The organism is Geobacter sp. AOG2, assembly GCF_019972295.1.
GTDB lineage: Bacteria > Desulfobacterota > Desulfuromonadia > Geobacterales > Pseudopelobacteraceae > Oryzomonas.
In genome coordinates this window covers 2,219,437-2,673,715 of sequence record NZ_BLJA01000001.1, presented here as the reverse complement: position 1 = coordinate 2,673,715, position 454,279 = coordinate 2,219,437, and the positions used below count along the sequence as shown (strand labels likewise).

Annotated in this window: 443 protein-coding genes, 14 tRNA genes and 2 riboswitches (1 of these 459 cut by a window edge); of the genes, 260 read left to right on the top strand and 197 right to left on the bottom strand. The window is 56.9% G+C overall.

All coding sequences use genetic code 11. The annotated features are described in order from the left end of the window. The 6 genes from LDN12_RS12285 to LDN12_RS12260 form a co-directional block, all read right to left on the bottom strand. Positions 1 to 721, bottom strand: the 5' portion of a protein-coding gene (locus LDN12_RS12285; protein WP_223922951.1) for a UDP-glucose/GDP-mannose dehydrogenase family protein. 641 nt of this gene lie to the left of the window's left edge; 721 of the gene's 1,362 nt are visible here — the first part of the coding sequence; the start codon lies at positions 719 to 721; the stop codon falls past the left edge of the window. Between the two features lie 74 nt (positions 722 to 795). After that, positions 796 to 1,632 carry a 16S rRNA (cytidine(1402)-2'-O)-methyltransferase gene (gene rsmI, locus LDN12_RS12280; RefSeq protein WP_223922950.1) on the bottom strand — a complete coding sequence of 279 codons (837 nt, stop codon included), beginning with the start codon at positions 1,630 to 1,632 and terminating at the stop codon, positions 796 to 798. 1 nt (position 1,633) lies between these two features. Then, positions 1,634 to 2,884: an N-acetylmuramoyl-L-alanine amidase gene (locus LDN12_RS12275; protein WP_223922949.1), complete on the bottom strand. Its 1,251-nt coding sequence runs from the start codon at positions 2,882 to 2,884 to the stop codon at positions 1,634 to 1,636. A 129-nt stretch (positions 2,885 to 3,013) separates the two neighbouring features. Continuing rightward, positions 3,014 to 3,595 carry a TIGR00730 family Rossman fold protein gene (locus LDN12_RS12270; RefSeq protein WP_223922948.1) on the bottom strand — a complete coding sequence of 194 codons (582 nt, stop codon included), beginning with the start codon at positions 3,593 to 3,595 and terminating at the stop codon, positions 3,014 to 3,016. A 1-nt stretch (position 3,596) separates the two neighbouring features. Further along, on the bottom strand, positions 3,597 to 6,209 hold the full coding sequence (gene mutS / locus LDN12_RS12265) for a DNA mismatch repair protein MutS (protein WP_223922947.1): 2,613 nt from the start codon (positions 6,207 to 6,209) through the stop codon (positions 3,597 to 3,599). Between the two features lie 351 nt (positions 6,210 to 6,560). Beyond that, entirely contained in the window at positions 6,561 to 7,547 is a 987-nt protein-coding gene (locus tag LDN12_RS12260) for a 2-dehydropantoate 2-reductase (protein WP_223922946.1), read from the bottom strand. A gap of 366 nt (positions 7,548 to 7,913) precedes the next feature. On the opposite strand from LDN12_RS12260, the gene LDN12_RS12255 reads away from it, so the two are divergent. From LDN12_RS12255 to LDN12_RS12240, 4 genes are read left to right on the top strand one after another with little or no spacing between them, the layout of a single operon-like run. Further along, on the top strand, positions 7,914 to 8,456 hold the full coding sequence (locus tag LDN12_RS12255; RefSeq protein WP_223924063.1) for an RNA polymerase sigma factor: 543 nt from the start codon (positions 7,914 to 7,916) through the stop codon (positions 8,454 to 8,456). A gap of 42 nt (positions 8,457 to 8,498) precedes the next feature. Next, positions 8,499 to 8,858, top strand: coding sequence for a DUF3619 family protein (locus tag LDN12_RS12250; RefSeq protein WP_223922945.1), 360 nt, complete (start codon positions 8,499 to 8,501; stop codon positions 8,856 to 8,858). Continuing rightward, positions 8,848 to 9,120, top strand: a complete 273-nt coding sequence (locus LDN12_RS12245) for a hypothetical protein (protein ID WP_223922944.1) — start codon at positions 8,848 to 8,850, stop codon at positions 9,118 to 9,120. Before LDN12_RS12250 ends, LDN12_RS12245 begins: the two co-directional genes overlap by 11 nt. Further along, complete coding sequence (locus LDN12_RS12240) at positions 9,113 to 9,634, top strand: DUF3106 domain-containing protein (protein WP_223922943.1); 522 nt, start codon at positions 9,113 to 9,115, stop codon at positions 9,632 to 9,634. Before LDN12_RS12245 ends, LDN12_RS12240 begins: the two co-directional genes overlap by 8 nt. An 80-nt stretch (positions 9,635 to 9,714) precedes the next feature. On the opposite strand, the gene LDN12_RS12235 is transcribed toward LDN12_RS12240, so the two are convergent. Next, entirely contained in the window at positions 9,715 to 10,134 is a 420-nt protein-coding gene (locus tag LDN12_RS12235; protein ID WP_223922942.1) for a nuclear transport factor 2 family protein, read from the bottom strand. A 280-nt stretch (positions 10,135 to 10,414) separates the two neighbouring features. Here LDN12_RS12235 and LDN12_RS12230 point away from each other — a divergent pair, with 280 nt between their 5' ends. Beyond that, positions 10,415 to 10,750, top strand: a complete 336-nt coding sequence (locus tag LDN12_RS12230) for a hypothetical protein (RefSeq protein WP_223922941.1) — start codon at positions 10,415 to 10,417, stop codon at positions 10,748 to 10,750. 177 nt (positions 10,751 to 10,927) lie between these two features. Further along, positions 10,928 to 12,652 carry a DUF4382 domain-containing protein gene (locus LDN12_RS12225; protein WP_223922940.1) on the top strand — a complete coding sequence of 575 codons (1,725 nt, stop codon included), beginning with the start codon at positions 10,928 to 10,930 and terminating at the stop codon, positions 12,650 to 12,652. A gap of 93 nt (positions 12,653 to 12,745) precedes the next feature. Here LDN12_RS12225 and LDN12_RS12220 read toward each other — a convergent pair whose 3' ends face one another. From LDN12_RS12220 to LDN12_RS12210, 3 genes are all read right to left on the bottom strand, one after another. Continuing rightward, complete coding sequence (locus LDN12_RS12220; RefSeq protein WP_223922939.1) at positions 12,746 to 13,420, bottom strand: outer membrane protein; 675 nt, start codon at positions 13,418 to 13,420, stop codon at positions 12,746 to 12,748. Positions 13,421 to 13,626: 206 nt separating this feature from the next. Next, entirely contained in the window at positions 13,627 to 13,851 is a 225-nt protein-coding gene (locus LDN12_RS12215; RefSeq protein ID WP_223922938.1) for a hypothetical protein, read from the bottom strand. 90 nt (positions 13,852 to 13,941) lie between these two features. Beyond that, the gene (locus tag LDN12_RS12210) at positions 13,942 to 14,214 is read right to left on the bottom strand and encodes a cytochrome c3 family protein (RefSeq protein WP_223922937.1); all 273 of its coding nucleotides are present in this window, start codon (positions 14,212 to 14,214) and stop codon (positions 13,942 to 13,944) included. A 187-nt stretch (positions 14,215 to 14,401) separates the two neighbouring features. Here LDN12_RS12210 and LDN12_RS12205 point away from each other — a divergent pair, with 187 nt between their 5' ends. The 5 genes from LDN12_RS12205 to LDN12_RS12190 all read left to right on the top strand — a co-directional run bounded on the left by LDN12_RS12205 (position 14,402) and on the right by LDN12_RS12190 (position 18,997). Further along, on the top strand, positions 14,402 to 14,866 hold the full coding sequence (locus LDN12_RS12205; RefSeq protein WP_223922936.1) for a MarR family winged helix-turn-helix transcriptional regulator: 465 nt from the start codon (positions 14,402 to 14,404) through the stop codon (positions 14,864 to 14,866). Further along, positions 14,863 to 16,845, top strand: a complete 1,983-nt coding sequence (locus tag LDN12_RS12200) for an FUSC family protein (protein WP_223922935.1) — start codon at positions 14,863 to 14,865, stop codon at positions 16,843 to 16,845. Before LDN12_RS12205 ends, LDN12_RS12200 begins: the two co-directional genes overlap by 4 nt. 67 nt (positions 16,846 to 16,912) lie before the next feature. Continuing rightward, positions 16,913 to 17,761 (top strand): mechanosensitive ion channel family protein, encoded by an 849-nt coding sequence (locus tag LDN12_RS12195; protein ID WP_223922934.1) that lies wholly within the window; start codon positions 16,913 to 16,915, stop codon positions 17,759 to 17,761. Between the two features lie 237 nt (positions 17,762 to 17,998). Next, the gene (locus LDN12_RS17890; RefSeq protein ID WP_274382214.1) at positions 17,999 to 18,127 is read left to right on the top strand and encodes a hypothetical protein; all 129 of its coding nucleotides are present in this window, start codon (positions 17,999 to 18,001) and stop codon (positions 18,125 to 18,127) included. Positions 18,128 to 18,280: 153 nt separating this feature from the next. Beyond that, entirely contained in the window at positions 18,281 to 18,997 is a 717-nt protein-coding gene (locus LDN12_RS12190; protein ID WP_223922933.1) for an SDR family oxidoreductase, read from the top strand. 277 nt (positions 18,998 to 19,274) lie between these two features. Here the strand turns inward: LDN12_RS12190 and LDN12_RS12185 are convergent, their stop codons facing one another. The 4 genes from LDN12_RS12185 to LDN12_RS12165 form a co-directional block, all read right to left on the bottom strand. Then, positions 19,275 to 19,520: a hypothetical protein gene (locus LDN12_RS12185; protein WP_223922932.1), complete on the bottom strand. Its 246-nt coding sequence runs from the start codon at positions 19,518 to 19,520 to the stop codon at positions 19,275 to 19,277. A gap of 95 nt (positions 19,521 to 19,615) precedes the next feature. Next, on the bottom strand, positions 19,616 to 20,032 hold the full coding sequence (locus LDN12_RS12180; protein WP_223922931.1) for a hypothetical protein: 417 nt from the start codon (positions 20,030 to 20,032) through the stop codon (positions 19,616 to 19,618). Between the two features lie 506 nt (positions 20,033 to 20,538). Then, positions 20,539 to 21,054 (bottom strand): M48 family metallopeptidase, encoded by a 516-nt coding sequence (locus tag LDN12_RS12175; protein WP_223922930.1) that lies wholly within the window; start codon positions 21,052 to 21,054, stop codon positions 20,539 to 20,541. A 261-nt stretch (positions 21,055 to 21,315) separates the two neighbouring features. Then, positions 21,316 to 22,560, bottom strand: coding sequence for a replication initiation factor domain-containing protein (locus tag LDN12_RS12165; RefSeq protein WP_223922928.1), 1,245 nt, complete (start codon positions 22,558 to 22,560; stop codon positions 21,316 to 21,318). A gap of 358 nt (positions 22,561 to 22,918) precedes the next feature. Between LDN12_RS12165 and LDN12_RS12160 the strand changes: the two genes are divergently transcribed. Next, positions 22,919 to 24,066, top strand: a protein-coding gene (locus LDN12_RS12160; protein WP_223922927.1) for an IS3 family transposase whose coding sequence is annotated in 2 segments (ribosomal slippage) — positions 22,919 to 23,153 and positions 23,153 to 24,066 — 1,149 coding nt in all. Because the reading frame shifts where the segments join, the coding sequence is not laid out codon by codon here. An 87-nt stretch (positions 24,067 to 24,153) separates the two neighbouring features. Here the strand turns inward: LDN12_RS12160 and LDN12_RS12155 are convergent. Beyond that, positions 24,154 to 24,251 (bottom strand) — tRNA-Sec (locus tag LDN12_RS12155). 245 nt (positions 24,252 to 24,496) lie between these two features. On the opposite strand from LDN12_RS12155, the gene LDN12_RS12150 reads away from it, so the two are divergent. Both LDN12_RS12150 and LDN12_RS12145 read left to right on the top strand, forming a co-directional pair. Next, positions 24,497 to 25,879, top strand: coding sequence for a sigma-54 dependent transcriptional regulator (locus LDN12_RS12150; protein ID WP_223924062.1), 1,383 nt, complete (start codon positions 24,497 to 24,499; stop codon positions 25,877 to 25,879). Beyond that, positions 25,879 to 27,852, top strand: a complete 1,974-nt coding sequence (locus LDN12_RS12145) for a cache domain-containing protein (protein ID WP_223922926.1) — start codon at positions 25,879 to 25,881, stop codon at positions 27,850 to 27,852. The genes LDN12_RS12150 and LDN12_RS12145 overlap by 1 nt, the downstream gene beginning before the upstream one ends. Before the next feature lie 198 nt (positions 27,853 to 28,050). Here LDN12_RS12145 and LDN12_RS12140 read toward each other — a convergent pair whose 3' ends face one another. From LDN12_RS12140 to LDN12_RS12090, 11 genes are all read right to left on the bottom strand, one after another. Beyond that, positions 28,051 to 28,500 carry an MOSC domain-containing protein gene (locus tag LDN12_RS12140; RefSeq protein ID WP_223922925.1) on the bottom strand — a complete coding sequence of 150 codons (450 nt, stop codon included), beginning with the start codon at positions 28,498 to 28,500 and terminating at the stop codon, positions 28,051 to 28,053. Positions 28,501 to 28,662: 162 nt separating this feature from the next. Further along, entirely contained in the window at positions 28,663 to 29,643 is a 981-nt protein-coding gene (gene moaA / locus LDN12_RS12135; RefSeq protein WP_223922924.1) for a GTP 3',8-cyclase MoaA, read from the bottom strand. Further along, on the bottom strand, positions 29,630 to 30,142 hold the full coding sequence (mobB, locus tag LDN12_RS12130; RefSeq protein ID WP_223920803.1) for a molybdopterin-guanine dinucleotide biosynthesis protein B: 513 nt from the start codon (positions 30,140 to 30,142) through the stop codon (positions 29,630 to 29,632). Before mobB ends, moaA begins: the two co-directional genes overlap by 14 nt. Before the next feature lie 29 nt (positions 30,143 to 30,171). After that, entirely contained in the window at positions 30,172 to 30,906 is a 735-nt protein-coding gene (locus LDN12_RS12125) for an energy-coupling factor ABC transporter ATP-binding protein (protein ID WP_223922923.1), read from the bottom strand. Between the two features lie 3 nt (positions 30,907 to 30,909). Further along, positions 30,910 to 31,596 carry an ABC transporter permease gene (locus tag LDN12_RS12120; protein WP_223922922.1) on the bottom strand — a complete coding sequence of 229 codons (687 nt, stop codon included), beginning with the start codon at positions 31,594 to 31,596 and terminating at the stop codon, positions 30,910 to 30,912. Next, complete coding sequence (locus LDN12_RS12115) at positions 31,597 to 32,415, bottom strand: substrate-binding domain-containing protein (protein WP_223922921.1); 819 nt, start codon at positions 32,413 to 32,415, stop codon at positions 31,597 to 31,599. Between the two features lie 246 nt (positions 32,416 to 32,661). Next, positions 32,662 to 32,779, bottom strand: a riboswitch (molybdenum cofactor riboswitch). 215 nt (positions 32,780 to 32,994) lie between these two features. Then, the gene (gene fdhD, locus LDN12_RS12110; protein WP_223922920.1) at positions 32,995 to 34,410 is read right to left on the bottom strand and encodes a formate dehydrogenase accessory sulfurtransferase FdhD; all 1,416 of its coding nucleotides are present in this window, start codon (positions 34,408 to 34,410) and stop codon (positions 32,995 to 32,997) included. 233 nt (positions 34,411 to 34,643) lie between these two features. Next, positions 34,644 to 35,855 carry an NrfD/PsrC family molybdoenzyme membrane anchor subunit gene (gene nrfD / locus LDN12_RS12105; protein ID WP_223922919.1) on the bottom strand — a complete coding sequence of 404 codons (1,212 nt, stop codon included), beginning with the start codon at positions 35,853 to 35,855 and terminating at the stop codon, positions 34,644 to 34,646. Beyond that, positions 35,852 to 36,700 (bottom strand): 4Fe-4S dicluster domain-containing protein, encoded by an 849-nt coding sequence (locus LDN12_RS12100; RefSeq protein ID WP_223922918.1) that lies wholly within the window; start codon positions 36,698 to 36,700, stop codon positions 35,852 to 35,854. The genes nrfD and LDN12_RS12100 overlap by 4 nt, the downstream gene beginning before the upstream one ends. Next, positions 36,697 to 39,729: a formate dehydrogenase-N subunit alpha gene (gene fdnG / locus LDN12_RS12095; RefSeq protein ID WP_223922917.1), complete on the bottom strand. Its 3,033-nt coding sequence runs from the start codon at positions 39,727 to 39,729 to the stop codon at positions 36,697 to 36,699. The genes LDN12_RS12100 and fdnG overlap by 4 nt, the downstream gene beginning before the upstream one ends. Positions 39,730 to 40,024: 295 nt before the next feature. After that, a complete protein-coding gene (locus LDN12_RS12090) occupies positions 40,025 to 40,897 on the bottom strand; it encodes a DUF6544 family protein (protein ID WP_223922916.1) in 873 nt (290 codons plus the stop codon). 270 nt (positions 40,898 to 41,167) lie between these two features. On the opposite strand from LDN12_RS12090, the gene LDN12_RS12085 reads away from it, so the two are divergent. After that, entirely contained in the window at positions 41,168 to 42,517 is a 1,350-nt protein-coding gene (locus tag LDN12_RS12085) for a serine hydrolase (protein ID WP_223922915.1), read from the top strand. A 226-nt stretch (positions 42,518 to 42,743) separates the two neighbouring features. Then, entirely contained in the window at positions 42,744 to 43,772 is a 1,029-nt protein-coding gene (locus LDN12_RS12080) for a transglutaminase-like domain-containing protein (RefSeq protein WP_223922914.1), read from the top strand. Between the two features lie 68 nt (positions 43,773 to 43,840). Here the strand turns inward: LDN12_RS12080 and LDN12_RS12075 are convergent, their stop codons facing one another. Then, positions 43,841 to 44,266, bottom strand: coding sequence for a hotdog fold thioesterase (locus tag LDN12_RS12075; RefSeq protein ID WP_223922913.1), 426 nt, complete (start codon positions 44,264 to 44,266; stop codon positions 43,841 to 43,843). Positions 44,267 to 44,487: 221 nt separating this feature from the next. Between LDN12_RS12075 and LDN12_RS12070 the strand changes: the two genes are divergently transcribed. The 5 genes from LDN12_RS12070 to LDN12_RS12050 all read left to right on the top strand — a co-directional run bounded on the left by LDN12_RS12070 (position 44,488) and on the right by LDN12_RS12050 (position 51,090). After that, positions 44,488 to 44,937, top strand: coding sequence for a FecR domain-containing protein (locus LDN12_RS12070; protein WP_223922912.1), 450 nt, complete (start codon positions 44,488 to 44,490; stop codon positions 44,935 to 44,937). A 45-nt stretch (positions 44,938 to 44,982) separates the two neighbouring features. After that, positions 44,983 to 45,588, top strand: coding sequence for an OmpA family protein (locus tag LDN12_RS12065; RefSeq protein ID WP_223922911.1), 606 nt, complete (start codon positions 44,983 to 44,985; stop codon positions 45,586 to 45,588). A gap of 79 nt (positions 45,589 to 45,667) precedes the next feature. Beyond that, complete coding sequence (locus tag LDN12_RS12060) at positions 45,668 to 48,529, top strand: CHASE2 domain-containing protein (RefSeq protein WP_223922910.1); 2,862 nt, start codon at positions 45,668 to 45,670, stop codon at positions 48,527 to 48,529. A 235-nt stretch (positions 48,530 to 48,764) separates the two neighbouring features. After that, positions 48,765 to 50,096, top strand: coding sequence for a cytochrome ubiquinol oxidase subunit I (locus LDN12_RS12055; RefSeq protein WP_223922909.1), 1,332 nt, complete (start codon positions 48,765 to 48,767; stop codon positions 50,094 to 50,096). After that, positions 50,083 to 51,090 carry a cytochrome d ubiquinol oxidase subunit II gene (locus LDN12_RS12050; RefSeq protein WP_223922908.1) on the top strand — a complete coding sequence of 336 codons (1,008 nt, stop codon included), beginning with the start codon at positions 50,083 to 50,085 and terminating at the stop codon, positions 51,088 to 51,090. Before LDN12_RS12055 ends, LDN12_RS12050 begins: the two co-directional genes overlap by 14 nt. Before the next feature lie 67 nt (positions 51,091 to 51,157). Here the strand turns inward: LDN12_RS12050 and msrB are convergent, their stop codons facing one another. The 5 genes from msrB to LDN12_RS12025 form a co-directional block, all read right to left on the bottom strand. Continuing rightward, the gene (gene msrB, locus LDN12_RS12045; protein ID WP_223922907.1) at positions 51,158 to 51,715 is read right to left on the bottom strand and encodes a peptide-methionine (R)-S-oxide reductase MsrB; all 558 of its coding nucleotides are present in this window, start codon (positions 51,713 to 51,715) and stop codon (positions 51,158 to 51,160) included. 21 nt (positions 51,716 to 51,736) lie between these two features. Continuing rightward, positions 51,737 to 52,384: a peptide-methionine (S)-S-oxide reductase MsrA gene (gene msrA / locus LDN12_RS12040; RefSeq protein WP_223922906.1), complete on the bottom strand. Its 648-nt coding sequence runs from the start codon at positions 52,382 to 52,384 to the stop codon at positions 51,737 to 51,739. Continuing rightward, complete coding sequence (locus tag LDN12_RS12035) at positions 52,381 to 52,668, bottom strand: hypothetical protein (protein WP_223922905.1); 288 nt, start codon at positions 52,666 to 52,668, stop codon at positions 52,381 to 52,383. The genes msrA (LDN12_RS12040) and LDN12_RS12035 overlap by 4 nt, the downstream gene beginning before the upstream one ends. A gap of 110 nt (positions 52,669 to 52,778) precedes the next feature. Continuing rightward, the gene (locus tag LDN12_RS12030) at positions 52,779 to 53,864 is read right to left on the bottom strand and encodes a cell wall metabolism sensor histidine kinase WalK (RefSeq protein WP_223922904.1); all 1,086 of its coding nucleotides are present in this window, start codon (positions 53,862 to 53,864) and stop codon (positions 52,779 to 52,781) included. Next, on the bottom strand, positions 53,861 to 54,583 hold the full coding sequence (locus LDN12_RS12025) for a response regulator transcription factor (RefSeq protein WP_223922903.1): 723 nt from the start codon (positions 54,581 to 54,583) through the stop codon (positions 53,861 to 53,863). Before LDN12_RS12025 ends, LDN12_RS12030 begins: the two co-directional genes overlap by 4 nt. 537 nt (positions 54,584 to 55,120) lie before the next feature. Here LDN12_RS12025 and LDN12_RS12020 point away from each other — a divergent pair. From LDN12_RS12020 to actP, 3 genes are all read left to right on the top strand, one after another. After that, on the top strand, positions 55,121 to 55,912 hold the full coding sequence (locus LDN12_RS12020; protein WP_223922902.1) for an IclR family transcriptional regulator: 792 nt from the start codon (positions 55,121 to 55,123) through the stop codon (positions 55,910 to 55,912). 143 nt (positions 55,913 to 56,055) lie between these two features. Further along, the gene (locus tag LDN12_RS12015) at positions 56,056 to 56,367 is read left to right on the top strand and encodes a DUF485 domain-containing protein (protein WP_223922901.1); all 312 of its coding nucleotides are present in this window, start codon (positions 56,056 to 56,058) and stop codon (positions 56,365 to 56,367) included. Continuing rightward, positions 56,364 to 58,076, top strand: a complete 1,713-nt coding sequence (actP, locus tag LDN12_RS12010) for a cation/acetate symporter ActP (RefSeq protein WP_223922900.1) — start codon at positions 56,364 to 56,366, stop codon at positions 58,074 to 58,076. Before LDN12_RS12015 ends, actP begins: the two co-directional genes overlap by 4 nt. A gap of 141 nt (positions 58,077 to 58,217) precedes the next feature. Here actP and LDN12_RS12005 read toward each other — a convergent pair whose 3' ends face one another. Then, positions 58,218 to 59,135 (bottom strand): lysophospholipid acyltransferase family protein, encoded by a 918-nt coding sequence (locus LDN12_RS12005; protein WP_275951778.1) that lies wholly within the window; start codon positions 59,133 to 59,135, stop codon positions 58,218 to 58,220. Positions 59,136 to 59,461: 326 nt separating this feature from the next. Continuing rightward, complete coding sequence (locus tag LDN12_RS12000; protein ID WP_223922899.1) at positions 59,462 to 59,818, bottom strand: hypothetical protein; 357 nt, start codon at positions 59,816 to 59,818, stop codon at positions 59,462 to 59,464. Between the two features lie 69 nt (positions 59,819 to 59,887). Then, positions 59,888 to 59,963: riboswitch (cyclic di-GMP riboswitch) on the bottom strand. A gap of 306 nt (positions 59,964 to 60,269) precedes the next feature. On the opposite strand from LDN12_RS12000, the gene LDN12_RS17885 reads away from it, so the two are divergent. From LDN12_RS17885 to LDN12_RS11985, 4 genes are all read left to right on the top strand, one after another. Further along, on the top strand, positions 60,270 to 60,398 hold the full coding sequence (locus LDN12_RS17885) for a hypothetical protein (RefSeq protein WP_274382213.1): 129 nt from the start codon (positions 60,270 to 60,272) through the stop codon (positions 60,396 to 60,398). A 171-nt stretch (positions 60,399 to 60,569) separates the two neighbouring features. After that, the gene (locus LDN12_RS11995) at positions 60,570 to 61,421 is read left to right on the top strand and encodes a ChaN family lipoprotein (RefSeq protein ID WP_223922898.1); all 852 of its coding nucleotides are present in this window, start codon (positions 60,570 to 60,572) and stop codon (positions 61,419 to 61,421) included. Between the two features lie 106 nt (positions 61,422 to 61,527). Then, the gene (locus LDN12_RS11990) at positions 61,528 to 62,022 is read left to right on the top strand and encodes a lipocalin family protein (protein WP_223922897.1); all 495 of its coding nucleotides are present in this window, start codon (positions 61,528 to 61,530) and stop codon (positions 62,020 to 62,022) included. A 446-nt stretch (positions 62,023 to 62,468) separates the two neighbouring features. Next, positions 62,469 to 63,101: an acetate uptake transporter gene (locus tag LDN12_RS11985; RefSeq protein ID WP_223922896.1), complete on the top strand. Its 633-nt coding sequence runs from the start codon at positions 62,469 to 62,471 to the stop codon at positions 63,099 to 63,101. Positions 63,102 to 63,370: 269 nt separating this feature from the next. On the opposite strand, the gene LDN12_RS11980 is transcribed toward LDN12_RS11985, so the two are convergent. After that, positions 63,371 to 63,832 carry a hypothetical protein gene (locus LDN12_RS11980; protein WP_223922895.1) on the bottom strand — a complete coding sequence of 154 codons (462 nt, stop codon included), beginning with the start codon at positions 63,830 to 63,832 and terminating at the stop codon, positions 63,371 to 63,373. A 215-nt stretch (positions 63,833 to 64,047) separates the two neighbouring features. Next, positions 64,048 to 65,235: an acetylornithine transaminase gene (locus LDN12_RS11975; protein ID WP_223922894.1), complete on the bottom strand. Its 1,188-nt coding sequence runs from the start codon at positions 65,233 to 65,235 to the stop codon at positions 64,048 to 64,050. Between the two features lie 586 nt (positions 65,236 to 65,821). Between LDN12_RS11975 and LDN12_RS11970 the strand changes: the two genes are divergently transcribed. The 5 genes from LDN12_RS11970 to LDN12_RS11950 all read left to right on the top strand — a co-directional run bounded on the left by LDN12_RS11970 (position 65,822) and on the right by LDN12_RS11950 (position 70,904). Next, positions 65,822 to 66,013 carry a hypothetical protein gene (locus LDN12_RS11970; protein WP_223922893.1) on the top strand — a complete coding sequence of 64 codons (192 nt, stop codon included), beginning with the start codon at positions 65,822 to 65,824 and terminating at the stop codon, positions 66,011 to 66,013. Continuing rightward, on the top strand, positions 66,003 to 66,791 hold the full coding sequence (locus LDN12_RS11965; RefSeq protein ID WP_223922892.1) for an MIP/aquaporin family protein: 789 nt from the start codon (positions 66,003 to 66,005) through the stop codon (positions 66,789 to 66,791). Before LDN12_RS11970 ends, LDN12_RS11965 begins: the two co-directional genes overlap by 11 nt. 29 nt (positions 66,792 to 66,820) lie before the next feature. Continuing rightward, entirely contained in the window at positions 66,821 to 67,603 is a 783-nt protein-coding gene (locus LDN12_RS11960) for an SDR family oxidoreductase (RefSeq protein ID WP_223922891.1), read from the top strand. A gap of 62 nt (positions 67,604 to 67,665) precedes the next feature. Continuing rightward, entirely contained in the window at positions 67,666 to 70,077 is a 2,412-nt protein-coding gene (locus LDN12_RS11955; protein WP_223922890.1) for a glucan 1,4-alpha-glucosidase, read from the top strand. A 233-nt stretch (positions 70,078 to 70,310) separates the two neighbouring features. Further along, positions 70,311 to 70,904 carry a transposase gene (locus tag LDN12_RS11950; RefSeq protein WP_238482104.1) on the top strand — a complete coding sequence of 198 codons (594 nt, stop codon included), beginning with the start codon at positions 70,311 to 70,313 and terminating at the stop codon, positions 70,902 to 70,904. Positions 70,905 to 70,939: 35 nt separating this feature from the next. On the opposite strand, the gene LDN12_RS11945 is transcribed toward LDN12_RS11950, so the two are convergent. Then, entirely contained in the window at positions 70,940 to 71,713 is a 774-nt protein-coding gene (locus tag LDN12_RS11945; protein ID WP_223922888.1) for a helix-turn-helix domain-containing protein, read from the bottom strand. A gap of 95 nt (positions 71,714 to 71,808) precedes the next feature. Between LDN12_RS11945 and LDN12_RS11940 the strand changes: the two genes are divergently transcribed. Continuing rightward, entirely contained in the window at positions 71,809 to 73,053 is a 1,245-nt protein-coding gene (locus tag LDN12_RS11940) for an MFS transporter (RefSeq protein WP_223922887.1), read from the top strand. Beyond that, positions 73,050 to 73,223, top strand: coding sequence for an antibiotic biosynthesis monooxygenase (locus LDN12_RS18000; protein ID WP_374045054.1), 174 nt, complete (start codon positions 73,050 to 73,052; stop codon positions 73,221 to 73,223). The genes LDN12_RS11940 and LDN12_RS18000 overlap by 4 nt, the downstream gene beginning before the upstream one ends. A gap of 376 nt (positions 73,224 to 73,599) precedes the next feature. Here LDN12_RS18000 and LDN12_RS11935 read toward each other — a convergent pair. The 5 genes from LDN12_RS11935 to surE all read right to left on the bottom strand — a co-directional run bounded on the left by LDN12_RS11935 (position 73,600) and on the right by surE (position 76,772). Further along, a tRNA-Arg gene (locus LDN12_RS11935) sits at positions 73,600 to 73,676 on the bottom strand. Positions 73,677 to 73,737: 61 nt separating this feature from the next. Continuing rightward, entirely contained in the window at positions 73,738 to 74,253 is a 516-nt protein-coding gene (locus tag LDN12_RS11930) for an adenine phosphoribosyltransferase (RefSeq protein WP_223922886.1), read from the bottom strand. Positions 74,254 to 74,280: 27 nt separating this feature from the next. Then, the gene (locus tag LDN12_RS11925) at positions 74,281 to 75,282 is read right to left on the bottom strand and encodes an RNA polymerase sigma factor RpoD/SigA (protein ID WP_223922885.1); all 1,002 of its coding nucleotides are present in this window, start codon (positions 75,280 to 75,282) and stop codon (positions 74,281 to 74,283) included. A 22-nt stretch (positions 75,283 to 75,304) separates the two neighbouring features. Next, positions 75,305 to 75,967: a protein-L-isoaspartate(D-aspartate) O-methyltransferase gene (locus LDN12_RS11920; protein ID WP_223922884.1), complete on the bottom strand. Its 663-nt coding sequence runs from the start codon at positions 75,965 to 75,967 to the stop codon at positions 75,305 to 75,307. Positions 75,968 to 76,028: 61 nt separating this feature from the next. Next, complete coding sequence (gene surE, locus LDN12_RS11915) at positions 76,029 to 76,772, bottom strand: 5'/3'-nucleotidase SurE (RefSeq protein ID WP_223922883.1); 744 nt, start codon at positions 76,770 to 76,772, stop codon at positions 76,029 to 76,031. Between the two features lie 468 nt (positions 76,773 to 77,240). Between surE and LDN12_RS11910 the strand changes: the two genes are divergently transcribed. Both LDN12_RS11910 and LDN12_RS11905 read left to right on the top strand, forming a co-directional pair. Then, complete coding sequence (locus LDN12_RS11910) at positions 77,241 to 78,227, top strand: NAD(P)H-quinone oxidoreductase (RefSeq protein WP_223922882.1); 987 nt, start codon at positions 77,241 to 77,243, stop codon at positions 78,225 to 78,227. A gap of 150 nt (positions 78,228 to 78,377) precedes the next feature. After that, positions 78,378 to 78,911 carry a YkgJ family cysteine cluster protein gene (locus tag LDN12_RS11905; RefSeq protein ID WP_223922881.1) on the top strand — a complete coding sequence of 178 codons (534 nt, stop codon included), beginning with the start codon at positions 78,378 to 78,380 and terminating at the stop codon, positions 78,909 to 78,911. Positions 78,912 to 78,917: 6 nt separating this feature from the next. Here LDN12_RS11905 and LDN12_RS11900 read toward each other — a convergent pair whose 3' ends face one another. Further along, positions 78,918 to 79,550 carry a hypothetical protein gene (locus tag LDN12_RS11900; RefSeq protein ID WP_223922880.1) on the bottom strand — a complete coding sequence of 211 codons (633 nt, stop codon included), beginning with the start codon at positions 79,548 to 79,550 and terminating at the stop codon, positions 78,918 to 78,920. Positions 79,551 to 79,685: 135 nt separating this feature from the next. On the opposite strand from LDN12_RS11900, the gene LDN12_RS11895 reads away from it, so the two are divergent. From LDN12_RS11895 to LDN12_RS11865, 7 genes are all read left to right on the top strand, one after another. After that, on the top strand, positions 79,686 to 80,867 hold the full coding sequence (locus LDN12_RS11895; protein ID WP_223922879.1) for a class I SAM-dependent rRNA methyltransferase: 1,182 nt from the start codon (positions 79,686 to 79,688) through the stop codon (positions 80,865 to 80,867). A 158-nt stretch (positions 80,868 to 81,025) separates the two neighbouring features. After that, positions 81,026 to 82,045 (top strand): low-specificity L-threonine aldolase, encoded by a 1,020-nt coding sequence (gene ltaE, locus LDN12_RS11890; protein ID WP_374045088.1) that lies wholly within the window; start codon positions 81,026 to 81,028, stop codon positions 82,043 to 82,045. A 246-nt stretch (positions 82,046 to 82,291) separates the two neighbouring features. Beyond that, entirely contained in the window at positions 82,292 to 82,879 is a 588-nt protein-coding gene (locus tag LDN12_RS11885; RefSeq protein ID WP_223922877.1) for a nitroreductase family protein, read from the top strand. After that, entirely contained in the window at positions 82,855 to 84,195 is a 1,341-nt protein-coding gene (locus tag LDN12_RS11880) for a glycerate kinase (protein ID WP_223922876.1), read from the top strand. Before LDN12_RS11885 ends, LDN12_RS11880 begins: the two co-directional genes overlap by 25 nt. Positions 84,196 to 84,356: 161 nt before the next feature. Next, on the top strand, positions 84,357 to 85,037 hold the full coding sequence (locus tag LDN12_RS11875) for a metallophosphoesterase family protein (protein WP_223922875.1): 681 nt from the start codon (positions 84,357 to 84,359) through the stop codon (positions 85,035 to 85,037). 223 nt (positions 85,038 to 85,260) lie between these two features. Then, the gene (locus LDN12_RS11870; protein WP_223922874.1) at positions 85,261 to 86,547 is read left to right on the top strand and encodes a putative DNA modification/repair radical SAM protein; all 1,287 of its coding nucleotides are present in this window, start codon (positions 85,261 to 85,263) and stop codon (positions 86,545 to 86,547) included. Further along, positions 86,544 to 87,353 carry a TIGR03915 family putative DNA repair protein gene (locus tag LDN12_RS11865; protein WP_223922873.1) on the top strand — a complete coding sequence of 270 codons (810 nt, stop codon included), beginning with the start codon at positions 86,544 to 86,546 and terminating at the stop codon, positions 87,351 to 87,353. The genes LDN12_RS11870 and LDN12_RS11865 overlap by 4 nt, the downstream gene beginning before the upstream one ends. Here LDN12_RS11865 and LDN12_RS11860 read toward each other — a convergent pair whose 3' ends face one another. The 3 genes from LDN12_RS11860 to LDN12_RS11850 form a co-directional block, all read right to left on the bottom strand. Beyond that, positions 87,354 to 88,439 carry a bifunctional 2-polyprenyl-6-hydroxyphenol methylase/3-demethylubiquinol 3-O-methyltransferase UbiG gene (locus LDN12_RS11860; RefSeq protein WP_223922872.1) on the bottom strand — a complete coding sequence of 362 codons (1,086 nt, stop codon included), beginning with the start codon at positions 88,437 to 88,439 and terminating at the stop codon, positions 87,354 to 87,356. It abuts the gene before it with no gap. A 96-nt stretch (positions 88,440 to 88,535) separates the two neighbouring features. Beyond that, entirely contained in the window at positions 88,536 to 88,979 is a 444-nt protein-coding gene (locus tag LDN12_RS11855; protein ID WP_223922871.1) for a GSU0071 family protein, read from the bottom strand. 496 nt (positions 88,980 to 89,475) lie between these two features. After that, positions 89,476 to 90,279, bottom strand: a complete 804-nt coding sequence (locus tag LDN12_RS11850) for a DNA-binding protein (protein WP_223922870.1) — start codon at positions 90,277 to 90,279, stop codon at positions 89,476 to 89,478. A 95-nt stretch (positions 90,280 to 90,374) separates the two neighbouring features. On the opposite strand from LDN12_RS11850, the gene queC reads away from it, so the two are divergent. Then, positions 90,375 to 91,055, top strand: coding sequence for a 7-cyano-7-deazaguanine synthase QueC (gene queC, locus LDN12_RS11845; RefSeq protein WP_223922869.1), 681 nt, complete (start codon positions 90,375 to 90,377; stop codon positions 91,053 to 91,055). Positions 91,056 to 91,136: 81 nt separating this feature from the next. Here queC and LDN12_RS11840 read toward each other — a convergent pair whose 3' ends face one another. The 14 genes from LDN12_RS11840 to nuoF form a co-directional block, all read right to left on the bottom strand. Further along, positions 91,137 to 91,469, bottom strand: a complete 333-nt coding sequence (locus LDN12_RS11840; RefSeq protein WP_223922868.1) for a hypothetical protein — start codon at positions 91,467 to 91,469, stop codon at positions 91,137 to 91,139. 137 nt (positions 91,470 to 91,606) lie between these two features. Continuing rightward, on the bottom strand, positions 91,607 to 92,485 hold the full coding sequence (locus LDN12_RS11835) for a GGDEF domain-containing protein (RefSeq protein ID WP_223922867.1): 879 nt from the start codon (positions 92,483 to 92,485) through the stop codon (positions 91,607 to 91,609). A 436-nt stretch (positions 92,486 to 92,921) separates the two neighbouring features. Then, on the bottom strand, positions 92,922 to 93,926 hold the full coding sequence (gene pta, locus LDN12_RS11830; protein ID WP_223922866.1) for a phosphate acetyltransferase: 1,005 nt from the start codon (positions 93,924 to 93,926) through the stop codon (positions 92,922 to 92,924). A gap of 265 nt (positions 93,927 to 94,191) precedes the next feature. Beyond that, positions 94,192 to 95,382: a tryptophan synthase subunit beta gene (gene trpB, locus LDN12_RS11825; RefSeq protein ID WP_223922865.1), complete on the bottom strand. Its 1,191-nt coding sequence runs from the start codon at positions 95,380 to 95,382 to the stop codon at positions 94,192 to 94,194. Beyond that, complete coding sequence (locus tag LDN12_RS11820; protein WP_223922864.1) at positions 95,379 to 95,996, bottom strand: phosphoribosylanthranilate isomerase; 618 nt, start codon at positions 95,994 to 95,996, stop codon at positions 95,379 to 95,381. Before LDN12_RS11820 ends, trpB begins: the two co-directional genes overlap by 4 nt. A gap of 110 nt (positions 95,997 to 96,106) precedes the next feature. After that, positions 96,107 to 97,462, bottom strand: coding sequence for a TrpB-like pyridoxal phosphate-dependent enzyme (locus tag LDN12_RS11815; protein ID WP_223922863.1), 1,356 nt, complete (start codon positions 97,460 to 97,462; stop codon positions 96,107 to 96,109). A 114-nt stretch (positions 97,463 to 97,576) separates the two neighbouring features. After that, entirely contained in the window at positions 97,577 to 98,893 is a 1,317-nt protein-coding gene (locus LDN12_RS11810) for a homoserine dehydrogenase (RefSeq protein WP_223922862.1), read from the bottom strand. Between the two features lie 213 nt (positions 98,894 to 99,106). Next, the gene (gene nusB, locus LDN12_RS11805; protein ID WP_223922861.1) at positions 99,107 to 99,544 is read right to left on the bottom strand and encodes a transcription antitermination factor NusB; all 438 of its coding nucleotides are present in this window, start codon (positions 99,542 to 99,544) and stop codon (positions 99,107 to 99,109) included. Next, on the bottom strand, positions 99,544 to 100,011 hold the full coding sequence (gene ribE / locus LDN12_RS11800; RefSeq protein WP_223922860.1) for a 6,7-dimethyl-8-ribityllumazine synthase: 468 nt from the start codon (positions 100,009 to 100,011) through the stop codon (positions 99,544 to 99,546). Before ribE ends, nusB begins: the two co-directional genes overlap by 1 nt. Before the next feature lie 270 nt (positions 100,012 to 100,281). Beyond that, the gene (gene cbiD / locus LDN12_RS11795; protein WP_223922859.1) at positions 100,282 to 101,427 is read right to left on the bottom strand and encodes a cobalt-precorrin-5B (C(1))-methyltransferase CbiD; all 1,146 of its coding nucleotides are present in this window, start codon (positions 101,425 to 101,427) and stop codon (positions 100,282 to 100,284) included. 248 nt (positions 101,428 to 101,675) lie between these two features. Then, the gene (locus LDN12_RS11790; protein ID WP_223922858.1) at positions 101,676 to 102,308 is read right to left on the bottom strand and encodes a precorrin-8X methylmutase; all 633 of its coding nucleotides are present in this window, start codon (positions 102,306 to 102,308) and stop codon (positions 101,676 to 101,678) included. Continuing rightward, positions 102,308 to 102,709: a sirohydrochlorin chelatase gene (locus LDN12_RS11785; protein ID WP_223924060.1), complete on the bottom strand. Its 402-nt coding sequence runs from the start codon at positions 102,707 to 102,709 to the stop codon at positions 102,308 to 102,310. The genes LDN12_RS11790 and LDN12_RS11785 overlap by 1 nt, the downstream gene beginning before the upstream one ends. 37 nt (positions 102,710 to 102,746) lie before the next feature. Further along, positions 102,747 to 104,726 (bottom strand): NADH-quinone oxidoreductase subunit NuoG, encoded by a 1,980-nt coding sequence (gene nuoG / locus LDN12_RS11780; RefSeq protein WP_223922857.1) that lies wholly within the window; start codon positions 104,724 to 104,726, stop codon positions 102,747 to 102,749. 153 nt (positions 104,727 to 104,879) lie between these two features. Next, positions 104,880 to 106,145: an NADH-quinone oxidoreductase subunit NuoF gene (gene nuoF / locus LDN12_RS11775; protein ID WP_223922856.1), complete on the bottom strand. Its 1,266-nt coding sequence runs from the start codon at positions 106,143 to 106,145 to the stop codon at positions 104,880 to 104,882. Positions 106,146 to 106,421: 276 nt separating this feature from the next. Here nuoF and LDN12_RS11770 point away from each other — a divergent pair, with 276 nt between their 5' ends. Then, positions 106,422 to 108,053 carry a methyl-accepting chemotaxis protein gene (locus LDN12_RS11770; RefSeq protein ID WP_223922855.1) on the top strand — a complete coding sequence of 544 codons (1,632 nt, stop codon included), beginning with the start codon at positions 106,422 to 106,424 and terminating at the stop codon, positions 108,051 to 108,053. 38 nt (positions 108,054 to 108,091) lie between these two features. Here LDN12_RS11770 and nuoE read toward each other — a convergent pair whose 3' ends face one another. Both nuoE and hemW read right to left on the bottom strand, forming a co-directional pair. After that, entirely contained in the window at positions 108,092 to 108,577 is a 486-nt protein-coding gene (gene nuoE, locus LDN12_RS11765; RefSeq protein ID WP_223922854.1) for an NADH-quinone oxidoreductase subunit NuoE, read from the bottom strand. Between the two features lie 206 nt (positions 108,578 to 108,783). Beyond that, positions 108,784 to 109,929, bottom strand: coding sequence for a radical SAM family heme chaperone HemW (gene hemW / locus LDN12_RS11760; protein ID WP_223922853.1), 1,146 nt, complete (start codon positions 109,927 to 109,929; stop codon positions 108,784 to 108,786). A gap of 429 nt (positions 109,930 to 110,358) precedes the next feature. On the opposite strand from hemW, the gene LDN12_RS11755 reads away from it, so the two are divergent. From LDN12_RS11755 to LDN12_RS11740, 5 genes are all read left to right on the top strand, one after another. Next, positions 110,359 to 110,670, top strand: a complete 312-nt coding sequence (locus LDN12_RS11755; protein ID WP_223922852.1) for a cytochrome c family protein — start codon at positions 110,359 to 110,361, stop codon at positions 110,668 to 110,670. A gap of 55 nt (positions 110,671 to 110,725) precedes the next feature. Beyond that, positions 110,726 to 111,013, top strand: coding sequence for a DUF507 family protein (locus tag LDN12_RS17820; RefSeq protein ID WP_238482102.1), 288 nt, complete (start codon positions 110,726 to 110,728; stop codon positions 111,011 to 111,013). Next, a complete protein-coding gene (locus LDN12_RS17815; protein ID WP_238482101.1) occupies positions 111,010 to 111,270 on the top strand; it encodes a DUF507 family protein in 261 nt (86 codons plus the stop codon). The genes LDN12_RS17820 and LDN12_RS17815 overlap by 4 nt, the downstream gene beginning before the upstream one ends. Before the next feature lie 254 nt (positions 111,271 to 111,524). Then, positions 111,525 to 112,406, top strand: a complete 882-nt coding sequence (locus LDN12_RS11745) for an ATP-binding protein (RefSeq protein ID WP_223922851.1) — start codon at positions 111,525 to 111,527, stop codon at positions 112,404 to 112,406. 201 nt (positions 112,407 to 112,607) lie between these two features. Beyond that, the gene (locus LDN12_RS11740) at positions 112,608 to 114,698 is read left to right on the top strand and encodes a transglycosylase SLT domain-containing protein (protein ID WP_223922850.1); all 2,091 of its coding nucleotides are present in this window, start codon (positions 112,608 to 112,610) and stop codon (positions 114,696 to 114,698) included. A gap of 182 nt (positions 114,699 to 114,880) precedes the next feature. Here the strand turns inward: LDN12_RS11740 and LDN12_RS11735 are convergent, their stop codons facing one another. Next, the gene (locus LDN12_RS11735; protein ID WP_223922849.1) at positions 114,881 to 115,867 is read right to left on the bottom strand and encodes an HD domain-containing phosphohydrolase; all 987 of its coding nucleotides are present in this window, start codon (positions 115,865 to 115,867) and stop codon (positions 114,881 to 114,883) included. Between the two features lie 162 nt (positions 115,868 to 116,029). Here LDN12_RS11735 and hisI point away from each other — a divergent pair, with 162 nt between their 5' ends. The 5 genes from hisI (at position 116,030) to LDN12_RS11710 (ending at position 119,192) form a co-directional block, all read left to right on the top strand. Next, entirely contained in the window at positions 116,030 to 116,410 is a 381-nt protein-coding gene (gene hisI, locus LDN12_RS11730) for a phosphoribosyl-AMP cyclohydrolase (protein ID WP_223922848.1), read from the top strand. A gap of 152 nt (positions 116,411 to 116,562) precedes the next feature. After that, positions 116,563 to 117,438 carry an ATP phosphoribosyltransferase gene (gene hisG, locus LDN12_RS11725; RefSeq protein WP_223922847.1) on the top strand — a complete coding sequence of 292 codons (876 nt, stop codon included), beginning with the start codon at positions 116,563 to 116,565 and terminating at the stop codon, positions 117,436 to 117,438. A gap of 135 nt (positions 117,439 to 117,573) precedes the next feature. Next, positions 117,574 to 117,771 carry a hypothetical protein gene (locus LDN12_RS11720; RefSeq protein WP_223922846.1) on the top strand — a complete coding sequence of 66 codons (198 nt, stop codon included), beginning with the start codon at positions 117,574 to 117,576 and terminating at the stop codon, positions 117,769 to 117,771. Between the two features lie 65 nt (positions 117,772 to 117,836). Beyond that, on the top strand, positions 117,837 to 118,739 hold the full coding sequence (locus LDN12_RS11715; RefSeq protein WP_223922845.1) for a pseudouridine synthase: 903 nt from the start codon (positions 117,837 to 117,839) through the stop codon (positions 118,737 to 118,739). A 159-nt stretch (positions 118,740 to 118,898) separates the two neighbouring features. Continuing rightward, positions 118,899 to 119,192: a hypothetical protein gene (locus LDN12_RS11710; protein WP_223922844.1), complete on the top strand. Its 294-nt coding sequence runs from the start codon at positions 118,899 to 118,901 to the stop codon at positions 119,190 to 119,192. A gap of 210 nt (positions 119,193 to 119,402) precedes the next feature. Here LDN12_RS11710 and LDN12_RS11705 read toward each other — a convergent pair whose 3' ends face one another. Next, entirely contained in the window at positions 119,403 to 119,741 is a 339-nt protein-coding gene (locus LDN12_RS11705; RefSeq protein ID WP_223922843.1) for a type II toxin-antitoxin system HicB family antitoxin, read from the bottom strand. After that, positions 119,738 to 119,992, bottom strand: a complete 255-nt coding sequence (locus LDN12_RS11700) for a type II toxin-antitoxin system HicA family toxin (RefSeq protein ID WP_223922842.1) — start codon at positions 119,990 to 119,992, stop codon at positions 119,738 to 119,740. Before LDN12_RS11700 ends, LDN12_RS11705 begins: the two co-directional genes overlap by 4 nt. 246 nt (positions 119,993 to 120,238) lie before the next feature. Here LDN12_RS11700 and LDN12_RS11695 point away from each other — a divergent pair, with 246 nt between their 5' ends. From LDN12_RS11695 to LDN12_RS11675, 5 genes are all read left to right on the top strand, one after another. Beyond that, the gene (locus tag LDN12_RS11695; RefSeq protein WP_223922841.1) at positions 120,239 to 120,565 is read left to right on the top strand and encodes a zinc ribbon domain-containing protein; all 327 of its coding nucleotides are present in this window, start codon (positions 120,239 to 120,241) and stop codon (positions 120,563 to 120,565) included. A 234-nt stretch (positions 120,566 to 120,799) separates the two neighbouring features. After that, the gene (locus LDN12_RS11690; protein WP_223922840.1) at positions 120,800 to 121,183 is read left to right on the top strand and encodes a hypothetical protein; all 384 of its coding nucleotides are present in this window, start codon (positions 120,800 to 120,802) and stop codon (positions 121,181 to 121,183) included. Positions 121,184 to 121,577: 394 nt separating this feature from the next. Next, the gene (locus LDN12_RS11685; RefSeq protein ID WP_223922839.1) at positions 121,578 to 122,870 is read left to right on the top strand and encodes a double-cubane-cluster-containing anaerobic reductase; all 1,293 of its coding nucleotides are present in this window, start codon (positions 121,578 to 121,580) and stop codon (positions 122,868 to 122,870) included. Between the two features lie 3 nt (positions 122,871 to 122,873). Beyond that, positions 122,874 to 123,617, top strand: coding sequence for an acyl-CoA dehydratase activase (locus LDN12_RS11680; protein ID WP_223922838.1), 744 nt, complete (start codon positions 122,874 to 122,876; stop codon positions 123,615 to 123,617). Positions 123,618 to 123,650: 33 nt separating this feature from the next. Next, positions 123,651 to 124,076 carry a rhodanese-like domain-containing protein gene (locus LDN12_RS11675; protein WP_223922837.1) on the top strand — a complete coding sequence of 142 codons (426 nt, stop codon included), beginning with the start codon at positions 123,651 to 123,653 and terminating at the stop codon, positions 124,074 to 124,076. Between the two features lie 364 nt (positions 124,077 to 124,440). On the opposite strand, the gene LDN12_RS11670 is transcribed toward LDN12_RS11675, so the two are convergent. Next, complete coding sequence (locus LDN12_RS11670) at positions 124,441 to 125,229, bottom strand: FRG domain-containing protein (protein ID WP_223922836.1); 789 nt, start codon at positions 125,227 to 125,229, stop codon at positions 124,441 to 124,443. Positions 125,230 to 125,299: 70 nt separating this feature from the next. Next, positions 125,300 to 126,463: a hypothetical protein gene (locus LDN12_RS11665; RefSeq protein ID WP_223922835.1), complete on the bottom strand. Its 1,164-nt coding sequence runs from the start codon at positions 126,461 to 126,463 to the stop codon at positions 125,300 to 125,302. A 734-nt stretch (positions 126,464 to 127,197) separates the two neighbouring features. On the opposite strand from LDN12_RS11665, the gene LDN12_RS11660 reads away from it, so the two are divergent. Next, on the top strand, positions 127,198 to 127,962 hold the full coding sequence (locus LDN12_RS11660) for an SDR family oxidoreductase (RefSeq protein ID WP_223922834.1): 765 nt from the start codon (positions 127,198 to 127,200) through the stop codon (positions 127,960 to 127,962). Positions 127,963 to 128,102: 140 nt separating this feature from the next. After that, complete coding sequence (locus LDN12_RS11655; RefSeq protein ID WP_223922833.1) at positions 128,103 to 128,837, top strand: RNA-binding protein; 735 nt, start codon at positions 128,103 to 128,105, stop codon at positions 128,835 to 128,837. A gap of 205 nt (positions 128,838 to 129,042) precedes the next feature. Here LDN12_RS11655 and LDN12_RS11650 read toward each other — a convergent pair whose 3' ends face one another. Together LDN12_RS11650 and LDN12_RS11645 are read right to left on the bottom strand one after the other, a co-directional pair. Continuing rightward, complete coding sequence (locus LDN12_RS11650) at positions 129,043 to 130,026, bottom strand: zinc-dependent alcohol dehydrogenase family protein (RefSeq protein WP_223922832.1); 984 nt, start codon at positions 130,024 to 130,026, stop codon at positions 129,043 to 129,045. A 4-nt stretch (positions 130,027 to 130,030) separates the two neighbouring features. Then, a complete protein-coding gene (locus LDN12_RS11645; protein WP_223922831.1) occupies positions 130,031 to 131,482 on the bottom strand; it encodes a PLP-dependent aminotransferase family protein in 1,452 nt (483 codons plus the stop codon). 172 nt (positions 131,483 to 131,654) lie between these two features. Between LDN12_RS11645 and LDN12_RS11640 the strand changes: the two genes are divergently transcribed. Then, positions 131,655 to 131,918, top strand: a complete 264-nt coding sequence (locus LDN12_RS11640; RefSeq protein WP_223922830.1) for a DUF2917 domain-containing protein — start codon at positions 131,655 to 131,657, stop codon at positions 131,916 to 131,918. Between the two features lie 381 nt (positions 131,919 to 132,299). Further along, positions 132,300 to 133,904 (top strand): methyl-accepting chemotaxis protein, encoded by a 1,605-nt coding sequence (locus LDN12_RS11635; RefSeq protein WP_223922829.1) that lies wholly within the window; start codon positions 132,300 to 132,302, stop codon positions 133,902 to 133,904. A gap of 102 nt (positions 133,905 to 134,006) precedes the next feature. Here the strand turns inward: LDN12_RS11635 and LDN12_RS11630 are convergent, their stop codons facing one another. Then, entirely contained in the window at positions 134,007 to 134,324 is a 318-nt protein-coding gene (locus LDN12_RS11630) for a hypothetical protein (RefSeq protein ID WP_223922828.1), read from the bottom strand. Between the two features lie 587 nt (positions 134,325 to 134,911). On the opposite strand from LDN12_RS11630, the gene LDN12_RS11625 reads away from it, so the two are divergent. The 6 genes from LDN12_RS11625 to LDN12_RS11600 all read left to right on the top strand — a co-directional run bounded on the left by LDN12_RS11625 (position 134,912) and on the right by LDN12_RS11600 (position 138,678). Then, entirely contained in the window at positions 134,912 to 135,505 is a 594-nt protein-coding gene (locus tag LDN12_RS11625; RefSeq protein WP_223922827.1) for a DUF4410 domain-containing protein, read from the top strand. Next, entirely contained in the window at positions 135,489 to 135,866 is a 378-nt protein-coding gene (locus LDN12_RS11620; RefSeq protein ID WP_223922826.1) for a nitroreductase, read from the top strand. Before LDN12_RS11625 ends, LDN12_RS11620 begins: the two co-directional genes overlap by 17 nt. Positions 135,867 to 136,014: 148 nt before the next feature. After that, positions 136,015 to 136,386 (top strand): HsmA family protein, encoded by a 372-nt coding sequence (locus LDN12_RS11615; protein ID WP_223922825.1) that lies wholly within the window; start codon positions 136,015 to 136,017, stop codon positions 136,384 to 136,386. 145 nt (positions 136,387 to 136,531) lie between these two features. Beyond that, a complete protein-coding gene (locus LDN12_RS11610) occupies positions 136,532 to 137,227 on the top strand; it encodes a hypothetical protein (RefSeq protein ID WP_223922824.1) in 696 nt (231 codons plus the stop codon). Between the two features lie 221 nt (positions 137,228 to 137,448). Then, positions 137,449 to 137,946 carry a chemotaxis protein CheW gene (locus tag LDN12_RS11605; RefSeq protein WP_223922823.1) on the top strand — a complete coding sequence of 166 codons (498 nt, stop codon included), beginning with the start codon at positions 137,449 to 137,451 and terminating at the stop codon, positions 137,944 to 137,946. Positions 137,947 to 138,300: 354 nt separating this feature from the next. After that, a complete protein-coding gene (locus LDN12_RS11600) occupies positions 138,301 to 138,678 on the top strand; it encodes a hypothetical protein (RefSeq protein WP_223922822.1) in 378 nt (125 codons plus the stop codon). A gap of 428 nt (positions 138,679 to 139,106) precedes the next feature. On the opposite strand, the gene LDN12_RS11595 is transcribed toward LDN12_RS11600, so the two are convergent. From LDN12_RS11595 to rnr, 13 genes are all read right to left on the bottom strand, one after another. Next, positions 139,107 to 139,183: transfer RNA gene (locus LDN12_RS11595), tRNA-Met, on the bottom strand. 92 nt (positions 139,184 to 139,275) lie between these two features. Next, complete coding sequence (locus LDN12_RS11590; RefSeq protein WP_223922821.1) at positions 139,276 to 141,321, bottom strand: LPS-assembly protein LptD; 2,046 nt, start codon at positions 141,319 to 141,321, stop codon at positions 139,276 to 139,278. Between the two features lie 11 nt (positions 141,322 to 141,332). Then, positions 141,333 to 142,610, bottom strand: coding sequence for a folylpolyglutamate synthase/dihydrofolate synthase family protein (locus LDN12_RS11585; protein WP_223922820.1), 1,278 nt, complete (start codon positions 142,608 to 142,610; stop codon positions 141,333 to 141,335). Between the two features lies 1 nt (position 142,611). Further along, positions 142,612 to 143,466 (bottom strand): acetyl-CoA carboxylase, carboxyltransferase subunit beta, encoded by an 855-nt coding sequence (accD, locus tag LDN12_RS11580; RefSeq protein ID WP_223922819.1) that lies wholly within the window; start codon positions 143,464 to 143,466, stop codon positions 142,612 to 142,614. Positions 143,467 to 143,580: 114 nt separating this feature from the next. Continuing rightward, the gene (trpA, locus tag LDN12_RS11575; RefSeq protein WP_223922818.1) at positions 143,581 to 144,384 is read right to left on the bottom strand and encodes a tryptophan synthase subunit alpha; all 804 of its coding nucleotides are present in this window, start codon (positions 144,382 to 144,384) and stop codon (positions 143,581 to 143,583) included. Between the two features lie 169 nt (positions 144,385 to 144,553). Continuing rightward, positions 144,554 to 146,713 carry a methyl-accepting chemotaxis protein gene (locus tag LDN12_RS11570; protein WP_223922817.1) on the bottom strand — a complete coding sequence of 720 codons (2,160 nt, stop codon included), beginning with the start codon at positions 146,711 to 146,713 and terminating at the stop codon, positions 144,554 to 144,556. 236 nt (positions 146,714 to 146,949) lie between these two features. Continuing rightward, entirely contained in the window at positions 146,950 to 147,558 is a 609-nt protein-coding gene (locus LDN12_RS11565) for a transglycosylase SLT domain-containing protein (RefSeq protein ID WP_275951777.1), read from the bottom strand. 277 nt (positions 147,559 to 147,835) lie between these two features. Further along, positions 147,836 to 148,891, bottom strand: coding sequence for a cytochrome d ubiquinol oxidase subunit II (cydB, locus tag LDN12_RS11560; protein ID WP_223922815.1), 1,056 nt, complete (start codon positions 148,889 to 148,891; stop codon positions 147,836 to 147,838). Between the two features lie 3 nt (positions 148,892 to 148,894). Further along, positions 148,895 to 150,241 carry a cytochrome ubiquinol oxidase subunit I gene (locus LDN12_RS11555; protein WP_223922814.1) on the bottom strand — a complete coding sequence of 449 codons (1,347 nt, stop codon included), beginning with the start codon at positions 150,239 to 150,241 and terminating at the stop codon, positions 148,895 to 148,897. Between the two features lie 187 nt (positions 150,242 to 150,428). Next, complete coding sequence (locus LDN12_RS11550; protein ID WP_223922813.1) at positions 150,429 to 150,833, bottom strand: Rrf2 family transcriptional regulator; 405 nt, start codon at positions 150,831 to 150,833, stop codon at positions 150,429 to 150,431. A gap of 100 nt (positions 150,834 to 150,933) precedes the next feature. Beyond that, positions 150,934 to 152,022 (bottom strand): 6-phosphofructokinase, encoded by a 1,089-nt coding sequence (locus tag LDN12_RS11545; protein WP_223922812.1) that lies wholly within the window; start codon positions 152,020 to 152,022, stop codon positions 150,934 to 150,936. Positions 152,023 to 152,258: 236 nt separating this feature from the next. Continuing rightward, the gene (gene tatC / locus LDN12_RS11540; protein ID WP_223922811.1) at positions 152,259 to 153,110 is read right to left on the bottom strand and encodes a twin-arginine translocase subunit TatC; all 852 of its coding nucleotides are present in this window, start codon (positions 153,108 to 153,110) and stop codon (positions 152,259 to 152,261) included. Between the two features lie 104 nt (positions 153,111 to 153,214). Beyond that, positions 153,215 to 155,530, bottom strand: a complete 2,316-nt coding sequence (gene rnr, locus LDN12_RS11535; RefSeq protein WP_223922810.1) for a ribonuclease R — start codon at positions 155,528 to 155,530, stop codon at positions 153,215 to 153,217. 218 nt (positions 155,531 to 155,748) lie between these two features. On the opposite strand from rnr, the gene LDN12_RS11530 reads away from it, so the two are divergent. Then, positions 155,749 to 156,711, top strand: coding sequence for an NADPH:quinone reductase (locus tag LDN12_RS11530; protein WP_223922809.1), 963 nt, complete (start codon positions 155,749 to 155,751; stop codon positions 156,709 to 156,711). A gap of 125 nt (positions 156,712 to 156,836) precedes the next feature. Here LDN12_RS11530 and msrA (LDN12_RS11525) read toward each other — a convergent pair whose 3' ends face one another. After that, a complete protein-coding gene (msrA, locus tag LDN12_RS11525) occupies positions 156,837 to 157,301 on the bottom strand; it encodes a peptide-methionine (S)-S-oxide reductase MsrA (protein WP_223922808.1) in 465 nt (154 codons plus the stop codon). A gap of 41 nt (positions 157,302 to 157,342) precedes the next feature. Next, the gene (locus LDN12_RS11520) at positions 157,343 to 158,086 is read right to left on the bottom strand and encodes a YebC/PmpR family DNA-binding transcriptional regulator (RefSeq protein ID WP_223922807.1); all 744 of its coding nucleotides are present in this window, start codon (positions 158,084 to 158,086) and stop codon (positions 157,343 to 157,345) included. Positions 158,087 to 158,220: 134 nt separating this feature from the next. On the opposite strand from LDN12_RS11520, the gene LDN12_RS11515 reads away from it, so the two are divergent. The 3 genes from LDN12_RS11515 (at position 158,221) to LDN12_RS11505 (ending at position 159,349) form a co-directional block, all read left to right on the top strand. Then, on the top strand, positions 158,221 to 158,586 hold the full coding sequence (locus LDN12_RS11515; RefSeq protein WP_223922806.1) for a hypothetical protein: 366 nt from the start codon (positions 158,221 to 158,223) through the stop codon (positions 158,584 to 158,586). A gap of 53 nt (positions 158,587 to 158,639) precedes the next feature. Continuing rightward, positions 158,640 to 158,714: transfer RNA gene (locus LDN12_RS11510), tRNA-Cys, on the top strand. A gap of 167 nt (positions 158,715 to 158,881) precedes the next feature. After that, a complete protein-coding gene (locus LDN12_RS11505; RefSeq protein WP_223922805.1) occupies positions 158,882 to 159,349 on the top strand; it encodes a peptidylprolyl isomerase in 468 nt (155 codons plus the stop codon). Between the two features lie 115 nt (positions 159,350 to 159,464). Here the strand turns inward: LDN12_RS11505 and LDN12_RS11500 are convergent, their stop codons facing one another. Further along, positions 159,465 to 160,142: a spermidine synthase gene (locus LDN12_RS11500; RefSeq protein ID WP_223922804.1), complete on the bottom strand. Its 678-nt coding sequence runs from the start codon at positions 160,140 to 160,142 to the stop codon at positions 159,465 to 159,467. A gap of 406 nt (positions 160,143 to 160,548) precedes the next feature. Here LDN12_RS11500 and LDN12_RS11495 point away from each other — a divergent pair, with 406 nt between their 5' ends. The 10 genes from LDN12_RS11495 to nifH all read left to right on the top strand — a co-directional run bounded on the left by LDN12_RS11495 (position 160,549) and on the right by nifH (position 171,578). Then, positions 160,549 to 161,079, top strand: coding sequence for a type II secretion system protein (locus tag LDN12_RS11495; protein ID WP_223922803.1), 531 nt, complete (start codon positions 160,549 to 160,551; stop codon positions 161,077 to 161,079). Then, positions 161,076 to 162,269, top strand: a complete 1,194-nt coding sequence (locus LDN12_RS11490; RefSeq protein ID WP_223922802.1) for a hypothetical protein — start codon at positions 161,076 to 161,078, stop codon at positions 162,267 to 162,269. The genes LDN12_RS11495 and LDN12_RS11490 overlap by 4 nt, the downstream gene beginning before the upstream one ends. Positions 162,270 to 162,514: 245 nt before the next feature. Beyond that, positions 162,515 to 163,096, top strand: coding sequence for a hypothetical protein (locus LDN12_RS11485; RefSeq protein ID WP_223922801.1), 582 nt, complete (start codon positions 162,515 to 162,517; stop codon positions 163,094 to 163,096). A 12-nt stretch (positions 163,097 to 163,108) separates the two neighbouring features. Continuing rightward, entirely contained in the window at positions 163,109 to 163,519 is a 411-nt protein-coding gene (locus LDN12_RS11480; protein ID WP_223922800.1) for a DUF2787 family protein, read from the top strand. Positions 163,520 to 163,742: 223 nt separating this feature from the next. Continuing rightward, a complete protein-coding gene (locus LDN12_RS11475; RefSeq protein WP_223922799.1) occupies positions 163,743 to 164,624 on the top strand; it encodes a glycyl-radical enzyme activating protein in 882 nt (293 codons plus the stop codon). Positions 164,625 to 164,627: 3 nt separating this feature from the next. Then, positions 164,628 to 166,988, top strand: a complete 2,361-nt coding sequence (gene hypD, locus LDN12_RS11470) for a trans-4-hydroxy-L-proline dehydratase (protein WP_223922798.1) — start codon at positions 164,628 to 164,630, stop codon at positions 166,986 to 166,988. A 347-nt stretch (positions 166,989 to 167,335) separates the two neighbouring features. Continuing rightward, positions 167,336 to 168,577, top strand: coding sequence for an ABC transporter substrate-binding protein (locus tag LDN12_RS11465; protein WP_223922797.1), 1,242 nt, complete (start codon positions 167,336 to 167,338; stop codon positions 168,575 to 168,577). Beyond that, complete coding sequence (locus tag LDN12_RS11460; protein ID WP_223922796.1) at positions 168,574 to 169,260, top strand: GTP-binding protein; 687 nt, start codon at positions 168,574 to 168,576, stop codon at positions 169,258 to 169,260. The genes LDN12_RS11465 and LDN12_RS11460 overlap by 4 nt, the downstream gene beginning before the upstream one ends. Next, the gene (locus LDN12_RS11455; RefSeq protein ID WP_223922795.1) at positions 169,257 to 170,273 is read left to right on the top strand and encodes an ATP-binding cassette domain-containing protein; all 1,017 of its coding nucleotides are present in this window, start codon (positions 169,257 to 169,259) and stop codon (positions 170,271 to 170,273) included. The genes LDN12_RS11460 and LDN12_RS11455 overlap by 4 nt, the downstream gene beginning before the upstream one ends. 441 nt (positions 170,274 to 170,714) lie before the next feature. Next, complete coding sequence (gene nifH, locus LDN12_RS11450; RefSeq protein WP_223922794.1) at positions 170,715 to 171,578, top strand: nitrogenase iron protein; 864 nt, start codon at positions 170,715 to 170,717, stop codon at positions 171,576 to 171,578. A 66-nt stretch (positions 171,579 to 171,644) separates the two neighbouring features. Here nifH and cowN read toward each other — a convergent pair whose 3' ends face one another. Both cowN and LDN12_RS11440 read right to left on the bottom strand, forming a co-directional pair. Continuing rightward, a complete protein-coding gene (gene cowN / locus LDN12_RS11445) occupies positions 171,645 to 171,953 on the bottom strand; it encodes a N(2)-fixation sustaining protein CowN (RefSeq protein WP_223922793.1) in 309 nt (102 codons plus the stop codon). A gap of 47 nt (positions 171,954 to 172,000) precedes the next feature. Further along, positions 172,001 to 172,429, bottom strand: a complete 429-nt coding sequence (locus LDN12_RS11440) for a peptidylprolyl isomerase (RefSeq protein ID WP_223922792.1) — start codon at positions 172,427 to 172,429, stop codon at positions 172,001 to 172,003. Positions 172,430 to 173,034: 605 nt separating this feature from the next. Here LDN12_RS11440 and LDN12_RS11435 point away from each other — a divergent pair. The 17 genes from LDN12_RS11435 (at position 173,035) to pnp (ending at position 190,779) form a co-directional block, all read left to right on the top strand. Beyond that, positions 173,035 to 173,433, top strand: a complete 399-nt coding sequence (locus LDN12_RS11435) for a NifB/NifX family molybdenum-iron cluster-binding protein (RefSeq protein ID WP_223922791.1) — start codon at positions 173,035 to 173,037, stop codon at positions 173,431 to 173,433. Between the two features lie 621 nt (positions 173,434 to 174,054). Then, complete coding sequence (locus LDN12_RS11430; RefSeq protein ID WP_223922790.1) at positions 174,055 to 175,359, top strand: porin; 1,305 nt, start codon at positions 174,055 to 174,057, stop codon at positions 175,357 to 175,359. 180 nt (positions 175,360 to 175,539) lie between these two features. Next, the gene (locus LDN12_RS11425; RefSeq protein WP_223922789.1) at positions 175,540 to 176,355 is read left to right on the top strand and encodes a TOBE domain-containing protein; all 816 of its coding nucleotides are present in this window, start codon (positions 175,540 to 175,542) and stop codon (positions 176,353 to 176,355) included. A 109-nt stretch (positions 176,356 to 176,464) separates the two neighbouring features. Beyond that, positions 176,465 to 177,319: a ModD protein gene (gene modD / locus LDN12_RS11420; RefSeq protein ID WP_223922788.1), complete on the top strand. Its 855-nt coding sequence runs from the start codon at positions 176,465 to 176,467 to the stop codon at positions 177,317 to 177,319. A 69-nt stretch (positions 177,320 to 177,388) separates the two neighbouring features. After that, positions 177,389 to 178,135, top strand: a complete 747-nt coding sequence (modA, locus tag LDN12_RS11415; RefSeq protein ID WP_223922787.1) for a molybdate ABC transporter substrate-binding protein — start codon at positions 177,389 to 177,391, stop codon at positions 178,133 to 178,135. Positions 178,136 to 178,144: 9 nt separating this feature from the next. After that, complete coding sequence (gene modB / locus LDN12_RS11410; RefSeq protein WP_223922786.1) at positions 178,145 to 178,831, top strand: molybdate ABC transporter permease subunit; 687 nt, start codon at positions 178,145 to 178,147, stop codon at positions 178,829 to 178,831. 1 nt (position 178,832) lies between these two features. Next, on the top strand, positions 178,833 to 179,888 hold the full coding sequence (modC, locus tag LDN12_RS11405; RefSeq protein WP_223922785.1) for a molybdenum ABC transporter ATP-binding protein: 1,056 nt from the start codon (positions 178,833 to 178,835) through the stop codon (positions 179,886 to 179,888). 157 nt (positions 179,889 to 180,045) lie between these two features. Continuing rightward, positions 180,046 to 180,121, top strand: a tRNA-Thr gene (locus LDN12_RS11400). Positions 180,122 to 180,442: 321 nt separating this feature from the next. Then, the gene (gene rimP, locus LDN12_RS11395) at positions 180,443 to 180,922 is read left to right on the top strand and encodes a ribosome maturation factor RimP (RefSeq protein WP_223924059.1); all 480 of its coding nucleotides are present in this window, start codon (positions 180,443 to 180,445) and stop codon (positions 180,920 to 180,922) included. 37 nt (positions 180,923 to 180,959) lie between these two features. Next, on the top strand, positions 180,960 to 182,168 hold the full coding sequence (gene nusA, locus LDN12_RS11390; RefSeq protein ID WP_223922784.1) for a transcription termination factor NusA: 1,209 nt from the start codon (positions 180,960 to 180,962) through the stop codon (positions 182,166 to 182,168). A 9-nt stretch (positions 182,169 to 182,177) separates the two neighbouring features. Further along, entirely contained in the window at positions 182,178 to 182,783 is a 606-nt protein-coding gene (locus LDN12_RS11385; protein WP_223922783.1) for a DUF448 domain-containing protein, read from the top strand. A 2-nt stretch (positions 182,784 to 182,785) separates the two neighbouring features. Beyond that, positions 182,786 to 185,446 (top strand): translation initiation factor IF-2, encoded by a 2,661-nt coding sequence (infB, locus tag LDN12_RS11380; protein WP_223922782.1) that lies wholly within the window; start codon positions 182,786 to 182,788, stop codon positions 185,444 to 185,446. 160 nt (positions 185,447 to 185,606) lie between these two features. Beyond that, positions 185,607 to 185,957, top strand: a complete 351-nt coding sequence (locus tag LDN12_RS11375; RefSeq protein ID WP_223922781.1) for a ribosome-binding factor A — start codon at positions 185,607 to 185,609, stop codon at positions 185,955 to 185,957. Further along, positions 185,950 to 186,912 (top strand): bifunctional oligoribonuclease/PAP phosphatase NrnA, encoded by a 963-nt coding sequence (locus LDN12_RS11370; protein ID WP_223922780.1) that lies wholly within the window; start codon positions 185,950 to 185,952, stop codon positions 186,910 to 186,912. The genes LDN12_RS11375 and LDN12_RS11370 overlap by 8 nt, the downstream gene beginning before the upstream one ends. Positions 186,913 to 187,048: 136 nt before the next feature. Next, the gene (gene truB, locus LDN12_RS11365) at positions 187,049 to 187,957 is read left to right on the top strand and encodes a tRNA pseudouridine(55) synthase TruB (RefSeq protein ID WP_223922779.1); all 909 of its coding nucleotides are present in this window, start codon (positions 187,049 to 187,051) and stop codon (positions 187,955 to 187,957) included. 108 nt (positions 187,958 to 188,065) lie between these two features. Further along, positions 188,066 to 188,332, top strand: a complete 267-nt coding sequence (gene rpsO, locus LDN12_RS11360) for a 30S ribosomal protein S15 (RefSeq protein ID WP_149209826.1) — start codon at positions 188,066 to 188,068, stop codon at positions 188,330 to 188,332. Positions 188,333 to 188,643: 311 nt separating this feature from the next. Next, entirely contained in the window at positions 188,644 to 190,779 is a 2,136-nt protein-coding gene (gene pnp / locus LDN12_RS11355) for a polyribonucleotide nucleotidyltransferase (protein ID WP_223922778.1), read from the top strand. Positions 190,780 to 190,866: 87 nt separating this feature from the next. Here pnp and LDN12_RS11350 read toward each other — a convergent pair whose 3' ends face one another. After that, positions 190,867 to 191,439, bottom strand: a complete 573-nt coding sequence (locus LDN12_RS11350) for a bifunctional 2-polyprenyl-6-hydroxyphenol methylase/3-demethylubiquinol 3-O-methyltransferase UbiG (protein ID WP_223922777.1) — start codon at positions 191,437 to 191,439, stop codon at positions 190,867 to 190,869. A gap of 345 nt (positions 191,440 to 191,784) precedes the next feature. Between LDN12_RS11350 and LDN12_RS11345 the strand changes: the two genes are divergently transcribed. The 3 genes from LDN12_RS11345 (at position 191,785) to LDN12_RS11335 (ending at position 193,441) form a co-directional block, all read left to right on the top strand. Beyond that, a complete protein-coding gene (locus LDN12_RS11345) occupies positions 191,785 to 191,976 on the top strand; it encodes a hypothetical protein (protein ID WP_223922776.1) in 192 nt (63 codons plus the stop codon). Positions 191,977 to 192,118: 142 nt separating this feature from the next. Then, a complete protein-coding gene (locus tag LDN12_RS11340) occupies positions 192,119 to 192,370 on the top strand; it encodes a hypothetical protein (RefSeq protein ID WP_149209830.1) in 252 nt (83 codons plus the stop codon). Between the two features lie 21 nt (positions 192,371 to 192,391). Further along, on the top strand, positions 192,392 to 193,441 hold the full coding sequence (locus LDN12_RS11335; protein WP_223922775.1) for a hypothetical protein: 1,050 nt from the start codon (positions 192,392 to 192,394) through the stop codon (positions 193,439 to 193,441). 370 nt (positions 193,442 to 193,811) lie between these two features. On the opposite strand, the gene LDN12_RS11330 is transcribed toward LDN12_RS11335, so the two are convergent. The 3 genes from LDN12_RS11330 to nth all read right to left on the bottom strand — a co-directional run bounded on the left by LDN12_RS11330 (position 193,812) and on the right by nth (position 197,170). Beyond that, entirely contained in the window at positions 193,812 to 195,416 is a 1,605-nt protein-coding gene (locus tag LDN12_RS11330) for a thiolase family protein (RefSeq protein WP_223922774.1), read from the bottom strand. A gap of 99 nt (positions 195,417 to 195,515) precedes the next feature. After that, on the bottom strand, positions 195,516 to 196,379 hold the full coding sequence (locus LDN12_RS11325) for an NAD(P)-dependent oxidoreductase (RefSeq protein ID WP_223922773.1): 864 nt from the start codon (positions 196,377 to 196,379) through the stop codon (positions 195,516 to 195,518). Between the two features lie 134 nt (positions 196,380 to 196,513). After that, positions 196,514 to 197,170 (bottom strand): endonuclease III, encoded by a 657-nt coding sequence (nth, locus tag LDN12_RS11320; RefSeq protein WP_223922772.1) that lies wholly within the window; start codon positions 197,168 to 197,170, stop codon positions 196,514 to 196,516. Positions 197,171 to 197,239: 69 nt separating this feature from the next. Between nth and LDN12_RS11315 the strand changes: the two genes are divergently transcribed. Continuing rightward, positions 197,240 to 198,130, top strand: a complete 891-nt coding sequence (locus LDN12_RS11315; protein WP_223922771.1) for a PHP domain-containing protein — start codon at positions 197,240 to 197,242, stop codon at positions 198,128 to 198,130. On the opposite strand, the gene LDN12_RS11310 is transcribed toward LDN12_RS11315, so the two are convergent. Next, the gene (locus tag LDN12_RS11310; RefSeq protein WP_223922770.1) at positions 198,131 to 198,958 is read right to left on the bottom strand and encodes a cytidylate kinase family protein; all 828 of its coding nucleotides are present in this window, start codon (positions 198,956 to 198,958) and stop codon (positions 198,131 to 198,133) included. Positions 198,959 to 199,056: 98 nt separating this feature from the next. Here LDN12_RS11310 and LDN12_RS11305 point away from each other — a divergent pair, with 98 nt between their 5' ends. Further along, on the top strand, positions 199,057 to 199,683 hold the full coding sequence (locus tag LDN12_RS11305) for an NnrU family protein (RefSeq protein WP_223922769.1): 627 nt from the start codon (positions 199,057 to 199,059) through the stop codon (positions 199,681 to 199,683). A gap of 102 nt (positions 199,684 to 199,785) precedes the next feature. Here LDN12_RS11305 and LDN12_RS11300 read toward each other — a convergent pair whose 3' ends face one another. The 7 genes from LDN12_RS11300 to nadC all read right to left on the bottom strand — a co-directional run bounded on the left by LDN12_RS11300 (position 199,786) and on the right by nadC (position 207,690). Continuing rightward, entirely contained in the window at positions 199,786 to 200,688 is a 903-nt protein-coding gene (locus LDN12_RS11300; RefSeq protein ID WP_223922768.1) for an ATP/GTP-binding protein, read from the bottom strand. 78 nt (positions 200,689 to 200,766) lie between these two features. After that, positions 200,767 to 201,663 (bottom strand): hypothetical protein, encoded by an 897-nt coding sequence (locus LDN12_RS11295; RefSeq protein ID WP_223922767.1) that lies wholly within the window; start codon positions 201,661 to 201,663, stop codon positions 200,767 to 200,769. 11 nt (positions 201,664 to 201,674) lie between these two features. Then, the gene (locus tag LDN12_RS11290) at positions 201,675 to 202,814 is read right to left on the bottom strand and encodes an SPOR domain-containing protein (protein WP_223922766.1); all 1,140 of its coding nucleotides are present in this window, start codon (positions 202,812 to 202,814) and stop codon (positions 201,675 to 201,677) included. Positions 202,815 to 202,850: 36 nt separating this feature from the next. Further along, on the bottom strand, positions 202,851 to 204,935 hold the full coding sequence (fusA, locus tag LDN12_RS11285; RefSeq protein ID WP_223922765.1) for an elongation factor G: 2,085 nt from the start codon (positions 204,933 to 204,935) through the stop codon (positions 202,851 to 202,853). A gap of 157 nt (positions 204,936 to 205,092) precedes the next feature. Beyond that, positions 205,093 to 205,857 (bottom strand): type III pantothenate kinase, encoded by a 765-nt coding sequence (locus LDN12_RS11280; RefSeq protein WP_223922764.1) that lies wholly within the window; start codon positions 205,855 to 205,857, stop codon positions 205,093 to 205,095. Position 205,858: 1 nt separating this feature from the next. After that, entirely contained in the window at positions 205,859 to 206,836 is a 978-nt protein-coding gene (locus tag LDN12_RS11275; protein WP_223922763.1) for a biotin--[acetyl-CoA-carboxylase] ligase, read from the bottom strand. Between the two features lie 29 nt (positions 206,837 to 206,865). Next, positions 206,866 to 207,690 (bottom strand): carboxylating nicotinate-nucleotide diphosphorylase, encoded by an 825-nt coding sequence (gene nadC, locus LDN12_RS11270; protein ID WP_223924058.1) that lies wholly within the window; start codon positions 207,688 to 207,690, stop codon positions 206,866 to 206,868. Between the two features lie 193 nt (positions 207,691 to 207,883). Between nadC and LDN12_RS11265 the strand changes: the two genes are divergently transcribed. Then, a complete protein-coding gene (locus tag LDN12_RS11265; RefSeq protein WP_308464317.1) occupies positions 207,884 to 209,149 on the top strand; it encodes a cytochrome c3 family protein in 1,266 nt (421 codons plus the stop codon). Between the two features lie 97 nt (positions 209,150 to 209,246). On the opposite strand, the gene LDN12_RS11255 is transcribed toward LDN12_RS11265, so the two are convergent. The 9 genes from LDN12_RS11255 to LDN12_RS11215 form a co-directional block, all read right to left on the bottom strand. Beyond that, positions 209,247 to 210,167, bottom strand: a complete 921-nt coding sequence (locus tag LDN12_RS11255; protein WP_223922762.1) for a diguanylate cyclase domain-containing protein — start codon at positions 210,165 to 210,167, stop codon at positions 209,247 to 209,249. Beyond that, positions 210,151 to 211,014 carry an HDOD domain-containing protein gene (locus LDN12_RS11250; RefSeq protein ID WP_223922761.1) on the bottom strand — a complete coding sequence of 288 codons (864 nt, stop codon included), beginning with the start codon at positions 211,012 to 211,014 and terminating at the stop codon, positions 210,151 to 210,153. Before LDN12_RS11250 ends, LDN12_RS11255 begins: the two co-directional genes overlap by 17 nt. After that, a complete protein-coding gene (locus LDN12_RS11245) occupies positions 210,995 to 211,333 on the bottom strand; it encodes a hypothetical protein (protein ID WP_223922760.1) in 339 nt (112 codons plus the stop codon). The genes LDN12_RS11250 and LDN12_RS11245 overlap by 20 nt, the downstream gene beginning before the upstream one ends. 208 nt (positions 211,334 to 211,541) lie before the next feature. Continuing rightward, positions 211,542 to 212,024 (bottom strand): chemotaxis protein CheD, encoded by a 483-nt coding sequence (locus LDN12_RS11240; RefSeq protein ID WP_223922759.1) that lies wholly within the window; start codon positions 212,022 to 212,024, stop codon positions 211,542 to 211,544. Positions 212,025 to 212,029: 5 nt separating this feature from the next. After that, the gene (locus LDN12_RS11235) at positions 212,030 to 212,917 is read right to left on the bottom strand and encodes a sensor histidine kinase KdpD (RefSeq protein WP_223922758.1); all 888 of its coding nucleotides are present in this window, start codon (positions 212,915 to 212,917) and stop codon (positions 212,030 to 212,032) included. Positions 212,918 to 213,037: 120 nt separating this feature from the next. Continuing rightward, the gene (locus LDN12_RS11230; RefSeq protein WP_223922757.1) at positions 213,038 to 214,591 is read right to left on the bottom strand and encodes a 4Fe-4S binding protein; all 1,554 of its coding nucleotides are present in this window, start codon (positions 214,589 to 214,591) and stop codon (positions 213,038 to 213,040) included. Positions 214,592 to 214,643: 52 nt separating this feature from the next. Further along, positions 214,644 to 215,528, bottom strand: a complete 885-nt coding sequence (locus LDN12_RS11225; RefSeq protein WP_223922756.1) for a DUF362 domain-containing protein — start codon at positions 215,526 to 215,528, stop codon at positions 214,644 to 214,646. A 68-nt stretch (positions 215,529 to 215,596) separates the two neighbouring features. After that, positions 215,597 to 216,598, bottom strand: a complete 1,002-nt coding sequence (locus tag LDN12_RS11220; protein ID WP_223922755.1) for an ROK family protein — start codon at positions 216,596 to 216,598, stop codon at positions 215,597 to 215,599. Continuing rightward, positions 216,599 to 217,096: an HIT domain-containing protein gene (locus tag LDN12_RS11215; protein ID WP_223922754.1), complete on the bottom strand. Its 498-nt coding sequence runs from the start codon at positions 217,094 to 217,096 to the stop codon at positions 216,599 to 216,601. 220 nt (positions 217,097 to 217,316) lie between these two features. On the opposite strand from LDN12_RS11215, the gene LDN12_RS11210 reads away from it, so the two are divergent. The 15 genes from LDN12_RS11210 to LDN12_RS11140 all read left to right on the top strand — a co-directional run bounded on the left by LDN12_RS11210 (position 217,317) and on the right by LDN12_RS11140 (position 234,273). Continuing rightward, entirely contained in the window at positions 217,317 to 219,575 is a 2,259-nt protein-coding gene (locus LDN12_RS11210) for an NADP-dependent malic enzyme (protein ID WP_223922753.1), read from the top strand. A 231-nt stretch (positions 219,576 to 219,806) separates the two neighbouring features. After that, positions 219,807 to 221,015 (top strand): type II secretion system F family protein, encoded by a 1,209-nt coding sequence (locus LDN12_RS11205; RefSeq protein WP_223922752.1) that lies wholly within the window; start codon positions 219,807 to 219,809, stop codon positions 221,013 to 221,015. A gap of 8 nt (positions 221,016 to 221,023) precedes the next feature. Further along, entirely contained in the window at positions 221,024 to 222,742 is a 1,719-nt protein-coding gene (locus tag LDN12_RS11200) for a GspE/PulE family protein (RefSeq protein WP_223922751.1), read from the top strand. Between the two features lie 18 nt (positions 222,743 to 222,760). After that, positions 222,761 to 223,687, top strand: a complete 927-nt coding sequence (gene pilM / locus LDN12_RS11195) for a type IV pilus biogenesis protein PilM (protein WP_223922750.1) — start codon at positions 222,761 to 222,763, stop codon at positions 223,685 to 223,687. Further along, positions 223,687 to 224,226: a PilN domain-containing protein gene (locus tag LDN12_RS11190; protein ID WP_223922749.1), complete on the top strand. Its 540-nt coding sequence runs from the start codon at positions 223,687 to 223,689 to the stop codon at positions 224,224 to 224,226. Before pilM (LDN12_RS11195) ends, LDN12_RS11190 begins: the two co-directional genes overlap by 1 nt. After that, complete coding sequence (gene pilO / locus LDN12_RS11185) at positions 224,223 to 224,771, top strand: type 4a pilus biogenesis protein PilO (protein WP_223922748.1); 549 nt, start codon at positions 224,223 to 224,225, stop codon at positions 224,769 to 224,771. Before LDN12_RS11190 ends, pilO begins: the two co-directional genes overlap by 4 nt. Continuing rightward, positions 224,768 to 225,400, top strand: a complete 633-nt coding sequence (locus LDN12_RS11180) for a hypothetical protein (RefSeq protein ID WP_223922747.1) — start codon at positions 224,768 to 224,770, stop codon at positions 225,398 to 225,400. Before pilO ends, LDN12_RS11180 begins: the two co-directional genes overlap by 4 nt. A gap of 33 nt (positions 225,401 to 225,433) precedes the next feature. Continuing rightward, on the top strand, positions 225,434 to 227,989 hold the full coding sequence (locus LDN12_RS11175; RefSeq protein WP_223922746.1) for a cohesin domain-containing protein: 2,556 nt from the start codon (positions 225,434 to 225,436) through the stop codon (positions 227,987 to 227,989). 13 nt (positions 227,990 to 228,002) lie between these two features. Further along, on the top strand, positions 228,003 to 228,497 hold the full coding sequence (locus LDN12_RS11170) for a type II secretion system protein (RefSeq protein WP_223922745.1): 495 nt from the start codon (positions 228,003 to 228,005) through the stop codon (positions 228,495 to 228,497). A gap of 67 nt (positions 228,498 to 228,564) precedes the next feature. Then, a complete protein-coding gene (locus tag LDN12_RS11165; protein ID WP_238482127.1) occupies positions 228,565 to 228,945 on the top strand; it encodes a prepilin-type N-terminal cleavage/methylation domain-containing protein in 381 nt (126 codons plus the stop codon). Positions 228,946 to 229,025: 80 nt separating this feature from the next. Further along, positions 229,026 to 229,715 carry a cell division ATP-binding protein FtsE gene (ftsE, locus tag LDN12_RS11160; protein ID WP_223924056.1) on the top strand — a complete coding sequence of 230 codons (690 nt, stop codon included), beginning with the start codon at positions 229,026 to 229,028 and terminating at the stop codon, positions 229,713 to 229,715. After that, the gene (gene ftsX, locus LDN12_RS11155) at positions 229,672 to 230,640 is read left to right on the top strand and encodes a permease-like cell division protein FtsX (RefSeq protein ID WP_223922743.1); all 969 of its coding nucleotides are present in this window, start codon (positions 229,672 to 229,674) and stop codon (positions 230,638 to 230,640) included. The genes ftsE and ftsX overlap by 44 nt, the downstream gene beginning before the upstream one ends. Positions 230,641 to 230,652: 12 nt before the next feature. Further along, positions 230,653 to 231,825 (top strand): murein hydrolase activator EnvC, encoded by a 1,173-nt coding sequence (locus tag LDN12_RS11150; RefSeq protein WP_223922742.1) that lies wholly within the window; start codon positions 230,653 to 230,655, stop codon positions 231,823 to 231,825. A gap of 42 nt (positions 231,826 to 231,867) precedes the next feature. Then, positions 231,868 to 233,226 carry a S41 family peptidase gene (locus tag LDN12_RS11145; RefSeq protein ID WP_223922741.1) on the top strand — a complete coding sequence of 453 codons (1,359 nt, stop codon included), beginning with the start codon at positions 231,868 to 231,870 and terminating at the stop codon, positions 233,224 to 233,226. A gap of 66 nt (positions 233,227 to 233,292) precedes the next feature. Continuing rightward, positions 233,293 to 234,273: a divergent polysaccharide deacetylase family protein gene (locus LDN12_RS11140; protein WP_223922740.1), complete on the top strand. Its 981-nt coding sequence runs from the start codon at positions 233,293 to 233,295 to the stop codon at positions 234,271 to 234,273. Between the two features lie 24 nt (positions 234,274 to 234,297). Here the strand turns inward: LDN12_RS11140 and LDN12_RS11135 are convergent, their stop codons facing one another. From LDN12_RS11135 to LDN12_RS11115, 5 genes are read right to left on the bottom strand one after another with little or no spacing between them, the layout of a single operon-like run. Further along, positions 234,298 to 235,503: a bifunctional 3,4-dihydroxy-2-butanone-4-phosphate synthase/GTP cyclohydrolase II gene (locus LDN12_RS11135; protein ID WP_223922739.1), complete on the bottom strand. Its 1,206-nt coding sequence runs from the start codon at positions 235,501 to 235,503 to the stop codon at positions 234,298 to 234,300. A gap of 21 nt (positions 235,504 to 235,524) precedes the next feature. After that, the gene (locus tag LDN12_RS11130; protein WP_223922738.1) at positions 235,525 to 236,166 is read right to left on the bottom strand and encodes a riboflavin synthase; all 642 of its coding nucleotides are present in this window, start codon (positions 236,164 to 236,166) and stop codon (positions 235,525 to 235,527) included. After that, positions 236,151 to 237,260 (bottom strand): bifunctional diaminohydroxyphosphoribosylaminopyrimidine deaminase/5-amino-6-(5-phosphoribosylamino)uracil reductase RibD, encoded by a 1,110-nt coding sequence (ribD, locus tag LDN12_RS11125; protein WP_223922737.1) that lies wholly within the window; start codon positions 237,258 to 237,260, stop codon positions 236,151 to 236,153. The genes LDN12_RS11130 and ribD overlap by 16 nt, the downstream gene beginning before the upstream one ends. Beyond that, positions 237,257 to 237,709 carry a transcriptional regulator NrdR gene (nrdR, locus tag LDN12_RS11120; RefSeq protein ID WP_223922736.1) on the bottom strand — a complete coding sequence of 151 codons (453 nt, stop codon included), beginning with the start codon at positions 237,707 to 237,709 and terminating at the stop codon, positions 237,257 to 237,259. The genes ribD and nrdR overlap by 4 nt, the downstream gene beginning before the upstream one ends. Continuing rightward, complete coding sequence (locus tag LDN12_RS11115) at positions 237,706 to 238,176, bottom strand: cytidine/deoxycytidylate deaminase family protein (protein ID WP_223922735.1); 471 nt, start codon at positions 238,174 to 238,176, stop codon at positions 237,706 to 237,708. Before LDN12_RS11115 ends, nrdR begins: the two co-directional genes overlap by 4 nt. Before the next feature lie 277 nt (positions 238,177 to 238,453). Between LDN12_RS11115 and rpoH the strand changes: the two genes are divergently transcribed. The 50 genes from rpoH (at position 238,454) to rplQ (ending at position 273,237) form a co-directional block, all read left to right on the top strand. After that, on the top strand, positions 238,454 to 239,302 hold the full coding sequence (gene rpoH / locus LDN12_RS11110; protein ID WP_223922734.1) for an RNA polymerase sigma factor RpoH: 849 nt from the start codon (positions 238,454 to 238,456) through the stop codon (positions 239,300 to 239,302). A gap of 141 nt (positions 239,303 to 239,443) precedes the next feature. Then, positions 239,444 to 239,519 (top strand) — tRNA-Thr (locus LDN12_RS11105). Positions 239,520 to 239,558: 39 nt separating this feature from the next. Then, a tRNA-Tyr gene (locus LDN12_RS11100) sits at positions 239,559 to 239,644 on the top strand. Between the two features lie 105 nt (positions 239,645 to 239,749). Next, a tRNA-Gly gene (locus tag LDN12_RS11095) sits at positions 239,750 to 239,826 on the top strand. A 6-nt stretch (positions 239,827 to 239,832) separates the two neighbouring features. Continuing rightward, positions 239,833 to 239,908: transfer RNA gene (locus tag LDN12_RS11090), tRNA-Thr, on the top strand. Between the two features lie 76 nt (positions 239,909 to 239,984). Then, entirely contained in the window at positions 239,985 to 241,175 is a 1,191-nt protein-coding gene (gene tuf / locus LDN12_RS11085) for an elongation factor Tu (RefSeq protein ID WP_223922723.1), read from the top strand. Positions 241,176 to 241,238: 63 nt separating this feature from the next. Beyond that, complete coding sequence (rpmG, locus tag LDN12_RS11080; RefSeq protein WP_223922733.1) at positions 241,239 to 241,388, top strand: 50S ribosomal protein L33; 150 nt, start codon at positions 241,239 to 241,241, stop codon at positions 241,386 to 241,388. A gap of 20 nt (positions 241,389 to 241,408) precedes the next feature. Continuing rightward, positions 241,409 to 241,485 (top strand) — tRNA-Trp (locus LDN12_RS11075). An 86-nt stretch (positions 241,486 to 241,571) separates the two neighbouring features. Beyond that, complete coding sequence (gene secE / locus LDN12_RS11070; protein WP_223922732.1) at positions 241,572 to 241,754, top strand: preprotein translocase subunit SecE; 183 nt, start codon at positions 241,572 to 241,574, stop codon at positions 241,752 to 241,754. Between the two features lie 11 nt (positions 241,755 to 241,765). Beyond that, positions 241,766 to 242,293 carry a transcription termination/antitermination protein NusG gene (gene nusG / locus LDN12_RS11065; protein ID WP_223922731.1) on the top strand — a complete coding sequence of 176 codons (528 nt, stop codon included), beginning with the start codon at positions 241,766 to 241,768 and terminating at the stop codon, positions 242,291 to 242,293. A gap of 64 nt (positions 242,294 to 242,357) precedes the next feature. Continuing rightward, entirely contained in the window at positions 242,358 to 242,780 is a 423-nt protein-coding gene (gene rplK / locus LDN12_RS11060) for a 50S ribosomal protein L11 (RefSeq protein WP_149209882.1), read from the top strand. Between the two features lie 42 nt (positions 242,781 to 242,822). After that, complete coding sequence (rplA, locus tag LDN12_RS11055) at positions 242,823 to 243,524, top strand: 50S ribosomal protein L1 (RefSeq protein WP_223922730.1); 702 nt, start codon at positions 242,823 to 242,825, stop codon at positions 243,522 to 243,524. 174 nt (positions 243,525 to 243,698) lie between these two features. Beyond that, a complete protein-coding gene (rplJ, locus tag LDN12_RS11050) occupies positions 243,699 to 244,223 on the top strand; it encodes a 50S ribosomal protein L10 (RefSeq protein WP_223922729.1) in 525 nt (174 codons plus the stop codon). A gap of 50 nt (positions 244,224 to 244,273) precedes the next feature. Then, positions 244,274 to 244,654, top strand: coding sequence for a 50S ribosomal protein L7/L12 (rplL, locus tag LDN12_RS11045; RefSeq protein WP_223922728.1), 381 nt, complete (start codon positions 244,274 to 244,276; stop codon positions 244,652 to 244,654). A gap of 155 nt (positions 244,655 to 244,809) precedes the next feature. Continuing rightward, positions 244,810 to 249,309: a DNA-directed RNA polymerase subunit beta gene (rpoB, locus tag LDN12_RS11040; RefSeq protein WP_223922727.1), complete on the top strand. Its 4,500-nt coding sequence runs from the start codon at positions 244,810 to 244,812 to the stop codon at positions 249,307 to 249,309. A 70-nt stretch (positions 249,310 to 249,379) separates the two neighbouring features. After that, positions 249,380 to 253,597, top strand: a complete 4,218-nt coding sequence (gene rpoC, locus LDN12_RS11035; RefSeq protein WP_223922726.1) for a DNA-directed RNA polymerase subunit beta' — start codon at positions 249,380 to 249,382, stop codon at positions 253,595 to 253,597. 451 nt (positions 253,598 to 254,048) lie between these two features. After that, positions 254,049 to 254,420, top strand: a complete 372-nt coding sequence (rpsL, locus tag LDN12_RS11030; protein ID WP_149209888.1) for a 30S ribosomal protein S12 — start codon at positions 254,049 to 254,051, stop codon at positions 254,418 to 254,420. Between the two features lie 31 nt (positions 254,421 to 254,451). Then, positions 254,452 to 254,922 (top strand): 30S ribosomal protein S7, encoded by a 471-nt coding sequence (gene rpsG / locus LDN12_RS11025; protein ID WP_223922725.1) that lies wholly within the window; start codon positions 254,452 to 254,454, stop codon positions 254,920 to 254,922. 33 nt (positions 254,923 to 254,955) lie between these two features. Then, entirely contained in the window at positions 254,956 to 257,034 is a 2,079-nt protein-coding gene (fusA, locus tag LDN12_RS11020) for an elongation factor G (protein WP_223922724.1), read from the top strand. A gap of 36 nt (positions 257,035 to 257,070) precedes the next feature. Continuing rightward, positions 257,071 to 258,261, top strand: coding sequence for an elongation factor Tu (gene tuf, locus LDN12_RS11015; RefSeq protein ID WP_223922723.1), 1,191 nt, complete (start codon positions 257,071 to 257,073; stop codon positions 258,259 to 258,261). A 19-nt stretch (positions 258,262 to 258,280) separates the two neighbouring features. Continuing rightward, positions 258,281 to 258,589: a 30S ribosomal protein S10 gene (rpsJ, locus tag LDN12_RS11010; RefSeq protein ID WP_012469411.1), complete on the top strand. Its 309-nt coding sequence runs from the start codon at positions 258,281 to 258,283 to the stop codon at positions 258,587 to 258,589. Between the two features lie 28 nt (positions 258,590 to 258,617). Further along, entirely contained in the window at positions 258,618 to 259,247 is a 630-nt protein-coding gene (gene rplC, locus LDN12_RS11005; RefSeq protein WP_223922722.1) for a 50S ribosomal protein L3, read from the top strand. Positions 259,248 to 259,269: 22 nt separating this feature from the next. Further along, on the top strand, positions 259,270 to 259,893 hold the full coding sequence (gene rplD, locus LDN12_RS11000; protein WP_223922721.1) for a 50S ribosomal protein L4: 624 nt from the start codon (positions 259,270 to 259,272) through the stop codon (positions 259,891 to 259,893). Beyond that, complete coding sequence (locus LDN12_RS10995) at positions 259,890 to 260,174, top strand: 50S ribosomal protein L23 (RefSeq protein ID WP_223922720.1); 285 nt, start codon at positions 259,890 to 259,892, stop codon at positions 260,172 to 260,174. Before rplD ends, LDN12_RS10995 begins: the two co-directional genes overlap by 4 nt. 22 nt (positions 260,175 to 260,196) lie before the next feature. Continuing rightward, positions 260,197 to 261,021 carry a 50S ribosomal protein L2 gene (gene rplB / locus LDN12_RS10990; protein WP_223922719.1) on the top strand — a complete coding sequence of 275 codons (825 nt, stop codon included), beginning with the start codon at positions 260,197 to 260,199 and terminating at the stop codon, positions 261,019 to 261,021. Between the two features lie 22 nt (positions 261,022 to 261,043). Continuing rightward, positions 261,044 to 261,322, top strand: a complete 279-nt coding sequence (rpsS, locus tag LDN12_RS10985) for a 30S ribosomal protein S19 (RefSeq protein WP_149209896.1) — start codon at positions 261,044 to 261,046, stop codon at positions 261,320 to 261,322. A 15-nt stretch (positions 261,323 to 261,337) separates the two neighbouring features. After that, complete coding sequence (gene rplV / locus LDN12_RS10980) at positions 261,338 to 261,673, top strand: 50S ribosomal protein L22 (protein ID WP_223922718.1); 336 nt, start codon at positions 261,338 to 261,340, stop codon at positions 261,671 to 261,673. Positions 261,674 to 261,693: 20 nt separating this feature from the next. Next, positions 261,694 to 262,326, top strand: a complete 633-nt coding sequence (gene rpsC / locus LDN12_RS10975) for a 30S ribosomal protein S3 (RefSeq protein WP_223922717.1) — start codon at positions 261,694 to 261,696, stop codon at positions 262,324 to 262,326. 33 nt (positions 262,327 to 262,359) lie between these two features. Further along, positions 262,360 to 262,782 carry a 50S ribosomal protein L16 gene (gene rplP / locus LDN12_RS10970; protein WP_223922716.1) on the top strand — a complete coding sequence of 141 codons (423 nt, stop codon included), beginning with the start codon at positions 262,360 to 262,362 and terminating at the stop codon, positions 262,780 to 262,782. Continuing rightward, a complete protein-coding gene (gene rpmC, locus LDN12_RS10965; protein WP_223922715.1) occupies positions 262,772 to 262,960 on the top strand; it encodes a 50S ribosomal protein L29 in 189 nt (62 codons plus the stop codon). Before rplP ends, rpmC begins: the two co-directional genes overlap by 11 nt. A 10-nt stretch (positions 262,961 to 262,970) precedes the next feature. After that, positions 262,971 to 263,228, top strand: coding sequence for a 30S ribosomal protein S17 (gene rpsQ, locus LDN12_RS10960; protein ID WP_223922714.1), 258 nt, complete (start codon positions 262,971 to 262,973; stop codon positions 263,226 to 263,228). Positions 263,229 to 263,245: 17 nt separating this feature from the next. Continuing rightward, on the top strand, positions 263,246 to 263,614 hold the full coding sequence (rplN, locus tag LDN12_RS10955) for a 50S ribosomal protein L14 (RefSeq protein ID WP_223922713.1): 369 nt from the start codon (positions 263,246 to 263,248) through the stop codon (positions 263,612 to 263,614). A gap of 19 nt (positions 263,615 to 263,633) precedes the next feature. Further along, positions 263,634 to 263,960 carry a 50S ribosomal protein L24 gene (gene rplX / locus LDN12_RS10950; protein ID WP_223922712.1) on the top strand — a complete coding sequence of 109 codons (327 nt, stop codon included), beginning with the start codon at positions 263,634 to 263,636 and terminating at the stop codon, positions 263,958 to 263,960. A gap of 21 nt (positions 263,961 to 263,981) precedes the next feature. Continuing rightward, positions 263,982 to 264,521: a 50S ribosomal protein L5 gene (gene rplE, locus LDN12_RS10945; RefSeq protein WP_223922711.1), complete on the top strand. Its 540-nt coding sequence runs from the start codon at positions 263,982 to 263,984 to the stop codon at positions 264,519 to 264,521. Between the two features lie 18 nt (positions 264,522 to 264,539). Beyond that, complete coding sequence (locus tag LDN12_RS10940; protein ID WP_223922710.1) at positions 264,540 to 264,725, top strand: type Z 30S ribosomal protein S14; 186 nt, start codon at positions 264,540 to 264,542, stop codon at positions 264,723 to 264,725. A 39-nt stretch (positions 264,726 to 264,764) separates the two neighbouring features. Further along, positions 264,765 to 265,163 (top strand): 30S ribosomal protein S8, encoded by a 399-nt coding sequence (rpsH, locus tag LDN12_RS10935; RefSeq protein WP_223922709.1) that lies wholly within the window; start codon positions 264,765 to 264,767, stop codon positions 265,161 to 265,163. 26 nt (positions 265,164 to 265,189) lie between these two features. After that, complete coding sequence (gene rplF, locus LDN12_RS10930) at positions 265,190 to 265,729, top strand: 50S ribosomal protein L6 (RefSeq protein WP_223922708.1); 540 nt, start codon at positions 265,190 to 265,192, stop codon at positions 265,727 to 265,729. 19 nt (positions 265,730 to 265,748) lie between these two features. After that, positions 265,749 to 266,114, top strand: a complete 366-nt coding sequence (rplR, locus tag LDN12_RS10925) for a 50S ribosomal protein L18 (protein WP_223922707.1) — start codon at positions 265,749 to 265,751, stop codon at positions 266,112 to 266,114. A 20-nt stretch (positions 266,115 to 266,134) separates the two neighbouring features. Further along, positions 266,135 to 266,623 (top strand): 30S ribosomal protein S5, encoded by a 489-nt coding sequence (gene rpsE, locus LDN12_RS10920; protein WP_223922706.1) that lies wholly within the window; start codon positions 266,135 to 266,137, stop codon positions 266,621 to 266,623. A 20-nt stretch (positions 266,624 to 266,643) separates the two neighbouring features. Next, a complete protein-coding gene (rpmD, locus tag LDN12_RS10915) occupies positions 266,644 to 266,823 on the top strand; it encodes a 50S ribosomal protein L30 (protein ID WP_223922705.1) in 180 nt (59 codons plus the stop codon). Positions 266,824 to 266,837: 14 nt separating this feature from the next. Next, on the top strand, positions 266,838 to 267,281 hold the full coding sequence (rplO, locus tag LDN12_RS10910) for a 50S ribosomal protein L15 (protein WP_223922704.1): 444 nt from the start codon (positions 266,838 to 266,840) through the stop codon (positions 267,279 to 267,281). Next, positions 267,281 to 268,588 (top strand): preprotein translocase subunit SecY, encoded by a 1,308-nt coding sequence (secY, locus tag LDN12_RS10905; protein WP_223922703.1) that lies wholly within the window; start codon positions 267,281 to 267,283, stop codon positions 268,586 to 268,588. Before rplO ends, secY begins: the two co-directional genes overlap by 1 nt. Before the next feature lies 1 nt (position 268,589). Beyond that, a complete protein-coding gene (locus LDN12_RS10900; protein WP_223922702.1) occupies positions 268,590 to 269,252 on the top strand; it encodes an adenylate kinase in 663 nt (220 codons plus the stop codon). Positions 269,253 to 269,274: 22 nt separating this feature from the next. Then, on the top strand, positions 269,275 to 269,985 hold the full coding sequence (map, locus tag LDN12_RS10895) for a type I methionyl aminopeptidase (RefSeq protein WP_238482100.1): 711 nt from the start codon (positions 269,275 to 269,277) through the stop codon (positions 269,983 to 269,985). 22 nt (positions 269,986 to 270,007) lie between these two features. Next, a complete protein-coding gene (rpmJ, locus tag LDN12_RS10890; protein WP_173197078.1) occupies positions 270,008 to 270,121 on the top strand; it encodes a 50S ribosomal protein L36 in 114 nt (37 codons plus the stop codon). A 22-nt stretch (positions 270,122 to 270,143) separates the two neighbouring features. Next, a complete protein-coding gene (rpsM, locus tag LDN12_RS10885) occupies positions 270,144 to 270,512 on the top strand; it encodes a 30S ribosomal protein S13 (protein WP_223922700.1) in 369 nt (122 codons plus the stop codon). Positions 270,513 to 270,537: 25 nt separating this feature from the next. Beyond that, positions 270,538 to 270,933, top strand: a complete 396-nt coding sequence (gene rpsK / locus LDN12_RS10880; RefSeq protein ID WP_223922699.1) for a 30S ribosomal protein S11 — start codon at positions 270,538 to 270,540, stop codon at positions 270,931 to 270,933. A 30-nt stretch (positions 270,934 to 270,963) separates the two neighbouring features. Continuing rightward, the gene (rpsD, locus tag LDN12_RS10875; RefSeq protein WP_223922698.1) at positions 270,964 to 271,590 is read left to right on the top strand and encodes a 30S ribosomal protein S4; all 627 of its coding nucleotides are present in this window, start codon (positions 270,964 to 270,966) and stop codon (positions 271,588 to 271,590) included. A 72-nt stretch (positions 271,591 to 271,662) separates the two neighbouring features. Then, a complete protein-coding gene (locus LDN12_RS10870) occupies positions 271,663 to 272,685 on the top strand; it encodes a DNA-directed RNA polymerase subunit alpha (protein ID WP_223922697.1) in 1,023 nt (340 codons plus the stop codon). A gap of 39 nt (positions 272,686 to 272,724) precedes the next feature. Further along, the gene (rplQ, locus tag LDN12_RS10865) at positions 272,725 to 273,237 is read left to right on the top strand and encodes a 50S ribosomal protein L17 (protein ID WP_223922696.1); all 513 of its coding nucleotides are present in this window, start codon (positions 272,725 to 272,727) and stop codon (positions 273,235 to 273,237) included. 95 nt (positions 273,238 to 273,332) lie between these two features. Here the strand turns inward: rplQ and LDN12_RS10860 are convergent, their stop codons facing one another. Next, on the bottom strand, positions 273,333 to 273,779 hold the full coding sequence (locus LDN12_RS10860; RefSeq protein WP_223924055.1) for a YaaR family protein: 447 nt from the start codon (positions 273,777 to 273,779) through the stop codon (positions 273,333 to 273,335). A 157-nt stretch (positions 273,780 to 273,936) separates the two neighbouring features. Between LDN12_RS10860 and LDN12_RS10855 the strand changes: the two genes are divergently transcribed. From LDN12_RS10855 to LDN12_RS10840, 4 genes are all read left to right on the top strand, one after another. Beyond that, the gene (locus LDN12_RS10855; RefSeq protein WP_223922695.1) at positions 273,937 to 274,233 is read left to right on the top strand and encodes a phasin family protein; all 297 of its coding nucleotides are present in this window, start codon (positions 273,937 to 273,939) and stop codon (positions 274,231 to 274,233) included. Between the two features lie 113 nt (positions 274,234 to 274,346). After that, complete coding sequence (ubiB, locus tag LDN12_RS10850; protein WP_223922694.1) at positions 274,347 to 276,032, top strand: 2-polyprenylphenol 6-hydroxylase; 1,686 nt, start codon at positions 274,347 to 274,349, stop codon at positions 276,030 to 276,032. Positions 276,033 to 276,067: 35 nt separating this feature from the next. Further along, complete coding sequence (locus LDN12_RS10845) at positions 276,068 to 278,284, top strand: PAS domain-containing sensor histidine kinase (protein ID WP_223922693.1); 2,217 nt, start codon at positions 276,068 to 276,070, stop codon at positions 278,282 to 278,284. A 78-nt stretch (positions 278,285 to 278,362) separates the two neighbouring features. Beyond that, a complete protein-coding gene (locus tag LDN12_RS10840) occupies positions 278,363 to 279,745 on the top strand; it encodes a sigma-54 dependent transcriptional regulator (protein ID WP_223922692.1) in 1,383 nt (460 codons plus the stop codon). Positions 279,746 to 279,784: 39 nt separating this feature from the next. On the opposite strand, the gene LDN12_RS10835 is transcribed toward LDN12_RS10840, so the two are convergent. Beyond that, positions 279,785 to 280,972 (bottom strand): MFS transporter, encoded by a 1,188-nt coding sequence (locus LDN12_RS10835; RefSeq protein ID WP_223922691.1) that lies wholly within the window; start codon positions 280,970 to 280,972, stop codon positions 279,785 to 279,787. Positions 280,973 to 281,263: 291 nt separating this feature from the next. Between LDN12_RS10835 and LDN12_RS10830 the strand changes: the two genes are divergently transcribed. Beyond that, positions 281,264 to 281,512 carry a hypothetical protein gene (locus LDN12_RS10830; RefSeq protein WP_223922690.1) on the top strand — a complete coding sequence of 83 codons (249 nt, stop codon included), beginning with the start codon at positions 281,264 to 281,266 and terminating at the stop codon, positions 281,510 to 281,512. A gap of 20 nt (positions 281,513 to 281,532) precedes the next feature. Here LDN12_RS10830 and LDN12_RS10825 read toward each other — a convergent pair whose 3' ends face one another. Further along, entirely contained in the window at positions 281,533 to 281,820 is a 288-nt protein-coding gene (locus tag LDN12_RS10825) for a hypothetical protein (protein WP_223922689.1), read from the bottom strand. Between the two features lie 44 nt (positions 281,821 to 281,864). After that, positions 281,865 to 282,302, bottom strand: coding sequence for a DUF4149 domain-containing protein (locus LDN12_RS10820; RefSeq protein WP_223922688.1), 438 nt, complete (start codon positions 282,300 to 282,302; stop codon positions 281,865 to 281,867). Positions 282,303 to 282,499: 197 nt separating this feature from the next. Here LDN12_RS10820 and LDN12_RS10815 point away from each other — a divergent pair, with 197 nt between their 5' ends. Beyond that, positions 282,500 to 283,840: a S41 family peptidase gene (locus LDN12_RS10815; protein ID WP_223922687.1), complete on the top strand. Its 1,341-nt coding sequence runs from the start codon at positions 282,500 to 282,502 to the stop codon at positions 283,838 to 283,840. Positions 283,841 to 283,858: 18 nt separating this feature from the next. Here LDN12_RS10815 and LDN12_RS10810 read toward each other — a convergent pair whose 3' ends face one another. Then, positions 283,859 to 284,089, bottom strand: coding sequence for a hypothetical protein (locus LDN12_RS10810; protein ID WP_223922686.1), 231 nt, complete (start codon positions 284,087 to 284,089; stop codon positions 283,859 to 283,861). Positions 284,090 to 284,230: 141 nt separating this feature from the next. Between LDN12_RS10810 and LDN12_RS10805 the strand changes: the two genes are divergently transcribed. Next, positions 284,231 to 284,803: a flavodoxin family protein gene (locus LDN12_RS10805; RefSeq protein ID WP_223922685.1), complete on the top strand. Its 573-nt coding sequence runs from the start codon at positions 284,231 to 284,233 to the stop codon at positions 284,801 to 284,803. A gap of 6 nt (positions 284,804 to 284,809) precedes the next feature. Here LDN12_RS10805 and trpC read toward each other — a convergent pair whose 3' ends face one another. The 5 genes from trpC to secA form a co-directional block, all read right to left on the bottom strand. Beyond that, positions 284,810 to 285,616, bottom strand: coding sequence for an indole-3-glycerol phosphate synthase TrpC (gene trpC, locus LDN12_RS10800; protein ID WP_223922684.1), 807 nt, complete (start codon positions 285,614 to 285,616; stop codon positions 284,810 to 284,812). Between the two features lie 44 nt (positions 285,617 to 285,660). Next, positions 285,661 to 286,719: an anthranilate phosphoribosyltransferase gene (trpD, locus tag LDN12_RS10795; protein ID WP_223922683.1), complete on the bottom strand. Its 1,059-nt coding sequence runs from the start codon at positions 286,717 to 286,719 to the stop codon at positions 285,661 to 285,663. 105 nt (positions 286,720 to 286,824) lie between these two features. Next, on the bottom strand, positions 286,825 to 287,877 hold the full coding sequence (locus LDN12_RS10790) for a response regulator (protein WP_223922682.1): 1,053 nt from the start codon (positions 287,875 to 287,877) through the stop codon (positions 286,825 to 286,827). A 309-nt stretch (positions 287,878 to 288,186) separates the two neighbouring features. Further along, a complete protein-coding gene (gene argJ, locus LDN12_RS10785; protein ID WP_223922681.1) occupies positions 288,187 to 289,368 on the bottom strand; it encodes a bifunctional glutamate N-acetyltransferase/amino-acid acetyltransferase ArgJ in 1,182 nt (393 codons plus the stop codon). A 152-nt stretch (positions 289,369 to 289,520) separates the two neighbouring features. Continuing rightward, positions 289,521 to 292,211 (bottom strand): preprotein translocase subunit SecA, encoded by a 2,691-nt coding sequence (gene secA, locus LDN12_RS10780; RefSeq protein WP_223922680.1) that lies wholly within the window; start codon positions 292,209 to 292,211, stop codon positions 289,521 to 289,523. A 416-nt stretch (positions 292,212 to 292,627) separates the two neighbouring features. Between secA and LDN12_RS10775 the strand changes: the two genes are divergently transcribed. The 4 genes from LDN12_RS10775 (at position 292,628) to LDN12_RS10760 (ending at position 297,188) form a co-directional block, all read left to right on the top strand. Then, positions 292,628 to 293,440, top strand: a complete 813-nt coding sequence (locus LDN12_RS10775; RefSeq protein ID WP_308464316.1) for an IclR family transcriptional regulator — start codon at positions 292,628 to 292,630, stop codon at positions 293,438 to 293,440. A gap of 95 nt (positions 293,441 to 293,535) precedes the next feature. After that, positions 293,536 to 293,844, top strand: a complete 309-nt coding sequence (locus LDN12_RS10770) for a DUF485 domain-containing protein (protein WP_223922678.1) — start codon at positions 293,536 to 293,538, stop codon at positions 293,842 to 293,844. A 13-nt stretch (positions 293,845 to 293,857) separates the two neighbouring features. Further along, positions 293,858 to 295,840 carry a cation acetate symporter gene (locus LDN12_RS10765; RefSeq protein WP_223922677.1) on the top strand — a complete coding sequence of 661 codons (1,983 nt, stop codon included), beginning with the start codon at positions 293,858 to 293,860 and terminating at the stop codon, positions 295,838 to 295,840. A 79-nt stretch (positions 295,841 to 295,919) separates the two neighbouring features. Continuing rightward, positions 295,920 to 297,188 (top strand): putative nucleotidyltransferase substrate binding domain-containing protein, encoded by a 1,269-nt coding sequence (locus LDN12_RS10760; RefSeq protein WP_223922676.1) that lies wholly within the window; start codon positions 295,920 to 295,922, stop codon positions 297,186 to 297,188. A 121-nt stretch (positions 297,189 to 297,309) separates the two neighbouring features. Here the strand turns inward: LDN12_RS10760 and LDN12_RS10755 are convergent, their stop codons facing one another. Beyond that, positions 297,310 to 298,146: a cytochrome C gene (locus LDN12_RS10755; RefSeq protein ID WP_223922675.1), complete on the bottom strand. Its 837-nt coding sequence runs from the start codon at positions 298,144 to 298,146 to the stop codon at positions 297,310 to 297,312. 252 nt (positions 298,147 to 298,398) lie between these two features. On the opposite strand from LDN12_RS10755, the gene LDN12_RS10750 reads away from it, so the two are divergent. The 10 genes from LDN12_RS10750 (at position 298,399) to recN (ending at position 310,358) form a co-directional block, all read left to right on the top strand. After that, positions 298,399 to 298,599 (top strand): helix-turn-helix transcriptional regulator, encoded by a 201-nt coding sequence (locus tag LDN12_RS10750; RefSeq protein WP_223922674.1) that lies wholly within the window; start codon positions 298,399 to 298,401, stop codon positions 298,597 to 298,599. Between the two features lie 18 nt (positions 298,600 to 298,617). Beyond that, entirely contained in the window at positions 298,618 to 299,673 is a 1,056-nt protein-coding gene (pilM, locus tag LDN12_RS10745; RefSeq protein ID WP_223922673.1) for a type IV pilus biogenesis protein PilM, read from the top strand. After that, complete coding sequence (locus tag LDN12_RS10740; protein ID WP_223922672.1) at positions 299,670 to 300,245, top strand: PilN domain-containing protein; 576 nt, start codon at positions 299,670 to 299,672, stop codon at positions 300,243 to 300,245. Before pilM (LDN12_RS10745) ends, LDN12_RS10740 begins: the two co-directional genes overlap by 4 nt. A gap of 29 nt (positions 300,246 to 300,274) precedes the next feature. Further along, positions 300,275 to 300,883: a type 4a pilus biogenesis protein PilO gene (locus LDN12_RS10735; RefSeq protein ID WP_223922671.1), complete on the top strand. Its 609-nt coding sequence runs from the start codon at positions 300,275 to 300,277 to the stop codon at positions 300,881 to 300,883. Then, positions 300,855 to 301,409 carry a pilus assembly protein PilP gene (locus LDN12_RS10730; protein WP_223922670.1) on the top strand — a complete coding sequence of 185 codons (555 nt, stop codon included), beginning with the start codon at positions 300,855 to 300,857 and terminating at the stop codon, positions 301,407 to 301,409. The genes LDN12_RS10735 and LDN12_RS10730 overlap by 29 nt, the downstream gene beginning before the upstream one ends. A gap of 10 nt (positions 301,410 to 301,419) precedes the next feature. Beyond that, a complete protein-coding gene (gene pilQ, locus LDN12_RS10725) occupies positions 301,420 to 304,230 on the top strand; it encodes a type IV pilus secretin family protein (protein WP_223922669.1) in 2,811 nt (936 codons plus the stop codon). Positions 304,231 to 304,269: 39 nt separating this feature from the next. Further along, complete coding sequence (locus LDN12_RS10720) at positions 304,270 to 304,836, top strand: hypothetical protein (protein WP_223922668.1); 567 nt, start codon at positions 304,270 to 304,272, stop codon at positions 304,834 to 304,836. A 288-nt stretch (positions 304,837 to 305,124) separates the two neighbouring features. Further along, positions 305,125 to 307,788 carry a valine--tRNA ligase gene (locus tag LDN12_RS10715; protein WP_223922667.1) on the top strand — a complete coding sequence of 888 codons (2,664 nt, stop codon included), beginning with the start codon at positions 305,125 to 305,127 and terminating at the stop codon, positions 307,786 to 307,788. A 4-nt stretch (positions 307,789 to 307,792) separates the two neighbouring features. Then, the gene (locus tag LDN12_RS10710) at positions 307,793 to 308,656 is read left to right on the top strand and encodes an NAD(+)/NADH kinase (protein ID WP_223922666.1); all 864 of its coding nucleotides are present in this window, start codon (positions 307,793 to 307,795) and stop codon (positions 308,654 to 308,656) included. Positions 308,657 to 308,690: 34 nt separating this feature from the next. Further along, positions 308,691 to 310,358, top strand: a complete 1,668-nt coding sequence (recN, locus tag LDN12_RS10705; RefSeq protein ID WP_223922665.1) for a DNA repair protein RecN — start codon at positions 308,691 to 308,693, stop codon at positions 310,356 to 310,358. A gap of 264 nt (positions 310,359 to 310,622) precedes the next feature. On the opposite strand, the gene LDN12_RS10700 is transcribed toward recN, so the two are convergent. From LDN12_RS10700 to LDN12_RS10600, 21 genes are all read right to left on the bottom strand, one after another. Beyond that, the gene (locus tag LDN12_RS10700; protein ID WP_223922664.1) at positions 310,623 to 312,023 is read right to left on the bottom strand and encodes a ParA family protein; all 1,401 of its coding nucleotides are present in this window, start codon (positions 312,021 to 312,023) and stop codon (positions 310,623 to 310,625) included. 38 nt (positions 312,024 to 312,061) lie between these two features. Further along, positions 312,062 to 312,880, bottom strand: a complete 819-nt coding sequence (gene kdsA / locus LDN12_RS10695) for a 3-deoxy-8-phosphooctulonate synthase (protein ID WP_223922663.1) — start codon at positions 312,878 to 312,880, stop codon at positions 312,062 to 312,064. A gap of 3 nt (positions 312,881 to 312,883) precedes the next feature. After that, entirely contained in the window at positions 312,884 to 314,488 is a 1,605-nt protein-coding gene (locus tag LDN12_RS10690) for a CTP synthase (protein WP_223922662.1), read from the bottom strand. Positions 314,489 to 314,519: 31 nt separating this feature from the next. Then, positions 314,520 to 315,284: a 3-deoxy-manno-octulosonate cytidylyltransferase gene (gene kdsB, locus LDN12_RS10685; protein ID WP_223922661.1), complete on the bottom strand. Its 765-nt coding sequence runs from the start codon at positions 315,282 to 315,284 to the stop codon at positions 314,520 to 314,522. A 227-nt stretch (positions 315,285 to 315,511) separates the two neighbouring features. Further along, positions 315,512 to 316,750 carry an EAL and HDOD domain-containing protein gene (locus LDN12_RS10680; RefSeq protein WP_223922660.1) on the bottom strand — a complete coding sequence of 413 codons (1,239 nt, stop codon included), beginning with the start codon at positions 316,748 to 316,750 and terminating at the stop codon, positions 315,512 to 315,514. 11 nt (positions 316,751 to 316,761) lie between these two features. Further along, on the bottom strand, positions 316,762 to 317,829 hold the full coding sequence (locus LDN12_RS10675; protein WP_223922659.1) for a chemotaxis response regulator protein-glutamate methylesterase: 1,068 nt from the start codon (positions 317,827 to 317,829) through the stop codon (positions 316,762 to 316,764). A 36-nt stretch (positions 317,830 to 317,865) separates the two neighbouring features. After that, positions 317,866 to 318,351 (bottom strand): chemotaxis protein CheD, encoded by a 486-nt coding sequence (locus tag LDN12_RS10670; RefSeq protein ID WP_223922658.1) that lies wholly within the window; start codon positions 318,349 to 318,351, stop codon positions 317,866 to 317,868. After that, positions 318,348 to 319,217, bottom strand: a complete 870-nt coding sequence (locus tag LDN12_RS10665) for a protein-glutamate O-methyltransferase CheR (RefSeq protein ID WP_223922657.1) — start codon at positions 319,215 to 319,217, stop codon at positions 318,348 to 318,350. Before LDN12_RS10665 ends, LDN12_RS10670 begins: the two co-directional genes overlap by 4 nt. A gap of 49 nt (positions 319,218 to 319,266) precedes the next feature. Beyond that, entirely contained in the window at positions 319,267 to 320,019 is a 753-nt protein-coding gene (locus LDN12_RS10660) for a response regulator (RefSeq protein WP_223922656.1), read from the bottom strand. Between the two features lie 124 nt (positions 320,020 to 320,143). After that, entirely contained in the window at positions 320,144 to 320,626 is a 483-nt protein-coding gene (locus LDN12_RS10655) for a chemotaxis protein CheW (RefSeq protein WP_223922655.1), read from the bottom strand. 10 nt (positions 320,627 to 320,636) lie between these two features. Further along, the gene (locus tag LDN12_RS10650; protein WP_223922654.1) at positions 320,637 to 322,304 is read right to left on the bottom strand and encodes a methyl-accepting chemotaxis protein; all 1,668 of its coding nucleotides are present in this window, start codon (positions 322,302 to 322,304) and stop codon (positions 320,637 to 320,639) included. A 121-nt stretch (positions 322,305 to 322,425) separates the two neighbouring features. Then, on the bottom strand, positions 322,426 to 324,534 hold the full coding sequence (locus tag LDN12_RS10645) for a chemotaxis protein CheA (protein WP_223922653.1): 2,109 nt from the start codon (positions 324,532 to 324,534) through the stop codon (positions 322,426 to 322,428). Positions 324,535 to 324,579: 45 nt separating this feature from the next. Further along, on the bottom strand, positions 324,580 to 324,945 hold the full coding sequence (locus LDN12_RS10640; protein WP_223922652.1) for a response regulator: 366 nt from the start codon (positions 324,943 to 324,945) through the stop codon (positions 324,580 to 324,582). Then, positions 324,933 to 325,307, bottom strand: a complete 375-nt coding sequence (locus LDN12_RS10635; protein ID WP_223922651.1) for an STAS domain-containing protein — start codon at positions 325,305 to 325,307, stop codon at positions 324,933 to 324,935. The genes LDN12_RS10640 and LDN12_RS10635 overlap by 13 nt, the downstream gene beginning before the upstream one ends. Before the next feature lie 61 nt (positions 325,308 to 325,368). Then, a complete protein-coding gene (locus LDN12_RS10630) occupies positions 325,369 to 327,225 on the bottom strand; it encodes a methyl-accepting chemotaxis protein (RefSeq protein ID WP_223922650.1) in 1,857 nt (618 codons plus the stop codon). A 35-nt stretch (positions 327,226 to 327,260) separates the two neighbouring features. Beyond that, entirely contained in the window at positions 327,261 to 327,656 is a 396-nt protein-coding gene (locus tag LDN12_RS10625) for a response regulator (protein ID WP_223922649.1), read from the bottom strand. Positions 327,657 to 327,671: 15 nt separating this feature from the next. Beyond that, positions 327,672 to 328,883 carry a hybrid sensor histidine kinase/response regulator gene (locus LDN12_RS10620; RefSeq protein ID WP_223922648.1) on the bottom strand — a complete coding sequence of 404 codons (1,212 nt, stop codon included), beginning with the start codon at positions 328,881 to 328,883 and terminating at the stop codon, positions 327,672 to 327,674. Between the two features lie 42 nt (positions 328,884 to 328,925). Further along, positions 328,926 to 329,399, bottom strand: coding sequence for a cytochrome P460 family protein (locus LDN12_RS10615; protein WP_223922647.1), 474 nt, complete (start codon positions 329,397 to 329,399; stop codon positions 328,926 to 328,928). 480 nt (positions 329,400 to 329,879) lie between these two features. Beyond that, a complete protein-coding gene (locus LDN12_RS10610; RefSeq protein ID WP_223922646.1) occupies positions 329,880 to 331,019 on the bottom strand; it encodes a hypothetical protein in 1,140 nt (379 codons plus the stop codon). Positions 331,020 to 331,068: 49 nt separating this feature from the next. Then, positions 331,069 to 333,762 (bottom strand): 2-oxoglutarate dehydrogenase E1 component, encoded by a 2,694-nt coding sequence (locus LDN12_RS10605; protein ID WP_223922645.1) that lies wholly within the window; start codon positions 333,760 to 333,762, stop codon positions 331,069 to 331,071. A gap of 130 nt (positions 333,763 to 333,892) precedes the next feature. Further along, entirely contained in the window at positions 333,893 to 334,612 is a 720-nt protein-coding gene (locus tag LDN12_RS10600) for a cytochrome c biogenesis protein ResB (protein WP_223922644.1), read from the bottom strand. 73 nt (positions 334,613 to 334,685) lie between these two features. Between LDN12_RS10600 and LDN12_RS10595 the strand changes: the two genes are divergently transcribed. Then, positions 334,686 to 334,761: transfer RNA gene (locus LDN12_RS10595), tRNA-His, on the top strand. A gap of 478 nt (positions 334,762 to 335,239) precedes the next feature. Continuing rightward, entirely contained in the window at positions 335,240 to 335,482 is a 243-nt protein-coding gene (locus LDN12_RS10590; RefSeq protein WP_223922643.1) for a hypothetical protein, read from the top strand. A 51-nt stretch (positions 335,483 to 335,533) separates the two neighbouring features. On the opposite strand, the gene LDN12_RS10585 is transcribed toward LDN12_RS10590, so the two are convergent. Beyond that, positions 335,534 to 335,890: a hypothetical protein gene (locus LDN12_RS10585; protein WP_223922642.1), complete on the bottom strand. Its 357-nt coding sequence runs from the start codon at positions 335,888 to 335,890 to the stop codon at positions 335,534 to 335,536. A 460-nt stretch (positions 335,891 to 336,350) separates the two neighbouring features. Between LDN12_RS10585 and LDN12_RS10580 the strand changes: the two genes are divergently transcribed. Then, complete coding sequence (locus tag LDN12_RS10580; RefSeq protein ID WP_223922641.1) at positions 336,351 to 337,460, top strand: 6-phosphofructokinase; 1,110 nt, start codon at positions 336,351 to 336,353, stop codon at positions 337,458 to 337,460. Between the two features lie 163 nt (positions 337,461 to 337,623). On the opposite strand, the gene LDN12_RS10575 is transcribed toward LDN12_RS10580, so the two are convergent. Continuing rightward, a tRNA-Leu gene (locus LDN12_RS10575) sits at positions 337,624 to 337,710 on the bottom strand. 169 nt (positions 337,711 to 337,879) lie between these two features. Between LDN12_RS10575 and LDN12_RS10570 the strand changes: the two genes are divergently transcribed. The 3 genes from LDN12_RS10570 to yfbR all read left to right on the top strand — a co-directional run bounded on the left by LDN12_RS10570 (position 337,880) and on the right by yfbR (position 339,814). Next, positions 337,880 to 337,955 (top strand) — tRNA-Ala (locus tag LDN12_RS10570). Between the two features lie 97 nt (positions 337,956 to 338,052). After that, entirely contained in the window at positions 338,053 to 339,198 is a 1,146-nt protein-coding gene (locus tag LDN12_RS10565) for a deoxyguanosinetriphosphate triphosphohydrolase (RefSeq protein ID WP_223922640.1), read from the top strand. A gap of 4 nt (positions 339,199 to 339,202) precedes the next feature. After that, positions 339,203 to 339,814, top strand: coding sequence for a 5'-deoxynucleotidase (gene yfbR, locus LDN12_RS10560; RefSeq protein ID WP_223922639.1), 612 nt, complete (start codon positions 339,203 to 339,205; stop codon positions 339,812 to 339,814). Between the two features lie 87 nt (positions 339,815 to 339,901). On the opposite strand, the gene LDN12_RS10555 is transcribed toward yfbR, so the two are convergent. From LDN12_RS10555 to LDN12_RS10520, 8 genes are all read right to left on the bottom strand, one after another. Continuing rightward, complete coding sequence (locus tag LDN12_RS10555) at positions 339,902 to 340,348, bottom strand: heme-binding domain-containing protein (RefSeq protein ID WP_223922638.1); 447 nt, start codon at positions 340,346 to 340,348, stop codon at positions 339,902 to 339,904. A 51-nt stretch (positions 340,349 to 340,399) separates the two neighbouring features. After that, positions 340,400 to 341,407, bottom strand: a complete 1,008-nt coding sequence (locus tag LDN12_RS10550; protein ID WP_223922637.1) for a hypothetical protein — start codon at positions 341,405 to 341,407, stop codon at positions 340,400 to 340,402. A 98-nt stretch (positions 341,408 to 341,505) separates the two neighbouring features. Next, positions 341,506 to 342,879, bottom strand: coding sequence for a sigma-54 dependent transcriptional regulator (locus LDN12_RS10545; protein ID WP_223922636.1), 1,374 nt, complete (start codon positions 342,877 to 342,879; stop codon positions 341,506 to 341,508). Positions 342,880 to 342,945: 66 nt separating this feature from the next. Further along, complete coding sequence (gene ychF / locus LDN12_RS10540; RefSeq protein WP_223922635.1) at positions 342,946 to 344,040, bottom strand: redox-regulated ATPase YchF; 1,095 nt, start codon at positions 344,038 to 344,040, stop codon at positions 342,946 to 342,948. Positions 344,041 to 344,213: 173 nt separating this feature from the next. Beyond that, positions 344,214 to 344,795, bottom strand: a complete 582-nt coding sequence (gene pth / locus LDN12_RS10535; protein ID WP_223922634.1) for an aminoacyl-tRNA hydrolase — start codon at positions 344,793 to 344,795, stop codon at positions 344,214 to 344,216. Positions 344,796 to 344,813: 18 nt separating this feature from the next. Continuing rightward, entirely contained in the window at positions 344,814 to 345,413 is a 600-nt protein-coding gene (locus tag LDN12_RS10530; protein ID WP_223922633.1) for a 50S ribosomal protein L25, read from the bottom strand. A gap of 63 nt (positions 345,414 to 345,476) precedes the next feature. Next, a complete protein-coding gene (locus tag LDN12_RS10525; protein WP_223922632.1) occupies positions 345,477 to 346,421 on the bottom strand; it encodes a ribose-phosphate pyrophosphokinase in 945 nt (314 codons plus the stop codon). A gap of 209 nt (positions 346,422 to 346,630) precedes the next feature. Then, a complete protein-coding gene (locus LDN12_RS10520; protein WP_223922631.1) occupies positions 346,631 to 348,478 on the bottom strand; it encodes a B12-binding domain-containing radical SAM protein in 1,848 nt (615 codons plus the stop codon). A 428-nt stretch (positions 348,479 to 348,906) separates the two neighbouring features. Here LDN12_RS10520 and LDN12_RS10515 point away from each other — a divergent pair, with 428 nt between their 5' ends. From LDN12_RS10515 to flgL, 5 genes are all read left to right on the top strand, one after another. Further along, on the top strand, positions 348,907 to 349,281 hold the full coding sequence (locus LDN12_RS10515; protein WP_374045087.1) for an HU family DNA-binding protein: 375 nt from the start codon (positions 348,907 to 348,909) through the stop codon (positions 349,279 to 349,281). A 126-nt stretch (positions 349,282 to 349,407) separates the two neighbouring features. Beyond that, positions 349,408 to 349,728 carry a hypothetical protein gene (locus LDN12_RS10510; protein WP_223922630.1) on the top strand — a complete coding sequence of 107 codons (321 nt, stop codon included), beginning with the start codon at positions 349,408 to 349,410 and terminating at the stop codon, positions 349,726 to 349,728. Positions 349,729 to 349,903: 175 nt separating this feature from the next. Beyond that, a complete protein-coding gene (locus LDN12_RS10505; protein ID WP_223922629.1) occupies positions 349,904 to 350,392 on the top strand; it encodes a flagellar protein FlgN in 489 nt (162 codons plus the stop codon). A gap of 1 nt (position 350,393) precedes the next feature. Further along, entirely contained in the window at positions 350,394 to 351,782 is a 1,389-nt protein-coding gene (flgK, locus tag LDN12_RS10500; RefSeq protein ID WP_223922628.1) for a flagellar hook-associated protein FlgK, read from the top strand. A gap of 19 nt (positions 351,783 to 351,801) precedes the next feature. Beyond that, entirely contained in the window at positions 351,802 to 352,713 is a 912-nt protein-coding gene (flgL, locus tag LDN12_RS10495) for a flagellar hook-associated protein FlgL (RefSeq protein ID WP_223922627.1), read from the top strand. 58 nt (positions 352,714 to 352,771) lie between these two features. On the opposite strand, the gene LDN12_RS10490 is transcribed toward flgL, so the two are convergent. The 8 genes from LDN12_RS10490 to LDN12_RS10455 form a co-directional block, all read right to left on the bottom strand. After that, entirely contained in the window at positions 352,772 to 353,224 is a 453-nt protein-coding gene (locus tag LDN12_RS10490) for a flagellar biosynthesis repressor FlbT (RefSeq protein ID WP_223922626.1), read from the bottom strand. Positions 353,225 to 353,311: 87 nt separating this feature from the next. Continuing rightward, positions 353,312 to 354,157, bottom strand: coding sequence for a flagellin (locus tag LDN12_RS10485; RefSeq protein ID WP_223922625.1), 846 nt, complete (start codon positions 354,155 to 354,157; stop codon positions 353,312 to 353,314). Between the two features lie 460 nt (positions 354,158 to 354,617). Beyond that, the gene (locus LDN12_RS10480) at positions 354,618 to 355,829 is read right to left on the bottom strand and encodes a tetratricopeptide repeat protein (protein ID WP_223922624.1); all 1,212 of its coding nucleotides are present in this window, start codon (positions 355,827 to 355,829) and stop codon (positions 354,618 to 354,620) included. 564 nt (positions 355,830 to 356,393) lie between these two features. Continuing rightward, positions 356,394 to 356,468: transfer RNA gene (locus tag LDN12_RS10475), tRNA-Gln, on the bottom strand. Positions 356,469 to 356,491: 23 nt separating this feature from the next. Beyond that, positions 356,492 to 357,334, bottom strand: a complete 843-nt coding sequence (gene ispE / locus LDN12_RS10470; protein WP_223922623.1) for a 4-(cytidine 5'-diphospho)-2-C-methyl-D-erythritol kinase — start codon at positions 357,332 to 357,334, stop codon at positions 356,492 to 356,494. A gap of 123 nt (positions 357,335 to 357,457) precedes the next feature. Further along, a complete protein-coding gene (locus LDN12_RS10465) occupies positions 357,458 to 359,395 on the bottom strand; it encodes a GspE/PulE family protein (RefSeq protein WP_223922622.1) in 1,938 nt (645 codons plus the stop codon). Positions 359,396 to 359,409: 14 nt separating this feature from the next. Then, positions 359,410 to 360,945 (bottom strand): LysM domain-containing protein, encoded by a 1,536-nt coding sequence (locus tag LDN12_RS10460; protein WP_223922621.1) that lies wholly within the window; start codon positions 360,943 to 360,945, stop codon positions 359,410 to 359,412. A 101-nt stretch (positions 360,946 to 361,046) separates the two neighbouring features. Continuing rightward, positions 361,047 to 362,531 (bottom strand): hypothetical protein, encoded by a 1,485-nt coding sequence (locus LDN12_RS10455; protein ID WP_223922620.1) that lies wholly within the window; start codon positions 362,529 to 362,531, stop codon positions 361,047 to 361,049. 270 nt (positions 362,532 to 362,801) lie between these two features. Here LDN12_RS10455 and LDN12_RS10450 point away from each other — a divergent pair, with 270 nt between their 5' ends. Further along, the gene (locus tag LDN12_RS10450) at positions 362,802 to 363,827 is read left to right on the top strand and encodes an agmatine/peptidylarginine deiminase (protein ID WP_223922619.1); all 1,026 of its coding nucleotides are present in this window, start codon (positions 362,802 to 362,804) and stop codon (positions 363,825 to 363,827) included. Next, the gene (locus LDN12_RS10445) at positions 363,824 to 364,708 is read left to right on the top strand and encodes a carbon-nitrogen hydrolase (RefSeq protein ID WP_223922618.1); all 885 of its coding nucleotides are present in this window, start codon (positions 363,824 to 363,826) and stop codon (positions 364,706 to 364,708) included. Before LDN12_RS10450 ends, LDN12_RS10445 begins: the two co-directional genes overlap by 4 nt. A 163-nt stretch (positions 364,709 to 364,871) precedes the next feature. Here LDN12_RS10445 and LDN12_RS10440 read toward each other — a convergent pair whose 3' ends face one another. Then, positions 364,872 to 366,065, bottom strand: a complete 1,194-nt coding sequence (locus LDN12_RS10440) for a pyridoxal phosphate-dependent aminotransferase (protein WP_223922617.1) — start codon at positions 366,063 to 366,065, stop codon at positions 364,872 to 364,874. Positions 366,066 to 366,139: 74 nt separating this feature from the next. On the opposite strand from LDN12_RS10440, the gene LDN12_RS10435 reads away from it, so the two are divergent. From LDN12_RS10435 to rplI, 5 genes are all read left to right on the top strand, one after another. Then, on the top strand, positions 366,140 to 367,021 hold the full coding sequence (locus LDN12_RS10435; protein WP_223922616.1) for a DUF2156 domain-containing protein: 882 nt from the start codon (positions 366,140 to 366,142) through the stop codon (positions 367,019 to 367,021). Positions 367,022 to 367,209: 188 nt separating this feature from the next. Then, the gene (gene rpsF, locus LDN12_RS10430; RefSeq protein ID WP_223922615.1) at positions 367,210 to 367,596 is read left to right on the top strand and encodes a 30S ribosomal protein S6; all 387 of its coding nucleotides are present in this window, start codon (positions 367,210 to 367,212) and stop codon (positions 367,594 to 367,596) included. A 21-nt stretch (positions 367,597 to 367,617) separates the two neighbouring features. Further along, positions 367,618 to 367,941, top strand: coding sequence for a 30S ribosomal protein S18 (rpsR, locus tag LDN12_RS10425; protein ID WP_223922614.1), 324 nt, complete (start codon positions 367,618 to 367,620; stop codon positions 367,939 to 367,941). Positions 367,942 to 367,978: 37 nt separating this feature from the next. Further along, positions 367,979 to 368,908: a YybS family protein gene (locus LDN12_RS10420; protein ID WP_223922613.1), complete on the top strand. Its 930-nt coding sequence runs from the start codon at positions 367,979 to 367,981 to the stop codon at positions 368,906 to 368,908. Between the two features lie 25 nt (positions 368,909 to 368,933). Further along, positions 368,934 to 369,377 (top strand): 50S ribosomal protein L9, encoded by a 444-nt coding sequence (gene rplI / locus LDN12_RS10415; RefSeq protein WP_223922612.1) that lies wholly within the window; start codon positions 368,934 to 368,936, stop codon positions 369,375 to 369,377. 231 nt (positions 369,378 to 369,608) lie between these two features. Here rplI and LDN12_RS10410 read toward each other — a convergent pair whose 3' ends face one another. Both LDN12_RS10410 and trpE read right to left on the bottom strand, forming a co-directional pair. Then, entirely contained in the window at positions 369,609 to 370,181 is a 573-nt protein-coding gene (locus LDN12_RS10410; protein ID WP_223924054.1) for an aminodeoxychorismate/anthranilate synthase component II, read from the bottom strand. A gap of 1 nt (position 370,182) precedes the next feature. Then, complete coding sequence (gene trpE / locus LDN12_RS10405; protein ID WP_223922611.1) at positions 370,183 to 371,658, bottom strand: anthranilate synthase component I; 1,476 nt, start codon at positions 371,656 to 371,658, stop codon at positions 370,183 to 370,185. Positions 371,659 to 371,835: 177 nt separating this feature from the next. Between trpE and LDN12_RS10400 the strand changes: the two genes are divergently transcribed. Further along, positions 371,836 to 372,774 (top strand): chemotaxis protein, encoded by a 939-nt coding sequence (locus LDN12_RS10400; RefSeq protein ID WP_223922610.1) that lies wholly within the window; start codon positions 371,836 to 371,838, stop codon positions 372,772 to 372,774. Between the two features lie 246 nt (positions 372,775 to 373,020). Then, positions 373,021 to 374,451, top strand: coding sequence for a sigma-54 dependent transcriptional regulator (locus LDN12_RS10395; protein WP_223922609.1), 1,431 nt, complete (start codon positions 373,021 to 373,023; stop codon positions 374,449 to 374,451). Positions 374,452 to 374,470: 19 nt separating this feature from the next. Here the strand turns inward: LDN12_RS10395 and LDN12_RS10390 are convergent, their stop codons facing one another. Genes LDN12_RS10390 through LDN12_RS10380 form a run of 3 tightly spaced genes read right to left on the bottom strand, consistent with a single transcriptional unit; the run spans position 374,471 to position 378,884 of the window. Continuing rightward, the gene (locus tag LDN12_RS10390) at positions 374,471 to 376,081 is read right to left on the bottom strand and encodes a sensor histidine kinase (RefSeq protein ID WP_223922608.1); all 1,611 of its coding nucleotides are present in this window, start codon (positions 376,079 to 376,081) and stop codon (positions 374,471 to 374,473) included. After that, positions 376,078 to 376,956: an ABC transporter substrate-binding protein gene (locus LDN12_RS10385; protein WP_223922607.1), complete on the bottom strand. Its 879-nt coding sequence runs from the start codon at positions 376,954 to 376,956 to the stop codon at positions 376,078 to 376,080. Before LDN12_RS10385 ends, LDN12_RS10390 begins: the two co-directional genes overlap by 4 nt. Next, positions 376,953 to 378,884 (bottom strand): TonB-dependent siderophore receptor, encoded by a 1,932-nt coding sequence (locus LDN12_RS10380; RefSeq protein WP_223922606.1) that lies wholly within the window; start codon positions 378,882 to 378,884, stop codon positions 376,953 to 376,955. The genes LDN12_RS10385 and LDN12_RS10380 overlap by 4 nt, the downstream gene beginning before the upstream one ends. A gap of 309 nt (positions 378,885 to 379,193) precedes the next feature. Here LDN12_RS10380 and gptM point away from each other — a divergent pair, with 309 nt between their 5' ends. Next, complete coding sequence (gene gptM / locus LDN12_RS10375; RefSeq protein ID WP_223922605.1) at positions 379,194 to 380,489, top strand: geopeptide radical SAM maturase; 1,296 nt, start codon at positions 379,194 to 379,196, stop codon at positions 380,487 to 380,489. A gap of 206 nt (positions 380,490 to 380,695) precedes the next feature. Here the strand turns inward: gptM and LDN12_RS10370 are convergent, their stop codons facing one another. Then, on the bottom strand, positions 380,696 to 380,884 hold the full coding sequence (locus LDN12_RS10370) for a hypothetical protein (protein ID WP_223922604.1): 189 nt from the start codon (positions 380,882 to 380,884) through the stop codon (positions 380,696 to 380,698). 913 nt (positions 380,885 to 381,797) lie between these two features. On the opposite strand from LDN12_RS10370, the gene aroF reads away from it, so the two are divergent. Continuing rightward, positions 381,798 to 382,817, top strand: a complete 1,020-nt coding sequence (gene aroF, locus LDN12_RS10365) for a 3-deoxy-7-phosphoheptulonate synthase (protein WP_223922603.1) — start codon at positions 381,798 to 381,800, stop codon at positions 382,815 to 382,817. An 87-nt stretch (positions 382,818 to 382,904) separates the two neighbouring features. Here the strand turns inward: aroF and LDN12_RS10360 are convergent, their stop codons facing one another. Then, positions 382,905 to 384,614 carry a bifunctional diguanylate cyclase/phosphodiesterase gene (locus tag LDN12_RS10360; RefSeq protein ID WP_223922602.1) on the bottom strand — a complete coding sequence of 570 codons (1,710 nt, stop codon included), beginning with the start codon at positions 384,612 to 384,614 and terminating at the stop codon, positions 382,905 to 382,907. A gap of 10 nt (positions 384,615 to 384,624) precedes the next feature. Further along, positions 384,625 to 384,825, bottom strand: coding sequence for a hypothetical protein (locus tag LDN12_RS10355; protein ID WP_223922601.1), 201 nt, complete (start codon positions 384,823 to 384,825; stop codon positions 384,625 to 384,627). 480 nt (positions 384,826 to 385,305) lie between these two features. Between LDN12_RS10355 and gcvT the strand changes: the two genes are divergently transcribed. The 17 genes from gcvT (at position 385,306) to LDN12_RS10270 (ending at position 400,779) form a co-directional block, all read left to right on the top strand. After that, on the top strand, positions 385,306 to 386,397 hold the full coding sequence (gene gcvT, locus LDN12_RS10350; RefSeq protein WP_223922600.1) for a glycine cleavage system aminomethyltransferase GcvT: 1,092 nt from the start codon (positions 385,306 to 385,308) through the stop codon (positions 386,395 to 386,397). A 185-nt stretch (positions 386,398 to 386,582) separates the two neighbouring features. Continuing rightward, positions 386,583 to 386,954, top strand: a complete 372-nt coding sequence (gene gcvH / locus LDN12_RS10345) for a glycine cleavage system protein GcvH (RefSeq protein WP_223922599.1) — start codon at positions 386,583 to 386,585, stop codon at positions 386,952 to 386,954. 23 nt (positions 386,955 to 386,977) lie between these two features. Beyond that, the gene (gene gcvPA, locus LDN12_RS10340) at positions 386,978 to 388,318 is read left to right on the top strand and encodes an aminomethyl-transferring glycine dehydrogenase subunit GcvPA (RefSeq protein ID WP_223922598.1); all 1,341 of its coding nucleotides are present in this window, start codon (positions 386,978 to 386,980) and stop codon (positions 388,316 to 388,318) included. 32 nt (positions 388,319 to 388,350) lie between these two features. Next, complete coding sequence (gcvPB, locus tag LDN12_RS10335; protein WP_223922597.1) at positions 388,351 to 389,793, top strand: aminomethyl-transferring glycine dehydrogenase subunit GcvPB; 1,443 nt, start codon at positions 388,351 to 388,353, stop codon at positions 389,791 to 389,793. Between the two features lie 21 nt (positions 389,794 to 389,814). Continuing rightward, a complete protein-coding gene (locus tag LDN12_RS10330; RefSeq protein ID WP_223922596.1) occupies positions 389,815 to 390,633 on the top strand; it encodes a lipoate--protein ligase family protein in 819 nt (272 codons plus the stop codon). After that, positions 390,630 to 391,490 (top strand): lipoyl synthase, encoded by an 861-nt coding sequence (gene lipA, locus LDN12_RS10325; protein ID WP_223922595.1) that lies wholly within the window; start codon positions 390,630 to 390,632, stop codon positions 391,488 to 391,490. The genes LDN12_RS10330 and lipA overlap by 4 nt, the downstream gene beginning before the upstream one ends. 17 nt (positions 391,491 to 391,507) lie before the next feature. After that, positions 391,508 to 392,191, top strand: a complete 684-nt coding sequence (locus LDN12_RS10320) for a PilZ domain-containing protein (protein WP_223922594.1) — start codon at positions 391,508 to 391,510, stop codon at positions 392,189 to 392,191. 102 nt (positions 392,192 to 392,293) lie between these two features. Then, complete coding sequence (locus LDN12_RS10315; protein WP_223922593.1) at positions 392,294 to 392,644, top strand: hypothetical protein; 351 nt, start codon at positions 392,294 to 392,296, stop codon at positions 392,642 to 392,644. A 186-nt stretch (positions 392,645 to 392,830) separates the two neighbouring features. Then, on the top strand, positions 392,831 to 393,763 hold the full coding sequence (gene secF / locus LDN12_RS10310) for a protein translocase subunit SecF (RefSeq protein ID WP_223922592.1): 933 nt from the start codon (positions 392,831 to 392,833) through the stop codon (positions 393,761 to 393,763). 24 nt (positions 393,764 to 393,787) lie between these two features. After that, positions 393,788 to 394,714, top strand: coding sequence for a rod shape-determining protein (locus LDN12_RS10305; protein ID WP_223922591.1), 927 nt, complete (start codon positions 393,788 to 393,790; stop codon positions 394,712 to 394,714). A gap of 119 nt (positions 394,715 to 394,833) precedes the next feature. After that, on the top strand, positions 394,834 to 396,069 hold the full coding sequence (locus LDN12_RS10300) for a nitrogen regulation protein NR(II) (protein ID WP_223922590.1): 1,236 nt from the start codon (positions 394,834 to 394,836) through the stop codon (positions 396,067 to 396,069). Continuing rightward, a complete protein-coding gene (locus LDN12_RS10295; RefSeq protein WP_223922589.1) occupies positions 396,066 to 397,406 on the top strand; it encodes a sigma-54 dependent transcriptional regulator in 1,341 nt (446 codons plus the stop codon). Before LDN12_RS10300 ends, LDN12_RS10295 begins: the two co-directional genes overlap by 4 nt. A 192-nt stretch (positions 397,407 to 397,598) precedes the next feature. Further along, positions 397,599 to 397,943: a hypothetical protein gene (locus LDN12_RS10290; RefSeq protein WP_223922588.1), complete on the top strand. Its 345-nt coding sequence runs from the start codon at positions 397,599 to 397,601 to the stop codon at positions 397,941 to 397,943. Between the two features lie 22 nt (positions 397,944 to 397,965). Further along, a complete protein-coding gene (locus LDN12_RS10285) occupies positions 397,966 to 398,475 on the top strand; it encodes a DNA-binding protein (RefSeq protein WP_223922587.1) in 510 nt (169 codons plus the stop codon). Between the two features lie 221 nt (positions 398,476 to 398,696). Then, on the top strand, positions 398,697 to 399,392 hold the full coding sequence (locus tag LDN12_RS10280) for a transporter (RefSeq protein WP_223922586.1): 696 nt from the start codon (positions 398,697 to 398,699) through the stop codon (positions 399,390 to 399,392). A gap of 34 nt (positions 399,393 to 399,426) precedes the next feature. Beyond that, the gene (locus LDN12_RS10275) at positions 399,427 to 400,272 is read left to right on the top strand and encodes a hypothetical protein (protein WP_223922585.1); all 846 of its coding nucleotides are present in this window, start codon (positions 399,427 to 399,429) and stop codon (positions 400,270 to 400,272) included. Between the two features lie 105 nt (positions 400,273 to 400,377). Then, the gene (locus LDN12_RS10270) at positions 400,378 to 400,779 is read left to right on the top strand and encodes a DUF309 domain-containing protein (RefSeq protein WP_223922584.1); all 402 of its coding nucleotides are present in this window, start codon (positions 400,378 to 400,380) and stop codon (positions 400,777 to 400,779) included. Between the two features lie 75 nt (positions 400,780 to 400,854). Here the strand turns inward: LDN12_RS10270 and LDN12_RS10265 are convergent, their stop codons facing one another. Further along, positions 400,855 to 401,040 carry a hypothetical protein gene (locus tag LDN12_RS10265; RefSeq protein ID WP_223922583.1) on the bottom strand — a complete coding sequence of 62 codons (186 nt, stop codon included), beginning with the start codon at positions 401,038 to 401,040 and terminating at the stop codon, positions 400,855 to 400,857. A 146-nt stretch (positions 401,041 to 401,186) separates the two neighbouring features. Between LDN12_RS10265 and LDN12_RS10260 the strand changes: the two genes are divergently transcribed. The 5 genes from LDN12_RS10260 (at position 401,187) to LDN12_RS10240 (ending at position 404,602) form a co-directional block, all read left to right on the top strand. Further along, positions 401,187 to 401,636, top strand: a complete 450-nt coding sequence (locus tag LDN12_RS10260; RefSeq protein ID WP_308464315.1) for an NfeD family protein — start codon at positions 401,187 to 401,189, stop codon at positions 401,634 to 401,636. Between the two features lie 11 nt (positions 401,637 to 401,647). After that, positions 401,648 to 402,496, top strand: a complete 849-nt coding sequence (locus LDN12_RS10255) for an SPFH domain-containing protein (protein ID WP_223922582.1) — start codon at positions 401,648 to 401,650, stop codon at positions 402,494 to 402,496. A gap of 657 nt (positions 402,497 to 403,153) precedes the next feature. Next, complete coding sequence (gene tadA / locus LDN12_RS10250; RefSeq protein ID WP_223922581.1) at positions 403,154 to 403,633, top strand: tRNA adenosine(34) deaminase TadA; 480 nt, start codon at positions 403,154 to 403,156, stop codon at positions 403,631 to 403,633. Positions 403,634 to 403,724: 91 nt separating this feature from the next. Beyond that, positions 403,725 to 404,249 carry a peroxiredoxin gene (locus LDN12_RS10245; protein ID WP_223922580.1) on the top strand — a complete coding sequence of 175 codons (525 nt, stop codon included), beginning with the start codon at positions 403,725 to 403,727 and terminating at the stop codon, positions 404,247 to 404,249. Positions 404,250 to 404,251: 2 nt separating this feature from the next. Next, positions 404,252 to 404,602: a hypothetical protein gene (locus LDN12_RS10240; RefSeq protein ID WP_223922579.1), complete on the top strand. Its 351-nt coding sequence runs from the start codon at positions 404,252 to 404,254 to the stop codon at positions 404,600 to 404,602. Positions 404,603 to 404,650: 48 nt separating this feature from the next. Here the strand turns inward: LDN12_RS10240 and LDN12_RS10235 are convergent, their stop codons facing one another. From LDN12_RS10235 to LDN12_RS10145, 19 genes are all read right to left on the bottom strand, one after another. Further along, positions 404,651 to 405,280, bottom strand: a complete 630-nt coding sequence (locus tag LDN12_RS10235) for a molybdenum cofactor guanylyltransferase (RefSeq protein ID WP_223922578.1) — start codon at positions 405,278 to 405,280, stop codon at positions 404,651 to 404,653. A gap of 138 nt (positions 405,281 to 405,418) precedes the next feature. Further along, positions 405,419 to 406,633 carry an aspartate kinase gene (locus tag LDN12_RS10230; protein ID WP_223922577.1) on the bottom strand — a complete coding sequence of 405 codons (1,215 nt, stop codon included), beginning with the start codon at positions 406,631 to 406,633 and terminating at the stop codon, positions 405,419 to 405,421. A gap of 71 nt (positions 406,634 to 406,704) precedes the next feature. Then, positions 406,705 to 407,202 (bottom strand): tRNA (adenosine(37)-N6)-threonylcarbamoyltransferase complex ATPase subunit type 1 TsaE, encoded by a 498-nt coding sequence (gene tsaE / locus LDN12_RS10225; RefSeq protein WP_223922576.1) that lies wholly within the window; start codon positions 407,200 to 407,202, stop codon positions 406,705 to 406,707. Then, the gene (locus LDN12_RS10220; RefSeq protein WP_223922575.1) at positions 407,199 to 407,651 is read right to left on the bottom strand and encodes a CBS domain-containing protein; all 453 of its coding nucleotides are present in this window, start codon (positions 407,649 to 407,651) and stop codon (positions 407,199 to 407,201) included. The genes tsaE and LDN12_RS10220 overlap by 4 nt, the downstream gene beginning before the upstream one ends. Positions 407,652 to 407,669: 18 nt before the next feature. Then, positions 407,670 to 409,217, bottom strand: coding sequence for an NAD(P)H-hydrate dehydratase (locus LDN12_RS10215; RefSeq protein WP_223922574.1), 1,548 nt, complete (start codon positions 409,215 to 409,217; stop codon positions 407,670 to 407,672). Beyond that, positions 409,214 to 409,594, bottom strand: coding sequence for a holo-[acyl-carrier-protein] synthase (locus LDN12_RS10210; RefSeq protein ID WP_223922573.1), 381 nt, complete (start codon positions 409,592 to 409,594; stop codon positions 409,214 to 409,216). Before LDN12_RS10210 ends, LDN12_RS10215 begins: the two co-directional genes overlap by 4 nt. Further along, entirely contained in the window at positions 409,591 to 410,310 is a 720-nt protein-coding gene (locus tag LDN12_RS10205; protein WP_223922572.1) for a pyridoxine 5'-phosphate synthase, read from the bottom strand. The genes LDN12_RS10210 and LDN12_RS10205 overlap by 4 nt, the downstream gene beginning before the upstream one ends. A 154-nt stretch (positions 410,311 to 410,464) precedes the next feature. Continuing rightward, the gene (glmM, locus tag LDN12_RS10200) at positions 410,465 to 411,823 is read right to left on the bottom strand and encodes a phosphoglucosamine mutase (protein ID WP_223922571.1); all 1,359 of its coding nucleotides are present in this window, start codon (positions 411,821 to 411,823) and stop codon (positions 410,465 to 410,467) included. A gap of 14 nt (positions 411,824 to 411,837) precedes the next feature. After that, the gene (locus LDN12_RS10195) at positions 411,838 to 412,248 is read right to left on the bottom strand and encodes a YbbR-like domain-containing protein (RefSeq protein ID WP_223922570.1); all 411 of its coding nucleotides are present in this window, start codon (positions 412,246 to 412,248) and stop codon (positions 411,838 to 411,840) included. Then, the gene (gene cdaA / locus LDN12_RS10190; RefSeq protein WP_223922569.1) at positions 412,245 to 413,036 is read right to left on the bottom strand and encodes a diadenylate cyclase CdaA; all 792 of its coding nucleotides are present in this window, start codon (positions 413,034 to 413,036) and stop codon (positions 412,245 to 412,247) included. Before cdaA ends, LDN12_RS10195 begins: the two co-directional genes overlap by 4 nt. A 46-nt stretch (positions 413,037 to 413,082) precedes the next feature. Continuing rightward, positions 413,083 to 414,285: a dihydropteroate synthase gene (gene folP, locus LDN12_RS10185; protein WP_308464314.1), complete on the bottom strand. Its 1,203-nt coding sequence runs from the start codon at positions 414,283 to 414,285 to the stop codon at positions 413,083 to 413,085. Between the two features lies 1 nt (position 414,286). Next, positions 414,287 to 416,167: an ATP-dependent zinc metalloprotease FtsH gene (ftsH, locus tag LDN12_RS10180; RefSeq protein ID WP_223922568.1), complete on the bottom strand. Its 1,881-nt coding sequence runs from the start codon at positions 416,165 to 416,167 to the stop codon at positions 414,287 to 414,289. Positions 416,168 to 416,276: 109 nt separating this feature from the next. Then, positions 416,277 to 417,674, bottom strand: coding sequence for a tRNA lysidine(34) synthetase TilS (gene tilS, locus LDN12_RS10175; RefSeq protein WP_223922567.1), 1,398 nt, complete (start codon positions 417,672 to 417,674; stop codon positions 416,277 to 416,279). Beyond that, positions 417,674 to 418,222, bottom strand: coding sequence for a hypothetical protein (locus LDN12_RS10170; RefSeq protein ID WP_223922566.1), 549 nt, complete (start codon positions 418,220 to 418,222; stop codon positions 417,674 to 417,676). The genes tilS and LDN12_RS10170 overlap by 1 nt, the downstream gene beginning before the upstream one ends. 513 nt (positions 418,223 to 418,735) lie before the next feature. Next, the gene (locus tag LDN12_RS10165) at positions 418,736 to 419,083 is read right to left on the bottom strand and encodes a phage holin family protein (protein WP_223922565.1); all 348 of its coding nucleotides are present in this window, start codon (positions 419,081 to 419,083) and stop codon (positions 418,736 to 418,738) included. Between the two features lie 31 nt (positions 419,084 to 419,114). Continuing rightward, positions 419,115 to 420,188, bottom strand: coding sequence for a magnesium/cobalt transporter CorA (gene corA / locus LDN12_RS10160; protein ID WP_223922564.1), 1,074 nt, complete (start codon positions 420,186 to 420,188; stop codon positions 419,115 to 419,117). Between the two features lies 1 nt (position 420,189). Then, on the bottom strand, positions 420,190 to 421,152 hold the full coding sequence (pfkA, locus tag LDN12_RS10155; protein ID WP_223922563.1) for a 6-phosphofructokinase: 963 nt from the start codon (positions 421,150 to 421,152) through the stop codon (positions 420,190 to 420,192). Between the two features lie 54 nt (positions 421,153 to 421,206). Continuing rightward, a complete protein-coding gene (locus LDN12_RS10150; protein WP_223924051.1) occupies positions 421,207 to 422,457 on the bottom strand; it encodes a replication-associated recombination protein A in 1,251 nt (416 codons plus the stop codon). A gap of 80 nt (positions 422,458 to 422,537) precedes the next feature. Beyond that, complete coding sequence (locus LDN12_RS10145; protein WP_223922562.1) at positions 422,538 to 422,693, bottom strand: hypothetical protein; 156 nt, start codon at positions 422,691 to 422,693, stop codon at positions 422,538 to 422,540. Positions 422,694 to 422,918: 225 nt separating this feature from the next. Here LDN12_RS10145 and ilvD point away from each other — a divergent pair, with 225 nt between their 5' ends. The 13 genes from ilvD (at position 422,919) to pssA (ending at position 440,157) form a co-directional block, all read left to right on the top strand. Further along, the gene (gene ilvD, locus LDN12_RS10140; RefSeq protein ID WP_223922561.1) at positions 422,919 to 424,580 is read left to right on the top strand and encodes a dihydroxy-acid dehydratase; all 1,662 of its coding nucleotides are present in this window, start codon (positions 422,919 to 422,921) and stop codon (positions 424,578 to 424,580) included. Positions 424,581 to 424,901: 321 nt separating this feature from the next. Then, positions 424,902 to 426,602, top strand: a complete 1,701-nt coding sequence (gene ilvB, locus LDN12_RS10135) for a biosynthetic-type acetolactate synthase large subunit (protein WP_223922560.1) — start codon at positions 424,902 to 424,904, stop codon at positions 426,600 to 426,602. A 214-nt stretch (positions 426,603 to 426,816) separates the two neighbouring features. Continuing rightward, positions 426,817 to 427,308, top strand: coding sequence for an acetolactate synthase small subunit (ilvN, locus tag LDN12_RS10130; protein WP_223922559.1), 492 nt, complete (start codon positions 426,817 to 426,819; stop codon positions 427,306 to 427,308). A gap of 342 nt (positions 427,309 to 427,650) precedes the next feature. Then, positions 427,651 to 431,265 carry a DUF748 domain-containing protein gene (locus tag LDN12_RS10125; protein WP_223922558.1) on the top strand — a complete coding sequence of 1,205 codons (3,615 nt, stop codon included), beginning with the start codon at positions 427,651 to 427,653 and terminating at the stop codon, positions 431,263 to 431,265. Positions 431,266 to 431,268: 3 nt separating this feature from the next. After that, positions 431,269 to 432,624, top strand: coding sequence for an MATE family efflux transporter (locus tag LDN12_RS10120; RefSeq protein ID WP_223922557.1), 1,356 nt, complete (start codon positions 431,269 to 431,271; stop codon positions 432,622 to 432,624). Continuing rightward, positions 432,621 to 433,946: a tRNA (N(6)-L-threonylcarbamoyladenosine(37)-C(2))-methylthiotransferase MtaB gene (gene mtaB / locus LDN12_RS10115; RefSeq protein ID WP_223922556.1), complete on the top strand. Its 1,326-nt coding sequence runs from the start codon at positions 432,621 to 432,623 to the stop codon at positions 433,944 to 433,946. Before LDN12_RS10120 ends, mtaB begins: the two co-directional genes overlap by 4 nt. A 65-nt stretch (positions 433,947 to 434,011) precedes the next feature. Beyond that, entirely contained in the window at positions 434,012 to 434,803 is a 792-nt protein-coding gene (locus tag LDN12_RS10110) for an amino acid ABC transporter substrate-binding protein (RefSeq protein ID WP_223922555.1), read from the top strand. Between the two features lie 5 nt (positions 434,804 to 434,808). Continuing rightward, positions 434,809 to 435,825: an ABC transporter permease subunit gene (locus LDN12_RS10105; protein WP_223922554.1), complete on the top strand. Its 1,017-nt coding sequence runs from the start codon at positions 434,809 to 434,811 to the stop codon at positions 435,823 to 435,825. Continuing rightward, a complete protein-coding gene (locus LDN12_RS10100; protein WP_274382208.1) occupies positions 435,812 to 436,588 on the top strand; it encodes an amino acid ABC transporter ATP-binding protein in 777 nt (258 codons plus the stop codon). The genes LDN12_RS10105 and LDN12_RS10100 overlap by 14 nt, the downstream gene beginning before the upstream one ends. Positions 436,589 to 436,974: 386 nt before the next feature. Further along, on the top strand, positions 436,975 to 437,394 hold the full coding sequence (locus LDN12_RS10095; protein WP_223922553.1) for a response regulator: 420 nt from the start codon (positions 436,975 to 436,977) through the stop codon (positions 437,392 to 437,394). A 207-nt stretch (positions 437,395 to 437,601) separates the two neighbouring features. Then, positions 437,602 to 438,618, top strand: coding sequence for a ketol-acid reductoisomerase (gene ilvC / locus LDN12_RS10090; RefSeq protein ID WP_223922552.1), 1,017 nt, complete (start codon positions 437,602 to 437,604; stop codon positions 438,616 to 438,618). Between the two features lie 68 nt (positions 438,619 to 438,686). Next, positions 438,687 to 439,346 (top strand): phosphatidylserine decarboxylase family protein, encoded by a 660-nt coding sequence (locus tag LDN12_RS10085; protein WP_223922551.1) that lies wholly within the window; start codon positions 438,687 to 438,689, stop codon positions 439,344 to 439,346. Between the two features lie 16 nt (positions 439,347 to 439,362). Next, positions 439,363 to 440,157 carry a CDP-diacylglycerol--serine O-phosphatidyltransferase gene (gene pssA / locus LDN12_RS10080; RefSeq protein WP_223922550.1) on the top strand — a complete coding sequence of 265 codons (795 nt, stop codon included), beginning with the start codon at positions 439,363 to 439,365 and terminating at the stop codon, positions 440,155 to 440,157. A 56-nt stretch (positions 440,158 to 440,213) separates the two neighbouring features. On the opposite strand, the gene LDN12_RS10075 is transcribed toward pssA, so the two are convergent. Further along, on the bottom strand, positions 440,214 to 440,684 hold the full coding sequence (locus LDN12_RS10075; RefSeq protein ID WP_223922549.1) for a metallophosphoesterase: 471 nt from the start codon (positions 440,682 to 440,684) through the stop codon (positions 440,214 to 440,216). Positions 440,685 to 440,749: 65 nt separating this feature from the next. Between LDN12_RS10075 and sppA the strand changes: the two genes are divergently transcribed. Continuing rightward, a complete protein-coding gene (gene sppA / locus LDN12_RS10070; RefSeq protein ID WP_223922548.1) occupies positions 440,750 to 441,637 on the top strand; it encodes a signal peptide peptidase SppA in 888 nt (295 codons plus the stop codon). Between the two features lie 77 nt (positions 441,638 to 441,714). Here sppA and LDN12_RS10065 read toward each other — a convergent pair whose 3' ends face one another. After that, positions 441,715 to 442,770, bottom strand: coding sequence for a 3-deoxy-7-phosphoheptulonate synthase (locus LDN12_RS10065; RefSeq protein WP_223922547.1), 1,056 nt, complete (start codon positions 442,768 to 442,770; stop codon positions 441,715 to 441,717). Positions 442,771 to 442,907: 137 nt separating this feature from the next. On the opposite strand from LDN12_RS10065, the gene LDN12_RS10060 reads away from it, so the two are divergent. The 7 genes from LDN12_RS10060 to rodA all read left to right on the top strand — a co-directional run bounded on the left by LDN12_RS10060 (position 442,908) and on the right by rodA (position 449,459). Further along, positions 442,908 to 443,537, top strand: coding sequence for a hypothetical protein (locus tag LDN12_RS10060; protein WP_223922546.1), 630 nt, complete (start codon positions 442,908 to 442,910; stop codon positions 443,535 to 443,537). Continuing rightward, the gene (gmhB, locus tag LDN12_RS10055) at positions 443,528 to 444,109 is read left to right on the top strand and encodes a D-glycero-beta-D-manno-heptose 1,7-bisphosphate 7-phosphatase (protein WP_223922545.1); all 582 of its coding nucleotides are present in this window, start codon (positions 443,528 to 443,530) and stop codon (positions 444,107 to 444,109) included. The genes LDN12_RS10060 and gmhB overlap by 10 nt, the downstream gene beginning before the upstream one ends. Before the next feature lie 66 nt (positions 444,110 to 444,175). Continuing rightward, positions 444,176 to 445,072: a glucose-1-phosphate thymidylyltransferase RfbA gene (gene rfbA / locus LDN12_RS10050; RefSeq protein WP_223922544.1), complete on the top strand. Its 897-nt coding sequence runs from the start codon at positions 444,176 to 444,178 to the stop codon at positions 445,070 to 445,072. Between the two features lie 72 nt (positions 445,073 to 445,144). Continuing rightward, positions 445,145 to 445,966 (top strand): rod shape-determining protein MreC, encoded by an 822-nt coding sequence (gene mreC, locus LDN12_RS10045; protein WP_223922543.1) that lies wholly within the window; start codon positions 445,145 to 445,147, stop codon positions 445,964 to 445,966. After that, on the top strand, positions 445,959 to 446,447 hold the full coding sequence (gene mreD, locus LDN12_RS10040; protein WP_223922542.1) for a rod shape-determining protein MreD: 489 nt from the start codon (positions 445,959 to 445,961) through the stop codon (positions 446,445 to 446,447). Before mreC ends, mreD begins: the two co-directional genes overlap by 8 nt. Beyond that, positions 446,444 to 448,366, top strand: a complete 1,923-nt coding sequence (gene mrdA, locus LDN12_RS10035; protein WP_223922541.1) for a penicillin-binding protein 2 — start codon at positions 446,444 to 446,446, stop codon at positions 448,364 to 448,366. The genes mreD and mrdA overlap by 4 nt, the downstream gene beginning before the upstream one ends. Then, positions 448,359 to 449,459: a rod shape-determining protein RodA gene (rodA, locus tag LDN12_RS10030; RefSeq protein WP_223922540.1), complete on the top strand. Its 1,101-nt coding sequence runs from the start codon at positions 448,359 to 448,361 to the stop codon at positions 449,457 to 449,459. The genes mrdA and rodA overlap by 8 nt, the downstream gene beginning before the upstream one ends. Before the next feature lie 19 nt (positions 449,460 to 449,478). Here rodA and ptsP read toward each other — a convergent pair whose 3' ends face one another. Continuing rightward, positions 449,479 to 451,827 (bottom strand): phosphoenolpyruvate--protein phosphotransferase, encoded by a 2,349-nt coding sequence (gene ptsP, locus LDN12_RS10025; protein WP_223922539.1) that lies wholly within the window; start codon positions 451,825 to 451,827, stop codon positions 449,479 to 449,481. A gap of 212 nt (positions 451,828 to 452,039) precedes the next feature. On the opposite strand from ptsP, the gene LDN12_RS10020 reads away from it, so the two are divergent. Continuing rightward, entirely contained in the window at positions 452,040 to 452,837 is a 798-nt protein-coding gene (locus tag LDN12_RS10020; protein ID WP_223922538.1) for a lipopolysaccharide assembly protein LapB, read from the top strand. Positions 452,838 to 452,918: 81 nt separating this feature from the next. Here the strand turns inward: LDN12_RS10020 and LDN12_RS10015 are convergent, their stop codons facing one another. Further along, the gene (locus tag LDN12_RS10015; RefSeq protein ID WP_223922537.1) at positions 452,919 to 454,184 is read right to left on the bottom strand and encodes an acetate kinase; all 1,266 of its coding nucleotides are present in this window, start codon (positions 454,182 to 454,184) and stop codon (positions 452,919 to 452,921) included. Positions 454,185 to 454,279 lie beyond the last annotated feature (95 nt).

The window sequence follows — 454,279 nt, the reverse complement described above, 5'->3', positions numbered from 1 at the left end:
CGGCGGCCACGTCGGCCCCCATGCAGTCGCACAGGTTGGCGATCTGGTTCATGAAGGAGATGCGGGTAGCCAGCATGGCGTTGGCCGCGTACTTGGTCATCTCGGCGCTGCGGATGTCCATGACGATCAGGCGGTTCTGCTTGCGCATGAAGGGGTCGTACAGCTCCTTCATGATCTCGGCGGTGCGCACGTTGTCCGTGCCGATCACCACCCGGTCGGGTTTCATGAAGTCGTCGATGGCCGCCCCCTCCTTGAGGAATTCGGGGTTGGAGACCACGTCGAACTCGAAGGCCGCGCCGCGGGAGGCGAGTTCGTCCCGGACCGCCTCACGTACCTTGTCGGCCGTGCCGACCGGCACGGTGGACTTGTCCACGATGATCTTGAAGCCGTTCATGGCGCGGCCGATATCCCGGGCCACCCCCAGGACGTATTTCAGGTCGGCCGAACCGTCCTCGCCCGGCGGGGTACCCACGGCGATGAAGCAGACCAGAGACGCCTGCACAGCTTCGGCCATCTCGGTGGTAAAGGAAAGCCGTCCCTCGGCCTGGTTGCGCAGCACCATCTCCTTCAGGCCCGGCTCGTAGATCGGTATGATGCCTTCTCTAAGGCCATCTATCTTTGATTTGTCTACATCAACGGCGATGACGCTGTTGCCGCTCTCGGCGAAACAGGCCGCCGCCACAAGACCGACATAGCCGGCACCAAAGATACAGATCTTCATTTAGTAGCTCCGTAAGGTAAGTATAATTTGATTTCTATAACACATATCCACGCGTCATTCCAGAGTAATTAACGCTAATTCAGGCTGTTTTGTACCCGCAGGGCTTCGGTATAGGCCGTGTTTTTGGAAACACCGGTTATTTCAGCGGCCTTCCGGGCGGCGTCCTTGACTGTCAACCCCTCGTCGTGCATCAAGCGGTGGAGCAGTTCCGGCAGGGGTTCGCTCTCCTCCTGCACCGCTTCGCCCGGTGCCACCAGTATGACCACCTCGCCCCGCACCTTGCCCCCGGCAACTGCCGCCAGCACCTCGCCCACCGTCCCGCGGATGAACTCTTCATAGACCTTGGTCAACTCGCGTGCCACTACGACCTGCCGCTCGCCCAGCACCTCGAGCATATCCCGCAGGGTATCCTCCAACCGGTGGGGGGCCTCGTAGAACACCAGGGTTCCGGGCAGGGCGGCCATGGCGCCCAGGAAGGTGCGGCGCTTGCCCTGGCGGGCGGGCGGGAAACCGGCAAAGGTGAAGGCGTCGCTGGGCAGGCCCGAGGCGGAGAGGGCGGCGATGGCGGCGCAAGAGCCGGGGATGGGGACAACTGCGATCCCCTCGGCCACGGCGGCGCGCACCAGGTTGAAACCGGGATCGGAGATGCAGGGTGTGCCGGCGTCCGAGATCAGGGCCACCGACTTATCCTGGCGTAACGCCTGGAGGATCCGTTCGCCTTTGAATTGCTGGTTGTGGTCGAAATAGGAGGTGAGCGGTTTGGAGATGCCGAAATGGTTGAGCAGCTTGAGGGAGTGGCGGGTGTCCTCGGCCGCGATCAGGTCCACCTCCCCCAAGATGCGGACCGCCCGGTAGGTCATGTCCTCAAGATTGCCGATGGGGGTGGCCAGGATGTAGAGGGTGCCGGGCATCTTATTTCAGGCTGGTGATGTAGCCGCGGATGCCTTCCATGATGCCTTCCGCGGTCTGTTCCTGATAGGCGGGGTCCGAGAGGCGGGCCTCTTCCTGGGGGTTGCTGACAAAGGCGGTCTCCACCAGGATGCTGGGCATGGTGGCGCCCACCAGGACATAGAAAGGACCCTGCTTGACCCCCAGGTTCCTGACGTCGGGATGGATGCCTTTGATCCTGCCGTGCAGCGACCTTTGAACCTCGTCGGCCAAGTGGGCGGAGTCGTTCAGCTTGTAGTTGGCCATGAGGTCGAAGAGGATCGCCTGCAGGACGCTGACCTTCTCCAGGGTGGTGCCGTTCTCCTTGGCGGCCAGTTGAGCGGCCTTTTCGGTTTTGGCCAGGTTGAGGTAGTAGGTTTCGATGCCGGAGGCCACATGGTTGAGGGCGGCATTGGCGTGCACCGAGACGAACAGGTCGGCGTTCACCTTGTTGGCGATGGCGGTGCGTTCCTCAAGGGGGATGAAGACATCGGTGGAGCGGGTCATGACCACGTCCAGTCCCAGTTCGTCCCTCAGCAGGTCCCGCAGTTTCAGGCCGATGGCCAGGACCACGTCCTTCTCTTTGACGCCGTCGGGGCCCAGTGCCCCGGAATCATGTCCGCCGTGGCCCGGATCGACGACGATCCGGCGGATCTTGGAGATGAACGGCTTTTTCTGGGGCCTTGCCTTCTTTTCCGCGGCGACCGGTGCCTCGGGTTTCGGCTTCGGCTCCGCCGCCTGTTCCTGTCTGGCGGAGATGGTTTCCTCAAGGCGGGAGATCTCGGCGCGGCGCTCTCCGCGCACGTCGATGACCACCCGTGCAGGCTCCGAGAGGGGGAAGACCTTGTAGTCCTTGATGTTCTCCGTATCCAGCACCACCCGTACCACGTCATGTTTGTACTGGCCGAGCCGGACCCCTTTCAGGAGGCCGTCGCCGATGGTGATGTCCTTCACCCCCGGCCCCAGTTTGGCATGGTTGATGTCGATATAGACCCGGCCCGGCTTGCCGGGGCTCCCCTTGCCCAATTCATGGGCCTCCCAGGTGACGTCCCGGTCAAACTCCAGTGAGATGCGGGTGTAGTCCGGGTTCGACCAGTGTTTCACCTCTCCCAGAACGGACAAGGGGCGGGGGTCGGCGGTCTGGCCGACAGCTTTTTTCCTGGCCGCCAGGGCGGGGTAGGGGAGGAGGAAGGAGAGGAGGAGAAGGCTTGCAACTATGTGCAGGAATCGGGTCATGGGGTCACTTTGTGTCTCAACTGAATCGGATTGAAAAAGTAACATGCTCTTTTAACAGAAATACTTGAATGTATCAACCTATTGGGGCCGGTCTGCTCCGGTGGCATGAATCGATGAGGCGCCTCCTTCTTATGTTTCGGTTTTCCCCACCCACTTTTGAACCGTTGGCGGTTCATAATCGGCAAACCGGTCCAGCAGCGCCCCGGGGCTCCGCTCCACGAGCAGCATGGAGCGGTGCGGCTCTCTGACGAACTGTTCCGCCACGGTGTGATCCAGAAACGTTATCAGCGCGTCGTAGTAGCCCGCGATGTTGAGCAGACCGCACGGTTTGCCGTGAAAGCCAAGCTGGGCCCAGGTCCAGATCTCGAAGATCTCCTCCAGGGTGCCGATCCCTCCCGGCAGGGCGATGAACCCGTCGGAAAGCTCGGCCATCAGGGTCTTGCGTTCGTGCATGGAGCGGGTCACGTGCAGTTCGGTCAGGTTCGGGTGGGCGATCTCCTTGCGCATGAGCGCGTCGGGGATGACCCCCACCGCCTCCCCGCCCAGATGCAGCACCGTATCCGCCACCTGCCCCATGATACCGACGCTGGCCCCGCCGTAGACGAGCCGCAGGTTTCGATCCACCAGCACTTTGGCCAGGTCGCGGGCGGCGTCGGTGTAGGCCTCCTGGCGACCGGGGCTGGAACCGCAATAGACGCAGATGCTTTTCATATCACACCATCCGCTTCAACTCATCCAACAAATTGAGCGCCTCCAGGGGGGTGAGGGTGGCGATGTTGAGCTTCTTCAGGCGCAGGCGCAACTGGTCTTCCGTGCTCTCGAACAGGGAAAACTGGGGGGAGGGGGCTTGGGGCTGGCTCTTCTTGCTCTTGGCCAGGCGCGGGGCGCCCTCCTCGAACTCGCCGTGCTCAAGGTTGCGCAGGATCTCCTTGGCCCGCTCGATCACGTCCGCCGGCATGCCGGCCAGTCGGGCCACCTGGATGCCGTAGGAGTGGGACGCGCCGCCGGGGATGATGGTGCGCAGGAAGATGACCTGGTCGTTCCACTCCCGCACCGCCACGGTGAAGTTCTTGATCCGCTCCCTGGTGGTGGCCAGTTCGGTCAGCTCGTGGTAATGGGTGGCGAACAGGGTGCGGGCCCGGCAGCCGGGGGTGTCGTGGATATACTCGGCCACGGCCCAGGCGATGGAGACCCCGTCGAAGGTGGAGGTGCCCCGGCCGATCTCGTCCATGACGATCAGGCTCTTGGGACCGGCGTTGCGCAGAATGTTGGCCGCCTCCATCATCTCCAGCATGAAGGTGGACTGGCCGCGGGCCAGGTTGTCCCCCGCGCCGACGCGGGTAAAGATCCGGTCGGCGATGCCGATGCGGGCCTCGGTGGCCGGGACGAAGCTGCCGGCCTGGGCCATGAGGCAGATCAGGGCCACCTGGCGCATGTAGGTGGATTTACCGGCCATGTTGGGGCCGGTGATCATGAGGATCTGGTTCTCGTCGGCGTCCAGGCGGGTATCGTTGGGGACGAAGCGCTCGCCCAGCTTCATGGCCTCGATGACCGGATGGCGGCCGTCCTTGATGTCGATGACGTCCGTATCGTCCATCCGGGGCTTGCAGTAGTTCCGTTCCCCCGCCACGGTGGCCAGGGAGATGAGTACGTCCAGCACCGCCAGGCCGTCGGCGGTGCGACAGATGCGTTCGGCCTGGGCCGCCACCTGTTCGCGGATCTCTTGGAACAGGGAGTATTCCAGGTCGCAGATGCGCTCCTCGGCCCCCAGCACCTTTTCCTCGTAGTTCTTCAACTCAGAGGTCACGAAGCGCTCGGCGTTGGCCAGGGTCTGGCGGCGGATGTAGTCGGCCGGCACCGAGCCCAGGTTGCTCTTGGTCACTTCGATGGAATAGCCGAAGACCCGGTTGTAGCGGATCTTGAGGGTGGAAATGCCGGTGCGCGCCTTCTCCTGGGCCTCCAGGCGGGCGATGAACCCCTTCCCCTCGCTGCTGATAACCCGCAATTCGTCCAGCTCGGCGTTGTGGCCGTGCGCGATGATGCCGCCCTCCCGGAGGGAGAAGGGGGGCGTCTCCACGATGCCCCGTTCCACCAGGGCGCGGATGTCGTCCAGCGGGTCGATGGCGGTTGCCAGCGATTGCAGGAGCCCGGCCTGCAGTGGGGCCAGACGTTCCAGGAGCGGTGGGAGGCGGCGCAGGGAGTCGTGCAGGGCCCGCAGGTCGCGCCCCGAGGCCGAGGCCATGCCGATGCGGCCGTTCAACCGCTCCAGGTCGGCGATCTCACGCAACTGGGCCGTCAACTCTTCCCGCAAGTCGGCGGCCTCCAGAAGTTCCTCCACCGCGGCCAGGCGCTGGCGGATCGGCTCCAACCCCACCAGGGGGTAGCTGAGCCACTGCTTGAGCCGCCGTGCCCCCATGGCGGTGGCGGTCCGGTCCAGGCAACCCAACAGCGATCCGGCCTTCTTCCCTTCGGCCATGGTGGCGGTGATCTCCAGGTTGCGGCGGGTGGCCGGGTCCAGGGCCAGGTGCTCGGTCCGCTCGTAGACCTTGATGTCCCGGATGTGGGGGATGGCCGATTTGCGGTTCTCCCGCAGGTAGTACAGGGCGGCCCCGGCCGCCATGAGGCCCGCCGGCATGGCGGCCAGGCCCAGGGCCTCGGCCGATGCGGCGCCGAACTGGTTGCATAAGAGTGAGGTTGCATAGTCCCGCTCGAAGACCCAGCCGGGCGCGCGGGAGACGATCCGCTCTCCCAGAAAGGCCCGCAGGTCGGCGGGCAGGTCGTCCGGTTCCAGGTTGTCGGCCAGCAGCACCTCGCGGGGGCTGATGCAGGCCGCCTCGCCGGCTGCGGCCGTTGCCCCCGCCAGCTCCGTCACCCGGAATTCCCCCGTGGACAGGTCCAGCCAGGCGCAGCCCCAGGCGCCGCCCGCACCGGCGGACAGGGCGAGCAGATAGTTGTTCTCGTCCGGCGACAGGCTCTCGGTCTCTATGAGAAGTCCCGGCGTGACCACCTTGACCACCTCGCGCCGCACGATCCCCTTGGCCTGCTTCGGGTCTTCCACCTGCTCGCAGATGGCCACCTTGCGGCCCGATTCGATCAACTTGGCGATGTAGGGCGAGGCGGAGTGGAAGGGGACGCCGCAAAAGGGAATCTCGTCGCCGCTCCCCTTGTTGCGGGAGGTGAGCGCGATGTCCAGGACGCGGGAGGCGATCAGGGCGTCGTCCAGGAACATCTCGTAAAAGTCCCCCATGCGGAAGAAGAGGATCGCGTCGGGGTATCCCGATTTGATCTCCAGGTATTGCCGCATCATGGGGGTCTGCTCTGCCATGCGTTGTGAACCTTCCGTTTTATAAAATAGGTGTTGGTGGTTGTAGCATACGGCCTGCGGCTTTTCAAGGCCGAGGGGGGAGGGGGGAAGAGATCGCTGCCACGGAGCCACAGCGGCACGGAGAAAAATCAAGGCAACTAAACGAAGCAAAAAAACACATCTGCCACGGAGACACGGAGACGCAGAGAAAGCCCTTAACGAGAAAACCGCTGACGGCGGTTTGCTACGCGGCGTCGCGTGAGGCCGCTTTTGTTGGTAACCGGATTTCTCGTTTTATTCCCTTAATCCTGTTCGTCCCTGTAAAAGCGATTTTGGGTTCACCGGCGTCTCCGTGGCGGATTGCATCCTCTGTTACCCGGCCTCCGGGTAAAGGCCGCGGACCTGGGCATGCAACCGGGCCATACCCAGCAGCGCATCGATGTTGGGGGTCGCCTCGCCGACCTTGCGGCCGATTTCCTGGACGGCGCCCACCAGCGCATCAAGCTCGACCGCCCGCCCCGCCTCGACATCCTGAAGCATGGAGGTCTTGAAAGCCCCCAATTTGCGGGTCAGCGCCATGCGCTCTTCACCGCTCTGGGTGATGGGGCACCCTATGCGGTTGCCGATGCGGGCGGCTTCCGCCATGGCATCCAGGCAGAACCTCTTGACCAGCGGATCATCGAGGATCTTGTCGCAGGTCGCCCCGGTAATGGCCGAAATCGGGTTCATGGTCATGTTCCCCCACAGTTTGAACCAGATGTCCGCCTGGATATTCCGGGAGACCTCAATGTCCATTGCCGCTTGTGAAAGCAGGCTTTGCAGGCCCGCGACACGTTCCGACAGGGTTCCGTCAGGCTCGCCTATGATCAGCCTGTTGCCGAAAACGTGCCTGACATAACCGGGTTCGTTGAGGCAAAAGCTGCCGTGGACGACGCACCCGATAACGTTTCGTGCCGGTATGGCGGCGGCGATCTCCCCAACAGGGTCGACCGATTCGAGCCGCATCCCGGAATAGTCGCCGCCGAAGCCGTCGAAGAACCACCACGGAACCCCGTTCATGGCGATCATCACCAGGGTGTCCGGCCCGATCAACGGGGATATTTTACGGGCAATGTCGACCAGGGCCGTGGCCTTGACCGCGATGATCACCAGGTCCTGCACCCCCAGCGTTGCCGGATTATCGGTGGCGTTCACCTTTTCCGCAATCTCTTGATCCCCGGTTTGCAGGCGCAGGCCGTGCCGCTGCAAAGCCCGGAGGGTGGCTCCCTGGGCCACGGCATTGATGTCGCACCCCGCATGAGCAAGTTGCGCTCCGATAAAACCGCCTACAGCGCCGACTCCATAAATACAGATCTTCACGGTAACTCCCCCCTGTTTCTTTCTGATGTGCAATAACAAAGACGCGGAAAATATGTCTTCAGCATTGGTCGACACCGGTTGCCGCTTCACGTTCTGGGGATTATGAGCGTATTCGACAGTTAATTCAATAGTGTATGCATTATCGGCCCCAGGGTTCCCCCTGCCGTGCCTGCGGTAAAATCCGTTTCGGGTATCGTTTAATCGCCTCTGAAATGGGGAAAAGAGACAGTCTCTATTGTTTTGGTTGCAGTTCGGAAGGATAATGAGGAAAAATATGGCACCGTGTCAACCGGCTGCGGGTCGGATCGTTATCTTGCATAAAGGCCGCTTGTTGCCGTGAACGGCAGATAACCACGGGAGAACCTTCTGGACAGTTCCGAGATCTTACATCAGTTCCTGGCAGGGGTGGAGCGGAAGGCCTTCCGCATGGCCCACTTCGCCCTGGGCAACAGCGACGACGCGCTCGACGTGGTGCAGGACGCCATGATGGGGTTTAGCCGCAGCTATGCCAAAAAACCGCCGGAGGATTGGGCGCCGCTCTTTTACCAGGTCCTGCGCAGCAGGATCAGCGATTGCCGGCGCCGCCTGGCGGTACGCAACCGTTTCCGGGCCTGGTTCGGCGGCAACGGCGATGACCGGGACCATGACGATCTGTTGCTGGAGGTCCCGGACCCGGCCAACAACAGCCCCCATGACCAGATGGAACGGGACGACCTGGGCCGGGCGCTGGACCGGGCGATCCGCTCCCTTCCCACCCGCCAGCAGGAGGCTTTTCTGCTCCGCTCCTGGGAGGGGTTGGATGTGAGCCAGACCGCCCGCGCCATGCAGTGCTCCGAGGGGAGCGTCAAAACCCATTATTTCCGCGCGGTCCATGCGTTGCGTGAATTGCTGGAGGAATACCGGCAGTAGTGTCCCGGATGTGATGCTATGCCGGAGGAAGGTGGAGCAGGTATGCGCAAAGAGGATGATGATCAATTCGGTTCCCGGCTTGTCCGTGAACTGGACCGGGCAAACCGGAACCTGCCGGGCCCGGTGTTGGACCGGCTCAAGGAGGCTCGTCGCCAAGCCGTCGCCGGGGCGGGGCATGCCCCCGGCCGCCGTGCGCTCCTTCCCCGCTGGTTGACCGCCGGCGGGCTGGCCTCGGCGGCGGTCATCATGGTGGCCGTGTCGTTCTGGCATACGGCCCCCCGTCCCGCCCCTCCCGGCGTGCCCCTTGAATACCTGGACCAGATGGCCGCCAGGGAACGGGTCGAAATGATAGATGATCTCGATTTCTATCGCTGGCTGGCGGAGACCCATGATGAAAAATAGCCTGCCCGCCCTGGTCGTTGCCCTGGCGCTGATCCCTTCGGCCGCATTCGCCCGTGATGCGGCCCGGCCCGACCCGGAGATGCTGGAGTACCTGGGCAGTTTCGAGACAGCCAAAGGGAAGCCGGTGGACCCGCTCCTGTTTGCAGAGGAAGGGCTCGTCCCGCCCCGCGGCGAAAAGCGGAAGCCCGCTGTGAAGAAGACCCGGCAGCCCAGGCCGGAGAACAAAGAACGCACCGAGCAAAAGGACGGAAACGATGAATAGATATCTGCGGAGCATGCTGCTGACGGGGGTCTGGTTTCTCATGCTGGCCATGAATGCGGGTGCGCAGGGGCCATCCTGGAACACGCTCACGCCGCGCGAGCAGGAACTGTTGAAGCCCTTTGCCGACCGGTGGGAAAATCTGCCGCCCGAACGCCAGGAACGGCTCCGCAGGGGGGCCGATCGGTGGGACCGCATGAATTCCGGCGAACGCAACGAGGCGGCGGAACGCTTCCAGCGCTGGAAAAATCTGCCGCCCGAGCAAAAGAACCTGCTCCGGCAGCGTTTCGAGGAGTTTCGCCGTCTTTCTCCCGAGGAACAGGAGCGGGTCAGGGAGCGTTTCAGGTGGTTTCAGGCCCTGCCGCCGGAGCGCCGCAACGCCCTGCGCCAGGAGTGGCAGCGCATCCCGCCGGAGGAACGGCGCGTAATCCGGGAGCGATGGCGCAATATGACCCCCGAGGAGCGCAGGGCGTTGCGGGAACGTTTTCGCGGAACGCTTAAGGACGGTAAGCCGTAATTGTTAGACCGTTTCAGTGTCGTAGGTGATATGAGGATGCGTTGCCGGGCAGCCGCCTCCCCGGCAGCGCCGCGGCCCGGTCAATCCAGTTGACGCTTGAGGCCGTCGAAATCGAACCACACGTTTTCCTTGGTGATGAGCCCGTCCCGTAGGGTGAACACGTGCAGAAGCCGGAGGCGCACCTTGCCGCTCCTGCCGTCGAGCTTGAAGGCCCGTCCGTCGACCATGTGCCCGATCCAGATCGCCTCGTCGATGATGCAGTCGTCGCCGTACAGGCGCATCACCGGCTCAACGCCCTCACCCTTTATATCCGGGAACAAACGTTCGTAGAAACGACGGATCGCGGGTTTCCCCCGTAGCGGCCCGTCCGGCCCGCCGATCACCTCATGCTCCGCATCGTCCGCCAATGTCCGCATCACTCCCTCGATATCGTCAGTCGCCTCGGACATGAAATGATCGTTCACGATCTTGTCCATGCTCTCCCGATTCATGGCCTTCATGGTTCATTACCTCCCGCAAGTTGTGTTTTGATTTGTTAATTGTACCGCAGCCGCACAATTCCGCGAGTTCTTCCGCCCGATCCGTCCGGTTCGATGGTGGATCGGGAAACGTGCCGGAGAAGCGCCTGCCCTGCCGCAGCGGCAGTCCCTTCGGGGGCCGGCAGCTTGTGAAGGGCCTCGCTCGAAAATAAAAACGATCAACCGGTCAACCGGGGGGAATGTGGCGCGTTGTACCACTCATAGGATTCATAAAATCAATGATGCTTCAGGAGGCATGACCATGAACCGGAACCGCACGCTATCACTCTTTGTCGCACTCGCACTAACCCTGTTGTCGGGCGCAGCCCTCGCGGATACCAACGATCCCGGCATCCGGCAGCGGGAGCTGAATCAGCAACAACGGATCGACCAGGGGGTCGCCAGCGGTCAGTTGACCCCGCGGGAGGCGTGCAGGCTCAATGCCCAGCAGGCCAGGATCCAGCAGCGCGAAGCGCGGATGAAGGCCAACGGCAACCTGACCGCCTGCGAGCGCCGCAGGCTGACCCGCGAACAGAACCGGGCCAGCAGGAACATCTATCGGAAAAAACACAATTGTCGCATGGCTGCGGCCTATTAATTGATAAACGGCTGCTTTGCCACGGAGCCGTTGAGACACGGAGAAAATCGCTACCATAGGGGGCGGGGCGCCCCTGCACGACGCAATCTTTTGCTTTAGTTCTCTCCGCGCTTATGTGGCTCTGTGGCAAACGCATTTTCCGGGTCATCCCGGCATTACCCTGTGAGGAGTTCAGGCATGAAAAGCATATTCAGGACACTGGCCCAAGCGGCCTTGGCATTTTCCCTGGCGCTGCTGGTTTCCGCATGCGGAGGTTCCGGAGGCAGCGCCGCGCCCAGCGGCACGGTGAGCCTCGACGTGACCGACGCGCCTTCCCTCGACTATACCCATGTGTATATCACCGTCACCAGGGTCGGTTTCCACACCGACGCCAACGCGGACGGCACCAGTACGGGCTGGCAGACCATTACCCTCGCGGCGCCGGTCACGGTGGACCTGGCCCAGCTCGCCAACGGCGCCATGTACGCCGATACCAACGGCGGTGCCGCCCTGTTCAGCAATTTCACCCTGCCGGTGGGTACGTACCGCCAGATCCGAATCTACCTGGCCTCCACCGAGGATGCCCTGACGACTTCGGCCGGTGCCCTGGGACTCACCTACAATAACGAGGTGCAACTTACCGGCGACACCGCCCATTACGCCTTGCGCATCCCGACCCCCGACGGCGGCATCCGGCTGATCCCCGAGTCGCCCGTGGTGGTAACCGACGGCGGCAACGTCAAGCTGGCCCTGGATTTCAACCTGAACAACGACGTGGTGGAGGTGGCCCCCAATGGCGCCACGGAGTTCATCCTCAAACCGCGGCTCGGCTATTTCGACATGAACGCCGTGGGCGCTATCACTGGCTCGGTCTCCTTCGGCAATCTCTCCACCTCGCGTATCGTGGTCAAGGCCGAGCAGGTCAAGGACCCGAGCGACCCCGCCAACGCCTCGGGGACAAACTACCGCATCGTCCGGCGCTGGACCGGCGTGGATAAGACCACCGGCGCCTTCACCCTTTATCCCCTGCCGGTGTTCGGCAATGCCACCACGGCCACCTACGACATCCTGGTGCGCGGCCGGGGCGTGCAGACCGCCATCGTCAAAGGAATCACGGTGCACAAGGGGGCGACCCCCGCTACGGGTGTGAACCTGGGCACGATCACCCTGAACGCCGGGAACGAATATACGGCCCAGCTCACCACCGCCATGCATCCCTCGGGAGCATGGATGAGCTTCTACCAGACAGTAACCGGAGATGCGGTCCCCTTCGAGGTCCGCTACCGCCACCTCAATCCTTACACCGGACTCCTGTGGCGGAGCATCGAGCTGTCCAGCGACCCGATCCAGGTGTACACCTATGATGCCGCTTCCGGCAGCATCGGCGCAGCCACGGCGTCACCCGCCAACGGCGCTTTCACGGCCGTTGCCGATGCGGCAGACTTCTACGGCCGGGGCACGGCCATGGCGCTCGCCGGTACGGCCGGACAGGCCGTGGGCATGGTCAACGCTGCCGCCAACGCCCCGGCGGTTGCCGCGCCGGCCACGGCCAACTCCATCACCACCATTTTTGACATGACCCGCATGGGGCAGGGGATGGGCTTCGGCATGGGCAGGGGGATGGCCGGCATCCTGAAACCGACCAAGGGCCAGTTGTTCGTGACCCACGGCGGCATGATCATCGACAGCCTCGGCACCCTGACCGGCGACACCACGGTGGGCGCGGCCATGAACGCCGGAGGCGGAGCCGGGCATCCGGTGGTCATGGCGAACCTTCCCGGCGGCTCCGCGGGGCAGTCGCTTCCCGGTGCATTCTACGGGGTGTACGGGCTCGGCTGGGGGAGCGGGGTGATTGCCGCCGGTTCGACCCACGGCATCGACCTGCGTAACGGCAGTGCTACGGCAACCGTCGTGATGAGATAGGCCGCTGGGTGCGATGACAAAAGAAAAGCCCCGGACCAAAGGTCCGGGGCTTTTTGCGTCTTGTTGCCGTTGTTGCGGAGGGAATGCCGGAGATCAGAACTTGACCTTGAACCCGACCGCCACGTTGTGGCTCTCGAATTTTATGCCGTGTGCCGTAACCCAATCGCCATTGAAATTGGCTTTGTCGGTGTTGAAGTAGCGGTATCCCAAATCCAGAGAGTACCTGCGGTTAATGGCAAAGTCCATCCCGGCGCCAACCTGATAGGCAAAGACGGTGTCGTCAGCGGCGGAATATAGAAGCCCATGTTGAGCTCCGCCATAGGTGTCGCTCAGGTGCAACGTGGCAAATCCTATGCCGCCCCCCAGGTAGGGGGTGACAGGGCTGTCGTTGTGCAGGTCCACAAAGGCGTTGCCCATGAAGGCAAGGGCGCCGAGAGAGCCGTCGGGATTCGTGAGCTGACTACCGTTTGACCCGGTGATCGTACTGATTTCCGCGTGTTTGTAGGAAAGCTCGCCTTCCAGGCGCAGGAAGCCAAAGTCGAATCCGCCGGTGCCCCCGATATAAACGCCGGGGTCGAACTCAATACGTTCCTGGAAATCTGTCGCTGGAGTGGAGGTATAGTCAACCCCCGACGCGTTGGCCGCCTTGGGCACGGTTATGCCGAGGAAACCGGTGACATAGGGGCCTGGTCGCATGGGAGTCGCCTGGCTTACGGCGGGGATGGCGACGGCTATGAGGAGTGCAAGTGTGGTCAAGGTTCGTCTCATGGCTGGTTTCTCCTTTGTGCGTTCTGGGTTCGGCGGCCGTCTGTCGAACAGTCGGTCCGGCGATGAATGGTTACAACAACAGGTATGAGTATACTACCGATTTACGGTTTTGTCATTGGATAGGGTTTGCCGCGGGGAGAAAATAATTAAGGCGGTGTATGGGGGAAAGGGCCGTCCGGGCCGTGGTGCGCTAATGACGTGTCGTATCAAAGACCCGCAAAATCGAAGATATTATTTTCGGGGGTCACGCCCTGCTGGCGTTTGAACATGCACTCGGGAGAGCAGTAATGAAGCGCGCCGGGGATCAACTCCCCATCCATGACCTCCAGCAGAAAACCCCTGCTGTCGACGCGGATGGAATAAATGCCGTCTCTGCCGTCGGCCTCGAAGGCTGTTCCGCAATGGCTGCAATGGGTCGTGGATACAAGCATGACCAAAATTTTGCCATTAATTAAATTGTAACGTCAAGGAGTTATAAATTATAAAAAAAATATTAAAATATATTAATTTGATTGTCTCCGTTATTCGCTCCATTTATGGCAACCGGAGCATTTGACCGGGCCTTTTTGCATCTTTATATGACATCCCTTGCAATGCTCATGCGCCCAATCCTTGCCGAACCCCTTGATCTTGCCGACGCCGTCCACATGGCATGCGCTGCAGGTGCCGGTGATGGCCATGTGGTCTTTATGGGGGAAGGTCACCTTGTTCCTCAGTTTGATCACCTCGGGAGCGGCAAAGGCCGTTCCAGCGAATGCAAGCAGACAAAACATGGCGGCAGCGGTGTGTTTCATGGCATGGTCTCCTTCAGGGCTGTTGTATCTATCTCCAAATATACTATTTTCCGTCCGTCTGCAAGGGTATATCTTTCCGGGACCTCCGGGATTCATGTTGCCTCTCCGTCCCATGGAACCAGCCGGTCCCGGATGATTGGAAAAAAACAGGTGACATGATATTAGATAGTATGCTAATTATACTTATATGTATAATTCATCTTCGACTATTGACCGCAGCAATCTCTTTTTCCATCTTGGCCTTCTGACCCGCCACTGGCGCCAGGTCCTGGACGCCACCTTCCATTCCGCCGGACTGACGGATGCCACGTGGCGTCCGCTCCTGCATCTTTACCTGCTGGGGGAGGGGGTCCGCCAAAAGGACCTGGCCGCCTCCGTCGGCATCGAAGGCCCCTCCCTGGTCCGCCTCCTCGATGCCCTCGTGGCAAAAGGGCTGGTCCGGCGGTCGGAGGACGCCACCGACCGTCGCGCAAAACTGCTCCTCCTGACGCCCGAGGGACAGGCGGCCGTCGCCCGGGTACGGAAAACCCTGACCATTCTGGACAATGAGATTCTCGCCCCGTACAGCGATGAGGAGATCGCCGCTTTCGGTACGTTCATCGCCTCCCTGGAGTCGGCCGTGAATACCGTGCGGAAGCGGGTGAAACGATGAGGCGCCATTATCTGCGGCGTCTGGCGCGCCGCCAGAGGCCAAACTTCCTCCTGGCGGCCCGGGGGACCATTGCCGCCCTGGCCAGCCTGGCGGTAGCCGTTCACCTGCACCTGGAATGCCCCTATTGGGCGGCCATGACCGCGCTCATAGTTATCCAGCCGACCCGCGGGCTGTTGTTGGAAAAGAGTTTTTTCCGCCTCGTCGGCACGGCCATGGGGTCGATTGCGGGTATGATGATGCTCCACGCCGCGTCGTCGCCGGCCATGCTCACCATCCTGCTCGCCCTCTGGCTGGCGGGGTGCGTCGGCGCCGGCAACCTGTTGTACGGTCTCCGTTCCTACGGAGCCCTCATCGCCGGCTGCACCGGCGCGGTCATTGCCATGGCCGGGCACAACAGCCCGCCGCACCTGCACGACCTGGTCTTCGGACGGATCGCCTGCATCGTCATCGGGATCGTCGTCTCCACCACGGTGACCCTGTTTTTCACCCATCGCCGCGGCAAGCGCGAATTGCTGGACCGGCTGACCAAGGTCGCCGGGGCGGATCTGGAATGGGTGGCGCTGGTCCTGCGCGGGGACAGGAAGGAAGATCTCGTCTCGCTGCGGCAGGATATCTTCGTGGAGATCGCCGCCATCGAGGGGGATATGGATGCCGCGTGGGCCGGTTCCCTCGATCTCAGGAAACGGAAACGCCGCATCAGGAATCTGATCGTCTCGCTTCTCTCCTTGCTGGAAGCCGGCAAACTGGCCGGTGATTACCTGCACCTGCAGGGGGTGGGCCGGGCCCCGTGGCGGGAAACCCTCGCCCGGCTCCTGGATGATGCGGCGCGGCAGCTGGAACAGCGCGAATCGGCCAGACAGGCCACCGCCGGGCTGGAGGCGTTTACGGCCGGGGCTGCTGCCCATCTGCCGCTTCTGGCCGAGGCCATGGGGGAACTCGCCGATGCGCTGCACCTCGTCATCGACGAGTGGGATACCACAGCCCATGGCCCGGAGCGGCCGGCGACAAACCAGTACATCCGTAACCGGGATTGGCAGGAAGCCGGCAGGTCGGCGCTGCGCGCCGCATGCGCCATAGGCGCCGTGGGGCTGCTCTGGCTGACGGCCGGGTGGGAGGAAGGCCCGCTGATGCTCATGGCCGCCTCGATCATGGTCAGTATCTTTTCCACTCACGAGCACCCGGTCGCCAAACTTACCCACGTCTTCGCCGGGGCCTCGGTCGGCGTCGCGGCGGCGCTTCTTTGCCGTCTGGTCATCCTGCCGGGGGCGAGCGACCCGCTCCTGCAAGGGGTCGTCACCATCCCGGTCATGATGGCCGGCATCATGGCCCTGTCTCACCGGCGCACGGCCCAGGGAGCCATGGACGCCATGCTCTTCTTCCTGTTCATCATGCAGCCCGGCCTGCCGGAGGTGCCGCCCCCCGGCGCCTTTGCGGCGGGCGCGTTCGCCGCCCTCGGCGGGATCGGCGTCGCCATCCTGTCGTTTCGTTTCCTGTTCCCCATCGACCCGTCCCGGCGTCTGCGCTCCCTGTTGCTCGCCATCGTCAGCGACCTGATCGTCATGGCCGCCACGGATTCGCTGCGGACGGTGGAGAATCGCCGCGCCCGGACTCACCATCGGGTGCTGGGCATGCTCGTCACCGCCGGGAAGTTGAACCGGGGGCTCGGCGCCATCGTGGAGGGGGGGCTCGCGACCCTGGCCATCGGCAGGTGTCTGCATCGGCTGCGGGAACGGGAGATGGAAGAGGGAATTCCTCTTGCAGCTTCCGGCGCCATCCGGGAAAGCATGATCCGACTCTCCGCGGCCATCCGGCGGCCGGAAGAGATCCTGGGGGTGCTGGAGGCGGCGTCCATCACGCTCTGCTCGGTCATGGAACCGCACCTTGAAACCTCGGCTGCGCCGGTTCAGCCGGAGTTATCTCCGCGGCGCGATGTTCCGGATGTTCCGCCGCTGGTATCGGGGCGTCGCCAGGTTGCCTGAGGCGGGCAATCTGAGCCCCGGTTACCGCAGTATTGTCAACGTCACCATCCCGTGATACTCTTTTCCCATGACAGACACCACACTGGCAAAAAAAGCGGCCGCGGCAACCTCACCGGAACTGACCGAGAAGGTGATCTTTTATTTCGTCGATCACGGCATGCAGATCCTCACCGCCATCATCCTCATGGGCATTGGCGTATTCATCGCCCGCTGGGCCGGCAATCTCATCCACCGCTGGCTGAAGTCGCGGGCGTACGACGAGCCGGTCACCAACCTGATCGTCAAGGTCGTCAAGCTCCTGATCATAGCGCTCATAGGGGTCATGGCGCTCGGCCAGATGGGGGTGCAGGTTACGCCGCTCATCGCCGGGATCGGCGTGGCCGGTGTGGGCGTCAGCCTTGCCATGCAAGGGATTCTGGGCAATCTGGTTGCCGGGTTGACGATCATCTTCGCCAAACCGTTTGCCATCGGCGAGTATATCGAACTGCTCGGAATCTACGGCCAGGTAACGGATATCGCGCTGTTCTCCACCACCCTGCTGCATGCGGACAATTCCAGGGTCATCGTTCCCAACCGGAAGATCGTCGGCGAGATCCTCCACAACTACGGCACCATCCGCCAGCTCGACCTGAAGGCCACCGTCGGGTACGGCGTGGACCTCGACCTGGCGCTCTCGACAGTGCATGACATCCTGCGAAACAGCCCCTATGTCCTGCCCGAACCGGCCCCGGTGGTCGGCATAGCCGCCCTGAACGACTCTTCCATCGGCCTGGCGATCAAGCCGTGGGTGAAGGTGGAGGACTTCATTCCTGCCCAGGCCGCCATCTACCAGGCTGTCATAGAGCGTTTCCGGGACCGGCAGATCGAGATCCCGTTCCCCCGCCGCGATGTCCACATTCTGAACCCGGCGCCCTGATCCCATAGGTGGGTATGGGCAAGGCCGTCGGCGGGAAGAAGGGGGGCGATGGGACAGCGCCTTCCCCTCATTCCCCTGTCTCTCATACCCCCCGCCTCTTCAATCCCGTCTCTGCGAGACGGCTGCCGATCCCCGCTTTCTTCTCCAAAGATAATCCCGACAATGCTGCGGCACTTGCCGTTTTCTGTGGTATGCTCTTGTTACGAATAAGGTATCTTTGGTGGCAAGGGAGAAAGTATGAGCATAATCGGGATCATCGTGATGTGGGTATTTCTGGTCATAGCCTTTATAATCGTAACCAGTTGGCCCATGGGTAAGGAGAGCAATAAGCGCACAGCGTATTGGGCACGGTTCGAAGGCAAATAATGGGTGCCGGACACCCCACGCAAATGTATTGAGATCGTTTACCAACGAAGAGTATCATCAAAGTGTGTTGTAAATAGGCAGAGAACCCAACACGACAACCTTTCCGACCAAGGGAACGAGCCGAACCAAGGCTTACAACAAGGGAGAACCGGTATGAAACTCGAAAACAAAACAATCTTTGTCAGCGGCGCCAATCGCGGTATCGGCAAAGCTCTCGTCGAAGCGTTGCTCAAACAGCCCACCGGTAAAATCTATGCCGCGGCGCGTACGATTGCCGATCTGCCCGATTTCGGAGATGCGCGGGTCGTCAAGGTGCACCTGGACATCACCGACCAGGATCTTATCAACAAGGCCGCCGCTTTGGCGCAGGATGTGGACCTGCTCATCAACAATGCCGGTGTTGCGGCCTTTGCGTCGGTCGTCTCCGGCGATCCCGATGCCTTGAAGCGCGACATGAACGTGAATTATTTCGGCACCATCGGTATGGTCCGGGCGTTCGTTCCCGTGTTTGAGAAGCGGGGCGGCGGGGCGATTGCCAATGTCATCTCCGTTATCGGCCTTGCCAGCATGGCCGCAGTCGGAGGCTACTGCGCATCGAAAGCGGCGCTTTTTTCCGCAACCCAGGCGATTCGTGCGGAATTGAAAGCCAAAAACATTTCCGTACACGGAATCTTTCCCGGCCCGATCGATACCGACATGGCTCGTGACTTTGACATGCCGAAGACGGATGTCCATGTTACCGCGGAAAACATTGTCAAAGGGATCATGGCCGGCCAGGAAGACATTTTCCCCGACCCCATGTCGCTCCAGGTGAACGAGTTGTGGTCAAAGGACCCGAAGGGGTTGGAACGGCAGTTCGCGGCGATGTGATCGCGCAGGCCGGGATGGTGCGGTTCGGGGGATATTAGTGTCCCGTGCGGTTAGTTCGTACTCGCAATTCCGGCTCTTTTGACTGCTGCCGTCGTTGCGGCTCCTTGATGTAGACCCTGCTACACCTGCGTCGCCGCGTCTTGGCACCAGCCAAAATAGCCGGGAATTACTTCCCACGACTAACCGCACGGGACACTAGGATGACAGGCAATTATGCGTTGCCGAGGCGACGGTAGGCGCTTGTCCCTTGTTGTCCCCCGGGCGGTGAATCACAAAACTATCGCACGGTTTCCTTTGGTTTGGAGCGCTCTTCTTCCGGTCCTTCCGGCCAGCCTCTGACCACAACGGCAAGATAGCGCAGGGCGTCCGTCAGGAACCTGGCGCCGACGGTGATGATGTGCTTGGCAAACTCGCAGATAATCCAGAACAAAGCCACCAGAAAGAGCATGAAGCAGATTTTTAATACCATCGCCTGAGGGCCGACGCCGCCGAGGCCGTTCCATATCATTTCAATCAGGTGCATACCCGTCTCCTTACCTCAGAAAAGCCAGGGAACCCCGCAGGGGCAACGTGCCCCGGTCTGCCCGCCATCGAGAGCCGGTATGGCCCCGACGCCCGTCAAACGCTATAGATGATTTCGTTGAGGAATTTTATCAGTTCATGTGTGCGGTCAGTTATGAGCTTTTTCGAATCGCCGGGCGCAAGGGTTGTATATTCGCCCGGCGGTCTGTTCGTTTTTGAAAACTTGTCGAAGCGATAGGTAACCCACAGGTCGTTGAAGGGTTTTCTTAATCCGACCGGTAAGTAGGGGATGAGAGCGAAAACGGCATTGTCCACATCGGTGTTCCCGATCAGTTTGTCCGGTTGATAATCATTCCCGTCCAGGTGCTTCAGGTTGTTTTTCAACAGCTTCAGGAGGATCAAGGCCCTTTTGTACATATCTATTTTTCGATGGGAAATAACCGAAAAGCAATACGCCGAGATTGCCCCGCCGATCAGGCAACCTGCCAATCCCGCAATCAGTATTGGATTCATGCAGTATGTCATAAAAACCCTCGCGACCTTATCCCGTCGGTTTCGCAAGCACAGCCAGCGTGGAAAACAGCCCAACTGGCAATCTGGGCTCTGATAATGGTATGCGGGTCATGTATCGACATGGCGGCAAGAAGCGCGAGAACGATGTCGTTCACCGGGGAAAGGCCGGCTTTCGGTCTTTCCAGCAAGCATAAAGAGTCCCAAGGGCACATGTCGTAGTGGTGGGCGGCCTCGGAGACAGTTCTTTTCGGTGCCGGAAAACGCCGCGCCATGGACGGATCTTACGCAGCAACGGGCGTCACGGTTTCCCGGCGCTTGAAGAAATTGGCGGAGCACATGGGAATACAAAAATCAAAGTAACGCTTCGTAATTTAAAATAAAAACTAAATAAGATTTTTGTACTTACCCGGAAAGTTACCCAAACAATTCCGCCCTTTCAACGTCGTGGGGGCGTAACGACAAAGCGAAGCGGAGACCGCTTGCCGCTGCCCTGTTATACGTTGATTTTAGTTGTCACGAAACTCGTCCTTCATTTTCATGAAATTGCCGAGCAGTTTTTCAAATGGTTTGTTCTCTTCGTCTTGAGCGAAGAAGTCGGCCAGAGCCTGCTGAGTAAGCTCTTTTAGCTTCTCCTTGCTTTCCGAATTGCAGCAAAGCAGGTAACTATCCATGCCATTTTTCAACTCCACAGCATATGCTTTAACTGCCTCTACATAGACTTTGACTGATTCCTCGTGCTTTTTTTTATCTAAGTAAATCTCAGCTTCATCAAAACGGCCAATTAAACGCCATCTATCGGCACGTTTTGCCATTTTTAGACACTTCAGAGCTTCGTTGTTTCGGCCTATCGCCATCAATGATCTAGCCTTGAGAACTAATGCCTCGACGTAATTCGGGTATTTCTGGAGAAAAGCATCAATTTCAGGGAGCAACTTTCTAAAGTCTCCAGATTCGTCCCAGAATTTGTCGTATAATTTCTGCATCTCTTTTGAGGTGTTTGGGACATCAGTTATTCGTTTCATTTTCATCGCCTTTAACTCGTATGATAAATGATTATGTTTCTGACTGGTTAATAAGCTGACGAATATCAAGGACATTCCAGCAGGTCGTCCGCTCTCCCAGCTTTATTGGCTTTGGGTAGCGACCCGACTTCACGCCAGCCCACCACGTCGATTTGCTCACGGGTATGATAGGCGGTATCCCTTTTTTCTTGTTCCCAAGAATTTGCGACAGCCTCACAAGGCCTGTTTCAGGGAGCGGGTTGCAGTTATTTTTTGTTTGCATTATAGACCGCCCCCTTCCTGATCGCAACTGATTCGGCCCAAACGAATTGAACGTTTTTGCACTTCGCTCTTAAAGTCCTTATGTCGCCAGTGTCCTTCCAGATTGTCGCCAAGCACCTTGACCGCCTCAGTACAGTCGTCAATATTGAGCCGGGCCGCAACGGACGCGAGGCACCCGGCAACGTGGGAAACATACCATTCCACCGGGGCGAGCATGTCACTTTGACCAGAACGCCGCACACCACCTGCCGAATCGTAGGCATTACCGGCTTTCTGGACATGTTCCCACCAGGGAAGGACAGACCTTCTTGCCGTCCTGTCGTTGTCCGGGAGGCGTAAGGAAATCCATTCCTCTGTCAGATATGCCCACACCCCGCCGATTTTCTGCCAGAGGTCTTCCAGGCTGTTGATACCGAATTGCCGGAGGAATGGCCGCCGCATCTGGAATTCTACCCGCCAGACTTTGGCTATGTCGTCAGTGTTCCAAATTTCCGCGAACCAGAATTTTGTGCCCTTGGCGTGAATCTCCTTGTCCTTGTCATAGATACGCAGACGGACAGGAGCGGAGGGGGAACCGACATAATAGGTTTCAAGAACATCATGGCGAAGGTGGAAGGTTGTTTCTTTGGCCCTCGATACCCGGTGAGCTTCAAGAAAGGGCAGAGTAAGCCCGTCGGGTATGCGGTAATCGGCGCACATATCAACACGGCTTGGCTGTATGCGTTCTATCGTGCCGCCGAAATGATACAGGTCGATTTCCAGGGTTTCCAGGACATAGGGGAGACCGTACTTCCATAATGCTTCCGAATTGACGGAGAGATACCCATTCGGGGAACCTTCGGCCTTTTCGGTGATGGATAGATAAAGATGATATTCGGGGAATTGAAGATGATAACGGTAATTTGGCGGCTTACCGGCGGCAAGATGGATGAACTGCCGTTCATGGGGATTGTGATCCAAGACGCCGTTTGCCCTCATGGCATCCTGTTTCTTTTCATCCAGCTTTGAAATGAAGTCACTGAATTTGTAGTTCCACAGGATATAAAGACCCAGATCAAGGGAGTCAATCCCGCAGACAAGAAACTCGAAACTGTCTGATAGTGGATTTTGCGCATGGCGTGTTACAGATAACGCCATGCTTGAGGAAGGTTCCGCCGTCCCGCCAGGGATGCCGGCCGAGCCGGCAAACCCTGGCGAGCCGGCGGGTTGAATGGGCGCGTGATCTCCAGATACAAAAATAGCCATGAACAATCCTTTCTGCGCGTGTGCGCATTTGAGTGATTGCCCCTGGCTGTGCTGTTCCGTTTGGTATGCTTGCTACAGGGCGAGGTTATATAATATGTGTTTTTTAAATACTATTTCTTGCCGAAAAGCATTTTTTGCAACGGCTCGGCGATCTTATTGAGATATGCGCCAAAACGCTTTGTCGCAGGTTGTAAGAGATAGAATTCCTGCTCTCCATTAGGGCCTACCACTTCCAGAGGTATGGGGAGATCGGCGGACTTAATTACAAGATGTTTCGGTTCTGGCATCGTTAATACCTGAATCGCCCCTAGAATCGTAGACACTCCTGAGTTATAAAAGATGGCTTCAGGAGGTCACCATGAGCGACAAGCGTTACACCGACGAATTCAAGCAAGAAGCAATCAAACAAATCACCGAGCGCGGCCATTCAGTAGCTGATGTTGCCAGTCGACTTGGTGTAACCGCATTCAGCCTTTATGCCTGGCTCAAGAAGTATGGCCACGGCCCCCAGCAAGCCGCCTACGTTGAAGATCAGCAGACCGAGATCAGACGCCTCAAAGCTGAGCTTAAACGCGTCACGGAAGAGCGAGATATCTTAAAAAAGGCAACGGCATACTTCGCAAGAGAGTCCAAGTGAAGTATGCCTTTATCCGGGCGCACCAGGATGAGTTTGCCATCCGTAACCTTTGCCACATGCTGAGGATTCATCGCAGTGGCTACTACGCTTGGCTCAACCAGCCCAAGTCAGCACGGCAGAAGGATGACGAGCGTTTGTTGGGACTCATCAAGCAGTTCTGGTTGGAAAGCGGCTGCGTCTATGGCTACCGCAAGATCCACAAGGACCTGCGCGAAATTGGCGAGACCTGTGGCAGGAACCGTGTTGCCCGCCTGATGAAGCAGGAAGGGCTCAAGGCCCAGATCGGCTACCGGAAACCGCGCTACAAAGGCGGCAGCGTCGCCATCCTGGCCGAGAATCACCTTCAGCAGGATTTTGATGTTCAGCAGCCCAACCAAGCCTGGGTCACGGACATTACCTACATTCGCACCTATGAGGGGTGGTTGTTCCTGGCTATTGTGATCGACCTGTTCTCACGACAGGTTGTCGGATGGTCGATGCAGCCGAAGATGCACGTCGATCTTGTTCTCAATGCCTTGTTGATGGCTGTCTGGCGGCGCAAGCCCAAGAACCAGGTAATAATCCATTCAGATCAAGGTAGCCAGTACACCAGCAGTGACTGGCAGCATTTCTTGAAGTCACACAACATGGTATGCAGCATGAGCCGGAGGGGTAACTGCTACGACAACGCAGTTGCAGAAAGCTTTTTCCAGCTATTGAAAAGGGAACGAATCAAGCGGAAGACATACAAAGATCGGGAAGAAGCACGGCAGGATATATTCAACTGCATCGAAATGTTCTACAATCCAATCCGGCGTCATGGCTACAATGACGACCTGTCACCGGTTGAGTTTGAAAGACAGCATTTATTGAAAGCAGGAAGTGTCTAGATTACTGGTGGCGATTCAAACAGACAATAAAAAACCCACTATTTCCAGTGGGTTTAAATACTGCATCGGACTGTGCCGGATAGTCTGTGGCGGAAGCACATGGGAATCGAACCCACCGGGGAGATTTCTCATCCCCCCCACCGGTTTTGAAGACCGGGCGGCCCACCAGCGACCGACGTGCTTCCGAAAAGGCCAAGATGAGCTGTCTGCATACTGCCCACAGGATTGAGGAAGGGCTCATTTATACACTCAGCCGGGGCCACTTTGCAAGCGCTTCAACGACGCCGTCCGGGCGGTGAAATAATTTCAGCCACCCCCGATTCTAGTGGTTGTCCATTTTCTTCATCCAGTGTACTATAAGCCCATGATATTAAAAATAGATAATGATGTTGCCGAGGCGGGAGGCGGTGGGATGGAGCGGGGGCCGGGAATGTACCAGGCGCGGGTCATCATCTGCGACGACGAAGTCGAAATATTGCGCTATCTGAACAAGATCCTGACCGCTCAGGGGCTTGAGGTGGAGATTTTCACCTCGGGCGAGGCCCTCATGCGTGTCCTGGAACACCGGGCGCTGGAGGAAAGCGACCTGCTGCTCCTGGATGTGAAGATGCCCGACGTGGGCGGCCTGGAAATCCTCCAGCGGGTGAAGGAACTCAAGCTTGATATCCCGGTGGTCATGATGACCGCTTTTGCCTCCATCAATTCGGCCATCGAGGCCATGAAACTGGGGGCCTACGACTATGTCACCAAGCCGTTTCCCAAGGAGAAGATCCTCGGGATACTGGACAAGGTGCTGGAACGCAAGGAGTTGCTCAAGGAAAACTCGGCCCTGAAGGACGAGTTGGGCAAGTCCCCGCAGTCGGGCCATCTGGTCTATAACAGCGACGCGTTCCGCCAGGTCTACGAGATGGCCGTGCAGGTGGCCCAGAGCGACGCCAACGTGGTGATCCTGGGGGAGTCGGGGACCGGCAAGGAGTTGATCGCCGGCCTGATCCACAGCATGAGCCCCCGCCGGGAGCAGCGTTTCCTCTCCATCAACTGCGCGACCCTGTCCGATACGCTGCTTGAGAGCCAGCTCTTCGGCCATGTGCGAGGCGCCTTCACCGGCGCGGTGGCGCACCAGAAGGGACTTCTGGAGGAAGCCAACAACGGGACCCTGTTCCTGGACGAGGTGGGAGACATGAGTCCGGCCATTCAGGCCAAGCTGCTGCGGGTTTTGCAGGAGGGGGATTACATCCCCGTGGGGGAGACCAAGGCCAGGTCGGTGGACATCCGGTTCCTGGCGGCCACCAACAAGGATCTGGAGGAGGAGGTGCGCCAGAAGCGTTTCCGGGAGGACCTGTTTTTCCGCCTGAACGTCATCGCCATCAATCTTCCGCCCCTGCGTGAGCGGGTCGAGGATATCGAACCGTTGGCCCGGTACTTCCTGGGCCGGATCTCCCAGCGCATGAAGAAGGAATTTGTCAACTTCACCCCCGAGGCCCTGCATATCATGCGCTCCTACGCCTGGCCGGGCAACATCAGGGAGTTGGAGAACGCCGTGGAGCGGGCCGCCATCCTGGCGCGCGGCACGGTGATCACCGCCGAGAACCTGCCGGTCTGGAAGAGCGCCCCGCCCGACGGATCGAGGGCCGTGGAGCGGCTATGCCCCCTGGAGGTCGTGGAGCGCGAGCATATCCTCCAGGTTTTTCACAAGACCGGCAACAACAAGAGCAGGACCGCCAAGATTCTCGACATCGCCCGCCGGACCCTGGACCGGAAACTGGAGGAGTACGGCGTGCAGACCGCTCCGACGGATACGGTCGATCCCTGATGCCGCGGCGTTTTCCCATCCGGGCCAAACTGACGGTGGGGGCACTGGCTCCGTTGTTCGTCGCCTTCTTCATCTGCTCCCTCACCGGACTCTACATCATCGACGCCAAGATCACCAGCCAGGCTCAGGAAAAGGTCAGGACCGACCTGAACTCGGCCCGTGAAGCGTACCACGGCGAACTGCGCCGCATCGGCGAACTGCTGGAATTGACCGCCGACAATCCCTTTGCCGCCATGTCCATCCGTTCCGGCGACCGCCGGGCCATCTCCTCCCTGCTCACCCCCCTGCTGCGCAAGAAGCATCTGGATATCCTGACCGCCGTGGACAAGGACGGCAGGGTCCTGTTCCGGGCCCATGATCCGGCCCGGTTCGGCGACGTGCCGACCGGGGTCTACTTTATCGACCAGGCCCTGAAGGGGAATACCATTACCGGTACCACGATTCTTTCCCCCGAACAACTGGCCGCCGAAAGCGAGGGACTGACGGACCGGGCGCGTATCGACGTGGTGACCACGCCCCACTCCCGGCCGCCCCGGAGTCTCGTGGAGCGGTCGGGCATGATCATGGTCTCTGCGGCGCCGGTGCTGGACGGCGCGGGCCGGGTCATCGGCGCGTTGTACGGCGCGGAGTTGCTCAACAACAATAACGACCTTGTGGACAAGATCAAGCAGACCGTCTACGAGGGGGTGAAGTTCAGGGGGCAGGACGTGGGCACCGCCACCCTGTTCCTGGGCGATACCCGCATCGCCACCAACGTGTTGGCGTCGAACGGCAGAAGGGCCATCGGTACGCAGCTCTCCGAGGAGGTCTACAACAGGGTCATCCTGGAGAACCGGAAGTGGGTCGGGCGGGCGTTTGTGGTGAACGACTGGTACCTGACCGCCTACGAGCCGATCGTGGGGCTGCGCGGCGAGGTGGTCGGTTCCCTGTACGTGGGAATGTTGGAAAAGCAGTACAGTGCCTTGAAGAACAACGTCAATTCCATCCTGGTCGCGGTCCTGTTCGTCAGTTCCCTGGTCGGGCTGGCCGTTTCCGGCATTATCGGCACCCATCTGGCCAATCCCATCAAGGAATTGGAACAGCTTACCCGCCGGGTGACCCTGGGCGAGCGAGACCTGCGCATAGAACTCCGCTCGGCCGACGAACTGGGGGATCTGGCCGGTGAGTTCAACCAGATGACCCGCGCCCTGGCCCAGCGCGAATCCGAGATCACCATATTGAACCGGAGCCTGGAGCAGAAGGTGCAGAAGCGGACGGCGGAGCTGGAAGAAAAGAACGCGCTCCTCCTGGATGCCCAGGCGGATCTGGCCAAGGCGGAGAAACTGGCCGACCTGGGCATCATCGCCGCCGGCGTGGCCCACGAGATCAACAACCCCCTGGCCGTTATCCGCGGCAACATCGAGGTCATGGAGATGTGCCTGCCTCCCGAGCACGCCAACCGGGAGGAGGTGGGGATCATCAGCCAGCAGGTGGACAGGATTGCCAAGATCGTGGGCAATCTGCTGGCATTCGCCCGGCAGAAGGCACACCACCGGGGCGAGGTGCCCATCCACGGCCTTCTGGACGGCATCATCGGCCAGATCGGCCACCAGATCCCCATGGACGCCGTCACCGTGGTCAGGAAGTATGACCCCAACCTGACCGTGATTCGCGGAGACGGGGACCAGCTCCGGCAGGTCTTCACCAACCTCATCCTCAACGCCGTGCAGGCCATGGACAACCATGGCACCCTGACCCTGACCACCAGGGGGTTGGCCCCTCTGGAAGGCTGCGAGATCAGCATCTCCGACACCGGCAGGGGGATCAAACCTGAAAATCTCAAAAAGATCTTCACCCCGTTCTTTACCACCAGGGCAGCGGGCAGCGGCCTGGGGCTCTCCATCTCCTACGGCATCATCAAGGATCACGGCGGGGATATCAAGGTATCAAGCGTGGAGGGTGAGGGGACGACTTTCAGGGTGACGATTCCCTAGGGTGGGGGAAGGTGAGATTGGTTTATGGGGTTTATAGGATTTATGGGACTAATAGGACTTATAGGACATATGGGACATATGGGACATATAGGACTTCATAGGGTTATGACTCTCATAAGTCCTATTTGTCCCATGAGTCCCATGACCTATAAGTCCCATGACCTATAAGTCCCATTTGTCCCATTTGTCCCATAAGTCCTATAAAGTGATATCAGCCACCCCGACCACCTCCACCCCATCCCCCGGTCGAATGACCCCGCCGGTAATGACCCTGGCGAAGATGCCTTCCTTGGGCATGACGCAGTCGCCGGCCTGGTAGTAGATGGCGCAGCGCGTGTGGCATTCCTTGCCGATCTGGGTTACCTCCAGCAGGGTCTCCCCCACCTGAAGGCGGCTCCCCACGGGCAGCGATACCAGTTCGATACCGCTGGTGGTGATGTTCTCGGCAAAATCCCCCGCATGCACGTCCAGCCCCAGGGCCTGCATCTTGGCGATGCTCTCCTGGGCCAGCAGGCTCACCTGGCGATGCCAGTCGCCGGCATGGGCGTCCCCCACGATACCGTGGTTTTCCCGCAATTCCACCCGGCTGACCGGCGTCTTGCGCTCTCCTTTTTTCTCGCTGATGCAGACGGCGTCCACCTGTGCCATCTTAGCCTCCCGTGCGGTTAGTTCGTACTCGTCATTCCGGCTCTTTTGACCGCTGCCGTCGTTGCGGCTCCTAAATGTAGGTCCTGCTACACCTGCGTCGCCGCGCCTGGGCACCGGCCAAAATAGCTCGGAATTACTTCCCGCGACTAACCGCACGGGAGGCTATCCCCCGATCTGTGCCATCGTAAAGTTCTTGTGCCCGTACCCGTCGCAAGTGATGTGGTGCCCCTCCGGTTTCGCCGTGACGATCGCCTTCAGGACCTGGGCCAGTTGTACGGGGTCCGGCGGCCGGAGATAGGGCTTCAGGTCGGCCGTGTCGTCGGAGAACAGGCATCCCTTGGCCTGGCCGGTGGAAGTTACCCGGATGCGGTTGCATTCCTCGCAGAAGTGGCCCGACACGGCGGTAATGATGCCGAGGGTCCCCTGAGCCCCCTGAATGCGGAAGTCCCGCGAGGGGCCGGCATAGGCGCCCTTGCATACGTGCTCCAGCGGGTAGCGCGCCGCGATGCGCCGGAGGATTTCCTCGCCGGGAATGGAGTAGCGTTGCCACCCCTCATCTTTGATCACCGGCATGTATTCGATGAAACGCACCGAATTGCCGCGGTTCCGGGTCAGTTCGGCAAAGTCGAGGATCTCTCCGTCGTTGACCCCGGCCATGACGACCATGTTGATCTTGGGGGGCGGGAAACCGGCCCGCTCGGCCGCATCCAGTCCCCGCAGCACCGCATCCAGATCGCCGCCCCGGGTGATGGCGCCGAAGGTCTCCCGATTGAGGGAGTCGAGGCTGACGTTCAGGCGTTGCACCCCCGCCGCGTGCAGGTCGGCGGCCATTCGCTCCAGCAGGAGGCCGTTGGTGGTGAGGGCCAGGTGGCGGAGGCCGTCGATCCTGGAGAGGCGGAAGAGGAAGTCCACGATGCCGGCCCGAACCAGCGGCTCGCCGCCGGTGATGCGGATCTTCTCGATCCCCAGGCCCACGGCGGCCTCGGCGATCAACAGCAACTCCTCGTAGCGCAGGACCGCGTCGTGCCCCTGGTCGGCAACACCCTCTGCGGGCATGCAGTAGGAACAGCGCATGTTGCAGCGGTCGGTCACCGACAGGCGCAGGTAGTTTATGGTTCTCCCCAGGGAGTCAGTCAGTTGCACGGATGATCCGCTCCTCCACGAAATCCGCCACCTGTGCAGGGTTGTTCAGGTCCAGCACCGGCACGTCCAGGTTCAAAGGTTCATCGCTGGCCACCGCCAAAAGGCTCGGGTCGTGTTCCTCGCCCCGGCAGAGCAGGGTATCGCTTCGCTCCCGGCGATGGACCTCGATCTTGGGGAGGCCGCTTTTCTTGAACCCCTCGGTCAGGACCAGGTCCACGTCGCCGAAATAGGTGGCGATCAACTCCTCGATGGGTGGGGAGGCGTCGTGTTTCTTGATGACGGCCAGTTTTTCCGGCGAGGAGATCAGCATGGTGTCGGCGCCGGCCTGGGTCAGGCGGTGGCTGTCCTTGCCCGGATGATCGATATCGAAGCGGTGGGCGTCGTGTTTGATGACCCCCAGCCGGTAGCCCCGGCCCTTGAGTTCGGTAATAACCTTCTCCAGCAGGGTCGTCTTGCCGGTGCCCGATTTTGCGACGAATGAAACGGAACGGGTGGTCATGGATTCCTCCGGGATGATGGTGGGTGTGGTCACAAGGTGACTGCAGACGCGGCGATCCGGCGTGCCGGGGCACAGTCGGCTTCGGGTACGGGCCCTTCGGCAGCCCCGTCCGCCTGCACGACACGGCCGGAGACCAGATGGATGGTCGTGCCGCCGAGCCGCGCCGCGTGATTCGGTTCGTGTGTAGTCATGATAACGCATATCCCCTGTTGCGGCAAGGAGGTGATCAACTCTTCCAGCAGCCGGGCGGTTTCATGGTCCACGTTGGCCAGGGGTTCGTCCAGGAGCAGCACCCGTGGCCTGAGGGCCAGGGCCCGCGCCATGGCCACCCGGCGGATCTCCCCCCCGGAAAGTTTGAGGGCGTTGCGCCGGTCGAAGCCGGTCAGGCCCGTCTGGGCCAGCGCCTCGGCGATCCGCTGCCGCTGCTCCGTGGCGCCCATGCCGCGTACTCCCAGGCCGTAGGCCACATTCTCCTGAACGCTGCCGGCGAAGAGGTAGGGGAGTTGGTGCATCAAGGTGGCCTGGCGGCGCAATCTGAACAGGGCCGGACTGCCCCAGGGGACCGGGACGTTGTCGAACACGACCTCTCCCGCGGTGGGAGGGGTCAAAAACGCCAGGAGGCCCAGGAGGGTGCTCTTGCCCGCTCCGTTGGCCCCGGTCAGGATATGGAGGCGGCTGTCGTCGATGGTCAGGCGGTGCACGTCGAGGACGGTCCGGTCCCCGAAGGCCATCTTGAGTTCATTGATATGGTAAATGCTGTTCACGGACTACCTTTGCTGGAGCGTGTTGAGAAACAGGTTGATCGCCAGGGCCACGGTCATGAGGATCATGCCCAGGGCCAGGCCGAAGGCGAACTCGCCCTTGCTGGTCTCCAGGGCGATGGCCGTGGTCATGGTGCGGGTATAGCCGCGGATGTTGCCGCCGAGCATCATGGCCACCCCTACTTCGGCGATGATCCGCCCGAATCCGGCGATCAGGGCGGCGATGATGCCGAAGCGGACCTGGCGCATGAGTTGCAGCACTCCCTGGAGCGGACTGGCGCCCAGGGTCAGGGCGGTGGGCAGAATACGCGGATCGGCCCCCTGGACGACGCCGACGGTATAGTTGGCCACGATGGGTACCGCCAAAAGCGTCTGGCCGATGACCATGGCCGTGGGCGTGAACAGAAGACCCATGCCGCCCAAGGGGCCTTGGCGGCTCAGGATGCCGTAGAGCAGCAGGCCCACCACGACGGTCGGCATGGCCATCAGCGTGTTCAGCAGGGTGACGACCGCCCGTTTCAGGGGGAAATCATGCAATCCCACCGCGACCCCTGCCGGAACCCCGATCATGGCGGCCAGTATGATGGCGCAGCAGGAGACCGCCAGCGAGGTCGTCACCGTGGCGAAGACCTCCGGGTCGAGGGTGGCGATCAGCGCCGCCGAGGTGCGCAGGGATTCGGCGATAAAGCCCACTTAGCGCCCCTTGTGGCCGTACAGGAAGAACACCGGTTCCCCGTGGGCCCTGAAGGAGGCGATGATCCCCTGTCCCTCGGGGCCGGTGATGTACTCGATGAACTTCATGGCCAGGTCGAACTTGACATGGGGGAAACGCTTGGGATTGACGGCGATGACGCCGTAGGGGTTGAACAGTCCCTTCTCCCCTTCAAAGACGACCTTGAGGTCGGTCTTGCCGGAGCGGTAGGCGTTGTAGGTGGCGCGGTCGGCCAGGGTGTAGGCCTGCCGCTCGGTAGCCATGGTGATGACCTCGCCCATGCCCTGCCCCGATTCCACATACCACGAGCCGGCCGGTTTCATGGCGGCCGCCTTCCACAGCGCCTTCTCCTTCTGGTGGGTGCCGGATTCGTCGCCGCGGGAGATGAAGGGGGCGCGGGCGGCGGCGATGAGTTTGAATGCCGCGGTCGCGGTCTTGGCGCTTTTGACCTTGGCCGGGTCGTTGGCCGGACCGATGATGATGAAGTCGTTGTACATCACATCGCGGCGGTTGACCCCGAAACCGGCGGCCACGAACGCATCCTCAAGGGCGCGGGCATGCACCAGGACCACGTCCACATCGCCGGTTTCCCCCAGTTTCAGGGCTTTGCCGGTGCCGACGGAGATGACATCCACGGTGCAGTTGTATTTTTTCTCGAACGGCGGGAGCAGGACCTTGAGCAGCCCGGAGTTCTCCGTGGAGGTGGTGGTGGACATGCGCAGGCGTTCGCCGGCCACGGCGGCGGTGCACAGGCCCGCGATCAGGGCCAGAGTCAGGGTGAGCTTCACAAACAGCTTCATGGTATTCCTCCTGGAATAGTAATTCTAAATAACGGTTTGCCACAGAGCCACAGAGGCGCGGAGAAAACCTTTTTTACAGGATGTGGGGGCAAACGAAATAAATTTTATCCGTCGCGGTTTTTCCCATTCATCCCGGCCATCCATGTAAAGATCGATTCTGTTGTTGCCGTTCTCCGGGTCTCTATGGCTCCGTGGCAAATTAAAAGGCCCTTTCCGGTTGGAAAGGGCCCCTGGAACATGCACGTGGGCATGGTGCGCGGGTCTCCTTTCCAAAAGGGAGGTAGTGCCGTTTCCCGCACTGCCCATAGACCGTGCCGCCATGGAAAAAACCGGCAGGCGGAACGGTTCGGAGATGTGAATATTTTAAGTATACTACCCGTTGAGAATATTCAAGTCAATGTACCGAATTCGTGGCGCCTCCACGTCTTGCTCACCATGCCCCGGTCCGGGGGCGGCGGTGTTTCCGCCGGGGCGGAGGACAAACGGCACAGCCGGTACGGCTGCTCGCGGGCGGCGATAGGCTCCGGCATGTCGCTCGATCCGCCGTGAAGGCGCCGCGGATTCGGATGTCTTGCGGTGCTACCCCGCCTGGGCGGCCAGCGGCGCTCCCTGGTTGCCCGCTTCCCGTTCCCCGTCCCGCAGCTCGAAGTAGTCGGCCGGGGTGTTGATGTTTCTGAATGAGTCCAGGGAAGGATCGAAGGCCATGACCTCGTCACGGGAAAAGACGCTGACCCTGGCATGGGGAAAGAAGGAGACGATCCTCCGGCTGCCCCCCTTCAGCGACCTCTCCATCTCATCCTGGCAGCCCTTGCCATACAGGGCGTGCAGCGGTTCCAGCCCGCCTTCCCCCTCGGGAATGATCACGTCGGCCCGGTCTCTCAGGGCGGCCAGCCGCCTGATCAGGGCGCTGTTCAGATAGGGCATGTCGCAGGCCACGGCGAAGATGTGCGGCGTGGCGCTGTGGTGCAGGCCGGCATGGAGCCCGGCCAGCGCCCCCATGCCGGGATATAGGTCGGGTACCTTGCGGCAGGGGAGGAAGGCGTATTCGTCCGGGGTGTTGGTAACCAGGATCACCTCGTCGAACAGCTCCGTCAACTGTCGGTAGATGGCCTCGATGAAACGCCCCCCCTTGTAGGGGAGGAGCGCCTTGTTGCTCCGCATGCGGCTGGACTGCCCGCCGGCCAGGATGACGCCCGTGACGCCGGGGATCGTCCGCCCCTGATGGGGGACGGGTCGGCACGCTCCGGCGGAGAGCGCCTCCGGGTGGCTGTACACGGTGAATTTTCCGCCGCGCACGTAGCCGATGAGGGTGATGCCCGCCTGCTCGCATATGGTGATGGCCATGTCGGTGGGGGAGGTGCGGGACGCCATGAGGGTGATGCCCAGCAGCGCGGCCTTGGCCGCCATCTCGGTGGAGATCCGGCCGGACGTGACCAGCAGTTTGCCGGTCAGGTCGATGTTCTTTATGAGCGCTTCGCCGGCGATCCGGTCCAGGGTGTTGTGGCGGCCTATGTCCTCGGCGGCGAGGATGATGCCCCGATCGTCGCCCACCGCCGCCGAATGGATGCCGCCGTGGCTTTTGTACTGGTCGGAGCGGTGGTTCAGTTCGTCCATCAGGCGAAAGATCGTGTCCGCCGTTACCGGTGCGGGAGCGCGCGGGACGGTACGCAGTCCGGCGTTGGGGAGGTTGAAGGTGATGCCGGTGCCGCAGCCCGAGGTGAGCACCGGCTTGAGCCGTTCCGGCAACTCCCCCTTGATGCGCACGCTGGCGGTGCCGAAATCCTCGCACACCGACAGCATGTGGAAGTCGTCGAGAGAGGTCACAAACCCCTGGAGGCGGAGAAAACCGGCCACCAGAAAACGGAGATCGTGGGGCGAAGAGATCAGGGTGGCTATCTCCCGGCCATTGACATGAAGGACGACCGGAAACTCGCGGACGGTTTCACCCTGTTGTTCTTCGAGCCGTCCCTGGTTAAAGACATGGATTGTTTTCATACGTTAACCTAGTACCCTAAGATCGTAATTTTGCCACGGAGCCACAGATGAAAGCACAGCTTTTATCAAATAGTATCACAATCGGAATGGCGAAGAGAATGTGACCAAAATGTCGTATTACTTTTAAAAATGTTTATCTCCGTGTCTCTGTGGCAGATTCGTATTTAGGGATTACAGTTTGAGATTTGCGGGGGGCCGCACCGCGAACGATGCGGCCCTCCTGGACAAATGAACTATGCCTCGTGTGCCGCTCCGAGCGCCTCGTGCCCCTTGTCGATCTTGCGGAAGTGGTCGGGGATGGTGTAGTCCGTCGCTTCGGGATGGTGTTCGAAGATCGGGAAGTACTTGGCGATCAGTACGAAGAAGAGGATATGGGCCGAGATGATGCCCATGGTCACCAGGGATTCGATAACGGACGGCACGTAGATCTTTTGTCCCGCCTGCTCCATGCCGAACATGGAGACGTTGAAGCGGTTCAGGATCAGCCCGAACATCACCAGGCTCGCGGCCCGCAACTGCATTTTTTTGTCGGTGCGGATCCGCCTGGTCAGGAACATGCAGAAAGGGACAAGGACCCCGAGGATTACCTCCGCCAAAAACAGCGCCAGCAGCACCGGCCGGTCGAAGAGCGGCCCGTGGGAGAGGAAGGCCAGGGCATAGACCTTGACCGCGATGTAGACCCCCATGACCCAGGGGATGATCTTGGTCAGGGTGGCCAGCAGGTCCGACTCGTCCGGCTGCCCCATGAACTTGTGCACCAGGCTGGCCTCGAAGATGACGATGGAGAGGCCGGTGAAGATGGCCGAAAGCCAGAACTGGAGCGGCAGGAGCGGATTGTACCAGAGGTTGTGCAGCTTGTCCACGGCGATGAGGAAGAAGGTCCCCAGGGTGGACTGGTGCAGGGTCGAGATCATGGCCGCCAGGATGGCGAACGGCAACTCCAGGGTGCGCAGCAGGCGCAGCGGCAGATGCCAGCCGAAGCGCTCGGCCACCGGGTGGAGGAATTCCAGCGTCAGGACCGTGGTATAGGCCATGACGCACATGGAAACCTCGAACATGGGGGAGTGGACGTTCCAGTACAAAAGGACGTTGATGCCGCGCTGGGGTTGCCCCAGGTCGAGCAAGAGGCCGATGCAGACCAGGGAGTAGCCCAGGAAGCCGGTGACGATGGCCGGCCTGACCAGGGGCTCCAGTTTCCTGATGTGGAAGACGTGGGCCACGACGCCGATGGTGAACGCCCCGGCCGCCAGGGGCACCGAGGTGACGACGTCGAAGGAGATCCACAGGCCCCAGGGGTACATGTCGTTCAGGTTGGTGGTGGCTCCCAGGCCGAAGACGAAGCGGGCCATGGCGGCCACGGCGCCAATGCCGGTCAGGACGATCATCAGCTTGATGAAGCGGTGATAGCCCTTGATCTCATTCATAACTAGCTGGGCGGCGGTCATTCGTTATCCTCCTTCTGCTCCGGGGTCACGCGGGAATTCTTGAATTCTTCCTCGCGGCGTATGCGGTCCTTGCGGTGCTGGAACCAGGTGATGGCCGACAGGGTGCCGCCGACCCCCAGGAAGATGCCCGGCACCAGGCGCAGGGCCTGCCAGGTGTAGGAGGGGAGGGGACGCTTGGTGACCTGCTTGAAGCCCAACTCGTCCAGGGGCTGATGGGTAAGGTAAAAGACGCTGGTGCCGCCGGCCTCTTCCTTGCCGTAGATAGCCGGGAAATAGCGTTCCGGCTTGTTTTTGAGGCGACGTTCCGCCTCTTTCAGCATGTCGTCCCGGTTGCCGTAGGTGATGGCCGTGGGGCAGGCCGTGGCGCAGGCCGGTTGCAGCCCTTCCTTGATCCGGCTGTAGCAGCCGGTGCACTTGCGCACCAGCGGGAAGGCCTTGCTCCACTCGTACTTGGGGATGCCGAAGGGGCAGGCCACCATGCAGAAACGGCAGCCGATGCAGCGCTTGTCGTCGTACACCACCGGACCTTCGGCGGTCTTGTGGAAAGCCCCTACCGGGCAGACCGAGGCGCAGGCCGGCTCGTTGCAGTGCATGCACATCTCTTTGTAAAAGGCGAACTCGTTCTGTCCGTGTTTCTGGTAGTCCCTGAACTTGATCCGGGTGAAGGTGAACTCGGACATGGCGGGCGGGTTCTGATATCCCTCGCCGCTGAAGAAGACGGTCTTCTCCGCCTTGAGCTGGTTCCACTGTTTGCAGGCAACCTGGCAGCCGCGGCAGCCGGTGCATTTGGTCGTATCGATCAGAAACGACTTGGTTTTATTGAAATCGATGGGTCCGCCGCTCATGCCTTGTTACCCCCTTTCTCGATATTGCAGAGAAACGCCTTGAACTCGGGGATATTGGTGTTGGCGCAGCCTACGGTGGGGGTCAGCAGATTGGCGCTGTCCCCCGTGGCCAGGCCGGAATAACCGAAGTGCCACGGCATGCCGACCTGCTCCACCGGCGTGCCGTTCACGTTGAAAGGCTTCAGGCGGGCAGTGACCAGGGCCACCGCCTCGATGGAACCGCGTTCGGTCGTCACCTTGACTTTGTCTCCTTTTTTGATCCCCTTCTGCTTTGCCAGGGACTCGCTGATCTCCACGAACATGTTCGGCACCAGTTCCACCAGCCAGGGAAGGCTGCGGGTCATGCCGCCGGTCTGCCAGTGTTCGGTCATGCGGTAGGTGGTGCCGATGAACGGGAACTTGGTCGTGTTGGTGCTGATGTTGCTCTGGGTCTTTACCACCGGGCTGTTCTGCACCTTGGAGAGCAGGTTGCGGGTCGGGCTCTCCATGGGTTCGTAATGCTCGGGGAATGGGCCGTCCTTCATATCCAGGGCATACAGCCGGCCATGCCCTTCAGCCAGCATGATGAAGGGGTATTTGCCCTCTTTGTCGTCCTTCATGGGGGGCCAGGGGCCGTCCGGCACGTCGCCCTTCCATTTCTTCTCCAGGGCGTCCCAGGCGATGACCGTCCGCTTCGGGTCGAACGGCGCGCCGTCCGGCGTGACCGAGGCGCGGTTGTAGAGGATGCGGCGGTTGACCGGCCAGCACCAGGACCATTTGGGGAACAGCCCCAGACCCGTGGGATCGGACGCGTCGCGCCGGGCCATCTGGTTGCCGTCCTTGGTGTAGGAACCGCTGTAGATCCAGCAGCCGCCGGTGGTGGAGCCGTCGGCCTGCAGGTATTTGAACATGGGGACCTGGTCGCCCTTCTTGAACTCCAGGGTCTTGTCCTTGTCCACGATGGTCATGTCCTTGGTGAAGTAGCCGTTGATCTCCTTGGCCACCTGGTGGACGTCCGGCTCGTGCCCTTCGCCGTAATTCCAGGCCAGCTTGGTGAGCGGCTCGGGGAAGGTCCCCTTGTCCCTGGTGTAGAGTGCCTGTATGCGTTTGAAGAACTGGGTGATGATCCACAGGTCGCTCTTGGACTCGCCCACCGGTTCCACGGCCTTGTAGCGCCACTGGGTCCAGCGGCCCGAGTTGGAGATGGAGCCTTCCTTTTCCACCGATGAGGCGGCCGGCAGCATGAAGACCTCGGTCTGGATGTCCTTGGGGTCAACGCCGGGACGCTTCCAGAAGATGGAGGTCTCGGTCTGCCACAGGTCCACCGTAACGAGCCACTTCAGCTTGCCCAGGGCCGACCGGGCGCTGTTGGAATCGGGGCCGCCCATGGCCGGGTTCATGCCCATGCAGACCAGTCCTTCCAGGTCCCCCTTGGTCATCCGCTCGATGATCTTGGAGTAGGAATAGTTGCCGCTGCGCTTGGGCAGGTAGTCGTAACAGAAGTCGTTCTCCGCCGTGGCGTTGTCCCCGTACCAGGCTTTGAGCAGGCTGACGATATATTTCGGCGTGTTGCTCCACCAGTTGGGGCTCTTGGCGTCCTTGGTCTTGGGGGTCCACTTCTCGTTGTAGGCCTTCAGGTCCACGTTGTCGTACTCGGGCGATTTGAGGTAGCCGGGCAGACTGTTGAACAGCAGGCCGTAGTCGGTGGAACCCTGGACGTTGGACTCGCCGCGCAGGGCGTTGACCCCGCCGCCGGCGATGCCGATATTGCCCAGAAGCAACTGGAGCATGGCCACGGCGCGCACGTTCTGGGTGCCGTGGGTCGACTGGGTGATGCCCATGGCGTAGAGGAGCGTACCGGCCTTGTCGGAGCGGCCCGTGGCGCAGAAGGTCTCGGCCACCTTGAGGAAATCCTCCTTCTTGGTGCCGGTGATGGAGCAGACCTTGTCCGGGGTATAGCGGCTGTAATGCTTCTTGAGCAGTTGGAAGACGCTGCGCGGGTGCTGTAGCGTCATGTCCCGCTTGGGATTGCCGGCCGCATCGTTCTCGTAGGCCCAGGATTTCGGGTCATAGCTCTTCTCCTGGTCGTCGAAGGAGCAGAACAGGCCGTCCTGGAAATCGAATTTTTCGTTGATGATGAAGGCGGCGTTGGTATACTCCCGCACATACTCATGGTGGACCATGTCGTGCTGGAGCGCGTAATTGATCATGCCGCCCAGAAAGGCGATGTCGGTCCCCGGACGGATCTGGGCGTACACATCCGACTTGGAGGCGCTTCTGGTGTAGCGGGGGTCGACGACGATCAGCTTGGCCCCGTTGTCCATGGCCTTTTCGATCCATTTGAAGGAGATCGGGTGATTCTCGGCCGGGTTGCAGCCGATGATAAAGATGGCGTCACTGTTCTTCAGGTCAATCCAATGGTTGGTCATGGCACCACGACCGAATGAAGCCGCCAGACCGGCGACTGTAGCGGAGTGTCAAAGTCGGGCCTGGTGTTCCAGCATCCCGACGCCCATGGCGCGGGCGAACTTGGCCCAGAGGTAGCACTCCTCGTTGTCCAGTCCGGCCCCGCCGAAGAACGCCATGCCTTCGGTGCGGTTCACCACGTATTCCTTGTTGTCCTTCTTGTTGATCTCTTTTTGCTTGAAGGTCTTGTCGCGGGTCTCCTTCATGCGCAGGGCGATGCGGTCCAGCGCCCAATCCCATGATTTCTCCACGAACTGGTCCGAACCGGGAGCCCGGTACATGACCTTTTGCAGACGCCGGTCATTGACCGCCACCTGGAAGAGGGAACTGCCCTTGGAGCAGAGCGAACCCTGGTTGATGGGGTGCTGGGGGTCCCCCTCGATGTTGACCACCTTGCCGTCCTTGGTGTGGACGATCAGGCCGCAGCCGACCGCACAGTAGGGGCAGATGGTGGTGGAGCTTTTCAGCCCCTTGGTCCTCATCTGCGGGGCATCGGCGTTCGCCTCGCCCTGCCTGCCGGTAAGGGCCACGCCGGCAGCCGCCAGCGCTCCTCCCCGCAGGAAGTCTCTTCGTGACATTCCCATACAGCTTACTCCCTTCCCTATGAATAATTGTCCGGACAGCAGGGTGTTGTCCTGCCCGGCGCCTTTGAGGTCACGCGTATACAGCAATTGGTATGCCTATCGGCTGAAATCGACCGCAAATCTGATAACATGTTGAAGTTGTGATATTATTTTTTGTGCCGGCTCGGCGGAGGTGGTTTGAAAGCAAGAGGGGGGTGATCCCTTTTGACCAGGGGGTGCTCCCTTTCGTTACAGGTGCGCGACGGTTTGTGGGGTGGGGGGAGGGTGCCTGCGGGGGGGTGAATGAAATGCCGCTTTAGTCCGGCGATGTCGTTATGGGACACGAGCCGGCAAACTCATAATCGAGCTTTGTGATCCGGCCGCGCCAGTAGGCCTTCGCTCCTTCGGGAAGAATCCATGCCACCTCGCCTTCCATCGGGATACGCATGCCGTTGCACGACGTATAGTTGTCGAACCGGCCCTCCCAGGGCGTGGGAATCACCGCGCCTGCGACGGTGCGTCCGCGTGCTTCGGCGCGGGCTGATTCGATCAGGCCGTTTTCATGGAAACGAAACAGCATCGTCAGTGAGATTCCGCCGTCCTGCAGCGTTGCCTTGGCCGAGAGGTCATCCACCGCCTCCCACCGCACACCCTGGCTCGGCAGCAATGCCGTCGGGTACCATGCCGCTTCGGCAAAGAAGCGCATCAGTTCGCCCTGCGCCATCTCCGGCGTGCCCCGCAGATTCACCAGCGACTGTAGTCCAAACAGCGATGCGTGCAGTATGCCCTCGCCGGCAATATAGGCATCATGCACCCGCACCGTCAGGCCGGGTATCATCCTGATACGGGCGTCCCAATCGAAGCCCGGCCGCTGGGTTATTATCCGCTGGGTCGAGGTGAACGGTTTCCATTGCTCGCCGGTTTCACTCATGTTGAAAGTGCCCGTGTGCTCAACGGTGACAGCGGAGATTATGGGTTGCCCTTCCGTGAGCACTGCACGAAAGTAACGCTGAACCGGCGCGGGCAAGCCGTCCAGTTCATCCGGGCCATATGCCGTGGGCCCGATGGGGAGGCGTGATGCCTGCAACGTGTCATGCATCTCTTTCGTGGCGGATTGCCAGCGGCGAGAGCCGTATATGGGTGCAACGGCAATGATTGCCACCAGCATGAAAATTACTACCAGGATCATTTTTCATCACCTCTCTGTGCCGCTCCGACACCAAGCCTGCATGCATGTTTGCGATTGTGACAACAGAGCCGTGGTGTTGTCAAGTTGAACAGCCGTATGGGGCATTTATCCGCCGGAGGGATGCCAACGCTTTACCGAACCCTGATTATGTGATAAGAATCACAATGTTCCCATCGACTTCCGTGAGATAGTATATAACAAAGTACCGAACGCAGTCAGGGTAATCGCGGATATCTGCAATCACCGCCCTGCGCGCGGCAAAGGCATATCGTGCGTCTTATCTATAGCCTCATCTCCATCTGTCTGTTTTTTCCCGCTTCGATCCTCTTTGCGTCGGACGATGTGGTGAGTTTCGACCATATCGCCACCATCAATCATCTCATGGAGCGCGCCATTGCCGGCAATCTTATCGCGGGCGGCGTGGTAGTGGTCGGCGACCACACCGGTATCCTTGCCAGTACGGCCCGCGGGCGGCTCACCGCCGCCCCGGATGCGCCGCCGCTCGATGAGCGGACCATCTTCGATCTCGCCTCCCTGACCAAGGTAATCGCGACGACCCCCGCAGTGATGAAGCTGGTGGATGAGGGCAAAATCTCCCTGACGGACCCTCTTTCCCTTTGGTTTCCCGAATTCAAGGGGTCTCCGAGCGAGAACACCACCATCCTCAATCTGCTGACCCACACCTCGGGACTTGCCGACTTCGGCATGAGCACGGACCAGGCCATGGAAAACGCCGTCCTGAAGGCGGCCGGGGAGACGGGGCGGCCACGGCCGGGCAGCAGCTTCAAGTATGCCGATATCAATTTCATCCTGCTGGGAGAGCTCGTCCATCGGGTCTCGGGCAAGACCCTGGACGTCTTTTGCCATGATGAACTCTATGCACCGCTTGACGTTCCCGAGACCATGTTCCTGCCGGCGCCGGATCTTGCGGGCCGGATCGCCCCGACGGTGGGAAGTACCTGCGGGATCGTCCAGGACCGGAACGCGCGCCGCCTCGGCTGTGTGGCGGGCCATGCCGGCCTCTTCAGCTCCGCGCGGGATTTGGCCCGGTTTTCCCGCCTGATGCTGGATGGAGGCGCCATCGACGGCAAACGCATCCTGTCCGAACAGGCGGTGAAACAGATGACCTCCCCGTTGTTGTGCGGCAACGGCACCGTGGTGCGGGGATTGGGGTGGGATATGCATTCCCCCTTTTCGTCGCCCAGGGGGAGATTGTTCTCCGACACCTCCTTCGGCCACACCGGGTACAGCGGTTCTTCCATCTGGATAGATCCGAAGCAGGACCTGTTCGTGATCCTGCTGACAACCCGCCTTAACTACCAGGACATCAGGGCCTTCAATCAACTGCGCAGCGACATTTCCACCATCGCCGTTGCGGAGTTCCGCCAGCCCGGCGACCTTCAACAGGTTACGGCGCTGCTCACGGCGCCTCCCAAGGTCGCACGGGTATCCCCGAGGCTGCACCGCCCCGCACACCGAAGCATCCGGACCGCCTCACACCGCCGCATCAGAATGGTGGCGGCTCTATCCGAAACGCATGCCAAGGGCCACCATCAGCACGGCAAAAAAAGCGGCAAACACCATCGTCGCAAATCACGCGGTCCGTCCAGCCGGGCGTAAAATATCCTTCCTTTGGCCTGGGTTTTTATGGGACTTATGAGACCTATAAAAGATCATAAGTCCCATAGGTCCCATAAGTCCCATAAGTCCTATAAGCCCAATAAGTCCCATGATCGGTTTTGCAGCTTTCACCTTCTCTTTTGATCGAAACTACCAATTTGACCTAACCGGGGCGCCACGCTATAACGTGGGGCCTCATTTCGATCGAACCACAAAGGAGAAGAACATGAAGACCAAGAGAATCATGGCCGCGGTTTCCGTCCTCACCGCCGCCCTTGCCCTTGCCCCGGCCTCGTGGGCGGCCCCCGCAAAACACTCGGGGACCATCACCACCACCGTGGACCTGTCCGCCTACGCTCCGGCGGGAGAAGCGGAATTGTGGCTTCCCTATCCGATCTCGGACCAGGACCAGAAGATCACCGATATCAAGGTCAGCGGCGACTTCGCCGCCTCTGCCGTGTATGCGGATTCCGCCACCAGCACCCCCATGCTGTACGCCCGCTGGGACAAAGGGGCAAAGAGCCGCAAGCTGACCTTCTCGTTCAAGGCCGAACGCAGCGAGGTCATCCGCCGCGACTTCCCCGCCGTGGAAGGGGCCTGGAACAAAGCCGACTTTGCCCCGTATCTGGCAGCCACGAGCCTGGGACCGGTGGACGGAGAGGTGGGCAAGCTGGCCAGAACCATCACCGCCGGCAAGACAACGGTGCTGGAAAAGGCCAAGGCGATCTACGACTGGACCTGTGAGAACACCTACCGCGATCCCAAGACCCGCGGTTGCGGGGCCGGCGACGTGTGCGCCCTGCTCAAACAGCCGGGAGGCAAGTGCGCCGACATCCATTCTGTGTTCGTCGCCCTGGCCAGGGCCGCCGGCGTCCCGGCGCGGGAGGCGTTCGGCATCCGCATGGGGAAGAAGGATATGGTGGATGTGTCCACCTGGCAGCATTGCTGGGCCGAGTTCTACCTTCCCGGCTACGGTTGGGTGCCGGTTGACGCGGCCGACGTGCGCAAGGCCATGCTGGTGGAGAACCTCAAGCTTGACGACGCCAAGACCAAGGAATACCGCGCCTACTTCTGGGGCGGTATCGACCCCTACCGGGTCAAGCTGTCCGCCGGCCGGGACCTGACCCTCAACCCGCCCCAGCCGGGCGGACCGGTTAACTACCTGATGTATCCCTTTGCCAGGGTGGGGGACAAGATCATCGACTCCCTCGATCCGGCCACCTTCAAGTATTCGATCATCTACACGGCGCGATAGCAGCGTGGGTGATACATAAGGAAAGGGCGTGCGAAGGTTGCACGCCCTTTTTTTGTGGGCAGTTCCTGTTACGGTTTCGCGATGTTCGCCACGGTCAGGCGGGAGATGCAGACCAGTTTGTCCCGCTCGTCATGAATCCTGACCTCCCAGATCTGTGTTGTCTTCCCCACATGGATCGGCCTCGTGATGCCGGTCACCCACCCCTCCGTCACCCGGCGGATATGGTTGGCGTTTATCTCCAGCCCCACGATCCTCTGCCGTTCCCGGTCCACGCACAGTCCGGCCGCGATACTTCCCAGGGTCTCGGCCAGGGCGGCCGACGCTCCGCCGTGGAGGATGCCGGCCGTCTGCCGGGTCCTGTCGTCCACCGGCATCCGGGCCTTCAGGTAATCGTCGCCGATCTCCAGATACTCTATCCCCAGGTGTTCTATCAGGGTGTTTCGGGAACGCTCCCTGATCTCTTCCAATGTGGCCGGAGATTTCCAGATAGGCATGGCGGCCTCCTTTCCCCGATGTCGCGGACCTGTTTCGCGTCCCGAGCGGAGAGTCGTGGGAATTGCGGGTACGAACCGACCGCACGGGACATCCGGTCCAATGTTACACGAGAGGTTTTGTTTGTCAAAAGACGGCCCTCCGGCCAAATTGACATTGAGCAATCCCAAGGTATTATTTAACCAGCATTTTGCTGCGTATGCCGAGCGGGGGGACCCTGATCATGAGATATTTTCTGGTGGTGTTTTTTGCCGTGTCCCTCGTTCCGGTCTTTAACCTCCCCTGCATGGCGGCCGGCCCCGATCACGCGGGGGTCGTAAAGTCCGTGGTCGGCGACGTCGCGATCCTGAGAAACGGAACCCCCATAAAGGCGGCGGCACACATGAAGCTCCTGAAGGGGGATCAGATAAGGACAGGAAGCAATGGCAAGGTCGGAATGATCTTCGAGGACGACACCGTGATCTCCGTCGGTCCGGACAGCAGGGTCGTGATAGAGGATTTTTTGTTCCAGCCGAGCGAAAAACGCTTATCCTTCATCACCAGGATCATCCAGGGAACGGTATCCTATCTGTCCGGGCAAATAGCCAAACTGGCACCCAACCTTGTGCGGATCGAAACACCGCAGGCGACGGTCGGCTTGAGAGGGACCCACGTTCTGATAAAGGTCGATTGAACAGGGCAGGGGCATGACGGCCCGATAATTGCGCAGGTGGAGGATATGACAATGGCCCACAGGTTGCGAATGGCTCTGCTTTCCGTTCTGATTGTGGTTGTCGGCGGCTGTGCCGCCGGAACGGTGGTCGTCCTGACGCCGGATCCGGGCGGGAAGACCGGCGCCATCACGGTTTCCAACCAGGCCGGCAGCGTGGATGTCGCATCCCCCAACCAGGCGACCGCGGTCACAAGCAATACCCAGGCGCCCCCCCCTCCGGCCGCCATGAGCCAGGATGCCATCAATGCCCTCTTTTCGGACGCACTCTCGGTACAGCCCAAACCTCCGGTCCACTACCTGCTCTATTTTGAAAAAGACCTTGTGCTTACCCCGGATTCCGCCGGGCTTCTGCCCGGAATCCTGGCAGCCATCAAGGAGCGGGATTCAACCGACATCTCGGTTGTCGGCCATACGGACACGGTCGGGAGCAGGGAGTACAACCTGGCCCTGTCAAAAAACAGGGCGGACTCCGTCAGGGATCTGCTGGTCCGAAAGGGGGTCGATCCCCGGTACATCAAGGTTTCTTCCCACGGAAAGGAAAACCCGTTGATAAAGACGGCGGATAATGTGAGCGAACCGAGGAACCGAAGAGTGGAAGTCGTGGTAAGGTAACGGTCGCGCCGTGAACGATAAAACTCCCGATAATCACTCGAAAAGACTGACAAGGACATTGCAACTCTCCGGACTTTTGTTGAGTCTTGCTGTCGTTGCGGTCTACCTCGTCAATCCCCGCTTTGTCGAATCGATAAACAATAAGGCCACCGACGCCATTCTCTCTTTTCCCGGTAGAACAGCCGTATCCGGCGCCGTGGTGATGGTTGACATCGACGATGCGAGCCTGGCGAAATATGGCCAATGGCCGTGGCCCAGGTACCGCCTGGCGAAGCTGCTGCAAAAAATCGAGGCGCTGGGAGCGGGAAGCGTCGGCCTCGACCTGATCCTGGCGGAAGCGGACCGCACGTCGCCCGGCATTTGGCAATCCGTCATCGGGCGGGAACTCGGTTACAAGATCGACATGTCGGCGGTTACCCCGGGGTTGATCGATCATGACCGGTACCTGGCGGAAACTCTGGCAAAGGGGCCGTTCGTCCTCGGTTACGAATTTCTCTTCACCAAGAGCACGTGGTGGAAATCCTGCCGCCTGCATCCGCTCAATACCCTCTGGGTCAACAGCAAGGATTCGGAACTGGTCAAGTCGGGGTTTTTTTCTGCCCAAAGCGTCGTCTGCAACCGCACGCTGTTTTCCGACGCCGTATCCTACTCGGGGTTTCTCAATGCGACCCCGGATTCGGACGGGATTCTCAGGCATGTCCCGGTCCTGATCGGGTTTGAGGGTAAGCTGTACCCATCCTTCGCTCTCGCGACGTTGATGCAGTCGGGAAAGATTACCCAGATACGGATAGAGCAAAGAGCGAACGGCCTTCTGGACCTTGCCGCCGGCGGGGCGGTCATCCCGATCGACCGGCAGGGAAACGTGACCATCAATTTCGGCGGCAGCCCCGGAGACGTTCAACGGGTCTCCGCCGCCGACCTTCTGGACGCGGACAGCCGGGTTGCGGCGGCCCGTTTCAAAAACAAGATTGTGCTGGTCGGCTCATCGGCCTCGGGGGTGGGTAAAATTTACCAGACCCCCGCACGGAAGGTCGCTTCGGATGTGGAACTCCAAGCGCGTCTGCTGGAGAACCTGCTGACCGGCCGGGTCGCCGTCCGTTCCGCCGACTTCATCATGTGGGAAGCCCTGGCCGGTCTTCTCGCCGCGGTTTTGGTCTGTTTTCTGATCGCCAACATGGAAATTCTCGCGAGCGGGTTGACCGCCGCGACGGCCCTTATTGTCTTCTGGGCCGGGGCCGGCGCGCTGTTTCAGAGAACAGGGGTGTTACTCTCCCCCGTACTGCCGACCTCCCTGGTCGTGCTCAACTATACGGTCCTGACCATTCTGAAGAGTTGGAAAAAACAACAGTATTCGAGACATCGGGCCGATGATGCCCTGCTTCTGCTCAAAAGCAGTGAAGACGACCTCAATTCCATCATAAAATCAGTTCCCGATATCATCTTCCGGCTGGATTCCCATGGCCGGATCACCTTCATAAGTCCCGCCATCTCCAAGTACACGGACGCACCGGACAAACTCATCGGTCAACCGATTTTCGATCTGGTCGCACCGGATGATCTTGATAAGGCCAAGTACCGGCTCAACGAGAAACGCACCGGCGAGAGGGCCACCTATGACTTGGAAATCCGGCTGCTGCTGCCGCATCATCATGACGGAGACGGCGAAGAGATGGGCCATTTCAGCGTATCGGCCGAAGGCCTCTACCGTGGAGACACCCCCGCCGCTTCGAATTTTGTGGGGACCCAGGGGATAATACGGGACATCACGGAACAGAAAAAACTTGAAGAGCGGTTACTGCGCGCCCAAAAAATGGAGGCCGTGGGAAACCTTGCCGCAGGGGTCGCCCATGATCTGAACAATATCCTGTGCGGATTGGTCGCGTATCCCGAGCTGCTGCTGCTCGAATTGCCCCAGGACAGCCCTTTGCGGGATAAGATAGCAGCCATCCAGAAGACCGGCCAAAAAGCCGCCGAGATCGTGGAAGACCTTCTGTCGCTGGCCCGCCGCGGGGTCAAGGTCTCCGAAATCATCAACCTCAACACGGTCGTATCCGACTATCTTGCCTCCCCGGAATTTGCCAAAACAAGGCAAGACCATCCGAATGTCACGATTGAAAGCGATCTTGCCCCGGACCTCATGAACGCCACAGGCTCCCGCGCCCAATTCTCAAAGGCAATCATGAACCTTCTGAACAATTCGGCAGAGGCCATGCCCGCGGGAGGCGCGATCCGTGTCTCGACATACAACAGGTACCTCGATATGCCGCTGGAGCTTTACGAGATGATCCCGGCGGGCGAATATGTCTGCGTAAGCGTCGCCGACGAAGGCGTCGGGATTGCCAAAGAGGATTCGAAAAGGATCTTTGAACCGTTTTACAGTAAAAAAACGATGAAACGGAGCGGCTCCGGGTTGGGAATGACCGTTGTCTGGGCGACCGTGAAAGACTACAACGGCTACATCGATCTGCAAAGCAGAGAGGGAGAGGGTACGCAGATCGTTTTGTACGTGCCGGCCACACGGGAAAATGAGGATGCGAATCCGCGCAGGATGGGCCTGGAGGAATACCTGGGCACGGAACGGGTCCTCGTTGTCGACGACATGCCGGAACAGGCCGAAATTGCAACCAGGATGCTGGCAAAACTCGGATACGACGTCGCCTCCGTGGCCAGCGGCGAAGCGGCCCTTGAAAGTATTCGCCGCAACAAGCCCGACCTGGTCGTCCTGGATATGATAATGCCGGGCGGGATGGACGGATTGGACACCTACAAGCGGATCATCGAAATCCACCCCGGCCAGCGAGTCGTCATCACGAGCGGATTCTCCGAGTCCGAACGGGTCAAGGCGGCGCAGCAATTGGGCGCGGGGAGCTATGTCCGGAAGCCTTACACCATGGAGAAATTCGGGGTTGCGGTAAGGAAGGAGTTGGATAGGGGGACGTAACGGCCCGCCTGACGGCAGCCACGCGGACGGCTGCCGGTTATGTCTTTTCCTGAAACGGGCCCGGGACTCCCGGCTGTTCCCGGACAACAGGAGCCGTGTCCGGGGTATACCCCTTTGACAATCCTCCGTTACGGCGGTAGAGTTTCAAACAGCGCGGCGGCCTTATCGATTCAGGCCAACATGCACAGAAAAGCGCCGCAAGCACCCAGCTCTTATGTGCGGCAAAGGAGGCGCGATGGGCGAAATAGTCTCGGCCCGCGCCCTGATGGGCATCTCTCTTGGCTTTCACATCATCTACTCGACCATCGGGGTCGGGCTGCCGCTCTTGCTGATGCTCGCCGAATGGCGGTCGCTCAGAACCGGGGACGAGACCTACCACCAGCTTGCCCGGCGCTGGATACGTCCCGCGGGGGTCCTGTTCGCCATCGGCGCGGTCTCCGGCACCATTCTTTCCTTCGAGTTGGGCTTTCTGTGGCCCCGGTTCATGGCGTTCAGCGGCCCCCTCATCGGTCTCGCCTTTTCCATGGAGGGTTTTGCCTTCTTTACCGAGGCCATCTTCCTCGCCCTCTACATCTACGGCGCCCGAAGGCTCTCCCGCGGCATGCTCTTCTTCTGCACCATCCCCCTCACGCTTGCCTCTGCCGTCTCGGCGGCATTCGTCATCAGCGCCAATGCCTGGATGAATACCCCTGCCGGTTTCAGTATTGTGAACGGGGCCCTTGCCGATATCCACCCCCTCCGGGCCTTTGCCAACCCGGCATGGGCCCACGAGGCGGTGCACGGGACCCTGGCGGCATACGTGGCAACCGGTTTCGCCGTGGCCGGCGTGTCCGCGGCGGCTCTGTTGCGCGGCCGCGACCGCGCTGTCAATACATGCGCCCTGAACCTGTCCCTGGCCGTTGCCACCGTATGCCTCCCGCTCATGCTGATCTCCGGGGATTGGGCCGCCACGACCCTGGCCGTGCAGCAGAAGCCCAAGCTGGCGGCCATGGAGGCCCTGTTCGTCACCACCAGGGGCGCGCCGCTCGTCGTCGCCGGCTGGCCGGACCCCGCTTCGGGGAAGGTGCTGTACGGGATCGAGATCCCCAAACTTTTAAGCTTCCTGGCCCACCGCGATCTCGATTCCGTCGTGGAGGGGCTCGACGCCTTCCCCCCGGGCACCACCCCCGACCCGCGGCTTGTCCACCCCTTCTTCGACCTGATGGTGGGCTCCGCCTTCATCATGATCGGGGCCGCCGCCTGGTTCTGGTGGCTGCGCTGGCGGCGCAGGGATATAGCGCAGGACACCTGGCTGCTGCGGACGCTCCTGTTCGCCTCCCCGTTCGGCATGATCGCCCTGGAAAGCGGCTGGCTCGTCACCGAATTCGGCCGCCAGCCGTGGATTGCCCAGGGGCACATGCGCGTGGCCGAAGGCGTGACGACCCAGACCGGCATCGGACTCGTACTGTTCACCTTCCTCATGGTCTACCTGGCGCTTACCGCCGGACTCCTGTGGCTTCTGTTCAGGCCGGCCGCGGCGGGAAAAGGGCTGGAAACGGCAGCGGAGGGGCGGCATGGGAACTCTTGAGAACCTGGCGGGCGGGGCCGTTTTCCTCGGGCTGGTCATGTACGCGGTTTTCGGCGGCGCCGACTTCGGCGGCGGCATCTGGACCGCCCTTGCCTCCGGTCCCCGCGCCCGGCAGCAGCGGGACAGCCTCTTTCACGCCATCGGACCGGTGTGGGAGACCAATCACGTCTGGCTCATCTTCGTGGTGGTGACGCTGTTCACCTGCTTTCCCACGGGATTCAGCGCCCTCTTTACCGTACTTTTGGTCCCCATCGTGGTCGCCCTGATCGGTATCAACTTCCGGGGAGCGGCCTTTGCCTTCCGCCACTTCGGCAGCCAGAGGGGGGAACACATCCCCTTCGTGGCCGGCATCTTCGCCATTTCGAGCATCCTGACCCCCTTCGCCCTGGGCATGGCGGTGACCGCATCGGTCACCGGGAAGATCATACTCGTCGGCGGGCAGGCGCATGCGGCGCCGTGGTTCTGGCTCAGCCCGTTCACCCTGGTGGGAGGGCTGGTGGGGATGGCCGTCTGCGCCTACCTGGCGCCGATCTACATGACGGTGCGCACTACGGGGGAATTGCAGGGGGATTTCAGGCTGCGGGGGATGATCGCCGCCTGGACGCTCGGCATCCTGACCACCGCGGAGGTCCCCGTCGCCATGATGGAGGCCCCCGTCTTCGCCGGGCGCCTCATGGGCTCGGAGGCGGCCTTGTGCGTCTCATTGGCCGTGATCTTCGGCATCACGACCCAAATACTTCTCTGGCGGCGTCGGTTCCTGTGGGCTCAGGTCTGTGCCGCGGGGACCGTCGCCATGACGCTCGCCGGCTTCGCGGCGGCCGTGTTCCCGGACTTCCTCGTGGGGCAGCTTGCCCTGGCGGCAGCGGCGGCGCCCCACGCCACGCTCGTCGCCTATTTCATCATCCTCGTGGTCGGCACCGTCATCCTGGTGCCGTCCCTGCTGTTCCTCTACCTGACGTTCCGCGGGGAGCCGGATACGGAACTGCCCCGATGAGAAGGTGACGGGGCGCGGGCCGGACAGGAGCATCAACCCTTTCCCTGACGGCTCCTGTGCAGGTGGATCAGGACTTCACGAACTTCATTGCCGCCGAATTCATGCAATAGCGCAACCCCGTGGGTTTGGGGCCGTCATCGAACACGTGGCCCAGATGGGCATCGCACCGGGCGCACCTGACTTCCGTCCGTTTCATGAAAAGGCTGTCGTCTTCGCGGGTCGCTATGTTTTCCGGGGCGATGGGCTGCCAGAAGCTCGGCCAGCCGGTGCCGGATTCGAACTTGGTCTCCGAGCTGAACAGGTCGTTGCCACAGCAGATGCACTGGTAGATGCCGTGGTCATGGTTGTTCCAGGTCGCGCCGCTGAAGGCCCGTTCCGTTCCCTCTTCACGGGTGACATGATACTGCTCCGGCGTCAACAGCCTGCGCCATTCGGCATCGGTCCTGATAACCCTGTCGCTCATGATATATCCCTTCCCGGCTGCGGAATATAACCGGATTCGTGCAGGCGCGGCTTCTCCGGAAGCCATGGAAGCGGCGTCAGCTTCCGGAAGGTGCGCCTTTCTGTTGCAGGCGGTAATGATGGTGCATAACCCGCCGACGAGAAACAATCTGCGTGACAGCATGATATCCTCCCCAGGACACGGTCAGTGTCCTGCCTGGTTGCCCCACAGCTCTTTCAGCCTGTTGTCCCGGCCGCAGCTTGAGCGATAGAATCTGTACCTGATGGGGTTCTTTTTGTAGTAGTGCTGGTGATATTCCTCTGCCGGGTAGAATTCGGTGGCCGGGGTTATCTCGGTGACGATCTGTCCCGGAAACGGCTTGTTCATTTGAAGGGCCTCCCTGGACTTCAAGGCCGCTTTTCGCTGTTCCTCCGTGTGGTAAAAGATCGCGCTGCGGTATTGGTGTCCCGAGTCGCAGAACTGGCGGTCTTTCACGGTCGGATCGATATTGTGCCAATAGACGGCCAGCAACTTCTCATAGCCGATTTTCGACGGGTCGTAGATGATCTGCACCGATTCGGCATGGCCGGTCCCGCCGGCCGAGACCTCCTCGTAGGTGGGATTTTTCTTGTGGCCGCCGGTATACCCGGACGTCACCGAAACAACACCGGGCAACTCGTCGAACGGGTGTTCCATGCACCAGAAACAACCCCCGGCAAACGTGGCCGTTTCCAGTTTGCCCTGAACCGGTTGACCGGTCTTTGCCGTATCCGCCGTTGAATTCGAACGGACCGCGAAAACTGCCGCCGATAAGGCTATGAGTACCCCGGTTATAAGGATCGCGTTTCTCATTTTTTGTTCTCCATTCCCCGTTCCCGGCCCGCGCTTTGTTCGGTACCGATCATTATTCGCCGCGGCAGGAGTATGACCTCTTCGCGCGGCCGCTGACGGCTTTTGCGGTCTCTCCAGCTGCCGCTCCCGTAACCGCGGGCGCTTCTTGTTTCATCCCTGCCGACAATCGCCAAGCCGGAGGAACGCTGGAACGCAACTATGAGCTTCTTGTCCAACATCTCGTCCAGATCCTCGCCGCATATCACGCCCAACGAACCGTTGACAAAAACGACTGGAATTTTCATGGCCATTCACCACCTTGCTCTCGTGATCGGGAGACTACCCTTACGGGTAACCTTCTCTCTGAATCAACGGTAGCAAGAAAAGGTAAAGCAATAATATCGAGTGTGTAAAGCTATGGTAAAGGATGCACCGGGGAGGGGAGGGTGAACCAGACGCGGGTCCAGGCGGTATCGCTCTCAGCGCCGACGTGCCCGCCGTGGGCTTCTATCAATTCCTTTACGATCGCCAGGCCGATGCCCGCGCCGCCGTCATTGCGCGACCGGGAACGCTCCGCCCGGAAAAACCGCTCGAAGATGAACGGGAGGCTTTTTTCGTCAATGCCTCCGCAACGGTTGGCAACTACGGTCTTGATGCCGTCGGCGGTCCGGGAGGTCGAAATGGTAACGGTTCCATGGGCGGGGGTATACTTCCAGGCATTGTCCACCAGGTTGCGGATGGCCTGGAGCAGTTTGTCCCTGTCGGCAGTCACCATCTCGCTGCCGGGTTCCAGGCGCCATTCCACCGCTATCTCCTTTTCCCGGAAATTCGGCTGGTACAGATCGACGATCTGATGAAGCTGCAGGTGCAGGGATATTTCCTGCCGGTCCAGATAGGCCCTTGCCGCATCGGCCCTGGCCAGTTGCTGCAGGTCTTCCACCAGGCGGACCAGGCGCATGGATTCGTTTTCCAGGATCGTGAAGGTTTCCCGCGAAGCGGGTATGACGCCGTCGCTCATCGCTTCCATGCAGCCGCGAAGGTTGGTCAGGGGGGTGCGCAATTCATGGGCGATATCGGCCACCATGTTCTTGCGCAGCCGTTCGATCTTTTCAAGGCTGTCGGCCATCTGATTGAAGGACCGGGCAAGTTGCCCCACTTCGTCCGAGGAGACCACGTCCACACGCTCGGTGTAATTGCCCTTGGCCACTTGCCTGGTAATGGCGCTCATCTGGAAAAGCGGCCGCAATAACTTGCGGGTCAGGAGGAAATTCAGGATCAGGGCGAGAGCCAGCGCGGCGAGTGAGGCCCAGATCAGATACCGGTGAATGGCCGTGAGGAACATGCGGTGGGAATCGACCGGGTCGATGTGGTACTGCTTCATGAGGACGGTGAAATAGTCGGCCGCCAACTGGTCGACGGCAAACCAGACCAACAGGATTATGACCGCGATGACCGGCACGGTGTTGCCGATCAGCAATTTCCAGAGCAGGCGCCGCCTCACGTGTCCCCCTGCGCTGCGATGTCATTGTTGAAGCGGTAGCCGTAGCCCCTGACCGTAAGAATATACTGGGGCATGGACGGGTCTTGCTCGATCTTCTGACGGAGTTTGCCGATGTGGACGTCGATGACCCTGTCGATAACCGCAATGCCGTCCTGATAGCAGTAATCCAGAAGCTCTTCGCGGGAAAACGCCTTCCCCGGCGAACTCATCAGCGCCTGCAGGAGCTTGTATTCGAATGACGTCAAGGTAAGCGGCCGACCGTCGAGCATGACGCTATGTTTGACGGAATCCAGCTCCAGGCCGCCGAAGGACAGGGTATCGCCGGGGGTTTGGGCCGGGACCGCCCCCGTCCTCCGCAGGATCGCTTTCACCCGTTCCACCAGTTCCCTGAGGCTGAACGGCTTGACGACGTAATCATCCGCCCCCATTGCCAGGCCCGTTACCCGGTCGATTTCTTCCTCGCGAGCGGTGAGCATGAGAATGGGGACATTGGATACCTTCCGCAACGCCCGGCAAATCTCCCATCCATCCAGCCCCGGCAACATGATGTCGAGGATCACGAAAACCGGCTTGTTCTCCTCGAACAGGGAAAGACATTTCCTGCCGTCATGGGCGAGGACGGTCGAAAACCCTTCGCGTTCCAGGTATGCCGCAACCAGTGAAGCGGTGGTGTGATCGTCCTCGGCGACAAGTATCGTCCCGCGGTCGTTGCCTGGCATGTTCGGGGACTCCTTTTCCGGTATCAACATCTTGTATCAAGTGTAACGCAAAACCGTTCGGTTCGCCCGGTTAATTTCACCAGCGTTCCGTGCGGTCAGTCGCGGGAAGTCGTTCCCTTGCTGTTTTGGCCGATGCCAAGGCGCGGCGACGCAGGTGCAGCACGGCCTGCATCAAGGAGTGCAGCGGTCGAAAGAGCCGCAATGACGAGTGCGAGCCAACCGCACGGGAGACGAGGTGAAGGGTGGTGTCGGACCGGCGCATCCCGGCAGATTCGGCCTTACACGCTTTTTTTACGCAATTACTTGCCTGTTTTGCAAAATGCGGTACCATTTTAAGTAATTGTTTATAAAGAATAATTTATTAATAAAAACGAGCAGAAAGAATATTTTTCCCGCATAAAATAATTATATTGCACAAAAAATAAAAAGCTGTTATTAAATAGTGTAATTGGTATGCAAACAATATTTTACGCAAAAAATGGTATACAAAATAGGTCCCGGCTGGCAGTCTTATAACATATTGAAAAAAGGAGAGTTATGTTTGAAACAAACTCAAGCTATACTGTCCAGTCAGTCAAAAAAGCGTTTGAATTGCTTGATTTTCTCTCTGAGCAAGCGACCCCTGCCGATCTGCCGCATCTGGCGGCCAAGGTGGGTATAACCCGCAATAAGACATACCGGATTCTGATGACGCTGGCAGAGGATGGCTTTGTTGACCGCGACCCGGTTAGCGGCTGTTATCATTTCGGTGTCGGTTTGAACTCGGTGCTGCTTGCCCAGAAAATTCTGAGCCATTCCAGTGTGATCAACCTGGCGCATCCTGTCATGGAAAGCCTCGCCAGGCAGCTTGACGAGGCGGTTTATATGACGGTCATCAGGGGGGATGAGGTGCTGTTCCTCGACATGGTCGATTGCGATCAGCAAATCAAGGCCAAGCCGATGATCGGGGAAAAGTTCCCGTTTTTTACCAATGCGGCCGGCAAGGTTATCAAGGCCCTCGAATCGAGGGAACTGCCGGAATGGTTGCCCACCACGAGGCGCGGGAAATCGAAGAATATGCCCGACCCCCAGAAACTCGCCTCGGAGTTGTCTGAAATACGTTCGAATGGCGGCGTTGCGATTGATCGCGACGGCCTTGGCGAAGGGATAAGCAGCGTCGCCGTAGCGGTAAAGGACTACGCCGGCAAGGTCATCGGGGCGGTAACCCTGCTCGCACCTTCGTTCAGGATGGTCCAGGAGCGTATTGAAAAGGAAATCGTTCCTTCGCTTTTAGTGAGTGCTGCGCTGATTTCCGCCAAATTTGGGTATATGCCGGCGACGCTCGGTTAAGCAACGTTGCGTGCCTGATGATTGCGGTCAAATTACAAGAAAGGAGATACATGCCGAAAACATGGAATCTGAAACGTATCACACCATCAGTGATAGCACCGGTACGCCAACAAAAGTAAGAATCATCCCAAAAGGAGGAAGCTATGTCGGAATCAATCGCAATCAAGATTCATAACGATCCCAGGTTTGCAAAACTGGTCAAAGAGCGTGACAGGCTCGGCTGGATACTCTCGGCAATTGTCTGCGTGATGTACTTCGGCTTTACCCTGATGATCGCCTATACCCCCGGCATTCTCACGGCGCCGATTGCCGCCGACAGTGTTATCCCGATGGGTATGCCGATAGGCATCGGCATCATTGTGATGTCGTGCATACTGACGGGCATCTATGTGTACAAGGCGAACAATACGTATGACCCGATCATGCGTGAAATCATGGAGGAGGCAACCAAATGAAAACAGCGAAAACCATCCTCACCTCCCTGATGTCCTCTGCCGCGTTGTTTGTCGCCAATATTGCCCAGGCAATGACCGTCGATTCCGGTCCCGCCCCCGCCGCACCGGCGGCGCCGCCCCCGGTTAACTGGCATGCGATCAGCATGTTCGTCGTCTTCGTTGCCATTACCCTGGTGATCACGTACTGGGCTGCGAAACGGACCAAGACCGCCGCCGACTTCTATGCCGCCGGCCGCGGCGTCACCGCCTTCCAGAACGGCTTGGCCATGGCCGGCGACTATATGTCCGCCGCCTCGTTCCTGGGTATCGCCGCCCTGGTTTACTTCAACGGCTTCTACGGCCTGATCTTCTCCGTCGGCTGGCTCGTCGGGTGGCCGATCATCCTGTTCCTGGTCGCCGAAAGGCTCCGCAACCTGGGCAAGTACACCTATGCCGACGTCGTCACGTTCCGGCTCCAGCAGGGTCCGGTGCGTACCATGGCGGCCATCGGCGCACTGATCGTCGTCGTCTGGTATCTGATCGGCCAGCTGGTGGGCGCCGGGCAGTTGCTGCACACCTTGGTCCCGCAGATTTCCTATACGGTCTCCATCGTCATCGTCGGCATACTGATCACCCTCTACGTAACGTTCGGGGGCATGAAGGCCACCACCTGGGTGCAGATCATCAAGGCCGGCCTGCTGCTGGGCGGTGCGACCCTGATGGCGTTAGGCGTCATGGTCCACGAGGGCTTCAGCTTCGCGAAACTGTTCTCCGACGCCGTCGCCCTGCATCCCAAACATATGGCGATCATGCAGTCAGTGGTAAAAATCGGAGCCAAGGCCAACCCGATCGAGTCGATCTCGTTGGGTCTCACGCTGATTTTCGGTACCGCCGGTCTGCCCCACATCCTGATGCGCTTCTTCACCGTTACCGACTCCAAGGCGGCGCGTAAATCCGTTCTGTACTCGACCTGCTTCATCGGCTACTTCTACATACTCACGTTCATCATCGGTTTCGGCGCCATCGTGATGGTTGCCAACAACCCGCAGTACGTAGTCGACATCACCAAGAACATCCTCAACCTCAAGGGCGGCGGCAACATGCCGGCCGTGTACCTGTCCCACGCCATCGGCGGTGACTTCTTCCTCGGCTTCATCGCGGCGGTTGCCTTCGCAACCATCCTCGCCGTCGTTTCCGGTTTGACCATGGCCGGTGTTTCGGCCTTGTCCCACGACATCTATGCAAACGTGATCAAGAAGGGGAAAGGGGACGAGAAAACGGAAGTCTTCGTCTCCAAGATTTGCGTTATCGGCTTCGGTGTCCTCTCCATCCTCCTTGGCATACTCTTCGAGAAGCAGAACGTTGCCTACATCGTGGCGCTGACCTTCTCCATCGCCGCGTGCACCAACTTCCCCATTCTGGTGCTTTCCGTCTTCTGGAAGGGGTTGACCACCCGCGGCGCCGTGATGGGTGGCTATACCGGCATCTTCGGTTCCATCGGCCTGCTGATCGTCGGCCCGACCGTATGGACCAAGATACTCGGCATGGGGCCGGCAATCTTCCCCTATGACTTCCCGACCTTCGTCGTCCTGCCGCTGGTGCTCATCGTTGCGTATTTTGTGTCGGTAACCGACAGCAGCGCGAGCGCACAGAAAGAGCGTGAGGCGTTCAAAGCCCAAATGCTTCGTGCCGAAACCGGCCTGGGTGCCGAGAAGGCTGCTTCTCACTGAGTTTAGGCGGTATTCTTCATGCAAAAGGCTGCCGGAAATTTTCCGGCAGCCTTTTTTTTTCAGGGTGGGGCGTCGAGCCTGCGGTGAAGGGAGGGAAGCCGCCGGTTGATTGATCGTTTCCCCTCCGGGGCGATCTTGTCGTTACGCGGCGGCCCCGGCCCGCTTCCAGCGCCGATGCACCCAGTACCACTGGGTCGGGTGCGACACCACGAAATCCTCCACATAGCGCGACAGGGCCTGGGTATCCTCCTGGATGCCCTCATCGCTCATGTCGCCGCTGAAGAGGTGTTCCGGGTAAAAGGAGAGCACATGCCGTTCGCCCTCGCGATAGAGGAATACCGGGACGAGCGGTACGCCGCTCTTTTTGGCGATGATTACCGGGGCCTTGGAGCCCCAGGCCTTGCGGCCCAGGACATCGATCAGGTACCCCTCCTCGGGGAAGACCGCCTGGTCGGCCAGGATGCCGACCATCTCCCGGTTGCGCAACGCCGCGAGAATGCCCTTCAATGCACCTTGCTTGTAGATCAGCCTGCTGTTGAAGCGTGAGCGCATCCGCTCGACCATGCTGTTGAGATAGGGGTTGTTCTGGCGGCGGGCGACCCCGGAAACCTCTTTGCCGAAGAGGCTGCTGAGCGTCAGGGACATGAGTTCCCAGTTGCCGCAATGGCCGCTCAGAAAGATCAGGCCCTTCCCCTTTGCCCTGGCCGCCTCGTAGTTTGCCCAACCGCGTATCTCGATATTATCGATGACCTCCACCCCCCGGCCGTGGTACAGCCGGCAGATTTCCATCAGGGATCTGCCCAGGTTCTTGAATGTTTCCCGTGCGAGCCCCGGTGCGTCGTCGCAGGGCGAATTCCAAAGCCGGTGGGCCTTCATGAACGGGAGGGAATGGTTGATGTTGTCGATGATGACGGCGCGGCGTTTGGGGACGATATAGGGGATGAGAAGTCCCGCCAGCGCCCCCAGGCGGCAGGTCAGAGAGGCGGGCAGGAGAGCGGCTGCCAGGGTGAGGCAATATATGACGGCCGTTTGAATGGCCCAGAAGATATGTTTCAGCACGCATCGGCGCTTTTCGGCGCCCCCCGGTCCCCAATGTGCGCACCGGTGGAACAGGCGGCAAAAACGCCGCGCACTCTGTATTTTAGTATCATCATCATATGGTTAGCATACACTACCCGGCGAAAAGGTTCTAGGCAATTACGACAAAAGACCCGAAACCAAAGCACAATTGCACATTATGTTCACAAATGTTTCACATCCGTCACAATGTTCCGCCCACATTACCCCAATGAGCTCCCCCAAGGCGTTATGCAACAGCCTGTCAACGAGGTGCGCTTTTTCGTCGTCGTACCCGATTTGATCTTGCAGGGGAGGATGGTGAACGGCTAAAAGGAAACACCGAGTTTGACGCTGAGGCCCCCAAGGCAGGCGACCTCCTGGTGGGGAGCATTCGGTCGCATCCGGTTGTCCTGGGGGCTGCCGCCCGCGTCGTAGATGAAGGTGACCGACATCCTGTTGAAGCGGACCATGACGTTACCGTCATCGTCCAGGGCCAGACGGGTCTGTTTGGTGGAACGGGCCTGCGGGTGAGATTGGTTGAGTTGTTGCGGATCGGCCAACCTTAAATGGACCAGGTTTTCGGCTCGGGCGGGCAAGGCGGAGGCAAACAGGCACAGTGCGGTACCCAGTGCGGCGGCCATGAACAGGCAGGGTGTTGGGCGACGGTGCTGCTTTGCTCGCATACGTTCTACCTTCCCTTCTTCCCTGCTGTGGGCACAAAAAAAGCCGGGTCGCCAATATCATCTCGATATTTCGGCGACCCGGCTGTCTCGGTGAGACCCTTGGGCTTTCCGTCCCATCCTCGCGGATGGTTTAGTATTGTCGATATCCTTCTGTTTTATGATCTCACCTTACCTTTTCCTGCGCAGATAATATGTGACGGCCGTCACATCCGGACGGGTTTGCCTGTTTTTAGTTCCCTGCGGCCCGAGGCTGTAGGCTTGATCAGACCCCTGGCGATGAGGCGTGTGAGGCGCTCCGGGAATCGTCCTTCTTCTCCTCGGCATCGTTTTTCCAAACGCCTCATGTCTGCTTTCAAGGGGCGTCAGCACATTTTATTTGCGTTCACCCCCTTCAGACGGATTATAATGTAAAAAAAGGGGGAAAGCTTATACCGGGAAAGGGGGAAGAACCATGGTGATCTTCATGTTACTCTTTATCGGCGGAACGGTTTTGCTTCTCGAATCGGTATGGGGAAGGCACCTCAAACATGTCGATTCGCATCATTTCGATTTAATGGCTGGAGACGAAGGCGACGATTAGTCCTGTCCGGCCAGGTGCACCGGCAGTTCAAAGTACGTGGCGCAGAGGCCGCTCCGGATGGGGGCGGCCTCTGTTTGACCCGGAGCGGAAAATAGCTGTTTCCGCAATCGGGTTTCCAACCCGGACCATGCCTGCTATAGTCGCGGTTATCTTATCCACGAAGGAGATTCAGTGAAAACATTCCTCGCCTTTATCTTGGTGGCAGGTATGCTGCTTTCCACGGGCGCCGGTGCGCATGCCGCCATGGAAATTATCGGTATGAGCGGCAAAGCCCCGGTGGCTTTCGGTACCTTCGTGGAAGACATCGGGCGATCCCAGGTGGTCTTTATCGGCGATACCCACGACGACAGCCGTGTCCACGCCAAACAGCTGGAAATCATACGGGCGCTTTATGCCAAAAACCCCCGATTGGCCCTGGGGCTCGAGATGTTCACCACGGATAACCAAAGGTATCTCGACGACTGGACCAGGGGGAAATTGGACGAGAAAGAGTTTGCCGCCATCTACGCCAGGAATTGGTCCTACGGCTGGAACCTGTACCGGGACCTGTTTCTCTTTTGCCGCGACAATCAGATCCCCCTGATTGCCCTTAACGTACCGAAAAGGATCATAGCCAACGTGGTAAGGCGGGGCGCCGCGTCGCTCAGCGAGAGCGACAGGAGCGAATTGCCGCCGGGGCTCCGCTGGACTTTGCCCCCCCGCCAGGCCGAATACCTGAGGCGCATCAGGCAACAGGCGTTCGGCAACGCCCCACCGCCGGTTCCCGCCGTCAATTTCGAAGAGGCGCAGGCGCTTCGCAACAGCACCATGGCCTACACCATCGTCAAGTACCGGCGCGAATTCCCCGAGCGCAAGGTCGTGGTGATCGCGGGAACGTGGCATGCCATCAAGAACGGGGCGCCGGAATGTCTCAAGGACTTCGGAGGCGCCACGTATAAGGTGGTGCTGCCGGACCTGGTCGAATTCGACTGGCTGAAGCCAACCGCCGATGACGTGGACTACCTCATGCCCAGAGGCAATTAGTGTTTGTGCGGCAACTGCCGACACCTGGTGAAAACCGACCGAAATCGACTGCGAAAGCCGGAAAATGAATTCATCGTTACGAACTGAAATCACCACGATTTTGATTATGGCCGCGGTCCTGTTTGCCGGGGCCGGCAACGCGGCAACCGCCCCCCTTCCGGTTTCGCCGGTCCAGAGCGTCGATCTGGCGCGCTATATGGGGGTCTGGTATGAAATTGCGCGGTTCGATCACTTCTTCCAGGAAGGATGCCGGGGAAGTACCGCCACATATACCTTGTTACCCAGCGGTGAGGTCGAAGTGATCAACCGTTGCGTCGATGAAAAGGATAACAGCCGGCGTGAAGCGAAGGGGCGGGCCTGGTCGGTCGATCCCCAGGGCAACGCCCGCTTGAAGGTAAGTTTTTTCTGGCCGTTCAGGACAGACTACTGGATCATCGATCTGGGGCCGTCATACGAGTACGCCGTGGTCGGTTCGCCCAATCGGAAGTACCTCTGGGTGCTGGCCCGCAAACCGGTGATGGAGAAGGATGTTTACCAGCATATCCTTGACCTGGTAGCCAAACAGGGGTTTCCCCTGGAGAAGTTGGTTCGCAAACCCTGAAGCCAGGCGGGCGGCCCCGCCGGGTCGCCCCTTGACAGGGGGCGATGTCCCGCGTCAAAGGCCCCCGCGCATGCCTTTTTCTTCCCGTTTCCGCACCATTCCTACAAATCCGCACTTCACGCGTTTCCCCGCGGCCATGCCCCCCTCTGTGCTTTTGCACTTTTGCAAAACCCGATTTGCAGTTATGCAAATGCCCGCCATAGCCGCACTAACAGTTTGAACTGGCAGGATTATAGTTTTTTCCGTCTTCCTGTTGCGTAAATCGTCAAAGCCGGTTTTTGCAATGCTGCAAAACGGGCGGGAGGGGGCGGTTTTGTGCCTTAGAACGTAACTTGCCGTAATGTAACGATATTTGTGTGAATACAAAAATATATAACGTTGGTATGCTACTTGCTGAATGATCAGAGAGCGAAATAACATATCGCAAAACGAAATAGGAGGATGAAATGAGTGACATGAAACTGGGAAATCCTGCGGTAGTCGGCCTCGCTGGTTTTGGAATGACAACAATGGTGCTGCAATGCCATAACCTGGGCTGGTGCGGTATCGCTCCCGTCCTCTGGCTCGGGCTCTGCTTCGGCGGTTCCGCCCAACTCATCGCAGGACTGATGGAATTCAAAACCGGCAACAACTTCGGTTTTTGCGCCTTTACCGGTTATGGAGCTTTCTGGATTTCCCTTTGCCTCATGGTGATCTTCGGGAAGAACCCGGAACTGGTCAAAGCCTACCCGACGCTGGCATTTTCCGCCAACGATCTCGGATTCTTCCTGGTAGCATGGACCATCTTCACCTTCATCCTCTTCGTCGCCTCGATGAAACATCATGCGACCCTGGCCTTTATCTTCCTTACCCTGCTCCTCGGCTTTATCGGTCTTGACCTGAAAGAGCTCGCCGGCAGCGCCCTCGCCGGGACCTTTGCCGCCTATGACCTGCTGATCTGCGCCTTCTCCGCCCTGTACCTGATGGCCGTTGCCGTGTATGCCGAATCCGGCATCAAGCTTCCTGTGGGCGAGGCCTGGATCAAGGACAAAGCTCCCCAGGTCAAGGAAAGCCTCGCTACGAGCAAGGTTACCGCGTAAGCACCCCCTCCGGCCGCATCCCGCGAAGCGGCGCTGGAGAACCGGGGACCATTCCGGTGTGAAAAGTTTGAAGGGCCATGCCGACCGGCATGGCCCTTCTTCTTTGTGCGCTTTCGAAACGGCGGGCATGCCCGGTTCCGACCCTCCATGGCCGGCTTCCGAGAGGCGGCATAATGGCCGGCGCGTTGCCGGCGGCTATAGTGCGGCCGGATCGCGGCGATAACGGATCGCCAACGGCGGCGCAGGGTGCGGAGCCCGGCCGGCTACCGCTACCACAGGTAAATGGATTTGTTGTCGAAGTGGCGCCGGTTGAGATACAGGAACACGTTCAGCAGCAGGAACAGGACGAACACGCCGAAAGCATTGAGGCGGTAGGGGTGGTCGGGGACAATGGCCCCCGAAGCGGTGACGATCTGCTGGACCGGGAGCAGAAAGAGGTTGGCGATGCCGTTAAAGGCGACGCCGAAATTGTAGATGATGAGCAGCCAGAGGGTGAGCCGTTGCCGCTTCAGGATTCCGACGATGAGGTATAGAGAGGTGACGCTGTCGGCAAAGATCAGTAATTCGCTGGTCTCCTCCGAGTATTGTTTCCCCATGAAGGGAAACGGCTCGCCAAGGTGGGAAAGAGTCAGGAGCATGGAAAAGAGGTAGACGCCGACCAGGGGAGCCAGCACAAACTGCCTCCACCTCTCGCTCGACACAACCACGGCCTTGTGATCCGTCTCTTTCAAGGTACCCCTCCATTATCTGCCCGTCAATGCAGCGGGGATGAACCTGCGGGTTGCCGGGAAGCCGCGCCCCCACCGGCACCGCCGTCCTGCCCGGCAGCCGGTGCGCACTTTGCGGCGGCATTATAAAATAGATCAGCGTTATATTAACAGAATGCCGGGCCGTGCGCAAGATAAGTTCACTCGTTCCGGATAAGCGGTATGACGCATGCCCACCATTATTGGTCAGGTGCTCTCCTTATTGAACATACCCGGTCAAGAATCGCCAGGCAGCCATCGACCTCGTCCGCCGTGACGTTCAAGGCCGGCATGAAGCGTAGGGTGTCGGGCCTTGTGGCGTTGATGATCAGTCCTTGGTCGCGGGCCGCTTCGGCAACCGAATCGGCATTTCCCTCCGGCACGGCAAGCGCCAGCAAAAGGCCGGTGCCGCGTACCTCTCCGAGTCCGTGCCTTGCGGATAGCGTCCGCAGACCGGCCGCCAGGCGTTCTCCCATTTCCCGGACATGCTCCAGGAAACCCGGCCTGAGCAGCTCTTCCAGTACCGCACATCCCACGGCTGCCATCAGCGGATTACCGTTGTAGGTGCCGCCTTGATCGCCCGGCGCAAAACAGCAGACCGCCTCCTTGGCCAGCAGCGCCGCCAGCGGCACCCCGCCGCCGATTCCCTTGCCCAGGGTCATGATATCGGGCTCGATACCGGCCTGCTGATAGGCGAACAGCGAGCCGAGCCGCCCCATGCCGGTCTGCACCTCATCCAGAATGAGCAGGATGCCGTGCTCGTCCGCCAGGTTCCTCAAGCCCTGGAGAAACTCCGTGCCGGCAGGAATTACGCCCGCCTCACCCTGCACCGGTTCCAGCATGATCGCCACCGTCCGTTCACCGATCGTCGCGGTCACCGCGTCCAGGTCTCCGAGCGGCACTTTGACGAAACCGGGGACTTTCGGCTCGAACAGCTCCTGCCAGTGCGGCTTGCCGGATGCCGACATGGTGGCCAGGGTACGGCCATGAAAACCATTGATCATGGTAATGATCTCAAAGGCGTTCTGTTTGTGGACGGCTCCCCATTTGCGGGCCAGCTTGATGGCTCCCTCGTTGGCCTCGGCACCGCTATTGGCAAAAAATACCCGGTCGAAGCAACTGTTGGCCGTGAGCAGGTCGGCAAGCCGTATCGACCGGTCGTTATAAAAAGCCGGGCTGGGGCTGATCAGACGGCTTGCCTGGTAGGCAAGCGCATCAACGACCGCCTGCGGAGCATGTCCGAGTGAATTGACCGCCCATCCCTGGATGAAATCGAGATAGCGGTTGCCGTCGCTGTCGAAGAGCCACGACCCTTCGCCTCTGGTCATGATCAGCGGCGGCCGGTTGGTAATGGTCATCAGGGTGTCGAATGCGGATAAACTGGACATGCGGACTCCTCCTGTTCGTGCTCCCCGGAGGCGGAAAATAAAAAACCCGCCTCCAATGGGGGGCGGGTTTCCGTAAAATTGTCTGTGTAACGTCACAAACGCATACTATCCCGCCACTCCATGGCTGGTTCTAATAATCTGCGTATTGCGGCGGACTCGACGGATCATGGGCTGTACTTTGCCCAAGTGTGCCGAGGTTGTCAAATGGTTTTTGCCTCACTTCGCCTGCAAGGAAGAGAAGAGGGTGCCAGGCCTGCAAATTTCAAAATTTGAATAGTGTAGGCCCGGCACCTGATCTTTTTCCTCAAGGCAAGTCCCTGTGAACCCCTCCTCCAATGCCTAAAATTGTATGAATTTCGATATGTTTCGTACGCTACCCGTAACGTCGAATACTTGGAAAACTACACCGGAAACCCTCCATTATATCTGTCTGCTTGACAGGGCCGCTTACGCATTATCCCCCGCTGGCGGCACCCCCGTCCGCAACGGAAATATATCTGCCGAAAATAATGTTACACTTATCAATAAGCACTGGCCCTTATGTCTATGCAGCAAACCTGTGGCACGACCAAGAGGGGAGGCAGTCATGACTAAAACATATACATTCACGACCAAGCATTACCCTGTAAACAACCTGTTGGCACTCGACTTACAAGAACACTTGGATCAAATGGCCAGGGTAGGCTGGGAACTGGCCGGCACCCGGCAACTTGTCAACGACCATAGCCCTACCACCCCGCAGATCATGTTTTTCTGGGGCAAGGATAATGAGGATTAAGGAGGCGCAAGGCCGATCCGTCCCATGGCTGCTGTACGGCGCGGAGTTTTTGGGCACGGCGCTGCTCATAGCCTTTGGATTGTCGATCGTGATCCTGGCATTCGGGGAGGGGAGCCCCGTGGTCCGACTCATCCCGAGTACCGGCTTGCGCCGTCTGCTCACCGGATTTCTGTTCGGCTCCACCGGGGCTCTGATTGCGATCTCGCCTCTCGGCAAAGAAAGCGGGGCTCACATCAACCCGGTCGTCACCTTGGCTTTTCGGCTGTTGGGCAAACTGAAAACCCGCCATGCCGTTGGTTATGTTCTCGCGCAGTTCGCGGGCGCAATGCTGGGCGCCTTGCCGTTACTGGCATGGGGGGAGATGGGGCGCAGCGTATCGTTCGGCGCGACACTTCCGGGGCCGGGCTACGGTATCGTCCGGGCATTGGCGGGAGAAACGGTAACGACCTTCGCACTCATCGTCGGGCTTTTCTTCTTCCTGCGGCATCATCGGCTCAGGCCTTTCACACCGGCCCTTTTTCCCTTCCTGTATGCCATCATGGTCTTTGCGGAGGCGCCGATTTCAGGCACCAGCACCAATCCCGCCCGCAGCCTGGGGCCGGCGGTGATCGCAGGCGCCTGGCATGGCTGGTGGATTTACTGGGCCGGACCGTTATTGGGCACTCTTCTGGGGGTGGCTGCGTACCGGTTTACGGGTCTGGGTTGGCTGAAGATCGAGGTTGCAAAGCTTTACCACTTCGAGCACGACCGATACGGGGTGTTTCGCGGGAAGACATGAGTTGTTGCCGGAGGAAAGAGAGGAACACCATGAACATAAGGTTGGATAATAAACGGGCCATCGTCACCGGCGGCAATTCCGGCATTGGTGAGGCAATTGCCGTATCCCTCGCCGAAGCGGGCGCACGGGTGGCAATCAACTACGTCACCCATGCCGAGGTTGCACAGGCGCTGGTACAGCGTATCCAGGAACAGGGCGGCACCGCCATGCCGGTCGAAGCCGACGTATCCGACCCGGAGGCGGTCGCTGAAATGTTTAAAAACATCGATGCGACCTGGGGCGGAATCGATATCCTGGTCAACAACGCGGGTATCGACGGCGGCCACGCCTTCGGTTGGGAGGCCGATAGCGCCGCGTGGCGAAAGGTGATCGAGGTAAACTTGCTGGGGACCTTTTTTTGTGCCCGCGAAGGCCTGCGGCGGATGATATCCCAGCAAAGCGGCGTCATCCTCAATATCAGTTCGGTGCATGAAGAGATCGCCTGGTCCGGCTACAGCGCCTACACCGCCAGCAAGGCTGCCGTAAGTATGCTCACCAAGACTCTGGCCCAGGAAGCCGCTCCGCACGGGGTGCGAATTCTGGCGGTCGCACCAGGGGCGATCAAGACGCCGATCAACCGTTCTGTCTGGAATGATCCGGGAAACTACCGGGACTTGCTGAAAAAAATCCCGCTGAATCGAATCGGCGACCCGGAAGAGGTTGCCCGCATGGTAGTGGTGCTGGCCTCGGATATTGCTTCCTACGTGACCGGCCGCACCGTCTTCGTGGACGGCGGTATGACGGATTATCCCGATTTTGCCCACGGCGGCTAGCAGGTCCGTGTTGCTGGCCGAAAGCAAAGGTACCTGTTACGGAACCCAAAAAAGGAGTCACTATGGATGCCCCGAATCATAACGCACCAGGATGGCCGGGGATTCCGGCACGCTGGACCTCCAGCGCCAAGTCGGGAGTAGGCGCTTCTCTTGGCGATAAAAGCCGTGTCTGGTTCACTCTGAGCCACGGGATCTTCAACGAGATCTACTACCCGCGTCTTGATCAGGCTTGTGTGCGCGATATGGGACTGGTTGTTACGGACGGAGCGGGCTTCCTCTCCGAGGAAAAACGCGATGCTGCCAGCGAGGTTCACTGGATGGCCGAAGGCGTACCGGCCTTTCGCGTGGTCAACACGTGCCGCCAGGGTCGCTACCGGATTGAAAAGAAAATTCTTGCCGATCCCCAACGGGATGCCATGTTGCAGCAGACCCGGTTCATTGCCCGGGAAGGGCAGATACAGGATTACCGGCTTCTTGTGCTGCTTGCGCCGCACCTGGGAAATCATGGAGCCGGCAATACCGCCTGGGTCGGCGAGTACAAGGGCATGCAAATGTTGTTCGCCGAACGTGACGGCAGCGCGCTTGCTCTGGCCTCATCCGTTCCCTGGCTCAAGCGTTCTGTGGGGTTTGTGGGGTTCTCGGACGGCTGGCAGGATGTCTCGTCTCACCAGCAGATGACGTGGGACTACGCGCGGGCCGAAAACGGTAACGTTGCCCTGACGGCAGAGGTTGACCTGGAAGCCGGCAATGGCGAATTCCTGCTGGCGCTTGGGTTCGGAAGTAACGCCGCCGAAGCGGGAAACCGCGCCCGCGCCGCGCTCCAGGACGGATTTGACGCCGCGTATTCGGTGTATGTCGAGGAATGGCAAGGCTGGCAGGCGAAGCTGCTCCCCCTCGACAAGGACCGGACGAATCATCGGCAAAATTTTTACCGGGTCAGCACGGCCGTCATGCGCACGCACGAGTCTTTCCATTTTCCCGGAGGGATGATCGCCAGCCTTTCGATCCCGTGGGGATTCGACAAAGGCGACAACGACCTGGGCGGCTATCATCTTGCCTGGCCGCGCGATCTGGTGGAGTCGGCGGGGGGGCTCCTGGCCGCCGGCGCCCATGAAGAAGTCCGTCGCGTACTCTGCTACTTGCAGGCGACCCAGGAGGCGGACGGACACTGGGCCCAGAACATGTGGCTGGATGGTTCTCCCTATTGGAACGGCATCCAGATGGATGAAACCGCTCTTCCGGTTCTTCTCGTGGACCTGGCCCGGCGGGAAAAGGCGCTGGCTGAGAGCGATCTGTCCCGGTTCTGGCCAATGGTGCTGCAAGCCGCGTCCTACCTGGTCCGCAACGGACCGGTGAGCCCCCAGGATCGCTGGGAGGAAGATCCGGGGTATTCGCCGTTCACGGTCGCTGCCGAAATAGCCGCTCTTCTGGCGGCGGCGGACCATGCCGAACTGAACCATGAACCGTCCATCGCAGGCTACCTGCGCGAGACCGCCGACGTATGGCATGCCGCCATCGACCGCTGGATGTATGTTACCGGTACCGACTGGTGTCGCGAGTACAAGGTCGATGGTTATTACGTTCGTATCGCCCCGGTCGAGGCAGGGGATGATGTGTCCCGCTTTCAGGAGAGTATCCCTGTCAAGAATGTCCTACCTTCGGAGGCGAGCAACCTCGCCTGCCATCTGGTGAGCCCTGACGCCCTGGCTCTGGTTCGTTTCGGCCTGCGTACGGCAGACGATCCGCGCATACTCGAAACGGTCAAAATCATCGATGCGCTGCTCAAGGTGGAGACACCACCGGGCCCCGTCTGGCATCGCTACAACGGCGACGGCTATGGCGAACATGCGGATGGCGAACCTTTTGACGGCACCGGGCTTGGCCGGGCATGGCCGCTGCTGACCGGCGAGCGAGCCCACTTCGAGCTGGCGGCAGGCCGGGAAGGAGAGGCGCAGCGGCTTCAGACTGCCCTGGAATCCTTTGCCGGCGAGGAAGGACTGCTTCCCGAACAGATCTGGGACGTGCCGGACCTTCCTGAGCGGGAACTGTTTTTCGGGCGGCCGTCCGGTTCCGCCATGCCGCTTGTCTGGGCGCATGCCGAGTACCTGAAGCTGCTTCGCTCACTGCATGACGGGCGGGTCTTCGACCTGCCGCCACAAACCGTGCAGCGCTACCTGGTGGACAAAACCGGATCACCATACGCGGTGTGGCGCTTCAATCACAAGATCCGCTCCCTTCCCGCCGGAAAGATCCTCCGCATCGAGACGCTGGCCCCTGCTGTCATTCACTGGAGCGACGACGATTGGAATACGGCACATGATACCGCCACGCTCGATACCGGCTTGGCTATCCATGTTGCAGATCTGGCGACAACATTGATCCCGGAAGGGAAACAGTTGAAATTCACGATCTATTGGCCGGATGCACATCACTGGGAAGGCGTTGACTTCACGGTCGCGGTTGGTTCTCTATAAGGACCGTGGTTTTCTGATGGGATGCAGTGAAATGGGAGGTGGGAGAAATCTGGGGAGAAATCTGGGGACATAATACTAATTCCACCTTGACGTTACGGAGAAATCTGGGGACATAATACTAATTCCACCTTGACGTTACGGGTATCTGCTCATAATATTCCGCCATGGCCCGCATTTCTCGAATCGTTGCTCCAGGTTACCCCCACCACGTCACCCAGCGGGGGGTCCGCTCCATGGATGTATTCCATTCCGACGCGGACCGGTTCGCATACCTCTCCTTCTTATCCGAGGAGTCGGCTCGTTTCGGACTGGACATCCTGTCCTGGTGTCTCATGACAAATCACGTCCACTTCATCGCAGTACCTCACAGCGAGACATCGCTTGCCCAGGGTTTCGGAGAGGCACATCGCCGTTACACACGCATGAAAAACTTCTCCCAGGGGGTTCGCGGCTACCTGTTTCAGGGACGATTCAGTTCGTGCGTGCTCGACCAGCGGCATCTGCTGGCGGCTGCGCGTTATGTGGCATGGAATCCGGTAGTTGCCGGCATGGCGAAGACACCATGGGAATACCCTTGGTCAAGCGCCTGCTTTCAGTGCGGAATGATTGATTATGACCCTTTGGTGAAAGACCGGACGCTACTGGGATTGATAACGGATTGGCGGGAATTTCTAAGTTCAGGAGAGGAAGAGGATTTGAAACTGCTGCGCGAGACAACGCGCACAGGCAGGCCGGCGGGTGATGAAGAATTCGTTGAGGTGGTAGAGGGAATCACTGGTAGGGAGTTAAAGAAAAAGCGGGCAGGCAGGCCTGCAATGCCCAAGTAATTTGTATTATGTCCCCAGATTTTCCAGATTTTACCCTAGCGATAGAAGTTCGACGGAGTTATGCCAAAATGTCGCCGGAACATAGCAGTAAATGCACTTTGACTTGCATAACCACAATCAAAGGCAATATCAATAATCCGCTCACCACTGGCAATTTTACGAAGCGCATACAAAAGTCTGGCCTGTTCACGCCATTGAGAGAAGGTCATGCCAGTTTCTTTCAGAAAAAGCCGATGCACGGTTTTGGTTGTCACTCCCAATTGCCTTGACCATTGGGCGGCAGTGTAGGAATCAGAAGGTTGATCAATCAGTGATTCACAGATAAATTTAATGCGCACATCATGTGGCATGGGAAGATGGAGAGACAACACATCAGATATTCGCAACTCATCGACCAGTAGGCGCATAAGCCGCCCATCTCTACTTTCTTCCGAATAGCTCTGCGATACTTGAACCGCTGCCACAATGAGTTCACGTAACAGCGGCGAGACGTTTATAACGCAAGTCTTCTCCGGAAGTGCCTCGATCTTTACCTCGTCAATGTAGACAGTGCGCATCTTCACATCACCGGACATTTTCACTTCATGGTTAAGGCCAGCTGTAATCCATAACGCTCGATTCGATGGCACCACCCATGACCCCTCAGCCGACTGCACGAGCATTACACCTTCAATTGCATAAAGAAGCTGCCCTCGTGGGTGGGAATGCCATCCTGTTGAAGCACCGTCAGAATAGTTCTTCTTCAGTACCACAATTGGGCGATCTGAATTGTGCAGATCAAGATTTTTCCAGATAAGATAGTCTGACATGTCCCAAACTCTACAGTTTTTGTCATTATAGCGTGATACAACACATTATGAAAGTCGTATGATAGTAACACCTAACATTGAGCGGAGTTACATCCATGGCAAACGAATCAACTAATCTTGACCGCAGCGTTTCAATCTCTCCAGACGCAGTTTCAGGTAATCAGATTCAAAAACTTGCCATTAGCATTCTTGGCGCAGTGACCTTCGCTCACCTGTTGAACGATCTGATACAAGCGGTGCTACCGGCAATCTACCCAATGTTGAAATCAAAGTTCTCACTTGGTTTTACACAAATCGGCTGGATTTCGTTAGTCTATCAAATCACTGCCTCCTTGCTCCAACCGTGGATCGGATTATACACAGACAAACACCCGAAACCCTATCTACTGCCGATGGGAATGTTGACGACACTCGTTGGACTTGGCTTATTGTCACTTGCCAGCACCTACCCAATGCTACTTGTGGCATCCGTGTTCATCGGCGTGGGATCGTCAACATTTCACCCAGAAGCATCCCGTGTTGCACGGTTAGCCTCAGGTGGTCGATTTGGCACGGCTCAATCAACTTTTCAGGTTGGTGGCAACACCGGTTCTGCAATTGGGCCACTTATGGTTGCAGCAATTGTAATACCGCACGGGCAAGCAGCTATTGGCTGGTTTATGCTCTTTGCACTGTTGGCAATAGTGGTGCTGTTCAAAATAACGGGTTGGAGGTTGCGGCACCATCTAACGCTGACAGCGGCCACCGGCAAAACTCTTTCTTCTCATCTTAGCCAAAACACGATCATACGTGCGCTGGTGGTGATTGCAGTCTTAATGTTTGCCAAGTTTGTTTACATAGCGGCGTTTACCAACTATTTCACCTTCTATCTGATCCAGCGTTTCGGCTTGCCGATTCAGGAGTCACAACTTTATCTATTTGCGTTTTTGGCGGCCATTGCAGCGGGAACTTTTGCGGGTGGCCCCGTGGGTGATAAAATAGGTCGCAAAGCGGTGATCTGGGTTTCCTTTCTGGGAGTAGCGCCATTTGCACTACTACTCCCACATGCGAACCTTTTCTGGACAGCTATTCTTGCCATCGCTATTGGCTTAATTATGTCATCCGCATTTTCTGCATTAGTGGTATATGCACAAGAGACAGTACCGGGTCGGGTCGGTATGGTTTCAGGCGTAATGTTTGGCCTGATGTTCGGCATCGGTGGTATTGCTGCTGCTGGATTGGGAAGTCTGGCCGATGTGTACGGAATCGTTTGGGTCTACAAACACTGTGCGTACTTGCCGTTATTGGGAGTTGTAACGGCATTTTTACCAAGCACGAAAATTCAACAGCAACACTCATGAAAGGAAGAGACATGATTTGTGTAATATTTGAAGTTTGGCCTAAAAAAGATGGAAAAGCTGAATACCTGGCTATTGCCGCTCGACTGCGAGAGTTCTTATCCAACCGCCCAGGCTTTATTTCCATTGAGCGGTTTCAAAGTCTGAGGGAAATATGGGGACATAATGCCTAATTCAGCGCCGAAATTGGTATTGTGTCCCCATATTTCCCCGGACGCTACTGGGATTGATAACGGATTGGCGGGAATTTCTAAGTTCAGGAGAGGAAGAGGATTTGAAACTGCTGCGCGAGACAACGCGCACAGGCAGGCCGGCGGGTGATGAAGAATTCGTTGAGGTGGTAGAGGGAATCACTGGTAGGGAGTTAAAGAAAAAGCGGGCAGGCAGGCCTGCAATGCCCAAGTAATTTGTATTATGTCCCCAGGAAATCTGGGGACATAATACTTATTTGACCTTGACTTTATGGGGTAAGGCGGCAACAAAACGGCAACAAAAGGCCAGTAAAGCAAAAATGGCTTACAGAAAAAGTCTGTAAGCCATTGTTTTTGTTGGCGTCCCCGAGACGATTCGAACGTCCGACCCCTTCCTTAGGAGGGAAGTGCTCTATCCTGCTGAGCTACGGGGACAGATTGAAGTGGAGAACCTATATACCAGAGTTGCCCCCTGGTTTCAAGCGAAACGCTCGCTTCAGAACTTGAGCAGCGAGAAAACCTTCCCCTCGGGCAGCCGCTTGCGTCCTTCCAGAAATTCCAGCTCGGCCATGAAACAGCAATCCACGATCTCCCCGCCCATGCTCTGCACCAGATCCACCACCGCGGCCATGGTGCCGCCGGTGGCCAGCAGGTCGTCGGCGATCAGGATGCGCTCGCCCGGCTTGATGGCGTCCTTGTGGATCTCCAGGGTGTCGGTGCCGTATTCCAGGTCATAGGTCTTGCTGAAGGTCTCCGAGGGCAGCTTGCCCGGTTTGCGCACCAGCACGATGCCGGCCCCCAGTTTGTAGGCCAGGGCCGAACCGACGATGAAACCGCGGGCCTCCACGCCGACCACCTTGTCCACGTGTTTGCCGATGTAGTGGTGGGACAGCAGGTCTACCATGCGGCTATAGGATTGGGCGTCCTGCAGAAGGGTGGTGATGTCCTTGAACACGATCCCCTTCTTGGGAAAGTCCGGGATGTCGCGGATGATGCTCTTCAGGTCGTTCATCGGGTCAGGCTCCTTGTCGATTTTTGTCTATTCTGCTTCCGGGCGGCGCATGGGCTCCGACTCCGAAAGTTTACGCAGTTTTTCAAGGCACTTGGCCTCGATCTGGCGGATACGCTCCCTCGTTACGCCGAAGCTCTGGCCGATGGTGTCCAGGGTCTGGGGTTCCTTGTCGTCCAGGCCGAAGCGCAGGGTCAGTATCTTCTGCTCGCTCTCGGTAAGGTCGGCGAACAGGCGGGAGATCATTTCGAAGCGGTTGACGTTCTCCAGCAGGTCGGACGGCGATACCGCCGAACTGTCCTCGATGGTGTCGATGAGGAAAAAATCGTTTCCCTCGCCGATGGGGGTCTCCATGGAACAGGTGCGCCGCAGCAGGGTCATGAGCCGCCGGGTGTAGGCCACCTTGGCCTTCATGGCGTCGGCCACCTCCTGGGTGGACGGTTCGCGTTGCAGGCTCTGGGAGAGGGAGCGGGTGACCTTGAGCATGCGGTTGATGTCGTCGGAGACGTGCACCGGCAGGCGGATGGTCCGGGACTGGTTGACCAGGGAGCGTTCGATGGCCTGGCGGATCCACCAGGTGGCATAGGTGGAGAAGCGGCATTCCTTGGCAAGGCTGAAGCGCTCCACCGCCTTGATCAGCCCCAGGTTCCCCTCCTCGATCAGGTCCAGGAAGGGAAGGCCGCGGTTGATATAGCGCTTGGCGATCTTCACCACCAGCCGCAGGTTGGACTCGATCATCTTGTCCCGGGCGGCCTTCTCCCCTTTTTCCACCCTGCGGGCCAGCTCCTTCTCCGAGTCGGCGGTCAACAGGGGCGTGCGCTGGATGTCCCGCAGGTAGATCTTGATGGCGTCGTCGAAGCTTTCCAGTTCTTCGATGGGGAGCTTCTCGTCGGCAACCTCCGCTTCCGCGACCTCCTCGTCATCGGGAAACTCCAGAGGTTCGTCCACGTCGTCCAAGGCCAGGGCGATATCGGCCGGCGGCTCTTTTTCGATGAAGCCGGTGTCGCTATTCAGAAGATGGTCACGTTGCATAGTCGGCCCTCGCTTACTTCCTCTACGTGCGCTCTATCTGCCATCCCTGCCGCCCGATCAGGGGGACGAAACGGCAGCCTACCGATGCTTCGGTCAGCAGGGTCCCGTCCGCGTCCTTCACGATCCTGAGCAGGCGTTGTTCGCTCTCGTTCCCCACCGGGATCACCAGCCTGCCGCCCACGGCGAGCTGGTCGGTCAGCACCTGCGGCACGTCGGGCGCCCCGGCCGTCACCATGATGGCGTCGAAGGGGGCTTCCTCCTCCCAGCCGACAGGGCTGTCGTCGCTGTCATTGATCCGCAATTTTACGTTGAAAAGGCCGATGGAGTCGAGGCATTTCCGCGCCCGCATCGCCAGGGGGCGGATCCGTTCGGCGGTGCAGACCCGGTCGGCCAGGGTCGCCAGGATGGCGGTCTGGTATCCGGAGCCGGTCCCGATCTCCAGCACCTTTTCCGTGCCGGTCAGGCCCAGAAGTTCGGTCATCAGGGCCACCATGTAGGGCTGGGAGATGGTCTGCTTTTCTCCGATGGGCAGGGCGGTGTCGCTGTAGGCCTGGGCGGCGAAGGCTTCCTGGACGAAGATGTGGCGCGGAATCTTGAGCATGGCGTCGATGACCCGACGGTCGCTGACGCCGCGCGCCGCGATCTGATCCTGCACCATCCGTTTTCTGGAAATTTCGTAGTTCATGCTCGTGTGCCCCGTAAGAAGGCGGCACTATACCAAAGGCGGGCCGTGATGTCCAGTCGTGTCACAGGGACCATCGGGAAAGAACCTTCATGGATTCGTAATTGGTCAGATCCAGGTGCAGCGGGGTGATGGAGACGTGCCCGCGGTTGACGGCGTGGATGTCGGTCCCTTCATCGTCGTTGAAGGCCGGTGCTTCGCTGCCGATCCAGTAGTATTTGCGCCCCCGGGGGTCGGTCTTGTCCACGATCGTGCCCGCGAAGGCGCGTTTGCCCTGGCGGGTGATGAGGGTGGGCTGCATCTCCCCGGCCGGACGGTTGGGGATGTTGACGTTGAGGAAGGTGTCGGCCGGCAACCCGTTGGCCGCGACCTGCCGGGCAATCCCCAGGGCCACTCCGGCGGCGGCGTCGAAGTGGCCGGTGCGCTCAAGGGTGGCCAGGGAGACGGCGATGGCCGGGATGCCCATGAGGTTGGCCTCCATGGCGGCCGCCACCGTGCCCGAATAGGTTACGTCGTCCCCCAGGTTGGCGCCGTGATTGATGCCGGAAACCACCAGGTCGGGGCGGTGGGGCAGCAGGCTGTGGATGCCCATGTTGACGCAGTCGGTCGGCGTGCCGTCCACGGCGTAGAACCCCGGCCGCAGTTCGAAGACCCGCAGCGGCGAGTGCAAGGTCAGGGAATGGCCGACCGCGCTCCGTTCCCGGTCCGGCGCCACGACCGTGACGGTGCCCAGCTCACCCAGGGCCTCGGCCAGGGCCAGGATGCCGGGGGCGTGGATGCCGTCGTCGTTGGTGACCATGATGTGCATGGGAGATATCCTGTGATGGCGTGTTGGGAATTGCATGAGTTATCGCACGGAACGGGGCATAAATCAAGGTGCTGTTCCGCCGTGTGCCTGCCCCCCGGATGCCCTCACGACTGCTCTCGCTCGTATGCCTCAGTCCTGCATGGCCGGTCATACCTCCTACCGGACGGAGGACGGGCTGTATGGGAGGCATGGTGCTGCATGGGCGGCGCTCGACTCCGGCAAGTCGCTCGCTCCGCCGTTCGGGCATCCGGGAGGCAGGCACAACTCCCCGGGGGGCAGGGGGGATTTGGTTTTCATGATCAAGGGCAAATCCCCCTTTGTCAGAGGGGGGCTTGATCGCCAGTGGAAGAGTGGTGCTAATCTGCGGTTATGTTTTGTGTTTACAAAATAATCCTAACTGGGTACATTCACAGACAAACAGGGTTTTGATTAAGATGACAACCATACATATATCGGGAGGTTAGGACTATGAAAGCTGTTTTGATGGAGGGGTTCGGCGGCGTGGAGGTGCTCAAGGTGGGCGAGGTGGAGCGTCCCGTGCCCGGCGACGGGCAGGTGCTGGTCAAGGTGCACGCCACCAGCATCAACCGTCCCGACCTGGTGCAGCGCGAGGGGAAATATCCGCCTCCGCCGGGGGATTCGGAGATCCTGGGCCTGGAAGTGGCCGGCGTCATCGAGGAGTTGGGGCCGGGCGTCACCGGCTGGCAGGTGGGGCAGCGGGTCGTGTCCCTGGTGGGGGGGGGCGGATATGCGGAGTATGCCGTGGCCTACGCCTGCCACCTGATGCCCATCCCGGAGTCCATGTCCTTCGAGGAGGCGGCCTGCATCTGCGAGTCCTATATCACCGCGTTTCTGAACGTCTTCATGATCGGCGAGTTCCAGGACAAACAGGCCGCCATCCTGCACGGGGGCGGCGGCGGCGTCAACACGGCGGCGATCCAGCTGTGCCGCGCCCTGACCCCGGCCAGCAAGCTGATCGTGACCGCGTCGCCGGAGAAGATGGAGCGGGTCAAACAGGTGGGTGCGGATTTCCTGATCAATTTCCGGGAGACCCCGGATTTTACCGAGGTGGTGAAGGAGTACACGAACAAGAAGGGCGTGGACCTGATCCTGGACCACGTGGGGGCCAAGTATCTGGCGCCCAACATGAACTCCCTGGCCTACAAGGGGCGGTTGGTGATCATCGGCGTGGTCAGCGGCATCAAGGCCGAACTCAACCTGGCCCTGATGATGGTGAAGCGGCAGCAGATCATCGGCTCCGTGCTCCGCTCCCGGCCGGTTTCGGAAAAGGGGGAGATCGTGGCCGAGTTCACCCGGCGCGCCCTGCCCAAGTTCGCCGACCGCACCATCGTGCCGATCATCGAAAAGGTCTTCACCATCGACCAGGTGGCGGATGCCCACCGCATGATGGAAGAGGACAAGCACTTCGGCAAGATCGTCCTGAAGATACAGTAGCGGGAGAAGGGATCTATAGGGCTTATGGGACCTATAGAACATATGGGACTTATGAAAATCTTATAAGTCCCATTGGTCCCATATGTCCCATAAAGCCGAAACCGACAACCACCCTTTATATTTTCCGGCGTATATGATACTTCATTGCCTATGGAAGACCTCCTGAACAACTACCGCCAACTGGTGGCGCGCATCGACGCCCTTTGCCACGGCATCATGGAGGCGTTGGGGGAACAGATCACCTGTTCCGAGGGGTGCAGCGACTGCTGTACGTCCATCACGCTTTTCCCGGTGGAGGCGGCGGCGCTGGCGGCCGCCCTGGATGCGCTGCCCGAACAGGAGGCGGAGAAGATCCGCCGCCACGTGGCGGAACACGCGGAGGGTGAGCGCTGCCCGCTGCTCCGTGACCACCGCTGCCTGCTGTACGCCGCCCGTCCGATCATCTGCCGCACCCACGGCCTCCCCATCATCTACGGCACGGGGCAGGAGCGGCGCATCGACTATTGTCCCCTCAACCTGACCGACAGCGAATCGCTCCCCGGCTCCGCGATCATCGACCTGGACAATCTCAACTCGCTGCTGGTGGCGGTCAACGCCCTCTTTCTGTCCAAGTCGGAAGCCCCGGACACGCCCGAGAGGATCACCATTGCCGAGGCGTTGCTGAGGCGCACTCCTCCCCGCTGACCTTTTTCACCCTTTGGCCGGATAATAATAGTTCAGGCACAGCTCGCACAAGCCGTGGCTGGTCCGCTCCGGCGGCTGGCGGACCCACGCCGGAATCCAATCCCACCGTCCGGGGTGCTGCTGGTGTTTGATGCGACGGCAGGCGGCGCATTGGATGACCAGCGCATGGTGGTCGAGATAGGCGTCCGCATCGGCGGCCGGTACGACCGGCACGGTTCCGCGGGCTTCGTGGGGCATCTCCACCAGGAGCGCGTTCACGATCAGAAGGCCCTGTCCCCCTTCCAGGCGATACAGGTTCATGGCGAACCTGCGGTACTTCTCGGGGCTCGAACACTCATACTCGTGGCTGATACTCCGGGGCCGGTAGGTGACGCTGGCCATGGCCCTGGTGAAGAGTTCGCGATAGAAGGGGCGCAAGTCTTCGGGGGTGACATCAAGCACCGACAAACCGAGGCATTCGGAGGACATGAGCGAGGGGGAACCGCCGTTGTCGCGGGCGAACCGCACCCACGCCTCATTGAAGTACGACAACCTGAAATCGGGCCGGATCCCGTAGATGATCTCTGTTCCCTGGTCCGGCTCCATTGCCTTCATGAAGCCGAGCAGTGGGACGAAATCGGGAGCACACATGCCATTCATAGATTCCGGCCTTTCCGGCGTCTTCGCCGATAACTGCTGATTTTCGATCAATAATGGTGTACAAATTACAGGCTGTCAAGCGTCCGCCGTCCCGCTGTCCCGGTGGCGGAAACCAAGCGAAACCAAGGATATTCCATGATCCGCATCACCCTGAACAAGAACGAAGACAAACGCATCAAGGCCGGCCATCCCTGGGTATTCAGCAACGAGATCCGGGAGGTTTCGGACAAAACCGCCGCGCCCGGCACTGCGGCCGAACTGTACGACGCCGGCGGCGGTTTCATCGGCTGCGGCCACTATAACCCCCGTTCCCTCATCGCCTTCCGGCTCTTCTCCCGTCAGCCTGCGGACCTGGACCAGCCCGAATTCTACGAGCGGCGCATCGCCTCCGCCCTGGCCCACCGCAGGGCGCTCTACCCCGAGTTGACGACCTTCCGGGCCGTGTACGGCGAGAGCGACTTCCTCCCCGGCCTGGTGGTGGACAAATACGGCGATTACCTGTCGGTGCAGTTCCTCTCCGCAGGCATGGACCAACGGCGCGATCAGGTGGTGGAAGCGCTCGGCCGGGTCTTTGCCCCGGCCGGGATCATCGCCAGAAACGACGTGGGGGTACGGCAGTTGGAAGGGCTGGAGGAAAAGGTGGACGTGCTGGCCGGCGACATCCCCAACCTGGTGGAGATGGAGGAGAACGGCCTCCGCTTTCAGGTGAACCTGCGGGAGGGGCAGAAGACCGGCGGCTTTCTGGACCAGAAGGAGAACCACCTGCTGCTCAAGGGGATCAGCACGGGGAAAGCGGTGCTGGACTGTTTCTGCTATACCGGGAGTTGGGCCGTCCATGCCGCTGCGTTCGGCGCGGCATCGGCGTTGGGGATCGACATCTCGGCCCGGGCCGTGGCCCAGGCCGCCCGCAACGCGGAGTTGAACGGACTGGGCGGCCGGGCGACCTTCGAGGAATGCGACGCCTTCGAGCGCCTCCGCTCCCTGCATCACGAGGGGCGGCGTTTCGGGGTGGTGGTCATGGACCCGCCCGCCTTTGTGAAAAGCCGCAAGAACATCGCCGAAGCCACCAAAGGGTATCTCACCGTCAACCGCCGCGCCCTGGAACTCCTGGAACCGGGCGGCTACCTGATCACCTGTTCCTGCTCCTTCCACATGGGGAGGGAGCCGTTCCGCGACCTGCTGACCCAGGCCGCCCGCCTGGCCCGGCGCGAGGTGCGCCTGGTCTCGGCCCGCGCCCAGGCCCCGGACCACCCGGTGTTGCTCTCTTTTCCCGAGGCGGAGTACCTGAAGTGCTTTGTGGTGCAGGCGGTGGGGTAGTTATAGGACTCATGAGATTTATGGGATTTATAGGATTTATAGGACTTATAAGACTTATAAGACTTATAGGTCCCATAGGTCCTATAGGTCCCATAAGTCCCATAACTTGCACTCAATAGTTTATGATCGTATATAGGAGGGTACCCATGACCGGACATATCATCGACCTGCGCAGCGACACCGTAACCCGGCCCGGTCCTGGGATGCGCGATGCCATGATGGCGGCCCAGGTCGGCGACGACGTGTGGGGGGACGACCCCACCGTCAACAGGCTACAGGCTACTGTGGCGGAGCGCACCGGCAAGGAGGCGGCCCTGTTCCTCCCCAGCGGCACCCAGAGCAACCTGGCGGCGCTGATGGCCCATTGCGAACGGGGCGACGAGTATATCGTGGGCCAGGTGGCCCATACCTACAAGTACGAAGGGGGCGGCGCGGCGGTGCTCGGTTCCATCGTGCCCCAGCCCATCGAGAACGAGGCTGACGGCACCCTGCCGCTTTCCAAGGTGGCGGCCGCCATCAAGCACCACGGCCCCGGACTGGGGGCGCACTTCGCCCGCACCCGGCTTCTGGCGCTGGAGGATACCTTCAACGGCCAGGTGCTTCCGGCCGGGTACATACGCGATGCCGTTGCCCTGGCCCGCGACCGGGGCCTGGCCATCCATCTGGACGGGGCGCGGGTCTGCAATGCGGCGGTGGCGCGTGGCGAAAGCCTGGCCCAGGCGTGCGGACCGTTCGATTCCGTCTCCATCTGTTTTTCCAAGGGGCTGGGAGCGCCGGTTGGGTCGGTGCTGGTGGGGCCGCATGCGTTCATCGAGCGCGCCCACCGCTGGCGCAAGGTGCTGGGGGGCGGCATGCGCCAGGCCGGGTTCCTGGCCGCGGCTTGTCTGTACGCCCTGGACCATAACCTCGACCGGCTGGCCCAGGACCACGCCAATGCCGAACACCTGGCCAGGGGACTCGGGGCCATAGACGGGATCGCGGTCCAGGGGCAGGCCACCAACATGGTGTTCGTCCGGTTCCCGGAAGAGGAGTGCGTACCGCTTCAGGAATACCTGGCCGAGCGGGGGATGCTGGTGCAGGTGGCGCCCACGGCGCGGCTGGTTACGCACCTGGACGTGACGCAGGCGGACCTGGATGCCTTTGTGGCTGCCGTGAAGGAATTTTTTAGTCGGGTGTGAGCATGCGGGAAGGCTACCACCCCCGACCCCTCCTAAACTAGGAGGGGGAACTTTGTGCTCCAAGCGCCAGTCACAGAGACACTTTAGCAACCTGTTGAAAAATTCAGGTTGTTCAAAAATGGTCAGATCGTCGCACCCGCAGAAAGCCCTGAGGAGGCGTAGCAGCGCTACGCCGCACGAAAGGGTTTTCGAGGATGGCGGCGAGATGGCTGTTTTTCAACAACCTCATGGAAAGGAACCATCGCCATGATCAAGGGCAGCGACAAACGACAGGCGGATCACCCCATCGACGCCGTCTTCCTGAACCGCTGGTCCCCCCGCGCCATGTCGGGGGCGGAAATTCCGGCGGAGGAATTGAAGGTCCTGTTCGAGGCGGCCCGCTGGGCCCCTTCTTCTAACAACAACCAGCCGTGGCGCATTCTCTACGCCCGTCGTGGCGGCGAGTACTGGCCGCTCTTCTTCGACCTTCTGGTGGAGACCAACAAGACGTGGTGCGTCAATGCCGCGGCGCTTTTGGTGATGATCTCCAAGACCACCTTCGACCACAACGGCAAGCCGTCCCGCACCCATTCCTACGACACCGGCGCCGCCTGGGAGAACCTGGCCCTGCAAGGCAGCCTGCGGGGGTATGTGGTCCACGGCATGCAGGGGTTCGACTACGACCGGGCCCGGACCAGCCTGAACATCCCCGATGAATACCAGGTGGAAGCCATGGCGGCCATCGGCCTGCCCGGCAGGGTGGAGGAGTTGCCCGAGGCGTTGCAGGCGCGGGAGACGCCCAACGACCGGCGCACGCTGGAGCAGACCGTGTGCGAAGGGCCGTTCTGCCTGTGACGGAGAGCGACCGCTCTACCCTGCAGACCCTCTTCCGGGCCGCCCTGGCGGCGGTGGAGCCGGGGCAGGCCCTGGCCCCGCATCTGGATCGGGCCGGGGAACGCTATGGCAGCGAGGGGTTTCAACGGCTCGTCGTGGCCGGTTTCGGCAAGGCGGCCATCCCCATGGCGCGGGCCGCAGAGGAGCGGTTGGGCAACCTGATTTCCGCCGGGGTGGTTATTGCTCCCCACGGCACACCCTTTTCCAACGCAGGCGGACTGGAAACGATTGAAGTCGCCTTCGCCGGCCATCCCCACCCCGACAGCGCCGGGGAGGCGGCAGGCCGCCGCATCATGGAACTGGCCCGCGCCTGCGACGCACGCACCCTCCTGCTCCTCCTGGTCTCAGGCGGCGGCTCGGCCCTGCTGGCGGTCCCGGCTCCGGGGATCACCCTGGATGAGAAGCGGATCACGGCACAACTGCTGATGGAGGCGGGGGCCGATATCCGGGAACTGAACACCGTGCGCAAGCACCTTTCCGCCATCAAGGGGGGGCAGTTGGCCCGTCTCGCCTTCCCGGCGACGGTCCTCTCGCTTATGATCTCGGATGTGCCGGGGGACCGGCTGGATGTGATCGCCTCCGGCCCGGCCGTGCCCGACCCCACCACCTTCGGCGATGCCCTGGCGGTGCTGGGGCGCTTCGGCCTGACGGACAAGGTGCCGCCTGCCGTCCGTTTGCGCCTGGAACAGGGGCGGGCCGGGGCGATAGCAGAGACCCCCAAGCCGGGGGACCCTCTCTTTGCCGGGGTGGAGAGCGTCATTGCGGCGCGCAACGGCGATGCCCTCTCCGCCGCCGCGTCTGCGGCCCGATCCTTGGGATTGGAGACGACTATCCGCGGGGAGGCCGTGGCCGGGGAGGCGCGGGAAGCTGGCAGACGACTGGCCCGGGAGGCGTTGCGCGTCCGCTCGAACCTGCAAGCAGGGCAGCGGGTCTGTCTGCTGAGCGGCGGCGAGACCACGGTCACGGTCCGGGGCAACGGCAGGGGAGGGCGCAACCAGGAACTGGCCCTGGCCTTTGCCCTGGAGATCGCGGGCACACCCGGCATCAGCCTCTTGTCCGCGGGCACGGACGGCATCGACGGGCCGACCGATGCGGCCGGGGCCGTGGTGGACAATGAAACCGTCAGCCTGGCCCGGCGCGCCGGGCTGGACCCCGAGGCCTACCTGGCGGCCAACGACGCCTTTCCCCTGCTGGACCGCTGCGGGGCCTTGCTTAGGACCGGGCCGACCGGGACCAATGTGATGGACCTGCAGATCATCCTGATAGCAGGTCGTTGAAAAACAGCCATCTTAGCGCCTATCGGCGTCCCGCTAAACGGGATGACTACGCTATCGCTCCGTCACCGATAATCACCGGTAGCGATTATACTGCGGGTGCGACGATCTGACTATTTTTGAACGACCTGAACTTTTCAACAACCTCATAGGAGCCTAACGCCATGAGCCCCAGAACCTTTGTTATTGGCGACATACACGGCTGCGCCCGCACCCTGCGCCAACTGGTCACCCAGGTGATCCGCCTGGCCCCCGGCGACACCCTCTACCTGTTGGGGGACCTGATCGACCGGGGACCGGACAGCAAAGGGGTCCTGGACTTTATCTTCCAGTTGACGGCCGCCGGTTTCAAGGTCGTATCGGTGCGGGGCAACCATGAAGAAATGTGCCTGCGCGCCCCCTACAACCGGTCGGCCATGGACATGTGGACCTCCAACGGCGGCCTGACCACCATGGAGAGTTTTCAGGCCGACGGGCCGGGGGACATCCCCCATAACTACCTGCACCTCCTCCATTCCCTCCCTTATTACGTGCTGCTGGACGCGTTCGTCATCGTCCATGCCGGCCTCAACTTCGACCTGGACCCGCCTTTCGACCCCTTCGACGATACCGGGGCCATGCTCTGGACCCGTTCCGACTTGGTGGAGCGGCAGCGCATCGGCGGCAGGCGGCTCATCTGCGGCCACACCATGGTCACACGCCAACGGCTCGAGGCCTCCCTGCACAGCGACAAGATCATGCTGGACAACGGCTGCGTCACCGCCCGGTGGCCAGATATGGGGTATCTGGTTGCCCTGGAGCTGAACAGCATGCAGCTCTTTTTTCAGCAGAATATCGATTTGTAGGGGCTGATGGGATTTATGGGACTAATGGGACTAATGGGACCTATAGGACTAATGGGACCTATAGGACCTATGAGACCTATAGGAACTATAGGACTTATGAGTCCCATAAGTCCCATAAGTCTCATAAGTCTCATAAGTCTCATGAGTCCCATTAGTCCTATAAGACTTATTCTGTCATACTAATTTGGTAGTCTCCTCCGCATCCGGAGTGCGGAGTTTTTTTATGAACAGCCTGCCATTTGAACGTCGCCTGGAAATCCTGGCCGACAGCGCCAAATACGATGTCTCCTGCTCCTCCAGCGGCAGCAACCGCCGGGGCGCGCCCGGCGGGGTGGGAAGCACTACCTCCGCCGGGGTCTGCCACACCTGGACCGCCGACGGCCGCTGCATCTCCCTGCTCAAGATCCTGCTCACCAACGCCTGCATCTTCGACTGCGCCTACTGCGTCAACCGCCGCAGCAACGACATTCCCCGCGCCGCATTCACCCCGGACGAAGTGGTGCGGCTGACCATGGATTTCTACCGCCGCAACTACATCGAGGGGTTGTTCCTCAGCACCGGCGTGACCCGCTCCGCCGACCACACCATGGAGCAGTTGATCGCGGTGGTGCGCAAGCTGCGGGAAGAGGAACGCTTCAACGGCTATGTCCACCTCAAGGTCGTGCCGGGGGCCGACCCGCTGTTGGTGGCCGAGGCGGGGCGCTACGCCGACCGGGTCAGCATCAATATCGAGCTTCCCACCCGCCGGAGCCTGGCGCTCCTGGCCCCGGACAAACCCCGTGAGGCGGTGATCGCCCCCATGCGCCAGGTGAGCGACCTCATCGCTTCGGCCCGCGCGGAGCGGAAAAAATCCCGCAAGGCGCCCCCGTTCGCCCCGGCCGGGCAGAGCACCCAACTGATCGTGGGCGCCACCCCGGAGAGCGACCGGGAGATCATCACCCTGTCCGAGGGGCTCTACCGCCGCCTGGATATGAAGCGGGTGTACTACTCGGCCTTTGTGCCCGGCTCCGACGACCGCCGTCTGCCGGCGCTCCCCACGCCGCCCCTGTTGCGGGAGCATCGCCTGTACCAGGCCGACTGGCTGCTGCGCTTCTACGGATTCGCCGCCCATGAGCTTCTGGACGAGGACCGTCCCAACCTGGACATGGGCTTCGATCCCAAGAGCGATTGGGCCGTGCGCCACCTGGACCTGTTCCCGGTGGAGGTGAACCTCGTCGATTACGAGGTGTTGCTGCGGGTGCCGGGCATCGGCGTGCGCTCGGCCCAGCGTATCGTTGCCGCCCGGCGTCATGCCCGGCTGGGGGAGGCGGAGTTGAAACGGTTGGGGGTGGTGCTCAAACGGGCGCGCTACTTCCTCACCGCCGGCGGGCGCTACCTGGGAGGAATCCGCCTGGACGGGGCCGGGCTGGTGGCGCGGCTCCTGGCGCCGGAGAAGCGTCCGGCGCGGCTGGACCAACTGGAGCTGTTTCCGGCACATGCCGATGCCTCGGCCCTGACGGGGGAGTTGTGACGGCATGCTACCGCTACGACGGGACCTTCGAGGGGTTCCTCTGCGCCCTGGCGGCGTGCCGTGAATCCGGGGGCGCGGAAGCGGAATTCCTGCGCCCCGGCGCCGAGAGCGGGGCGGGACTGTTCGCTGCCGGTTCCCTTGATGTCGCCACGGAGCGGGAGACGGCGCTCCGCTTCCGGGAACGCTTCGTGACGGCGGTCTCCCGCGAAGCCTTTGCCACCCTGCGCTACGCCTTTCACAGCGAGGCGGCCGGGGTCGAGCAGCTAGTGTGGCGCTACGTGGCGCTGGGACTGAAAAAGGGACGGCAGGTACAGCGCATGCTGGCCCAGGAACCGGTCTGCTCGGTACACCGGCTTTCCCGCAGGGTCGCCCACGAGGCCCACCGGTTCACGGGGTTCGTGCGTTTCCGGGAGGTGGCCTGGCCCGCCGATGGGGAATTGGGCGGTGAAGCGGGCCGCGACAGGCCGGAGGTCCCCCTCATGTACGCCCGGATCGAGCCCGATGCGGACATCCTCCCGTTCATCGCCCCCTACTTCCGGGAACGGCTCGGCGACCGCCCCTGGATGATCCACGACCTGCGCCGCTCCGCGCTGGCCCTGTGCGACCGGGGAACGTGGCGACTGGTCGGCGGCGTTTCCCTGGCGGGCCGGCCGGACTACACCGCCGGGGAAGAGGTGTGCAGCCGCCTGTGGCGCTCCTATTTCCAGCACATGGCCATACCCGAACGCCATAACCCCCGGCTGCAGCAAAGTCTCGTGCCGCTGCGTTTCCGCGCTCATCTGGTGGAGTTCGGGGGGGAGGAGTGATTAGCGCCTGAACCGCATCAGGAATTGCGCCGAGCAATAGGCTTGTACCGCGGCGCGGTCGGTGGCGGAAAGGGTTTCCCACGGCCGGGGATGGCGGAAGCCCCGAAGAAAAGCCCGTTCCGGGCGGCCGAGGAACGGGGTGGGGACCCCAAGGCGCGGGGCGATGTGCACGCCGCCCAGGCTAAAGGGGGTGACGGCCCGTGACAGGCAGGGATTGAGCATGACGAGCGCGTCGCGATCGTCGGGGCAGGGGCCGCCCACGTTACGGCCGGCGTACAGGACGAAGTTGCCGGGGGCAAGCCGGGCGGTCTCCATGACGGTGAGCCGTTCCACCTCGTCCCCCACATCCTCCAGGGCTCCGTGGTGGGCGAACAGGAGCGGCTCCAGGCCGCTTCGGCGGACCAGCTCCAGCAGGCCGCCGGTCCGGAAGGTGTGGACGCGGGGGTGCAGCAGGGCGTCCGCCAGCCCGCTGTCGTAGGCGGCCTCGTCGGACGCCTCCGCAAATCGCCGCAGGCGCGACCCCGGTTTGGCCCGGGCGATCAGTCCGCGCGCCTCGGCCGGGTCGTTGATCCCCAACAGGCGGAAGGCGCGGCGGATGGATTCCTCTTCGCGCCGGGCATAGCGGCTGTAGACCATCAGCCGGACGATCCCCCCCGGTGCGAGGCGGTCCGCCAGGGTCTTCAGGCCGGCCTGGGGGTCTTCCAGATGGTGGAGCACGCCGTAGGCGTCGATCAGGCCGAAGGGGCCGTCCGCCGGGGAGGCGGCCAGCAGGTCGCCCCGGCAAAAGGTCACATTGGTGCGGCCGTGGAGCAGGCAGTGCAGGCGCGCGCGCCGGAGGTTGCGGTCCGACAGGTCGAGGGCCGTTATGGGGGTATGGGGATTGGCCAGGCTAAAGGGGTAGGGGGAAAAGCTGCCGCAACCGGCGATGAGGATGCGTTGTGCGTCAGGGGGCGGCAGGGTGCCGTTGAAGCGGGCCCAGAGGGCGGACAGGTTGAGGGCGTAGGTATCGCAACGGCGCAAGGAGGCCAGCAAGGGATACCGGGGATAGGGATAGCGCTCGTAATGGGTGCGTACGTCGTCGGCCATGCCCCACTGTAGCAACTCCCAAGGCTCCTGGCAAGCTGCCGCCCATCTCCCCATTCGACCCGAACCGTTTTTGCGAAAGCAGGGGACGTGTCGGACTCAGTTCAGCAGGGCGGCTTCTTCCTGTTCCACCAGGGCGATGATCTCTTCATACATGGCGATCATGACGCCGGATTTGAGCCATTTGCGGACTATGTGCCGCAGGAGGAGAAAGCCGTGCACCACGGTGCCGCTGAAGACGCAGATGCCGCACAGGCGGGTGGCTTCGTGGTCCAATAGCCAGATACTGGCGATCGCAACGACGAGCATGGTCGATAAAAACGCCATCTCGATGCCGCGGAACGGGTTTTCGAACACCTTGGTAACGTGTATGTAGTAGCGGGTCAGGCCGGTTACGCGCCGCATGAATTCGCCGACATCGCTACCCGCGCATTTCAGGTGGGCATAGCTGAGAAATCGCGACGCGGCGCGCTCCCGTCCCCCGGTCATGCGTTCGCTGACATATCGCTCAATGGCTTCGTCTATGAGATCGGTATTCATCATGGTGGCACCTCCTGCTCTCACGCTTATTCGGCCGATGGATTATTCGTCGACTTCTCCGTCGGTCCCTGCCGTCACGCGTGCCAATGCCGGCATGTTTTTCTCGTACCACCTGTCTATCATTTTGTCCCAAAGTCGCCATGATAAACAAGCTAAATAGTCAACATACATAATGCGTGCCGGGATGTGTGGAAGACAATCATATTGAATGATATCAATATGTTGAATGATTCCGCGGGTGTAGGCGCATCCACGAAACGGTGTAAAAACGATACAGGGAACGTCATTTTGTCCGGGTTGCATCGTTTTTAAGCAAAAAAAATTTCACAGGGGAAAATCGGAAACAGAGGGACAAACGGTTTTGCGTCGATCCCGGCAAAAACAGGTTCCGTTTTTTGACGTTCACCGGGTCTCCGTGGCTCCGTGGCAGAACAGCTGTTAACAGAAAAGCCCCTCCGGTGGGGGAGGGGCTTTGGGGGCCGGGATTGTGGGGAGGCGGCTATTTGCTGACGGTGGCGTTCTCGATGATGACGTTATAGCGGTAGCCGTAGCCGAAGTCCCGGTCTTTGGCCAGGGTCCCCTTGACCGTGACCACGTCGTCCAGATGGGGCGTCGTTTTGGTGGTGCACACCAGGTTATGGGTGCCCTGGGCCTGAGAGCCGGTACCGTCCTGGATATGTATCCAGACCCTCTTCATGATCCCCGAGGTTACCTTGACGATCTTGCCCCGGACGACGACCCGCTTTTTGTTGAGTTTGGCGCTGTTGCGGTAGATCTCGGCAATGGTGTAGGCATTGGGGCCGTGGGCCTTTTTGACCGAAATCCCTTTTTCCTTGGGTCTTACGGCAACCTTGCTGCCCATGGGGGCGGATTGCCGTGCCGGCGGGGCGGCCGGCGGCGGGGTGGCTGCCGGAGCGGCGGCTTTCGGTTGCGCAATGATGCCGTTGGAGAAGATGATGGTGTCGAAGGTGCGTTTGAGGGTCTTGCTCTCGAAGTTCTTCATGACGAGCCCCTCCTTGAAACTCAAGGGCTCGCCGACGGCGATCCTGGCTTCCGTCACGGCTATCCAGACCTTCTCGCCGTTACTTTTCAGCAGGTAGACATAACTGTAGCCGCCGCTGTTCAAAACCTGCAGCACCTTGCCGGAGAGGGAAGACGATTGCTGGTGCGTCGTTGATTGGGTGGGGTATTCGATCTTCGGGTGGCCTGCCGGTACGTTGGAGGGGGGCGGCGCGGCTGCCGAAACGGAGACGATGCTGCAAAGAACGATGAACGCAAGAGGTGAGAGATGGCTCTTTTTCATGTGATCCTCATTTTTGAATTTACCCGCACGATTTTTTTGATACTATCATGAAAGCCCGGCAACGGGCAGCTTAAAAATAGAGGAGACAGGATACTATGCAGCGCAAAGCGGTCGTTCTTTACAGCAGCGGTCTGGATTCAACCACCTGTCTGGCCCTGGCCGGGGCCGAAGGGTTTGTGCCCTATGCCATCAGTTTTTCCTATGGGCAGAGGCACAGCCACGAACTGGAGGTGGCCAAGGCCAATGCGGTGCGGCTGGGCGCCGCCGAACATCTGGTGGTGGATTTCGACCTGCGCCTGATGGGTGGCAGCGCCCTGACGGCGGATATCGCCGTACCCAAGGAGGGGGTGGGAAGCGATATTCCGGTCACCTACGTGCCGGCCCGCAACACCATCTTTCTCTCTTTTGCCCTGGGATGGGCCGAGGTGCTGGGGGCCTTCGACATCTACATCGGGGTCAATGCCCTCGACTACTCCGGCTACCCGGACTGCCGGCCCGACTATATCGCGGCCTACGAGACCATGGCCAACCTGGCAACCAAGGCCGGCGTGGAAGGGACGGGGCGGTTCCGCATCCATACGCCGCTCATCGACCTGACCAAGGCGGAGATCATCAAAAAGGGGGTCGAACTGGGGGTCGATTACGGTCTGACCCACTCCTGTTACGATCCGACGCCCGAAGGGCTTTCCTGCGGGGAATGCGATTCCTGCCGCCTGCGCTTGAAGGGGTTTGCCGAGGCGGGGTTGAAGGACCCGCTCAGGTACGTGAACCGGTAGGAGCGGTGACGTGGCGCTCTGGGAAGGCGTGCCTTTTGGGTGCGCCTTTTCTTTTGCTCAGGGAAGAAAGGGGATGCGGGGCTACTTGTCCGTGCCGAACCGGTCCTTGAAAAAACTCTTGATGGAGTGCCCCATGTCCCTGAACCACTCGCCCACGGACCTCCCGGCCTTCTTTGTTGCCTGACCGGATTCCCTGCCCCCTTCCCTGAAGGCCGCCCCGGTTTCCTTGCCGAGCTTTTTGAAGCCCTGGCCGACCTCCCTGCCGCCCTCTTTGAACGCCTTGCCGGTATCCTTGCCGAGTTTTTTCAATCCCTGGCCCACCTCCCTGCCGTCTTCCTTGAGGGAGGTCTCCGCGAACCCGGAAGAGGCGGACAGCGCAGTGACCAGCATGACGACGACCACGGTTCCTCGCATGGCAATCTCCTTTAAGATGATTCTAACAGGGAAGGGGTGGCAGGTCAAAGCCGCATCATGCATCCGGGAGGTTGTGGTCCGTATTTGACCGGAAATCGGGATTTCCGGCAGGGGGTGGGGAGGGTATTCCCTGCCGGCTACGTGCAGGACCCGTTTGCGGCGGTCGTCCTTCCGAGGCACCCGGCGGGGTCGGAGAGGTAGACGGCCGCCCGGTTCTTTCCCTCGTTCTTGGCGCGGTAGAGCGCCATGTCGGCGCAACCTACGAGGTCGGATGCCTCATTCATTGTGTCGTTGAGCGTGGCAATGCCGATGCTTGTCGTTACGCGAATGTTCCATGTCCCGTCGGCCAGGGTGTTGTCCCCTATCTTCGAGCAGAGGCGTTTCGCCAGATCCAGTGCCGTAGCATCGCCGGCATGGGTGGCAATGATGCAGATCTCGTCGCCGCCATAGCGGGTGACGATGTCGGTATCTCTGACGGATTCGATGAGCAGGCGCCCCATGCCCTGCAAGACCTGGTCGCCGGTCTGGTGCCCGCTGGTGTCGTTGATCTGCTTGAAGTCGTCGATGTCGATCATCAGGAGGGAGAGGGGCAGGTTATATCTTCGGGCCCGGTCGAATTCCTCCTTCAGGCGCTGTTCGAAATAACGGCGATTGTGGATGCCCATGGTGGCATCGGTGATGTTCTCCTGCTCCAGCGCACTCATGCGGAGGATATCCTGCGCCGTCCGATGGGAGAGATGGTTGACCAGCAGGACAAAACAGGCCCCCAGGAAAAAAACGGACGATACGATGACGTCGGAAACGCGGTAGGTGCCGCCCCGGAGCTCCGAGGCATAGAAGAGGTAGCCTATGATGAAGAACAGGATCAGGGCGGCGAGGGTGTACCAGTTGTGACGGACCTTGCCGAACGGCAACCCCCGGATCAACCCGATGACCGGCACCAGGGAGAGGGCAAGAATAACGGCCCCCATCAGGATTGGGGCGATGACGATGAGACTGATCGGAATACCCGGCATGGTGATCCTTGCTGGAAGGATTTGCACCTTCGATATTTCGTGGGAGTAAACAATATGCAGCCCGGCTGAATATCGCTTACACCAGTCTAGGGATAAAATCAAATAAAATTGACCTTTCCCAATGTATGGTGTGTCGTTCGCCGGGATCGGATGATATCTGTTTTCGTGAAAGAGGCTGAAATTATTTATGAATATGGGAAGGATGGTGTTTGGGGGGCTCTCGCGGGGCGTGGTCCGGCGCGCCACAAGAAACGCGCCGGACCGATTAGGGGATGCTGGTGTACTGTCCGGTTAATGAGTTGTCGTAATTCCGGTTCTTTTGCCCGCTGCCTACGTTGCGGCTCCTTGAGGTAGACCCTGCTACACCTGCGTCGCCGCGCCTTGGCATCAGACAAAATAACCGGGAATTATTTCCAACAACCAACCAAACGGCACACTAGCCCTGGGCCGCCTGGACGGCGGTGATGGCGGTGACGTTGACGATGTCGTCCACGGAGCAGCCGCGGGACAGGTCGTTGACCGGCTTGGCCAGACCCTGGATGATCGGGCCGACCGCTTCGGCGCCGGCCACCCGCTCCACCAGCTTGTAGGCGATGTTGCCCGCGTCCAGGTCCGGGAAGACCAGCACGTTGGCTTTGCCGGCCACGGAGCTGCCGGGAGCCTTTTTCTCGCCCACCTTGGGGAGCAGGGCGGCGTCGGCCTGGAGCTCGCCGTCGATCTGCATATCCGGTTTGATCTGCCGGGCGATCTCCAGGGCTTTCAGCACCTTGTCGCAGTCCGGGTGGCTGGCGCTTCCCTTGGTGGAGAAGGAGAGCAGGGCCACGCGGGCGTCCACGTCCAGGAACGCCTTGCAGTTGCCGGCCGTGGCCACGGCGATCTCGGCCAGGGCCTGGGCGTCCGGGTTGGGGTTGACGGCGCAGTCGGCGAACAGGATGATGCCGTTTTCGCCGAAGCTCTCGGTCTTGGTGATCATGAGGAAGAAGGAGGAGACGGTCTTGATCCCCTTGGCCGGGCCGACGGTCTGGAAGGCGGCCTTGAGTACGTTGCCGGTGGTGCCGGTGGCGCCTGCCACCTCGCCCCCCGCATCGCCGTTCCTGACCATCATGCCGGCGTAGTACAGGTTGTCCGGCGCGGTCAGGAGGGCGCGCGCCTCTTCCGGGGTCATGCCCTTGGCCTTGCGCAGCTCGACGAAATCGGCCACGTACTGTTCCAGCTTGGGGGACGCGGCCGGGTTGAGCAGTTCCACGCCCGCCAGGTTGACGCCTTTGGCTGCGGCATCGGCCAGGATCTTGGCCGGGTCGCCCAGAATGACGATCCGCGCCAGGCCCTCCTTGGTCGCCTTCTCGGCGGCGAACAGCATCCGCTCGTCATAGCTTTCCGGCAGGACCACGGTCTGCAGGTTTTTTCGCGCTTTCTCTTTGATCTGGTCAACAAGATGCATGGGTTACCTCCTATTGGAGGTTGTTGAAAAACAGCCATATCGCCGCCGTCCTCGAAGGCCCCCTTGTGCGGCGTAGCGCTGCTACGCCTCCGCAGGGCCTTCTGCGGGTGCGACGATCTGACTATTTTTGAACAACCTTAGTTTTCAAGAGCCGCTTGGCTGTAAATAAAACATGGGTATATATAGTTGAAATACGGGTGTCGGTCAAACAAAAAAGCCTGAACAGATCAGGCTTTTAGTAAGGCTTAAAAGGTTAAAACGTGATTTAAAATTCAACACCCATGGCGTCGGCAACCGTGTGGATATCCTTGTCCCCCCGGCCGGACAGGCAGACCACGATGGTCTTGTCTTTCGGCAGGGAAGGCGCCAGCTTCAGGACGTGGGCGATGGCGTGGGACGACTCCAGGGCCGGCATGATGCCCTCCTCCCTGGTCAGCACGCTGAACCCTTCCAGCGCCTCGTCGTCGGTGATCGAGACATACTCGGCCCGCTGGGTGTCCTTCAGCCACGAGTGCTCCGGCCCCACGCCGGGGTAGTCCAGGCCGGCCGAGATGGAATGGGCCGGGGTGATCTGCCCGTGCTCGTCCTGGAGCAGGTAGGTCTTGTTGCCGTGCAGGATGCCGGGCGAACCGGCGCAGAGCGCGGCGGCGTGCTTGCCGCTCTCGATGCCGTAGCCGGACGCCTCGACCCCGATCATCCTGACCTTGCGGTTCTTCAGGAAAGGGTGGAACAGGCCCAGGGCGTTGCTGCCGCCGCCGACGCAGGCCACCAGGTAGTCGGGGAGGCGGCCCTCGACCTTCTGGTGCTGTTTTTTTACCTCGTGGCCGATGACCGACTGGAAGTCGCGCACCATCATGGGGTAGGGATGCGGCCCGGCCACGGTGCCGATGACGTAGAAGGTGGTGGTGATGGTGGAGACCCAGTTGCGCATGGCCTCGTTCATGGCGTCCTTGAGGGTCGCGGTGCCGGCGGTGACCGGCGTGACCGTGGCCCCCAGAAGGCGCATGCGAAAGACGTTCAGGGCCTGGCGGCGGGTATCCTCCTCGCCCATGAAGACCTCGCACTCCATCCCGAACAGCGCGGCGATGGTGGCGGTGGCCACCCCGTGCTGACCCGCGCCGGTCTCGGCGATGACCCTCTTTTTGCCCATGCGCTTGGCCAGAAGCCCCTGGCCGATGGTGTTGTTCACCTTGTGGGCGCCGGTATGGTTCAGGTCTTCCCGTTTCAGGTAGATCCGGGCGCCCCCCAGTTTTTTGGTCAGCTTTTCGGCATAGTAGAGCGGGTTGGGACGGCCCACGTACTGGCGCAGGTAGTACTCGAACTCTTCCTTGAACTCCCGGTCGTGGCGGTAGTGTTCATAGGCCTTTTCCAGCTCCAGTAGGGCCGGCATGAGGGTCTCGGGAACGTAGCGTCCGCCGAATGCGCCAAAATGTCCATATTTATCGGGAAGTTTCAAGGAACAGCCCCCTTCGCTTGTCTGATGAATTCTCGTACCTTGTTCGCGTCCTTCTTCCCCGGCCCGGATTCCACACCGCTGGAGACGTCCACCGCATAGGGCAATACCTGGCGGACGGCATCAGCCACATTGCCCGGCGTCAGTCCCCCGGCCAGGATGATGCGGTTGGCCTGGGCCACGCAGGCGGCGATCTCCCAGTTGAACGTCTGTCCCGTACCGCCATGGGCGGCGGGCGACCAGGCGTCGAGCAGGAATGCGGCAACCCGGTAATCCCGCATCGGCTCCAGGGAGGTGATGTCCTTCACGCGGAAGGTCTTGATGACGCGTCGCCTGACCGCGTCGCAGTACCCCGGTTTTTCCTCGCCGTGGAGTTGGACCACGTCCAGGCCGCACAGGTCGGCGGTGGCATTCACCATCTCCAGAGGCTCGTTGACGAACAGGCCCACGGTCTGCACGAACGGGGGGAGATGGCGGATGATGGCGGCGGCCTGCTCGGGAAACACATGCCGGGGAGAGTTGGGGTGAAAAACGAAACCCAGGGCGTCGGCACCGGCCGCGATGGCCGTCAGGGCATCGTCCAGGTTGGTTATGCCGCAGATCTTCACCTTTATCATAGCGGTGCCTTCTCGAGATTCTGCCGGAGATGCTCTCTTATGGGATTTATGAGACCTATGGGACATATAGGTCTTATAACGTCCCATAGGCCTCATGGACATTCCTTCATTTATAACTCCACCTTCGGCAAGCTCTCCAGCGCTTCGCGGATCTTCTGCTCCGGGTACTCGTAGTCTTCCAGGGCGCCCGAGAGGTAGGCGTCGTAGGCGCCCATGTCCAGTTGCCCGTGGCCCGAAAGGCCGAAGAGGATGGTCCGTTCCTTCCCCTCCTCCTTGGCCAGCACCGCCTCGTCGATGGCGGCCCGCACGGCGTGGGACGATTCGGGGGCCGGGACGATCCCCTCGCTGCGGGCGAAGAGCAGGGCGCCTTCGAAACAGGCGTTCTGCTTGTAGGACTTGGCCTCGATCTGCCCGGCATGGTACAGCTGGGACACCAGGGGAGATTCGCCGTGGTAGCGCAGCCCGCCCGCATGGATGCCGGGGGGCATGAAATCGTGCCCCAGGGTGTACATCATGGAGATGGGCGCCATCTTGGCGGTATCGCCGTAGTCGAAGGCGTAGACCCCCTTGGTCAGGGTCGGGCAGGAGGCCGGTTCCACGGCCAGGCAGCGCACGTTCTTCCCGGCGGCCCGGTCGGCGATGAAGGGGAAGGCCAGCCCGGCGAAGTTGGAGCCGCCGCCGCAGCAGGCGATGACCACGTCCGGGTAGTCCCCGGCGACCTTCATCTGCGCCTGCGCCTCCTGGCCGATCACGGTCTGGTGCAGGCAGACGTGGTTGAGCACGCTCCCCAGGGCATAGTTGGTGTCGTCGTGGGTGGCGGCGTCCTCCACCGCCTCGGAGATGGCGATCCCCAGGGAACCGAGACATTCCGGGTCGTGGGCCAGGATGGCCCGGCCCGCGTTGGTGAATTCCGAGGGCGAAGGGATGACCTGGGCGCCCCACAACTGCATCATGCTCTTGCGGTACGGCTTCTGGGTGCAGGAGATCTTGACCATATATACCGTGCACTCGAGGCCGAACAGGGAGCAGGCCAGGGCCAGGGAACTGCCCCACTGGCCGGCGCCGGTCTCGGTGGCCAGGCGGCGGATGCCGGCCTGCTTGTTGTACCACGCCTGGGGGATGGCCGAGTTGGGCTTGTGGGAGCCTGCCGGGGAAACCCCTTCAAACTTGTAGTAGATCTTGGCCGGGGTGCCGAGGGCCTTTTCCAGGCGATGGGCGCGAAAGAGGGGCGACGGCCTCCAGAGCTTGTAGATCTCCCTGACCTCGTCCGGGATGTCGATCCAGCGGTTGGGAGACATCTCCTGCTCGATCAGCGCCATGGGGAAGATGGCCAGCATGTCGTCCGGGGTGATCGGTTTGAGGGTCTGGGGGCTGATGACCGGGGCCAGGGGGCCGGGCATGTCGGGGATGATGTTGTACCACTGGCGGGGGATCTGGTCTTCGCTGAGGAGGATCTTGGTATTCATGTGGTTGCTCCCGAAATGAAGTGAAAGAATCGAAAGGCTTTATAGGACTATATAGGAGCTATAGGACTCATAAGTCCCATAAAAGCCTGTCTCTCCCAAACAAAATTGTAGCCGCTATTCCAGATTATCCTCGATCCGGATAAAGCCGGTCTTCTGGCTGATGACGTCGAGCCGGTCGATCTCCGTCAGGGCGGCCTGCACGGCACCTTCCCGCGCTTCGTGGGTCATGATCACGATGGGCACCGGAGCTGCGTCGTCGGCCTGGTGCGAGGTCTGGACCATGGATTCGATGCTGATGCCGTGCTTGCCGAGTGCCCCGGCGATGGCGGCCAGCACGCCCGGCTGGTCCAGGGCGCTGAAGCGGAGCATGTATTTGCTGATGATCTCGGACATGGGTTTGAGCGGCAGGGTGGCCACCTGGTCGTCCATGAAGCCCAGGGGCGCCATCCTGCGTCCGGCGCCGGCCATCATGCTGCGTGAGAGCCCGATCAGGTCCCCCACGATGGCGCTGGCGGTGGGGTTCTGTCCGGCGCCCCGGCCGTAGAACATCACCGGGCCTACGAAATCGCCGCTCAGGCGGATGGCGTTGAACACGCCGTTCACCTCGGCCAGCGGATTGTGCAGGGGGATCATGGTGGGGTGGACGCGCGCCTCCACCTGGCCGTCGATGAGCTTGCCGATGGCCAGCAGTTTGATGCGGTAGCCGAACTCGCTGGCAAACTTCACGTCCAGGCCGCTGATGCGGGAGATCCCTTCGGTGTAGATGCTGTTGAAATCGATGCGGGTGCCGAAGCAGAGGGAAACCAGGATCGCCAGCTTGTGGGCCGTATCCACCCCTTCGATGTCGAAGGTCGGGTCCGGCTCGGCGTAGCCCAACTCCTGGGCGGCCTTGAGCACGTCGGCGAAATCCGCCCCCTCCTGGGTCATGCGGGTCAGGATGTAGTTGCAGGTGCCGTTCATGATGCCGAACACGGAGCCGATACGGTTGGCGGCCAGGTTGCCCTTGATGGAGGTCAAAACCGGGATGCCGCCCCCCACCGAGGCCTCGAACTGCACCTCCACCCCCTTGCGGGCCGCGGCGGCGAAGATCTCGTCGCCGTGCAGGGCCAGGAGCGCCTTGTTGGCGGTGACGATGTGCTTGCCCTTCTCGATGGCCTTGAGCACAAAGGTCTTGGCGGGTTCATAGCCTCCCACCAACTCGATCACCACCGAGATCTCGGGGTCGTCGAAGATGGCGTTGACATCGGTGGTGAGACAGGCGGGGTCCACCGTTACGCCGCGGTCGCTGGTGATGTCCAGGTCCGCGATCCTCTTCAGCACGATGCCGGCCCCGACCTTGCTGCGGATGACGTCCGCGTTCTGCTGGAGCAGTTTGACCACCCCGGCCCCGATATTGCCGTATCCTATCAAACCTACCTTGATATCGCTCATGACTAACCTCTTAAATATAGCTGCTCACTTTTTGCCACGGAGCCACAGAGACACGGAGAACGTCAAAGACGGAATCCCTTTTACAAGGATGAACAGGATGAAAGGGATACAATCTGAAATCCGGTCACCGGTGAAAGCATAAAGTTGCTTTGCTCGTTGATACTCTTGGTTTTCTCCGCGTCTCTGTGGCTCTGTGGCAGATTTATAAAGATTTTAAATCTGTTCTTCCGCCGCTTCCTCGGTTTTGGCGCACGCCTCGATCTCGTCCAGGATGCCGTTCACGAAGGCCGGTGAATCCTTATCCCCGAAACGGCGGGCGATCTCGATGGCCTCGTTGATGGTGACCTTTTTGGGGATATCGCCCCTGAACATCAACTCATAAGCGGCCAGGCGCATGACGTTCAGGTCCACCCTGGGCATGCGGGCCAGCGCCCAGTTTTTGGAACGGTCCCTGATGGCCGTGTCGATGGCTGCGCGATGTTCCTGCACCCCCACCACCAAGCCCTCGGCGAATTCCCTGGTCCTGGCCGGGGTGTCGGCCTGCTCCTCCCGGAAGGTCTGGAGGGTTTCACGCAGGCCCGAAGCCGGGTTGGCATCCAGGGCGTAGAGTATCTGCAGCGCCAGTTCGCGCGCTTCCCGTCGGATTCCCATTATTTAAGGGCCTTCAGCAGATTGGCGGTTTCGATGGCGCCCGTGGCGGCCTCGAAGCCCTTGTTGCCCGCCTTGGTGCCGGCACGCTCCACCGCCTGCTCGATGGTGTCGGTGGTCAGTACGCCGAAGATGACCGGCACGCCGCTTTCCAGCGATACCATGGCCACGCCCTTGGATACCTCGGCCGAGACGAAATCGAAATGGGGGGTGGAACCGCGGATCACCGCGCCCAGGCAGATGACGGCGTCGTACTTCCGGGATTCGGCCAGCTTCTTGGCGGCCAGGGGGATCTCGAAAGCGCCCGGCACGCGGGCCACGTCGATATCCTGGTCGGAAGCGCCGTGACGGATCAGGGAGTCCGTGGCCCCTTCCAGCAGGCGGTCGGAAATGAAGCTGTTGAAACGGGCGACAACGATACCGAACTTGAGTCCCTTGGCGTCCAGGTTGCCTTCAAAGAATTGTGGCATGGCGATCTCCTTGTATCGGCCGTTGACGATCCGCTCGTAGCGATGTCCAACAACCGCGAGTTTGTGGCGTAAAGAAACCGAAATATTATCATAATTTTTTGCGACAAGGGAGAAAAAAGTGCACTCGGGGCGGTTGTCCGGCAGGTTGTTGAAAAACTCAGGCTGTTCAAAAATAGTCGGATCGTCGCACCCGCAGTATAATCGTCTCCGGCGATTATCGGTGACGGAGCGACAGCGTCGTCATCCCGTTTAGCGGGACGCCGATAGGCGCTAAGATGGCTGTTTTTCAACAACCTCCCAAGGGCCGTGGAAGGCGATGGTCCCCTGGTAGTCGGCCACCAGGAAGCGGGGCGCCAGTTCCGGCGCATGCCGTTGGGCGGCGGTCCTGGCGTGGCCGCTGACCAGCTCCAGCAGGGCCGGGTCGAAGTTTGCGGCGATGACGATCTCCCGTGCGGTGTTGGCCGGGGCGATGGTGGTGGTGATGGTTTCCGGCAAGCCTGCCTCCCCGGCCCAGCCCAGGAGGGTGGACAGATCCAGCTCCGAGGCTGCGGCATGGGTGTTCTCGTGGCCGCAGGCGATCTTGAGCAGCTTGGCGAACTGGCAGGCCACAAACGGTTGGCTGTAGCCCCGTTTGGCGCAGGATTTGAGGGCATAGGCCACGTGGTCCCCCATCATGACGAAGGCCTCGTCCGGGAGCAGCACCCGCTCCCCGGTCGCGGGGTCCGTGACTGCGTGGTTCAGGTGATGCTGGGCCGCCATCTCGCTGGTGCGGCCGGTGGAAAGCACCACGTTGGTGCAGCCGCAGGCGCGGGCCACGTCCAGGGCGGTGTCGATGGTGTCGGTCCAGGCCTGGGCCGACAGGGGGCGGACGATGCCGGTGGTGCCGAGGATGGAGAGGCCCCCCACGATGCCGAGGCGGGCGTTCAGGGTCTTCTGCGCCCGCAGCTCGCCGTCCGGGATGCTGATGGTGACGCGGATGGTCCCGGTCCAGGCCGGAAGGGCGTCGCGCACCGCCTGTTCGATCATGCGGCGGGGCACCGGATTGATGGCCCATTCGCCCGGCGCCACGGCCAGCCCCGGCTTGGTGGCCTTGCCGATGCCCACGCCACCTTCGATGACGATGGCGCACCCCTCCTCAAAGTGGTCGGGCAGGGGAGGGATGAGCACCACCTGGGCGTGGACTTCGGCCCCGTTGGTCACGTCCGGGTCGTCGCCCGCGTCCTTCACCACGAAGCAGGCGGCCTCATTGCCGCCGAAGCGCGGGCCGTGCAGCGGGAACGTGGCCGAGACCCCGGCGGGCAGATCGATGGCGACCTCCCCGACCTCCGCCCGGCGCACGAGCATCAGGGCCGCGCCCTTGGCCGCCGCCGCGGCGCAGGCACCGGTGGTGTAACCGTGTCGAAGGGATTTCTTCATCTGGTACCTTGTGGCGTGAAATATTTTTGCGGGCTGTGAATAACCCAGGTTGTTCAAAAATAGTCAGATCGTCGCACCCGCAGAAGGCCCTGAGGAGGCGTAGCAGCGCTACGCCGCACGAAAGGGCCTTCGAGGACGGCGGCGTATAATTATGCGTGAGCATAATTATCGGTGACGGAGCGCTAGCGTAGTCATCCCGTTTAGCGGGACGCCGATAGGCGCTAAGATGGCTGTTTTTCAACAACCTCCTAGGCGGCGGCCATGATCGCCAGGGCGTTCATTACCGCCGCCGCCACGTTCGACCCCCCCTTGCGTCCCATGTTGGTGATGAAGGGGATGGAACCGTCCGTGGCCGCCAGGGCGTTCTTGCTCTCCTCGGCCCCCACGAAACCGACCGGCAGGCCGATGATCAGAGCCGGATGGGCTTTGCCTTCCCCGACGAGCCGCAGCAGTTCGAACAGGGCCGTGGGGGCGTTGCCGATAACGAAGATGCGGTTGTCCGGGTTTGCCACCGCCTTGCGCATGGCGGCGATGGAGCGGGTAATGCCGTTGCAACGGGCCGCCTCGGCCACGTCCGGGTCGGCCACGTGGCAGGAGACATGGCAGCCGAAGGGAGCCAGGCGGGCCTTGCTCATGCCGGACAGGGCCATGGTGGTGTCGGTGACGATGCCTGCGCCGCTCTTGAGGGCCGCCACCGCCTTCTCCACGGCCCCGTCGGAGAACACCATGGAGGCGGCATACTCGAAATCCGCGCTGGTGTGGATGCTGCGGCGCACCACCTGCCACTCGGCCTCGGGCCAGCCGTGGTCACCGGCCTCCTTGTCGATGATGCGGAACGATTCGGCCTCGATCTCCTCGGGCTTCATGGTGAGGGATTCCATCAGCGCCACCCCAGGGAGTCCAGCGCTTCGCCGATCCGCTCGCTCTCCACCTCGGCCAGTTTGCGGTGCACCCCCAGATGCGGGCCCATCTCCATGACCAGGCCGGGGTGGCGTTTCTGGGCCTCCTCGATCTCCTCGGGCAGGTCGTGGAGCACATGGGCGCCCATGAAGAGGAAGTAGGGCATGAGCAGGATACGCTCGGCCCCACGGTTCACGCAGGCGTCGATGCCGTGCTGGATGTTGGGTTCGTGCATCTCGCGGAACGAGACCTCCACGATCTCGAACCCGGTGATCTCCTGCACCATCTTAGCCACCTCGCGGGCGGCGTCGTTTGCCTGGGGGATGCGGCTGCCGTGGGCCATCAGCAGAATTGCGGTTTTCATTGTTCCTCGCTTGGGTATGTGAGTGGTGATGCGGGTGGTTTTCTCCCCTCCTAGTTTAGGAGGACCCTCTGGGGCCTAAAGGGCCGGGGGTGGTAGCCTGTAGTTTCTTTCCCTCTCCGCCAGCCTCCAACCCCCGCAACCCTTCCCACGGCCCGCTCAGCGGCTCCTCCACCTCTGCCTCGCCCAGGCGCTGCATGAGGGCGGCGATGAGCCGTGCCGACGGGGCCACGTCGCTGCCGGGGGCTGTCTTGCCGTGGGTGCGGGGCGGGTGCAGTTCGGGGGTGAGCCCCTTGATGGGGAGACCGGGGTTCATCACTTTTTTAAACCGTTGGGCGCGCCCCTCGTTGTTGACGTAGATCCCGGTCTGCTCCACCCAGGCGGTGGCGGGGAGGAGCACCCCGGCCCTGTGCGTGAAACCGGTGGGCCGCCAGTCGGCGGCGGCCAGCACGGCGACCCCTTCCGGCAGGTCGCGGGAAAGGTCGGCCTCGAAGGAGATGATCCCCTTGATCCGGCCGGAGGCCAATGCCGTTGACAGCGCCACGGCGTTGTGCTGCCGGGCCAGTTCGGCGCAGCCGAAGGCGTTGGGGCCGTCCAGGATAAAGGCCAGTTTGGCGGTACGGGGGACCGATTGCACGGCATCCAGCCCTTCCGCGGTTGCGCCGCAGATGATGACCGGGCGCTTGGCCTCCGCCAGGGGTAGGTCGGCTAGGGAGGTGACATGCGCGTACTCGAAGGGAAGGGGCTTAACTTCTTCCCTCTCCCGGCCTTCGGCCACCCTCTCCTTTAGGCCCCAGAGGGTCCGCTGGGAGAGGGTAGGCTCAATAAGGTAAATTTTAGCCCCGCTCCGCCAGGCCTGGCGCACGGCCAGGGCCATCATGGGGGCCTCTTCCAGCAGGTCGCATCCCACCAGGGCGATCAGGTCGGCGTTGCGCACGTCCTCCTGGGAGGCGCTGTCGTCCGCCGTCAGCAGTGCGGCCGCAGCCCCGGTCAGGTGGGCCTGGTCCGCATCGTCGAAATAGCAGAGCGCCCCGGCACCCAAAAACTCCCGCAGCCGGGCGGCCATGATGTTGCCCTCCAGGTCCATGCGGGGCGAGCCGACAATGGCCAGGGCTTGGGGGCCGTGCAGTTCCAGGAAATCTCCCAGGCGGGCCGCCACTGCGTCCAACGCCTCGTCCAGACTGACCGGCGTGCCGTCCACCAAGGCCTGGCGGGGGCGATCCGGGGCGTTGACAACCGCGTTGGCGAAGCGGCCTCTGTCGCAGATGAACCAGCCGTTGACGCGGTCGTTCCGGCGGGCCGTGGTCTTGAGCAGCTCCCGGTAGCGGGCCATGGGGACGGTGTTGCACCCAAGGGAACAGTGGGGGCAGACCGAGGGGGCCATGTCGTAGTCCCAGTAGCGGGCGCGGAAGCGGGCGGTCTTGTCGGTGAAGACCCCGGTGGGGCAGATGTCCACCAGATTGCCGGAGAAGGGGGATTGAAGCGGCCCTTCCTCCTGGCGGCCGAAGTAGACCATGGCGGCCCGCCCCATGACGCCGAAGTCGGTGCCCCCGGCATACTCCTGATAGAAGCGGACGCAGCGGTAGCACTGGATGCAGCGGTTCATCTCGTGTTCGATGTACTCACCCAGGTACTGGTTAACGTGGGTGCGCTTTTTACCGTCATAGCGCCGGATGCCGTGGCCGCCCGCGATGGTGTAGTCCTGCAACTGGCACTCGCCCCCTTCGTCGCACACCGGGCAGTCGTGGGGGTGGTTGATCATCAGCCACTCGATGACGCTCCTGCGCATGGACACCGCCTCGTCGTCGGTGGTGGAGACCACCATGCCGTCCTGGGCCGGGAGCATGCAGGACATCTGCACCCCCTTGACCGGGCCGTCCAGCATCTTCACGGCGCAGACCCGGCAGGCGCCGGCCTTGCCCAGGGCGGGATGCCAGCAGAAATGGGGGATGGGGATGTCCACCGACTGGGCGGCTTCCAGCACCGTAGTACCCTCGGGGACTTCAACCGGTATGTCGTCGATGATGAGTTTTGGCATGGCGTCACAATCTTATTGATAACGATTCCCTCCCCCAGCGGGGGAGGGCCAGGGAGGGGGAAGGCGAAGACCTATACAACTAATCCCCCCTCCTAACCTCCCCCCGCTGGGGGGAGGGATTTTTCTCCGTGTCTCTGTGGCAGATTTTATCTTTTAGCCTTTAACAGGGCATCTTCCTGCGGTGATGTGCTCCCGCACCTCGTCCTCGAACAATCTCAGCAGCCCTTCCACCGGGCCCATGGCGCCGGGGGCCAGGGCGCAGAAGGCGTAGTTCAGCTTGTGCACGTGGTCCCGCAGGATGTCCATGTCGGCCAGGTCGCCGCGACCCGCTTCGATCTTTTCCAGGATGTGCTGCACAAAGGGGAGCCCTTCCCGGCAGGGGGTGCACCAGCCGCAGGATTCGCGGGCATAGAAGCGGGTCAGGTTGAGGGTGGCGGCCACCATGCAGGTGGTCTGGTCGAAGACCACGACCCCGCCGGTGCCCAGGCGGGAACCGGCCTTGGCCACCGGGTCGAAGTCCATGGGCACAGCCCAGTGCTCCCTGGTGAAGTACGGGGTGGAAGCGCCGCCGGGGATGCAGGCCTTGAAGGTGCTGCCGGGGCGCATGCCGCCGCAGTGGGTGTCGACGATCTCGCCCAGGGGGGTGCCGATGGGCAGTTCCAGGCAGATGGGGTTCTGCACATGGCCGCTGACGCAGAAGAGCTTGGTGCCCGCCCCTTCCGGGGTGGCGGCCAGCCCCTTGAACCAGTCCGGGCCGTGGGCGACGATGGCCGGGATGTTGGACAGGGTTTCCACGTTGTTGACCACCGTGGGCTGGCCCCACAGACCCTTGACGGCGGGGAAGGGGGGCTTGGAGCGGGGATTGGCCCGGACGCCCTCCAGGGCGTTCATGAGGGCGGTCTCCTCGCCGCAGATGTAGCGCCCGGCCGACAGGTGCACGTCCAACTCCAGGCTGAAGCCGCTGCCGCAGATGCCCTTGCCCAGAAAACCGGCCTTGTGGGCCTGGGCGATGGCGTTTTTCAGATCGGAGGCGGCCTGTTCGTAGCCGCGGCGGATGAAGATGAAGGCGTGCTCCACCCCCAGGGCGTAGCTGGTCAGGGCCATCCCCTCCACCAGCAGGTGCGGGTTGTGTTCCAATAGCACCCGGTCCTTGTAGGTGCCCGGCTCCATTTCATCGCTGTTGCAGATGAGGTAGCGCGGCCCCGGCAGGTTGCGGGGGACGAACGACCACTTCTTGCCGGTGGGGAACCCGGCTCCGCCGCGTCCCCGCAGGCCCGAGTCGATCACCGTCTGCTGCACCTCGTCGGGGGACATGCCGGACAGGGCCTTTTTCAGGGCCTGGAAGCCCCCGGCGGCCAGGTATTCGTCGAAGGTCACGGTCCGGTCGGGCCGGTTATGGCGAAAGAGGATGGTTTCCATTGGTTTAGTGCTTTAAATTACCACTATAGTTCCCGCATGGCAAGCGCGGCACGCCAAATTAGCTTTAGGTCTCCCCTCTGCCTGCTCCAAATACTTCGAACCAATTGTTCCCATATTGTCCCAAAATAGCATTTATTACGTTAAATAACGTAGTATAATGTGATATTCATCATTGATTTATTGTTGTTTTATAGGTATTTTTATGCATAATTATTAATAAATATTTATACTATATGCGCTATTTAGCTATAAAAATCCTGGTTTGGGAGGTGATTCATGACGTTGTTCAGGAGTATTAACCTGGCTTGGAAGTTCACGATTTTTGCAGGGCTTTCCACAGTGTTCCTTTTGATTGCCATGATGGTTTCCTACCGGGGCATGCGGGGGACGAACGAACGTTTCGAACTCTACGCCGACAAGTACCAGACCCTCGGCTCCACGGTGGGTGAGATGCTGGCCCAGGGTCTCCAGACCGAACAGGCCATCCGCAACGTGATCCTCAATCCCGCGGATGAAAAAGCCTTCGCCAACTACAAGAAGGCATCCGAAGAGTTTCTCAAGCTGCACAAGGAGGCCACCGCAACCGCCGCCGGGATAAAGGACTATGCCAAGCGCCTGGATAAGCTGCCGCCCCTCTGGCAGGAGGGCGAGACCATCAAGGATGAGGTTATCCGCCTGGCCAGGGACGGCAAACAATCGGAGGCGATAGAGCTACTGGTGCAGAAGGAAACCCCCAAGTGGCGCCAGATCAAAGATCGGATCATCGAAACCCAGAACGACATAAAGAAGGATATGAAGGCCGAGCGGGCGTCGCTGGACGCCTTCACGGTGAAGACCTTCACCATGACCGTCGCCACCCTGGTCCTGACCATCGTGCTGGTCAATGTACTGTTGCTCGTGTTTTGGCGGGTCATGCAGAGTTCCTTCAACGAATTGATCGACCGTTTGCGGGATATTGCATCCGGTGAGGGTGACCTGAGCAAGCGGGTCGAGATCAAGGGCAAGGACGAGATGGCCCAGGCGGCACATTGGCTGAACCAGTTCATGGACAAGCTGTCCCATACCATATCAGGGGTTGCCGGGACCACCTCCACGTTGGCCTCGGCCACTTTTGAACTGAACGGCACCGCCGAGCAGATGGCTGTCAGCACTGAGGAGGTTGCCGCCCAGGCAAGCACCGTGGCGACGGCCAGCGAGGAGATGGCGGCAACGGGACTGGATATCGCCAATAATTGCCATATGGCGGCCCAGAGCGCCACCCGTGCGGTGGAAACGACCCAGAGAGGATTCGATGTGGTCAGGAAGACTGTTGACGGCATCCGCGATCGTGGCGCCCGGACCAAGGAAAACGCCCAGGCGGTTGCCTCCCTGGGTGATCGTTCCGATCAGATTGGCGCCATCGTGAGCACCATCGAGGATATTGCCGATCAGACCAATCTCCTGGCCCTGAACGCGGCCATCGAGGCGGCCCGGGCCGGCGAACAGGGGCGGGGGTTCGCCGTCGTGGCCGACGAGGTGCGGGCCCTGGCTGAACGCACCACGCGGGCCACCAAGGAGATCGGCGATATGATCCGGTCGATCCAGCAGGAGACCAGAAACGCCATCGTCTCCATGGAGGAGGGCGTCATCGGCACGGAGAAGGGCGCTCAGGAAGCGGCCCAGTTGGAGGTCTCGCTGCAGGAAATCCTGGAGCAGGTTAACGCCGTGACCATGCAGATAAGCCAGATCGCCACGGCAGCGGAAGAGCAAACCGCCACGACCAACGAGATCACCAGCAACATCCACAAAATCTCGGAGGTGATCATGGACGCCTCCCGAGGTTCCCAGGATACGGCTGCCGCATCATCCAGCCTTTCCCGTCTGGGGGAGGACCTGCGCAGTCTGGTGGGCCAGTTCAAGCTGGCCTAGATACCCGGTCTGCAATTCCTTTTATCGGGGACCTGGCGTCACGGGTCAACGGCTGGGGGAGTGCGGTGTTCGGCAATGATGGCCATGGCCTGTTCCGGGGAGACCGGGCCGAAGAGCCGGTCGCCGATCATCAGGGCCGGGCCGTTGCCGCAGTTGCCCAGGCAGCAGCAGGGGAGCAGGGTCACGGCGTTGTCGGCGGTGGTTTCGCCGGCAGCGATCCCCAACTGTTGTTCCAGATGGCGAAGAAGTGTCTCGCCACCCATGGCCCAGCAGGAGATGGAGTCGCACACGTGCACCACCGTCCGCCCCACGGGGCGGCGGTAGATCATCTCGTAGAAGGTGGCCAACTCTTCCACCTGCAAGGTGGAGAGCCCCAGGATGGCGGCGGCCTCGGCCACGGCCTCGTCGGTCAGCCAGCCGTAGTGGCGCTGCAAGCCCTTCATCACATCCACCGCCGCTTCGCGGTGGGTGACGGCTTGGGCCACGCGCTGTTCCAGTTCCTGTTTGAGCTGTGTCGGGATCATGGTCGTCGATTATCCTGAAAAATATGTTTGCCACAGAGCCGCAGAGACACGGAGAACGTCAAGGGCTGAACCTGAATAGTTTCTCCCCCCAGCGGGGGGAAGGAATCGTTAACCGGTTTTCGATTTTCCTCTGTGCCTTTGTGGCTCTGTGGCCAAGATGTCATTGTAGGGATTATAGTTGGTTTACAGATCGTGGCAAGGGGAAATCACGGCAAAAAACGTGCGAAGACCTGGTTGGAGAGGAGCATGCCGCGCCGGGTGAGGCGAATCCTGCCGCCGTCCGTTTCCAAGAGCCCCAGGGCGGCCAGCTTCGACACCTCCCTGCCGAAGGTCTCCTCCAGGCCGACCCCGAATTCCTGCCGGAACGTTTCCTCTTCTATGCCGTCCGCCATGCGCAGGCCCAGGAACATGAACTCGGCCAGGGCGTCCTGGCGGGTGAGGCTCTGCGTCTCCCCATGGGGAAGGCGGCCCTGGGCGATTGCCCCGGCATAGGCCTCCAGGTCTGCGGGGTTGCCGAAACGGACGCCGTACCCCCGCCGCAGGAAGGAGTGGGCCCCGCAGCCCAGCCCCAGATAGCCGTCCCGGCGCCAGTAGCCGCTGTTGTGGTCCGAACGGCGGCCGGGCAGGGCATAGTTGGCGATCTCGTAATGTTCGTACCCGGCGGCCGTCAACAGGTCGTCCGCCTCCTCGAACATGGCTGCCGCCAGGTCCTCGTCGGGCAGGAGCGGGCTATCGTCGGTGTAGCGCGCGGCAAAGGGGGTGCCCTCCTCCACGGTCAACCCGTAGACGGAGAGGTGTTCCGGCCCCAGGGCCAGGGCCTGTTCCAGTTCAGTGCGCCACAGGGGGAGGGTTTGGCCCGGCAGGGCATGGATCAGGTCGATGCCGATGTTGTCGAAGCCGGCCGTGCGGGCGGCCCGAAAGGCCTCCCCGGCCTCCGCCGCGCTGTGGATGCGTCCCAGTGCCGCCAGCATGGGGTCCGCGAAGGACTGCACCCCCAGGGAGAGGCGGTTGACCCCGGCGCTGCGGAAGGCCGCCAGCCGTTTTTGGTCCACGGTGCCCGGATTGGCCTCCAGGGTGATCTCGGCCCCCTGCCCCAGACCGAACAGGTCGGAGGCCCGCTCCAGGATCCGGGCTATGTGGGACGGATCGAGCAGGGAAGGGGTGCCGCCGCCGAAATAGACCGACGCCAGCGGTCTCTCCGCTCTGAAGGCCTGGGCGGCAAGGCCCATCTCCGCCAGCAAGGTTTCGGCGTAGCCGTCCAGGTCGGCGGAAGCCGACTCTTGGGAGACAAATGCGCAATACGGGCATTTGCGGCGGCAAAAGGGGATATGGAGGTACAGGCGTGTGAACATCAGGAGGTTACGCGGAGGTAAGGGGGCTCGTAACTGACGGCAACGCGGGTATCATTTCTTCTTCTGGTTTTTTATATGCTCTACAAAATGCTTGATGGCGGCGGGGAGAAGCGATAGCAGAACCACTGCAATGATCCCTAAAAATATCAACAATTTTTTGTCCGGCACACAACCCCCTCTGAAGTATCCGATTGTTTACCGTTTACTTATAAGAAATCGGGATAAATAATACAACAGAAAAACCCGCCATGGCACCTGCATCAGGAGTCATGGCGGGTTTGCGGCATGAGCAGGTTGTCCGCGCCGGTCCGGAGGAGGCCGACCATACTGTCGGTAAATTTGTGTCCATGGCTTCCTTATGGGATTGCAATTTCAGTTGGATTGGGTACAATGCCCCTTCATTCCAAATTATCACCAAGGAGATTTGTCATGAGACGCGCAGTTGCCATCCTGGTCGCTTTCGTCGCCGTCGCGTTCGTTACGGTTGCGGCCCAAGCCGAGAGCAGGGGCGAGCAGGTATTTAAACAGAAATGCGCCATGTGCCACATGGTCAAGGGTAAAGGGGGCGGCGCCATCGGCCCGGAACTGACCAAGATCGGCGCCAGGCTGAAGGGAAACGCCCTGAAGGCCCAGTTGGAAAATCCCAGGAAGAAGAACCCGTCCTCCGCCATGCCTTCTTTCGCTACCCTGCCCAAGGCGGAAATGGACGCCCTGCTGGGGTATCTGAAGACTCTGAAATAAATAGCGACGCGAACCGATGGCCCGCCGCGAGGCGGGCCTTTCTCTTTGGGGGATTATGCGACTGAGGGACGACCAGATACACCGCCTGGCCGAAAAGGTGTACAGCGACCTTGACGCCGAAGGGCTGATCAAGCCCAAGGGGGAGCGGAGCGCCGTGGTGGCCGGAATCGTCAAGGCCATACACAATGACTTCAACCGCGAGCAACTGCTGGAGCGGGACGCCGAACGGTTGCTGGACGAGACCGTTGCCGCCCTGGGGCGGGGCGCCGCGGAGATCGACCGGCGCAAGATGCTCAGGATGATCAAGGAAAAGCTGGCAAAGGAACGGAAGATCGTACTATGAGCCTCTCCGAAGACCGCATATCCAACATGGCCCACGAGGTGGTCAATCGCATCTGGCGCGACGACCTGGCCGATGTGACCGACGAAAGCCGGGCTCTGGCACGGGTCAAGCAATCCCTGGAGGCCTTCTTCGGCGCTGTCGAGGAGATCGACGCCACGGTGCGCGCCAAATTGAGGAACCACGCCCAGGGCAGCCGGGATTGGGAACTTCTCTACCAGAAGTTTTACCAGGAAGAGCTGGCCAAGCGGCATCTTTAAGAGGTTGTTGAAAAACAGCCATCTTAGCGCCTATCGGCGTCCCGCTCAACGGGATGACTACGCTATCGCTCCGTCACCGATAATTTTGCTCACGCATAATTATACGCCGCCGTCCTCGAAAACCCTTTTGTGCGGCGTAGCGCTGCTACGCCTCCGCAGGGCTTTCTGCGGGTGCGACGATCTGACTATTTTTGAACAACCTGAGTTTTTCAACAGCCTGTTAAGACCGACACGAAACGGAAAGATCACAGCGCATGCTCGATCCCGAACTGACAGCCCAACTCAAGCGGGTGCTGACCTCCGTGGAACAGCTCCTGCCACGGCCTATCCCGGCTATCGACTGGTCCGCCACAACCGCCGCCAACTGGCACCGCCATTCCTTTGCCGGTTATCTGGAACCCCTGGATGTGGTGGCGAGCATCTCCCTGGACGATCTTCTGGGCATCGACGAGCAGAAACGGATGGTGGAGGAGAACACCCGCCAGTTCCTGGCCGGGCTGCCGGCTAACAACTGCCTGCTGTGGGGGACCCGGGGAACCGGCAAGTCGTCCCTGGTGCGGGCCATCCTCAACAGCTACGCGTCCCAGGGGCTGCGGGTGATCCAGGTGGACAAGGACGACCTGGTGCACCTGCCCGATATCGTCGACGTCATCAAGAACGAGCCGTACCGTTTCCTCGTGTTTTCCGACGACGTCTCCTTCGAGACCGGGGAGTCCAGCTACAAGATGCTGAAGAGCGCCCTGGACGGTTCGGTGTACGCGCCGCCGGAGAATGTCCTGATCTACGTCACCTCCAACCGCCGCCATCTGCTGCCCGAGTACGAAAGCGACAACCGCGGGGCCATGCTGTATAATAACGAGATCCACCACGGCGAGGCGGTGGAGGAGAAGATCTCCCTGTCCGGGCGCTTCGGCCTCTGGGTGGGCTTCCATCCCTTCAGCCAGGACCAGTACGTGGAGGTGGTCCGCCAGTGGGTCGGCAAGTTGTGCGTCAAACTGGAGACCGAACAGATCTGGGATGAAGAAGCCCGGCAGGCGGCCATCCTCTGGTCCCAGCACAAGGGGGACGCCAGCGGCCGCATCGCCTACCAGTTCGCCAGCCATTGGGTGGGAAAGCGGCTCTTGGCCCGGGGGTAGGGAGAAAAGTCAACGTCCGCCACAGAGACGCGGAGACGCAGAGGTACACGGAGAAAACCGGCAAAGCAAACAAAGGCCGGCTCTCGCAAAGTTCACAAAGGTACAGAGAAAACAAGGCAGTTGAACCGCAGGTTGACGAATCATTACCGCAGGGCCATGGGCACTCGTCCGCGGCCTTTTTTCACGAAAGGCAGGTTCACGTTGCAACGACCGTACAAACCGCTTCTTATCGCCCTGACCGGCGTTTCCCTTTGTTTTACCGCCGCGGTCCCCTCCCGCGCCGACGATCTGGTGCCCCTGGCCGCCGCACAGTTTCGGAATAAGGATTACGGCGACGCCTATATGCTGGCGAAGAAAAGCGCCGCATCGCCCAAGCGCAGCTTTCTGCTCGGTATGGCGGCCTTGCGCCTGGGAAAGGCGGACGAGGCCCTGCCCCTGTTGATGGAGGCGGAACAGAAACTGCCGTTGGTCGCGGACTATGCGGCCCTGTACCAGGCCGAGTCGCTCCTGAAGCTGAAGCGGTATGCCGAGGCCGCCGCCAAGGCCGCGGCCATTGGCAAGGCCTATCCTTCCTCCCTGCTGCTCCGCCGCGCCGACAAACTGGCCGCTGACAGCCTGTTCGGGGCCGGAGATTACCGCGGGGCGCTCAAGGCGTACCAGGCCTTTGTGGAGCGGTACGCGTCCGGCGGCGATTCGGTGGATGCCCTGTTCCAGTCGGCCCGCAGCCGGGAGGAGAACGGCGACAAGGCCGGCGCGGCCCTGGTCTATCGCAGCATCTGGCTGAACAATCCGACCTCGACCCAGGCGAAACAAGCCCGGGAGCGGCTGGCCGACCTGGAAAAGGGCGGCGTCGCAACCGCCCCGTTTACGGCCGAAGAGCTTTTCCGGCGGGCCTCCGGCCTGTATGCCCGGAACGAGTTCAGCGCGGCCCTGAAGATGATGGCGACGATCCCTGTCGACGGCCAGCCGGCCGGTTTCGCCGGCCGGGTGGATTTCCGCACCGGCATGGCCCAGTATCGCCTGCGGAACTTCAAGCTGGCCGAGACGTACTTCCTGCGGGCAACCGCCAGCCCCGTGGAGGGCGTGCGCTCCGAGGCGCGCTTCTGGCGGGCCAAGTCGCTGGAGCGCCAGGGGCAGGTTGATCAGGCCTTTGCCCTCTACATGGAGATGGCCGGTGAAGGGAAGAAGCAGGAGTTCGCCGACGACGCCCTGATGGAAGCGTCCGGCCTGCGTAAGAACATGGGGCGTTTTGCCGAGGCGTCGCGCCTGTACGAGCAGGTTTTCAAGAGCTTCCCCGATTCGAAATTCGTGCCCCGCTCCACCTGGGAGGCCGCCTGGTGCCGCTATCTGGCCGGCGAATACGCCGATGCCGCCGAAGCGTTCAAGGCGCAGCTGAAGGACGACGGCGTGCGGGAAAAAGCGTTGTACTGGCTGGCGCGGGCGCTGGAGAACGTGCCTTCCGCCGATGCCGCACCCTATTACCGTCAGCTTCTGGATGAGTACCCGGCCGGATTCTACGCCACCTGGTACCGGGACCGGACGGGCATTGCCGATCAGCGCCCGTCGCTGGGCCAGCGTAATGCCCTGGCGGAGCTGCCCCTGCCGTCCGGCTTCGAGAAGCCGCGACTTCTTGCCTCCCTGGGGATGGCGGAGGATGCGCGGGTCGAGATGTCGGTTGCCCGCAAAAAGCTCGGCGACAGGAATGTGTCGTTTTCTGGCTTGGCCCGCGTCTACCTGGAGATGGGGGACTATGGCTCCGCCATCTCCCTGTTCCTGCAAAACCGGCCGATAAAGTGGGAACCGGCGAGCCTGCCGCTCTGGGCGGCCGGCTATCCGGTCGCCTATGGGGATCACATCCGTCAGCAGGCCGCCGTCAACGACCTCTCGGAAGGGTTGGTCTTGGCCCTGGTCCGCGCCGAGAGCTGTTTTTCCCCGGCGGTAAAATCCGGCGCCGGGGCCATCGGCCTGATGCAGCTCATGCCGGCCACCGCCGGGCAGGTGGCGCGGGAGAAGGGGCCTTTCGACCCGCAGCGCCTGGTTTCCCCCGATTGCAACCTCATGTTGGGTACCCGGCATCTCCGGGACCTGCTCAAGCGGTTCGACGGGGATGTGGTCTATACCATCGCCGCCTACAACGCCGGTGCGGGCGCCGTGGACCGGTGGAGGAAGAACTTCAAGGGATTGAAGAAGGACGAGTTCATCGAAAGCATCCCCTATCAGGAGACGCGGGAATACGTAAAGAAGGTCTACGCCACGGCGGCCACCTACCGGAAGTTGTACGGGTTTAAATAGCTGCGGCGGAGTGATTGGTGAGGGGGAACCTGGGACTTATGAGATCAATGGGACTTATGGGATCAATGGGACTTATGGGATCAATGGGACTTATGAGATTAATGGGACTTATGAGTCTTATGAGTCCCATAAGTCCTATAAGTCCTATAGGTCCCATAAATCCCATAAATCCCATATCTTCGTCAATTCAGCCTGGGGGGTAAAGGGTGGTCGCCGCTTTTGTCCCGGTGCGCCTCCAACCCGTCGAAGAGCGTCGCCAGTATGGCCGGGTCCAGTTGCTTGCCCGACATGGATTGCATGATCCCCCGGGTTTCATCATAGGAAAATCCGGGGCGGTAGGGGCGCGAGGAACGCAGGGCGTCGTAGACGTCCGCCGCCGCCACGATCCTGGCTTCCAAAGGTATGTCCTGCCCTGCGAGGCCCAGGGGGTAGCCCCCGCCGTTGTAGTATTCGTGATGGTGCAGGACGATATTCACCACCATGGCCGGCATGTTGGCGGCCTCGGCCACGGTCGCCCCCCAGAGCGGGTGCTTGCGGATGACCTCCATCTCCTCGTCGTTCAGGCCCCGGTCGGCATTCAGGATCGCCTCGGGAACGCCGATCTTGCCGCAGTCGTGGAGCCAGCTTCCCACCTTGATGTCGTGCTTTGCCTCCATGTCGAGCCCCAGTTTCCGGGCGATGATCTCCGCATAGGTGGCCACCCGGTCGCAATGCCCCTTGGTAAGGGTGTCTTTCAGCTCGATGGTCTGCCCCAGGGCGTGGAGGAGGAACTCCATATCCTCGCTGGAAGCCCGCAGCATCCGGTAGCGCCGAACGCCGTCGCGCACGGCGGCGATCATCTCGGCATCCTGCCACGGCTTCGAGAGAAAGCGGAAAACCTCGCCGCTGTTGATGGCGCCCACCGCCATGTCGAGGTCGGCCTTGGAGGTCATGAGGATTTTGACGATGCTGTGGGAAAACTCCCGCATGCGGTGGAAAAGTTCCAGTCCGGTCATCTCGGGCATGTAGTAGTCCGACACCACAATGGCGACCGGCTCGTCCCTGATGATCGACAGGGCTTTGACCGGGGAGTTGCAGGTCAGCACATTGGCGCCCACCTCGGTCAAAAGTTTGGCCGTGTAGTTCAATATGGCTTTATCATCGTCCACGACTAGAATGATTTCCTGCATGCACCCCCCGCCGTCCGATTTTGGATTCGGTTAAAATAGGTCTCCGGCGTGCCGCCGTCAACAATAAATAACTTAATTATTCCATGCTAATAATTCTTGCCAATTGCATTTGGCAGGGTATTTTCGTATAGTCTCTGCCTTAACTTATTCGTGGGGGGACACATGATTCAGATCGATTTCGACAAGATGGGCGGCCTGATCCCGGCCGTTATCCAGGACCACGCCACGGGCGAGGTGCTGATGGTGGCCTTTATGGACAAAAAGACCCTCGACCTGACCCTGGAGAGCGGCAAGACCTGGTTCTTCAGCCGGACCCGCAACAAGTACTGGATGAAGGGCGAGGAGTCGGGCAACACCCAGGAGGTGGTAGAGGTCCTGACCGACTGCGACGCCGACACCGTGGTGATCAAGGTGAAGCAGAACGGCCCGGCGGCTTGTCATACGGGTAATCGCAGTTGCTTTTACGTTAAGTGGGAGAATGGCGAATGGGTGGAGCATAGCAACCCGCTCTTTAACCCGGACGAGGTCTATAAAAAGGGATGAATGCGCCTTTTCCGCAATCCCGGCGTTGACCTTCGGGATGCTGTCGTGCGACGTAGCGCTGCTACGCCTCCCCGGCAGCCCTCGGTCGCCTTGGCCTTGCGCAAAAATCGCATCCACCAGGAAAATCAAAATCGACATCATGCGAGGTTGTTATGAGTAATGTACTGAACTTCGGGATTCCCAAGGGGAGTCTCGAAAACGCCACCGTCGAGCTGTTCAAAAAAGCCGGCTGGCAGATCAGCATCTCCTCCCGCAGCTACTTCCCCGGCGTTGACGATAGCGAGATGAACTGCAAGCTGATCCGTCCCCAGGAGATGGGCAAGTACGTGGAGCGGGGCACCATCGACGCCGGGATCGCCGGGCGCGACTGGGTGCGGGAGAACGAGGCGGACGTGGTGGAGGTCTGCGAGATGGTCTACTCCAAGGTGTCGCGCCGCCCGGCCCGCTGGGTGCTGGTGGTGGCCGGCGACTCCAAGGTCCAGGGACCGGAAGACCTGCACGGCGCCACCATTTCCACCGAGCTGGTCGGCTTCACCAAGCGCTACTTCGCCGAACGCAATATCCCGGTGAGCGTGGAGTTTTCCTGGGGCGCCACCGAGGCCAAGGTGGTTGACGGCCTGTGCGACGCCATCGTGGAGGTGACCGAGACCGGCTCCACCATCAAGGCCAACGGCCTGCGCATCGTTTGCGACCTCATGGAGTCCGTGCCGGTCATGATCGTCAACAAGGCCGCCTGGGCCGATCCCTGGAAGCGGGAAAAGATCGAGCAGATCGCCACCCTGCTGAAATCCTCCCTGGCCGCCGAGGGGATGGTGGGCCTCAAGATGAACGCCCCGGCCGACCGGATCGAGGCCATCACCAAGGTCCTGCCCAGCCTGAAAAACCCCACCGTGTCGCACCTGTACAACTCCGACTGGCTCTCGGTGGAGAGCATCATGTCCGAGAAGGATGTGCGGCGGGTGGTGCCGGAGCTTTTAAAACTCGGCGCGGAGGGAATTATCGAGTATCCGTTGAATAAAATCATCTAAGAGGAACGCAATTTTTTCACAAGGCCAAGGCGACCGAGGGATGCCGAGGAGGCGTAGCAGCGCTACGTCGCACGAAAGCATCCTGAAGGTCAACGCCGGGATTGCGGAAAAGGCGCGTTCCGGGGAGAAACATTTATGACCTGTACGAGAACCGGCGACGACTGCCGCTGCACCTACACCCCGGCCTGTCCGCGGCGCGGCAACTGCTGCCAGTGCGTGGCCTATCACCGGGACAAGAGCGAGGCGACCGCCTGCATGTTCACCCCGGCGGGCGAGAAGACCTACGACCGCTCCCTTACCCACCTGATGCGCGACCGCAAGATTTCCCTGTAGCGGCGCGCCGCCCGGAACGTTCCCCCTCCTAAATTAGGAGGGGAGGAAGACACACCCCACACACCATGCTCACCTTCGATATCACCCACATCGACCATTGCCGCAGGCTGGAAAGCTTTCTGCGCACCCTTATGCCCGGCGCCTCCCCCGGCTATTGCCGCAAGCTGATCAAGAACGGCGCGGCCAAACTCAACGCCGCCACCGCAACGCCTGACACGCTTTTAGCCGTGAACGACCGGGTGACCCTCAAGGAAAGCTCCGCCACCACCTCCCTGCTCAGCCAGACCCGCCCTGCGCTGGACCTGCTCTACGAGGACGACCAGGTGGCCATCGTCAACAAACCGGCCGGCCTCCCCATGCACCGCACCGCGGAGCTGGAGGACAATCTGGTGGACGAGGGGACGGCCTACATGGCCCGGCGCGGCACCCCCTGCAAGCTCTACCCGGTGAACCGCCTGGACCGGGGAACGTCCGGGGCCGTGATCCTGGCCAAGAGTTCCTCGGCAGCGGGCATGTACGGCCGCCAGGTCAAGGAGACCGGCCTGGACAAGCTCTACCTGGCGCTGGTGAAGGGAGTTCCCGACGAGAGCGGCGTCATTGCCGAGCCCCTGGACGACAAGGAATCGGAGACCCGTTACACGATCCTGCTGCACGGGGAGGGGAACGCCCTGTTGGCCGTGACCCCCATCAGCGGACGCATGCACCAGATCAGGCGGCACCTGGAGATGATCGGCCACCCGGTGCTGGGGGACAAGCGCTACGGCGCGGGAGAGTTGCCCGATTACGACGGGTTTGCCCTCCATTCGTTCCGCACGGTCGTGGTCAGGCCGGAGGCAGGGCCGCTGACGGTCTGCGCGCCGCTGCCGGATGGGTTCTGGGGGCTGGTGCAGCGGTATCTCGGGCAGACGCCTGATGCGGTTATTGCGCGGCTGGGGGTGTGTTTGGCCGTGGGCGGGGCAGGGGCGTAGAGGGCTGAAACTTGCTGGACTCTTCTCGTAAAAGCCTGTATATCAAACCTTAGATGGGGGGGTGCTAAGTTATTTATAATAGCTTCTTCATTCTTCATAAAACGAATAATGGAGACGGGACTCTGCGGATTACACTTTTATGCGATCAAAGGATCAAACATGAAAAAGGCACTTATGGTCTTTTTAGCATTTACGCCAATTTGGGGGGCGGCTATCTCTGCTCCTGTCGTCTGCAAGATAAGCGGTTCTACGTTTGCAACTGCTGTTAATCAAGGAACAATGGTAATCCGTTTTTTTTGGTTGGTGGCGTTCCTCTTTCTGTCTATTGTTCCAATAAAAATTGCTAAAGAGCTATCTGATCCCTCCTATAGTAAAAAAATAGAGATTTTAGGCGCTGTTTTATGGCTGCCAGGATCTTTTTTGAATTACTACATTATAAATAACATTCTGTGACCCAATAGGATCGCATCGACAGTAACTCCAAGAAGGAGATGCAAATCAACGTAACCTACGAATTGACCTATTTTGCTTCACTCGTAGGCCATCCGTAAAGCCACCTCCCGAAAGAAAAACCATGAAAAAATGCCCCTTCTGGAAGCCATATAAGGGGCGCGTCTCCATTCTTCATAATATGTAAATGGAGAGGGCCCCTACTGACCCTTCCTAATGAACGTGGGCGGTAGTTTTCGACAGGAGTTCGGTTATCCAGGCATTAATGCTTTTACCATGAGCGGCAGCTTGAGCGGCAAGACGTTCGTGCAACGTCGGGGGCACACGCAGATTGAACTTTCCGGAAAAATGTTTGCGAGGCTCCACACCCTCTTCGGCGCACATTTCCAGGAACGTATTCAAGGAGATTTCTCCCTCCTTGCGGAGATCGTCTACCGTGGTGGCGTAGAAATCCGCGCCGCCGTTGAGCCCGACAAATTCGCCCCGGAACATGTTGATGTCGGGATCAAATGAAATCACTGCCTGATAACCGTTTATGTCCATGGTGTTCATGGTGTCACCCCATTTTCTTCAAGCCATTTGCGAATGGCTGTTACGGCCCCTTTATCGGTATCGGGCGAAGGATGCGGACGGTGAAACACCCGCCGGTCGCCAAAGAGACGCACACCGATGCGTGAGCCTTCCCGTTCGGTGATCTCGGCTCCCAGCTCCCGGAAAAGCGCTACGATGTCCGGCCACTGTATATTGGCCGGAACCGGATGAGCAAAGATCGATTCGAGGGTTTTAGTATGCTTTCGCTTCACAATAAATTAGTACCATAAGTTGGTACTAGTGGCAATAGGGATTCTGAGCGTAACCGATCTCCAACTCATCTATTTGATGCAGGTCCCCTCCCCCAGCGGGGGAGGAGTTACCTTTTTGGCGGCACGCTCTTTACCCGGCGGAAGACCAGTGCTAATCAGGATAAGAATTACCAGAAACGACGAACCGGGGCCTACAGTGGTTTTCACCGTCAAGTTCCGGAAACCGTATAATCGAAAGAAATGAAAATGAAAAAGTGCCCATTCTGTGCCGAAGAAATTCAAGACGATGCGATCAAGTGCAAGCACTGCGGCGAGTTTCTCGACTCGTCCGCCCGGCTGCTCTCCAAGGGTGCCGGGACCAGGTGGTACTTCCGCACCGGTTTTATCGTCGTGGCGCTCCTGAGCGTGGGGCCGTTCGCCCTGCCGCTAATCTGGTTTCGCCCGAATACGTCGCGCGCCTGGAAGATCGTGCTCACCATCGTAACGCTGGTGCTCAGTTGGTACCTGTACCAGGCGACCCTGGAATCCCTCAAAAGCCTGAGCGGGTATTACAAACTGCTTAACGGAATGTAGGCGGGGCGGGCAGGCGGGCTTGGGTTCCTGTTCATGTTTTATAAAGGTTTTCTCTGTGTCTCCGTGTCTCTGTGGCAGAAGTCGATTTTCTGATGTCGCTCAACTTATTGAATTTGTACACGAAATATTGCCGTCACGGCATGCTGCGCCCCGGCGTGGGGATTTTCGGGTTGATCGACGGGGTATATGGGATTATAAAAGTATAATGTAGTCCATTCCAAAGGAGGAAATACGATGAAAAGAAGAACTGCGCTCTGCGCCGCACTTATTGCCAATCTCGCATTCGCCGCCGGTGTCCTGGCCGCCGATCCCATGCAGAAGACCGACGACCTGCTGAACAAATCCGCCGCCACCGTCGACAAGGCCGCGAAGAAGAAGGCCGATGTGAAAGACAAGGCCGCGAAAAAGGAAGCCGACATGAAGGCCAAGGCTGCCAAGAAAGAGGCCGACGTGAAGGATAAGGCAAAGGCCAAGGCCGACGCCGCCAAGGCCAAGAAACAGAAGGCCGAAGGCAAGATGGACGCCGCGAAGAAAAAGAAGGATACCGTGACCAAGGGTGCCAAGGATCTCAAGGAAGACACCATGAAGGATATGAAGGATATGCAGAACATGAAATAGTTTTCGTCCGGAAAGGGTTCTTTTCCGCCCATGCGGCGTCAATCTTCGTGCTTGCTTGTGCGGCGTACCTATGTACGCCTCCGCGCAATCCCTTGATTTCCTGGCCTGGGCGAAAAAACCCTCCTTTCCGAATCGAAAACAAACGAAATAATCGGCGCCATGAGCACCGATAGCCGCACCCGAAGAGCCGCACATCCCCTGTGCGGCTTTTTTTGTTTCATCCTCGTGTCGGCAGGATGGGATCTTTGGGAAAAAGGGTCCGCAACGTGGCCCAAAGGATAAACACATTCATTTTATCAATAGTTTGCACCAATCGGATGGGTATTATCAATTTGACAATATGACGGTATCACTTATATATCATGATTCATGAATATATTAATGAGGAGGGAACATGAGCGAGGCCTTTAACGTTAAATCGGACCCGGAACTGTGGGAGAGGTTGGGCATGGACGTAGCCCGGTTTTCCGGCATGCCGCCGATGCTGACAACGGCATACACCAACATCTTTCTCTCCCAGAAGAACCGCCCGGCGGCTATGGCGTACTTCGACGGCATGGTCGAAAACATCCATACCGGCAGGATCGATGAAATCATGGCCGTGAAGGAAAGCGGCAAGCCGGTCATCGGCACCTTCTGCGTGTATGTCCCGGAAGAGTTGATCGTAGCCGCCGGCGGCGTCTGCGTCGGCCTGTGCGGCGGCGCCCAGGGCTCCATTGCCGATGCCGAGAAGACCCTTCCCCGCAATATCTGCCCTATGGTCAAATCGGCCTTCGGTTTCAAGGTCGGCAAGATCTGCCCGTACTTCCAGGCCGTGGACCTGGTCTACGGCGAAACAACCTGCGACGCCAAGAAAAAGACCTGGGAACTGCTCGACCGGCACGTCCCGACCCATGTCATGGAAATCCCCCAGATGAAGCGGGAGCGGGACAAGCATCTCTGGGTTGAGGAGGTCAAGGACTTCAAGGTTGCGGTGGACAGGATAAGCGGTACCGAAACCGGATTCGACGACATCGCCGCCGCAATAAAGGTTATCAACGGCAAGCGTGCCGCATTGCAGCGCTTGAATACGCTGCGTCACGCCAATCCGTCCCCCATCAGCGGCAAGGACATGTTGCTGATCGAGCAGATCGCCTTCTATGACGAACCGGTTCGCTTCACGGAAAAGGTCCTTGCCCTCTGCGAAGAACTGGAAAAACGGATTGAGGAGGGCGTTGCCGTTGCTCCGGCGACAACGCCGCGCATCCTCGTATCCGGCACTCCCATGGCGCTGCCCAACTGGAAACTGCACAACATCATCGAAACCTCCGGCGCCGTGGTGGTCAACGAAGAGAGCTGCATCGGCACCCGTTACTACAAGGATTTGATCGACGAAGGCTCAACATCGGTCGACCAGCAGTTGGAGCGGTTGACGGAACGCTACATGAAAATCGACTGTTCCTGCTTTACCCCCAACGACGACCGCATCGACCAGGTCCTCAAGGAATACGAGCAGTCGGGAGCCCAGGGCATCATCGATTATTGCCTGCAGTTCTGCCATACCTACAACATCGAGGCGGTCAAGCTGCGCGAGGCATGCGAACGGCGCGGCATACCGTTCATGGCCATAGAAAGCGACTATTCCCCCGACGATGTCGGTCAACTGCAGACACGGGTTGAAGCCTTCATCGAGCAGATCCGGGGATAATCGATGCACGTCGGCATCGACCTCGGCTCGCGCACCGTCAAGGCCGTGGTGTGGCATGATGACGCCGTCATCGGCTACCAGATAACGGAGAGCGGTTTCGACCCGCACCGCCAGGCGCTGGCATTTTTAGAGCGGCATGCCGCCGCGCGCGTGGTGGCCACCGGTTACGGCCGTCATCTGATGCAGCAGCATGCGGCGCTGGATATCATCACCGAGATCAAGGCCCATGCCCTGGGAGCCAGGCATCTGTTCCCCGGCTGCCGGACCATCCTCGACGTGGGGGGGCAGGACAGCAAGGTGATTTCATTGGATGAGCGCGGACGGGTAACCGGTTTCCAGATGAACGACAAGTGCGCCGCCGGAACGGGGCGATTTCTGGAGATGATGGCCGTTTCCCTTGGTTACGCACTGGAGGATTTTGACCTGGCGGCGGCCGAAGCCGGGCAAGGGAGCCCCATCAACAGCATGTGCGCCGTCTTTGCCGAGTCGGAGGTCGTGTCGTTGAAGAACCGCGGCGTGCCGCCTGCCGTCATCGCCCGCTCGGTGCATCTTGCCGTTGCGGGGAGGCTGGCGGCCATGGTTGCCAAAAGCGGTTACGGCGATCATCTGGTATTCACGGGGGGCGTTGCCAACAATGCCACGCTGATCGGCTTGCTGGAGAAGGAGTTGGGGGTGCCGGTACAGGTTCCCGACACACCGTCGATTGTCGGGGCCTTGGGAGCGGCGCTCCATGCGTCTACGCTGTAGCATCAAATAAAATCCGGAACCGGGAGAGTGGAAATGAATCGCATCGTGTTGCTCGTTTTGATCCTTGTCGGTTGTGCCGCCACAGCCTTGGCCGGCACGTACAACTATGTCGAGCCCGACCAGTTCAAGGAATGGCTGGAAAAAGGCAAGGATATGGCCATCGTCGATATTCAGGTGCCGGCCGATTTTCAGAAGCATCACTTCAAAGGCTCCGTTGAGACCAACGCCTTTCCGGTCAAAACGGCCGACGACAGGCACAAGCTGGACAAGGTGGTACCCAAGCTGTTGGCGACCCGGAACGATGTGGTCATCATCTGTCCCCGCGGCGGCAGCGGCGCCAAGAATACGTATGACTACCTGAAGGAGAGCGGTGTCGGCGAAAACCGTTTGTTCATCCTCGAAGACGGCATGCAGGAGTGGCCGTACAAGGAGCTGACGGTAGGGGGCAAACAGGAATAGCGTTACAGAGAAAAAGTATGTTCCCGGAACGTTTGCCCCCCGCATTCAGGTACGCAAACTGAACTCCGCCCTTGTATCTGAAAAGCCGCACATCCCCTGCGCGGCTTTTTTTGTTTTATCGCAGGCCGTTATGTAGTACAGAAGCTGTGTTCCCCAAGTTTTTGAACCATTGGGGATACTCCTCGCTTCCTTTTTCTGGCACGTCTGCTGATATGAATTGTTTTACCGCATCTGCGGTACACCAATGTTTATGAAGTGTTATTATTTCTGGATTCATCTCTCTTTTGTCCTTGACCAACGGGGCTTTGGCGCAGCGGCGGAGCGTTAGCGGAGACCGTCTGCCACCGAGGGTTATGACTTCGCTTTACCACCTCATGTTATTGTATGGATCTAATGTGCAATTATTAGTAAACGAGAACCCATCGAGATCCGGAAAAAGTGTCAGATGCCGGACATCAAATATTTGCTGAAGAATAACCTTGGTTTTGGCTTTTAACTGTGGGCTAATAACAATAATTAAAGCACCATTTTCATTTTCAGGAAATTTGAGACTGCCATGCTTCGCAGAAATTACGTCACTGTACAGGAACAATGCATGTTGGGCCGCAACTCTGTTTGTAACAGCAGGTGGTTCCCATACCCTTGGGTAATCATATTTTTCGAGATCTTCAACTTCTTCCTCATATGGATTTACTTTGAGTGTACCTTCGGTTCCTCCTACGTAGAAGCAGTGTAGGCCAATCAAGGAGCCTGTCTTTTTTTCATCTGACGCTACACAGAACCATAAAGCCACAAGTAGGTTCTTTGTGAAATCAACAAGGCGCGTTGCTGCTCCATGATGTTGAAGTCTCGCTAGGAGTTCCAAGTCCGACAGTAGCTTGCCATCTACAAAACGGTACCCCTTATGTGAAGCCTCTTGGAGAAGTCTTTTTTCGTACGCTTGCATGGCTTTTTCGGTTACTTGTTTTTCACGTATGGCTAATCGTCTGTATGCAGAGCTATGAACTGGCCATTCAATGTTACTCTGCCCGCGCCAAAACCTAACATTGTAATTTAAAGCGTCAGGAATGGTGGTTTGAGCGATCTCAATAATTTCCTCAAATGAATTTGGAACAGCTATTTTGTCAAATAGTTGATCCTGTAAAACTTTCATATAATTCTCCTGCCCAACGCCATAAGGCACACCGGACAGCGGGGCATTTTCCCGCGGTCCAGTGCTGCCGCTAGTTGAACTCAGTATTTATTTTATATGCTTCGGTCCAACTTTTAATTGATTCTCTAACCCTTTTAAGTCCTTCATCAGGGTTTGCATAAACACCCTCACGTCTCAATATATAGCCATTAGGTGACATGATTACAAGAAGACAGTTTTCTAAGGGGTCGTCTTCTGGCACGAGCTTGCTAAAATTAGGGTCTGCGGCTTCTCCTAATACCTGGATGAAATTATTGTTTACTAGATCCTTAGTGGTCTCATACTCCAAAAAATATCCAAGGGAGTGATCTAATTTGCTTCGAGTCATCTTATTATTGTCGTAGATTACAATAAATAGCGGCTTTGTCTGCTGTTGCGCCGCATTACTGGCATTTTCAAGTTCATAATATACTTTACCAGTAAAGTATTTATCGCCTGTAACCTCTAAGTTATTTTGATAATTATTTTTGTTTATTTGTTTGTTATTATTCTTCTTTATGTAGGCAAGCTTTAAAAGTTCGTCTTTCAACTTGCTTTTTAGATCATTTGATTCTTGATATACAATTATTTTCTTTGATTTGATATCAATTGGAAGCGCATCTACTGTCTTTGAAATTAGTAGAGTACTCTTGTCCATTGCGTGGGCAAGGCCAAGTTCGTAAAATACATTCGGATTCCTGCCCTCAATATTTGCGATAATAATAGAAGCTTTACATATTACTTTTAGAATATGTTGCAAGATGTCGCCTTGAATAAATTCCTCATCTCCTCTATAGCATTTAAGGCCGACATCCAGGCATGTGTTACGTATTGTTTCAAACACATTATCAAATCTATTATTGAAAGGTGTTAGAACAAAAACAAGATTAGGATCTGGATCTATTTCCTCAGATCGGACACCATTTGCTTTTAAAAATGATGAAAAACGTACTTTCTGAGATGGATCAACAGCAGGTTGTACTGCTTGTGAACTCAATAAAAGATGATTTACATCACGCCATCTATCCATTGATGCTGTTAGGTTATCATTAATCATATATATTTGTTTTTCATATGAATCACGCATTGTATTTATAAGCTCTTTGTTCTGTCTTTGCATATGCTTCATGAGATATGTTAATACAATAACAACAAAAGTGAATAATAATGCAAGCAGTGTAAGCATAAAAACATCTTTATAAGCAAATTCAAACATATATACTCCTTAAGATGCTATTATAATGACTGATCTGTAAAGGACATAACCTGCAATTGTAGCGTTAAGTACAAATAGAGATGACGCCCAGCTATAAGAAGTCTGTTCGTATAGCGTAGTTGATCTTCGCCAAAGAACTACGTTAATTAATGCAATTACTAAAAAAACAAACAAGTAGAACATACCCTTTGCCATATGGCTTGCTTCAGATATGGTAAATGCCGTTGTGAAAGTAAGACCCAAAAAGACAATATCAACGGGAAGTTCATAAAGTGATTTTATGAAATGTGGTAGTGTTGCATTTCTGTCCATGAAAAGCTTTAACAGGAATGCAATAATTATCAGAATAATCGGCAGCACAATATCCAAATGATCCGTCATATGACTCCCTTCGTATTTCTAATTGTTCAACGTCATAAGGCGCACCGGCGGAGCGGAGCGACGACCGCGTGCCGCCGCGTGTTGGACGATTCAGGGGGAATTCGATGGGGTCAGGACTTGAAGACTTGAACTTTCAAGCCCAGCCGCAGCCGTTCCATTTTATCTTCGAGCTTTGAATCTCGTTCCAGGCACTTTTCAAGTCGCCTCACAGCACATGTTAGCGTAGAAGGATCTCGACCCGCGTGTTGTGCCAACTCCGTCAGTTTTCCTCATCCCTGTGCGGCTTTTTCTGTTTTATCCCCGCCCGTAATGTAGTACAAATCACACACCACAAACCGGAGGAGGCAAGAACCATGAGCGGACAAACCATCTTCATCACCGGGGCATCGGCAGGTTTCGGCGCCGCCTGCGCCCGTATCTTCGCCCAGCCCGGCAACCGCCTGATCCTGACGGCCCGCCGCATCGATCCGCTTTTGGCCTTGCAGGCGGAATTGGCCGGCACGGCCGAGGTCCACATCATCCCGCTGGACGTGCGCGACCGGGAGGCGGTGCAGGGGGCGGTGAACTCTCTGCCGGAACCGTTCCGCGAGATCGACGTGCTGATCAACAACGCAGGCCTGGCGCTGGGGCTGGAACCGGCCCATCAGGTCAGCCTGGACGATTGGGAGACCATGGTGGACACCAACATCAAGGGGTTGATGTACTGCACCCGCCTGATCCTGCCCGGCATGGTGGCCCGCAACCGGGGGCACGTGGTCAATATCAGCTCCACCGCCAGTTCGTGGCCCTATCCGGGGGGCAATGTGTACGGCGGCACCAAGGCCTTCGTGACCCAGTTCTCCCGCAACCTGCGCTGCGACCTGCTGGGGACCAAGGTGCGGGTGACCTGCATCCAGCCCGGCATGGCCGAGACCGAGTTTTCCAAGGTCCGCTTCAAGGGGGACGAGGCGAAGGCGGCCCAGGTCTACGAGGGAACCGAGGCCCTGACGGCGGTGGATATCGCCGAGACGGTGCTGTGGACGGTGAACCGCCCGGCCCACGTGAACATCAACACCCTGGAGGTCATGTCCATCGACCAGGCCTGGGCGCCGTTCGCCATCCACCGGGAGAAGCGGTAACGGGAGCATGCCCCTTATTTTTCCTCTTCTTCCCCCTCCCTAACCCTCCCCCGCTGGGGGAGGGGATTTTGTTCTCCCCTGGAGGGGGGAGGAGTGGAAGCACTTTGTAAAACCATCCGCAGGAATGAAGAGGATCGAGCATGGCTAAGGAATTATACGTTGGACACCTGCCGGAAGAGGTGACGGAAGAGGATCTGTACAAGCTGTTTTCGGTGATGGGGATGGTCACTTCCGTGCATCTGATCATCGACCCCGAGACCAAGGAGTTCAAACGCTGCGGTTATGTGCGCATGGCGGCGGGCGTGGACCCCAAGGAGGTGGCCGAGACCCTGGACGGCGCGTATCTGATCGACCGGGTCATCACGGTGAGCATCGCCCGGGAGCAGAAACCGGACAAACCGGTCAAGGGCGGCAAGCCGGGCGGGGCCAGGAGAACGGGACCCGGAGCGGGGGCGAAAACCGGTGCCGGAGCGAAGTTCGGCGGGGGACCGAAAACAGCCGCGGGCGCGAAGCCGGGCGCCGGGGCAAGGTCTGCCGCGCGGCCCAAGCCTGCCGCGGAACGAAGGACCGGTGCCGAGACAAGGTCCGAGGCGGGAGAGAGGTCCGGCGCGGGTGCGAGGACCGGTTCGCGGGCAAGGGCCATTGCCGAGTCCCGGCTTGGCGCCGTATCCCGGCCCGCTGCCGAAGCGCGGTCCGGTTTCGGGCCAAAGGGAGGTGCTGGTGCGAGGTCCGATGCCGGTGCCCGGTCGGGCGCGGGAACGCGGTCCGATTCCGGAGCGAGGAGCGGCGCGGGAGCACGGCCGGCAAGCGCCGACCGCAGCGGCAGACCCCAACGTCCGGGCGGCGACAGGAAAGGCCCGCGCAAGGGGCGTTAGCGATTGTCCGGGAAAAACAAAGGACGATTTGCCACAGAGCCACAGAGGCACGGAGGAGAATCAAGGCTGTAAGGCAGAGGAAACAAAACATCGAGAGAGTAACAATAATTCTGGTTTCCCTCCCTGTCCAACACAAGGATTCCTGCCTTTCTCCGATTGTTTTCTCTGAGCCTCTGTGGCTCTGTGGCAAAAATCTGATTCTAATCTAAGGCACCAGCACCCCGGCTCCCCTGATCCTCCCTTCCCTCAGGGCCGCCAGCGCCTCGTTGGCCTGTTCCAGGGGGAAGATCTCTACCTCGGTCCTGACCGGCACCTGGGGCGCCAGCTTCAGGAACTCCACCCCGTCGCGGCGGGTCAGGTTGGCCACCGAGACGATGCTCCGCTCGCCCCACAGGATGTCGTAGGAAAAGGCCGGTATGTCGCTCATGTGGATGCCGCCGCAGACCACGACCCCCCCTTTGCCCACCGCACGGAGCGCCGCCGGCACCAGTTCTCCCGCCGGGGCGAAGATGATGGCCGCGTCCAGGGGCGTTGGCGGCGCATCGAAGGAACCGCCCGCCCAGCAGGCCCCCATCTCCCGCGCAAATTGCTGTCCCGCCGCGTCCCCCGGCCGGGTGAAGGCATAGACCTCTCGCCCCTGCCAGACCGCCACCTGAGTCACGATATGGGCCGCGCTCCCGAAGCCGTAGATGCCGAGCCGCTTTCCCGTCCCGGACATGCGCAGGGACCGGTAGCCGATCAATCCCGCGCAGAGGAGCGGTGCGGCCTGGGTGTCGGGATATCCTTCCGGCAGGGGGAAGCAGAAACGGCTGTCGGCGGTGCAGTATTCGGCAAAGCCGCCGTTTTTCTGGTAGCCGGTGAACAGGGCCCGGTCGCAGAGATTCTCCCGCCCCGAGACGCAGAAATCGCATTCCCCGCAGGTGCCCCCCAGCCAGGGAACCCCGACCCGGTCGCCGCGCCGGAACCCCGTCACGCCCTCCCCAAGTTTCTCCACCACCCCCACGATCTGGTGCCCCGGCACCAGCGGCAACTTCGGCTCGGTCAGTTCCCCGTCCACCACATGCAGGTCGGTCCGGCAGATGCCGCACGCCGTGACCTTCAGCAGCAATTCCCCTGCGACCGGTAGAGGAACGGGTATATTCCGTAACATCAGCGTAACATTGGAACGTAACATGACCATTGCACGCATCGTCTTATCCTTCCAATAGATTGCGGGCCAGTTCGCCCAGTTTTTTCACGCCCTGCTCGATGCCGTCGTCCCAGATTGCCGTGGATAAGCGTATGAAATTACGGTACTTATTCTCCGTAAGCGTAAAGAGCGAGCCGGGCGCGATGCCGATCCCCTGTTCCAGCGCCCGGTGGTACAAGGTGATGGAGTTCACCTGTTCCGGCATCTCCACCCAGAGGATAAAGCTCCCCGCCGGGTGGGTCATGCGGGTCCCCTCCGGGAAGAAACGCACTACAGCGTCCCGCATGAGCGACATATTGCGGGCATAGATGCGGCGCACCGTCCGCAGGTGGTGGTCGTAGCCGCCGGTGGCCAGGAATTCGGCGACGGCCAACTGGGTTGGGGAGGAACAGGAGAGGTTCATCATCATCTTGAGCCGTTCCATGCGTTCCTGATAACGCCCGGCAATGGTCCACCCCACGCGATATCCGGGGGAGAGGGTCTTGGAGAAGGATGAACAGTAGATGACCAGCCCCTTGCGATCAAAGGACTTGGCCGCGACCGGGCGGTCGTTGCCGAACACCAGGTCGCCGTAGATGTCGTCCTCGATCAGGGGGATCTCGTGGCGGGCCAGTAGTTCCACCAACTCACGCTTGCGCTCGCTCGGCATGAGGCTCCCCAGGGGATTGCCGAAGTTGGGGATCACCAGGCAGGCGCTCACCCGGTTGTGCTCGATGGCGTAACGTAACGCCTCGATGCTGATCCCTTCCCGTGGGGTGGCGGGGATTTCCAGGGCTTTCAGGCCCAGTTCGGCAATCATTTGGAGGAAGTTGAAATAGAAAGGGGATTCCACTGCGATGGTGTCGCCGCTACGGCAGGTGGCGCGTAATGCCAGAAGGACCGCTTCGACGCAGCCGGCGGTAACCAGGACCTCGTCGGGAGTGGCGCTGATTCCGGTTTCCAGGGAGCGCCGGGCGATCTGTACCCGGAGTCGTTCCCAACCAGGAGGCATGAGGTAGGAGACGCTCGGATCGCTGAATCGGCGCGTCTCACTGGCCAGTATCCGGTTCAGTTTGTCCACCGGCAGGTGACGCGGGTTGGGGATCGCGCTCCCCAAGGGCAGGATATCCCGGTTCATCATATTGCGAATCACCTGGTGGCAGAGTTCGCTGATGGTTACCGTCGCGGGTTTGATTTGCGTCGAGGGGGAGAGGCGGGGTGAGATGATCTCCGGGGCACGGGCCCGCACATAATAGCCGGATTGGGGCCGCGCCTCGATCAGGCGCTGGTCTTCCAGGAGCGCATAGGCCTGCATGGCCGTATTGATGCTGACGTCGAAACGTCGGCTGAGTTGCCGGATCGACGGGACCCGGTCGCCGGCCCGGAAAGTGCCTTCACCAATCAGGGTTGCCATCTCAATGGCCACCCGTTCATAGAGGGGCGCCATGCTGTCCGGAATCGTAGTCGCGTTTATCATGGTGTCTGGTTACCTTACAGTATTGGTAGGGAAATGGGTACAGTTGAACTGCTTTTGTCCGGATACAGATATCATATCATGCAACTGTAATGGTTACAAATCAGATTTTCTGTACCTGTTTTTTTTGTGCGGGAAGGGGTAAGGTCTAATCATCAGAAGAGGAGGTAGGTTCATGGAGTGTTATCTGGCAGAGGGTGAATTGATACGTCTCGACGGCGGGCCATCGGGACTGAGGTTGCGCTGTTCAACGGGAACGGTTTGGTTGACCAGGGGAGATGCCGGGGATTACCTTGTCGTCGCGGGCACCTGTTTTGACGTAGCACCGGGGCAGGTGGCCCTGGTGGAGGCCCTTAAACCGGCAGAAATTCGCCTGGGGGAACTGCCCATGGCGGGAGGTGTTCCCCATGGAACCGCTGTTAGGCTGGTCTCCTGCTGATTTGTTTATCCCTATTGCCGGATCACAAGGAGGGCGCCCCTAAAGTGGAGATCGCTGTTGTGACGGTTTAAGAATACTAAGTTATTTAACGTATATCAAATTTTTTTGAGTATGGTACGGAAAAAACGACCCTCTTGTTTCGAGGGTCGTTTTTTTTTCGTTACCAGGCTGGCATTTAGTTATAATACAGCTATATATGGCTAATTAGGGTTGTCTTCCAGCGATAAAAGTAGAAATAATATCACTGAATTGTGCAAACAATTTGTATACAATAAATACAATAATGAGAAATAGTGATATTACAATGAGAGTTAAAATACGTTAAATAACGGTATTGTGCCCGTGACGACCACGAGAATATGACTGTATAGGAGTTCCTTTATGAAGTTAAGCCACAAATTCTTTGTCACCAATGTAGCTATCGTTCTGTTAGCCGTCGCCACAACGTCATCGTTATGTCTCTTTGAGATGCGTAACGAATTCAAACGGAAAGCGTCGGTGGACCTTGACGCGCGCATGAAAAGCTTTCATTTACTGCTCACGCTCAAAGGCGCAGACCTGAAAATTACGGACGGCAAGCTTAAACAGGGCGATTATATCATCAACGATAACTTTGAGCTGCCGGACAAGATCAAGGAACTTTACGGCGGGGCGGCCACTATCTTTATGGGTGATGTACGCGTTTCCACCAATGTGATGAAGCCGGATGGAAGCCGCGCCGTAGGAACGAAACTCCAGGGGGCGGCTTATGAATCCGTCATCAAGCAGGGTAAGCCCTACCGAGGCGAGGCGCCCATCCTCGGCGTCCCCTATTTTACCGCCTACGACCCCCTGAAAAACTCTGCCGGTGACGTGATCGGCGTCATGTATGTGGGGGAGAAACAGAGTGAGTATCTGGCTGTCTATGACCGCCTGAAGTATGTGGTCGCGGGGGTGGCTGCCGTGCTGGCCGCCGGGTTTTCGCTGCTGTCCTTCCTGTTTGTCCGCAAGGCGTTGCAACCGCTGGGCAGAATGGTTTCGTTGATGCACGATATAGCTTTGGGCGAAGGGGACTTGACGGTCAGGCTGAACATCAAGGCGAACGACGAGATCGGCGAGGCCGCTGGGTATTTTGATCGATTTGTGGACAAGCTGCAGACGGTCATGCTCAAGGTGGCCAACAGTACCCACGATGTGGCTTCCGCATCTGCAAACCTGCACGACACAGCCACCCAGATAGCCACCGGGACCGAGGAGTTGGCCTCTCAGGCTGCTACCGTATCGACGGCGGGCGAGGAGATGGCTGCCACCTCTCACGACATTGCCAACAACTGCAATTCCGCTGCCGACAACTCCCACCGTGCGAGCACACTCGCTACAAACGGTTCGGAGATCGTCATGCAGACGGTCGAAGGCATGCATCGGATCGCGGCCAGGGTCCAGGAAACAGCACAGCAGGTCGCGGGGCTTGGTGCCCGCTCCAATGAGATAGGCGCCATCGTCGGCACCATCGAGGATATCGCCGATCAGACCAACCTGTTGGCGCTCAACGCCGCCATTGAAGCCGCCAGGGCCGGCGAACAAGGGCGCGGTTTCGCCGTTGTTGCCGACGAGGTTCGCGCCCTGGCCGAACGGACCACTCGCGCCACCAAGGAGATAACGGTGATGATCCGCGCCATCCAGGGAGAAACCCGGAAAGCGGTGGATTCCATGGAGGACGGTGTGCGGGAGGTGGAGGCCGGGACCGCCGAGGCCACCCGTTCAGGGAGCGCTTTGCAGCAAATCCTCGATCAGGTTAACGAGGTGACCGGCCAAATCAACCAGATCGCCACGGCAGCCTTGCAGCAGAGCTCAACCAGTAGTGAGATCAGCAATAACATGCACCAGATCACCGAGGTGATCAACACCACAGCCCAATCGACCCACGATACCACCAGGGCAGCCGACAAACTGGCACATCTGGCGGATGAACTGAGCAAACTGGTAGAGCAGTTCAAACTGGCCTAACTACCTCCTCTCGCAGGGAGCGGGCCGCATCCTTATATGAATGAGGCTTTACGGCAACCCGCCGTTGGGCCTCATTTTTTTACCCCAGGTTTTCGACCGGGGTTATTCGGAGGTAGAGATGGTGCTGTCCTCGTTGATCCACTTCAACTGTTCCTTGAGCGCCTTCAACTCTTCATTGCTGTAGATCTCTGACCCTTTCGCAATTTCCCGATTCAACCGGTCAACCCTTTGCCGTACCGTATCAACTCTATCGTTTGGGCAGTTCATAGCCACGATCAGGCATTGATCCTTGTGGCCCTCCTGCACGGATTTCATGTCCTGCCCCATGGATGTCCCCGTATATTCATCAGCACGAACCGGCACGGCCGAGAATAGAAGGGCTGCCGCCAGCACTGAAATGACTCCGCTTGTTCTCGTCATGGCAAACCTCCATACTGCGTCTTCTGGTGTATATGGATATAGAGTAGCCGATTTGATGAACGGTGTAAATGAATATGATAATCTGTATCAATATTGGGGGGGGTGATACGAAGTAGTGTTGATCAGGAGTCCTGACGTCGGAAGTTATGCGGTGATGTCACAAAACACTAAGCCTTCTGTGCTTGTGCAGCCAACTGTACTGCCTGTTTCGAAATAGTCACCGTGTCTACGGCAGGTTTTTTCGAGGCAAGATGGCTCGTCGTATCGTCGTTTGCGCGGTTTGAGTCGGTGCTGTTCTTAGATTCGGCGCTCTTCGGAGGAGGGGGGTACACGACAGGTTGAGTCCGAATATATTGAGTGATAGCAGAGATCGGCATTCTCCTCAGCTCCCTCTGTGCATCAAACAATGACTTCATGGCGGCCATTTGATATTATTATACGTCGAAAACCGGTAAAAGCAATTAACGGCCGGGCGGATGACCGCCCCGCCATTGTTTCTGTACCACGGAGAAAGATCCCCGGCCTTTTCTATGATATAATAAAAGACTATTCCATAGGGCATTTCGCTGTTGAGGGAGGGATGTGTCATGAAAAAGGTTGTGTTATTACTGCAGGCAGTGCTTCTTGTTACCGTTGCTTCACTCGCCAATGCTGAGACGCCTCTTTCCAAACCGGGTATTCTTAACGATGAAACGATTATGACGTCCCATCGCCTTTCCGGTTACGACACCATCATCATCAGAGATTTTTCCACGGACGGTGTTGTGTATGACCGAATCGATGATGAGGAAAAACCAAAGGTGGACGCCATGAAACCGCTTATCATGAAGACCCTGACTCTGAGTATTGAGACAGAGATGGCAAAGCGCAAGCTGTTCAAGAACGTTATATTGAATGGCGAAGCAAAGGATAATGCCGTGATCCTGGAGGGAAATTTCACGGAGTTCAACGGCGGTAGCCGCGCCCTCAGGTTCTGGGTCGGGTTTGGCGCGGGGAAGACCTATCTGAAGGTAAAAGGCCGCCTGATCGATGCGAAAAGCGGCGTGGAACTGGCGACCTTCGAAGACCAGGAGGCCGGTTTTAAGGGAGTCGCGAGCATGGAAAGTTTTGAAGATCTCTTTCCCCACCAAGCTCAAAGCCTTGGCCAAAATATAGGAGCGTTCATTGAAAAGCTGTATTGAGATGCCCCAGGAATTATCTCCCGTTGTCTGCAAAAACTGCGCATTGCTGCTCGTCAGGCGCGTCTACGGAAAGCATTGGTGGTTTCGCCTGGTTCGCGAACCGCTGGTGCTCGGCATGCGTATCCTGGCTTGGTGGAACGGTATTGATGCCCGGAGCCACGGAGTAAGCAATGCCGAATGTCATGGCTGCGTCCGCTTCATGAAAGCCGAACTGGAGGAAAAGTCGCCATTCTTTTGTTTTCTCAACGGTCTCGTCGGCCCATGGTTCAAAACGACTCGTGACTCCATGCTCACCCCTGCTGAGTTGGATGAGGCCAAACGTCATGCCAAGGAAATGATGAAGCCAAAGACGGAGAAATGACGTGTTGCAAACACGGGCATTTGAAGATGAGAAATGGCTGCCTCGCGTAAAGGGCGGCCTTTTTCTGGTTTGCCATATCTGCTATTATGCAGCGTAATTGCTATTGCCTCCAGTTCGCAGCGTGTCAAAACAGGAGAATGGGATACCCATGTTGTTTCAAGCAATCATCTGCATGTGTCTTGCCCTGGTTTTTTACACCTGGGCGGTCTTCAGCGCCCGCAGCCGGGGGTTGCACCGCAAACACCTGTATATCTTCGGGTTCGGTCTTGTGTGTGACTACCTGGGAACCCATCTCATGCTCCTTTACGGTTTTGCCAATGGTATTGAGCCTGCTTGGCACACGGCAACCGGCATCGCGTCACTGTGCGGCATGGCATTTCATTTCACCTTGGCGCTCGTCGCCACGTTGGTCCGTCGGGCCGAGGCGGTGAATCGCCTTTTTCATCGTGTGAGCCTCAGTATCTATACCTGCTGGCTGATCGCTTTCTTCAGCGGGATGATCGCCGGGGTGAGCCATTAGGTTTTCCTTCTGAACGGAGTGTCTTGTAGGAGGATTCTCACCATAAAAGCACGAAATGGCATATACATATAGTTTGCCATCTTGACAACCGTGCTGGGCTCGGTATCATGGCGGGCAAAATATTTTATGAATAGCGGGTATTCCTATGATTACAAAGTTGTCGAGAACTGTCCTGTTTGTCGCTGCATTGGCCGCATTATCCGGTTGCGCTTCTGCTTCCAACGTTGCAACCGTGGCATTTCAGGATAGTCCGAAGCCTGAGGATCTTATCTGTAGTGTTGATAATGTGACGGTTAAAGTGTCGGCGGGGAATGGTCTGGCGCTGGAGAATGCATTACTTGCCCGAATGGAATCAGGGGTCCGGGAGGCTCTCTATAGAAGAAAAAAATTCTCACCCTGTGCCATCTATGTCCCGCGAAACTTCGTTCTCGACATGAAAATAACCCGACTTACCGCAGATGGCAAGCTGGAAGCGTTACTGTCCCCGAAAATAGACACGGTGCTTTTTGATGGGGACTTTGTGCTTAGCCAGGCTGCTCCGCAGGATACCACGCTTGCCAAGTTCAGCATGAAAGACTCTTTTGCCTGGGGTTGCCCCATAAAGGATTCGCATTTTCTGTGGGGGTTGTTTGCAAGTACCACCGGCCAGGGAGGCGCATGTGGTAGCGCGACTGCCCTCGATATCATAGAGGATACCATTGCAGAGGAACTTGCCAAGGTAGTAGTTGTTACGCCTATTCCTACTCCGGCTATTGCTGCCGATACCGTTAAAACGGACAAGCAGGGTGATGAAAAAGCAGACGCTAAACCTGACAAGGAAAAGCCTGCCGGATTCAAATAAGTTGATAGGTAAAATTGGCAGGCACCTTATGCCCATCGCAATATTTACATTGATTTTGCGGTGCGCTCCGGTCATGCCCCTGAGGTTGGTTCTCAGACAGATCAGCGAAGTCACTGTGCAGGTTGACAGGCTAGCCACTGCCGCTGCATTGTCCCAATTTTTCCACGAGGCTGGGCACTTTTACAACTCGTCGGTCAGTTCAAACTGTAAGGAGGCATGACATGAGCAATCTTCCCATGATAAAGACCGGGGCCGACGGAGCAAACGATATCATCCAGTTGGTCAGCTTCGAACTCGGGCGCGAGGAATACGGCGTTGACGTGCTGTCCGTGCGGGAGATCATCCGCCTGCCGGCAATTACCAAGATGCCCAATACCCCCGACTATGTTGACGGCATTATCAACCTGCGCGGGGCGGTGATCCCCATTATCTCTTTGCGGCGGCGTTTCGGTCTCATGGACAGCGAAGTGAACCGCAACTCCCGTATCCTCGTAATGGAGACTGCCGGGGGGTTACACGGATTTGCCGTTGACGCCGTGGCCGAGGTTATCCGTATCTCGTCGTCCGAGATTCAACCGGCCCCGTCAATCACGAGGGGCAGCGCTGCCCAGGAGTGCATCACGGGTGTCGTAAACCGCAGTGAGCATTTGCTTGTGGTGCTGGACCTGAACCAGCTCTTTACCTCAGAGGAACAGGCACAGTTGGAAGGCCTTGGCTGACCGGCGGATTCACCGTCTGAATGCAGAAGAGAGCGGCCTGTTTCTTTGGAGACGGGCCGTTTTGTTTGTGAGGGAATGCGGGCGGTGGTTCCTGCAAGCTGCTATCAGCACAAAACGTCCTGAGTTTCTGTCCGAATGGTATCGTGCTTTGCCTGTACCCCCCAAGTCCAAACACCCTCCCGGATCAGTGAACATTTTCAGTATTCGGTAGAGATGGATGGGTGTTGGGTAACCATATGTTGGGTAGTTTATGATTGAAGTAAAAGTTAAATTATCGTAATTATGAATTAAAATATAAAAACAATCATAATTGCAGATGCTGTTGGCTTGGATTATTTGTGGAGGAGGTGCGGTGTGGCTACAATATCCATTGAACATCTCGATGACATAATTGTCTTCAAGGTCTTCGGAGTGTTGACGCTCGATGATGTTGCAGACGCGATCAAGAACCATTACCACATGGTGAAATGTCATATTATATGGGACTTTACGGATGGGAGCGCTAACGCTCTTACACCAACACAGTTCAGACAAATATTGGCACTAGCAAACGAATATAGACCATATAACAAATCAGGTAAGACTGCTTATGTCAGCACCATTGATAGCAACTTTGGGATGACTCGTATGTTTTCGGTTATGGCGGAGATTGCCGGTTTACCGTACCCCTATGCCGCTTTTCGCTCTTTTGAAGACGCAGTTAAGTGGTTAACGGATAGTCAAACCTTTTAGATCATTTTGAGTACCCCTTTCAATCTATCCCACTTCAAATCTTTCCACATGCCAAATATGGGCTTCGATATATCCGTCAAAAACTTTCGGAGTGGTGGGCTTTCGGTTTATCTATGGCAGCCTGCGTCTTGGCTGGGAATAGCTTTGCACCTGTAACTATGTTTTCTGCATCGGTAGAATATATGAGTTAATCTACAGCACCACTCCGCGGCGGCACCTTGAGCTATCCGCTTGTCTCTTGTGCGAGGGGTTTTTAAGTCTCTCTTTGGCCTTGAGGTATGTCCCGTAGAGGTCAAGCGGGACTCGGCACTGGAACACTTCTTAAACGCAGAAAACCCTTCACCGCACTCTCCCGACTATGTGTCAGGTTGTGTGTCAAATGAAGGGTCTTGTGCTGGTAAGTAGTAATTTAAACTACTTATATGTAATGGTGGCGGCGCAGGGACTTGAACCCCGGACAACACGGATATGAGCCGTGTGCTCTAACCAGCTGAGCTACGCCGCCAAAATCATCATTGAGTAAGGCCTTACTTTTTAATTCATCCGACCTGCAGTTGTCAAGATAAAATATGCCATTCCCAGGTCGTTTTCCGGTCCCTACATCAATCCTTCCAGGTTGAAGCTGACATGGAAAGAAAAATGGTTTCCCGGCCGGTCGCTGATAGAGGTGTTGATGCTCCAACATTTTTGCCGGTATTCGACGGCATAGACCGATTCGAGAAAGCCGGGGCGGTCAAAGGAGTAGCGGGTGGTATAACCCAGGGTCCACGGGTTGAAGAATTTAGTGGTGAGCTTGGCTTCCAGGTATTCAACCTGATCACGGGACATGCGGTAGCTCACGGCGGCGCTGTTTCCTTGCTTGTCGTCCAGTTCTACACTGGGGGCTGCGCTGGAAATGTGATTGTCGTAAACGTTGTAACGGGCGTCGAAGGTCAGTTTTGCCTGGGGATGCAGCCAGGTTTCGGATTCCAGCATCAGGTCGGTCCAGGGGCGGTTGGCGTCCACCAAGGTCAACAGGTCGCGTCGCGTTCCTCCGACGCTGTAGCCTTGGGTCAGTTTGATGCGGGAGATGTCGTGGTACGCCGTGCTGTCGCCGGTCTGGAATTTTCCGCCCAGGAAACTGGTTATGGAGGCATAGATGATATTTTGGGGTACGAGCCGGTCGTTATAGTCGTAGAAGGGGAGACTTGATTGGTCGTGGCTCGGGCTGTAGGTATAGGATAACTCCGGGGTAAGTTCGTGGCGCAACTTTTTGAGGTAGACGCCACCCACCTCGTAGATTCGGCTTACCGATGTTGAGGCGCGGCCGCCAATCTCGGGCAGCAGGTCGCCATCCTCCGACCGTGTCCGGGTGCCGGCGGTATACTGGGTGGTATAGCCGCGTAGATGCAGGCCGGCATAGGCCGATGCGTTCAGGTAGCCGGGCAGGCCGGATACGAGCATCAAGCGCGGAAAGGCGTTCACGCGCTGGCCGATAGGATCGACCTCGCGGTACAGATTGGCAAAGCTGGAATCAAGATCGAAATAGACCGGCGTGGAGAAAATTTGCTGGCGGACTCCGGCCACGGAGATCTCCGGCAGGGTCTGGAGTGTGCGGCTGTTGTCCGTGGCGTAGAGATCTTCGGCGAAGCGCAGGTAGCTCGAAAGGGCGTAATGCTGCCAGGTCTTCAGGGCGTTGACGATAGTATCGTTGGACTGGCGGTTGTAGTCCCCGCTTTTTTCCCCGAAATCGCTTAGAAAGTTTCTGTCGCTGGTCAGGTTGATATCCGCTCGCAGATTCATGGTCGGCGAGAATATCTCCTTGTGGGTCGTACCCATCTGGCCGCGCCAGCGCTCCTGCAACAGGTCATAGATCAGGTAGCCCCCGAAGTGCCCTTCACTCCCCCTGGTGCGGATGTAGCGATAATCCACGCCGGTGCCGACGCCGCGCTTGGACTCAATGTCGAGATCAAGTAGCAGGTCCTGGTTGGGAGAAATGACCAGGTAGAGCGGGAGATCCAACTGAGCTCCCCGTCCGTTGGAGTAGCCGGCGCGAGGAAAGAGAAGCCCGGATTTACGGTCTTTTACAACCGGAAACGCAACCCAGGGGAGATAAAGGACCGGTACATTCTTAATATAAAAGGTCACGCCCCGGCCGACGGCATACCCCAGCAGGTTGACGTTGAGCCGATCTGCACCGAATTTCCAGCTTGGATCGGGGAGGTCGCAGGTGGTCAGCTCGGTAGTGGTCAGTTCAATCTCGTTATCGTTGATCCTGGTAATCTTTTCACCGGTGAAGGTGACATTGGACGTGGTAGAGCTGAGCACACCCTTGTCCAGTTCGCCCCGCCCGGAGTCCAGGTCCAGGCTGATGGATTTTCCCTTAAGGGTTTCATCTCCTTTGACGACAACCACATTGTCCGTGGCGTACAGTCTCCGGGTTTTGCCGTCATAGGTCGCCTTGTCGGCCGTGAGGGTCATACCCTGCCACCTGATTGTCACATGGCCGGTGGCGGTAAATAACTCTTTAGCCGTATCCTGGCTCATGGAGTCGGAGTTGATGGTGATGCCGCCCTCGGAAGGCATGGAAGTGGCACCATGACAGGGGGAAGTGGGGAGCCAGACCAGGCAGGCCAGCAGTATGAACAGGCGGGTGGGTTTCATATCGTTGCGCCTTAACCCCGTATCCCTTCAAAAGGTTGTCCGGTCAGCCACGCTTTGGTCTCTCCGACCGTGAACAGGGAGCCGCACACCAGGATCAGATCGTCGCTCCCGGCCTCACGACATGCCGCTTCAATGCCGTTGCCGACGCTCCCACAGGGCGTGGCCCGAAAGTCCAACGCTCCGAGGACTGCAGCCAGGGCTGCGCCATCCAGGGCGCGTTCCACGGCAGGGGTGACAGTGTAGGCGTGATGGACTTTGCCGCACAGAGGAGCAAACATGGCCGGGGCATCCTTGTCGGACATGACGCCCGTAACCAGCAGAAGCCGTCGGTAATGGTAATCGCCCAACGCCTCGGCCAGGGCGGCAGCACCGGCCGGGTTGTGGGCACCGTCCAAGAGCAGGGGAGGCCGGCCCGGTATCAGCTCCATGCGGCCGGGCCAGCGGGCAGCGCCGATACCGGCCTCCAAAGCGTTCGGCGGGACAGGTATGCCGGTGGCACCAAGGGCCTCTGCCGTGGCTAGGGCCAACCCGGCATTGCTGGATTGGTAACGGCCCGGTATGCCGGGGGTCAGGTTTGGCAATTCCGTGTGGAGGCCGTGGTAGCAAAGGGAGCCGGAATCCCTCCACAAGGCGCGAAAGTCATCCCCCTCGAGGATGAGGTGGTTCTGTCTCGCGACGCATACCTGCCGGATTGCTTCCAGAGCCTCGGCAGGCTGGCGGGCGGAGATCACCGTAGTCCCCGGTTCGGCGATGCCGGTTTTTTCGGCGGCGATGTGTGCCAAGGTTTTCCCCAGGTAGTCGCAGTGGTCCAGTGCTATGGGGGTGATGACTGTCATCATTGCGGGAATAATGGCGGTGGCGTCCGATCTGCCCCCCATGCCCGCCTCCATAATCGCCACCTGGACGTGCTCCTCGGCAAAGTAGAGAGTAGCAAGGGCGGTGACGATCTCAAAGAAGGTAGCCTCAGGGGGGGCCGCCGCCATGACCGTGGCGAGTAGCGTTTCAAGGCGCTCCGGGGCCGGTTCTTGCCCGTCGATACGGAAGCGTTCACTGAAGTTTACCAGATGGGGAGAGGTGAACAGGGCAGTGCGGACCCCCGCTGCGTTGAGCATGGCGGCGAGAAAGGCCGAGGTAGACCCTTTGCCGTTAGTGCCGACCACGTGGATACTGCGGAAGGAACGTTCCGGGTGGTCCAGGCGTTCCATGATGAGCCGAACCCGGTCCATGCCGGGACGAATACCGAAACGCCGGCGGGCGTAAAGTTTCTCAAGTATGCCGGCCAGGGCCATCTCAGGCTGCGGGACGATAGAGCATCTTCAGGATCGAAGCGAGTTTGGGGCGCATCTCCGTACGGGGAATGATCACGTCCACCATGCCGTGGTCCAGCAGATATTCAGCGCGCTGAAACCCTTCAGGAAGTTTCTGGCGGATAGTCTGTTCGATGACCCGCGGCCCGGCAAAGCCGATTAGGGCCTTGGGCTCGGCGATATTGAGATCTCCCAGCATGGCGAAACTGGCGGTGACGCCGCCGGTGGTGGGATCGGTCAGGAGGGATATAAAGGGGATGCCCGCCTGCTTAAGCTTGGCCAAGGCAGCCGATGTCTTTGCCATCTGCATCAGCGACAGGATGCTTTCCTGCATGCGAGCACCGCCTGAAGCGGAGATGATGATCACCGGTTGGCGCTGTTTGAGACCCCGCTCGATGGATCGGGTGATCTTTTCGCCAACCACGCTTCCCATGCTGCCGCCCATGAAGGCAAAATCAAAGCAGGCGACCTGCACGCCGATCCCATCGATGGTACCCTCGACGCAGATGACGGCGTCTTTTGATCCACCCTTGGCTACTGCGGCGTCGATTCGATCCTGATAGCTCTTGGCGTCCTTGAAATTAAGGAAGTCCACCGACTTCATGCCGGCGTCGAACTCTTGCCATGTGCCGTTGTCCAGCAGGATCTCCAGGCGCCTGCGGGCCGGGATGCGGTAGTGGTGCCCGCACTTGGGGCAGACGTTGAGGTTGGCTTCGATATCCTTGCCAAGGATGGTTTCGGAACACCCCTGGCACTTGATCCACATCCCCTCGGGGACCTTGACCTTTTTAGCGTTATTCTGCTCTATCCCTGCTTTATCCCGATTGAACCAGCTCATAATAAACCTCGCGATCCGTCAAAGTTGTTACCTAGAAAGAAGTGAAAGGGGGTGGTAGCAAAAAAGCGCCACACTGTCAAGCTCTACGATCTTATCCTTAATGTGAGATCGGCATCAGGCCGCGTTGGAGGAGATGGCCTGTTTCAGGTTGCCGACCAACCGTTTCAATTCGCTCTTAAGCTTGGTGCCGGAGTGCTGCTCGAAGAGTTTGACGATGGCACTGCCCACGACGACCCCGTCGGCCATGGCTGCCACCTCGGCGGCCTGTTGTGGGGTGGATATGCCAAAACCGGCCATGACCGGCAGGTGAATTTTCTTGCGTACCTTGGCCAGTTCGGCCGCCAGGGTCGCTGAAGTGTCCTTGCGCATGCCGGTGACGCCGGTGACGGTGACATAATAGACGAAACCGCGCCCCAATTCTGCAACCGTAGCAATGCGGTACTTATTCGAGGTCGGGGTCAGCAGGAAGATAACGTTCAGCCCGCTCTGAGTGGCATGTCGGAGAAACTCGTCGGACTCCTCGGGCGGCATGTCCACCAGCAGAACGCCGTCCACACCCGCCTGGGCGGCATCGACGGCAAAACGTTCATAACCGTAGGCGTGGATCGGGTTGAGATACCCCATTAGAATAATCGGTATGTCCTGGGAGGCCCTAACCTTGGTTACGGTCGCAAGAATCCCTGCCAGGGTGGTGCCGGCAGCCAGGGAACGCTCGGATGCAAGCTGGATGGTCGGCCCGTCGGCCATGGGGTCGGAAAAGGGGACGCCCAGTTCGATGATGTCCGCACCGGCATCGGCCAATAACCGGATCATCTCTTCAGTGGTGCCCAGGTCAGGGTCGCCAGCGGTTATGAAGGTCACTAGAGCCTTGTCGTTCTTGCTGCGGAGTGTATCGAGTCGTCGGGCAAGTCGGTCCATGTAGGTGTGGTCTCCGGGAGTAGCTTTAGTGACCTGTACGGTTAATTTATTTCTGGAAATTTCGGTCATTTTAGCCCCTGGCTGCATTACGGGTCTTCGGAATAGCCCTGGCCTGTGTCGCCACACCTTACCAGAAACTGAAATACCTCGAGATTACTCGCACAGGGTACTAAATTTTGAAACCGGCCATTTCCTTCTTTAGCAGATCAATCTGTTTCGAAAGGCTGGTGACGGCCTGCTCCATGAGGTCGGCAGCCTCGGCATTGGCGGTGGAGGATAGCTGAATGTTGCCGACGGCCTTGAGTATCTGGGCGCTGTTGGTGCCTTGGGAGCGGCATGCATCGCGAATTTGGTCGATCATCGAGGTCACATCCTCGGTGGAACGGGCAATCAGGCTACCGGCCCGGCTCTGCTCCCGGGTCGAGGTACGTACATGGATGGTCAGGTCCTTCATGCTCTCTACCGCCGACGCGATGAGATCGCTCCCGCGTGAGTGCTCGCGAGCCGAAGTGGCAATGTGGCCGACCATCTCCTCGACGCTGGTCATGGCTTCCTTAATGCTTTGGCTGCCTCGTGCCTGTTCCACGGTGGCGCGCGCTATTTCCCGAACCTGGATACTGGCCTTCTGGACGCCGTCGACAATCTTTTCCAGAGCGGTGCCGGAGTGCTGGGAAAGCTTTTCCCCCTCGGAGATGTACTGTTCCGCCAGGCTGATCGCCTCAACAGCGCGTGCGGTCTCGTTCTGCACCCCTTTGATGACGGTGGCGATCTCGCGGGTGGAGGTGCTGGTCCGTTCGGACAGTTCGCGGATCTCGTCGGCTACCACCGCGAATCCCTTGCCGTGTTCCCCCGCCTGGGCGGCGATGATTGCGGCATTGAGGGCCAGCAGATTGGTCTGTTCGGCTACTTCGTCGATGACCGAGAGGATCGTGCCGATGTCGTTGGCTTTGAGGGACAGATTTTCTATGACCTCGGCGGTGATGTGCGACGAACGACGGATGTCCTGCATGCCGGCAATGGCTTCTTCCACCGCTTTTTTGCCGGTTTCGGCGTCATTTTTTACCCCCTCGGAGATGGCCGAGGTGTCCATGGCGCTCTTTTCCACCTGCTTGATCGTGGCATCCATCTCGGCGATGGAGGAGGCCGTGGTACTGGAGGCATCCAGCAGGTTAGCGATGCTTACGTCGATCTCCTTGATGGAGGTGGCCATCTCGATAATCGAGGAACTGACCTCGTTGACCGTGCCTCCCAATTTGTCGGCGTTTATGGCCACCTCCTCAATACTGGCAGCCATCTCAAGGATCGACGAGGAGGTCTCCGAGGCAGATACGGCAAGCTTATCGATGTCGTTTGATATGTCCTGGACCGACATGTTGATGAGTTCCACCGCCTGGGAGGTTTCTGCTACGGTTTCTTTCTGGAGCTTGGCGGAGTTGACCACTTGGCGGGACGCCTTTTCGATGTTGTGGTCGATGGAGGTGAGTTCATCGGAGGCGGTATCGACCCGGGAAACCATGCCTTGCAGATTTTCTGCCATGGTGTTCATGGCTGTGGCCAAGGCGCCGGTTTCTCCGCCCGCCTTGATCTCGAGACGGCTATCGAGCCTGCCGTCCGCTACGGTACGGGCGAAATCGACGCACGCCCTGAGCGGTCTGGTGATGGAAAGGGTGATCAGGTACGAAAGGATGGCTATCAGAACGATGATGACGAGACCGGCAGTGGCCGTCGTCGTGATTTTGGTGGCGATGCTCGAAGAGGCCTGCCGCTCCGCTGTGCTGACGTCTCGGTGGAGAGTTTCTACCATTGCCGTGACGGCGGTGCTGAAGATGTTAAACCGTTGCGTTTGGAGACCGGTCATGAGATAGCTGGCCTTGAGCACGTCCCCTCGTTCGGCCGCAGGCACGACCTCGTTTAAGAGCGTTTTTTTGTACTCGGACCAGATGGTGTAGGCCTTGTTCATTGCCTCTCGTTCGCCGGGTGCATTCATGGACTTCTGGACGATGCCGAACTTGTTGTCGATATCACCGGTAAGCCGCTTCACGGTCGTAACGATCTTGTCGATGGTGGCGGGGTCGGTTTCCAGCATGAAATTCTGCATTTCATTACTGATCTGGTAGAGGTCCGATTTGAGGAGGGCAATATTTTCCAGGGCGTTGTTGTTGGCCTGGATGGTCCGATAGGTGCTCCCCCCGATCCGGACCTCATTGAGGAGCAGGATGCTGAGAATGGCCACAAGCAGAATGCCGGAGAATGCCGCCGTTGAAAGCAGCGTCATCTTGGCACGCAGGCTGAAACCGTTGCCGTTGGGCGGATTCGAAGTTGTCTGCACTTGGTGCAAGCTCCTTGCTCTGCGAAGTTATGCTTCAAGCGCCAGGGGGATGTCGCGGCCGTTGCTGTCCCGTCGGCGGTGCATCGCACGGGTCGTGTGAAAACAGGCGTACATACGGGAAAATCCGTCCAACTATAGCAGAGCTGAGGCTTTCATATCAAGCAAAAACGCCCGCGGCACGGGCCGCGGGCGGGAAGGGACGACGAAAAGGCGAAGTGTGTGTTGTACGAATTTCGTCAGGGGGTCTTTACGCCGGACTCTTCCATGGCAATACGCTCGGTCTGGCGATCCAACTCGGCCAGCATCTCCCGACGGACATGCCGAATTTTCCTCAGATAGGCATTGGCTTGCGGGCCCTGGCCGCAGTAAAGCTTTTTGGCACGATCCAGGTTGCCGTCGGCGATTTGCAGCTTGGTGAACAGCTCGCGGACAGCGGCTTCGGCACACATTTCGTCATTTTCCATGTCCTGGGGGGTGTAGCCGTGGCTTTTGGCCCGCTGGGGCATGAGCTGCCACACGCCAAGGGCTCCCTTGGAAGAGACTGCCACGCCGGAGAGGCGGCTACCGCCGGTTTCGGCCAGGGCGATTTCGGCTAGGTCAAAGGGCATGAACGGGGTGCCGAGGGTCTTGGTAAAACAGAGGGCCGCAAGTTGGCGTGCCCGGTCGGGGGTTGTGCGGCGGGTAAAGGCGGCCTCGATGGCGCTTACCTGGCGCTTTCGCTCGCTCATGGAGATACCTTTCTCCAGGAGGCTCTTGATCTCCCGGTCAAGGGGGGATTCGATGGGAGTGGTCGCAGCAGCCTGCGGCTCCGTTTTTTTGACCGGGGTGTTTTCGCAGCCTGCCAATAAAAGCAGGCATGTTAGACAGAGTAGTGTTTTTCGCATAAGAAAGAGTAGGTCGGTTGTATCGGCTTTGCCGGAATGGCGTACACGCCAGGAGGTGATGGAGGTGGCTCCGGCTGGATGCTCCTTTCTTGCTGGATTTACCCTGAAACGCCAAAGTCCCGGTTGGCCGGGACTTTGTGAACGCTGTGCGAGGTACGTAGAGCTTATACTTCATGATGATCTTTTTGTCAAGTCCAACGAATAAATAGCACACAATATCAATATGTTAAGCCTTGAATTAGTAGGCTTCGTGGCTTCCCAGCACATCCTCGTTGCTGACGGGGGCACGGAAGAGACGATATACCCAGATTTTGTAGGCGATGACTATCGGAACGCAGATCAATGCCACTACGGTCATGATTTGCAGCGTCAGCAGACTGGACGATGAGTTGAAGATGGTCAGGTTGGAGGCCGGATCGATACTGGAAGGGATTAGGTTAGGGAAGAGTCCGGTAACGCCGGTGAATACCACGAAAACAATGGTCAGGCACGAAAAGGTGAAGGCCTTGTAGCATTCTCCTTTTGCGGTAAAGAGCTTGACCAGCAGGAGCGAGGCTACGGCAATGACGGGTATGATCAGCAGGACCGGTGCCTTGAGGAAGTTGTCATACAGCTTGGTGGCCGGATAGGTGTAGCCCAGGAATACGACCGCAACCACCAGAAGCGGCAGCCAGAGTTTGTCGGCCAGGGCAGCGCCCCTCTTGCTTAGGTCGCCGGTGGTCTTAATGGCGGCGTAGAGCGAGCCGTGCACGGCAAAGAGCAGGACGAATAGTACGCCGGTTACCAGGCCGTAGGGATTGAGCAGGCCAATCAGGGTACCGTCGTAGGCGAAGCTCAAGGCTGCAAAATCGTTCCTCATGGGGATGCCCTTGAAGATATTGCCGAACGCAACCCCGAACAGCAGGGCCGGGAGGAAGCTGGAGACGATGATGGCCTTGTCCCAGGCGCCCTTCCATGAGGTGCTTTCCAGTTTACCCCGGAACTCGAAGGAGACGCCGCGTACGATCAGGGCAAACAAGAGGAGCAGCAGTGCCGAGTACAGATTGCTGAACATGAGGGCATAGGTTGTGGGGAAGGCCGCAAACGTGGCACCGCCGGCGGTGATCAGCCAGACCTCGTTGCCGTCCCACACCGGACCGACCGCATTGATCAGTACCCTCTTCTCGGTATCGTTTTTGGCCAGTACGCCGGCCAGGAAGCCGGTACCGAGCACAAAGCCGTCCAGCATGAAATAGACCGCCCAGAGTACGCCCCACAACACGAACCAGATGATCTGGAATACGGATACGTCCATTGTTTATGCCCTCCCCTGAACGTTGATGATGGTGGAAAGATCCTTGTCCGGCCCTTTTTTGGCGTATTTGACCAGCAGGAAGATGTCGATGGCGCCAAGGAGGCCGTACAGGACGGTAAAGCCCAGAAGCGACAGGGCCACCTGGGTGGTCGTAATCGATTTGGAGACTGCGTCCGCGGTCTTGAGTACGCCGTAGACGATCCAGGGTTGGCGTCCCAGTTCAGCGACGAGCCAACCGAACTGTTCTGCCAGGTAGGGGGCCGGGATAGCAAACACCATGAGCGTCAGGAACCAGCGCCGTTTTTCCAGATTCTGTTTGCGCGAGAAGAAGATGGCTACCAGGCTGGCGAGGATCATAAAAGTGCCCAGGCCAACCATCAGACGGAAACTGAGAAAAGTCGGGGTAACCATGGGGCGGAGTTCCTTGGGGAATTCCTTGAGTCCCTTGATTTCGGCGTTCGGGTCATGGAAGGCCAGCATACTGAGGGCATTGGGAACACAGATCTGTTCGATGGCGTTGCATTCCCGTGCCGGGTCCGGCAGAAGCAGCAGGTTCATGCCGACGCCCCGCTTGGTTTCCCATTGTGATTCCATGGCGGCGAACTTGGAGGGTTGGGTTTTGGCGATCTCTACGGCGTGGAAGTCGCCGGACAGGCCGACGATGATCGAGGCTACGAAGGCCCAGACCGCTGCAAGTTTGAAGGAGCGTTTGAAAAAGTCAATCTCGTTGCCGCGCAGCAGGTGCCAGGCGGAAACCCCCATAATGAGAAAGGCTGCCAGGGCATAACCGGAGAGCAGGGTATGGGTGAACTTGATCCAGCCGTAAGGGTTGGTCAGGACCGTCAGAAAATTTTCCATTTCGGCTCGGCCGTTGCGTAGCACATAACCGACCGGCTTTTGCATCCAGGCGTTGGCCAAAAGGATGATCAGGGCCGAGACATTCGTGGCGACCGAGGCCAGCCAGATAGTTATCATGTGAGCCTTTTTGGAAATCTTGTTCCAGCCGAAGATCCAGACGCCGATAAAGACCGACTCAAGGAAAAATGCCAGGGTCGCCTCAATGGCCAGCGGCGCTCCGAAGATATCTCCCACGTAGCGGGAGTACTCGGACCAGTTCATACCAAATTGGAACTCCATGGTGATGCCGGTCACGACACCCAGGGCAAAGTTGATAAGAAACAGTTTGCCCCAGAACTTAGTCATGCGGAGCCACATCTCATCCCCTGTCGTCACATACTTGGTTTCCATCCAGGCTGTCAGGATCGAGAGTCCGAGGGTCAGAGGGACAAAGATCCAGTGGAACATGCCGGTTGCCGCGAATTGCAGCTGACTGAGGGTTACGACGTCCATACTTCCTCCTTGCGAAAATAGTGTTACTGAGAGGTGCGTCCCCGAGGCAAATATAATTTGGCGTAATCAAACCACTGTTCGCAATATTATAACTATTTTTTTGAAATGCAATCAATTTATGAACAAAAAGGCCTGATTTGTCTTATTTATGGCAAAATTTTTTTGTGCGCGGTACGGAAGGAAGAGGTTATCCCTCGGCCAACTCCTTCAGGGTTACCTTGTTGAGGATGCCCCGGACCTGGGCCTGTACGTTCATCCATACGGGATGTACGTTACAAGCGGTGCTGCGATCGCAATCGATTCCGTTGACGACGCATCTATTGGGGATGATCGGGCCTTCCACGGCTTCAACTACGTCCAGGAGGGTGATCTTGTCCGCCGTACGGCCGAGGAGGAAGCCGCCGCCGGTGCCCCGGTACGACTTGACCAATCCGATCTTACTGAATTGTTGGAATATTTTTGCCAGGAAGGTGGGGGGGACGTCAACTGCCGCCGCTATGTCGCTTAAAAGACACACTTGGTCGGCAGGGCGGGATGCCAGATAAACGATGCCGCGAATTGCATATTCACCCTTACGGGTAAGTTCCATCATAGATATATAACCTCAATAGGACTTTTTATGTCTTTTTATGGTTTTTTACCTGATTTGTCAACAGGTTTTTTAAAAAGCGCAAAAGGACGAGCCAGTTTCGTCAGCGCCCGAGCATGATGCCCAGGTCTTCGGCCGTCCTGACGATCTCACCCTGGGGGTCAACCAGTTTCAGATCCCGCGTGGCGTCTTCAATGGGAACCGAGATGATGGTGCGCCCTTTCAGGCAGGCCATGTACCCGAATTCCCCGTCTGCCACCATCTCCACCGCCTTGGTGCCGAAGCGGCTCCCCAGAGCCCGGTCGAAGGTGGTGGGCGAACCTCCCCGTTGCAGATGCCCCAGCACGGTGACGCGCACATCCATATCCAGGCACTGTTCGATATGCTTTGCCACAAACTGCCCAATGCCCCCCAGGCGTTCGATAGTCTGGCGTTCGTCCGCCTCCTGAGCCACGACCCTGCAGCCGCCGGACGGGTAGGCCCCCTCCGCAGCCACAATGATACTGAAACGGCTGCCACGGGCCGAACGCCTGGTGACGGCGGTGCAGATGCGGTCAATGTAAAAGGGTATCTCGGGTATGAGGATGACGTCCGCGCCGCCGGCAATACCCGATTCCAGTGCGATCCAGCCGGCATAGCGTCCCATGACCTCCAGGATCATCACCCGGTGGTGGCTTTCGGCGGTAGTGTGCAGTTTGTCCAGAGCGTCGGTTGCCGTTTCCAGTGCAGTGTTGTAGCCGAAGGTGAAATCGGTTTCCCGCAGGTCGTTGTCAATGGTCTTGGGCACCCCCACAACCGGCACGCCTTTTCTGGAGAGTTCCAGGGCGATCTTGAGCGAACCCTCGCCTCCGACAGCCACCAAGGCGTCGATCCCCAACTCCCTGATATTTGCCACCACCTTGTCGGAGAGATCGGCGTGGATGATGACGCCGTCCTGCTCCATTGGGTAGGAGAAAGGGTTGCCGCGGTTGGTAGTGCCCAGGATCGTGCCGCCGCGTGGAAGGATGCCCCGTACGCTCTCAAGCGTAAGCGGCTTGCAAACGGCCGGGTTCAAAAGACCGTCGAAACCGTCCTCGATGCCGATCACCCGCCATCCATGCCGGATGATGGCGCTCTTGACCACGCCGCGGATAACGGCGTTCAGCCCCGGACAGTCGCCGCCGCCGGTCAGGATGCCGATGGTCTTTGCCATGGGAAACCTCCTCCAGAAGGTTGTTGAAAAACAGCCATCTTAGCGCCTGTCGGCGTCCCGCTAAACGGGATGACTACGCTATCGCTCCGTCACCGATAATTATGCTCACGCATAATTATACGCTGCCGTCCTCGAAGCCCCTTTTGTGCGGAGAAGCGCTGCTACGCCTCCGCAGGGCCTTCTGCGGATGCAACGATCTGACTATTTTTGAACAACCTGGGTTTTTCAACAGGCTCTTAGGCTGCTTCGCCCTCCGGTTCGGGCGGCGGTGCTAGCTTCTTCTTGCCGAAGATCAATGCCACCCAGATGCTGATCTCATACATCATATACATGGGGACCATGATCACGAACATGGTAATTAGGTCGGCGTGGAAAGATGCCACGATGGCGCTGACCAGGAGGGCGTATTTGCGCTTGGGCGCCAGGATCTTGTAACTGACGATGCCGAAACGCGCCAGGATCAGCGACAGGATGGGAAGCTCGAAGATCAGGCCGAAGATCAGGATCAGCCGTAGGCAGAAGTTGATGTAGGCGCTAATGTTGAACCAACTCTGGAGCCCCTCGGCCTCGTAGGAAAGGGAAAAATTGATGATGACCGGCCAGATCACGATCAGGAAGAACATGGCCCCGACACAGAAGGTGAGCGAGGCGGCGGTGATGAAGGGGACCACCATGCGCCGTTCCTTACGGGTGAGTCCGGGCGCTATGAACTGCCACAATTGCAAAAAGACCACGGGCAGTACCAGAACGAAGCCGAGCAGCATGGAGATCTTGCACTGGATGAAGAACGGCTCCAAGGGGGCGCTGTAGTTGAGGACGTGTTTCTTTTCCGGTGCGGTGACCTCCTGTTCCAGCTTGTAGCGGGTATACAGCGCCGGAGCCCGCTCCTTGACCTGGGCGTAGATTTGTTTCTTGATCTCGGTCAGGTAGGTCTTGCCGGTGAGGGGTTTTTCCACAAAGTTGAGGACGGGGCCGGAGAAATTCCAGGCAACGCCCATGCCGATGACTACGGCGACGACGATGATAACCAGCCGCTTGCGCAGCTCAACAAGGTGTTCGATGAATGGGGCAACCTTTTCTTCGTTCATACGATAAGTTCCGGTTCCTGTCCTAGAGATCTTTTTGTTTTGTTGGATCATTTCCTACCACAGCGCCCCAGTGCCATGCAACCAGTTTCGCCATGGCGGCAGTGTCAGCGCCGTTTTGCGCCACCGGGCCGTCCTCTTCCCTTGAGAGGAGCGTTCCCCTTTTCGTCTACCCCCGAGTCCCCGGTGCGACGCCCGAAACCGGGCACCTTCTTGCCTCGTATGGGTATGCGGGGATATTCCTCGGTGGAGGGCGCCGGTGCCGTGCCGCGGGTCGGCGGTGCGGACGTCGCGTGGTCCGCCAGGGTGAACTCGATGCGCCGGGTGGCCGGTGAAACCGCCGCCACCGTGACCCGTGCCTTGTCGCCGATGCGGAAGATCCGCCGCAGCCGGTTGCCCACCAGGGAGTGCTGCTTCTCCTGAAAAGTGTACTGATCGTCGTCCAGGGTGGAGATGTGCACCAGTCCTTCCACGAACAACTCCTCCAACTCCACGAAAAAGCCGAAGCCGGTCACCCCGGTGATATAGCCGTCGAACTCCTCCCCCAGATGCTGTTGCATGTACTGGACCTTCTTCATCTCCACCACGTCCCGCTCGGCCTCCATGGCCACTCGTTCCCGCTTGCTGGTGTGCTCGGCCGCCTCGCCGAGATGTTCGGTGGCAATGGCCAACTGTTTGCCGCGGCGCTTGTCCCCCTTGCTCTCGTCCAGCGCCAGGATCGCCTTGAGGATACGGTGCACTACCAGGTCGGGGTAGCGCCGGATGGGTGAGGTAAAGTGGCAGTAGCAGGGAGAGGCCAGGCCGAAATGCCCCAGGTTCTCGGCGGCGTAGCGGGCCTGCTTCATACAGCGCAAGAGGGCATAGTTAAGCATGCGCTCCTCGGGCCGCCCCTCTGCCTGGGCTAGCAGGCGTTGCAATTCTGCAGGGTTGACCCGGTCCTCGGCCAGGACAAATTCGTAGCCGAAACCGTAGATGAACTCCTGGAAGTCGTGGAGTTTGGCAGGGTCGGGGTTTTCGTGGATGCGGTAGAGGAAGGGAATCTCGCGGGCGGCGACAAAGCTAGCCACCGCCTCATTGGCAGCCAACATGAACTCTTCGATCAACTGGTGGGCCAGGTTGCGTTCGGCCCGAACGATCCCTTCGGTACGGCCGGTGAGGCCGATGACAATCTCCGGTTCAGGCAGGTCGAAGTCGATGCTGCCGCGTTTTTTGCGCATGGCCATCAGGACCAGGGCCAACGCCTTCATCTCCCCCAGCATGGGGGCCAGGTGGCGGTGCTTGTCCGTTATTTCCCGGTCGTCATCCACGATAATCTGTTTGACGATGGTGTAGGTCAGGCGGGCGGTGCTTTTAATAACGCTGGGGTAGAATGAGCTTTCCACCATGCGGCCGGTAGCGTCGAAGAGCATCTCGGCCGTCATGGTCAGGCGCTCCACTTGGGGATTGAGGGAGCAGATGCCGTTGGAAAGCCTCTCGGGAAGCATGGGTATGCAGCGGTCCGGGAAGTAGACCGAGGTGCCACGTAGGTAGGCTTCACGGTCCAGGGGGCTTCCCGGCGTGACATAGGCCGATACATCGGCGATGGAAACCCAGAGCCGGAAGTTGGCCCCCTCCCGGCGCAATGCGACGGCGTCGTCGAAGTCCCGGGCCGTCTCGCCGTCGATGGTGACAGTGGTCATGCCCCTTAGATCCACGCGCCCCTTCAATTCTCCTTTACTCACGGTTTCCGGCACGGCGTCGGCCTCGGCCAGCACGTCAGGGCCGAACACATGGGGCAGGTCGAAGCGGCGGATGACCGACTGGACTTCCACCTCCGGGTCGTCGGGCCACCCCAGTATCTCCACGATGCGTCCCTCGGCTGGCCGGCCGCCCACCGGGTAGGCGGTCAGTTCGGCCACCACCTGCTGGCCATCCTCGGCCCTGGCACGACCCTTGGGGGGGATGACGACCGCTAGGTTGAGGCGCTGGTCGTCGGAAATGACCACTGCGCCGCGCCGTGTCTCCTCATAACGCCCTACGATTCGGGTGGTTACCCGCTCCACCACGGTTACGATCCGTCCATCCAGCTTGCTGCCGCCCATGCGGCTCTGGCCGGCGGTTGCCTCCACCAGATCACCATGCAGAGCATTTTTCATGAACTTTGCCGGGATAAAGATATCCTCGCCGCCCCCTTCGGGTGCAACGAAGCCGTAGCCATCCCGATGGACCGAGATACGGCCGCGCACGGTCTTGACCTGGCCCGGCAGGACATAACTGTTGCCCCGTTGGTGGATCACCTCGCCGTTGTCCGCCATGTCATCCAACAGGTTCTTCAATTCGCGCTTCAGGTGGCGACCGCCAAAGTCGCGCAGCAGGGTCGAGAAAAGGACCGAGCCGCCGTATTCTTTGAGAAGCGCCAGGATTTGTTTTTTTGATACGGTCATAATTATGTCCCATCGTGTTTTTGTGATTGGCGCGTTACGAGCCGCATAATATGCTTTTTCCTCGCAATTTACGATATTTTCCTGTGGTATGCCTGCCTGGAACGCTGCTCTGCCTTTGATATCCTCGGGCCACCCGCTTTTTTTATCCTGACCGGTCTCGTGTAGTGGGGTAAAATAAAAATATAACACGAAACATCGAGGGAAAGGAGTGGACGGGAATGAAAGCAATACAGGTTGCAGAATTCGGGCCTCCCGAGGTCATGGTGTTGCACGAGGTGGCCGACCTTGAGCCGGGGCCGGGCCAGGTAGTGGTTACGGTAAAGGCCGCCGGGGTCAACCCGGTGGATACCTACATCCGTTCGGGGCTGTACCGGCACGCACCGGTGCCGCCCTATACGCCGGGGATCGATGCCGCCGGGGTGATTGCCGCGGTGGGGCCGGAGGTGAAGCACCGCCGGGTAGGCGACCGGGTGTATGTGGCTTGGTCCGTTTCAGGTACTTACGGAGAGAAGGCGCTTTGCGCCGAGTTTCAGACTCATCCCCTGCCCGAGGGGGTTAGCTTCGCCCAAGGGGCCGCCTTGGGGGTGCCCTACGGTGCGGCTTATCGTGCCCTGTTCCAGCGGGCCCGCGCCAGCGCCGGCGAGACGGTGCTAGTGCATGGCGCCAGCGGCGGGGTGGGCCTCGGCGCGGTGCAACTAGCCCGGGCCGCCGGGTTGCGGGTGATCGGTACGGCTGGTTCCGATGAGGGGCGTGCTCTGGTGCAGGCTCAGGGAGCCCATCATGTGCTCAATCACCACGAACCGGGTTATCTGGACAAGCTGAATGAGTTGACCTGCGGCCGTGGGGTGGATGTGATCCTGGAGATGCTGGCCAATGTGAATCTGGACAAGGACCTGACGTTACTGGCCGTAGGCGGCCGCGTGGCGGTGATTGGCAGCCGCGGCAGGATCGAAATCGATCCGCGGGACGCCATGGGGCGCGAGGCGTCGATCCTGGGCGTCACCATGTACAACGCCACGCCCGAGGACTTGGCCTCCATGCACGCCGCGTTCGTGGCCGGTTTGGAGAACGGCACCCTGCGACCTGTAGTGAGCAGGGTGCTGCCCTTGGCCGAGGCGGCAGCGGCCCATCATGCCGTCATGGAGGCCAGCACCCTGGGTAAGATTGTGCTGGTCCCTTGATAGTGACTTGGACAGCGGGTGGTGACGAAATGAAAGGGGAGGCCAACAGGTCGTCCCCTTTTCATAGATGCATAGTTCCGGGTGGTGTGTAACATCTCGGACGGAGGGGAGGCCGAGAGGGAACGTCAGAATCCGCAACCGCCCTGCTTGTGGTGGTACTTTTGGTGGTATGCCTCTGCTTCCCAGAATGTTGCTGCGGGGACGATCTCGGTCACGATCCTGCGGCGTAGTCTGCCCGAGAGGTCGAGGCGCTCCAGTGCCGTCTCGGCGGCATCGCGTTGCTCCTCCGAATGGTAGAAAATGGCTGAGCGGTACTGGTCGCCCACATCCGGGCCTTGGCGATTGAGTTGCGTGGGGTCGTGGCACTCCCAAAAGAGGTCCAGGAGTTGTTCGTAGGAGATGCGCCCGGGATCGAAGGTGATCTCCACCGCCTCGGCATGGCCGGTGGTATGGCTGCACACATCCTCATAGGTAGGGTGTTCGGTCCGGCCGCCCGTATAGCCGACCCTGGTTGCCACGACGCCGGGCACATCCATGAAGGCGTCTTCCACCCCCCAGAAACAGCCGGCGGCAAAGGTTGCTTTCTCCATGTAGGCCTCCAAAAAATAAAAGGGGGCCGAAGCCCCCCTGATTACATCATCTTTTCCATCTCTTCCGACGAGATGTCGAAGTTGGCGTAGACGTTCTGCACATCGTCATTGTCTTCAAGCTTGTCCATCAATCGCAGCATGCTCTCGGCATGTTTCCCTTCCAGCACCACCTGGGTTTGGGGGATCATGGTGATCTCGGCGTTAATCTGCTTGAAGCCCTTGGCCGCCAGCGCCTCCCGTACCTCGATGAAGGAGGCCGGCTCGGTCGTAACCTCGATCTGTTCATCCTGCTCGGCCACGTCGTCGGCGCCCGCCTCGATGGCGGCCTCGAACAGCTGTTCGAAATCCACCGACTTGTCGTAGACGATGAGGCCCTTCTTGCTGAACATCCAGGCAACGCAGCCCGCCTCGCCCATGTTGCCGTTGTTTTTGGTGAAGATACTGCGTATGTCGGAGACGGAACGGTTGCGGTTGTCGGTCAGCACCTCTACCAGCACCGCCGCCCCGCCGGGGCCGTAGCCCTCGTAGACGATCTCTTCGTAGGTAACCCCTTCCATCCCGCCGGTACCTTTTTTGATGGCCCGGTCGATGTTGTCCTTGGGCATATTCTCGGCCTTGGCCTTATCGACTGCGGTCCGCAGGCGCGGGTTACCATTGGGGTCGCCGCCTCCCAACTTGGCGGCAACGGATATCTCCTTGATCAGCTTGGTGAATATCTTGCCCCTCTTGGCGTCTGCGGCGCCTTTCTTGTGCTTGATGGTGCTCCATTTATTATGACCTGACATCCTTCCCGCTCCTTCGAAAAAGTGTGGTGTGGCTTTTTTTTGTTGCCATAAAAAGTGACAAACACTAGCATAGCGGCCACACTCTGTCCAGAGGTAAAAACTGTATGAATGGGGCAAAAGGTATGGCGTCGAACATGACTGGCTTCACACGGCTCTGGTTGCAGGTATTTGTTATAACGGTGCTTTTGTCCGGTTGTGCCGGTGTGGACTCCAATACCCGCGACGACTCCTCCGGCCTTCCCCCGATCCTGGCCCAGGACGAGGTAGTGCGTTCCTACATAAAACTCGGCAGGATCCAGATCACGCGTGAGGTGTTCACCACTGACGCCCTGATCTCCACCGATGTTTACGATTGGGGTACTGCGGCCCTGCGCAGGGAGGCGGCCAAGATGGGGGCGGATGCCATCATTTTTCCAGAGATCACTGGAGCCCACACCACGTCGGGCGTGATACCGTCCACCGAATTCCGCGCCACCGGGATGGCGATCAAATTTAAATAGGGATTGACAGGTAGAGGATAATTTGTATATAAGGAACGTCCAGATTCATTCGTGGCGACGTAGCCAAGTGGTAAGGCAGAGGTCTGCAAAACCTTTATTCAGCGGTTCAAATCCGCTCGTCGCCTCCAACAAACGCAGAGGGTTAGCTGAAAAGCTGGCCCTTTTTTATATCGTGCGGCACCTTCGGTTCGGTCTGGTTTTTCGAGTAAAGCGAGCACTTCGTAGTACAATGATCCCGGCTAGCCTCGCCGATCTCTGTGGGGCATATTTCACGAATGAAAAGGTTACAGTTACCATGATTACCAAGAACACAATTGTTACGGTGAAATACAACGTCACCGACGTGGATGGCAATCCGGTTGATGAAGGCGTGGAGCCGCTCGTGTACCTGCACGGTGGCTACAATGATATCTTTGCGCCGATTGAGAGTGCGCTGGAAGGTAAATCGATCGGAGATGTGGTGAAGGTCAAGTTACAGCCGGGCGAAGCCTTCGGAGAATACGACCCGGACCTCGTGCAGATTGTGCCGGTTGACGAACTCCCCCAGCCGCTTACCATAGGGATGTTGATCGAGGGAGCTTCGGAGGATGAAGGGAGTAGCGGCGAGCCCGTGTATCTCTCGGTCACGGACATCGCGGACGACAAAGCGGTGCTGGACGGCAACCATCCGCTTGCCGGCATGGCCCTGATCTTCAACGGTGTTGTGGCGGAGACTCGTCCGGCGACAGCGGAGGAGGTCGTAGCCAGACAGAATCACGCGTAAGATCGTTCCCGAGGCAAGCCAACGGCATTTATCGGTAATCTAATCAATGAAGGATATCATCTGGCCTCAGCGGGCATAACCTCCTGAGGTCTTTTGATAACTCCTCTGCAAGCGCTCATGCCTCCCGCACGGCAAGCCAGATAGTATGCTGCTGTCCCCCTTGCCCCTTGCCGCGCGCCGGAACCCGGACCTCGTCAACCTTGAAACCCGTAAGACGCAACCTCTCGGTAAACGCACGATCAGGGCCGGCCGACCACACGGCCAGCACCCCCGCCGGCCGCAGGGCGGCAGAGGCGGCCTCCAGGCCGGTCCGGCCGTAGAGCCACGCGTTGCCCCGTCGGGTCATGGCCTCTGGGCCGTTGTCCACGTCCAGCAGGATAGCGTCGTAGGCTTGTTGTTCCGACCGCAGGACGAGGGCCACATCCTGCTCCCGGACCGTGACCCGGTCATCGTCCAGCGGATATCCGGCCAAGTCCGCGAGCGGCCCCCGGTTCCATTCCACTACGGCTGGCACCAATTCGGCCACCACCACCCGGCCGTCGGCGCCGAGCCGGCGCAGCGCCGCGGCGGTGGTGTACCCCATACCCATCCCGCCGATGAGAATGCGGGGAGCGGGAAGCCCGGCGATATGGGCGCAGGCCAGGTCGGCCAAGGCTTCCTCCGAGCCGTGGATCCGGCTGTTCATAAGCTCGCTGCCGTTAACCTGGATCGAATACTCCCTGCCGCGCCGGTAGAGGCGCAGTTCGCCTCCGCCCGACGCCTGTGCGCTGTCGATGAGTTCCCACGGTATCATGATCGCCTCGCATAGTTTATGGTGAAGAAGGAGTTGTCACTTTATCACACGGCGTCCCCCGCTTCGTTGTTTTTTCGTATCTTAGGATTCGTGATGTGGCGTTATTTTCGGGGGAGTGCTCTGGCGTTTTTAGGGGATGGAATATTTTTTGTTTTCATTTTGCACATTAGTTCCTTTTTTGGCCCGTCTTGTGCTTGTCCGATAATCAGGTTGGACTGCTTGGGAGCAGGGTGTTCGTTTTTGTATATGTTTTCTGAAAATTTTACCAAAGTAACGGTATTCTAAGGTGACGTAAAATGTCACCGGTAGCTTTAGGTGACATATTTTTGCTTTATTGTCTGGACATTTGGCGTGCTTTTGCGGTAAATCATGGTGCACATTCATAATGTTTACAGAAGAAGACGACATGGCCGCTCCTGAACGTTTTAAAACCAAATATGTCGGCGTTTTAAGTCGCGGGATCACTCAGGAACGTGGGGCTTTTCGTCTCGGCTGCCGCGGATTCTCGCTGGTTGAGTTGATAACTGTTATGGGGGTTGTGGCGGCGCTGGCAACCATGTCCATACCTGTTTATGACAGTTACCTGGTATCAGTAAGAAATGGCCGATGTGTTGCGGACCTTCGCACCATCGACAAGGCAGTTACCGCATATATCCTGGAAAAGAACAGCCAGCCTGCCCAGCTGTCCGATATCGGAGCCGCTGCCAATCAGCTTGATCCGTGGGGTAGGGCATATGTCTATCAGAATTTTACCATTGATGCCTCAGGTGCACTTAAAGATGAATTCGACGAGCAACTCAACACGGATTATGACCTGTATTCAATGGGGCGTAACGGTGCAAGCGCACAATCTTATGCCGATCCAACGAGTGCCGATGATATCGCACGACATAACGACGGCACATTTGTCGGTTTGAGAGATCCGAGTAGAATATGACGGCTGATAACAATAACGACGATTTCTTTTTTGAGGAACTCTCCAAGTCGGAGTCTGCCGAAAAACCTGATACAGGAGTTTCGGACGATTTTGATTTCGGCGATCTGTCGTGGCCTGTGGAAAAAACTGGTCAGGGCGATACGGACATTTTTTCTTTCGATGAAGAGCCAGAACCTCTTGAAAAGCCGGAACAGGGTATCGAGGAATTGCGCCGGCCCGATGTCCCGGAGTGCCAGGAGGTTTTGCCTTTTACGTGCCTGAAATGTGCCGCGAAAAATGAGGTCGGTTTTTATCAAATTCCGGATACGGGGCTCACAACGAAGTGCACCTCCTGTAAGACAAATATTGAAATTGTCCGGGATTCCAGTGCCAAAAGAGCCGGCCAGTTGTCGAAAGAGTTGTTTTGCGCCAAGTGCGGGCATCAGTTGGACCACCACACCGTATGCCGTTCTTGCGGTTTCCTGTTCCCGGATTATTTTGTCGTTGTGAATCATGAAGAAGCCCGTCGCCAAGCCAAAAGCAGGCAGAGCGCAAAATTCAGGCAGGCATTCGCCGATTTTGGGACTTCTCTGCGGCCACGTGTATCGAAAGATGTTTATACGCCGAGCAGGCCTGTTGTCACCGCATCTGCAAAAACGACTATTTTTTCCGGTAAGTTGAGGGCTACGCTGGTCAGTTTTGTGGTGATTGCCGCCGTTATCGCCGGCGGTTTTGTTTATTACCGTCAGTATAAGGCTGAGCAGGCGTTCGTGACGAATTATGTTAAGGCCCTTTACGGGATAAAGCTGGGCACTGAGGGCAGTATCAATGCCTGCGCTAAAATTTCGCGAGAGTGGAAGGCAACTGCGGAGTCAACTGCGAATTTCGTTCCCCGTGTAAATATGGATGATGATGTCAAGGCGGACAAGGTCAAGGCTGAGGTTGACAAGCTTATGCAGAAGCTTCAGCCGGCTCCGGCCAAGTATTCTCAGGCAAATGCGAAGCTTGCGGAGCTTAACGGTATTTACGGGAACCTTTATGCGCTCAAGAGCTCGCCACGGGGGACGCTGGATAGTTTCAACAACTCCACCGACAAGGCCGATAAGGCTTTTAAGCAGACGGTGCAAGAGCTAAAAGCTAATCTTCCCGAAAAACTGTCCAAGGAATTGGAGACGGCTAAACAGAGATATCGGGGCTTGGCAAGCCTGTAAACATTTAATCGCAGTGTTTTTGTTGAGTAGGTGACGCAGTCCCCTTGCCAGAGATTCGCTTTTACGGCCCCGGAAATCCGGGGCTTTTTTATTTTGGGTGGGTGGCTGAGGTTGCGCGCCTGACATCGCGGACGTTCTTGCCAGTCAGCAGATACAAGGCTTGAAAGCCAGGGCGGAATTTGATACTCTGCCGGCATACTTTGCGGGTACTTTCACCCTTGTGATTCCTGTTAACAGGTACTGATATGAAGTTATTACATTTATGCATCCTGTTATCTCTTGTAATGCTGCCGTCATGCAGCGACCTTAACAGGTCATACGGCCTGACAACCCTGACGCACAATAAAACCTTGGAAAATGAATTTCCTATTGATAACAAGCTTTACTATATGTCGTATGATCAGAGTGTCTGTATTGCCGTAATAACCGGCAAGGTGAAAATTGATAGTAATTTTGAGGGGTACGGCGGGTATCAGGAGTTTGTCGACTCAACCTCAACCGAATTGATCTCCGAGTATGAAAAACACCTGATCACTATTTCAAAGTATTTTCAGCACCATACTTTCAGTCTGGTAGACAGGCAAGAGGTCAATATGGTGCTCGACGAGTACGAGCCGAATAATCTGGCTTTCCTGCCGCAGGAATTACGGGAAAAATTTGCCACTGAAACTACCGCGACGCATATCCTGATGGTTAATTTTTCACGAAACTATGATGATAGATCCCATGCGATAGATGTAACCGAACGCCAGCTCATCAATGTTGCGACCGGTGCCGTTGAAGCGGTCGATTATCTGAAGGTGCGAAATTCCATCTCTCCCTTATAAGGCTGATAAAGCGTGTTTTTGAATACCAATAATCTGCCGTGGCTCATATCGAAGGAGTTGCGAACCATCCTTCATGCCCACATTTCTGATCGCTTCACGGCTTGCGTCCTTACTTGTCAGAGTTCGAGCCATTTTGCCGGGGCTGGCGGCCATAGCCCGGCCGAAATCGCCATAGATACCGACGGCACCATCATCTTTATCACCAGCTTTATAGATACTGATGTCTCTTCCGGCGTGAGGGAACAGGCATGTTTCGATTTTGTGGCTAGGGAGGTCCGGTACGACGGCAAGGAACGTGTGCCTCTGGAGGGTGAACAGGAACGGTACCAGGAATGGGAAAACGCTTTTGTGGCGTCCTCCCTCGCAGGTGCCTACCGAGTGACGGTGTCACCGATACTTGAGTTGGAAGAACGGTGCGTTTGAAACGTCTCGTTCCTCGGAACAGTGGTCCGGTCAAATCAGCGGGTTGCGTCATAACGGTGCAGCCCTTTTTTTATTTTTGCTCCGTGGTTGAGATAGCGGAAAGAATAATTGAATCGGAACTTGCAATTTGAAAATTTGTTCACCGAGTCAATGAATTCGCGAGATAGCGGTAAAAATCTTGTAACAGTAAGAACATGCATGCTATTTTGCGCCGATGTTCGGTATGGTCTTCAATATCCAGAAATATTCTATCTCAGATGGCCCCGGCATCCGCACCACGGTTTTTCTGAAGGGGTGCCCGGCGCGCTGCTGGTGGTGTCATAACCCCGAAAGCCAAGCCTCTCGGCCGGAGACAACCGTCATGGAGAGCCGCTGCCTGGCCTGCGGGGAGTGCATTGCTGCCTGCCCCCGAGCGATCATCGGGGATGGTAAACAGGGCGGGGCCGATTGTCTTTTGTGCGGGGCGTGCGTGGAGGTCTGCCCTCCGGGCGCGCGTAGCCTGGCCGGTAGGGAGATGACCACGGCCCAGGTGATGACCGCCGTCATGCAGGACCGGATCTTTTATGAGGAATCGGCCGGGGGTGTCACCTTTTCCGGCGGAGAGCCGCTCATGCAGTTCGAGTTCCTTCGGGCGTTGCTTGTTGCCTGCCGGGAACAGGGGATACGGACCGCAGTGGACACCGGCGGTTTTGCTCCCTTGGAGCATCTGCTGGAGATATCAAAACTGGCCGATCTGTTCCTGTACGACCTGAAGCTGATGGATGACCGACGGCATTGCGAGGCGACGGGCCTGGGCAACCGGCAGGTTCTGGATAATCTAGCTGCCCTTGGACTGGTCCACGGTGCGATCTGGATACGGGTACCCATCATCCCCGGCGTGAACGACGATGAGGCAAACTTGGCGGAAACTGCCTGTTTCACAGCCGGTATTCAAGGGGTGCGTCAAGTAAACCTGCTCCCCTTTCATAGAACCTGGCACGGTAAACTTGGTCGCCTGGGGCGTGCCATCCCGGATAATGATACGACAACGCCGACCCAAGAGCGTATGGAAGAGTTGGCAAAGATATTTCGGAGCGTGGGGTTGGTCACCAAAATAGGAGGGTAGGGCATGACCGGACGTACAGAGGGGTTGCGGCGCAGGAGCCTGGAGGCCCGGCCGAGCATTTCCGCGGAACGGGCGGTGCTGATCACGGAGTTTTACCGGGAGAACGAAGGGAAATACTCGATCCCGGTGACCCGCGCCCTCTCTTTTCTCCATATCTGTCGCCACAAGACCATCTGGCTGGGGGAGGGGGAGCTAATCGTCGGCGAACGGGGTCCCGAACCCAAGGCGGTGCCTACCTACCCGGAGCTGACCTGTCACAGCCTTGAGGACCTGGAGATTTTGGACTCCCGCCCCTTGACGAGTTACGCCGTGTCGGCAGAATGCCGCCGGGACTACGAGGATATCGTGATTCCCTACTGGCGCGGCCGCTCTCTGCGGGACAAGATTTTTTCACAGCTGAAGCCCGAATGGCACGAGGCCTATGCCGCCGGTATCTTCACCGAGTTCATGGAACAGCGGGCGCCGGGGCACACGGTTCTGGATGGCAAGCTCTACCAGCATGGACTCGTGGACTTCAAGGCGGAGATCGCCGATGAACTCGCCCGGCTCGACTTTAGCGGCGATCCCTTGGCTTGGCGTAAACGGGAAGAGCTTACCGCCATGGATATCTCCTGTGACGCAGTGATCCTGTTTGCCGGTCGGCATGCCGAACTTGCCGAACGCCTGGCCCTCCAGGAACAGGATATACCGCGCAGAATGGAACTGCTGCGTATCGCCGAGGTCTGCCGCCATGTCCCGGCTCACGCGCCCCGTGACTTCCACGAAGCACTCCAGGCCTACTGGTTCTGCCACCTAGCCATCATCACCGAGTTGAACGGCTGGGATTCCATGAGTCCTGGACACCTGGATCAGCACCTCTTGCCGTTCTACGAAAAGGGCCTGGCCGAGGGGCTTTTGACCCGGGAGGTCGCGCGGGAACTCCTGGAGTGTTTTTTCGTCAAATTCAACAATCATCCGTCGCCCCCCAAGGTGGGGGTAACAGCGGCTGAGAGCGGCACCTACACAGACTTTGCCAATATTAATCTGGGGGGGCTCCTGCCGGACGGTTCCGACGGCGCCAACGAGGTGTCCCACATCCTGCTGGATATCATCGACGAGATGCACCTGCTCCAACCCAGCAGCAACATCCAGCTTTCCCGCAAATCCCCTGATGCCTTCCTCAAGCATGCCCTGCGGGTGATCAGGAAAGGCTACGGCTTCCCTTCCATTTTCAACGCCGACAGCGTGGTGGAGGAACAACTGCGCCAGGGGAAAAGCTTGACGGACGCCCGGGCGGGCGGGTGTAGTGGCTGTGTAGAGGTGGGGGCCTTTGGCAAGGAGGCCTACATCCTCACCGGGTACTTCAACTTGGTGAAATTGCTGGAACTGGCCCTGCATAGCGGCATGGACCCGCGCACCGGCCGTCAGGTGGGATCACATACCGGCGACCCGGCCACCTTTTTCACGTTCGACGACCTGTACGCCGCTTTCGAAGCGCAGTTGCGCCACTTCATCGAAATCAAGATGGCCGGAAACCAGTTGATCGAGCAGATGTTCGCCGAACTCATGCCGGCTCCGTTCCTGTCGGTGCTGATCGACGACTGCATCAAGAAGGGACTGGACTACAATGCTGGCGGAGCCCGCTACAATAACACCTTCATCCAGGGGGTGGGCATCGGGAGCATTACCGACTGTCTGGCCGCTCTCAAGGAGCAGGTTTTCGATTCCGGCCGCCTACCTCTGGCGGTGCTGCAGGATTCCCTCAACTCGGATTTCGAGGGGCAGGAGTTGCTCCGCCAGCGCCTGCTCAGCCGGACCCACAAGTACGGCAATGACGACGACTATGCCGACGACCTGATGCGCCGGGTTTTCGAGAGTTTCTTCACCGCCGTGGACGGTAGGCCCAACAGCAAGGGGGGGCACTACCGGGTGGAGATGCTCCCCACCACCTGCCACGTCTACTTCGGCTCGGTCGTGGGGGCTACGCCGGATGGCCGTCGGGCGGGCATGCCGCTTTCCGAGGGGATCTCGCCGGTCCAGGGGGCGGACCGAAACGGCCCCACCAGTGTCATTAAGTCCGCCGGGAAGATGGACCATATCCGCACCGGCGGCACCCTGCTCAATATGAAGTTCACGCCCGCGTTGGTGGAGGGTGAGGAGGGGATCGACAAGATGGCCAACCTGGTCAGGAGCTATTTCCGTATGGATGGCCACCATGTCCAATTCAACGTGGTGGGCGCAGAAACCCTGCGGGCCGCCCAGGCTGACCCTGAAAATCATCGGGACCTGATCGTGCGTGTGGCGGGCTACAGCGATTACTTCTGCGACCTCTCCAAGGAGTTGCAGGATGAAATTGTCACTCGCACAGAACATGATGTTCTGTAAGTTACGGGGATGAGCGGGATAACGGCATAATCCATAATCGCCTAAAGTTCCTCACCCGGCGGGAGAGTTAGTTGAATTTGCAACAGAGTTTTCTTCCTCTCCTTGATCTTCCCCCGATGGAGGAGGGAACTTGATTTTTGTCCACTTCATTCTATTCCGCGTGTCTCCCTGCCGGTTACGCCTGCCCATTAATTAGTCATCCCTGCTCGGAAAGCTGGCTCACCGGAGCGCATCAAGAGCTGCCAACCCCTTCTTTTGAAGGATTGGCGGCTTCTTGCCATGCACTGGCAAGCATTATGCTTGATCAATCGAATTGAAGACAATCCGCACCCATACCGAGGAACCACATGGATACCGTCGCACCGTCCTCATTACTCAATTCAAACCTCGGCCACATACTCGCCAACCACCCGGAAACCCTGCCGGTATTCGTCAATGCCGGCCTGGAGATGGTTGCTGATGAAGGTTTGCGTACGTCATTCGGGACGGTGGTGACGCTCCGTACTCTCCTTGCGGCACGGAACCTCAACGCCGATCTGTTCTGCCGGCAGTTGGACGAGGCGATTGCCGTGGCCGCCCGGACGGCGCGGAAGCTGGCGGTGCCCGAGGCGGCGGGCCGCCCCCTCAATCTGTTCGCCCTGCTTCCCTGCCCGCTTAAGGTGCCGATAGAGGAGGCCTTCGAGGCGTACCTGGACACTCTGCCCCCGGAAGTGCGCGCCTCCTTCACCCATTGCCTTGAGGGTAACGCCAACCATGACGTCGATTACTATGCCCTGGTGGATCATTTTAAATCCATTGACGACATGCCGGATATTATCGTAACCCCCGGCTTCAACAGCTTCTTCCACCGCCCCTTCGTGGAGCGTTTCATCAAGCCGGGTCTGTTCACCAGCGTTTCCACCTTTGGCGGAGACCGGCACCTGGCACGGCTGGGGGTGATCGATCCCCAAGGGCAGTATACCATGCTGGCCATGAACCTGCTGGTGATGGTGGCCGACCATGCGCGCCTCGGGGACCGGCCAGTCCCTTCGACCTGGAACGATCTCCTGAAGCCTGCCTATTGCAAGAGTGTCGCCATCCGCGGCAACCGGGACGGTTCCTTCTGCGAGACCCTGTTGCTGTCGATCCGCAAGGATCACGGGGAGGACGGCATATCCCGTCTGGGTGAAAACGTCCGGTACGGCTGGCACCCCTCACAGATGGTCAAGGCCGCCGCCACCGGCAGTGTGGATGCGCCTGCCGTCAGTGTCATGCCGTACTTTTTTGCCCGGCACCTGCGGGACCGGCAGGGGATCAGCATCATCTGGCCGGAGGATGGCGCCCTGGTCAGTCCGGTGACCATGCTGGTCAAGACCGGAAAACGCGAAGCGCTGCAACCGCTGGTCGATTTCCTGACCGGGGCGCAAGTGGCGGGGATCTGCGCCGGAGCCTCGTTCCCGGCGGTCCATCCCGACGTGGACAACGGCTTGCCGGACGATGCGACCTTCAAATGGATCGGTTGGGAGTACGTGAAGGACAATGACATCAAGTCCCTGCTGGTGGAGGTCAATGCGACCTTTCTCCGGTCGTTCGCGGGGAGCGGAACATGAGGCTGATCACCGTGGCTGGGCCGCCCTCATCGGGCAAGACCTCCGTGATCATCAAGGCGGCCGAGGCGCTGCAAGGGGAGGGGGTGAAGGTAGGCGTCATAAAGTTCGACTGTCTCTCCACCGGGGACCAGGCCCTGTACGAACGGAAAGGCATCGAGGCAAAAACCGGCCTGTCCGGCAACCTCTGCCCCGACCATTTCTTCGTCAGCAATATCCAGGAGTGCCTGCAATGGGGGGAACAGCGCGGCTTCGACCTGCTGATCTCAGAGAGCGCCGGTTTGTGTAACCGCTGCGCGCCCCACATTAAGGATGTGTGCGCGGTCTGCGTGATCGACAATCTGAGCGGGGTGGATACGCCGCGCAAGATCGGGCCGATGCTCAAGATGGCGGACATCGTGGTGGTCACCAAGGGGGACATCGTCTCCCAGGCTGAACGGGAGGTGTTCGCATACCGGGTGCAACAGGTCAATCCTGGAGCCGTCATAATCAATGTCAACGGTCTAACCGGCCAGGGGGGGTATGAACTGGGTCGGCTTTTGTCCGCCGCCAAGGAGACGGTCTCCCTCACCGGCAGGTTATTGCGCTTTACCATGCCTGCGGCGCTCTGTTCCTACTGTCTCGGCCAGCGCCGTATCGGCAGTGATTACCAGATGGGTAATGTCAGGAAGATGGATTTTACATGACAACCGATCATGATACCGTACCCTACAGCGCCATGCCGAGCGGGGATCTGCTGCGTAACTATCCCTATGCGGAGGATTTCTTCACCTCCCTGGGGCTGATGCTGCCGTCGGCCGACGAGTCGGTGGGCGCCTATATCGAGCGCATCCCACCCGAGGTACTGGAAGATCTGGGGATCGAACGCCGGGAGTTGGGGGAACAGTTCAGCGCCTTTATGACACTCCTGATTTCGCTTCAGGAAAAACAGAATGGTCCGACCATCGGCTCCATAACCATCCAGGGGGGGGTAGACAAGAACGGTGCCGACGAGGGGTTCGTGCTGACCGTAACGCCGGGGGAGGTGGTTTCCATCGTCGGCCCGACCGGTTCCGGCAAGAGCCGCTTCCTGGCCGATATCGAATGGATGGCCCAGGGGGATACGCCCACCCGCCGCCGGGTGCTGATCAATGGTGCCGTGCCCGACCCGACGCGTCGTTTCTCCCTGGAGCATAAATTGGTGGCCCAACTCTCCCAGAACATGAACTTCGTCATGGACCTGAGCGTGGAGGAGTTTATCGCCATGCACGCCGAGAGCCGCATGGTAAACGACGTGGCCGGAGTCACCCGAACCATCATCGAAAAGGCCAATGAACTGGCTGGGGAAAACTTCTCGCCCCAAACCCCGGTTACGGCCCTGTCCGGCGGCCAGTCACGGGCGCTGATGATCGCCGACACCTCCTGTCTCAGCACCTCGCCCATTGTGCTTATTGATGAGATCGAAAACGCTGGTATCGATCGGAAAAAAGCGGTGCGGACCCTCGTTGACGGGCACAAGATTGTGCTGATGGCCACCCATGACCCCATCCTGGCCCTTATGGGGGATCGGCGACTGGTGTTCAAGAACGGAGGAGTGCGGGCCATTATAGCCACTAGTCCCGCCGAACGGGCCAACATGGCCGCCTTTGAGGAAATGGACGCCCGATTGACCGCTGTCCGCAATGCCTTGCGTAATGGAGAACGGATCGAGTACGTCTGATCGTCACTACCATGTTTGTTGCCCTGTATTGTTTGCTGTATGCCTATTAATTAATCATTTGTTTTGGGCGCCGCGTTACGGCAAGTGACGAAGAATGGTTGGAAACAAGCTGTTTGAGGGCCTTTAACTGTTTTTAGTCTTGTTGGCACGTATTATGTAACACTGCTGAACATGACATGCTCGACCATGTCACCGATATTTACACAAATCCCGTGCAATCGGCGCCAACGCCCCGCTCTCGCAGATGAGAGGCGGGGCGTTTTGTTTTTTGAACGAATGAACATAGTCTGGAGAATAATGGCGACAACCAGTTGTGGGAACTGAACGGAGCATACAGCTCAAGAGGCCGGGGATACGGTGATGCGTGCGCAGCCGTAGCGCCTTGATTGTGCTACCTCAAAACAGTGGTAAATCCACTATAGTGGATGAAAGGAGTTTCAGATGAGACAGGTGGCTATCTACGGTAAAGGCGGCATCGGTAAATCGACCACAACCCAGAATACGGTGGCCGGTCTGGCCAAACTCGGCAAAAAGGTCATGATTGTGGGGTGTGATCCCAAGGCGGATTCGACCCGCCTTATTCTTCACGCCAAGGCGCAGGCAACGGTCATGGATCTGGTGCGGGAACGCGGCACCGTGGAGGACCTTGAGGTGGATGATGTCATGAAGGTCGGTTACAACGGCATCGCCTGCGTGGAGTCAGGCGGCCCGGAACCGGGTGTCGGTTGCGCCGGACGTGGTGTCATCACCGCCATCAACTTTCTTGAAGAAAACGGCGCCTACAAGCCCGACCTGGATTTTGTGTTCTATGATGTTCTGGGGGACGTGGTCTGTGGCGGGTTCGCCATGCCGATCCGGGAGGGGAAGGCGGAAGAGATCTATATCGTCTGCTCGGGCGAGATGATGGCCATGTATGCCGCCAACAACATCGCCAAGGGCATTCTGAAGTACGCCACCTCCGGGAAGGTGCGATTGGCCGGGTTGATCTGCAACGCCCGGAAAACGGACAAGGAGTATGAACTGATTGATGCACTGGCCAAAAAACTAGGTACCCAGATGATCCACTTCGTGCCCAGAGACAATCAGGTGCAGCGTGCCGAACTGCGGCGCATGACGGTCATCGAATATTCGCCGGAACACCCCCAGGCCAATGAATACCTAACCTTGGCCAAAAAGATCCTGGACAACAAGATGCTGGTCATCCCCACACCACTGGAGATGGAAGAACTGGAAGAACTTTTGATGGAATTCGGCATCATGGAAGCCGATGATGAGACCAACGTCGGCAAGGCGGAAGCGGCCTGATTTCTTGCGCCGTCAGATAGTGGAAGACAGAAAAGCCGCATTCTTTCGGGAATGCGGCTTTTTGTTTCAGCAGCTTTCCTCCTCGATCTGCTCCAGTAACTCCAGGGCATCCCGGTCGTCGTAGGTCTCGAAGAGCTCCCTGATGTTGTTGATGTAGGAATGGACCAGAAACAGCTCGTCAAGACAGCGGCCGCAGGTCTTGTCCGGTTCTCCCACACTGTTCAGCTTCTCCTTGAACTTCTCCCAGAAGGCGTTGGTCTTTTCCGGGTCATCGATGTGCCGGCGCAGCATTTCCATCAGTACCCGTGAGTTCTCATCGCCGTTGATACCGGCGAACGATACGTAACGGTCCGGCTTTGCGGTTTTTGCCTCCATGAAGCCTGCCTTTCGGATTATTTATTTTTATCGGGAAACCACTTGATTCATTCTATGCCGTCCAGTCGCAGAGCAAAGGTCAGATCCAGGCCGGCCAGGGGATGATTGCCGTCCAGGGTCACCTCGGTCTCGCTGAAACCGACAATTTGTACGACCCGTTCCCCGCCGCCCGTGAAACTGATGCTGAGTTTTTGACCAATCGTGATCTCTTTTTCAGCGGGAAAGTACGTCCGTTCCACCCGAATGATGTTCTCTTTCAAGCGCGGCCCGTAGGCCTCGTCGGCCGGGATGACGATATTGACCGTTTCCCCCACGGCCATGCCGGTTACGGCCCGTTCCAGGGCCGGAAAGACCTGGTTTTGGCCGATGGTGAACACGAGTGGTTCTTCGTCGGTCGTGCTATGAAAGATGCGCCCGTTGTCGAGGGTTCCGATGTAGTGGACCGATACGGTGTTGCCCTGCTGTGCGTGTGCCATGTTTCATACTCCTTGCAGGCGGTTGTTCATTGCTGGTTCTATGACATATGCAACATGTCGGCCGAGGTGTGTTTTGAATACAATCATTCTCTGCTGGAGACTCCTGGAACCCGGCGGGGGGCAAGACTGCCGCATAATGGAGCATATACGTGGTATTTGACCATTCGTTATGCATTGTGTAATATAGCGTATCGCGTCGTATTTATGTAACTGCCAGTGCTTAAACAATTGTACGGTTTTGGCAACTTGGCATGGGTTATGTATTTGGATATATATCACACGGCTACATTAGTGACGTAAATGTGTGCTTCCGCCTCGATATTCTTCCGGTGCTGCAAAGGGGAGGGAGCCGGGTGAAGGACTCCGGACAGCGACGCATGGCGTCTATCGAACAAGCCTCGGACCATCCCCAGGCCAATAAGAGCAATACTTTGGCCTAAAAGATGATCGACAACAAGATGTGGGTCGTCACGAACTCATTGGATATGGACGAGTTTGGGTTTCCTGATGAAGTGCGGCGTGATGAGGAAGGTAGACAAAGTGATGTTAGTAAAAATGCGGCCATGGGGTGGTAAGGCGGCCATGGAGACTGGGAAGGGGGGCGCATGAAAGTTGCTTTCACGACATCGACCGGTGTCGAAATTGACCAAAATTTCCGTAAGTCCACCAGCTTCACTGTCTGGGATATCGGTCCGGACGAGGCTTACTACGTGACAACGGTACGAATCGACGACGACGGCGGAAACGAGGATGACAGGATCGCAGCCCGTGTCACGGCACTCAAGGGGTGTTCTATTGTATGCGCCGGTGAAATAAACGGCCCGGCGGCGGCCAAGCTTGTAGCAAAACACATTCATCCCATGAAGTTTTCTATGGGGTCTTCAGTCGAAGAGGTTATCGGCAGGCTGAAAAATGTGTTGAGAGGGACCCCGGCACCCTGGATGCGCAAAACTCAGATTGCAGACATCAGTGATGATGAGTGGGATTGCGTTGTCTGTCGATAGCCGTCGCTTTCATGATGATCACCGGTTATCACTATGATAACAATAGCAATCAAAATGATAATAAGTTGCGGCAAAAGACCCGGAGAAGATGTTTGTTGTGTTGAAATAAAGAATTATTCCCCATTGGAGTTCATGCGCAGGCAGGGAGCGCGCACTTGAAGTAACTCCTTGGTTCGTGACAATTTTCCAGTTTGATGCCGGTTGCCGCATCGGTTTTTGACGTGAGAGGATTCGTTTGATTTTGTGCGGAGGGTGGGATAAACGGATGTCGGCGTAAATATGTGGCATGCGTTATGTATATAGTTATATATACAGCGCTCATGGATTACCCGCTCCCTGCGTTGTCTACGTCATTAACGGCGGAAACCTCCATGCATCGGGTGAGCCGGATCCCGTCCTGCGAGCCGCAATGTCGGGGGCCGATAACCAATGGTCATTATATGCTTGGAGCGCTTCTACAATTCAATGTCCGCCGCAAGCGTTGCAACAAGGACTCACTCGTGAGTCTCCTTCATGTGGTGGGGGGAGTAATCCCCCCTTTTTTCAAGTTGAGGCGGTAAACAGTATGCTGCAACAGTAGTAGCGCGCTCCAGGGTGCGTATAAATCAAAAGGGGGTTGTTATGAAGAAGTTGGGAATTTTGCTGGGGCTGGCCCTGCTTGTGGCTCAGGCCGGTAGTGTCTCGGCGAAGAGCCTTGAGGACGTGCTGAAGGAAAAGGGAGTCATTACCGAAGAGGATTACAAAGAAATTCAGAAAAGCAGCCAGATCAAGTACAAACCAGGCGGGGGGCTCAACTTCGCCACGGCCGACGGTAAGTTCGGCATTTCCATCGGAGCTTCCTATCAGGTCCGTTACACCTTCCTCGACGGGGATGACGTCAACAAACCCGCCACGGACCCGGACTACAGCAAGTTCGAGCTGCGCCGCATCAAGCTGCTGTTCAATGGCCATGCCTATTCCCCGGACCTGACCTACAAGATGAACATCAACTTTGCCAACTTCAACAGCGGCTCTACTGCAAACAACGGCCCCATGGAAGAGGTCTGGCTCAACTACCGCCTGATGAACGAGGTGCAGTTCCGTCTCGGGCAGGACAAGGTCCAGTTCGGCCGCCAGTGGATTACCTCCTCCACAGCACAGCAGTTTGTGGACGCCTCAATCGTGACCTCCGCCTTTGTGCCGGGGTATGACACCGGAGCCATGATCCACGGCAAAATCGCTGGCGGGATCTTCAACTACAACATCGCCGGCTACGGCGGGGTGGGCCAGAACACGTGGCGAAGCAAGACCGACAACGCCTTCAGCGCTCGGCTCACGGCCAACCCTCTGGGGGAGGTAAAATACTCCGAATCCGACGTGGAATACAGCAAGAAACCGCTGGTGTCCATCGGCGCCGACTATTTCCGGGATACCCTCAGCAACACCGCGGGCACTACCGGTACCCTGGAAACCAACCAACTCTCTTTCCTGAAATCCAGTGGCGGCTGGTATGGGGTCGGCAAGGGAACGAGCAAATTCACCACCGGCGAAAAGATCGACTTCAACACGTGCGGCGCGGATGCGGTCTTCAAATGGCTCGGTTTCTCGGCCACCGGAGAGTACTTCTTTGCCCAGGCCGAGGGGCAGACCTCCGGCAAAAAGATGCGTGCCCAGGGGTTCTACGCCCAGGCGGGTTATTTCGTGATTCCGAAAACCCTCGAACTGGCCTACCGCTACTCCTATCTTGACCCGGATCGGGACGCGTCCAGGAACCTCTGGACCGAAAATGCCGTCGGTGCGTCTTGGTACGTCAACAGCACGCACAACCTTAAGGTCCAGGCCGACTATACCAATATCCACAAACAGGCTGGACTCATATCCACTACCGCTGGTACGCAGCCGACCGACGACAACCAGGTCCGCTTTCAGGTGCAGATGGTATTCTGATCCGGCCCATGCGTAAAAAATCGGCAGGCTGCGCCACGCTGTGGGCAGCTTGCTGGATTGTATGCCGTTTAATGCACTTTACATGGCCGGCAATCCCTGTATAATTACAGCCATACTGCACAGAATTCCGTGTCTTTTGCGGGCGCGGTTGTGGTGCACACAGAGGGGTGTGGTTGCGTTATGAAATCTTTACAGGAAAGTGCCAAGCTGGGGCTCTCCGGGGCCGTGTGGCTGCACAAGGAAGACCGGAAGTTCCTGGGGGGAGACCGGATCAGTCTGCTGGAGCAGATCGGCGAACTCGGTTCGATCACCAAGGCCGCGAAGGCAGTTGGGCTTAGCTATAAGACCGCCTGGGATCTGGTCAACATGATCAATAACCTGGCCGACAAGCCACTGGTCGACCGCTTGGCCGGGGGTAGGGGCGGCGGCGGGACCACCCTCACCGCGGAAGGAAAAAAAGTTCTGAGGGAGTTTCAGATTATTCAGGAAGAACATCGCAAGTTTCTGGCAAATATTGCCGACAAACTAGGCGATGCCGATAGCCTTTACCAACTACTGAGGAGGATTGCCATGAAAGTAAGCGCACGTAACGTATTTGCCGGAACCGTGGCCAGGATCGTCAAGGGCGCCGTTAATGCCGAAGTTGATCTGACTCTCAAGGGTGGGGCCACCATAGCGGCTGTTGTCACCAATGGTGCCATTGATAACCTGGGGTTGGCCGTGGGAAAAGAAGCCTATGCCATCATTAAGGCTAGTTCTGTCATTATCGGAACCGAACTGCACAATACCAAGCTCAGCGCCCGGAACCTCATGTGTGGCACGGTCGCCAAGATTATTGAAGGACCGGTCAGCGCCGAGGTGGATGTGGAGGTGGGGGGCGGCAACACTATCAGCGCCGTTATTACCCATGAGAGTAGCAAAAACCTGGGGTTGGTTGTGGGGGGGCATGCCTGCGCCATCTTCAAGGCATCCAGCGTCATCCTCGGCGTGAGCTGAGCAGAAGCGCAACTAGGGATATCCTGGAGGGGCATCAACGGAGCTGCCCCTTTTTCTAGGGATTACGATATGTTTACAATAATATAGCGAATGAACGGGGGAGGATGCAATGCTAGCCTGTTTGCCTGACGGCGAGATCGAACGTTTTATCGATGAAGACCTTCCCTATGGCGACCTGACCACCCACCTGCTCGGTATCGGTACACAGCCGGGCATCATTACTTTTACTACCCGTGAGGAGACGACCCTCTGCTGTTGCGAGGAGGCGGGCCGGGTACTGGAGAAATGCGGCTGCCGCATCTTGACCCTTGAACCGAGCGGAACGTGTTGTGCTCCTGGGACGGTTTTTCTGACCGCCATGGGAACGGCACAGGCGCTGCATGCCGGTTGGAAGGTTGCCTTGAACCTGCTAGAGTATGCTTCCGGCATCGCCTCGCGGACCGCCAGGGTCGTAAAGGCAGCCAAAGGGGCGAATCCGTGCATCGCGGTGGTTACTACCCGCAAGTCCTTTCCCGGAACCAAGAAGATAGCCATCAAGGCCATTATGGCTGGGGGAGCACTACCCCATCGTCTGGGATTGTCGGAGACCGTGCTGGTGTTCAAACAGCACACTGCCTTTTTGGGCGGGCTGGATGCCTTGCTAGCAGGGGTCGCCGACTTGCGCGCCAAGGTGCCGGAAAACCGAATCATCGTCGAGGCGGACGATGCAAGCGAGGCGCTTCGCATTGCCGGGGCCGGAGTCGATGTGGTTCAGGTAGACAAGCTGCCGCCGGCGGAACTGCGGCAATTGGTTGACGATATCCATGCCATGGACCGGGCGGTGAAAATCTCCGCGGCGGGCGGCATCAACGAGGGAAACGTGGCGGAATATGCCGCCAGTGGGGTGGACATCATCGTTCTGTCCTCGGTCTATTTCGGCAAGCCTGCGGACATTGGCGCCCGGATTGTTCCCCGCCAACCGTAGAGAAGCCCATTATGAAAATTTCATAAGTCTTATTACTATCAACCATTTCATCTTAAACGGAGACCATCAATGACTCGAATAGTATCCTATCTGATTGTAGCTGCAGTCTGTTTGCTCCCCATCGCCGCGTCGGCCGGTGAGATCGACCTGTTTGTGGCAGCCAGCATGAGAGAGGTTGCCAATGATTTGTCCGACAGCTTTGCAAAAAAGAACAGTGGCGTAACCTTCAAGAAAAACTATGGTGCTTCCGGCGCCCTGGCCAAACAGATCGAGAACGGTGCTCCGGCGGACATATTCATCTCTGCCAACCTGAAGTGGATGGACTATGCAAAGGAAAAACATCTGGCCGATGACAAGAACATCGCTACCTTTGCCTACAACTCTCTGGTATTCGCCGGTCGGCCGGGGGTGAAGGCCGCAAACCTGAACGACGTGCTCAAGCTGGAGAAAATTGCCATCGGCAGCCCCAAAAGCGTCCCAGCCGGTGAGTACGCCGCTGAGGCCTTCAAAAAGGCGGGTATCGAAAAACAGCTCGAAAAGAAACTGGTCATGGCCAAGGATGTGCGCGAATGCTTGCTGTACGCCGATAGGGGGGAAGTTGACGGTGCATTTGTCTATAAGACCGATGCCCTCCAGGTGGCCAAAACCGCCAGGATTCTGTTTACGGTGCCCCAGGAGTTCTACACGCGGGTAACCTACCCCATGGCCCTGACGGTATCAGGCAGTAAGAAGGTTGAGGCCGCCGCCTTTTTCCGGTATTTGCAATCGGCCGAGGCTAAGACGATCCTTGCCAAACACGGCTTTCTGGTGAAGTAGGGTATATTGATGCCGGTTTTTACCTCTGCCGAATATATGGCTATCCTGCTGTCGCTCAAGGTGTCGGTCGTGGCGACACTTGTATCGCTGCCCTTCGGATTCGGGGTTGCTTATCTCATGACCTACCGGCAGTTTCGGGGGAAGGTTGCGCTGGATGTGGCGGTCAACCTTCCTCTGACCCTGCCGCCCGTGGTGATCGGGTATATCCTTCTCCTGCTTCTGGGGCAGAAGGGTTTTATCGGCCAACATCTGTTACAGCCCTTGGGCATCAAGCTGATCTTTACCTGGAAGGCCGCGGTCGTTGCCACCGCTGTGGTCGGTTTTCCCCTCATGGTCAGGTCCATCCGGCTGAGCATGGAAAGCGTTGACGAGCGTCTCATTCAGGCCGCCCGCACCTTGGGGGCCGGATGGTTCGACACCATCTTGACCGTAATCATCCCACTTTCGTTGCGCGGGATCGCCGCCGGGTCGGCACTCATGTTTGCCCGCGGCCTAGGTGAGTTCGGCGCGACCATCGTGGTGGCCGGCAATATCCCCGGTATAACCCAGACCATCCCCTTGGCCATCTACGAATATACGAGTTCCCCCGACGGCGACAGCATGGCCATGGCTCTGTGCCTGGTGTCGGTACTCCTCTCGGTGCTGGTGCTCCTGCTCCACGAATATCTCAATCGTCGCATCGCCAAGGCCGTCTGATATGGAACTGCATGTAAGCTTACAAAAGAATTTCGGCGCCTTTTCCCTGGATGTGGATTTTACGGTCCAGGGGGAGCGCATAGGTGTCTTCGGCCCGTCGGGAAGTGGAAAATCCACGCTGGTAAGCCTGCTCGCCGGTTTGCAGCGGCCGGATGCCGGTACCATCCGTCTGGACGGCGAACTGCTCTACGACAGTCAGGGAACAGTCGATGTCCCCCCGGATCAGCGTCGTATCGGCATAGTTTTCCAGCGCCCCTACCTGTTTCCCCACATGAGCGTCAAGGCAAACCTTCTGTACGGCTACAAACGGAGCGCTCCGGCTAACCGTCGGATCGATTTCGACGCCCTGGTGGAGGTGCTGCAGATAAGCCACCTCCTGTCGCGTGGCGTACATAACCTCTCGGGTGGTGAAAAACAGCGGGTTGCAATCGGCAGGACAGTCCTCTCCAATCCCCGCCTGCTGCTGATGGATGAACCGCTGTCGGCTCTGGACGATGCTCTCAGGTTTCAAATTATCGATTATCTGAAGGCTACCAGCGAAGCGTTCCACATTCCCTATCTCTTTATCACTCATTCTCTTCTGGAGATGCGCATCATGTCGGACATGGTGCTTGCGGTCGATACTGGGCGCATCGAGGCCCAGACAACAGCGGAAGAACTGGCGCGATCCCGCATGGGGCAGAGCCCGGCCGGCTATATCAATCTCCTGCGGCTGGGTAATCCGCGTAGGGTCGACGGTATGTCCGCCTACACCTGGGGCGGGACTGAGCTTTTGATCTCCACCGCCAGCGATCGGCCGGACGCGCTGTTTGAACTCTCTTCGAAAGATATTATCCTCATCAAGCAACATCCCGACGCCATCAGCGCCAGAAACCTGCTCGACTGCACTGTTGCGGACACCTTCCAGTCCGGCAACAAGGTGGGGGTGGAGCTTGCCAGTGGTGATGACCGGCTCGTAGCCGAGATAGTACATGAGGCTGCCCGCGAACTGGGGGTTAAAAAGGGGAACCGGCTCTTTGCGGCCATTAAGGCCTCGGCTTTTCGGCGCCTCGGGTGACATTCGATAAAGTACCTGACAAGTAGGGATTGACAGAGGCCTTTGTTTTAAGGTAACTTAACTCCGCTGGAGATAATTGGTTCAGAAAGGGTGCTATTTATCCTGCCGCACTGACCCGCAAATCCCCGCCGACCAAGCCCCCATGAAAAACGTCGTCGCCACCTTAGCTCAGTTGGTAGAGCAATTGATTCGTAATCAATAGGTCGCCGGTTCGATTCCGGCAGGTGGCTCCAGTACACGCAGGCACCTCCCGCGACAGGGTATGTGTCTGTTGTTCTATGGGGTTCATATGCGCGCTTTACGAATACTTTCCCGACCAACGGACCTTGCCCCGCCGTACTCTTTATTTCTGGGAGAGGTGTCATCATGGGGAGGATTGTGATGTGTCGCAAAATAAAACCGGATATTGTTCGGCCGAAGTAGCGTTTTTACTGACTGTCTCCCAAAAAAAGAGTTGCTTCTTCATGGGTTGTCATGGTATAAAGACAAAAAAGTTGTTCACTCAAAAGTGAGCTCGCAAGGCTCACTTTTTTTTTGCGAGACAGCGTATGGCTATGATCAAGGGAGATGTTTGCGGGCAGGTGTCCGGCATTGCGTTGCCTATACTGGAATCGCTCGGTATGGAACTCGTCGATATCGAGTTCGCCAGGGCAGGGCGCGATGGCGTATTGCGGCTCTTCATCGACAAGGATGGGGGCATTACCCTGGACGATTGCGCCGACGTCAGCCGCGAGTTGTCGGCCATCCTCGACGTAGAAGACATCATCCCGGGCCACTATTCGCTGGAGGTGTCCTCCCCCGGTTTGGACCGCCCCCTCAAAACGCCGGCCGATTACGAACGCTTTGCCGGGCGTTTGGTGAAGGTGCGCACTTTTGAGGCGCTGCCCGATGATGCCGGCAACAAGCGCAAGACCTTTATCGGGCGGTTGGAAGGGCTGGTGGACGGCAGCGTCGTCATGAAGCTTGCCGAAGGCCCGTCTGCCTCGATCCCGTTGGATAAGGTCGCCAAGGCCAATCTTGAATTCGAATTTTGATCTGATTTCCCATATACGTCAGTAAGGAGAAGCAATCGTGGAAACGAACATCAATCTCAAACATGCCATCGAGCAGATCGTCAAGGAAAAGGGCATCGACCGGCAGGTGGTCATGGAGGCCATGGAGCAGGCGGTGTTGACTGCTGCCAACAAGAAGTACCGCAATACCCGGGATCTGGAGGCTCATTACAATCCTGACTCGGGCGAGGTGGAGCTGTTTGAGTTCGTGACCGTTGTTGAGGAGGTGCAGGACTCCTACAAGGAGATCAGTCTCGAAGAGGCCCGTGAGGTTGACCCTGATGTGGAGGTCGGCGATTCGTTGGGAGAAAAGCTGGATGCCACCGGCTTCACCCGCATTGCCGCCCAGACTGCCAAGCAAGTCATCATCCAGAAGGTGCGTGAGGCGGAACGGGAAACCATCTTCAACGAGTACAGCGACCGCCAGTGGGAGATCATCACCGGCATGGTGCGGCGTTTCGAAAAGGGTGAACTGCTGGTTGACCTGGGGCGCGCCGAGGCGGCACTCCCGGCCAAGGAACAGATGCCGCGCGAGGTCTATCGTCCCGGCGACCGCATCCGCGCCATCATTACCGAAATCCGTATGACCACCAAAGGGCCGCAGATCATCCTCTCCCGTACCCATCCCAGTATGCTGGCCAAACTGTTCGAGCTTGAGGTGCCGGAGATCGCCGAAGGCATCGTTGAGATTAACGCCGTAGTGCGCGATCCGGGCAGCCGCGCCAAGATTGCCGTTTCCTCCAATGATTCGGATGTGGACCCGGTCGGCGCCTGTGTCGGCATGCGGGGCGCCCGCGTCCAGAACGTGGTCTCTGAGTTGCGCGGAGAGAAGATCGATATCATCCCCTGGTCCGAGGATATTGCCCGTTTCGCCTGCAATGCCCTTTCTCCGGCACAGGTTTCCAAGGTGTTCGTGGATGAGGACAATCGGGTGCTTGAGATTGTCGTGGCGGACGATCAGCTTTCCCTCGCCATCGGCAAACGCGGACAGAACGTCAGTCTTGCGGCCCGTCTGACCGGCTGCCGCATTGATATAAAGAGCGAATCCAAGGCGGCTGAGGCTGAATTGGCCCAATTTGCCTCCTTTGACGGCACCCAGGCGGAAGAGGAGCCTGCGGCCGATGAGGCTACCGAGGATACCGGGACTATTGAGACTGACGAAACTGTAGAGGCAGGGACCGCCGATGCTGCAGTTGCCTCGGATGCCGAAGAGAAGCAGGCGGAGTAGCGTACCGGGATGCCCCGCCACGATGGTGCGGAAAAGCCGCAACGCAGTTGTCTTGCCTGCCGTGAAATCAGAGACCGGGATCGACTGATCCGTTTTGTGCTCTCCCCACAGGGGGAGGTGGTGCCGGATCTGGATGCGAAGCTGCCCGGCAGGGGCGCCTACACCTGCGTCAGTGCTAGCTGTCTGGCTGGTGCAGTCAAGCAGCGCCAGTTTGGCCGTGCCTTCAGGCACGAGGTGGCCGTGCCCGCTCCCGACGAGATGACCGCGCAGGTGGCGAAGCTGTTGCTTGAACGGGTCATGGGGTACATCGCCTTGGCCAACAAGGCAGGCAAGATTGTTGCTGGCGGCTCCATGGTTGGCGAGGCGCTGAAGAATAAGAACAAGCCGGGACTGGTCCTGGTGGCCTTGGACGTCTCCGAGGCCATCGGGGAGAAGATCGCGGCCCAGGCGGCCGGCAACGGCGTGCCCTGTTTGCGGGTACTGACAAAAGACGATTTTGGCGCTCTGCTCGGTAAGGCACCACGTAGTGCGCTTGCCGTGAAATCGAGCGGTTTTGTGGTGCAACTTTTGAAAACAATTGAACGATATAGAAACTTCCTGGGGGAGGTGCAGTAAGCATGAGCAAGATACGTGTGAGCAATCTGGCGGAGAAATTGGGTGTTGATGCCCGTGAGACCCTTGCCAGGCTCAAAGAGATCGGGGTTGATGCCAAATCGTCGGCCTCCCTGGTTGAAGAGGATGCCGTCAAGAAGCTGATGACGCCTCAGCCCAAGGAAAACAGTGCCAGCACCGAAGAGGTGCGGGTCACGACCAACATCATCAGACGTCGTGCCAAGACTGCTCCGGCTGTTGCTGTCGAGGAAGCACCGCCGGTGACTGCCGCCGTCGAGCCGGAAAAGAAGGTGGAGCCGGCCCCCGCCCCCGCCCCTGCTCCCAAGGCCCCTGCTGTTCAACTGCCTGAACCTGAGATCGTTCCTCAGGAGCCGCCGGCTCCAGCCAAGGCGGTTGTGGTGGAACCGGTTATTCCGGAAAAGCCCAAAACTCCGCCCGAACCGGTGAAGGCTGGCCCAAACCAGGCTCGTATCCTGGGCAGAATGGAAATTCCGGGCGTTACAACCCGTCCCACCCGCGTGGTGACCAAGGAGGCGCCGCCCACGCCGCGCACTGCTCCGTCCCGTCCGGCTTCGGAGGGGGCGCCCCGGAACAGTGCCCCCACTGCCGCGCCCGCAGGCGAGCAGGATCGTTCCCGCATGAAGCAGGTGCAACTGACGCCCGCAGCCCCTTCCGCCGGAGACAGCCGTCGCCCGGGTGGTAAAAAAGATGGCCCCGGCCATGGTCCCGACGCCGGAAAGGGTGGCAAGAAAGGGGGCGGCGCTCCCGGCAAGAAGAAGGAACAGCCCAAGAAACATGAGATCCTGGAAAAACGCGAGCGTACCTTTGATCCGGTCTACCGTGGGTCCAAGAAGAAGGGCGGCAGGGAGCGGGTGGTTGAAACCCGCAAGACCGAGATCACCATTCCCAAGGCCATCAAGCGTATCATCAGGATCACCGAGAGCATCAGTGTCGGCGAGTTGGCCAAGCGCATGGGTATTAAGGCCAACGATCTGATAAAGTCCCTTATGAAGATGGGGATGATGGTTACCATCAACCATCCCCTGGATTACGATACCGCGGTCATTCTGGCCTCTGAGTATGGCTATGAGGTGGAAAACGTGGCGGTCGACCTGGACGAAATCCTTGAGTCGGCTCCCGATGCGCCCGAAACCCTAGTGAAACGGCCGCCGGTCGTGACCATCATGGGCCACGTCGACCATGGCAAGACCTCTCTTCTGGATGCGATCCGTGAGGCTAACGTCATCGCCGGCGAAGCCGGGGGCATCACCCAGCATATCGGTGCTTACGATGTGGAGTTGAATGGACGTAAGATTACCTTCCTCGATACGCCGGGTCATGAGGCGTTTACCGCCATGCGTGCCCGCGGCGCCAAGGTGACCGACATCGTCATCCTGGTCGTAGCGGCCGACGACGGGGTCATGCCCCAGACCCGTGAGGCCATCAACCACTCCAAGGCCGCCGAGGTTCCGATCATCGTTGCCATCAACAAGATTGACAAGCCGGACGCCAAGCCGGAACGGGTCAAGCAGGAGTTGATGGAGTTCGGTCTTGTTGCCTCCGAGTGGGGTGGTGACGCCACCATGGTGGAGGTGTCGGCCAAGAAACGTCTCAATCTCGAAGAGTTGCTGGAAATGGTCCTGTTGCAGGCCGACGTGATGGAACTCAAAGCCAATCCTGACAAACTGGCCAAGGGCACCATCGTGGAGGCCAAGCTGGACAAGGGACGAGGCCCGGTTGCCACCGTGCTTGTGCAGGAAGGTACCCTCAAGGCAGGCGACTACTGCGTGGTCGGCATCCATTCCGGCCGTGTGCGTGCCATGCAGAATGACCGTGGCGAGAAGGTGCTGGAAGCAGGCCCCTCCAAGCCGGTGGAATTGGTTGGTCTCTCCGGTGTGCCCGATGCCGGCGATGTTTTTGTGGCCATGAAGGACGAAAAACAGGCCAAGGAGATCGCAACCCTGCGCCAGATCAAGCTGCGTGAGCTGGAACTGGCCAAACACAGCAAGCTCTCCCTGGAAGACCTGTACCGCAAGATCCAGAGCGGCGAAGTCAAGGACCTCAATGTTATCGTCAAGGGCGACGTGCAGGGATCGGTGGAAGCGGTGGGCGAATCGTTGCGCAAGCTTTCCACCGATGCAGTGCGTCTCAACGTCATCCACTCTGCGGTCGGCGCTGTTACCGAGACGGACGTCAATCTGGCGGCCGCCTCCAACGCCATCGTCATCGGCTTCAACGTGCGGCCCGAGGTCAAGGCCCAAGGCCTGGCCGAGAAGGAGGGAGTCGATATCCGCCTCTACAACATCATCTACGATGCGGTTGAGGATGTAAAGAAGGCCATGGAAGGACTTCTCTCTCCGACCTTCAAGGAGAAATACCTGGGTCGCGCCGAGGTTCGCGAATTGTTCTCCGTGCCCAAGGTCGGCACCGTTTCCGGCTGCCATGTTCAGGACGGCAAAATGCTGCGCAACGCCCAGGTGCGCCTGCTGCGTGACAACGTGGTGGTCTACGAGGGCAAGATGTCGTCCCTGCGCCGTTTCAAGGACGATGTCAAGGAAGTGGCCAGCGGCTACGAGTGCGGCATCGGCCTTGAAAATTACAACGACCTCAAGGTCGGTGATATCATCGAAGCGTTCGAGATGGAAAAGATCGCCGCGAAATTATAATATGAATCCGTGATGCCTGGCCAGTTTCTCTCGCTTGGCTACCGTTCAGGCATCACTGTTTCAGGTGAAAGCAACCATTCGCCCAGAGCCGCAGGAATACGGCGGGAAGCCGCATTGGCCGCCCCATTGTGTTCTGAATGAAGAAAAGAGTTTTGCCTTTATGCAACACAAACGTTCCGACAAGGTCGCCGAGACCATTCATGAACTGATTTCCTCGATCCTCTCCCGAGGGCTCAACGACCCTCGCATCGGGTTTGTCACCATCACCGCCGTGGAGGTTACCGACGATCTCCATCTGGCGCGAGTGTTTTTCACGGTTATCGGCGACGATCAAGCCAAGAAGGACAGCGAGGCCGGCCTGAACAGCGCCAAGGGTTTCCTGCGCCGTGAGTTGGGCAAAAGCCTGACCATGCGCTACACCCCCGACCTGCTGTTCAAGTACGATCATTCCGGGGAATATGGCAACCGGATAGACTCACTCCTCAAGGAGATTGAAACAGAGCATGAATGAGACCATTCAGGATATTGTTTCGGTAATCCGCGCCAATACGTCTTTTCTGCTCACCAGCCACGAAAGTCCGGATGGCGATGCGGTAGGCTCTTCCCTGGCCCTGGCCTCGTTTCTCCGGAAGATCGGCAAAGAAGTCTGCGTTCATCTGCGCGACCAAGTGCCGGATCTGTACGCCTTTCTACCGGGCGTGGATACGGTTTCCCCCCACGTCCCCGACCGCGATTTCGATGTGGCTTTTGTACAGGATATCGGCGAGTTCCGCAGGGCGGGCGACGAATTCTGCGCCTTCAAGCGCATCGGTACGCTGGTCAATCTGGATCACCACCTGGGGTGCGATAATTTCGGCGCCCACAACCTCATCGATCCCCAGGCCGCGGCGACGGGCGTGCTGGTATACCGCATCATCAACGCTTTCGGCTATGCCATGGACCGTGAGACGGCGCTCTGCCTGTATGTCTCCATCATCACCGATACCGGTTCCTTTCGTTATTCCAATGCCAATCCCGAGGCCTTCGCCATTGCCGGCGAGATGATCGGTTGCGACATCAACGCCTGGGACGTGGCTGAGCAACTCTATGAGAACCAGCCCCGCAAGCGTCTGGAACTCCTGGCCAAATGCCTGCCCACGCTGGAAGTGATCAGCGACGGCCGGGCGGCCTCCGTCTCCATTACCCTGGACATGTATGCCGTAACCGCCACCGACGCCGAGTTGACGGATGGCTTTATCAATTATCCCCGTTCCATACGCGGCGTCGAGGTAGCGATTTTTTTCCGCCAACTGGCCGAGCAGCGGTATAAGGTCGGTTTTCGTTCCAAGGGCAAGGTCAATGTGGCCGGCTTTGCCGCCCGGATGGGCGGAGGCGGCCATCACAACGCGGCCGGCTGCACCGTGGACGGGACGCTGGACGAGGTGAAAGCGCAGGTCTACGCCATCGTGGAATCCGCCCTTTGCTGAATCGCCACAGGTCTGCCCATATCCGACCACACCTCAGGAGGAACCCCGCCCCATCAGCCGCCGTCCGGCACACTTCCTGTCACGCTTCTGCACCCCCTTTCTTTTTGCGGCTTTGCACCAGCGAATACGGCCCCCTATGAACGGTTTCGTAGTCATCGACAAACCGGTCGGCCTCACCTCGCATGATGTGGTTAGCCGTGTACGCAGGATTCTCGGCACCAGGCGTGTTGGGCATACCGGCACCCTCGACCCCTTTGCCACCGGTGTCCTGCCGGTTGCGGTCAACGAAGGGACCAAGGCCATACCGTTCCTGGACGAAGGACGGAAGGCCTATGACGCGCTCCTGCGTCTTGGCGTAAAGACCGATACCCTTGACATGACCGGCCAAATTCTGCACGAGGCCGACGGAACGCAGGTGAGCCGCGATCGCCTGGAAGCCGTGGTAAGCGACTTCACCGGCGAGATCCGTCAAATTCCTCCCATGTTTTCGGCCATAAAGCAGGATGGGCAACCGTTGTACAAGCTGGCGCGCAAGGGGGAAGAAGTGGAGCGCAAGGCGCGCTTGGTGCGGATATACTCCTTAGAGATAGTCTCCATTGACCTGCCGCTGGTCGCCATTCGGGTGGTCTGCTCCCGCGGTACTTACGTGCGCTCGCTGGCGGACGATATGGGAGCTGTCCTTGGATGCGGCGCTGCGCTCCAGGAATTGCGCAGGACGGCCAGCGGACCGTTCGACTTAGCTTCGAGCGTCACGCTTGAAGTGTTGGAGGATGCCGTGCGGGAGGGGCGGGCCGATACGTTTTGCCGGACCCCCTGCGTCGCGCTCGGCCATTTGGATGCCATCTCCCTGAACGATGCCGGTGTGGCCAAGGTCAGGCATGGCAGGGCCCCCGACTTGGAGGATACCTTGGATGGTGCCTGGCTTGGATGCGACTCCCCCCGACTGGTGCGTCTTTGTTTTGGAGAAGAACTTGTCGCGGTGGCCGAACTTTTGCCCCTTGACGCCGACAGGTTTCGCGTTGCGCCGAAACGTGTCTTCCGCTGAGTTACCGCTTTACAAATAGCGACTTATGTGTTATTTAACAAAACCCTGGATAAACTGGCTATGCTGCAGCATACAGATAACAAACCGTAATGAAGGGAGGTGTTGACAGTGTTGGCAACCGAAAAGAAACAGGAAATCATCAACTCGTTCAAAACCCATGAAAGCGACACAGGTTCCCCGGAGGTGCAGATCGCCATTCTCACCGAGCGGATCACCTATCTGACCGAGCACTTCAAGATCCACAAAAAGGACCACCACAGCCGTCGCGGGCTTCTGAAGCTCGTCGGCCAGAGGAGGCGCCTTCTGGACTACCTCAAAGGCAAAGAGCTGGACAGGTACAAGAAGGTCATCGAACGTCTCGGCATACGCAGGTAATGGATGGCAGTATGCCCGCTTTTTGCGGGTATATTGCCTGCTCCATTTTTGGGTATGCTCGTTTCACAAGAGGGCTTTACGGCCCTTTTATTTTTTGTTGGGGACGTGGGTAGAGTTTCCTAGAAGGCCAAAGAACACCTGGAACGTTTGCCACAGAGATACAGAAAATGTATTGAATCGCTGAAATGAGGTCGTAAAACCTTATGACGCCATTCCAAACATTTGTGTATCCTTCGTGCCTCCGTGGCAGATGATAGCCTATCTGGGAAGCTGTAGCGACGGCCCCAACGCAACCAAACAGGAGAAACCATATGGAACAAAAAGTACAGGTTGAGTTCGGCGGCAGGACCGTAACCATCACCACCGGCAAAATGGCTAAACAGGCTAGCGGTGCTGTGGTGGTCAGTTGTGGCGACACCATGGTGCTGGTGACCGCGGTGGCGACAAAAGAAGCCAAGGAGGGGCAAGATTTCTTCCCCCTTACCGTCAACTATACCGAAAAAGCCTACGCCGGCGGTAAGATACCGGGCGGTTTTTTCAAACGTGAAGCGCGTCCGTCAGACGCCGAAACCCTAACTTGCCGGTTGATCGACCGTCCGATCCGCCCGCTCTTTCCCGAGAACTTTCTGAACGACACCCAGATCATGGCCACCGTTGTGTCTGCCGACAAGGATAATGATCCCGGTATCCTGTCCATGCTGGGCGCCTCTGCAGCCCTCATGGTGTCGGACGTCCCGTTCCAGGGCCCCATCGCCGGCGCCAAGGTCGGTCGGGTGGACGGCAAACTGATCGTGAACCCCACCTCCGAAGAGCTGGAGCAGAGCGACCTGGAGATCGTGGTTGCCGCCAGTCGCGATGCGGTCATCATGGTGGAAGGGGAAGCCAAGTTCGTCTCCGAAGCCGACATGCTGGAGGCCATCTTCTTCGCCAAAGAAGCAATGCTCCCTTTGATCGAAGCTCAGGAGGAACTGCAGAAGAAGGTCGGCGTAGCCAAACGCGTGATCGCTCCGCCCGTGGTTGACGAAGCCCTGCTGGCCCGCGTTCGCGAACTGGCCTACGACCGCATCGCCGAGGCGGTGAAGATCAAGACCAAGCAGGAGCGCCACAACCAGATCAGCCTGGTCACCGCTGAAACTATCGAGGCCCTCAAGGAGGAATTCGAAGGCAAGACCAAGCAGATCAAGGCGTTTCTGGGTGATTTCGAGTACGAGCGTGTCCGCGCCGACATCCTGGACACCGGCATCCGCATCGACGGTCGCGACACGGCCACCATCCGTCCCATCACCACCGAGGCTGGCCTGCTGCCCCGCGCCCACGGCTCCGCCCTGTTCACTCGCGGCGAGACTCAGGCCTTGGTCGCCGCAACCCTGGGTACCTCCATCGACGAACAACGCATCGATTCTCTTTATGGCGAATCCCGCAAGCGCTTTCTTCTTCATTACAACTTCCCGCCGTTCTCCGTGGGCGAGACCAGCTTCCGCTTGGCTCCCGGCCGTCGCGAGATCGGTCACGGCATGCTGGCTGAGCGGGCTCTGTCTGCCGTTATTCCTAAGCATGAAGACTTCCCCTACACCATCCGTATCGTCTCCGAGATCCTGGAGAGCAACGGTTCCTCCTCCATGGCTTCGGTCTGCGGCGGCAGCATGTCGCTGATGGATGCCGGCGTGCCGGTCACGGCCCCGGTAGCAGGCATCGCCATGGGTCTGATCAAGGAAGGTGACAAGGTCGCTATTTTGTCCGATATCCTGGGTGATGAAGACCACTTGGGCGATATGGACTTCAAGGTGGCCGGTACGACCGAGGGTGTCACCGCCCTGCAGATGGACATCAAGATCGGCGGCGTAACCAAGGAGATCATGCAGCAGGCGCTGAAACAGGCCCGTGAGGGCAGGCTGCACATCTTGGGCAAAATGGCCGAAACCCTGTCGGCAGCACGCGGCGAAATGTCGCCATTTGCTCCTCGCATCACCACCATCTGGATCAAGACCGACCGTATCCGCGACGTCATCGGCACCGGCGGCAAGAACATCCGCAACATCACCGAGACTACCGGCGTTACCGTGGATATCGAGGATACCGGTCGCATCAACATCGCAAGCACCAACAAGGAAGCCTGCGACCTGGCCATCCAGATGATCCGCGGCCTGACCGATGAGGCCGAAGAGGGCAAACTCTACATGGGCACCGTCAGGAAGATCATGGACTTCGGTGCCTTTGTGGAGATCATGCCGGGCACCGATGGCTTGGTGCATATCTCCGAGCTGGACACCAAACGGGTCAAGACGGTTACCGAAGTGCTGAACGAGGGCGACAAGGTTCTGGTCAAATGCATCGGTATCGACAAGAACGGCAAAATCAAGCTCTCCCGCAAGGAAGCGCTTGGTCTCAACCTTGACGGAACGCCGAATGGTTCGGCTGCTCCGGCAGAGGAAACGCCGGCTGAATAAACCGGCTGTCCGGTAGTTCGAACGATAAAAAAAGGCGAAGCCCGCACCAGCGGCTTCGCCTTTTTTTATGTCATGCACGTGGGATGCTTAGTCCGCCTTCCTGTACAGCAATCGCGCCGTGGGCATCTCTCCCTCCCTGTCCTCCTCACTAAAGAGCACCTCACCATTGAAGACCGCAAATATTCTCTCCAACTCGCCATAACGCAGGAAAAAATCCGGGTTGTGGGTGACCAAAAGCTGGGGCGACTCCAGTATGGTGTCGAACAGCAGGAGTCCTCCCGGTGCCAGGGCGCCGACCTCCTCAGGGATGAGGCTGCGCAGCAGAAAGTTGAAGTTGATGATCAGGTCGTACTGTCCCGCGATCCGGCAGTTTTCCAGGTCAACCTGGTGGAAGTCGATTTCCAATGCCTCCGCATGCGCCAAGCGTTCGGCCTTGGCGATCCCCACGTCCGAGATGTCCAGGCCGGACGTCCGGAACCCGTGGCGGGCCAGGAAGATGCTGTTGCGGCCCTCGCCGCAGGCCACATCCAGCGCCCGCCTGCCCGGCGCAAGGCGCAGGATGCGCTCAATCTCTCGAGCCAGAAAAGGGGAGGGGCGTTCTCCCAAAAAAGCCCCCTCCGCCCCGAAGCGTTCGTTCCACTTAATTCGATCAGCCTCCACGTCACCTCCTTGCAATTTGCATTTCTGCAAAAGATACCCTAACGCTATTTTGCACTTTTGCAAACGGCGCTGTTTCCATCCATACCACAACTAACATATTGAAACAATGATGGTTTAAAAATATTTTAAAGTTTTTAAAAGCCTTTATTGACGCGTCTCAGGCTTTCGTGCCGCTGACGGTCGGCCGCTGGTTTTTGCATTAGTGCAAAGAACGAACCGCTACCAACGGAGCGGAAGTCGTTGTTTGTGGTTTAAGTTACTGTAATTATAGCGATAATAATTCTTTAATCCGAATTGGCATATCATATGCCTATAGATAATCGAATGCGATAAATGAGGAAATTAATGAGAAAAACAACAGTCTGTCCATTCTACGGAAAAAACGATGATTACTGCGACGTGGGGTGCGGTTATATCTCGCCCCATGACGTGAACATGATCATCCGTTACTGTAGCGGCCGGTATGCCGACTGCATGAAGTACCTGGAACTGGCCGACCGTTTTCCCGACGAACAGGTTCACCTGATCAAGTGCTGAGTTACAATATATAAACATCCGAAAAAAAGGAGAACGGTCATGTTGTACCATCTTACGCTCAATCTGAACGGGTTTCATATCGCCCTGTCCCTGACGGTTGCCATATTGTTTATATTCATAACAATTGCAAAGGAGAAAAGAGATGAGCGAAAGAGAGCTTGAGTTATTGTCGCGGATCGAGGAGCTGGAACGTCACACTTGGCGTAACAGTGCCATCTTGAGAGCGGTCGCCATGGTGTCCTTTACGACCATGATCGGATTCGTGATTGCCTCCGGGGTTGTGGGTGGTGGGCATGGTAGCCACTGGTCCGGTCCGGCCTGGAACACCATGTGGCTCTACGGCCTGTTTGCGGCCAATGCCGTGTCGATGTTCTGGACAACCCATAAAGAATAATACCTACGGAGGAATAGAGTCATGCCGATGAAAATCTCTCACGCTATTCTGCTGCTGGTGGTCTGCGTTGTGTGCGCCGCCTTCAATATGCAGATATTCTCGGGCTTGGACGATATGATGGGCGACCAGTACTGGGTCGTCGATACGACTCAGGGCGATCATGGCTGGTATGCCATGGGACTTCTGCCCCATGTCAAGAAAGTGCCTAAGGATGTGGTCAAGGCGGCCAACACCGATCCCAACACGAAGGAAAAGTACATCATCTACGCCCAGAGCGGCGACTTTGCCGGCAAGTCGGTGTACGGCATATGTTTCGGCATACCGTTGATTATGTACCTGATCTGGTTCGCCTTCATCATAGGTTTTCCTGACCGGGTTGATCCCTATCTTTTACCCCGCAGAATCTTTACCATAGCGGTCATCATCGGCTGCTCCGTGGTTGCCAACCTGTTCCTGATGCGCATCGCTGCGGATTTTGCCCGCGACCCCATGTCCCGCATCGCCAATGTGGCCGGCAACCATGCTTCGCTCTTGTTCCACAATGCAGGCATATGGTTCGCTATCCTCTTTTCGGCCCTAGGCACCCACGGTCACTCGTCCAACGAGGTGCAGGCCCCGGATAGTCGCAACTGGCAGACTCAAGCCAACGAGAAGTTCAACTGGATGTTCACCATGCTGGGGATTGTGACGGTCCTGGAGATCGCCTTGGTGAAGAACAAGCTGGCCCTGCCCGACGCAGCTGTGGATTACTCGGTCTGGATTATCTGGGTGGTCATCTTCATGCGCATGTACGGATTCTCCCCCAAATACTGGGTCAAGCGCCCCACCGGTATCGCCATCATGGTGGTCGGCACCATGCTGACGCTGCCGGTCTTCTATTTGCTGGAACGGGCCACCGGAAACCTGGGAGCCGGTTTTGCGTCGCCTATCCTGGCCAAGGCTCTCGGAGCGGAGAACCAGAATATCGGTCTCTCTCTGATGGTGTCCATCTACCTGGTGTTCTGGATGGAGTTTGCGACCGCAATCCGCAGGAATGGTCCGACCAAGAAGGCCGTTGCCCAAAAAGCCTAAGTGCCCGGGACTGTGCGTTGCTGGCGCGGCCACGACCCTCTTCCCAGCCGAACTGAAGTGAAGGCCGCAACCCTCCCAGTGGAAGGAATTCTGGTAGGAATTCATGCTGGGGACCAAGGTGTTTGCGGGGTATGAACAGACCCAGGTTTTGCGTGAACTATTAGGGGTTTGAAACTGGGTAGGTGCTGCCGCCGACGCCCGACAGGTAAAAAAGCAGCAAGGCGGCATACGATACGGCCTAACGGCACTGTTTTACTGCCATGAAACAGGAAACCCCTCGCTGGTACAGGAGGGGTTTCGCATTTCGAGACGATCGGTTTTAACTGGCCGCCCCGACATCTTCGTGTCCTTGGGATTCGGGTGATGGCAATCACCCCCGCCCGGTCAGCTTTTTCCATCCACTCCCGGCCAACTCCACCAGCCCGTTGATGGTACGGGTATAGAATTTGCGCACCGGCATGCGGTTCACCAGGACTCTGTCGTCCTGCCGTTCAACGGAAACAGGGGCGCCATGCTCGATGCTCGCCACCTGGTCGTAATGCTCCCCATCGATGCCGAACAGGAAGCGGTACTTTGACCCCTCGAAACGGCAAGCAACGATCAGGATGACCACCTCCGGCTTGCCGGTCTTGTAGTCAAAACGGGCGGTGGAGGTGACGAAAGATCCTTCCACCAGCGGCGTTGCCGTCAGAAGGGTATCCAGGGTCACATTCTTGGGCTTCAATTTCCCCAAGGAGGGAAGACCCCACGGTTTGTACGGCTCATGGCGGCGGGCATGGTACTGGTCGCTCCGCTCCAGCAGGGTCACCACGTTATTGTTGATAGGACCGCCGATGGAATGTGACAACCCGGCGCTGAACCCCTGCTCTTGGATCAGGCGGTGATTCTCAACGATCTGGATCATGCCGGTGGCCCCTAGGGGGTGGCCGCGTCCCTTCAGGCCTCCGGTCAGGTTGGTGGGGAAGGCCCCGGCCGGACCGGTCAGGTTGTCGTCCAGCAGGGCGTCCATGAGACGATTGCGGCTGACGATACCCAGGTCCACCAGGTTGATGGGGCCAAAGCCGTTGAAGGGGTCGTGCATGTTTACATGCAGCTTTCCCTCAAGAGCGCGGATGTCCTTGATCCCGGCCATGCCGTAGGCGTACCCGGCGGCAATGACTGTGGCCGGGAAGGAGTGGAAGTAGTTGCGGTCGGCGATGGTCGGGATGTCGGTGGCGCTCCCCACGCCGCTTACCTGCACCTCCTGGGGTTTGGCGGAGAGGATGACCGCCGCCATGCCATCGGACATGGGACAGTAGTCATGGTAACGCAGAGGATACCAGTAGAGGTAATTTTTGTTGCTGGTGATCTGGCGGTAGTAGTCCTCCACCTCAATGGTGACCCTCAGATGGGCATCCGGGTTTTGAGCGGCAAAGCGCTGGCTCCGCTGGGTCAAGAGGGCCGAGTAGGCGGTCCACTCCTCGTCGGACAGCCCGAGCCGTTCCTTGAGCGCCCGGGCCACCAAGGCTCCGCAGGCGGGCATGGTCAGGCCAAATTCCGATTCTTCACGGTCGATTACTCCGGCGATGATCCGGGTCGACTCTGTGGTGGAGGCGTCGCTCATCTTCTGGATACCGATGGCCAGTACATGGTCGAAGCGTCCCGACGCTACTTCCAGGTAGGCGCTCTCAAAGGCAGAGGCGCCGGAGGACGAGGCCGTGTCGACCAGCACGGACCTGGCACCGGAGATGCCGAGTATCCCGGCGATTTTTGCCGCAGTGTTGTCCACCCCGGAAAAAGCTGAGGGGTTCTGGCTCCCGACCACCACCGCCTCGATGTCGCGACGCCGCACCGGGCTGCCGCCGAACACCGCCTCGCAGCGTTCGGCCATTTCCAAAAAGGAGAGATTCTCTTTGTCCTTGCCGTTGTAGCGCCCCACCGGGGCCATCCAGGAAGCGGCGACATAAACCGGGCGGGGACGGAATTGGGTGCTCATGGTTGTACTCCTTGTCGATAAACGAAGAGGCGTCCAGCAAGCCGGACGCCTCGTACCAGTTTTAAATCGGTAGCATACGTAACGTGGGGACAGGGGATGCTAACGCAACGCTTTGATGACCGCCGAGAAGTCTTCCTCGCCCCAACCCCCCTCGACTGCCTTTTCGTAGACCTTGCTGGCCGATTCGGCACCCGGCAGGTTGAGACCCAACAGGCGGGCCGCATTGAGGACCACGTGGAGTTGCTCGTGGACATATTTGAGTGCCAGGCTGCGCGTGAAATCTCCCCGGGCCATGGCGCGGCCCTTGAGGTGGAAAAGTGGGGAGGCCACGCCGCGGGTGTCGAGCACCTCCAGGATTTTGTCGGCGGTGAAGCCCATCTTGTCGCCAAATACCAGGCCTTCCGCCAGGACCTGCACCAGCTCGGCCTGTACCATGTTGACGATGAATTTCATCTTGGTGGCATCGCCCACCTGTCCCACGTGGATGATGTTGAGGCCGAAACAGGAAAAGGGCTCGCGGCATCTCCCCACCAGCGACGGGTCGCCGCCGGTTATGATAGTCAGGAGGCCGTTGGCCGCATGCTCCTTGCTGCCCCATACCGGTGCATCCAGATATAGGACCCGCTTCCTGGCGCACTCGTCGGCCATCTTCAAGGTGGTTTCCAGGGAGTGGGAGCCCATATCCGCCAGAATCGTGCCGCCGCCAATACCGGCAAGGATGCCGTTGTCTCCAAAGAAAATCTGTCCCAGTTCTTCTCCTTCCGGGACAATGGCGATAACCAGATCGCGGTCTCTGGCGGCTTCTGCGGCGGATTCCGCGGCAAGGGCGCCAAGCCCGACCAACTCACTCATGACGTCGGCGTTCGTATCGAAAACCGTCAGCTCATAACTTCCCTTGGTCAGGTTGGTGGCCATGTGCCGGCCAACGGTGCCAAGTCCGATGAATCCGATTTTTCTCAACATTATTACGCCTCCTAAAATATTGTTATTACATAAACGATATTGGATTTTACATAATAATCGTACCGCTGGCAACCCACAAATCATTCTTCAAACGCTATTTTAAAACAATGTGGTACGGCAACAGTGCGTATGTCTCAACGCGACTTGGTAACACCGACGCGCGAACAGAGTTCCGACAGGCGGCAGATGGAACAGCGCGGTGATACGGGCAGACACAGGTTCTGTCCGAAGGCCACAAGCAAGTCATTGATTTCTATCCAATATTCGGTTGGTAATTGGATTCGCAGCGCCATCTCGGTGGCGTCAGGGGTCCGGGTCGTCACATATCCCCATCGATTGCAAATGCGGTGCACATGGGTGTCGACACAAATGCCCGGCTTGCCGAACCCCAAGGTGAGCACCAGATTGGCAGTCTTGCGCCCCACGCCCCGAAAGGCGAGCAGTTCGTCCAGGCTGTCCGGCACTCTGCCACCATATTCCGTCACCAAACGGCAGGAGATTTCAAGAATCTGCTCGGCTTTGTTACGGTAGAAACCGGCCGGGTAGATGAGTCCGGCGATTTCTTCGGCTGACAGCTTTTCCATGGCCTCGGGGGTAGGGGCACGGTCGAAGAGTCGGCCGGAGGCCTGGGTAGTCACCTCGTCCTTGGTGCGCAGGGAGATGATGCAGGAAACCAGTACCTTGAAGGGACTGCGGCTGGCTTCGGCAACCACGGTGACCGAGGGCGTGCGCCAAGCGCGGGCCTCCTCGCGCAGGATGGTCATGGCGCGGTGTATGTCGGCGGGTTTCATGGCGAAATAGTACCCGAACAGAGGAGGGCATGCAATAGCGCTTTTACTTTTCAGCAGGACAAGGCTAATATGGAAATTATGATACAACAGGCATCTAATGGAAACTATATAGACCTGCACGTCCACTCCAGCTTTTCCGACGGCGTCCTTACCCCGGAGGAGTTGGTCGAGCGGGCGCAGGCGGAGGGCTTGAGCGCCATTGCCATTGCCGACCATGATTCGGTCGCCGGTGTGGCTGCGGGGGTTACCGCGGGGAAGGAACGGGGCGTCGAGGTGGTCCCGGCAATCGAGCTTTCGGTGCAGTTCAAGTCCTACAAGGATGTGCATTTGCTGGGATACGGCCTGGATTGGAGCGACCGGGGGTTCCTGGAGCGCCTGAACGATCTTCGCGAACGGCGGGAGGGCCGCAGCCGGGACATCCTCGCCGCGGTGAATAACCGCTTGGCAAGTGAGGGGAGAGAGATTATAGGATTCGAAGAGGTGAGCACCCATGCCAAGGAGACCATCGGCCGACCGCATATCGCCCGGGCCATGATCGGACGGGGTTATGTGGATTCGGTGGAGGAGGCCTTCCGACGGTATCTAGTCCCCTGCAATGTTCCCAAGCGGTACTGGCCCATGGACGATGCCCTGGCCACCATCAGGCGGCTGGGTGGGGCAGCGGTACTGGCCCATCCCACCAGCGTGAGCATCCTGCGTTCGGAATTGCGCAGCATCATCACGGAGTTGGTGGGCCTGGGACTGGATGGGGTTGAGGTGTTCAACAACATGGCCCAGCCGGAGGAGATGGCGGCGCTGCAACGGATCACCGGAGATTTGGGGCTCGTGGCTACCGGCGGCTCGGATTTTCACGGAATCGAAGAGGGGCAGGAAATGGGAAGGGGACGCGGCGGCATCCGTTTCGACGGTGCACTCCTCGTCCCCCTGAAGGTACTTATCGAACAGCGGCGTAAGCTTTGATTAGCTCCGGTCCTTATATGCCTTGTAGTTGACTACCTGGATATCTTCCTGGACCGATTTGACCCCCTTGACAGATTCCACGATCCTGATGGCCTCCTTTTTTTCCTTGTCCGAGGCCAGGTAGCCGCTGAGACGCACTGTGCCCTTTTCCACGTCGATCTTGAAGGGGCGATAGTCGAGTTCGTTCGAGTTCAACAGGGCGGCCTCGATCTTCTTCATCAGCATGGTGTTGTCGATCAGTTCCACGGCGCTCTTATCCGCCTCTTTGAGATGGGAATCCCGGGCCGCCGCCACGATACATTCCACAATGGCCTCTTCAGACATGCGCGACGTATTGAACACCAGATCGTATCCCAGGGGATCATGCCAATCCCGGTCGAAATAGAAATGGATGAAACCGCCCCGCTGGTGGTCGCTGCGCCGGATCATGGACCTGGCCATGTCAGGGTCGATCCACTCCCGTTCGGCAAAGCGTTCGACACGCTCCTCGAAATCAGCTATGAAGCGGAGCCGTAAGACGTTGCGGCACTCTTTCAGCAGGTCCTGGCCGCCGCGACCATACAGGATCACGTTCCCCTTGCGGGCGAAATCCAGCAGAATGAGTTCTACCGTATTAAGGGCCGCCGCGCGTTTGCGGTCTTCGGCGGTGATGTAGGAGGGAGGCTTTTCGTCAACCATCTGGAGCAGGTCCGCCGAAAGGCCGTATTTAGGGGCAATATCGCTGATCCTGGCTCCATCCACAAACGTATACTTGAGTCGTTTGGCTACCTCTTCCGCAATGTGATAAGCTCCCGTACCCATTTCCCGCGAAAATGTGATGACCGCCATCAATTACCTCCCAGCTGGATGAGCGTTGCCAGCGCTATATAGCACGTTGTGGTTGTGTATACAAGGGGGCAGTGGTAACCTGAACCTGAAAATCGTTTTTGGAGGCTCCGCTGCCTGACTATTGCGTATTCATACTGCGTTTCCTGCTCTTTGCGTTAGCCCATTCGCTTTTTGCCGCAACCCGCGTCAAGAAGGCCATTGGGAGGCTGTGCCACGGCGAACCGCGCGGCTACCGGCTTGCCTATAACCTGCTCTCCCTGGTGCTGTTCGTCTGGGTCATGACCGCCTTCGGTTCATCAGCGGTTCTCTATTTTGCCCCTGGCGTTTGGAGCCTGGTCATGTACCTGGCTCAACTTGTCTGTGGGGTAATCCTGGTGGATTGCGTGCGCCGGACCGGGGCAGGGGACTTTATGGGCATCAGGCAGCTTCACCGTGGCCCGGTCAGTCGTCCCCACTTGGTCACCGATGGCTATTACGCCGTGGTGCGCCATCCGTTGTACCTCTTCTCCATAGTCTTCTTACTGCTCAACCCGGTCATGACCGCCCAGTGGCTCCTTCTGACCGTTCTTTCTGCGCTCTATTTCGTTATCGGCGGTCTGATCGAGGAACGCCGACTCTTAGAAGAGTTTGGCGACCAGTATCGCCGATATTGCCAGAGCGTCCCCTTCATCATCCCCCGTTGGGGGGCGGTTTGGGCCAGCGCCAAGCGCCCAGAGTCCTCCTGACGCTCTCTGCCCGATGCCGTTACATTCCAAGGGGCCTATCGCCGGTTCCCATTCAACCGTCCGAGTCAAAATTCGTAGATGCAGTACCAGTCTGCCACCATATCACGGTGTCTCTGCATTGGGCTCCAGGGCGATTTTCAGCATAAATCGTCGCGCCTGCCCGTGCAGGGAGATTGTCAGAGGCACCCGGACACTTCCGTCCGTCAGGGTCACCGCCTCCACCGCCAGTGTTACCTTCAGGTCGTCTTTGTCTTCCGTCCCCAGCTCCGGACCTTCGGGTCCATTCTCTTCAACGGAGGCAGCAACGGGTACGTCTTGATCAAGCCTTTCTCCGGGGCCGGCGTCGAACGATGCAGGCGGCATCATGCCCTCCGGGGCGGACACGGAGGAGGGAGGGAGGGGGGCAGACTCGGTCTGTAGACTGCTTTCCGCGCCTATCCTTTCCATGACCCGGCGGGAGAGGGTCGAGAACGTCTCCAGCACCCCTTCGCCGCTCAGGGCGGTGGACAGGCAGACAGGGAGGTGTCCCAGTTCCAGTTTGGCTGCAGCCGTCGCCATATCCATCGATCCGGCCCGGTCTGTCTTGTTGATCTGAAGAACCGCCGGCATATCGTGGATGCTCATACCGTACGAGGCCAGATAATCGCGCAGGTTTTCCATGCCTTGCCGCCCCGCCGGGGAAGTGTCCGCGGCGTCCGCCATCAACACCACCCCGTCAGCCCCCTTGAGGGTCATTTTCCAGGCAGCGGGGTTGGTGACTTTGCCCGGCAAGGTATAGATATGGAAACGGATTCGGTAGCCGCCGAAAACCGGCTGTTCGAAGGGGCAGAAATCAAAGAAGAGCAACGACCCGCCGCTGGCTTGCAGTGTTTTCAATTCACCACGTAGTGACGGTTTGATCCTTTCGTACAGGTAGCGCAACGAGGTGCCTTTGCCGACCCCTTCGCATCCGTAGTAAACGATTTTGGCGTTGATCTCACGTTTGGCGTTGTTGATAATGGCCATTCCAACTCCCGTTTCTTCGATTGAATGACTTCATTGCATGTTCAGGCGCTTCATTCCCCACCATTTTGCAACAACGGACTAGCGTTTTTTATTGAGCAGTATCCGTTTCGCCTGGGTGGAAATGATCGTTGAAACGTTTTTGCTCTTGGCGTAGCCGGCGATTTCTTTCTCATTCAGGGTGGCCAGGAAGCGCAGTGCGTTCTGGACCGGTGTACGGGGGTTGTCGACCAGGGCCCTGCGGATAGAGTAGTTTTTGACCCACTCCTTGTTGGCGCAGATCAGGCGCATGATCTCGTCGTTCTGGATGCCGGATTTCAACAGGGCCACGACCTCTGCCTCGGTAATGCGCGGATTCTTGATGACGCCGCTCGAAACGAGCTTGTTCGCATCCTTGACCAGGATCGAGCGCCATTCCTTGTCGCCGGTCAGAGCCATCTTGATCTTCTCGGCAATACCCATCATCTGGGCCATTTTGTATTTGCTGAGAAACTCTTCACCCTCTTCGTCCACCGTCGCATAGGGCTCTTGCAAGGCGGCTTCCGCTTCCGCGGCGGATTCTGGCTCATGGGGGAGGCTGTCGGCGCATTGCTCAACGCCAGCCCGCTGCAAGAGAATCTTTTCAAGAAAGGAACGGGCCGGCGCGGAAAGCAACTCGCTCACCAAAAGTGCTTCCGCGATACCCTCTCTCTGATAATGGACCTTGGCGATGGCATCGAGGACCGCCGGATGGGCGTCTTGAGAGCCGGCCACAGCGAGCAGCGTCTCCTCGGGCAGCGAGGAGAACGCCGACTGCGCCGCATCCTTGACCGCCTGATTCCCGTCCCTCATCAGGCAAAAGAGAAGCATGAGCCGGTCGAACGGCTCCAGGGTGGTTGGATTCCCAAGCATTCTGATCCGCTCTTGGGCGTCCACATCCGGACGGAGGCATTCTGCCACGGATGGGGATATTTTCAGCTTGATGGTCTCGGCGGCCATAATACCCCTGATTACGGGTGGGCCAGCGTTGCCTTGATGCCAAGACCCTTCAGCTTCTTCAGCGCCGCGTCGGCGGCCTTCTTGTCGTTGAACGTACCTGCGATAAGGCTTTTCGACGGTATGGATACCTCGGCTTGCCGTATGGTCAGCTTAACACCGGCCGCGGCGAGGCGCTCCTTCTCCGAACCCGCCCGTGTCGTGAGCAGGTAGGAACCGGCGTACACGGCAAACTTGCCGCCCTGCTCCAGGATAAAGGCGTCCGAGGTGTAGTGCTTCAATTTGTCCAGTTCTGCCACGGCCTCGGCACGGGTCGGATAGTCACCGGCATGAAGGCGGTTCATGGCTGTTTTCTTGCGGCCCCCCTGTTTGACGACAACTTCCAGTCCGGCGCCTTTGGCGCGTGCAAGGTCTGTCGCCATGGCGTCTTCAAGGACGTAGTTTCCCACTACGACCGTCCATGGCCCGTTTGCTTTGGCCGAGGCCGATTTTACGGCTTCTTTTTTACCTGCTGTGGCTGATAATTTCTTCGCCGGTACTGCCGCAGCGTTAGCCGGGCTCTTGCCAGGGGCTTTGGGAGCTTCCCCTGTTTTTTTGTTCTTTTCCTGGCCCGAAGCGGTTTTTTTCACCGCCGCGCTTGGCTGCTGTTTGGCGGCCAGCGTAGGTTTTTTCGTATCCAGTTTGGAAGCGGCTGCTGTTTTGGGTTCTTTTGCCTCGGGTGCCGCCGCTTTCTTTTCGGATGCAGCCGTTTTCTTTACGGCAGGTGCCGGCTTGGGGGGCTCGGTTTTCTGGGGAGCGGCTTTTTGGGGCTCTTCCTTGACCACCGGCGTCCCGGCGACAGGTTTGTCGGCCGATACTACCTTATTTGCTGCGGGCGGGGCAGGGGCGGCGGTGTTTTTCCCCGGCGCATTCGCCGTCTCGTCCTTGGCGGTTTGTCCGTCGCGCGGCGGCAGAGGCTTCTTCACCACCTGCGGCGCCGGAGCTTCGGCCGGTTTTTGTGCCTCCTGCGGTTTGATCAGGCCGGTGAAGAAATAGAGGTACGCAAAAGCCGCCACCAGAATCAGCAGGATCACCAGCAGCATATTCTGTCTGCCCTTTTCCGCCGGTGCTGCAGATGCGGGTTCCTTGGCGTCGTTACTGAATTTGAAATCCATGAAAAACCTCCGTTGAATTTTAACCCGTGAAAGGGGTTACTCCTTCTTGACGGCCTGTGATTCGGCAATCACCTTTTGGGACAGATGGGTCGGCAGCTCCTCGTAATGGGAGAATTCCATGCTGAACAGGCCGCGATCGCTGGTCATCGACTTGAGGTCGTTGGAATAGGCCAGCACCTCGGACATGGGCACGATGGCGCGAATAATCTGGGAGTTGGCCTTCGGCTCGACCCCTACCACCTTACCGCGGCGGGAGTTCAGGTCGCCGATCACATCGCCCATGCTTTCGTCCGGTACGGTCACCTTCATGTTCACGATCGGTTCCAGAAGCACCGGCTTGCACAGTTCCATTGCCTTCTTGAACGCCATGGACCCGGCTACTTTGAAGGCCATTTCCGAGGAGTCAACCGTGTGGAAGGAGCCGTCGTAGAGCGCGACCTTGAAGTCCACCACCGGGTAACCAGCCAGAAAACCTTCCACCGAGGCCTCCTGAATGCCCTTGTCCACGGCCGGAATATACTGTCGCGGGATGACGCCACCAACAATCTTGTCCTCGAACTGATATCCCTCGCCCCGGCCGGTGGGCGACATCTCAATCCAGCAATCGCCGTACTGGCCCCGGCCGCCCGACTGCTTCTTGTATTTACCCTGGACCTTGGTGGAGGCACGGATCGTCTCCAGGTACGGGACCTTGGGGGTCTTAAGCAGGACCTCTACGCCGAATTTGCGCTTCATCTTTTCGACGATCACCTCCAGGTGAACCTGGCCCATGCCGGAAATGATGAATTCCTTGGTCTGCGGGTCACGGTGCGACTCAAGGGTCGGCTCTTCCTCTATCATGCGATGCAGAGCGCTGTGGATCTTGTCCTCGTCGGCCTTGGTCTTGGGTGCAATGGCGTAGGATATCACCGGTTGGAGCTGCCGGGCCGGCTCATACACGATCGGTTTGGCGGCATCGCACAGGGTGTCCCCGGTCACAGTCTCCTTGAGCTTGGCTACGGCCACGATATCACCGGCGACCGCCTGTTTGATCGGGTGCTGCTTCTTCCCCTCCAACTCGTAGATCTGACCGATGCGCTCTTCAATACCCTTGGTGGAATTGAAAACCGTGGAGTCGGAGTTCAACACCCCCGAGTAGATCCTGAATATGGTTATCTTTCCCGTGAAGGGATCGGACGTGGTCTTGAACACCAGGGCCGAGAACGGTTCCTTCTCATCCGGGCCGCGCTCGATCATCTCGCCGCTTTTCGGATCGGTTCCGACCGCCTTGGTCCGGTCGAGGGGCGAGGGCAGGTAGCTGCAGATGGCGTCAAGGAGTTGTCTGACGCCGATGTTCTGCACGGCTGACCCGCACAGGACGGCCGTAAAAGTGTTGCGCATAGTTCCGACCCGCAGGCCGTCTATGATCTCCTCCACGGTCAGTTCGCCGCTGTCCAGATATTTCTCGGTCAGGGCGTCGTAGGCCTCGGCCACGACCTCCACCATGTGTTCGCGCAGACGCGCGGCCTCCTCCATGTGCTCGGACGGTATCTCTCCCTCGGTGCAGGTCCCTGAGCCATCCTTGGGGTAGAAACAGGCCTTCATGTGGATCAGGTCGATGATTCCCGCAAACTTGTCTTCGGCGCCGATGGGCATCTGGATCGGCACGCCCCGCGCCCCTAGTGCTTTCTCCATGTCGTCGATGGCCCGCAGGAAATTGGCCCGTTCCCGGTCCATCTTGTTGACAAAGGCGATGCGGGGAATCTCGAACTCGTTGGCCCACCCCCAGATCTCCTCGGTCTGGGCCTTGACGCCGGAGATAGCGGACAGTATGACGACGGCACAATCCAAGGTGCGCATGCAGGCACGTGTGTCGGCGATGAAGTTGCCGTAGCCGGGGGTGTCCACAATGTGGATTGAGTGGCCGTTCCATTCGCAATGGTCCAGGGACGAGGTGATGGATATCTTGCGCTTGATCTCCTCAGGCTCAAAATCCATGGTGGAGGTGCCGTCGTCAACCCGCCCCAGGCGGTCGATCATGCCGGCGTTGAACAGAATCGCCTCGGACAGCGAGGTCTTGCCCGCCCCTCCGTGCGCGATGATACCCAGATTGCGAAGTTTGCTCGTGTCGTACTGTCCCATTGCATAGCCTCCTTAAAAATGAGATATCCTCTGCGTAGCTGCCACTTCAACGCTGTTCGTTCAACGTGTGTGTCTGCAAGAAAGATGTATCCGTCATCTCAAAAGGCATTCCGGGTTGCCCGTCACGGGCGTGGCTCGCTCCATTACGGCGCCGGAATCAGCGATTGCGTTCGTACAGTATTCTCAATCCCTCCAGGGTAAGAAATTCGTCCACCTCGTCAATGGTCTTGGATTCGGGGGCGATCAGGGAGGCAAGCCCTCCGGTGGCGATTACCCGGAATCTCTCCTTCGATTCCTGGCGCATATGTTCCACGATCCCGTCCACCAGCCCCACATAGCCGAAGAAGATGCCGGCCTGCATGGAGCTGACAGTGTTTTTTGCAATAATATTTGGCGGTTTGGCGATGTCGACGCGAGGGAGTTTGCTGGCCCTCTGGAAGAGGGCTTCCAGGGAAATGGCCAAGCCGGGGGCAATGGCCCCCCCGCAGTACTCCCCCTTGGCGTTGACATAGTCAAAGGTGGTGGCGGTGCCGAAATCCACAATGACCAGGGGACCTTTGTGTTTTTCGTATCCCGCCACGGCGTTGACGATACGGTCGGCACCCACCTCACGCGGGTTGTCGTACTGGATCGGCATGCCGCTTTTGATCCCCGGGCCGACCACGAAGGGGGTCAGGTTGAAAAAATCCCGGGCAATGGCCTCCATCACGCCGGTGAGCGGGGGGACCACCGAGGAGATGATGGCGGCGGTGACGGCGTGGAACCCGAGACCGGCCTGGTCGAAGAGGCTATGCAAAAGGACCGCATATTCGTCGGACGTGCGCGATTTGTCCGTGGAGAGGCGCCAGTTGCGAACAAGTTGTGCCCCTTCGTAGATCCCTAGAACGATATTGCTGTTACCGACGTCGATCACCAGAAGCATTTCAGAGCACCCTCACATCCCCACTGAGTATTCGTTCGACCATACCGTCCGGGAGTTGCACCAGCAGGGCACCGTCGGTATCGATACCGGCGAACCGCCCCCTGATGTCGTCGCAGCCGTGATTGCTGACCACCACACCGCGGCCGTCGGCATTGCAGCGTTCTTGCCATTCTCGACGCACAAGGGTGAAACCGTGGTCGAGAAAACCGGCATAGAGACGATCCAACTCGTTCAACAGGAAGGCAGTGAAACGAGCCCGACCGACCTTGGCCTTCCCTTCGATAAAGAGCGAGGTTGCAGGATGGCGCAGGTTCCCCGGCAGTTGGTCGGCCGTCATGTTCAGGTTGACGCCGATGCCCAGGATGACGAAATTGATGCCATCCGTTTCAGCGCTCATCTCGTTGAGCAAGCCGGCCACCTTCTTGCCGCCGATCAGTACGTCGTTAGGCCATTTGATCTCCGGCTTCAGATCAGTGGTCTGCTCGATGGCCCGGGCGACCGCAACTGCGGAGAGGAACGTGAGCTGAGGGGCTTCAAAAGGCTTGATCCGGGGGCGCAGGATGACAGAGCAATAGAGGTTGGCTCCCGGCGGAGAGGACCAGGTACGGCCCAGACGTCCCTTGCCTTTGCTCTGCTCATCGGCCGTGACCACCGTCCCCTCGGCGGCGCCCTCTTCAGCCAGGCGGAATGCCTCGGAATTGGTGGAGGCTGTTGTAGCCAGATTGATGAGCTGTCTGCCGATGACCGCGGTGTTCATCTGTACGCTGATCTCCTCGGCCGCAAGGGTGTCTGGCGATGAAACCAGCCTGTATCCGCGGGAGGGGAGTGCCTCCACCTGGTACCCCGCTGCCCTGAGCGTCGAGATATGTTTCCAGACCGCGGTGCGCGAGACGCCCAGCTCCCTACTGAGCTGTTCGCCGGAAACGAGCCCGCCCTGGTGACGGAAAAGCCGCAGGATGGTGGCTGCCTTCTGGTGCATGGAAACGACTCCTGCCTTCTGTCTGCGAATCAATCCAACAGCATGGATATATCCATGGCCCGCGCCGAATGGGTCAGGGCGCCGACGGAGATGATATTCACGCCGGTCTCGGCAATGGCACGTACCGTCTCCAGGTTGACCCCGCCGGATGCCTCGACCAGCGCGCGGCCGTCAATGGCCGTTACAGCGGAACGCATGTCTGCCAGGCTCATGTTGTCCAGCATGATAATGTCGGCGCCGCCCGCCAGCGCCTCGTCAACCTGGGCCAGGGTTTCGGTTTCGACCTCGATCTTCAAGGTGTGGGGAATATAGTCGCGAGCCCGTTTGATCGCCTCTCCGACGCCGCCGGTGGCGGCAATGTGGTTTTCCTTTATCAGGATACCGTCGTAGAGACCGGTTCGGTGGTTGATGCCGCCGCCGACACGCACGGCGTACTTTTCCAATTCCCGCAGGCCGGGGGTTGTTTTACGCGTGTCCACGATGCGTGCCCCGGTTCCGGCCACCGCCGCCACGTAGCGGGAGGTGAGGGTGGCGATGCCGCTCAGTCGTTGAAGCAGGTTAAGGGCCACCCGTTCACCCATCAGAAGTTCGGCTGTGGTGCCGTGTACCGTGGCGATGACGGTTCCCTTGGCGACCTTGGCCCCTTCCGAGTGTCTGGAAATGAACTCGATGCCGGGATTGAGGCGTTTGAAAACCTTTTCGGCGACGAACAACCCGGCCAGGGTCAGTTCTTCCTTGGCGATAAGGCGGGCCGAAGCCCGGCTGGCGGTGGGGATCAGTGCCTGGGTCGTGATATCACCGGTATGGATGTCTTCAAGTAGGGCTTGTTCTATGAGATTGTCGAGTGAGAGCATCATAATGTGAATTCACCTGAATGGGGGAAATGTGCCCATTTCTATATCACAGGTAGGAAGGCGTATCAACCGCAAAACCGGACCGTTCGGGACTCCGTTTCCGTATCTACTTTGCAATTGACGAAGTATACGGGCTCCTGTATAGTAATCGGCTTGTAAATCCAATTTAATCCAACATTGAGGAGTGGTTAGAATGCAGAAGAACATCCCAGCGTATGTCCTCGCGGTTATTCTACTCACAGCCGTCTGCGCCGCTGCAGTCGAAACCAAGGACATCAGGTTCACCTTCAAGAATGCGGCACCGGTAGTATTCAGCCACCAATTCCACCTGCTCAAATATAACAACAACTGTAGGATCTGCCATAACGCTCTCTACGATTTGAGGTCACGTCACCATTTCACCATGGCCGAAATGGAAAAGACCAAGTCCTGCGGTGCCTGCCACAGTGGTGTCAAGGCTTTCAGTGTGGCAACCGAGAAGGATTGTGTCAAATGCCATAAGGGCAAGACTCAGGATAAAGTCTTCAAGATCAGGGGCGTGGCCGACGCAGTCTTCGGCCATGCGGCACACGTCTCCAAGACCGGCGGTGCCTGCAAGAGTTGCCATAACGGCAAGGTCTTCGGCGGTAAAGGCAAAAGCGTTACCATGGCCGAGATGGAGAAGGGTAAGACCTGTGGCGTTTGCCACAACGGCACCAAGGCCTTCACCGTTGCCGGTAACTGCGACCGCTGTCACAAGGGCTTGAAGCCGAGGGACATCACCTTTACCGTCAAAAATGGCGCATCGGCAACCTTCAGCCACTCGTTCCATACCCAGGCATTTTCCTGCAAGGAGTGCCACACTAAGGTTTTCCCCTACAAGGCGGTTGTGGGCAAGTCAACCATGGCTGACATGGTAAAAGGCAAATCATGCGGGGCGTGCCACAATGGCAAGGAGGCCTTCGCCTCAAGCGGCGACTGCGACAAATGCCACAAGGGGATGAAACCGGCCAAGATCGCTTTCAAGACCTCTGCCGGCGAGGCCGTCTTCAGTCACGAGTTCCATCTCCAGGTCTATAAATGTGCTGACTGCCATACCAAGGTTTTCCCTTACAAGGCGGTCATGGGCGCTTCGACCATGGATGATATGGCAAAAGGCAAATCCTGCGGGTCGTGCCACAATGGCAAGGAAGCCTTTGCCTCAAGCGGCGACTGCGACAAGTGCCACAAGGGGTTCAAACCGCGCAATATCACATTCAAGACCGATGCCGGTGTCGCCACCTTCAGCCACGACTTCCATATCCAGGCCTACAAATGTGCGGACTGCCACACCAAGGTCTTCCCTTACAAGGCTGTAACCGGCAAGACAACCATGGCCGACATGGAAAAGGGCGCATCCTGCGGGACCTGCCATAACAAAGACAAAGACGCCTTCTCGGTCAAGGACGACAAGTTCTGCGACAAGTGTCACAAGATGTAGCCTGCCTTCCGCAGACGCTGTAGACTAATAAATAAAAAAGGCCCTTCCCGATTGCTGCGGGAAGGGCCCTTTTTATTTGTCTGAAGTGCGACGTTGATCAGCCCTTGCGCTGGTCCACCACGAAGTGGCTTCCCTCTGTCTCCTTTGCCTGCTTCTTGAGCTCGGCGGCCATTTCGGCGACCTTGGCCACGTGTCGGATCTTGTCCGAGTTCATGGGCACGGCGGCGATGGCGATGGAGAGCAGGGGGATCTTCTCAGCCTCGCCTTTGCGATTGGTGCCGTTGTAATACCCTTGTCTTTTGGTGGCCTCGTCAAACAGGTCCAGGACGATCTGGTCGAAATGGTCGATAATGGTCTGACACACCGGTTCCACCTGCGCCAGAGAGGCGATGAATACAAAATCGTCGCCGCCGATATGTCCGCAGAAACCGCCCCCGGCATCGCGTACGGCATTGAACATGATACGGGACAGCATCCGGAGCACCTCGTCCCCATGGGAAAAGCCGAAGGCATCGTTATATGGCTTGAAATGATTAATATCCACATGGCAGACCGCCAGCGGCTTGCCCATGGCGTCCTCGATGGCCCGCTGGATGGAGGTGTTTCCGGGAAGGCGCGTCAGGGGATTGTTGTCGAAGATACGATTGATGCGCGAGAAGGAGAGCGCAATGCGACAGAAGAGTTCGCTGAAATTGATCGGCAGGAACAAAACGTCGTCCAAGGGATAGGTCTCCCAGGGGAATAAGTCGTAATCCGCCGGTGAGACAAGGCCGATGATAGGAATGGTACTGAAAAAGCTGTCGCTCCGCAGGGCCGTGACGATCGTCATACCGGCATTTCCGTCCGCAAAGAGGTCAACAATCAGGAGATCGGGTGGGTCGGAATAGAATGCGCCCAGCACGCCGTCTATGTACGACATGGCGGTCGCCTGGTGCCCTCTGCTTTGCAGGCGCAATTGCAACTGCGAGGTGAGTTGCGCGTCGGAGGAGACGAGGGATATTCTAATTGGGGGCAGCATCGGTGTTCTGCTGTAGTTCAAGGCTGAAGTTTTTGACCTCTACCAGCTTGTCTTCCAGGTCCTCGACAAGTTCGGTAACGGTCTGTTCATTGAGCTTCAGGGCGTCCCAGGCGGCCTGTTGGATCTGTGGCACATAGTCGTCGCCGCTATCGCCAAAGCCGCTGGCCTTGATTAGCACGTCGGCAATATGCACCACGGCGGTTTTAATGCGGTGGTTCTCCGATGTCTCCACATTGTGATGGCAGTTGATCGGCTCGCTCAGTTTGTCCGGCAAAAACCAGCTCTTGGCAAGCCAGCCTCCCACCTCGGCGTGATCGGTGTCAATGACTTCCTGCTCGGCTTCCCGCATGTAGACCCGTTTTTCATTGATGACACGCCGGACCTCTTCCTCCGCTTCACTGCATTTGAGGCTGATGATGACCTTGCCGATGTCATGCAGAAGCCCGGCGGTGGCGATCTCCTCGCACTCCGGCAGGCCGAGCTTGGCGGCAATCATGTTGGAGGCCACACCAACCCCCAGGGAGTGCTCCCAGAGGCCGACGCTGTTTTTTTCCATGATCTCGAAAATGGATGAGGAAAGGGCAAGGCTCTTGACCACGTTGACCCCCAGAAGGATCATGGCGTTGGAGATGGTCGAAACGCGGTAGAATCCGTAGGAAGGGGAGTTGGCCAGCCTGAGTATGCGTGCCGACAGCACTTGGTCGGACGACACGATCCGGGCCATCTCCTGCACCGAGGATTTGTCGTTATCGGACAGGGCGTTCAGTTTATTGATGACACCCGGCAGCGTGGGGAGCGTTTTGGTGTCCATGATGATTTTTTTCAGTTCATTCCGTTTTTCGTCCACCAGACTCTCCCATGGAACGCTTCAGGTAATTGGCATAGATGTCATGGAGTTTAAACGTTAACGGGTCCTCGCGAACCTTTTCGAAACGACAGTCGAGCTCTCTGAGGATGTCGTCAAGGCTACGGTCTCCCTCTTCCCAGACGGGATGTCCCTCCACATACACGGATTGAATGTCCAGGTTGCACAGTCGGACAATAAGCGACTCCGTCAATTCCGTGCCCTTGCCGCAAATGGGGATGCCGCTGGTTTGATCGCTGCGGAAAACGTCCCTGGCGAGTGTCATGCCTGCTGCGGCACGTATCAGAGGTATTTTTTGCATGATTAGGTAAGGATTCCCGTCCCGAATGATTCAAATATGCTAATGATTAATGATAAATAAAAAAATATACTAGCCAAAAAAGGCTGTAACGTCAATCAAGTTCGTTTGCTGATGATGAATAGTTTCTTTGTGATTGATCACACCAGGTAAACGCATGGAGTTCGAGAAACAACATATCTAACTATGACTGCTTTCTCTTTCCCGTGACTCAGTCAATTACCTTCCCTTTGCCCACCCATACGATACCGGTACTGGTGTGCATGACGATCTTGCGCCCCATGTTGCCGCCCACATCACAGGCTTTGATCGGTATGGCGTATTTATCCAGCATTTGGTTGGCCAGGATGACGTTACGGTCGCCGATCATGAATATTTCATTTCCATTGTGGCTACCGGTGATATTTGCTCCCCCGAAAACTTTAGCCACGAGATGTTTTTTCTGGCACCCGAGGGACAACATCTTGTTCAGGAGTTTTTCCACGGCAATATTACCGTAACGGGGGGTCGCAAGGCCTTCGCCATTCCAAAGCGGCAGCATGAAATGATTCATACCCCCTACACGGGCGACGGTATCCCACAGGCAGACGGAAACGCACGAGCCGAGCACGGTACTGATCTGGTAATCGCGCACATCGGCAAAGAGAGCCCCGGGGAACAGGAAGTGCTTGTTGGGAGCGTCTTCGTTATTCATGGTTTCTATTTTTCGCTGATCTCATCGAACAGGAACAGGTTGCCGCCCTCCGCAAGCGTGGTGAGTTCACCCACTCCGGCATGGGACGGGAGCGTGACCCGGAACAGCGCTCCCCGACCGCGGGCACTTTCAAGGATAATAGTCCCCTCTAACAGTTCGACCAGCGCCTTGGTGATGCTTAACCCCAGCCCCTGTCCCAGATGGGGGCGGGTCGTGCCGGTTTCGAGCTGGATGAAACGGTCGAAAATCCGTTTCTGGTCCTCTACGGCGATGCCTAGTCCGTGGTCCTGCACCTCGATGATGAGGCTGTCCGGGGAAACAGCAAGAGAAACCCTGATGTCCTCCCCTTCTCGGCTGTATTCTACCGCATTGGCAATCAGGTTGGAAAGGATGATCTGCAACTTCTCGGCGTCGGTGCTGAACAGCGGCGGTGCCTCTTCTTTGGGCGGTTCCAGGCGGATCTCCACGGATTTGCGGGTGGCGCTGTGCCGGAATGATTCCGCCACGTCCCGCGCCACCGTCATGATATTTACCCTGCTCAGGTGCGGATCGATTTCACCTGATTCCAGTTCGGCAGCCATGAAGATGTTGCGGAGTTGGAAGTCCAGGTTGCTGGCCTCCGAGCAGATCATCGCAGCCAGCCCAGCGGCCTCGCTGCCATCCGGAATAAGGGCCGTTATCTGTCCTGCCATCCCGAGAATGGCGTTGAGCGGGTTGTTGATCTCGTTTCTGATGTTGGAGAGAAAGTTGCTTTTGAGCGCCTCGGATTGTTCGAGCCGCCGGTTCATATCTACCAGCTTGAGGTTGATCACACTCAGATCTGAAAAGGCTTTACGGCTCTTGGCAAAACGGTTGCTCAATTCCTGGATCAACTCATCGTCCGTCAGATTCATGGTCCGCTCCTTGCCAATTCCAAATTGAGGCGCTATCTGGGGTGGCTCGTATTCAGCTTCTCAACGTATTACTCCGTACGCCTTCGCCGCCTTGATTTCATCCTTGATTTGAAATCGGAATTACTGGTATCCCAACTCCGATCCATTACCCGCCTCGCCTCCGGCCCCCTCGGCAATCGGTGTCCGGTTTTTCACCGCGAAGACCTCTATGCCAGCCTTCGTCTCCAGGGGGCAGACGTTCTCGCAGATACCGCACCCGTTGCAGATTTCCTCCATCACGTAAGGCTCCCTGATCTTTTTGCGGGTGCCGTCCAATCCGACGACCTCCACCTCCCGCGAACGGATGGCCTTGGACGGGATCGGACAGTGCTCCTCGCAGACGATGCAGTCAAGCCTTTTGGCGAACGGCAGGCAGTGGTTCTTGTCGAGTACCGCCTTGCCGATCACCTCACGTTGTTTGAAATCTGCCGGCAGTCTGGGGATGGCCCCGGTGGGGCAGACCTGGCCGCAAAGGGTGCAGTTGTATTCGCAGTATCCCAGGCGCGGGACGACCAAAGGTGTATAGATGCCTTCTATTCCGGCCTGCCAGGAAGCCGGATAGAGGGCGTTCTTCAGGCAGACCTTCATGCATTCGCCGCAGCGAACACATCTATTCAGAAACTCGTCTTCGTCTCGCACGCCGGGAGGCCGCAGCAGTCGTGAGGCCTTCTCTGGCGGGCGGAAGCGCGCCGGGATCGCCAGCAGCAGGCCGGCCGCCATGCTCCCCAGCAGTACCCGTCGTTCCGGGAGAAGCGGCCCGGCATCCTTGCGTCCGGAGGTAAGACGAAACGAGATACGCTGGTGAGGACAGTGTAGTTGGCACTCCATACAGAGGATGCACTCCTCCTTAGCCAACAGATCCTGGTCAAAGGTGGTCGGGCACAGCTCCCGGCACTTTCCGCAATCACTACAAAGGTTTGGAGGGATACGTCTGAAAAGGGAAAAGCGCCCCAGCCACCCGAGCAGGGTACCCAGAGGGCACAGGTTGCGGCACCAGTTACGCTCCTCGAAATATTCCAGGGCAATGATCGCCAGAAGAACCAGGGCCGAAAAGCCGGCCATGGGGTAGAGCGTCTCGCGGAAAGGGAGCAGGTAGGCGTGCAGCAAGTCATACGCCGGAGCAATGGTGTCGCGGCGCTCACCGATCATGTGGTAGATCCCGACCCATCCTTCCCGCGCAGTGAGCCCCAAAAGCGGATAGAAAAAGAAGGTCAACCCCCGGAGCAGGATGGCCATGGGGTCCAGCAGGCCGGCCACGTTCAGGTTGAGCAGTGCTGCGGCAAGGATCGGCAGCAGGAGCCAGTACTTCAGATTGCCTTTGAGGGCGATGAGCGGACGGTGTGTGCGGTTCTTGGGCGTCAGGAGGTCCAGGACGGTTCCCAACGGGCAGATCCAGCCACAGAAAAAGCGTCCCAGAAGGAGTGTGGTTGCAACCGTAACCAAGGCCGGTAGTAAAAGCCACGTCCAGGATTTTGCGGACAGCAGGTAACTGAAGAGCACCAAGGGATCAACACGGAAGAAGGTATTTACAGCGGCGTTGATCTCGTCGTGGCCTCGGTACTCGGTCTGTACGAACAACAACAGAAACAGAGCCAGGAAGGCCAGTTGGCTGATGCGGGAGGAGGTCGGTTTCATGCTGTTACCTTACGAGCCCATGATTTCGAGGCGTGAACACGCAATAACGGCGTCAGGCCCGCACCACCCTGATCCGTCCCAGGTCCATCTCGCCCAGGCCCCTCTTGTGGGCGGCCACGATGGTCGGAATGTCTGCCGGCCTGAGGCCGAACAGGGTGGTGGCAAAGGCGTCGGCAGCCACGATGTCGGAGGATGTGATTACCTTGTTGAGCACCTTGACGTCGGCCATACTTCCTCCTTGGGGGCCGTGGGCGGTCAGGATGCGGGTGGCGTCGATCACCGTCAGATGACTCTTCATGCGGGCGTTCACATCCGCCAGGGCCACATCGAGGTTGCGATGGATGTAGCCCCGGTTCCCCCCCATAACCCCCATGATATTCTTGAGGCCCAGAGTGAGTTTGGACAGACCGTGATGTTTGGCGATCGGGACGTTGATGAAGACGTTGGCCGAAAGGGCCTCATCGTACAGGTCCCACTCCTTGAGAAACCGGCCGTTCAGCGATACCTTTTTAAAACGCTCCTGCTCAATCTGTTTGCATTCCACATGCTTCATACCCCTGAGCGCCCCTTCGATACCACTGTTGGCGTAGCAGCGCCGTGAGTCATTGCAGGTATAGTCGAATACCTTGACCTTTTTCGCCCCAGCGGCCAAGCACTCCTCAACCAGCGCCCGCACAACCTGGGGATGGGTGTTGGCGGCAAACTCGGTTGATCGGTCCCACCCCATGTTGGGTTTGACCACCACCACGTCGCCGGTCTTGACGAAGCGCCTCATGCCGCCGATGGCGTTAACCGCTTTACGGGTGATGGCGTCATAATCCTTGCCTTCAGCCACCGCAACCAGCGGCTGATCCTTTGCCGCCAGAGCTTCTCTGACCAGGGCGGGCGCCAGGAGCGAGGCCGCGGCGGTTGTCTTGAGAAATGAGCGTCTGTCCATGGGAATAGCTCCTCCGGGCTGTGATCGGTACTGCATGAAGGACCATTGTATGCCTGGCCGCATAATTTTCAAGCATGTAAATGGCCTGATTGTGAAGACAAGGGGCCCCCAAGGGGGGGGTACCGGTGATTCAACCGCTCTTCCGCCAGCGCCGCTCCGCCCAACAGGCCGGCGTCGTCTCCCAGTTCGGTCTTGAGGATCGCCAACCCGTCGCAGATAGATGGAAAACAGCGGCGGGACAACTCTGCCCTGAGACCCGGGAGCAGGAAGTCGAAACTGGCGGCCACCCCGCCACCTATGATGATCGCTTGCAGGTTGAGCGTGTTGGACAGGCTCCCCAAGGCGATACCCAACCACCTGCCGAGCCGCTCGAAGGCCATCCCTGCACCGGCCACCCCCTGGCGCGCCAGGGCGGCCACGGTCTCCGCGCTCAGGTCCTCGGTAACAGTGGCCAAGAGGTCTGCCGGGATCAGCTCCCGTGCCGAGCGCACTACGGCCCCGGCCGAGCAGTATTGTTCCAGGCACCCCTGATTGCCGCAGGGGCAGGGGGGGCCATCGGGGTGTACGGTGACATGCCCGAATTCCGCCGCAAAACCGTTCGTGCCGGTCCAGAGCCTGTTGTCCAGGATCAACCCGCTCCCCAGGCCGGTCCCGATGGTTGCCACAAGAAAGGACGACAGCCCCCTGCCGGCGCCGAAACGCTGTTCGCCGAGCGCAATGATGTTGGCGTCATTGCCGCAGGCGGCGGGAAGGCTGATGTGCTCTTCCAGAAAGTCCCCCAGTTTCAGGCCCTCCAAAGGGCGCATGTTGACAGAGGAATGGATCAGACCATCCCGGCCGATCAGCCCCGGTACCCCGGCGCCGACGGCCGTTACCGTTATGCCGCGGCCGGCCGCCCATTCCCGCAACTCGCAGATGCCCCCTAGGAGGCGTGAACAAAAAAACTCCCGCCCCTCTTCGATCCCGCTGGCGGTGCGCCGCTGCTCAAGGATTGCGCCCGAGGCGGCGACCAGGGCGCAGCGCAGGTTGGTTCCACCTATGTCGATGCCGATCACGGCCGTTTCCATCATCTAAGCTCCTGCTTTGATCTTTTCCGCCAGTCGGTCGTAGGTTTCCTGGAGCCCTTCGGGGATCACGCGGACGTCGCCGACCACCGACATGAAATTGGTGTCACCATTCCAGCGCGGCACGATGTGGACGTGCATATGGTCCTCGATACCGGCTCCGCCCGCCTTTCCCAGGTTGATGCCCATGTTGAAGCCGTGCGGGCTGCAGGCGGCCTTCAGCAGGTTATGGGCCCGTCGTACGCACTGCATGAGATCCAGGATTTCCGTGTCGGAAAGGTCGTCCATGTCGGACACATGCCGGGATGGGGCTACCATCAGGTGGCCGCCGGAGTAGGGGTAACGATTCAGCATGATCAGGGAATGCCCGCTTCGGGTCAGGACCAGCCGTTCCCGGTCGTCGTTTTCCTTCCAGGCGCTGCAGAAGATGCATCCTTCCTGAGGGGGTGTGTTGCTGATATTGTTGATATAGGCCATCCTCCAGGGTGCCCACATACGTTCCATGTCGGTTCCTCCTTTCTTTGCCTGCTTCTGGATTGTAGCAGTACAAACGCCGGAGGCAAATCATTAGTTATAAATAAAATAATTTTTTATAACCCTGCATTAACTTCTTGACAAATATGACTGAGGGAAGCTATGGTTTTTTCATTTTAAGTAAAAGATTTTGCTTATATAAGTAGAAATAAACCCCTGTTTTTTACTATAAATAAAACCGGAGGACGTGATGGCCAAGATTACCGGAGCACTGGAATATCATTCGAGCGGCAGGAAAGGCAAGATTGAGGTTATATCTTCGAAACCCTGTTTGACGTCCCGCGACCTTTCCCTGGCTTACTCGCCCGGTGTTGCGGAGCCCTGTCTGGAGATCGAAAAGAACCCCGAAGACGCGTACCAGTACACAGCCAAGGGGAACTTGGTGGCCGTTGTCTCCAACGGCACGGCGGTGTTGGGACTGGGCAATATCGGAGCTCTGGCAGGCAAGCCGGTCATGGAGGGGAAAGGAGTTCTCTTCAAACGTTTTGCCGATATCGACGTGTTCGACATTGAGTTGAACAGTGAAAATCCGGATGAGATAATCCGTGCCTGCCAGCTCTTGGAGCCGACCTTCGGCGGCATCAACCTGGAGGATATCAAGGCTCCCGAGTGCTTCTACATCGAGGAAGAACTGAAGAAAACCATGAACATCCCGGTCTTCCACGACGACCAGCACGGCACAGCTATCATCTCCTCTGCGGCCCTGATCAACGCTCTGGAGTTGATCGACAAGAAGATCGACCAGATCAAGATCGTGGTGAACGGTGCGGGTGCATCGGCCATTGCCTGCGCCAACCTGGCCATCTCCCTGGGGGTAAAGCGGGAAAACTTGATCATGTGTGACACCAAGGGTGTGATCTACCAGGGGCGCGCCGAAGGGATGAACAAATACAAGGAGCGCTTTGCCGTCGATACACCGTTGCGCACCTTGGAAGAGGCGGCTAATGGGGCCGACGTGCTCTTCGGGCTCTCGTCCAAGGGGGCGTTTACCGCGGAGATGGTGCGCAAGATGGCCGCTAATCCGATCATTTTTGCCATGGCAAATCCCGATCCCGAGATTACGCCGGAAGAGGCCCGCGCGGTGCGGGGCGACGTTCTGATCGCCACCGGGCGTTCCGACTATCCCAACCAGGTCAACAATGTTCTCGGTTTCCCCTTTATCTTCCGCGGCGCCCTGGACGTACGCGCCACGACCATCAACGAGGAGATGAAAAAGGCCGCGGTGTTTGCCCTGGCGGAACTGGCCCGGGAGGAATGCCCCGATTCGGTCTGCCGCGCCTACGGCAACGTCAAATTCTCCTTCGGCCGGGACTATATCATTCCCAAGCCGTTCGACCCTCGCGCCTTGCTGCGGGTGGCGCCGGCAATCGCCAAGGCGGCTATGGACTCAGGCGTTGCCCGGCAGCCGATTGCCGATATGGACAAATATGTAGAACATCTGGAATCGTTGCAGGGTAAGGCTAAGGAGACCATGCGCCTGATCATCAACAAGGCCAAAAGCGACCCCAAGCGAATCGTCTTCCCGGAGGGAGATAACGAGAAGATCCTCCGCGCCGCCCAGATCCTGATCGAAGAGGGGATTGCAAAACCGATCCTCATCGGCAGTAGCGACAAGATCAACGCCAAGATGGAGGAGCTTGGCCTGGATTTCAATGGCAGCGTGCCGATCATCGACCCGTCGAACTTCAGTCAATCCGAAGAGTACGCCCAAGAGCTTTTTAGTCTGCGGCAGCGGAAAGGGTTGACCCTCTCTGAGGCCCGGCGAATTCTGACGCGCAAGTCACGTACCCACTTTGGTTGCATGATGGTGCGTCAAGGGGATGCGGATACGCTGCTCTCGGGCATCGATACCCATTATCCCGAGACCATCCGGCCGGCCCTGGAGGTGATCGGCAAGCAGGCCGGGCTTTCCAGCGTGCATGGCCTCTACATGATGGTGTTCAAGAAGGGGATTTTTCTTTTGGCAGACACCACGGTTTGTATCGAGCCCACCGCCGAGGAATTGGCCGAAACCGCCATCCTTGCCGCGGAAAAGGCCCGGATGTTCGACATCGATCCGACGATCGCCATGCTTTCCTTCTCCAACTTCGGGTCGGTCCAGCACCCCCAGGCCCTGAAGGTCAAAAAGGCGGCGGAGATCGTTAAGGAAAAAGCGCCGGGTCTGATCATCGACGGCGAAATGCAGTCCGATACCGCCGTGGTCACGGAAATCCTGCAAAAAAGTTTCCCCTTCGCCAACCTGAAGGAGGCTGCCAACATCCTTATCTTCCCGGACCTTAATTCAGGGAATATCTGCTACAAACTTCTCCACCATCTGGGAGGAGCCGAAGCCATTGGGCCGATCCTGATGGGGATGAAGAAGCCGGTCCACGTCCTGCAGCGCGGGGACGATGTAGACGATATCGTCAACATGGCGGCAATAGCCGTAGTTGATGCCCAAATATCCTGAGGTAATTGCGGCACGGAGCGGGAAGCTCCCCTGGGGACTAAAACAGTGCCATAGAACACCGTCCTCGCGTTACGGGAGTATTCGGGTGTAATTACGTAGAATGCCCCGGCGTCGCGTTTTTCGCCCGCCCCCCCCATGGCGTTTTTAGAGCACAAACACAAAAACCACTGGCAGATCGCCCGTGGTTTTTGTGTTTGAATTTAAGGTGCGATGTGATATTTTGGCTTAGTTATGGCGATTTATACCTGTAAGCTCGGCGCATCGGACGGCAAAGTAATGTTTCGCGAACTCGAGGCGGACGAGCCGTTGATGTTGCGCAAAAGTCTGGAAGATCAGGGCTTTTTTGTTTTCGAGGTAAAACGGAAACCCTTGCAGTTTCTTTTTGAAAAGGGGTTGAAGCGCCGTCGCATCGATAATCGCACGCTTCTTACCCTGAATCAGGAGATGCTCGTTCTGATCAAGGCAGGCATGCCGATCATGCAGGTTCTCGACGCGATTCTGGAACGGCACGAGACCGGCAAACTCGCCGAGTTGTTGCTTCAAGTCCGGGAGGACGTGAAGGGTGGGGTAGCGCTCTCGGCCGCTCTGGACAAGCATGGCCGGGCGTTCCCGCAGTTGTACGTGGCCTCCATCCGCGCCGGAGAAAGGACGGGGGATCTGCCCCGTACGATCCGGCGCTATATCCAGTATCTCAAGCGAGTTGACAGTATCCGTAAAAAGGTCGTCTCGGCGCTGTTTTACCCATCCATTCTCATCATTTTCGCATTCATGGCCATTACGCTGCTGTTGCTGTACGTGGTGCCTACCTTCAGTCAGGTCTATGCCGATGCCGGTTCCCAACTGCCGGCGCCAACCAGGATGCTGATCAGCTTTACCTCGTTTCTCCGGCATTTTGCCCTGCTGGGGGTACTGTTGATTGTCGGTCTGGTCGCCGCGTATCGCTCCTGGGTCGGTACGGAGTCGGGCCGCTACAAGGTTGATCGTTTCAAGCTGACGATCCCGGTGGCTGGCGATGTTTTTACAAAGTATTCGGTGGCTGGTTTTACCCGCACCCTGGCAACGGTGCTCGGCAGCGGAATACCGATTATCGAGTCGTTGCGGATGTGTATCGGAACACTCGACAACCGTTACATGGAAAAACGTTTCTTCGAAGCGGTCAGATTCATCGAGGAGGGTGGGCGGCTCTCCACCGCCCTGGAACGGATCAATATCATGCCGCCCCTCGCACTCCGCATGTTGGGGGTGGGGGAGGCGACCGGCTCGTTGGAAGATATGCTGGTTGACATTTCCGATTATCTGGAGGAAGAGTTGGAGGAGCGCATGCACGTCCTCACGACAGCCATAGAACCTGCCATCATGCTTGTTGTGGGTGTTGTGATCGGGGTCATCATTATTGCCATGTACCTGCCGATATTCAAGATTGCCGGCACGGTGGGCTAGGAGCGGCAATGCAATCGTACCGGCGAAGAAAAATCGGCACGATCCTGGTGGAACGAGGCACGCTCTCGGCGGATCAACTGCCGATTGTTCTCGATAAATTGGGCATCGGTAAACTGCGTTTCGGAGAGATCTGCATTCAGGAGGGCCTGATCAGCGATGACGACTTGGCCCGTGCTCTGGCCGAGCAGTTCAACCTGGAATATATCGATCTGGCCAATTTTAAGCCGGATGAGTCACTGCTCAATGCGCTGCCTCCCGACGCTCTCCACCGTTTCCGCTTTGTACCGTTGGAGATGACGGAAAGTTCCATGGTCGTAGCTATTGCCGACCCTACCGATGTGGTCAAGCTGGATGAATTGGAACTCTTGTTCGACCGTCCCTTGCAACTCCGCATTGCGGCGGAGTCTGCTATTTCCGCGCTCGTCAAGACGGGAGAAGGGACGCGCCGGGTGCTTCGTGAAGTTTCGGAAGACTTCATGTTGCAATTGGTCAAGGAGACGGAACGGGGCGAAGAAGTCCTGTCGGTGGAGAGCATCTCCGATGACACAAGTCCGATCATCAAGTTGGTCAACAGCACCATTCTGGATGCACTTAACCGCCGCGCCAGCGACATCCATATCGAAACCGGACATGAGGGCGTAGAGATCAAGTACCGCATCGATGGTGTCCTGTACCGGGCCAATGAGCCCATCGACCTGCATTTTCAAGGACCAATCATCTCGCGTCTCAAGGTTATGAGCGAGCTGGATATCTCGGAGCGGCGCATACCCCAGGACGGACGTTTCAAAATCCGTTTCAGCGAAAAATCCATCGACTTTCGCGTATCTATCATGCCGAGCGCCTTGGGTGAGGATGCGGTCATACGCATCCTTGACAAGGAGAGCATTGCCAGCGATATGAAAGGATTATCGCTGGAAAATCTCGGGGTCTGCGAGAGGGAGATAAAGCGCTTGCGCAGAAAAATCCGCGAACCGTACGGCATGGTGCTGGTGACCGGCCCCACTGGTTCGGGTAAGACCACCACGCTCTATGCGGCCCTGACTGAGATCCATACGGGCGAGGACAAGATCATCACCATCGAAGACCCGGTGGAATACATGCTGCGCGGTGTGCTCCAGATCCCGGTCAACGAGAAAAAGGGCCTCACCTTTGCCAAGGGGCTGCGCTCTATCCTGCGTCACGACCCGGACAAGATCATGGTCGGCGAGATCCGCGATTCGGAGACCGCCCAGATCGCCGTTCAATCCGCCTTGACCGGCCACCTGGTTTTTACCACGGTGCATGCCAACAACGCCTTTGACGTGATTGGGCGCTTTATCCATATGGGTATTGACCCTTACAACTTCGTTTCCTGCCTCAACTGTGTCATGGCGCAGCGACTGGTGCGGAGGGTCTGCCCGAAATGCCGCCGCCCGGTCCGTTACACCGACGACGTTCTGCGGGAAGCAAGCGTGGATCCGGAAAGCACACGCAATGCCACCCTGTACGAGGCGGTGGGTTGCGAGGAGTGCAACGGGACCGGATACCGTGGGCGTTCCGCCATCGTGGAGCTTCTCGAGTTTAATGATGAACTCCGGGATCTGATCATTGCTCGGGTGCCGGCAACCCAACTTAAGCAAACCGCCCGAGAAGCGGGGGTGGTCTTTCTCCGGGAAGCGGCTGTTGAAAAGATGCTTGCAGGGGAAACGACGCTGAAGGAAATCAACCGCGTTACTTTCGTGGAATGACGGAGATGAATTGACGCTATGTTGTTTACCAGAACCTCTCTTGGAGTTGAAATAAACCAATCCGGTGTGGCCTTTGCCCTTTTAGGGGGTACGCCTGCGGCGCCGCGCCTGGAGAGGGCCGTTCACACACCTTTGCCTACGGGCGCCGTGCGCAGTTCGTTACGTGAGCCGAATATTCTCGACCTTCAGGCCTTTGTCGAGAGTTTTCAGAACGCCCACAACCTGCTGTTACATCGTTCGAAGCGTCTTTCTCTGACCCTGCCCGATTCGGTCGGCCGCATCATTCTCCTGGACATGGAGGGGCGTTTCAAGAATCGAACGGAAGGCCTGGACATGATCCGCTGGAAGTTGAAAAAAAACATCCCGTTCGATGTCTCCGATACCCATCTGGACTACCAGTTGCTGAAGATACGCGAGAACGGCGACATGGCCCTGCTGGTGGCGCTGGCCTCCCGCACGGTTATCGAACAATACGAGAATGCGCTCACATCGGCTGGGTTCACACCGGCGCGAATCGATTTCAACAGTTTCAATCTCTACAGGATTTTTGATCGTCGTCTGGCGTTGCTGGACGATAGTCTCCTCATCTACTTTCATAACGGCGCTCTCGGCATCATGGCCTATTACAATGGTGTGCCCGAATTCATCCGGGTAAAAGAGCTGCCAGGGACGAGTGCCGTTGATAATCGTGTTTTCATGGAGATCAATAACTCGCTCTTGGTCCATCGCGAACGCTTCCCCGAACGGAACACGGCCAATGTATTCTGCATTGCGCCGCCCGACGTGGCTTCTGCGTTTTGCAGCATGGTTTCGGAAGCGGCCGGGTCGGAAGCAATCCTGTTGGAAACGAAAACAGCGGTGACTCCCGGTAGAGAGGCTCCGGGGGATCAGGAGTCGTTTTTCCTCTTTTCAGCCGCCATCGGCGCCGCCTTGAGGAGTCTGTGATGCGTTTTACCATCAATCTGGCCACCAGGACATACGTGGATCAGCGGCTTATAAGCCAGATCTGTTACGCTGCTATTGTCTTGCTTGTCCTTGTATTGTCGTGGAATACCTTTGTTGCGTTCAGCAATTTGGGAGAATTACACCGCTTGAAATCGGATATCACAACCTACGAGGGCCGCCTGAACAGTCGGCCCAAGGATGTCCCCGAACGGGAGTACACCCATCTGCTGGCGGAGATTGCCTTCTTCAACGGTATTATTGAACGTAAGGCCTTCAACTGGCTGGGACTGCTTGAGCAGATGGAAAATGTCACGCCCGAAGGTATTGCATTGACCTCGCTGGCGCCCGACATGAAGAGCGGCGACGTGAAGATAGAAGGACGAGCGCACTCTTTTGCAAACCTTCGGACTTATATGGAAAAGCTTGATGAATCCAAGGCCTTCACAAAAGTTCTGCTCCTGTCGAATCGCGATGTGGCGATAAGTGATAAGGTTCGCGGGATTCAATTTACCATTTCATGCAGGGCGGCGTTGAAATGAATCAGGTTATCCAGGAAATAGTTCGCCAGAGGCAGCGTATTCTCGTGGTGGTTCTGGTGTTGCTGGTGCTCAATATCGCGGTGCTCGTCTTTTTGAAGGGCTATCTGGCCTCTGCCATTAGTGATACCCAGACATCATGGGGCGACCTACGGAGGCGCGTAGCGGTTGCCGGCCAGAACGATGCCGCAACGATCTACCGCAGGGGCAAGGCTGACCTGGAACAACTCAGGACGCGCATCCCCCCTAAAAACCAGTTCCCCCGTTTATTGGGCGGGATCTTCGATACAGCATCTTCCGACAGCGTCAGCGTGGGGGCGGTCAACTATCGGCCCTCGGTTATCAAGGACAATCCTGCACTCCTGTCCTATGGTCTCTCTCTGTCGGTCAGCGGGAGTTATGCCGCGGTTAAGAATTTTCTGGCTGACATGCAGAAGAATGGCGAACTAATCGTTATTGACGGTTTAACCATGGCGAATAACGACCCATATGAGGAAAATGTGGTTATGGACCTTCACATGACGGTTTATCTGCAGGAGGTCCCATGAACCGGCAAAGGCTGATTCTGTTCATCCTGCTGATCGCGCTGGCCCTCGCCGTGTCGTGGAGTTTTTTTGCCATGCCCCGTCCTCAGGTCGCTCCTCCCCAGAAGTCTGCCTCTGACCAGCGGACCAAGGAGGCTTCGGGACGCACGACGCCGACAGCGAGCCTGCCGAGTGATGACCGTATACTGAAACTGGATCTTCTTAATCGAGAACGGGGTGGTTTTAAAGGCTATCGCCGTGATATATTCAGACCGATTTTTGTTGATGAATTCAAACTCATGCAAGAAAAGGCGGCGGCGCTTAAGATTGTGAAACCGCGGCCACTGCCGCCTCCGCCCCCGCCGCCGCCCCCAATTGCACCCGCCATAGCGGCGGCGCAGGAACAGGCGCAACGAAACCGACGTGAATTGGCCAAATTCGTTTTTAAGGGGTTTCTCAGCAAGGATAATCAAAAAACCATTTTTTTATCAAAAGATGGCGCCATTCTTCTGGTAAAAAAAGGTGATATTTTTGAAAAACGCTATAAGGCCGCCTCAATTACCGACCAGGCTCTTACCATTCAGGTTGTTGATTCTGCCGAAGAAATCGTCATCCCGCTCGTGGAGAATCTTTCACTAAAAGCGGTGCCTTAACGTTTGAACACAGTACCAGAGGAGACGCCACGGATGCGCTATCTGATTCATCTGACCATACCCTGTCTGCTTAGTCTTAGTGCGATGATCCTGCTCCCCGGTTGCACGGGGGGGCGTCAGGCTTTTAGCACGGGAGAAAAATTCGAAGCCGAAGGCAGATACGAAGAGGCCATGTACAGCTATGCCGAAGCCTTTCGTAAAGAACCCGAGATCGGAGAATACCGGGTACGCTTCCTCAGCGCTCGTGAAAAGGCTGCCGATAATTATTACCGAAGCGGTGTCCAATACTTCAATAACGGAAATTATGTAGCTGCGTTGGAGGCGTTTCAGAACGCCTATGGTCTTGATCCCAGCCAGAATAAATACAAGCAGCAGGTCGAAGCAACCAGGCTCCTGAAGAATGCCCAACTTGCCTATCAGGAAGGGGTCGACTTTGAAAAGGCCAATAAGCTCAAGGATGCCAATCGCGCTTTTCTCCAGGCAGTTTCCCTGCATCCGGACAATAAGGAGTATCAGGCTGCCCTGCGGCGTATTTCCGGTATGCGCAAGAGCAGGGTGGAAGGTTTTGAACTGAACCTCAAATCCTCCAAGCCGATTACGCTCAAGTTTAAGGATGCCAAAATCAAGGACGTATTCAGTATCCTTACCAGGCTTTCGGGTATCAATTTTGTGTTTGACGATGGGGTAAAGGATCAGAACGTCACCATCTACATGGAGAACGGGACCTTTCAGCAGGCGCTTGAACTCCTGACCAACATGTTCAAGCTGGGACGAAAGGTGCTAAATGAAAGTACAGTAATCATCTATCCCAGAATGCCCGACAAGATCAAACAGTATGAGGAAATGGAGGTGCGCACTTTCCATCTCAACTATCTTGAGGCAAAAAAAGCGATCAACCTGATCCGTGGCATGATGCAGGTGCGCAAGATCCAGATTAATGACGATTCCAACTCGCTTCTCGTTCGCGATACCAAGGACGTGGTCGATGTGGTGGAAAAAATCCTCGACGCCAATGACGTCCCTGAACCCGAGGTGGTACTCGATGTCGAAGTCTTAGAGCTGAATGACTCGAATGCCGAGAACGTCGGACTTCTGCTGAGTAACTATAATGTGCAGATGGGGGCCTTTGCGCCGGACGGTACGGCGCTTTCTTCGACGCTCACATCGGCGACGTCGTCGTCATCGTCATCATCGTCAACATCGTCGTCATCAACCATAAGCAGCTTGATCCGCGCCTTTTCGGTCAACGGATATGGTGGTTACCTGACGGTGCCCAACGCCACCTACAATTTTGGTAAAACACTGGTCAAGGGGGAGGTGTTATCAAACCCCAAAGTCAGGATCAAGAACAAGGAAAAGTCAAAGTTCACGGTGGGAACCAGGGTTCCGATCACCACCACGACCACCACGAATTCTACGACAAGCGTGAACGTCCAGTATGTGGACGTGGGGGTTAAGGTAAATGCCGAGCCGACGATCCAACTCAATAACGAGGTCACCATAAAGTTGTCGCTTGAGGTGAGTTCGATCCTTTCCACCGAAACCGTGGGCAGTACGGACAGCGCAACAAAGGTCGTCACCATCGGCACCAGAAACCTTGAGACCGTGCTCAGTCTGAAAGACGGTGAAACCAGCGTCATTGGCGGTTTGATCTCGCGTACGAACAGCGACAGCAAGAGTAAAGTATTCCTGTTGGGTGATCTACCGCTCATCGGGCCGCTTCTCTCCAGTTCCAACGGCAGCAAAGCCAAGACGGAACTGGTCTTGGCGATTACCCCCCGGCTGGTGCGGGGTGTGACGGTGCCGCAGCTTGACCTTTCCGCGTTCATGTCCGGCAAAGAAGACGAACCTTCACTGGCCAGGCCATTGGCGGCCTTCGAAGAGGAGCCGGTCTTTGCGCCGGAATCGAAGGCTTCGTCCCCCTCGGTCGACCATGCACCGAAAGAGCCAGACGCCACGCATTCGGCCCGTTCCATTTCTCCGTTAGCCGCGGCCGTTGAAAAAGAACGTCAGGCAAAGGCCGCTGCCAATCAGGAGCGGATAGCTGCGGAAAAGGCCGAACAGGAACGGCAGACGCAAGTGTCTCCGGCCTCGATGGCGGCAACGCCCTCTCCCGCGGCCGGCGTCGCTCCTCTGGGTGGCCCCGGCGTGGAAGCCGGACAAGGGATCGCACCCACGCGGGGGATGATTCAGGTTACTGCGCCTGCCGCTCTACAGGTCGGTCAGCAGTTCAGCATTGATGTTAAGGTCAGCCTCACACAGAATCTGGCCAACACACCGTTTACCCTGACCTATGATCCGGACAGTGTCGAGTTTATGTCGGCTGTCGAAGGGGCGTTTCTTAAACAAGACGGGAAGCCTACGACCTTCTCGGCTTCGCCGGATGCAGCAAATGGAACAGTCACAGTGACCCTGGCCCGCGTAACAGGAAGCGGGGGGGTCTCCGGTGGCGGGACGCTCGCAACCTTTACCTTCAAGGCAAAGAAACAGGGACAAGCCAATTTCGGGTTCAGTAATGTCAATTTTATCTCTGCCGATGGCGCACCCTTTAGCATGGTGCCGTTCGTAAAACCTGTTACCATAAACTAGGCATTTAGCTGTGATGCCGAGCTCATTAAAGACATGCCGCGGGGTCAGTCTGATCGAGTTGATTGTGACGATGACCATCCTAGCGATACTGGCTTCGGTGGTCATGCCGATGATGCAAATGACCGCCATCCGGTCCCGCGAGCTTGAATTGCACCGTAATCTGCGCGTTATTCGCACCGCAATAGACGAGTTCAAAAAGAGTTACGATAAAGCCGTACTCGAAAAAAAGATCCTGCCGTCCTTGAACAAATCGGGGTACCCGGAAACGTTGCAACAACTGGTGGACGGGTATGATTTCGGCGGTCTTTACTCGACCAAGCAGAAATTCCTGCGCAGGATTCCGGCCGATCCCATGAATCCGCCCAAGCCGGGCGAGGAGCCTAAGTGGGGCATGCGATCCTATGCCGACAACCCGGACTCTGGCATGTGGGGCGGTGAGGATGTCTACGATGTGTACTCATTGAATGAAGGAACGGCGATTGATGGGACGAAATATAAAGACTGGTGAGCACACGATACGGTCGGCCCCGGCCGGTCTGTCGAGCGATAATGGCGGCTTCACCCTGATCGAGCTGATGATCGTGGTTTCGATTATCGGTATCCTGGCGGCCATTGCCGTGCCCAACTACCAGTGGGGCATCATCAAGACCAAAGAGTCAGTATTGCGCGAGGATCTGTACAACCTGCGTTCGACCATCGACCAGTACTACGTCGATCAGGGCAAGTACCCCGACTCGCTTGAAGATCTGAAAACGAAAAACTATCTGCGTGGCATCCCCAAGGACCCTTTTACCAAAGCAGAGGACTGGGTAACTGTCCCGCCGCCGACAGATACGACATCAGCTCCTGCGGGGGCCACGTCCTCCGGCGGAACCCTGTCCCTGGGTAATGTGTATGATGTTCATAGCAACTCGGATCTTGTGGGGAGCGACGGCAAGCCGTATAAAGAGTATTGAGACGTCGTAACTGCCGTCCGACCATGGCACGGCGGCGTACGTTGGTTTGGATAAAGAGATTCTCAACGGGTATGAACAAAATGATCCAACTGCATAACGTATCCCTGGCTTACCAGAAGGACGCCACCGCCCTGAACGATATCAATCTAAGGATCGAAAAAGGGGAGTTCGTCTTTCTGACCGGCCCTTCGGGCGCAGGAAAGACCACATTGCTACGGCTTCTCTACGGCGCGCTCACTCCTACCCGCGGGCAGGTGGTGATCGACGGCCAGAATGTCTCCCGCATGACCGCGTCCCAGATCCCTTTCCTCCGCCGCAGTATCGGCGTTGTGTTTCAGGACTTCAAGCTGCTCCCCACCCGGACGGTTTTTGAAAACGTGTCCATCACCCTTGAGGTCCTTGGCTGGGGGAGGGCGGATATTGGTAAGAAGGTCATGCACGTACTGAAACAGATGGGCATGGAAGGGAAGATAAACCAGACGCCCCAACGCCTTTCCGGGGGGGAACAACAGCGAGTGGCCCTGGCGCGGGCGCTGGTGAACGACCCCAAAATCCTCGTTGCGGATGAGCCGACCGGAAATCTTGACGATGCCAATAAAAATCAGATCCTTACCATATTCAAGGAAGCCAATGTTCGAGGTACGACGGTCGTGGTTGCGACTCATGACCGGCGGCTGATCGATAATTGTCATAAAAGGCTGGTAACCCTCAGCAAGGGAGAAATCGTTGAACAGGTGGAAAAAGAAGGCGTCTCCGGCGAGTCGGCCTAACAAACGCCCGAATCTTGCGGGTGAAGGTTTCGGCGGCCGGCTGGGCTATTTTTTCAGCCGCGCCCTGACCAATATACGGCAGAATATTTTTGTCAATGTGGTTACGGTGGGCACCATCACCCTGGCGCTCCTGATTGTTTCGCTGTTTCTTTTGGTGTTCGTCAACCTTGAGAATGCGGCGGAAAATTGGAGTGAGCGGGTGCAGGTTACGGTCTATTTCGACCGTGAATTGAGCGGTCAGGAACAGGCGGCGCTCCGCAGCCGAATCATGTCTCTACCTGGTGCGGCCCGCATCACGTATGTGTCCCGTGACGAAGCGCTCAAACGTTTCAGCTCCAGGCTTCGGGGACAAGAGACTCTGCTGGAAGGGGTCAGACCCGACATACTCCCCACCTCGTTCGAAATCTCCCTCAAGCGTGAAAATCGCGAAACCCACGGGGTCGAGGCATTTGTCGCCTCTTTGAAGAATATTCCTGGCATCACCGAGGTACAATACGGCGAAGAATGGGTCCGGCGCTTCAATACGTTCCTTAACTTCATGCGGCTGGTTGGAGCATTGCTGGGTGGCTTTCTGGTGATTGCAGTAGTGTTCATCGTATCCAACACCATCAAACTGACCATTTATGCTCGTCGCGATGAACTGGAAGTGATGGCGCTGGTGGGAGCTACGCGCTTCTTCATCAAAGCCCCCTTTTTGATCGAAGGGGTCATACAGGGGGCAGGCGGGGCAATGCTTGCCGTCGGCTTGCTATGGGGGGTATATGAGGGGTTTCTTCACAATGCGGGAAGTTTTCTGACATTCAATCCGGCTGCCTCGGGGCTGGCCTTTCTCCCAACTGAATATGTCGGCGGTATTGCTGCGGCCGGTATTCTGCTCGGTTTGATCGGCAGCCTCACCTCTCTCAAGCGTTTCGTTTCTGCCTGAGCAATGATCCGAATGCTATGCATACTGCTGATCCTCTCCGCGGCTTCCCCGGGGTGGAGTGAAAGTCCCAAGGACGAGTTGAAAGGGGTCAAGCGGGAGATCAAGGCGAAGCGACAACTCATCACCAAGACGCGTAAGGTTGAAGCAGTCGTCTCCACCGAGTTGCAGGAGATAGAACATTCTCTGGAACGAAAGATTGCGGACTTGGGGAGCCTTGACCGCGATCTGAGGAATGTGGAATCGAATCTGGACCGCAGCGGGCGTGCCATTGCGCAGGTCACCGAGGAAACCAACCGGAAGAAACGAGAGATTGAGGGGCGCCTGATCTCGCTTTACAAGGCAGGAGAACTGGGCGCACTCCGCATGTTCTTCTCGGCTGAGTCATTTCCCCAGATGGCGGAGAATATCCGCTACATGCGTTCCATTCTGGAGAATGACAAAAAGATATTTGCGGAGTATAATGCTAAAATTGAGGAATTACGCAGGCTGAAAGCCTCCCTGGAGCAGGATATGGCCAGGAAGGAGCGGATAAAGAACGGCATTGCCCTTAAAAAACACGAGATCGAAGAGGAAAAGCGCAGGAAGTTTGCTTACCTGGTCAAGGTGCGTCAGGACCGCAAGGGGTATGAAACCTCGCTCAAGGATCTCCAGGCCAATGCCTCCCGTTTGCAGGCCATGATCGAACGTCTTGAGGCACTGAGCCGGAGAAAGCTTTCCTCGCGTCATACGAGACCGGGGAGCAAGCTCAAGCCTCTCCCGGAACTGCCGCCGGTGCCGGATCGCGGGTTCGCTTCCCAGAAGGGGCGCATGGCGATGCCTGTCAGGGGTAACATCATTGAGACGTATGGGAAACACAAACACCCTGAGTTCAACTCCTATACCTTTAGCAAAGGGCTCTCCATCGCCGCCGGGGCCGGCACGGAGATCAAAGCGATCTACGACGGCAGCGTGATCTTTGCGGACTATTTCAAAGGTTACGGCAATATGGTAATTGTCGATCATGGCGGGGGGTATTTCAGTCTCTACGCCCACGCCTCGCGGATAACAAAGAAGGTGGGCGCCGAGGTGGCAAGAAACGAGACGCTGGCCACGGTCGGAGATGTGGATTCCGCCAAAGGGCCCATGCTCTACTTCGAGATCAGGTATCAGGGCAAGCCGGTGGACCCGGCGGCTTGGGTGCGGTAACAAGATATATTAAAAAGATATTCATACACGCGGAGGCACAAGATGTTCACAACCGGCAGCAAAAAGAAGAAGGTGGCGTTCGGCTTCGTACTGGTCGTAACCATTCTCGTGGTGTTCATCGGCATCAGCACACAACGGCATTGTGCGGCCGAGGCCAAGGGAAGCGACTACGAGTCAATCGAGCTTTTTACGGATGTTATGGCTATCATCAAGAAGAGTTATGTTGACGAGGTCGATACCAAGAAACTCATCTACGGCGCAATCAACGGCATGCTGGCGTCACTGGACCCTCATAGCTCCTTCATGTCCCCCGAGACCTACAAGGAGATGAAGATCGACACCAAGGGGGCCTTTGGCGGTTTGGGCATAGAGATCTCCATCAAGGACGGCATCCTGACCGTTATTTCGCCTATTGAGGATACGCCCGCTTTCAAGGCTGGCATCAAGTCCGGCGACCAAATCCTTAAGATCGACGACAAATTTACCAAGGATCTGAATATCAATGAAGCGGTCAAGCGGATGCGCGGTCTCAAGGGGACCAAAGTCGTTTTGACCATAATGCGTGACGGTTTTGAGAAACCGCAGGAATTCACGCTGGTGCGCGATATTATTCAAGTCAAGAGCGTGCGTTCCCGCCTGCTGGACGATGGCTACGGCTATGTGCGCATCGCCCAGTTCCAGGAAAAAACGGATGAGGACCTCTCCAAGGCTCTTAAATCCCTTAAAGATGAAAATAAGGGCGATCTCAAGGGGCTTGTCCTTGACTTGCGCAACGATCCCGGTGGTCTTCTGGACCAAGCGGTCCGGGTGGTAGAACATTTTATACCGGAAGGGAAGATGGTCGTGTACACCGAGGGACGTGAAAAGGATTCCAAGATGCAGTTCACGGCCAAAAAGGGCGGCAAGGAGCCGAACTATGCGATTGTCGTGCTGATCAACGGAGGCAGCGCCAGCGCTTCCGAGATCGTTGCCGGAGCTCTGCAGGACCACAAACGTGCCATCATCATGGGGACCCAGAGTTTTGGCAAGGGTTCTGTCCAGACCATTATCCCGCTCTCGGACGATTCCGGTCTGCGCCTCACCACGGCCCGTTACTATACCCCCAAAGGGCGCTCCATCCAGGCCAAGGGTATCACCCCCGATATCGTGGTCGAGCGGCTGGAACTACCCAAAGAAACCGGGGAGAAGAAGGAGTTCATGCACATCCGTGAAAAGGATCTGGACCACCACTTCGAAAACGAAGATAAGAACAGCCAGGGCAACACCAAAAAGGACGATAAAAAGGAAAAGAATGCCCTTCTGAAGTCGGACGACGCTTTGAAGAATGATTATCAGGCCATGCGCGCCCTTGACCTACTCAAGGGGTGGGACATCCTGAAAACGATGGGGACGGAAAAGTAGGTTCCTCGTGCGGGGGTATTCCGGAGACGGGTACCCCCGCACGGGCGAACGGCTTGCCGAGTCACTGTGACCAAACCCCGTAACAAGAGATATAAACAGAGGTCGGGCGGCGGCAGCCGTATCGCAGCAGTGGCCCTCCTGGCCACGATCCTGCTTGCTGTTGGCCTCTATTTCATAATGTCCCCCCGGGGTAATCCCCCCTCGCCCCCACAACCTTCCCGGAACGCCGCGAATCTCTCGCCCACTCCGATCCCGGAGGCGGGCCGTCCCGCATCGCCTGTCGCTCCGCAGCCCGGAGTATCGGTCACAGGTGAAGCGCAATATCCCCACGAAACCACTTCCAAGGAAGAAGACAATAAACCGGCAATCAGCCCGGCCGGTGTTCAAGGAAAGTTGGCGATCATCATCGACGACATGGGGAGCACCCTGCAGGAAGCCCGCGCGTTGGCGGGCATTGGGCTCCCCCTGACCTTTTCCATCATTCCGGGGCTGCATAGCGACCGGGATGTGGCCGGCTTTGCCGCCCGTTCCGGTATCGAGACGATGATCCATATCCCCATGCAGTCCAAGGGGTGGCCTCAGCGCAGGTTGGAAGCCAACGGACTATTGACATCAATGGATGATGCCGCTATCCGTGAACATCTCGGCGAATATACGCGCGAGATTCCTACGGCCATTGGCGTCAATAACCACATGGGGTCCGAATTCACCGAGCATGAGGACAAGATGAGGGTGGTGCTGGAGGAGTTGAAAGGGAAGGGGCTGTTCTTCATCGACAGCGTAACGACACCCCGGACGGTTGGGGCGCGTCTGGCCCGTGAGATGGGGGTAAAGACGGCAAAGCGGAACGTGTTTCTCGACAACGAGCAAAACGGCGCCTACATTCGCGGACAGTTGGCCCAAGCGGTGCGGATGGCAAAGAAAAACGGCACTGCCATTGCTATTTGCCATCCCCACCCGGCAACGATTGCAACTCTGGTCGAAACATTGCCGGCCCTGGCTGGCCAGGGGATAACCCTGGTTCCGGTATCGCAGTTGGTCCGGTAACTTTCTCGTAAACTTTGACGGACGTCAGATGTTTTTCAGCAGGTGCCCCAGTTTGGTTTGTTTGGTCTTGAGGTACTTGCGGTTGTTCTCCGTGGCGACCGCCTCAATGGCGACCCGCTCCACGATATCGATGCCATAGCCCTGCAACCCGATGAGCTTCTTGGGGTTGTTGGTCAGGAGACGGATCTTTGTGATCCCCAGGGCCAACAGGATCTGCGCCCCAATGCCGTAATCCCTCAGATCGGCCTTGAAACCAAGTTCCAGATTGGCTTCCACCGTGTCGCGGCCCCGGTCTTGCAACTCATAGGCCCGGAGCTTGTTGATTAGGCCGATGCCGCGCCCCTCCTGGCGCATGTAGAGGATCACCCCTTTCCCCTCCCGAGCGATCATTTCCATGGCTCGGTGCAGTTGTTCCCCGCAGTCGCAGCGTTGGCTACCCAAAACATCGCCGGTCAGACACTCCGAGTGGACCCGGACCAATACGGATTCACCCTTTGCAAACTCCCCCTTGACCAAGGCAAGGTGATCCAGCTTGTCCACATCGTTTTCAAAGGCAATGGCCCGCCATTCGCCGCCGTAAGCCGACGGGAGGTGGGCCTCGGCCACGGTGCGCACGAGACGTTCGTGCCGCAGCCGATAGGCGACCAGGTCGGCCACGGTACAGATCTTGATTCCATGCTCTTTTGCGAACTTCTTCAATTCGGGCATGCGCGCCATGGTGCCATCGTCATTCATGATCTCGCAGATGACCCCGGCCGGCCGCAACCCAGCCAAACGCGCCAGATCCACTGACCCTTCGGTTTGTCCCGACCGGACCAGAACTCCCCCCTTGCGGGCACGCAGGGGAAAGATATGGCCGGGGCTGACCAAGTCGTCCGGGGTCGCGCTATCAGCGACGGCGGTCAGGATGGTGTGAGCCCGGTCGGCGGCCGAGATGCCGGTGGTAACCCCATGTTTCGCCTCGATGGAAATGGTGAAAGCGGTTTCAAACGGCGAGGTGTTATCCCGTACCATCGGCCGCAGATTGAGGTCGTCGCATTTTTCGGCCGTCATGGTCAGACAGATCAGGCCTCGCCCGTATTTGGCCATAAAATTGATAGTCTCGGGAGTAACCGCCTCTGCCGCCATGGTCAGATCGCCCTCATTCTCACGGTCTTCATCATCGGCCAAGATGACTATCTTTCCCTGCCGGATATCCTCGATTGCTTCTTCTATGGTTGCTATGGACATAGTATCTCCATTCCTTTTTGCTTACATGAATCCATTTTCCGCCAGCGTATGCATGCTCAACCCGGTTCCCTCTCTCCAGGGTTGCGCCAACCGCTCAATATATTTTCCCAGGATATCGGTTTCAATATTGACCGCGGCACCCGGCGCCAGCTTAGCCAAGGTGGTTTTGGCAAAGGAGTGGGGGATCACGGTGACGGTGAATCCTTCTCCACTTACCTCGTTCACGGTCAGACTGATCCCGTCGATGGCCACCGATCCCTTTTTGACCAGATAGCGGGAGAATTGGGTCGGGAGGGTGAAGGCAAGGACATGATAACCTGAAATCTGCTCGATCCTCGCAAGCATGCCACAACAGTCCACATGTCCGGTCACCATGTGCCCCCCCAGGCGGTCTCCCAGGCGCAGGGCGCGCTCTAGGTTGACTTTGCTCCCGGTCTTCAAGGATGCAAAAGTGCTTTTGGAAAGGGTCTCCGGCGAGACGTCGAAGGTCAAAACTGTGCTACCGATGTTGGTGACCGTAAGGCAAATGCCGTTGACCGCCACCGAGTCTCCCAAGGCGATCTCACCCATGGGGAGGGAGGTTGAAACGCCGAGTACCGCCGCCGGGCCGCCATGCCTGAAGGAGGCGACCGTGCCCACATCCTCGATCAGGCCGGTGAACATGGCGCTTCTCCCGGCCAGGCATGGATGACGATGTCCTGGCCGCTCCGGGTAATTTGGCCGAATTGTAGCCTGATCGCCTGATCCATACTGGTGATCCCGCGCAGGGTAAAGGGGGCGAACCCGTCGCTGCCGATGATCTTGGGCGCCAGGAAAAAGACGAACTCGTCAATGACGCCGTTTTGGAGCATTTCCCCCGCCAGCCTGCTTCCCCCCTCAAGGAGAATGGATTGAATCCCCCGTTTGCCGAGTTTTTGCAGAAGATCAATCATGGAAACACGGCCGTCGTATTCGTCACAGACGATAACCGTGGCGCCTTGCTGGAGATAGCGAAGATGTACCCGAGGGTTGCTCTCGGTGGTGGCGATGATGGTATCGTGGGCCATGCGTTCGCTGAGTACGTCCACGCTCTCCGGCGTCCGCAAGCGGGTATCCACGATGACTCTGAGCGGATTGCGTCCCTTGACGTGGCGTACCGTCAATTGAGGGTTATCGGTTATGATCGTATCGACGCCGACCATGATGGCATCGTTCGTTGCCCGTAGCCGGTGCGTATAGCGCCGGGAATCCATGCAACTGATCCATTGGGATTCGCCGGTGACGGTGGCGATATTACCGTCCAGGGTCATGGCGCATTTGTAGGTGACATAGGGAAGGCCGGTGGTGATGTGTTTGATGAAGGGGCGGTTGATAGCCCGGCACTCCGGCTCCATGAGGCCGTGTTCCACAATGATGCCGGCCTTGCGCAGCATGGCGAAGCCCTTTCCCGCCACCTGCGGGTTGGGGTCTACCATGCCGGCGACCACTCGCCTCACGCCGGCGGCGATCAGGGACGCGGCGCAGGGTGGCGTGCGGCCGGTATGACTGCACGGTTCCAGCGTCACATAAACGTCGGCGTCTTGCGCCTCGGAGCCGGCCATGGTCAAAGCGTTTATTTCTGCGTGGGGCTGGCCGGCCTTTTGATGCCACCCTTCTCCAACGACGCGGCCTGCCTTGACAATAACACAACCCACCGCAGGGTTGGGCGACGTCTTGCCGATCCCCTTGCGGGCCAGGGTGAGAGCCCGTTTCATATGGCGCTTGTCATGTTCACTCATTTTTTGAGCAGCTCCTGTAGTTCCTGCATGAATTCGCCAATGTCACGGAACGAACGGTAGACGGAGGCGAAACGGACGTAGGCGACCTCATCCATGCTGTGCAACTCCTTCATGATCCATTCTCCGATGGTGGTGGTGGATATTTCGCGCTCGGAAGACTCCTGGAGCTTGCCTTCCAGGCGGTCCACGAGGCGTTCGATCTCGTCTACGGATATGGGGCGTTTCTCGCAGGCCTTTTTGATGCCGGCGATGATCTTCATTCGGTCGAAAGGCTCTCGGCGGCCATCTTTTTTGCATACCAAGGGAAGCATCTCCTCGATACGCTCGTGGGTGGTAAAACGCTTGGCGCAAGCCTCGCATTCGCGACGTCGCCTAATGGTCGCTCCCCCCTTGTCGGGCCGCGAGTCCACAACCTTGCTGTCGGGATGGCTGCAAAAAGGACATTTCACGTGCCGTCACCTCCACTATTAGTCTCGGTAAAGTGCACTGTGCTGATGCCGCTCTCGGTGATCATTTCCCGGGCAAGGTCGTCGGCGTATCCTTCTCCGTAGACGATGGCGCGGATACCCGCATTGATGATCATCTTGGTACAGATGATACAGGGCATGGTCGTGCAGTAGAGGGTGGCGCCGTCGATATTGGTGCCGTGACGCGCGGCCTGGATGATGGCGTTTTGTTCTGCGTGCAGGCCGCGGCACAGTTCATGGCGTTCGCCCGAAGGGACGCGGAGCCGCTCTCTCAGGCACCCGGTGGCACCACAATGGCTGATACCGGAAGGGACGCCGTTATAGCCTGTGGCAAGGATATTGCGGTCTTTGACAAGAATCGCCCCGACCTGTCGGCGCAGGCACGTGGAACGTGTTGCGACCAGGCGGGTGATGTCCATGAAGTACTGGTCCCATGATGGGCGGGGCATAGATGCAGTCTCTTTTTACTCAAATAGGTTTAATGAAATAAAATACTCCAATATATTAGTGAGGTCAATATGTAAGGATGGGTAGGATGAACAGGGTTGGGGAATTCCTGAAAACGATCCGGCCGGGTGGTTCCTCGCGGGCGGTACCTATGTAATGATGTGTTGTAGGCGAAGGTCTTGCAATTTTATCACACGGATGTTACTATTTAGCAGTCTGGGGTCGAGAGTGCCAGCACTCGGTAGGCCGCTTCAGAAATTATTGGGTAGGAGAGCGGATATGGTTACACGTCTTCCGGTTGTAGCCGACAGTTTGACCTTGTATCTTTCCGAGATCAGGAGGTTTCCCCTTCTCTCGGAGGAAGAAGAGCACCGCTTTGCGGTAAAGTTCTTCGAGGAAAAGGACCTGGAAGCGGCACACTCGCTGATCACGGCGAACCTGCGTTTCGTAGTCAAGGTGGCAGCGGAATACCGCCATTACGGACTAAAAATGCTCGATCTGATTCAGGAAGGGAATATCGGCCTGATGATGGCAGTGCGCAAGTATAACCCCTATAAGGGTATTCGCTTGATTTCCTATGCGGTTTGGTGGATACGGGCCTATATTCAGAATCATATCGTCTCCGCTTGGAGTCTTCTTAAAATAGGTACTACCCAGGCGCAACGCAAGCTGTTCTTCAAGCTCAGGGAGGCGAGGGACGCTATCCGCAGATTGGGCGATGGTGAGGACGATGTCCATGCCACGGCGCTATCGCTGAATGTGACCGATCAGGAAGTTGTGGAAATGGAGCAGCGCCTCCATGGCGAGGCTTCATTAGATGCCGAAATTTCCGGGGGTGACGGCTTTACACTGCTGGAGAATCTGGCGGATGATCGGAAAAATCAGGAAGAGGCCTTGTCCGAGTTCCAGGAGGGGCAGCAGCTTCGTCAGCAAGTGGCGCATGCGGTTGCCGGGCTGAACGAGAAAGAACGCTACATTGTGGAGAAACGGATCAGTGCCGACGACCCCATGACCCTTCAGGAGATTGCCACCCATTTCTCCATCTCCCGGGAACGGGTGCGCCAGATAGAGGAGGCTGCGTTGAAAAAGATGAAAACCGCCCTTGCTCCTGTACTTTGCGCTGCCTGATGGAGGCTGGCCGGGCTGGGACCTCATCCTGATATCGGGATGGCCTGTGAATAATTTTTTTGTAAATTAAAAAAGCTCTTGACTTTGCCGGCATGTTTCTATAAATAAACAAATTCTGTTTTCGCGATAAAAGAAACAAGTGCTGGCGTAGCTCAATTGGTAGAGCAGCTGACTTGTAATCAGCAGGTTGCGGGTTCGAGTCCCATCGCCAGCTCCAGCGAATTCATTTAATTTAAGAATTAGCACCGTTCTCCCTGGAGGGATTCCCGAGCGGCCAAAGGGAACAGACTGTAAATCTGTCGTCGTACGACTTCGGAGGTTCGAATCCTCCTCCCTCCACCATACAATCATCGGAAGCCGGCAGCAGGATGTGAATCCAGGAGACGAAGGTCGTTTGAACTGGTCAGGATCGAGTTGGATGGTTTCCAAATATCTTCATCTGGTAGCGCGGGAGTAGCTCAGTTGGCTAGAGCATCAGCCTTCCAAGCTGAGGGTCGCGGGTTCGAGTCCCGTTTCCCGCTCCAGTTATCGCCCACATAGCTCAGGAGGTAGAGCACTTCCTTGGTAAGGAAGAGGTCTCCGGTTCGAGTCCGGATGTGGGCTCCATTTCTTTTCGGCAACACCTAACTAATTGTGTGCAGGTAGACAAAACAAAAGGCAATATTGAGGAGGGCCTGTTATCATGGCGAAGGCTAAATTCGAGCGTAACAAACCGCATGTAAACATTGGCACGATAGGTCACGTTGACCACGGCAAGACCACGTTGACTGCTGCTATCACGAAGGTATTGGCAGGCAAGGGCCAGGCCGAATTCAAGGCATTCGACCAGATCGACAATGCCCCTGAAGAGCGTGAGCGCGGTATCACGATTGCGACTGCGCACGTTGAATACGAAACGGACAAGCGTCACTATGCGCACGTTGACTGCCCGGGCCATGCCGACTACGTCAAGAACATGATCACGGGAGCCGCGCAGATGGACGGTGCGATTCTGGTCGTGTCCGCCGCCGACGGTCCCATGCCGCAGACTCGCGAGCACATCCTGCTTGCCCGTCAGGTAGGCGTACCCTACATTGTTGTTTTTCTCAACAAGGCTGACATGGTTGACGACGCCGAGCTTCTGGAGTTGGTCGAGCTTGAGATTCGCGAACTTCTGTCCAGCTACGACTTCCCCGGTGACGACATTCCCATCATCAAAGGTTCGGCCCTCCAGGCGTTAAACGGCGAGAAGGGTGAACTGGCCGAGCCGGCCATCTTTGCTTTGATGGACGCGGTCGACAGCTACATCCCCAACCCGGAGCGCGCCATCGACAAACCGTTTTTGATGCCTGTCGAAGACGTCTTCTCCATCTCCGGTCGCGGTACCGTTGCCACCGGTCGTGTGGAGCGCGGGATCGTCAAGGTAGGTGAAGAAGTCGAGATCGTCGGTATCAAGGCGACTGCCAAGACCACGGTAACCGGCGTTGAAATGTTCCGCAAGCTGCTGGACGAAGGTCGTGCCGGCGACAACATCGGCGCCCTGCTTCGCGGTGTCAAGCGTGAAGACATCGAACGCGGCCAGGTGTTGGCCAAGCCGGGCAGCATCACCCCGCACACCAAATTCAAGGCCGAGGCTTACGTCCTCACCAAGGAAGAGGGTGGTCGTCATACCCCGTTCTTCAACGGATACCGTCCGCAATTCTACTTCCGTACCACGGACGTGACCGGCGTTGCCGAACTTCCTGCAGGCATTGAGATGGTCATGCCCGGTGACAACGTAGCCATGACCGTGAAACTGATCACCCCGATCGCCATGGACGAAGGTCTTCGTTTCGCTATCCGTGAAGGTGGCCGTACCGTTGGCGCCGGCGTCGTCAGCTCGATTATTGAATAATTTTCCGTACGCCGCTGTGGACTTCTCCGTCCGCAGCGGCGTCATTGTTAAAGGAATAGTCAAATGAGAGACATTATTACCCTGTCATGCACCGAGTGTAAGCAGAAAAATTACACAACCACCAAGAACAAGAAGACCAAGCCCGAAAAGCTTGAGTTCAGTAAGTATTGCCGCTTTTGCCGTAAGCATACTCCTCACAAGGAATCCAAATAATCGTTGTTTTTCGGGCGTGCAGGCCAGTAGCTCTAACGGCTAGAGCGCCGGTCTCCAAAACCGGATGTTGGGGGTTCGAATCCCTCCTGGCCTGCCATTTTTCCCATCAGCGTTCAGCAAGAGGGATGTCGCCACGATTTGGCGCGAAACCAAAACGGTTTGTCGGTCACTACAGGAGTTCACGTGCGAAACGTAAAAACTTTTCTTGAATCAGTTAAGATCGAGCTTGACAAGGTCACTTGGCCAAGCCGCAAGGAAACAATGGCGACGACCGGTGTCGTGGTTGTCATCATCCTCCTTATCTCGATCTACCTGGGGGCTTGCGATATCGTCCTGGCCAAGCTGATGCGGCTTATACTGGGATAAAAGGATTTATTATGTCCAAAAAGTGGTACGGGGTTCACACCTATTCTGGATTTGAAAACAAAGTCCGCTTGAATCTGTTAGAGCGCATAAAGAACGAAGGTGTGGAGGATTTCTTCGAGGAGATCCTGATTCCTTCCGAAACTGTTGTTGAATTGAAAAAAGGTGAAAAGAAGACCTCTTCCCGCAAATTCTTTCCGGGTTATATCCTCGTCAAGATGGAGCTGACCGACGAGACGTGGCATATTGTCAAGGAAACAGCCAAGGTTACCGGTTTTGTAGGCGGCAATACGCCGTTTCCTATTAGCGATGAAGAAGTGAATAAGATTTCCCGCCGGATGGAAGAGGGGGCTGAAAAGCCGCGGCCGAAGGTTCAGTTCGAGGTCGGTGAGACCGTACGGGTTATTGACGGTCCCTTTCTCAACTTTTCCGGGATTGTTGAAGACGTCAAGCCGGACAAGGGAAAGTTGCGCGTCACGGTTACTATCTTTGGCCGGGCGACGCCGGTTGAGCTTGAGTTTATGCAGGTAGAAAAGAATTAGCCCGCTGAGAGCATCAGTCAATAGAATCAGATAAACGGCATTTGTCACACAAAGGAGCACCATAATGGCAAAGAAGATTACAGGCTATATCAAGCTGCAAGTACCCGCTGGCAAGGCTAATCCCTCACCTCCCATCGGGCCGGCGCTTGGCCAGCACGGCGTCAACATCATGGAATTCTGCAAGGCGTTCAATGCCAAGACCCAGGCGGATGAAGGCACCATTACCCCGGTTGTCATCACAGTTTATGCCGACCGTTCTTTCACGTTCATCACCAAGACGCCTCCGGTCCCGGTCCTGATCAAGAAAGCCTTGGGTATTGCGAGCGGCTCTGCTGTCCCCAACAAAACCAAGGTCGGCAAGCTCACCAAGGCCCAGGTAGAAGAGATTGCCAAGAAGAAGATGCCGGACCTCAACGCAGCTTCCGTCGAAGCCGCCATGAGAACCGTTGAGGGAACCGCCCGCTCCATGGGCGTCGATATCGTCTAGTCACGGGCTTATATTTAAAAAGAACCAGAGAGAGGTTGTATCATGTCGAAGAGCGCGAAAAAGCATACTGCGGCCATGTCTCAAATTGACAGGACCAAGGTGTATCCCCTTGGGGCCGCCCTTGATGTTGTCAAGCAGACCGCCTATGCCAAATTTGACGAAACCGTTGATGTCGCCGTGAAGCTGGGTGTTGACCCGCGTCATGCCGATCAGATGGTCCGCGGGGCGGTTGTCCTGCCAAATGGTCTGGGAAAGAACGTGCGCGTTCTGGTGTTCGCCAAAGGGGAGAAAGAAAAAGAAGCCCTGGATGCGGGGGCCGACTATGTCGGGTCCGATGACCTGGTGGCGAAGATTCAGGACGGGTGGTTTGATTTCGATACCGCCATCGCAACGCCCGATATGATGGGTGTTGTCGGAAAGATCGGCAAGCTGCTCGGACCTCGTGGCCTCATGCCGAACCCCAAGGTCGGTACCGTCACCTTCGAGATCAGTCGGGCGGTTAAGGAATGCAAGGCCGGTAAGGTCGAATTCCGTGTCGAGAAGGCTGGCATCGTCCATGCCCCGGTCGGCAAGGTTTCCTTTGACGCCGAGAAGCTCAAGGGCAACGTGCTGGCGCTCGTGGAGGCGCTGGTCAAGGCCAAGCCTTCGGCCGCCAAGGGCACCTATATCAAGAAGATATCCGTCTCCTCGACCATGGGAGCCGGGATCAACCTCGATATCAGCGAAGTGACTGCGCAAATATAAGCTGTCCCGTTGTAACGTTTATGCAGCCAAAGTCAAAGACAGCAGGCGCCAGTAACGCTTAATCCGGTGATGTGGCCGGACCTGCCGAGACTTGGGTAACGTAAGGTTTTTTCCTTGCGCTTCCTGACTTTGGCCGGGGCTAAGCCCCAATACCAAAAGAAAGGAGGAAGTCGCTTGAACAAGAATAGCAAGCAGGAACTGGTAACTGAGATGCATGAGCGGCTCACGCGTGCGAAGGCGGTCTTTTTGGCCGATTTTCGCGGTATGAGTGTGGGCCAGGCCACCAGCCTTCGTAACGAACTGCGTGGCGCATCCGTAGAGTACAAAGTATTCAAGAATACTTTACTCGATCTGGCCGCCAAGGGTACGGAAGCCGAACCGCTTAGTCCCTATCTGGCAGGGCCGACCGCTGTCGCCATCACGTATGATGACCCGGTCAGTGCAGCCAAGGTGCTCAGCAAATTCGCCAAGGATCCCCAAGGCAAGTTTGTCCTGAAGGCCGGCGTTCTTTCCGGCAAACTGCTGGATGTGAAGCAGATCCAGGCGCTGGCAGACCTGCCCCCGCGCGAGGTTCTCATCGCCAAGATGCTGGGCTCCATGCAGGCGCCCGCCACCAACTTTGTCGGTGTGCTCGCGGCACTGCCGAGTTCGCTGGTTCGCGCCCTGGACGCCATTCGCGCACAGAAAGCCGGAAACTAGCTACCAAATTAACCAATAAGCTACATTAAACCTATCGGAGGACTATTTACATGGCTATCACCAAGGAAGAAGTTATCAGCTTTATCGAAAATATGACCGTTCTTGAGCTTTCCGAGCTCGTTAAGGAACTTGAAGACAAATTCGGCGTGTCCGCCGCCGCTCCGGTTGCCGTTGCCGCTGCTGCCGGTCCCGCCGCCGCTGCTGAGCCTGCTGAAGAGAAGACTGAATTCGACGTCGTCCTCAAGGCTGCCGGCGCCAACAAAATTAATGTCATCAAGGTTGTTCGCGCACTGACCAGCCTCGGCCTGAAAGAAGCCAAAGACCTGGTCGATGGCGCTCCGGGCACCGTCAAAACCGGCGTTTCCAAGCAGGAAGCCGAAGACGCCAAAAAACAGCTGGTTGAAGCCGGCGCCGAAGTAGAGATCAAATAGTAGGCCGTACTTTCATAGAAATGTAAGCCAAGGTCGCCTTGAGCGGCCTTGGCTTGTGCTGTTTCAGCAAATCCCCTCCCGTTCTGGTAGTCTGTAAATCCGGCTGGTTGCATGGTTTGCCGGATGTCTTGATGATACTCGCCAAAGGAGAAGCTATGGCTTATTCGATCGCCAATAACCACTTGTTGCGTAAAAACTTTGCCAAGATTAAGAACATCATTGATATTCCCAATCTGATTGATATACAAAAGAACTCCTACCACCGTTTCCTGCAACAGGAGGTTTCACCCGAATCCCGGAATAACATCGGCCTGGAGGCCGTTTTCAGAAGCGTGTTCCCCATCAAGGACTTTAGCGAGAGTGCGTCGCTGGAGTACGTTTCCTATACCCTTAACAAACCGAAATATGATGTGGAGGAATGTCATCAACGAGGGATGACCTTTGCCGCACCCATGAAGGTCAAGGTGCGCCTGGTCATCTGGGAATCCGGCAAGGAAACCGGTGTCAGGGCGATCAAGGATATTAAGGAGCAGGAGGTCTACTTCGGCGAGATCCCGCTGATGACCGATAACGGGACGTTCATCATCAATGGCACGGAGCGTGTCATTGTCAGCCAGTTGCACCGCTCTCCCGGCGTTTTTTACGACCACGACAAGGGCAAGACCCACTCCAGCGGCAAAGTTCTCTACTCGGCCAGGGTGATCCCGTACCGCGGATCATGGCTTGACTTCGAGTTTGACCATAAAGACGTCCTCTATGTGCGCATAGACCGTCGGCGCAAGATGCCGGCTACGGTGCTGCTCAAAGCACTCGGTTATTCGGTTGAGCAACTGCTCAACTATTATTACAAGAGCGAGGAAATCTTCCTCAACGGCGAGTCCCTCACCAAGGGCATCGACCCGGAACTGCTCACGTTGCAGAAGTCCACAGTGGATGTGGTTGATCCCAAGAACGGCGAAGTCATCGTCAAGGCCAACCGCAAGTATACCAAGGCTTCCATCAAGAAAATGCTCGACCACGACATCAAAACCGTGCCGGTTGGCGCCGAGGGCGTCATCGGCCGCTATGCCTCGGCGGATATCATCGATCCTGCGACTGGCGAGATTCTCGTGGAATGCAACGAAGAAGTTACCGCAGCCAAATTTGACGATATCAAAGCGCGTGGTGTGCAGAGTTTTCAGGTACTCTTTATTGATAACCTGCATATCACCTCATCGTTTCGCGATACTCTGTTGATCGACAAGATCAGCAGCACTGACGAGGCTTTGATTGAGATCTACCGTCGCCTGCGCCCAGGCGATCCCCCGACGCTGAAGAGTTCCCTGGCACTGTTCGATAACCTGTTCTTCAATCCGGAGCGGTACGATCTGTCCGCGGTTGGTCGCCTCAAGCTGAACTACAAGCTCGGTCTGAAGGTGTGGCCGGATTGTACGGTCCTCAACGCTCCGAGCATGCTTGCCGTCGAGGATATGGCCTCCGGGCAGGAATTGGTGGCCCGCCTCGTCAAAGCCGAAGACCCGTTCTCCCAGTACCTGATGATGAAGCTCCCTGCTGAACTGGTCAAGGTGCTCAAAAAGAGCGATCTCGCCCAGCCGGTACCGGAGAAACTGGTGGAGCAACTGGTCCAGGAGTTCAACAATCTCATTAAGGACCACGACTTTTTCCAGAAGGATGTGTTTGCACCCCTCGCCCTCAGCGCCGCGACTGTCAAGCTGTCCGAATTGATCGACCAGGGAGTCTATGACGAGAATCGGCGCGCCATCGAGATCCTGCGCCGTAACCGGATGCTTTTCGAAGACCTGTACGCCGACATCGTCGCAGCTTCTTCCAAGAACGACATTCTGGAGATCGTCCGCTACCTGATCGATCTGAAGAACGGGCGCGGCACCATCGACGATATCGACCATCTGGGCAACCGTCGTGTACGCGCCGTAGGTGAACTGCTTGAGAACCAGTATCGTATCGGCTTGGTGCGCATGGAGCGAGCCATCAAGGAGCGCATGAGCCTGCAGGAGGTCGAGAACCTCATGCCCCACGATCTGATTAATTCCAAGCCGGTCTCGGCCGTGGTCAAGGAGTTCTTCGGTTCGTCACAGCTTTCCCAGTTCATGGACCAGACGAACCCCTTGTCCGAGGTTACCCACAAGCGTCGCCTTTCGGCCCTCGGACCGGGCGGTCTGACCCGTGAGCGCGCCGGTTTTGAAGTCCGCGACGTCCACCCGACCCACTACGGTCGCGTTTGCCCGATCGAAACGCCTGAAGGTCCGAACATCGGCCTGATCGCATCACTCTCCACCTACGCCCGTATCAATGAACACGGTTTCGTGGAGACCCCGTATCGTATTGTTCAGGACGGTAAGCTGACCAGCGAGGTACGGTTCTTCTCCGCACTGGAGGAAGAGGGACACGCCATCGCCCAGGCCAACGCCGAGGTGGATAAGAACGGCCGTTTTGTTAACGATTATGTCTCGGCCCGGAAGAGCGGCGAATTTATCCTGGTACATCGCGACGAGATCGCGCTGATGGATGTGGCCCCCAAACAGTTGGTGTCGGTTGCCGCAGCCCTGATCCCGTTTTTGGAGAATGACGACGCCAACCGCGCTCTGATGGGTTCCAACATGCAGCGCCAGGCCGTGCCCCTCTTGCGGGCCGACTCCCCGCTGGTTGGCACCGGCATGGAGCGGATTGTGGCCAAGGACTCGGGTGTTTCCGTGATTGCCCGTCACAACGGCGAGGTGGAATCGGTTGATGCCTCCCGCATCGTCATCAAGATCGACGAGGACGAACACGATGAGACCGGCACCGGCGTCGATATCTACAATATGATCAAGTTTGCCCGTTCCAACCAGAACACCTGCATCAACAACCGGCCGGTGGTGAAGGTTGGGGACAAGGTCAAGCGGGGTGACGTCATTGCCGACGGCCCCTCGACGGAAATGGGCGAGCTGGCCCTGGGCCAGAACGTGGTTGTCGCTTTCATGCCTTGGGGCGGCTATAACTTCGAGGACTCCATCCTGGTTTCCGAGAAGATGGTGAAAGAGGATCGTTACACTTCGATTCATATCGAGGAGTTCGAGTGCGTTGCCCGGGACACCAAGCTGGGCAAGGAAGAGATCACCGCCGATATCCCCAACCTGGGGGAGGAAACCCTCAAAGACCTGGACGAATCCGGCATCATCCGCATCGGTGCCGAAGTCAAGCCGGGGGACATCCTGGTGGGCAAGATCACTCCCAAGGGCGAAACCCAGCTCTCCCCCGAGGAAAAGCTGTTGCGCGCCATCTTTGGTGAAAAGGCCGGCGATGTCCGCGACACCTCACTGACCGTACCTCCGGGTGTGGAAGGGACAGTCATCGGCGCCAAGATCTTCTCTCGCAAGGGTAACGACAAGGATGCCCGCACCGAACTGATCGAAAAGGCGGAAGAGAACAAGCTCCGCAAGGATGAGCAGGACGAGATCCGTATCATCCGCGACTCGGCGGTCGGCAAGCTCAAGCGCCTGCTGGTGGGCAAGACCTTGGCGGTCAAGCTGGAAGACGGGGAGGGGGCCCTGATCCTGGCCAAGGGCAAGAAAATTGCCGAGGATACCCTCGACGGCCTGTCCATGGAACGATGGGCGAGCATCTCCGTCAGCGACGGAGGCGAGACTGATGACAAGGTCGTCCAGATACTCGACACCTTGAACCGGCAGATCGACCTGATCCACAACGTCTTTGACGATAAGATACAGAAACTCAAGCGTGGCGATGATCTGCCTCCGGGCGTGATCAAGATGGTCAAGGTCTACATCGCCATCAAGCGCAAGCTGCAGGTCGGCGACAAAATGGCTGGCCGTCACGGTAACAAGGGTGTCGTCTCCCGGATCATGCCTGAAGAGGACATGCCCTACATGGATGACGGCCGTCCGGTGGAGATCGTGCTCAACCCGCTGGGTGTTCCTTCACGTATGAACGTCGGCCAGATTCTTGAAACCCACCTGGGATGGGCGGCCAAGGGTATCGGCTGGAAGATCGAGGAGATGCTGCAAAAACATCTCTCGGAAGATAACCTTAGAAAATACCTCAAAGATGTGTATGACGACAAGGAGCTTGCCAAGTTCATCGATACGCTTGACCAGGAGGAGTTACTGAAGGTTTGCCGTCGCCTCCAGCGCGGCGTGCCCATGGCGTCGCCGGTCTTCGAGGGTGCTTCGGAGGATAAGATCAAGGGTATGCTGGAAAAAGCCGGCTTCCATTCGTCCGGCCAGGTAACCCTCTTCGACGGCCGCACCGGTGACCCGTTCAAGCACAAGGTCACGGTCGGCGTGATGTATGTCCTCAAGCTGCATCACCTTGTTGACGACAAGATCCACGCTCGTTCCATCGGACCCTACAGCCTGGTTACCCAGCAGCCGCTGGGTGGCAAGGCCCAGTTCGGCGGCCAGAGGCTGGGCGAGATGGAGGTCTGGGCCATGGAGGCCTACGGCGCCTCCTATGCGCTCCAGGAATTCCTCACGGTCAAATCGGACGACGTTTCCGGCCGCACGCGGATGTACGAGGCCATAGTCAAGGGCAAGCATACGCTTGAACCGGGCCTGCCGGAATCCTTCAATGTCCTCATCAAGGAACTCCAATCCCTCTGCCTTGATGTGGAACTGTTGGAAGGGGACGAGGAATAATTACAGATACCTTCGTGGACAGCCGGTCCGGCATCGCCCTCGAAGCTTCAGAATAACGGAGGAGAGCAACGTGGAAGATTATTTCAGTTTTTTCGATAAACCAAAAGATCCACTCCACTTTTCAGCCATACGCATATCGGTTTCGTCGCCGGAGAAGATTAGGGAGCGTTCCCACGGCGAGGTAAAGAAACCGGAAACGATCAATTACCGTACCTTCAAACCGGAGCGTGACGGTCTGTTCTGCGCCAAGATTTTCGGTCCCACCAAGGACTACGAGTGCAACTGCGGCAAGTACAAACGCATGAAACACCGCGGCATCATCTGCGAAAAGTGCGGGGTTGAGGTTATTCCCTCCAAGGTGCGCCGGGAACGGCTGGGACACATCGACCTTGCCACGCCGGTTGCCCATATCTGGTTCCTCAAGTCATTGCCGTCGCGTATCGGCAATCTGTTGGACATAACCCTCAAGGACCTGGAAAAGGTTCTCTACTTCGAGGCGTTCGTCATCAGCGACCCCAAGAACACGCCTATGCAGTTCTGCGAGGTAATGTCTGAGGAAAAATTCCTCAAGGCCCAGCAGGAATACGGCAGTGATGCCTTCGAGGGCGGCATGGGGGCCGAGGCCATCCGCAACTGCCTCCGTTCCCTCGACCTGGATGAACTTGCGGTATCTCTTCGTTCCGAGATGATGGAGTCCACCAGTGAGGCGAAACGCAAAAAGACCGCCAAACGCCTTAAGGTTGTGGAAGCATTCAAGTCCTCGGGCAACAAGCCGGAATGGATGATCCTGGAATGCATCCCGGTCCTGCCGCCGGAATTGCGCCCCCTGGTGCCGCTGGATGGCGGCCGCTTCGCCACCTCCGACCTGAACGACCTGTACCGCAGGGTCATCAACCGTAATAACCGTCTCAAGCGCCTCTGCGAACTCCAGGCGCCGGAGGTGATCATCCGCAACGAGAAGAGGATGCTTCAGGAAGCTGTTGACGCGTTGTTCGACAACGGCCGTCGCGGTCGCGCCATAGCCGGGCCCAATAAGCGTCCCTTGAAATCCCTGTCCGACATGCTCAAGGGCAAGTCGGGCCGCTTCCGCCAGAACCTTCTTGGTAAGCGTGTTGACTATTCCGGCCGTTCGGTCATCGTTGTCGGCCCGGAACTGCGGTTGCACCAGTGCGGCCTGCCGAAGAAGATGGCCCTGGAACTGTTCAAGCCGTTTATCTACAACAAGCTTGAAGAGCGTGGCTACGTAACCACCATCAAAAGCGCCAAGAAGATGGTGGAGAAGGAACGCCCCGAAGTGTGGGACGTGCTGGAGGAGGTCATCAAGGAACATCCAGTGATGCTCAACCGTGCTCCGACTCTGCATCGTCTCGGCATTCAGGCCTTTGAGCCGGTACTGATCGAAGGCAAGGCCATTCAGTTGCATCCGCTGGTCTGTACCGCTTTCAACGCCGACTTCGACGGTGACCAAATGGCCGTGCATCTCCCCCTCTCCATCGAGAGCCAGGTAGAGGCTCGCGTCCTGATGATGTCCACCAACAACATCCTGTCGCCGGCCCACGGCAAGCCGATTATCGTCCCGTCTCAGGACATGGTGCTCGGTGCCTACTACATGACCCGTGATCGCCTGTACGAGCCGGATCCCGACGACAAGACCGGCCGCGCCAAGATCGACCCCGCCACCGGCAAGCTGATGTACCGCAAGGTCAAGGGTACCGGCAAGATCTTCTCGTCCACCGATGAGGTGCGTATCGCTTTCGATGCCGGTGAGGTTGACATGCAGGCCAAGGTCCGTGTGCGGATGAAAAACCTGGTAATCGACGAAAAGCCGCAGTTGATCGATACTACTGTCGGCCGCATCATCATGCGGGAAATTCTGCCGCCCCAGGTACCGTTTAGTGCCATCAACAAGGTGCTCAACAAAAAGGAACTGTCCAACCTTGTGGATACCTGCTATCGCCTGGCCGACAGCAAGGAGACCGTTATCCTGGCCGACCGCCTCAAGGAGATCGGTTTCCGCTACGCCAACCTGGCCGGCATCTCCATCTGCCTGGACGATATGGTCATCCCGGAAGGGAAGGCAGCCATCATCACCAAGGCTGAGGACGAGGTCAAGGAGATCCAGAACCAGTACACCGAGGGTCTCATTACCGACGGCGAGCGTTACAACAAGGTCATCGACATCTGGGCAAAAGCTACCGAGGACATTGCCAAGGAGATGCTCGACAACCTGTCCAAGGAGAGCTTCCTGGTCGATGGTGAAGAGGTCCATGAGGCATCCTTCAACGCCATACACATGATGGCGGATTCGGGAGCCCGTGGTTCGGCACAGCAGATCCGCCAGTTGGCCGGTATGCGCGGTTTGATGGCCAAGCCTTCCGGCGAGATCATCGAAACCCCCATTACCGCAAATTTCCGCGAAGGGTTGACGGTTCTCCAGTATTTCATATCCACCCACGGCGCCCGCAAAGGCTTGGCCGATACGGCGCTCAAGACCGCCAACTCCGGTTACCTTACCCGCCGCCTGGTGGACGTGGCCCAGGATGCCATCATCACCGAGGACGACTGCGGTACCCTGGATGGCCTGACGGTGTCTTCCCTGACGGAGGGGGGCGAGATTATCGAGCATATCGGCGACCGCATCCTGGGCCGCGTGGCCCTGGACGACATCCTTGACCCGGTTACGGGTGAGGTGCTGGTGGACGCCAACCAGGAGATCGACGAAAACCTGGTAAAGCGGATCGAGGACGCGGGTCTGGAGAAGGTCAAGATTCGTTCAGTGCTCACCTGCCAGAGCCGGCGCGGCATCTGCGCCAAGTGCTACGGCCGCGATCTGGCCCGTGGCCATATCGTCAACATGGGCGAGGCGGTCGGCGTCATTGCCGCCCAGTCCATTGGTGAGCCGGGAACCCAGCTGACCATGCGTACCTTCCACATCGGTGGTACCGCTTCCCGCCATGCCGAGCAGACCTCTCTGGAGGCCCGTACCGATGGTACCCTCAAGTACATCAACGTGAATACGGTCGTAAACAACGAGGGACACCATATCGTCATGAACCGCAACGGCGAGATCGCCGTTATCGACGAAACCGGTCGCGAACGCGAGAAATACACGGTCGTCTACGGCGCCAAGATCCGGGTCGCCCCGGACGGCAAAGTGAAGCAAGGCGCCACTCTGGCCGAGTGGGACCCCTACACCATGCCGATCCTCACCGAAGTGGCCGGTAAGGTCAAGTTCGGCGACATTGCTGAGGGCGTTACCATTGAGGAACAACTGGACGAAGTGACTGGTCTCTCCCGCAAGGTCATCATCGAGACCAAGGATACGGACAAGCGTCCACGCATTGCCATCAAGGACACCAGCGGCGATGGCGGCGGAACCATTGGCCGATATTTCCTGCCGGTGGGTGCCAATATCTACGTCCAGGAGGATGCACTGGTAAGCGCCGGTGATATTATTGCCAAGATCCCTCGTGAAACGACCAAGACCAAGGACATCACCGGTGGTCTGCCGCGTGTCGCCGAGTTGTTCGAGGCGCGCAAACCCAAGGATTTCGCAGTTATTTCCGAGATCGATGGCCGGGTTACCTTCGGCAAGGATGCCAAAGGCAAGCGCAAGGTTGTTGTTACGCCGGAACTGGGCGAACCGAAGGAATACCTGATACCAAAAGGTAAGCATATCAGTGTCCATGAGGGAGATCATGTACGCGCCGGCGAGGCGCTCATGGACGGCTCCTCGAATCCTCACGACATCCTGCGTGTGCTCGGTGTCAAGGAGTTGGCCAAGTATCTGGTTGACGAGGTCCAGGAGGTCTATCGCCTCCAAGGCGTCAAGATCAACGATAAGCACATTGAGACCATCGTACGCCAAATGTTGCGGCGTGTGCGTATCAAAGAGGTTGGTGACGCCAATCTGCTGGTTGACGACCAGGTGGAACGGTGGGTGTTTGAGGAAGAGAATGAGAAGGTGCTGGCGGAGGGCAAGCGTCCGGCAATTGCTGAGCCTCTGCTTCTGGGCATCACCAAGGCGTCACTCTCCACTGAGTCGTTTATCTCGGCGGCTTCCTTCCAGGAAACCACCAAGGTTCTGACCCAGGCCGCCATCGAAGGCAAGGTGGACTACCTGCGTGGCCTGAAGGAGAACGTCATCATGGGGCGGCTTATTCCCGCAGGGACAGGCCTTGCTCGGTATCGTCACTTGCGTTTGCAGGCAGAGGCGCAGGCTCAGGAGACTATCCAGCCGGAGGAGCCGGTTGCCGATGCGGTTGAAGATGAGTTGGATGCTGCATAACATTTCGTAATAATTGTAATTTATAGGGAGGTTAGGCGGAATGAGGTTTCGCCTCACCTCCCTTATCTCTAAAAAAATAACATAAACAATTTTTTTATTGACAGATGATTTCGAATGTTGTAAATATACGGACCATTTGAGATCGCCCGATTAATACGGGTTCAGCGCAATAGCCATGAATGGAGCTGTCGGTATTATTCCGACCCTACACCTATTCCATTCCCTTTCGCTTATTGTCACGCGCGCTGGATCGGCGACTCGAAACCACGCCAAATGTTTTTGTTTGTCGACTCTGTCGAGCTTGTGTAGTTATGTTTATAAATCCTGTTTTCGGAAAAAGCAGGCAGAAAAGGCTTGACAGCCTCTTTTGAAATTTGTTAATTTCGCAATTCGCTTCTCTTGGGAGGCGAAAGAGTTTTGGATAATTTTGTGCTGGGAGAATAATGCGACTATGCCAACGATTAATCAGTTGATTCGTGAGGGCAGGGAAAAGAAGAAGGACAAATCGACGGCGCCTGCGCTGAAGTGTTGTCCTCAGAAACGCGGTGTTTGCACAAGGGTTTATACGACTACCCCGAAAAAGCCGAACTCGGCTCTTCGCAAGGTCGCCAGGGTGCGCCTGACTAACGGAATTGAGGTGACCTCTTATATTCCGGGTGTTGGCCACAATCTTCAGGAACACTCGGTTGTCCTGATTCGTGGCGGCAGGGTCAAGGACCTTCCTGGTGTTCGTTATCACATCGTCCGTGGCACGCTTGACTCGGTCGGCGTAAAGGATCGCAAGAAGAGTCGCTCCAAGTATGGGGCCAAGCGTCCGAAATAAATATTTGACCTGATTTGTTGAGGGGATAGATATGCCAAGAAGAAGAGAAGTGCCCAAAAGAATCATTCTGCCGGACCCAAAATACAGCGACAAGGTTGTTGCCAAGCTTATCAATACGTTGATGCTGGCTGGCAAGAAGAGTGTTGCCGAGTCGATTCTGTATGGTGCGCTTGATTTGGTTGCTCAGCGCAGCAATGAGGAGGCCATCAAGGTGCTCAAAAAGAGCCTTGATAACATTAAGCCGATGCTGGAAGTCAAGTCACGCCGTGTTGGCGGCTCCACCTATCAGGTGCCAATCGAGGTTCGTCCCGATCGCCGTATGTCTCTGGCTATGCGTTGGTTGATCAAGTACTCGACCGCTCGCAGTGAGAAGACCATGAAAGATAAGTTGGCTGGCGAGATTATGGACGCCTACAATAATAGGGGCGCCGCCGTCAAGAAGCGTGAAGATGTTCACAAGATGGCCGAGGCCAATCGTGCTTTCGCTCATTATCGCTGGTAACTAACGGACAGTATTACTTTTCTGGAGGATTTTGTGCCCCGCTTATCACCGCTTGAACAATACAGAAATATTGGGATTATGGCTCATATCGACGCCGGCAAGACGACGACGACCGAGCGCATCCTTTACTATACCGGTGTTTCTCACAAGATTGGCGAAGTGCACGAAGGTACTGCCACCATGGACTGGATGGAGCAGGAGCAGGAGCGTGGTATCACGATCACCTCTGCTGCAACCACTTGTAACTGGAAAGACTGTCGCATAAACATTATCGACACGCCTGGTCACGTGGACTTCACTATTGAGGTTGAGCGTTCTCTGCGTGTTTTGGATGGTGCTGTAGCGGTATTTTGCTCGGTAGGTGGCGTTGAGCCCCAGTCCGAAACAGTCTGGCGTCAGGCTGACAAGTATCACGTACCCCGTATTGCTTTCATTAATAAGATGGACCGTATCGGCGCGGACTTTTTCCGCGGTGTGCAGATGATTAAAGACAGGCTTAAGGCCAACCCTCTCCCGATTCAGCTTCCTATCGGTAAGGAAGAAAATTTTAAGGGCGTCATCGATCTGGTCACCATGAAGGCCATCATTTGGGAAGAAGAAGCCCTCGGTGCCAAGTTTCATGAGGAAGAAATCCCGTCCGACCTGCTCGAAGAAGCTAAGGAATACCGTGAGAAGATGATTGAGGAGATTTCCAGTCATGACGACGCTCTCATGGAGAAATACCTTGGCGGCGAGGAGCTGACTGAGGCGGAGATCAAGGCCGCTATTCGTTCCTGCACCATCAACATCCAAATTTGCCCGGTCATTTGTGGGTCTTCTTTCAAAAACAAGGGTGTGCAGAATTTGCTCGACGCCGTTGTAGACTATATGCCTTCTCCTCTGGATATCCCTGCTATCAAGGGTATCGATGTGGACAACGGTGAAGAGATTGAGCGCAAGGCATCGGACTCCGAGCCGTTCTCAGCTCTCGGTTTCAAAATCATGACCGACCCGTTTGTTGGCCAGTTGACCTTCTTCCGCGTCTACTCCGGTGTGGTTACTGCCGGGTCCTACATCTATAATTCGACTAAGGGTAAGAAAGAGCGTATCGGCCGCATCCTGAAAATGCATGCCAACAAACGCGAAGAGATCAAGGAAGTCTATGCCGGCGATATCGCCGCCGCTGTAGGCCTGAAATATACGACCACCGGCGACACCCTCTGTAATGAGGATAAACAGGTTATTCTTGAGTCTATCGAATTTCCTGAACCGGTTATCTCTATCGCCATTGAGCCCAAGACCAAGGCCGACCAGGAAAAACTGGGCATCAGCCTTGCCAAGCTGGCCAGCGAAGATCCTTCTTTCCGTGTCAAGACCGACGAGGAAACCGGTCAGACCATCATCTCCGGTATGGGTGAGTTGCATCTGGAGATCATCGTTGACCGCCTGATGCGTGAATTCAAGGTCGAGGCCAACGTTGGTAAGCCTCAGGTTGCCTACCGCGAAACCATCACCAAGAAGGTCAAGGTGGAAGGCAAATTCGTCCGCCAGTCCGGTGGTCGCGGACAGTACGGTCATGTCTGGCTTGAGATCGAACCGCAGGAAGCAGGCAAAGGCTTTGAGTTTGTCGATGCCATCAAGGGCGGCGTCGTGCCCCGCGAATACATTCCCGCTGTCGGCAAGGGCGTTCTGGAGGCCACCGATAACGGCGTTCTGGCCGGCTTCCCGGTTGTGGATGTGAAGATCACCCTGATCGACGGTTCTTACCACGAGGTTGACTCTTCCGAAATGGCCTTTAAGATCGCCGGTTCCATGGGCTTCAAGGAAGGCTGTGCAAAAGCCGGCCCCATTATTCTCGAACCGATCATGTCGGTCGAAGTGGTTGTTCCCGAAGAGTACATGGGCGATGTCATCGGCGACCTGAACTCGAAGCGCGGACGCATCATGGGGATGGATTCACGTGCCGGCGCCCAGGTGGTGACCGCCATGGTGCCGCTGGCATCCATGTTTGGCTACTCCACGGACCTTCGTTCCGCCACTCAGGGCCGTGCTACCTACACCATGACATTTGATCATTACGAACCGGTTCCTAAGTCGGTTGCAGACGATATAGTTGCAAAAGTAAAAGGTTAATCAAGCTAACAACACTTTTGAGGAGGGCCTGTTATCATGGCGAAGGCTAAATTCGAGCGTAACAAACCGCATGTAAACATTGGCACGATAGGTCACGTTGACCACGGCAAAACCACGTTGACCGCTGCTATCACGAAGGTATTGGCAGGCAAGGGCCAGGCCGAATTCAAGGCATTCGACCAGATCGACAATGCCCCTGAAGAGCGTGAGCGCGGTATCACGATTGCGACTGCGCACGTTGAATACGAAACGGACAAGCGTCACTATGCGCACGTTGACTGCCCGGGCCATGCCGACTACGTCAAGAACATGATCACGGGAGCCGCGCAGATGGACGGTGCGATTCTGGTCGTGTCCGCCGCCGACGGTCCCATGCCGCAGACTCGCGAGCACATCCTGCTTGCCCGTCAGGTAGGCGTACCCTACATTGTTGTTTTTCTCAACAAGGCCGACATGGTTGACGACGCCGAGCTTCTGGAATTGGTCGAGCTTGAGATTCGCGAACTTCTGTCCAGCTACGACTTCCCCGGTGACGACATTCCCATCATCAAAGGTTCGGCCCTCCAGGCGTTAAACGGCGAGAAGGGTGAACTGGCCGAGCCGGCCATCTTTGCTTTGATGGACGCGGTCGACAGCTACATCCCCAACCCGGAGCGCGCCATCGACAAACCGTTTTTGATGCCTGTCGAAGACGTCTTCTCCATCTCCGGTCGCGGTACCGTTGCCACCGGTCGTGTGGAGCGCGGGATCGTCAAGGTAGGTGAAGAAGTCGAGATCGTCGGTATCAAGGCGACTGCCAAGACCACGGTAACCGGCGTTGAAATGTTCCGCAAGCTGCTGGACGAAGGTCGTGCCGGCGACAACATCGGCGCCCTGCTTCGCGGTGTCAAGCGTGAAGACATCGAACGCGGCCAGGTGTTGGCCAAGCCGGGCAGCATCACCCCGCACACCAAATTCAAGGCCGAGGCTTACGTCCTCACCAAGGAAGAGGGTGGTCGTCATACCCCGTTCTTCAACGGATACCGTCCGCAATTCTACTTCCGTACCACGGACGTGACCGGCGTTGCCGAACTTCCTGCAGGCATTGAGATGGTCATGCCCGGTGACAACGTAGCCATGACCGTGAAACTGATCACCCCGATCGCCATGGACGAAGGTCTTCGTTTCGCTATCCGTGAAGGTGGCCGTACCGTTGGCGCCGGCGTCGTCAGCTCGATTATTGAATAAATAAGTTACGAGGATATCAATGCAGAGCCAGAAGATCAGAATCCGCCTTAAGGCGTATGACCACAAGCTGCTGGACGTTTCGGTAGGAGAAATCGTAGAGACGGCAAAGAGAACCGGCGCACGCGTGGCCGGACCGATTCCACTGCCGACGGTCATCAATAAGTACTGCGTCCTCCGTGGACCTCACGTTGATAAAAAGTCCCGGGATCAGTTTGAGATTAGAACCCACAAACGTCTGATCGATATTCTCGATCCTACTCAGCAGACCGTTGATGCCCTTATGAAACTGGATCTGTCTGCCGGCGTGGATGTTGAGATCAAACTGTAACGGATACTACGACTGAATAGGAATGGCCATGAATAAAGGTATCATCGCAAAAAAACTGGGTATGACCCAGATATTCCTGGAAGACGGCACCAAGGTTCCGGTTTCGGTTGTTCAGGCCGGCCCCTGCGTCGTTATCCAGAAAAAAACTGCCGACAACGACGGTTACGCCGCTGTGCAGGTTGGTTTCGAGCCGGTCAATGCCGCCAGCGCTAACAAACCGCTTTTGGGGCATTGCACGAAGGCGGGGCAGGGGGTTTTCAGGTACCTGCGCGAGTTCAAGTTGGCAAACAGTGCCGAACTGAATATTGGCGATACCCTGACCCTGGATCAGTTCCAGGCAGGCGACTATGTTGATGTTACCGGGACCAGTCTCGGTAAAGGGTTCCAGGGGGTCATCAAACGTTGGAACTTCAAGGGTGGACGTTCGTCCCACGGTTCACGCTTCCACCGTGCTCCCGGTTCCATCGGCGCTTCGGCAACTCCATCCCATGTCTTCAAGAACAAGAAGATGCCGGGGCAGTTGGGTAATGAGCGCGTCACCGTGCAGAGACTTCAGATCGTGCGTGTGGATTCGGCTGAGAACCTGCTGTTGATCAAAGGGGCGATTCCGGGACATAAGAATAATATCGTCCTTATCAAACAGAGTGTCAAAGCTTAGTAATTAATCGGGAGTAACGTGTATGCCTTCGATAGCAGTCTTTAATATGAATAAGCAGCAGGTTGGCGAAGTCCAGTTGCCGGATGCTGTGTTCGGCACCGAGGTGAAAGAGTATCTCATTCACCAGGCGCTTCGTATCCAGCTTGCCAACCGGAGAGCAGGGACCGTCGCCGTAAAGAACCGCGCAGCCGTATCCGGCGGCGGCAAGAAGCCTTTCAAGCAGAAAGGCACCGGCAATGCCCGTCAGGGATGCAGCCGGGCTCCTCAGTATCCTGGTGGTGGTGTTGCTTTCGGTCCGCAGCCCAAAACCTATAATCTGAGCATGAACAAGAAAGCCCGTGCCGCTGCGCTCTGTTCACTTCTGTCCTTTCAGTACAAGAATGAAAGCATAACAGTGCTGGACAAGCTCGATTTCGACAAGATATCCACGAAGGATTTTGCAGGCTTCATGAAGCGTTTTGAGCTCGAGAAGTCGCTGATCATCACGGATAACCCCAGCAATAATCTCTATCTCTCTGCGCGAAACGTTCCGCATGTCAAGGTGCTCAAGGTCGGTGGTCTGAATGTTCACGACATGTTGAAGTACAAGAACATCATTTTCACGCAGGAGGCGGTTCAGACCGTTGAAGGAGCGTTGCAGAAATGAACATTTACTCCATTATCAAAAAGCCCCATGTCACGGAGAAGACCTCTCTCGGCAGCGATACCTCCAATACGGTTGCCATCGTCGTTGACAGGGATGCCAACAAGATCGAGATCAAGCAGGCCGTTGAATCGCTCTTCAAGGTCAAGGTAGACGATGTCCGCACCGTCAACGTAGCCGGCAAGGTTAAGCGTGTCGGCAAGAATTTCGGTAAGCGTTCTAACTGGAAAAAGGCCTATGTGACCCTCCAGGAGGGGCAATCCATAGATTTCTTTGAGGTTTAATTACTAGTATTCGGGGTTCACAATGGGAATCAAGAGTTATAAACCAACATCGGCAGGACGCAGACACCAGACCTGTTCGACTTTTGAAGAGATTACGACAACGACAGCCGAGAAGTCCCTTCTTGTTTCTCTTACCAAGTCGGGTGGCAGGAATGCGTTGGGTCGTGTTACCGCACGCCACATCGGTGGTGGTCACAAGCAAAAATATCGCATCATCGACTTCCGTCGTGATAAACGCAACATACCCGCAACGGTTGCCAGCATCGAATACGACCCCAACCGTAGCGCCCGCATCGCACTGTTGAACTACGTTGATGGTGAAAAACGCTATATCCTGGCGCCGCTTCATCTTAAGGTAGGAGATACGGTCATCAGCGGTCCCGAGGCCGACATCAAGCCCGGTAATGCATTGCCGCTCCGCTCGATCCCGCTCGGTACGATTATTCACAACATCGAGCTGAAGATCGGTAAAGGAGCACAGTTGGCCAGGAGCGCCGGCACGTTTGCCCAGCTCATGTCCAAGGAAGGCAAGTATTCCCAGATCAAGCTGCCGTCGGGCGAAGTGCGCATGATCCTTCAAGATTGTTATGCCACCATCGGGCAGGTTGGCAATATCGACCACGAGAACGTAAATGTGGGCAAAGCCGGTCGTTCGCGTTGGCTCGGCAAACGTCCCAAGGTTCGCGGTGTCGCCATGAACCCGGTTGACCATCCCCATGGCGGTGGCGAAGGGCGTACATCCGGTGGCCGTCATCCGGTAACCCCGTGGGGTATCCCCACCAAGGGCTACAAGACCAGGACCAACAAGTCTTCTGATCGCTTCATTGTGAAGAAGCGTACCAAATAATACGTTGAGAGGCTGATACATCATGGCACGTTCAATAAAAAAAGGACCTTTCGTCGATGGGCATCTGATCAAAAAGGTGCAAACTGAAGGGCCCAACTCGAAAAAGATCATCAAGACGTGGTCGCGTCGCTCAACCATCACACCTGATTTTATCGGCCTCAGTCTTGCCGTCCACAACGGACGCAAGTTCATTCCAGTCTTTGTGACTGAGAACATGGTCGGCCACAAATTGGGTGAGTTTGCACCTACGAGAACCTTTCACGGCCATGCCGCCGACAAGAAGAGTAAAGTCAAGAAGTAATCAGGGGAGTTTGAAATGGAATCCAGCGCAAAATTGACATTTGCACGACTTTCACCTCGTAAGACCCGCCTTGTGGTGGATCTTGTCAGGGGCAAGGCAATACAGGACGCACTCAATACCCTGCGTTTTCTTCCGCAACCTTCGGCAAAGCTTATCTCCAAGCTTTTGACGTCTGCGGTGGCCAATGCAGAGCAGAAGGGTGTCTCCGATGTTGATAAGCTGTTTGTGAAGACCATATACGTGGATGGCGGTGCAGTGTTGAAACGCTTTGTGCCACGAGCCATGGGACGCGCCAGCAAGATCCGTAAACCGACCAGTCATATAGCGGTTACTCTTTCCGATACGAAATAGTTTTTACCTGGAGGTGTAGTTTGGGACAAAAAGTTAATCCGATAGGCTTCAGGCTTGGTGTCGTAAAAACATGGGACTCCAAGTGGTATGCGGAGGCAGATTATGCCAAGCTTCTGCATGAAGACCTGGCAATTCGGAAATTTCTGAAGAAGCGGCTCTATAATTCAGGTGTTTCCAAGATTGAGATCGAGCGTGCGGCTAACAAAACCAAGATCAATATTCATACCGCTCGTCCGGGCCTGATCATCGGCAAGAAGGGTTCCGAGGTAGAGACTATAAAGAAGGATCTGGCCAAGCTGACTTCCAAGGAAGTGTTCATCAACATCCACGAGGTTCGCAAGCCCGAACTGGATGCCCAGCTGGTTGCAGAGAACGTAGCTCTCCAGCTTGAACGCAGGATTGCCTTCCGCCGCGCCATGAAAAAGAGCGTCACCTCGGCACTCAAATTTGGCGCTAAGGGTATCAGAATTACCTGTTCCGGCCGTCTCGGCGGCGCGGAAATGTCCCGGACCGAGTGGTATCGCGAGGGGCGCGTTCCTCTGCATACCCTGCGTGCGGACATCGATTACGGTTTTGCGGAAGCCAAGACCACCTACGGCATCATCGGAATCAAAGTTCTGATCTTTAAGGGTGAAATTCTCCCCGGTCAGTAACATCCTTATTTTGCGCTACAGGAGTATGCATCAATGTTAATGCCTAAAAGGGTAAAACATAGAAAACAAATGAAGGGCCGTATGACCGGCAAGCCGTGTCGCGGCATTGAGCTCTCCTTCGGTGAGTTCGGTCTGCAGGCCACCGAATGCGGTTGGCTGGATTCCCGCCAGATTGAGGCCGCCCGTATTGCCATGACCCGTTATGTCAAGAGGGGTGGCAAGATCTGGATCCGCGTGTTTCCGGACAAACCGTTGACCGCGAAACCGGCTGAGACCAGGATGGGCAAGGGCAAGGGGTCCCCCGATTCTTGGGTATGCGTTGTCAAGCCGGGAACCGTTCTGTATGAGATGGAAGGTGTCTCCGAGGAGATCGCCCGCGAAGCGCTTCGACTGGCCGCACATAAACTGCCCGTTTCCACCAAGTTCATCCTCAGGGGAGGCGACCATGAAGCCTAACGAGCTGCGCAAGCTGTCGGCCGACGAGCTGACCAAGAAACAAGGCGAGCTGACCCAGGAACTGTTTAACCTGACGTTCCAGTTACATACCGGCAGGCTCGAAAATACCGCCAAGCTGAAGGTTATCCGTAAAGATATTGCCAGGATCAGCACCATTCTCACTGAGAGCAAGGCATAGGGAGCAACAGATGAGTGAACGTGGCCACAGAAAATCACAGTTAGGTGTCGTGGTGAGCGACAAGATGGACAAAACGGTTGTCGTCAAGGTTGACCGTCTTGTAAAGCACCAACTTTATAACAAATATATCAAGCGTAGCGTGAAATACAAAGTCCACGACGAACAAAACGTCTGCAAGGTCGGTGACCGCGTTCAGATTATCGAATGCCGCCCGCTGAGCAAGGATAAGCGCTGGAGCCTGAAGCAGATCATCGAAAGCATCTCTTAGGACAGGGGTACCGAGTAATGATACAGATGCAGTCAATACTGGATGTAGCCGATAATTCAGGTGCCAAGAAACTTTTTTGTATCAAGGTGCTTGGCGGTTCGAAACGTAAATACGCCGGGGTAGGTGATATTATTGTCGCCTCTGTCCGCGAGGCTCTGCCTAACTCGAAGGTCAAAAAAGGTGATGTCGTCAAGGCGGTTATCGTTAGAACCGCTAAAGCGCTTGGCCGGCCCGACGGTTCGTACATTCGTTTCGATGATAACTCCGGCGTCGTGGTCAATAACCAAAAAGAGCCGGTGGGAACGCGTATTTTTGGCCCGGTGGCCAGAGAGTTGCGTGCCAAGAAGTTCATGAAGATCATTTCCCTCGCACCTGAAGTACTTTAATCTGAATCGGAGAACGTAGATGCAAGCCATGAAATCTCATGTCAGCAAGGGCGATACGGTAATGGTTATTGCCGGCAAGGAAAAGAGCAAGACCGGCAAGGTCCTGAAGCTGGTCCCCAAGAAGAATGGTGTCATCGTTGAGGGACTCAACCTTGTCAAGCGCCATGTGAAGGCACGTGGCAATGAGCCGGGTGCCATCAAGGAGAAGGAAGCTGTGATCCATATCTCCAACGTTATGCCCTATTGCCCCAAGTGTGCCAAGCCGGTCAGGACCAAGACTACCGTCCTGGAAAATGGCGACAAACAGCGGAGCTGCGTTAAATGCGGCGCTTCGCTTGAGAAATAGTTCGAAGGAGATACCATTACCATGGCACGTTTGAAGGATGTATACCAGAACGAGATCGTTGCCAAGCTGCGCAAGGATTTCGACTATAAGAACATAATGGAAGTTCCGCGCATCGAGAAGGTCGTCGTCAATATGGGTCTTGGCGAGGCTATCCAGAACGTCAAGATCCTCGATTCCGCAACCGCCGAATTGAACGCCATTACCGGTCAGAAATCGGTTATCACCAAGGCAAAGAAGTCCATCGCAACCTTCAAATTGCGCCAGGGTATGCCGATCGGCTGTATGGTGACCCTGCGCCGGGATCGCATGTTCGAGTTCCTGGACCGTCTGATGAACGTGGCTCTCCCTCGAGTCCGCGACTTCAAGGGTGTTTCCGGCAAGGCGTTTGACGGCAAGGGCAACTATACGCTTGGTATCAAGGAACAACTTATCTTCCCTGAAATCAGCTATGATGCCATTGACAAGATCAAGGGACTGAATATAACGATCGTAACAAGCGCCAAAACCGACGAGGAAGGCAAAGCGCTTCTCAAGTACCTGGGCATGCCGTTCAGGAACTAAGATAAACTGGAGGATTCCGTGGCAAAAACCTCAATGATCATCAAGTCTCAGCGCAAACCCAAGTTCAAGGTCCGTCAGCATAACCGCTGCCCGGTCTGCGGGAGACCCAAAGCATTTTATCGCAAGTTTGAGATGTGCAGGATTTGTCTTCGCAAGTACGCGTCGTCCGGGCAGATTCCCGGTGTGATCAAGTCCAGCTGGTAGACAATCGAACTTGAAGTACATTAGATAGGAGCACGCACGATGTCCATGACAGATCCAGTCGCAGATATGCTGACCAGAATACGCAATGCCAACATGGTCAAGCTGCAGAAGGTCGATATCCCTTCCTCTAACCTGAAGGTCAATATAGCCAATGTATTGAAGCAGGAAGGTTTCATTAAAAATTACAAGGTTATTTCCGATAATCTTCAGGGAGTTCTGCGGATTTATCTGAAGTACATCGACGAGAAGGACAGCGTGATCAATGAGATCAAGCGAGTCAGCAAGCCCGGTGGCAGGGTCTATACGAAATCCGAGGATATCCCTGTCGTAAAAAACGGTCTTGGTGTGGCTATTCTGTCCACCTCCAAGGGGATCATCACCGATAACGCCGCCCGTCAGGCTGGCATCGGCGGCGAGCTTATCTGCACCATTTGGTAAACATTGCGATCAAGGAGTAAGCTGAGATGTCGAGAATAGGGAAACTCCCCATAGAGATACCCAAAGGGGTAAAGATCGTCCTGGATGAAACGTTGGTTTCCGTACAGGGACCTAATGGCAAGTTGGCCCGCCAGGTTATGTCCAACGTCACGATCAATGTCGGCGAAACATCGCTTGCGGTCGTCAGAAACGACGAGAGTGCCGCTGCACGTGCAGCTCATGGCCTGACCCGCACCCTGATCAACAATATGGTCGTCGGTGTGACCAAAGGATTTCAGACCGACCTTGAGATCAACGGCGTCGGTTATCGCGCCGAGGTTAAAGGAAAAGAGCTCGTTTTGAGCCTTGGCTACTCCCATCCGATCAATTTCCCAATCCCGGAAGGCATTGTCATCGATGTGGACAAGATGACCAAAGTCTCCGTGAAGGGCGCCGATAAGGAACTGGTGGGTCAGACAGCCGCCAAGATCAGATCTTTCCGTGGCCCCGAGCCCTACAAAGGCAAGGGTATCAAGTACGCTGACGAGACTATCCTGAGAAAAGCCGGCAAGACCGGTAAGAAATAGTCTTTATAAGGAGATTGTTGTGGCAAAGACCGCACTTAAAACCATTATCCGTCTCAAACGTCAGGTTCGTGTCCGCAAAAAAGTTCGTGGCACGAGTGAGCGTCCTCGTTTGAACGTCTTCAAAAGCGCACGTCATATCTACGCCCAGATCATTGACGATACAAAGGGCGTCACCCTGGTTGCCTGCTCGACTATTACCTCTGATGCCGCTGAACTTGCATACACAGGTAATGTCGCCGCAGCAACCCATGTGGGTAAAGAGATCGCCCGCCTGGCCATGGAAAAGGGTATTTCATCAGTGGTATATGACCGTAACGGTTTTCTGTACCACGGCAGAATCAAGGCACTTGCTGACGCAGCCCGCGAAGCCGGGCTTCGTTTCTAAAGCATACGAGGAGGCTTTCATTGAGCAGAATCAATCCAGCGGAACTGAATCTCACGGACCGTGTTGTTCACATCAGCCGCGTTGCCAAGGTCGTTAAAGGTGGTCGTCGCTTCAGCTTTTCTGCCCTGATCGTAGTTGGTGACGGCAATGGTTATGTCGGTTATGGTCTTGGCAAGGCGAACGAGGTGCCTGAGGCAATCAGAAAAGGCGTTGAACAGGCCAAGAAAAACCTCATCAAGGTGCCCGTCAACCAGCATCAGAGCATCCCTTTTGAGATAGAGGGTAAATTTGGAGCCGGACGCCTGTTGATGAAACCGGCATCCGCTGGTACGGGTGTTATTGCCGGTGGTGCTGCCCGCGCCATCTTCGAAGCAGCCGGTATTAATAATATCCTTTCCAAATGCCTTGGCTCCAACAATCCCCACAACGTGGTGAAGGCCGCATTTGCAGGCCTCATGAGGCTGAAAACTCCGGAAGAAATTGCTGCACGCCGTGGCATAACCGAATAATCGATCGAAGTGAGGATACCATGAGTAGCATGCTACAGATCACACTCATCAAGAGCACTATCGGGAAAACCAAGAAGCACCGCGACACCGTTGCAGGGCTCGGCCTTTCCCGTCTCAACCAGACCGTTACCCGGCCTGACTCCCCCGAAGTACAGGGGATGATCAATAAGGTTGGCCACATGCTGAAAGTGACGAAGTAAAAGGGGTGGAACACATGGATTTAAACACACTTAAACCCGCACTGGGTTCGACGAAGGATAGAAAGCGCATCGGCCGCGGTACCGGCTCCGGCCACGGCAAGACCGCCACAAAAGGACACAAAGGACAGAAGGCCCGTTCCGGAGGCAGCATCAAGGCCGGCTTCGAAGGTGGTCAGATGCCTTTGCAGCGCCGGCTGCCCAAGCGTGGTTTTACGCCGCTTGAGCGTGTCGAGTATGCCGTGGTGAACCTTAGCCAGCTGGACGTTTTTGAGGCTGGCACGGAGGTCGATGCCGCTGCTCTGGCTGCAAAGGGATTGGTAAAGGGTACCAATTGTTTGGTGAAAATCCTCGGGAACGGCGATATCACCAAAGCTCTCAAGGTCGCTGCCACTAAATTCAGCCAATCCGCCAAAGAGAAGATTGTAGCCGCAGGCGGATCTGTCGAGGAGAAGGCCTAGTGTTCGAAGCACTCCAGAACATCTTCAAGATCCCCGAGTTGAAGAAACGCGTGCTTTATTCCTTGGGGATGCTGGCAGTCTATCGCGTCGGATGTCATATTCCTACCCCTGGTATCGATAGGATTGCTCTGTCGCACTTTTTCAAGCAGGCCCAGGGAACCCTTCTCGGCATGTTTGATATGTTCTCCGGTGGTGCCCTCGAACGATTGACGGTTTTTGCCTTGGGCATCATGCCGTATATCTCTTCTTCGATCATATTTCAACTGCTGACCGTCGTTGTTCCGGCCATTGAAAAACTTTCCAAGGAAGGTGAGTCGGGCCGTAAGAAGATCATCCAGTACACCCGCTATGGCACAATCGTGCTCAGCTTCGTGCAGGGCCTCGGTATCGCCATAGGCCTGGAGAGCATGCGCGGCCCTGCCGGTGAATTGGTAGTTCCCAATCCTGGCTGGGGCTTCCGGCTCATGACGGTTATTACACTTACCGCGGGAACTGCGTTCATCATGTGGCTTGGTGAACAGATGTCGGAAAAGGGAATCGGCAACGGTATCTCTCTCATTATCTTTGCCGGGATTATCGCCAGGATACCAACTGCTCTGAGCAATACGGTCAGACTGCTGAACGCCGGACAGCTTTCCTTGTTCGTGCTTGTATTCATCCTTGCCGTAATGTTTGCCGTTATTGCCGGCATCGTTTTTGTCGAGCGAGGCCAGCGTCGCCTCCCGATTCATTATGCAAAACGTGTGGTCGGGTTGAAGACTTTCAACGCCCAAACCTCCCATCTGCCCCTGAAGGTTAATATGGCTGGCGTTATACCGCCGATCTTCGCCTCGTCCATCATCATGTTCCCGGCAACGGTGGCTAACTTCATCAATATTCCGTGGGTTCAGAATGCAGCCAAAAGCTTGGCGCCTGGTCACTTGGTGTATGATATCTTTTTTGTTGCTTTCATCGTCTTTTTCTGTTATTTCTACACGGCTGTAACTTTTAACCCGGTAGATGTTGCGGAAAACGTAAAAAAACATGGTGGCTATATTCCCGGCATCAGGCCAGGGAAAGAGACTTCGGACTTTATCGACAGCGTCCTGACGCGGTTGACATTTGCCGGTGCTATCTATATTTCCATAGTGTGTGTTCTGCCTTCCATACTGATTGGCAAGTTCAATCTTCCCTTTTATTTTGGAGGGACGGCCTTGTTGATTGCGGTTGGCGTCGGCATGGATACGGTCGCCCAGATCGAATCACACCTTATTACCCGCAATTATGAAGGGTTTTTGAAGGGCGTCAGGATCAAGGGGAGGAAATAGGATGAACGTCATCCTGTTTGGTCCTCCGGGGGCTGGCAAGGGAACCCAGGCTCAATTTATCGTTGAGCGCTTCGGTATTCCACAGATTTCGACTGGCGATATGCTCCGTGCTGCCGTTAAAGCTCAAACACCGCTTGGTGTGGCTGCCAAGTCGATCATGGATGCCGGTGGTTTGGTTTCCGACGAGATCGTGCTTGGTCTGGTCAAGGAGAGGATTTCCAAACCGGATTGTGATGCAGGCTTTATTCTCGACGGCTTTCCGCGCACTACCCCTCAGGCGGATGGGCTTATTGCTCTACTGAGTGGTCTCGGGAAGCATATAGATCATGTAATCTCGCTTGAAGTGGAAGGTGCCGAGATCGTTCAGCGACTTTCCGGCAGGCGGACCTGCCCGTCGTGCGGCAAGGGATATCATGTGGTGTACGACGCTCCAGTTGTTGCCGGCGTATGTAATGTGTGCGGTGCCACTTTGGTTCAGCGTGATGATGACCGTGAAGAAACGGTCAAGAACCGCTTGGATGTCTATTGGCAGCCGACCTCGCCGCTTAAATCGTATTTTGAGCAGTGTGGTTTGATGCGTTGCATTGACGGCAACGGCACGATTCAGGATATTCAGCGCCAGATATGTGCGATATTGGAAGGCAGTACCGGTGATCGTCCTTAAGTCTCTCCGTGAGATTGAGAGGATGAGAGCAGCCTGCAGGATTGTAGCAGAGATACTCCTTCTACTTCGAGAACAGGTCAAACCGGGTGTCTCAACAGCGGAACTGGAAGAGTTGGCGAATGCCGAGACCCTGAAGCGTAAGGCAAAAGCCGCTTTTAAAGGATATTGTAATTACCCCAGCGCTTTGTGTTGTTCACCCAACGATCTGGTTGTCCACGGGATGCCGACCAAGACGCCTCTAAAAGAAGGGGACATCCTCAGCCTTGACTTTGGCGTCCTGTACAACGACTTTTATGGTGATGCCGCTCTAACCATACCGGTGGGTACAGTAAGGGCAGGTGCACAGGCTTTGCTTGCCGCAACGGAAGAATCGCTTTACGCTGGTATAGATAAGGCGGTACCCGGCGGCAGGTTGGGTGATATTTCCCATGCCGTTCAGTCGTATGTCGAAGTAAAAGGCTTTTCCGTAGTACGCGATTTTGTCGGACACGGCATCGGCAGGAAACTCCATGAAGAGCCTCAGGTGCCTAATTTCGGCACTGCGGGAACCGGCGTAAGGCTCAAACCGGGTATGGTTCTGGCGATTGAGCCCATGGTTAACGAAAAGTCTTATGAGGTTAAGGTTCTGGAAGACGGCTGGACGGTAAAAACGTGTGACGGCGGACTCTCCGCTCATTTTGAACATACGGTTGCCGTCACCGATAAAGGGCCTGAAATTCTGACGCGCATTTAGCAAGTACGTGAAGGGGAGTATTATGAAAGTACGGGCATCGGTTAAAAAGATTTGCGACAAATGCAAGATTATCAAGCGCAAGGGTGTGGTTCGTGTTATCTGTGACATCCCCAAGCATTCTCAGCGTCAGGGATGAGTAATTAAAGGAGGATTTTCAATTGGCACGTATTGCAGGTATTGACTTACCAAAAAACAAACGGATCGTTGTTGCTCTCACCTATATCTACGGTATCGGTAATTCGACGGCAGAACGTATCCTTGCCTCCGCACAGATCGACCCCAACACCCGCACGGACAAGTTGACTGAAGCTGAAGTCTCTCGTCTTCGCGACGAAATTGACCGCAACTGCAAGGTCGAAGGGGACCTGCGCCGTGAGATTTCGATGAATATCAAGCGGCTCATGGATCTTGGCTGTTATCGTGGCCTGCGTCACAGAAAAGGTTTGCCGGTCCGCGGCCAGCGCACCAAGACCAATGCCCGTACGCGTAAAGGCCCTGCCCGCACCGTTGCCGGCAAAAAGAAATAATCCCATTTAGCTCTGGAGAATTCGAATGGCAAGTCCTGCGAAGAAAGTCGTCCGCAAGAAAAAGGAACGCAAGAATATTTCCAACGGTGTTGCCCACATTCAGGCAACATTCAACAATACGATCATCACGATTACGGATCCCGTCGGTAACGTGGTTGCTTGGTCGACCGCGGGCGCCAAGGGGTTCAAGGGCTCCCGTAAAAGCACCCCGTTTGCCGCCCAGATTGCTGCTGAGGACTGCGCAAAAAAAGCGCAAGAGCACGGGATGCGTAGCGTTGAGGTTTATGTTAAAGGCCCCGGTTCAGGTCGTGAATCAGCACTTCGCGCCCTTCAGGCCGCAGGTTTTGCGATCAGCTTCATCAAGGATGTGACACCAATTCCCCATAACGGTTGTCGTCCGCCCAAACGTAGAAGAGTTTAACTCGCGTCATTCATACCAAGGAGGTTTTCATTGGCTCGTTATACAGGACCTTCGTGCCGTCTGTGCAGAAGAGAAAACATGGAATTGTTTCTGAAGGGGGAGCGCTGCTACACCGATAAATGCGCCATCAAACGGCGTAATTATCCTCCGGGGCAGCATGGTCAAGGACGTTCAAAAACCTCCGATTATGGCGTTCAGCTTCGCGAGAAGCAGAAAGTGCGCCGTATCTATGGCCTTTTGGAAAAGCAGTTCCGTGGCTATTTTCAGGAAGCCGACCGCATGAAAGGGGTGACCGGTGAAAACCTGCTCTCCCTACTTGAACGGCGTCTCGACAATGTGATCTACCGTCTCGGGTTTGCTTCTTCCCGCACCGAATCGCGCCAACTCGTACGTCACGGCCACTTTACCATTAACGGCCGTAAAGTGAATATTCCTTCCATTCAGCTCAGGCTGGGTGATGTCATCGAACTTCGTGAAAAGAGCAGAAAGATTACTGCTGTCAACGATTCTCTGGAAGCGGTTGTACGGCGTGGTATCCCCCAGTGGCTCGAACTTGAGCGTGATGCCTTCAAAGGTGTTATCAAGAGTCTGCCGGTTCGCGAGGATGTTACTACCCCGATCCAGGAACAGTTGATCGTCGAGCTTTACTCGAAGTAATTCCCGGGAGACCTGCGTGGCCTTTGCGCCTCATGTCCATGACCGGACAATAATCCTCCGGAGGAGGTTGTAATGTATAAAAATTGGCGAGATCTGATCAGGCCAAAACAGCTTCAAGTCGAGAAAGAATCACTTTCAAATACATACGGCAAATTTTATGCTGAACCATTCGAACGAGGCTTTGGTACCACGCTCGGTAATTCCTTGCGCAGGATTCTCCTGTCCACCCTTCAGGGCGCTGCCATCACCTCGGTTCGCATCAAGGGTGTGCTACACGAGTTTTCCACCATCCAGGGTGTTACCGAGGATGTTACCGATATCATCCTTAATCTCAAAGGTGTCCGCCTCAAGCTGCACTCTGCCGACCAGGCCACTATCAGGGTCGTGCACAAAGGTGAGGGGATCATTACCGCCGGTGATATCCTCGTCGGCCACTCGGTTGAGGTCATGAATCCCGATCACCACATCCTGACCTGCGGCAAAGACGCCAACCTCGAAATTGAGATGACGGTCAAGATGGGTAAAGGGTATGTACCTGCTGATCGCAATCGTGATGAAAAAGCCCCCGTGGGTACCATTCCGATTGACGCCATCTATTCTCCTATCAAGAAGGTCAATTTCAACGTATCCAATGCGCGTGTCGGGCAGATGACGGACTACGACAAACTGACCCTTGAGGTCTGGACAGACGGGAGTGCAAATCCTGAAGACGCGGTGGCCTATGCCGCCAAGATCATGAAGGAACAACTGAGCATCTTCATCAACTTCGACGAAGAGTCTGAGCCGAGTCTGGTTGAAGAGTCCCAGGAAGAGAAGGACAAGATCAACGAGAATCTGTATCGTACGGTTGATGAACTGGAACTCTCGGTACGGTCGGCCAACTGCCTCAAGAATGCCGGCATCAAGCTGATCGGCGAACTGGTTTCCAAATCCGAGGCGGAGATGCTGAAGACTCAGAATTTCGGTCGCAAGTCCCTCAATGAGATAAAGGATATTCTCTGCGATATGGGCCTGACGTTCGGCATGAAACTGGATGAATTCCCCGATCCGGAGATCATGCGCCGGCTGCGCGGCGAAAAGAAGGAAGAAGAGTAATACCCCGGATTAGCCAATCGTTTCAGAAAGGAATGCGTTATGCGTCATAGTAAAGCGGGCAGGAGACTTGGCAGGAAAACGAGTCATCGCGAAGCGATGTTCAGAAATATGGTTACCTCGCTGTTAGCCCATGAAAAGATCACGACAACCGACGCCAAGGCAAAAGAGATTCGCTCTGTTGCCGAAAAGATGATCACCCTTGGCAAACGTGGCGATCTGCATGCACAGCGTCTTGCTGCCTCATATATTCGTGAAAAATCTGTAGTGACGAAGCTGTTTTCAGCCATTGCCCCGCGTTATAAGGACCGCCCTGGCGGTTATACGCGTATCGTCAAGCTTGGCATTCGCCAGGGTGACACCGCTCCGATCTCCCTGATTGAGTTGGTGGAAGAAGAGATGAAGCCGAAGGCAACGCCGGCGAAAGCTCCGAAAGCCCCTTCCCGTAAGCCTGCCGTGGCCAAGGCGGCCCCTGCCGAGCCTGCGGTGGAACCGGCGGCTGTTCAGACCGCGGTCGTTGACCCAGCCGAACAGTGTGAGGCCAGCGCCGATTAGATCCATCAGTTCCGGCGTTATATGAATAGAAAGAGGCAAGGGTAATAATCCCTTGCCTCTTTTTTATGAGAATTTTTTCCCCTGACCAGGTGCTGTCAGGTGATCAGATCAACCACCAGTCCCTTGATTCCGATCACCTTTGCCGTGATGGCCATACTGTCCCGATTCGCCTGGATGATGAGGTTATAGAGCTTGTCAGCCTCGGCATCGATTATGGTTATGATCTCGAATGATCGCGGGTTCTGTGGCGTGCCCCCAATTTTTTCGAGTCGATAGGCCTCGTTGGAGATCCTTTTGGCCAACGTGCTCAAGAGGTCACGGAAACGCTTGAAGTTTGGCAAGGTCGGTTCCTGGGCCAATTTATCACCCATCATCTCTATTTCCTGGCGAAGGTTTTCTACCTCCTGCTGGTACGAGGTCATGTCTGTCTGACGATTTGTCAACTCGGCCACGAAAGCCGAACCGGTACCGCCTTTCATAACAGAGGGGTTTTTGCTTTGCTGCCCGACCCCTGGTGTTGGTAGTGAATCCCTGATACGCATTTCCACGTCCCCATCATCCCTTTTTCGTCACCATACCATACTCTCCCCCGGCAGGCAATTGCGGCAAAAATGCAACAATCACATTTGCATCGTCCGAGGCTTGTGCTATGCTTGCAGCCGTTGCCAATCTCAGCTCGAGGTGCACAGGAGGACGACCATGCTGGATTTATTCGAAAAGACGCTTATGACCGCTATCGGGGCCGTGGCCATCACCCAGAAGAAGACCGAAGAGTTGGTCGCCGAAATGCGGGAAAGGTACAAGGTGAGCGAAGACGAGGGAAGGTGCTTTGTCGAGCGTATCCAGGGGATCGCTGAGGAGAGTAAAGAAAAAATCCGGGAAATGGCGGAAACCGAGGTTCGAAAGGTCGTGGACAGATTGGGACTCGTACCACGGGACGAGTATGAACGATTAGTCAAGCGTGTGCAGGAGCTGGAAACCCGGATCGCTGATTGAGCCGCCTCTCCCGTGTCCAGTTTGCGAAGGGCCAATAGGCGTATTGCCGGGCCGGGGCTCTTTCCCTGCTCCGGTATGATGTGATCGCCACACCAGGCTTGCGAGAATAGCTCATGCTCTCATTTTTAAAAATTAACCGGAATATACGCAGTATTCGCCGCTACTGGAATATCGCCCGCGTTCTGAGCGCCTATGGTTTCGACCATGCCCTGGAGACTATGGGATTACATGATATCGCCGCCCGGGGCAGGCGGCTCCTGCGGCACGATGCCGTCGACATTGCCCGCCTTTCGGCTGCCGAGCGGATGCGATTGGTCCTGGAAGAGTTGGGACCGACGTTCGTCAAGCTGGGGCAACTGCTTTCAACACGCCCCGACATCATCCCTGCCTCCTTTGTGCAGGAGTTCGAAAAACTGCAGGACCATGTACCGAGTTTCTCGTTTACCGAACTCATGGCCCAGGTGGAACAGGAGTTGAAAAGCCCGATAACGAATTTTTTTGCCGAGATCGATCCGGAACCCCTTGCTGCGGCGTCCATTGCCCAGGTACACCGTGCCTGCCTGTTAACGGGCGAGCAAGTGGTGATCAAGGTTCGCCGCCCCGGCGTGGTCGAATTGGTTGAGGCGGATATCGGTGCACTGATGTCGTTGGCTCATCTGGCCGAACGCCATGTTCCGGGCAGCGAAATCTACGATCCCGTAGGCGTGGTGCGCGAATTCGCCCGTACCATCAGACGGGAGATGGACTTTACCCGTGAGGGACATACCATTGAAAAGATCCGCGATAACTTTTCCAAGATCCCTTGGATGTATTTCCCGCGGGTCTACTGGCAACAAAGCACTCGTGGCGTACTGACCCTTGAGTATGTTGACGGAATCAAGGTTTCGGATCTTGAGAGGCTGGAACGCAGCGGACTGGACCGGAGGATAATTGCTCAACGGGGTGCCGATGCCTTTCTGGAGATGGTTCTCAAGCACGGTTTTTTTCATGGAGATACGCATCCGGGCAATGTGATGATTCTGCCGGATAACGTCATTTGTCTTTTGGATTACGGCATTGTTGGCAGGTTGGACGAAGAACTCAGAACCTTTCTGAGCGATATCCTTCTGGCGATAGTCAATCGGGACATGGATCAGGTCATCTCCCTGCTGCTCTTTGCCGGAGATATTTCCGACAACCTTGATGTGCGTGCCCTGAAGCGGGATCTCTCAAACTTCATCGACAGCTACTACGAAATCCCTCTCAAGGAGATCGAAGTCGGGCGAATGCTCATGGAGTTCATTGAGATCATTACCTTGTACAGCATCCGCATCCAGCCAGATCTGATGCTCCTGGCGAAGTCGTTGATCATTATTGAGGGAATGGGTCGTTCTCTTGATCCTGCGTTCAATATGGTGGAACACCTGCGCCCCTTCATGGAGAAGGCCGTTCGTCAGCGTATGTCCCCCCGGCGCATCACGCGCGACATTAACGCAGTGGTGGGGTCGTATCTCAATCTTGCCCGCAATCTCCCACGCGACCTCAAAGAGATCATCAACCGCGTCAATCGCAACAAATTCAAGATCGATCTGGAACACCGGGGTCTGGATAAGTTCACCGCCGATTTCGACCGTTCCATTAATCGTCTCTCTTCCAGTCTTATCCTGGCCGCCCTGATCATCGGTTCGTCGATCATCATGCAGATCGAGCGGGGGCCGCAACTGTTCGGTTTACCCGCACTAGCCTTTCTGGGATATACCGCGGCCGGATTGATTGGTCTCTGGTGGGTCTACGGTATCATCCGCTCGGGAAGGCTCTAGCCGGCAACCGGTTTGCAAGGTGGAAATTATTTAAAATGGAACAGAAACTGCCAATTTACGAGCGAAAAAAACGGATACGCGAAGCGGTCATCATCGCCCTGGCGGTTATCCTGATCCTTTTTCTCACCAAGACAGAGGTACATCTGACCCGTTTGAGCGCCGACGCGCCCATGGGAAGCAATATCGCCATCTTCGGCGTCATAAACATCGTCGTTATGTTGGTGATCCTGCTGGTGTATCTCGTCTGCCGTAATGTGGTGAAACTCTTTGTGGAAAGCCGCACAAATCCGTTTGCCAAGCGGTTGCGCACCAAGCTGGTACTCTCGTTCGTCGGATTGTCGCTCGTTCCCACCATGCTCCTCTTCTTTGCCGCCGCCGGATTTATCAACAATACGGTCCACAACTGGTTTAATACCCAGGTGGAAACGTCCCTAAGCGAGTCCTTGGAGGTGGCCCGGACCTACTACAAGAATTCAGCCTCCAACTCACTGTATTACGGTCGCCAGATCAGCACGTTCATCAAGTCCCAGAAGCTGCTCAACGAAGCCAACCTGCCGGAACTCAAGGAGCTGATTCGCCAAAAGCAAAAGGAATACAACCTGGGGGTGGTGGAGGTCTATTCGGCCCAACATGAAGAACTGGTCCGTTCCTCCAATCCCGATGTCCCCCAGAGCGAGTTCACTAACCCTGCCTCTGAAGACATAAAACGCGGCCTTCTGGGCGAAGAACTGACACGTATCAATCAGGCCGGCAAGGCCGACCTGATCAGGGGCATCGTGCCGGTCTATTCCACCTGGAACCAGATCGACGTGGTTGGGGTGGTGGTTGTCAACTATTATGTCCCCTATTCGTTGGTCAACAAGATGAAGGAGATCACAGATTCATATCATGAGTTCCGCCAGCTCAAGATCATGAAAAACCCGATCCGGACCGGCTATATCGCTACATTGTTCCTGATTACCGCGGTCATCGTCTTTTTTGCCTACTGGATGGGGGTCTATCTGGCCAACAGCATGACCAGGCAGGTGCAGGACTTGGTGGACGCCACGCGTGCCGTAGCGGACGGCAATCTCGACATCCATATCGAATCCTATTCGGCCGACGAGATCGGCATGCTCATCCAGTCGTTCAATCGCATGACCGAGGATCTGCGCAGCAAGCAGCGGGCGCTCAATGCCTCCAACCAGGAATTGTCCCGCATCAACCAGGAGATTGAGCAGCGCCGGCAGTACATGGAAATAGTGCTGCGCAATGTGGCCGCCGGCGTCATATCAGTCGATAAGGCCGGCGTCGTGACCACGATCAACAAGTCTGCCGAGCGTCTCCTGAACATCAACACCAGCAAGGTGCTGGGGCGAAATTTTCGTGACGTGCTGCGAGAAAAACATCTGGAGATCGTCAAAGAGGTCGTGCGCGATCTGTCGCTCTCAAAACAGGATACCGTCAGTCGACAGATCTTCCTGGATATTCAGGGCGCCCGTCTGGCCCTGCATCTTCACCTTACCATGCTGCGCGATGAACAGGGAAATATCCTGGGGACGGTCTTGGTGCTGGACGACATGACCCAGATGATGAAGGTCCAGCGCATGGCGGCTTGGCGCGAGGTCGCCCGGCGTATTGCCCACGAGATCAAGAATCCGCTCACGCCGATCCAACTTTCGGCGCAGCGTCTGCGGAAGCGATATCTGTCGCGTTTCAGCGACGATGAGGTTGTCTTTGACGAGTGCACCGAAATGATCATCAAGTCCGTGGACGAGTTGAAAAATCTGGTCAACGAGTTTTCGAATTTTGCCCGCATGCCGGCGATCCAGCCTGAACCGAACGATCTCAATACCCTGATCCGCGAGACCCTGACGCTTTACCAAGAGGCACACCGCGGGGTGTCGTTCCATTTTGAACCGGACGAGCATCTCCCCTTGATCAAGATTGACCGGGACCAGATCAAGCGAGTGATCATCAACCTCTTGGAAAATGCTGTGGCGGCCATGGATGAAGAGGGGGAGGTCAGGATCAAAAGCAACTATGATGCGGAGTTGAAGATGGCATCGTTTGCCATTTGCGACACTGGTCCCGGCATTACGCCCGAGGACAAGCCCCGCCTGTTTGAACCCTATTTTTCTACTAAAAAATCGGGGACCGGCCTTGGGCTGGCAATTGTCAGCAGTGTTGTCACCGACCATAGCGGTTTTGTGCGGATCAAGGACAATCAGCCGAGGGGTGCTTGCTTTATAGTGGAATTACCGGCGGCATAACATAAGAAGGCCGCGCGGTGAAACATAGTGAAAAGCGCCTTCAGGGCATTACCTTACAGAATTTTCGAGGAGTTGCATATGTCGAAAACCATTCTCGTTGTGGATGATGAAAAGGATATCAGGATATCCCTGGCCGGTATCCTTGAGGATGAAGGATATCAGGTGCTTACGGCTGACAGCGGTGTCGGGGCTCTGGAGTCCGCCCGTCAGGAACTGCCGGACCTGGTACTGTTGGACATATGGATGCCGGGCATGGACGGGCTGGAGACGCTTGAGCGGCTCAAGGCACTCTTTCCACAGCTTACGGTGATTATGATCTCGGGCCATGGCACTATCGAAACGGCGGTTCGGGCCACCAAGCTGGGGGCGTTTGATTTCATCGAAAAGCCGCTCTCCTTGGACAAGGTGCTCATCAGCGTGGTCAATGCCTTGCGCATGAAGGATCTGCGGATTGAGAACGAGGAGCTTAAGCGGGTGGTGGCCAATGAGTATGAGATGATCGGCGTCGCGCCGGTGATGGCTGAGCTGCGTGAACAGATCATGCGTGTCGCACCCACGACCGCCTCGGTGCTGGTAACGGGTGAGAACGGCACCGGAAAGGAATTGGCGGCGCGCTCGATCCATTATTACAGTCAGCGGAGTGACAAACCCTTTGTGGCCATCAATTGCGCCGCCATACCGGAGGAATTGATCGAGAGTGAGCTGTTTGGTCATGAAAAGGGAGCCTTCACTGGGGCCATTGCCCAGAAGAAGGGCAAATTTGACTTGGCTGACGGCGGTACGCTGTTTCTGGACGAGATCGGCGACATGTCGCTCAGAACCCAGGCAAAGGTCTTACGGATCATTCAGGAGCGGTGTTTCGAACGGGTCGGAGGCACCAAGCTGGTGACGGTGGATGTACGGATCATTGCCGCAACCAACAAGAGGCTGGATGAAGAGATCAGCCAAGGGCGTTTCCGGGAGGATCTCTATTACCGGCTGAACGTGGTGCCGTTTCGGGTGCCCGCCCTGCGGGAGCGGCATGAGGACATCCCGCTGCTCGTGCAGCACTTTGTCGCCCAATTCTATCGACGGGAAGGGCGCGAGCCCAAGACTTTTCAACCTGAGGCGCTCGGCCTGCTCACGCGGTACGATTGGCCGGGTAATGTCAGGGAGTTAAAGAACATCGTGGAACGCATTCTGATCATGACGCCGGGGCGGACCATCACCACGGCCGATATCCCGGAACTGCACGGATCCCCCGGAGCGTTGCCCCTGGCAGACTCCCCTGAACAGCAGCGGGACGGGGGAGTATCCGTGGGGACCCTGCGGGAGGCCCGTGAGGGGTTCGAGCGGGAGTTCATTATTCAGAAGCTGGAAGAAAATGACTGGAATATATCCCGAACGGCCGAGGTTATCGAACTGGAGCGGAGCAATCTGCACCGCAAGATCAAGAGCTACGGGATCGATGTCAGGAAATAGTTTCAGGGCATGACACCGACATGTCGGCGCCAGGGCTGCTCAAGGCCCTGGCGTTATTGTTTTCGGGACGGATGATGCGGGACGGGTCCAGGCGAGCAGGAACAGGGCTGCCAGGCACGCCAGTACGGCCCCGAAATAGAATGCTGCTTGGGGCGAGGCAAATTGCCAGATCATGCCGAACAGGACGCTGGCTGGCAGGGCGCCGATCCCCACGGCGAAGTTGTACCACCCGAAGGCGTTCCCTCGTTCCTCCGGTTCCGCCAAGTCGGACAGATAGGCCTTTTCCACCCCCTCGGTCATGCCGTAGAACAATCCATACCAGGCAAAGAGCAGCCAAATGTGCACCTCTGACGATGCCAGGGCAAAGCCGGCATAGGCAAGGGCATAGACTGCCCAACCGGCGATGATCACCCCGCGGCGGCCGATCCGGTCGGACAGGGTGCCGAAGGGCATGGCGGAGGACATCTTGACGACGTGGAAAAAGGTCCACAATAGCGGTATCCGGGCCGGGGTTACACCTAACTGGCCGGCCCGCAGGAGCAGGAAAGCATCGGAGGAATTCCCCAAGGTGAAGAGAAGGAGGATCAACAGGTAGCCCCTGATGTTCCCCGCCGGCACCATCTTCAGGCGCGTACCCGTCCTCCGGGAGGCCTCATGGGACCTATCGCGCACCTTGAAGATGATCAGGATCACGGCCAGGATGCCGGGGAAGGCGGCCAGCCAGAAGACCGTGCGCACGTCGGTAACGAACCACGCCATCAGGGCGGCGGCCACGAGCGGGCCGATAATGGCTCCCATATGGTCGAGGGATCGGTGGAAGCCGAAGGCCTTGCCCCGCTGGGCGAGGTCGGTGGAATCGGCGATCAGCGCATCGCGTGGCGAGGTTCGGACTCCCTTGCCGATGCGGTCGGAAAAACGCACGACAAGGACGGCAAGCGGGGAGCTGGCTAAGGCCATCAAGGGGCGCGCTAGGGAGGAAAGTGAGTAGCCCGCCAGAACGAGCGCCTTCCTTCCCCGGATACGGTCGCAGGCTATGCCCGACGCCAGCTTCACCAACGCCGCGGTGGATTCAGCGATCCCTTCGATCCCCCCCAGCACGTACGGCCCGGCACCCAGCACGCCCGTTACGAATAAGGGGAGCAGGGGATAGATCATCTCACTTGAGACATCGGTCAGGAGACTGACCAGGCCGAGGATAAGGACATTACCGCTGATGCCGCTGAACATGGGGGTCTCCGATTCTCTTCTGGCCCATGCCAAGAACGCTTGCCAGGTTCCTTTTGTTTTCATACTAGCGCGCTGTTGCGGTTGATTCAATATCGGAAATTGCCTGGTAGGAGGGCATGCTGCCTGAACAAACGGCAGTTTGGAGATAGTTTTGCACCATCTGAAACCTGTCGAATGGTAAAACATCTACATATTAGATGGTTATGCTGATGTTGTCCACTTGGCACACCCTGTGAATCGGTTTGATCAGAAGAACTACCCGGATGACAATGGAAAGTGTGTGGAGGCCGTATGGACAGGATAGAAGAACAGACCGAGATGCTGGAGCTTGATGAGGCTGTGGAAGAACTTGGGACTACCGGTCTCAGGCTGCTGATGCTGTTGCGGGAGGGAACCGTGGATGGGGTGGAACAGGAAGACGGCTCCTGGTTGATCGCGCGGGCTTCCCTGGAGCGACTCAAAGAACGGGGAGGGATGCCGCCGGTCAAACAGAAAGGGTGCGCATCGTCCTGCACCTCATCCAGTTGCGGTTGTTCGTGACATCTCCATAGGCGCTGCGGTTACGGCAGGCGTTCGCGTGCTGTTTCGAGAAGGCAGGCGTACACCTCTTCCCGGGTGACGAAGAAACGGGGCATCTCGTTGAGAATATCCTCCAGCAGGTGTAGAACCCGGCCGTCGCTGCTCTCCAGGGCATCCATGACCGCCTCCATCATGGGGAGAATGTCATAGAGATCGTCCCGGTTGAAAGGGGTCGGGTCCGGTATGCCGCTGAATTTTGGTATTTCCCGGTTTTGAATATCCTTCGGATATTTGTACTTCAGGTCTGACGCCTTGACAGTTATGCCCATTCCTCATCTCTCCTTTACAAAAATTTCCTAGTAGATTGTTGAAATTACAGCATCACAACCAGTGCGATGCCCCCGGCCACGACGGCCAGATTGCAACTGGCCGAGATACCGTGCAGTTTTGAAAACTCTCTCCGGAGCGGGTGTTCCTTGGGCGTCGTATCAAACGACGGGATCTGCTGCTTAAGGGCGGCTGCCCGCGGCTCGATATAAAATGCCTGAAACGAGGTAAGGGCCAGCATGACAATCAGCAGGATGGCCGGAACCAGAACGTTGGTGCGCATGATGAGTCGGCTCACCAGGGCGATGACGCCGCAGACCAACCCCCACCTGAAATATCCCGGGAAAAGTATCCCGACAATCTGGCCGGCATGGTCGCGGGACAGGGTCTTGAAGAGAATCGGCGTCAGGATGAAGGTGAACAGGGTGATCCCGCCGGTCCAGAAGGTAATGGACAGGCGATAGAGCAGTGTTACGATCTGCATGGTAGTTCCTCCGGCGTCATATGAATATCTCAGAACCTCTGCTGGCTGTTCGTTGGTGTGTCGTCATCGCTTGCCTCGAAGCTGGGCTTTATGACAACAAGATACACCAAGTAGATCCCGGATGTAAATTAAACGTGGGAAAACGGCACGGAATGATGTAGAAATAGCCAAAATCAAAGTTTTCGGGATATGCAGGCATGAAAAAAAGCTCAAAACTGCTGCTGCCTCTCCTGTTGGCAAGCATCGTGGTCTGCCTGGCCTTGATCTTTGCCGACCGCTGGCATTCACGGGACCGGCATCCTGATGCCGCCTACCTGTCGCTTCTGAAAGAGGCGTACGCTGCGGTGGTTACGAGTTACGTGGAAAAGCCTGATCCCAAGAAGCTTGTCCAGAGTATGGTGGATGGCATGTTGGCAGCCCTCGACCCACATAGCGCCTACCTGCCCCCTGAACCTTACCACGAGATGGAGATTCAGATGTCGGGAAGCTTCGGCGGCATCGGGATTGAGCTTGGGATGAAGGACGGCAGGTTAACGGTCATCGCCCCAATCGAGGACACGCCTGCCTTCCGGGCCGGTATCCAGGCCAACGACCACATCTACAAAATCGATGGGGTTCCCACTCAGGGGATGAGTATTTCGGCTGCCGTCAAACGGATGCGCGGCGAAAAGGGGACGCCGGTCACGTTGACTATCCTCAGAGGGGACTCGTCTCAGCCCCGGAACTTTCGGCTGATCCGCGCCATTATCAGGGTCAAGAGTCTGAAATCACGGCTACTTGAGCCTGGGTACGGCCTGGTGAGGATTACCCAGTTCCAGGAACATACCGGCGATGAATTCAGTCAGGCGCTTCAGAATCTCCATGCCGCTTCCGGAGGCAGGCTCAAAGGCTTGATCATCGATCTGCGCTACAATCCGGGAGGATTGCTGGAGTCCTCGGTACAGGTGGCCAATAATTTTATCGGAGACGACGCCGCTAAGACGCTGATCGTGTCGATCAGAGGACGTACCCCGGATGCAACCCAGAATTTTAATGCCACGCTGGGCCCGAAGGAGGCTCATTATCCTCTTGTCGTGCTGATCAACGGTGGCAGCGCCAGTGCCTCTGAAATCGTGGCTGGAGCCCTCCAGGACCACAAGCGGGCTATCATCATGGGTAAACAGAGTTTCGGCAAGGGGTCGGTCCAGAGTATTTTCCCGCTACGCGACCAAGGTGCCCTCAAGCTGACCACCGCGCGCTACTACACTCCCAGCGGTCGCTCTATCCAGGCGAAAGGGATCACACCCGATATTGAGGTGGGCACGGTGTGGCCGGTGGCGTCCAAGAACACGGCCAAGGGAACGGAAATCAGGGAAAAAGACCTGGAAAACAGGCTTGAGCCGAGTGATGAGGAAAAGGGTGTCAAAGAAAGGGTTGCGGCTCCCCATGGGCTGAGCAGCGTGGCCGATACGGCCAAGGACTACCAACTGAACCGCGCCCTGGAACTCCTGAGATCACTGGATCTGGTGCGGCAAAAGGGCGTCAGCGCGATGCCGTGACGCTCTCGTGAGTGTGGGTTATGAAAGACCCCGATTTCTGAAGAGCCGCATCAGCAGGACGCCCAGTATGGAAAGGCAGAGACCTGCGCAGACGAAAAGGTATCCGATGGCGCGTCCCTCGCCCCATCCCCACAGGTCGCGCCCTTTCATGAGGATAATCAGCCCAACGCCGGCGAAGGTGCCGATACCGCCGATGATGTATACCGCAAAGGCCACGATGGCCAGGCCTATTCCCTGTGGACGCGCCATGTAACTCTCCTCCCGACCCGCTATGACTACGAGAGCATAGTGGAGAAATGCCGGAGAAAAGTCAATTTCAAATCAAACCGTCTGCCCCGTTCCCGCGATTAACCACAGGGGGGTAGTAGCGGCTAAAGGAGGGTAACTATCATGAAGCTTGTCTGTCTGCTGGGCAGTCCCCGGCGCAACGGCAACAGCGCCACTATCGCCGCACATATCGTGCAGCGGGCGCAGGAGCTGGGAGCAGATACGGAGACGGTATACCTGAACGGCCTCCAGTATCGGGGGTGCCAAGGATGTTATGTCTGTAAGACAACCCAGGAACGGTGCGTGCTGAGCGATGATCTGGCCGCGGTGCTGGAAAGTGTTCGGGAGGCGGATGCGGTGGTCATGGCAACCCCGGTCTACTACGGAGATGTCACCGGCCAGTTGAAGACTTTTATCGACCGCACCTTCTCCTACCTGGTGCCAGATTATTATGCCAATACCCAACCGTCGCGCCTTATCCCCGGCAAACGCCTGGCATTCGTCTTTTCCCAGGGGAGTCCCGACGAAACCAGATTTGCCGATGTGTTTCCGCGCTACAATGAATTTTTCAAATGGTACGGCTTTGAGGAGGGGCTTGTGGTGAGAGGGTGCGGCCTTTCGGAGCGGAGTACCGTCACCAAACGGACGCAGTTGTTCGAACAGGCCGACGAGGTGGCCCGCAGGCTGGTGGGATAGGGGGACTTAGATCCCCCCCAACTCCCGGAGCTTGGCTCCAATATCCGGTTCCCGCATCAATGACTCGCCAACCAGGAAGGCGCTTGCGCCAGCGGCGGTCAAGCGTTGGATATCCGAGCGGGAATTGATGCCGCTCTCGGCCACTAAGAGCCGGTCGGGGGGGAGCATGCGGGCCAGCCGGTCCGTTGTGTTGAGATCGGTCACAAAGGTGCGCAGGTTACGGTTATTGACGCCGATCATGGGACAGTCGGTCTGAAGCGCTGCTTCCGTCTCCGTCTCGTCATGGACCTCCAGCAGTACGTCCAGGTGCAGTTCCCGGGCAAGGGCGTAAAACTCCTTCATTTGCGCCAGGTCGAGCGAGGCGGCAATCAGGAGGATGGCGTCGGCTCCCGCGGCGCGGGCCTCGTAGATCTGGTATGGATCGACGATAAAGTCCTTGCGTAACAACGGCAGGCTTACCGTCTCGCGGATCAGGGCCAAAAAACGGAGGTGCCCCATGAAAAAGTGTTCGTCGGTCAACACCGACAGGCAGGTGGCACCGTTTGCCTGGTAAATCTCGGCGATCTCCAGCGGGTCGAATTCCTCCCGGATGAGTCCTTTGCTGGGGGAGCCCTTCTTAACCTCGGCAATGATGGCGGTCCAGTCTGAGGCCGCTGCGTTCCGCAAGGCTCGTTCGAAGCCGCGCGGTTGATCCTCCAGGTCGGCGATGCGGGCCTTCAGTTCTGCGACCGGCGTGATTGCCTGGGCCGCCGCCACCTCTCCCCGCTTGTGTTCGTTGATCTTTTTCAGGATATCGGCCGTGTCGTCATGCATGGTGGCTTTGTCTCTCCCGGGTCTGTCCAGCCCGATGGCCCGCATTATTTTCCTTGATTCGTCAACTCCGCCAGTTTCTCGATCTGCTCAAGGGCGCGTCCCGAGTCAATAGCCTCGGCGGCCAGGGTAAGCCCTTCGGCGGGCGAAGCGGCCTTGCCTGCCGCCACGAGGGCATAGGCCGCGTTCAGGAGGACGATATCCCGTCGTGGGCCTTGTTCCCCTGACAGGACCGAGCGCACGATAGTGGCGTTGGCCGTGGCGTCTCCTCCCTTGAGAATCTCCATCGAGCAGCGGGCCAGCCCCAACTGTTCTGGCACAACCGTGCTCAGCCTGATCCCGGTAGTGGTGACCTCGGCCATCAGGGTTTCGCCGGTCAGGGTCATCTCGTCCATGCCGTCACTGCCATGCACCACAAAGCCATGCTTGCATCCCAGCCGATGCAGGACCCCGGCCAGTTTTTCCACCAGGTCGGCCCGGTAGACCCCCATGACCTGACAGTCGGCTCCGGCTGGATTGGTGAGGGGACCCAAGATATTGAAGACGGTACGGATGCCGATCTCGCGGCGCGGGCCGATGGCGTACTTCATGGCGCCGTGGAGGGCCGGGGCAAACAGGAAGCCGATGCCGATTCCGGCAATGCATTTTTCTACCGTCTCCGGGGTGACATCCAGGTTGATACCCAGTTTTTCAAGTACATCGGCGCTGCCGCAGGCCGAGGAAACCGATCGATTGCCGTGTTTGGCCACCTTGACGCCACAAGCCGAAACCACGAACGACACGGTGGTGGATATGTTGAAGGTGTTGGTGCCGTCACCACCGGTGCCGACCACGTCCAGAATGGTTTCCCGGTCGATGTTGATATCATCGCGGTCCATATCCAGCACATCCCGGCCGACCCGGATTGGTGTGGCCCGCTCGCGCATGACGCGCGCAGCGCCGGCGATCTCTTCAACCGTTTCGCCCTTCATGCGCAGGGCGGTGATAAATGAGCCGATCTGGGCAGGTGTGCATTCTCCCGACATGATCTGGTTCATCACCTCGATCATCTCGCCTTCGGAGAGATTCTCTCCCTCCACAACCTTGGCTATGGCTTTTCTGATCATAATCCCACTCCGTCCCGTTCGGAAGAAACCGGCTGTAGTTGTAATAAAAAAGGGGATGTGTGATCATCCCCAACAATACCTGTATGCAAAAACGGCAGGCCTGTTTTAGCGGCCTTCCCGAATTTTGAGGATGGCTTCCCTGATCATGGCCTCGGCTAAGTCCGGCACGATTTCCCACACAATCCGTTCGATCACCTCTTTTGATGCGCCTGCGATGGCCGCCCTGAGTTGCTCTTCGCTTACCGCAGCCTGTGGTGCGGCCTCCAGTGCGCTTGCTTCAGCCACAGCGGCAGGGTGGGGGAAGGGTGGTTCGCCGACAGGCGCGGCGCTGGAGAACATTTCAGTCGGCGCAGGTTGTTGAGCTGTTTCCGTGAAGGATATTTCGCCAAAGGCCGTCTGCTGCATGGAAACCGGAGGCTCGCGAAAGCCGCCGGCTTCCGGGGTGAACTCGAAAGTCTGCTCCTCAACGGGGATCCATTGGGAACCGCTTGTTTCCTGTGTTGTCTGAGGAGTCGCCGGCTGGATTGCTGCAAAGTCGGGCTCTTCATTGACCATAGCAAAGACGTGGCCCTGTTCCGTTGTCGGAGCCGGTTCAAAGACTGTTGTCGCCGTAGCGACAGTCGCTGCGGGTGCTTCGGCGGGGGTGAACGCACCCCATATGTCGCCCGGTTTGGCGCTGTCGATGGCTACCGCCGCAGCCGAGGGGAATACGGGGGGCTCGGGCGGTGCTTGGAACGCCGGGGTTTCCTGGATCGGTTGTGTCAGCGTAGCGGCTGAAGTGCGGGAAAGCCCCAGTTCAAAGAGTGCTTTGACCTTGGAAACGATCTGTTGGGATTCGAAAGGCTTGGCAAGGAGATCATCGGCTCCGCAACTTTTGGCTTTATTCTCGTCAAACGGTTCGAAGGAACCGGTCAGGAGCAGGATGGGCTTTGCAGCAAGGGTAGGGGTTGCGCGAACTGCTTCACAGACTTCGTAACCGGTCATTCCCGGCATGAGTGCGTCGATAAGCAACACATCGGGCACGATCTCCCGTGCCTTGTCGAGTGCGTCCTTGCCATTGTCAACTACCGTGAGAGCATATTCATCACCCCCGAAAATGATGCCAATCACTTTCTGGATGGTAATGCTGTCATCGGCAAGGAGAATTTTGATGCTCATCGTTCCCTCCCTTGTGCGGCGCGTACGATGAATGGAAGTGCGATGAAAGCTACCATACGGCCGCTAACGTGTCAAGGTTTAAGCAGTTCAATGACTTTGGTCAGATTCGGCGGAACGGCTTTTAGCATGGGATGAAAATGCCGCAAGGGTGAGTGTAGAGAGCCCCCTCCGCAACTGATTGAATAGCCGGGTGTCCCCATAATCGAGACGATTGGTCGGGAGGGTCACGAGATGGTCCCGCGGAGGCCGTCCTGACGGATGGGGCGGCGACCGATGGTTTTCATTTTCAGGAAAAACATCAAGTGCGCATTAGGAACGGTAGTCAGCGTTGATGCTGACATATTCGTGGGAGAGGTCCGAGGTATAGACCGTCGCGCTGCCGTCGCCCAAGCCGAGGCCGACGGTGACGGTGAATTCCTTTTGTCTGAGCACCTCGGTGCCGCGCGCTTCGGCGTCGCCACCGGAAAAGACGCCGTTTTTTGCCATGCAGACCGTATCGAAACTGAGGGAAAGGAGCGATTGGTCCACCTCTGCCCCCGAGTAACCCACGGCTGCAAAGATACGGCCCCAATTGGCATCTTGCCCAAAGAAGGCGGTCTTTACCAGGCTGGAGTTGGCGATGGCCATGGCCGCCCGTTTGGCGTCGGTGTCACTTTTGGCCCCGGTCACCCGGATTTCCACGAATTTGGTGGCCCCCTCGCCATCCTTGACGATCTGTTTGGCCAGAGAAAGGAGCACGTCCTGCAACAGGGCCTCGAATGCCAGAGCTTCAGGCGTTCCCGCCACGATGGCCGGGTTTTCCGCCATGCCGTTGGCCAGCACCAGGCAAGTGTCATTCGTGGATGTATCGCCGTCCACGGTAATGGCATTAAAGGATGTTTCCACGGCGCGCCGGAAACTCTTATCCAGAGCAGGGGGTTCCACGGCGGCGTCGGTGATGATGAAGGAGAGCATGGTCGCCATGTTGGGCATGATCATGCCCGCTCCCTTGGCGATGCCTGCCACCGTATAGGTGACACCGCCTGCCTGGCCGCTCCGCGCTTCCATCTTAGGGAAAGTGTCGGTGGTCATGATGGCCTCGGCCACATCATCGAGTGTACCGGAGGTCAGACCGTCTACCAAAGCTGGGATTGCCGCTCGCACTCTGTCCACGGGGAGTTGCACGCCGATGACGCCGGTGGAGGATACTTGCACCGCCTCGTCAGGGATGCCCAGGCCTTCGGCCACCTGACGTGATGTCTCGCGCGCCGCCCGCATGCCCTGTTCGCCGGTGCAGGCGTTTGCGTTGCCGCTGTTGACCACCAGAGCCTGGGCCTGACCGTTTTTGATACGCTCCGCCGAGAGCAGTACCGGTGCCGCTTTGACGGCATTGGTGGTGAATACCGCAGCCGCCCGGGCCGGCGCCTCGGAGAAGATCAGGGCCAAGTCTTTTCTACCCTGTTTTTTGATGGCTGCTTCCACGGCTGAGAATTGAAAGCCTTTTATGTCCATGGCGCTACCTCGAAAAACTCTTGTCGCTCCAGCTTGCAAGGGAGACAGACTCTTCTGGAGATATCTTGGGTTTAGTATAACTCCGCCGCCCTGTAGGACTCAACCCTCTTTCGCGATGCCCCGTGCGGATCCCGTGTCCACGGCGGTGGCTGCTATTTTCCACAGCATTTCTTGTATTTCTTGCCACTGCCGCAGGGACAGGGATCGTTTCTGCCCGCCACCTTGGCACTCTTGGCCGGCTCCTGGTGGCGTTCCTCATCCCCCGCAATGTTGAAGACCAGTTTCCTGCTGCGCTGTTCCTCCGCTATCTCCTCGACCTCGTCCTCGTGGTTGACCTGGACCCAGTAGATGCGTTCCACCACTTCCTCGCGGATGCGGACAATCATCTCCATAAAGAGGTTGTACGCCTCCTTTTTATATTCCTGTTTTGGGTCTTTCTGGCCATAGCCGCGAAGGCCTATGCCTTCCTTGAGGTGGTCGATGTTGAGCAGGTGGTCTTTCCAGTGGGTGTCGATGGCCTGGAGCATCATGACCTTGATCAGGTGATCGGTTAACTCATTTCCCAATTCAGCGGCCTTGGCCTGGAAGATGGCGTGGGCCTGCTCCTTGAGCGTCTCCCGGAAGTTTGTCGGGTTCAGTCGGGTCAAGGTTTCCTGCGGTAGATCGAGATGGAGGTTGAAACACTTGAAGACCAGTTCTCCGATGGCCTGCCAATCCCATTCGCTGGCCGACGTTTTTTCGATGCAGTAGGTGTCGGAGATATCTTCTACGGTCTCGTCCAGCATATCCAGGAAGCTGTCGCGGATATCCTGGCCCGCAAGGATCTCGCGGCGCTGGGTGTAGATCACCTCGCGCTGCTTGTTCATGACGTCGTCGTACTCGATCAAATGTTTGCGGATGTCGAAGTTATGCGCTTCCACCTTTTTCTGGGCATTCTCAATGGACTTGGTGATCATGGTGTGGGTGATGGCCTCACCCTCCTCGATTTTGAGCAGGTCCATGATTTTTGCCACGCGCTCGGAGCCGAAGATACGGAGCAGGTCATCCTGCAGTGAGAGGTAAAATTTGGATGAACCGGGGTCGCCCTGACGCCCGGAACGGCCGCGCAACTGGTTGTCGATGCGGCGAGACTCGTGGCGTTCGGTACCGAGGATATGCAGGCCGCCCAGCTTGACAACCTCGTCGTGTTCGACGGCACATTGAGCCCTGAATTTTTCCAGCTCTGCCGCGTACTGCTCGTCGGTCGCTTCGGGATTGGCCCGGCGCCATTGTTTTGCCATGGCGTCCGCGTTGCCCCCCAGAAGGATGTCGGTACCGCGGCCGGCCATGTTCGTGGCGATGGTGATGGCGCCTTTGCGACCCGCCTGGGCCACGATCTCGGCCTCGCGTTCGTGCTGCTTGGCGTTAAGCACGTTGTGGGGGATGCCCTGGCGTTTAAGCAGTTCCGCAAGCACCTCGGACTTTTCGATGGAGATGGTACCAACCAGGCAGGGTTGGCCGCTGGCATAATGTTCCTTAATGTCCTCAATAACCGCGTTGAACTTCTCCATCTCGGTCTTGTAGATCACGTCCGGGAAGTCCGGGCGCAACAGCGGTCGGTTGGTGGGGATGACCATTACTTCCAGCTTGTAGATCTTGTTGAACTCCTCGGCCTCGGTGTCGGCGGTTCCGGTCATGCCGGAAAGTTTGGCGTACATGCGGAAATAGTTCTGGAAGGTGATGGTGGCCAGGGTCTGGTTCTCGTTTTCGATCTTGACCCCTTCCTTGGCTTCGATGGCTTGGTGCAGGCCGTCGGACCAGCGCCGACCCGGCATGAGGCGGCCGGTGAACTCGTCCACGATCATGACCTCACCGTCTTTCACCACGTAGTCCACATCGCGCTTGTACATGGCGTGGGCTCGCAGGGCTTGTTGAACGTGGTGAAGAAACTCGATGTTGCGCGGGTCGTACAGGTTGTCCACCTTGAGTAGTTTTTCCACCTTCAGAACGCCCTGCTCCGTGAGGGTGGCGCTCTTGGCCTTCTCATCAATAGTGAAGTCGCCTGTGTACTGCTTGCGCTTACCCGAGAGGGTGTTGGCCTCGACTTCCAGTACCTCTCCCCGTTGCAGCATCGGGATGATGCGATCGATGATGTAGTACTTGTCGGTGGATTCTTCCGTGGGACCGGAAATGATCAACGGTGTTCGGGCCTCGTCGATCAGGATCGAGTCGACCTCATCCACGATGGCGTAGTTGAACCCGCGCTGGACGTAGTCCTCCAGGTCGAATTTCATGTTGTCCCGCAGGTAGTCAAAGCCGAATTCGTTGTTGGTCCCATAGGTGATGTCGGCGGCGTAGTTGTCCCGGCGTTCTTCATCCTCAAGACCATGTACGATCACGCCGACCTCCAGCCCCAGAAAACCGTACAGCCTCCCCATCCACTCGGCATCGCGTTTGGCCAAGTAGTCATTGACGGTGACGACATGCACGCCCTTGCCGGAGATGGCGTTCAGATAGGCAGGTAGGGTTGCCACAAGGGTTTTCCCTTCGCCGGTCTTCATTTCGGCGATCTTGCCGGAGTGCAGCACCATGCCACCGATCAACTGTACGTCGAAGTGGCGCATCCCCAGCACCCGCTTGCCCGCCTCGCGGCAGACTGCGAAAGCCTCGGGAAGTAATGCGTCGAGAGATTCTCCCTTGGCATGGCGCTCCTTGAATTCAAGGGTTTTGCCGCGCAATTGTTCATCGGTGAGCTTGGCAACGGAGTTCTCCATGTCGTTGATTTTGGCAACGATCGGCCAGAGCTTTTTCAGTTCGCGTTCGTTCTTACTGCCGACTATTTTTTTGATAAGGGAACCAAACATTACAATCTCCCGCGGAATTTAGTGACGATGAAATAGCTTTTAAAACTAGCATAAGTCGGCACATCACTTCAATAAAAATCACGGCCGGCCTGCGCTGGATGCCCCTCTGCAAGGCTTGGTGTTTCCGGATGACTGCTTGTCTCCGTGCACATTGCCTTGGCGGAAAGCGGGGGTTATGTGTAATGCGCGGTAAAACAATGGCGTTTAAAAGTGGTAAAATTGTAGTTTAATAGAACAGTGGTTATTATATGCTTTTATCTGTAATTTTATGTTGAGCTGTGCAGGTATTTGTTTTTAAATTACCGAAATAAATAAATAAAATTTATTTGCATTGTCTTTGAATAAAAAGACGTTGACATTTTTAGAACGTTGTATTAAATGGTGAATTAAGGTTGTAAATTATTTTTTTTAAAACGATGGTTATTGTTGTTTTGTGGTGCCAGGGAGATACTGTGGACAGAGCAAGGGGAACATACTCGGTTCAGTGTGTACTCAAGGCATTTGACCTCTTGGAGGCTTTAGCCGCCGAAGGCGCGAACGTGACCATTCCTCTCTTGGCTCAAAAACTCGATTTGAGCAGAAACAAGGTGTTTCGGCTGCTCGCGACGCTGGAGGACAGCGGTTTCATTGAGCGGGATGATGCCGGTGTCTATCGGCTTGGCCTGCACGCTTTCGAGATGGCGCAACACATCTTGAAAAGCGCGAGTCTTATCAGGTTGGCCCATCCGGTGATGGAGGAGTTGGCCCGCAAGCACGACGAGGCGATCTACATCACCGTGATGAATAATGACGAGGTGCTGTTTCTCGATATGGTTGATTCATTCCAGCAGATAAAAGCCATCGACATGGTGGGACAGCGCTTCCCCTTCTTTACCAACGCAGCCGGCAAGGCGATCAAGGCCATGAGCTCTCCCGATATCATCAGGCACATGGGTAGGCGCCGCAGCGGTAAAGACGGGATGCCCGATCTGAATCAACTCGAGAAAGAGCTGCATGAAATACGTAAAAACGGTGTGGCCATCGACTTTGGCGGGGTGGGAGACGGTATTTGCGCCGTGGCGGTAGCTATTCGCGACTATGCCGGCAAGGTGGTCGGGGCGCTAACCATGCTGGCCCCTTCGTTCCGCATGCTTCAGGAACGGCTGGAACAAGAGATTGTACCCTCTATGCGTGAAGGTGCAGAGATTCTTTCGATGAAATTCGGATATGTCAAGGTGCCGGCTTATTGAGATTCGATCCATGAAATTGAAAGGGGGCGTTGAACACGGACAGGGGGAAGGGACAGCATGACCGGCCACTAGTTATAAAGAGAAAGGAGCAACCCATGGCAGAGAAACAGTATGATTGGTCAGCAATTGCGAAGAATCCAAAGTTTATCGAACTGCATCACAAAAAATCCGCTTTCCTTATCGGGTGGTGGATATTCTCCTGCGTGTACTATTTCCTCCTTCCCATAGGAGCAGCGTATGCGCCGGGGCTCTTCAAGGTCAAGATCATCGGTGTCATCAATTTCGGTTATGTTTTTGCCCTTTCCCAATTCTTTGTTTCCTGGGGATTGGCCCTGTACTACGCCCACGTTGCCAACAAGGACTTTGACCGGCTGACCAGGGAACTGGTCGAAGAAATTCAGTAAAGGAGGATACGACATGACTCTCAAGAATATCATCATTGCCACCGGTCTGGCTCTTTCCGTAGCAGCCGCCGCCTTTGCTGAAGAACCCTCCAAGACTCCGGCCGGCCCCGGCGCAATGCCTACCGCAACCGCTCCTGCCGCTGCCCCCTCCGCGATGACCGCGCCGGCTGCCCAGTCTCAGGCTCCGGCTCCGGGCGCCCCGGTCAAGAAGAAGGAACTCAAGGCGGATAAGGCCATCACCCTCTCCATGTTTGCCGTCATCATCGGCATCACCATGGCCGTTGTCGTGTGGGCTGCCCGGCACACCAAGACCGCGGCCGACTTCTACGCCGCCGGCGGCGGCATCACCGGAACCCAGAACGGCTGGGCCATTGCCGGCGACTACATGTCGGCGGCCTCTTTCCTAGGGATTTCAGGCCTGATATCCCTCTACGGCTATGACGGGTTTATGTACTCGGTCGGGTGGTTGGTGGCCTACATCACCGTACTCCTGATCGTGGCCGAGCCCTGTCGCAATGCCGGCAAGTACACCTTGGGGGATATTCTTTCCTTCCGCACCGAGCCCAAAAAAGTTCGCGCCGTGGCCGCCATATCCACCGTGGCCGTCTCGACCTTCTACCTCACCGCCCAGATGGTCGGCGCCGGTAAGCTGATGGCGCTCCTGGTTGGTGTCCCCTACAGAACCGCCATTATCGGCGTCGGCGTCTTGATGGTCGGTTACGTCGTCTTCGGCGGCATGACCGCCACCACCTGGGTCCAGATCATCAAAGCCGGTCTGCTCATGTCCGGTGCGGTCCTGCTGTCGGTTTTGGTTATGGCCAAAGCGGGCTTCAATCCGATCGGCTTCTTCAACGATATCGTTACCAATCCCAGCATTCAGGACCACGTCTCCAAGCTGGTGCTGAAGGACGGTGTAACCCTTAACGGCATCGATGCCGGACAGCGCTTCCTGGAGCCGGGATTGTTTCTCAAACAACCGCTTGACCAGATATCCCTCGGCATGGCTCTGGTGCTCGGCACTGCCGGTATGCCCCATATCCTGATGCGCTTCTTCACCGTGCCCACGGCCCAGGCTGCCCGTAAATCGGTCATCATCGCCATGTTCATTATCGGCGGCTTCTACGTTCTAACCACCCTGCTCGGTTTCGGTGCCGCCATCCATCTGACCCCTCAGGGCATTATCGCGGTTGACAAGGGCGGCAACATGGCCACCCTGATGCTGGCCCAGCAGATGGGCGCCGATATCGCCCCGATCGTCGGCGACCTGTTCCTGGCCTTCCTCTGTGCCGTTGCCTTCGCCACCATCCTGGCGGTAGTCTCCGGCCTGGTTCTGGCTTCTTCTGCAGCCATTGCCCACGATATTTACGTCAACGTGATCAAGGACGGCCACGCCGACCAGCACGAGCAGGTCATGGCGGCCCGTGTCACCTCGCTGGTGGTCGGCGCCTGCGGTATTGCCATTGGTATCATGGCGGAAAAGGCGAACGTTGCCCATCTGGTGGCCCTGGCCTTTGCCGTGGCTGCCTCCGGCAACCTGCCGGTTGTCGTGCTGTCGCTCTTCTGGAAGAAGTTCAACACCGCCGGCGTCATCTCCGGCTTGGTGGTCGGCACCATCGCCTCCATTGGCTTGGTGATGGTTTCCCCCAATATGACCTACCCCAAAGTGGTGGCTGCCGGAGCTCAGAAGGTCATTACCGCCATGGAGAAGAAACAGGCCGCACTGCCTGCGGGCGCCCAACTTGAGGAGAAGGACGTCAAGGCCCTTGCCAAAGCCCGTGAGGATTACGAGAAAAACAAGAACGGCACGTCCATGATGGGCCTCGACAAACCGCTCTTTGCTCTCAAAAACCCTGGTATCATCTCCATTCCGCTCGGTTTCCTAGCCGCTATTTTCGGGGCACTGGCATTCCCCAGCAGGCGTTCCGAGGAGATGTTCGACGAGATTTACGTCCGCCAGAACACCGGCATCGGCATGGCCAAGGCCATCGACCACTGATGGTTTATAATTTGAACGTATGAGTGTATAATGGGGAAGGTTTCGGCTTTCCCCATTTTTTTGATTACTGGGGCTGACCATGGCGCAACGTTCGAAGCATATGCCGGTAACAGGGAAACCGGGAGGAGAAATCCGTCCGCCGGTTCCTGACGTCCGCAATTACGATATCCTGGGGCAACTGCCCGATCTGCACAGTATTGGCCGATACTGCACCCCTGACGACATCAGTCGTTTTCTGCGTAATATTTTTTCGGTTTTGGACGGAGACCGGCAACGCATGGCGGGGTGGCGCACTGAGTGCGGTCGGCTCATGGACCGCATAACCGATAGTGGGCACCATGAGCTGAAAAACATCCACGAGGACTTGAACCGGATAGAAATTGAGCGTTTCCTCCTGACCTTTTCTGTTGCGGCTCTTCATCATAATTGTACCCATTACCGGGATGAACTTGCCAAGCGCGCCATGAAGGTGGTGGCCGATGAGCTTGAAAGCCGGGGGAACCCCTTGCCGCAAATTCCGTTTGCCTTGATCAGTATGGGTAGTGATGGGCGCGAGGAACAAACCCTGATTACCGATCAGGACTATCTGATTGTTTACGGTGACGGCGGCGGAGAGCAGGTCGACAGTTATTTTCTTGAATACTCCTCGCTACTGGTGGACCGGCTGGAAGAGGCCGGTTTCAAACGCTGCACCGGCGGCATCATGCCGACGAACTCCACGTGGCGGGGGTCACTATCCCAGTGGCGCAAGCGCCTTCTGGCCATTGTCAGGTATGAGATGGAGGATTACTCTAAGAATATAATGGATTTGATTGTCCTTTCCGATGCGCGTTACGTAGCCGGCGACCGCTCCATAGCCGGGAGCCTCATTGAATTGATCAGGGTGATGGAGCGGGATTACTTTCAGGTGTTATGGGGTATGGCCCGGACGGCAACGGAAATGAGGCTGGCGTTGGGGTTCATGAAGCGCCTCTGGACCGAAGGCAGTGGCGAACATAAGGGTGAGTTTAACCTGAAGCTGTTGGCCTGGGCGCCATTGGTAATGAATATACGTATTCTTGCCATCAACCAGGGGGTTCCGGCGACAAACACCGTGGAACGTATTGCTTTTCTTGAAAAAGAGGGCAGTTTTTCGACGGAGATGGCCCAAGCCCTCCGCGATGCCTATTATATTCTCACCAAATATCGCATACTCATGCAGATCAATGTGATCAAGGGAATCCAGGGTGATGCGCACTATCTCAATCCATATGGGCTACCAGCCGAAGAACATGAAAAGGTGCGCCATGCGATTATAAAGATTGAGGAATTACAAAAAATCATTCATACAAATTTTTCTATTGTCTGACTCCATGGTTTTCCGGGATCATGTCCATTGACGAAACCACACTGATTGGGTTGTGAAGTAGAAAAAAGGGGTGTCGCAAGACACCCCTTTTTTGTTGCCATAATTTAATCGGATAAACCGATTAACGTTTTTTTGTGGTAGCCTTCTTTGCCTTTACCGGAGCGGCGGCTGCGTTGGTCCAGTTGTTCAGGTTATGGGCGATGTTATGGCAATCCTGGCATCGGGAAAATTTGACCATCAGGCCGGCCGGATGCGGCGTGCCATGGCAATCCTGGCATTTGGGCAGCATCTTGTGCTTGTTCTGATGGCACGTTACGCAAAGAAGCTTACCATGTTTGGTTTTGCTGGCCGACAGGAGCGACATGGCATTCTTGTGGCAGGCCGCGCAACTCTTATTGGGTAGGGCTGGGCCGTAGGTGACAACCTTGGGCATATGGGCTTTATGACAGTTTTTGCAGTCAGCTGCGGTCATGTCACTGGAGTGGGGCTTGTGACACTGGGTACATTGTGGGATCTTGCCGTGAACATCATGGCAGAATGAACAGTTGAGAGCGCTATGTTTGCTCTTGTTCTCCCTCAGTTGCTTTATCTGGCCGGTGTGGCAGGAAAGGCAGGGATCGGTTATGTTGCGGCCAAAGGAGATATCCTTGGGTCTGTGCGGATTTTTGTGGCAGGAGAGGCATCCCGAGAGCTTGTAGTGCGGCTTGTCGGAGTGGCACATGCTGCATTGGGGGATCGGCCTTTTGACAGCGGGAGGATGCCCGATGTGACAATCCAGGCAGGATACGCTTGTCTTGTGGGCTCCGCCTGCCGCCGCAATGTCTGCAGGGGGCTTGGCATGGCACTTGACGCAGTCAAGATTGGCGAGCGATCCGGGAGAGGCATCGGCTGCCCAGGCGCCACCGACAAGGCTGAGGGCCAGGGAGAGTGCTGCAAAAAGTCGGGCTACGGTTTTCATTTTTCCTCCTTCAAGTCAAGCGAATAAAAATTGGGGTTGATTATAGGCAAAAGCAAGCGTGGTTTGCAACAGAGATTTCATCAAGGATTGAGATTTACCCGACGGGGAATCGCGAGGCCCATTCCCATTGTTATGGGATATTATGCAATTAATTACCTTTTTATCTATTAATTATATAAAAAATTGTTGACAGTTCTGTAAATTGTTGTAAATAGATGATCAAGCTAAAAAAAGAGGTGGTATGGAACTGTTATGAAATGTATGAACAAGGTAAAGAACATCCGCGAATCAAAGCTCATGAGCAAGTCTGAGCTTGCCCGGAAAGCCGGAGTGTCTGCGCTTACGGTAGACAGGATTGAACGTGGGGAGAGTTGCCGGCTTGAAACCAAGCGAAAAATTATTCTTGCGCTAGGTTACTCACTCGACGACAAAAACAAGGTCTTTCAGGATTAACGACAACGGGAACCTGACATGTTTCTTTTTAAAAGACAAAAAGATATCATCGGAATAGACATCGGCTCCAGTTCCGTGAAACTGGTGCAGATCAAGTGTTTGAAGGATGCTTTTCAGCTTCTCAATGTCGGGATTGTGCCGCTCCCGCCGGAAGCCATCGTGGATAACACTCTTATCGATAGTTCATCCATTGTAATGGCGTTAAGAAACCTGGTGGCAAGTATGGGGGTCAAGGCCAAGGATGTAGCCTGCTCGATCTCGGGCAATTCCGTTATCATTCGTAAGATCACTCTGCCCGCGATGCCGGCTGAGGAGTTGGAGGACCAGATTACGTGGGAGGCGGAACAATACATTCCATTTGATATCAATGACGTCAATATGGATTTTCAGATTCTTTCGCCCGACAGCATCGATCCCGCCAAGATGAACGTGTTGCTGGTCGCCAGCAAGAAGGATATCATTAATGATTACGTGGCCGTCTTTAACGAAGCGGCCATGCAGTTGGCCGTAGTCGATGTGGACTCGTTTGCGGTTCAGAATGCCTTTGAAATTAACCATGACATCGGCCCGGATGACGTTTTAGCGCTTATAAATATCGGCGCAACTATCATGAATATCAATATAGTAAAGAACGGCATCACGCTATTGACCCGCGATGTCCAAATGGGGGGCAACCTCTATACTGAAGAAATCCAGAAACAGATGGGTTTGAGCAGCATTGAAGCGGAATCTGCAAAAATTTTAGCCCACGAAACGAAAAACAGCGCCTTACTGGAAATACTCGGCAAGGTGAATGAAACCATTACCCAAGAGATCCGCCGTTCGCTTGATTTTTACAACTCCACGGCCAATGAGGACCGTATTATCAAGATCTTTGTGAGTGGGGGGTGTTCCAAGGTCTACAACCTGTGCGAGACGATGAGCGAGAAACTCAGTTTGCCGGTCGAGACGATCAACCCTTTTGCAAAGCTCAGGTATAATGAAAAGGATTTTGACCCTGAATACCTTCAGGAAATCGGCCCGCTCATGGCAGTAAGCGTTGGGCTTGCCACAAGGAGGGTAGGGGACAAATGATCAAGATCAACTTATTGCCGGTTCGGGCCGCGAAAAAGAAGGAAACGGCCGTCCAGCAGATCGCGATATTCTGTTTTGGCCTGCTGGTGGTAGCGGTTGTCGTGGCATCTCTGTATGCTGTCAAGCGGGTTCAAATCTCTTCTGCACAGAATGACATAAACTCTGCGAATGCGAGAATCGGGGAGCTTAAGAAAAAGATCGGGAAGTTGGAAGAACTCAAAAGCTTGAAAGACCAGGTAAAGAAAAAGCTGGATGTATTGGCTCAGTTGCGTAAAAACAAGACCGGCCCGGCCGAACGCTTGGCCACATTAAGCGATATCACTCCCGATCAACTCTGGCTTACCGGCTATACGGAAAACGGCGATAATATCAGGCTGTCGGGAGTCGCGTACACGGAAGAGCTGATCGCGTCCTTCATGCGCAGTCTTGAGGCGTCACGGGATTACACGGGTGTTGAACTGGTCGTGTCCGAGCAGATCGGTTCGAGTGAAACCAAGTTGAAAAAGTTTGAACTGACATGCAAGTTGAAGGCACCTGTTACGCCGCAACCCGAGGCCGCCCCCAAAAAATAGCATTTAACCTGAACTAGGATGGATTGGCTATGGATCCGCAAGTCGAAAAAATACTTAAGTTACCGACAAAACAAAAGATCCTTATACTTGTGCTGGCGCTGGCTATTGAGGCTGCCGCACTACTCTATTTTCTGTATCTGCCCAAGTATCAGGAGCTGAACGGACTGAAAGCGGATTTATCGAAGCTCCAGAACGAGATTGATGAGAAAACCAGGATTGCGAACAATCTTCCCCGTCTCCAGCGGGAATACGACCAGCTTACAAAGGAACTCGCTCAGGCTCTGACTGAACTCCCCAATTCCAAGGAGATTCCCTCATTGCTGACAAACATCACGACACTGGGCAAGAATGCTGGTCTTGATTTTCTTGTATTCAGGCCCAAGGGTGAATCCGCCAAAGATTTTTACGCAGAGGTGCCGGTTGATATTACGGTGGCCGGGTCCTACTATAGTGTCGCCAATTTTTTCGCCGCAGTCGCGAACCTGCCCCGGATTGTCAACATAACCAACGTGGCTTTTAGCGATATCAAGAGTGTAAATAACAGGATGATGACAAAGGTTACCTGTCTTGCCACCACATTCCGCTTCCTTGATAAGAAAGAGATTAAGGATGATAAGAAGAAACATGCTTCCAAATAGCTGGTTGCCTGCGGTTATTGTTGCTATCGGTGTAGTGATGGCGACATTGCCCGGTTGCAAAAAGAATGAGCCGCCCGCGCCTCCGTCGCAGCCGGCCAAGGCCACGGTCCCCCATCAGCCCAAACCAGTGCAAACAGCGGTCAGCTCAGCGCTTAAACTGCCGCCGGCACCGGTTAATCAGTTCGATTTCAGTAACAAAAAAGATCCTTTCAAGCCCTTTATGGTCGTCAAGGCCCCTCAGGCCGGTGGAAAAAGAATCGTCAGGGACGGTCTCCCCATCCACAGCTTTGATGTCGGTCAGTTCAGGCTGATCGGCATCGTGACGGGTGACAGGCAAAATAAGGCAATGGTTGTCGACCCCAATGGCAAGGGGTATGTCGTCAAGGTGGGCATGACGATCGGCAAAAATGAAGGTCTGATAACCTCGATCAGCAATAGTGGTGTGGATGTGCTAGAGCAATTCAGAGATGACAACGGTCGGGTGCGCAAAGAAACCATTAAAATCACCCTTCCCAGGAAACAATAAGGAGTTCCGCATGAAGTGCTTTACGAGACAATCTATTGTTCTAGCCTTTGTCTTGACGGTATCGGCCATTCTCTTCACAGGTGTGGCGGGCAGGGCGGAATCTGTTCAGGAACCTGCAAAAACCAAGTTTGCCGCCATTGAGTCGATAACCGCATCCGGTGAAGGCGAAGCGACGGAACTTGTCGTCAGGCTCTCTTCGCCTGCCACGTACACGAGCTACAAGACCACTACACCTCTCCGTCTGGTTATCGACCTGTCTCAAACAACACAGGGCGCCATTACGGCGCCGATTGTAATCAATAAGGGTAATATCAAAAACGTTACCGTCAGCCGTTTTGATACTGATGCCGGTACGTTGACCCGCATCAATATTGAACTGGTCAACGACCTCGACGCGATTATCTCCGCTTCTCCGGCCCAACCCGGCGAACTGCATATCTCCTTTCCGGTACAACATACGCTGCCGGCAGTGACAAATACTGAAACGGTAACGCCTCCGGCTGCCGATAAAGCAGTTGAAGTCTCCGAGAAAAATCCTGCTTCGATTACTACTCCCGTTCCCGATGCTGCAAAGGAGGCTGCGGCTGAGCCGGCGTCTCGTGCTGTACCGGAAGTCGGCGCCAAACTGCAACCGGTCGTTCCTCCGACAGGTGTCGCCACACATGCGTTAAAGGCGATTGCGGTAAAGGACGGCGCTATATTTCTCGCCATTGATGGCGGCCCCGAAGATTTCAAGACGTTCAGGCTTAATAAGCCCGAGCGTTATGTCATAGACCTGTTTGGCGTCACGAGCATCCTGCCCAGCCGTTTTATCCCCCTGAATGCCGATAGCGTTGCGTCGGCGCGCATCGGTCTCTATCCTGATAAAACGCGCGTCGTGCTTGATGGGGTTAATGGCAGCTTCCCGGAGGCCACAGCCGTGAAAACGGACGAGGGGATACGGGTTGCCCTTGGGAGTACATCCGGGCCGACGACTTTGCCGCTCGTCACAGCCGGTGCGGAAAAAACAGTCAATGAACCAGCCCCGCAAAAAGCTCCGGTCAAAGCTGAAATAAAACCGTCTGCGCCAGTAGTGACGGAGCCTCTGCCCCAGTCGTCGGTGCCTGCGCCTTCCCCGACGCATAAGACGGAGTTGCGTATGACAGCCGGTCCCGCCATGGTTGAAATGATCGATTTTCAGGTAATTGACAATGTCTCCCGCGTGTCGGTCAAGGTGAGCGGAGACGTTACCGTCGAGCAACCGGTCAAAACGGCAGGGTTCGTGACCCTGACGATACACGAAGCCAGCCTTCCGAAGCGCCTTCAGCGCTCCCTGGATGCCGAAGCTTTTGTCTCACCGGTCCTTCGGGTCACTCCCTTCATGGTCAAAACCCGCAAAGGGACCGACACCAAAGTGCGTATTGCTTTACGCGTCGACGCACCGTATGAATTCCGTCGCAATGGCGATATGCTCTTCGTGGATTTTAAAACCCCCGAAGGGCTCATCGCAGGAAAGCCGGAACTGGAGGCCGCTCACCCCAGACGCCCTGCTGCAAAAGAGGCGGATCTGAACTCAGAACTGACGTCCGCACCGGATTTCTCGACCAAATCGGGTGAACTTGTGAAACACTACAAGGGCCGCAAGGTCACCCTTGAGTTTGCAGATGCCGATGTACGCAAGATATTCCAACTCCTTTCCGAGGTGAGCAACAAAAACTTCGTATTGGGAGACGATGTCACCGGGACCATCAGCATCAAGCTGGTCAACGTGCCCTGGGATCAGGCGCTGGATATTATTCTCGACACCAAGGGATTGGACAAGCGGGAAGAAGGCAACATCATCATCATCAAGGGTAAAGGGAAATTCAAGTCTCAGGCCGAAGAAGAGCAGGAGGTCAAGAAGGCCCTGACCCGGTCCATAGAACTTAAAACAGAAACGTTCAACATCAATTACGCCGATATAGCGACCATCTCCAGCCAATTCAACGGGCTTAAAAGTGAACGTGGTGTGATTTCGCAGGATTCGCGTACCAACAAGGTGATCGTCAAGGACATCCCCCAGGCTTTGGACGATATGCGCAAACTGCTGCAGCAACTCGACGTGCCGGAGAAGCAGGTCATGATCGAGGCCCGGATTGTCGAAGCAACCTCAACCTTTACCCGCTCCCTCGGTGTGAACTGGGGTATCCATTATCGGGATGCTTCAGCGTCTTTCCTAGGGATGAATTCAGTAGACACCACCTTTGGTGGTGCGGTTTCAACGATTCCTTCCACCTCCGGTGCAAGCAGCAACTCCGGCACGGCAACCGGCATATCCTTTGGCTCGCTTGCCAGCAATATTCAGCTTGATATGCGTTTGAACGCCGCAGCGACCGTCGGCCTTGTTAAAATCGTCTCTACGCCGAAGGTCGCGACGTTGAACAACAAGACCGCCAAGATCACCCAAGGGCAACAGATCCCCTACACCTCATCTACCTCCGACAAGGTTGAAACCAAGTTCGTCGAGGCGGCGCTGGCGCTGGAGGTAACCCCGCATATCAATTCCAATGGGACGATCAGCATGAAAATTGACGCCAAGAACGATTCTCCCGGCTCGGTTCCTACCGGCAGCACCGCTCCGTCAATTAATAAAAAACAGGCGACGACGGAGATGCTGCTTCGCGACGGAGAAACGACAGTCATTGGTGGGATTTACGTTGACAACGATACGGAATCTGATGAAGGAGTCCCGTTCTTGATGGACATTCCTTTTCTGGGTAAATTTTTCAAATCGAATTCAAAATCAAAAACAAAGACCGAGTTGCTGATCTTTATTACGCCGAGAATATTGAGCACTATTTAACGGTTGTCATCGGTTGTCATATATACAAGGAGCGGTCGAATGAAAAGCTATTGCTTGCAGATTCTCGTCGTACTGAGTGTCCTCTCGCTGCTGGGTGGATGCGGTGGAAGTAACGGAAGTTCGAATTATTCGGTAGGGAGCACTGTTAGTCTGCACTCATCTGTTACTTCAGGTAGCTCTCCGGCCGTTACTACATCAGCATCCGATCTGAACGATTATGCCGGAATGGACTTTACATTGACATCTGCTATATTGGGTACGGTCACTGGGACCTTTGTCGCCTCTACCATCTCGGTACCGACATATACGGTCAGCTATTCGTATGTAAGTAATTCAATAAATGATACTCATCAATATCCGATACCGGGATTCACATTGGCTACTGGTGGGTCAATTAGCGCTGGTGGTACGCTGGAATATACTGGCACGCCTATAATTAAGCCAGAGGTCAAAAATTATATTCAGACAAATTATCCGTCCGTGTTCAGTAATTACTCTAGCAATGTATTAACATATACTGCCCACGTTACGTTCAATGGTATTGAAGATACTACGAACAAGTCTCTCTCCTCGACCACGGATGTTACGTTGTTTATCACAAAGTAGCGCAACATATGCGGTGGTACCTTAGAGGTAATCCGTTATTGTACACGGGCAAGGATTTCAACATCATGGCTCTGGACCGGTAGGAGAGACCATCAGGTTCTATGACGGACCGTTACCTATCGAGATCAGATAAAAAGATGTGTTTTTTGCAGGGGGATGTTGCATAATCCCCCTGTTTTTTTTATATTGCTTGTTCGGGCATGCCATTGTTTGGCAGCACCATGGGGCATTGTTGGCCATTCCCCTTAAATAGACAAGAAATCACTTAGATAAAGGTGTTATGCAACCATGACCAAAGAACTGGCAAAAGGCTACGAACCTCACGATGTTGAAAAAAGATGGTACGCGGAATGGGAAGGCAAGGGATACTTCCATGCCGCTGCCACATCCGACCGGAAACCCTTCAGCATCGTTATCCCGCCCCCAAACGTCACCGGAGCCCTGCACATGGGGCATGCCCTCAATAATACCCTTCAGGACATCCTCTGCCGCTGGAAGCGGATGCTGGGGTACAACGTGCTTTGGATGCCCGGCACCGACCATGCCGGTATTGCCACGCAGAACGTCGTGGAGCGCCAACTTGCCGCCGAGAAGAAGGACCGTCACGAACTGGGGCGCGAGGCCTTTATCGAGCGGGTCTGGAAGTGGAAGGCTGAGTCGGGAGGGCAGATCATCGGTCAATTGAAACGTCTGGGTGCCTCCTGCGACTGGGAGCGGGAACGCTTCACCATGGACGAAGGGTTGTCCAAAGCGGTGCGTACCGTCTTTGTCAAACTATACCAGGACGGCCTCATCTACCGGGACAACCGGCTGATAAACTGGTGCCCCCGCTGCCATACCGCCCTGTCGGACATCGAGGTGGAGCACGAGGACAAGAAAGGGCATCTGTGGCACATACGCTACCCGGTAACCGGTGAGCCGGGGAGGTATGTGGTGGTTGCCACAACCCGCCCCGAGACCATGCTGGGCGATACGGCGGTGGCCGTACACCCCGAGGACGAACGCTACCAGGCCCTGGTCGGCAAGAAGGTTGTCCTGCCGCTGATCAACCGGGAGATCCCGGTGGTGGCCGATGAGTACGTGGACCGAGAGTTCGGCACCGGGGTGGTCAAGATCACGCCGGCCCATGATTTCAATGACTTTGAGGTCGGCCAGCGCCATGGCCTGGACAAGATCAACGTCTTCGACGAGTCCGGCATCATCAATGCCGAGGGGCGTCAGTACGAAGGGATGGATCGCTTCGAGGCCCGCAAGAGGATCGTTGGGGACCTGGAAGCAGCCGGGCTGCTGGAAAAGATCGATGACCACGCAATGGCGGTGGGTGGCTGTTATCGCTGCAAGACCGTAGTGGAACCCTATCTCTCCCTGCAATGGTACGTGAAGGTCGCCCCCCTAGCGGAGCGGGCTCTGGCCGCGGTTAAGGAAGGCAAAACCCGTATCCTCCCCAAACAGTGGGAGAACACCTACTACGACTGGATGGAAAATATTCGCGACTGGTGCATCTCGCGTCAGATCTGGTGGGGGCACCGCATCCCGGCCTGGTTCTGCGACCATTGCGGCGAGGTGACCGTAGCCATGGAGGCCCCGGCGACCTGCTGCAAGTGCGGGAGCGACGAGCTTCGCCAGGAAACCGACGTGCTTGATACCTGGTTCTCCTCGGCCCTGTGGCCTTTCTCCACCATGGGATGGCCCGAAAAAACGGCGGAACTGGCCACCTTCTATCCCACCTCCTGCCTGGTGACCGGTTTCGACATCCTCTTCTTCTGGGTGGCCCGCATGATGATGATGGGACTGCACTTCATGGATGAGGTTCCCTTCGGGGATGTGTACATCCACGCCCTGGTGCGGGACGCCCACGGACAGAAAATGAGCAAGTCCAAGGGAAACGTGATCGACCCGCTGACGATCATCGACCAATACGGCACCGATGCCTTCCGTTTCACTCTTGCTGCCTTTGCCGCCCAAGGGAGGGACATCAAGCTGGCCGAGGAACGTATCGCCGGCTACCGCAATTTCTGCAACAAGGTTTGGAATGCAGCTCGTTTTACCCTGATGAACCTGGAAGGTTTTGATCCCGATACCCTTAAATTTGAGGACTTGCCACTCTCCGAGAGCGACAAGTGGATTATGCACCGCCTGAACGAGGCAGCCCGGGAGACGAATAAAGCCCTGGAAGAGTACCGCTTCAATGAAGCGGCCATGGGTCTGTACCAGTTTACCTGGAGCGAATTCTGCGATTGGTACCTGGAACTTTCCAAAAAGGATCTATACGGTGATGACAGCCAGCGCAAACAGACGGCCCAGTACGTACTGTGGTACACGTTGGAGCATCTGCTGCGACTGCTGCACCCCTTCATGCCTTTCATCACCGAAGAGATTTGGCAGGCCCTGCCGGGCGTAAAAGCGGACCCGACCATCATGCTGGCTTCGTACCCCGAGCCGCTCACCGAGCGTTCCCATCCCGAAGCGGCAGCCAACATGGAACGGGTCATGGCGGTTATCGGCGGCATCCGCAACATCCGTGGCGAGATGGAGGTGCCCCCGTCACGGGAGATCAGCGTGATCCTTTCCTGCGCTGGAGAAGAGAGCCTCAGGCTGATGAAGCACAACGAAGCGGCCATTATCAGCTTGGGGCGGGTCGCAGACCTAGCCATAGGCAAGGGAATTGAGAAGCCGGAGGATGCCTCCATTCAGGTGGCGGGGGACGTTCAGATCTTCGTGCCTCTCAAGGGGTTGGTGGATGTGGAGGAAGAGGAAAAGCGCCTGCTCAAGGAGATCGCCAAGATCGAAAAAGAGATCGACCAGTTTTCGAAAAAGCTGGAGAACCCTAGCTTTGTAGAGCGCGCCCCTGCGGATGTGGTTGCCAGGGAGCGGGAAAAGTTGGTCGAAGTCGCCGATAAAAAGCTGGTACTGGAAGCGAGCCTGGAAAAGATCAGACACCTGAAAGGGTGATTATATGCCGGTTCAAAACGTTGCCATATTCGCCAAGAAGCATGACCCGCGTTGCCAGGGGGTTGCCGACGATCTCATCAACTGGCTGGAGGAACGGGGTTGTCGGCCGCTGGTGGAGGTGCACTTGGCCAGCCACATCGGGTATTCCCAAGGGACCACGGCCGAGGCGATCCGCGAGCAGGCCGAACTGGTGGTGGTACTGGGGGGCGACGGTACGCTGATCTCGGTGGCGCGGCTTTTCAGCGGCAAGGAAGTCCCCATCGTTGGGGTCAACCTGGGGAGTCTCGGTTTCCTGACCGAGGTGACGGTTGAGGAGATGTACCCGGTGCTGGAGCTATGCCTGAAGGGCGCCCCCCGCGTTTCGGAGCGCATGATGCTGGAGGTGAGCGTCCGCCGGGAGGGGAGGGAGATCGAGAAGCACCATGTGCTGAACGACATCGTCATCAACAAGGGGGCGTTGGCCCGGATCATTGACCTGGAAACCAAGGTTAACGCCCATTTTCTAACCACCTACCGAGCCGACGGACTGATCATCTCCACGCCTACCGGCTCCACCGGCTATTCCATGTCTGCCGGCGGCCCCATCATCCACCCACAGATGAGTTGCATTGTAATAACCCCCATCTGTCCCCACACATTGACGAACCGTCCTATCGTGGTTTCCGACGACTCCAACATCGCTATCACCGTGGCGTCCTCCTTCGACGAGAAGGTCTATCTGACCCTGGATGGTCAAGTCGGGTTCGAATTGATGGAAGGGGATTCGGTCGATGTGCGCTCCGCTCTCAAGACCACCGCTTTGGTCATGTCACGCAGCCGGGATTATTTCGAGGTCTTGAGGACAAAGCTGAAATGGGGAGGGCAGTAGTGCGGCCCCGGCGTAGCTTGCGGAGTGTGATTTCATGCTGACCGACCTGACCATCAGAAATATCGCCATCATCGACACCCTGCATATCTCCTTCAAAGAGGGGCTTACCGTGTTGACTGGCGAGACAGGCGCCGGCAAGTCCATCATCATCGATGCCGTCGGCCTTATCATGGGAGGTCGCGCTTCGGCCGACCTGCTCCGCTCCGGTGCGGACGAGGCGGTTGTGGAGGCGCTGTTCGACATCTCTAGCCAACCCGATGTGGCCCGGCAACTCCGGGATTCCGGTTTTGACTGCGACAACGAACTGCTCGTGAAGCGTTCCATCTCCCGAGCCGGGAAGAACCGGGTATTCATCAATGGGAGCATGGCCACACTGGCGCTTCTTGCCGAAACCGCACCCCTGCTGATCAATATCTACGGCCAACATGAGTCCCAAACCCTGCTCCGGCCGGAAAACCATCTGCGTCTCCTGGATGCCTACGCCGGCCTGGACGGCCAGCGTGAGGAATTTTTCCGGCTTTTCGAGCGTTTTCGCACTCTTCAGGAACGGCTGGGTGCTCTGGATGAGGAGGAACGGGAGGCGGAACGCAGGCTTGATCTCTTGTCATACCAAATCGATGAGATCGCCAGGGCGGAGTTGCGGGCCGGGGAAGAGGAAGATTTGGAAGAACGCCGCAGAGTCCTTGCAGGTGCCGAAAAGCTGGGAAGTACCAGCGCCGATGCCTTTGAACGGCTGTACGAAGGTGACGGGGCGATCCTGGGACAGTTGCGGCGCATCAAAAATGCCATATTCGAGCTATCCGCCATCGACCACAGCCTGGAGGGATTGGCCGCCTCGCTTGAAAACGCCTATCTGCAGGTGGAAGACGCCGCGATCATGCTGCGCGATTACGCCTCTCGCATTGAGGCCGACCCAGCCGCGTTGCAGCAGACCGATGACCGCCTCGACCTGATCCACCGTCTCAAAAGGAAGTATGCCCCGACCATCGAGGCAATTCTCGAATTCAAGCAAGGGCTCGATAGTGAGATGGAAACCTTACACGGGCGGGAACAGGCCCGGCACGAACTGGAGGAGGAACTGGAGCGGCTTGACCGTGAGGTGCGGCAGCGGGGAAGCGACCTTACCGCGCAGCGTACTGCTGCTGCCGGTGCCCTCTCCAGGGCTCTCGCTGCAGAGGTGCACCAGCTTGCCATGAAGAACGCCGTCGTTGAAACGGTCCTGGAACCGCTGGCGGAGCCCCGTTCCACGGGATATGAACGGGTTGAACTCCTTTTCTCTCCCAATCCGGGCGAACCGCCCCGCCCCTTGGCACGGATCGCCTCCGGCGGTGAGCTGTCGCGGCTTATGCTCGCTTTCAAGCAGGTTTTGCCCGAGGGAGATGTGCCGACGCTGATCTTTGACGAGGTGGATACCGGCATTGGTGGCGCCACTTCTGAAATGGTGGGGAAAAAGCTCAAAAACGTTGCCGCATTGCAACAAGTGCTTTGTATCACCCATCTGGCTCAAGTGGCGGTCTTTGCCGGTCAGCATTTGCGCGTTGAGAAACAGGTGGCAAACGGTAGGACCACAACCCGGATCGTGGCGTTGGAGGATGGAGAGCGCACCCGCGAGGTTGCCCGCATGCTTGCCGGGGCCAGGATCACGGATTCGGCCTTGGCCCATGCCGCGGAGATGCTGGCGGCAGCCGACGGCAAGGCATGATACTTTCAAATCAAGTATGAAATCGAGGCGGCGAGGGTTGAGGCTATGAAGGCGTGTTTGAACAGCCGGAGGCGTGTGGCCTTTCTGCAAATGCTAGTGTCCGTGCGGTTAGTTCGTACTCGTTATTCCGGCTCTTTTGACCGCTGCCATCGTTACGGCTCCTTGATGTAGGCCGTGCCGTGCTGCACCTACGTCGCCGCGCCTTGGCATCGGCCAACATAGCAAAGGAATTACTTCCCACAACCAACCGCACAGGGCACTAGGTCAGGCTGGTTGTTCGAGCTGCTCAGCGATCTTTGCCAGAATCTGTTGCAGGGAACGGTAGCGTTCATCCTGGAGGACCGTTTCCGGAGCATCTGGGTCGACAGGGTACACGGCCAACCAGGTTCCTTCTCGTAACGACCCCTCATAACCGGCCAGCGATTCATTCAGGAGCAGGAAGAGCCGGTCGTTCATGCCGTCGAATTCCCCCTCGCTGAAGCCCTCCATAGGCAGTTCCTTCCTGAAGAGTTGATCCCCTTCCATACTGAACTGACGGTAATCGAGCAGGGCTGTAGCTCCTTGGATTTGGGGAAAGAACAGGGAGACGGTTCTCAACGTCCGATCGGCAATCACCATGCGCGCCGCGCCGTAAGCCTGGGATTGATTGGTCATGCCGTAAAGTGCCGCACAGAGCATATCGGTGAAACAGTCGTTATGCAGGAAGCCGCGGCTGGCCCGGTCGGAGGTCTCGTAGTAAAAGCCCCGCTGCTCCGGCTGTTCGGACAGGAGTGCACCACAGATCAGGCAGCGCTCGGCAAGTCCCTCCAGCCGTGCACGGTACGACTCCTTTTTTTTACCTTCTTTTTCCTTCAGCCAGGCTGCGTACAGACAGGAACGAGGTTCGGGCGTGGCATCATAATGTCGCAAGATATCCCGGGCTATCTCGGTGAACTGTCCGTAGACATCGGTCCCGCGGGCATGAGTCAGGATCGGATAAATCTTGCCGTCCGGATTTGTGTTGAGGCTCTCCACCTTGGGGCTTTTGGAGATATAGGTGTCCATGCAGCGGTAACCGCGATTGATGGCAAAGGCCCGCAACAGGGTCTTTTGGTCCTTGAAAAGCCCATCAAACTTGATACGCGAATCGATTAAGCAGGGGATCAGGGAAAGGGATTTCTTGTCGATGCCGCGCTGATCGAACAGAGCGAAGATGTTTTTGCAATTTTCCAGACTTGGCATGTCCTTGACCGGGATCAGGACCCGGTCGGCGGCATACAGGGCGTTCTGGGTCAGGATATTCAGATCCGGGCGGGTATCGATGATGACGATACCGCCAAACCCGCACTCGGCGAACATGCGCGTCAGGCTCATGGGGCCTCGGAAGCTTTCGTTAATCTCTCCCAGTTCGGTGGAGGAGGGGATATAGCCGACGCCGTACTGTCCCACATGTACCAGTTCCCGTGCCGGAACACCCTTCAGCAGCTCATGGACCGTACCCCTCAACTGTTGTCCCGGCAGTTCAAACATCCGGTCAATGGTGAAGTGATTATCGAAGGAGAAGATCGTGACCGGCAGATCGTCCCGCATGGCCTTCAGGTAGATGGCCAGGTTGGTGGCCAGGGTGGTCTTGCCGACCCCACCCTTTTCGGAAGAAATGGTAATGATATAGGGAAAGTTCTGCATGCACATCCTTCAAGGTAGTGTTGATACGGGACACCGGTCTACTTGACCAGGGCGTCAATCGACTTGAGCGTCTTCAGAAGCGTCGGCAAGTCGTTCAGGGGGATGGAGTTGGGACCATCGCAGAGCGCCTTGTCCGGGTCTTCGTGCACCTCCATGAAGATGCCGTCGATACCTGCTGCCACAGCAGCCCGTGAGAGATACTCCACGAACTCCCGCTGGCCGCCGGAACTCTCCCCCTGGCCTCCGGGGAGTTGTACGCTGTGGGTTGCGTCGAATATGACCGGAAAACCGGTGGCGCGCATGATCGGGAACGTACGCATGTCCACCACGAGGTTGTTGTAGCCGAAGGAGGCTCCCCGCTCGGTCAGGATGACGTTCTCATTGCCGGCAGCCACCGCCTTGGCGGCAACATTTTTCATGTCCCAGGGGGCCAGGAACTGTCCCTTTTTGACGTTGATCACCCGACCGCTTTGGGCCGCCGCGATGATGAGATCGGTCTGGCGACAGAGAAAGGCCGGTATCTGCAGTACGTCCAGCACCTCTGCAGCCGGCGCCACCTGTTCAATGGAGTGGATATCCGAGAGCACCGGCAGCCCGAGGGAATCCTTAACCTTGGCAAGGATCTTCAAGCCATCCCTCATCCCCGGTCCCCGGAAACCGCCGATAGAGGTGCGGTTAGCCTTGTCATAGGAGGCTTTGAAGATGAGCGGCATGGCCAAGCCGTTGCAGATGGTCATGAGCCGCTCAGCGTGACGTAGCGTTGCCGCCTCAGACTCGATGACGCAAGGACCGGCCACCAGCACCAGCGGCCTGCCCGCGCCGATCTTCACACCGTTGATAGTGATCTCGCGGGTCATGGTCTACCTCGTATTGCGGTATGTAAGCGCTGCACCAATAAAAGCCCGGAAAAGCGGATGGGGCTGGAGCGGCTTGGATTTGAATTCGGGATGGAACTGGCATCCCAGGAACCAGGGATGGTTGGGGAGTTCGATAATCTCCACCAAATCCTTGTCCTTGTAAATACCGGACAGGATCATGCCCTTCTCAGTGAGGACGGAGCGGAATTTGTTGTTGAATTCGTACCGGTGGCGATGCCGCTCGGAGATTTCCGTTGCGTTGTATGCAGCATGGGCAAGGGTCCCTTTGGCGACGGAACAGGGATAGGCACCGAGCCTCATGGTCCCTCCCTTTTTGCTGACGGTTTTTTGTTCCTCCATCAGGTGGATGAGAGGTGAACCGCAGTCCGTGAACTCGCTTGAACAGGCATCCTGGATGTCGCAGACGTTGCGGGAAAATTCGATGACCGCCATCTGTAATCCCAGGCAGATACCGAAAAAGGGGATATTTGCCGTGCGGGCGAACTGGATGGCGGTAATTTTACCTTCGGTCCCGCGCTCCCCGAATCCTCCCGGCACCAGGATGCCGTCCACATCGTCAAGATGGCCATCAACACCGTCCCGTTCAATCTTTTCCGAATCGACGTACTTCAGGTACACCCGGCAGTCGTTTGCGATGCCGCCATGGGTCAGGGCCTCGGCCAGAGACTTGTAGGACTCGGTCAGGTTGACGTATTTGCCGACGACGGCGATGCGTACCTCGCCGTGGCTGGGGTGGCGCAGGGTCTCAACCACATCCTGCCATGGGGTCAGGTCGGGGTCCTTGGTCCAGATGTTGAGTTTATCCACCACCTGTTCGTCCAACCGTTCCTTGCTGAGCGCCTGGGGTACGGCATAGATGTGCTCCGAGTCCACCACCTGTATGACGTCTTTCTCTTCGACGTTACAGAACAGGGCAATTTTTTTCTTCATTTCCTGAGGAAGTTCACGATCGCAACGGCAGAGCAGGATATCGGGCTGGATACCGATCTTGCGCAGTTCCATAACCGAGTGCTGGGTGGGTTTGGTCTTAAGTTCGCCTGCGGTACGGATGTAGGGCACCAAGGTAACGTGGACGTACAGCGTATTGCCGTGTCCCCGGTCGTAACGGAACTGACGGATCGCCTCCAGGAAAGGAAGGGATTCGATATCGCCAACGGTACCGCCGACCTCTACGATGGCGACGTCGGCACCTTTGGCGTTTTCGATGATCTTGCTCTTGATCTCGTCGGTGATATGGGGGATGACCTGCACCGTCCCTCCCAGATAGTCTCCGCGCCGTTCCTTGTCGATAACGGAGAAATAGACCTGGCCGGTGGTGAAGTTGCTTTTTTTGGAGAGGCGGGCGTTGGTGTAGCGTTCGTAATGCCCCAGGTCGAGGTCGGTTTCCGCTCCGTCGTCGGTGACAAAGACCTCGCCGTGCTGGAAGGGTGACATGGTGCCGGGGTCCACGTTGATATAGGGGTCGAGCTTCTGCATGGTGACGCGCAGGCCGCGTGCCTCCAGCAATGCGCCCAGCGAGGCGGCTGCCAGCCCTTTGCCGATGGACGAGACAACCCCGCCGGTGATAAAGATGAACTTGGTTTTCATGAAATCTGCTCCTGTTGGGTCGGTTTGAAGATTATTGCGTCAATATCCGGTAGCGCTCCTGAGCCTTTGCCAGATCATCAGGGGTGTCAACACCGATGGATTCGAATTCTGTTTCGACCACGCGGATACGTGTTCCGTTCTCTATGGCCCGCAATTGCTCCAGTTTTTCCGAGATCTCCAAAAAGGTCTGCGGCATTGCAGCGTACTCGAGCAAAAAGTCCCGGCGGTAGACATAGAGGCCGACATGCTTGTAACAGAGCAGTTTACCGTTGGCAAAGGACTCGTCCTTCAAGTCCTGCCACTTGTCGCGAAAAAACGGCAGCGGCGAACGGGAAAAATACAATGCACAGCCATCCGCCCCGGTGACCACCTTGACAACATTCGGGCTCAGAAAGTCGTGCAATGACTTGATGCGGGTCTTTAAAGTCCCCATTTGCAAAGCAGGGTCATCGAGGAACGGCTCGATAGCCTGGTCGATCATCTCCGGGGAGATGAGCGGTTCGTCCCCCTGCACATTAACGATGATCTCCGTGTCCAGACCGCCCGCCACCTCGGCCAAGCGGTCAGTACCGGTTTCATGGCCGGTTGAAGTCATGACCGCCTCACCGCCGATCTGGTGTATGGCGGCGGCGATGCGCGTGTCGTCCGTTGCTACGATGACCCGTGACACCAGGGCCGCCTCGCACGCCCGCTCGTAGACGTGTTGAATCATCGGTCTGCCCCCGATATCGGCCAGGGCCTTACCGGGAAAGCGGGTGGATGCGTAACGGGCAGGGATGATAGCTGTGATTTTCATACCGACATGACCTTGCAAGAAATCTCGAATGGTGTGCCAAGGGGCGAACCCAAAGGAAAACAGGCAAACAGGAACGAGGTCTCGTCGTACCGCGCGTACGCTGAAACCGCCAGGAAGCCTGCAAGTTTGGTATTTGAATGCGCCCCGAAATCAGGCATGTCCTATGGTAGGACGTGATAGGCTACCTCAAAAGGCGAGGGGTGTCAAGGATGGAAAGGCTGGAACTGTCAGTGGGACATGATGCCGGAACGCCAGTTGAATGCCTCGAGTTGCGCCGCCAGCAGTTCGTCGAGCGTGATGTTGCACTGATCAAGCAACAACATGACGGCATCGAAATCGGTTATTTCCAGCTTTTCTGCAAGAGAGAGCAGGTCGCCGAGGCGTCCTGAGCGGTCGAGCAGGGCGCTGTATATTTCTTCGTTGAGGTTGAGGTGTGAGATGATCTCGTCCATGGGGGTTTCGAACAGTACATCGAGAAGCGACAGGATGCCGGTCATGAAGGCTTCCTCAGATTGTTCGGAGGAAGCTGATTGTTGCAGTTTCTGGAGCACCAGCGTTTCCATCAGGCGTCCCCGTACCGCCGCCATCTCCAGGAGGGGATTTTCGATCCCCCGCGCGTCATTGCCTGAGAACAGGGACAGTTGTATCCAGCGCCGCAGGTGGTTGGTTCCCAGCATGAGGATGGCGTGCCGGAGGGTTTTGATCTTTTCACGCGTGCCAAGTGCGACCGAGTTGACCAATCGCAACAGGTTATAGGAGAGGCTCGGATTTTCCTTGAAGGTTTGTTCGATCTCTTCGAGGGGGGCGTCCATGGTAAGCTGTTGGAGCAACTTCAACATGGCCCTGCCCGAAACATCGAGCCGCTTCTTGTTGAGCACCACCGGCCGTTCGAAAAAGTACCCCTGAAAGTAATCGAAGCCCAAGGCGGCGCAGGTCTCGAACTGATCGACTGTCTCGACCTTTTCCGCCAGGAGCTTCACTGGCCATTGGCGCAACTTGCCGACGATCTCGGGGAGCTGTTCTGCGTCGGTTTCCAGAATATCGATCTTGACGTAATCGACGACAGAATAGAATTCGTGATATTCGGGGCTGTACACATGGTCGTCCAGGGCCAGTTTGAAACCGAGCTTTTTCAGCTCACGGCAACGTTCGGCAATATGGCCGTCCAGTTTGATGGTTTCCAACAGTTCGAGGACCGATTGCCCGATGGGGAGCAATTCGAGTAATTCCGAGAGAAACAAACCGAGATAGACGTTGATGAAACCGAATTTTCCCCCCAGGACCTCATGGAGGCCAAAGTTCGACAGGGCACTGGTGATGACGCTGGTACTGGCTTGAGAATAGCTTTCGAATTCCGCGCGATTCGCGGTGGTGGCGCGGAAGAGCAACTCGTAGCCCACGATCTCCTGCTTTCGATTGAGGATCGGTTGCCTGCCCAGGAAAAAATTTTCATTGTTTTGGCCCATATGAGAATCCATTATCCGCACAGCCTCAGCACTTCCGGGGCTATACTTTGAAGGGGGAGCGTTCTATGGACGCCGCCCAATTTGACAGCTTCGTTCGGCATGCCATACACCACGCAGGTCGCTTCATCCTGGGCCAGAGTCATGGCGCCGGCATCGAACAACTCTTTCATGCCGTGGGCGCCGTCGTCACCCATGCCGGTCATGATGACGCCCACAGCGTTTCTTCCGGCGTAGCGTGCGGCCGACCGGAACAGGACATCTACCGAAGGCCTGTGGCGGGACACCAGCGGGCCGTCCTTGATCTCCACGTAGTACCTTGCGCCGCTACGCTTGAGCAGCAGGTGGTGGTTTCCCGGTGCGATCAGCACTCGCCCCCGGACTACAGAATCGTTGTTGGCCGCCTCCTTGACAGTAACGCGGCAGGTGCTGTCGAGCCGCTTGGCGAAAGCGGCCGTGAATTGTTCCGGCATGTGCTGTACGATAACTATGCCCGGGGCGTTCTCCGGTAGCATTTCGAGGAAGAGTTTGAGGGCTTCGGTGCCGCCGGTGGAGGCTCCGACGACAACGACCTTTTCCGTCGTCTGTATCATGGCCTTGGTGGGTGGCTTTTCCATGATGACGTCAGCGGTCAGCTTGGGGGTCACGGCATGCGCCCGTACTGCGAGAGGCCGGGGTTTGGCCATGGCCGCCGCCCTGATCGTATCGCAAATGCGGACCCGCGACTCCTCAATAAACTGTTTGGTACCCATTTTAGGTTTGGCGATGATCTCGACCGCACCGTATTCCAGAGCCTTAAGGGCTGTCTCGCTGCCCGAATCGGTCAGGCTTGAGCACATGATCACCGGGATAGGGTGTTGAGACATGATTTTCTGGAGGAACGTCAGGCCATCCATACGCGGCATCTCTACATCGAGTGTGATGACGTCGGGCACGCACTCCTTTATCCGCTGGGCCGCCACAAACGGGTCGGAGGCGGCAGCCATAACCTCGATATGCGGGTCGGATGACAGTATTTCGGTCAACGCCTGCCTGACCAGCGCCGAGTCGTCGACGATCAGCACCTTAATTTTGCTTGTCACGAGGTTCTCCCTTTTGGGCGGCGGATGAGTTGGCCATCAGAACGATTTCCGTACCTGACGTACAAAAACCTCGCCGCTTTGGGAATAGAAAAACAGTTTTCTGCCTTGGCTGCCCCTGGTGTCAGCCGCGGACACCTTGAGGCCGAGTGTGTCGAGCACCTGCAAGGCGGCTTCGACATTCTGACGTCCGACCGAAGAGACATCTTCGTTGCGGACGCCGGAGTTGAGCATATCCGCTCCCCCGAAGAGTTTGGCTTCGATGCCGCTTGGCCCTCCGCACATAGAGGTCAGGCGGTCATACAGGTAAGAGACGGCCTTGTCTACATACCGAAAGTCATCGTCCTTTGCTCCACTAGGGAGCATGGCATGGCAGATGGCCCCCATGCCGGTCCGGGGCACATGTAAAACAACCGAAACACAGGAACCTAGCACCGTGGAGACAAGGGCAGGGCGTTTTGCAACGAAGACCTCTCCGGGCTTCAGAAACACATTGCTGGCGTGGGGGTCAAACAGGTTTCTCATAACTTCCGGTACACGGTAGAGGCCACCGGCGTCAAGGGCACATTCAGGCCGCTCAGAGTTTCGGAATGACCGAGAAATAGATAACCGCCCGGGACAAGTTGCCGGTAGAATTTGTTCAACAACCGATCCTGGGTGGATTTGTCGAAATAGATGATGACATTGCGGCAGAAGATGACGTCCATCTGCTCCTGTAACCCAAAATCCTCCATGAAATTAAGACGCCTGAACTGGACCATGGAGCGGAGTTGGGGAACAACCCGAACCAGCCCTTTGCACCTGTCACGGCTTCGCAACAGGTATTTTCTCTTCATCTGTAAAGGAATGGTATCCACACGATCTTCGGCATAGATGGCGTTTTTTGCCTTTTCCAGTACCGCTGTCGAAATATCCGTCGCCAGGATGGATGCCCGGAATCCGGGATAGGCTTCCATAAGTTCTGAGATAACCATGGTCAGGGTGTAAGGTTCCTCACCGGTGGAACACCCCGCGCTCCATATCTTGAACGGCGATTTATAGCCTGCTTCCCGATCCTCTATTAACGCAGGTATCGCAGATTTCAGCAAATAGTCAAAATGGGCGGGCTCACGGAAGAAATCGGTTTTGTTGGTCGTTACCACGTCGATCAGATGAATCAGCTCATCGCTTTTCTCAGCGCCACTGAAAACATACTCCGCGTACTCCTCGAACGTGCGGAGGCCAAGCGCTTTAAGCCGTTTCTGTAGTCGGGCCTCCAACATGGTCTTCTTGGCAGCCGGCATCTTGATGCCGACCTGATCGTAGATAAAACTGCTGAACCTGACAAATTCCTTGTCCTTGAGTACTGCAGGGATGCCGGGCATATGGGTGGAATCGGCACGTTGATTCATGGAGCGGTCCCGGTGGAGGCAAGGAAAATAATCTGAATGGGTTGCGTTATCATATGCCGTCCCTGTCGAGTAGAAAAATGTTGTCCATAAGAAGGTCAAGCTCGTGAGGCAGTTGAGCGGCCCATTGTGCACAGTCGTCCAGATTGCCGCCATCAAGGCTTGACTGAATGTGGCCGCACAGGTGTGCAAGACGCTTGGCGCCTATGGTGTCGGCAGAGACCATCAACCTGCGGAGGTATTTTTTAGTTAGATCGGTATCGCCGGACTGGACAAGAGCAACAAGTTGACTAATCAAATGGGGGGCCTGGCTGATAAACAAATCGATAAGTTCGTGATAGAGAGGGCGAACCCCTCCCAGGCTTTCCAACGCCTCTTCTTCGTCGAGGATAGGCAGCCGTTTGCCTGTTTCAAGCTCTGCCGTTTCCTGAGGAGGGAGGACACAAAACAGGCCGCAGACAGTCCTCAAGTCCCTGGCCGACATCGGTTTTGAAAGATAACCATTCATGCCGACGTTACGGCATTTATCCTGGATTGCTTTAAGTGAGTATGCGGTCAGCGCAATGATAGGCACCCCGGTACCCTCAGTTTGTTCTTCCTCACGGATCTTGAGGGTCGCCACAAAACCGTCGATTTCCGGCATGAGGATATCCATCAAAATAAGGCTATATCCTCCGCTCCGGGCTTCATCCACGGCATCGCGCCCATTGTCGACACAGCAGACCTCCAGCTTTTCCTTTTCAAGAAGTCTGCGAATGTTAACCTGGTCGATGGTGTTGTCTTCGGCCAGGAGAATCCGCGGCATTTTGTCGCCCGAAGGTGCCAATTGAGGATGCTTGGGACAACTCCATACCTGATATTTTATTGCTTCGTGCTGCATGGTCGTCGATGCCTCGTCATAGATGAAATCGAGGGGCCGGATACCTCGGCTACCCAGAGTCCTGGACCTTGTGCAACTCTTCGCCGGTAAAGACATTATCAATATCGAGAATCATGACGAATCGGTTGTCATATTTTCCCATGCCCTTGATAAAAGCGGTGTTCAGGCGCGTGCCGATGTGTGGTGCCGCCTCGATCTGCTCCGGCTCCATCTCGATAACCTCCTGCACCGAGTCGGCCAGAAGGCCCAGAACGAGGGTCTCGTCTTCCAGATCTACCTCGACCACAACAATACAGGTGTTGACCGTTTGCAGCGTGGTCGACATGCCGAACTTGAGGCGCAGGTCGATGACCGGTACCACGCTACCGCGCAGGTTGATAACACCCCGCATGAAATCGGGGGTTTGAGGTACCTTGGTAATGCCGGTGTATTCAAGGATTTCCCGCACCGTAGCCACATCGAGCGCAAAGACTTCTTCGTCGAGCTTGAAGGTGAGGTATTGGACCGTTGCGGTAATGCCCGTTGCACTCATATCGCCCCCTCTAGAACTTCTCGAATTCGTCGTCAAGGTGGTCCGGCCCGTGGCTTCCCATGTCAAGGCTGATCCCGCTACTCTTGCGGACAGCCGGAACGGAGGCATTCCGGACGATATGGGCTACCTGGGCGGTTTTGCGGGTGGGGCGGGAGCTTTGTGAACCACGCACCAGGTTGGTGTCGATGCGGAAGAAGCTGATGGAGTCCTTGAGCTGCTCGGCCTGACCGGAGAGCTCTTCAGAAGTGGAGGCCATCTCCTCACTGGCAGAGGCGTTCTGCTGGATGACGCTGTCCAGTTGCTGGATTGCCTTGTTGATTTGCTCGGCCCCTGTGTCCTGTTCTTTGCTGGATGCACTAATCTCCTGCACCAGTTCGGCGGTTTTCTGGATGTCGGGCAGCATCTTCTGTAGCATATCGCCGGCGGTTTCAGCCACCTGCACGCTACGGGTGGACAGCTCGCTGATCTCTCCGGCCGCAGCTTGGCTCCGTTCGGCCAGTTTCCGCACCTCCGAAGCGACCACGGCAAATCCTTTGCCGTGCTCTCCGGCCCTGGCAGCTTCAATTGCGGCGTTCAGCGCCAGTAGGTTGGTCTGGCGTGCGATCTCCTCGATGATGGAGATTTTGGTGGCGATTTCCTTCATGGCGCCCACGGTTTCGGTCACAGCCTTGCCGCCCTCTTTGGCGTCGGTGGCGCTCTTGATGGCGATCTTCTCGGTCTGGGTGGAGTTGTCGGCATTCTGCTTGATGCTGGAGGTCATTTCCTCCATGGAGGAGGATATCTCCTCGGCGCTGGCCGCCTGTTCGGTGGCCCCCTGGGAGAGTTGCTGGGCCGTGGCGGAGAGTTCCTGGCTGCCCGCGGCCACGTTGTCGGCCGCCGAAATCACGTCGCCCACCACATGTTTGAGCTTGTCCACCATGTTCCTGATCGCTTCCATCATCTGACCGGTTTCGTCAGTGCTCTTGATCTCTACATTTACGGTCAGATCGCCTGCAGCCAGCGAGTTAGCAACGGCCACCGCCTCGTTGAGAGGTGTGACGATGCCCTTTGTGATAAGGCGCGATGTGACAATGGCAAAGAACACCGCCAATATGCCCAAGATGAATGTGATCGAAATCAGATTACCCACCTCTTTAACCGTATCAAGTGAGTTCTCTTTGGCTTCATTAATCTGGCTTTTCTGAAACGCCTCGACCAAGGTGGTCAGGGTTTCCCGAGTATGGTCATACTCAACCATTATCTTGTTACCCGCCTCCAATCCCTGGCTCAAGTAGATATTGGCCATCCGTGTGCCGGTTTCATTATAGCGGTCGAATGCCGCACCAAGGTCTTCAACCTCCTTGACGCCTTTTGAATCATTTTCTTTTTTGAACATTTCATGAAAAACGGAAAGTTGCTCTTTAAACTTTTTTGCGGCCTTTTCGGCTTCCTTGAATCCATCAGGTCGATGGGTGGCTGCAACATCGGTCAATGCATCGGATAGTTCGACTACGGCAACATCCATCTCATAAGCCGCTATCAGCGATGGGATGGATTCCACAGCAACTTGCTTCGATTCATGTTCGATTTGCTTGAGCTTTATGATCGAAGTAGTCACCGTTACCGCAAAAAAAGCCAGAATTAGGCCAAATCCCAGAACCAACCGTTTGCCGATCTTCAGATTCTCAAGCCATTGCATACCTGTTTCCTCCTGGTGGTATTGTGTACCATATCATTTAAATGCGAGCGCTCCGGTGTGAAAGGTTTTGGGGTACTCGGTTGTTATATTTGGGAATACCTTCTGGGGTGAAGTCCGGACTTCAGGCCCGCCCCTCCTGTTCAAGGGCTTCGACCGATTGCAACAGGAGTCCCATATCGAGGATCAAGGCCACGGTGCCGTCTCCCAGGATCGTGGCGCCGGAAATCCCCTTGACGTCCCGGTACAGTCTCCCCAAGGATTTGATGACCGTCTGGTGTTCGCCGATGACACTGTCCACGACGAACCCAACCTTGGTGCCGTGAATATTCGTTATGACGATCTGCTCGATGTCGGGCCGGTTGTCGGTGATGCAAAACCGGTCCCGCAGTGGGATGTAGGGGACAATGTCGCCGCGTACGTTGGCCAGGTTGCGGCCGTGGGACTCCTTGATGTTGTCTCGGGTGAGTTCTACGCATTCCTCGACCGATGAGAGCGGCATGACGAAATAACTCTGGCCGATGCGCACCAGCAGGCTTTCGATGATAGCCAAGGTCAGGGGGATCTTGAGCGTAATGGTGCTTCCCGTCCCCTGTGCACTGTTGATATCGATACTGCCGCGAAGCGCTTCGATAGCCTTTTTAACCACATCCATGCCCACGCCGCGGCCAGAGACGTTGGTCACCTTGGCAGCTGTGGAGAAACCGGGCGCAAAGATCAGGTTATAGATCTCCTTCTCCGTCAACTCGGCGTTGGCCGGTATCAGGCCCCGTTCGACCGCTTTGGCACGGATGGCATCCTTGTTGAGTCCGGCACCGTCGTCGCGGATGGTGATGAGCACGCTATCCCCCGAGTGCACCGCGCCCAGATGCACGGTCCCCTGGACCGGCTTGCCCGCCGCCATACGCACCTCGGGTGTTTCGATACCGTGGTCGATACTGTTGCGGATCAGGTGCACCATGGGGTCATTGAGCCGCTCGATAACAGTCTTGTCCAGTTCGGTTTCCGCCCCTTCGGTTTCCATCTCGATCTCCTTGCCCAACTCCTGGGAAAGGTCGCGCACCAGACGCTTGAATTTGCTGAAGGTGGTGCCGATGGGGAGCATGCGGATATTGAGGGCAGTGTCGCGAAGATCGTTGGTCAGGCGCTCAACCTCTTCGGCAATGGAGGCAAAATCGGCATTGCCCTGAAGCGCCGCGGTCTGGCTGAGATGTGCCTGGACCGTGACCAGTTCGCCCACTAGGTTGACCAGCAGATCAAGCTTCTCGGCAGGCACGCGGATACTGGAGGCCGACTCTTGGCTGGCCCGTTCCTGGCGCAGGTTTTTGACGTGCTGCTGCTCCACGAGTGCCGACTGGACCTTGTCGGGTGTCAGCGCCCCGGCGGCAACCGCCAGTTCTCCGAAGCGCTTCTGCAGGCCGAGAATCTTTTGCATTTCAATCGGGCTCAGATCGCCGCGTTCCACCAGGATGTCTCCCAGCTTCTTATAATCCTGATCCGTATCGGCGGCGGCACCGTCATCTATAAGATCTATCTTCAACTCACAATCATCTTCAATAAAGATAAATACATCCTTTATGGCGTCAATATCCCGCGTGGTGGTCATGACGATATCCCAATAGAGGTAACACAGTTCCGGGTTGATTTCATCGAGCGGAGGAATATTGGCGGTGTGCGCCACCACATGGCAGGCCCCCAATTCCTTCAGTTCGTTGATAAGTCCCAGTGGATTGGCGCCGGACATAAAGATTTCCGGGAACGGCTTGAAACGGATGCGCCAGGTTTTCAGCGCCTCAGACTCGGTGGCCGGGGTAGAAATATTCTGGACGGCCTGTTGGACATTTTCGTCCGAGGATGTCGGGACAAGTTGCTTAAGTCCGGCAATAATCGATTCGCCGGCGGCATGATCGATCTCTTCTCCGGAAACCGATACGTCCAGCAGGCATTTGATGTGGTCACGGGCGCGCAGGGTGAGATCCAGAAGCAGCTTCGAAACGGTCATTTTACCATTACGCACCAAGTCGAAGACCGTTTCCACCTCGTGGGTAAACCCGGCGATTTCGTCGAAACCGAACATAGCGCCCGAGCCCTTGATGGTGTGCATGGCGCGGAACACCCTGCTGATCAGTTCTTCATCGGTGGGATTTTCTTCCAGTTCGAGAAGCGACGTTTCCAATTCCGTCAACAGTTCATTGGCCTCTTCCCGGTAGGTGACTATATGTTGTTCGATCATGATGAAGGACCTCGCACGGATAGGGTGTGTATCATGGCAGCGCGGTTACCCGAGAACCTTCTTGATGACGGCAATGAGCTGCTCGGGTTTGAAGGGCTTCACGATCCAGCCGGTTGCCCCGGCGGCCTTGCCTTCCGCTTTTTTTCCATCCTGCGATTCGGTAGTCAACATGATGATCGGGATGAACTTGTTGAGCGTCCCGGCCCGAACGCCCCTGATCAAACCCAATCCGTCAATGTTCGGCATGTTCAGGTCAGTGATGAGCATATCAACCTTTTGCGCAGAAAGTTTGGACAGGGCATCCTTACCATCTACCGCTTCAAGGACGTCATAACCGTTCTGCTTGAGGGTAAAGCTGACCATCTGCCGGACACTGGCCGAATCGTCGGCCGTCATTATCAGTTTTGCCATGATTTTGTACCTCCAAACAAAATGCAGGATGCGTTTCCATTTTGACTGCACGGGCTATTTTGGCATATTCCGATCCCGTTTTTCAGGGCCATCAGGCAATCGGGTGGAGAACCCGCAAAGGTCAATATCTTGTTTGCGGCTGCTGCCGTCTTGCATGCGGAACAAATAAGTTGTAAGGCCGGTATGTCGATGTCGTGCAATTGCTCGATGTTCAGAACAACCCGCTGCGCCCCGGAGAGAGCATCGATAAGGGTTTGGCGAAATTCTCCGCTTCGCTCGATGGTCAATGCCCCGCTGACGGCCACTGTGACCGCCGAAGCATCTGACGGTTCTTTCGGGTTATCTGTTTGTTGTCCTTCCATGCCGCATTCCTCCGCTTGTTTTTGTAGGATTCCTGTCGTGACGACAGGGGCAGTCGTTCAACTAGAAGAGGTCTACATTGTCGCCGAATTCCGAATCAGTGCTCCCACTTGGCGACTCTTTGGATGCGATGGTTTCAGGTTCCGCATTGCCGGTGGGTGTGCCGCGTTTGCGGGCAATGGCTTCGTGGATGTGGCGTTCGCTCTGCATGGTATAGCGCTCTTCCATATGGCGCAGATTGTCCTTGAATTCCGTGCTGGCCGGCTCGAACTCCCGCGCTTCCCCGACGATCCTGTCGAGGCAGGCCATGACTTCTTCGGTAATGTTTGAGACCCGTTCATGAACATCCATGCTTCCAGTGGCTTTTTCAATTTCATCAGTCAGGCCCTTAACCTTGAGATCGAGGCCGGCAAGCAAGGAAACCAGATCGCTGTTCATGGAGCCGAGCGCTCCCAGGATCTGTTTGGTCTCCTCTTCAATGCTGGCAACCTTTGTTCCCAAGTGTTCCCGTTCCTGAGTCGCCTCGCTGAAGAGGCGTCCTGTGACATGGTTGATCTGCTGCAAGGCTTCCGAAACGGCCTCGGTCTGGGTCACAGCGTCAACCGAAAGCCGTTTGATCGCCTCAGCAAGCACCCCCAGGGCTGCGCCCTCACGGCCGGTATGGACGGCTTTGACCTGGGAGTTGAGGGCGATCAGGTCGATCTCCGAACCGATATCCTCAATGTCTGTTACAAATCCGGTTACTTCCTGCATCGTATCGGCAACCTTCTTCAAGGTGGTGGACATTTCCTGATCGGAAAGGGCACATTTGGCCAATACCGCGGTTACCGCCGTCATGCCGTTTCTGATAGCCCCCACAAACGAGCCGCCGGTGGCGGAATCGGCGATGCCGGCCGTATTCAGGGTTTCTGATGTCATTCGGGTCTGTTTGCCTGCCACATCGCGAAGGTTTTCGACGATGGAGCGAACCGCTCCGCAAAGCTCGGATGCGGCATGACGGAGTTGAGCCGACTGTAGTTCGCACACGTCGCCGGTTTCTATGATCAGTTTGCGGTGATCCGCGTCATCCCGGACCGTGGTGCCAAGAGCCTGTAACCTGGAGGTAAGGCCTTCCAGAGCTTCCACGATATGTTCAACCTGCTGGCGGGTCATGTCATGCATCTGCAGGGAGGAAACCACTTCGCTTATATTGCCGGACACCTCGCAGGAGATGGATGAAATCAGTGCCGCGAAATTGGTGCAGCGATCGTTGACGGAGATCAGTTCTTCCAGGGTGCGGGAAGTGCCTGCAAGCGTCGTGCTCAACTCGGCGTCCTGAGATGCCTCACTGCTACGGACGGTTTGCAGATTCTCGCTGATCATGCTGAACAGCATCTGCCGCTCGCCCAGTATGCTGGCCGATTTCTCGTTAACCATATGGGAGAGTCTTTCCACATCCATTGCCAGGGTCTGGAACCCGGACCCCAGCTCGCCCAGTCGGGAACTCTCTATCTTGGTGGAGGTACTCAGCATCCGCAAAATCTTGTACATCTTCTGAAAGCCCTCAAGAGGCTCCGACAGGCGGGAGAGAAGTTCCAGAATGCGTTCCAGCATGTCGCAATTTTCACGACTCTGTGAGCGAGTACTCGAAAGATAGGCCTCCATGTCTCCCATTATCTGGCGTAAGCGCTCGATTACCATTCGGGTCTGGGGGCCGGAGACGGCGTCAATCAACTGGTTGGCCATTGACGTGATTTCCTGCGAACGCTGGTAAAAGTCCTGCATCCGGGCGCCGATCCGCAGGAATTCGTCTTCAGTCGTGCCTGCCAGCTTTCTAAGCGCATCGATTGAAGGCAGCATGTCGGCGCACCATCCGGTAATCGCCGATTCGTCGTTCGATCCTGTTCTGGTTATGGAGATGTGCGGCGCAGCAGATACCATCGAATTTTTCCTTCTTGTGATGGGACGGAGGGATTTTATAACAGGCTGAGTGCCCGCAACTCGTTCATCAGTTTTTGCTTGCTGACCGGTTTGACGATGTACGACGTTGCGCCGCCTTGGTAGAACGCCTGCACGACAGTTTTGGGATCATCCAGCGCCGTGGTCATGATCACCTTGGCTTCCAGATGGGGGGGGATATCGAGTGACCGCTCCAGTTCCCGGATACGTCTCAGCGCTTCCTGACCGTTGACTCCCGGCATCATGATGTCCATGCAGATCAAATCGTAAGGGTGTTTGCCTTCATGCGCCAGTCGGAAGGATGTTATTGCTTCTTCTCCGTTAATGGCGATGTCACAGTCGAAATGTTGTGACAACATCTCTTTAAGGATCCGGCGGGAAATGAAGTCGTCTTCAACAATAAGGCATTTCACAAGGGGCTCCTTTAATCACGTACAAAATATCTGTTTTAAGCAAAAATGGAAACTGCACCCGGCACCGGGAGAGTTTTCGGCCCATAGATGTCCACCCAGAAGGATCGCAATTTGCTTTGCAATACTTAGGCCGAGTCCCGCTCCACCGAAGCGCCGCGTTAAAGAGCTGTCCACTTGTACGAAGGGCTCAAAAATCCGTTTTAACATGGAATCGGGAATACCGATACCGCTATCGCGCACGGTGAAGCATACGCAAGAATCATCAGGGGGGGCAACGGCAACCTCAAAACGCACCCATCCGGTCTCGGTAAATTTGAGGGCATTCTCCAGCAAGATGCCCAGCAGTCGGCATAGTTGTTCGCCATCACAGATGATTGTTTGCGGTACATCCGGTGCCAGGGTGACCTCAAGGCGGAGTTTTTTCTCGGTAAACTGCTCGCGGTGTTCCTGAATCAGTCGTTCCATTGTTGCCGGTAGATCAAGATGTTCTCGTTTGACAGCCGCCGTTTTGCCGAATCCATTCCCGAACGAGAGGACCCTGTCGATAAGCTCCAGCATTTTCTCGGCAGAGTGGCGGGCCATTTGAAGGTATTCCTTCTGAGAACCTACAGGCTCCGTATCCGCAAGAAGATCGAGGGCACCGATCACGCCATTCATGGGGGTGCGCATTTCGTGGGTGATGGTCGCCATGAATTCGCTTTTCTCGTTTGTTGCCCTGAAAAAGGCCGTTCGAGTTTTTTCCAGTTCCGCCAGAGCGTTCTTTAATTCCGCAGTCCGGGCAGCGACCGCCGCTTCGAGTTCGGCACGGTAATTCACTTCCATGCGAAGCAGTTTCGAGTAATTGACGGCCTTGGTGACGACATTACGCAGGTGGAGCAGGTCAAAAGGCTTGGAGATAAAGTCGAACGCGCCGTTCTTGATGGCGTCGACAGCCACCTGGAACTGGGCGAAACCGGTCATGATGATGATAGGTAGCCCCGGTCGGCACCGGTGAACGTCCGCAAGGAAGGTGATGCCGTCTCCGTCAGGCATCATCACATCGGTAAGAACGGCATCGAATTCGTCACCTTCCAACAACCGTTGGGCTCCGGCAGTGTTTTTGACGGTACTGGCCCTGAACCCGAATTTTTCGAGGCTAAAAGAAATCAGACGCAAGATTTCCTCTTCGTCGTCAATGACGAGGATATGGGGGAGGCGGCGATCAAACTGTTCTGGTGATGAAATCATATTTGCCCGATGAATTAATCTTTATGTAGGATTGTTGCCTGGTTACTTTTTGAAATCACTTATGGTGGAGATGACATAATCCCTTTGGGCGGCGTCCTTTTGGTGGCAGCCGAAGCAGGTGCTCACAGGGTCAAGCCCGCTTGGGGCACCGTCGGCGCCGTATCCGGCGAATAGCCAGCCACCGGTCGTTTTCATGCGTTTGTCCTTACGCATCAGCACGATCATGTTTTTGGAGCCCTCGGCAGGAGAGCCGGAGCCTTCCTTGATATTGAAATGCTCGATGATGATCGAACTCCCCTCGGCAAACCTGTTGCCGGCCCTATAGCCATTCATGGCCTTTTTGTCAGCGTAAATGTAGTGGATCCCGTAGAACAGGGAGCTCTTGTCGGTGACGACTTTGCGGGCGCTTTTTTGCCAGGAATGGTATGACTTGGGCAGGGAAGGGGAGGAAGCAGCCCCCAAGGCAGCCGGCAGAGAAATGACGAGCATGAGTGTGATCGCTACGATTCGGTTCATAGATTTATGGCTCCTGAATGGTATTAGTGTAACATAATTTAGCATAATTAATGCATTTAGTACATGCTGAAACGTGTCCGCAATTGATTCGGCAAGAGGCGTCCCCGTGTTCGTGATACCCATCCTGCAGGACCATGTCGCAGAAGCCGCGCAGTTACAGGATACCATCCAAAGAACATGCCATACAGATGTCTGAGCGATGGTCTTAATCGTGCATGCACTGGGATTGGGCGAACTGCATAAACATTTTTTGTGCTAAAGGGCATGTGAAGCATTCGGGATGGAGAGCGGAGGAGTCAATAGCACACAAAAGTGGTGCGGCGTGCTACACATGTGTGTCACCATCTGTGTCAGGCGTTGTTTTGCCGCCACAAGTTCCAGGGGGAACTCTGTGTCGATACCGCGCCAGTACCGCCCTCCATCAAGAAATTTGGTACCTTGTTCACACTCGCAGTCTTCCCCTATTACTGTCTTATGCAATCAACTGATAGAGATCACAAAGGCCCTAATTCGGGACTTTTGAGTGTAAATTAGAATGGTTACGCCGGCCCTTGCGCTGCCTCGCTTGATCAGAAATCCCTGCTCTTCCGTCTGTGAGGTTTCCCGGTAGGTGCTGCTCCCGGTAAGCTCATTAAGGACAGATTTCACAAAGGCCTCGCTGATGGCATGTTGTGTGGCAGCCAGTACTTGGATAGCCTTGATGCGGCTGCCTGACCTGAGGATGCGGAACTCGTAGTTTGTATTGGTATAACGCTCCCAACCTGGTTTCTGGCGGGAATAGGCGCTGTCCCGACCCCTTTCCGGGATAAACGACGGCAGCCTCGCAATCGTTGTTTTGTTGGCGATGGGCTTGTGCGCGGCCGAGGGTGCCTTCTGGACAACAGCAGCCGCCGAAGGTACCGGTGTTGGGGGGATGCTTCTCTTGGACTGCGGGGCCGGGGCGGCTACCGGCACCGGCACCACTGGGCGCGGCAGGGCTGTTGGGGGGACGCTGCCGCTTCGCTCGTATCTGGCGGAGGTTGCGTACCAGCCTAAAACGGCCAGACATGCCGTCAGCGAGACGGCAGCATATTTTATCCATCTGTTGCGGTGCCGGGAGTGGTAGTTGTGTTCGAACGCCTTCAACAGCTCGGCCGGGATCTGGACTTTGGGTGGCGTTGCGTTTGCTTCGGCAGGCTCTGGCTCTTTCTGACCGGGGACAGTCGTTACTATTTCGTTCCAACCATGAGGGATGTAAATCTCGTTCCAGTGGAGCTGGAAGGCTGGCCGGAGAACTACGTGGAGGATGATCTCGGCAATCTGTTCCACGGGTTGGTTCAGGTCAATGACATGTCCAAAGGGCTGTTCGGGCGGCACGTTGGTGCTGTCACCCTCATGCAGAAGGACAAACAAGGGCTCCTTGCTTGCCGGTATTGCCCGGACCCGTCCGGCAATCTCCCCGGCCTCTGTCCCTGCCAACCGATCCTGGATACAGATGACGGGGGGAAGATGGCCGGAGATGTCCTTCAGGGCGCGTTCGTAGTCTGCCGTCGCGACAATTTCAAGTTTGAGCATCGGCTGAAGCAGGGCCTTGACCTGTTCCAGTTTGGGGTTATCGGATATGAATAGCAAATCTGGCATAAAATCCCTGAATAATTGATCTGGTGATGTGTGCTGTGAGTGGTTGCGCTCAGTCTTCGAATGCAGCGCGGATGATGGCGCTTTGCTCGTCGGCATGAATTCTGTGGGAGCCGACGGCGGGGCAGCTATCTTCCGGGCGGCCAACATACCGTATGGATTCCATCAGTTCGGTCAGATGACGGCGCAGATAGGGCCACGCCCCCATGTTCTCCGGTTCTTCCTGAACCCAGGTAAATCGTACTCCCGCCGGGAACGCCCCGACTATCTCCTCGAGCAGGTCCCTGCGGAGCGGGTAGACCTGCTCGATCCTGATGATGGCGGTGTTGCTGCGCCCCTGTCGTTCGCATTCCTCGGTCAGTTCATAATAGATCTTGCCGCTGCAGAGAAGCACCCGAGTGACGCCGTTGGTATCGGTGCTATTCATTATCACCTCCCTGAAGTGCCCGTATGTCAAATCGTCGAGGGAGGAGACGCAAGTCGGGTGACGCAGCAGGCTTTTGGGCGTAAAGACGATCAAGGGTTTTCGGAAGGGTTGTTTGAGCTGGCGGCGCAGCAAGTGGAACATTTGGGCCGGCGTGGAGGGGGTGACCACCACCATGTTTTCCCGGGCGCACTGTTGCAGGTAACGCTCGATGCGCGCGCTGGAGTGCTCGGCTCCCTGGCCTTCGTAACCGTGGGGAAGCAGCATGACCAGCCCACTGGCCCGGTTCCACTTGGTTTCTCCGCTGGTGATGAACTGGTCTATAATGACCTGGGCGCCATTGGCGAAATCACCGAACTGGGCCTCCCAGATGTTCAGGCCGTTGGGAGTCTCCAGGGAGTAACCGTACTCGAAGCCGAGCACGCCAAACTCCGACAGGAGGCTGTCCCAGGCCTGGAATGTCGCCCCCTCCCGTGCCGTCGCCATCAAAGGCGTATGAGAGGCGCCGGTGGTGACGTCGTGCAATACGCAATGGCGGTGGTTGAAGGTTCCGCGCCGTGAATCCTGGCCCGAGAGGCGCACCGGTATGCCCTCGTCAAGCAGCGTGGCATACGCCAGTGTTTCGGCATTGCCCCAGTCCAGGCCGCTTCCATTTACTACCGCTTCAAGGCGTTTTTTGATCAAAGTCAGGATCTTGGCGTGGGGGGTGAAGCCGGTCGGCAGTTCCACCAGGGTGCGGGCAAGGCTCAAGAGTTTTTCCGCCGGAACGCCGGTTTCGTCGTCGAAAGGGCGATACTCGCGGCCGATGTCGCTCCACTGTTGATGAAAACCGATTTTCATCGCTTGCGGTTCAGTCTCTAGAGCTTTATCGAGGCGGCTCGCTATTCCCTGTTCAATGCCTGCCAATTCCGTCGCGTCCACCCCTGCCTCTGCCAGCGTATCGGCGTAGATCCTATTAACCGGGGGACGGGTTGTGATCTGGCGGTACATGAGCGGTTGGGTGAAGGCCGGTTCATCCCCTTCGTTATGGCCATGGCGGCGATAGCAGATCAGTTCGATCACCACGTCGCGGCCGAATGTCTGCCGGTATTCCATGGCCAGTCGGGTGGCGTGGACGGCGGACTCCGGGGCTTCGCCCTGCACGTGAAAGATTGGGCAGGCCAACATCTTGGCCACATCCGTGGCATACCGGGTCGAGCGGGCGTCCTTGGGGAGGGTGGTGAAGCCGATCTGATTGTTGAGCACTACGTGGACGGTACCGCCGGTCCCATACCCCTCAAGTTGGGACATATTGAGCACTTCCATGATGCTGCCCTGTCCCGCAAAGGCTGCGTCGCCGTGGATTAGCAGCGGCAGCACCCGCTGTGTCCCATCAGCACCGTATCGGTCCTGCCGGGCGCGGCTCTTGCCCTCCACCACAGGGTTGACCGCTTCCAGGTGGCTTGGATTGGGACAGAGCGTCAGGTGCAGCCTGGTGCCGGACACGTCGATCTCTGCCGAGTATCCCTTGTGGTATTTTACGTCACCATCACCCTCGAAGCCGAATTCCAGGGTGTCGCGAAATTCGGCGAAGATGTTCTCGTAAGGTTTTCCGAAAATATGGGCCAATACGTTTAGCCTGCCGCGGTGCGCCATGCCCAGTATCATGTCGCTGATGCCGGCGGACGGACAGGCCTGCCTGATGGTATCCAATACCGGGATCAGTACCTCGCCGCCTTCGAGGGAAAAACGTTTCTGGCCGGGAAAGCGTCGTTGGAGGAACGACTCGAACAGCGCCGCTTCGTGGAGTTTTTTCAGGATATGGAGCTGCTCCTCGCGAGGCAGTTCCGGCTTGTTGCGGTGTGGCTCCATGCGGTTGATCAGCCATTGCCGCTCGGCCGGTTCCTGGATGTGCATGAACTCGACGCCGATTTCCCGGCAATAGGTTTCCCGAAGGGTTTCGACGATCTCGCGCAGGGATGCACTCTGCTTAATGAATCGGCGTGCGCTGAAGACCGTCTCCAGGTCGTCTTCCCCCAGGCCGAACTCGGAAAGCATTAGCAGGGGATGCTCCAGCAGGCAGGGGGAGAGAGGGTCGGTACAGGCCAGCAGGTGGCCGATATTTCGATACCGGTAGATGAGCGATTGAACGCCGGACTGTTTCAGGGCCAAGGACTCATCCATTGCGCTCGAGCCGGGAACGGCATCGTCCTGTCTGCCGAGTTCGAAACCGCTGAAAAAGCGCTGCCACTCCTCCGGCACTGAGGTGCTGTCCTGTTGCCAGGTTACATAAAGGGATTCGAGCCAAGGTCCGGACAGGTTGGAGATGAACTCTTTTGCCATGTATTCCTCGTAGCATGATCTGGGTAAGTAGTTCAGGCAAGCGTACCACAAAAAAATCCCGCCGTCAGATCAGAAATTCATCGTAACGCCGGTGGTTGACGCATGCCTCGGGATTATTTCCTACGTGAGATTACGTGTCAACCTCCGGCGATACCCTCTCCCTGACGTTGCTTCGCAGGTAAAGCAGCACCAGGTTTCCGGCGACGAAAAGCAGCGCTCCGGCCAAGGCCACTGCCGCACCCGGCTCACGGTGGATCTCCAGCAACGCCCGCCGGTAGGGGTATTCCTCGGCCTGCTTGATGTAGACGCCATAGCCGTCGGCCAGCCACGGGTGGTTGGGGCTGATGGAAACCCGTTTGGGAGCGTTGTCGTTTCCGCCGGTCGTCAGTTCGCTGCTGATGGCAGTCGGCATCCCCATGGGGGACGTGACGACTCCGATGCTGTCCACGGCAAATGGCCGTCCGTCCGGTAGGCGGATTACAGTCCCTTCAATTGCCACGACCTGTTCCATAAAGCCGCCGGTCGAACTCAGCAGGTGGGCGGCAATAATCAGTAAGAAACCGGTATGCATCATCTGGGGCGCAAGGAGCGGCATCAATCCCGCCCGCCTCCAGCGCGTTCCGAGGGTGCTGACGGAGCAGAGTACGGTATTAACGGCCAGCAAGGCGATGAGTGCCATGGACAGCCAGAGCCACCAGGAAATCGGGAGCGGCGTCTGGCGCATCCATGAAAAGAGCGGCACGGCATTGATGGCCGCGGCGTAGTCCCCTGAGAGCCGGAACGATCCTGCCGCCATGGCGCCGCAGATCAGGGCGAGCAGTCCCAGACAAAGTTCGAGTGATATGCACAAGCGCCAGCACGATCTCATATTTTTTAAGCTTGACGGATTCCCTGTTTCAGGATATATAAAAAGACTCTTTGTGGTGGCTATGGTGAAGCGGTTAACACTTACGACTGTGACTCGTACATACGTGGGTTCAAATCCCACTAGCCACCCCATTTATAACCCAACCTGCCGCTAAACGACAGGATAAAATCAACCCTCAATGACATGCCGACAGTATGCGGCCTTCTCATTGAGGGTTTTTTGTGTTCACTATTTGATTTTTCGATGTATTCGCAACTCTGGTGCAAACGTGAAAAACATGGTAGGGGTCTGCACCCGCTGGTGATGGTGAGAATTGTTTTATACAGTTCCCAGATCAGAGGGCATTCGTAAAAGCCTTGCAACTATGCGCCGTTATTTGTTCTTGATCGATTTAATGGGTATTTATTGGCTATTCAGTGCCTATGGGTCAAAACAGAGGTCGAAAATAATTATATCAGTAATATAGGGTTCTTAAAGTCATATGGTGTTCGTGAGGAGTGATTGGCATGTCAAATGCTTCTCATGAAGTAGAAGCATCACGGCGAGAGGGGAAAGAAGCGTGCGGCGATATTCATTGATGCTACTACGGATGTAAAGGTAGGTACGACAATGAAATCCGATAAATACAGAACCATATTTTTTTGGTTGATTTTAAACTCCATCATCACCATGTGCATCGGTTTCTGTCTCTCGACCATCTGTCTGGTTCCCTCTTGTTCACCCTATCTGCGCAGCATGTTTTTCGATACGAATCTCGATATTGTCGTACCCTATATCATTGCGGCCATGATTGCCATTCCCATGATATCGATCCTGTTTTACTGGAAATGGTATGCCGGGCGAAAACGGTAATGCCCGCGATGCGCGGGAAAATCGGAGCAGGTGGGAGACGGCGCGGCGCTACTACAAAGGGTCGTCCGGCGGGGCGTTGGTGATGGTATAGGAAGATACGATGCCCTGGTCGTTGAAAAGTATGCGTAGCGTCTCTTGTTCCATGAGGTCAAGTGCTCCCAGGTAGTGAACGTAATAAAACCATACCTCGCCCCCCTTGTGAAGCACTACCTTCTTATCGCCGGAGACGATGGACATGCCGGGTGTTTTATATCTGAGGTAAGGGCGGCCATAGAGTTTTAGAACCTCTTTCTTGGTTGTTTTTCCTGAGATGATTTCCTGTCCGACCGTTTCCGGGATGATTTTATGGAGACAACCACTGAGAAACATAGTCGCCGCCAATAGTAGTAGGGATACTATGTGACGCATAACGCCCCCTCGTTTTTATCTTCCGATTATATCAGGGGAATGCCGGAGTTCAATAGGTGGCGTTTTGTGTCTGCTCGTGCTATCCGGGCAACCTTGTGTATGATCGGAACATAATGGCTTTTTGCCTTCCAAGGAGAGGAGCGGAGGCGAGAATCGTTTTTGTACCGCAAACAAATCAAAGGCTTACGGATAAACTCTGTAAGCCTTTGTTGCATAAATGTTTTCTGAGAGGAGCCGCCCTTTGGTGGAACATTCGATAGGGTGAACACAAGGCCTGCAAGCTGGAACAGGGCTTGTAATACAAAAATGCTGTGGTATAGCAGGGAGGTACATAATACCGTACATATGAACGGACTATCCCATTTGGGTAGATCACCGGTTCAGGTACGCGAACTGGTCAAGAACGAATGTAGCAAGGAATATGGATCATAGAGATTCATATTGGAAAGGTCAACAAACCATGAGTAAAATGATTGGTATCCTGACTTCCGGCGGCGACAGTCCGGGACTGAATGCAGCAATCCGGGGGGTCGGCAAGGCACTTCTGGGGCAATATGGGATGAAGGTAATAGGCTTTCGTGACGGATTCCGTGGCATGATGGAAAACCGGACGCAACTGTTGGATTCTGCCGCGCTCTCTGGCATTCTTACGTTAGGCGGCACAATTCTGGGAACGAGCCGTGACAAGCCCTACGCCATGCCTGTTGCCGGCAAGCTGAGGGATATGACCGACGTCATTGTCGAAAATTACCGCAAGCACCATCTGGACGCGTTAGTTTGCCTGGGGGGTGGCGGTACGCAAAAGAACGCCTATCATCTGATGAGGCAAGGTCTGAATGTGATTACCCTGCCCAAGACGATCGATAATGACGTGGTCAAGACCGATGTATCCTTTGGCTACGACACCGCTCTCGGAATTGCCACGGAGGCGGTAGACCGCTTACACAGTACTGCCCATAGCCATCATCGCATCCTCGTCCTGGAGCTGATGGGCAACAAGGCGGGCTGGCTGGCCTTGGGGGCCGGTATTGCCGGCGGAGCCGATGTCATTTTAATTCCGGAAATACCGTATGATGTAAAGCAGGTTGCCGCGGCAATAATGCGCCGTAGTCATAGTGGACAGGGGTTCAGTATCGTTGCCGTGGCCGAAGGCGCCGTTTCACGGGAAGATGCCGCCAAGCTGGCCGAAAGCGGCAAAAGCAAGGACAAAAAGAAGAAAGAGCAAAAACAGCAGGCCCAGGAAAGGTGTGCAGACAGCAAACCGGGCAATAGTCTGCATCTGGCCCGACGACTCGAAGAGCTCACCGGTCTGGAATCACGCCTCACGATCCTGGGTTACTTGCAGCGCGGGGGAACGCCTTCGGCGGGAGACCGTCTGTTGGCCACACGCTTGGGTACGGCCTGTGCCGACCTCATCAATAAAGGCGAATTCGGCGTTATGGTGGCCGCTCGGGGCGATGGTGTCAAGCCGATAGCGCTCAAGGACGTTGTCGGCAAGCGCAAAACCGTGCCATTGGATCATGATTGGATCAAGAGCGCCCGCAGTGTACATACTTGTTTTGGGGATTGATGGGAGAGTGGCAGGGCATAAAATTGACACACTTTCCGTGCGCTCCAGAATGGTATTGCGAACAGCGGCAGAAAATGGGGAAGTCTCACTAATATAGCCCAAACCGAATATTTGCCAAAGAAAAAGGCTTAACGGGAAAACCCGCAAAGCCTTATCTTTTCTATGGTGCCGGAGGCCGGGGTCGAACCGGCATATCCTTGCGGATGCTGGATTTTGAGTCCAGTGCGTCTACCAATTTCACCACTCCGGCAGATCTTGGCACTATACTGTAACCACCCCTCACTCGTCAAGGGTAAATAGCCACTGTTCACTGAGTCAGGGCGTCGGGAGGGAGCGCCACAAAAAAATCATGTAAAATTTGCCAAAATAATATTGACATGAAGGGCGTCATCTGGTAATTAATCACTTCCTTAGTCAATGGGGCTGTAGCTCAGTTGGGAGAGCGCTTGAATGGCATTCAAGAGGTCGACAGTTCGATCCTGTTCAGCTCCACCAGAAATTCAAGCACTCACGAAATTTCGTGGGTGCTTTTTCTTTTCCCTTTCAACCGCAGTAGTTCGACCTTTCCCTACATCTTCAACGAGGTAGCCCCATGTTCGTATCCACCGAACGTACCGATCTGGCCGGCTATGCCTGCATCAGTGCCAACTCCCACGGCCGGAAGCATGCCGAGGAGTTTCGCGACGAACGCCCGGCCTTCGAGCGGGACCGGGACCGAATTATCCATTGTGCCGCCTTCCGGCGCCTGGAGTACAAGACCCAAGTGTTCGTCAACCACGAAGGGGACTATTACCGCACCCGCTTGACCCACTCACTGGAAGTGGCCCAAATCGGTCGGGCCATCGCACGTCGTCTGCGTTTAAACGAGGAGTTGACCGAAGCGTTGGCCCTGGCCCACGACCTGGGCCACACCCCGTTCGGGCATACCGGCGAGGACGTGTTGAACCGGCTCATGACGGGGCATGGCGGTTTCGAACACAACCTGCAATCCTTCCGTACCGTGGATGAGTTGGAGGAGCGTTATCCCGGTTTCAACGGTTTGAACTTGACTTGGGAACTTCGAGAAGGGATCATTAAACATTCCAGCCCTTACGATACCCCGGCGGAGATCATTACCGGGTTTCTGCCCGGCGTTGTTCCCTCGCTGGAAGCCCAGATTATCAATTATGCCGACGAAATCGCCTACAACAACCATGATATCGACGATGGTCTGAAATCCGGGTATATCACGTTGGAGATGCTGGAACATATAGATATCTGGCGCCAGGCTAGCGACGGTATCCGCCGGAAATACCCTGCCATCGACACAAAGCGCCTGATGTACCAGACCATCAGCGCCCTGATCGGCCTGTTGATCAACGATATATGTGCCACGGTTGCCGCCAACCTTGTACGCTACGACATCACCTCGCTGGATGACCTGCGACGGGTAAATCGCCCCCTGGTGCATTTCAGTGATGGCATTACGGCTCAGAATATGGAACTGAAACGTTTCCTGTTCGAACACCTCTACCGCCATTACAAGGTTGAGAAGATGCGGGTCAAGGCCGAGATATTCATCACCCGATTGTTTGAAACCTATATTCGTTTTCCGAACCTGCTGCCGCCCAAATACCAAGCCCGGTTCGACCGCTCGGGTTTTGAACGGGTGGTCTGCGACTATATTGCCGGCATGACCGACCGTTTTGCGCTGGATGAGTACAAGCGGCTGTTTGAGCCGTATGATGAGCGGGGCTGAATACATGACGCAGCAGGCACAGAAACAGGACGTGACCTACGATTTTTTCGCATTCCTGGCGCGTATGCGCTACATCAGCCGCTGGGGGCTGATGCGCAATACCGTACCGGAGAATATTCAGGAACACAGCCTGGATGTGGCGGTGATCGCCCACGCCTTGGCTATGATCCGCAAGACCTATTTCGGCGGTAGCCTGGACCCCTCCCGGGCTGCGCTCTACGGCATTTTTCATGATGCCAGCGAGATCTTTACCGGTGATATGCCGACCCCGGTCAAGCATTTCAACCCCAATTTCAAGCGATCGTTCCACCAGTTGGAGGACCGGGCCCGGCGCAAGCTCCTGGCGATGCTGCCGCCTGAGATGGCCAAGGAATACGAACCGCTCTTCTTTTTTGAGGGAGACGAGGAATACTCCGCCTTGGTCAAGGCTGCCGATAAAATTGCCGCGTTGGCCAAATGCATCGAAGAGGAAAAATCTGGCAACCTCGAGTTCCGACGGGCTGGAGCCGAACATCTGGAAACCCTCTCCAACAGCCCGCTGCCCGAGGTGCGTTACTTTGTGGAAAAGTTCCTGCCCGGCTATCGGCTGTCCCTGGACGAGTTGCGATTGGGGTAATTTTTTTTGGGGTCCTGCAAACAAAAAACGCGCACGGCAGAAAAGCCAAGCGCATTTTTTGTTGCGAATCGTCCGGATCTCTGTGAATCAGCGTTTGGTTGCGGCGTTCATGGTCGCCGTCAGCCCGTCGAGCAGGGCCTTCCGCGTCGCGTCATCCAGCCGGGCCTCGGGATGGGCAATTTTGTACTGAAACGGCGGCATATCGCCGGACTGCACCTCTTTAGCCACCTTCTGAGGCTTCTCTGCTTTACCCGTGCCCCCCTGCCAATCGGAAAAATTTAATTCTTCCCGCGCCTCGGCCACATCGTGATAAACCAGCCAGGAAAACGGCGCAATCCGTGAGTACCAAGGCCAGACGGTTTCGTTGCTATGGCAGTCGAAACAGGCCTGTTTAACAAGATTGCGCGTGGCCGGACTATCCCAGACCGGTTCACGGACGACCGGCGGGTTGACGTGATTTTTCCCGTAGGGCACCAGTTGCATGGCCACGGCAATAGCGATGAGGGCAACGAATGATTTTGTTAGGATACTCATGGGTTTAGCTCCTTGGCGAGACAGGGGGGCTGCCCCATCAGTCTCTCTGAATCACGCTATCAGGTAGGGGGTAACGGCCGCCTCATCCAGATCGTTCATAACGGTGATGGTCTCTTCACTGCCATTGCAACGAACCTTGATCCGGCACGGTGTCGCCTGCTCGGCCTTGGTGTAGCGCAGGAGGATGCGCGCCGCCAGCCCGATACCTGCCGGGTCCTGATCGCCGGTTATGACGCCTGCCGGCGTATTGCCATCCATCCAGGTAAGGGCGGTTTCGCCCGCCTGCATGACATTTTCCAGCAGGTTGTTATCCGCCTCGTTGCGTCCGATGATGACTTTGGTACGCCGCCCAATACGGAAATGTCGACCGATTTTGAGCAACCGACAATCACGCAGGCTGAGTTCGTCGCTGTGGTCCAGAACATCCCGCACCTTGGGGACAAAGGAGAGTTCGGTCAACAGGCAGCCGCCTGCGGGGCAGGGGTAGTCCCTTACGTCCATCTCGGAGGCAAGCTCAATCTGCTCCTTGCGGGAACGTCCCCGGATGGCGAGGAGTTTCTCCCGGTCGATCCATCCTTCCCGCTCGGGGAGCGTCGGAGCGAAGAATTGGGCGGATAACGGCCTGAGCAACAAGCCTTCCAGGCCGCTCTCCCGTTCAATCACCCGCATGGCGTCGCGGCGTTGGCTCATGGGACGTTGGCCCAATACCTCGCCGGTGATGACAAAGTCGGCGCCGCTCTCGGCCATGTATTCCTTTGCCTTGCGCAACAGATAAATGCGGCAATCGATGCAGGGGTTGATCCCCTTACCGTAACCATGTCGCGGGTTGCGGACCACTTCCAGGTAGTCGAGGCCTTTGTTCATAACCTTGATGGGGATTTTGAATTCTTCGGCCACGCGGACCGCTTCTGATTTACAGCCGGCATTCTTGCCGGTGCAGGTGCAGAAGGGAGAGGTGAAGTTGAGGGCCTCTACGTCGATGCCGAGGTCGAGCATCAACTTGACGGCCAGGGTGGAATCGAGTCCGCCTGAAAGGAGGGCCAGTGCTTTGCGTTTCATTGTGATCTCCTGGGGCTCCATGATGCGGCCTATCGTGAAAGGAAGGCGCCGCAGCACAGGACCAATTTTTTCAGGTACATCTGGTGATAACAGTAATTCTATATGTCGAGGCGTTTCATTTTTTCCACCAGGGTCGTCCGGTTGATACCGAGCAGTGAGGCCGCTTTGGCTTTCACTCCTCCGGCCATGACAAGAGCCTGGGCGATCAGCGATTTCTCGATCACTGCCAGTGAATCGACCATGTCGATCCCTTGTTCGGTCAGCTCGATGCAGGAGTCGCCGGATGTCCTCCTCTGGCCGCTAATGCCTGGCGGGAGGTCTTCGTACCGGATGACGTTCCCCTCCGTCAGTGCTGTCAGCCGTTCCACCATGTTTTCCAACTCCCGCACGTTGCCCGGCCAGGCATACTCCTCCAGCGCCTCCAGGGCGGGTTTGTTGATCGTCATGGGCGAGCGCGACATCACCCGGCAGCACTTTGCCAGGAAATGTTCCACCAACGGCATGATGTCGTCTCGACGCTCCCGCAGGGGGGGGAGGTGTAGGGGAATGACGTTGAGCCGGTAAAAGAGGTCTTCGCGGAATTTGTTCTGGCGGACCTGTTGTTCCAGGTCGAGGTTGGTGGCCGAGATGATTCGAACATCGAGTTTAACCGGTTTGTTTGAGCCGACTCGTTCCAGCTCCTGTTCCTGAATGACGCGCAACAGTTTGGTTTGCAGGTGCAGGGGCATGGTCCCGATCTCGTCCAGGAAGATGGTCCCGTGGTTGGCCGCCTCGAATTTTCCGGCCTTGTCCCTGATGGCACCGGTGAAAGCGCCACGAACATGGCCGAACAGCTCGCTTTCCAGCAGGGCCTCCGGTATGGCGCTGCAGTTGACGGCAATGAACGGCTTATCCCGGCGGCTACCGTTGTAATGGAGGGCCCGGGCGACCAACTCCTTGCCGGTACCCGATTCTCCGGTGATCAACACGGTCGAGTCGGTCTTGACGATACGCCCCATTCGTTCGAAGACCAAGGTCATGGACGGGGAACCGCCGATGATGTTGCTGAACTCGAAACGCTTCTGGAGCTGCTTGCGCAGGTAAATGTTTTCGGAAAGAAGCTGCTGCTTCTCCAGTGCCTTGCCGATGACGAGCTTCAACTCATCGAAGTTGACCGGCTTGGTTATATAGTCGAACGCCCCTTCCTTCATAGCTCGTACTGCGGTTTCAGCGGAGGCGTGGCCGGTGATGACGATGACCTCGGTGGAAGGCGAGAGCATGCGGGCGTTTTGCAGAATGTCGATCCCGTTTTTATCCGGCAGGAAGAGGTCGGAGACGATCAGTTTGAACGGCTCCTGAGTCATGAGTTCGAGGGCGGCCTCGCCGGTGGCTGCCGAGGCAACGCTGTACCCGACTGATTTAAGGAGCAGTTCCAGGGCTTCGCGCCCTGCGTCGTCGTCGTCGATCAGGAGGATTCGGGTGTCGTGTGTCATCGTACGAACCTCGTATGCCGTTGTGCTTTGGAGCGAGCGGCCCCGCGGTAGATTTTCAGCAAACGGTCAGACGTTGAAGCGGAAATGCATCACGTCGCCGTCCTTAACCACGTATTCCTTGCCTTCCAGGCGCATGAGACCCTTTTCCTTGGCCCCGGCTTCGCCGTTGCACGAGATGAAGTCGGTATAGGCGATCACCTCGGCCCGGATAAATCCCTTTTCAAAGTCAGAATGGATCACCCCGGCAGCCTGGGGGGCTTTGGTGCCGTTGACGATGGTCCAGGCCCGCACCTCTTTGACCCCGGCGGTGAAATAGGTGATCAGGCCCAACAGTTCGTAGCCGCTGCGGATCAGGCGATCCAGGCCAGGCTCTTCCAGCCCCATGTCATGTAGAAAGGCCTGTTTTTCCTCGCCGTCCAACTCCGATATCTCTGCTTCGAGTTTGCCGCAGATCACCACCGCACCGGCACCTTCCGCTCCGGCGATCTCCCTGACCTGGGCCACAAAGGGATGTTCGCCGTTCAGGTCGTCCTCCGCCACGTTGGCCACATACAGGACCGGTTTGTCGGTCAAAAGGTGCAGGTCGCGCAGCCAAAGCCGTTCATCCTCATTTTCTGCCACGCCATGGAGTTTTTTGACCTGCTCCAGCAGCCCTTTGACCCGCTGATAGAAGGTGACCTCATCCTTGGCTTTTTTATCCCCGCTACGTGCCATCTTTTCGGCTCGCTGGATCTTCTTATCCACCGTGTCCAGATCGGCCAGGGCCAGTTCGGTGTTGATCACCTCGATGTCGTCGGCCGGCGAGACGCGGCCGTTGACATGCACCACGTTATCGTCGTCGAAACAGCGCACTACATGGACGATGGCATCCACGCTACGAATGTGCCCCAGGAACTGGTTGCCGAGGCCCTCTCCCGAACTGGCCCCCTTGACCAAGCCGGCAATGTCCACAAATTCGATGGTGGTTGGCTGGATCTTCTGCGGCTTGACTATGGCCGAGAGCTGATCCATGCGCGGGTCAGGCACCTGTACGATTCCCACGTTGGGGTCGATGGTGCAGAAGGGGTAATTTGCCGATTCGGCGCCGGCCGAGGTCAGCGCGTTGAAGATGGTGGACTTGCCCACGTTGGGAAGGCCGACAATACCGCAGTTAAAACCCATGAGTTCACCTTTTATAAGTTACTGTTCAAACGTCAACGTCAATTCTGCCACGGAGCCACAGAGACTCAGAGAAAACCAAAATCAGGGTACGATAAACAAAAAAAGATTCATATTTTGTCAGCGCTTTTCTCTGTGAACCTCCGTGTCTCTGTGGCAGATCTTATCTTTGCCGTTTACTTTTCCACGAAGTTGCGGTTGTTGAACATGCTCATGGCCTTGGGCAACCCCTCGTCCAGCATCATCTCCAACATGTCCAACCCGCCGTCCAGCACACGGGAGAGCGTTTCCATCTGCTCCGGCGGGATATGCCCCAGAACATAGTTGCTCGTATCGCCGTGGACCGGTTTGCCGATGCCGATACGCAGCCTGATGAAATCCCCCTTGCCGAGTTGTTCCATGATGGAGCGCAGGCCGTTGTGCCCGCCGTGGCCGCCACCCTGCTTGAAACGTACCGTTCCGAACGGCAGGTCGAGCTCGTCATGGACAACGATCAGGTGCGACAGTGGTAGTTTGTAAAACTGAAGCGCCTGCATGACCGACCGTCCGGAGAGATTCATGAAGGTCTGGGGTTTGAGCAGGATAAGGCGGTTGTCGCCGCGACTCCATTCGCCTGCCAACCCGGAAAAGGACTTGCGGGTTATGGATGTGTTTTCCAGGTGAGCCAGACGGTCCAAAAAAAGGAAACCCGCATTGTGGCGGGTCCATTGGTACGTGGGGCCGGGATTGCCCAGCCCCGCTATGAGTAAAGTATTCATGTAATAGAACTGGTCCGGTTATGCGGCCGGGGCGGCAGCCGGGGCGGCCTCTTCTTCCTTGGCCCTGCCGAGGACGCTGACAACAGGGGTCTTGGGATTGTCGAGCAGTTTGACCCCTTCCGGAAGAGGAATCTCGCTGACGTGGATCGAATGGGCGATCTGGAGGTCGGTGATGTCAATCTCGATGTGGTCGGGGATGTTGTTCGGCAGACACTCCACGTGCAGTTCGTGATGGGCCAAGTCCAGCAAGCCGCCTTCCTTGACACCTGCTGCGGTGCCTTTCAGGATGACCGGAACGGTAACACGCAACTTTTCATTCATGTTGATGCGATGGAGGTCGATATGGCGGTAGGTGCCCCTAAGTGCATCGCGCTGCATATCGGCGATAATAGCCATGCTCTGGTCCAGGCTGCCGCCTCCAACCAGGGTGATCAGGTTGTTTTGGCCGCCTTCTCCTGCAAGAGCATTCTGCAGATCGCGATATTTGATGCTTACCGCAACCGGATCCATTCCCTTGCCGTAAACGACGCCGGGAACCATGTCGGCATTCCGCAACTGGCGGCTTATACCCTTGCCGGTCTTCGATCTCAGTTCGATGTTCATCTGTTTCTGTTGCATACTGTTCCTCCCAATGTAGTGATGGGGCTGCCCCCACCTCTGTACAGTTATAAAAATATGTCTCTAGACAAAAAGTGAGCTGACGGACTCGTCTTCATGGATACGCCTGATAGCTTCCGCCAGAAGGCCCGACACGGACAGCATCGTGATCTTGGATGTCGTGTTTTCCTTATCTCCCAGCGGGATGGTGTCGGTGAGTACTACCTCGGCAATATCCGAGTTATTGATACGTTCGATGGCCGGGCCGGAGAGCACTCCGTGGGTGGCACAGGCGTAGACGGCAGTGGCGCCGTTCTCTTTGAGTGCCTTGGCCGCTTGGGTAAGGGTACCGGCGGTATCGATCATATCGTCAAGAATGATGGCGATTTTGTTACGCACATCGCCGATCAAGTGCATGACCTCGGCCACGTTGGGGCCGGTGCGGCGTTTGTCGATCACCGCCAGGGTGCATTCCAGTCGTTTGGCAAAAGCACGGGCGCGCTCGGTACCGCCCGCATCCGGGGACACCATGACGATCGGTTGACCGTCGAAACGGCTCTTCAGATGATTGAGAATAACGGGCGCAGCATAGAGATTGTCCACCGGGATGTCGAAAAAACCCTGGATCTGGCCGGCGTGCAGGTCTACCGTCACCACCCGGTCGATCCCGGCCTTGGTGATCAGGTCAGCCACCAGCTTGGCGGTGATCGGGGTGCGCGGTGCGGCCTTGCGGTCCTGGCGGGCATATCCGTAATAGGGAACCACAGCGGTAATGGTTGCTGCGGAGGCGCGCTTAAGGGCGTCAGTCATGACCAACAGTTCCATCAGATTGTCGTTGGTCGGGGCACAGGTGGACTGGATGACATACACATCGCGGCCACGAACGTTTTCATTGATTTCAACCATGACCTCGCCGTCCGAAAACCTGCGGACACGAGCCGCGCCTAGGGGCACCGTGAGGGCCTCACAAATTTTCTGGGCAAGGGTGGGGTTGGAGTTGCCGGAAAAGATTTTGATCTTGTCGAGCATATGGATTGTCTGCCTCTCAGCCGAAAAGGATCAAACCGGGCTATACGCGCGGAAATCCCTGAATTTCCAAAAAGGAAATGAAAGATATACTAAAATGGCCGCCAAAATGCAACCTCTTTCGATCATGGGTCGCTGATTCCTGTCAAGCGCAGAAAAAACAGGTGTGGGCTGGTGTTGCCGCGATCAAGATTACCGGGAGGTTATACCCATCAGTTCCGCAGCACGATCCCTTCATCCAGGGCGAAGAGAAGGAAGTTACCGGCATCGTCGGGTTGAAGGCCAAGGCCTGCGGCAATGGCATCGGCCCGGCTCCTGCCGTCCAAGCGCTCCAGAAGGTGGAAATAGGGCTTAGCCAGAGACTCGGTACAGACTCCGTTGTGGCTCGAATAGATGGCGGCAAAGGAACCGACGGGGACCAGGGCGTTTGTCAGGCGGCGGATATCCGGTATGCCGGCATCGAGTATCTCCAGAATTTCGTAGTTGAATTTTGCCAAGCGGACTGAACCTGCCAATCGCAGAGTAGATTGCAGGAGGCGGCCCTTGTCCGGTATCCGCCCCCGCGAGCGTTCCAGCGGGCTCAGGAGCGCGGCGGCATAGTGATAGTGGTAGTCCACAAGGTCGAGAACCACCGGCAGATAACGTTTCAGTGTCGGCCCGCTGAACATACTGTTCAGAAAACCCCGTTGGAGTTGCCAGACCTCTTGCTCGTCAAGGTCGCTTTCATCGATTTGCGAGCCCCTCTCCGTCAGTAGCCATTCTGAAAACCGGTGCAAAAAAACGCTGGGGAACATCTTGAGGGCTTTGGCGACCTCATTGAACCAAGCCACGGCCCTGCCACGGGTGTAAAAGATGTCGCAGGCCGTTGCCAAGCGCTGCGCCGCAGTCATGGCGTCGGCTGGAAAAGTGGGGGAGGAGAGCAGGGTGTAGGGGGGGCGGGGCAGGTGGTTAAGGCCGATGGCGTCGCTCCGGTCGGCAAGTGCGGTGCCGGGCAGCACAGCCAGGGGGAAGATGTCCAGGTGGTTAGGATAGAGTGACAGGGCAAAATCCAGGCTGCGACGGAAACCTGTCAGGGTGTCGTCGGGCAGGCCGTAGATCAGATCGAAGCCGAAGGTTGCGCCGCTTCGGTTCAGGTGATCGATCCGTCCGACAAAGTCTTCGGTCCTAAAGGAGCGTCCGACCCCTTGCAGCACCCGGCTGTCGGAGCTTTGCAAGCCGATCTGCAAGGAGCAGGTGATCTGGGCGAAGAGTCGGGCCAGTTCCGGGTCGATGAACTCGCTACGGACTTCAAAGTGAAAATGGATACCGGGCGCGATCTTTTTGATCAGCCTCAGGATAGCCTTGGCTCTTTTCAAGTCCTGGTTAAATGTGGAATCGAGCACAAAGACTTGGGAAACTCTGCTTTGGGCGAAATGACGCAGCTCGGACTCGATCCGTTCCAGGGAGAACCGCCGCACGCCGTGCTGGCCGCGGGAGTCAAAGCAGAAGTCGCAGGTAAAGCCGCACCCGCGTGAAAGTTGCCACAGAACGCCCGGATAGTGGTCACAGTCCAGAATGCCACCCAGGTAGGGAGAGGGGATGGCGTCCAGGTCGACCAGAGGGGGGGCGGGAAGAAATGGCGTCGCCGCTCCTTTTATGAGTATGCCGGGAATATCTTCCAGGGTTTGGTTGTTGGCCAGTCGTTTGCAGAGGACGTTGAAGGGGTATTCGCCTTCGCCCACGATGACCAGGTCCAGGGCGGACCCGTCGAGTATGCCGTGTGGATCTGCCGTTACCTCAGGCCCGCCGGCGAAGATCAACGCCTCCGGCAGACGGCGGCGCACGTCGTCCGCGATTGCCAGGCATGCGGCGCGGTTCCATAGATAGAGGGAAAAACCGATCGCCGTCGGCAAGCCCTCCGCAACCCTTTCGGCGCACACATGGGGGACATCGTCGGTAAAAAATTCCACCAGTTCTACTTCCAGAGAAGTTTGAGCTGCAAAACCCTTCAAAAAGGCGTTGGCAAGGGGGATCGCCTGGGGGGAGGGGGCGGGATGGAGAGAGACAAGGGTGATGCGCACGGGTGTGAATCCTTTCGTGAGCCTTTGACGAGTGGTGGAAGCAGGTGTTTTGTTGGCGATATGACGAAAAAGGGCTAGCTTAATCAGCTAACCCGATCGATGATGATCCTTGCTTTATAGGGGAATTTCTACTACGTGGTTCGTTTGAAGTCAATAACAAAATCAATATGTTCGAAGTGTTGTCTTGTGAAACGCCCCGTGCGCCCGGTCATTGTTTACACTACATACGCCCTGATACCGGTAAAAATAATATACTTAGCGGGCGCCAAGTGGTATTTTTATTGGCAATTAGTAATCGATTTATGATATGTATTTAAAAAATAGTAAAAAATTGCACGGTGAACCTGATAGACGCTACACAAGTCTGATCTACACAAATAGGAAGCAATGCTCTGATTCATTTTCAGAGGCCTTCATTACGAAGGCCAATCCATAGAGCTCGAAAGGAGAGCACAATGACCAAGGCAGAGCTGGCAGTAAAGATCGCAGAGGCTGCAGGAATCACCAAGACACAGGCTGAAAAGGCCCTCAAGGGGTTCATCGATGCTACAACCGCAGCACTCAGAGCTGGCGACAAAGTCACCCTGATCGGCTTCGGTACCTTCAGCGCGGTCACGCGAAAAGCTCGTACCGGCAGGAATCCCCAAACTGGGAAGGCCCTCAAGATTCCAGCCAAGACCGTTGGCAAGTTCTCCGCAGGCAAGCCCTTGAAAGACCTTAAGGCTGCCGCACCTAAGAAGGCCGCCCCCAAGAAAGCTGCGGCCCCCAAGAAAGCTGCTCCGAAAAAGGCTAAGAAAAAATAATATCTGGTCGGCCTTTCCCGGGGCCAGGATGGCCGGGCGCTCCGCCGAGCAAAGGCCGTTTTCATCAGAAAACGGCCTTTGCAACTTCATCTTCTCGTACTGCGGCAGACAAAGGGAGAACGGCGTATGGATGACAATCAGTCGCCCGACGTATCCACATTCGGCCCCGGACTCGCCTTGGTACGCAGGCGCCGCAGGTTCTTTTTTGCAACGGTCGCCATTTACGTGCCAGCCATGTGGATCATCCACTCCATCTCCCCAACCTATCGCACAATGGGCACCGCCATCGGCATATGGGTCATTATCCTTATCGTGACCATGTTCTGGTCGGCCGTTGCTGTCTGCCCTCGCTGTGGAAACTTTTTTCATGTCAATGGCATGACCCTTCTTTATCTGCGCAAATGCCTCCATTGCCAACTTCACGTAAACGCTGATAAAAAGCCGTAGGCTGTCTGATACTGGGCGGTGTCACGAGTTTTTGTAGTACCCATTTCCTTATTTCCTTCGCATTTCCTTCACATTTTTTCCTTACCCTAACCCCGATGCCGAATCGTCGTATGTGGCACTGCCCGTCATGTGCCCTCTTTCGATACCTGAACAGGCGCGCAGGGGACGTAAAACCATGGATGTGAAATTACTTGAAGAAACGCTTTCGAGCCAGCTTCAGCTCTTCGAGAAACTGTGCACGCTCCTTGAGCAGGAAACCGACGAGCTTGCACGGATGAACCTTGAGACCATGGCGGAGATGAATCGGCAGAAGGAAGAACTTTCCGGACGTATCGGAGAACATAATGACTCCCTCCGCCGAATTATCGCCGTAATTGCGTCGGAACTGGGGCTTGCGCCGGACGTCACGCTCGGTACGGTTGCCGTTGCCATCGGCAAAAAAGGTGGGGGGCTCCTGCTGTTCCGTCACAAACTGGCGGCAGCGGCACAGCTAGTGCGGGAAACTGCCGCCGTAAATTGTGCGATTTCGGAGCGCTTTGCCAAAACAGCGGGTATGACGCTGGGGTTCCTGGGCAGCCTGATCAATCGGCCAAGCGTCTATGGGGCATCCGGCGGCTATCTGCAGAAATCATCCGTATCAGTCATGATTAATCGGGAGGCATGATATGAGCCTTAATTCGGTACTGCAAATAGGAGTGAGCGGTCTCAGCGCATACCAGACCGCCATCAGCGTAACCGGCGAAAACATCTCCAATGTCAATACCGCCGGCTATTCCCGCCAGACAGCGGTGCTCGAAACGGCACCCCAGTCAACGTCTTCCGGTGGCTTGTCCTTGGGGAACGGCGTGAGTGTCACCTCCATACAACGCTCATATGACGCAGTTCTGCAAAAAGAACTTGCGAACGCCCAAACGGAAGAAGGGTATGATACCACTAAATCCACCGTACTTCAGGAGATTGAACCTTCTTTCAATGAGGTTTCCACCGATGGCCTGGGGACGGCAATCAGCGATTTTTTTAATTCCTGGCAGGATTTGACCAGCAACCCAACCGGCACGGCTGAACGGCAGGCGGTGTTGACTGCTGCTCAGAACCTGACGGATAACTTCAATTCCGTCAGCCAGACCCTTTCGGACACTATCACCGCTCAAAACACGTCACTTGTTACCACTACGGACAGCATCAACGAGAATCTGAAAAGCATTGCCGAACTCAACAGCCAGATCAAGGTGATCGACCAGTCGGGTGGCAACTCCAATGAACTCAAAGACCAGCGCGACCAGAAGATACAGGATCTTGCACAGCAACTCGGCATAACCTATACGGAAAACAGCGACGGTACGACGGATGTCCAATACGCCGATAGCGGCGCCGCACTGGTCACCGGGTCGCAGGCCGGGTCCTTTTCGCTGACGACAAACACCACGACAGGGCTCTACGATGTCAACCTGACTGCGGCCGGAGACACAACCGCCGCTACGGTATCTCCGACGACGGGAACGCTCGGCGCAACTCTGGAGCTGCGTGACACCGTCATTCCGGGCTACCAAAGTCAACTCGATACGCTGGCAACGACCATTGCAACGAAGGTCAATGCGCAGCAACAGGCCGGCTATGACCTGAACGGCACGGCCGGGATCGCTCTGTTCAATCCCGGGACGAGTGCCGCGACGATAGCGGTTAATTCCGCCATTACCGGCACCAACCTGGTTGCGGCATCATCAAACGCTTCCAGTACGGGCGACGGCAGCAACGCCCTGGCGATGGCGGATCTGGCCAATGATACCACGACCATGTCGGGGTCCACGTTTAGCGACTACTATACCAGCATGGTTACCCAGGTCGGCCAGGATGTCGCGACAAGTAAAAACAACGTCACCCAGAACACGGCCTATAGCAACCAGTTGAGCACGCTCCGTGAATCGAACTCGGGTGTCTCCCTGGACGAAGAACTCGTCAATCTCACCAAATACCAGAAGTCGTACCAGGCCTCGGCCAAGCTGATCACGACGGTGACCGATATGATGGACACGGTCCTGGGGCTTATAAGCTGATCTGAAAAGGATATCTGATATGAGAATTTCATCGAACACGTCGGCTCTTAACGCTATCTACAACCTTCAGAAGGGGCAGACGACCCTTAACAAACTGACCGAACTGAGCACATCGGATCAGAATATCAATCGGCCGAGCGATAACCCCACATCGACAAGCATCCTGTTGAATATCAGCGATTCCCTGAACGCGATCAACCAGTATTCGACCAATATAACCAAGGCTACGACTTTACTTAACGTCACGAGCAACGCCTTGACCGGGATATCGGACACCATCACGCAAGCCAAATCGCTCGTCGATTCCATTTCGAATGGCAGCGACAGCGCGTCGGACCGGCAGAGTGCGCATGATCAGTTGGTTGCTCTGAAACAGCAGATCATCGATTATGCCAATACTCAGTCGGGTGATACTTATGTGTTCGGCGGCACCAGCAACTCCACGGCCCCGTTCAGTTCAACAAGCAATACGTATAACGGCGATAGCAATCAGTCCAAGGTGGAGATCACCGAAAACTCGTACCAAACGGTCAACATAACCGGTGACCGACTGTTAAAGGGTAGTGGTTCAAATCCCAGCTACGGCTCCACTGATATACTCAAGACGCTCGACGACCTGATCAGTGCGGTTGGGGATAGTACCACCGCGAGCGATGCCGCGGCCATACAGCAAGGGGCTAAAGATCTCGAAGCAGGTGCCACTCAGATAAACAACGCACAGATAGATGTCGCCGCGCGGTTGAAGCGTCTTGACACGATGTCCACGATGAACACCAATAATAAGACAACCCTGGAAAATGTGGTCAGCGATATTCAGAGTGTTGACTTGACGACGGTCGGTGTTGAATTGAGCCAGCAACAGACGGCATACGAAGCGGCATTGGCCGCGACGGCCAAGATATCATCCATGTCTCTTTTGGACTACCTGTAGTGCCTTGATTTGTGGTGGTCTGTTCCTGCCTTTGTGACGGTGTTTTTTTAGAGGTTATTTAAGGGGAGCCTGCCTCGGTCAGTCCACTCACTTGCGGCAGTTTGATGGGCAGCCTAATATTCGCCTGCTCGACAAGTTGTTCTTCATAGTCAATCAATTCACGGGCTGTTTTAAGTGCCCGATAAAGCCCGCCTGATGTGATACAATCCCTGATCTCGACAAAATAGCGCCGGCTGCTTGGAGCGGCAGTAATCATCTCCTGTTCCAGCCCCTCGAACCGCTCAAAAAATTTTGAATTGTTTGAGTCATTATCGATGTACATGAGTTGCAACACAAAATAGACCCGCCTCGCCGGGGTGGTGGCACCTGCTTCCGTCATGATATCTTTCTGACGCAGGATGGCGACGCTGTTGTTTTCCACAAAAAAGTTGACGGGATTGTTTCCACACTTGATTACGGCACCGCCCAGGATGATCTTTTCATGCGGTTTGAGATGTAGTTTCAGTGACATTGGGCAACCTTGCTTGTCGTTAGTGGCTTGAAAATTGAAAATGGAGGGGAGATAGACTCCCCCACATTTTTCTGTTTTAAAGTTTGTTTAGAACAGTTTCAGAACTGCCTGAGCTGCCTGCGAAGCCAGGCTCAAGGAGGTGATACCCAGGCTCTGGCGGGTCTGCAGCATCAGCAGGTTGGCGCCTTCCTGGTTGGTATCGGCCAGGGTCAGGTTGTCGGCACCGGTCTGGAGTGTGCTGACCATGTTGTCGGTAAAGGTCTGGCGTGACGTGACGACACTAAGGTTTGCGGACAGCGTTGAAGACTGGCTGCGCAAGGTGTTGAGCGCGTTTTCGAGCTGGGTTGCCGAAGACTGAATACCGGCGGTGCCGGTGGTGGAATCCGCCCAGTCGATACTTCCGCTTCCCGTTCCTGCCGTGCTCAGGCCCAGGCCGGTTGCAGTGGCGTCGAAACCCTGGATCTGCAGCGTAGCGCCGCCGGTTGCGGGAGCGAATTCAACAGTCTGGTTCTGGCTGTTGAGGAAGTTGGTGCCGCGGTAGCCGGAATCGCTGGCCAACTCGGTGATCTGAGTCATCAGGGTGTTGAAGGTGGTTTCGTAGCTGGCACGGTCGGTGACGCTGGTGGTGGCCAGTGCAGCCTGGGCGACACCTTGGGCGGACTCGATCAAAGAGGTGATGCCGGTGATGCCCGCGTTGGCTGCGGAAACCATCTGCACGGCCTCGCTCATGCCATCCTTGCGGTTGGACAGGTCGGTGGCGCGGGCTGTTGCGGTCTGGGCGGCAAAGAAGTTGGTCGGGTTGTCGAGAGCGGTGTTGACCGACTTGCCGGTGGACAGACGGGTCTGGGTCCGGTTGATGAGGGTGGTAGTGTTCTGGAGGGACAACAGGTTGTTCCTCATGCCGCTGGTAAGGGAGATGTCGTTGATTGCCATGTGTGCTACTCCTTTCTGGGGTTTTTGCGGTATTTCTTACCGCACATAACATACAAAGTAGTTTGTTGCCATTGTTCGTTGCTAGTTATTCTTAAGATGAATATATTGTAATCCACCTCCTTTCGAAATAGTTGGCATAATCTTGACACCAATATGCCATTTTACCAGCTACATAAATATCCCAAAAAGCAGGGAGGTCAGGTAGCGTTTAAGTGCGATTTTATTTACCTATCGGTATTAAATATGGAATAAATGTGATTAAAATAAGGAAACGTAAAATATTGGTAAATAATCCAGAACTTATTTGTAATACATTTTATTAATATACGATTATGTAGGCATTTTATTCACAATTAAACGCAGCCAGTGGAACACACTTGTATGGTTTTGCTGTGACGGGATACCCGTTAGCATGACAGGCTGATGACTTGGCGGGCAAAACAACAGGCGGAAAGACCGGTCAAAATGATTCGCCTGAAAAACCGTCGATCTGGTTGCCGCTGGAATCCATTGATTTACCGCTGGCATCCGTGCCGTTGAAACTGAAAATGATCCTGGAAGTATCTATGGTTCCTGTCGACGAATCGTTCTGCCTGAGAGAAAAATAGATCGTTGCCTCATGGGTGGTCGCATCGTACATTACCCTGGAAGGAATGGGCGACACTACAGTGTCCGTGGAACGGTAGGCACCGTTGTCGTATAGTCCGGTATCTTTGTTGATGGTTGCACCCTGGGCCTTGGTGATGCTCCAGTTGCCGATATTCATTACCGACCCGGCGTCCATCTCCGAGTCAAACAGGAAGGTCACCGAAACCTCTTTTGAGGAATCAGCCTGGACAAAGTCCGTATCGATGGCCAGGAGCGGCACTGCTCCGAGGGTTGTGTTAAATGTGCTTTTCGTTGTATCGATGGTAGTAATTTTGGGCTGGCTGATCATATTCGTCAGGTCGGTGGCATAGGTATTGGATTCGGTGGTATCAATATTTTCCAGTGCCGAAATCTGGGATGTTACCTGATCCTTCTGGCCGCTTTTGTAGTAGGCGTTGCCGAGTTCGTAGATTGCCGCAGCGAAGTCTGACTTGAGCGAGACAGCCTTTTTCAGCACCGGGATGGCATCGCTTGTCTTGCCCTGTTCGTCAAGGCTTAGTCCAAGGCCGTAGTAGGCGTTGCCGTCTGTGGGTGAGAGTTTGACGGCGGTTCTGAAGTAGCTTTCCGCCTCTTGCGGTTTGCCTTCCTTGGTGAGGAGTTGCCCGAGGGTATAGGGTGCGACGACATTCTGCGGGTCGGCCGTCATGGCCGCCTTCAATTCCTTTTCGGCTTCGGCATTCTTGCCGTCCTGGATATAAATATTCGCCAGGGCCACATGGATATCGTCCTGGGTGTTGTCCAACTTGAGGGATTGCTTGTAGGCGGCAATCGCCTCCTTGTCCTTGCCAAGGGCCGCATAGGCCTTAGCCAGATAATTGTAGGCGGTCTTATTGTTTCCGGTGCCATCGTCGGCGTTGTATGAGATGGACATCCTGAAAGCGTTAACCGCCTGCTGGTACTTGCCGTTTTGATAAAAGGTCAAGCCGTTGTTCAACGCGGTATTGGACGCACTCTGGCGGTTTGTTGTATCCACCATGGCGGCGAAAATGGAACTGAGGCTGTCTGAACCAATGACCGATGCCATAGGCTTCTCCCTGTGTGTTTTCTGCACATTGTCGCCACGATTTGGTAGAGAAGGTGCAGTTAAAGACATTTTGTATCGAATTTATTACTCTATCGGTTTTAAATGTGGAAGAAGTGTGGTCAAAATGAGGAAGTTTGCGATATTTTGCGTAGAGGGGGCGCTCTCAAAAGCGGAAAGGCATCTCCATCGGTCGATGAAAATGCCTCTCCGCTTTTGACGGTAATTCCGTTCTGACGGCCATTCAGGGGATTCAATGATCCGGCTCGAGCGGTACCGGATCGCAGACACTGGCGCTACTGTGGCTTTTGGCCCCGCATCTGGAACAATAGAATTCAGGTTCGCTGCTTAACGTAACGCGCTGCCGGGTATCGACAACCGCGCATATTTTTGCACTTTTTCGTGTCATGACTAATCCTCCTCTCGGGATGTGTTGTCTGTCTCACTAATTTACCTTTATGATATACTTATTTTGGGGAAAATAGATAAATGAGTAGTGAGTGGTGTGGAAATGAAGGGCAAAAAAAAAGGGTTTGCAGAATGTTCTGCAAACCCTTTTAAGAAGGATGGCTGGGGCGCCAGGGATCGAACCTGGGAATGCCGGAATCAAAATCCGGTGCCTTACCGCTTGGCGACGCCCCAACAGGTAAAGAGGAATGATCGTATCAGATGGTTTCGGCAACGGCTGCGAACCAGCCCGTGCCGTCGGTCAGAACGGTGCCGGCCCGTTCCGCACTTTCTCGGTCCCGGAAAAGGCCAAAGACTGTCGGACCGCTGCCGGACATCATGGCTCCTGCCGCACCTTCGCGGAGCATAGTTTCCTTGATCTCGGCGATGACGGGAAAAGAGGGAACGGTCACCGATTCGAGGTCGTTTGAAAAGATCGAACAGATGTCCTCAATACTCCGAAAAAGCTCGGGGAGTTTAGCCAGACCTTCCCGGTTTGTCAACTGTAAACTTCTATAAACCCAAGCCGTAGAGACATGCACACCCGGATTTACCAGCAACACCCATGCGGCAGGCATGGCCGGCATAGGGGTGAGTTGTTCGCCGATGCCCTCCGCCAGGGCAGTTTTCCGGAAGATGAAGAAAGGCACGTCGGCACCCAGTGTAACGCCGATCTCCATCAGACGCTCATCCGAGAGCCCCAGCCCCATCAACTCGTTCATGCCCATCAGGACCGAGGCGGCATCACTACTGCCACCGCCTAGTCCGGCGGCGACCGGGATATTCTTGACGATGTCGATGATTGCTCCCTGCCCCTGATTTGCCAAATCGAGCAGGATTTTTGCCGCTTTCCAGGCGATGTTCCCAGGCCCGTCGGGTACGCCTTTTTTACCACAGGTTACGCTGATGCCGGGGGTCTTGGTCAGGGTCAAGGTAATTATATCGCACAGGTTTACCCGCTGCATGACCATGCGCAGGTCGTGATATCCATCAGGCCTCCGGCGGATCACGTCCAGGCGGTAGTTGACCTTGGCAGGGGCTTGCAACGTCAGGCTCTTCACGGACACTCCATTTTCGCGGGTCATATTCCCGTAGTGATGCCGGTCGAAACCGGGATGCTGTTACTTACCGCAAGAACAGTTCGAAAGGCAAGCCCAAAGTGAGCCCCGGCGTGGTTTCGCGACCTATTTGATGCAAACCCGTCGCACCTCGTGGATGTCGGTCAGCCCCTGCAGCACCTTTATGATGCCGTCCTGTTTGAGACTGGTCATGCCGTCTGTCACCGCCTGCTCATAGATTGAATCCGTATGCGCCCGGCGCTTGATCAGGCTCTTCAACTGAGAGGTGCAGTCCAGTACCTCGTGAATGCCGAGCCGCCCGCGATAACCACTGTGCCCGCAGCGTTCGCAACCCACTGCACGATAGAGGGTCAGTCCCTCCCGTTTTATGCCGCTCAGGGTGAAATCCTCCTGACCGTACTCGTCGATGTACTCACCGATTTCGGGTTCTGTAGGCTGATAGCTCTCCTTGCAGTCGGGGCAGAGTCGACGAGCCAGTCGTTGGGCCAGGACGCAGAGCAGTGAGTCAGAAAAGCCGTAAGGATCGAGCCCCATTTCCAGAAGTCGGGTAACCGTCTCGGGTGCTGAATTGGTGTGCAGCGTTGAAAATACCAGGTGGCCGGTCAGCGAGGCCTCAATGGCAATACCAGCTGTTTCCTCGTCGCGCATCTCGCCGACCATGATGACATCCGGGTCGAGCCGCAGGAATGAACGCAGGGCGGTGGCGAAAGTGAAGCCGATGCGCGCATTTACCTGCACTTGACGCAGGCCCGGCTGGGTGATCTCCACCGGGTCCTCTGCCGTCCAGATCTTGCGGGTGGGCTGGTTGATCGTGGCCAGGGCAGAATGCAGAGTTGTGGTTTTGCCGGAACCGGTCGGGCCAACGACCAGGACCAGGCCGTGGGGACTCTTGAGAGCCTCTTCGAAGACATGCATGTTTCGGTCGGACAGACCCAAGTCCTTGAAACCGATCGGTTCGCCGCTGGACAAGACACGGATGACAATGTCTTCCAGTCCGCCGACCGTCGGCATGGTTGCCACACGCAGTTCGATGTCCAACGGTCCGAATTTTTTGAATTCGATCTTGCCGTCCTGGGGCTTGCGTCGTTCTGCGATATCCAGGTCGGCCATGATCTTGAGGCGGGAAGGGATTGCAAACTTATATTTGTATGGGATCTTCTGGTAGATGGAACACTGGCCGTCGATGCGGGTGCGTACCACGACGTCCTTTTTGCCGGGGTAGGGTTCGATGTGGATGTCGGAGGCTTTTTTGACATAGGCGTCGTAGATGATCTTGTTGACCAGTTTGACGATGACGCTATCCTTCTCTGTGACCTTTTTGGTCTCTTCCTCTATGTCGGGCTCGTCGCCGAGGGATGTCTTGCTGAGCAGATCGACGATACTGTCCGGCAGGATGTCCAGATTTACCTCGTCACTGGCGCTGGTCGTTGTTCCTGCGTTTGCGACGTTGTAAAGTTGCTGGTGTGCCACCCGGATATCACTTTCAGTGGCGATTACGGCAATGATCCTCAGGCGGATGCTGTCTTCCAGTTCCCTGATGTCAATCTGCCTGAGGGGGGCGCTCATGGCCAGTGTCAGTGTATTGCCGATCTTGGAGATGGGAGCGATGCGGTGTTTTTGGGCGTAGACGACGCTGATGTACTGGGAGAGGACCACATCCAGATCCCGGCAGTTTATGGTGACATACGGCAGGTCATATTGTGTTGCCACCGCTTGGGCGAGTTGTTCTTCATCGATATAACGTAACTTGATCAGCGCCTTCTCAAGAGGGATGTTGTGTTGTTTACCGATCTCCCGGGCGTGCCGTATCTTCGGTTGATCCAGCAGGCCGTCCCTCATGAGGATATCGACCAGCTCCGGCCGCTTGTTTTTCTGGTCGAGCACGAAACGCAGGTCGCTTTCCCGTATGAATCCGAGTTTGCAGAGCAGTTGCCCGATCGTCTGGTCGGGAATGTTTTTTTGCAGTTCGAGCGCCTGTTGGAGCTGCTCCTGGGTAATCAGCTCCTGCTCGATTAATATTTCACCAACTTTTTTCACGATCATGCGTTCGTATACCTTTATTTTGTGTAAATGTTGAAACCGTTTTCCAACAGAAGGCTGCGTACGACCTGGTCAATGGCCAGATCGGTAAGGAACAGACTGCCGCCGGGCAGGGAAGGGTCGTCCAACCAGAACCCCGACATCTGTACCGAATAGGGGAGTCCTTCCTCGCGGATCAGGTCATGTCGGCCATAGGTGTTCCGGATCTTCATTCCCGCGAGGATTTTTTCCGTGCTCTTGCGGAAATCGTCCTGTCTGTCGAGGGTAATGACCCGATACCCCTTGGTTTCCAGGATACGGAAGAGGGTGTAGGTGACCGCATCGCCGTCAAAGCGGGTGATGACGTACTTTTGTCCGCCGCGGACGAATGACCGGTCGGCCCTGACGGAAAGGGAGATGCCGTTGTCGTCCGCCCCAAAGACGTCTAGGGATCGATCACGTTCGGGTGATACCGCCAAAGACGCCAGGATGGCATCCACCATTTTGGGTTGAGTGGAGATCCCTATCTGTCCGATGTTGCGGGCCGGGCGAACGATGAGCGGTCCGGGCGCGGCAAACGGTTCGTAGACCGTAAAGCCTTCTTTTTTAAGCACCCCCCGCAAGGTGGTTGGCAGGGGCTGCCGTCCGTTGTTCAACAAAACGACATCCTGATTGACCAGGCTGTCGGCCGCCTTTTCTATCTTGAAATCGGAGTGGACGGTTACCTTAGGGTCGACTCCGAACTCCATGTTGAAGTTTTCCTCCACCGAATAGAATCCGGCCGCTTCAAGCATGGTGGCCAAAAGCTGCCTGGTGTCTGCCGGCGATTCGGATACGATATGGACCGACGGCTCCTTTTCTTCAATCAGCGATTTGATCAGGGGAGGGATGGTCTTTTTACGGTCCACCAAGATCCGGCCGCCATCCATGGTGGCGTACATGGGATAACGCTGAGGATCGAGGGTCAGGGTGAATGTGGGCGAATGAAGCGTGAGCGGCTTGCTCAACTCGCTCTTCGAGGGCACGACCCGATCCCAGACACTTTTGATCTGCCGAAGGGTTTCCTGCCCATCAAGTGCAGGCACAGAGGGGGGCGTCAGGCTAAATGCCCTCCCCGTGGCTTCAGGCGCGTCTACGTCGGGTGTGGCCGAAGCAACCCTGTCCGTCTCGTACACCGTGGCCGCACCTTCCGCCTTGCGGTCAAAGGCAGGAATCACTATACGTTGGCCGACCTTCAGGCGTCTGATATCCCTGATATTGTTCTTGCGGCAGATTTTTTCGATCAGTGTTTCTGTCTCATTATCTTTTATGCCGAAATGTCGTACCAGGACCTTGTGAAGATTGTCGCCGGCTTTTATGGTATAGATTGTGCCATTTTGCGGCAGTTGGCGGGAGCGTGGCCGGGCGGCATGCCTGCCGCTTTTGGCCGCAGGCTTGCGGGTCGTGGTAGCCTCAAGTGTCTGGGGGCTCAGTTCGAAACGCGGGTCCATGGCGGCGTGCAAGGGTTGTGCGGTTATCGAAGCGGCAATGATGAGTAGGAAAACCAGCGTGGTACGGACATATGATGAGAACATTGCATCTCCATGGTCGGCCTCTGATCAAAGTCGAGCCCGCTCAGGGGCCAAGGCCGACAAATGTATAAATCCAGCAAGGTTGAAAAAATGTGACGGTTGTTTTAAATCAGGGATACGACAAAGGCGTGCAATTTCGATTTTCGAATGTAGAGCATCAGGTCTGCCTTGTCGGCCACACTGCCACGCTCTATCAGGTAATCCTGTACGTTCTCCCGTGAGGTCACCCGGAAATGGTCGTTGCCCACCAGTTCTGTCAGCACTTTTTTCAGAAACTCCTCATCGAGGCTTTGCCGTTTAGCCGGCAACACCTGGACAGCCTTGATGCGGTTGTTTTCCCGGAATATCCGGCATTCGTAATCTGCTCCCGCATAACGTTCCCAGCCCGGGTGCCGGGCTGTATAGACGTTGTCACGGCCATCAGCAGGAATAAATGCCGGCAGAGGGGCATCCGTATTTCCGATGGGATGGTGCACGCTCGAAGCAGTCTTTTGAATGGCTACCGCGACGGGCGCCGGCTTTTGCAGCTTCGTTGCCGCCCCCGGTTTCTGCCGCAGCAGATACCAGGCAACGGCACAGGTCGCCATGGCCAGGGCGATACCCACACGGCGCCTCCATCTCCTGTCCGGCAGTTCAAAGCTCTCAATGAACGGGGCTATATCACTCTGTTCCCGCCCGGCTGCTGCTGTAGCCGCCGCGGTAATGCGGAAATCACCCGGCGGCGTTGTGATAGACGGGGGCGAAACCGCAGGCTTCGACACTGGGCGATGGTCTTGTGGTACTGCCTTGGCCACAGGGGGTGGGGGGGCTGCCGGCAGGGGGGGTGAAGTTGGGCGCACTGAAAGCGGGGGTGAGGGCGCGATGGTCCTGGACGGAATCACTGTTTCTTCTGGAAAAGAGGTTTCATGCCCCATCTGTTTGGCCGTTTTCTCGTGTTCGACGGGTAATTGTCGGGACGGAGTGTTTTTGCGGGGGGCAGTGTCGAGAGGCTTCGTGGCGGGGGAGGCAGCCGCCGGTTCTTGATCCGGGTGAACGCCGTTCTCCAGTCCCCTGACCTGGGCCTCGGGCATGGTTGTCATGAATTCATCCAACGAGTTTACGAGTACGAATGCGTCATGTTCTTCGACAGCGGAATATTCCCGGGGGCGATTCAGTGTGATACCGGCTGTTTGAGGCTGCTTGCCCTTAGGAGGGGGCGGTGACAAGCAGGTGTCTTCCCACTGGGTGCCGAGAATCGATTTGAGGGCGGCACCAAGGGTCTTGGCCAGTTTCGTCTCGGGCAGTGTCAGGTCGAGCAGGTGCTCGAACAGTCCGGCGACCGGTTTGGCGTTGTCGTCCCCCTCGTGCATCAGAATGAAGGAGGGCGCATCTTTTCTGAACAGCATCTGGATATGCCGGGCAATTTCATCGGCATTGATATCCGAGAGTCGGTTCTGGATGCAGACGACAGTCGGACGTTTTACGAAAATATCCTGCAGCGCTTGGTCGATATCGGCCACCACGTCGACCGTAACCTTGATCGTTGCTTGGAGATATTGCTTGATATGTGCTGTTTTTGGGCTGTTGGAGATAATGACGAGGCTGACCATTAGCGGCCTTTGTTTATATATATTGAATTTCTTTATTAACTTGTGAGTGCCGAACTTGGCAGCTTTTATAATTACCACGACTTAAGATGAAAGAAAATAGTCGTTTTTTGCTGAAGGACTTTCTTGGAGTGCATGAGTCAAAACAAAGGCGTTCCGGCTGGTTTTCCCCGCCGGAGAAAAAGTGGGCTTGCGTGGTGAGGTTTCACCATACTATACTGTCCACCGTCCTGGCAAACAAGGATGAGACTTACCTCAACAGGAGATGAGACCGTGAATCCGAGATTATCCGCCGAGTGGGAAGTGCAGGACGGCGTCCTGCTGGCCTGGCCCCATGAGGACACCGATTGGGCCTATATGCTGGACGACGTCCGTCCGGTTTTTGCGGAGATTATCCTCCGGATTACCCGCTTTGAGCGAGTGGTGTTGGTCGCGCCCAGTGCCGCTTCTGCCCGCAACTACCTGGCCGGTTCCGGCATCGACCTGGAAAGGGTGGTTATCTGCGAACTGCCCACCAATGATACCTGGGCGCGGGACTTTGGCCCCATCACGGTGATCTTCAACGGCAAACCAGTGCTTCTGGACTTCGGTTTCAACGGCTGGGGGCTCAAGTTCGCCGCCAATCACGATAACCTGATTTCCAAGCGGCTCAAGGAGTTGGGCGCGCTCACCCCCAATCTCAAAACCGTGGGCCTGATTCTGGAAGGGGGCAGCATTGAGAGCGACGGCCTCGGGACCATCCTGACTACCACCGAATGCCTTCTTTCGCCCAACCGCAACCCACAACTGGATAAGAGCGAGGTTGAGCAGGCTCTGGCCGCCCTTCTGGGGGCACGGCGCGTACTGTGGCTCAATCACGGCTTTTTGGCCGGAGACGATACTGACTCCCATATCGACACCCTGGCGCGTATCTGTCCGGGCAATACCATCGTCTACACAGCATGTGACGACCCACGGGACGAACACTACCAAGCACTGAAGCTGATGGAGGGAGAATTGGCGGCCTTCCGGGCCCCGGACGGCTCCCCTTATCGCTTGATCCCGCTTCCCTGGCCCAAGGCTCGTTTCGACGACCAAGCCCACCGTTTGCCGGCTACCTATGCTAATTTCCTGGTGATCAACGGTGCCGTGCTGGTCCCTGCCTACCGGGATGAGGAAAAGGATGGGCTCGCCATGGAATGCATAGGCCAAGCCTTTCCCGGCCGGGAGGTCATCGGCATCGACTGTCTGCCGCTCCTGGAGCAGCACGGTTCGCTGCACTGCGTGACCATGCAGTTACCTCAGGGGGTGTTGCCGTGAGGTCCCTCAGAACGGCGTTGATCCAGCAGACATGCAGCAACGACAAGGACGCAACCTTGGGCAAGACCTGCGCCATGATCAGGCGGGCTGTAGCCGACGGGGCGCTCCTGGTGGTTCTGCAGGAATTACATGCCGGCCCATACTTCTGCCAGGTCGAGGATCCAGACCTGTTCGACATGGCAGAGACGATCCCCGGCGCCGACAGTCGCGTCATTGCCGGCCTGGCCGGCGAGCTGGGAGTGGTCATTGTGGCCTCGCTCTTCGAACGCCGCGCTCCCGGACTGTACCACAACACCGCCGTGGTCTTTGAAAACGACGGCTCCACGGCCGGCGTTTACCGCAAGATGCATATCCCTGACGATCCCGGTTTTTACGAAAAGTTTTATTTTACCCCCGGCGACCTGGGATTCAATCCGGTGAAGACCTCGGTCGGGACGCTCGGGGTTCTGGTCTGCTGGGATCAGTGGTATCCCGAGGCGGCCCGATTGATGGCCCTGGCCGGGGCCGACCTTCTGATCTACCCAACCGCCATCGGTTGGGACCCGGCCGACAGTACGGCGGAGCAGGAGCGCCAGCGTGACGCTTGGATCACCGTCCAGCGCGGCCATGCCGTGGCCAACGGTTTGCCGCTTCTGGCCGTCAACCGGGTCGGGTTCGAACCGTCGCCCCTTCATCCCGAGACCGGGATCAAATTTTGGGGGAGCAGCTTTGCAGCCGGGCCACAGGGGGAACTGCTGGCCGAGGCTTCACGGGAGAACGAGGAAATTCTGTTGGTGGACCTGGATCTGGGACGGAGCGAGACCGTGCGGCGCATCTGGCCGTTTCTGCGCGACCGGCGTATCGACGCCTATGGGGATCTGTTGAAGCGTTACCGGGATTAAAAAGGTTGTTGAAAAACAGCCATCTCGCCGCCGTCCTCGAACGCTCTTTCGTGAGGCGTAGCTCTGCTACGCCTCCTCGGGGCATTCTGCGAGTGCGACGATCTGATTATTTTTGAACAACCTTGGTGTTTCATCAGGAGGTTGATAATTTTTCCGTAAGAGTCTACCCTCGCAATCCCACCTCTTTGGCCAGCGCGCGCCAAGCCGGCAGGCTCCGTTCGATCATCCCTTTGTCCACGCAGTAGGCGATCCTGAAAAAGCCCGGTGCCCCGAATCCGCTTCCCGGCACCAGGAGGATGCGGTGTTTCTGGGCCAGTTTGATGAATGCCACGTCATCAGCCAGCGGTGAGACGGGAAAAAGATAAAAGGCGCCGTCCGGTTTGACTAGTTCGAACCCCATTGACGTCAGTTCGTTGACCAGAAGATCGCGTTTTGTCTGATACAGGCCGATATCCACCGATTCGTCCTGTAATTTAGCCACCAAGCGCTGCATGAGGGCTGGCGCATTGACAAAACCCAGCACCCGATTGCTGAAGATGGCGCCTTCCATGAATTGCATGGCGGTGGCCATGGTGGGGTTGATGGCCAGGTAGCCGATCCGCTCCCCTGGCAGGGCCAGATCCTTGCTGTGGGATGTGACGATGACGGCGTTTTCCACCAGAGGGAAAATATTGGGGACATGTCTGCCGTCATAGGAGATGCGGGCATAGGGTTCATCGGAAATAACATAGATGTGGTGGCTGGTCTTCTGTTGGGCCTTTTGCAGAAGTTCGCCGAGTTGGCGCAGGCTTTCCGCCGAGTAGACAACCCCGGTCGGGTTGTTGGGTGAGCAAATGATGATTGCCCGCGTCTTTAGTGTGAGCGCCTTCTCAATGGCGCCGATGTCGAGTTGGAAGGTGGCGCGGTCGGTCCAGACCTCCACCGGAATTCCGCCGTGATTGTCGATATAGAATTTGTATTCCACAAAATAAGGGGCCAGAATGATGACCTCTTCCCCCGGATTGAGGATGGTCTTGAGCACCACGTTGAGCGCCCCTCCCGCGCCGCAGGTCATTACAACGTGGGAGGCTGTGACCGGCAGCCCGGAATCCCTGGCCAGTTTCGCAGCCACGGCGGCCCGGGTTTCAGCGTACCCTGCATTGTTCATGTAGCTGTGCATGCCGGGCAGGGGATGCTGCGCCAAGGTCAATAACTCGCGGTTGAAGGCTTCGGGCGGGTCCACATCCGGGTTTCCCAAGGTGAAATCGTAGACGTTGTCGGCACCGTATTCCTCGCGCAGGACTTCTCCCTCCTCGAACATCTTGCGAATCCAGGATGAGCGTGAGATGAATCCGGCGATTTTGGTGGCGATTGCCATGGTTGTTTCCTCCCTGGTGCCTTTTCTGGTAAGATTATCCTGATATTATTACTACAACCATTCTGGAGAACTCAATGGAAATTCCGTCCTACCCCGAGTCGAAGCCGCTCGATCTTGCCGACAAGGCCTTGCTGGACGTTAAATTCTCCATTCTTCAGCCCCGCGTATCCGAGTTGACCTTTGCGGGCTTGTACTTGTTTCGTGCCGCCCATGACTACCGGTTGACCATGGTGGGGGAATCCCTGGTGGTGCTGGGGCGCGGCTATTCGGGCGAGCGATACTGCATGCCGCCTCTGGGGGGTGACGTGGAAGAGGCTCTTGAGGCGATGTGGGGCGACAACTTGGATCTCTATGGTGCAGATGAAACACTCGCGGAGCGGTGCCTGAAGCGGGGAGGGGTGGTCGCGGTCGAGGAGCGGGATGCGTTCGATTATCTCTACTTGCGGGAAGAACTGGCCACCCTGCCGGGTAATCGCTTCCATAAGAAAAAGAATCGTATCAACTATTTTGCCATCCGCCACGATTACGATGTGGTGCCATTCTCGGAACAGTATCGGGTTGGGTGCCGTAACCTGCTGGAAGTATGGAGGGGCATGGTTGCCGGGGAGGAGAAACCCTCTTTCGGACTGGAGGTCGAGGCCACCGCCGAGGCTGTGGAAAAGGCGGAACTGCTGGGACTGGAAGGAGTAGTAGTAACCGTTGACGGGGAGGTCAAGGCTTTTAGCCTTGGGGAGCGGCTCAACACCGATACTGCGGTGTGTCATTTTGAAAAAACCGATCCCTTCATGGAAGGTCTGTCACAGCTTATCAACCGTGAGTTCAGCCGTCTCTTGTTTGAGGACTGTCGATTCGTGAACCGCGAACAGGACCTGGGGGATGCCGGGTTGCGTAATGCCAAACTGTCCTATCATCCGGTCGAGTTAATCAAAAAAATTCGGGTTCGACGGGCAGTATGAAGTGTTTTCCCCTACTCCAGCCTTCCCCCGCTGGGGAGGTGACTCGAACTGGTTCGGTTTTTGATAAATAGTTTGCAATCACCAGGAAAATATTGTATATAACCTGTTCTTTAAAAGACGGCATCCGTGCCGCATCTCCTTGCTCCGGGCAGGACCGGGGCTCGAAAACCGTGAGGAGGAATAATCACATGAGGAAGTATGAAACCATTTTCATCCTCCAGCCGGAACTTGGCGAAGACGAGATAAAAAACATCGGCGCCAAGATTCAAGAGGTCATCTCGTCGTACAATGGCGAGTGCTTCAGGCTGGACGACTGGGGTGTCAGGAAACTGGCATACCCCATCAGGAAGTTTGCCAGGGGGCGCTACTACTACCTGCGCTTTGATGGTGGGCCGGAGATGATCGCCGAGTTGGAACGGCGTCTCAGGCTTAACGAAAAGGTGCTCCGGTACCAAAGCGTCAACATTACCGGGGAGCCCGAGAAGGCTGTCGAGAAGAAGGCTCCCGTGGCTGAAGCTGAAACGGTCGAGGCTGTTGAAGAGGCAGCTGTTGTCGTTGAAGCGGCAAACGAATAATTTCCTGGAGGATATACTATCATGAGCGACGAAAGACCCAGCACCCCATATCAGCGTCCGGCAGGCGGCTCCGGCGGTCAGCGCCCCTCCGGCGGCCCCGGCGGCCCCCGCAAGCGTCGTCCGTTTCAGCGCAGGAAGGTTTGCCGTTTCTGCGCCGAGAAGAACCTGACCATTGATTACAAAGAACCTCGTACCCTCCGCTACTTTATCTCGGAGCGCGGCAAGATCGTTCCCCGTCGTATTTCCGGTAATTGCGCGAAGCACCAGAGGGAAATTACCGAGGCCATCAAGCGCGCCCGTAACCTGGCGCTCTTGCCGATTGCCTCAAACCATGCGCTGTCCTAGGGGCTGAATGGACTTGAGCACAAGGGCCGGTTCCGTCATGGCACGGCTTACAGCAGTTTTGGTGGGCGCCGCAGGAACGTTCGCGTTGTTTGCGGCGTCTTTCGTGATACCGCCCGTCGGTTTCTTTTCGGGGATTCTGGCACCGTTCCCGGTGATGTATTTCCGTTTGCGCCATGGGCGTAGCATTGCGCTCATCATCCTTCTGACCGCTGTTACCGCTTTGACGGCGGTATTCGGGGTCAATGCGGCGGCAGTATATCTGTTGCAGTGCGGGATTATCGCCCTGGTGCTGCCGGAATTGCTGTTGCGGGGTTATGGCGCAGCCCGGACCATTGCCTGGACAACAGGTGTCAGTGTGGCGGTCTTGGCCGCTGCCGCTTTTATTTTTACCCAGGTCAGCGGACTGAATCTGCATCAATCCCTTTCCGGCGAGATCTCAACGAGTATCTCCCGGGCGCTGGCCCTGTATGAAAAGAGCGGCGTCAAAGGGGAAGATTTGTCCATGGTTAAGCAGTCCATGGATTTGGCCGCCGCCCTGGTTATCAGAATCTATCCGTCATTGGTGACGATTCTGCTGGGGATCGTGGCAGGATGCAATCTGGCTCTGATACGCCGGCCGGCCTTCCTGATGGGGTACCGCTTCCAGTTGGGCGACTTCAGGGAACTTCGGCTACCGGAACCACTAGTCTGGGTTCTGATTGTCGCTGGCTTTGCCATGCTGGTTCCCAGTCTGCTTGTCACGATACCGGCTCTCAATCTGCTGGTAATAATGACAACACTCTATTTTTTGCAGGGTCTGGCAGTAATTCTGGCGATTATTGCCCGGCAGGCCTTTACCGGCATCATACGTGTGTTTCTTTGGGTGATGCTGCTCGTTCAACCGTATCTTGCGGCCTTTGTTGCCGCCATCGGTATATTTGATATCTGGGGAGACTTCCGCACCCCCAAAAAACAGGAAAACCTGTAATAATCAGGCTCGAAAGGAGAGAAGTATGAAGGTCATTCTGAAGGAGAACATCGAAACCCTCGGTCACATCGGCGACATCGTCAAGGTTGCCCCCGGCTATGCCCGCAACTATTTGGTCCCCAAGGGCTTCGCCATAGAGGCCACCGAGAAGAACGCCAAGGCGCTTGAGCACGCCAAGCGTCAGTTGGCCTACAAGAAGAACAAAGCCCTGGAATCCGCCCGTGCCCTGGCTGCCAAGCTGGAAGGGCTCGCCATTGATCTAGTCCACCAGGCTGGCGAGGAAGGGAAACTCTTCGGTTCCGTTACCAATATGGAGATCGCCGCATTCCTCACGGGAAAAGGCTTTGATATCGACCGTAAAAAGATCGTTCTTGCCGAGCCGATCAAACAGGTAGGCGAGGTCAGTGTTCCAGTCAAGATCCACCCCGAAATCGTTGCTAACCTCAAGGTAACCGTGAAGGCTGCCTAAGTCCTGATTCATCGTAAAACAACAAAAGCCCGCCGGATTCTTTCCGGTGGGCTTTTTTGTGATAAAAATACCATAATTTGCCACAGAGACACGGGGACACAGAGGTACTCAGAGAAAGGCGTAACGACTTCAAGAGAGAATAACTCGAATCCAGTTTTCAGCCTGTTGGAGTCTTTTGTTTTTCTCTGTGTCTCCGTGTCTCTGTGGCAGATGTGTCTTTGCCGATTGTCTTTACTGGCGGCTTATCTTCAGGAAGTTCTCCAGCAGTTTCATCCCGCCTTCGGTAAGAATCGACTCGGGATGGAACTGCACACCCCAGATAGGGAAGGTTTGGTGCCGCATCCCCATAATCTCGCCATTTTCAACCCATGCGGTGACCTCAAGGCAGTCGGGTAAGCTGCTGCGCTCCACCACCAAGGAGTGGTAGCGGGTGGCCTGAAAAGGGTTCGGCAGACCGGCAAAGAGTTCCCGGCCATCGTGGATGATCGGCGAAGTCTTGCCATGCATCAGGGAAACACTGCGGACCACGTTTCCCCCAAATGCCTCCCCGATGGCCTGATGGCCGAGGCAGACGCCCAAAATCGGAATCCGGCCGGCGAAGTGCTTGATCGCGCGTACCGATATGCCCGCTTCACTGGGGGAACAGGGGCCGGGAGAGATTACCAGCCGTCCCGGTTGGAGGGCCTCGATCTCTTCCAGGGTGATCTTGTCGTTGCGAAAGATGCGTACATCCTCGCCCAATTGGCCGAAATACTGGACGATATTAAACGTGAAGGAATCGTAGTTGTCGATCATCAGCAGCATGTTATTCAAGCCCTTTCTCGGCAATCTCGATCGCCCGCCGGGCGGCCATGGCCTTGTTGACTGTCTCCTGCCATTCTGCCGCCGGGTCGGAGTCGGCCACAACTCCGCCTCCAGCCTGGAGGTGCACCATGCCGTCCTTTATGACCAAGGTGCGGATGGTGATGGCCAAGTCCATGTTGCCGGAAAAGGAGAAGTACCCCACGGCGCCACCGTAGATTTCGCGGCGAACCGGTTCCAATTCGTCGATGATCTCCATGGCCCTGATCTTCGGTGCCCCGGAGAGGGTACCGGCCGGAAACGTAGCCCGCACGACATCGAAGGCATCATGGCCTTCGTCCAACCGGCCCTGCACGTTGGACACGATGTGCATGACGTGGGAGTAGCGCTCGATGACCATCAGTTCCGAAACGCTGACCGACCCGGTGGAGCAGACTCTGCCCAGATCGTTTCGTCCCAGGTCCACCAGCATGACATGTTCGGCCCGCTCCTTAGGGTCGTCCAGCAATTCCTCGGCCAGTCGCGCATCCTCTTGGGGCGTGGCGCCGCGGGGGCGAGTGCCGGCAATGGGGCGGAGTTCGACCCGGTTTCCCTCCTTGCGCACCATGACCTCGGGTGACGCACCGGCAATGACCGTATCGTCCAATCTCAGAAAGAACATATAGGGGGAGGGGTTGAGGGTACGCAGCACGCGGTAGACGTCGAACGGTTCAGCTGAGAGCCGCCCGCTGAAACGCTGGGAGGGAACCACCTGGATGATATCGCCGGCCCGGACATACTCCTTGGCCTTTTCCACTGCGGCCTCGTAATTCTCGCGAGTGACGTTGGAGCGAAGTTCAACAGGCTCGCAAGAGGTGATGGTCGCAGTCGGTGATAGGGGGGTGCGCAACCTGCTGATGATGGTCTCGATCTTATCCATCGCCTGCCGGTATGCCTCTTCAGGGGTTATGTCGCCATCCAGATGAGCATTGGAGACCACCTTGATCTTTTGACTCATGGTGTCGAAGATGACGATAGTGTCGGTCACCAGAAAGTAGGCTTCATAGGCATCCAGCGCGGCTGGTTTTTCCGTGGGCAGATGTTCGAAATGGCGCACCATGTCGTATCCCAGATAGCCGACAGCGCCGCCGAAAAAGCGTGGCAACCCTTCGACTTCCACAGGGGAAAAACGGGCCAGCAGGGTGCGGATGGAATCTAACGGATCATCGGTGGTGACGGTCGTCGTGACGTTGTCCTCGAGGATCTCGACGGTGTTGCCCTTGGAGCGGATGATGCGTGAAGGGCTGGAGCCGAGAAAGGAGTAGCGACCCCATTTCTCACCGCCCTCAATACTTTCGAGCAGAAAGGAAAAACGCCCGTCGTCGAGTTTCTTGAAGGCGGTGACCGGCGTATCCATATCAGCCATGATTTCCCGGTAGACCGGAATCAGGTTGCCTTTTTGGGACAGGCTACAGAAGGTTTCGATTGGGGGAAAAAACATGTGCGTGGCTCCGATAAATGAATCAGGGTGATTGAAAAAACTAGCACAGGCACTGAGGAGAGTCAAGTTCAGTGGGTTTGTGCCGTTGCCGGGTTTGTTTTTTTAAGTTCTTCCCTTCACTCATATTCATTGCTATACTGCCTGCCCAGTTCAAAAAACATCGCAAAGGGTCCTGATATGAAACAGACCAACATATTACTGGAGAGCGACACCAACGAACTTGAGATCGTTGAATTCAGGATCGATGAAATGGATGCCCGCAATAATCTGGTGCCTTGCCATTACGGCGTCAATGTGGCCAAGGTTAGGGAGATTATCCGCCTTCCCCAAATGTCTCGGGTGGTCAATGCCAAGCCGGGCGTCGAAGGAATGATCAAGCTTCGGGACAAAGTCATCACGGTCATTAATCTTGCGCAGGTGCTTGGCAAGGATACGGGAGATTTGGTGGCGGACCGGGTAGTGGTGCTCGAGTTCAACAACCTGATGGTTGGGGTTTTGGTTCATTCCGTCTCCCGCATTTACCGTATCTCCTGGAAAAACGTCGAGCCACCGGCCCATTCGGTGCACAGTGATCAGGTTACCGGCCTTGTCAAGATGGATGACCGCATCATCTTGGTACTGGACTTTGAGAAGATAGTGGGGGAGTTGTGTTCGGAGAGTGCACTCAGGCCGATCGAGGATAGCGCCCTGCTGTCATCGGAAGACGTGGACCGTTCACACAAGACGGTATTGGTTGCCGACGATTCCCTGTTTATCCGCAACACATTGTGTCATGCCCTGCGTTCGGCCGGCTATAATGTTACCGAAGCGGAGAACGGAGCCGAGGCTTGGGACATCATCCAGAACAGGGTGACTCAGTGCGCCCAGGACAGCAGCGATTTCAGATCCCACATCAGCATGTTGATTACCGATGTGGAGATGCCGCAGATGGACGGCCTGCATCTGACCTCGTGCGTTCGCAAGGAAGAAACGTTGAAGACGTTGCCGGTCGTGATTTTCTCATCCCTCGCCTCTGAGGACAATAAACGCAAGTGGATCGGGCTTGGGGCCAACTATATTCTAACCAAACCAGACTTGCCCAATCTTGTCAGGGTGGCGGATGAGTTGACGCGCTAGGTAGGATGTGCTTTTCCAGAGCCCCGTTCTGTAGCGCTTCATTTTTTTATGGACACCTTGTCTCTAACGTGCCGCCCAGGGTCCGAATCCCCGCCGGGCCTTTCCGCCCACTTCCCTTGAGTAGAAGTCTCAGACCCCTAAAAACATCCTGTTTGGCAACTTCCTTCGCTGGATGATGCGTTTTTTGTTGTTATAGAGCCTTTTAGGCGATAATTTTGCATTATTCCGCGGCAGGAGGGAATAGTGATGACCGACATACAAAAAGTGCAAAAAAACGGCAAGGTCCCGCTGGTTCTGTTCGTGGACGATAATGCCGATTTTCTGGAAGAGATTCGTTTCGTACTCCTTTCCAATTCGATTTGCGAGATCGTGACCCTCACCGACAGCAACCAGGTGTTGACGGAACTGGATAAAGGAATCTATTCGGCCATTTTTCTCGACTGGATTATGCCGGGCGTATCGGGTGTCGATCTTCTGCCGGTCATCGCTCAGAAATTTCCGAATATACCGGTCATAATCATGACCGGCGTAAGCGATGTGGAGACAGTGGTAAGTTGCATGAAACAGGGGGCTATGGACTATATCACCAAACCCCTCGATTCATCGAGGCTCATATCCAGCATCAACAACGCATTCAAAATCCTCGAGTTATCAAACCAGAACCAACAACTCCAAAACTATCTCCTGGGCGACCCGATTGCCCAACCGGACGCTTTCAAGGATATCCTGACCCGTAGTGAAAAGATGCTGTCCATCTTCAAACTGGTCGAAACCATAGCACCTTCCCGTTACCCGGTCCTGATCACCGGCGAAACCGGAGTCGGCAAAGAGTTGATCGCCCGCGCCATCCACAAAGCCAGCGGCCTGCAGGGCAATTTTATCCCCCTGAATGTTGCGGGGCTCGATGCGCATATGTTTGAGGATACACTCTTCGGCCATAAAAAAGGTTCTTTCACCGGAGCGAGCGAGCTGCGGCAGGGGTTGATTGCCAAGGCCCAGGGAGGAACGCTATTCCTGGACGAGATTGGAGATCTGTCACCTGAATCCCAGATAAAGTTGCTGCGGCTCCTGCAGGAAAACGAATATTATCGGTTGGGTTCGGATGTTTTACTGAAAAGTGACGCACGGGTCATCGTGGCATCCAATCGGGACTTCAAAAAGCTGGTTGCCGAGAATCAGTTTCGGGAAGACCTCTATCACCGGATTTGTTACCACAGGCTGCATATACCTCCCTTGCGGGAGCGGCGGGAGGATATTTTGCCGCTGGTTAACCATTATATCAACGCGGCGGCGAAGAGCGTGGGGAAAAAACCGCCCAGGATCGCGACCGAATTACGCTGGCTGCTGGAAGACTATGATTATCCCGGTAACGTCCGCGAACTCATCAATAAGGTCAGCAGCGCCGTTGTGGTCAATAAAACCGGGCTCTTGGTACAGAGCGATTTCCCGGATATGGTGATCAGGGCCAGAACCATGATCGATGCAGGGGCCAAGGCTGCAAACAGCCAGTTCAGCCTGCATGTGGTTTTCCCTTCATTTCCTTCCATGGGGCAAATCGAGAAATTGATGTTCGAAGAGGCCTTGAAGGTTACGGGGGGCAAGAAGGGACCGGCGGCCGACCTGCTCGGCGTGTGCCGACAGACGGTGCAGAAAAAACTCACCGAACTGGAAAAATGATTTGAAGGTGCTGGCGGGTCTAGCTCTGGTGTGCGGGCGTGTCGCAGGTGCCCTGTTCAATGGGAATAGTTATACTGACGGTAGTACCTTCGCCGGGCTTCGATTCAAATATCAGTCGGCCGTGATGTTCGGTCACGATAAAGTTTGATATGTACAGACCAAGGCCGCTGCCGCCGCTTTCCATGCGGGTAGAGAAAAACGGCTCCATGAGGCGGCTCATGATCTCCGGTTGAATCCCCTTTCCATTATCCTTTACGGTAAGGAAAACCTCTTCAGCTGCACTGTTATAGCCTGATGCAATCGTTATGATCCCGCTGCCCAATTCCGGCATGGCCTGTATGCTGTTCAGAATCAGGTTGATAACCACCTGTTCAAGCTGATAACGGTTGCCGGTTACCGCAGGCAGATCGGGATACGGATCATTCTGAATCGCAATAGTGCCGTGGCGCCCATGGGCACGGATAATGGTAAGTGCGTCAATTACCACCTGGTTGAGGTTCACACGGTCTCTGGCATCGCCCCGTCCGCCGATGTTGTAGTCCCTCATATCCTGGACAACTTTTTCAATCCGTTCCGAACATCGGGCAATGACCTCCGTGGCCTTGGTCACCTCATCCCGCACCAGACTGAATACCGCTCCGCCAAGGACGAAATCCCCTTCCTCCTCCGCAACCCGTTCAAGTATGGGGATCGCGCTTTTCCATGTTTTGGCAACCTGCTGTCCTGCAAGTTTGATGGCGCCGTTGGGCGTGTTGATTTCATGGGCCATGCTGGAGGCAAGGAGTCCCAAGGAGGTCATGCGGTTGGTCTGAATCAGCTTTGCCATGATCTGCTTCTTTTCCTTCTGGACTTCAAGACGCATGGCGTCGACCAACTGTTGTTGCAACCGATGGTTTTCCTCTTCCCGATGCCGGAGAGAGGCTGCCAGTAGCGTGATGGCGACGGCTGCCCGACCCGGTTCGTCGTTGCTGACGGGGGCGATCCTGATGGCGTAGTTTCCTGCCTGCATGGACTCCAGACCGCGCATGAGGGCATTGAAGGAACGGGTTACCTGACGGAGTGCAAGATAGCAGAGGGATGAGACCGTGATCCAGAAGAGGAAAGCTGTGGCGGATGCCACCATGATCAGACGTCGGGTCCGCGCCCTCAGTTCGGTCGTATCCAGGTCGAGGCGCACGGTACCGATCAAGGCCCCCACCGGCTCATTACTGCCGGTGATCGCCGACTCGGGGGATGAACCCAGAGGGGTACTGCGCACCTCCACGGTTTTGCTCAGCAATTCCGAGTCGCTGCGGGAAACGGGCTTGCGTATCTCAGCTAGAACCCTGCCGTCATTGGTACGAATTGTCACGCCGTGAAAGTCGGAGGTATGGGAGGTTTCCTGAATGATCTGTAGGAGCATGTCACTGTTTTCGGCGAACAAGGGCAAGCGGATCGCATCGGCCAGATGCGTTGCCATCAGTTGACACCGGTTGCCTGCGTAGATGCGTTGTTCGCGAATTTCGGTAAAAATATACGCGGAACCGAACAGGACGGACATGAGGGCGGTCAACAGGGTAAAGATAGCAAAAAGCTTGAATTGGAAGCTGGCGCGGAAATTTTTGAATCTGGCGGCGGGCGACACGATCATTCCCGTGGATTCATGATAGCTTGTTCTGCTGTTATTCCCAGATGTTTGAGCACGCTCGGGTTGGTCTTGAGCAGAACCCTGTGCGGGTAGGCAAGGGGGATGTCCGATGCTTCAGCGCCTTTGAGAATAGCCGAGCTCATGTCGCCCGCCTGCCTGCCCAGTTCGGTGCGGTCGATCTCCAGAACCGCCGCCGCCCCCAGGCCCAGATAGGCACTGGCAAAGGACACCACCGGCACGTTATGCTCCTGGGAAAACCGGAAATAGGCCTCAACCGTTTCGCGCGTGACTGCGGTGGAGTCGGGAAGCATCCACAGCGCATCGACCTTGCCGGCAAGGGACGAGAGGTGGAACAAGGTGTCCCGCGGGACCGAAACCTCGCGTAGCACCAATTCTATCCCCATCCGTTGTGCAATCTGACGTGCCTGCTGCACGTACCAGCCGCTTTTGGCGGGATGGAAGATCAATCCGATGCGATGTTTTCTCATCCCCTGGAACAGGGTTAGGTAACGTTCCGGCGCTGCAAACATGTCGATGCCGGTCAGGTTGGAGTGAGATGTGTGTCGATTGTGGATGCCGAGAGAGATCAGGGCGACAACCGGAGTTTGCCGCAGTTTGCGGGTCGCTTCCAGGGCTTTATCGCCCAGCGCCAGAACCAGGGCAGGCTGGTCTTCTCGAACGATCCGGGTGATGTCCACGTCGACATAATCGGCAAGTACTATTAGCCGTTCCGAAAGATTGCGACCGGTTCGGAATCCGGAGAGGGCCTCGTCGAAGGCTGGATCTCGGCGGCTTTGCAGCACCAGTACGTCGTAGGCATCGGCCACAAGGGGGAACAGCAGAGCGCAGGAGAATATGAAGGCGGCCAGAATCCTCAAAAGCGCACCCTCATGCCACCCTCGAACCAGCGGCCCGGGTTTGGTATCTGATCGAAATAGTACTGAGCGCCGTTGAACAGGTTATGGGCGGAGAAGAAAACCTCAAGCGAGCTGTTTTCCCGCTTGAGCAGCGTCGCACCCAGGTGCAGGTCCCAAAGCAGGCCGCCGTAGTGGCCGTTTTCCGACGGATCGGAGTTCCAGAATATATGGCGACCGGTCAGCACGCCCCGGTAGGTTTTATCGTTGTAGCGCAGAGCCACCTGCACGGTGTGGCGGGCGTAATTGTTGACTTCATTGCCGTCACTGGTGCGGGTGGTGTCGGTAAAGGTGTAGCCGGTTCCCAGCGAGGTGTTCCAAACCGGGATGGTACGTATTTCCAACTCCGTTCCCAGAGCCATGTGCTGTTCAACGGTATTACCCCAAGTTTGGTTACGGAACAGGGTCCCTTTTGCCCAGATGTACGGTATTGCGCTACTCTCGGCCCCGACCTGGGTGGTCCAGATCTTCACCGACGGGGAATCGGTCAGTCCCAGCACGGGGAGTCCGTAGCCGCGGGCCGTGTAGGCGCGCAACAGCGTAGCGCCTGTCAGCTGCCAGGTGGCACCGATGGAGGGACTGAATTGGTCGCCGGCGGTCTGGGTGTGATCAAAACGGACGCCGGGAGTCACGCTTACGGGGCCAACAGTGACGGTATCGTTCAGGTAGATGCCCCAGCGGTCAACCCGTCTGGTAAAAGGGCTAACGGTGCTGCCGTCGGATGAGTTGTTGAACAGTTCAAGATGGTTGTAATCGCTACCGGCCACCAGCAGGTTGTTTTCCCCTCGCCAGACCAGCTTGGCGCTGGCGCCGCTTACCTGCTCCTTTACGATTGACGTCGGCAAGCTTGTTTGCCAGGACCAGATGGCGCCATCGCTGATGTTAAAGTAGGAGTTGTTGGTTCTGTTAAAGGAGTGGTGGCCGCTCACCTCCAACTCCAGCCGGTCCCCCAGGGGGTAGCGCACTCCGAGCGAGCCCAGCATGAAAAGTTTGTCCGGTTTTTCATCCAGGTCATAGGCGGGGGCGGGGGCGTGCAGATCCCCCATGTCGGCATGGGTGTAGAAATAGGTGCCCCAGAGTTGTCCGTGATTGGGGAGGTCGTAGGCCAACTTGGCATAGGCGCGGTTGGAATCGATCCGGGTATTGGGGAGCACGCCTTTGGAGTCCAGAAGGCTGCCGGACAGGTAGTACCCGAGCCTGCCCCTGGCGCCGCTCAGTTCCAGACTGTCATCGGTCGTGGTCCGCTCGCCGATGGAGGCGGTAGCCGTGCCGCTGATGGTCCGGCCCCGTTCGGGAGATTTGGTGATGACGTTGATCACTCCACCCAAGGCCTGGCCCCAGGCCGAGGAGGCGGCCCCCTTGACGATCTCGACCCGCTCGATGATGTTGGCCGGGATCAGTGATACATCGGAAAAACCGCTGGAAACGTTGGTGATTGAAACCCCGTCCACATACACCTGGGTATGGATGAAGTCGGTGCTTTGGATGAATGTGTAGGCCGTGATTCCCGGACCACCGTTGTGCTGGATCTGGATGCCGGGGATGGTGTCCAGCACGTCGGCCAGGGTGTGGGCGTTTATGGCCTCGATCTCCGGGGCCGTGACCACGGTGACGTTTTCGGCGGTCTGGGAGAGCGGCTTGGGGGCGCGGGAGGCGGTGGATGCCTCCTCCTGCCAGGCGCTGAAGAGCCCCAGAGTCTCGTCGGCCTCTTCCCCCCATGCCGGACAGGCGAGGATGCCGAGAGCCAGGCAAAGGGCCACTAAAAAGGTGCTGATGGTATGTTGAGGTTTGATGAGCGGCATGATAGGATTCCGTGCGCGGGATAGTAGCAGAAATAACGACCGAATGTCCAGCAGGTAGGGAACCCTATTGGTATCCTGACAGTTGTTCATGGATTGCTCCTTGCATTGCCATGGGAAGGGAAAACGGCTTCTGGCAATGTCGGCGACTGTTTCTCTGAAGGTTTGGTAGGATTCAATTATGTGCAAAAAGCCAGCCGTGCGATGTTGCAACACACTAAAATGAAAGAGAGGTGAGGCAAATGCGTGAAGTCAATGAGGAGTTGGTGGTGTTGGAGGAAGGACACGTTGCAGGTGTCGTAAACGCTTGTTGTGCAACTGGTAGCATGGCAAAGCTGAACTAGATGTTTCCTTGGGGGAGGGGCGACCCTCCCCGCAGGTTTTCGCGGAGGGAACCGACTGATGGAATTGACGAGCTACCTGAAGATCTATCCCTGTCTCGACAAGCAGGGCCGGGTCCTGGCCGTGGCTACCCGGCGCTGTGCAGTGCTGGAGCTGTCCGAGGGGCTCTTGGAGAGAGCCCGTACGAACGGATTGACGGAGAAGGAGCGCGACACTCTGGTGCGCCTGGGGGTGTTGGTGCCGGACCGGGCTCTGGAGCGGGAGGAGGTACGGGCAACATTCGAGACCATCGGCAGCACAAGCCGTCGCTTTGCTGCCTTGGTCACCCTGACCCTGGAATGCAACCTGGCTTGCGGTTATTGCTTCGAAGACCCCTTCCGGGGACGGTTCGTGATGGACGACCACACTGCCGAATTGCTGATACTACGCCTCAAAGAACAGATGGCCATAGGTCGGAATGTTACCGTGGATTTTTACGGGGGCGAGGCTCTGATGGCTTTGCCGCTTTTGAAGCGTATCGCCGGCCATCTTGTCGAGGCGGCCCGGGAGTTGGGGGTCACCTTTACGTTCAACATCATCACAAATGCCACTCTTTTGACCCGACAGGTTGTTCAGGACCTTCTACCATTAGGACTGGCCGCCGTCAGAGCGACTCTGGACGGCCCCAAGGACATCCATGACCAACAGCGCCCCTTTGTCTCCGGCAAGGGGAGCTTCGACACCATCGTTGCCAATGTCAAGGCGGTCCATGACTTGGTGCCGGTGGACTTGGGGGGGAACTATACCAGAGATAATTTTCGACGTTTCCCGGAGATGCTGGATTATCTGGTAGCCGAGGGGATCTCCCCGGCGGCACTGAAAGCAATAGGGTTTGCGCCGGTCATGCCCAAAGCTGACGGCAGCGTGTCGAGCGACCTGAATTCCGCCTGCGCCTCAACCGATGAACCATGGGTGATCGAGGCCAGTCTGTTCCTGCGACAAGAGGCCATCACGCGGGGCTTTCCGGTCCCAAAACTCCGGTCGGCCGCCTGCATGATCGAGTTCGAGCACGACCTGGTGGTGGGTTACGACGGTTCGCTGTACAAATGCCCCGCTTTCATGGGGCGTGAAGAGTTGCGGGTCGGCTCCCTAGCCGACGGGGTGGGGGATTACGCCGCGTCCCATAATCTGGATCTCTGGAAAAACGACGAATGCCTTGAATGCGCCTACTTGCCGCTCTGTTTCGGCGGTTGCCGCTTTTTCCGTTTGTTGAAAACCGGGGCTATGGAAGGGGTTGACTGTCGCCGCGCTTACCTGGACGAAGCCTTGGAGCAACTCGTTCGTCAGGATTTGGCCATGGGAAAGTCGGCGGCATAAAGCAGGTGTTAATTTTATTAACACTCTGCTTAAGTGGTATAACACTATGAAATTAATCAATTTGTTGTTATAGTGTTAAAAAAATTAACACTTTTCAGGTTTGTATTTTTATAATTTAAATTCAATTAGTTGTAACGTAATTTTGTTCTTGTGTTAAAAAAATTAACATTTTCATGTCTCTCCTTGGTTATCACAAAATTCGCCGTTCACAATATATGTCCAACTGGAATTTTGGGTAAGCCCAATGTCGAGCAATTTTTATTGTCACCCCCCTGCCGGCCGTTGTGATTTCGATCCAGCCAACGCAAAGCAGCCTGAATTGTCCAGCCCGTTGCAATTCCCTGATATTTACCATTGTTGGCCGCCGATGCACGGAATGCGGTCAGGTAGTCCACTGTTGCTCCACAGATGGCCTCCCGAAACTATCGAGAATGCTTTGAACGGCATGCTGGGCTATGGGCATGGAAGTTGATTGTATGACCGGTGGTCTGCGCCGGGAGGCGGGTGTGAGGATTGTTTCAGCACCGCCCGGTGTAATCCAGCACATTTTGGAGGCTTTTCATGGAGTTTTTCCGCTGCCCCTGCCCGCTGAACGGTAACGTAATCCTTGATGGCGCTGATCTTGGGCCCAACAAAGACGATTCCGGCAGGCCTTTGACCAAGCTGTGCAATGCCGGCTTTCATACCATTTCCCTCCTTTGCCCTGCCGGCAAAAGAAGTTCCCCACTTCAGGTCACCATCGAAATAACGGGTACCGATCCGAGTTCCCCCTTGGAGGTGCCGTTCCAATGTGTGGGCTGAACCGCCGTCTGAGTTGTGCTTACGTGGCCATGGTATACGGGGAAAAACAGCCAAGAGATTGCCCCCGTGATCGCAACCGATGGCCACGGATGCCCAATCGAGCGAGAAGGAGGGCATGTATAGTCTACGGAGCGTGAGGTAATGGAGCTCCCACGGCAAGACAGAAGATCTTTTTGGGGCAGTTGCAGCAAAATGTGTGGACTTCCCCACAGGAGTCAGGGGTGCCGGTCAAGGCAAAAAAATTTGCCTTGACAAACCCTGTGCGGCTATGATTTGATGCCGATCATGAATTTGAATCGTTTCTTTAGCGCTTTTTACTTTTTCTTTTGGTACGGCTTTTATTTCAGGCCGTCTGCCCAGGCAAAGGTGTAAGCGCAAGGAAGCGAAACCATTACACACCACAAGCCGGGTGGACAGACAGTCCCCCGGCTTTTTATTTACGCATGAGATGCGGACAGGGCCGGGGGGAAACCTTCGGCCCTTTTGCTTGTGGGAAAGGAACAGGGGATGATCATTGTAATGAAAGCAGGCGCAGTAAAGAAGGACAAGGACGAGGTGTTGAAGCGCATCAAGGAATTGGGCTACAAACCCCATGTGATCCACGGCTCGACCAGGGATGTCATCGGCGCGGTGGGGGACGAGCGCGGCAAGGCGGTGCTGCAATCCCTCGAATCGCTGCACGGCGTTGAAAACGTTGTGCCTATCCTGCAACCTTACAAACTGGCCTCCAAGGAGGTCAAAAAGGAGTCGAGTGTCGTGCGCATCAACGACGAGGTGGCAATCGGTGGGGGGCGGGTGATTATGATGGCCGGTCCCTGTTCTGTAGAAAACGAAAAGCAGATCGTTGAAACGGCTGAGGCGGTAAAGAGGGCGGGAGCCCACATTCTGCGGGGTGGAGCCTTCAAGCCGCGCACGTCGCCTTATTCGTTCCAGGGGTTGGAGGAGGAAGGGCTCAAGTTGTTGGCCAAGGCCCGGGCACTGACCGGATTGCCGTTCGTCACCGAGGTGATCAACCCTGAAACCGCCGAACTGGTGGCGGAGTACTCGGACATCCTCCAAATAGGTGCCCGAAATTCCCAGAATTTTGCCCTTCTGAAAAAGGTCGGCCAGCTCGGCAGGCCGGTCCTGCTGAAACGCGGGATGTCAATGACGATCCAGGAGTTCCTCATGAGCGCCGAGTATGTCATGAGCGAGGGTAACCAGTCGGTGATCCTCTGCGAGCGTGGCATCCGCACCTTCGAGACTGCCACCCGCAATACCCTTGACCTGTCGGCCGTGCCGGTGCTCAAGGAAAAGACCCATCTGCCGGTGGTGGTAGATCCCTCCCACGGTACCGGCAATCATCACTATGTCGCCCCCATGTGCTACGCCGCGGTGGCGTGCGGAGCCGATGGCCTGATCGTGGAAGTCCATCCCGACCCGGAGCATGCCTCCAGCGACGGGCCACAATCGCTGAAACCGGCCAAATTTCAGGTGATGATGGACAGGTTGCGGTTGTTCGCCGAGGCGGCGGGAAGGTCGCTGTAGAGAGGTGGCGTCCCATCGGCAAAAAAACGCACGGGGCGCCACGGCGTTATAACTAGTTTCCATCCGGAAGCTCCGGACGGAAACGCACTAATGCGTTAAGATGGTATAGGTGCGCAGGAGCGGCGCGATGTCTTCCGGCAGCAAGGGTCGGCTCATCAGGAACCCTTGCAGTTCATCGCAGTTGCGGCTGTGAAGGAACGAATACTGTTTCTCCTGCTCGACCCCTTCGGCCACCACGTTGAGCTTGAGGGAGTGGGCCATAAAGATGATCGCCTCGGCGATGGCCGCATTTTCACCGTCGGGGGCGATATCCCGCACAAAGGCTCCGTCGATCTTGACCCGGTCGATGGGAAAGTGCTTGAGGTACGAGAGGGAAGAATAGCCGGTGCCGAAGTCGTCAATGGCCAGGGAAACCCCCATTTCCTTGAGTTTCGTCAGAACGTGGATGTTCCTTTCACCCCGTTCCATGATAGTGCTCTCGGTTAGGTCAAGCTCAAGGCAACCGGGTGGCAGGCTGGATTCCTTCAGGGCCGCTTCGACGATGTCAAGGAACCTGTCGTGTTTAAATTGGCCAGCCGAGACGTTGACAGATATGCGCAAGCGGTCCGAACCACCGTTTTGCCATTGCCGGGCCTGACGGCACGCTGTCCGCAGGACCCACTCGCCGATGGCGATAATCATGCCGGTTTCTTCGGCGACGTCGATGAATTGGGGCGGAAGCATGTCCCCGTGTTGTGGGTGCCGCCAGCGGATCAGGGCTTCAAATCCGATGATCGTGCGGCTTGCGATGTCGAAAAGCGGTTGGTATACCAGGAAAAACTCATTTCGTGCCACGGCCTGACGCAGGCTTGACTCAATCACCTGCCGTGCAAGCGCCTGCTCATTCATCTTTTCGGAATAGAACTGATAGTTGTTCCGGCCCTTCTCCTTGGCCTGATACATGGCAATGTCGGCGTTTTTCAGCAGTTCGTCAACCGTTGCACCATTTTCGGGGTGCAGCGCGATACCGATGCTGGCACTGGTGTAAATGGTGTGGTTCTCGAATTGAACCGACTTATTGAGGTTTTCAAGGATCTTGTCCGCAACCCTGGAAACATCGTCACCTCCTGAAAGCAGAGGCAGGATGATGACGAACTCGTCGCCGCCAATGCGGGCAACGGTGTCGGAGCTACGCAGGCACCCCTGGATACGGTCGGCACAAATCTTTAGCAGGCGGTCGCCGTAGGCGTGCCCCAAGGTGTCATTTACGCGTTTGAACTGGTCAAGGTCAAGGTACAGAAGCGCCAAGCCCTTTTTGTCTCGTTCTGTCATGGCAATAGCCTGTTTGAGCCGGTCACCGAATAGAACCCGGTTGGGGAGCCCGGTCAGGGTATCGTAGTAGGCCAGCTTTTTGATCTCCGCCTCGGCCCGCTTACGTTCGATAGTGTAACGGATGGCTCGGCTGAGCAGATTGATGTCGAACTGTCCCTTGAGCAGATAATCCTGGGCGCCGTGCCGCATGGCGGTGAGGGCCAGGGCGTCGTCGGCTATGTCGGTCAGGACGATGATAGGGATATCGGGGGCCTGGGTGTGCATGTGGCGTAGCGTTTCAAGGCCGATGCTGTCGGGCAGCGAGAGATCGAGGAGGATGATGTCGAAGTGCTTCTCCGAGACGAGGCGCACCGCAGATGCAATGCTGCCGGCATCGTGGACTAGAAAGAGCACATCCGTTAGTTCCGAGAAACATGCTCTCAGTAGTCGCACGTCGGCGGGATTATCTTCAATCAAGAGCACTCTGATTATTTCGGCGTAGGGCATGGCAATGAACTCACATTTCGGTAAGCTTCAGTGCCGCCGGGGTATCTACCCTTCTGCAACATAGGAAGGTAACGGCCCGGCTGCCGGCTTCGACCATATTGATGTTGTTGAATGGTTTTAAGCCCTTTGGTGGTTCCATCAACAGACTGACATCGGAGGGATTGTCCTCGACCAACAGAATTCCTGCTGCTTTGAAGCAAGGGAACACCATGCATGAACCTCCTAAAACTCGTCAACTGGCGAAAAACAGGATCTGTCTATTCATCTGACGACAGGCTGAAAAGGGTGTCTGATCCTGTATCCTGCTCGGATTCGAACCGAATTTCTCCACCAGTAATTCCATAAGCAATATTTGTTATTGAGTGCAAGACCAATGCCGGTGCCGGGATATTCATTTCATTTGTGTTGTTTTTGAATAACGAAGCAGTGTGCAGAGGGAGCGTGCAGAAAAGGGCCTCACGGCGCGAACTCACGGTTTTGAATGGAATTCGCGCCCCCATTCGGGGGCGTGTCAGCAAATTTCTATGCATAATTCCTGATTTTATCAAATAAAACAGTTGTTATCGGGCATCTCATTTTTCTATTTTTCGAGTTGCGTATACGCCGCAATTCCTCTACCATGCGGAAAAAATAGAGAAGCCGATAGGGGCTTGCCCTGCGCCACTTCTTGAGATACCGGGAGAGACGAATCATGGATGAACAGCTCAGAGTAACGCCGCTTTGCGGGCGGCACGAGGCACTCAAGGCGCTGATGGCGCCCTTCGGTGGTTGGAACATGCCGATCCAGTATGAAGGGATCATTGCCGAACATGCATGGTGTCGTGCCAAGGCGGCGCTCTTCGATATCTGCCACATGGGAGAATTTCTCTTTGAGGGGGATTTTGTGGCCGGCGGCCTGAATGAGGTATTTACCTTTTCGGTTACGACAATTCCGGTAGGCCGTTCGCGTTACGGCTTCCTGCTCAACGCAGACGGTGGCATCATTGACGATCTTATTGTTTTTCGTATGGCTGACGACAAGGCTATGATCGTAGTCAATGCGGCCACCGCCACTAATGATTTTGTCGTCATAAACGACAGATTGAAGGGGGGAATCTTCACCGATATCTCCGCCGGTACCGGGAAACTGGATGTTCAGGGGCCGCTCTCCCGCGATGTCATGGTAGCGGCCTTTGGCACAGAAATCGCCGCCATCCCTTACTTCAGGTTCATCACCTTGAACCTTCTGGGTGTGGAGGCCATTATCAGCCGCACCGGTTATACCGGCGAACTTGGTTATGAGATATTCATCCCTTCGGACAAGGTGGGCGAGTTGTGGGACCTGCTGCTGAAAGATGAACGGGTCAGACCCGCCGGGTTGGGAGCCCGGGACGTGCTGCGCCTTGAGGTGGGCTATTCGCTCTATGGCAGCGACATCGACGAGGCGACCACGCCAATGGAGGCCGGGTTGGAGGGGTTTGTGGACCTGACCAGGGACTTTGTCGGCAAGGCGTCCCTGCTGCGCCAGAAGGAAGAAGGCGTGGCCCGCAGAAAGGTGGCCTTTGAGGTGAACAGTCGCCGCTCACCGCGCCATCATTACGAATTGTGTTTCGGCGGTGAGAACGTCGGTACGGTGACCAGTGGGGTCTTTTCCCCCATGCTTGGTCGTGGCGTCGGCCTGGGGTTCGTCAAGCCGGACCTGGCCACGGTCGGTACGCCGCTTACCATCATTCATGAACGGGTCAGCATGGAAGCCACGATCTGCGAGCTTCCCTTCTACCGGGGCGGGTCGCTCAGGTCGTAAAGTTTAGGCAGAGTTTAGGACATAATTTGCCACAGAGACGCGGAGACACTGCACAGAAGAAAAGAAAAATAACATTTTTGGGTAAAGCTATTATCAAGAGTTGTTTGTTTGCTGTGTTCCAAGTTTTTTCTCTGTTTCTGCGGTGGATTTTGCAGATTTTTTATCTTAAAGGAGGTCGTACCGACATGAGCATCTATTTTACCAAAGAACACGAATGGGTCAAGGTAAAGGACGGGATCGGCGCGGTCGGCATCAGCGAACACGCCGCCCATGAACTGGGAGACATCACCTTTGTTGAACTGCCCGCCATGGGCAAGGTAGTCAAGCAGTTCGATATGCTGGGGGCCATTGAATCGGTCAAGGCGGCCAGCGATATCTATTCGCCGATTTCCGGCAAGGTGGTCAAGATCAATGAAGCCTTGAACGATGCCCCGGAGATCGTCAACGAAAGTGCGGAAGACGCCGGCTGGCTGGCCTGGGTGGAGATCGCCGACGAGGCGGAGTTGAAGAATCTGATGACCCGGGAACAGTACGACGACTATCTGAAAACGGTGTAGCTTTTTTCCAGGAGAGTTTATTCATGAACGACAGCCATTACTGCCCCCATACACCGGAAGAGATCAAGGAAATGCTCTCGGTTGTCGGCGTTTCCAGCGTCGAGGAGCTGTTTGCCCCGATCCCGTCTGAATTGCGTGCCAAGACCTTCAATATCCCCTCCGGCATGTCCGAATTCGAGACCTTTACCCGGATGCAAGCCATTGCCTCCGACAATAGCGCCGCCATGGTCAATTTCATTGGGGGCGGTTTTTACGACCATATCATCCCTGCCGTGGTCGATCATCTTTCGGGCCGGGCCGAGTTCTACACCGCCTACACCCCCTATCAGCCGGAATGCTCACAGGGGACCTTGCAGGCCTTGTTCGAATACCAAACAGCAATCTGTCGCCTGACCGGACTGGATGTGTCCAACGCTTCGCTCTACGACGGCGCCACCGCCTGCGCCGAGGCCGCCATGATGGCCCTGAGGGTGACCGGTCGCAACCGGATCGTGGTGGATGGCTGCGTCAATCCCTTCTCGCGGCAGGTGCTCAAGACCTACCTCTACAATCAGGATGTGGAGGTGGTGGAGATCGCTCCCCTGGACGGCCTTCTGAACCACGTCGCTCTGGCCGCCTGCCTGGATGAGCGGGTTGCGGCCGTGCTGGTGCAGAATCCCAACTTCTTCGGCTGCATCGAGGACATGAGCCCTCTGGCGGCCCAGGTCCACGCCGTGGGAGCCCTGCTGGTGGCTTCTGTCTATCCGGTCTCACTAGGCCTTATCATGTCTCCTGGCGAGATGGGGGTCGATATCGCCGTGGGGGACGGCCAGAGCCTGGGTAACCCGCTCTCCTTCGGCGGCCCCTCCTTCGGCTTTATCGCTGCAAAAAAAGCTTTTATTCGCAACATGCCGGGCCGCATCGTCGGCGAAACCGTTGACAAGAACGGCAAGCGCGGCTTCGTGTTGACCCTCCAGGCCCGCGAACAGCACATCAAACGTCACAAGGCCACCTCCAATATCTGTAGCAATCAGGGACTGTGCGCCCTGCGCGGCCTGATCTTCCTGTCGTCCGTGGGTAGGGAAGGTCTGGCCGAACTGGCCCGCCTCAACCGTGACAAGGCCGAGTACGCCAAGGCGTGCCTTTCCACAATTCCAGGTGTGGCGGTGCTGCAATCGGCGCCGACCTTTAATGAGTTTACGGTATTCCTGCCCAAGCCAGCCGCACCGGTTGTGACGGAATTGCTAAGACAAGGCATTGCCGTCGGTGTGCCGTTGGGGGATTACTATGAGGATTCAGCCAACGCCCTGGTGGTGACGGTCACCGAGAAGAGAACGAAAAAAGAGATCGACCGGTTGGCCGATGTGCTGCGGGCTGAGCTGTAATAGGGTATTTCTGATCTTGGAGAGACAATCTTATGGAACTTATCTACGAACAATCCGTTCCCGGCCGTAGAGGCGTAAAACTACCGGCCTCGGACGTGCCTTCGGCTCTCGCTCTGCCGGAAGGGCTGCTACGTAAGGAGCCGGCCGGCTTGGCCGAGGTGTCGGAGCTGGATCTGGTGCGACACTTCACCCGCCTGTCTCGTCGCAACTTTTCGGTGGATACCAATTTCTACCCCCTCGGCTCCTGTACCATGAAGTACAATGCCAAAGTGCTGGAGAACTCTGCGACCCTGTTTGCCTCTTTCCACCCCATGACAGCTCTTTTGCCCGGGGGGGAAGAGTTTTGCCAGGGGAACCTGGGGATGCTCTACGACCTGGGGCAGATGCTGGCCGACATCACCGGCATGGATGAGGTCACCACTCAACCCTTGGCTGGGGCTCATGGCGAGATGACCGGTATTCTGCTGATCTCCGCCTACCACCGTGCCAAGGGCAACAGGAAGAAATATGTGGTGGTGCCTGATTCGTCCCACGGCACCAACCCGGCCTCCGCCGCCATCGCCGGCTACGAGATCATCACCGTGCCGACCGCGCCTTACGGTGACATGGACATGGAGCTGTTCAGGCAGGCCATGAACGATGAGGTGGCGGCGGTGATGATGACCTGCCCCAACACTCTGGGGCTGTTCAATCCACATATCAAGGAAATCAGTGATATCGCCCACTCTTTTGATGCGCTGATGTATTATGACGGCGCCAACCTGAACGCTATCATGGGCAAGGTCAAGCCGGGCGACGTAGGCTTTGACGTGGTGCACGTCAACCTTCACAAAACTTTCGGTACGCCTCATGGCGGCGGCGGTCCCGGCGCGGGCCCCGTGGGTGTCAAGAAGGATTTGATCTCGTTTTTGCCCCAGCCGCGTATCGTCATGGATGACGAGGGAACCTTTGCGCTTAAAACCTCAAGTCCCGGTTCCATTGGTCGAGCAGCCAACTTTTACGGTAACTTCGGCATTATGGTCAGGGCTTACGCCTACATCATCATGTTGGGACGCGAGGGGTTGATCCAGGTATCCGAGCAGGCCGTGCTCAACGCTAACTACATCAAGGAACGCCTGAAACCCTACTATGATCTCCCTTACGATCAGACCTGCATGCACGAGTGCGTGTTCTCGGCCTCCCGGCAACTGGCCCACGGCGTGCATGCCATAGATATCGCCAAGTTTCTGATTGACCGGGGGTATCACCCTCCTACGGTCTACTTCCCTCTGATCGTCAAGGAAGCGATCATGATCGAGCCAACCGAAACTGAGAGCAAGGCTGCCATGGACGCCTTTATCCAGGTTATGATTGAGGCTGCCGAGGCCACCGAGAGTGATCCCCGGGTGCTCTTGAACGCGCCATTAACCATGCCGGTCTCGCGGCTGGACGAGACCAAGGCGGCCAGGGAGCAGAATGTCTGTTGCCAGGGGTAAGACGAAACGGTACGGGCACTGATGGCTGACACAGCGGCAACTTGGCGCCTCATCGAGGACGTACCGCGTCCCGGTCCGGAAAACATGGCCATCGATGAGGCGCTTTTGCGTTCTTTCGATCCGATCGGATCTCAGCCGGTACTGCGCCTGTATGGCTGGCAACCGTCAGCCCTGTCTCTGGGGCGATTCCAGAAGGCGGCCGAGGTATTGGACCTTGAGCGCTGCCGGCTCGAAGGGGTACCTATCGTGCGCCGCTTTACCGGCGGCGGCGCGATCTACCACGCCGACGAAGTGACCTATGCTTTGGTCTGTTCGCCGGAGCAGATACCTGCCACTTCTTCCATCAAGGATTCTTTCCGTGTGTTGACCGGATTTCTGATCACCTTGTACCGCGATCTGGGGCTTGAGGCCTCCTACGCCCTGGATGCCGTATCCCCCGACGTGCATCTGGGGGAACGGACCGCCTTCTGTTTTGCGGGCAAGGAGAGTTTCGACATTCTGGTGCGGGGCAGAAAGATCGGCGGCAATGCCCAGCGCCGACAGAAGAAGATCATCTTCCAACACGGATCGCTGCCATTGGTGAACCGGGCTGCTACGGGGCTGTCATTCATGAAGGATCGAAATACCTTTCAGGCCGATGACGCCACCAGCTTGGAACAATGCGGCATTCCTGTGGATTACGGTCTGGTGAGACGGAAGCTTCTCGATGCCTTTTGCAAAAATCTCGCGGTGAATTTGTTGCCCCAACCGCTCACGGAGCAGGAACGCTCTCTGGTCGGGGAGTTGCTGGTGGGACGCTATGCTACGGACCGATGGAATCTGGAAGGGGTGGAATCGTGAGAATCGTGAGGAAACCCGAGTGGCTGCAAAAGCGCGTCAACCCGCAAGAACAGGCCGGGATGAGGACACTCTTGGGAGAGTTGCGCCTGAACACTGTCTGCCAACAAGCGCTCTGCCCCAATATCTCGGAATGTTTCCGCTGTGGCCAGGCCACGTTTCTGATCCTGGGAAGGCACTGTACCCGGCACTGTTCCTTCTGCAACATTGACAAGACGCGGCCAGGGCCGGTGGACAATGGTGAACCGGCCAGAGTTGCCGAGGCGGTTGTCCGCTTGGGGCTTGCCCACGTAGTGATCACCAGCCCGACGCGGGACGACTTGCCGGACGGTGGGGGTTCCATCTACGCTGCCACTATAACCGCCATTCGCACCGCCTCGCCCATGACGCGCATTGAGCCGTTGATCCCGGATTTTCAGGGGGACCGCCAAAATCTCGCAACCGTTATAGCCGCAGGGCCGGATATTGTCGCCCATAACGTAGAGACTGTGCCGCGCCTGTACCATATCCGTAGCGGTGCCGAATATGGCCGTTCGCTGGATGTGCTTCGCACCTGCCGGGAATTGGCGCCTGAAATCCCGGTCAAGTCGGGCATCATGTTAGGGATGGGCGAGGCGGAAGACGAGGTCGTGCAGGTGCTAGGCGACCTGCGCGGGGTAGGCTGCGTCTATCTCAGCATCGGCCAGTATCTGGCCCCCAGCCGTAACCATTACCCGGTGCAGGAGTATGTCCGGCCTGAGGTTTTCGAGGGTTTTCGGGAAATTGCCCGTGATATGGGATTCATCCATGTGGAGAGCGGCCCCTATGTGCGTAGTTCCTACCATGCAGGACAATACCTGGCGGATACCGGAACAGAATAATCACGAGGAGATGACGGATGCAGCCCCAAATACTCCTGGCCGTTGCCGATGAAGAACGGCGTCTCATTTATGAGGCGTTTGTTAAAAAAGAGCGTGCGATCTGCCATACGGTGTCCTCGCTACGCGACGTGGCGAATCAGGCCGCCCGGCAGCCCTATAATGCCATTTTTCTTGACATGCCACTCATCGTAAAGGCCTCCCGATATGAAAAAAGTCTGGTGGACGATGCGCTGCACGCCTTGCCCAACGCACGCCTCAACGTTACCGCCAAAACCCAAAAGATCCGTATGTTGATTTCCTGGGATGCCCAAGAGGGAGCCCATACCCCTGAGGAACACCTCCGATACTGCTGTGAACAACACCCAAAGGTTGCTCCCATTTGCAGCAGGGTCCTCCTTAATCTGAATGCCGTGTTGTCACGTTCCCCGAATATGGCGACCCCCGAGCGCACCGTCTGCATCGATTTTTCGCCGGGCGGCTGTTTTCTGTTCTGTGTCAACGATGAGATCACTCCTCTATCCACCGTATGGATACGTCTTGTTGCCTTGAGCGACCAATCACCTATTACGGCCACTGTATGTTGGAAACGGGAATGGGGGATGACCAGCGAGATTCCCGGTATCGGAGTTCGCTTCGATGTGATGACCCCGCAGCAGCAGGCGGAGATCCTCTCGCTCTGCCGGGGCAAGCTAAAAAAATGATCGCGGTCGTACCTGCCGAACGCTGCATGGCAACATGCTGATACGGCACGGTAAAAACCGATATCACTTGCGCGCGGCACCGATTTTGTATAGGTTTTATCCATGCGCTTATTGGAGACATATTCCACCCGCAGGAACTATCTGCTGCCGTTTGTCATGGTGGCCGCGTTTTTCTTTATTCTCCAGGGGATAAGCGTACCCCACCTTGCCAATCCACGGGAACCGAAGCTCTCAAGCCCGCAAAAAGCCAAGCCAGCCACCAGCGCTGTTGTCAAAACCCTGTTGCAATCCTCCCACGGCAAGATCGGGAAAAATGCCCCATTTGCGGATCTTTCCGGCACGGCCTCCCGGCCCGGAATCCCTGTCGCCCACATCTCGCCTTCCCTGCATGACCCCCAGGTTGTTATCTCGGCCGCACTCCCAGCCGTCCCTGCCAGGGCACCGCCCGCGTAACGCCGTCGTCCCCCTGCACCATCTTTGGCACCATCGCAATCCGTATGCGTGGGAAAAGATTTTTCCGCACACGGTTTTTGCGCGTCTCTGTATCCAAGACTGCGTCCGGCGTCGGCCATCGTCTTTTGGTGCCGCCTGCGGAACATCGTCTTTTACATCACCAAAACACGCTTCCAGGAGGAAACGGTGCAACTTATCAATAAAACCGCCATCGACTTTATCGGAAAGAGAAACATCACCTTCATCATATCGGGCATCATCGCTATAGTGGGCATGATCGGCATTGTCCAAATCACCAGAAACGCCGCCAATATGGGCATCGACTTTTCCGGGGGCACATCAGTGCAGCTCAATTTCGCCCAGCCGGTTTCCCTGGAAAAGGCCCGAGAACTCCTTGCCCGGAACAACCTCAGTGAGGCCAACTTGCAGGAGATTCAGGACGGAAACAAACTCCTTATCAAGATAGGAAAAGCCAGTCTGATGGCGGGGAACAACGCTAATACCATCAACGAGGTCTTCAAAAATGGATTCCCGGGGAACGATTTCGTGGTGGAGAGTTCCACGGAGATCGGGCCTTCCATCGGGGACAAGCTCAAAAAGGACACCATGATAGCGGTGGGGGTGTCCATGCTCGGCATCATCATGTACATAGCCTGGCGTTTTGATTTCAAGTTCGGCTGTGGCGCCGTCGTCTCCACGCTCCATGACGTGCTGGCGATGATCGCCCTGTTCTACGTCATGGACAAGGAGATCAATCTCCTGTTCATCACGGCGGTCCTTACGATTGCAGGATACTCTCTGACCGACACGGTGGTGGTGTTCGACCGGATCAGGGAAAATCTCAACAGGAATCTGTCGGAACCCATGGCGGTTGTGTTCAACAGGAGCATCAACGAAGTCCTGTCCCGGACGGTGATCACCTCGTTGACCACGTTTATGGCGGCACTGTCGCTCTTTCTTTTCGGCGGAGAGGTCATCCACGATTTCGCCCTGGCCCTGGTGGCCGGTGTCGTCATCGCAACCTACTCGTCCGTCTTTATCGCAAGTCCCATAGTGCTGGAACTGGAGCGCAGGTCGGGACGGGCCAAGCCGCAAGAGGCCGCGCCCTCAATGCCGTGAAAACTTTTGATCAGGAGAACCGATATGGCCAAGCATTGGGGCGGACTCTCCCCGTGGCGACCTGATATAGCCATAGACCTGGGCACAGCTACGACCCGTATCGTCAGCAAGGGCCATGGGGTTATAACCCGTTCCTCCATGGCAGGAAACGCCCCGGCGTTGTCATCCGGTGTCGTGGTGAACGGGGACGCGGTGGTGGCGCTTCTTGAACCGCTCATTTCCAAAATGAGGATCTTCGGGATGATCCGGCCGCGCGCCGTGGCGTGCGCACCGACCGATGCAAATGCTTGGGAGCGCAACGCTCTTATCGAGGGTGTTTCCCGGGGCGGCGCAGCGGCCGTCGTTGTTGTCCCGGAGCCCCTCGCCGCAGCCGTTGGGGCTGGGGTTGACATTGTGTCGCCCTATGCCCGGATGGTTGTCGATATCGGTGAAGGGGTAACGGACTGCGCCGTCATCACCTCCGGCAAGGTCGTTGACACGGCAGCGCTGCGGGGAGGGTGCGGCGCGCTCCGGAAGGCGGTACGGGATGCGGCGTTCCGGAGACGGAACGTGCGAATCTCCCCCCGTCAGGCAGAGTTGCTGGTGCGCGCGGCGCTCTGCGGCTCCCCGGCGGTTTCCACGCAGGCACTCGGGGCATCGGGGGAGGATAGCCCGGTACTGCAGCCGATCAGTCTCGTTGAAGCACGGGAGGCCTTTGAGCCGGTGGCGGCCGCGATCCTCGGCCTGATAACGGGGTTTCTCCGGGAGATACCGCACTCCACGGGAAGCGAGATCATCGAAAACGGCATTACCCTGACGGGAGGAGGCGCCCTTTTGGCAGGCATGCGGGAAAGGATTCAGGCGGCAACCGGGATTACGGTCATGCCGGTTGCCAATCCGCTCGAAGCGGTCGTACAGGGAGCATACGCCATGCTGCCGATCATGGCGATGCTCAATATGTGGAAGCGTTGAGGCGAACACACAGCACGAACATGAAATATGTCGTTTCATCCCGATACCGATCCGGAAAATTGTGTTAGACTTTTCATGTGCCGTTTCCCTCGCAATCTCGTGGCAACGAAAGTCGCATTATGCTCAAACTGATACGATTGGTATGCGGGATTGGGATCTCCCTGTTCATCCTCTGGTTCGCCACGAGCAATTACCGCGACGCGCGCCCCATCGCTGAGGATAATCTTTTCGGACTTGCCCATTCGCTTCATGCCGCCATTGAAAACAGTGTGCTTCATGACCCCTCCCTCCAATCCCTGGCAACGTTTCACGCCCCGGATTTGGCCTATTTCGCCCTCGTCGACAAGAATGGCGTTTACCGATTCCACTCCAATCAGGAGTTGATCGGCACCCGGTTACAGAACAACGACACGTTGCAACGGTTGTTCGCCGAGACCATGTCCGGGACCCGTGTGAAACTTGCGACGGGAGAAGCCGCGTATGAGTTTTTAGGCCACATCCACACACCCAAAGAAACCCTTGGGCTGCTTCTGGTACTCCACACCTACCGCGCCGACGCGGTTATCAGGCATGCGCGGCTTACCATGATGGTCCTCTTTATTCTTGTTGCGGTCGGGTGGTTCCTGGCTTTTATCATCTATCGGTATTCCCGGCGGGAAGAGATGCACAGAGAAGAGATGGCCCAACGTGAAAGTCTGGCCAAAATGGGAGAGATGGGCGCCATGCTGGCCCATGAGATACGCAACCCCCTGGCAGGGATCAAGGGATTTGCTCAACTCATTGAAAAACGGCCCGACGACTCCCGGACGAAGGAGTCCGCCCGCCGGATTGTGGGCGAGGCCCGCCGCCTTGAATCTCTTGTGACGGATCTGCTTGCCTTTGCCAGAAACGATGGGGGTGAGGCGGAGCCTTGCGTCCTTGCCCAGCTTGTGGAACATAGCGTCGATCTGATGCGGCCCGAGGCCGAGCAGGCCCATGTCGCACTTGTCGTTGACTGCCCCCCCGACCTGGTGGTTACCGGCAAGCGGGATAGGCTCGGCCAGGTACTGCTCAATATTGTCAAAAACGGTGTGCAGGCAATGCCCGACGGAGGAGAACTCCGTGTAACGGTTCACGCCGCCGGTCCACAGGTAATTATCACCATCAACGATACCGGACACGGTATCAGCCCGGAAAACATTGCCAGGATCTTCACGCCGTTCTTCACCACCAAGGCCAGAGGTACGGGGTTGGGGCTGGCGCTCTGCAAGAAGATCGTCGAAGAACACCGTGGGTCGATAGCAATCGAAAGTTCAAGCCCCGGGACAACGGTAACCATAATGCTGCCGGGGATACGGACAGGAGATAAACCATGAAAGGGCGTATTCTGCTTGTTGAGGACGATGAAACCTTCAGAAGCTTTTTGCAGACCGTTCTGGAGGACGAAGGGCATGATGTGCTCACCGCCGGCGACGGACTATCCGGGGCGCAATTAATAAGGAACAAACAGTTCGATCTGGTGATCTCGGATCTGAAGATGCCGGGTAAGAGTGGTCTTGAGCTGTTCCGGGAAACCATACGGGATGCCAACCCTCCACGGTTTATCTTTCTGACCGCGTTCGGCACGGTGGAGGAGGCGGTCGGCGCCATGAAGGATGGGGCCTTCGACTTTCTCACCAAACCGCTGGAAGACTCGGATACCCTGCTGAAGATTGTGGACCGGGCTCTTGAGGGGCTGCAACGATCGCGGGACTATCTTGCGCTCAAGGAATCCGAGGCGGGCGGGCTGCCGCCGGAAGACCTCATCTTTGCCGGATCGGCTATGCAGCCGATCCGGAAACTGGTCCAGAACGTGGCCGGTACCACGGCCAATGTGCTTATCTACGGCGAAAGCGGCACCGGCAAGGAGTTGGTGGCCAGGATCATCCATCTGCTCAGCCCTCGGGGCAACGGCGGTTTTGTCCCACTCAACTGCGCGGCCATCCCGGAAAATCTGCTGGAAAGCGAGCTTTTCGGCCACGAAAAGGGGGCCTTTACCGGGGCTATCCAGGCGCGGCTGGGCAAGTTCGAATTGGCCAAGGGAGGGACCATTTTTCTGGATGAAATCGGTGAAATGCCGGTTGCGCTCCAGGCCAAGCTGCTACGGGTTCTTCAGGAACGGGTGTTCGAGCGGGTTGGCGGCGGCAAGGAAATCAGAGCCGACGTACGGGTGATTGCGGCAACCAACCGTGACCTCGCCGAAGAGGTGTCCGAGAAGCGTTTTCGAGAGGACCTCTTCTACCGCCTCAACGTCTTCCCGGTCAATCTGCCGCCGCTCCGGGAACGGCGGGATATCATCCCGCTGCTGACAGAGTACTTTATCCAGCGTTTTTGTCGTCAGGTCGGTAAGAAGCTCAAGGGCATCGAACCGGAGGCGCTCAAGGCCATGAAGGCATATGCTTGGCCGGGCAATATCCGCGAGTTGCAAAACGTCGTGGAGCGCGCCGTCATCCTTGCCCAGGATATGGTCCGGGCAACCAATCTCCCCGACGCTCTCGTGGGTTTATCCGAGCCCGCCACTGCCGGCAGGGACAAACTGAAGGTGGTAGAACGCGACCTGATCGTCAAAGCGCTGGAACAGCACGGCGGCAATCGCCGCCTGGCTGCGGTGGAATTGAGGATGTCGCGCCGAACCCTGCAATATAAACTGAAGGAGTTCGGCCTGCTCGACTGACCGCACTGGTCACTGGAGTTGTGCAATATTCTTCCCATGTGGTGCAATTATTTGCACAAATTATTCTTATTTGGTTTTTGTGAATATATAATAAAACTAATAATATTATAATGTTACGATTGTTTGTCGTTTTGGCACACGCCGTGAAATATGTCTGGACAGAAGCACCATATTCCACGGAGGTATCCACAAATGAAAAAGATCGGAACAATCTCAACAGTGGCGGCAATCGCCGCTCTCGTGCTTGCCGTCCAGGCATTCGCTTTCGGCGGCGGGATGGGTGGCGGCCAAATGGGAGGAAGCATGGGCGGGGGGCATCAGATGTCTTCAGGCATGCAGGGGACCAGCGGGGCGGACATGCATCAGGGGGCGATGAGCGGCGCGGGGCCGCAGCATTTGGCCATGAATGGAACAGGGGCCCAGGGGGGGATGCAGGGCGGCGTTGGCACTACCGCCACCATGCCGTCCGGTCAGATGAGCGGGAGCGGCAGCGGTATGGCAACCGCGAAGACGCCCAAAACCACAACCACCAAGTAGCGCGAATCGGGAGTAGTTCTGTATGACCAAAGACCGTTTTTTCTCCGTCGTGACGTTGGCAATCGTTTTGAACAGCCTGCTGATCGGTTCCGCGTTTGCCGGTTTCGGCTTCGGCAGCGATGACGTGGGGAAGAGCGGTTTGGACTTCGCCAAGGGGTACGATGTCAACACGGTGACGACCGTACGGGGGCGCGTGGTATCTTCTCCCCAGACCGGTGAAAAAGAGCACATTTTTGTGGACGTAAAGGCCGGAGGGGAGACCATCAGCCTCAACCTTGGGCCCAAATCCTTTTGGGAGAAGAAGGAAATTCCGCTCCACCCCAACGACGACATCACCGCCAAGGGCTCCAAGGCCCAGGGTAAGGACGGGAAAACCTATCTGATGGTGCAAAAGCTCACCAACAAGACAACCGGCTCTGAAGCGGCATTGCGGAACGATCAGGGGAGGGCCGCCTGGTCCGGGTGGAATGCGGGCGGCATGATGCAGGGTGGCGGCATGATGCGCGGCGGTGGCGGGATGATGAGGCGCTGAAGTTTGCCGTTTCGTTGTCCGCGAAGCCGGTCATCTTCAAGAAGGAGCTAACAATGCAACAATCTATCGGATCGGGAAGGTTTTTTTGTCTTCTTGCAGTCATGACCCTCTTCGCACTTCCAGCATGGGCGTCTGCCGGCGAGCCTGCATATTCCGTTGGCCTTGGCTTTGAGTTTGCCTCGGGTAAATACGGAACCGGAATCAGGACAGACTCCATATACATGCCGTTCACGGCGGCTGTCTATCCGACCGACCGGCTCGATTTTTCGCTGGAAATTCCCTTTGTTTATCAGAGCAGCAGCGCGGTGGTCGCTGGGCAATACATGGGAATGCAGGGGCAATCCATGGGCTCGCAATCGGTTTTGGCAGCAACGAATGGCATGGGTTCCTCCGGCTCCATGACTTCCGCATCGGCGGGGAGCGTCAACAATTCCCATTCCGGGCTCGGCGACATGAAACTCAAGGCGGGGTATGTCTTGTACACCGAGGAAAAGTATGTGCCGGCTATCCGCCCAAACTTCTATGTGAAAATTCCTACCGCTGACAAGAGCAAATTTCTTGGGACCGGGGAGTTTGATGAAGGCTTTGCCGTGGAACTGACCAAATGGTTCGGCAGTTGGTTTGCGGACGGCGAGGCGGGGTACGTTATCCAGGGGAAATCGTCGGTCCTTGCCGTCAGGAATTATCTTAACTACTACGTCGGGGCCGGTTATCAATTCACCGAGCGGTTGCGTCCGATGGTGTTGCTCAAAGGGACCACCCCTACCGTCAACGGAGCATCGTCCCAGTTGGAGGCGCGGCTCAGAGTCAAGTACCAGTTCGCGAAACATACCGGCATCGATGGCTATCTGGCCAAGGGGATCACGACCGCCAGTCCCGATTACGGCATGGGACTCGCCGTCTTTTACGAATTCTAAACTTTGCTTACAGATGCGATTAAAGGAAAAAACCATGATGAAAAAAACTATAACGGCAGCAGCTATGATTACCGTCGGACTTATTGCTGGGTGCGGCGGAGGCGGGACTACTCCAACGACAGGCACAACCTCCATAAGCGGAAAAGTGGCTGATGGCTATCTCGTCGACGCCACCGTGTTCCTCGACAAGAACGGCAACTACCAGTTGGACACAGGGGAACCGTCAACCGTCACTGACGCAAACGGCGCCTATACCTTGACAGTCGATCCTGCGGATGTGGGCAAGTACCCCATTGTGGCGCTGGCAATTATGGGACAGACCATGGACAAGGACACCGGGCTGCCGGTAACAAACAGTTATGTCCTCAGTATGCCCGCATCAGCCACGAGCGGCACGGTCAGCAGCAACTTCATCAGCCCGATGTCTTCCCAACTGCGGGAAATGATGGAAACCGGGATATATGCATCCATGCAGCAGGCCATGGTCGCCCTACAGACCAAGCTCGGCATGACGGCCGGGACGAATATGCTGGAAGACTATATGCTTGCCAATAACACCACCATGCACGTCGCGGCACAAAATATGGCGAGCCTGATGGGGGGAGAGATGGCTCAGGTGATGAGGACAAACGGAACCTCTATTACCGTTGATGTCAATCGCTACCGCAGCATGATGGGGATGATCTTCAGCAATATATCGTCTATCAAGGGTGCGAATTCCCAAGCGGCCATGACGACTCTCATGGGTACGATGACCTCAACTCTGCAAAATATGCCGATGATGGGCGCCGGACAGCCGTACCAAAATATGTCGACCGCCTTCAGGGGTGGTATGATGGGGGGAATGACCGGGACCAGTACCGGCGGCATGATGAACTGAGACACGCACAACTCGAAGGCTCAAAAGCGGTCGTTAGCTAAGGTGAACGACCGCTTTTGACTGCCGGGGAGGCGGCCGGCCAATACAAGAAGTGAGGCACGACATATGCGATTCTGCGAAGAATCTCCGCCGAGGCAATTGCTTGAGGCGGTACGGCAATTCAATACCCGTGAATGGTATGAGTGTCACGAAACCTTGGAAGAACTCTGGGTTGGGGAGGGGGGCGAGGTACGCGATTTCTACCAAGGTGTCCTTCAAGTGGCAGTGGCTCTGCACCATTGGAGAAACGGCAATTTTGGCGGTGCGGTCACGCTTTTGGAGGGTGGGACGGACTACCTGAGGAGGGTTCCGGCGGTTTGCCAGTGGGTGGATGTAGCGGCTTTCATTGCCGCTGCCGACAGGGCGCGGGAAGCCCTGATTCACCTTGGCAGGGAGCATATGGAGGCGTTGGCTCCGTCTCTGATTCCTGCCTTGATGGTAGTTTCGTTGCCGGATGATCACACGTGAGTAAAGAGATTACAAATCAGTGCTTATTCACTCCCGTACGGAAGAGAGGCGTGGATACCCTATCGAGGCATCGTATCAGGCGTAGGTAGAAAAGTTGTAGGAACTGTCAGGCTGGGGAGCCTGTTGAACATTCTGGGCCAGCAGGCTGGCCATCATGTTCTGCTGGTTCGCGGCCTGTTTTACCATGGCCGTCGACAGTGTCTGTTGCGTCTGGCCGGCTTTCGCCAACAACGCTGCTCCTGCAATCGTATTGACATCCATAATGAGTCTCCTTGGTCACCATTATTGCAATATGTGCATCTAAAGTGCAACAAAAAAGGCGAATGGCTGATCGGTAGCAATATTTCTGTTATACTTTTCTGGATTATTGCATTACGTTTGATGATGACACTGGCGAAAGAGGTCGTATGATGCAGGTTGAATGGTGGTACTGGATAATTGCCGGTTTTTGCCTGATCGGTCTGGAACTGATAGTGCCTTCCTTTACGATTATCTGGTTCGGCCTGGGGGCTTTGGTGGTCGGCGGGCTGAAAGGGCTCTGGCCTGAATTCTCCCTGGCCGGGCAGTTGTTTCTCTGGACCGTGTCGTCCATCAGTTTCACAGTGATGTGGTTCAAATACTTGAAGCCCAAGGCCAACAGGACCCATGCCGGGCAATCGAAAGAAGGGGTTGTGGGGGAAACAGGCATTATCATCCGTGGGACCGTGGACAGTTACGGGCGGGGTACGGTTCGGTTCCGCATTGCCGTCTTGGGCGCCGACGAATGGGGATGCTATGCCGATGAGGCGCTGGAGGTGGGGGACTCGGTCCGTGTCATTGATATTGAAGGGCAGATTCTTAAGGTGATCAAGATCTAGGGGGGAGTGATATGGCTGGAATTATTGTGTTTGGCGTTCTGTTTGTGGTGGTCGCCGCAACGCTGTTTGCCGGGGTCAAGACGGTTCCCCAGGGCCAGGAGTGGGTTGTGGAGCGATTGGGCAAATACCACTCGACGCTCAAGCCGGGGCTCAATTTTATCATTCCGTATATAGATATCGTGGCTTACCGTGTTTCAACCAAGGGGGATGTACTTTCTGTTGGCGCCCAAGAGGTGATTACTAGGGACAATGCAGTCATCATCACCAATGCCATTGCCTTCATCAAGGTTACCGACCCGACCCGCGCCGTGTATGAGATCCAAAATTACGAGTATGCCATCCAGAATCTGGTCATGACCTCTCTACGAGCCATCATAGGCCAGATGGACCTGAACAGCGCCCTGTCGGAGCGGGAACACATCAAGGCCAAACTGCAGGATGCCATCTCCAAGGAGGTGGCAACTTGGGGGATTTATGTCCAGTCGGTGGAGATTCAGGATATTAAGCCGTCTGAATCCATGCAGCGGGCCATGGAACAGCAGGCCAGCGCCGACCGTTTCAAGCAGGCGACCATCCTGGAGGCCGAGGGTAAACGTGAGGCCACCATACGCGAGGCTGAAGGCCGCCTGGAAGCCGCCAAGCGTGAGGCCGAGGCCCAGGTCAGGCTGGCCGAGGCATCGGCCAAGGCAATTACCGATATCAGCGAGGCCATCAAGGACCGGGATCTGCCTGCCGTGTTCCTGCTGGGGGACCGCTACGTCAACATGCTGCAAAAACTGGCTGCCTCGCCCAATGCCAAGATGGTGGTCCTGCCGGCCGACTTGCCGATTGCTATTCGTGGCATGATGGGGAAAGGATAGATGGATAGGGGGCGTTTGATACTGGAACGGTTCCGGGAGTATTGCAGACGTTTCGGTCAGGACGGACTGATTGCAGAGGAGACTAGAACCTTGGTCGCGGGACGCAACAGTTAAGGGCATCCCTGATTTCCTTCCTGAATCTGATGAGGTTTTCCTTTTTTTCACCAAATGTTTCCAAATTGTTGATCTTTTGAGTGACAAGAGAGTGAAGCTTGCTCAATCGGCCATGGTCTCCCATGGCCGCTCTCAGTTCTTTACGTAATTCAGGAATAACTCTGTCGTGCAACTTCATTCGGCACCACCCAGAAGTTTGTTAATCAGGGATATCCACTGCTTACCATATTTTGCACGTTGCTGATGCTGAAAACAGTACGGAGAGCCGTCTGCGGTGTTGCATAATGACTCAGCAACCTGGGCCGCTTGCGGAAGCTAGTATAGTTTACGCGTATCGGTCAAGGGATAATTATACGCTTCCCATGAACTGAGCAGTTTTTAGCCCTTGTGGCGTGCTACCCATATGGTGGTATCTGTTGGCCCGGTTCGCACTTCCGTGATATTGTCAAACCGTTGGAAATTTGATGGACAATCGTACTTCATTTTCGCTATGTTTTCTCATAGGCAAACCATGTGAAACCCCGGACAGGATGTAAAAACACCGTGAAATATGATCATGATTACTGGATGACCAAGGCGATCGCCCAAGCGGCCAAGGCTCGCGCCAAGGACGAGGTCCCCATCGGCTGCGTGATCGTTCGTGGCGGTAAGATCATTGCCCGCGGCCATAACCTGCGTGAAACCACTCAGGATCCCGCAGCCCACGCCGAGTTGATCGCCATCAAAAAAGCCGCCAGGAAACTCAACTCCTGGCGGCTTCTCAATACGACACTTTATGTCACGCTTGAGCCCTGCCTCATGTGTATGGGGGCGATCATCCTTGCCCGCATACCCACCGTGGTCTTTGGTTGCCATGATCCCAAGGGCGGGGCAGCCGGCACCCTTTACGACCTCTCAAACGACCCTCGTCTCAATCATCGGGTTGAACTGGTGCCGCGCGTGCTGGAAGGTGAATGCTCCAGTCTGCTCAGCTCCTTCTTCGCCGAACTGCGCCGTCGCCGACGCAACGCTTCAGCCTCCTGAACTCCCAGCCACAAAATATCTGGCATTCTGATATTGAATTAAAGTATATATGTATCTGTATTACGTAATCTATTGATTGTGGGGTGCGCCCATGAATATCGGTTTGCGCTTGAAAGCAATTACCCTGTGCCTTTCCATAGGTTTTTACTTGCTGTCAGGTGTTACTGCGCAGGCGGCAAGGGTCAATGACAAGGCTCCCGACTTTAGCCTGCAAGATCTGCATGGCCACAAGGTGACCCTGGAGGAATTCAAGGCAAAAGGAAATGCCGTCATTTTGAACTTCTGGTCTACCACATGCCCACCGTGCGTAGCCGAGATACCCGCTTTGAATGCACTTTATCGTGAAATGAAGGCAAACGGCCTGGTTATACTCGGCATTGCCATCGATTCTTCCGACAGACCTGTGCGGGAGTTGGCAAACCAGTTGAAGATCGAGTACCCCGTTCTGCTGGATGGTGAAAAAAACGTCTATTTTGATATGTATGGTCTTTTCGGTCAGCCTATCAGTATACTGGTCGACCGTTCCGGCGTAGTCCGAGACAAATTTATCGGGCAACTGGATTGGAATTCGCCCCAGATCAGGGCCAAGGTGCAAAATCTTTTGAAGGGGAGGTAGCCATGAATAGGCCCGTTCTGATTGGTGTCATTGCGGTTTTGACGTGTCTTGCGGCAGGATGCGAGAGCGCCAATTTTCTGGTCTACAAGGATGCCAAACATTTTTATGTCACCAGCAATGGCGAGGCACTGAAGAAGGTGCTCTGCGAATCCGGGGATATAAACCGGATTTTGAATGACTCACGCCTCCCGGAGGCGTTGCAAAAGGAGCTTCACGAGGGGATATGTTCTCCCAACAAGGTCAAAAAGCGGTTGCTGGCCATTCTCGAAGACATGACGCCGGAGCAGCGTAGTGCGCTCAAGCTTGCCTTCCAGACCAACGGTTATGAAATCAATAATATAGCCAACTGTTGAGGCAGCGGCTACTAGGCGCCCGGTCGGGAGCCAAACAGGGCATGAAGTTCATGGCTGCAGATTTTTTATAAGAGCAGCAAATTCGTCAGGCGCATTCACGTTGCAAAACGACAGCTCCACATTTGGGATGGAAGCCAACTCCTCCGGCGTGACCAACCTGGTCCTCACGCGATCCAGCAAGTTCAGCAGTTTCCCGTCGCCCTGCTCAAGGGCTTGTTCCACCATTGCCAAGCAGCACCGCCCGTACAGGGCCTGCAACGGTTCCTTTCCGCTCGGGCCAACCGGCACTACGGCGTCATATTCCCCGTCAACCGAGCAAATCATCCCTATCACGTCAGGACTGAGGAAAGGTGTGTCGCATGCTGTTATAAAGACCCGGTCCTCACGACTGGCTATCAGACCGGCATGCAGTCCGGCCAAGGGACCGGCACCGGGATACCTGTCTTTTACCATGGGGCAGGGGAGAAAGCCGTATTCTTCAGGCGAGTTGGTAACCAGGATCACCTCGCGAAAGAGTTGGGCCAGGGTGCGGTAAATCTTTTCAACCAAGGGGAGGCCGCCCACGGTCAACAGCGCCTTGTTGCTGCCCATGCGGCTGGATGTACCGCCAGCCAGGATCACGGCAGTTATGCCGTGAATCCTTCCAATGTTTTTTTGCCCTCGGGATGATCCGTCCATTGTGTTCTCCTGATGGCCAGTTTAGTATAAACAAAGGGGCTGGACAACCGCAAAGACCGCGGTAGGTTCGGATAATACAAAAGCGCCCCACCGGATTGCTGGCGGGGCGCTTCTGTATTGCTGGATCGGGAAGAAAAATCAGCTTTCCAGGCCAAAGGTCTCGTGCAGTATGCGGACAGCCAACTCGGTGTATTTTTCGTCGACCACGACCGAAATCTTTATTTCCGATGTGGAGATCATCTGAATATTGATGCCGTTGGAGGCCAGGGCGGCGAACATCTGGGTGGCGACGCCGGCATGGCTGCGCATGCCGAGGCCGACAATTGATACCTTGCTGATGTTTTCGTCCGAGAGGACTTCCTTGGCCTGAATTGTCTTGGCTACCTCATTGGTGATCAACAGGGCCTGTTTCAGGTCGGCCTTGGTCACGGTAAAGGTGAAGTCGGTCATACCGGCCTGGCTGACGTTCTGGACTATCATATCCACCGAGATGGCCGCATCGGAGAGCGGCGTGAGAATTTTGGCGGCGATGCCCGGTTTGTCCGGTACTCCCATGACGGCAATCTTGGCTTCATTCTTGTCGTACGCTACCCCTGATACGAGAATACCTTCCATTTCCTTATCCTCCCTGGTAACCATGGTACCGGTGTTTTCATTAAGACTGGAGCGGACGTGCACGTCCACGTTGTATTTTTTGGCGAATTCCACCGAACGGATTTGAAGAACCTTGGCGCCCAGGCTTGCCAGTTCGAGCATCTCGTCATAGGAAATCTTCTCGACCTTGCGGGCTTCCTTGCAGATATTTGGATCGGTGGTGTAAACACCGTCCACATCGGTATATATCTCGCAAACGTCGGCCTTGAGGGCCGCCGCGATAGCCACGGCCGAGGTGTCCGAACCGCCGCGTCCCAAGGTGGTGACGTTACCTGCCGCATCAATCCCCTGGAAACCGGCCACGATCACGATGGCCCCGTCTTTCAGGTCGGCACGGATGTTTTTGTCGTCGATGCTTTCTATGCGGGCCTTGGTGGCTATGCTGTCGGTGATGATCGGAACCTGCCACCCCTGATAGGAGCGCGCTTTGTAGCCAAGGGACTTGAGGTGCATGGCCAAAAGGCCGATGGTGACCTGCTCGCCGGTGGCGACCACCACGTCATATTCGCGCCCATCGGGGATTTCACTCATCTCGTTGGCCAGGGCGACCAACTTGTTGGTTTCTCCCGACATGGCGGATACGACGACAATCACGTCATTGCCGGCTTCATAGGTCTTGATGATCCGTTTGGCGACGTTTTTGATGCGGTCGGCGGTGCCAACCGATGTACCGCCGTATTTCTGGACTACAAGTGCCATACATCGCTCCTTCACAAGATATGGTGGCAAAGAATAGCCGAAGGTAAAGCTCTATAACAGATTATCGGCGCTCAGGTCAAAGAAATTTTATCCTTCTGTATACGCTTTATCAAGCGTGACAACAGAATTTCCGGGCCGGACCCCTGCGCTTCGATGGTGATTCCGCGTTGCTCGTCGCCGGTGTAATGGAAGGTAATCCGCAAATGATCGACGGGAAGCAGCCTTTCCAGGCGCTCGGACCATTCCACGATGCAGACACCCTCACCATGCAGATACTCCAAGAACCCTAGGTCTGCGATATCGTCCTCATCCCTCAGGCGGTAGAAATCGAAATGATAGACCGGCAACCGGCCGGGATAATGATTCATGATAGCAAAGGTGGGACTGGCAACCAAGTGAGCGCTTTCCGGAGCAACCGCCTGGACCACGCCTCGTGTGAAGCAGGTTTTTCCTCCTCCCAATTCGCCCCGTAGCGCCAGGAAAGCGCCCCGTTCCAATAACGCACCCACGTACCGGCCGAGCCCCTCGGTTTCCTCCGGCGAGTTGGTGAGGAACTCTCCTTTGGTCACTTGGGGACCAGATTGCGGATAATGTCAATACGGGAGACGATTCCCACCAGCTTTCGTCCTTCGACCACCGGCAGCGCGTGCAGCTTGCGGTCACTCATGACATCTGCCGCCGTACTGACCGGATCGCCGGAGGCTATGGTCACCACGTCGCTGGAACAGAGTTCACCTACTGTTTGGGCAGTCATCTTGTGCAGTTCGCGTTCCAGGGTTCGTTCTCCTTGCAGGGGGATCACCCAGTCGAAGATGGAGATGACCGTGGGGATGTGCAGGTTGCGACCCTGTTCGATCAGATCGGAGGCGGTAACGATGCCGGTCAGGTTACCGGCGTCGTCCACCACCGGCAGGCTGCCGAAATGGCGGGTCTCGAATATCCCGGCCAGTTCCCGCAAGTTGGTCTCTTTTTTAACGGTGACGACCTCTGTGGTCATGATATCGGCTACGGTCTGCATACGGTATTCTCCTTGAGGTTATGTTATCAGTTTTTGGTAGACATAGGGGATCTTTTCCTGCACATCGCCGGCGTTCATGCCGATCTCTCCCTTGTCCTGGGCTACAAGGTCGGCGGCGTAACCGTGGATGAAGACCCCCAAGCGGCAGGCATCCCAGGCACTACGCCCCTGGCCCAGGAGCGAGACGATGATGCCGGTCAGCACGTCCCCCATGCCGCCGCTAGCCATGCCCGGATTGCCGCTGCCGTTGATGGCCACGCTGCCGTCAGGCGCGGCGATGACGGTACGGGAGCCTTTCAGGATCAGGTGTACGCCGAAGGCGGCGGCGAACCTGCGAGCTGTGGCTATGCGGTCGTGTTCCACGTCGGCGATAGTGGTTCCCAACAGTCGGGCCATCTCTCCCGGGTGAGGGGTAAGTACCACTGAGGAGCTCTTTTTGTTCAAAAGGCAGTCTGTGCTCTGTGACACGGCGTTCAGGCCGTCAGCATCGATCACCAGGGGGAGGTCTGCCATTCTCACCAGGCTTTGTACCAGGGCAACGGTAGTGGGCTCCTGACCCAGACCGGGGCCGATGGCCAAGGCGTCCCTGCCGGGGAGAAGCCCTGCAATTTTTTGGAATGCGCCGTCTGACAGATAGCCGCTGCCGGCGTCAGCCAGGGGTACGGTCATGGCCTCTGTGGTCTTGATTTCCAGGATCGGGTTGAGGCTTTCCGGAACCACAAGGGTCACCAGGCCGGAGCCGGTTCGCACGGCGCTGTTTGCGGAAAGTGCGGCGGCACCGGTCTTGCCGCGGGACCCGGCAACGATCAGGCAGTGGCCGAAGTGTCCCTTGTGGGCCTGCCGGTCGCGGGGACGCAGCAAGGGTCGAATGTTGTCGGAGGTGATAAATTCGCAGCCGGAAGCCTGCTCAATAAGTTCTGCCGGGATGCCAATATCGGCCACCACCAGACGTCCGGTGTATTCGGCGCCAGGATACAGAATATGTCCCAATTTGGCGGCGGCAAAGGTCACTGTTACGGTTGCCCGCACCGCGCAGCCCAACACCCGGCCGGAACTGCCGTGGATGCCGGAAGGGATATCCACCGCCAGCACTGGGCGGCCGGAGGCGTTGATCAGTCCCACCGCCTCCCGGTAGATGCCGCCTACCTCGCTGTTTAGGCCGGTTCCCAGTAGGGCGTCCACGATGACGTCCGCCTGACGGATCTCTTGCTGACAGAGCCCAGCAAGTTGATCGGGAACGGTGCAGTATGAGATGGCATCAGACGGCAACTGCTCCAAGTTTATGGCCGCATCCCCCTCGATCCGGTCCCGTTCCGCCAGGATACAGACCCGGACCTGCCAGCCGCTTTGCCAAAGGAGTCGAGCGATCACATAACCATCGCCGCCGTTGTTGCCCCTTCCTGCAAAGATAAAGGCCCGTTTGCCCCCATTATAGCCAAACTCATGGAAGATGGCTTCCATGCAGGCATGGCCCGCGTGTTCCATTAGCTCCAGCCCCGGAATGCCTAACTCCCGAATGGTTTGCCGGTCCAACTCCTGCATGGTCTGAGCAGTTACGACTTTCATGGTGCCTCCAGGACTACCATGGCTACAGCCTGTCCGCCGTCATGTGACAGGGAGAGGAATATGGCGCCCAAGCCTCGGGCCTCGAAAAGCTCCTGAGCCCGCCCCGTGATCCGCAAATCAGGTTTGCCGGACTCGTTGTTGACGATCTCCATGTCATGCCAGGAGATGCCGTCGCGCAGACCGCTGCCTAATGCCTTCAGAAAGGCCTCTTTGGCTGCGAAACGGGCGGCGTAGCACGAGGCGGCATCCTTGCGGCCGCTACACCGGTGGCGTTCCGGTCCGGTGAAGAGCCGCACGATAATCGCCTGATTCCCCTCATCCAGAAAACGCCGGAACCGGGCGACGTCCACCGTATCAACGCCGATGCCAGAGATCATGCGTATTTGATCAACTCCACCATGTCGCGAACGGCTTGGTCGAGGCCGACCAATACGGCACGGGCGATGATGGAGTGGCCGATGTTGTATTCCTCGATACCGCCCAGTGCGGCAATCGCTTTGATGTTGACATAGTTGAGCCCATGCCCGGCATTGACCCCCAGGCCAACCTTGCGGGCAAGCTTAATGGCCGTGTCGATGGCCTCCAATTCCTTCTCCTGCTGGGCCCAATCCTTAGCTTCGGCATAGGCGCCGGTGTGGATTTCGATGTAATCGGCGCCGGTCTTGTTGGCGGCCTTGATCTGCTCCTGATTCGGGTCGACGAAAAGGCTGACGACGATACCGCTGTCGCGCAGGCGCTTGGCGGCGTCGGTGACGGATTTGAGATTGAGGATGACGTCCAGGCCTCCTTCGGTGGTCAGTTCCTGGCGTTTTTCCGGCACCAGAGTGACCTGCTCCGGTTTCACTCTCAGGGCGATGCGCACCATTTCCTGGGTGGCGGCCATCTCCAGATTCAGCTTGGTCTTCACGGTCTGGCGTAGAATCTCTAGGTCCCGATCTTGGATATGCCGCCGGTCCTCCCGCAGATGGATGGTAATCCCTTCGGCCCCGGCCAATTCTCCCATGGCGGCCGCCGTCACCGGATCGGGTTCCACCCCGCCTCGTGCTTGGCGCACGGTTGCAACATGATCGACGTTTAGTCCTAGCTTTGCCACTTCAAACCTCCTGATATTTGCCACGGAGCCACAGGAGCACAAAAAAATCTGGAGATAACAAAAACATTCAGATAAAAACCTAAAAAAACAGATTCTGGCCTACTCCAAAGTTTTCGCCGTTCTCCGTGTTTCTGTGATCCCGTGGCAGAATCGGTTAGTGTCCCCCGATATGCAGCTTCACCATCTCTACGATCTCGTTGGCCCAAGTGGTGATCTCATACTTGTCCTGTCCTTCGATCATGACCCGCAGAAGCGGTTCCGTGCCGGAATAGCGGATCAATACGCGCCCTTCACTCCCTAGCTTCTTCTCCACGTCGTCGATTCTGGCGGCGATTTCGGGGATGGTTGTGATGTCTTTTTTTTCGGCAACCCTTGTGTTGACGAGTACCTGAGGCAGGGCGATCATCCGTTTGGCCAGCTCGGAGAGTGGTTTCCCCTCACGGCGCATGACCGCCAGGAGCTGGAGGGCCGAGAGGATTCCGTCACCGGTGGTGCTGTGGTCCAGGAAGATCATGTGTCCGGACTGCTCACCTCCGAGGTTGTAGCCACCTTTGCGCATTTCCTCCACCACGTAACGGTCCCCCACGGCGGTTTTGATCACCGTACCGCCTGCCTTCCTGACGGCGATGTCCAACCCCATGTTGCTCATGACCGTGGCTACCAGGGTGTTTTTTTTCAGGATGTTGCGGCGCAGCATGTCCGTGGCGCAGATCGCCATGATGTGGTCGCCATCCACCTCGTTGCCGAATTCGTCGCAGACGATCACCCTGTCGGCGTCGCCGTCCAGAGCGATGCCGATGTCGGCTTGGTGTTCCTTGACGGCTGCACTGATCACCTCCGGATGAAGCGAGCCGCACCCGGCGTTGATATTGGTGCCGTTGGGCTTGACCCCCAGGGGGATTACCTCGGCTCCCAGTTCTCCGAAGACCGCCGGCGCAACCTTGTAGGCAGCGCCGTTTGCGCAATCCAGAACGATCTTTAGTCCAGACAGGTCCATCTCCTGGGGAAAGGTATTTTTGAGGAACACGATGTAGCGGCCGGCGGCATCGTCGATACGGAAAGCCTTGCCCACCTCGGTCGCGGTTGGGCGCAGGGAATCAATATGGTTCGTTTCGATCAGGTTTTCGATCTTCAACTCGATCTCGTCAGGCAGCTTGAAGCCGTCGGCGGAGAAAAACTTGATGCCGTTGTCCTGAAAGGCGTTGTGCGACGCCGAGATGACCACTCCGGCGTCGGCCCGCATGGAAGAGGTGATATTGGCGATACCCGGCGTGGGGAGCGGTCCCACCACGAGCACATCTACACCCATGGAGCAGATGCCCGCCACCAGCGCATTTTCAAGCATGTAGCCCGACAGGCGCGTATCCTTGCCGATCACGATGCGGTGTCTCCGCTTACCAGCGCTTTTGAAGATGTATGCCGCAGCCCGGCCCAACTGCATAGCCATTTCGCAGGTCATGGGGTAGACGTTGGCAACGCCGCGGACACCATCGGTTCCGAAGAGTTTTTTCACGTTTTTGAGGCTCCTTAATCTGAATTTACTTGTTCCCTGTCGAGTTCGATTTCCAATTCGGCCGGTGAGATACGGGTGACCTTGATTCCCTCCGGCAGCTTCAGGTAGGTTTCCAGATGGGAAAAGAGGGTCTTTCCAGGCTTTATGCCCCGCAGGCTGAGAATCACCCGGGAATTGGAACGCCGAGCCCCGTCGATCAAAAGGGATGGTCCGGTCAAGGTGAAATGCACTTCGCCGGGTAGTGGCGGAGTCACCCGGTATCCAGGCGGGGTGTTGCGCAATTCCACGGGCAGGACCAGTTCGTAGCGTGTTTCCCGAGAAAGCGACGTGAAGCTCCAGATACAGACCGCCAGCATAAGGCTTAAGATCTTGAGGCTTGCGTTCCGTGTACAGCGGCGTTTGATGGCGGAGAGAGTCAAGGTCATGGTATTGTCTCTCCAACTGCGGCCACTTTTTGAATGCGTCTGAAATCCAGGGATTTCCTCAGCATGCGCCGTATTTCGTTTTGTTCCAGGTCGTAATAAATCTTGCCGTCATGCACAAGAGAAATATTACCGGTTTCTTCCGAAACCACCATGACCAAAGCATCTACCAACTCTGACAATCCCAACGCTGCCCGATGACGAGTGCCGAAACTTTTGGCAATATCGGGGTTCTTGGACAGGGGGAGCAGGCAGCCAGCCTTGGTGAGTTTTCCGTTGTGGATGATAACCGCTCCGTCATGGATCGGAGAGTAGGGAAGAAAGATCGAATTGAGGAGCTCGCTGGTTACCTTGGCGTCAATCTCGGTGCCAACCTCAACCAAGTGGTCTATGGGAAGTCGGCGGACAATGACGATCAGCGCGCCGATCCGCTTCTTCGACATCTCACCGACCGCCTTGGTCAACTCTTCGATGGTCTCGGTCGTTTCATCCTGGGTATTGGCGGTTACGGGGCGACGCCCCAAGGATAGAAGTGCCCGCCGGATGTCCCCCTGAAAGATGATGGCCAGAATGATCAGGGCTGATGAAAATATGGTGCGCAGCAGCCAAGTGGTGGAAGAAAAGCCAGAAAGCAGCGCAAAGTAGAAGCAGGCGAAAAATATCAGCAGAAAGATCAGCAGCCTGACCGCCGCGTCCTTTTTCAGAACAAGAGAAAAATGGTAAACAAGGACAGCCACGATGAGGATGTCGCAGAGGTCAAGCAGGGTGCTGTTGTCGAGCAATCCGGGCATTCTTTCCCTCTGAAAGCGACTGGTTTGCTACCGGCAGTTACAGTCATTACTTGGTGGCGATAGCATGGGCCATGTCGGCCGCATCACGCATTGCGCGGACGTCGTGCACCCGCAGAATGGAAGCGCCGTTGGCCACGGCAAGGGCAACCGTTGCGGCAGTGCCGGCCAAGCGTTCCCCGGTTTCCCGCCCCAGGATTTTTCCGATGAATGACTTGCGAGACGTCCCTACTAAAAGCGGCAGGCCGAGGCTGGTGAACTCGCGCAGCCTTCGTAGGATCTCCAGATTGCCAGCGGTATCCTTGGCAAAACCAATACCCGGATCGATGACGATTCGCTCGCGTTCAACCCCTGCTGACAAGGCGCTGTCCAACGAACAGCGTAGCCCTGCAATGACCTCGCCCACTAAATCTCCGTAGCCCGTATGGGACTGCATCATGTCGGGCGTGCCGCGGGTATGCATCAGAACCACGCCGGCGCCGCTCTGCGCCGCCAACGGAGCCATGGCGGGATCAAAACCGAAGCCGCTGATGTCGTTGATGATTTCGGCCCCGGCTACAAGCGCTCCTTGGGCAACCTCACCCTTCCAGGTATCCACCGAAACGGGGCAGGAAAGTCTTCCTGAAAGCAGTTCAATGACCGGTGCAACCCGGCGCAGCTCTTCAGCCGCCGGGACCTGGGGAGCCCCTGGTCGGGTGCTTTCCCCGCCGATGTCGATGATGTCGGCCCCTTCGGCCTCCATCTCCAAGGCATGTTCCGCTGCACTATGCGGATCGAGAAAACTACCGCCGTCTGAAAAGGAGTCAGGGGTTACGTTGAGGATGCCCATAATAAGCGGGCGGTCAAGCACAAGCTCACGACGGGCGATTTTCCATATTTGCGGTGCCGGTGAGAGGCTTGCCAGGAAAGAAGTCAGTTCCTCCGCCAGACCGGCAAGGCCAAACGGCTGGTGGAGGAGCTTCTCGCACAATCGCTGAAGCTGCTTCTCCGTACCCATCAGGATGACGTCGGTACTGTCAATGCTACATGCCACCGTACCCCGGGCAACCGCTGCATCGCCTCCCAGGCCCAGCATTTCCTGTTTGAGGACATTGGCCTGGCGGCAGAGAAGCTTGCTCAGGTGTACGCAACGGGTCAACATCTTGGGAGACATCATGCCGATGCCGCGCGGGTCGGCCCCGATCCTTGCCAGTTCCCGTTCAGCGTCCTCTCGTGAGGCAACAGTCAGCAGTCTGGCCGTGAAGGCGCTCATCTCAAGCCTTGAGATCGGTATGCTGCTGTGCCTGTGCCGCCGCTTCTTCGCCGGCGGTCTGCTTGCCGTCGTGGCCGTAGATAGGAGTGCCGGCGGCAATAATCTCGTCTACTTCGGCACCGGTCAGGTTCTCTTTCTCGATCAGGCATTCGGAGAGGTTGTGCAGGTTGTGGATATTCTCCTTGAGCAGTGTCAGGGCACGTTCGTAGCTTTCATCGACGATGCGCTTGATCTCGGTGTCGATCTCTACGGCGGTGGCTTCGCTGTAATTCTTGTGGGAGGCCATATCCCGGCCCAGGAAGATCTGTTCGTCCTTCTTGCCGAAAGAAAGCGGACCCATCTTATCACTCATACCCCATTCACAGACCATCTTGCGGGCCATTTCGGTAGCCTGTTCGATGTCGTTGCCCGCGCCGGTAGTAAAGGTGTTGAAGATGAGGTCCTCGGCCGCACGGCCACCCATCAACACGGCGATGCGGGCCAGGAGAGCTTCCCGTGAATAGCTGTGTTTGTCCTCGATAGGAAGCTGCATGGTCACGCCCAAAGCGCGGCCACGGGGGATGATGGAAACCTTGTGGACCGGATCTGTGCCGGGAACCAGTTTTGCTACAAGGGTGTGGCCGGCCTCGTGGTAGGCTGTGCTCTTTTTCTCTTCGCCGGAGATTACCATGCTGCGCCGCTCCACGCCCATCAGTACCTTGTCCTTGGCATTGTCGAAATCGATGGATTCCACGACGGCCTTGTCTACGCGCGCTGCCAGAAGCGCCGCCTCGTTGACCACGTTGGCCAGATCGGCCCCGGAGAAGCCGGGGGTACCGCGGGCGATGACCGCCAGATCCACATCGGGTGAGAGCGGTACCTTCTTGGCATGCACCTTGAGGATCATCTCGCGTCCCTTGACATCGGGGCGGGGTACCACCACCTGGCGGTCAAAACGGCCGGGTCGCAGCAGAGCCGGGTCGAGGACATCGGGGCGGTTGGTGGCGGCGATCAGAATGACACCTTCGTTGGATTCAAAACCGTCCATCTCCACCAGCAACTGGTTGAGGGTTTGTTCGCGCTCGTCGTGGCCACCGCCCAAGCCGGCTCCGCGGTGGCGGCCTACAGCGTCTATCTCATCGATGAAGATGATACAGGGAGCGCTTTTTTTGCCTTGCAGGAACAGGTCGCGCACCCGGCTGGCGCCGACACCGACAAACATCTCCACAAAATCAGAGCCGGAGATGGAGAAAAAAGGAACACCAGCCTCGCCGGCAATGGCCCTGGCCAGGAGGGTCTTGCCGGTGCCCGGAGGTCCCATCAAGAGTACCCCTTTGGGGATTCTGCCGCCCAGTTTGGTGAACTTTTTCGGGTCTTTCAGGAAGGCGATGATCTCGTTCAGTTCTTCCTTGGCCTCCTCAATACCGGCCACATCTTCGAAGGTGATTTTGCCTTGGGCCTCGGTCAGGAGTTTTGCACGACTTTTGCCGAAGGACATGGCCTTACCGCCGCCAACCTGCATCTGACGCATGAAAAAGATCCAGATGCCCACCAGCAAAAGCAAGGGGAACCAAGAGATAAAGATGGAGAACCAGGAGAATTTCTCCTCTTCCGGCTTGGCGATGATGGTGACCTTTTTATCCAGAAGTTTTTCAGTCAGGTCAGCGTCGGAGTAGGGTTTGTAGGTGCGGAACTCCTTACCGTCCTTACCCTCGAACTTGCCGGTGATATCGTTGCCCTGAATGGTGACAGAGGTGACCTTGCCAGCGTCCACCTGGGCGATAAAATCGCTGAAATTGATCTTATCCGCAGTCGGGCGCGGCTTGTTGAACATATTGAAGAGCAGGATCATCATCAGGCTGATGACGAGCCAGAGAGCAAGATTTTTATAAAATTGGTTCACGGTTACCCCCGTAACTGAAATGTATGAATTGTTTTGCGTAAATTGAAATTAATTACCATATCGAGCTCTTATTGACAAGTTCAATCGATTGGATGCCTGACGGATGCGGTCATGTCTCCGAGAAAACCGCCTTGATTGCATGAGTGGATGTATTGTCGATGCAGGCGAACTGCGAAGCGCGCAGGCCGCAGACCCAGAGCAGCGTTTCACCACAGAAGAGGAGAGGGATACTGAGGCGCTTGAAGCGGGAGACCTTAGTATCGATGAAAATCTCTTTGACCTTTTTGCTGCCGTTCATGCCGAAGGGCATAAGGCGGTCGCCGTTTTTGAACGTGCGTACATACCAGGGGAAGGGGGCGCGGTCTGGGTCGAAAAGGGCGGCATTGGCCGGGAGAGGCGTAATGTCGGTCGATGCGGGCACAAGGGTCAGTGTTAGTGATGCGCCACCGGGGAGTGGATAGTGCCCAGTTCCCGTGATCATCAATTTATCTATGGCCAGCGGAGCAGACCTTAACGTGCGCTGCAATAGGAACGCGCCGTAATCGCGCATGACGGTAATACCCTGAGGCAGATTCAGCGTTGCGTGAGGGCGGGGAGACTCCAACAACTGTTCCATAGCCGAAATGTGGCGGTTTGAGAAGTGGTCCAGATTGCCGGCCAGCCGCTCTAACAGATGGCGAAAAACCCTTCGTCGCAGTGCGGGCGGCTGCTCAATTAATGTTGTAACCGTGCAGGCAAATCCATCGCCGTCAGAGGTACAGGCGCGATCCACAATCTCCTTCGTAAGCTGATTAATGATATTGTGCTCATCCGACAGCACGGCGGCGGTTGTGGCTAGGCGCTCCCGGATGGCAGGGTTGTACTGCTCCAGCAGGGGCAGCAGCTCGTGGCGGATACGATTGCGCAGAAAGGCGATGTCCCGGTTACTGGCGTCTTCGCGCCACGCCATGCCCCGCTCTGTCAGGTAGGCCACCAACTCGGCCCGGGTGATACCCAGCAGGGGACGGACGAAGCCCCGTCCGTTCCGGTAGGGCATGCCGGCAAGTCCTCCCGGTCCCGCACCTCGGAGGAGGCGCATCAAGACAGTCTCGGCCTGATCGTCGGCGTGATGTGCCAGAGCGACCGCCGTGGCCTGCCATGAGTGGCGGACCTCGTCGAGGAAGGCAATGCGCGCCCGCCGGCCGGCATCTTCAAGATTGCGCCGTTCTCTTAGGGCAAGCTCTTTCACATCCACCCGGCAGCATTCCAGGGGGATGCGATAGCGGGTGGCGAGGGAGCGGACAAACTCCTCGTCCCGGTCCGATTCCGGGCCGCGCAGACAATGGTTCAGATGGGCCGCCACGAGCCGCGGCGAAAGTCCGGGTAGCCGGGAGAGCAGGTCGAGCAAGGCAGTGGAATCGGCCCCACCGGAAATGGCCACGATGATGGTGTCGTCCGATCCAAAGAGCCTGTGCTCGCGGATGCTGCGAGCGACCTGGGCGGTGAGGGTAGTGGCGATGGTGATCACTATTTTTCGATCAGGGCGATGATGTCGGGGACGATCTGCTGCATGACGTCCTGCAGGTAGTTGAACATGATTTTCTCTTTGATTTCCTTTGCGGCGGTAAGCAGGGTACTATTGTCTCGGGATACCACTGTAAAAGTTTTAGCTTTGGTGCCGTTCAGAACCATATCGACGTTGAACTTGAGTTCATGCTTGCTCTGGTCGCTGGCCAAGCTCTTGTTGACGTCTAGGTAAACGCGGGTGTCGGTAATGAGGATGCCCCGGAAAATGCCGTAGGAGATGGATGGGGCCGAAGTCGCGGTATAGCCTGCACGCTTCAATTCGGGCAGCAGAGCGTCGTTTGTCCATTCGCCTCTGCTGTTTTTGGTATCCGATGCGGGTACGTCGAGCCGTGATGCGACGATCTCTCCGTTGTGTTTGCCAAGGGGATGCTCTGCTGGTGCGTGATTCAGGGCGATCTTCTGATCGACCGTCGCGCAGCCAGTCAGACCGGACAAAACGACGAGGACCCCCATGGGCAATATCTGCCTGAAGGGGATGCGTAGATTCATATGTGGCCGCCTTACGGGTTAAAATATAGCATGTTGATAATGTGCGGTACCACTATAGCAAAAAATGGCAGTGATGTAATCCCGTCAAATTTGTCCACTTGCATTGCATCGTGGTGCATAATATAATAAAAATTATTAACAATAAGAGTTTATGCTATGCAATCTTCAATATCTGACGTGATAGAATCAGCGCCGGGGGTAGTCTCTCCTCAACAGGCGAAACGTCCGACGATGAATGAAACGGCCGGGGGCAGGAAAACCGCCACGGTCACCCCGCAATTGCTGAGCCTGCCTGAAGACGTCGTAACTCTTTCCTCTTCTTCCGAGGGGGCGCCCCCTGCAAAGAAAACCTCGCAGCCGGTGAGCAACGAGGAGAGGAAGGCGCTTTTACACCCGAACTCCCCACATAGCAGTTTCTCGGTTTACGGTTAGTCTTCCGGGACAATCATTACGTGCTGTCGTTCGCCGTGATCCAACAGTGCAATACTTGAACGGCAGAAGCGGCGGCTTGCATCATTCGTCCCGGCGGACGATCATGTTGAGGAAAAAACTGAACAGACTAAAGAGCAGCGCCGCCACAAAGGCGGTGACAAAACCGGAGACCCTGAAGCCGTGGACCAGCGTAGTGGCCAGATAAAACATAAGTCCATTGATGACCAGGGTAAAAAGCCCCAGGGTCAGCACGGTTGCAGGCAGGGTCAGCAGGATTATAACCGGCCGCAGGAACGCGTTCAATAATCCAATCACCAGTGCCCCCACCAACAGATCCTGAAAGCGGTCAATCTGAATCCCCGGAATCAGTTTCATAACCAGAAAGAGGGCAAATGCGTTCAATACCCATTTCAGGACGAGTCTTGTCATGGTTTCCTCCGGCAGTTCTTCAACATCCCGATCATAACCACCGTTTTCTTTTGAAATATATGGCCATTGCCGCGGCGATAGCCAGCATCGCCCCCCAGATGATGAAATAGCCGTAATGCCATTCAAGCTCAGGTATGTATTTAAAGTTCATGCCGTACACGCCGACGATGAAAGTCAACGGCAGGAAGATCGTGCCGACAATGGTCAAGAGCTTCATGATCTCGTTGGTGCGATTGCTCATGCTGGACAGGTACAGGTCGAGCATGCCGGAAAGGAGATCGCGAAAGGTTTCCACTCCGTCAATGATCTGGATAGTGTGGTCGTAGGTGTCGCGGAAGAAAACTCGCGACGTATCGCAGATCAGGGGCGATTCGCCCCGCTCCAAGGCTGCGGTAACCTCGCGCAACGGCCAAACTCCCTTGCGCATGAAGATGGTCTCCCGTTTGAGGGCGATGATCCTTTTGAGGATTTGTTGGTTCGGCCCTTGGGCCAACTCATCCTCAAGGTCCTCCACGATCTCTCCCATCCCCTCAAGAACGGTAAAATAATTGTCAACGACGGCATCGATCAGGCCGTAAGCCAGGTAATCAGCTCCCATGGTCCTGATGCGGCCACGACCGCTACGGATCCGTTCCCGTACCGGTTCGAAAGTGTCCCCGACCGTCCCCGCTTGGAATGACAGCAGGTAGTTCTGTCCGATGATCATGCTGACCTGTTCGGTTTCTATGCCCTGTTCCGGCGTGAAGCCAATCATGCGGGCGACGATGAAGAGGTAGTCGCCGTAATCTTCGATTTTCGGACGTTGAGTCGTATTGACGATATCTTCCAGCACAAGGGGATGCAACTTGTAACATTCACCGAAACGCCTGATCAGTTCCACGTCCTGGAGTCCTTCCAGGTTAATCCAGGTTACGGCCGGTCCGGGGGAGGGCTGGACGCACTGGTCGAACCCCTCGGGGCGAAACTCCTCGACGCTGTCCGGCGAATAAACGGTCACGTCGATGACCGAGCCACCGCTACGCTCCGTGCCGATGTGGACCAGCGTACCGGGAGGAAGGCCGGCCTTGCGGGACTGCCCACTGAAGAGTCTGTGTTTGCGAGCCATTTCAAATCCCCAGGATGTCGGCCATGTGCACCAGTTCGTTGTTCAGCTTTTTTTGCCCACCCTTAACGACCATCTCCAGCAACGTGGTGGTCAGGGAGTTAGTCGACAGGCCGAGCATAACCCCCTTGGTCCCGGAGAGCAACAGTTCTACCGCCTTAAGGCCGAAGCGGCTTCCCAGCAGGCGGTCAAAAACCGTAGGTGCGCCGCCCCGCTGGTAGTGCCCCAAAACGGTCACCCGGGTCTCGAAGCCGGCACAATCCTTGATGCTGTCGGCAATCTCTTGAGCGCGGCCAGCTCCCTCGGCCATGATGATCAGGGCATTGGTGCGACCCTCTTCGTAACGCCGCCGCAACTGGTGACACATTTCAGTCAGATCGAATTCCACTTCGGGCACGATGGCGAATTCCGCGCCGGTGGCGATCGCCGAGGTCGAGGCCAGGTAGCCGGAGTTGCGCCCCATAACCTCCACGATGAAGGCCCGGTCATGGGAGCTGGCGGTATCCTTGATGCAGTCCACGGCGTAGAGAATGTTGTTAAGTGCCGTGTCCACCCCCAGTGCCATGTCGGTGTACGGGATGTCGTTGTCGATGCTGGCCGGGATGCCGACCACCGGGAAACCTTGCATGTCGAGAGCATGGGCGCCGCAGAGCGAACCATCGCCGCCGATCACTATAAGTCCTTCGACTTTTTCCTTCAACAGGTTGTCCAGCGCCTTGCGGCGCCCCTCCTCGGTGCGGAACTCCTGAGAGCGGGCCGACTGCAGGAATGTTCCGCCCCGCTGGAGCACCCCGGAAACAGCCCTGCTCGTCAACACCAGGTAGTCGTTTTTCAAGAGCCCGGCAAACCCTTTCCGGTAGCCGATCATTTCTACATCATTGGCGATGGCGGTACGTGCCGCAGCACGGACTACGGCGTTCATACCGGAGCAGTCACCACCGCTGGTAAGAATGGCGAGTCGTTTCATGGTCAGATATCTCCTTGATGTCCTTCACCCCTCTGTTGATCGGAGAAACGCTTATTATGGTTTCTTTTTTTGGGCGCGTAGCCACTCCATACGCTCCAGGATATTTTTCTCATAACCGTGCCCCCTTGGTTCATAGAACTTTCGCCCGACCAACTTTTCCGGCAGGCATTCCTGCCCAGAGTACCCTTCCTCGTAGTCATGGTCGTACTGATACCCTTTGTGGTAGCCCAGTTCCTTCATCAACTTGGTTGGGGCGTTGCGAATGTGCAGAGGAACGGGGAGGGCGCCGCTCTTTTTAACCTCGGATAACGCGGCGTTGATGCCGGCGTAGGAGGCGTTTGATTTCGGCGCCGTGGCTAGGTAGGTGACCGCCTGGCCCAAGGGGATGCGGCCCTCGGGCATCCCCACGAACTGGAAGGCCTGGAGGGCCGAGACCGCTACCTGCAAGGCTCGGGGATCTGCGTTGCCGATGTCCTCGGAGGCCAGGACGATCATACGCCGCAGGATGAAGAGTGGGTCCTCTCCCGCCTCCAGCATGCGGGCCAGCCAGTAGAGGGCCGCGTCGGGATCGCTGCCACGCAGTGATTTAATAAAGGCCGAGATGACGTTGTAATGCTCTTCGCCACCCTTATCGTACAGCAGGGCTTTTTTTTGTAAAGCTTCCTGCACGGTTTCAATTTTTATGACATTATCTGTCGTAATACCCGCTGCCACCTCCAGAGTATTCAAGGCTATGCGGGCATCACCGCCGCATTGGTCGGCCAGGAACACGAGAGCGTCATCGTCGGCTGTGAGGCCTAAAGGGCCGAGCCCTCGTTCCATATCATTCAGTGCTTGGCGCAGGATGGTCCCGACTGTTGACGCGTCCAGTTGATTCAAGGTCAGGACACGGCAGCGGGAGATGAGCGGTGCGATGACCTCGAAAGAGGGGTTTTCGGTGGTGGCGCCGATGATGGTGACGACACCTTTTTCCACGTAGGGGAGAAAGGCATCCTGCTGGGATTTGTTGAAACGATGGATTTCATCCACGAAGAGGATGGTACGGGCGCCGCGGTCGGCATATCCCTCTGCTTCGCGGAAGATCTCGCGGATTTCCTTTACACCCGAAAGGATGGCGGAGAAGAAGATGAAGTGGGATTTAGTTTCCTTTGCTATGACATGGGCCAGCGTGGTTTTGCCGCAGCCGGGTGGTCCCCAGAAGATCAAAGAGGAAAGGTTGTCGGTTTCGATCATCCGTCGCAGAATGCGCCCTTCGCCCAGTAGGTGTTCCTGCCCGGTAAATTCGGCCATACTGCGGGGACGCATGCGTTCAGCTAAGGGGGCGTTTGCCGGAATCGGTTGAATTTTGGGACTATCGTCGGGGGATTCCCAAAGTGTCGGTGTCTTCATGGGTTGTATTCCGGATCAGGCCAGGCCGTGCCGGCTGTGATGGAGTATTTGTCCTTGATCAGAGTATATTGGAGGTGCCGCGTGGAGGAGCGCCGCAGATCGGCGGCAGTTGGTTTTCGGGAAGAATCGGGAGCGCTTTCTGCTGCCATCATAGGGCAATCCTTGACGTCGGTATGCAGGAGTGGTGAGGCGTAGTATACCATTCCGGTCGTGTAATGCAACATCGACGGTTCATGAGATCGTAAATAAATTCCAATAAACTCTTCGGCATTCCGGGTTGACACCAGTCCGCATATATACTATCTTTTATGTCCTTTATCCGCGCCAATCGGCTGTTTGGCATCACGAAAATTTGAATCATCGAGGATAATACCATCATGCGTAGCGACACCATCAAGCAGGGACTCGAACGAACACCGCACCGAGCGCTCCTCAAGGGAACCGGGGTTCCCGACAGCGCCTTTGAAAAGCCGTTCATCGGCGTGGCAACCAGCTTTACCGACCTGATCCCGGGACACTCAGGCATGCGAGACCTAGAGCGCTTCATCGAGAAGGGCGTTCACTCCGGGGGCGGTTATGCTTTCTTCTTCGGTATCCCTGGCGTCTGCGACGGGATCGCCATGGGGCACAAGGGGATGCACTATTCGCTCCCTACCCGCGAACTGATCGCTGACATGGTGGAATCGGTGGCCGAAGCACACCGACTAGATGGCTTGGTGCTGCTGACCAACTGCGACAAGATCACCCCCGGCATGCTGATGGCCGCCGCGCGGCTAAACATTCCCTGCATTATCGTTACTGCCGGTCCAATGATGAGCGGCCGCAGCCTGAGTGGTCGGAAATACTCCTTTGTCACCGACACCTTTGAGGCCATGGCCCGTTACAAGGCTGGCGTGATCGACGACAAGGAACTCAAGGTCTGCGAGGACAACGCCTGCCCCGGCATGGGGTCCTGTCAGGGATTGTTCACCGCGAACACCATGGCTATCCTGACCGAGACCATGGGAATGAGCCTGCCGCGTTGCGGTACCGCCCTGGCGGTTTCGGCCTTGAAGCGGCGCATAGCCTTTGCCTCGGGCGAGAGGATTGTCGAGCTGGTGCGCAACGATATCAAACCCCGCGACATTCTGACTCGCGCGGCCTTCGAAAACGCCATCCGGGTCGATTTGGCCTTGGGGGGCTCGTCCAATACCGTGCTACACCTTCTGGCCATCGCCCGGGAAGCGGGTGTGGACCTGCCGCTGGAAACCTTCGACATCCTGTCCAAGGATACCCCGCAACTGGCCTCCATGAACCCGGCAGGGGAGTACTTCATGGAAGACTTGGATGTGGCCGGTGGCGTCAGTGGCGTGCTCAAACAATTGGGCGACAAGATCAAGGATGCGCCGACTCTGTTCGGCCTGACCACCCATCAGTTGGCTGAGAGCATCGCCAACGTTGATGAAGAGGTGATCCGTCCACTCTCCAATCCTATCAAAAAAGAGGGTGGCATCGCCATCCTCTCCGGCAACCTTGCCCCTAAAGGGGCAGTGGTCAAGCAGTCGGGCGTGTCGGCCGCCATGATGAAGTTCGAGGGGGCAGCCCGCTGCTTCGATGCCGAGGAAAAGGCCATGGCCGCCATCATGGAAGGAAAGATTGTCTCGGGCGATGTGGTGGTGATCCGCTATGAAGGTCCCAAGGGCGGCCCCGGCATGCGCGAAATGCTGGCCCCCACGGCGGCCATCATGGGCATGGGGCTTGGCGATTCGGTGGCCCTGATAACCGACGGTCGTTTCTCCGGCGGCACCCGCGGTCCCTGCATCGGTCACATCTCGCCGGAAGCGGCCGAGGGAGGCCCGATTGCCTTGGTGGAAGAAGGGGACCGCATCCTGCTCGACATCCCCAACCGTCGCCTGGAACTGCTGGTGGACGAAGCCACCCTGGCCACCCGCCGGGCCGCCTGGAAGGCGCCGGAAGCCAAGATCAGGACCGGCTGGTTGGCGCGCTACGCCAAGTTGGTAACGTCGGCCCATACCGGCGCCGTGACCACGGCCGATTGACGGTTGTTGAAAAACAGCCATCTCGCCGCCATCCTCAAACGCCCTCTCGTGCGGCGTAGCACTGCTACGCCGCACGAGAGGGCATTCTCCGGTGGCGACGATCTGCCCATTTTTGAACAACCTCAGTTTTTTTAACAAATCTGTCAATTCTTTCCGGAGGCTGACGCACCTGTGCCTGAAACCGGAATGTGCTTAAAGGAGGAACCATGGAAACGCTTACGCATAAGTCGGTTGTTTCCGCCCCACATGTCCATGCTTCAGTGCCGGCGCGAAAACAATAGATTCCCTTTCAACCATCCATTACATTCAGAGGTATCACCCATGAAAATGAACGGTGCACGAATATTGCTGGAATGTCTCAAAAAGGAAGGCGTGGACACGGTCTTCGGTTATCCCGGAGGTACCGTGATCAACATCTACAACGAACTCTTTGGTTTTAAGGATATCCGTCACATTCTGCCGCGCCACGAACAAGCCGGCACCCATGCGGCGGACGGCTACGCCCGCGCTACCGGCAAGGTTGGCGTCGCCATCGCCACCTCCGGGCCCGGCGCCACCAACACCGTGACCGGTATCGCCACTGCTTACATGGACTCGATTCCCATGGTAATCGTCACTGGCCAGGTGCCGACGGCGCTGATCGGCAACGATGCCTTTCAGGAGGTGGATATCATCGGTATCACCCGCTCCTGCACCAAGCATAATTTTCTCGTGCGGGATGTGAAGGATCTGGCCATGATCATGAAGAAAGCCTTCTACATCGCCCGCACCGGCCGACCCGGCCCGGTCTTGGTGGACCTTCCCAAGGACGTGCAGATAGCCCAGACCGAATTTGTCTACCCGGATACGGTGGAAATCCGCAGCTACAAGCCGACCTTGGCAGGGCATCCCCGCCAAGTGGAAAAAGCGGTGGACATGCTGCTGGAGTCACACCGTCCGGTGATCTATGTCGGGGGCGGGGTGGTTCTTGGCAATGCCGCCGACGAGTTGACCAATCTGTCCCGTAAACTGTCAATTCCAGTGACCACTACCCTGATGGGGCTCGGCTCGTTCCCGGAAAACGACCCCCTCTCACTCGGCATGCTGGGCATGCACGGTTCGTACTGCGCCAATATGGCCATGACCAACAGCGACTTGATCATTGCCGTGGGGGCGCGCTTCGATGACCGGGTAACCGGCAAGATCGCCACGTTTGCCCCCAGCGCCAAGATCATCCATATTGATGTGGACCCGACCTCCATCAAGAAAAATGTGCGAGTCGACCTGCCGATCGTGGGCGATGTGAAAGACGTTTTGGCCAAGATGATCAAGCTGGCAGACAAGCATAAAGACAAAGCAACTGGGTTCAAAACAGCGCTGGCTCCCTGGCATGAGGATATCGCCGGCTGGAAGGCCAAACATCCCCTTGGATACAAGCAGAGCACAACCATCATCAAACCACAGTTTGTCATACAAAAATTGCGGGAGTTGTCGGACGACGACGCCATCATCGCCACCGACGTGGGACAGCACCAGATGTGGACCGCCCAGTTCTTCCAGTTCAACAAGCCGCGTACGCTGCTCTCCTCGGGTGGGCTCGGCACCATGGGGTACGGCCTGCCTGCCGCCATGGGGGCGCAAGCCGCCTTCCCTGAACGCCAGGTGATCGCCATCTGTGGTGACGGCGGCGTACAGATGAACATCCAGGAAATAGCCACTCTGGTGCAGAACCGTCTGCCGGTCAAGATTGTGATCCTGAACAACAATTTCCTCGGCATGGTGCGCCAGTGGCAGGAGCTATTCTTCGACAAGCGTTATTCCCAGACCTGCATGGAGCTTCCTATCGATTTCGTCAAGCTGGCTGATGCCTATGGGGCCAAGGGCTTCAGCACCTCCAAGCCGGGTGAGGTGGAGACGGTTATCAAGCAGGCCTTCGAGGAAAAAGGCCCGGTGATCATGGAGTTCAAGATCGCTCGGGAGGAAAAGGTGCTGCCCATGGTTCCCGCCGGGGCTTCCCTGAATGAGATGGTGTTGAATGCGTAATTAATGAACGCATAACTGATTGAATCTGCCACAGAGACGCAGAGATACGGAGAAGGGCTGGAGACAGAAGATAACCGAACAGCCCCGTCAGTTTTATGCCTTTATAGTACTACCCCTTTCGGATTGGTTTGTTCTTTTGATTTTCTCTGTGTACCCCTGTGTCTCCGTGTCTCTGTGGCGGACGTTAGATTGAAGACTTTATGGAGGTTTCCCCATGCAACATACAATTTCAGTGCTGGTTGAAAACGAATTCGGCGTTCTTTCCCGCGTGGCAAGCCTTTTCTCGGGACGCGGCTTCAACATCGACTCCCTGACCGTCGCCCCAACCAACGAGGAAGGGTTGTCGCGCATGACCATCGTCACCCGTGGAGACGAGCAGATTCTTGAACAGATCACCAAGCAACTCAACAAGCTGATCGATGTTCTCAAGGTGATTGATTTCAGCGACGGCAGCGCCATCGAGCGCGAGATGGTGTTGGTTAAGGTCACGGCCGAGGATGAGAATCGCGCTGAGGTGCTACGAATAGTCGATATCTTCCGCGCCAAGATCATCGATGTCACACCCAAATCCTACACCATCGAGGCCACCGGAAATCCAGTCAAGATGGATGCCCTCCTGGAACTGCTCCGGCCACTGGGGCTGAAAGAATTGGTCCGTACTGGTGCCGTGGCCATAGGGCGCGGCGCCAAGGGGTGGAAGGGGTAAGGCAACAGCCACCGGAATAATCATCAATGGCCGCGCAGTTACCGCTGCGCGGCCATTTTTGTCAAGCGATTTGCCGCCAAGCCACGCAAGACACTTGCAAAGCTCTTGAAAAAATCCGAACCCGCCGCCGGGGCGCGGAGATACAAAGAAAATTAGAAGTAAAACTAAGTAAATGACAACGACTTCAAGGTTGTTTGTACCCAAATGTCTTTTGCCTTTCTCTTTGTATCTCCGTATCTCCGTAGCGGTAATGACGATTTAGGACTAGGACGGTGATGTTTCCGTGATATTATTTATAGACAAGAAAGCTCTTTACCGATCCGCTACTGCCGCGAGGCCGCCATGTCAAAACGCAAAAAAACAGCCCTGATCATCGCCGCTGCCTTTGCTGCGCTCCTGCTCTTCATCATTGCCGTTTTGCCGCTCATTGTACGTAGTCAGGCCGTGGCGGCTCTGGAGGAAGCCACCGGCAGGAAGGCCGGCATTGAGAAGGTCGCCATCAATCCTTTTACTCTTACGGTCACGGTCACAGGTTTTGCCATTATGGAGAAAGGAGGCGGTCCCTTCATCTCCATCGGCCGCCTACGCGCCTCACTCAGCCCTGCCTCGATCTACCGACGCGCCTTGATCCTTTCGCATGTCTCCATCGATACGCCTTCCGTCTCCATTGTCCGCCTGGCAGCCAACGAATACAGCTTCAGCGATATAATCGAGCGCCTGAAGGCAAAGCCTAAAAAGGAATCCACGGGAGAATTCCATTTTTCCATCAACAATATCACTCTCGACAGCGGTTCCGTGGATTTTGACGATCGGGCTGTGGATGGAGGGAGAAGGCACACTGTCCGCAACCTCAAGGTGGCGGTCCCGTTTATCAGCAACATACCCTATTTGGTGGAGAAATACACGGACCCTCTTATCTCGGCTCAGGTAAACGGCGCGCCCTTCAGTTTTTCCGGCAAGGTGAAGCCACTTAGCAAATCCATGGAAACATCGGTGCACATCGACCTGAAACAGCTCGACTTGCCCGGTTATGTAGCCTATGCTCCGGTAAGGCCGCCGGCTGATCTGGCGTCCGGCAAGCTGACCATTGCCACGGATGTCAGTTATCGCGTATCGGCCGATAAAAAGCCGGAACTGTCTGTCAAAGGGTTGGTGCGACTGGATAATATTGCCGTAAACCTGAGAGAAGGACAGCCGTTGTTCAGGCTCCCATCACTCCAGATACGCGCATCTGATCTGGAAATATTTGCCCAGCGCTTTCTGCTGGATACCGTCACTGTTGAGGGTTTTGAGCTGTTCGCAGGCCGCAGCTCCGCAGGGCAGTGGATGTACCAACAATTACTGCCGAAGCCGGCCGGGGCAGGGCAGGAGCCGGTTGCGGAAGCAGTCAAACAGCCTGGGCCTGATACAAAGAAAAACCCTTGGCCACTAGTGCGTATCGGTGAATTCGATTTTAAAGAGGGTATAGTCCACGTTAGCGACGCCCTTCCCAAGGGAGGTTTCAAGGGGGACGTCACCGGGATCGATGCAACGGTGAAAGGTTTCACCACCGAACCTGGCAAGTCGGCTGATTACGAAATGTCGCTGCTTCTGGACAACGAAGCCGACTTCAACGTCGCCGGTACCTTCAGCCTTACGCCGCTTAAGGCCACTGTTTCGGCAGATCTGAGTGGCTTGAGGCTTCAAAAGGGGTGGCCCTATCTGGCCCACTACCTGACGGCGCCGCTCAAGGGAAGTCTGGACCTGTCCGTTGAGGCGGCCTATTCCTCGGAGAACGGCTTGGACGTGGGTCGGGCGGACCTAACTCTCAGTGGGCTCTCGACACGCTACGGCGATAAGGAAGGGCTTGACCTGAAACGTCTGGAAGTGAGCGGGGCTGCTTACCACCAAAAGGCAAACCGCCTTGACCTGGACGACATCATGCTGGCCCAGGGTAATATTTCCCTCTCCCGCGGTGCGGACGGTACTATTTCTCTCCTGTCGCTGTTGAGGAAGTCCCAAAGGGAACCTGCTAAGAAGGCTACATCCGCGAAGAAAGTAGCAGTAACGGGACCGTCACTTTCAAAAGGGTTCACCTACCGCATCAATAAGATTAGGATTGACCGACTTACCACCACCTACACCGATAAAACTATCCCGGACAAACCGCGCTTCACGCTTCGCAACACCAGCATGAGTCTGGCAAACCTGAACGGCCCCAAATTCACGCCGGCAGCGCTACGTTTCTCCTCGACCCTTAACAGAGCCACCCCGCTCAAGGCCAATGGCATGATTACCCCGTTTCCTTTCCGCTACAAGGGGAGCGTCAGCGTGGGGCAGTTGCCTCTACGCGATTTTGAGGCCTATTTCCCCTCCAATATAAATGTTTTCATCCTGGGCGGCACCGCTGACACCAGTATGAATGTGGACATCGCCCTCAAGGGCGGCAAGCCGACCGGTACGTTCAGGGGGAGTGCCGGCATCAGGGGCTTCCACGCCATAGATACTGTGGCCGAGGAAGACCTGCTCAAATGGGAGAGCCTGCAACTAGACGATATTCGGGGCAACCTCGAACCGTTCAGCCTGTCCCTGCGCCAGATCGCCCTCAATGGCGTCTACTCCCGGATCATCGTGCGCAAGGACGGCACCCTGAACCTACAGAACCTGATGGAGAAGCCCAAGCAGGAACCTGCTGCCTCAGGTTCGATATCCACCAATTCTCCGCCTGTGTCTCCGGTCGCAAGCACTCCACAGCAGACGCCTCCTGCCAAAAAACAGATCCAGATTGGCAGTATAACGATCCAGGACGGTACCCTGTCCTTTAGCGATAATCATCTACCGCAACATTTTACCACCACCTTTTACAACCTGGGGGGGCGGGTTAGCGGCCTCAGTTCCGAGGAGTCCAAGTTTGCCGACGTGGATCTGCGCGGCAACTTGGAAAACCACTCGCCGCTCCAGATCACCGGCCAGATCAACCCGCTACGGGACGACCTGTTTGTGGACCTGAAGGTCTCTTTTCGCGATATCGAACTCTCGCCGGTTACCCCCTATTCGGGCACCTATCTGGGCTACTCGGTGGAAAAGGGCAAGCTTTTCCTGGACCTGAAATACCACATCGACAAGAAACAGCTCGAAGCCTCTAACAACATCTTCATCGATCAGTTCACCTTTGGCGATAAGGTTGCGAGTGACAAGGCCACCAAACTGCCGGTAAAGCTGGGTTTGGCGCTGCTCAAGGACCGTAAGGGTGAGATACACCTGGACGTGCCGGTCACCGGCCGCACCGACGACCCCAAATTCAGTGTTTGGAAACTGGTATTCCAGGTCATCAGAAACCTGATGGTCAAGGCGGTGACGTCCCCCTTCTCGCTGCTTTCCTCCATGTTCGGTGGAGGCCAGGATTTGAGCGCCATTCAATTTAACCCCGGTACCAGCACCATTCCTGCCCAGGAAGAACAGAAATTGAGTGCCCTCTCTAAGGCGCTGTTGGAACGGCCGGCTCTGAAGGTGGAGTTGAAGGGATATGTGGATCGGGAGAAGGACACTGAGGCGTATCGTCGAGAACTGCTCGACCGCAAGATGAAGAACGAAAAGTTTCTGGCGTTGAGCAAGCAGGGTGTGTTGAAGGAGGGGGAAAAAGCGGAAAGTATTCAGGTTCTACCGGCAGAATATCCGAAATACCTGGCTGCGGTCTACAAGAAGGAAAAATTCCCCAAGCCACGTAATATCTTGGGCTTGGTCAAGGATCTGCCGCCTGATGAGATGAAGAAGCTGATCATTGCCAACACCGTGATCGGGGAGCCGGAACTGAAAACCCTTGCCCATGAGCGGGTGGTGGCGGTGATGAATGATCTGGTCAGGAAGGGGGGCATACCTCCTGAACGAGTATTCCAGAAGATCGACGACGTTTTCAAGGCGCCGGAAAAGGATACGACGTCACGAAGCAGGGTGGAGTTGAATGCGATTGTCCAGTAATTTATGAATAACGATCTGACCACCGCTCCCATACCGGCGCTGATCCGCCGCTTGGCCATCCCAGCCGGGACCGGTTTTTTTTTCAACACCATGTTTAACGTGGTGGACACATGGTACGGTGGACGACTCTCCACCACCGCCTTAGCGGCCATGTCGCTTTCCTTTCCTGTGTTCTTTATTCTGTTGGCCGTCGGCACCGGCGTCTCCAGTGGCGCCACGGCCCTGATTGGTAACGCCGTGGGCAGGGGAGAGGAGGGCGAAGCCCGCTGTTATGTGCTCCAGGCACTCTCTTTTGGCATTTTACACGCAGTGGCCCTTACCATAATGGGCTGGGCATGTTCTCCGACTATCTTTCGTTTCATGGGCGCGCAGGGGGAGTACCTTTCTCTGGCGCTAGGCTACATGAATGTGATCTTCGCCGGGGCAACCTTTTTTCTGCTTAATTTCGTCATGAACGCAATTCTCAACTCCCACGGCGATACCACCACCTACCGCAACTTTTTGATCACCAGTTTTTTCCTCAATCTGGCTCTTGACCCCTGGTTCATGTATGGTGGTCTGGGCGTGCCTGCCTTCGGCCTGCCCGGCGTGGCGCTGGCCACGGTCGCGATCCAGTGCCTGGGCAACTTCTACCTCTTCAGAAGTCTTGCACGTTCCGGTGTTGTAGAGCATTTCCGCCTGGGAGAGTTGCGCCCTCATTGGCGTTACTACCGGGAACTTTTCCGACAGGGATATCCAGCGGCCATGAACATGATGACCGTCACCCTGGGGGTCTTCATCATCACCTGGTTTGTGGCAAAATTTGGCCAGGAGGCGGTGGCGGCCTACGGCATTGCCACCCGTATCGAGCAGATCGCTCTGTTGCCGGTGATGGGACTCAATATCTCCACCCTGGCGCTGAGTGCTCAGAACTTCGGAGCAAAACGCATCGACCGGATTCGTCGGGCACTGACAATCTCCCTGCGTTACGGCTTTATGTTGGCCATCGCTGGCACCGTGGCGGCCTTGGCGTTCACCAGACAATTGATGGGCTTTTTTACCGAAGATGGAGCGGTTGTGGCTGTCGGGGTACGCTTTTTGCGCATCGAAGCCTTTGTTTTTCCGGCTTATGTGCTGCTCTACATCTGCATCTCGGCCATGCAGGGTGTCAAGCGTCCGGCTTTTGCGCTCTGGATCGGGCTGTACCGGCAGATTGCTGCTCCCTTTCTGGTATTCCAGTTTTTGACAACCATCCTGGGATGGGGCATCATGGGAATTTGGTGGGGCATCTTCATGGTGACTTGGTCGGCGGCCTGCATCGTGGTCGTCTATGTCACCCGGATTTTGAAGGCATTGGAAAAGGACGTACCAACCATATGAAACGTGTCGCCATAGCAACCCTGGGGTGTAAAACTAATCAGTTCGAATCCGCTGCCATGTCCGAGCAGTTCCAAAGGGCCGGTTATCGCATAGTCGCCTTCACCGAGCCGGCTGACATATACGTGGTCAACTCCTGCACGGTCACGGCCCGCACTGACGCCGAGACCCGCCGCCTGATCCGTCGCGCCCGTCGCCTGAATCCTCTGGCCCGGGTGGTTGCCACCGGTTGTTACGCCCAAGTGACGCCGGGCGAGTTGGAACGCATGCCCGAAGTGGACAGCGTACTGGGTAATCGGGAAAAGCGGGAGATCGCCGACCTGGTGGAGTCAGGTGAAAGTCGCGTCTCGGACATTGGCGACGAACAGACGGCCGGACCGCTGGAGCTTACGAGTTTTGCCGAGCATACCCGTGCCTTTCTCCAGGCTCAGAACGGCTGTAACTCCTTCTGCGCTTACTGCATCGTCCCCTATGCCCGGGGCAGAAGCCGTAGCGTGCCACTGGATGACGTGCTGAAGGGAGTGCGGGATCTGGCCGACAACGGCTTCCGGGAGGTGGTGCTGACCGGTATTCACCTGGGGGCCTATGGGCTTGACCTGACTCCCCGGCTGTCGTTGGCCGGCTTGGTGCGTCGTATTGCAGATGAACGGCTCGTACCACGACTTCGGATCGGTTCGGTGGAGCCTAACGAACTAAGCGACGAACTGCTCGGGTTTATGGCGGCCTCAGATGCCGTCTGCCCCCATTTACACCTTCCTTTGCAGAGCGGTAGTGATGCAGTGCTGCACCGTATGGGGCGACACTATACGGCCCGGTTCTTCCGGGACTTGGTGGCGAGGATCACGGCCGCGCTGCCGGACGCCTTTATCGGCGCTGATGTCATTGCCGGCTTTCCCGGCGAAACAGATGAGGAGTTTCGTGAAACCCTGTTGTTGGTGGAGGAGACCTCGTTCTCCGATTTGCACGTGTTTCCATTTTCCCGGAGGAGTGGTACCAGGGCGGCCGGGATGCCCGGTCAGGTGGCCGTCAATATCATCAGGGAACGGGGAGAATGGCTACGGGAGGCCGCCAACGTGAAAAAGAACACATTCCTGCAACGCTTTAATGAACGCACGTTGCCGGTTCTTGGGCAAACGTGGCATGCGGAGACGGGTCTCATCAGGGGGTTGAGTCGGAACTACATCCAGGTGGAATACCCTGCACCCCAAGATATGGTCAACCGGGAGGTTGTCGTTCGGGTAGAATGCATCCAGGAGGGTCGGGTCCTAGGGCGGAGAACGGAAACATTGGTGGAAGAACATTTGGAAAATTATATCTTGCCTTGACTGGTCCAACCATTTCTGTGATAATTCCGCCCCGCTTTGTCAAATTCTTGTTTGAGGAGATAAACATGAAAAAGACGCTTGTTCTATGTATCTGTATTTTGTTATCCCTTGTGGCTGCCTACGCCTTTGCCGGCGACGGTTCCTGGGAACACGTCAAAAAAAGCGGTAAACTGGTTATCGGTCTGGATGACGCCTTTCCTCCCATGGGGTATCGCCAGGCAGACGGCAAACTGGTCGGTTTCGATATCGACGCGGCAGAAGAGGTGGGCAAGCGTCTCGGCATCAAGATCGAATGGCAGCCCACCGCCTGGGAAGGGGTAATCCATTCCCTGGACGCCAAGAAGTTCGACTGCATCTGGAACGGCATGACCATTACGCCCGAACGGGCCAAGGAAGTAGCCTTCACCAAGCCCTACATCATGGACGGCCAGATAGCAGTAGTCAATTTCAAGGATAAACGTTTCAAGGGGTTGAAAGACCTGAAGGGCGTAAAGGCCGGCACTCAGAAAGGTTCGTCCGGTCTGGAAGCGGTCAAAAAACTCCCCACCGCCCCAACGGAACTGAAGGAATATGAAGATTATCCCAAGGCTCTGCTTGATCTGGAAGCAGGTCGTATTGACGTGGTGGTGGTGGATAACGTCACCGGCCGCGACATGATCGCCAAGCGCCCTGGCAAGTTCAAGATACTTCCCGGCATGATTAGCAAGGAACCCTTTGGAGTGGCCTTCCGCAAAGGTGATATTAGCCTGCGGCAAAAGGTACAGCAAACCTTGGATAAGATGGTAAAGGACGGTTCTTTGGCCAAGATATCCCGGAAATGGTTTGCGGAAGATATCACTAATCCTAAGAAATTCTAAAGTATATGACGCGTTTCAACATACATTTCGGCAGGGCCGCTGCGGCCCTGCTTTTTTTGTGGGTCCTGGCCGGTCCTTGCCTGGCGCTGGATAACGACACCCTTTCCCGCCAGGCGGGTGAGTTGATGGCCCAGGGCGATCTGCCGGGAGCCATCGAACTTCTCAGGCAGATCCCGGCTCCGGCCAAGGGGGCTGATGCCGGCGCCTTTGTGGCCAGCCGCATGCAGATGGCCAGGATTTATGCCTCCTCGAACGAGGCCGATAAGGCTCTGGCTGCCAGCCGGGAGGTCTTGGCGCTGTACCCCGACAACAGCGAGGCGAAAAACATGGTTGCCGCCATCGGGAAGCAACAGCAGCCTCGCTGGCTTTCAGTCCTGGAAGATTGCCGCAAATTCCTGCCCGCACTGCTCAAGGGCGCGACCATGACCTTGCTTCTGGTGCTCTGCACCATGCTGGTCTCGCCCTTGGGCGGACTCCTGATCGCTCTGGGACGCATCAGCACCTTTCGGCCCCTGTCCGCCTTGTGCTGGTTCGTGATCTGGTTCTTCCGCGGCACGCCGCTCCTGCTCCAATTGTTCTTCATTTATTACGGCCTGCCGGCCTTCGGCGTGACCCTTCCTCCTCTAACCGCTGCCGTGATCGGCCTCGGCCTTAACTACTCGGCCTACCTGGGAGAGATAATCCGTGGCGCAATTCAGAGTATCGACCACGGCCAGATGGAGGCGGCCAAGGCCATCGGTATGACTTATGGCCAAGCAATGAGGCGCGTCATCATACCTCAGACCTACAAGCGGTTGATGCCTCCCGTCGGCAACGAGTTCATCGCCCTCATAAAGGATACGGCCCTGGTTTCGACCATCGCCATGGTGGAGCTGATGCGTTCGGCCGACCAGCTTTTCAATACCTATTTCAATATCACTGCCCTAGCTCTGGCTGCGGCCATTTATCTCCTTCTGACCAGCATCTTTACATTTATCTTTGAAAAAATCGAATACCGGGCGGGGATCTATGAACACCGTTAGGGAGCCGTTGATCAGACTTACGGGAATAACCAAGCGTTTCAAAAACCTGACGGCGGTAGACCGGGTCGATCTGGATGTTTTTCCAGGTGAGAAGTTGGTCATCATCGGGCCGTCGGGGTCTGGCAAGTCCACGCTGTTGCGTTCCATCAACCTGCTGGAAGAGATCGATGAGGGGGTTATTCGCTTCCAGGGACGTGAGGTGGGGTACATCACCCACCATGGGCGCCGCCATCTGGAACGCCCTCAGGCGGTGTGCGCTCTGCGGACCGAGATTGGCATGGTGTTTCAGCATTTTTACTTGTTTCCTCACATGACCGTCGTGGGTAATGTCATGGAGGGACCGCTGACCGTCCGCAAGATGCCGTTCACGGAGGCCCGCCAGGTAGCTCTCGACATGCTAACCAAGGTGGGGTTGTCCGATAAGCAGGACGTGTTCCCCGCAACTCTGTCCGGGGGCCAGAAGCAGCGTGTGGCCATTGCCCGTGCCTTGGCCATGCGTCCCAAGTTGATGCTGTTCGACGAGCCGACCTCGGCTCTGGACCCGGAACTGGTGGGGGAGGTTTTCGACACCATCCATACCTTGGCCGACGAAGGTATGACCATGATCATCGTTACCCACCACATGGGGTTTGCCCGGGAATTGGCCGACCGGGTCATTTTTATGGAATCGGGCCGTTTTCTGGCGCAGGGTAACCCCCAGGAGTTTTTCAGCGTTGGTCAGGAGAACGAACGCATCCGCAGTTTTCTCAACAGGCTTCTGTAAGAGATAATGGTCACCGGTTGTGGCCGGATATATCAGATTTTTTTGAACCGGGAGGTGTCATACTTTCCGGTTTTTTTATGGCATTTGAAGAGAGTGTTAAAAATAATTACACTTTTAATTGATCTGATAATCTGTTGATATTTAAAGGTAATTACTGATTGTGTTAAAAATGTTAACATTTTACATCTATCTGTAATGATTTCATAATTCTGAAAATGTTAAAAAAATTACCATTTTTAATAGTCTAACAGCGGCCCGAGCCGTGCCACAAATATCTGCTGATACATAATGACCTGATACTATGTGTCTTTTGCGGGATGGCACGGGAGTTGATAGGTATGCTAAGTGGTTAAGCAGCATCCCATCCTCGCTTGACGGAGAAAGTAATGGCACTGTCACTTCGGACCACAGATGGAGAGAAAGGTACCCTGCTGGATAAAAGAACTATTCTGGTAGTTGATGACGAGGTTATGGTCCGGCAGATGTTGCAGGAGTGCCTTGAGGATTATGGTTTTAATGTGCTTACCGCTACGGACGGTTTGGAAGCATGCGGACTGTTTACGAAGGAATTCGCACGGATTGATCTGTTGGTGAGTGATGTGCTCATGCCGAAGATGAACGGCTTTTATGCCTATCAAATGATGTGCAGAATTAAGCCCGGATTGAAGGCTATCTTGGTGAGCGGCTACCCCAATGGTCTCGAGACGGTCAGCGATGGGAGTGTAAACGCCCCGGAATTCATGTCCAAACCGATCAGCCCGAAGGAACTACTCGTGAAGATACACGGCATGCTGGATGATGTTTGACAGAGACAAACGGAATACACTTTTTTGTAGACAAGAACGCCCTCTTTGAACATGAGGGCGTTTTTTGTCATCTTTGCATGTATCTCTGGTTTCTTTTGTGGAATTGATTGACAGCAGCCGGTGAATGTATTATTTTCAGCACTTGTTTTATCAATAGTTTGTACCGGTTTTCCCGGAAAATTTCGCAGGAAGGATGGGAACAAGAGTATGAAGGTCTATTACGACAAAGATTGTAACGTTGCACTCCTGAAAAAGAAAAAAGTCGCCATTATCGGCTATGGTTCTCAAGGGCATGCTCATGCCCAGAACCTTAAAGATTCGGGTATTGACGTACTCGTTGCTCTGAAAAAGGATTCAGCTTCCGTGAAGAAGGCCAAGGATGCCGGGTTTAAGGTTGTTACGGTTACCGAAGCCGCCAAGACGGCCGATGTTCTGATGATCCTGCTTCCCGACGAGATTCAGGGCGACATCTATCGCGAAGAAATCGCGCCCTATTTGAAAAAAGGCGCCTCCATCGCCTTTGGCCACGGTTTCAACATCCATTTCGGCCAGATCGTCCCCCGCGAAGACATCAACGTCTTTATGGTGGCCCCTAAGGGACCGGGGCATTTGGTGCGCCACGAGTACACAAAAGGAGGCGGTGTGCCCTGCCTGATTGCACTGCACCAAGACCCCTCCAAGAAAACCAAGGACCTGGCGCTGGCCTATGCTTCGGCAGTTGGCGGCGGCCGCTCGGGCATCATTGAAACCTCATTTAAAGAGGAAACCGAAACCGATCTGTTCGGCGAGCAGGCCGTGCTGTGCGGTGGTATTGCCGCTTTGATCCAGGCCGGATTCGAGACATTGGTGGAAGCCGGTTACGCTCCGGAAATGGCATATTTTGAATGCCTGCACGAAACCAAGCTGATCGTTGACCTGATCTATGAGGGCGGCATCGCTAATATGCGCTACTCAGTCTCCAACACTGCCGAATATGGCGACCTGACTCGTGGACCGCGTGTCATCACCGGCGAGACCAAAAAAGAGATGAAGAAAATCCTCGACGAGATCCAGACCGGCGAATTCTGCAAGGAATGGATGTTGGAGAACAAGGTTAACAAAGCGACCTTTAATGCCCTGCGCCGTCGCGGTTCCGACCACCAGATCGAACAGGTGGGGGCCAAACTTCGCGCCCTGATGCCTTGGATCGGCAAGAACAAGATAGTTGACAAGACCAAAAACTAGGACCACTCAGCGCATTCGACACCCCTTTACCCTTTGGGAGAGGGGTGTCTGCGCGTTCAGGCAGGCTCATGAATAACTCGACCCCTTTTGCCAGAGAAGGCTATCCCTTCATCTTTTCTTCCGCCGGATTGACGCTTCTGCTGGTTTTGGCAGCCTGGAAACTCTGTTCCCTCGTGCTGGCTGTTCCCGTTGTGCTATCCTGCGTGTTGACTCTGTTTATTCTCTACTTCTTTCGCAATCCCGAGCGCACCCCACCCGGCGACGAGCGGACAGTGGTGGCTCCGGCTGATGGGGTGGTGATCGTGGCGGAGCGTGTCCCCGATACACCGCTTGGAACTCCTGCTATCAAGATCAGCATCTTCATGTCGGTTTTCAATGTACATGTCAACCGCGTTCCTTTTGACGGTAGGGTTGTTGACTCATTTTATCACCGCGGCAGGTTCTTTGATGCCCGTGACGGCCGGGCCTCCTTTGAAAACGAACGAAGCGGCCTGATCCTTGAGACCGGCGGCGGCGTAAGGTTGGCCTTTGTGCAGATTGCCGGACTGATCGCGCGGCGGATTGTTTGTTACGCCAGAACCGGGGATTTGCTGAAAAGGGGAGATCGCTATGGACTGATCCGTTTCGGATCACGGGTGGATGTGTATCTGCCCGTTGACGTGAAGCCGCTGGTAAAGGTTGGAGATGCGACCGTGGCGGGCGAAACCGTGTTGGGACGTCTCGGCTAGGCGGAGAAAGCGTGGAATGAATTCCGAACTGAATGACAAGAAGGTCGAAAAGACCGAAAGTATCAAAAAAGGGATTTATATACTTCCCAACCTGTTTACGACCGGAAGCATGTTTGCTGGCTTCTACAGTATGGTGGCGAGCCTCAACGGCAATTTCGAAGTTGCTGCCCTGTGGATCTTCGCCTCTGCTGTTTTCGACGGCCTGGACGGCAAGGTCGCCCGACTCACCGGGACTACCAGCAAGTTCGGCGTTGAGTATGACTCCCTAGCGGATCTGGTGTCGTTCGGGGTAACGCCTGGCCTGATGATGTACGCCTGGGCTTTGAAGCCGTTCGGGCGGCTTGGCTGGTTGGCAGCGTTCCTGTTTGTGGTCTGCGGTGCGTTGCGCTTGGCGCGTTTCAATGTTCAGGTCAATACGGTAGAGAGCAAGCGTTTCGTGGGGTTGCCCATTCCGGCGGCAGCCAGCACGGTGGCCGCCACCGTCCTTTTGTTCCATCATTTCGGGTGGCCAAGCTCGTATAAACGGCTGGCAATCATTGTCTTGATCTATCTCCTTGCCTTCTTGATGGTTTCGAGTTTCCGTTACTACTCATTCAAGGATCCGGCTCTGATCAAACGCCAGCCCTTCGGTTTTCTGCTTTTGGCCGTGGTAGTGCTGATCGTTGTGGCCGCCGAGCCGGCGGTAATGACCTTTGCCATCATGCTTAGTTATGTCTTATCCGGGCCGGTGGGCTTTATTGTCGGCTGGCCGCGCCGACGCCGCTTGGAAAAAGCGGTGCACAAGGGACACGGAGCGGCGGCTGGTCGCTAGTGTCCCGTGCGGTTGGCCACGGAAAGGAATGCAGTGACCGCACAGAAGACGAGGGGTCATGGTATGTCGTGCAGACGGGCCTTAATACTATCTTCCGAAATTTCGAGGGTAGCGAAGGTTTTGTTGGTCGATGTTCGTGTCAGCGTGCCCGGATTGAGGAACAGGATGCCTGATGCGGTTATACAGGTGGCGCGGTGACTATGGCCGAACAATACGATATCGGCCCGCACCTCACCCGCCCGTTGTTCCAATCTCTCCAATCCGCCCTTGACGCCGTAAGCGTCCCCATGTACCAAGAAGACCCGCTTGCCTTCACATTCCCACAGTATCTCTCTCGGCACCGTGGCGTCGTGGTCACAATTGCCGCACACGGCAATGACGTTCAGATCCATCAGGCTACGCAACAGGTTGGCATCCTCGACGCCGTCACCAAGATGGATGACGGCGTCCACGGGCTCCGTTAGACTATGGGCCTGCAGCGCAGGGCTGAAATTGCCGTGGGTATCGGACACCACCAGAATCTTCATGCATTTAGTGTAGCAAAAACCAGGGACTCTGACATCTTAAAACTGCCAATCCAGATAGGTCTAGCATGATGAAAAAAATTGTTTTGATCTTCCTTGCCGCCGTTTTTGCCTTTGGGGTGCTCTTTACCGTTTCGATGTTGATTGCCAAAACGATTATGGGATCGAGTGAGACAAAACTGACGGATGAGGAAGGTGTCGGTTTGGTAGAGGTGCGAGGGATGATCCTCGACTCCAAGGATACAATCCGCCAACTGCGCTATTTCCTCAAGAAGGAAAGCGTCAAAGCCGTGGTATTGCGGGTTGATTCACCCGGCGGCGTGGTGGCACCGTCCCAGGAAATCTACGAAGAAGTTAAAAGGTTTGCCGCCAAAAAGAAGATCATCGTTTCCATGGGCAGCCTGGCTGCTTCGGGAGGTTATTATATCTCGGCCCCGGCCACGTTGATCTACGCCAACCCCGGCACTATTACCGCCAGTATCGGCGTGATCCTCAAGCTTTCCAATATCGAAGCGTTGATGGACAAAATCGGCATCAAGTCCTACACCCTCAAAACCGGGAGGTTCAAGGATTCTGGTTCACCGCTACGGAAACTTTCGGCGGAGGACCGAGCCATGCTGCAGGCGGTCATCGACAATACCCACGAGCAATTTGTCCGCGCAGTCGCCGCCGGACGAAAATTGCCGGTCGAGGAGGTTCGCAAGATTGCCGACGGTCGTGTCCTCTCCGGTGAACAGGCCAAGGCGATGAAGTTGGTGGACCGGCTGGGGACGCTTCAGGACGCCGTCGAAGAGGCCGGCCGTCTGGCTGGTATCAAGGACGAACCGGAGGTCATCCTGCCTCCTACGAGGAAGATCGACTACTGGGATCTGCTGGTTGACGGCATGGAAGGTAGATTCAGCGGCGCCCTAAGGAACGCTGCAGGGGGAATGCGGCTGATGTACGAGGCGGAGTAGGGTGTGAACGGTGAAACGTGAAAACAAGTGACTGGTGAATAAGAAAAATGCTTCTTTTGCTATTCACCAGTGACATTTCACCTTTTTGCCTTACGCAGCTGGCCGTGGGCGGCGAGAATGATCCTCTCGGTCGTGTCCCAATCGATACAGGCATCAGTTATGGAAACGCCGTATTTCAACTGGTTGAGATCTGCAGGGATTTTCTGGCTGCCGGCCTCCAGGTTGCTTTCGATCATGACGCCGGAGATAGTTTTGTTGCCGTCTATAACCTGTTGGATGACGCTTCCCAGCACCTCGGGCTGCTTTTGGTAGTCCTTGTTGGAATTGCCGTGACTGCAGTCCACCATGATGGAGGGAGACAATCCGTTCTTTTTCAGGCTTTCCTCAGTGGCAGCAATATCTTCGGGCGTGTAGTTGGCCTTACGGGAGCCGCCCCGTAAAACGATGTGAACATCAGGGTTTCCGCATGTCTGGATGATGGAGGTACGGCCTTCTCGGTTGATGCCGAGGAAGCTATGGGGATGTTGCACCGCCTTCATGGCGTCCATGGCGATTTGCAGGTTGCCGTCGGTGCCGTTTTTGAAACCGACCGGGAACGAGAGGCCGCTCGACATCTCGCGATGGGTCTGGGACTCGGTCGTCCGAGCCCCGATGGCGCCCCAACTGATCATGTCGGCCACGTATTCAGGCGTAATTGGGTCCAGCATTTCGTTGGCCACCGGTACCTTGAGTGATGTGATCTTCAGGAGTAAGCCGCGCGCGATACCGAGCCCTTTGGAAATCAGGTGGCTGTGGTTCATATCCGGGTCATTTATGAGCCCTTTCCACCCGATGGTTGTGCGGGGTTTCTCAAAATATGTCCTCATGACCAGAAACAGGTGGTCTTCAACCTTGCGAGACAGGAGCGCAAGGCGTTTTGCATATTCAACGGCAGCCAGCGGGTCATGGATCGAACAGGGGCCGACCACCACCATCAGACGGGGATCACGGCGATGGATGATCCCCTTGATGCATTCACGGCTGGTGTTGACGAACTCGCGATCATGATCGGAGAGTGGAAATACCTGTCGAAGCTCGGCAGGGGCGATGATCGGCGTGATGGCGCTAATCTTGAGGTTGTTGGTCTTAATCATGGGTGGGTTCCGCTCTATTAAATAAATTTGCCCGCTGTCTCTGCAAAATAGAACGATTACTGCTGGTTTGTCAAATAGTTGTTTACATCATTGCATTGCCTTTAGGCCACATTTGTTATTATCCGGGAGGGTATGCCATGTTTTCAAATGATGTTGTCATTCAATTTCTCATTCTGGGTGGTGTGGCTATTTCCTTCATTGTGGCGGTGGCTTGGGCTACCAAATCAGTCATCGTTCATGAGGTCAATAAACGGCACGAGTTATTCAAACAACAGCTTCAACAGGAGGTCAGCCACACCCTCGACCAGTTCAGGAACGCCTTGGCCGAGGAGAAGTTGATCTTCGGCGCCATGCAGGACGGCAGGTCGGACTCATTGGTTCAACTGTATGGCATCATGATAGATATGGCCAAAAACGGCAGGATGCTTTCCAAACCGGGGCAGAGTAATCTGGCTGCCATCGTCTCCCTTGCCCAGGATTTTCTGGCTGCCATTCGGGAGTTTTTTGATGTCTATCAAAAAAATGGCATCTATTTCAGCGATGAGTTTTGCTCTGCCATGAATTCCTTCATGAGCGAACACGAAGGTACCGTCGCCGACCTTACCGCCACGGTCGGCGCGACAACCGGCGCGTGTCAGGATGAGCAAAAGAAGATTACGGATATCCAAAGGTCCTGGAGTACGTTTGAAATGCGTATTCCTGTGATGATTGCCGAAATGAAGAGGGAGTTTCGTCGGTTGGTGGGTGGTACGAGCACATGGTTTTAGGAAGTGGTACTCTGAAACGAGCCGTTTTCGTGGATAGGGACGGCACCATCAATGTGGAGAAGGATTACCTCTACCGGGCCGAGGATTTCGAGTTCATTCCAAGAGTGCCGGAGGCGCTCAGGCTGTTGAACGAAGCAGGCCTCCTCGTGGTGGTCGTTACGAACCAGTCAGGTGTCGCCCGGGGCTATTACACCGAGGAAGATGTTGACATCCTGCATCGCCACATCGCTGCTGAGCTCGCCAAAAGCGGCGCGTGGGTGGACGCATGGTATTATTGCCCCCACCATCCTTCTGGACGCGGCAGCTATTCACTCCCCTGTAGTTGTCGCAAACCCTTGCCGGGTATGCTTATGGAAGCGGCCCGCCACCACAATATAGATCTTGCGGCGTCGGTCATGATTGGCGACAAACTGGTCGACATGGAAGCCGGAATTGCGGCGGGGTGCCGCACGATTCTGGTGCGGACCGGCTATGGTACAGATGAAGAGGTACGCATCCGGCCGGGAAGCGTGGTTTGTGACGACCTGCTGGCCGCTGTTCTCACCCTGATCCACCAAAATGATGGGGTTTGACAGTTTATCGCTCAGTGTGTAATATCTACAATTCAGGTAAATTCACTGATAAAAGGATACCCCCTCATGACCCTCGGCATCACCAAAGGTATCATTCTGGCCGGCGGGGCCGGTAGTCGTCTGTTTCCGCTGACCTTGGTGGCCAGCAAACAACTTCAGCCGGTCTACGACAAACCCATGATCTATTATCCCCTGGCGACCCTGATGACGGCCGGTATCAGGGATATCCTGCTGATTTCCACACCCCACGACCTTCCCCGTTTCGAAAAGCTCCTAGGAGATGGCTCCCGTTGGGGCATCTCCCTCACCTATAAGGTCCAACCCGAGCCCAAGGGGATCGCTCAAGCATTTCTGGTGGGAGAGGAATTCATCGACGACAAGCCAGTCTGTCTGATCCTAGGTGACAACATCTTTTACGGCAAGATGAACCTGGATCGTATCTTTGCCGACTTTCAGGGAGGGGCGCGTATCTTTGGTTATCAAGTCAATGACCCCGAGCGCTACGGTGTTGTTGATTTCGATGCTACAGGCAAGGTGCTTAGTATCGAGGAAAAGCCGAAACAGCCCAAATCTCACTACGCGGTCCCCGGTCTCTATCTGTATGATAGCCACGTGGTTGATACCGCCAAGTCCATTGCACCTTCGCCGCGTGGCGAACTCGAGATCACCGATGTCAATACAGCTTATCTGCGGCGCGGCGAGTTGACGGTGGAGCGGTTGGGGCGAGGGATCGCCTGGCTGGACACCGGAACCCATAAGAGCCTTCTGGAGGCCAGTATCTTCATTGAAACCATAGAGTCGCGCCAAGGTCTGAAGATCGCCTGCTTGGAAGAGATTGCCTTGCGGCGGGGTTTTATCGATTGTGTCCACATGAAGCAGGTTATTGACGACACCCCCAATTCGACCTACCGTGATTATCTTATGCGGGTATACGCCGAAAACGAGCTCTGCGGCGGAAATTAAAAATCTGCCAGGTATGGAAACGGGAGGCGGTGGGCGGCGACCTGCCGCCATGTTTTCCACGAGTCGACAGTTATGGATTTCTTTAAAAAATACATGCTTTTCATTCTGGCAGCCGTCGGGATACTTGCGGCCCTGATCTTCTATTCGCTCAACATCCCTCATAAACGAGATGCCAATATTATCGAGCGCGGGATCTTAACCGTCTTTGCCCCGATCATGAAGCCGTTTTCCCGGTTGAGCGCTTTTGGCGAAGACGTCTGGAACAATTATCTCGACCTAGTAGACGTACGCCGGGAGAATCTGCATCTTCGGGAAGAGGTCAAGGTGCTCAACAGTCGGGTCGTTGCGGCGGAAGAGGCTAATCTGGCAAACAAGCGTCTGAGCCTGCTTCTGGGAGTGAAAAATTCGATTAAGGAACCGACCCTTACCGCCACCGTGATCGGTGAGGACTTGAGTCCGTGGTTCGGGACACTGGTCATTGATCGTGGAAGCTCAAGCGGTATCACCGAAGGTATGGCTGTGGTGGCAGCTGACGGGGTGGTTGGGCAGGTGGTCAAAGTTGCACCCGCCAGTTGCCGGGTACTGCTTTTGACCGATCATTCCAGCGGCATTGCTGCCACTATCCAACGGTCCCGGGCCAGGGGGGTGGTCAAGGGTAAGGGTGATGGGTTATGCCAACTTGAATTCACCACCCGTGAAGAAGACGTCAAGGTGGGGGACATGGTTGTTTCATCGGGCATCGGCGGCGTTTTCATGAAAGGGCTGCCAATCGGCGAGGTAACAATGGTCAAACGCGGTGAATACGGCATTTTCCAGACCGTGACCATCCGTCCGGCCGTGAATATCTCGCATCTTGAGGATGTACTGGTGGTACTGAGGAACGGCAATGACTAAGCTGGGTGCAGCGGTGATCGTCATCGTATCGGCTGTGGTGCTTCAGTCTGCGGTTCTGCCGGTTCATATCGCTTCGCCTTTTAAGGCCGATCTGTTGTTGATTTTTGTGGTCTACTTGGCACTACGTGGCTCATTCAAGGCCGGAGCGCCCTTGTCCTGGTTGTTGGGGCTTGTCAAGGACGTGTTCAGCGGGCTCTATCTTGGGCTTAACGCCTTTACTTTCCTCCTTATTTTTATGGTTATCAAAAATATCTCCGATCGGCTTTACACCGAGAGCGCCCCTCTTTTCGTCATAACCGTCTGCGTTGCCACCTTGAGTTGTGTCTCGCTGAATCTTCTTTTGCTGCTCATGTTTACCGCATCCCCCGGCATTGCCTACTCAATGGGCGCTGGGTTGGTGCCCCATCTTCTCGTTAATGCCTTCGCCGCGTCGCTCGTCCCCCTTATCCCCGGTTTCAACCGTCTACTGGAAACGCCATGAAAGAACAACGTTTCGTCCGCGAGATCACGGAGTCCAAGAGACGGATTCTGATCCTCTCATTTGTGGTGATGGGGATATTTTTCCTGCTGGTGCTGCGCCTGTGGCACTTGCAGATCTTGAATGCCGACGATTACCGCAACATGTCGGAAAACAACCGCCTGCGTTTCGTGCCGGTGGCCGCATCCCGCGGGGCCATCATGGACCGCAACGGGACGCTGCTGGTAAGCAACCAGCCTTCCTTCAGCCTGGCGGTTGTACCTCAGGAAATTACCGACAAGGAAGACCTGCTCGACCGCCTTGCAAAGCTGCTCGGCCTGGGTCGTGCCGAAATGAATGAGCGCTGGGAAAAGGGGAAGGGACGGGCTAAATATTACCCGATCATTCTGGCGTCGAACATAAGTCGCGACCAAGTGGAAATCGTGGAGGAAAACCATCTGCGCCTTCCCGGGGTAGAGATCGAAATGAAGCCGGTACGTGAGTATGCAAATGGTACTCTGGCGGCTCATTTGCTGGGCTATATCGGTGAAATATCCGAGGATGAACTGAGCACAACGGGATTCGAAGAGTACAACCCGGGCGATTATCTCGGCAAAAACGGTATCGAACGAAGTTGGGAAAAAGAACTGCACGGCAATGACGGCGGCCGGCAGTTGGAAGTGGATGCGCGTGGCCGGGTCTTGCGGACCGTCTCTGAGTCATACCCCACAGTCGGCAACAGTGTGGTGCTGACCATCGACGCGAACCTCCAGAAACAGGCAGAGCAGGCCTTTGGAGATCAGGCTGGCGCTGCGGTCGCTATGGATGTGAACACCGGTGAGGTGTTGGCCTTTGTCAGCAACCCTGGGTTCGACCCTGCGCTTTTCAGCGGAAAGATGCCGGCGGATATCTGGAAGCAATACTTGGAGGATAAACGGCATCCCTTGGAAAATAAGGCGTTGACCGGTCAGTATCCCCCAGGTTCGACCTTCAAGATCATTACCGCACTGGCAGGCTTGGAAGAAGGTAAGATAGACGAGAATACCACCGTAAACTGTAGTGGCTCTTATAAATTGGGGAGTTCGACCTTCAACTGCTGGAACAGGCATGGCCACGGCATCACTAATCTGAGGAAGGCATTGCGCGAGTCATGCGACGTCTTTTTTTATCAGTTGGGCGAGCGTTTGGGAGTAGACAGCATCGCTGCCATGGCAAAAAGGTTCATGCTCGGCGCGCCCATGGGCATTGGTCTGGCACACGAGAAGGGGGGGCTGATCCCCTCCGCTGAATGGAAATTGAAGCGCTTCGCAAAGCGTTGGTTTCACGGTGAGACCCTGCCGGTCGCCATTGGCCAAGGCTACGTGTTGATGACGCCGATTCAATTGGCCTCTATGATAGCCACAGTCGCCAACGAGGGGACGGTACACCGCCCCTATCTGGTGAAGCGCATCGTCGATGCCGACGGTAAACCGCTCAAGGAGTTCAAGCCGGAATTGCTGGGCATAACCGGCGTCTCAGCGGATAAATACAAGCTGGTCAAACAAGGGTTATTCGCCGTGGTGAACGAGCCGGGCGGGACCGGTGCCGCGGCGCGGCTTCCAGATGTTCATGTTGCGGGTAAATCCGGCACTTCCCAGGTGGTCAAACTGCGCGACAGCAAGCAGGCAACCCCCTACCAATATCGTGACCACGCTTTGTTTGTGGCTTTTGCCCCCTATGAAAAACCTGAGATCGCCGTGGCAGTTGTTGTGGAGCATGGTGAACATGGCGGCTCGGCGGCCGGTCCGATTGCCGGACGCATTCTGAAGGCTTGGTTTGACGGTAAAAAACCAGCTAAAAAAGAACCGGTACGCCTGAAGAACAACGAAGAAGGCACGGGCGAAGAGCCATCGGTCCCTCCCGCCGAAAAACAGACCGAAAATGGGGATGATAAAGATGATTGACCGCCGCCTGCTGACAAACATCGACTGGATGTTGATCGGGTTTGTGGTCGTGATCTGCCTGCTGGGCATCATGAATATCTACAGCGCAACCACACCTTACAAGATCGTCGGCGCCCCCTATTATCTCAAGCAGCTCAACTGGGTGCTGTTCGGGATGATGGTAGTCATGGCGGTGTGTAGTGTCGACTATCACCTCATGGAAGATTTTTCCTACTGGCTATACGGTTTTCTGATCGTCCTACTCGTAGCGGTCCTAGTGGTTGGACGCCGCTCCATGGGCGCGACACGGTGGCTGAGTCTCGGCTTTTTCAATATTCAGCCGTCGGAGTTGATGAAAATCATCATCATTGCCACGTTTGCCAAATATTTTGCGGGCGTGCAGTCGGTAAATGGATTGAGCATCAGGGAGGTTCTCTTCCCGCTCGGCATTCTTGCGGTGCCGACAATTCTGATCATGAAGCAGCCCGATCTGGGAACCGCCGTTCTGGTTATCCTGATCGCTTTTTCCATGTCGGTCTATGTGGGGCTTCGGTGGTCAACGGTGGTAACCTTTGGCCTGGTCACGATCCCCGCTATCTGGCTGGGATGGGCGAAATTGCTGCGACCCTACCAAAAAAACCGCATCCTCGATTTTCTCAACCCGGAACGTTCACGCCTGGGAAGCGGCTACCACATCATCCAGAGTAAGATTGCCGTCGGCTCCGGCGGCGTCTTCGGCAAAGGATTCGTCAAGGGCACCCAATCACAGCTGCGTTTTTTACCTGAACAACATACGGACTTTGCCTTTTCGGTATTTGCCGAAGAGTGGGGGTTTGTCGGTTGCCTGGTGTTGATTGTCCTGTATCTTCTTCTGGTGTTGTGGGGGCTGAATATTGCCCGACGCTGCAATGACCGGTTTGGCAGCCTGTTGGCAGTTGGGGTGACTGCCATGCTTTTCTGGCACATCGTCATAAACATGGGCATGGTGATCGGCTTGTTTCCGGTGGTGGGAGTGCCGTTGCCGTTTTTTTCCTATGGCGGCACGTCCATGATCACATCCATGGTGGGGATCGGGATTCTGCAGAGCATCAGCATGCGACGGTTCATGTTCTGAGTTGGGAGCGCGCGGTGTGCTAACTCAGCAACCTTTTTCGCGCTTTGCCCAGCCTGTCTTTGACATCGGCGCTGCTTGCACAGGCAAGAATCTGGCGGGCCAGGGTGCGGCACTCCGTGATGTTATGGGAGCGGATTGCCTGCTTGACCGCCGGGATGCTGGGGGCCGAGAGGCTGAACTCCCGTATACCCATGCCGATCATGAGCAGAGCATTGATCGGTTCGGCCGCCATTTCACCGCATACGGATGCCTCTTTGCCAGCCTTTGCCGCTGCATCGGCCACCTGTTTGATGGAGTAGAGTACCGCTGGGTGGTAAGGGTCGTAATACTGTTTAATTCGGGGATTGTTCCGGTCGGCCGCTAAGGTGTATTGGATGAGGTCGTTGGTGCCGATGCTGACGTAATCAACCTCCTTGAGCAAGTGATCAATGATCAGGACAGCGGCTGGTACTTCGATCATGATCCCCAACGGGATGTTCGTGGGCAGTTCGTGTCCCTCCTGCTTCAACTCTTCCCGCACGGAAGTGAGGATCTTCTTCACTTGCCGGATTTCGTCCACAGAAGAGATCAGCGGAAACATGATTGTTGGGAAGCCTGCGGTTGCGGAGAGTAGTATCCCGGCCAACTGCTCCCGGAATATGTCTTGCCTTTCAAGCGAGACCCGGATGGAGCGCCATCCCAGAAAGGGGTTATCCTCATGGGGGTAGCTGAAGTAGGGCAACCCCTTGTCGCCGCCGATATCTAGTGTGCGGATGTTGACTTTTTGTCCGGAGAAGGCTTCAAGTATCTTGCGATAAACAGCGGCCTGTTGATGGCGGTCGGGAAAAGTAGTGCGCGTCATGTAGGGGAACTCGGTGCGGTAGAGTCCGACTCCTTGGGCCCCGTGCGCATTGGCGACCCGGACGTCGGAGATCAGGCCGATATTGGCATTCAGGGTAATGATGACATTATCGCGGGTCACCGCCGGTAACTCCCGCAGTCCTTCAAGTTCCTTCTGACGACCGGCCCGGTCTCGCTCCAGCCGCTCATACTCTTTCTTTATGACGCCGTCCGGGTTAATATAGACATGCCCAGATGTGCCGTCCACGATGATCTCATCCTTAACGTTGGCGGCCTCCGTAAGTCCGGCGACCCCAAAGACAGATGGGATACCCATCGATTTAGCCATGATAGCTGCATGTGAGTATATGTTACCGTTTTCGGTCACAATGCCGAGGATCTTTTCGTGATCCAGCATGGCAAGGTCTGAAGGGAATATCTCTTCCGCGATCAGGACCCGTTTTTCCTTCAGCGTCACTGTTGTTTTGTCATTCCCCTCCAGAACGTCGATCAGGCGTCGCCCAATGTCTTCCATGTCTGCCGAACGTTCGCGCAGGTAGGGATCTTCCATGGCCGAGAAGGCCTGAACGTAATGATGGACTACATCATGTACGGCACGGGTTGCGCCTGTGCCCTGATCGATGAGATCGCCGACTTTAGTGGAGAATCCCCTGTCCTCAAGGATCATCAGGTGGGTGTGAAAGATGGCGGCATCGTCTTCAGAGAGGGTCTCGCTGACCCGTTTTTCCATGTAGATGGTTTCGATCTTCACTTTTTCCAAGGCTAGGCTGAAGTTACGTTTTTCATCAGACTTTGTGCCGACCTTGGCTACTTTAATAACTTTGTCGCTGAAACGGTCGAGAATATAGACCTTGCCGCGGCAGAATCCAGCCGACACCGCGCTGCCGGAAAGCATGCGCGGCACGAAAGACGGCTTCTTGTCGCCCTTTTTCATTTCAGGTACGCTGATAGTGTCGCCATTTTTTATCTTGGCCAGTTCCTGCTCGAACCAGGCGCGCTCCTGCTCGGTGCGCTGGATAGAATCGAGCAGGCCGGCATTGTGGACGATACTGCTGATCTGGAAGGTGATGGTGCGCAGGGTGCTGATCTCGTCTTCGCTGAAGTTTCGCGCCTCGCGGGTCTGGATGACAATGACGCCGATGGGGGTTTTGCGCTCGAACAGCGGAAGACCAAGAAATGAGAGGAATTTTTCCTCTTTGGACTCCTTGAAATACTTGTAACGGGGATGGGCCGGGGCGTTGTCGGTCATGACCATGCCCCGGCTTTCGAACGTCAGACCGGTGAGTCCTTCGTGAACCTTCATGGAAACGCGGTTGACCGATGCCTTGGAGAGACCTTTGCTGGCCTTCAGGACCAAGGTTTCGCCATCCTTTTCCAGAAGATAGATTGAGCAGACATCCGTCCCCATGCGTCTGGCCACGATAGTAACGATATTCTCCAGGGTTTCATGCAGGTCATGTGAGTGAAGAATGATGGCACTGATGTCTTCAAGTGTGCGCAGGCCGTTTGAGTGATGGCTCTCTTTCATATCCAGCTCCATTGCAAAATAATTGTAAAAGTATATGGTATTTTACCGGTGAAGTAAAAGTCTTTAGTAGCCTTGTTAGCAAAAACCGGACCGTTAAACAAATGCCGGATTGTGGCTTATTTCAGGATAGTGCACCACTATTTTGTGGAAACTGTCGTAACAGTTCTGTTATCTTGCCTGCATCTTCACCGACATCCATCAGGAGGATAGCGATGCCCGATAAACTTCTTCATGAACTTTTGCGTAAAGGTATTGATCTTCTTGAGTCAGGAGACGCTCCGGGGGCGGTTACCGTTCTGGATGAGTACCGGAAGACACACCCGGACGATCCTGACGGTTGGTTTTGCCTCGGGGACGCCCAGGCTGAGAACGGTTGCCTGGACGATGCCATCGCCAACTATCGTGAAGGTCTGAAATGTGCGCCTGATGACCCCGACGCGCTGACGACGCTGGGTGATCTCTACTTTGAGGCGGCCCGGCATCGGGAGGCCATTGCCAGCTATCAGCGTGTTTTGGAACTGGACCCGAAGGATGCCGACGCTTTGGTCAGCATCGGTTTGGTCTACAATAGTCTGGAGCGGGGCGATGATGCCGTTCGTGCCTTTCATCAGGCCCTTGAACTGGAGCCGGATAATGTCTTTGCCTGGAATGCCTTGGGCGACGCCCTCTACGGGCAAGAGGACGCAGAGGGCGCCGTGGAGGCTTACCGGAAGGGGATCGAGATCGACCCGGAAGATCCATCCGCCCACTTTAATTTGGGCGAGTTGTATTACGATATGGAAGAGTTGGAAGAAGCTGAGGAAGAATGCCGCGAGGCGGTACGGTTGGACCCCTGCTTCAGCATGGCTTATCTAACCTTGGGTGGGATCTGCATGGATCAGGACCGGACCAAGGATGCCGTGCGCTACTTTGAGCAGTATCTTGCCTGCGAAAAATCTTCTCAGGCAAAGGATATGATCGCCGAGGTGAGAGCGGTGGTCGAAGGCTTGAAGGAGGAATTAAAGGAGTGAGAGACCGCCCATGGTTGGGACGGGAATAAAAAAGCCGGCGTAAAGCCGGTTTTTTTATTCCTGGAATGCGGAAAGGTCGCGCTATTTCCGTACGAAGTCCTTTTTGCCGAACGAATACTCGAAATGCATGTGGTCCGTATAGGTACCGTTCAGAATGGCCACCACATCCTCGGTGAAGACCAATTCCTCGTCGGTGGGAATTACAAAGACTTTGACCGGTGAATCGTCAGTGGTGATCAGGGATTCCCGTTTGCGGGTCATGGCATTTTTGTTCCGTTCCCTGTCCAACTTGATGCCGAGATGCTCCAGATTTTCGATGGCCTTTTCACGGATCGGCGCACCCATCTCACCGACGCCGGCGGTGAATATCACTGCATCCAACCTCCCCACAACCGACATGAAGGCGCCGATATACTTCTTTAAACGGTATCCCTCTATTTCCAGGGAGAGTTGACAGCGAAGGTCTCCGGCCTGGGCGTGTTCGATCACGTCACGACGATCGGTAAACCGCCCGGTTATACCCATTACACCGCTTTTTTTGTTGAGAATGCTGTCGATCTCCTTGGCGGACAGGTTTTCCTTTTGCATCATGAAGGCGGGGATCGCCGGGTCGATGTCGCCGCAACGCGTACCCATGACGGCGCCTTCCAGTGGGGTAAGCCCCATGGTTGTATCCACGGAAACCCCATTCTTGATGGCGCAATGGGAAACACCATTGCCGATATGCATGGTAATGATATTGCACTCCTTTGGGGGTTTCCCCAAAAGGACGGCCGCACGTTTGGATACGTACAGGTGCGAGGTACCGTGAAAGCCGTATCGACGGACTTGGTACTTCTCATACCATTCGTAGGGAAGTGGATAGATGTAGGCGTGCTCCGGCATGGTCTGATGAAATGCGGTGTCGAAAATGGCCACGTGGGGGATCGTCGGCATGAGCGTCTGGGCCGCCTCTATCCCCTCAATGTTGGGTGGATTGTGGAGCGGGGCCAGATGCTGAACCTCCTTGACGGCGTCGAGGACCTTGTCGTCGATCATTACCGAGCACGTGAACTTCTCGCCGCCATGCACCACGCGATGGCCAACCGCGGAGATTTCGGCCACGCTTTTCAGTACGCCGTGGACGGGATCGGTGACGGTCTTGATGACAAGGTCAATGGCAGCTTGGTGGTTGGGGCAGTCCTGCTCATGATGGTGGGTTTCGCGACCGGGTACTTCGTGAATTATGAACGAATCGCCGATGATGACCCGCTCCACCATGCCTTTAGCCACAATCTCCTTGCGTTCCCAGTCGAAGAGTTGATACTTGACCGAAGAACTTCCGCAGTTGAGCGCCATTATAATCATGGTATCCTCCCTCGAATAAACAGAGATTTATTTATAATATCAATAAAAAGTAAATACTCAGACTAAAATAACCTGCTAAAATAAAACTGTTTTTG

What these genes read in the sequence shown, in the direction of transcription:
- LDN12_RS11515 (WP_223922806.1), top strand. Translation starts at nt 158,221, where the DNA reads ATGACTGGCTTCACACGGCTCTGGTTGCAGGTATTTGTTATAACGGTG.
- fusA (WP_223922765.1), bottom strand. Translation starts at nt 204,935, where the DNA reads ATGGGACAGTACGACACGAGCAAACTTCGCAATCTGGGTATCATCGCG.
- actP (WP_223922900.1), top strand. Translation starts at nt 56,364, where the DNA reads ATGAAAACAGCGAAAACCATCCTCACCTCCCTGATGTCCTCTGCCGCG.
- rpsJ (WP_012469411.1), top strand. Translation starts at nt 258,281, where the DNA reads ATGCAGAGCCAGAAGATCAGAATCCGCCTTAAGGCGTATGACCACAAG.
- ychF (WP_223922635.1), bottom strand. Translation starts at nt 344,040, where the DNA reads ATGGGTTTTAACTGCGGTATTGTCGGCCTTCCCAACGTGGGCAAGTCC.
- LDN12_RS10665 (WP_223922657.1), bottom strand. Translation starts at nt 319,217, where the DNA reads ATGAATCAACGTGCCGATTCCACCCATATGCCCGGCATCCCTGCAGTA.
- LDN12_RS10305 (WP_223922591.1), top strand. Translation starts at nt 393,788, where the DNA reads ATGGCCAAGCATTGGGGCGGACTCTCCCCGTGGCGACCTGATATAGCC.
- LDN12_RS11205 (WP_223922752.1), top strand. Translation starts at nt 219,807, where the DNA reads ATGGCGATTTATACCTGTAAGCTCGGCGCATCGGACGGCAAAGTAATG.
- sppA (WP_223922548.1), top strand. Translation starts at nt 440,750, where the DNA reads ATGATGAAAAAAATTGTTTTGATCTTCCTTGCCGCCGTTTTTGCCTTT.
- LDN12_RS10790 (WP_223922682.1), bottom strand. Translation starts at nt 287,877, where the DNA reads ATGAGCATCAAAATTCTCCTTGCCGATGACAGCATTACCATCCAGAAA.
- rplA (WP_223922730.1), top strand. Translation starts at nt 242,823, where the DNA reads ATGTCGAAGAGCGCGAAAAAGCATACTGCGGCCATGTCTCAAATTGAC.
- LDN12_RS11545 (WP_223922812.1), bottom strand. Translation starts at nt 152,022, where the DNA reads ATGGCAAAGACCATCGGCATCCTGACCGGCGGCGGCGACTGTCCGGGG.
- modC (WP_223922785.1), top strand. Translation starts at nt 178,833, where the DNA reads ATGGAACTGCATGTAAGCTTACAAAAGAATTTCGGCGCCTTTTCCCTG.
- map (WP_238482100.1), top strand. Translation starts at nt 269,275, where the DNA reads ATGAGAGCAGCCTGCAGGATTGTAGCAGAGATACTCCTTCTACTTCGA.
- gcvH (WP_223922599.1), top strand. Translation starts at nt 386,583, where the DNA reads ATGAGCATCTATTTTACCAAAGAACACGAATGGGTCAAGGTAAAGGAC.
- LDN12_RS10700 (WP_223922664.1), bottom strand. Translation starts at nt 312,023, where the DNA reads ATGCAGAACTTTCCCTATATCATTACCATTTCTTCCGAAAAGGGTGGG.
- aroF (WP_223922603.1), top strand. Translation starts at nt 381,798, where the DNA reads ATGATCATTGTAATGAAAGCAGGCGCAGTAAAGAAGGACAAGGACGAG.
- nrfD (WP_223922919.1), bottom strand. Translation starts at nt 35,855, where the DNA reads ATGACCGCCGCCCAGCTAGTTATGAATGAGATCAAGGGCTATCACCGC.
- LDN12_RS11630 (WP_223922828.1), bottom strand. Translation starts at nt 134,324, where the DNA reads ATGACGAGAACAAGCGGAGTCATTTCAGTGCTGGCGGCAGCCCTTCTA.
- LDN12_RS11275 (WP_223922763.1), bottom strand. Translation starts at nt 206,836, where the DNA reads ATGCACCAGAAGGCAGCCACCATCCTGCGGCTTTTCCGTCACCAGGGC.
- LDN12_RS10680 (WP_223922660.1), bottom strand. Translation starts at nt 316,750, where the DNA reads ATGGGCCAAAACAATGAAAATTTTTTCCTGGGCAGGCAACCGATCCTC.
- hypD (WP_223922798.1), top strand. Translation starts at nt 164,628, where the DNA reads ATGACCGGACGTACAGAGGGGTTGCGGCGCAGGAGCCTGGAGGCCCGG.
- LDN12_RS11150 (WP_223922742.1), top strand. Translation starts at nt 230,653, where the DNA reads ATGCTATGCATACTGCTGATCCTCTCCGCGGCTTCCCCGGGGTGGAGT.
- truB (WP_223922779.1), top strand. Translation starts at nt 187,049, where the DNA reads ATGAACGGTTTCGTAGTCATCGACAAACCGGTCGGCCTCACCTCGCAT.
- LDN12_RS10590 (WP_223922643.1), top strand. Translation starts at nt 335,240, where the DNA reads ATGAAATCCGATAAATACAGAACCATATTTTTTTGGTTGATTTTAAAC.
- LDN12_RS12175 (WP_223922930.1), bottom strand. Translation starts at nt 21,054, where the DNA reads ATGAAACGAATAACTGATGTCCCAAACACCTCAAAAGAGATGCAGAAA.
- LDN12_RS10845 (WP_223922693.1), top strand. Translation starts at nt 276,068, where the DNA reads ATGGAACAGAAACTGCCAATTTACGAGCGAAAAAAACGGATACGCGAA.
- cydB (WP_223922815.1), bottom strand. Translation starts at nt 148,891, where the DNA reads ATGGACGTATCCGTATTCCAGATCATCTGGTTCGTGTTGTGGGGCGTA.
- LDN12_RS10270 (WP_223922584.1), top strand. Translation starts at nt 400,378, where the DNA reads ATGCGATTCTGCGAAGAATCTCCGCCGAGGCAATTGCTTGAGGCGGTA.
- LDN12_RS11655 (WP_223922833.1), top strand. Translation starts at nt 128,103, where the DNA reads ATGGCTAAGGAATTATACGTTGGACACCTGCCGGAAGAGGTGACGGAA.
- LDN12_RS11440 (WP_223922792.1), bottom strand. Translation starts at nt 172,429, where the DNA reads ATGGCACACGCACAGCAGGGCAACACCGTATCGGTCCACTACATCGGA.
- nifH (WP_223922794.1), top strand. Translation starts at nt 170,715, where the DNA reads ATGAGACAGGTGGCTATCTACGGTAAAGGCGGCATCGGTAAATCGACC.
- LDN12_RS10820 (WP_223922688.1), bottom strand. Translation starts at nt 282,302, where the DNA reads ATGCAGATCGTAACACTGCTCTATCGCCTGTCCATTACCTTCTGGACC.
- rplV (WP_223922718.1), top strand. Translation starts at nt 261,338, where the DNA reads ATGGAATCCAGCGCAAAATTGACATTTGCACGACTTTCACCTCGTAAG.
- mreC (WP_223922543.1), top strand. Translation starts at nt 445,145, where the DNA reads ATGGATTTCTTTAAAAAATACATGCTTTTCATTCTGGCAGCCGTCGGG.
- LDN12_RS11315 (WP_223922771.1), top strand. Translation starts at nt 197,240, where the DNA reads ATGGAAATTATGATACAACAGGCATCTAATGGAAACTATATAGACCTG.
- LDN12_RS10825 (WP_223922689.1), bottom strand. Translation starts at nt 281,820, where the DNA reads ATGGGCATAACTGTCAAGGCGTCAGACCTGAAGTACAAATATCCGAAG.
- mtaB (WP_223922556.1), top strand. Translation starts at nt 432,621, where the DNA reads ATGAAACGTGTCGCCATAGCAACCCTGGGGTGTAAAACTAATCAGTTC.
- rpsG (WP_223922725.1), top strand. Translation starts at nt 254,452, where the DNA reads ATGCCAAGAAGAAGAGAAGTGCCCAAAAGAATCATTCTGCCGGACCCA.
- rpsK (WP_223922699.1), top strand. Translation starts at nt 270,538, where the DNA reads ATGGCAAGTCCTGCGAAGAAAGTCGTCCGCAAGAAAAAGGAACGCAAG.
- ilvB (WP_223922560.1), top strand. Translation starts at nt 424,902, where the DNA reads ATGAAAATGAACGGTGCACGAATATTGCTGGAATGTCTCAAAAAGGAA.
- LDN12_RS10855 (WP_223922695.1), top strand. Translation starts at nt 273,937, where the DNA reads ATGCTGGATTTATTCGAAAAGACGCTTATGACCGCTATCGGGGCCGTG.
- LDN12_RS10765 (WP_223922677.1), top strand. Translation starts at nt 293,858, where the DNA reads ATGACTCTCAAGAATATCATCATTGCCACCGGTCTGGCTCTTTCCGTA.
- LDN12_RS10075 (WP_223922549.1), bottom strand. Translation starts at nt 440,684, where the DNA reads ATGAAGATTCTGGTGGTGTCCGATACCCACGGCAATTTCAGCCCTGCG.
- LDN12_RS11960 (WP_223922891.1), top strand. Translation starts at nt 66,821, where the DNA reads ATGAACATAAGGTTGGATAATAAACGGGCCATCGTCACCGGCGGCAAT.
- LDN12_RS10480 (WP_223922624.1), bottom strand. Translation starts at nt 355,829, where the DNA reads ATGGCATCGGTCATTGGTTCAGACAGCCTCAGTTCCATTTTCGCCGCC.
- nusG (WP_223922731.1), top strand. Translation starts at nt 241,766, where the DNA reads ATGTCCAAAAAGTGGTACGGGGTTCACACCTATTCTGGATTTGAAAAC.
- LDN12_RS11590 (WP_223922821.1), bottom strand. Translation starts at nt 141,321, where the DNA reads ATGAAACCCACCCGCCTGTTCATACTGCTGGCCTGCCTGGTCTGGCTC.
- LDN12_RS10280 (WP_223922586.1), top strand. Translation starts at nt 398,697, where the DNA reads ATGCCGTTCACGGCGGCTGTCTATCCGACCGACCGGCTCGATTTTTCG.
- LDN12_RS11255 (WP_223922762.1), bottom strand. Translation starts at nt 210,167, where the DNA reads ATGCTGCCCCCAATTAGAATATCCCTCGTCTCCTCCGACGCGCAACTC.
- LDN12_RS11840 (WP_223922868.1), bottom strand. Translation starts at nt 91,469, where the DNA reads ATGCGAGGAACCGTGGTCGTCGTCATGCTGGTCACTGCGCTGTCCGCC.
- LDN12_RS10420 (WP_223922613.1), top strand. Translation starts at nt 367,979, where the DNA reads ATGGCACGGCTTACAGCAGTTTTGGTGGGCGCCGCAGGAACGTTCGCG.
- rpsF (WP_223922615.1), top strand. Translation starts at nt 367,210, where the DNA reads ATGAGGAAGTATGAAACCATTTTCATCCTCCAGCCGGAACTTGGCGAA.
- LDN12_RS10095 (WP_223922553.1), top strand. Translation starts at nt 436,975, where the DNA reads ATGGCACTGTCACTTCGGACCACAGATGGAGAGAAAGGTACCCTGCTG.
- LDN12_RS11585 (WP_223922820.1), bottom strand. Translation starts at nt 142,610, where the DNA reads ATGGCCCTGGCCGGCATACTTGAGAAACTTTACGCCCGCCGGCGTTTC.
- LDN12_RS10165 (WP_223922565.1), bottom strand. Translation starts at nt 419,083, where the DNA reads ATGACAAGACTCGTCCTGAAATGGGTATTGAACGCATTTGCCCTCTTT.
- LDN12_RS11945 (WP_223922888.1), bottom strand. Translation starts at nt 71,713, where the DNA reads ATGTCAGACTATCTTATCTGGAAAAATCTTGATCTGCACAATTCAGAT.
- tatC (WP_223922811.1), bottom strand. Translation starts at nt 153,110, where the DNA reads ATGAACGAAGAAAAGGTTGCCCCATTCATCGAACACCTTGTTGAGCTG.
- LDN12_RS10580 (WP_223922641.1), top strand. Translation starts at nt 336,351, where the DNA reads ATGAGTAAAATGATTGGTATCCTGACTTCCGGCGGCGACAGTCCGGGA.
- LDN12_RS10290 (WP_223922588.1), top strand. Translation starts at nt 397,599, where the DNA reads ATGAAAAAGATCGGAACAATCTCAACAGTGGCGGCAATCGCCGCTCTC.
- LDN12_RS11335 (WP_223922775.1), top strand. Translation starts at nt 192,392, where the DNA reads ATGCCGATGAAAATCTCTCACGCTATTCTGCTGCTGGTGGTCTGCGTT.
- LDN12_RS10770 (WP_223922678.1), top strand. Translation starts at nt 293,536, where the DNA reads ATGGCAGAGAAACAGTATGATTGGTCAGCAATTGCGAAGAATCCAAAG.
- LDN12_RS11745 (WP_223922851.1), top strand. Translation starts at nt 111,525, where the DNA reads ATGCTCGATCCCGAACTGACAGCCCAACTCAAGCGGGTGCTGACCTCC.
- LDN12_RS11720 (WP_223922846.1), top strand. Translation starts at nt 117,574, where the DNA reads ATGACCTGTACGAGAACCGGCGACGACTGCCGCTGCACCTACACCCCG.
- LDN12_RS11340 (WP_149209830.1), top strand. Translation starts at nt 192,119, where the DNA reads ATGAGCGAAAGAGAGCTTGAGTTATTGTCGCGGATCGAGGAGCTGGAA.
- LDN12_RS11300 (WP_223922768.1), bottom strand. Translation starts at nt 200,688, where the DNA reads ATGGCCATTATCAACAACGCCAAACGTGAGATCAACGCCAAAATCGTT.
- LDN12_RS10260 (WP_308464315.1), top strand. Translation starts at nt 401,187, where the DNA reads ATGATGCAGGTTGAATGGTGGTACTGGATAATTGCCGGTTTTTGCCTG.
- rpsL (WP_149209888.1), top strand. Translation starts at nt 254,049, where the DNA reads ATGCCAACGATTAATCAGTTGATTCGTGAGGGCAGGGAAAAGAAGAAG.
- LDN12_RS12220 (WP_223922939.1), bottom strand. Translation starts at nt 13,420, where the DNA reads ATGAGACGAACCTTGACCACACTTGCACTCCTCATAGCCGTCGCCATC.
- LDN12_RS12050 (WP_223922908.1), top strand. Translation starts at nt 50,083, where the DNA reads ATGGGAACTCTTGAGAACCTGGCGGGCGGGGCCGTTTTCCTCGGGCTG.
- LDN12_RS10505 (WP_223922629.1), top strand. Translation starts at nt 349,904, where the DNA reads ATGGATGTGAAATTACTTGAAGAAACGCTTTCGAGCCAGCTTCAGCTC.
- LDN12_RS11695 (WP_223922841.1), top strand. Translation starts at nt 120,239, where the DNA reads ATGAAAAAGTGCCCATTCTGTGCCGAAGAAATTCAAGACGATGCGATC.
- LDN12_RS11905 (WP_223922881.1), top strand. Translation starts at nt 78,378, where the DNA reads ATGGAAGACCTCCTGAACAACTACCGCCAACTGGTGGCGCGCATCGAC.
- ribE (WP_223922860.1), bottom strand. Translation starts at nt 100,011, where the DNA reads ATGCCACAATTCTTTGAAGGCAACCTGGACGCCAAGGGACTCAAGTTC.
- rpoH (WP_223922734.1), top strand. Translation starts at nt 238,454, where the DNA reads ATGGTTACACGTCTTCCGGTTGTAGCCGACAGTTTGACCTTGTATCTT.
- rnr (WP_223922810.1), bottom strand. Translation starts at nt 155,530, where the DNA reads ATGACCGTATCAAAAAAACAAATCCTGGCGCTTCTCAAAGAATACGGC.
- LDN12_RS12185 (WP_223922932.1), bottom strand. Translation starts at nt 19,520, where the DNA reads ATGCACCTGATTGAAATGATATGGAACGGCCTCGGCGGCGTCGGCCCT.
- LDN12_RS11115 (WP_223922735.1), bottom strand. Translation starts at nt 238,176, where the DNA reads ATGCCCCGCCCATCATGGGACCAGTACTTCATGGACATCACCCGCCTG.
- LDN12_RS10660 (WP_223922656.1), bottom strand. Translation starts at nt 320,019, where the DNA reads ATGCCGCGGATTCTCCTGGCCGAAGACAACACCATCGACCAGGTTAAC.
- rpmD (WP_223922705.1), top strand. Translation starts at nt 266,644, where the DNA reads ATGAGTAGCATGCTACAGATCACACTCATCAAGAGCACTATCGGGAAA.
- modA (WP_223922787.1), top strand. Translation starts at nt 177,389, where the DNA reads ATGACTCGAATAGTATCCTATCTGATTGTAGCTGCAGTCTGTTTGCTC.
- LDN12_RS11645 (WP_223922831.1), bottom strand. Translation starts at nt 131,482, where the DNA reads ATGATAAACGCGACTACGATTCCGGACAGCATGGCGCCCCTCTATGAA.
- LDN12_RS10670 (WP_223922658.1), bottom strand. Translation starts at nt 318,351, where the DNA reads ATGAGAAACCTGTTTGACCCCCACGCCAGCAATGTGTTTCTGAAGCCC.
- LDN12_RS11505 (WP_223922805.1), top strand. Translation starts at nt 158,882, where the DNA reads ATGATTACCAAGAACACAATTGTTACGGTGAAATACAACGTCACCGAC.
- LDN12_RS10585 (WP_223922642.1), bottom strand. Translation starts at nt 335,890, where the DNA reads ATGCGTCACATAGTATCCCTACTACTATTGGCGGCGACTATGTTTCTC.
- LDN12_RS17815 (WP_238482101.1), top strand. Translation starts at nt 111,010, where the DNA reads ATGAGCCTCTCCGAAGACCGCATATCCAACATGGCCCACGAGGTGGTC.
- LDN12_RS10710 (WP_223922666.1), top strand. Translation starts at nt 307,793, where the DNA reads ATGCCGGTTCAAAACGTTGCCATATTCGCCAAGAAGCATGACCCGCGT.
- nusB (WP_223922861.1), bottom strand. Translation starts at nt 99,544, where the DNA reads ATGGGAATCCGACGGGAAGCGCGCGAACTGGCGCTGCAGATACTCTAC.
- LDN12_RS10620 (WP_223922648.1), bottom strand. Translation starts at nt 328,883, where the DNA reads ATGATTTCATCACCAGAACAGTTTGATCGCCGCCTCCCCCATATCCTC.
- LDN12_RS12195 (WP_223922934.1), top strand. Translation starts at nt 16,913, where the DNA reads ATGACAGACACCACACTGGCAAAAAAAGCGGCCGCGGCAACCTCACCG.
- LDN12_RS11210 (WP_223922753.1), top strand. Translation starts at nt 217,317, where the DNA reads ATGGCCAAGATTACCGGAGCACTGGAATATCATTCGAGCGGCAGGAAA.
- LDN12_RS10210 (WP_223922573.1), bottom strand. Translation starts at nt 409,594, where the DNA reads ATGATCTCTGGCATCGGCGTTGATACGGTGGACGTCGCCCGGTTCCGG.
- hisI (WP_223922848.1), top strand. Translation starts at nt 116,030, where the DNA reads ATGATTCAGATCGATTTCGACAAGATGGGCGGCCTGATCCCGGCCGTT.
- kdsB (WP_223922661.1), bottom strand. Translation starts at nt 315,284, where the DNA reads ATGAAAATCACAGCTATCATCCCTGCCCGTTACGCATCCACCCGCTTT.
- msrA (WP_223922808.1), bottom strand. Translation starts at nt 157,301, where the DNA reads ATGGAGAAAGCAACCTTTGCCGCCGGCTGTTTCTGGGGGGTGGAAGAC.
- LDN12_RS12015 (WP_223922901.1), top strand. Translation starts at nt 56,056, where the DNA reads ATGTCGGAATCAATCGCAATCAAGATTCATAACGATCCCAGGTTTGCA.
- LDN12_RS10715 (WP_223922667.1), top strand. Translation starts at nt 305,125, where the DNA reads ATGACCAAAGAACTGGCAAAAGGCTACGAACCTCACGATGTTGAAAAA.
- LDN12_RS11850 (WP_223922870.1), bottom strand. Translation starts at nt 90,279, where the DNA reads ATGAAAAAGAGCCATCTCTCACCTCTTGCGTTCATCGTTCTTTGCAGC.
- LDN12_RS18000 (WP_374045054.1), top strand. Translation starts at nt 73,050, where the DNA reads ATGAAAGGAAGAGACATGATTTGTGTAATATTTGAAGTTTGGCCTAAA.
- LDN12_RS11490 (WP_223922802.1), top strand. Translation starts at nt 161,076, where the DNA reads ATGACGGCTGATAACAATAACGACGATTTCTTTTTTGAGGAACTCTCC.
- LDN12_RS11710 (WP_223922844.1), top strand. Translation starts at nt 118,899, where the DNA reads ATGAAAAAGGCACTTATGGTCTTTTTAGCATTTACGCCAATTTGGGGG.
- LDN12_RS10655 (WP_223922655.1), bottom strand. Translation starts at nt 320,626, where the DNA reads ATGAGTGCAACGGGCATTACCGCAACGGTCCAATACCTCACCTTCAAG.
- LDN12_RS10285 (WP_223922587.1), top strand. Translation starts at nt 397,966, where the DNA reads ATGACCAAAGACCGTTTTTTCTCCGTCGTGACGTTGGCAATCGTTTTG.
- LDN12_RS12055 (WP_223922909.1), top strand. Translation starts at nt 48,765, where the DNA reads ATGGGCGAAATAGTCTCGGCCCGCGCCCTGATGGGCATCTCTCTTGGC.
- LDN12_RS10630 (WP_223922650.1), bottom strand. Translation starts at nt 327,225, where the DNA reads ATGGTATCTGCTGCGCCGCACATCTCCATAACCAGAACAGGATCGAAC.
- rplX (WP_223922712.1), top strand. Translation starts at nt 263,634, where the DNA reads ATGCAAGCCATGAAATCTCATGTCAGCAAGGGCGATACGGTAATGGTT.
- LDN12_RS12215 (WP_223922938.1), bottom strand. Translation starts at nt 13,851, where the DNA reads ATGCTTGTATCCACGACCCATTGCAGCCATTGCGGAACAGCCTTCGAG.
- LDN12_RS10605 (WP_223922645.1), bottom strand. Translation starts at nt 333,762, where the DNA reads ATGGCAAAAGAGTTCATCTCCAACCTGTCCGGACCTTGGCTCGAATCC.
- LDN12_RS10840 (WP_223922692.1), top strand. Translation starts at nt 278,363, where the DNA reads ATGTCGAAAACCATTCTCGTTGTGGATGATGAAAAGGATATCAGGATA.
- mutS (WP_223922947.1), bottom strand. Translation starts at nt 6,209, where the DNA reads ATGGCAGAGCAGACCCCCATGATGCGGCAATACCTGGAGATCAAATCG.
- LDN12_RS12235 (WP_223922942.1), bottom strand. Translation starts at nt 10,134, where the DNA reads ATGAAGGCCATGAATCGGGAGAGCATGGACAAGATCGTGAACGATCAT.
- rpmJ (WP_173197078.1), top strand. Translation starts at nt 270,008, where the DNA reads ATGAAAGTACGGGCATCGGTTAAAAAGATTTGCGACAAATGCAAGATT.
- LDN12_RS11485 (WP_223922801.1), top strand. Translation starts at nt 162,515, where the DNA reads ATGAAGTTATTACATTTATGCATCCTGTTATCTCTTGTAATGCTGCCG.
- LDN12_RS11170 (WP_223922745.1), top strand. Translation starts at nt 228,003, where the DNA reads ATGCCGAGCTCATTAAAGACATGCCGCGGGGTCAGTCTGATCGAGTTG.
- LDN12_RS10265 (WP_223922583.1), bottom strand. Translation starts at nt 401,040, where the DNA reads ATGGATGTCAATACGATTGCAGGAGCAGCGTTGTTGGCGAAAGCCGGC.
- LDN12_RS10720 (WP_223922668.1), top strand. Translation starts at nt 304,270, where the DNA reads ATGAAAAGCTATTGCTTGCAGATTCTCGTCGTACTGAGTGTCCTCTCG.
- LDN12_RS12115 (WP_223922921.1), bottom strand. Translation starts at nt 32,415, where the DNA reads ATGAAGCTGTTTGTGAAGCTCACCCTGACTCTGGCCCTGATCGCGGGC.
- rplO (WP_223922704.1), top strand. Translation starts at nt 266,838, where the DNA reads ATGGATTTAAACACACTTAAACCCGCACTGGGTTCGACGAAGGATAGA.
- yfbR (WP_223922639.1), top strand. Translation starts at nt 339,203, where the DNA reads ATGACGCAGCAGGCACAGAAACAGGACGTGACCTACGATTTTTTCGCA.
- LDN12_RS11955 (WP_223922890.1), top strand. Translation starts at nt 67,666, where the DNA reads ATGGATGCCCCGAATCATAACGCACCAGGATGGCCGGGGATTCCGGCA.
- LDN12_RS11855 (WP_223922871.1), bottom strand. Translation starts at nt 88,979, where the DNA reads ATGATGAATACCGATCTCATAGACGAAGCCATTGAGCGATATGTCAGC.
- LDN12_RS10465 (WP_223922622.1), bottom strand. Translation starts at nt 359,395, where the DNA reads ATGATCGTGAAAAAAGTTGGTGAAATATTAATCGAGCAGGAGCTGATT.
- LDN12_RS11325 (WP_223922773.1), bottom strand. Translation starts at nt 196,379, where the DNA reads ATGTTGAGAAAAATCGGATTCATCGGACTTGGCACCGTTGGCCGGCAC.
- LDN12_RS11310 (WP_223922770.1), bottom strand. Translation starts at nt 198,958, where the DNA reads ATGGCGGTCATCACATTTTCGCGGGAAATGGGTACGGGAGCTTATCAC.
- fdhD (WP_223922920.1), bottom strand. Translation starts at nt 34,410, where the DNA reads ATGAAAACAATCCATGTCTTTAACCAGGGACGGCTCGAAGAACAACAG.
- ftsE (WP_223924056.1), top strand. Translation starts at nt 229,026, where the DNA reads ATGATCCAACTGCATAACGTATCCCTGGCTTACCAGAAGGACGCCACC.
- trpE (WP_223922611.1), bottom strand. Translation starts at nt 371,658, where the DNA reads ATGTTTTTTCCCCCAATCGAAACCTTCTGTAGCCTGTCCCAAAAAGGC.
- LDN12_RS10395 (WP_223922609.1), top strand. Translation starts at nt 373,021, where the DNA reads ATGACCGACATACAAAAAGTGCAAAAAAACGGCAAGGTCCCGCTGGTT.
- argJ (WP_223922681.1), bottom strand. Translation starts at nt 289,368, where the DNA reads ATGGACATAAAAGGCTTTCAATTCTCAGCCGTGGAAGCAGCCATCAAA.
- LDN12_RS11500 (WP_223922804.1), bottom strand. Translation starts at nt 160,142, where the DNA reads ATGATACCGTGGGAACTCATCGACAGCGCACAGGCGTCGGGCGGAGGC.
- LDN12_RS10530 (WP_223922633.1), bottom strand. Translation starts at nt 345,413, where the DNA reads ATGCAACAGAAACAGATGAACATCGAACTGAGATCGAAGACCGGCAAG.
- rplN (WP_223922713.1), top strand. Translation starts at nt 263,246, where the DNA reads ATGATACAGATGCAGTCAATACTGGATGTAGCCGATAATTCAGGTGCC.
- LDN12_RS10615 (WP_223922647.1), bottom strand. Translation starts at nt 329,399, where the DNA reads ATGAACCGAATCGTAGCGATCACACTCATGCTCGTCATTTCTCTGCCG.
- ubiB (WP_223922694.1), top strand. Translation starts at nt 274,347, where the DNA reads ATGCTCTCATTTTTAAAAATTAACCGGAATATACGCAGTATTCGCCGC.
- LDN12_RS10220 (WP_223922575.1), bottom strand. Translation starts at nt 407,651, where the DNA reads ATGCAGACCGTAGCCGATATCATGACCACAGAGGTCGTCACCGTTAAA.
- pta (WP_223922866.1), bottom strand. Translation starts at nt 93,926, where the DNA reads ATGCATCTTGTTGACCAGATCAAAGAGAAAGCGCGAAAAAACCTGCAG.
- tuf (WP_223922723.1), top strand. Translation starts at nt 239,985, where the DNA reads ATGGCGAAGGCTAAATTCGAGCGTAACAAACCGCATGTAAACATTGGC.
- rimP (WP_223924059.1), top strand. Translation starts at nt 180,443, where the DNA reads ATGATCAAGGGAGATGTTTGCGGGCAGGTGTCCGGCATTGCGTTGCCT.
- LDN12_RS10545 (WP_223922636.1), bottom strand. Translation starts at nt 342,879, where the DNA reads ATGACACACGACACCCGAATCCTCCTGATCGACGACGACGACGCAGGG.
- LDN12_RS12270 (WP_223922948.1), bottom strand. Translation starts at nt 3,595, where the DNA reads ATGAAAAGCATCTGCGTCTATTGCGGTTCCAGCCCCGGTCGCCAGGAG.
- LDN12_RS10100 (WP_274382208.1), top strand. Translation starts at nt 435,812, where the DNA reads ATGAACACCGTTAGGGAGCCGTTGATCAGACTTACGGGAATAACCAAG.
- LDN12_RS11930 (WP_223922886.1), bottom strand. Translation starts at nt 74,253, where the DNA reads ATGAACGACCTGAAGAGCATCATCCGCGACATCCCGGACTTTCCCAAG.
- LDN12_RS11985 (WP_223922896.1), top strand. Translation starts at nt 62,469, where the DNA reads ATGAGTGACATGAAACTGGGAAATCCTGCGGTAGTCGGCCTCGCTGGT.
- pilO (WP_223922748.1), top strand. Translation starts at nt 224,223, where the DNA reads ATGAATCAGGTTATCCAGGAAATAGTTCGCCAGAGGCAGCGTATTCTC.
- LDN12_RS11870 (WP_223922874.1), top strand. Translation starts at nt 85,261, where the DNA reads ATGAACAGCCTGCCATTTGAACGTCGCCTGGAAATCCTGGCCGACAGC.
- LDN12_RS11555 (WP_223922814.1), bottom strand. Translation starts at nt 150,241, where the DNA reads ATGGACGTCGTAACCCTCAGTCAGCTGCAATTCGCGGCAACCGGCATG.
- trpA (WP_223922818.1), bottom strand. Translation starts at nt 144,384, where the DNA reads ATGGACCGACTTGCCCGACGACTCGATACACTCCGCAGCAAGAACGAC.
- LDN12_RS11375 (WP_223922781.1), top strand. Translation starts at nt 185,607, where the DNA reads ATGCAACACAAACGTTCCGACAAGGTCGCCGAGACCATTCATGAACTG.
- msrA (WP_223922906.1), bottom strand. Translation starts at nt 52,384, where the DNA reads ATGAGAAACGCGATCCTTATAACCGGGGTACTCATAGCCTTATCGGCG.
- LDN12_RS12075 (WP_223922913.1), bottom strand. Translation starts at nt 44,266, where the DNA reads ATGCCTATCTGGAAATCTCCGGCCACATTGGAAGAGATCAGGGAGCGT.
- LDN12_RS11950 (WP_238482104.1), top strand. Translation starts at nt 70,311, where the DNA reads ATGGATGTATTCCATTCCGACGCGGACCGGTTCGCATACCTCTCCTTC.
- cdaA (WP_223922569.1), bottom strand. Translation starts at nt 413,036, where the DNA reads ATGCCCGGATTGCTCGACAACAGCACCCTGCTTGACCTCTGCGACATC.
- pilQ (WP_223922669.1), top strand. Translation starts at nt 301,420, where the DNA reads ATGAAGTGCTTTACGAGACAATCTATTGTTCTAGCCTTTGTCTTGACG.
- pnp (WP_223922778.1), top strand. Translation starts at nt 188,644, where the DNA reads ATGGAACAAAAAGTACAGGTTGAGTTCGGCGGCAGGACCGTAACCATC.
- accD (WP_223922819.1), bottom strand. Translation starts at nt 143,466, where the DNA reads ATGAGCTGGTTCAATCGGGATAAAGCAGGGATAGAGCAGAATAACGCT.
- LDN12_RS10060 (WP_223922546.1), top strand. Translation starts at nt 442,908, where the DNA reads ATGTTTTCAAATGATGTTGTCATTCAATTTCTCATTCTGGGTGGTGTG.
- tuf (WP_223922723.1), top strand. Translation starts at nt 257,071, where the DNA reads ATGGCGAAGGCTAAATTCGAGCGTAACAAACCGCATGTAAACATTGGC.
- LDN12_RS11940 (WP_223922887.1), top strand. Translation starts at nt 71,809, where the DNA reads ATGGCAAACGAATCAACTAATCTTGACCGCAGCGTTTCAATCTCTCCA.
- LDN12_RS17885 (WP_274382213.1), top strand. Translation starts at nt 60,270, where the DNA reads ATGGTGATCTTCATGTTACTCTTTATCGGCGGAACGGTTTTGCTTCTC.
- LDN12_RS10810 (WP_223922686.1), bottom strand. Translation starts at nt 284,089, where the DNA reads ATGGCGCGTCCACAGGGAATAGGCCTGGCCATCGTGGCCTTTGCGGTA.
- secA (WP_223922680.1), bottom strand. Translation starts at nt 292,211, where the DNA reads ATGTTTGGTTCCCTTATCAAAAAAATAGTCGGCAGTAAGAACGAACGC.
- LDN12_RS10690 (WP_223922662.1), bottom strand. Translation starts at nt 314,488, where the DNA reads ATGAAAACCAAGTTCATCTTTATCACCGGCGGGGTTGTCTCGTCCATC.
- LDN12_RS10645 (WP_223922653.1), bottom strand. Translation starts at nt 324,534, where the DNA reads ATGATCGAACAACATATAGTCACCTACCGGGAAGAGGCCAATGAACTG.
- nuoG (WP_223922857.1), bottom strand. Translation starts at nt 104,726, where the DNA reads ATGCCAAAACTCATCATCGACGACATACCGGTTGAAGTCCCCGAGGGT.
- LDN12_RS11885 (WP_223922877.1), top strand. Translation starts at nt 82,292, where the DNA reads ATGATCAAGGGCAGCGACAAACGACAGGCGGATCACCCCATCGACGCC.
- LDN12_RS12080 (WP_223922914.1), top strand. Translation starts at nt 42,744, where the DNA reads ATGAAGACCAAGAGAATCATGGCCGCGGTTTCCGTCCTCACCGCCGCC.
- LDN12_RS11370 (WP_223922780.1), top strand. Translation starts at nt 185,950, where the DNA reads ATGAATGAGACCATTCAGGATATTGTTTCGGTAATCCGCGCCAATACG.
- LDN12_RS10355 (WP_223922601.1), bottom strand. Translation starts at nt 384,825, where the DNA reads ATGGTGTTCCCTTGCTTCAAAGCAGCAGGAATTCTGTTGGTCGAGGAC.
- LDN12_RS10805 (WP_223922685.1), top strand. Translation starts at nt 284,231, where the DNA reads ATGAAGCTTGTCTGTCTGCTGGGCAGTCCCCGGCGCAACGGCAACAGC.
- LDN12_RS11680 (WP_223922838.1), top strand. Translation starts at nt 122,874, where the DNA reads ATGCACGTCGGCATCGACCTCGGCTCGCGCACCGTCAAGGCCGTGGTG.
- infB (WP_223922782.1), top strand. Translation starts at nt 182,786, where the DNA reads ATGAGCAAGATACGTGTGAGCAATCTGGCGGAGAAATTGGGTGTTGAT.
- LDN12_RS10125 (WP_223922558.1), top strand. Translation starts at nt 427,651, where the DNA reads ATGTCAAAACGCAAAAAAACAGCCCTGATCATCGCCGCTGCCTTTGCT.
- LDN12_RS11965 (WP_223922892.1), top strand. Translation starts at nt 66,003, where the DNA reads ATGAGGATTAAGGAGGCGCAAGGCCGATCCGTCCCATGGCTGCTGTAC.
- LDN12_RS10275 (WP_223922585.1), top strand. Translation starts at nt 399,427, where the DNA reads ATGATGAAAAAAACTATAACGGCAGCAGCTATGATTACCGTCGGACTT.
- LDN12_RS10170 (WP_223922566.1), bottom strand. Translation starts at nt 418,222, where the DNA reads ATGAATCTACGCATCCCCTTCAGGCAGATATTGCCCATGGGGGTCCTC.
- corA (WP_223922564.1), bottom strand. Translation starts at nt 420,188, where the DNA reads ATGGCTCGCAAACACAGACTCTTCAGTGGGCAGTCCCGCAAGGCCGGC.
- rplD (WP_223922721.1), top strand. Translation starts at nt 259,270, where the DNA reads ATGCCTTCGATAGCAGTCTTTAATATGAATAAGCAGCAGGTTGGCGAA.
- LDN12_RS10490 (WP_223922626.1), bottom strand. Translation starts at nt 353,224, where the DNA reads ATGTCACTGAAACTACATCTCAAACCGCATGAAAAGATCATCCTGGGC.
- LDN12_RS11265 (WP_308464317.1), top strand. Translation starts at nt 207,884, where the DNA reads ATGCAGAAGAACATCCCAGCGTATGTCCTCGCGGTTATTCTACTCACA.
- LDN12_RS11920 (WP_223922884.1), bottom strand. Translation starts at nt 75,967, where the DNA reads ATGAACTACGAAATTTCCAGAAAACGGATGGTGCAGGATCAGATCGCG.
- rpsQ (WP_223922714.1), top strand. Translation starts at nt 262,971, where the DNA reads ATGAGTGAACGTGGCCACAGAAAATCACAGTTAGGTGTCGTGGTGAGC.
- mreD (WP_223922542.1), top strand. Translation starts at nt 445,959, where the DNA reads ATGACTAAGCTGGGTGCAGCGGTGATCGTCATCGTATCGGCTGTGGTG.
- flgL (WP_223922627.1), top strand. Translation starts at nt 351,802, where the DNA reads ATGAGAATTTCATCGAACACGTCGGCTCTTAACGCTATCTACAACCTT.
- LDN12_RS12165 (WP_223922928.1), bottom strand. Translation starts at nt 22,560, where the DNA reads ATGGCTATTTTTGTATCTGGAGATCACGCGCCCATTCAACCCGCCGGC.
- LDN12_RS10755 (WP_223922675.1), bottom strand. Translation starts at nt 298,146, where the DNA reads ATGAAAACCGTAGCCCGACTTTTTGCAGCACTCTCCCTGGCCCTCAGC.
- nuoE (WP_223922854.1), bottom strand. Translation starts at nt 108,577, where the DNA reads ATGATCCCGACACAGCTCAAACAGGAACTGGAACAGCGCGTGGCCCAA.
- LDN12_RS11835 (WP_223922867.1), bottom strand. Translation starts at nt 92,485, where the DNA reads ATGCCGGGTATTCCGATCAGTCTCATCGTCATCGCCCCAATCCTGATG.
- LDN12_RS11625 (WP_223922827.1), top strand. Translation starts at nt 134,912, where the DNA reads ATGAAAAAGGTTGTGTTATTACTGCAGGCAGTGCTTCTTGTTACCGTT.
- LDN12_RS11190 (WP_223922749.1), top strand. Translation starts at nt 223,687, where the DNA reads ATGCGTTTTACCATCAATCTGGCCACCAGGACATACGTGGATCAGCGG.
- LDN12_RS11200 (WP_223922751.1), top strand. Translation starts at nt 221,024, where the DNA reads ATGCAATCGTACCGGCGAAGAAAAATCGGCACGATCCTGGTGGAACGA.
- folP (WP_308464314.1), bottom strand. Translation starts at nt 414,285, where the DNA reads ATGAGCGCCTTCACGGCCAGACTGCTGACTGTTGCCTCACGAGAGGAC.
- LDN12_RS10195 (WP_223922570.1), bottom strand. Translation starts at nt 412,248, where the DNA reads ATGACCTTGACTCTCTCCGCCATCAAACGCCGCTGTACACGGAACGCA.
- LDN12_RS10740 (WP_223922672.1), top strand. Translation starts at nt 299,670, where the DNA reads ATGATCAAGATCAACTTATTGCCGGTTCGGGCCGCGAAAAAGAAGGAA.
- LDN12_RS10360 (WP_223922602.1), bottom strand. Translation starts at nt 384,614, where the DNA reads ATGCCCTACGCCGAAATAATCAGAGTGCTCTTGATTGAAGATAATCCC.
- LDN12_RS11670 (WP_223922836.1), bottom strand. Translation starts at nt 125,229, where the DNA reads ATGAAAGTTTTACAGGATCAACTATTTGACAAAATAGCTGTTCCAAAT.
- mobB (WP_223920803.1), bottom strand. Translation starts at nt 30,142, where the DNA reads ATGACCACCCGTTCCGTTTCATTCGTCGCAAAATCGGGCACCGGCAAG.
- flgK (WP_223922628.1), top strand. Translation starts at nt 350,394, where the DNA reads ATGAGCCTTAATTCGGTACTGCAAATAGGAGTGAGCGGTCTCAGCGCA.
- rplC (WP_223922722.1), top strand. Translation starts at nt 258,618, where the DNA reads ATGAATAAAGGTATCATCGCAAAAAAACTGGGTATGACCCAGATATTC.
- LDN12_RS11435 (WP_223922791.1), top strand. Translation starts at nt 173,035, where the DNA reads ATGAAAGTTGCTTTCACGACATCGACCGGTGTCGAAATTGACCAAAAT.
- LDN12_RS11550 (WP_223922813.1), bottom strand. Translation starts at nt 150,833, where the DNA reads ATGATGGAACTTACCCGTAAGGGTGAATATGCAATTCGCGGCATCGTT.
- pssA (WP_223922550.1), top strand. Translation starts at nt 439,363, where the DNA reads ATGAATTCCGAACTGAATGACAAGAAGGTCGAAAAGACCGAAAGTATC.
- rpsR (WP_223922614.1), top strand. Translation starts at nt 367,618, where the DNA reads ATGAGCGACGAAAGACCCAGCACCCCATATCAGCGTCCGGCAGGCGGC.
- LDN12_RS11715 (WP_223922845.1), top strand. Translation starts at nt 117,837, where the DNA reads ATGCTCACCTTCGATATCACCCACATCGACCATTGCCGCAGGCTGGAA.
- LDN12_RS11610 (WP_223922824.1), top strand. Translation starts at nt 136,532, where the DNA reads ATGATTACAAAGTTGTCGAGAACTGTCCTGTTTGTCGCTGCATTGGCC.
- LDN12_RS11495 (WP_223922803.1), top strand. Translation starts at nt 160,549, where the DNA reads ATGGCCGCTCCTGAACGTTTTAAAACCAAATATGTCGGCGTTTTAAGT.
- rfbA (WP_223922544.1), top strand. Translation starts at nt 444,176, where the DNA reads ATGACCCTCGGCATCACCAAAGGTATCATTCTGGCCGGCGGGGCCGGT.
- nth (WP_223922772.1), bottom strand. Translation starts at nt 197,170, where the DNA reads ATGAAACCCGCCGACATACACCGCGCCATGACCATCCTGCGCGAGGAG.
- LDN12_RS11605 (WP_223922823.1), top strand. Translation starts at nt 137,449, where the DNA reads ATGAGCAATCTTCCCATGATAAAGACCGGGGCCGACGGAGCAAACGAT.
- LDN12_RS11230 (WP_223922757.1), bottom strand. Translation starts at nt 214,591, where the DNA reads ATGAAACCGACCTCCTCCCGCATCAGCCAACTGGCCTTCCTGGCTCTG.
- LDN12_RS10750 (WP_223922674.1), top strand. Translation starts at nt 298,399, where the DNA reads ATGAAATGTATGAACAAGGTAAAGAACATCCGCGAATCAAAGCTCATG.
- LDN12_RS11875 (WP_223922875.1), top strand. Translation starts at nt 84,357, where the DNA reads ATGAGCCCCAGAACCTTTGTTATTGGCGACATACACGGCTGCGCCCGC.
- LDN12_RS11790 (WP_223922858.1), bottom strand. Translation starts at nt 102,308, where the DNA reads ATGGAATCCCTCACCATGAAGCCCGAGGAGATCGAGGCCGAATCGTTC.
- LDN12_RS11820 (WP_223922864.1), bottom strand. Translation starts at nt 95,996, where the DNA reads ATGATAAAGGTGAAGATCTGCGGCATAACCAACCTGGACGATGCCCTG.
- LDN12_RS11685 (WP_223922839.1), top strand. Translation starts at nt 121,578, where the DNA reads ATGAGCGAGGCCTTTAACGTTAAATCGGACCCGGAACTGTGGGAGAGG.
- LDN12_RS12035 (WP_223922905.1), bottom strand. Translation starts at nt 52,668, where the DNA reads ATGAAAATTCCAGTCGTTTTTGTCAACGGTTCGTTGGGCGTGATATGC.
- LDN12_RS12070 (WP_223922912.1), top strand. Translation starts at nt 44,488, where the DNA reads ATGAGATATTTTCTGGTGGTGTTTTTTGCCGTGTCCCTCGTTCCGGTC.
- msrB (WP_223922907.1), bottom strand. Translation starts at nt 51,715, where the DNA reads ATGCTGTCACGCAGATTGTTTCTCGTCGGCGGGTTATGCACCATCATT.
- LDN12_RS10835 (WP_223922691.1), bottom strand. Translation starts at nt 280,972, where the DNA reads ATGTTCAGCGGCATCAGCGGTAATGTCCTTATCCTCGGCCTGGTCAGT.
- LDN12_RS12275 (WP_223922949.1), bottom strand. Translation starts at nt 2,884, where the DNA reads ATGACCCGATTCCTGCACATAGTTGCAAGCCTTCTCCTCCTCTCCTTC.
- LDN12_RS11900 (WP_223922880.1), bottom strand. Translation starts at nt 79,550, where the DNA reads ATGAATGGCATGTGTGCTCCCGATTTCGTCCCACTGCTCGGCTTCATG.
- LDN12_RS12145 (WP_223922926.1), top strand. Translation starts at nt 25,879, where the DNA reads ATGCCGCGGCGTTTTCCCATCCGGGCCAAACTGACGGTGGGGGCACTG.
- LDN12_RS10245 (WP_223922580.1), top strand. Translation starts at nt 403,725, where the DNA reads ATGAATATCGGTTTGCGCTTGAAAGCAATTACCCTGTGCCTTTCCATA.
- ilvD (WP_223922561.1), top strand. Translation starts at nt 422,919, where the DNA reads ATGCGTAGCGACACCATCAAGCAGGGACTCGAACGAACACCGCACCGA.
- hisG (WP_223922847.1), top strand. Translation starts at nt 116,563, where the DNA reads ATGAGTAATGTACTGAACTTCGGGATTCCCAAGGGGAGTCTCGAAAAC.
- LDN12_RS10815 (WP_223922687.1), top strand. Translation starts at nt 282,500, where the DNA reads ATGAAAAAAAGCTCAAAACTGCTGCTGCCTCTCCTGTTGGCAAGCATC.
- rpmC (WP_223922715.1), top strand. Translation starts at nt 262,772, where the DNA reads ATGAAGCCTAACGAGCTGCGCAAGCTGTCGGCCGACGAGCTGACCAAG.
- LDN12_RS11330 (WP_223922774.1), bottom strand. Translation starts at nt 195,416, where the DNA reads ATGAGCACCCAATTCCGTCCCCGCCCGGTTTATGTCGCCGCTTCCTGG.
- nuoF (WP_223922856.1), bottom strand. Translation starts at nt 106,145, where the DNA reads ATGGAAACCATCCTCTTTCGCCATAACCGGCCCGACCGGACCGTGACC.
- LDN12_RS12245 (WP_223922944.1), top strand. Translation starts at nt 8,848, where the DNA reads ATGAAAAATAGCCTGCCCGCCCTGGTCGTTGCCCTGGCGCTGATCCCT.
- LDN12_RS10555 (WP_223922638.1), bottom strand. Translation starts at nt 340,348, where the DNA reads ATGAGTATCCTAACAAAATCATTCGTTGCCCTCATCGCTATTGCCGTG.
- LDN12_RS11245 (WP_223922760.1), bottom strand. Translation starts at nt 211,333, where the DNA reads ATGCAAAAAATACCTCTGATACGTGCCGCAGCAGGCATGACACTCGCC.
- LDN12_RS10870 (WP_223922697.1), top strand. Translation starts at nt 271,663, where the DNA reads ATGTATAAAAATTGGCGAGATCTGATCAGGCCAAAACAGCTTCAAGTC.
- LDN12_RS12090 (WP_223922916.1), bottom strand. Translation starts at nt 40,897, where the DNA reads ATGATCCTGGTAGTAATTTTCATGCTGGTGGCAATCATTGCCGTTGCA.
- LDN12_RS12000 (WP_223922899.1), bottom strand. Translation starts at nt 59,818, where the DNA reads ATGCGAGCAAAGCAGCACCGTCGCCCAACACCCTGCCTGTTCATGGCC.
- rpsH (WP_223922709.1), top strand. Translation starts at nt 264,765, where the DNA reads ATGTCCATGACAGATCCAGTCGCAGATATGCTGACCAGAATACGCAAT.
- LDN12_RS11815 (WP_223922863.1), bottom strand. Translation starts at nt 97,462, where the DNA reads ATGAATACCAAGATCCTCCTCAGCGAAGACCAGATCCCCCGCCAGTGG.
- LDN12_RS10015 (WP_223922537.1), bottom strand. Translation starts at nt 454,184, where the DNA reads ATGATTATAATGGCGCTCAACTGCGGAAGTTCTTCGGTCAAGTATCAA.
- LDN12_RS12250 (WP_223922945.1), top strand. Translation starts at nt 8,499, where the DNA reads ATGCGCAAAGAGGATGATGATCAATTCGGTTCCCGGCTTGTCCGTGAA.
- LDN12_RS10105 (WP_223922554.1), top strand. Translation starts at nt 434,809, where the DNA reads ATGACGCGTTTCAACATACATTTCGGCAGGGCCGCTGCGGCCCTGCTT.
- LDN12_RS11975 (WP_223922894.1), bottom strand. Translation starts at nt 65,235, where the DNA reads ATGTCCAGTTTATCCGCATTCGACACCCTGATGACCATTACCAACCGG.
- LDN12_RS10830 (WP_223922690.1), top strand. Translation starts at nt 281,264, where the DNA reads ATGGACAGGATAGAAGAACAGACCGAGATGCTGGAGCTTGATGAGGCT.
- LDN12_RS11910 (WP_223922882.1), top strand. Translation starts at nt 77,241, where the DNA reads ATGAAAGCTGTTTTGATGGAGGGGTTCGGCGGCGTGGAGGTGCTCAAG.
- LDN12_RS10640 (WP_223922652.1), bottom strand. Translation starts at nt 324,945, where the DNA reads ATGGCAAAACTGATAATGACGGCCGACGATTCGGCCAGTGTCCGGCAG.
- LDN12_RS11135 (WP_223922739.1), bottom strand. Translation starts at nt 235,503, where the DNA reads ATGTCCATAGCAACCATAGAAGAAGCAATCGAGGATATCCGGCAGGGA.
- rodA (WP_223922540.1), top strand. Translation starts at nt 448,359, where the DNA reads ATGATTGACCGCCGCCTGCTGACAAACATCGACTGGATGTTGATCGGG.
- LDN12_RS10735 (WP_223922671.1), top strand. Translation starts at nt 300,275, where the DNA reads ATGGATCCGCAAGTCGAAAAAATACTTAAGTTACCGACAAAACAAAAG.
- LDN12_RS12140 (WP_223922925.1), bottom strand. Translation starts at nt 28,500, where the DNA reads ATGGCACAGGTGGACGCCGTCTGCATCAGCGAGAAAAAAGGAGAGCGC.
- LDN12_RS12190 (WP_223922933.1), top strand. Translation starts at nt 18,281, where the DNA reads ATGAAACTCGAAAACAAAACAATCTTTGTCAGCGGCGCCAATCGCGGT.
- LDN12_RS10295 (WP_223922589.1), top strand. Translation starts at nt 396,066, where the DNA reads ATGAAAGGGCGTATTCTGCTTGTTGAGGACGATGAAACCTTCAGAAGC.
- LDN12_RS11295 (WP_223922767.1), bottom strand. Translation starts at nt 201,663, where the DNA reads ATGGCCGCCGAGACCATCAAGCTGAAAATATCCCCATCCGTGGCAGAA.
- LDN12_RS10085 (WP_223922551.1), top strand. Translation starts at nt 438,687, where the DNA reads ATGAATAACTCGACCCCTTTTGCCAGAGAAGGCTATCCCTTCATCTTT.
- LDN12_RS11175 (WP_223922746.1), top strand. Translation starts at nt 225,434, where the DNA reads ATGCGCTATCTGATTCATCTGACCATACCCTGTCTGCTTAGTCTTAGT.
- LDN12_RS11145 (WP_223922741.1), top strand. Translation starts at nt 231,868, where the DNA reads ATGTTCACAACCGGCAGCAAAAAGAAGAAGGTGGCGTTCGGCTTCGTA.
- rpoB (WP_223922727.1), top strand. Translation starts at nt 244,810, where the DNA reads ATGGCTTATTCGATCGCCAATAACCACTTGTTGCGTAAAAACTTTGCC.
- rpsS (WP_149209896.1), top strand. Translation starts at nt 261,044, where the DNA reads ATGGCACGTTCAATAAAAAAAGGACCTTTCGTCGATGGGCATCTGATC.
- LDN12_RS11810 (WP_223922862.1), bottom strand. Translation starts at nt 98,893, where the DNA reads ATGAGCGATATCAAGGTAGGTTTGATAGGATACGGCAATATCGGGGCC.
- LDN12_RS10550 (WP_223922637.1), bottom strand. Translation starts at nt 341,407, where the DNA reads ATGAAACGCAAAGCACTGGCCCTCCTTTCAGGCGGACTCGATTCCACC.
- LDN12_RS17820 (WP_238482102.1), top strand. Translation starts at nt 110,726, where the DNA reads ATGCGACTGAGGGACGACCAGATACACCGCCTGGCCGAAAAGGTGTAC.
- LDN12_RS10760 (WP_223922676.1), top strand. Translation starts at nt 295,920, where the DNA reads ATGGCGCAACGTTCGAAGCATATGCCGGTAACAGGGAAACCGGGAGGA.
- LDN12_RS10300 (WP_223922590.1), top strand. Translation starts at nt 394,834, where the DNA reads ATGCTCAAACTGATACGATTGGTATGCGGGATTGGGATCTCCCTGTTC.
- rplQ (WP_223922696.1), top strand. Translation starts at nt 272,725, where the DNA reads ATGCGTCATAGTAAAGCGGGCAGGAGACTTGGCAGGAAAACGAGTCAT.
- rplP (WP_223922716.1), top strand. Translation starts at nt 262,360, where the DNA reads ATGTTAATGCCTAAAAGGGTAAAACATAGAAAACAAATGAAGGGCCGT.
- LDN12_RS11735 (WP_223922849.1), bottom strand. Translation starts at nt 115,867, where the DNA reads ATGCAGGAAATCATTCTAGTCGTGGACGATGATAAAGCCATATTGAAC.
- LDN12_RS11640 (WP_223922830.1), top strand. Translation starts at nt 131,655, where the DNA reads ATGGAGTGTTATCTGGCAGAGGGTGAATTGATACGTCTCGACGGCGGG.
- LDN12_RS11705 (WP_223922843.1), bottom strand. Translation starts at nt 119,741, where the DNA reads ATGAACACCATGGACATAAACGGTTATCAGGCAGTGATTTCATTTGAT.
- LDN12_RS12205 (WP_223922936.1), top strand. Translation starts at nt 14,402, where the DNA reads ATGTATAATTCATCTTCGACTATTGACCGCAGCAATCTCTTTTTCCAT.
- cbiD (WP_223922859.1), bottom strand. Translation starts at nt 101,427, where the DNA reads ATGAAGAAATCCCTTCGACACGGTTACACCACCGGTGCCTGCGCCGCG.
- LDN12_RS11290 (WP_223922766.1), bottom strand. Translation starts at nt 202,814, where the DNA reads ATGGATTTCAAATTCAGTAACGACGCCAAGGAACCCGCATCTGCAGCA.
- pilM (WP_223922673.1), top strand. Translation starts at nt 298,618, where the DNA reads ATGTTTCTTTTTAAAAGACAAAAAGATATCATCGGAATAGACATCGGC.
- LDN12_RS11460 (WP_223922796.1), top strand. Translation starts at nt 168,574, where the DNA reads ATGAGGCTGATCACCGTGGCTGGGCCGCCCTCATCGGGCAAGACCTCC.
- rplB (WP_223922719.1), top strand. Translation starts at nt 260,197, where the DNA reads ATGGGAATCAAGAGTTATAAACCAACATCGGCAGGACGCAGACACCAG.
- hemW (WP_223922853.1), bottom strand. Translation starts at nt 109,929, where the DNA reads ATGTTCACACGCCTGTACCTCCATATCCCCTTTTGCCGCCGCAAATGC.
- ptsP (WP_223922539.1), bottom strand. Translation starts at nt 451,827, where the DNA reads ATGAAAGAGAGCCATCACTCAAACGGCCTGCGCACACTTGAAGACATC.
- LDN12_RS11455 (WP_223922795.1), top strand. Translation starts at nt 169,257, where the DNA reads ATGACAACCGATCATGATACCGTACCCTACAGCGCCATGCCGAGCGGG.
- LDN12_RS12025 (WP_223922903.1), bottom strand. Translation starts at nt 54,583, where the DNA reads ATGCCAGGCAACGACCGCGGGACGATACTTGTCGCCGAGGACGATCAC.
- pth (WP_223922634.1), bottom strand. Translation starts at nt 344,795, where the DNA reads ATGAATACTTTACTCATAGCGGGGCTGGGCAATCCCGGCCCCACGTAC.
- LDN12_RS10315 (WP_223922593.1), top strand. Translation starts at nt 392,294, where the DNA reads ATGCGCTTATTGGAGACATATTCCACCCGCAGGAACTATCTGCTGCCG.
- LDN12_RS10410 (WP_223924054.1), bottom strand. Translation starts at nt 370,181, where the DNA reads ATGCTGCTGATGATCGACAACTACGATTCCTTCACGTTTAATATCGTC.
- pilM (WP_223922750.1), top strand. Translation starts at nt 222,761, where the DNA reads ATGTTGTTTACCAGAACCTCTCTTGGAGTTGAAATAAACCAATCCGGT.
- modD (WP_223922788.1), top strand. Translation starts at nt 176,465, where the DNA reads ATGCTAGCCTGTTTGCCTGACGGCGAGATCGAACGTTTTATCGATGAA.
- gptM (WP_223922605.1), top strand. Translation starts at nt 379,194, where the DNA reads ATGGAATTGACGAGCTACCTGAAGATCTATCCCTGTCTCGACAAGCAG.
- LDN12_RS12210 (WP_223922937.1), bottom strand. Translation starts at nt 14,214, where the DNA reads ATGAAACACACCGCTGCCGCCATGTTTTGTCTGCTTGCATTCGCTGGA.
- rplI (WP_223922612.1), top strand. Translation starts at nt 368,934, where the DNA reads ATGAAGGTCATTCTGAAGGAGAACATCGAAACCCTCGGTCACATCGGC.
- LDN12_RS10730 (WP_223922670.1), top strand. Translation starts at nt 300,855, where the DNA reads ATGATAAGAAGAAACATGCTTCCAAATAGCTGGTTGCCTGCGGTTATT.
- LDN12_RS12100 (WP_223922918.1), bottom strand. Translation starts at nt 36,700, where the DNA reads ATGAGCGGCGGACCCATCGATTTCAATAAAACCAAGTCGTTTCTGATC.
- LDN12_RS10900 (WP_223922702.1), top strand. Translation starts at nt 268,590, where the DNA reads ATGAACGTCATCCTGTTTGGTCCTCCGGGGGCTGGCAAGGGAACCCAG.
- LDN12_RS11860 (WP_223922872.1), bottom strand. Translation starts at nt 88,439, where the DNA reads ATGGCCGACGACGTACGCACCCATTACGAGCGCTATCCCTATCCCCGG.
- LDN12_RS12065 (WP_223922911.1), top strand. Translation starts at nt 44,983, where the DNA reads ATGACAATGGCCCACAGGTTGCGAATGGCTCTGCTTTCCGTTCTGATT.
- LDN12_RS12200 (WP_223922935.1), top strand. Translation starts at nt 14,863, where the DNA reads ATGAGGCGCCATTATCTGCGGCGTCTGGCGCGCCGCCAGAGGCCAAAC.
- LDN12_RS11425 (WP_223922789.1), top strand. Translation starts at nt 175,540, where the DNA reads ATGAAATCTTTACAGGAAAGTGCCAAGCTGGGGCTCTCCGGGGCCGTG.
- LDN12_RS10650 (WP_223922654.1), bottom strand. Translation starts at nt 322,304, where the DNA reads ATGCAATGGCTTGAGAATCTGAAGATCGGCAAACGGTTGGTTCTGGGA.
- LDN12_RS10455 (WP_223922620.1), bottom strand. Translation starts at nt 362,531, where the DNA reads ATGGTCAGCCTCGTCATTATCTCCAACAGCCCAAAAACAGCACATATC.
- queC (WP_223922869.1), top strand. Translation starts at nt 90,375, where the DNA reads ATGCAGCGCAAAGCGGTCGTTCTTTACAGCAGCGGTCTGGATTCAACC.
- LDN12_RS11895 (WP_223922879.1), top strand. Translation starts at nt 79,686, where the DNA reads ATGATCCGCATCACCCTGAACAAGAACGAAGACAAACGCATCAAGGCC.
- LDN12_RS11235 (WP_223922758.1), bottom strand. Translation starts at nt 212,917, where the DNA reads ATGAATCTGACGGACGATGAGTTGATCCAGGAATTGAGCAACCGTTTT.
- LDN12_RS11970 (WP_223922893.1), top strand. Translation starts at nt 65,822, where the DNA reads ATGACTAAAACATATACATTCACGACCAAGCATTACCCTGTAAACAAC.
- pfkA (WP_223922563.1), bottom strand. Translation starts at nt 421,152, where the DNA reads ATGAAACGACTCGCCATTCTTACCAGCGGTGGTGACTGCTCCGGTATG.
- LDN12_RS10380 (WP_223922606.1), bottom strand. Translation starts at nt 378,884, where the DNA reads ATGAACAACTGTCAGGATACCAATAGGGTTCCCTACCTGCTGGACATT.
- rplK (WP_149209882.1), top strand. Translation starts at nt 242,358, where the DNA reads ATGGCAAAGAAGATTACAGGCTATATCAAGCTGCAAGTACCCGCTGGC.
- LDN12_RS10485 (WP_223922625.1), bottom strand. Translation starts at nt 354,157, where the DNA reads ATGGCAATCAACGACATCTCCCTTACCAGCGGCATGAGGAACAACCTG.
- LDN12_RS10775 (WP_308464316.1), top strand. Translation starts at nt 292,628, where the DNA reads ATGGTTATTGTTGTTTTGTGGTGCCAGGGAGATACTGTGGACAGAGCA.
- trpD (WP_223922683.1), bottom strand. Translation starts at nt 286,719, where the DNA reads ATGATCAGAAAAGCCATAGCCAAGGTTGTGGAGGGAGAGAATCTCTCC.
- LDN12_RS10110 (WP_223922555.1), top strand. Translation starts at nt 434,012, where the DNA reads ATGAAAAAGACGCTTGTTCTATGTATCTGTATTTTGTTATCCCTTGTG.
- LDN12_RS12150 (WP_223924062.1), top strand. Translation starts at nt 24,497, where the DNA reads ATGTACCAGGCGCGGGTCATCATCTGCGACGACGAAGTCGAAATATTG.
- rplE (WP_223922711.1), top strand. Translation starts at nt 263,982, where the DNA reads ATGGCACGTTTGAAGGATGTATACCAGAACGAGATCGTTGCCAAGCTG.
- LDN12_RS10230 (WP_223922577.1), bottom strand. Translation starts at nt 406,633, where the DNA reads ATGGCACTTGTAGTCCAGAAATACGGCGGTACATCGGTTGGCACCGCC.
- LDN12_RS10235 (WP_223922578.1), bottom strand. Translation starts at nt 405,280, where the DNA reads ATGGACGGATCATCCCGAGGGCAAAAAAACATTGGAAGGATTCACGGC.
- LDN12_RS10390 (WP_223922608.1), bottom strand. Translation starts at nt 376,081, where the DNA reads ATGATCGTGTCGCCCGCCGCCAGATTCAAAAATTTCCGCGCCAGCTTC.
- LDN12_RS11220 (WP_223922755.1), bottom strand. Translation starts at nt 216,598, where the DNA reads ATGATGGAAACGGCCGTGATCGGCATCGACATAGGTGGAACCAACCTG.
- LDN12_RS10330 (WP_223922596.1), top strand. Translation starts at nt 389,815, where the DNA reads ATGGCTGACACAGCGGCAACTTGGCGCCTCATCGAGGACGTACCGCGT.
- nadC (WP_223924058.1), bottom strand. Translation starts at nt 207,690, where the DNA reads ATGCTCTCACTCGACAATCTCATAGAACAAGCCCTACTTGAAGACATC.
- LDN12_RS11770 (WP_223922855.1), top strand. Translation starts at nt 106,422, where the DNA reads ATGACGTTGTTCAGGAGTATTAACCTGGCTTGGAAGTTCACGATTTTT.
- LDN12_RS11165 (WP_238482127.1), top strand. Translation starts at nt 228,565, where the DNA reads ATGATCGTGGTTTCGATTATCGGTATCCTGGCGGCCATTGCCGTGCCC.
- LDN12_RS12240 (WP_223922943.1), top strand. Translation starts at nt 9,113, where the DNA reads ATGAATAGATATCTGCGGAGCATGCTGCTGACGGGGGTCTGGTTTCTC.
- LDN12_RS11665 (WP_223922835.1), bottom strand. Translation starts at nt 126,463, where the DNA reads ATGTTTGAATTTGCTTATAAAGATGTTTTTATGCTTACACTGCTTGCA.
- LDN12_RS10440 (WP_223922617.1), bottom strand. Translation starts at nt 366,065, where the DNA reads ATGGCAATCGCCACCAAAATCGCCGGATTCATCTCACGCTCATCCTGG.
- LDN12_RS11385 (WP_223922783.1), top strand. Translation starts at nt 182,178, where the DNA reads ATGCCCCGCCACGATGGTGCGGAAAAGCCGCAACGCAGTTGTCTTGCC.
- rpmG (WP_223922733.1), top strand. Translation starts at nt 241,239, where the DNA reads ATGAGAGACATTATTACCCTGTCATGCACCGAGTGTAAGCAGAAAAAT.
- LDN12_RS12020 (WP_223922902.1), top strand. Translation starts at nt 55,121, where the DNA reads ATGTTTGAAACAAACTCAAGCTATACTGTCCAGTCAGTCAAAAAAGCG.
- LDN12_RS11520 (WP_223922807.1), bottom strand. Translation starts at nt 158,086, where the DNA reads ATGTCAGGTCATAATAAATGGAGCACCATCAAGCACAAGAAAGGCGCC.
- mrdA (WP_223922541.1), top strand. Translation starts at nt 446,444, where the DNA reads ATGAAAGAACAACGTTTCGTCCGCGAGATCACGGAGTCCAAGAGACGG.
- LDN12_RS11280 (WP_223922764.1), bottom strand. Translation starts at nt 205,857, where the DNA reads ATGCTTCTGGTGATCGACGTCGGTAACAGCAATATCGTTCTAGGGATC.
- LDN12_RS10860 (WP_223924055.1), bottom strand. Translation starts at nt 273,779, where the DNA reads ATGCGTATCAGGGATTCACTACCAACACCAGGGGTCGGGCAGCAAAGC.
- gmhB (WP_223922545.1), top strand. Translation starts at nt 443,528, where the DNA reads ATGGTTTTAGGAAGTGGTACTCTGAAACGAGCCGTTTTCGTGGATAGG.
- LDN12_RS10435 (WP_223922616.1), top strand. Translation starts at nt 366,140, where the DNA reads ATGGAAATTCCGTCCTACCCCGAGTCGAAGCCGCTCGATCTTGCCGAC.
- gcvPA (WP_223922598.1), top strand. Translation starts at nt 386,978, where the DNA reads ATGAACGACAGCCATTACTGCCCCCATACACCGGAAGAGATCAAGGAA.
- LDN12_RS11755 (WP_223922852.1), top strand. Translation starts at nt 110,359, where the DNA reads ATGAGACGCGCAGTTGCCATCCTGGTCGCTTTCGTCGCCGTCGCGTTC.
- LDN12_RS11675 (WP_223922837.1), top strand. Translation starts at nt 123,651, where the DNA reads ATGAATCGCATCGTGTTGCTCGTTTTGATCCTTGTCGGTTGTGCCGCC.
- LDN12_RS10400 (WP_223922610.1), top strand. Translation starts at nt 371,836, where the DNA reads ATGAAACAGACCAACATATTACTGGAGAGCGACACCAACGAACTTGAG.
- LDN12_RS10120 (WP_223922557.1), top strand. Translation starts at nt 431,269, where the DNA reads ATGAATAACGATCTGACCACCGCTCCCATACCGGCGCTGATCCGCCGC.
- LDN12_RS17890 (WP_274382214.1), top strand. Translation starts at nt 17,999, where the DNA reads ATGAGCATAATCGGGATCATCGTGATGTGGGTATTTCTGGTCATAGCC.
- LDN12_RS11615 (WP_223922825.1), top strand. Translation starts at nt 136,015, where the DNA reads ATGTTGTTTCAAGCAATCATCTGCATGTGTCTTGCCCTGGTTTTTTAC.
- LDN12_RS10565 (WP_223922640.1), top strand. Translation starts at nt 338,053, where the DNA reads ATGTTCGTATCCACCGAACGTACCGATCTGGCCGGCTATGCCTGCATC.
- ribD (WP_223922737.1), bottom strand. Translation starts at nt 237,260, where the DNA reads ATGAGTGAACATGACAAGCGCCATATGAAACGGGCTCTCACCCTGGCC.
- LDN12_RS12180 (WP_223922931.1), bottom strand. Translation starts at nt 20,032, where the DNA reads ATGAATCCAATACTGATTGCGGGATTGGCAGGTTGCCTGATCGGCGGG.
- trpC (WP_223922684.1), bottom strand. Translation starts at nt 285,616, where the DNA reads ATGCATGACGACACGGCCGATATCCTGAAAAAGATCAACGAACACAAG.
- gcvPB (WP_223922597.1), top strand. Translation starts at nt 388,351, where the DNA reads ATGGAACTTATCTACGAACAATCCGTTCCCGGCCGTAGAGGCGTAAAA.
- LDN12_RS10635 (WP_223922651.1), bottom strand. Translation starts at nt 325,307, where the DNA reads ATGGAAGGACAACAAACAGATAACCCGAAAGAACCGTCAGATGCTTCG.
- LDN12_RS11635 (WP_223922829.1), top strand. Translation starts at nt 132,300, where the DNA reads ATGAAGTTAAGCCACAAATTCTTTGTCACCAATGTAGCTATCGTTCTG.
- LDN12_RS11215 (WP_223922754.1), bottom strand. Translation starts at nt 217,096, where the DNA reads ATGGAACGTATGTGGGCACCCTGGAGGATGGCCTATATCAACAATATC.
- surE (WP_223922883.1), bottom strand. Translation starts at nt 76,772, where the DNA reads ATGCACATCATGGTCACCAACGACGACGGCATCCACGCCCCCGGCATC.
- LDN12_RS10255 (WP_223922582.1), top strand. Translation starts at nt 401,648, where the DNA reads ATGGCTGGAATTATTGTGTTTGGCGTTCTGTTTGTGGTGGTCGCCGCA.
- LDN12_RS11430 (WP_223922790.1), top strand. Translation starts at nt 174,055, where the DNA reads ATGAAGAAGTTGGGAATTTTGCTGGGGCTGGCCCTGCTTGTGGCTCAG.
- ilvN (WP_223922559.1), top strand. Translation starts at nt 426,817, where the DNA reads ATGCAACATACAATTTCAGTGCTGGTTGAAAACGAATTCGGCGTTCTT.
- LDN12_RS11345 (WP_223922776.1), top strand. Translation starts at nt 191,785, where the DNA reads ATGAGAAAAACAACAGTCTGTCCATTCTACGGAAAAAACGATGATTAC.
- LDN12_RS11225 (WP_223922756.1), bottom strand. Translation starts at nt 215,528, where the DNA reads ATGGACAGACGCTCATTTCTCAAGACAACCGCCGCGGCCTCGCTCCTG.
- cowN (WP_223922793.1), bottom strand. Translation starts at nt 171,953, where the DNA reads ATGGAGGCAAAAACCGCAAAGCCGGACCGTTACGTATCGTTCGCCGGT.
- LDN12_RS11180 (WP_223922747.1), top strand. Translation starts at nt 224,768, where the DNA reads ATGAACCGGCAAAGGCTGATTCTGTTCATCCTGCTGATCGCGCTGGCC.
- ilvC (WP_223922552.1), top strand. Translation starts at nt 437,602, where the DNA reads ATGAAGGTCTATTACGACAAAGATTGTAACGTTGCACTCCTGAAAAAG.
- LDN12_RS11660 (WP_223922834.1), top strand. Translation starts at nt 127,198, where the DNA reads ATGAGCGGACAAACCATCTTCATCACCGGGGCATCGGCAGGTTTCGGC.
- modB (WP_223922786.1), top strand. Translation starts at nt 178,145, where the DNA reads ATGCCGGTTTTTACCTCTGCCGAATATATGGCTATCCTGCTGTCGCTC.
- LDN12_RS11650 (WP_223922832.1), bottom strand. Translation starts at nt 130,026, where the DNA reads ATGCGTGCAATGGTCATGTTACGTTCCAATGTTACGCTGATGTTACGG.
- LDN12_RS10240 (WP_223922579.1), top strand. Translation starts at nt 404,252, where the DNA reads ATGAATAGGCCCGTTCTGATTGGTGTCATTGCGGTTTTGACGTGTCTT.
- LDN12_RS10150 (WP_223924051.1), bottom strand. Translation starts at nt 422,457, where the DNA reads ATGCGTCCCCGCAGTATGGCCGAATTTACCGGGCAGGAACACCTACTG.
- LDN12_RS11465 (WP_223922797.1), top strand. Translation starts at nt 167,336, where the DNA reads ATGGATACCGTCGCACCGTCCTCATTACTCAATTCAAACCTCGGCCAC.
- LDN12_RS12225 (WP_223922940.1), top strand. Translation starts at nt 10,928, where the DNA reads ATGAAAAGCATATTCAGGACACTGGCCCAAGCGGCCTTGGCATTTTCC.
- recN (WP_223922665.1), top strand. Translation starts at nt 308,691, where the DNA reads ATGCTGACCGACCTGACCATCAGAAATATCGCCATCATCGACACCCTG.
- LDN12_RS10460 (WP_223922621.1), bottom strand. Translation starts at nt 360,945, where the DNA reads ATGTTCTCATCATATGTCCGTACCACGCTGGTTTTCCTACTCATCATT.
- LDN12_RS11240 (WP_223922759.1), bottom strand. Translation starts at nt 212,024, where the DNA reads ATGAATAACGAAGACGCTCCCAACAAGCACTTCCTGTTCCCCGGGGCT.
- LDN12_RS11475 (WP_223922799.1), top strand. Translation starts at nt 163,743, where the DNA reads ATGGTCTTCAATATCCAGAAATATTCTATCTCAGATGGCCCCGGCATC.
- LDN12_RS12230 (WP_223922941.1), top strand. Translation starts at nt 10,415, where the DNA reads ATGAACCGGAACCGCACGCTATCACTCTTTGTCGCACTCGCACTAACC.
- LDN12_RS10610 (WP_223922646.1), bottom strand. Translation starts at nt 331,019, where the DNA reads ATGCCAGATTTGCTATTCATATCCGATAACCCCAAACTGGAACAGGTC.
- gcvT (WP_223922600.1), top strand. Translation starts at nt 385,306, where the DNA reads ATGGATGAACAGCTCAGAGTAACGCCGCTTTGCGGGCGGCACGAGGCA.
- LDN12_RS11990 (WP_223922897.1), top strand. Translation starts at nt 61,528, where the DNA reads ATGGCCGCGGTCCTGTTTGCCGGGGCCGGCAACGCGGCAACCGCCCCC.
- LDN12_RS11925 (WP_223922885.1), bottom strand. Translation starts at nt 75,282, where the DNA reads ATGCAACGTGACCATCTTCTGAATAGCGACACCGGCTTCATCGAAAAA.
- LDN12_RS10215 (WP_223922574.1), bottom strand. Translation starts at nt 409,217, where the DNA reads ATGAAAGTCGTAACTGCTCAGACCATGCAGGAGTTGGACCGGCAAACC.
- LDN12_RS10525 (WP_223922632.1), bottom strand. Translation starts at nt 346,421, where the DNA reads ATGCTCGACAAGATCAAAATCTTTTCCGGCAACTCCAACCCCACCCTT.
- LDN12_RS11690 (WP_223922840.1), top strand. Translation starts at nt 120,800, where the DNA reads ATGAAAAGAAGAACTGCGCTCTGCGCCGCACTTATTGCCAATCTCGCA.
- kdsA (WP_223922663.1), bottom strand. Translation starts at nt 312,880, where the DNA reads ATGACCCGCGAGATCACTATCAACGGTGTGAAGATCGGCGCGGGCAGG.
- rplL (WP_223922728.1), top strand. Translation starts at nt 244,274, where the DNA reads ATGGCTATCACCAAGGAAGAAGTTATCAGCTTTATCGAAAATATGACC.
- LDN12_RS10145 (WP_223922562.1), bottom strand. Translation starts at nt 422,693, where the DNA reads ATGATGGCAGCAGAAAGCGCTCCCGATTCTTCCCGAAAACCAACTGCC.
- LDN12_RS10065 (WP_223922547.1), bottom strand. Translation starts at nt 442,770, where the DNA reads ATGATTAAGACCAACAACCTCAAGATTAGCGCCATCACGCCGATCATC.
- LDN12_RS10320 (WP_223922594.1), top strand. Translation starts at nt 391,508, where the DNA reads ATGCAGCCCCAAATACTCCTGGCCGTTGCCGATGAAGAACGGCGTCTC.
- rplF (WP_223922708.1), top strand. Translation starts at nt 265,190, where the DNA reads ATGTCGAGAATAGGGAAACTCCCCATAGAGATACCCAAAGGGGTAAAG.
- LDN12_RS10020 (WP_223922538.1), top strand. Translation starts at nt 452,040, where the DNA reads ATGCCCGATAAACTTCTTCATGAACTTTTGCGTAAAGGTATTGATCTT.
- LDN12_RS11530 (WP_223922809.1), top strand. Translation starts at nt 155,749, where the DNA reads ATGAAAGCAATACAGGTTGCAGAATTCGGGCCTCCCGAGGTCATGGTG.
- rsmI (WP_223922950.1), bottom strand. Translation starts at nt 1,632, where the DNA reads ATGCCCGGCACCCTCTACATCCTGGCCACCCCCATCGGCAATCTTGAG.
- LDN12_RS10510 (WP_223922630.1), top strand. Translation starts at nt 349,408, where the DNA reads ATGGATGACAATCAGTCGCCCGACGTATCCACATTCGGCCCCGGACTC.
- LDN12_RS11130 (WP_223922738.1), bottom strand. Translation starts at nt 236,166, where the DNA reads ATGTTCACCGGCCTGATCGAGGATGTGGGCACGGTCGCCTCCTTCAGG.
- LDN12_RS10995 (WP_223922720.1), top strand. Translation starts at nt 259,890, where the DNA reads ATGAACATTTACTCCATTATCAAAAAGCCCCATGTCACGGAGAAGACC.